Genomic DNA, 445,680 nt, shown 5'->3' on the forward strand with positions numbered 1-445,680 from the left:
GCCGTCAGGGCCAGGGCCTGAAGCGAGGTCGCAACACCAGCACGCGCAAGCGCCAGATCGCGGTTGCCGGACAGAAGTCCGGGCAAGAGATGGATTTTGAAAACCTGTGCGCTCATGCCGTCCACCGTCCTAGGCTGGTTTCGGCCCAGCGCAGATCGAACGTCATCCCGTCCCACAGTCCCAGCCCCCTGAACGGCCCGGTGCGCAGCAAGGGCCATGCGCTGGCCTCTTGTGCGGCTGCCAATGGAAGGGCCAGGTCTCCACCGCACAGATAGAGGCACTCACCAGCGCGGCGTACCTCGGCGCCTTCGAAAGCGAACGGGTATTCGGCTAGCCACGGCCGGATGGACAGGGCCGCCTCATAAGCAGCGTAGGCAGTTTCGAGATCGCCGTTTGCAAGGTCTATGATCCCGCCTGGTTGCGCGGGGCTTGTTTGGGTGACCACTAGGGCGCGCAACGGAACAGGTGACGGATAGAAGACAAGTTCGGCGTCAAAACCATCGCCGACCGTGTAACCACTAGCGGTGGCCCCGGTTGCAACCGGCACAAAGTCGATCAGCACAGCAAAGCGCCCACTGCCATAAAGCCAGGTTTCCAGCCGCCGCAACCGGTCCGGCTGGACCTCGGCACGTGTTGCCCAGACCTGCCAGCGGCCCGACAGGCGCTCCGCCGTTGGATCGGCCAGCAGGGATTCGCGCGTCACTGTCCAGCCGACGGCCTGACGTACATCGGCCTTCAATTCCGGCGATAAGAGACTCTGACGGCGATAGGCTTCGGCGATCAGGTGCAATTGTCCCAGTTCTTCAAGCGCTGTGTGTGGGCGGGCGGCATCGGAGCAGGCGAACAAACGTGCTGGCAACGCATCCAACCGGGCCGCCAGTCCGGAAGCCTTAGCATCCACCAGTCTTTGCGCGATCGTCCGGCAGGCGTTGACGGCATTGGCAGCAAAACCAGCCAGACCGGTATCGATTTGATCGCTTAGCCAGATGTCTAGCTCATCCAGGCCGCCGGCGATTGAGGCTTCGCGGTCCTGACGGTTTCGTTCGCGTGCCGCCGCCGCCCTGGCTTCGGCCTTCGGATCGGGCGCGTCTTCGACCTCTCTGGCCGCCGCGATTGACGCTTTAGTCTTTGTGGGCTTGGTAGGGTCGGCTGCGGAAGTATCCGACGGGCCGCGCCGGCGCGACAGCCAGTCCCTCACCCATTCCGGCGGCGCACCGGGACCGAATGTCGCCTTGCCGTCGGTGCGCAGCCACATAAGTGCGAGCGAATGCTTGCATGGGAATTTGCGGCTGGGGCAGGAGCATTTGTAGCCGGCATCGGCTTCGGTCACGCAAACACGGTATGGCGTAGCACCAGACCCTTGGCATTCGCCCCAGATCAGGCCGGACCCATCGGCGGCCAGGGTCGGCCACTGCGTAATTTTCAGAAGTTTGCGGGCAGCGTCGAGCGATCCCTGATCAGGTGCAAGCGTTTCAATCTTTTCGAAATTCAGACCCAAATTACCCCCCGTCTACTGCCATATATGCCGCAACGATTCATACGGTCAACAATAGAGAGCAAGCAACAGAGTCGATGTGGGATATGTGTATGCAATTTTCGCGTCACACCGAGATATTGGTAACCGTGATATCCTCGATTCTATTTCCGCTCTGGGCGTGTAAAGATGCCTAACCGTTCGGATAGATTGCCATGCCGACTCGCCGGGGATAAGCTTTTTCAATGCCGCGACCGCTATCTCAAGACCAGAAACTGATCCGACGAATTTTGCGGGTCAATCACGCAGGCGAACACGGCGCCGTTTCGATTTATTCTGCCCAGCTTAAGCGACTGCCCTCAGGCGCAAACGACTTGGAGGCCTGGCTGAAGGAAACACTGTCTCATGAGAATGAACATCGGCTGGCATTTCGGGAAGCCATGAGTTCCCGTTTTGCTAAACCCTGTCGCGCATTGTCAGTCTGGAGCGTTGGAGGCTGGTTTTTGGGCAGTATCACTTCCACGTGGGGCCGGACAGGGATTTTCGCATGTACTGCAGCGGTAGAACGAACTGTTCATGCGCACCTTGAGGAGCAAATTGCGTTTCTCCGACACCACGATACCGAACTTGCGGCTTTGGTCGAGCGCATTCAGATTGAGGAGATATCCCATCTTTCCTATGCAGAAGAGAGACTGGGGCCTAAGTCGGGGTTAGCTGCGTCGCTAAGAACAGTGATTTCATTTGCCACAGAAGTGCTCATCGCATTGTCTACGCGCGGAGACTCCATCAGACTGAGATATCGTTTGCAGGCGGCAATTGAGGGGTGAGCAATCTCTGCTCGCTGGCAAGCAGACTTTTTGGACTTTGCGTAGGCGTTTCGGGGCGAGATCATTCGGAATCCGACGAAGTTCCGAATTAGGCGCAAAGAGGACGAGAACAAGTCATTCTTTCCGGGATCGATCGCGACGCTTCTCCTGTTACGCAAGGGTTTGACGGCCAGGGGGCCGGCCGATTATTGATCGCCATTTGCGCGTACAGGTTGCTAAGCAACGCAGGGTCTTGAAAGGCCTCGCTACTGCGGTGCCGTTTCCAGCGCCGCAGTAGCGAAGGCCTTAGCAGGAGCTCTTTAGGCTAAAGAGTGGGCCGGTGTAGGTTCTCACAGACTTCCCTCGCTCTAGGTTCTGGTGAGCCGACCACTGCACCTGGCGGGCACTGTCACTGGCCTTTTGGCGTTGCTCATCCAACAAAACAGCCAGCTTTTGCCTGGCAAGTTTACGGTTTGCATGTTGAGACCGTTGTTCTTGGGCGGTCACAACGAGGCCCGTCGATCTGTGAGTGGCTCGAACAGCACTGTCGGTCTTGTTGACATGCTGCCCTCCGGGCCCGCTCGCTCTCATGGTCTGAAACACAATATCTTCATCCCTGAGATCGGGCATGGCGTCGGGAGATGGCGCGATATTTACACCAACAAACCAGTTCCGGCGTTTGTGACGGGGTCTGAATGGGCTATCGCCTATCCATTGAATAGTCCCCACCCGGGCGGAGACAAAGGCCTGAGCTTGATCGCCCGTCACGCTCATTAGAAGCGATGCGGGCAGTTCCTCTCCAGAGTTGATGACTTCGCATGCGACCCCGTCCTTCAGAGCCTCCCTGGTAAAGGCTCTGGAGAGTTGCGCGACCACCCAGCAGCATTCGTCCGGACCTTTGCCGGAGGTCAAATGGAGAATGATCTCAGTCATGGCGCCTCGTCTTATAGCTCAGGAGAGGCCGTAGCCGTGCGATAGCCCGTATCAGTCCTGCGGCCTCAAGGTCTGCGATAATGCCTGCGATATCTTTGTAAGCCTCCGGGGCCTCCTCGAATATCAAACGGCGGTCTTCGCAGATGACATGGCTTGCAAGTTTAGTACGTTGCAAGTCCGCCGCCTTGTATCGCCGTGAAAGACGCGCATGCGCGTCATTTCGGCTCCACTTTCGGCCCGCGCCATGCGCAAGAGACACGAGGGATTTGTGGGCAAAATCGGGTACGGGTTCGACCAGATAGCTGAAATCCCCTCGCGATCCTGGGATGACGACTAACCCACAGTCTGCGGGTGCGGCACCCTTACGGTGCAACCAACCACTGTCATAAGGGGTAACGCTATTATGGACGATATCCAGGATGCCAGATCCCGATACGCCGATGGCGTCCATAAACCGCTGCGCGATTATTCGCCGATTGAGGACGGCCCACGCAACAGCCTGATCGTGCTCCAAAAGGTATGCCTTCGCTTCGGGCTCAGACGCCATGAGTCCAGACTTACCAGTTCGCGCTAACTGTTCATTCAGAATAGCCTGACCCAGTCCACGCGACCCGCTATGGACCATCATCCAGACCCGGTCCGCCTTGACGTTAAGTGCCGCAAAGCGATCCGTATCCAGAACGTCTTCGATCCGTTGAAACTCGACGAAGTGATTGCCGCCACCGATGGTTCCAAGAGATGGGCTAGCCAGATTGGCGGGAAGGCCAGCGGCACTAAGGGCCGCCTCCATCGCACCTCCCCAGGGGTCATCGAGCCCCTGAAGACGACGATCCACTTGGCTCACACGGAATTTGCGAACGGGAAGGCTTGTTTCCCACAGCGCCATGCCACAACCAATGTCGCTTCCCACGAGGTGGGGCCAGATCCGGTCGGGTGACCAGAAGGCGGCCCCCACGGCAATACCGTTGCCAGCATGCAGATCAGGCAAGCCGACAACCTTACCCATGCCTTCCAGGCGTGCGGTGGCGTCCAATTGATCGATTGCCATCGGGTCAAACCGGCTGAGGTCGCGGCCAATGAGCGATGTTTCACAGCATTTATTCATGGCGTTCCGCCCCCGTGATACGGTTTGCAGCGGGCAGACATTCGGATAGGAACCGCTGTTCCTTCAGGACGCCATCTGTCGGGTCGACAAAGAATCGTCGCCGCCGATATCGGCGTTCATTCGAACCGAGGACTTCACCTTCGAACAGCCATTCGCCGTATCGACCAATAGAAATCCGCGCGAGTACGAAGTCCTCAATGTGCTGGCGCACATGCATTTTCATCGTGCTGCCGGTGTCGAGTTGCGCACAAATCTCACTGAAGACCTCGTCCCATTGTTGTCCGCATCGGCTTCTTAAGAAGCGGACGAGTGGGGCTAGATTCTCGTTTAAGACCTTGGTGTAACGCGTGCTCTCGATAGCGTGCCGTTTATGGCCGATGGCTTTTAGGGTGTAGTCTTTGGTCCTTTTAAGTTTGGGAGAGGCGGCATGACCGGCGCCCCATCGTGGTCTCTCGATAATCACTTTGAACATGTCAGTTCGCATTGCCGCCCCCATGTTTCTGGAAAGACGTCGAATGATGAATGTTAAAGCGGGAAGGGATGGCGGCGCACTTGGCGCGGCCATGAGGGATCAGGCGAGTGTATTCGCCCGATAGGAAATTGCCCATGCAATATGTTCCTGAGAATTTTGGATCGGGAAATCAGATTCGAGGTTTAGGAACATTGCTCGCATGATTTTCTCCTTTCCTTCTTCAGGGCATGCCGGGACTGGCTTTGCGGCAATTAGAGGTTAAACCGCTTTATAGCAACCATATTTGCGATAGTCGTCACGCGTGTAACGAAACCTGTAGCCCGTTTGCATCAGTGTGCGTCTGTCCAGAGGCCAACCTCTTCCGCCCGATGGTGATACAACATGGCGGATTTTGGCCACCACTAACAGAACCATTTGGCGCGAAGGTCTTCGCCTTGTTGACCAGAAAATTTTTGGTCTCGTCTGGGGCTTCGAGCGTCAACGGTTTAAGCTACTAGGCAAAACGCTGTTTCAACGTGCAGGTCATTTCACGTCCTCGACGGGCGTTCTGTGATGGTAGGTTTTGCCGGACGTGATGAATGTTTCAACGCGTTCCCACGCCCTTTTGTCAGATGACTTTGGCGCCTTGAAATCACGTCCCATGAAGTGAGCCACGCCGCCGCAGTGCGGACACTTGTGCCTGAATTCACTTTCAAATAGCCTCGCGGAACGTTCAAATTCTGTGCGGACTGACTTTCCGAGAGATCGTGGTTTTGCCAGGCTGACCAATGGCCGCTTGAACGATTTCCTGCATGTAAAGCAGGCATAGGAGAAAGCGTGCGTCCCGCATCCGTAATCAAGCGGGTTCTGCATTTTCGGCTCCAGTTCCTTTAAAGCAAAGCTAGGCCTTACGCTATGCGTTCCTGGCAGACGGTCTCTACCGTTTTTTGCAACAATCCGACCCGTTCACTGAGCCATGCCAACTCGTCCTCGCCGATACTGTAGCTCGCGGAGTAACGGGCCTCAACATAGGCCCTCCGCAGTCTATCAAACGCTTGGCGGTGCAGCTTAGTCTCTGCCGGCCATATGCCCTTTAGCCGATCATCCAGCGCCTCCGCCTGCGACCGCAGCATGGTGATGCGGTGGCTTTTGGGGCTGTAGAGCGTGAGCGTCAGCAGTAGACCGTGGTAGAGTCGCTCTACTGTCTGGTGAAGATCAAACGCCGCATCCTTAGAGAAGCCTCTGCGCAGAGCTTCCAGGGCGAGCTCATAACGGCTGTGTGCACTTGGTAACCACTGCTCATAATGCCCCCTGGCCTCGGCCAGCCGCTCTGCCTCGGTCAGCGGCTTAGGTGCCACGAGAGGATGCCCCGGGGCCTCGTACAACATGATCCCGTCGCGGGCGATATCGACGAAGAAGGGCCGGCCTCTGGCGAGGTTATCATTCACTTCATTGAGGCTGTGTACGATGAAGTTGACCGGGGTGCGGATGTGCTCAGTGACGGTGTATTCGCGGATCAGATGCTCGTCAGCCTTGGCCCAGTAGTCCTGTAAATCGGTAAAGGCCTGACCGTTGACGACAATGAGGAGATCATAGTCCGAGCGATAGCCGGATGAGCGGTCTTCAACCCAGTCACCACGGGCGTAGGAGCCGAAGAGGATGATCTTGAGTATGCGCCCGGCCTTGCGCTTATCGGAGAGCGCGGTCTTTGTCGCATCCTCGAACTCGTCAAACAGGATCTGCACGACGCGGGTCAGTTCGCGCCGTTTCACATCCGGTAGGTGTTCGAGCTTATCAGCCAGCATCAAAAAGGCCCCGCAGTTCGGGATCAGCATAGTACCGGAGCTGGGTTGCCACAATGGGGCGTTGACCATTGAGGAGCAGGAGTTGTGTATCCGGAGGTATGGCATTGCCACATGCACTGTAGCGCGTTGATGTGGTCTACGACCTGCGTCATCCGATGGGCAAAGCGACTAAGAAATCCGTCAATAGCCGCAAAATCCACTATAACGGGGATCGGAGACCGCTATTCACATATTGAGAATACGGTGATAGATATCCGCAAGTGGTGGCCGATTTTCGCAATTGGGTCTACGTCTGCGGGGAAGGCCTTTCTCCAGATGCTTGGCGTCTTCGCTGAGTTTGAAACCTCTATCCGTAAGGAACGCCAGTTAGAGGGCATCGCCACGGCGAAACAGGCGGGCGTCTACAAGGGCCGAAAGCCGTCTGTTCCTGTCGATGAAATCAAGCGCCTCGCCTCTGAGGGCATGGGCGCAACCGCTATTGCTAAGACGCTGCAAGTGGGCCGCGCGAGTGTCTACCGGACACTGTCTGTCATTGACGGTTCCTAGGTCAGATGTAGTTCTTATCGCGCAGCCATTTGATGATGTGCTCTGGCGCGGTCGTGCCGGGGCTGCGAGTGTCAAATGGCTTGTATAGACGTCCAATTATGTCTGTCGGTAAGGCTTTTAGCGTCTGATCTTTCAGGAGTAATACGTCTTTACCGAGGGCCATCATATACCCCACCTCTAAAGAGACGTTCGGATTGAACTCATCAGTTTCGATGCGATCCCATATCGCGACGGCGAAGTCACAAGAGTGCATGTAGGTCTTAATATTGAGGAACAGATCATCCATGTATTGTTTGTCGTCTGCTCGCATTGCCGCAATCCCATGGGCGCTGAGAACGTCTTTGACGACTTGGGCGCTTTCACTGTAGGCCTGTGGTGCGCCAAACTTCATTATGATGAACGCAGTCTTCTTCCCTTCGGGATAGTCCGTCCGAAATCTCTTAACTCCTTCCGCTATCTCTGGCAGGGATATGGATTCCACAGCAGGCTTGGAATGGGACTTAAGGTCTGACTTGACGCGTTCGATATACGACTTCGCGGCCTCTTTTGCGACCTTTGCGGCTTCAATGTCCGTAAGGCCCTTTTTGAATTCAAAGGCATATATAACGTCGCCAATATCTCTAGAGATATTCGTGATGGCCGAGCTTAGGGGCGTTATGCCGTACTTTTGAATGTCGGCGTATGTAAATGCCTCGTTTCCGTACCCTTCTGTAAAGGCGACTTTATAAGAGGCAAGGTCTACGGCTCCAACAAATTGATTGGCTTCTATCAAAGGGACTTGGGGTGATTTCAACCCCTCTGATTTGACCAACGCAAGAACTGTTTCGCAGAATACTTTGGAGACCCGGTCAACCACCTTTTGGTCTTCTGCATTCATGTCGCCTTTTATGTAGCGCATGGTTGGCTGTATCACGTTGCCTATAATGGACAAATCTACCTCCGAAGTCCCAGTTGTAATAAACGCTGACCGCGCCTTTGATTTTTTAGCGGGATTTCCACCGATGCTGTGTTGGCATGGTGTTGGCAGTCGTTTCTCTGGCAATCCCCCTAGATTGCTGACGCAGGCACAAGATACTGATTACTTGAAAGAAAAATGGTGCCGCTTAGGTGACTCGAACACCTGACCCCCTCATTACGAATGAGGTGCTCTACCGGCTGAGCTAAAGCGGCACGTAGATGCAAGCGCATAATCGCCTGCCCCGGTTAGGAGAGCGCTGTTTACAGGTTCCCATAGCGGTTTGGCAAGGCCCCAAAGGGCTCACATCGGCAATTATTTTGTGGGTTTTGTCTTGCGGGCGCGGGGTTTAGGGGCAGGAGGGGCGACTTCGGCCTCATCGAGGTCGTGTCCGGCAATGGCGGCGTCATATCCGTCCGGGCTGAGGGCCAGATTGTCGGGTAGGGGGGCGGGGCCTGACTTTTTCTGCGCCGCTTTAACGAAGGGCATAGACGGTACGTAGCGCGTCGGCATGTCGGGGACGTCTGGGAGGCCCTTTTCGGCGCGTTCATGGCGCGGGTGAGCCAAAGCCCCGGTTTCGGCATAGGTCAGGACCAGCGTTGTCCAGTCGGACGGTGTATAGGCAAAGGCCTTTCCTTCTGGGTCAAGGTCGGACCAGTCGGGCTCGGCCTTGGCAAGTGAGGCTTTGGCGACCCAGCCTCGCGCGCCATCTACGTCCTGCAAGGCCAGGGCCGCCTTGGCCATCAGGCCGCAAAGGCGGCGCGTCAGTCGCTCTTCCGTTAGTTCGTCCTCAAGCGCCGCGGTGGCGCGCTCAATATCGGCGCGCACACCACTTAAAACGGAGCGTTCGACCTCCAGCAGACGGCTTTCGCGGTGTTGTGGGTTGCGATCGATCAGCCCTTGCAGGCGGCGGGCGCGGTCCTTTGGCGTCTCATCATTCACCAGGTCGCGATAGGCGAGCCAGATGGCCGGGTGCGGCTGAGCGGCATAGGCGGCCTCCAGCACGTCTTCCGCGCGGCCCAGCTTGTTATGCGCGGCCAGCAGCCGCGCGGCGATGACGGCACCGGGGGCGAACATGGGTTGGAGCTTGGCGGCGCGCACGGCGTAATCGAGCGCCTGTTCGCGAATTTGTCCTTCGGCGGCGCCTTCCAGACGGGCGGCCGAAGCGGCCATCAGGGCGGCGCGCGCGCGTTCGGCAAACAGCGGCGAGACCAGCTTGCGGTTCAGCGCCCCTTCGACCAGATCGAGCGCTTCGGCCCATTCGCCGGCGGTCGAGCGGGCTTCGAACAGGGTCTTGAAGGCCCACATGGCGGGCTTGGGCTGGTTATAGCCTTCGGCGGCCAAACGGATGGCCTCGGTGCGGTCGCCTTCGGAAATCGCGAGGGCCATAAGGCCGCGCAGGCCCGCGAGTTTCAGTTCCGGCACGCTGAGCATGGCCGTCCAGGCGGCTCGTGTGGCAACCGGGTCATGGGCGGTCTCGGCGGCCAGCGCGTTGAGGATGCGCACCAGTGCCACATTGTCATGCAAGTCCACAGCCTTGATCGCCTGACGGCGCGCTTCGGCCCCATCGCCGGACACGACGGCGATAAATCCGCGCGTGAGGGTCTCTTCGCCCTGACGGCGGCGCGCGTTGGCCCGTTGGCGTTCGGCGCGCTGTGGCGCGCGCGACATCCACAATACGAGGTTCCAGAAGCACACGGCTGCAAAGGCCAGCAGGCCGATGACGATGACAGCAGCGGCGGCCGGGGTGTCGATCCGGTAGCCGAGCCAGATCAGGGTGGCCGTGCCGGGGTCGCCGGCGGCGGCAAAGGCCACGGCGATCAGGGTAATGATGCTGAGGAGAATCAGAAGCGTTCGGATCACAGGCCATTCTCCGGCTGAGGCGCCATACCGGCCCCAATGTCCGCCGTGGCGTCGGCGCCATTGGCCGTGCTGTAATTGGCCTGACTGAGGCGGCTCAAGGCCTCGACCGTGATCCGGCGTGTGGTGGTATCAACCAGCACGCGGTTGCGCGCATCGGTCATCCACGGCTTGAGGGCGGCTTGCGAGGCGGGGGGCAGGGTGGAGAGGACCGTCAGCGCCCCGTTGAGGTCGCCCTGATCCAGACGGCCCTGCGCCTGAAGCAGCAGGGCATCCGGGCCGCGCGCCGCGCCATCGATGCGGCGTATACTGATCAGGCCGCTGAGTGCATTTGTCAGGCGGGTCAGGAAGCTGTCGTCCGTCTTGGCGCTGGCGGCGGTGCGGGCTTTAGCGGCGTAAGCCGGGAAGCTGAGCGCCAACGCGATTTCGCTGGGCACGCCCTTTTGCGCCAGAGGCCGCAGCGGCGCGACCATCACCGTGTCGGTCAGGCTCTTCTCAACGTCGGCCAGTTCGGACAGAAAGGGCTGTGACCCCTTAGCCGCCTGTTGCAGGCCCGAGGCAGAGGTAGCCGCAGCGGCGGCCTGAATCAGCAGGCGCTGATTGGCCTCAAGGCGATCGAGGCGCTCGGACAGGCGGTTGAGGGCCGTCGGGTCGGCATAGGTGGGCGCTTGCGGGGCTTCGACGGAGGCCTGCGCCTGACGTACACGCAGGGCGTTTAGTTCGGCGGTCAGGCGGGCGATTTCGGAGTCTTTTTCGCTGTCCTTGGCCACCGCCGCCGCATCGAAATAGTCAGCCACGGTCTTTTGCGGGGCGCTCAGGTGCTCCTTATAAACCGCAAAGCCCAACACTCCCAGTGCCAGCAGCACAAAGACGATGGGAAAGGCGAAGGCAATGATCAGCGGGCCGCGCCCCCAACGGGTCTTTTCCGGCTCCGCCGCAGCGGGGATCGGGTTCGGGGCGAAGTCGTCGGTCATGGCGGTCCGTGGGGTTTTAGAGCCTGGCGAACAGGGCCTCTTCATCCGGAGAGGCCACTACCTCTATGTTTAGGCCCGCAGAGGGTAAATTTCCAGTGAAATTGAGGTGTTCGCGCAACCGTTGGGCGGTGGCCTCAGAGATGCAGAGGACGCGCGCTGACATACCCGCCAGATAGGGCGCGCAGGCCTGCGCGCCGCGCGGCGAATATAGCAGGATATGGGTAATAGCCGCCCTCTGCGCTCGGGCGTCGCGGGCGTCGCGCTCCACGGTGCGATAAAAGAGGACCGGATGCAGGTCGAAACCCGATAGTGCCATACTCAGGTCGCGCGCCGGGGTTTCGGGCTGCGGGTAGAGGAGTGGGCCTTGCGGGGCCTCGGACTTCAGCAGTCGGATCAGGTCTTCGACATCGCCACCGGCACTATGCACGGTGACGAACCCAGCCTCACGCGCTTCGCGGGCGGTGGCGTCGCCGACAGTCCACACCGTCTGATGCCGCGTTGCGTACTGGCGCGTAAAGGCTTTCAGGCCATTGATCGAGGTGGCGACGATATGGGGAAAACGCGCCACATCGATGTCAGGGCTGCAGTATTCCACTTCGAGTAGCGGGTCATTAACCACATCAAAGCCCCGCGCCCGCAGCGCCTGCGCCGTGACGCTGGCCTGCGGCTCCGTTCGGGTAATCCATATCAATTTGCTCACGGCTACCTCACTGCGTTCGGCCTCCACGGGGGCGGCGAAGGGGCGCCGGCGCCCGGTCGGGCGCTTTTTATGACCGTGCCTTTTTACTAACCGCGGAATGCTAAAAAATTAGCCTGTGTATTGGATCAAGCGGTCGCCAGCCTCATCACGGATGGATTGCCCCAGACCTAGGCCCAGGGCATGGGCCGTTTCCAATGTAGGGGCGATGATCGTTTCGCGCCTTTGCCAGCGCGTGCGGCCATCGGCGGTCAGGGCCTCAACAAACAGGGTGAGGGCGTCGCCTTCTATCTTCGCGTAGGCCCCAACGGCCGTGCGGCATGAGGCTTCGAGCGCCACCAGTGCGCCGCGTTCGGCCGAAATTTGCAGGTGGGTTTCGACATGGTGCAGCCGCTTGATCCACTCCTGATCGAGGTCGTTGGTGCGGCATTGAATGGCCAGCGCGCCCTGACCGGGGGCGCAGGGGAAGAGGTCGGGGTCGATATAGGACTTGATATGCGCCTCAAGCCCCATGCGTTTCAGGCCCGCCGCCGCCAGCAGCATGGCGTCGCAATGCCCGGCCTCCAGCTTCGACAGGCGCGTATCGACATTACCGCGCAGCATAACGACCTCAAGGTCCGGCCGCACAGCCAGGGCTTGCGCCTGACGCCGCAGCGAGGCGGTGCCGAGCTTAGCGCCTTGCGGCAGGTCTTCGAGGCTGCGGTATTTGAGGGAAACGAAGGCATCGCGCGGGTCTTCGCGGACCGGAAAAGCGCACAGGCTAAGGCCGGGAATATCTTCGGCGGGCATGTCCTTCAGCGAATGGACGGCGACATCGACCTCACCGCTCAGAAGCGCGTCCTCGATCTCCTTGGTGAACAACTGCTTGCCGCCGGCTTCGATCAGGCGGCGATCCTGAATGCGGTCGCCCTGCGTGGTGATGATGACTAGCGGCGCAACTTCGTGCGACAGGGCTGGGTCGTGACCGAGCGCGGTGACGATCTGACGCTGAACCCAGCCGCATTGTGTGGTGGCAAGCCGCGAACCGCGCGTACCGATTTTCAGAAGTGGGGTCATTATCTTTCCGAATATCCCATCTGCCTTGAGGGAGAGGGGGCTAAGACAGAGCGTAGTCTATGTTTGCTTCTTCCTAAAATTTCGCCCTGCGGCTTGCAAGCCCCTTGACCTGCGGCCATTTGGCCTTTTCAGGTAACGCCTCTCTCCGCAAGGCTGCGGGGGATAAGGATTGGTAATGTCTCTTTGCGTTCTGGGTGTCGAATCGAGCTGTGACGAAACCGCTGTCGCCGTGGTGCGACGCGGTGATGACGGCGCGATTGAAGTCCTGTCTTCGGTCATCCATTCTCAAGTGGTCAAGCACGCCGTCTATGGCGGGGTTGTGCCGGAAATCGCGGCGCGCAGCCACGTCGAAACCATCGACGATCTGGCGCGTCTGGCGCTTTCGCAGGCCGCCGAACAGGGCGTTGGGGTGGACGATATCGACGCGGTGGCCGCTACCGCTGGACCGGGCCTGATCGGCGGGGTGATGGTGGGCTTAAGCTTCGCCAAGGGCTTTGCCCTGTCGCGCGGTCTGCCGCTGATCGGGGTCAATCACCTCGAAGGTCACGCCCTGTCCGTGCGCCTGACGCACACTGTGCCGTTTCCCTTCCTCCTGCTGCTGGTCTCCGGTGGCCATTGTCAGTTGCTGCACGTGCGCGGTGTCGGTGATTATGAGCGTCTGGGCACCACGATTGACGATGCCGCGGGTGAGGCCTTCGACAAGATCGCCAAGACTTTGGGGCTGGGCTATCCCGGCGGCCCGGCGCTGGAGGCTGAGGCGGCGAAGGGCGATGCCACGCGCTTTACCCTGCCACGCGCGCTTTTGGGGCGTAAAGACTGCGATTTTTCCTATTCGGGCCTGAAAACCGCCGCCGCCAAGATCGCCATGGAGCAGGTGAAGACACCGCAAGACCGCGCGGATCTGTGTGCCTCGGTGCAGGCGGCGATTGCGCGGCAACTGGTCGAACGTTCGGCTCGCGCCATGCGCGCTTTCAAGGCTGAAAACGCTGCCAGAACGGAAGTAACCCGCCCGGCCTTTGTCGTGGCGGGTGGCGTGGCGGCCAATAAGACCGTGCGGGCTGAGTTGTCGGCATTGTCCGAAAAAGAGGGGTTTGACTTTGTCGCCCCGCCTCTGGCCTACTGTACCGACAATGCGGCCATGATTGCGCTGGCCGGGCTGGAACGCTTTGCGCTGATGCAGGCGGCGGCCGATTATGATGGGGACAAACAGGTGCAAGACGGACTGTCGGCGCTGGCGCGGCCACGCTGGCCCCTTGACGAGCGCCGTGCGCTCAGTGCACCCATACATAAATATTCGGGACGCAAGGGAGCTAAGGCTTGACCCAATTCGTGCACGCCAAAGCCTTTGACAAGGTCGGTATCATCGGGGCAGGGGCATGGGGTACGGCGCTGGCGCAGGTCGCCGCGCGGGCCGGGCGCGAGGTGTTGATCCAGTGCCGTGAGCCGGAAGTGGCCGATTCGATCAATGCTCAGCACCTCAATCACCTCTATCTGCCGGGCCGTGAGCTGCTGGCGCAGGTGAAGGCGACCGCCGATCTGGCCGATCTGGGGGACTGTGACCTTATTCTGGCCGTTCCGCCGGCGCAGCATATGCGCGCCTCACTGAAGGCCTTTGCGCCGCATGTGCGCGACGGCCTGCCCATCGTCCTTTGCGCCAAGGGGGTTGAACGCGGCACGGACTGCCTGATGAATGAGGTCCTCACCGAGACCCTTCCGCAGGCGCGCGCCGCGGTCCTGTCGGGCCCGTCCTTCGCCGCCGAGGTGGCGCGCGGTTTGCCCACCGCCGTGACGCTGGCGTGCAAGGACGCGGCGCTGGGAGCGCAGATTTCGACGACTTTGGCGACGCAGACCTTCCGCCCCTATCTGATCGACGACATGATCGGGGCTGAGGCGGGCGGGGCTCTGAAAAACGTGCTGGCCATTGCCTGTGGTATTTCCGAAGGCAAGGGGCTGGGGCGCTCGGCGCACGCCGCCCTGATCACGCGCGGTTTTGCAGAAATGACGCGTCTGGCCGTGGCGCTGGGCGCGAAGGCCGAGACGCTGAGTGGCCTGTGCGGTATGGGTGATCTGGTCCTGTCGTGCTCCTCGCCGCAATCGCGCAATATGAGCGTCGGCCTGGCGCTTGGGGGCGGACAAACGCTGGCTCAGGCGCTTGAAGGTAAGATTTCGGTCGCCGAAGGGGTCGAATCGGCCCCGGCCGTCAAGCATCTGGGCGAAAAACTGGGTGTCGATCTGCCGATTTGCAACATGGTGGCGACCATCCTGTCGGGTGAAGCCAGCGTAGATAAGGCCATCGGCGATCTGATGTCGCGCCCGCTGAAGACGGAACGGTGAGACCGCTTCCCGGCACCATCATCTGTACCTGGGCTGAGCTTCAGGTAACCGGCACCGTCCTCTATCGTCAGGACGGGTTTGAGGGGTTCGTGATCCTCGATGACTATGTGCCGCGCGGCTATGTCGATGCCTGTCCGCACAACGGGATGCCTCTGGGGGGCGATCAGGAGGAAAGCGATTATCAGACGCGCGAGCAGGATGTGATCCTCTGCCGCTGGCACGGCGCGTCGTTTTTAAAAGACAGCGGCCTGTGCATCGGCGGTCCTTGCGCCGGAGAGCATCTTGCGTCGTGGCCGGTCGAACGCCGGGGCGATGAGGTGGTGACGGTTTAAGGCCGTTCCTCAGCCTCGAATTTCGCAATATCTTTCAGAAGGGCCGGAACCGCCGCCTCCAGAATTTGCTGCCCCAGCGCTCGCGTGGCCAGTGATGAGTCTGCGCCAATGCGGCCGTCAGGGAAGCGCGCGCGGTAATCGAGCGCGTCGCGGATCGGGCCGGTGGGCGCAATCGGCGGGTCCATCGTCAGGTCGCGCACGGCATCCGGATAGGCGGCCCAGGTTAGGGCGATTTCCGACGGCGTGGCGTGGCTGCCGTGGCCCTTGGGGAAGAGGCGGGCGCACAAAGGCGAGATACCCGGCAAATCCCACCAGTTGGACAGTTTCAGTGCGAAGGGACAGCGCGTGCCTTTCCATGACCATTGGCTATAGATTTCCGAAAAGGCCGCTTCGATCGAGGCGACATTGCCGCCGTGGCCATTGAGGAAATAGATGCGCTCAAAGCCATGCCGCGCCAGCGACTTCACCCAGTCTTCGATCGCCGCCATAAAGGTCGAAGGGCGTAAGGAAATGGTTCCCGCAAAGCCTAGATGGTGCTGCGCCATGCCGATATTGAAGGTCGGCGCGACGAGAATATCGCCTTGCTTTTCTGCGGCATGGGCGATGATTTCCGGGCACAGCCAGTCGGTCCCTAAAAGCCCCATCGGGCCGTGCTGTTCATTGGAACCGATAGGAATGATCACCGTTTTTGAGGTCTTCAGACGGGCTTCGATTTCCGGCCACGTGGAAAAGGCGAGGTGCACAGCTAGTCCTTCAAAAATGGTCACAAAAATGCTCCACAGTGCATAACCAATATACGACCTATTGCCAAGTTTCCCCGCTGTGCAAATTGTGGTTGGCTAGCTCGACAGGGCCGTGGATCAGTCTTATTTCTACGGCAAGATAAGCAAGAATATGTGTGAGGACGCCATGACGGTTGATACGCTGAACAATCCGACTCTCTTTCCCGTGCCGGCGACCTATCCGCGCGCTCACAGCGTGACGGCGGCCGCGCTTCAGGCGCAGCGTGATCTGGTTAAGTCCGACCCGTGGGCCCACTGGCGTCAACTGGGCGAAGCGCTCGACTGGATCAAGCCCTTCACGCAGGTCAAGGATGTGTCCTTCAATCGCGAAGACTTCCGCATCCGCTGGTATCACGACGGTCAACTCAACGTCGCGGCCAACTGCATCGACCGCCACCTGCCGCACAAGGCCGATACGGTGGCCTTTATCTTCGAAGGCGATGAGCCGAACGATTCTTACACAGTCACCTATGGCCAACTGGCCGAAGCGGTGGGCAAGCGCGCGAACCTGCTTAAAAAGTATGGCGTCAAAAAAGGCGACCGCGTCACTATCTATATGCCCATGGTACCAGAAGCGGCCTATTTCATGCTGGCCTGCGCGCGTATCGGGGCGGTGCATTCGGTGGTGTTCGGAGGCTTCTCGCCCGACAGCCTGGCCGGGCGTATCAATGACTGTCAGTCGGAATACGTGGTCACGACCATCGAAGGCCGTCGCGGTGGTAAGTCGGTGCCGCTCAAAGCCAATACCGACCTCGCCCTGCTGCAATGCCCCGGTGTGAAGCGCGTCTTCGTCACCGGCAATGGCTGTTCGCTGAGCCATGACGGGCGCGATCTGTGCGTCGATCCGGAACTGGAAGGTTTAAGCGCCGACTGCCCGCCAGAGCCGATGAACGCCGAAGATCCTCTTTTCATCCTCTACACGTCCGGTTCCACGGGCAAGCCCAAGGGCGTGCTGCACACGACGGGCGGCTACCTCGCTTGGGCCGCCTATACGTTTAAAACCGTTTTCGACTGGCACGAAGGCGATGTCTATTGGTGCACCGCCGATGTGGGCTGGGTGACGGGCCATTCCTACGTAGTCTATGGTCCGTTGGCGAATGGGGCCACCTCGTTGATCTTTGAAGGCGTACCCAACTACCCCACCGTGTCGCGCTTCTGGGAGGTGATCGACAAGCATCAGGTGACGACCTTCTACACCGCGCCAACGGCCATCCGCGCGCTGATGCGCGAAGGCGACGCACCGGTGCTTAAGACCTCGCGCAAGTCGCTGCGCCTGCTGGGCTCTGTGGGTGAGCCGATCAATCCCGAAGCCTGGCTGTGGTATCACCGCGTGGTTGGCAACGAAAGCTGCCCCATTGTCGATACCTGGTGGCAGACTGAAACCGGCGGGCACCTGATTACCCCGGTGCCGGGCGCCACGGCGCTCAAGCCCGGTTCGGCCACCCACCCCCTGCCGGGGATTGAGGCTTGTCTGGTCGATAATGAGGGCAAGGAACTTAGCGGGGCGACCGAAGGCAATCTGTGTATCTGCGACTCTTGGCCGGGTCAGATGCGCTCGGTCTTTGGCGATCATCAGCGTTTTATCGAAACCTACTTCTCGACTTATCCTGGCAAGTACTTCACTGGCGATGGCGCGCGCCGCGATGAAGACGGCTATTACTGGATCACCGGCCGGGTTGATGACGTCCTGAACGTCTCCGGCCACCGTCTGGGAACGGCTGAGGTCGAAAGCGCGCTGGTGGCGCACCACAGCGTTGCCGAAGCCGCCGTGGTCGGCTTCCCCCACGACATCAAGGGGCAGGGCATCTATTGCTACGTCACCCTGACAAAGGGCGTCGAACCGACCGAAGCGCTGAAGACCGAACTGCGCAACTGGGTGCGTCGCGAAATCGGCCCCATCGCCTCACCGGACATCATTCAGTGGGCACCGGGCCTGCCTAAGACGCGCTCAGGCAAGATCATGCGCCGTATCCTGCGCAAGATCGCCGAACGCGACGTTTCAAACCTTGGTGATATTTCGACGTTGGCCGATCCATCGGTGGTGGCCGATCTGGTCAAGGGCGCTGGGCTTTAAGCCTTTCACAAATAAACCACCTCCTCTGATGTCAGAGGAGGTGGTTTTGTATGATGGAAAGTTGGACCTTTACGCTCCCGCCATCATCTCCTTTTTCAGCGCGCCCATCTCCTTTGCCAGCTTGCGGGCCTGATCGGCACTGAGATAGGTCTTGGCCTTTTCGAAGATTTCGCCCTCTTCCTCTTCGACGTGGTGCATGACGGCGTGTTTCAGTTCACCAAAATGCAGCAGCCACTGATCGCTGTCAGCCGACAGGCCGGACACCTTCTGAAGGAAGGCTTCGATCTCATCATGCTCCTCATTGGCATGTTCCATCTTGTGCTCGACGGCCTTTGAGCGCGTGGCGTCTAGTACGGCCTTATAGAAGGTCTCTTCCTCGCTCTTGGCGTGGATTGTCAGCTCGTTTTTGATCTCGTTGAATAGGCGCAGACGCGTCGCGCCATCTGCGGCGATGACCACCTGCTCCATCAGGTCCTCGACCTTGCGGTGGTCTTTTTTGATGTAATTATAGATATCCATTCCTCGGGCTCCAGTCTTATTTCAGGTTGAAGCCTGAGCATGCACCCGCCTTGCGTAAGAGCGATATGGCACACCTCTGACAGGGTGTAAGCCGGGGGTAAGTCTCGTCGCAGTTGGCGGTGTCATCGTGCCGACCAATTTGACATCAGACGGCCCGGCCTGTACCAAAAATAGCAATTGTTTAGGGGGGATACCATGACCATGTCTTCGAAAATTCTGCGCCCGCTTGTGCTGATTGTCGCGCCTCTGGCGGCGCTGATGGTCTATGGCTGCGGTGGAGGAGGAGGCGGCGGCGGTTCCTCCTCCGGCGGTGGTACGGGCGGGGGATCATCCTCGTCATCATCGGCGTCGCAAAGCAGCTATGTGGCTTCAAGCCCGCTAACCGTCAGCACACGCAGCGGGGTTTTCAGAACCGAAACGGCTGTGACGGGTCTTTCGGGTGGCGGTTATGCCGTAGCGTGGACCGAGCGCACTGTGGTCGCCGGAAGCCCGGACACGTCAGGCTCGGCTATCTTGTACCGCGTGATTTCGAACACGGGTGCCACGCTGACGACGGAACTCACAGCCAATTCTACGACGGCTGGCGATCAGGAGAAGCCCACACTTCTGGCCCTAAGCAGTGGCGGCTTTGTGGTCGCCTGGTCCGATCGTGGCGCAGCCGCACCGGTTGTCCGGGCTCAGATCTTCGATGCCACTGGCGCCAAGCAAGGCAGCGAATTGCGTGTGAACACCCGCGCGCTTTCTGCAGCGACGGTTGGAACGGATACACGGGTACAACTGGTGTCGGCCGGAACAGGTTTTATGGTGGCCTTCCGTGAGCGGGCCATCAGTAATACTCAAGTGACCACCGCAGATGAGGTCCGGGCGCAGATATTCACAGCGACCGGTGCCACCGTGGGCTCTGAACTGACGCTGAAGGGCTTTTCGACTGGATCCATTGGCGGCAATGTCCCCGCCTATACTCTTATCGGTCTGACGGATGGGACGTTTGCTTTGTCGTATGAGGAAGCCAATAGTGCGCAGGGTCTGATGCAGGGTAAAGTTCAGCTTTACACTGCCGCGGGTGCGGCATCGGGAAACCCAATTGTTTTGAACGGCGGTCTTGAAGCTATGCTTCCTGCGGTGGTCAGTCTGAACACCGGGCGGTTTGCGGCGATCTGGTCGCAGCGGACGACGGTTCAGAGCCTGCGCGCTCAGGCCTATAGTGGTGCGGGAACTGTCTACGGGACAGCGGCGACAATAAATGCCAATGCGGCGTTAAGCGCCAGCTATTACGGTGCGACCGGATTGAGCACTGGCGGCTATGCGGTGGTTTATGCCTATAACTCGGGTCTGACCGGTCAATTGGTGTCCGATGATGGGACTAAGCTTTTCACGGAGTTTGAGATCACCACCGCCGCGTCACCTGATGGCGTGACTCTGGGGTCTGGACCGAATGGCTTTGCCGTGGTGTGGACCGAACTCAATGCCCGTAATACGGATCAGCCGGTGATACTGCGCATTTATAATCGCCAGTAAGCCTACAGCGTTCGCCCAAGCTCTCCACGTTTGACCGCGCCGTACCAGCCCCACAGGGCGTGCGATACCACCGATCGGTGGGGTGCCCAGCAAAGAGCCCGCTCGCGACAATAGACTTCGTCCGGGCGGGCATCGAGGCCGTCGAGCCAGCCCAAGGCTTCGCGTAAAGCGATGTCGCCGGTCGGGAAGATGTCGAGGCGGCCCTCGCAGAACATCAGATAGACCTCGGCCGTCCAGCGTCCTATGCCTTTAAGCGCCGTCAGGTGCTCGATGGCGTCTTCGGCCTCAAGGCTGCGCACATGGGCAAAGTCGAGCGCGCGGGCATGGACGGCTTCAGCGAGGATGCGGGCATATCTAACTTTGGGCCGCGACAGGCCGTGGCCGCGCAGGGTCTCATCTGACAGGGTCAGCAGATGGGCCGGGCTCATCTCTGACAGCCCGCCGCGCAGCTTCTGCCAGATGGCGTCGGCGGCCCTGACCGACAATTGCTGCTCGACGATTAGGCGCAGCAGGCCTTCAAAGCCATCGGCCCGGTGGCGAAAGTTGAGGTCGCCCACAGCCGCAAACAGCGGGGCCAGCGCCGGGTCGGCTTCGGCCAGGGCGGTCATATGCGCGCGTTCGAGGGGGACAAGGTCACCGGGGATCATGCGCGTAGACTTACACGGATGCCCGCGCGCGTCACGTCCCGAATATTGCGGTCAAATCCTTAGCTTTGGATACAGCCGACCTGCGCCACGCGATACTCCCGGCGCAGGGTGTCGGAGACAACGCCGTAATTGCGGCGCGTCAGCAGGTCTTCATGCTCGAAATCATAGCTGCGAGACGGCGTGTTACCGATCTTGGCCAGCGTCGCCGGGGTCGAGGAGTAGAGACGCCCGCGGCGCGGCTTGGTCTTCAGCGTGATGCCGATCACCTGAGACTGGGCATCAAGGGTGGGTCCACCCAGCAGCTTGTTCAGGCTGCCCGTCAGGTTGGCCGTATGCCCGGCTTCGGCCCAGGCCAGCACCGTTTCAGGGGCCTCGAAGCGCTTGCCGGTCTTGAGCTTGGTTTCGCCGATCAGACGGCCGGTCGCTTCACCGGCCAGATCTTGCGGAAAGCCCGGCATGAAGCCGCGCATCCCTGGCTTGATGGTTTTGGGATCGACAAAGGGCAGGGGGCGCGCCCCGCTTTCGGTAACGGCCAGCACGTAGTTGTCGAGGCTGCGCTTATACTGCACGCGGATACGCACCCCCAGATTGCCACCCAGATTGAGGAAGGGGTAGCGGCAGTTTCGGATGCTTTCGCGGGCCAGCACCCACTCACCGGATTTTGATACGGAGAAAGCCGTGCCGCGATAATCAATATCGTTCATGATCGGCAGGCTGATGATCTCGTTGGTCGAAAAGGGGGAGTAGGTGGCAAACAAGGCCGCTTCACCGGGCGGCGGCGGCGGCGGCGCCGGCGGTGACAGGGATTTGTCGGCCCAGCGGCCGGGCACGATGACCATCAGCGCCACCGCCGAACCGTAGAGCAGCCAGTCGGGGATGAGGCCCATCTCAAAACCCCTTTCAGATTAACCAGCGACGGCCGCGGCGAGGATCAGGGCGACGGCAAGCTTGCCCGCCACCAGTAGCACGGCAGCCGACACTTCGCCCTCGTCGATGCGTTGCGGCAGACCGGCCAGCAGGAAGTCCACCAGACGGAAGACGAACAGTTGGAGGATAACGGTCGCCCCGCCCCATATGAGGATTTCGCGCACCGAGGTCGACGCCGACATCGAGGCGGCCAGCGGCACGGCCAGACCGATGATCACGCCGCCATAGGCCACCGCAGCGGCGGAGTTGCCATCGCGGATCTGCTGGATTTCCTTATAGGGCGTCAGGATCGAATAGACGAAGGCCCCGATGAACAGCATCAGAAGGGTCGCCCCAGCGTGTAGCAAGGTGACCGGAAAACCGGCGGCGAAGGCCTGAACCTCCGGACGCAGCACGTCCGGCACCAGAAAGTCGAGATTGAGGAAATCCGGTATCATGCCGATCAAAAGCCCCGATTACGCCCGCCGTCCCGTGCGGATGGCCAGTATTGTATCGGGGGTCTTGCAAGATCAAGGCCGAAAAATGTGACAGTTATTTATGGGGTCACCGGTCCCCGCTTACATGCCAGAGGCCAGATGGCCGTAAGGCAGTTCCGTTTCGATCCCGTCCGTCTCATTTTGAGGCGTTTCGCTTTCATCAGTGGCCAGCCCCTCAACCTGCGCCTTGCGCAGCGCGCTGGCGCGGACCTTCTCGCTCTCGGACTTCAACTGACCGCAGGCGGCCAGAATGTCGCGGCCGCGCGGCGTGCGGATGGGCGAGGCATAGCCGGCCTTGTTCAGGATGGCCGCAAAGGCTTCGATGGTGCGCCAGTCAGAGCACTGATAGTCGGTGCCCGGCCAGGGGTTGAACGGGATCAGGTTGATCTTGGCCGGGATGCCCTTGATCAGCTTGATCAGTTCGCGCGCTTCCGCCGGGGAGTCGTTGACGCCCTTCAACATGACATATTCAAAAGTGACGCGTCGCGCGTTCGACAGGTCCGGATAGGCGCGGATGGCCGCCATCAGATCCTTCAACGGGTACTTCTTGTTGATCGGCACCAGCACGTCGCGCAGCTCATCATTGGTGGCGTGCAGCGAAATAGCGAGCATCGCCGCCGTGCGTTTTCCCAACGCGTCCAACTCCGGCACCACACCGGAGGTCGAGACCGTGATGCGGCGGCGCGAAATGGCGATGCCTTCATTGTCCGAAATGATATCGATGGCGTCGGCGACATTGTCGAGATTGTAAAGCGGCTCGCCCATACCCATGAAGACGATATTGGACAGGCGGCGGTCTTCCTTGGGCGAAGGCCATTCTCCCAGATCATCGCGCGCCACCTGCACCTGTGCCACGATTTCGGCAGCGGTCAGGTTACGCACCAGTCGTTGCGTGCCCGTATGGCAGAATGAACAGTTGAGCGTGCAGCCGACCTGAGACGACACGCACAAGGCGCCTGAACGACCCACATCCGGGATATAGACCGTTTCGACCTCGATACCTGGCGCCATGCGGATCAGCCACTTGCGCGTGCCGTCTTTTGACACCTGACGCTCGACCACTTCGGGGCGGGCGAGGGTGAACTTTTCGGACAGCGGCCCGCGTTGATCCTTGCCGATATCGGTCATCTTGTCGAAATCGGTGAAGCCGTAATGGTGCACCCAGCGCCAAATCTGCTGGGCGCGCATCTTCGCCTTTCGCTCTTCGACCACGCCAGACTCTTTCAGCGCAGCGATCAGGCCATCGCGCGTCAGCCCGGTAATGTTTACCTTGGCACTTGTGGCGGGTTTAGCGGACAGGTCGAGCGTATAGGCCACGGGTGGACTCTCAGAAAAGGCACAGATGCGGGGAGCGAGTGCGGGCCTATACAGGAAAACGTGGGGAATGTCTAATTCCGCGCATCAAATCTACGGCCTCTTCAAATACGCAATAATCGCGGCGCGGTTTTCGGGTTTGGACACCGACTGCGGCATATAGGTGCCGGGATAGAGCTTTGACGGGTCACTCAGGAACTGGTCGAGATGCACCGCGTCCCAGCGCAGGCCCGTAGCCCCGGCGGACTTGAGGGCCTTGGAGTAGGCAAAGCCCGCCACGCTGGCCACCTTGCGACCGATCAGGCCTTTCAACGACGGCCCCTGACCGTTGGCCGCCGTCACTTCGTGACAACTGGCGCAATAGCGCTCAAACAGGTCTTCGCCGGATACGGTTTGCGCCTGTACGCCGGAGGCGGACAACAGACCCGTAAGGATCAGCGCAGCTTTCATAAAAACACCCCCTGCGCCACGCGTCCCATCAGGACGACCACGGCGATGAAGTTGATCAGGAAGACCAGCCCGCGCCATGGGACATTCATCGTCAGGGTTTGCACACCCGTATGGATGAGCCGCCCGATCAGGAACAGCCAGGCGGCGGCGATGTCGATCGCTTCAATGCGGCCCGACTGATAAATGATGGCGGCGGCAAACAGGGCGAAGACCGGAAGTTCGAACTGATTGGACAGGTTGCGCGCTACCCGCTTTGAGCGCTCCGGGTCGGCATTGGCGTTGACGAAAGCGGCAGGTTTGATCTCGCCCTTGCGCAGGGCCGTCTGGCGCTCCCAGGTCAGCCAGGTATAGAGCGCGGCCACAAGCGCAAAATGGCCTAGAAACGGCAGCAGAAACTGTTGGTCGGTAGTCAGTTCAAACACGGCCACCTCCACAGATTCGGCAATCCGGCTCCGACGGCAGGGCAATAACGCGCGAAGTCATCGACAGGCCGTCGAAAATCAGCAGTTTGCCGATCAACGGGTTGCCCGCGCCGGTGATCAGCTTGATCACTTCCAGCGCGCCCATCGAGCCGATAATCCCGGCCAGAGCGCCGACAATGCCGACGCGTTCACAGGTTTCTGCGTCCGGCGGAATCTCCGGCACAAGACATTGATAGCAGGGCGCCCCTTTGTACACCGCCACCTGACCGCTGAACCGCCCTAGCGCGCCGGAGACCAGCGTCTTGCCCTGGGCCATACAGGTGCGGTTGACCAGATGCCGCGTCTCGAAATTGTCGCAGCCATCCAGGACGATGTCGTAGCCGCGGATGATCTCCGCCGCCGTGTCGGGCGTCAAGCGCACCGGATGCAGGTTCAGCGTAGCGTGTGGGTTGAGCGCCGAAAGACGCGCCTGCGCCACGTCGGCTTTAAGCGCCCCGACATCGCCGGTACTGTAAAGAACCTGTCTTTGGAGGTTGGACAAACTGACCGAGTCGTTGTCGAGCAGGCCCAGCGTGCCGATGCCCGCTGCGGCCAGATAAAGAGCCGCTGGGGCCCCTATGCCTCCGAGGCCGATAATCAGCACTTTCGCGCCTTTCAGACGGCGTTGCCCCATACCGCCAACCTCTTTCAGCACGATGTGCCGGGCGTAGCGGTCAAGATCGTCGTCACTGAGTTCAGGGGGGAGATGGGGCAGGGACATGTCCGCAGATATAAAGGGCGTCGCGCGACCCCGCCAGCCCTCATCTGTTCGTTTACCGTTAACGGGCGGCGGCCTATAATTCCTCCCGTTTGAAAGGGCATTGGGCTCTGGTGACAATTCAAAATCTAACGCGGCTTCTCCCCCCACCTGTGGGGAGGAGGCAGCGAGCGGAGCGAAGGGAAGCTGACGGCGGGGTTTAACCCCCAGTAAATAACCCTGCCGCTTCGTAAACTCGGCGCCTCCTCAGAATATGGGGAGGAGGCAGGGCGCAAAAGTTAAACCGGTACCGCAGCCGAAGGCTTGTTTCGTTTGGGCGGTCTCAAAGCCACGCTGTAAATTTTTGGTTTAGGAAAACAGTCTTAATGCGGCGGACCCTCAGACAGATCAGCGGCAAACGGCGCTCAGAAATGGGTGATGCCCGGCTGGGGGTGACTCTGGCCTTTGTCGCCGGTGCGGTCAACGCCGGGGGCTTTCTGGCTGTCGGGGTCTATACCTCGCACATGTCGGGCATGGTGGCCTCGTTTGCTGACGATATGGTGCTGGGGAAATTGGGCCCGGCCGTTTTAGCGCTCACCTATGTGATGTTTTTCTTTTTGGGGGCGGTGACCTCAAGCTTGCTGGTCAACTGGGCACGGCTAAAGCGGTTGCATTCGGAATTTGCCCTGACGCTGGGGCTTGAGGCGGTGTTGCTGCTGCTGTTTGGTCTACTGGCTGCGGGTCTGGTCGGGGATATTGACCTCAGCCTGCCCCTGACCATCGGGCTTTTGTGCTACTTGATGGGCTTGCAGAACAGCCTGATGACCAAGCTGTCGCACGCGGAAATCCGCACTACCCACATGACGGGGATCATCACCGACCTCGGGATCGAAGCCGGTCGCTTCCTATTCGGCCGCGCCACCCACGCGGAGGCGCGATTTCATCCAAAGAAGGCGCGGTTACTTGTGTCTCTCCTGGGAGCCTTTGCGGCGGGCGGGCTTACCGGAGCGTTTGGCTTCAGCCATATGGGCTTTGTGACGGTGTTGCCCCTGTCGTTGGGGCTCGGTCTGATCGCCCTTGTGCCCATGCTGGATGACTTGTCCCGGCAAAAACGCCGACGGGGCTTGAAAGGCCCCACGGAAACCGCCAATTAGACGGTCATGACGGATAAAAACTTCCCCAACTGGCACGGGACGACCATCGTCGCCGTGCGCAAAAATGGCAAGACAGTCATTGCCGGTGACGGTCAGGTGTCGATGGGCCCCACCATCGTCAAAGGCGGCGCGAAGAAGGTCAGGACTTTGGCAGGTGGCAAGGTGATCGTAGGCTTTGCCGGCGCGACCGCCGATGCCTTTACCCTGCTGGAGCGGCTAGAGGCGAAGCTGGAACTTTATCCAGACCAGCTGGCCCGGGCGTGCGTCGATCTGGCCAAGGACTGGCGTACCGATCGCTATCTGCGCCGGCTCGAAGCCATGCTGTTGGTGGGCGACAAAAACCACATCCTGACGATTACCGGCGTCGGCGACGTTCTGGAACCCGAGGACGGGGTGGCGGCCATCGGATCGGGCGGCACCTATGCCCTTTCGGCGGCGCGCGCGCTTCTGGAGTACGAGCCTGACGCCGAAATCATCGCGCGCAAGGCCATGCAGATCGCCGGGGATATTTGCGTCTATACCAATCACAGCGTCACTCTGGAAAAGCTCGAAGCGTGATCGCCTTTCGTCCCCTGACTGATAACGATGCCGGGCTTCTGTTGTTGTGGATGTCCTCACCGCACGTGCGCCAGTGGTGGGTCAATGACGGCCAGACCGCTGAGGACGCTGTCGAAGACGCCTTGGCTTATATCGGCGCGGCCAATGCCACGGCGTGGATCTTTAGCTGGAACGGGCGGCCGGCGGGCTATAGCCAGTGCTTTGAGTGTCATCCCGATCACGAACTGGGCACGCCTTGCCATGCGGAGTCGATGAAGGGCACTTTTCTGATCGACCTGTTTATCGGCGATGCGGCCCTACTGGGGGAGGGTATCGGCTCGCAGGTTCTGACCCAACTCAGCAATGGCATGTTCAAGAAGGGCGCGCTGTGCGTGCGGGTTGCCCCCCAAACGACTAACGCCGCCGCCCGTCGCGCCAGCGAAAAGGCGGGCTTCGTCCCCGTTGGTCCGACGCCCTGCGGCCGCATGGTCCTGATGCAGCGCACGCCGGAACTGAACGCCTGATGTACGGGTTTCGCCGACTGACCGAGGCCGACATCGCTCTGGTCAATGACTGGATCGCCCGCCCGCATGTGGCGCAATGGTGGATTGACGGTACGGGGGGGCCATCGGAGCCTATCGACGCCGATATACTGCAAGAACCGGACTTCAATACGTGGATCGTAAGTCTGCATGACCGGCCTTTTGCCTATATGCAGGACTATAATCCGCATCTCTATCCCGACCATCACTTCTTCGACCGCCCCTTGGGGACGCGCGGCATCGACCAGATTATCGGCGAGGCGGACATGGTCGGTATCGGCCACGGCACCGCCTTCATCCGTCAGCGCGTCGTCCAACTGTTTGCCGAAGGGGCTAGCTGCATCGCTACCGATCCGCACCCGGACAATACCCGCGCCATCCGGGCTTACCAAAAGGCGGGTTTCGCCCCATATGGGGAAGTGATCAGCCCGGAATGGGGGCCCAGCCTGCTAATGGAATGCAAAGCCAAATGACCACCTTTTCACCGCGTGAAATCGTCTCCGAACTTGATCGTCATATCATCGGCCATGCCGATGCCAAGAAGGCCGTGGCTGTAGCGCTGCGCAACCGCTGGCGGCGCAAGCAGACCGATGCGGCGATCCGCGACGAGATCACGCCGAAGAACATCCTGATGATCGGGCCGACGGGCGTAGGTAAGACCGAGATCGCGCGTCGTCTGGCCAAGCTGGCTCAGGCCCCGTTTATCAAGGTTGAGGCGACCAAGTTCACCGAGGTCGGCTATGTCGGGCGCGACGTCGATCAGATCGTGCGTGATCTGGTCGAAGCGGCCATCCTGATGGTTAAGGACAAGAGCCGGCAGGGCGTGCGCGCCAAGGCCGAGGCGCAGGCCGAGGAGCGCCTGCTGGACGCGCTGGTCGGACCGGCGGCGCAGCCTGCCACGCGCGACAGCTTTCGCAAGCGCCTGCGTAATAACGAGCTGGATGACAAGGAGGTCGAAATTACCGTCGCCGATACGGGTGGCGCGATCGGAGCCTTTGAGATTCCGGGGCAGCCCGGTAATCAGATCAATCTGGGGGAGATGCTGCAAAAGGCCATGGGCGGGCGGCAAAAGACCGTGCGCTTGACGGTCGCGGCAGCTCAGCCGATCTTGCTGTCCGAAGAGTCGGACAAACTGCTCGATCAGGACGCCGTGTCGCGTGAGGCGCTTAGTCTCGCCGAACAGGAAGGCATCGTCTTCCTCGATGAGATCGACAAGGTGGCCTCGCGTCAGGAGCGCGGCGGGGCCGATGTGTCGCGCGAGGGCGTGCAGCGCGATCTGCTGCCGCTGATCGAAGGGACGACGGTTTCGACGAAGTATGGACCGGTGAAGACCGACCACATCCTATTTATCGCTTCAGGCGCCTTCCATGTGGCCAAGCCGTCGGACCTCTTGCCGGAGCTTCAGGGGCGTCTGCCTATCCGTGTCGAGCTCAAGGCCCTGACGCAGGACGATTTCCGCCGCATCCTGTCGGAACCCGAAGCCAATCTGATCAAACAAAATCAGGCGCTGATGGCCACCGAAGGGGTGACTTTGGCGTTTGAAGACGGGGCGATTGCCGAAATGGCCGCCGCCGCCGCACAGGTCAATGCCAAGGTCGAAAACATCGGCGCGCGCCGTCTGCACACCATTATCGAACGGGTGATGGAGGAGCTGAGCTTCACGGCCGCCGATCAGACGGGGCAGACCGTGACCATCACCGCCGACTATGTGCGCGAACGTCTGGGCGAGGTGGCAGGTGACGCCGACCTCAGCCGCTATATTCTGTAAACGAAAAGCCCCGGAGCGATCCGGGGCTTCTGTTATTTCAGATAGGTTTCGTAATTGTCGCCAAAGTCATCATAGTGGCTGAGCAGCAGTTCGCGGAACTGCGCGGTCAGTTGATCGACATTCAGTTTTCGTGCAGCGAGGAACTGCGTCTTGTCAGCACTCTGGGCGGCGCAGGAAAAGGCCGTATAGCGCGTGGCGGCCTGAAGCAGGGCCCCACCGGCTTCGCCGATCGAACTTTTGTGCGCGTGGCTGTTGGTCAGGTCGATATGGTCGGCCGCCATCTGACGGAAGACCTCGTTGGTGATGGTCGGCGTGGTCATCCCTTGTCCTTTTCGCCCGGCATTTTGGCCATATAGGTGTCGAAGTTTTTCGCATATTCAACGTAGTGGATATTGAGATACTCGCGGAAGCGGGCGCTGATCCTTGCGACCATCTCCTCTTTTTTGGCAAGCATGTCTGCACCGGTCGGTTCGTCTACAGCGGTTACGAAGGCGCTGTAACGGGCGGCGGCATGCAAAAAAGCGCCTTCGGAGATGGCGAAGGAATCCACAGCCTTTGCCTGTGCATTGGCGATGTGGATAAATTCCGCAGTAAGCGCGTTAAATGCCTCTGTACTCAGTTGTTTAGGCTGGGTCATTTGGGTATGCCCAGATTGGGGCGACCATATTCGGCAAAGTTTTGCGCGTACTCTTCGTAATGCCCCTCAAGATACTGGCGATATAGATTCACATAGTGGTCGATATGCGCGTCCTTGCTTTGCAACATGACGCGACCGCCGACAAATTGCGTGGACGACACGAAGGCATTGAAACGGGCCGCCGCGTGCATCAAGGCAGCTCCGGCCTGCCCAGCGTTGGCCTCCTTGAGGTGACCATTGGCGAGCTCAATATGTTCAATCATCAGTTCATTGAAGCGATGGTCTGTCAGTTCAGCCACAAGGTTACTCCTGTAAAACGAGCCGTCTATCTGGTGTTAACGTGAAGGCTTTGTCAACGTGCGCAGCAGCGCCGCTGAGGCCTCATCACACAGCCGATAGACGGCGTCGAAATCGCGCGTGTCGCCATAATAGGGGTCGGGCACATCCTTGATTAGCCCCAGCGCTTCCTCAAGATAAAGACCGATGGTCGCGGTCGTATCATCCGGAGCGATTTTACGGATATTGCGCACATTATCACGGTCGAGGCCAAGGATCAGATCAAAGCGGTAAAAGTCCTCGCGATGAAGCTGACGCGCGCACTGGCTGGAAATATCGACACCATAACGCGCCGCGACGGCGACGGATCGCCGGTCCGGCCCTTCGCCCGCGTGCCAGCCACCGGTCCCAGCAGAGTCGATAAGAAAGCGGCCGCTCAGGCCGGCTTGTTCGACATGGTGACGCAACAAGCCCTCGGCTAGCGGCGAACGGCAGATATTCCCCAGGCAGACAAACAGAACAGACGTCATAAGAAACGCTTAGCCCGTTCATCACTTCTCCCGCAAGGCGTGTCTTGCGGGGGCGCTGAAAACATTTCACAATACCGCTATGACCGCGCCCCTTCCAGAACTTGAGCCCTTTATCGACCGCCTTCAGGCCATTTCCGACCGCTATGAGCGGGTCTATGGCATCGACCGAGGCGGCGACTGGCACCTGTTGAAAATGCAGGAGGAGATGGGTGAACTCACTCAGGCCTATCTGGCAATGACCGGGCGTTCGCGGCGCGACGCCACCGCGGCAAAGCACGAGGTGGCGATGGAGATGGCCGACCTAATCTGCATGACGCTGCTGATGGCGCGTGCTGAAGGTATCGACCTCAATGCCGCCATCGCCGAAAAATGGCTCAAGTGGGAGGATGTGATGGCGGCGGAAGCAACACATGCGTAGTGCGGCCGCCGTCAAAAAGCTGTTCGAGCGCTTTGAAGCGGATAAGCCGGCCCCCAAGACCGAACTGAACTTCTCGAATCCGTTTACTCTGGTGGTGGCCGTCGCCTTGTCGGCCCAGACGACCGATGTGGCGGTCAACAAGGCAACCGGACCTTTGTTTGCCTTGGCCGATACGCCACAGGCCATGCTCGATCTGGGCGAAGAGACGCTAATGCAGATGATCTCCTCCATCGGACTTTATCGCAACAAGGCGAAGAATGTGATGGAGATGTGTCGTATCCTGATCAACCGTTTCGATGGTCAGGTGCCGCTCAATCGAACGGACCTGCTCAGCCTGCCGGGCGTAGGCAACAAGACAGCCTCAGTTGTGCTCAATGAGCTGGATATCGAGCCGGCCATTGCGGTCGATACACACGTCTATCGCGTTTCCCACCGGTTGGGGCTGGTCAATGACAGCGCCACCACACCGGACAAGGTCGAGGCGCAACTGATGGCCTCTATCCCGCGCAAATGGCTGACGCGGGCGCACCACTGGCTTATCCTGCACGGGCGCTATACCTGCACGGCCCGTAGCCCCAAATGCATGGCCTGTCTGGTCGAAGACCTATGCCCGAAGCGCGGGGTGGGTTAGTGCCGATGCCCGCACATCCCTAACGCATGTTCGACTGCGTGGCTGAGGCGCGCCGGGGCGGCCTCTTCGTATTTGAGATAGAGGTCAGGTTCGATCAGCTCCAGCTCCATGAGGCAGAAATCACCGGCGGCATTACGCACCATATCGACCCGCGCGTAGAGCAGGGTCTGGCCCACATATTCAAGTGCCTGATAGGCCAGTTCGACAGCGGTGACCGGTGGGGTCTGCGCCCGCAGGTGGGCGTCATAGTCGGGCTGTGAGCGGAAATCGCCTGGCTTGGGCGTTTTGAGCACGGCATGACTGAAATCGCCACCGAAGAAGATCAGCGACCATTCGCCTTCCGACTGGATAGCCGGCATAAAGGGCTGGATCATAGCATCCAATTCCGGCGCGCCGTCGGGCACGTCGGTCCCTTCCCAGACGAGAGTCTTCTTGGCGCCGGCGGAGATGCGCGGCTTGAGCACCAGCGCGTCTTGTCCGAAATCCGCACGGGCGCGGCTCAGGGTTTCGGGCGTCAGGGTATCGGCAAACAAGGTCGGCACGATGCGGATGCCGCCTTCGGCGAGATCACGCAGATAGGTCTTATCGACGTTCCAGCTTAAGATTTCGGCGGGGTTGAGCATCCGGTAGCCCTTGGCCTTGATGTGGGCCAAAGCGCGCCGAAACTCTTCGGGCGCGTTGTGATAGCCCCAGGCGACCAGCGGCAGCACCAGATCATAGGGCCGTGTCAGGGGCTCCGACCACGGCTGGGCCTCGATCTCAAACCCCGCAAAGGCGGCGCGATAGGCATCCAGCACGGCGGGCCAGCGGCCATGATGTGACGGGTGCGCCGGGTTCGGTGTCAGGATGAGAAGGGACTTTTTCATTTTCGCTTGCTCCGTGCGCGGTTTTTGCGCAAAGACACGCCCAATAGCAACCGGATAATCACGCATGTCTTCTGAGTACGACGTCACCGCCGTTGGTAATGCCATTGTGGACGTGCTGGCCCCGGCCAGCGAAGCATTTATCGTGGCGGAAGGCCTGCCAAAGGGGGGCATGACGCTGATTGATCAGCACCGCGCGCTGAATCTCTACGGCAAAATGGTGGCCCGCTCGGAAGCCAATGGCGACGACCTGACGCAGGAATCTGGCGGCTCGGCGGGCAATACCATCGCCGGTGTCGCCTCGTTTGGCGGCAAGGCGGCCTATATCGGCAAGGTGGCGCACGACGAACTGGGAGAGGTGTTCAGCCGCGACCTGAAAAAGAGCGGCGTGCATTTTGACGTGCCTTTCCTGCACGATGACCCGACCCACACCGGGCGTTGCCTGATCAATGTCACCGAAGACGGTCAGCGCACCATGGCGACCTTCCTGGGGGCTGCAGCTCTGGTACAGCCCGAAGACGTCGATCCGCAGCTGATCAAGGCGTCGCAGATTACCTATCTCGAAGGCTATCTTTTTGATACGCCGTCCGGTCGCGCCGCTTTTGCCAAGGCCTGCGAGATCGCCCGTTCGGCGGGCCGTAAGACGGCCATGACCCTCTCGGACAGCTTCGTGGTCGATCGCTGGCGCACCGACCTGCTGGCCTTCATCGAACAGCATATCGACCTCGTCTTCGCCAATGAATCCGAGCTTCTGTCGCTGTTCCAGACCGAGGATTTCGACAAGGCGGCGCGCTATCTGAAATCCAAGGCCGATCTGGCCTTTGTCACTCGTTCCGAGCGCGGCTCGGTGGCCCTGAAAGCTGATCTGTCGCACGACATCCCTGTCTATCCGGTGGCCGAGGTCGTCGATACGACCGGGGCCGGTGATCAGTACGCGGCGGGGGTGATGTATGGCCTCACCCAGGGCTTGCATCTGGAAACCTGCGGTCGTCTGGGGGCGCTGGCCGCCGCCGAGGTGATTAGCCACTACGGCCCGCGTCCGCAGGTCAGCTACGCCGAACTGGCGAAACAGAACGGCCTGATCTGATTGATCACTGAACCGGGATTTTCTGAACGCGCACACGCTATCGTGTGACAATTGTCATTTACAAAAACGTGAACTTGGATCAGTCTCTACCGTAGAGGGAAGGACTGGGTGCTACTCGCCTTCCCACACAAGACAGCGAGGCCTATCTTATGCGTGCAGTCACAATGGCATTAGCTTTGGCGGGCAGTTTTCTGCTTTATGGGACAGCATTGGCTCAGTTTTCCCAAGAGCCGAGCGGAAGACCTCTGATTTTAGAGGGGCCATATAACGCGAGCCATTATCGCCCAGAAGACCATCTAACCCGTCGCGCCTCTGCGGAAAAGCAGAGGACGCCTCCCGGCACCTTTGAACTTCAGTCGCGCACCCGCGAAACCTTCGTTCTGGCGCAGTCTCACAAAGAAAAAGGTGACATGGCGGCGGCTTGTCGCTCGATCCGAAAGGCTATTGCTCTGGATCGTCGCTATATAGCGCGTAAGCGCGCGATCGATCCGGATATACCCGTTACCGATGAGGACTTTTACAGCAGCTTGGAGGCTGAGTATTGCGTCTCAGCACGAGGTTAATCAATCAGGCGCACCATAACACACAGCGGGGAGAGACATGGGTTTCAGGCTATTCACCGGCGCGATCGTGATCGCTATGGGCACCATTATGACGGTGCCGACGCTGGCTCAAAATCTACAGGGACCGTCTCATAGGGGGCAAATACTCAGAGCCGATGACATGCGCAACGACAGAATTTCGCCTCCTCCCGTTGATACACAGACGGGAAGTCCAAATTATCAGCAGGCCATGGGGTTTGGTCAGAGAAGTGGAGGACATAATGGACGCAGCCTGTATTCGCACCTTGCTGATCTCCAAAGCTCTACCCGCGATACCTTTCTAAAAGCACAGGCTTACCGCGACAGGGGAGAAGACGAGGCGGCCTGTAAGACCTTGCGCAAGGCAATTGAAAAAGATCGCCGTTATATGGCGTCCAAGAAAAAGCTGTACCCGGAAACGGAGATGCCCGACGAGTCGTCCTATCAGGGTCTCGAAGCCGAATATTGTGGCTCGGAACGCAGTTAGCCCTGACGCCGTTTCAGCGCCACATAGAGCGCGCCGGAGCCGCCGTGGCGGGCGTGGGCCTGAGAGATCCCTGCCACTATATGCGCCAGCGCCGGATCGGACAGCCATTCCGGTGCGTTGCGCTTCAATATGCCGTTTTCGGCCATACCCTTGCCCGTAATGACCAGAACCGCGCGATAGTCATTGGCCCAGGCCTGCTGCACAAAGGCCTTAAGGCGCTGTTCGGCCTGAATCTGGTTCAGGCCGTGCAAGTCAAGGCGCGCTTCGATGGGGTCGCGTTCGCGGCTGATGCGGCGCTTGCGCTTGGGCTCGATGGGGTCAGGGGCGAAAGTGGTCGCCTCGCTAAGGCGGAAGCCACTCTGCGGGCGCACGGCCTCACCGATTTTGAACGGCACCAGTGGAAGGGGGCGCTCGATACGCGGCGCGGAAAGCGTGTTCTGACCTTCGGGCAGGCCCTTGATGGTGACGGTCTCGATCTCCGGCTGGGCGAAGGGCGGTTTGACCGGTGCGGGCTTCTTTTTCTTGAGCGCGTGCGGACGCACCGTGGCTGTCACCAGATGCCACAGTTTCAGATCTTCGTCCTTTAGGCCAAAGCGCTTCATAAGGCTTTAAATGGCATGGAGTGGGGCAGGGGGAAAGAGTGTTTCCAACGCACCCCCGTTCGTTTTCCTCGCGGTTCGCCCCCGCCAGCGGGGATATATAGAGGTGAGCATCAATCCCGGCGTTTAGCGCGCGGGTTCTGCTTCGGCAGGTGCTGAACCGGGCGAAGCTTGCTCTCGACATGGCGGATGATCAGGTCGGCCACGTCAACGCCGGAGGCCTTTTCGATCCCCTGAAGGCCGGGTGAGGAATTGACCTCCAGCACCTTGGGACCGGAATTCGAGCGGAGAATGTCAACGCCTGCCACCTGAAGGCCCAGAGCGCGCGCCGACTTTACCGCAATATCGGCCTCTTCCGGTGAGATTTCGACCGACAAAGCCTTGCCGCCCTGATGCAGGTTGGCGCGAAAATCGCCGATCTTGGCTTTGCGTTTCATGGCCGCCACGACCTTTGAACCGATGACGAGGCAGCGCAGGTCTTCGCCGTCGGCCTCGCGGATAAATTCCTGAGTCAGCAGTTCGGCATCCAGATCGCGAAAGGCGGAAATGACCGAGGCGGCGGCGAGATGCGTCTCGGCCAGCACGACGCCGCGCCCCTGCGCCCCCTTGGTCAGCTTGATGACCAGTGGCGCGCCGCCCACCAGTTGCACCACAAAGTCGGTGTCCTTGGGCGATTTGGCAAAGGCTGTCACTGGCATGGGGATGCCCTTGCGCGCCAGCACCTGCAGCGCGTGCAGCTTGTCGCGCGAAGCGGAGATGGCCGAAGATCGGTTGAGGCAATAGGCGCCGGTCGTTTCAAACTGCCGCACCACGGCCAGACCATAGCTAGTCATCGGCACGCCGATGCGCGGGATGATGGCGTCGAACTGCGGCAACGGCTTGCCGTCGTAATGCACTTCGGGGCGCGTCACATTGATATTCATATAGCAGCGTGAGGTTTCGATAGCCTCGATGACGTGATCGCGGTTTTGCGCCGCCTTGATCAGAGCTCGGATCGAATAGTTGCCCGCATCCTGTGTCAGTACGGCCAGACGTAAGGGACGCTTTACGGCCTTCGGTGCGTCGGCACGGCTGTAGACGTCGTAAGACAGGACCGGCAGGCGTTGGCCCGCCGTCGGATCGACTAACGCGCCAAGGCTTTCAAGCGCTTGACGCCCGATCAGCATGCGGTAGGCCATGTTGGCGCGGTTGGTTAGCGACACTTCGATCGGATGGTTGACACCTTTGATCGCAATGTGGGTTTCGATGATGTAGCGCCACTCCGTCTCGCCATTGGACGAAGTGATTTCGCGCTGATCCTTGAGGTCGGCGGAACAGGCGACTTCGATATCGTAACGGCCCGGCACCGGATTGACGACAAAGCGCACGCGCGGGCGTTCCGGTGTGCCAAACACCTCGATATCCACCGCGTGCAGGGCCGAGGTGCGCGCCCCGGTATCAACCTTGGCCCTGATGGCTGGCAGGGCCAGATCGGGCAGGCCGACCCATTCTTCCCAGCCAAAGGTAAGCGGCGCGCTGTCGGTCATAAACGATCCTGCGTAACGGTTGAGCCCCCCGCCCATAGGCCGTTTTTGCGACGGTTTTGTGTTATGCTTTTTCTTTGGCCTCGGTGGTAAAGGCCAGCAGTTGACGCGTCAGGCGCTCACCGCGCTTGCCGGCCGCCAGAGCGGCTTCGGACAGGCGGCGCAGGTCGGGACTGTCGGCCTGACGCCCGATCATGTCGAGCGCGGCGTTCATCACATTCAGCATCTGCGAGAAGTCGGCGGCCACATCACCGGCCAGACGCCCAACCGTCTCATAGCGTTGCGACAGGGCCAGAGCCGTATCCAGATGCTCGGCCTGACGCTCCAATTCCAGCTTGGCGAGTTGAAGCTGCGCGATCTCTAGTTCAAGCTGTCCGGTGCGCGCTTTCAACGTCAGGAATTCCAGCCGGTCCGGACCGGCTTCGACGACGGGCGGTAGTGGCGGCGGCAGGTGTGCCGACAGGTCAAACGCGACCCCCAAAAGCCCCTCGAACTGTCCGTCAGTCATCACCGGGCTCAGGCGCTCCAGCACTGGGGCAAAGCCGCTCGGCGTTTGGACGCGATAGGACAGCTCGCCCGCCGTCTTTTGCGCCAGATGCACGGCCAGTTCAGCGTGGATGCGGTCCTGATCGTCCGGATGTACGCTGTCGAGCCAGCCTTCGCCAAAGAATTCCGGCGCGCCACAGCCGGTTAGGGCCTGCCAGCCGTTCGAAAGCCGCATCAGGGTGCCATCGCTTTTCCACTGACGGTGTAGCGTGCTGAGGTCCCCGGCAATGTCTGTTAGTTGGCGCTCCGGTTTAGCTTCCGGCACGGGGGCGGCCTGAAGCGCGGCAAACTCGGCCTCCAGCTCTGCCTTTTCGTCCTTCAGCGCGCTGAGTTCGCTTTCCAGCGCCTTGAGACCCTGCAACTCGGCGATCTCGGCTTTCAGGGCCACAATGTCGGCGTCGCGGGTGTCGGGCTGCGCTTCGGCGGCGGTTTGCGCTAGGGTCGCATAGTCCTGCCGCAGGGTTTCCAGCTCGCTTTCCAGCGCTGTCAACTCAGCGGCGCGCGCCTTGAGCGTTTCGATTTCGGCCAGAGAGGCTTCGAGCGCCACGTTCAGCGGGCTCTCTTCCGAGGTCGATTTGGGTTCGGCTTTCAGTGCCTCCAGCTCGGCGCGCAGGGCGTCTAGCTCCGGATTTTCGCCGGATTCCGCGGTTTCAGACGTGGCCGCCGCGTCTTTGAGGGCTTCCAGTTCGGCACGCAGGGCGTCGCGTTCGGCTTCGGCCTCTGTGCGGGCCGTGTCGAGCGCCGCAAGATCGGCTTCCAGCGCCGCAATTTTTGCCGTGTCTTCGATGACCACAGGCTCAGGGATGGGCAGGGGAGCAGGGGGCACGGCGGCCGCGTTTGATTTGGCGCGCGTCACATCAATGGCTACGCCGAACAGTTCGCGGCGGCCCTCGACCATCTGCGCCTGTCCTTTGAGTGTGACGTGACGCAGCGTCCCATCGGCCTGCGGAATGGTTAGGTCGAGATCCAGCGTATCGCTTTGCCCCGACATCAGGTCGCCGAACACTTCATCGGCGCGCAACTGGTCTTCGGCGGTGATGCGCGTCGGGCCTCCGTCAAATTCGCGGCCGATCAGGCGGCGCATGCCTTCGTCTTCGACAATCGAGTCTGACACCGGGTCGTAGGACCACACGCCCACACCAAGAGCGGCACGCGCCAGTTCGGCCTTTTGCAAGTCTTCGAGCGCCTGCTGCGTCTCGTCGGACAGGGCGGGGGACAGGGGCGCGGGCAAAGCCGGGGTCTCGCTGACCGTCAGGGTTTGGGTGGTCGGGATGGCGGCGACCGTAATGCCCTGCGCCTCGCCGTCTTGCGTATGCACGATCCAGGCTGTGAGGATGACCGGATGCGCCTGGCCGCGCACGTCTTTCAGCGACAGGTTAATGGAGGCCGTACGCCCCGCCTGATCTTCGGGCGCCAGGTCCGCGAGGAAATCGACGGCCTTCTGGAAATCGGCGTCTGCGACAAACACCTTGGCCCAGTTGGCGTTCATCGCCTGATCGCGCGGCGTGTCGAGCAGGCTGCTGACGCGCGGATTGAGGTCGAGCACCGTTCCGTTCTGATCCAGTCCCCAGAATGGCACAGGTGCTGCGGTAAACCAGTGGCCGCGCCATACGCCAGAAATATCGCCCACGCCTTCGCCGGTTTGCGTTTCGATCTCGACGAGCGCCGTGGTTGAGCCGATTACCTCGCCATTGGTGTTTATGATTGGCATGGAGGTGACGGAGACCAGCACCTTGGTGCGGCTGCCGTGATTGACGATTAGGTGCTGAAAGCCCTTTACCGTCTGACCGCGCAGAGTGCGTGCAATCGGAAGCAGGTCGGGCGGAATGACACGTCCGTCAGGATAGGTGATGCCCCAGGTGGCGGAGTGAAACCGCAGCCCGATCAGCTCGTTATCCTTTCGGCCCAGAAGCTGATGCGCCGTCTTGTTGGCGAAGATGAATTTACCCGTGGCATCGGTTTCGACCAACGCTACCGGCACGGCGTTGAGCACATTGAACATGCGCCGCTCAAGCTGATCAATCTTGCGCTCGGCCTTAAACAGCAGGTCCTGAAACTGGCGCACCTGTGAGGTTTTGATGATGGCAATCAGGCCCGCGACGATGGCCGCACCCAGCAGCAACGCCGCCAGAACCCCCAGAACCACGATCAGATCGGCTTCGCTTTCCAGAAGCATCGCGCGCACAAACTCCCACCTGTCCCGTTTCGGCACACAATGCGCCCAAGACGGTCTTTACCGGACTTAGCGGCTGCAACAAACGTACCCGTTTTAAGGGATGGCGCAAGCGGACTTAAGTGGATTGGGCGGGGGACCTGGCAAAAAGTCCGGCAACTCCCAGCCACCAGCCGAGAACAAAGCCGAGGCCATATCCCGCCAGCGGCACGGGATAGGCTCCGTACAGCCACGCCACGGCGCTCAGGGCAAAATAGAGGCTCAGCGCGATGGCCTGCGGGCGGCGGCTTTCGTCAGGCCAAAGCCACAGAGGGCTTAGGGCCGTGAGGGCCAAAGCGCCACTCAAGGCGGCGGTGAGAAGTGGTGACTGTGCGGCGGCCATGTGTATGGCCCCTTCGACATGCGCCACGGGCATCAGAGGGTCGGGCCGCCATAGACACAGGGCTAGGGCCAGTGCCGCCACAGGCGTGGCCCACAGCAGCGCGCGCGCGCTATAAGTCTGCGCGATCAGGACCAGCGCGGCGACGCTAAAGGCCAGGAGTTGCGAACGGTCGGGCTGCCACGCCAGACACGCGGTGATCAGGCCCAGACCGATCAGCCACATCGACGACGGCCTCTCCGTTCGCGTGGCGGTGAGCACCAGAGGCAGGATCAGAGCGGCGGCATTGAGCTGAACAGGGCCTAGGGCCAGCCAGCGGTGAACGCCGTCTTGTCCGGGAAAGACAAAACAGAGGCCCAGAAGAATAAGGGCGGGCCAGACAAGCGCCACTGACGGACGTACAACGCGGCTCAGGCCCAGAAAGAGCCCCCCGCCAACAAGCCACGCCACCGGGTTACGCAGCCAAAGCCCTGCGCTAAGCCCCGCCTGTTGCAGGGTCAGTGCCCCCAGCGCTACAGTCAGAAATGACAAGATTGCAAACGCGATAGCGAACGGAAGCTGACGTGTCTTTGCCGATGTCATGAGAGGCCCCTAATACCTCACTAGTCTTCTTCGAATAACAGACACTGTCAATCCGACGGCTGAGGATAAGCGGTGAAGGGATGGGGGTAACAAAGCACAAAAGGCCGGATCAACGATCCGGCCTTTTGTGCTTTGTATACAGATTGGAGCGGGTGAAGAGGATCGAACTCTCGACATCCACCTTGGCAAGGTGGCGCTCTACCGCTGAGCTACACCCGCTCGTTTCTGTTATCCACCGGCGTGTCCGCCGAAGAGGTGCGCCTTATAGACAAAAGCCCGCGGCCTTTGCAAGGGGCATTTTTCGGAAACCTGTGAAAAACTTTTTTCGACGTATTTTCAGGGGCCTTGCCATTTCATACCCCTCAGCCCAGTCCTCTCCCCCCGCACGAGTAACTATAACATCGCCGGAATGACTCTGTCCGGCGGGCGGTGGCCGTCCTGAAGCGTCTTGATGTTGAGGATCACCCGGTCACCCATATCGGTGCGCGCTTCGATTGTCGAAGAGGCCATATGCGGTAGCAGTACCGCATTGGGCAGGCCAAACAGTTCTGGATTGATGCCGGGCAGGCGCTCATAGACGTCAAGGCCGACGCCGGCGATCTTGTTGCCGCGCAGCAGGTGCGCCAGTGCCTCTTCATCGACGATCTGCCCGCGCGCCGTGTTGACGAGGATGGCGTGCGGCTGGAGTTTGGCCAGCCGTTCGGCATCGAGCAGGTGAAAGGTGTTGGGGCCGCCAGGCGCATTAATCGACACCACGTCCATGCGCGATAGCATCTGGTCCAGATCGTCCCAGTAGGTGGCCTCAAGCTCATCCGAAATGCGCTGCGAAACCGGTTTGCGGTTATGATAGTGCACCTGCATCCCGAAGGCGCGCGCGCGACGCGCCAGCGCTTGACCAATACGGCCCATGCCGACAATCCCCAGCCGCTTGCCATAGATGCGGCGGCCCATCATGAAGGTCGGCGACCAGGCGGAAAATTCACCCCGCTGCACGGTTTCGGCGCCCTCGACGAAACGGCGCGCCACGGCAATGATCAGGCCCATGGTCATTTCGGCCGTGTCTTCGGTCAGCACGCCCGGCGTATTGGTGACGATAATGCCCTTTTCCACGGCTTTGGCGACGTCAATATGGTCATAGCCGACCCCGAAATTGGCGATCATCTTGAGCTGTTCGCCGCAGGCGTCGATAAAGTCCGCGTCGATTCGGTCATTGATCGAAGAAACGAGGACTTCGGCGGTCTGCGCCGCCTCGATCATCTTCTCGCGCGGCATCGGGTCCTTGGTGAGCCAGAGTGTGGTGTTGAACAGTTCGCGGAACCGCGTTTCCACCCCGTCGGGCAGCTTCACGGTCATAACGACTTTCAATTTCTTGTTCATGGTATGCGTTGACCCTTTGACGGCATTTTTGTTCAGGACTGTTTTTTAGGGTCTGGTTAACCAAATCTGAAGCATTGCAAGCCCAGTGTCGAAGACCTTTCCATGCCCCTTAACCGTCTGCTTTTGCCGATGCCGACCCAGTTCAGCCTGTTTTTTTCAGTGAAATCACCACACCATAGGCCGTGCCCCCGCGTCAAGTCGGGCTGGGCGAGGGCGGCTGTTTTGGCCCTGTCGCTGGGGATGGTTTGCAGTGGCGTTGCGCCCGCCGCGCAGGCCGGGTCTGCTGAGGAAGAGTCGTTTAACACGCCATCAAAACAGCCCGTGCCGCGCTGGGCTTCACTGCGCTCCAACGAGGTCTATGCCCGCTCCGGCCCGACCAAGGAAAACAAGGTCTTGTGGACCTATCGCCAGAAAAATCTGCCGGTGCAGATCATTTCCGAAACCCGCGAATGGCGCATGATCTGTGATCCGGACGGCGGCATCGCCTGGGTCAGCCGCTCGATGCTGAAATCGCAGCGTAGCGTTGTGTCGATGGGCACGCAGAAGATCGACCTTCTGAGCGCTGCCAAGCCCACGGCCAAGGTCAAGGCGCGCCTCAATCCCCGCTCTCTGGCGGCGCTCGATAAGTGCAGGAAGGGCTATTGCAAGGTCTCGGTCGGCAATGTCGATGGCTGGGCACCGCAGGACCGACTGTGGGGAGCGCAGGAAGGCGCGGCGTGTAAACGCCCGGACCCCTTTACGCGGCTGGGGACGCCTCAGGGCGTGCGTTAACGCCCCCTCGCGGGCCAAAATTTCACAACAAAAGCCATTGAGCCGCGGCCTCTATGCGTGTAACGCATCTTTACAGCCTGTTACGAACGCGCCATTAAGCGCCAACATAACCGCCCTATGTGTGTGAGATTCTATCCGGAGCCCCAATGAGCGACCGTCCTTCGTCTTTCGATTATGAAGCCCTTTTGGCCTGTTCGCGCGGGGAAATGTACGGCCCGGGCAATGCCCAGCTGCCGGCACCGCCAATGCTGATGATGGATCGTATTACCCAGATTACCCAAGACGGCGGGGCCTTCAACAAGGGCTATATCGAGGCCGAACTCGACATCAACCCTGACCTGTGGTTCTTCGCCTGCCACTTTATCGGTGACCCGGTCATGCCGGGTTGCCTGGGCCTTGACGCCATGTGGCAGCTGGTCGGCTTTTTCCTCGGCTGGTCGGGCAATCCGGGCCGCGGTCGCGCTTTGGGCGTCGGCGACGTCAAGTTTACCGGTCAGGTCACGCCGGCCGTCAAAAAGGTGACCTATAAGATAGATATGAAGCGGGTCATGACGGGCAAGCTGATCATGGGCATCGGCGAAGGCGTGGTGCTGGCCGATGACAAGCCGATCTATTCGGCGTCCGGCCTGCGCGTCGGCCTGTTCGACGCCAAGGATCTGGTCTGATCAAAAGCCCCCTTCGACTACAGGGAAGCGAACTATGCGTAGAGTTGTTATCACCGGTCTCGGTATCGTCTCATCCATCGGCACGGGCGCAGACGAGGTTGCGGCCTCGCTGCGTGACGCCAAATCGGGCATTGTCGCCGCGCCGGAATATGCGGAGCTGGGCTTCAAGTGCCAGGTGCACGCCAAACCGACCATCGGCGACTGGACGCCCCTGGTCGATCGCCGCGCGGCGCGCTTCCTGTCGGACGGTCTTGCCTATGGTCACGTCTCGCTAGAGCAAGCCATTAAGTCAGCGGGCTTGGAAGAGCACGACATTTCCAACGAACGCACGGGCATCATCTTCGGCGCGGGCGGCCCTTCGACCCGTACCATCGTCGAAGCCGCCGATACATCGCGCGAAAAGAAGTCGCCTAAGCGCATCGGGCCATTCGCGGTCCCTAAGGCCATGTCGTCGGGCCCGTCAGCGGTGCTGGCCACCTGGTTCAAGATTCGCGGCATCAACTATTCGATCTCTTCGGCCTGCGCTACTTCGGTGCACTGCATCGGTGCGGCCGCGGAACAGATCATGCTGGGCCGTCAGGACGTGATGTTCGCCGGCGGCACCGAAGAACTGGACTGGACCCTGTCCAATCTGTTCGATGCCATGGGCGCCATGTCGTCGAATTTTAACGACACGCCGTCGGTTGCCTCGCGCGCTTATGACAAGAACCGTGACGGCTTCGTCATTGCGGGGGGCGCGGGCGCCGTCGTGCTCGAAGACTATGAGCGGGCCAAGGCACGCGGGGCCAATATTCTGGCCGAAATCGTCGGTTACTGCGCCAATTCGGACGGTTACGACATGGTGGCTCCGTCGGGTGAGGGGGCGGAGCGCTGTATGCGTGAGGCCCTGCGTCAGGCCGGTGGCCGCAAGATCGACTATCTAAATCCACATGGCACCTCGACGCCGGTGGGTGATGAGCGCGAAATGGGCGCGGTGCGCAACGTCTTTGGCGAAGCGTCCCCGCTGATCTCCTCGACCAAGTCGCTGACCGGCCATTCGCTGGGCGCGGCCGGGGCACAGGAAGTGATCTACTGCCTGCTGATGATGCAGCACGGTTTTGCGGCCAAGAGCGCGCATATCGAGGAACTGGACCCGGCCTTTGACGGTATGCCGATCCTGAGGGAGCGCCGCGACGGCGCGCTGGAAACTGTGATGTCGAACTCGTTCGGCTTCGGTGGCACCAACGGTTCGATCATCCTGTCGCAGGCGGATTTGTAATTGACACCCCTCCCTGTGAAGCGGGGAGGGTGTATTTATAGGATTAAACATATGGCTGAAGATGGCTGGAAATTCCCCAAGGGCGAGCTGATGAAGGGCAAGAAGGGCCTGGTCATGGGCGTTGCCAATGACAAGTCCATCGCCTGGGGCATCGCCTCGCAATTGGCAGCGCAGGGCGCGGATATGGCCTTCTCCTATATGGGCGAAAGCCTGCTGCGCCGCGTCGGTCCGCTGGCTGAGTCTATTGGCGTTAAGCACCTGATCGAATGCGATGTCACCGATGACGCATCGATGGACGCGGCCTTTGCCAAGCTGAAAGAGATTTACGGTGAGATCGACTTTGTGATCCACTCGGTGGCCTTCGCCAACAAGAACGAGCTGCAAGGCTCTTTCGTTGAAAACACCACCCGCGAGGGCTTCCTGCTGGCCATGAATGTCTCAGCTTTCTCCTTCGTTGATGTGTCGCGTCGCGCGGCTGAGCTGATGCCGAACGGCGGGTCCCTGGTGACGCTGAGCTATCTGGGTTCTGAGCGCGTCATTCCGAACTACAACACCATGGGCGTGGCTAAGGCGGCGCTTGAGGCCTCGACGCGCTATATCGCCCGCGACCTCGGCCCAAAGAAGATCCGCGTTAACGCTATTTCTGCGGGCGCCATGCGTACCCTCAGCCTGGCCGGTATCTCCGGTGGCCGTTCGCTGCACGCCAAGTCGGGTCAGTTCTCGCTGCTGAAGGAAGAAACCTCGATGGAAGGCGTCGCCGGGGCGGCTTTGTGGCTGGCCTCCGACCTTGGTCTGTCTACCACCGGCGAAGTGGTGCACGTCGATGCGGGCTTCCATGTGGTCGGTCTGCCGGAAGACGTAGAGATTTAATCGCGGTCAAAAGCCGTTATCGCTGCGCCGTCGGGACGACTTGTCCCGGCGGCGTTTGCGTTTAAAGCTCTGTCTATGCCCAGATACCTGATCGTCGCCGGACCGAACGGTGCAGGGTAAACCACCTTTGCGTTGAGCAATCTGCGACGGCAGGGAGTCATGCCATTCCTTGATGCGGATATGATTGCGCAGGGACTGTCTCCTGTCGATCCCGAAAGTCAGGCATGAAAAGCTGGGCGTCTATTCCTGAATAAGGTTGAGGCGCAGATTGCATTGGGCGAAGATTTCGCCTTTGAAACCACTCTTTCAGGCAAGAGCCACCTCAAGCGGGGTTGATCGCTTGCGCCATGCGGAAGTGACGGATGACTCCCCTATCTGGCCCTGCCGTCTGTCGAGATGTCAAAGAGGCGCGCTGCTGAGCGAGTCGAACATGGCGGTCACAATATTCCTCAGTGAGATATTGAGCGGCGTGTTCCTCGCAGCTTACGTAATATTCTGGATCTTTAATTTTACCGGGTTAATCTGCGTTGCGGTTATCTCAACCTTAATGGCGGCCCGAAACTTGTGTTCACCCAACACGAGCAATGGTGTACAGTTATAGAGGCCGAACTGTTCGAGTTGTAGCATAGGGCGTCACAGTGTTGAAAAGGGTGATCAATCCGAACCCTGAGTCTGCTACGGCTGATTTACGGAAAGCCAATGAGACTCTGACGGTGCTCCATGAAGCTGGGTCCGAAGCCCTGGAGCGCAAGCGGCGGCTTGGGCAATACTGGGTTGTCCGGGACGGTGAAAAGCCAGTCGAGGTCTATCGTAAAAACGCTGTTGATCGCCCGGCCGCCGAATGAGCCAGACCGCCTTTGGACCCCCACCGTCGCTGGGCGACATCGAAACCGTGGCCAGAGACACGCTGAGCAAGCTGCCGGAGCCCTTTGCCGGTTACCTCCGCAACGTGGTACTGATCGTCGAGGACTTCCCCGCTGAAGACCTGCTGGCGGATCTGGGCATCGAAGACCCGTTTGAGCTAACCGGCCTCTATACGGGCCGCCCGGCGGAAACCGAGACATTCACTGGGGACCTGCCTCCGATGATCCACCTGTTCCGCCGTCCAATCCTCGATGAGTGGGCCGAAACCGGCGTGCCGCTGAGCGATCTGGTCGCGCATATCCTGATCCACGAAGCCGGGCATCATTTCGGCCTTAGTGATGACGATATGGAATGGCTGGAGGACGAACTGAAAAAGAGTTCTACCGCGTCCGTTCACTGACCCAATCGGTCACTATTTTCAGCGCAGAGGGCGCGAACGTTTCCTCTATATCGCCGTACTCGGACGGCGCACCGGTCCTTGCTGTCTGGAACAGATGATTCAGACCCGGCAGTTCGCGGACGGTGGCGTCGCGGTTGCCCGCCAGGGCGGCTTTCATGAGGGGTAGATTGTCACGGGCGACTACCTGAAGGTCCTTTTCGCCCGTAAGCGCCAGAACCGGTGGTTTTAGCTTTTTCAGTTCGGCCTGCGGGTCGTAACGAATGAACCAGGCCATCCACGGCGAGGTGACCGGCTTGACAATTCCGTCGATCACCGCCGGGTCGGCTGGCGTTGCGGCGGACCATTCAGCGGCGACTATGGCCCGTACCTTGGCTTCGGCGTGCTCAGGGTCGGCGATAATGGCGTCATATATTTTGCGGTTGGTGGCCTGCGCGTGGGCTAAAGCCGTTTCATCCATGCCATTGGCGCGGCCGATCAGAGCTTGCTGGCTGAGCAGCACACGATCGCCGCGCACGGCACTACCGGCCAGCAGCACGACAAACTGCACCTGCGGCGTCCTGTTGGCAACGAGAGGGGCAATGATCCCGCCTTCGGAATGACCGATCAGACCGACTGTCTTTACGTTTTTGCGTGCGCTCAGCCACTGGGCAGCTGCCCGAGCGTCATCGGCGAAGTCGGCAGTGGTCGCCTGCGCATAGGCACCGGTCGAGCCGCCAATGCCGCGCTTGTCGTAGCGCAGCACAGCGATACCCGCGCGGTTGAGGACGTCGGCCAGCACCAGAAAAATCTTGTGACCAGCGACTGTTTCATCGCGCGTATTCGGGCCCGAGCCGGCGATCAGCACCACGGCGGGGAAGGGGCCGCTCCCGTTTGGGGCGCTGTATGTGCCAGCCAAGGTGACGCCCGGCGTCGGCGTTGCGATTTGTACGCTTTCGACGTGATATTGCGTCAGCGCGGCCTCGGCGGCTTCCACCTGCGGACGGTGACTGACGGTCAGGTCGCTTTCGCGGATGCGGGTCAAGCTTAGCGGCAGGGACTGGCCCTGCGACCAGGTGCCGACCCATGCCTTTTGCGTTTCGTCCCAGTGGCCCTCATAGTGGCCATTGATACGCTTGAGGTCAAAACTCAGCGTGTCTGCGGTGGCGCTGACCGTATCGAGCGGCAGCAGCGCTTTGGACTGATCCGGGCTTTGCAACGTCCCTTTATAGGTATCGCCGTCCTTTTCGATACGTACTATGACGGTCAGTTGTCCCATCAGCTTGCCGCGCCAGACCCCCGCAGCCTCTTCGGCCTGGACTGTCGTGGTCAGCAGCAGCCCCGCTGCGCAAAGTGCCCTAAATCCTGTCATCGGACTGTCTCTTTATTTTGTTAATTAGCAAAATAACAAAATAAAAATGGCTGTCAATCCTTAGCCGAAAGGCTTGCTCAATCTCTCAACCTTTCCGCGCATTAATCGCACATTAAGAGAACAATATTATTCTGGCCTCGACGGTATTCTAATTAAGGCATGCCGTATGTATCGTTTAGTCAGGCGTCTTCAGTATGCGTACCCCCGACCCGTTTATCGCGCCTGCGTCGTCTTCTGACAGCCGCGTCCAGCCAGCGCCCATTGCGCGCGGAACCACTCCGTCCGAAATCTATACTCCACTCTATTTCTCAGGACTCCGCGGTTTTGCCCAAACCGTGATGCGCCTTATGCGTCGTTTTTGCTGCGGCGTGTAACGGCAGGTTTCCTGCCGCGGCGGGAGGTCCGGATAGCCTCCCGCCGAACTTATTTTAAACCGCGCGATAGTCGGCCTCAATGACGCCCGCCTCCGTCACCTCGGCCTCGTGCTCCGGTTCGCGCACCGTTTCGGCCAGTGCCGCCGCGTACCAGTCCTGCATGGCGGGCAGGGACAGCAGGCGCTCGATATAGGCCTGCGCGGGTGGGTTAAGCGTCAAGCTATAGGTCTGCACACGGAAGGCCACGGGGCAGTAGAAGGCATCCACTGCCGTGAAGGTATCCCCCGCCAGAAACGGCCCGCCAAAGCGGCTCAGGCCTTCGCTAAATAGCGCATCCAGACGGTCGATATTTCGCTGAAGCGCCGGGCTGATCGTGTGCAGTTTCACCCGCAAGCCGCAGGTCATGGTGCAGATGTTGCGCAAGACGGAAAAGCCGGAGTGCATCTCCGCCGCTGCCGAACGGGCAAAGGCGCGCGCCTCACGATTTGCGGGCCACACCCTCGGGTCCGCCTCATAAACATACTCCGCTATGGCCAGTGAGTCCCAGATAGTCAGGCCCTGATCATGCAGAGCGGGCACCAGCGATGACGGCGAAAAGGCTTTAAACTGCACATTCTCACCTATGGGGGTCGAGAAATAATGCAGGTGCTCGGTGAAGGGAATATTCAGCGTTTTCAACAATACCCACGGGCGCAACGACCACGAGGAATAGTTTTTGTTGGCGATATAAAGATCGTACATGCGACACCTCCTTTAATAGGGAGAGTATGGCCGTGCACGCCCAGACCTGGAAGTGGCAAAACTGACGCTGATCGTAAATATGCTGCCAAGCTCCGTCGGCCTTAGCCGAACTGAAAGCCGCTGACTGCGGTGTTTATAGGTTTCAGCGTCTCGTCATAGGTTCGCACGCACGGTGCGTCGCCGGCGGCCCCGGCGGCGACAAACAACGGCACCAGATGGTCTTCGTGCGGATGGGCAACACGCGCGCCGGCTCCCTTTGACCAGTCACGCAACAGGGCGTCGCGGGCCTCACCCGTGTGGGCCGTCAGCGTATCGTTCAGCCAGTCATTAAAATGATGGGAGCCATTGACCGGCTCATAGGCCAGGCTCATGCGGATCAGGGCCTTGAGGTCGTGGAAGCTCATGCCGGAGGCGACGATCAGCACGCCTTCGTCGCGCAGAGGGGCCAGCGCCTTGCCCAGTGCGATGTGCTCCTGCGGATCCCAGTTGCTTTTTATCGACAGTTGCACGACCGGGATGTCGGCATCGGGGTACATCAGTAGGAAGGGTACGAACACGCCGTGGTCATAGTCGCGCACGGCGTCGCGATCGATGGGGATACCTGCCTTTGCCGCCAGGGCAATCACCCGCTCGGCCAGGTCTGGCGATCCGGGGGCGGGGTAGTTCAGCCGGTAGGTATGGTCGGGAAAGCCGTAATAGTCGAACAGCATGCCCGGTTTCGCCTTGGTTTGCACCGTGAAGCGTTCGGTCATCCAGTGGGCGGAGATGACCAGTATGGCCTTCGGGCGTTGCCCCACCTGACGGGGGATGTCGCGCAGATAGTCGCCCATGGCGTCCCACAGGTGCGGCGGGTTCCACTCCATAAAGAAGCACGGGCCGCCGCCGTGCGGGATATAAAGGGTGGGCAGGGGATTTTGCGACGTCATGGGGCACCTGAATAAAATAAAGGGGCGCGGCCGTGACCGCACCCCCGAAAAACGAACCGAAAACCGGTCTTACTTTTTGTTGGCTTCGGCCGTGATGACGAGGTCGATTTCGTCGCTCACCGCCGGGACATAAGCACCCATGCCGAAGTCCGAACGCTTGATTTGGCCCGTGGCGCTGAAACCTGCGGTCTTTACGCCCTTCATGTTGGCACCGATCTTGTTTAACTTGACCGCCAGGGTGACCGGCTTGGTGACGCCGTGGATGGTCAGGTTGCCGGTGACATTGGCCGTGTCTTTACCGGTCACATCGACCTTGGTCGATTTGAAGGTCGCGGTCGGATAGGTGGCCGCGTCAAAAAAGTCTTTCGACTTCAGGTGACCGTCCAGCGCAGCAACGCCGGTGTTCAGACCGTCGATGGCGAAGGTAACTTCGACTGAAGAGGTGGCCGGGGCGGCTTCGTCCAGCACCAGCGTGCCGACGGCGTTCATGAACTTGGCGGTCGGCTTTGAGAAGCCAAAGTGCGTCCACGAGAAGACGACTTCGGTGTGGGTCGCTTCGAGGGCGTAGGTTTCCGGGGCGGCGAAGGCCGGGGTCAGCGAACCGGCGAACAGGGCGGCGGCGATAAAGGTCGATTTGAAGACGTGACGCATGGCGGGCTCCTTTAAGAGAATGATCTGCGATAAACGTAACTATAAGAGTTACGGTTTCGACTGGCAAGAGGGGGACGCGAAAAAATAACGAGACTATTTATTACGACTCGAGGGCGCACAGGTTCACAGTTTCGCCTGAAATTGTCGCTTTTACGTGACAAAGCGCAGCAATCTGCAAGATGTGGGCGTAATTGTGACGGCTGCAACCCTACTGTCATAAGCTTTGGTTAAGCGAAGGTTGTTTTCGTTCTATCGACCCCGCCAAAGGAAACCGTCCATGACCGCTTTGCGCCTTGCCTCCGTTTCTTTTGCCACCCTGATTCTGGCCGCACCGGCTCTGGCTCAAACCCAAACCCAAACCCAAACCGTAACGGGCTCAGGTGAGGCCAACGTGCCGGAAATCGTGGTGACGCTGCAAAAGCGCGAGCAGAAGCTGCTTAACGTGCCAGCAGCGGTGACGGGCCTTAGTGCGTCCTTCCTCACCGATGTTGGTGTCACCGACTTCGCTGAGATGTCTTTGTTCGTGCCGGGCTTTGAGGTCCAGGATCAGTCGCCGAACAACCCCGGTTTTGTGATGCGGGGCATCACCTCCGATTCGGGCGCGGCGACCGGCGAAGCACGCGTTTCGGTGTTTCAGGACGGTGTGTCAATCTCGCGCGCACGCGGGGCCTATGTCGAACTGTTCGACCTCGACCGCGTCGAAGTGGCCAAGGGTCCGCAATCAACCCTGTTCGGGCGCGGCGCTCTGATTGGGGCCGTCAATATCATCCAGGCCAAAGCGAAGCCCGTGCTGGATGGCAAGGCGGCCATCAGCGCGGGTGACTATAATTATCGTATGGCCGATGCAATGGTGAACGTGCCGCTCAGCGACACACTGGCCGTGCGCCTGTCGGGCCGTGCCAAGCACCGCGACGGCTATACCGAAAACCTACTGGGCGGTGAAGACTTCAATGGTCTAGGCAGCGATGCCTTGCGCTTTACCGTCGCCTGGCGTCCGACCGATACCCTGCGTTTCGACCTGATCACCAACTATCAGAAGGATTCGACGCCGGGCACGGGTTTCAAGTCCGGCACCTTTACCCCGACCGACCCGACGACAGGGGCCGTGATCGGCGACCTATCGCCGACCTCCGGCGCGGCTCTGGCCAACGGGGCTGGGTTCAAGAGCCGCGATCTGGGGCTTGAGCGCATTGTTGCCGGCACGACACTTCTGGGCGAATGGCGTCTTTCGGACGCCTATCGCCTGTCGTCGATCAGCGCCTATCGCCGCTTCTCAGCGTCGGAAGTGTTTGACGCCGACGGCATGTCGCTGCCACTGCTCGCCATTGCCGAAGACGCGAAGGGCAAACAGTGGTCTCAGGAACTGCGTCTCAACTACGATGCCGGCGGGGCGCTGTCATGGTTTGCAGGCCTGAGCTACTTCAAGGAAGAGGCCTCGACCGCTGTGCCGATGCAGATCAATGAGCGTCTGGCGGGTCTGTTCTTGGGAAATGCTCTGGCACGCCCGACGCCGCAATCGCCCGCAGTACTGGACGCGACGGCCAATACCGCTTTCGGCGTGTTGTCGCCCTACGTGCTGACCAACCACCGCGAGTCTTCGGTGAGTTTCGGTAAAATAGAGTCGGTTGACGCCTACGCGGATCTCACCTGGCGCGTCACGCCGAAACTCGAACTCAGTGCGGGCGTACGCTACACGCGAGACGACAAGGTGTCCGGCTATGCCGCCTCGGTGGAAACCCCTTCGGCTCTGGCGGCCACCTCTAGCCTGACGCCGGTGATCACCGCCAATGTGCAGGCGCAGGTGACGCAACTGGTGACGCAGTATGTTCAGGCCACCGGCTCCCCGCCATCGCAGGTTCAGATCAACACGTGGACGGCCCAGGTAACGCCGCTGGTCGTGCAGGCCGTCGTCGCCGGAATGCCGCCGGTCGGTATTTTCAAGCAGCCGACACCGGGCAATGGCAACCGCGTCGATCAAACCTTCTCGGACGACGGCGTCACCTATCGTCTGGTGGCGCGCTATGCCTTCAGCGATACGCTCAATGCCTACGTCTCGGCGGCGCGCGGGCGTCAGCCCAAGGTGGTCAGCGGCGATTCGGGCAGCACACCGCTGGCTGCGCCGAAGTTTACCTCTGCCGACGCCGAAATCGTCGATAGCCTCGAACTGGGCCTGAAGATGCGCCTGCTGGACGGTCGCCTGAGCTGGGATACGGCGGTCTATGGCTATAAATACAAAAACTTCCAGACGCAGGTCGCGACCTCGAGCGGCGGCCTTATCACGGTCAGCGCGGGTCAAGCCGACGCCTATGGCCTTGAAACCCAGGCCTACTTCCGCCTGACGCCGGGGGCCGACCTGTTTCTTACATACGCCTACAGCCACGCCCGCTTCGGCAACGGCCTTTATGAAGACAACCGCTTCCGCCTGAACCCGGACCACAGCCTGTCCTTTGGCGGCCGCTTCAAGTTCAGCACGCAAAACGCCCGCTTCTGGTTCACCCCGACCTACACCTGGCAATCGGAAGTCGTCTTTGACGACAATAACGACTTTCCGAAGTATCAGCCGGCGGTGCCGGGCCTGCGTCCGGTGGCTGATACCAAACAGGACGAAAAGCAGGACGCCTATGGCCTCCTAAACCTGCGTCTGGGCTATGCGCCGCTGAACGCCCCGTGGTCGGTCGAAGTCTACGCCGACAACGTCACCGACGAGGCCTATATCAAGGATGCGGGCAATACGGGTGACAATCTCGGTATTGCCACCTTTATCGCCGGCGAACCGCGCATGGTCGGCGTGACGCTGCGCATCAATTACTGAGCTCTCGGGCCTGTGGATAAGCCTGTGAATAAAACTGTCATGCAGGCGCAATAACCCTGTCACCGAAGCGGCTTATGGCCGGTCGTGAACTCATGGCAGGGGACGGCACAGATGAGCGCGACGTATAAGGTAAGCCGCCGCAAGGCACTGATGGCCTTCGGTCTGATGGGGGCGGCGCCGGCCGTCTCCGGGTCCGGTCAGGCGCCGATCAAGGGCGCGCACTTTGCGCACGGCGTGGCGGCGGGCGATCCGTTGAGCGACCGCCTGATCCTGTGGACGCGCGTGTCGGGCCTTGAGGTCGCTACCGAAGTCGTGTGGCAGATCGCCGAACACGCTGATTTCCGCAAGCTGACCGGCACCGGTCGTGTCATCACCGACGCCGGGTGCGACTACACGGTCAAGATCGATGCGCAGGGTCTTAAGGCGGGGCAGATCTACTATTACCGCTTCGTCTGTCAGGGCGTGATCTCACCCGTTGGGCAGGCCAAGACCTTGCCTGTTCAGACCGATCGCGTCGTGCTGGCCGTCGCCTCGTGCTCGCTGTTTTCCAACGGTTACTTCAATGCTTATCGCGCCATTGCCGATCTCAAAGAGGTCGATGCCGTCCTGCACCTGGGCGACTATATCTACGAATACGGCGCGGGACTGAACGACTACGGCATGGGCAATGGCCGCCTGCTGGGCCGCATCCCCGAGCCGCCGCACGAGATCGTCACTCTGGCCGACTACCGCACCCGTCACGCCCAGTACAAGGCCGATACCGACCTTCAGGCGGCGCACGCCCGCGCGGCTTGGATATGCGTCTTTGACGACCACGAAATGTGTAACGACCCGTGGATGCACGGCGCCGAAAACCACCAGCCGGCGACCGAAGGCGACTTCGATGTGCGTAAGGCCGCTGCGCTGAAGGCCTATCGCGAATGGATGCCCATTCGTGACCCGCAGCCGGGTATGCTGTCCGAAGCCATCTACCGCTCCTTCCGTTTCGGGCAACTGGCCGAGCTGTTCATGACAGAGACGCGCTTTTTGGGCCGTACCAAGCAGCTCGACTACCAGAGCGATCTCAAGCGCGATGCGGCAGGCAAGGCCGATTACGCCGCCTTTCGCGCCGAGCTGAACGCGCCCGAACGCGAACTGTTGGGGGCCACGCAGCGCCAGTGGCTTCAGGCTGGCCTGAAGGCCTCAGTGTCCGATGGCGTGCGCTGGCAGGTGTTCGGTAACCAGGTGGTTATGGCCAAGGTCAAGGGCCCGGACCTCAAGGCGCTTTATGGTGAAGAGCGCATCACTGGCATGCTGAAGATGTTACCGCCCAATGTGGCCGGCGTCATCGGGCCGATGATCGACCTGTTCAGCCAGAGCGAAGACCCGCTGCCGCTCAATCTCGATGCCTGGGATGGCTATCCGGCCGAGCGCGAACGCCTCTATGGCCTCATCCGCGAAGCCAAGGCGCGTGTCGTGGTGCTGTCGGGCGACAGCCATCAGGCCTGGGCCAACGAACTGCACGACGCCAAGGGCGAGCGTGTGGCGGTGGAGCTGGGCGTCACGGCAATTTCGAGCCCGACCGTGTGGTTCGACCACCTGCTGCCCAATTTCAGCCTTGCGAAGGTGCTCGCCGATCAGAACGATGAAGTGCTGGCCGCCTCGACCGACCGCAACGGCTTTGTGCGTTTGACCCTGACTCCAGAAACAGCGACAGGTGAGTGGGTGTCGGTTTCGACCATCACCACGCGCGATTATCTGGTCACGGTAGATGGCACCTTCGCCGCCGAGGCTGAGGTCGATGGCGTCGGGCCTTTGAAGGTGATTTCTATCGTCTGATATTAGCTTCGGGCTTGATTGTATTCTGTGCTTGCCCATCTGGGGTGGAGTGCCGCACCGGGCACCTATAAGAGACTGTCCATGACCCAGATACCGCCTGTTTCGATCTATTCGATGACCGTGCCCGTTCTCATCAACGCGATGAAGAACCTGACCCATATCCTCAGCAAGGCCGAGGCCTTCGCCGAAACCAAAAAGATCGACCCGTCAGTGGTCATCGAAGCGCGTCTTGCGCTCGATATGCACCCGCTGCGCCGTCAGATTCAGTCGGTGTCGGATACGGCCAAGGGGGCTGTGGCGCGCCTGACCGGCACGGAGATCCCGTCTATGGCCGACACAGAAACGAGCTTTGCCGAGCTGAAAGACCGTCTGGTCAAGACTATTGCCTATATCGAATCCGTCGATCCGGCCCTGTTTGACGGTGCCGAAAGCCGCGATGTGGTGCTGAAACTGCCGAACCGCGAAATTCCGTTTACGGGCTACAGCTATGTCGTCGGCTTCGTCATCCCCAACCTGTTCTTCCACGTGACGACCGCCTACGCCATCCTGCGCCATTATGGCGTCGAACTGGGCAAGACCGACTATCTGCGCGGCGGGTTGTAAGCACACTTGCCACCCTGCGGGGATGAGTTTAGCCTCCTGTTTTAACAACGGGGGGCTTTTTTCATGCTGTTTCGCAGCACACTCATCGCTTTATGCGCGGCGCTGGCTTTTTCCGGCAACGCGGTGGCGCAGGACGCAACCAACGACGCCGGAAAACCAGAGCTAGATGTGGTGGCTTGCCAGTCGGGGGACAAGGCTGCCGAGGCGAAGGCACAGGCTGTCGCGCAAGCCTTTTCGGCGGCCTTTCAGGCGGCTGACCGGGCTAAAGTTCTTGCGCTGGTGCCGGATATGGAGGCCGTCATGGCCACGGCCCCTGCGCCCTATTACCTCGAGCGCTGCGACGACCACATCAATGTCTACACCAGCAATATGACGGCGGCGCTGATGGTTGGCGTTATGGCCGCAGGTGGCGATAAAGACGGTAAGACCAAGCTCAATATCAATTTGTCGGGGCCGACGCCCTATGCGACCATCGCGCATGGATTGGGCTGGGTCTACGCGGATCGCAAGGACTTTGCGCGGTGCATCACGATACTTGAGGACGGGCTGAAGCGTGATCCGTTCGATGAGGCGATGATCGCCGAGCATCTGTTCTGTCTGGGGCAGGCGGGGCGCAGCGAGGAAACCATCGAAGCGGCCGACAAGCATCTGAACAACTTCATGTTGGGCCTGTCAGATATGGGTAAGGCCGCGATATTGCGTCGCAAGGGCTATGCCCTGATCGAACTCAACCGCTGGGACGAGGCCGAGGCGGCGTACAAGGCGTCGCTAAAACTCGACCCGAAAAATCAGATCGCTAGAAATGAGCTGATCTATATCCAGCAAGTGAAGAAGAAACTTAAGCCGTAACAATATCGAACGGTTCCAGCGCGGCCAGATAGTCGGCGAGGGTTATCTGGCCAAGGCTAGAGCGCGCGCCGGGGGCGGTGGTGCCCCCCTTAGCCAGACGTTCGGCCAACAGAATGGCCGGGACCGAAGGGATTTGCGGCCCGTCGCCATTGCGCGCAATGATGTGCCAGTCGAGGTGTAGCGGTTGTCCGTCCAGTCCCGTGCCCGACAGGACGATGAACATGCCGCCATCGTCGGAGCCCAGCGGATCGAACAGGTCAGCCGCCTTCAGCAGGGGCTTGGCCAGTCTTGCCAACGGAAAAGGAAGCAGCTTCCAGCGCACGCCCCACGACAGGGCCCACAGCCCCAGATGGATAAAACCCAACTCCAGCCCAGCCCCGAAACGGATCGACCGTAAGCCATAGGTGGCGGGCAGAAGGTCGAGATCGGGAATATCGCAATCGCCCATAAGGCGCGGCCCCAGATGGGGGAAGACGTGCCGCCGGAGGCCCTGCCAGCCATAGGCCGTTGGATGCCCGGCAAAGGGTTTAAGCGGTTTTCCCACATAGGACAGGATGGCCGCCGTGGTTGCCAGGCCGCGCTCGGCCCCTTGGCCGGGGCAGATGCCGAAATCGAGCGCCTCAAGTGTCGCAAAGCGGTCGCGGAAATGGTTCAGTACCGCCGAAGACAGGCACGGCACGGTCGAAGCGCCGCTGATGGCCACAATCCCCGCCGCCTTGGCTGCGGCGTCCAGCCGATCAAAGCCCACTACGAAACCTCGCGCATCGGACAGATCGACATAGTGTACCCTCGCCGCGATGCAGGCTTCGGCTACGCCATAGTCAGCGTTCTGATACGGCCCAGCGGTGTGCACCACGACGCTGGGTTTGAGCGTGCGCAGGGCTTCGGACAAACCGCTACTGAGGTCGAAGGCCGCCCATTGCGCCCCAATCGACCGGGCACAGGTTTTGGCCTTACTGGCGTCGCGACCGGCGATGATCACCGGCACGTCACGGCGGATCAGGCCCGCCGCGATGCGCTTGCCGAAATTGCCATAGCCGCCCAGGATCAGCACCTTACCCGTCAAGACGCATCTCCGTCACGCGAAAGGCCCCGCCATAGCTATAGAGTTTACCTAACCACGGGTGGCGCAGTTCCATATACATGCGGAAACAGTCGTCTCCTGTGGCCTCTTCCCACGCATCGCCGCGTCCGGCCAGACCACTTATCGGCAGAGGCATGTCGAGGCCGAACAGTCGCCATACATAGCCGGCGTGTTGCAATCGCACCCGGCCTTCGTGATAGTCGTAATGGGCCTGCCAGCCTATGCCGGTGGCCATATATTCCGTTACGTGGTGCGGGCGTTTCGACACCATGCGCGAGCGGAAGGTAACGGGGGCGCGCCCTGCAAAACGAAAGAGACGCTCAAACACAAAGGCATCGCTGTCGAGTTCGGAGCGGAAATGCACGGTCACCGGCACGGCCTTGCCCTCATAGGGCGTCAACATGCCCGTCGCCCTGATCAGCCATGACAAACGCCGCAGCAGCGGGTGCATCTCGACATCCAGAGTGCCTTCGACGATCACATGATCGCGCGTAAACGGACGGTTGGCATAGTGAGCTTTGAGCGCCGGGGGCAGGGCGTCCCATTGTTCGGCAAAGATGGTGGCGAAGGTGGTGTTCATATCTGCGTCTTTCCAGCCAGTCTGAGGCTGAGATTGCGCCCCGCCCGCAGCAACGCATAGAGCCAGCGCGTGCGGCGCGGCGAGCGGAATATCCAGGCATTGAAATGGTTGAGAAGATTGCTGGTCGACCCTAGAACCGCCAGCCGGTTCAGCGCCTCGGCCCCGTGGTGCCATTGATTGCCATAGACCACGACGATGCCCTGATTGAGGTCAAGCTGACGGGCGCGAATCTCTGTCAGAATGGGGTGATCGGGGTCACCACGCGCATCGAGCGTCTGCAGACGCCCCACGGCCCGATTGATGCGATAGCCCAGAGCGCCGGAGCGGCACAGCACGCAGTCACCATCATAGACAAGCCAGAGAGTATGAGCTTCCTCCCTGATCTCAGGGGAGGTGCGGGGTGTTTTCGCTGACTTGTCCATTCGATCCCCTGCCACTATGACAGGGAGTCTAGGCGCGAAGGGGAGGAGGATCAATGCTCTATCTGTGGGTGAAGTGGGTGCATGTGGTCTCATCGACCATTCTCTTCGGTACCGGCATAGGCACGGCCTTTTTCATGTTTATGGCTAATCGCCGCAAAGAGGTGGCGGGCATCGCCTTTGCTTCCCGCCATGTGGTCATAGCCGATTGGCTGTTCACCACGCCCGCCGTCATCGTGCAGCTTCTCAGCGGTCTGTGGCTGGTGCATTTGGGCGGGCTGGAGCTGTTTGGCGGCTGGGTTCTGGGGGGATTGCTGCTGTATCTCTTTGCCGGGGCCTGCTGGTTGCCGGTGGTGTGGATGCAGATAAGGATGCGCGATCTGGCAAAAGTCGCCTATGCATCGGGTGAGCCCCTGCCGCGGCTCTACTGGATCTATGAGCGGTGGTGGGTGATCCTTGGGGCGTTGGCCTTTCCGGCGATTGTGGTGGTTTTCTATCTGATGGTCGTAAAGCCCTAACCTTGATGTTTGCGCTTTCATGCCCATGTGTGCGTCACACTGGACCTATTGAGGGAAAAGACCATGATCGTTCTGCACACCTGGACCACGCCCAACGGCTTCAAGGCCTCCATCGCCCTCGAAGAAATGGGCCTGCCGTACAAGGTCAGGCCGGTCAATATCGGTGCCGATGAGCAATTCCATCCGGACTTTCTGAAGATCTCCCCCAACAACAAGATCCCGGCCATTGTCGATGAAGACGCGGGCGTCAGCGTCTTTGAAACCGGGGCGATCCTCGTCTATCTGGCCGAAAAAACCGGTAAATTTCTCCCCGCCTCGGGCGAAGCGCGTTACAAGGTGTTGGAATGGCTGAACTGGCAGATGGGCGGGCTGGGGCCGATGTTCGGTCAGTTGGGGCATTTTGCGGTTTTTGCCCCCGAACAGGTGCCCTATGCGCTGAACCGCTATACCAATGAAGCCAAACGCCTATTGGGTGTGCTGGAAACCCAGTTGTCGAAGCACGCCTATGTGGCAGGTGACGACTATACCATCGCCGATATGGCCATCTATCCGTGGATCAATACGCTGCGCACCTTTTATCAGCAGGAAGAACTGCTCGCCGACACGCCGCATATCAAGGCGTGGTTTGATAGGGTGAGCGCGCGCCCGGCGGTGCAAAAGGGTATGACGGTCGGCAAGACCGCCACGTGATTACTCCGCCATCACATCCACATATCCGGCATTGAGGAAATGGATGGCGGCGTCGGGTTCAATTGACAGCAGCAGGCCGCGCTGGCCGGCATTGATATAGATGCGCTCATAAAGCTGCGCCGTCTCGTCGACGGCGGTCGGATGGGTTTTGCGCTGACCGAAGGGGGAGATGCCTCCGACTTTGAAACCCGTGACCTTTTCGGCCTCGGGCACTTTCATCATCTGCGCCGACTTGCCCTTGAAGTGCGCCGCCAGCTTCTTCATCGACACCTCGCCGTCGGACGGTACGACGACGCAGACCCCCTTGCCATCGACCTCGGCCATCAGAGTCTTGAAAGTCTGGGAGGGATCGACACCCAGAGCTTCGGCGGCCTGTAGGCCGACGCGCGATGCGTCCGGGTCGTAGGCATAGGGATGAAGATCAAAGGCGATCCCGGCCTTTTGCAGGGCGGCGGTGGCAGCGGTGGTTTTAGACATGACTAGGTCTCAGCGGCTGAGGAGGTGCATCTTGCAATCCGTCAAAAACGCGGTGACTTCGTCTTCGGTCGTGGCGAAGCTGCACACCAGCCGATAGACGTGCTCCCCGGCCAGAGACCACGGATAGAAGCGGTGCCCGGCGGCCTGCAACGCCTCCGCCAGAGCCGGGGGCAGGGTGACAAAAAGGGCATTGGCGGCCTGAGGATAGACCAGCGCTACCCCCTCAAGCCCGCTCAGTCCTTCGGCCAGACGCTGCGCCAAGCCATTGGCGTGCCGCGCCAGTGTCAGCCATAGATCGTCTTCGATCAGAGCCAGCAGCTGCGCTGAAACAAAGCGCATCTTGGACGGCAACTGCCCCATTCGCTTGTGCCAGTATTCAAAATCGCGGATTAGGGCCGGATTTAAAATTACCACGGCTTCGGCCAGGGCCGCGCCGGCCTTGGTGCCGCCAAACGACAGAATATCCACCCCGGTCACGGCCTCGGCAGGCGATACACCTAAGGCCGCCACTCCGTTGGCCAGCCGCGCCCCGTCCATGTGAATGAGCAGGCCGTGCCGGTCGGCCACGGCCCGCAGCGCGCGCAACTCCTCGACACCATAGACCGTGCCGATCTCGGTTGATTGCGTCAGGCTGATCACCTTCGGGCGCGCAGCATGCGGGGCATGGTCTTGCGACAGGGCGACGATGGCCTCGATGCCTTCGGGCGTCAGCTTGCCCAGCACGTCCGGCGCAATCAGGATTTTGGCCCCGGTGAAGAATTCTGGCAGGCCGCACTCGTCGTTCTGGATATGGGCGTCGCGCGTGGCAATGGTCGCTTCGAACGGCCGCATTATCGAGGCCAGCGCCACGCCATTGGTAGCCGATCCGTTGAAGGTCGGGAAGGCCATCAGGTGCGGATTGCCAAACACTTCGCGCAGGCGGGCAGTGAGGCGCGCGGTGATTTCATCCGCGCCGTAGGAGGCCGCATGACCTTTATTGGCGGCGCTCAGCGCGGCCAGAACGGCGGGGTGCATGGGGGCGGTATTGTCGCTGGCGAACCAGACCATTCGTCACTCTGTCGCAAATTTTGTCCCTCTCTCAAACGCGAGGGAGGGGCTTCATTTCGGGGGCTTTTTCCTCACATACAGCGTCTTGTGCACGCGCGCCACCACTACGCCGGCGTCGTCCACCACATCAACCTCAAATTCCGGCTCCAGTTTGGGCTGGCCGTCGGCCTCTGCGCGGATGCGCGCGATCTCTTCCAGTGAAATGCGGAAAATGGCCGTGACCCGTCCGCGGCCGGGCTTGAGAAAGTCGATGCGCGCCGCCTTGTCCCAGACGATATAGCCGCGCCCCAGATGCGTCATCAGGATGGCCATAAAGAAAGGGTCGCACATCATATAAAGCGAACCGCCGAACTGCGTGCCGACCACATTGCGGTTCCACCAGCGCAGCCTCATCTGCACCTCGATCTCGGTGAAATCGGCGTTGGTGCGCACGACGCGGATGCCCGCCCCGATGAACGGCGGATAATAGTTGATCAGCTTGAAACGTTTGGCAAAGTCGGTCATCACACACCCCGTAGAAGAGGTTTACGTTATCGTCAAAGCGAACGACGCGATAGAATCACCTAGGGTAAGGAAACGGAATAAAATGGCGAATATAGTCATCATCGGGCCTGGCGCGGTCGGTCTGAGCGTCGGGGCTGCCTTGATCGACGCGGGTCATCAGGTGGTGTTTGCCGCCCGGCAGGCCTTCGCGCAGCTTAAGGTCGCCAATGCCGGTGAGATGGCACCGCGCCGTCGCGCGACGGTGGTGACCACACCACACGCGCTCGCGCCCGTCGATTGGGTGTTGTTGTGCGTCAAGGCGCATCAGGTCGAAGGGGCAACAGCGTGGCTCAACGCCACGGTCGGGCCGCAGACCCGTGTCGCCATCCTGCAAAACGGCGTCGAGCATCGTGAGCGGGTCACGCCAGTGGTTCCTGTGGGGACGGTGCTGGTGCCGGTGGTGGTCGATGTTCCGGCAGCACGTTCTGAACCGGGTGTCGCCGAATGGCGGGGACGGGCAGGCTTGCTGACCGCCGATACGCCAGAAGGTCAGGCCTTCTGCGCACTTTTTGCCGGCAGCTTTGTCACGGCGCGCCCGACGCCCGACTATGTGAGCGAAAACTGGAAAAAACTGTGCGTCAACGCGCCGGGCGGAGCCATACTGGCGCTCACGGGACAAACCATGCAGGTCTTCCATCAGCCAGGTATTGCCGAGATTGCGCGCGCCATCCTGAGCGAATGCGTCGCGGTGGGGCGAGCCGAAGGGGCGGAGCTTCCCGACGATCTCATTGAAGCCCAAATGGCGCGGTTTATGGCCGCCGCCCCCGACGATACAAATTCGATGTATGATGACCGCGCCGCCGGACGTGAAACCGAATGGGACGCGCGCAATGCCGTCATCGTGCGCAAAGGGCGTTTGCACGGCCTCCCGACACCCGTCAGCGACCTGATCGTGCCGCTTCTGGCAGCCCAAAAGGTGGGCGTCCCGGGTTGATTATCGGCCCAAAGACGCCGACAAGGAAAGCATGACCGATGCTCCTGCTTTCACGCTGCGTAACCTGATCAAAACCTTCGATCCGTACATCCTGGCCTTGCTGGGTATGGTGGTGCTGGCCTCAATCTTCCCGGTGCGGGGCGACAGCGCCGTGCTGGCTGGCTGGGTCAAGGACGCGGCTATCGTATTACTGTTCTTCCTGCATGGGGCCAAGCTCTCGCGTGAAGCGATCTTTGCAGGTCTGATGGCGTGGAAGGTGCATCTGGTGGTGTTCCTGACCACATTTGCCGTGTTTCCGCTGCTGGGCTTGGGCATACAGACGGCGCTGAAACCTGTAATGGACCCGATGATCCTGTCGGGCGTGCTCTTTCTGTGCCTGCTGCCTTCGACCGTGCAGTCGTCCATCGCCTTCACGGCTATAGCGGGCGGCAATGTGGCAGCCGCGGTGTGCAGCGCTTCTCTGTCCAATATTCTGGGGATTGTAATTACCCCGATACTGGTCGCGGTGTTGATGAAGACGACGGGTGGCGGCGTGTCGTTCGATTCGATCATTGAGATTGCCCTGCAACTGCTGCTGCCCTTCGTGGTCGGGCACCTGATGCGCCCGTGGCTGAAGGGCTATCTCGACAGACACAAAACGCTGGTCGGGCGAGTTGATCGCGGGTCGATCCTGCTGGTCGTCTACACGGCCTTTTCGGCCTCGGTGGTCGAAGGTCTGTGGTCGAAGGTGGGCTTAAGCGATCTGGGCCTGATCTTCGTTATTGGGGCCGGGCTGCTGGCGTTGGTCATGGGGGGCACCTGGTGGATTTCCGGGCGCTTGGGCCTTAGCCACGAAGACCGTGTGGTCGTGCTGTTCTGTGGATCCAAAAAGTCGCTGGCCTCGGGCGTGCCGATGGCGGGGACGCTGTTTCCGGCCGCCGTGCTGGGGCCGGTTCTGTTGCCGGTGATGCTGTTCCATCAGTTGCAACTGATCGTCTGCGCATTTCTCGCTCCGCGCCTAAAGATCAAAAACGCCTAAACGCGCCTTTTGTTCGAACCTTAGCTCAGCCTGTAGCGGCCACGGCGAGACCTTATGCTGTTGTGTCTACCATTGGCCTCCAACCGCAAAAGGAGAGGACCATGCTGATCAAGGACGTCATGAGCCGGGACATCAAGATTATCCGCCCGGATACCCCGTTAGCCGTTGCGGCGCGGCTGATGCGCGATTGTGACTGCGGCTATCTGCCCGTGGGCGAAGACGACCGGCTACAAGGGGCCGTCACTGACAGGGACATCGTGGTGCGCGGTCTGGCCGAGGGCTTAAGCCCGGACGCCCAGGTGTCCGAAGTGATGACCGATCGCATCGTCTGTTGTTTGGAGAGCGACCATGTCGACGTCGCGGCACGCCACATGAAGGCCGAGCAGATCCGCCGCCTCTGCGTACTCGATGTCAATCGTCGTATCGTCGGCGTCTTGTCTATCGGCGATATTGCGCGCGTCACCGAAGACCGGGACCTGACCGGCAGCATTGAAAACGCTGTGGCCGAAGATACGGTGGCCGCCTAATGCCCGTTCGTGATGATTTGATCCGCGATGACACCTCAACCGCCCCGATGCGCAACAATATTCTGGCCCTGCTCGATGACTTGATCGACACGGCGAACAACACCCTGCGCGTTGTCACCTATGAGCAGGTCAAACCGGCTTTGCTTGGGTATCTGGAGGCGCACCCGGCTGAAGGTGAGCGCAACATGCAGCACGCGGCCGACATCCGCCGTCTGATCGGCGAAATCGGCGACACCTCAATTCACTCCGAACGCTGGACGGCGCACGCTGGCGAATTGCGCTATGCGGTGAATGAATATCTGCGGGAAGAGGATCGCGCCTAGAGCGCAACCTGGCGTGTGGTGATTTAGCTAGAGACAACATTTTCCTTTAGCGCCTCCCTTGATTTCAGGGGAGGCGCTTGGATAATGATTCTGAGCAAAACCCTCTTTTTATCAACCGCAACCTAACCCCACAGCGCCGGTTCGGGTGGTTCTAACATCGAACCGGTTATCTTCAGCCCGTGCTCGCGGTCTTTGGCGAGCAGCAGTGGCCCGTCCAGATCGACGAAGTCTGCGCCCTGCGCCACAATCATGGCCGGAGCCATGCTGAGCGAGGTGGCAACCATACAGCCGACCATGATCCTCAGCCCCTTGCCCTGCGCCGCCTGTTTTAGCGCCAAAGCCTCGGTCAAGCCGCCGGTCTTGTCGAGCTTGATATTGACCGCATCATAGAGCCGGGCGCAGCGTTCCAGCTCAACGCGCGTATGCAGGCTTTCGTCGGCGCATAGCGGCACGGGGCATTTGTAGCCTTCCAGTGCATCGTCTTCACCGGCCTTCAACGGCTGTTCGATCAGCACGACGCCCAGGCGTTGCAGTTCGGGTGCCAGGGCCTTGAGGCTATCGAGTGTCAGGCCTTCGTTGGCATCGACGATAAGGCGCGTTCTAGGCGCATTGCGCCTCACGGCCTCCACGCGGGCCAAGTCATCAGGCCCGCCGATTTTCAGCTTGAGCAGCGGGCGTCGGGCATTTGCGGCGGCCTGCGCCCCCATGGCTTCCGGCGTATCGAGGCTCAGCGTATAGGCGGTCTTAAGCGGGCTGAAGGTGTGTAGGCCCGCCGTCTGCCACGCCGGAACACCCGACGCCTTGGCGCGCAAATCCCACAGGGCACAATCGAGCGCATTGGCGGCAGCCCCTGTGAGAGCGGGTATTTGCCCGGCTTCGATGGCGGGGCGTGCGGCGTCCAGCGCCGCCAGCGCACCCTCGACCGTTTCGCCATAACGCGCATAAGGAACGGCTTCGCCGCGGCCCGTGTGGAGGCCATCCGTTACCTCGATATAGAGGACGTGCGCTTCGGTCTTGGAGCCGCGGGCAATGGTGAAGCGCCCGGCAATGGGCCAGGCTTCGGAGCGACAGGTTAGGCGCATCAAATGAGGTCGCTGATGGCGGCGTCGAACAGCAGATAGGTGCGGCCCGTTGGGGTGGCCAGTATCTCCGTCAGGGCACCACGTGGATCACGGGTGAGCAGAGCGATATTGAGCTGCTGGTCGTAGAAGGTAACAAATTCCTGCGCCTGATCGCGCAGACTGGCGTCGGTAGTCAGGCGGCGGCTGAGGCGGCGAATGGCCGCCGGGGCAATGCGACGCAGGACCAGCCGTGCGCCTTCATTGTCTTCGGCGACGATGGCGGCGATGATCTCTTCGAGGCGCGAGCGATTGAGCAAAGCCTGCGCATCGACGCCCATTGAGGCGACTTCGGCAATCATCAGGTCATCGAGATTGTCTGCGCCGCCGGGCTCCATCGGGGCGGGGGCGGGTTCAGGACGGGCGGGCGTGGCACGCGGGCTGGTTTCGCGGCCATCCATTCCATTCAGCAGGTCGCGCCATGATAGGCCGCTGGGGGGGCGCGACGCCGACGGGGTGGCAGAGACCGGGCGGGGCGTATCGAGCGGTGCTTCCAGCGGGTCGAGTGCACGGCGCGGGCGTTCAGGGCGCGCAGGTGTTCGCGGTTCCGGCGTCGCGACGCGTGGGCTTGTGCTGTCGCGCGGACGCTCAAAGCGCTCCACATAGGGGTTGGGGGCAGGCGGTGCGGTCGGCAGGGGCTGGGAAGAAATGACCCCCATCAGTCGCACGGCCTCGGTCAGCATGTCGTAATTGCGCTTGACCCGCTCCTGGAACGCCTGGTCGACGCTTTCCGTTTCCAGCGCCGCCTTGCGCGCCGCTTCGGTCATGGCCAGAAGACCGTCTTCGACCGCGCGGCGGATTTCCTCCAGCCGCGACTTGGCCTGCAGCGGCAGTTCGTCGGCGCGCGCGTTGAGGTCGCTCAGCGCCGCCTCCACTTGCTTGATGCCATCACGTGCGTGGCCGAAGGCGTTGTCGAGACGATCCGCGGCGGTCAGGCCCGCCTCATCAATCAGGGCGGCGGAATCCTCGATCAGGCGACGCGCCGAACTGAAGCGTGCATCAAACGCCTCATCGGCTTTCTTGCCCGCTTCGAAGAGTGACTCGTTGAGGCGATCGACGCGTACCTGGGCCGTCTGAGCGGCATCAGCGGCAGCGCGGCGGGCGTCCTCTGCGGCGAGGTTAAGCTGCTCCAACGCGCGTCTCGTCTCGTTGATAAGTTCATCGCGTGCATCGGCGGCCATGACCGAGATGTTGGACAAGGTCGAATGAATGCGCGTTTCAAAGGCCGTACGCTCGTTCTCAGCGCCGTTGAGCACCTGACGGAACTGTTCCTGCGCGTGCAGCACCAAATCGCGCAGGGTATCGACGCCGCGCGACGAGCTTTCGCCGAGTTCGATCGTGGCGTTTCGCGTCACGCTGAGCGCTTCGGACAGTTGCGCGCGCTGGTTTTCCAGATGGACGGCGAAGTCTTCCTGATCGGCACGCAGCGACAGAGCGGCGGAGACCAGCCCGGCGCGCTGCTGCCCCAGGCCTTCCTCGACGCTGCGGATCTGATCGGCCACGCCGGCCCCGGCGGTTTCCAGACGCAAGGTTTGACGATCCAGGTCTTCGGCGACCGTGCGGGCCGTATTGTGAGTATCAGCGGCTACGGAGGCGAGGTCGGCAGCTCGCGCCGCCAGTGCGGCTTCGGCTTCGCGCAACTGTGTCTGAGCCAGATCGGAGGCATCGGCGACCATGCGCGCCTGACGGTCCACGGCCTCGATAACCCCGCGCGCCTGTTCATCGAGTTGCACGCCCATATCCATCGCCGCCTGCCGCTCAAGCGACAGGGCTCCGGTGATGGTCTGCGTTGATTGCCGCGCCTGCTCGGCGGCGGCCAGCATGGACTCGGTTTCAACCTTCATGCGTAGGCTGAGTTCGTTAAGGTCGTTGTGCGCCACGCGCACGGCACGCACCGCCTGTTCGACCTGCTGACGCAGCGATTCGACCAGAGCGGTCGTCTGGGTCGCGGCAATGGCGGCGGGGGCGACCATGGCGTCGGCCAGCGCCGCCGTGCGGCGGGCTTCGCGCGACAGGGCGGCAGCGTGGCGCAGCGCAAAGGCCGTGGCGACGATCAGTCCGATGGGGAACAGGGCCAGCGCCCCCAGAATCACCACGCGGAAGGGCTGGAGCGTAAAGGCGGAGATATGGGTTTCTGCCCCCAGAATAAATGCGGTCAGACACATAGCCCAACCCAAGCTAATAACCGTCACCCCGCCCCAGAAGGGGACGGGCGAGCCGCCTGACACCTTCATGATGCCGTCGGGCTTAACTTCGACGGGGCTGACCGGCGCGGTTGCGGGCTCGGCCTTGCGGTGCGAGGTAAGGGCGGACGGCGTCTCGCCGTGGGTCGGCGGCGGCAGGGGGGCGTGCAGCGGAGCCTCAATCGCCTCGACGGGTGGCGGGGCCGGTTGAGGCTCTAGGGCCGCATGGGATTCCAGTGGTTGGTCGAACAGGTCGTCCACGGGCGCGGGCTCAAGATCACGGGGCGCGGGCTCAACATCACGGGGCGCGGGCTCAACCTCACGCGCGGCCTCCGTCGTGTCGGGCAGCACGTCGTGCGTCGGTTCGCTGTCCGAGCGCGCATGGCTTAGGCGCGCGGTCGAAGGAATGTCGAGATCGTCCGTATCCGCGTCCGTGTTGGCAGTCTCGACGTTCACAGTCTCAGGTGCCGTATCTTCGGCTGGCGTATCGTCCTCAAACAGCGGGCGTAGTCTAGATTTGCGCCCCCGCGTCTCGGAAGACGAGAGGTTCAGAGGGGGACGAATGCGAGATTTCATAGAATACTGTCCTGCGCCAGGGTCTTTACCACCGGAAAGCCGGGTTCTCCCGTGAGGCGAACGCTAGCCGCAGATCATTGATAACGCAAATGGTTTAGCGCGGTAGAAGTGAGGATGTTTACCATAGGCTGCCACCCGTCCAGTCCGGCGGCGATGCATCTGTCGGCCTACTGGGCAACAATCGTGCGAATCTGACCCGTCGCGGGGACCCCATGCGAGTCCGGGCAGGGACCGCTTAGCGCGTCTTCCTGTGCCTGACGCGACGCTTTCGCGGCCTTTGCAGCCTTGATCACCCACTTGGCATCCTCGCCGTGTACGGCAATTTCAAGCGCGCCCGCCCGTTCGGCGGTCCGCAGGCTCTTTTCCACTTCACGGGCGATAGTGACCTCATCTTCCGCGCTCAGTTCTGCAACGTGCAGCCGGAAGACCGAAACCGCCGGCAACGGGGGGAGGGCCAGTGCGGGTGGCGTCGGAAGCGCGGGGGCCACAGTTGAGGGGAGCGCGGTTTGCGCTTCGGTGCGCACCGCCTGCACCCGCACGACCGGTACGTTAACCGCCGCCGCATCACGTTTGGGCTCAGATTTCACGGGTTCGCTTTTGGCGGCCACACCACGAGGGGCGCCCTCCTGCGTCGGTGCCGGTTGGCTGAGCGGGGTCGTTTCGGTGACGGGTGTGACCGCTGCGCTCGGCGTGGCCGCCGGCACAGCTTGTTTCTGGGTGACGGGCGCAGGTTTCGGCTGTTCCGGTGCCGCTGCGGCACCGAAATGCAAGAACGCCGCTGAAACGAGGGCCGCAACAAAGCCGATGATGATGTCAAACAGCGCCGACATGGTGAATGCGCGTCCAGAAAGTCCCCACCGGTCTGCCCCGGCCAGCCTTACGCCACTTTGAAATTGAGAGTTTGAGGTCGGCCAAAGCCTTTACCTCGTACCTTTAATCACCATAAATATGCCGCAAATTGTTGACGACTGCAACCAAAAGGTTCTGAGGTAAGGCTTACCACTAAACGCGCGGCTGACCCTCTTCGGTTCTGTCTGATTTGCTGGAAATTATGGCGATTGTTTGCCCTGTGGGTTATGGTAAAGATGCTGTCAGGGGCGTGCAGCGAAAATATCACAGATTGCAGAAATGGGGGCATGCATGCGCTTGCGCAAGCCAGGTTTGATCATGGCCGGGATGGCCCTTGGAGCCGTTGGGTGTCCTGCGGTGGCGCAGGCACAGATGACACCAACTCTGGTGGAGCCGGCGCGAATCGGCACGGTGCATGAGGTCTTGGGCGCGGCCCGCTATTTGGCGGCGCCTAAGGCCAACTGCCCCGAAGCCTCGCGGTCTTTCGAAAATGGCCCCTGTTTTGACGGCGTGGCGGCGACGCTTAAGGCCTCCGGACGGACTCAGGCACGGGTGCTGGGCGTGCGCAATGCGGCAGCCGCGGGGGAAGCCGTGCGCGGTGATTATGGCCGCGATTACAGCCTGTTCGACCTGACCCTGACGCCCGAAGGCCTTCGCTGGCACGAAGCCGACTTGCCGACCTCGGACGTTTTTGTGCCGCGCGACTGCTATGCCCTGCGTGGCGAAGGGGTGTTCTACACAATTGAAGCCCGTGGCGGGCAGACGGTGGCGCAGGAGCGCCAGACGGTGGTCTGCGGCGGCGGCCCGCGCCAGCCGAACGGCCCCTGGCGCGTCGATGGCCCATCGATCCCGGTGGACCCGCCCACGGCCGGTGCGCCAGTGCGCGCCAACCGTGAAGCCTGGCCCCGCACGGAAACCTTACGGGCCCAAGGTGACTGGCGCTATCTGGCACAGCCGGACCCGACCTGTGCCGAAAGCGATGTGGTGCGCAAAACCTACTGCGCGCAGACCGGTATCGCCTATCTGCGAGCCCATGCGGAGGAGAAGGAATTGGACCTGATCGCTTCGAAGTACGCGGTGCGCGCCGGCGATGTGCTGAAGGACGAGGCGGTTGAACAACTGGTGCTTAAGCGCGCTAGCAACGGGTTCAAGGCCGACAAGCGATGGTTCGAGCGCAGCAAGCTGACCATCCCGTCGGGGTGTTCGGCGACTGAGGCGGCCGTCTTCCGCGTTCACGACCGTGACGGCGCTCTTTTTGTTGCCGAAGAGGCCCTGAGCGACTGCGGTGCGCCGCTTGCCCCCAAGCCGCGCGACATTTTCGAAGCCTATGGCGAAGCCCGTCCGGTCGCCATAGCGCGCAGTTCTTGCCCGGACACGGCGCAGCTTCTGCCCGGCATCTGCTTCGAAGAGGTTATCGGCTATATGCGCGCCTTCGATCACAAGGCGCTCGACGTGGTGGTGCTGAAACGTCCGGTGCGCGACGGTGAGCGCGTCTGGCAGGATTACGACACGGCCAAGGTGCGCTTTGCCGACGGTAAATATTCCGCCGAGCGCAAGGGGCAGCAGGTGCTGGGCTACGTCAGTATGAGTCGCTGCGAAGACATGTCCGACCGCCCGGCCGAAGGGCGTGGCTACCGCATCGAATGGCGCGGTCGCTCGCTGATGGCCGTCCCCTATGAGTGGAAGGCCTGTCCCATCTATTAATCCCCGCCGCCGTCCCCGCCACCATCGCTGCTGCTCGACCAGTCGGAAGAGCCGCTGTCGCTACCCGAATCTTGTGCGCCCTTCCCCGAAGACGCAGCTGAGCTCGTGTCCGTCGCCGGGACAAAGCCGCCATCGGAGTCTGATCGCCGGGGCTTTGCCGGTGTCGCGGCGTATGCCGATGGCAACAGGGCCAGAGTGATCAACCCGCCAAACACCAGCCCGTTGGCCCCAATCAGGGCCAGGGTGCTGAGCTGGCTCGGTATGGGCAGAAGACCCGCGACCGCTGAGGCAAACAGGGCATAGACGGGCGTAACGACCAGCAGGGCCCGCCACAACCAGCCTTCGGGCTTACCAGCATCGCGCAAACGGGCGCGGGCGGCGAAGACCACCCCTGCCGCCATCAGCCCGGCCTGAACCCAGCCTAGCCACGGGGCGTCAATATCCATAAAACGGCGCGCGACATCCGGCGCGCTGACCAGAGCAACCAGAACAAACAAAAACAGGACAAAGGCAGGGCGACGCATGGGCAGGCTCTGAGCGGTGTTATCCCGCCTGTTCTAACACTGACTGTGGGCTTGTCGAATCCGAAAACGTGGAAGTGGCGTGGAACTCAGCCTTCAAGGACGTGCGGTTTCTGCGGTTGGAGGTAATAGTTCGGGCTCTTACCAAAACGGTTTTCACCCGTCTGACCGGGGGTAAACAGTATGATCAGACTGAAAATCACCCGGACGATGGTTATGATCGTCTGGATCAGGTCGGTATCGGTGTAGAGAGACAGGGGCTGACCCACGATTTCCATAGTCATCGTGATCAGCAACAGGGCAGTGTCAGCCCAGATGATCAGACCAATCCATGCTGTCAGGCCAATATCGTGCAGGCGTTTGGCTACAAGGCAAAACCAGACATAATTCAGGAAGATAACGAGGGCCACCCATATCATCTGCACCACGAGTGACACAGCGGTCTCAGCTTCTATCGCCCATGACATCAGGGCCATAAATACAAAGCTTATGGCAAATGAGATGATATTCACGGCTGCGGCGTTGGCAAAGTAAGGCAGGCGGTTCAGCCTCCCTTTGGGAGAGACGAAGTCCGAAAGACCTATCAATAGCCCGCTGCGTTTGGACATGTTTTATCCCCCCCTTGTTTAAAAGGGAGACAATCACAACCTGGGAGAGCTGTCAGACGCCTCTTACCGCCCTGCGTGACGCTCGCGCAGGATGTCCAGCACGGCCTCCAGCGTCGTGTCGCGCGCCATCAGCAGCACCGACAGGTGATAGAGCAGGTCGGCGGCTTCGTTGTGCAGTTCGTCGAGGTCGCCGCAACGCCCGGCCAGAGCGGTTTCAAGCCCTTCTTCGCCAACCTTCTGCGCGATCTTGGCGACGCCCTTCTGCATCAGGCGGGCGGTATAGCTGTCGGCCGGTGGGGCCTTGGCGCGGTCCTTCACTACGGCGGCCAGATGGCCCATAAAGCCGATGCCGGGAGCGGTGTCGTGCCCGAAGCACGAGGTGGTCTTGGTGTGACAGGTTGGACCCACGGGACGCGCCAGCACCAGCAGCGCGTCTTCGTCGCAATCGGTGGTGACGCTGACCAGATTGAGGAAGTCGCCCGAGGTTTCACCCTTGCGCCAGCGGCCGTTTTTGGAGCGCGAGAAGAAGGTCACCTGACGATCGGTCAGGGTCTCGGTCAGGGCGGCGCGGTCCATATAGCCCAGCATCAGCACCTGAAGCGTGTCAGCGTCCTGCACAATCGCGGGGATCAGGCCGTCGCCCTTGGTGAAATCGAGGGCGTCGATATCGGCCAGCGTCAGGGGGTTGGGCAGTGTGTGGGCTTCGGGCATTTAAATTTCCTCGTGAACAAAGTCTCTCGGCTATGCCTCGATGCTTTTTCACGTTTGATCAGATTGAGAACAAATCTCTTGGGGCGGCCCTGCGAGATTTTTTCGCTTAATTTCCGCCCAATCTGCAATTGGGGGGGCGCGAACTATAGTCTAACCGCGATTCCCGCCTTTTGCAGATCGCGCTTGAGCTCTGGGATATGGATGATCTTCTTGTGGAAGACGCTGGCCGCCAGAGCGCCCGACACGTCGGCCTGATCAAAGACCTCGGTAAAGTGTTCTGGTGCGCCGGCCCCGCCAGAGGCCACCAGCGGAATGTCGATCAGATCGCGCACCAGCTGCAACTGGCGAATGTCGTACCCCTTGCGCACGCCATCCTGATTCATGCAGTTGAGCACGATTTCGCCAGCCCCGCGCTCGGCCGCCTCGACCACCCAGTCGAGCGTGCGACGCCCGGCGGCGCGGATCTTGTCCGGATCGCCCGAATACTGATGGACGTAATAGTCGTTGTGCAAAGGGGGTTGCCCCTCTGTGTCCGAAAACCGGTTACCGCTTTTCGGGAGGGGCACTTCACGCGAATCCACCCCCACCACCACGCACTGCGACCCGGCCATTTCGGCTAGCTCATTGATCAGGTCCGGGCGCTCCAGTGCAGGCGAATTGATCGACACCTTATCGGCCCCGGAATTGAGGCACTTCACCGCCTGTTCGGCCGAACGGATGCCGCCCGCGACGCAGAAGGGGATGTCGAGCGCGCGGGCAATGTCGCGCACCCAGTTGTAATCGACCGTGCGCCCTTCGGCCGACGCAGTGATGTCGTACAGCACCAGCTCATCGGCGCCTTCGTCGCGGTAGCGCAACGCCATATCGACGGCGTCGCCCAGCACCTCGTGGCCAACAAACTGCACGCCCTTGACGACCTTGCCGTCCTTGACGTCGAGACAGGGGATAATACGTCTGGCTAACATGTGAGGGCTTTCCCAAAAGTGTGAAGCGGTTTTCGGCTAAAAAGCCCAACTAAAAAACTATCCCACGTTCAGCGCGGCTTTGAGATCAATCAGGCCCTCATAAATGGCCTTGCCCACAATGGCCCCGTGCACGCCCAGCGCCTTGAGATCATAAAGGTCTTCGACCGATCGCACGCCGCCCGACGCCTGAATGTCGAGGTCCGGGCGTTTTTGCCTCAGGGCGCGCATCAGGTCCATGTTCGGCCCCATCAGCATGCCGTCGCGTGACACGTCGGTAACGAGGATGCGCTGTGCCACGCCGACCGGATATTCGTCGAGCACCTTCCACAGCGAAATCCCCGACCCTTCTGTCCAGCCGTGCAGGGCGGCGTCAAAGTCACCGTCCTTGGTGGGTAAAACGTCCAGCGCCAGCGTGATACGCTCCTTGCCGAAGTCGCGCAGCCAGCCGCGCACCTCCTTGGGGTCTTTCACAGCGGCAGAGCCTACGACGACGGCGCAGACGCCCTGATCAAGCAGGGTTTGCACATGGGCGCGCGACCGCACACCGCCGCCAGTCTGGATTTTCGCGCGCGAGGCCTGCGCCAGCCGCCCGATCAGTTCGTGCTGCTGCGGCGAGCCGGCGCGCGCCCCGTCGAGATCGACAATATGAACCCATTCAGCAAGCTCTTCATTGAACAGGGTAAGGCGCTTGAACGGATCGGAGTCGTATCTGGTGACAGCATCAAACCGGCCCTGAGCGAGGCGGACACATTCACCGTTGATCAGGTCGATAGCGGGGTAGAGGATCATGCCGTAACTCCGGCGCAGCGTAAAAATGAAGAATTCCCACCACCGCATCTTAGGGCGGCGCCCTTCGTGCGGCGTTTTTTTCCTCGCCACCTTAGGGTGGCGAGGGGGACCATTTGCGCGGCAAATGGGGGTGGGGGCGGGGTGGATGTTGCAGTTGTCAAAGTGTCAGAAAGTTTTCGAGTATCTTCGCGCCGGCGGTCGAGGAGCGTTCGGGGTGGAACTGGCAGCCCCAGACATTGCCCTTGCGCACCATGGCCGCAAACGGCGCGCCATAGGTCGTTTGCGCCAGCGTATGGTCGGTGACCGGACAGACGAAGCTGTGCACGAAATAGGCGTAGTCGCCCGCGTTCAACCCTATCGTCAGCGGGTCCTCGCGCACGGCCTGCAGCTGGTTCCAGCCCATATGCGGCACGACCAAAGGTTTAGGCGCCTCCATTTTCGTCACGCGGCCGGGAATGAGGCCCAAACAGGTAACATCGCCCTCTTCGGAGCTGTCGAACAGCAGTTGCTGGCCGAGACAGACGCCCATTAGCGGCTGGGTCAGGCTGCGGATCGTGTCATAAAGCCCCAGTTCATGGATGCGGCCCATTACAAAGCCTGCCGCGCCCACACCCGGCAGCACCACGCGAGGGGCGGCCCTGATCTCCGACGCATCCGACGACAGCACGGCCTCAGCACCCAGACGCTCCAGCGCGAACAGCACCGAGGCGGTATTGGCGCAGCCCAGTTCAATAACGACTACCTGACTCATGCGAGCATTCCCTTGGTCGAGGGAAGGGCGTCGCCTTCGATGCGCGTGGCCATCCGCAGGGCACGCCCCAGCGCTTTGAAGCAGGCTTCGACCTTGTGGTGATCGTTTTCGCCTTCGACCTCGACATGGATCGACGCTCCCAGGGCTTCGGACAGTGAACGGAAGGCGTGACCAGTCATTTCGGTAGGATAGTCGCCGATGTGGCTGGCTTCGAACGCGCCATTGAACACGCAGAAAGCGCGGCCGGAAATGTCAATCGACACCTTCGCTTCGGTTTCATCCATCGGCAGGACAAAGCCGAAGCGCGCCATACCGACGCGGTCGCCCAACGCCTGTTTCAAAGCCTGCCCAAAGGCCAGCATACAGTCTTCGATTGTGTGATGGCCGTCGATTTCCAGATCGCCCTGACATGACAGTTGTAGCGAAAACCCACCGTGCGTCGCCACCTGATCCAGCATGTGATCGAAGAAGCCGATGCCGGTGTGAATCTTCACTGGCTTGGGCGTATCGAGATCGACAATGGCCGAAATCCGGGTTTCCTTGGTGTCGCGCAGCACTTCCCCGCGTCGCGCGGGGCGTCCGGCTTTGATGCTGACACCGAGCGCTGCCAGAATGCGGTCATTGTGCGCCTTGTCGCCCAGCGCCATGATCAGGCCCTCATAGGCGTTCTTGGCGGTGATGCCGAACTTTTTTAGTTGGGTCTGGCTGCGGATCAGGTCCTTTGGTTTGATAAACACGAAGGGGCCGTCATTGACGTGGAACTGCACCACGGCGGGCGCCTGCTCCAGTGCGTCGCGCAACCGCGCCTGTTCGCCGCGGATCAGGTCTATGCGCGCCTCGACGCTTAAGGCGCGCGACGGGGCCAGAGCGGCCTCGGCGGCGCGGATCGACGGCGTGGGCAGTGGGACCGGCTCGCAGAAGCGTGTCAGACCGTTCAGCGTCTTGGCCGAGGAGATCAGCGCTCCGACCCGCGCGCCCGAAAGTCCGTACAGGAAGGACAGGCTCTTGAGCACGACTACGTTTGATTCGGATTTGGTCAGTTCGATCAGGCTCTGGGCGTCGCAGACGTCGAAATAGCTCTCGTCAATCACCAGCAGGGCCGGAAAGATTTCAACGGCCAGCGTGCGCGCCGCGATCAGGTCCCAAGCCTTGCCGTCCGGCATGGCGGGGTTGTCGATGACGTACATGCCTGCGCCCTTAAGCGTCATCAGCGGCTTGGTCGCCTGTTTAAGGGTAAGGCCATAGGCGTCAGCGAGGCTTTGCAGATGGTACTGTCGCTCCGAATAGCAGGGCTCCGTGAAGACAGCCTCATATCCATTGACCTTCAGGCGGCGCATCAGGATTTCGGTAGCGTGCGATGCGCCACGCGTGACCATTAGCTGATAGGGTTCGATGCCATAGAGCTCAGCCATGCGCTCACGCAACGGCTCCAGCGAGGGCGGCGAGGCTTCGAGGCCAGAACCTTGGGCATTGAGGGCGGTGAAGGGCGATGCGAACATGAGTTAAACCTCCAGCCAGAAGTCAGCGGCCCTTCGCTCAATCAGCGAAGCTGTAGCGCATCTTGAAAAGCTGCCGGCGGTGCACGTCAGTATCATTTTAAACCTCTAACCGGAAATCTGCCGCCAGCGCGTGGGCCTCAAGGCCTTCCAGACGCGCCAGACGCGCCGCCGCGGGCGCAATATTCGCTGCGCCGTGTTTGGTGGCGCGTTGGACCACAAAGCTGGTCAGGAAGGAGCGTATGGTGATGCCGTCCCAGGCGCGTGCCGCGCCGTCGGTCGGCAGGACATGGCTGGGGCCGGCCGCATAGTCGCCGAAGGTCTCCGCGGCATAGGTCCCGGCGAATACCGTTCCGGCGGCGGTGAGTTGCGGGATCATGGCGTCTAGATCGGCCACCTGAAGCGCCAGGTGCTCGGGGCCGTAGTGGTTGGCAACCTCGGCTGCAGCCTCAAGGCTATCGACGACGAACAGGCGCGCCTGCTCCAGCGAGGCGCGGGCAATGGCGGCGCGAGGCAGGGTCGCCAGTTGCGTCTCAAGCTCAACACCAACGGCCGCGATTAGGGCGGCGTCCAGCGTCACCAGCACCACCTGCGCGTCGGCGTCGTGTTCGGCCTGCGACAGCAGGTCGGCAGCGATCAGCTTCGCGTTTGCCGAAGCGTCGGCAATAACCATCAGCTCCGACGGACCGGCGGGCATGTCAATCGCGATGCCGGAGACGCGCTCGGTGGCGTAGCGTTTGGCTTCAGCGACGTACTTGTTGCCCGGCCCAAACAGCTTGTCCGCCGCCGGGACGTCTGGCAACGCGCCCAGAGCCATAGCGGCGATGGCGTGTGCCCCGCCGACACGCCACACGGCCTCAAGACCGGCGGCGGCCCCGGCAGCGATCATCATGGGGTGCAGCGAGCCGTCTCTGGCCGGCGGTGTGACGCAAACACGGTTGGGCACGCCGGCGACCAGAGCGGGCACGGCGGTCATGATCAGGGTCGAAAACAGCGGCGCCGTGCCACCTGGGACATAGAGGCCGGCGGTCGAGATGGGGCGATAAAGGCGCTGAAGCGACAGACCTTGCGATGGTGCAATGATCGGTCCGGCGGACGGCAGCTCAGCCGTGTGGAAGGCGCGCACGTGTTCAACCGCCAGTTCCATGGCGTCGAGATCTTCGGCAGCCAGATTGGCGCGCGCCTCATCGACCAGAGCACGCGTCAGTTCGACGCGCACGGGAGCGTGACCGTCGAGGCGCGCCGCCCAGTCGCTGACGGCGGCAAAGCCTCGAGCTTCAACGTCGTCGAATATGGTTTTCACCGTTTCAAGCACGCGAGCGTCGCGCCGGTTTTCCGGACGCGAGAGGGCGGATTTACGTTCCGCCGCGCTGAGGTCTTTCCAGATAAAGGTCTTCATCGGGCCACTCGGTTGGAAAGATACCCCTCCGGCGCTGAACGCCACCTCCCCATTTCGCAGGCGTTGAGCGGTCGTTTCTCCTCCCTGCCGAAGGCGGGGAGGGACCATCAAGCGAAGCGCAGATGGGGGAGGGGTAACTTGACTTATTTCATCATCTTTTCGATAGGCAGAACGAGGATCGCCGAAGCGCCCGCCGCCTTGAGCTTGTCCAGCGTGTCCCAGAAGACATTTTCCTGACACACGGCGTGGACCGCCACCGTGTCTTCGCGCCCAGCCAGCGGCATAATGGTCGGGGCGTCGGCACCGGGGATAAGCTCAATAATCTCGTTCAGATGCTCACGCGGGGCATTGAGCATCACATATTTGGCCCCGTTTGACGCCGTGACGCCATCGAAACGCCGCAGCAGCATGTCATAAACGTGCGCCAGATCGGCGGGCGGCGCGTGCGGGGCCTTGATCAGCACGGCTTCGGAGGCCAACACCAGATCGACGGCTTTCATGCCATTGGCCTCTAGCGTGGCGCCGGTCGAGACGAGGTCGCAGATGGCGTGAGCGATCTTCATACGCGGGGCCACTTCGACCGCGCCGCGCATTTCGACGATGGTCGCGCTCACGCCTCGATCCTTCAGCCATTTGCCCAGAATATTCGGGTAGGAGGTGGCGATGCGCTTGCCTTCGAGGCTCAGCGGCCCCTCATAGCTGACGCTGTCCGGCACGGCGATCTTCAGCGTGCACTTGCCGAAGCCAAGGCGCATGACGATTCGCTCTTCGAGGTCATCTTCCGGGAAGTGCTCGGCCAGCACATTATATCCGACGATGCCGAGTTCCGCCACGCCGTCGGCGACAAAGGTCGGGATGTCGTCGTCGCGCACGCGCAGGAGGTCAATGGGCTGGTTTTCGATGCGATACAGCAGCTCATTGGCGCCCTTCATGACGCGCAGACCCGCGCCGGAAATCAGCTCCAGCGAACGGTCGGCCAGACGACCGGATTTCTGTACGGCGATACGCAGCCTGAGGGTTTCGGAAGGCATAGGACTTTAGTGACTTTCTTGTTTCAATCGGTCGATCACCAGCCGGTAACCCTTGTGCGGCATGTCGCGCAGGAAGCGCGCCACACGGGTGACGGTGGTGGTCGATGCCCCCGTCCGTTCCGAGATGTCCCGGTAGGAGAGGGCGTTTTCGTCCAGCAGACGCGCGACCTTGAAGCGTTCGGCAAAGGCCCGGATTTCCGACGGCGTACACAGGTCGTCGAGAAAGGCACGCACCTCTTCGGCTGTTTTGAGCGTCAGAAGGGCGCGGACCAGTTCGGCTTCGTCTGCGGCGAAGGATTGCGGGGTCTTGGCGGGCTTGTCAGTCATGTGTGTTACTGTGTTAGCGCGTTAATACAGAAGCCGGGGGATGATGGCAAGCCGGTCCTTGCGATTTTGTCGCATTATTTCGGGTAGTCCGGTCCTGCGTCTCTTGGCAATCAACTGGAACGGGATAAGCTGCGGTGTTCATATCCGAACGGGGGATCGAATGCACCGGATTCTTTTGCTGGCAGGATTTATCGCCGGGACCGCCTGTGCGGCACAGGCGCAGGACGCACCGCCTACAGAGCCTGTGGACTGGAAGGCGCGGCTGGAGGCCGATGTAACGGCCTTCCACGCCGCCATTATGGACAGCCACCCGGGGCCGGTCGATCCGCTCAACCCTGCCTTTCGCCCGCGTGCCGCGGCGGGGCTGAAACAGGCGCTGGAACGGGCGAAGACGGTGCATACGCCTGGCGGCTGGTGGTGGGCCCTGCGGGCCTATCAGGCTTCGTTCGATGACGGCCATGTGCAGCTTTATGGTATCGGCGATGGGGCCAAGCTCAACAGTACCTGGCCGGGATTTCTGACCGTATGGACCGGTGCAGATCAGGTCGTGACGGCGCGCCAAGAGGGCCGGACGGACACGCCACCTATGGGCGCGAAGCTGATTTCGTGCGACGGGACTAAGGCGGGCCTGCTGGCGGAACAGCGCGTCGGCGCGTTCCGCGGGCGCTGGTTTCTCGAATCGCAGCGCGTAACCTATGGCGATCTTCTGTTCGTCAATACCGACAACCCTTATCTGAAACCGCTCAAAACCTGCCGCTTTGCCACCGAAGCGGGCACGAAAACCTATCGGTTGACGTGGGCGCAGCTCAGTAATGAAGACCTTGGCAAATATCTTAAGTTGACCCGCCCGGCACGTGACTATCGTTTCGGTTTGCGCGAAACCGAGGGGACGTTGTGGCTGTCTACGCCCGGTTTTAATGGCAATACACAAAGCGACGATTACCGCGAACTGACCGCCCTGATCGTCGCGCTCAAGGCCGACCCGGCGCGGTTAAACAGGGTCGGTCGTGTTGTGCTGGACCTGCGCGGCAATGGCGGGGGCTCATCGCAATGGGGCTATGAGATTGCGCGTCAAATCTGGGGCGGCGAGTGGACGGCGGCCCATGAAGCCAGAGGCGCGGACGCCGTCGATTGGCGGCCATCCGAAGCCAATATAGCCACCATTGCCGCCTTCGTAGCCGATCAGAAGGCCAATAGCGGCAGCGTTGAGGCCATTCAGTGGGGCGAGCGCGCGCTGGCCGGGATGAAGGCGGCGCGCGATAAGGGCGAAGTTTACTGGCATGATGCGAATGAGGGCGAAGCGTCGCAAGGATCTGCCGGACCGCAAGCGCCCCTTTTCAAAGGTCGTGTCTTTGTCCTGACAGATACCTCTTGCGGGTCGGCTTGCCTCGATGCGGTGGATCTGTGGAAGGCGCTGGGCGCGGTGCAGGTCGGGCGCGAAACCTCTGCCGACACCCTCTATATGGAAGTCCGTGACCAGACCTTGCCCAGTGGGATGGCGGGCATTGGCGTGCCTATGAAGGTCTATCGTGGACGCCCGCGCGGCAATAATGAGCCGCAACGCCCTGCGCATGTCTTCGAGGGGGATATGAGCAACGACGCGGCCCTGCTCACATGGATCAAAGGGTTGTAAACGCTGCCCGCGCCGCCAGACCCAGACCTGACGCCACCGACGAGAAGCGGTCGCCGTAATTGATTCTGGCGGCGGGGAAGGCGGCCTGCATGGCGGCTTCAAAGCCCGGCATGGCGGTCGAGCCGCCGGTCATGAACAGGGTATGGATGGCGTCCGGCTTGAGGCCTGCCTTTTCCACACACAGCCCGGCGGTGGCCACCACCTTGGCCACTTCGCGCGCCGTCGCCGTGATCAGCGTCTCGCGCGTGACATCCGACACCCATCCGGCTTCGATATCGGCATAGTCGATGTGGGTGACCGCCTCAGAGGACAAAGCGATCTTGGCCGCTTCGATGCGGCTGGCGATGGCGTGACCCATGCGGTCGTCCAGCACCTTGATCAGGCGCTGCGTCAGGTCGCGGCGCTCGGCCAGATGGTGCAGTTCGCGCACGCTGTGCATGACCTTTTGCGTGTAGAGGAAGTTGATCAGGTGCCAGGTCGAAAGCTGATGATAGGTCAGGCCCGCCATGTCGAGCCCGCTTTTCAGTTTGGACTTCCAGCCCATATCGACCATGGCCGTGTCCATGCTGAGCAGGCGGTCGAAGTCGGTGCCGCCAATATGCACGCCGGTATTGGCCAGAATATCCGAGTGATCGGGTGATAGGCTAAGGACCGAAAAGTCCGACGTCCCGCCGCCGATATCAACCACCAGCACGGTTTCACGCGTGCTGAGGCGGCTGGCGTAATCGCGTGCGGCGGCCAGCGGTTCGTATTCGAAGCGGATGGTCTTAAAGCCCTGCGCCTCGGCAATGCCGCGCAGCTCGTTTTCGGCGCGCTGATCGGCCTCTGCATCGTCATCGACAAAGTGCACGGGACGGCCCAGTACCACGTCCTCAATGCGCTCGCCGGCGTGGCGTTCGGCGGCCTGTTTCACATGGGCGATGTAGAGGCCAATGATCTCACGGAAGTTTTTGCGCTTTGACCCGACCTGCGTGGTTTCCCCGATCAGATGGCTGCCCAGCACCGATTTCAGGGCACGCATGAGGCGGCCTTCATAGCCGTCGAGGTATTCGGCAATGGCCTTACGACCGAAGCTGACATGATCTTCCTCGGTATTGAAGAAGAGGGCCGAGGGCAGGGTGACGGAATTGCCTTCGACGGGCACCAGTTGCACCTGATCGCCGCGCCCGACGCTGACCGCCGAATTAGAGGTGCCGAAATCTATACCGCAATAGGGACGCAAGGACATGGGAGCTTCCACACACACAAATGGGCGGCGGTGTGTACACGGGATAAGTGGCGAAGGCCAGAGCGCAATCCGACAAAGCACCACGAAAGCGTTTTGGCGCTTTTCGAAAAAATTGCTCTACTGAACAAAAACTTAGAGCCATTCGGGACTTAGAGCCTCATGCCGAAAAGTGGACACCACTTTTCGGAAAAAGCATGAGGCTTTAGAAATATAACTAGAGCCATTCGGCGGCTCAACTTAGCCGACGAATGCGCGCGTTGCATACACCCTTGCGAAGTTATCTCGAGATCGGAGGTCAGATCGTCAGCCTCGCGGCCCCAAACGCCGCCGGGTCGGACAGCGACGGCTTGCCGTCTTCGACATGACCAGCGCAGCGGATCGTCACGCCGCCAAATTGCACGCTGATGTCGAACCAGCCATGCGTCTTTGTCGTGTCAATGCCGAAGGTGTGAGCGGCATTGATCGGGTCGCTGTGCAGATGCAGATCCTGTGCAACACCGCCATAGGCATTGTCTGTGAGGCGGTAATCGAAGGAGGCGCGTCCCGTCTCATCCAGACCGTAATAGGCTCCCTTCGGCAGAACCCCCAGACCAAAGACCGCTGGCAGGTCGGCAAACGCACCGGTCAGGCGCTGGTGAAATCCGTTGGGACCGAGGATAAACAGGTCAAAGGATTGACCGCCGGTTCCGGTAAGCGTGTACTCAGCCTTCCCTTCATTGTCTTTGACGGTGTAGCGATAGGGCGCCGCCTCTGGCTTCAAGCGGTCATAGACGTGAAAAACCGCAGCCTTCGCGTCCGGATCGACAAAGAAGATGACCTTAACGTGAATGGTGCTGACTTCCACCCCTGTCTCAAAGCGATAAGGCGTCGCGCGGCGGGGGCGCAGGCCCTGTTCCTGCACCGGAGCGGTGAGGGCGTCGGGCGTTTTGGGCGTCGTCTTGCCGCTTAAGCGTCGCGCCTGTTCGGCGCGGTCGGCGGTTTTGGGCAGGTGCGCAAAGAAGGGCTGATCGTTCGGTGTCTTGAAATCAAAGCACGAGGTCAGGTCGCCACACACGGCGCGCCGCCACGGTGAGATATTGGGCTCGTGCACGCCAAAGCGCGTTTCCAGAAAACGGATGACCGAGGTGTGGTCGAACACCTCAGAGGCCACATAGCCGCCCTTTGACCACGGCGAAATGACGTACATCGGCACGCGCGGGCCCAGGCCATAGGGGCGGTTTTTCAGCGCGTCGTCACCCTGATGATATTCGCGCTCCGCCCCTTCTGCATAGCCCAGCGGCTGTCCATTGGCGTCCAGCGACGGCGGGGCGGGCGGCGGCACATGGTCGAAATAGCCGTCATTCTCATCGAAATTGATCAAAAGGACGGTCTTGGCCCACACCTTCGGATTGGCGGTCAGGGCTTCGAGCACCTTAGCCGTATAGTCGGCCCCTTGCGCCGGCGAAGAGGTCGAGGGGTGTTCGGAGCCTTCGGCCGTACCGATGATCCACGACACCTGCGGCAGCTTGCCGGCCAGTACGTCTTCTTTCAGCTTATCGAGGTCGCGCGTGCGGATCGAGCGTTCGGCGAGGTCTGCGAGTTTGCCCGACGTGGCCTTATCGGCGGCGCGATAGGTCTTAAAGCCAACCAGCGGGTTGTCGGTGAAGTTGTCCTTCATGTTCTGATAGAGGCGCCAGTCGATGCCCGCCGCACTCAGACGCTCCGGATAGGTGGTCCAGTCATAGCCGCCGTGGCCCTTAGGATCGGCGTGCAGTTCGTCATAATCATTGGCGATGACCGGGCCATTGGGGCCGACATTGGTGCCCGTCCAGTGGACCACGCGGTTGGGATTGGTGCCCGAATGCATGGCGCAGAAATAGGCGTCGCACAGGGTGAAGGCTTCGGCGAGAGCGTACTGAAACGGTAGATCGGCGCGTTCAAAATGCGCCATGGCGTGATTGTGCTTAGATTTGGGCCACTGGCTCAGGCGCCCTTCGTCCCAGGCGGCCTGCGCGTCCTTGAAGCTGTGCGGCGTGCCTTCGAGGCGTATCAGGCGGAAATCCTGGGTGGTGTTGAGCGCAAATGGCGCGATCAGCCGGGTGGGGTCGTCCTCACGCTGCTGGGCAAAGACGGTTCGGTTTTGGTGGGCAGGCGTCGCCGGGGCCGGGATGACAAAGCGGTCGCCAAAGCCCTGCACGCCGTTCATCGTGCCGAAATAGTGGTCGAAACTGCGGTTTTCCTGCATCAGGATGACGACGTGTTCAACGTCTTTGATCGTGCCGGTACGAGTGTGGGCGGGGATGTCCAGGGCGCGCGCAATGGTCGGGGGCAGGCTGCCTAAAGACGCCGCCAGAGTGCTGCTGAGGGTGGCGCGAAGAAAGGTGCGGCGGCTGGTCATGGGGCGGCTCCGAAGGGTAAGCCTACCCCATAACGCGCGCGGGTGACAGTTTTGTATACCTCGTTTCTCCTCCGTGCGGCTTTGCCGCTACGAGGTAAGGCGTAAAAGCGAAAAGGGGACCATCGCCTTATCTGAGTGACGCTCTGAACGAAAAACATGACGCAATTGCGAACGTGATCACAGTTGCCGGTTGACAGAAATCCAATCCCGTATTCTGTTAACTTATCGTCACACTTGGAAGGGGCCAGAGGGACGGCGTCTTCCGTGAGGTTTGCACCACCACCGCCGTCACCCGCTGACGGGTTGAAACCTGAGGAGACCGGACATGACTTCATCGCGTACTCACGCCTCACGTCGTTCCTTACTGCAAGGTCTTGGGGCCGCAGCGGTGGGCATCAGTTTCGGCGGACTGTCGGCCTGTTCGCAGGGGGCCAGCCCCTCTGGCGGTGAAGGCAACAAGCTGAACTTCTACAACTGGGACACCTATATCGGCACCAACACGCTGGCCGATTTCAAAAAGGCCGCCGGTATCGACGTCAACATGTCGATCTTCGCCACCAATGACGAGCTGTTCGCCAAGATGAAGACCGGCAATTCCGGCTTTGACGTCATTGTGCCGTCGAATGACTTCGTTGAGCGCCTGTCGCAGGCCGACCTGCTTCTGCCGCTCGATCACGCCAAGCTGCCCAACCTCAAAAATATCGACCCGGCCTTTTTGGACGTGGCCTATGATCCGGGTCGCAAATGGTCGGCGCCTTATACCTGGCTGGTGCTGGGCATCGGCTATCGGAAGTCGAAAATGCCGGCGGGCTTCAAGCCGGATTCGTGGAAATACCTGTTCGATTCCGATCAGTTCAAGGGCAAGATCGCGGTCTTGTCCGAGGCCGGGGACATGATCCGTCTGGGAGCCAAATACCTCGGCCATTCCGTCAATGGCCTCGATCAGGCGACCATTGATAAGGTCACCGAAATGCTGATCAAGCAGAAGCCCAATATCAAGGCCTTCCACGAAGACAATGGGCAAGACATGCTGTTGTCGAAAGAGGTCGATCTGGTTCTTGAATATAATGGCGACATTGCGCAGGTGAAGACCGAGGACGACGATATCGACTTCATCATCCCCAAGGAAGGCTCTCAGCTCAATTCCGACAACTGGTGTATCCCCAAGGACTCCGCGCGCCCGGAAAACGCCCACCGCTTCATCAACTACATGATGGACGCGCAGGCCTCGAAACACATTTTTGAGACCATCCTCTACCCGACGACCAATGCCGCAGCCAAAGCGCTGATGCCGGATACCTACAAGAATAACCCCATCATCTTCCCCTCGACTGAAGAATTGGCGCGCTGCGAATACGCCGCCTTCGACGCCGCAAAGGCGCAGGTCTATGAAGACGCCATGACCAAGATCAAGGCCGCCTGAGACAACTAACCGCCGCAGGTGCCCGCATCTGCGGCGGTCCGGCTTTTGTGTGTGCAAAGGGGACTGCCTATGGAACAGAGCTGGCGTCAGGCCAAGGGACTTTTTGCCGCGTTGATGAGCGCGCCGTTTGTCTGGCTGGTCTTCTTTTTCTTCGTGCCGCTGGGCATTGTCTGGCTCTACAGCTTCGGTGAAAATCGTGGCCTGATCGACATTGCCTTCACAGGGACCTGGAGCAACTACGCCAAGGCGCTGGAGCCCCTCTATCTCGGCATTTTCGCCAAATCCCTGTGGGTAGCGGCCCTTACCACCTTCCTCTGCGTGGTGATCGGTTTTCCGGTGGCGCTGGCCATCACCTTTTCGCCGGACAAGTGGAAGCCGTGGCTTTTGCTGCTGGTCATGCTGCCCTTCTGGACCAATCTGCTGATCCGCACATACGCCCTGATCGCCGTTCTGCGCAGTGAGGGCTATGTCAATCAGACCTATCGCTTCCTGTGGGAACACGCGTCGGGCGTGATGACGCTGATCGGGCTTCAACCACTCGGCACGTTTCAGCCGCTGGAGTTGCTGTATAACAATTTTGCCGTGGTGCTGGGCCTCGTCTACGTGCATCTGCCGTTTATGATTCTGCCGCTGTATTCGACGCTCGACCGCCTAGACCGTTCGCTGCTTGAGGCCTCGCTTGATCTGGGCGCCGGGCATATCCGCACGATGTTCTCGATTGTAATACCTCTAGCCGGGGCGGGGATAGCTTCGGGCGTGCTGATCACCTTTATCCCGGCGCTGGGGGCCTATTTGACGCCGGACCTTTTGGGCGGCACGGACTCGCAGATGATTGCCAATGTGATCGAAAGCCAGTTCAAGCGCGCCAATAACTGGCCTTTTGGCGCGGCCCTGTGCTTCATTTTGGTCTATCTGACCTTTATCGGGATCGCCATTCAGGGCCTGCTCGACAGCACGGCGAAGAAGCGGGGGATGGCATGAGCGACGCAGCTACCGTGAAGGTCTCTCCGCCAAAGAAAGAACGTCCTGGCCCGCTGGACTATATGCGCCGCTGGCCCATTCAAGCGTGGCTGATCGCGGTGACGATCTTCCTCTACGCGCCGCTGATCTCGCTGATGGTCTTTTCCTTCAATGACTCAAAGCGCAACGTCGTGTGGCAGGGCTTTACGCTGAAATACTACGAAAAGGCCCTGACCAATGCTAGCCTGATTGAAGCCTTCAGCAACTCCCTCGTCATCGCCCTGTGTTCGACCATACTATCGGTGATCGTCGGGGCAATGGCTGCCATTGCCTTGTGGCGCTTCCGCTTTCCCGGCCGTACGGCTTTTGATGCGGGCATGGCTATTCCCATCGTGGTGCCGGAAATCTGCATGGGCGTAGGCATGCTGGTCTTCTTCGCCAAGATCTTCCCCTGGCCGCAGGGCCTGCCGTGGCCTCTCAATCTCGGGGCCATCATCATCGCCCACGTCTCGTTCAGCTTCCCCTTCGTGGCGGTGGTAGTGCGCGCACGTCTGGCCTCCTTCAACCGTGAGCTTGAGGAAGCTGCCAAGGATCTGGGGGCCAGCGAATGGCGCACTTTGCTGGACGTATTGGTGCCGCATATTCAACCGTCGCTGATCGCCGGGGCGCTTCTGGCCTTCACCCTGTCGCTCGATGATTTCGTGATTACGTTCTTCACCTCCGGACCCGACACCGTGACCTTCCCGGTGAAGATCTATTCGATGGTGCGTTTCTCGGTGACGCCTGAGGTCAATGCCGCCTCGACCATACTGATCGTAGTGACGGTCCTGCTCACCTTCCTCGCCTTGAAATTCCAGGGGACCAGCGCCCTGACCGCCGGCCACGGCACAGAAAAGAAGTGACGGAGACATACTGATGTCTGAAGACAAGACCATCATCAGCTTCGAGAACGTCTCCAAGCGCTTTGGCAAGAATACCGCCGTGGACAATGTGTCGCTCGACATCAAAGAGGGCGAATTCTTCTCCCTTCTGGGTCCTTCGGGCTGTGGCAAGACTACGCTTTTGCGCATGCTGGCCGGGTTTGAGATGCCGACTGAGGGCCGCATCCTGATCGACGGTAAAGACGTCTCCAACACCCCGCCGAACAAGCGACCGGTGAACATGGTCTTTCAGTCCTACGCCGTCTTCCCGCATATGAGCGTGCTCGATAATGTCGCCTACGGCCTGAAGATGGATGGCGTGCCGCAGGCTGAGCGCCGTCAGCGCGCCGAAGAAGCGCTGGAGCTGGTCAAGCTCGGCGGTTTCGGTGAGCGCAAGCCGGACCAGATGTCGGGCGGTCAGCGGCAGCGCGTGGCGCTGGCCCGTGCACTGGTCAAAAAGCCCCGCGTGCTGTTGCTCGATGAGCCGCTGTCGGCGCTCGATGCTAAGCTGCGCGACGCGATGCGAACCGAGCTGGCGCTCTTGCAAGAGAAGGTCGGTATTACCTTCATCATGGTCACCCATGATCAGGACGAGGCGCTGGCTATGGCGACGCGCTGCGCGGTGATGAACCGCGGACTGCTGCAGCAGGTGGCCACACCCTTCGATCTCTATGAGTTCCCCAATTCGCGTTTTGTCGCCGACTTCATCGGCAGCGTGAACCTGTTTGAAGGGACGCTCGACGTCGATGAGCCAGACCACGCCATAATCAATACGCGCGACATTGGGCCCATCTATCTCGACCATGGCGTGACCGGCGCGACAGGGGCGACCGTCTGGGCGGCGCTGCGACCGGAAAAGATCGAGATGGAGAAGTTCGACCACAAACCGACGAAGATGGAAGACGCCCCAGAAGGCTATAACATCGTCGCCGGGACCATCCGTTTGATGACCTATCTGGGGTCAGAAACGGTCTATGAGGTCGAGTTGCAAAGCGGCCGAATGGTCAAGGTGCTGCGCTCCAACCTCACGCGTTGGGATCAGGAAGACTTCACCTGGGATGAGAAGGTTTGGCTGTCCTTCAACGCCTGCGCGCCTGCGGCCTTGCTAAGCTAAGCGCATGTAACTGTCCCTAGTTTACTGGTGTGCATCGCAAGCGGGCCTATAGCTTTCGCGAGCGGTGGGACCGCACGAGCCGCAAGAAAGCAACCCAATTCTTCTTTTTGATTTGGCCGAGACCGCTGGCATCGTTATGCCGCTTCTGCGGTAGTCTCGCCATGAAGCCGCACCCCGACGAAATCAGCGCCTGCGTAGACGAGGGATGTCATGCTGTCCTCTTCCTAGTCGGGCCGACTAGCACACCTCTTAAACGCTTAAAACCCCACCGAGTATTAGGCAGTCACCATTGCCAACCAAAGCGCCAGCGCTTAACCCCCTGTAGAAAACGTCTGGCAGTTCATGCCCGAGAACGGGTTGTTTCACCGCAAGGTCACTTCCGATGACCATATCGTTGGCCGCTGCCGTGCAACGTGGACTCAAGCTCTAAGAGCACCCTAAGGGCACCATGTTTCTTGCGTTTCGGGAATAGACCCAGAAGTACCGATCAAAGCAGGTCGACATAGGGCGGCATTCGCGCTGCAAATTACTCTCGCTTCTCCTAAAACCCCTTGCCCTTTCGGGGCAAATGTTCCACTGAAAGCCGCAGATTTTCAGGAGGGGTGCATCCATGTTCGGCTGGTTGTTCGGCAACAAAAAATCGAAGGCCAAAGCGGCTAAGACGCAAGCGTCTCAGGCCCCGGTCGTGGATGCCCCGGCAGTAACGGAGACTCCCGTCATGACCAAAACTACCCGCACCGAAACCGATACCTTTGGCCCCATCGAGGTCGATAATTCGAAATACTGGGGCGCGCAGGCGCAGCGCAGCCTCGGCAATTTCAAGATCGGCTGGGAAAAGCAGCCCCTGCCGGTGGTGCGGGCGCTGGGGATCGTGAAGCGTGCGGCGGCGGAAACCAATCAGTCTTTGGGCAAGCTGGACGCCACCATCGCCAATGCCATCATTGCGGCGGCCAACGAAGTGATCGACGGCAAGCTCAATGACCACTTCCCGCTGGTGGTGTGGCAGACCGGTTCGGGCACACAGTCCAACATGAACGCCAACGAAGTCATCTCCAACCGCGCGATCGAAATTCTGGGCGGTGAGATGGGCTCGAAAAAGCCAGTGCACCCCAACGACCACGTGAATATGTCGCAGTCGTCGAACGACACCTATCCGACCGCCATGCACGTGGCCTGCGCTGAGCAGATCGTGCACGACCTGTTGCCGGCGCTGAAGCACCTGCATGCCGCGCTCGATGCCAAGGCGAAGGCCTGGGCCGAGATCATCAAGATCGGCCGCACCCATACGCAAGATGCCACGCCGCTGACACTGGGTCAGGAGTTTTCAGGCTATGCCAAGCAGGTTGAAAACGGAATTGCGCGTATTGAATCGACCCTGCCCGCGCTGATGCAACTGGCTCAGGGCGGCACGGCCGTCGGCACCGGGCTCAATGCGCCGATTGGCTTTGCTGAAGGAGTGGCCGAAGCCATTGCGCGCATCACGGGGCTGGGTTTCACCACGGCGCCGAACAAGTTTGAAGCGCTGGCGGCGCATGACGCCATGGTTTTCTCGCACGGTGCCATCAATACGGTGGCCGCTTCGCTCTTCAAGATCGCCAACGATATTCGCTTCCTCGGTTCGGGGCCGCGCGCAGGCTTGGGCGAACTGGCCCTGCCGGAAAACGAGCCCGGCTCGTCCATCATGCCGGGTAAGGTCAACCCGACGCAGTGCGAGGCGCTCACGCAGGTCTGCGTGCAGGTTTTCGGCAACCACGCCGCCCTGACCTTTGCCGGGTCGCAGGGGCATTTTGAGCTGAATGTCTTTAACCCGGTGATGGCCTATAACTTCCTGCAATCGGTGCGTCTGCTGGCCGACGCGGCGGTGAGCTTCACCGATAACTGTGTGGTGGGGATCGAGCCGCGCATCGACAATATTCGTAAGGGTGTCGAGAACTCGCTGATGCTGGTCACGGCGCTGAACGGGCGTCTGGGCTATGACGCCTGCGCCAAGATCGCCAAGACCGCGCACAAGAACGGCACGACGTTGCGTGAAGAGGCGGTCGGCGGCGGGTATCTGACAAATGAAGAGTTTGATCAGTATGTCCGCCCGGAAAACATGGTCAGCCCCGGTTAATTGGCGCTTTCCAAAACAAGAAGGCAACGGCGCGGGCGTAATCCCGCGCCGTTTGTGTTTGGGTCGTTCGTCCTGGTTGCCATCTTGTCATAATGGTTAATTTGTTCCATTTTGCCGCAGGGTCAGGGGGAATGAATGTGTTTAGCGAAGCCGAAAAGAAGCTGATCGAGGCCGTGCGCGAAGGGCGTGAAGCCCGATTTGAAGCGTCGGAAGTTATTGAATCGTCTCTGATCTGTAAGCTGATGCTGGGCCTGCCGCTCAGCCCGCTGATTGAGCCTGTGATGACGCCGGGGGGGGTGCGTATTTTCGGCGCCATTATCCGGGGACGCATTAATCTCGACAATGGGCGTGGCGTAGATGGCACCGTCATGCCAGGCCTTGTGTTGGATGACTGCCATATAGCGGATGGCATAGATATCTCTTACGCCCAATTGGGCAAGTTGTCGCTTGAACGCAGCGCCATCAGCGAGCTGAGAGGGGTTCGCGCTGTCATTCACGGTCAGCTGGTTGCCAATGACATTTATCCACCGAATGAAACGAGTTGCTGTTTTGTCAGCCTGCACTCTATCTGGGTCGAGGGAGATATTCAGTTTCGGCGCGCGCGTCTGCGCGAAACCCCCGAGCGTGACAAGAACGGCACGGAACAGTTTGCAGTTGATTTGCGGAACTCCGTGGTTTCCGGCACGGTCTATATGCGAGACATCGATTGTAGCGGAACTATTGCTTTGTCGCTGGCCCGGATTGAAGGCCATGTTACCTTTCGGAACGCCAAGATCGTGCCCCGGGATGAGCGTGAAATGGCCGTTATGGCCCGCGACTGTCGGATCGGCGGCACGCTCACCCTGCGAAGCTTCGACGGGCAGTTCATCAGTAAAGGCGAAGTCAGCTTGTCGAGGTCTGTTTTCGGTGCCGTGGTCCTGGATGGCGCGCACATCCTGCCTGACCGTCTGGACGGCGTGGCCCTTGATCTGCACGGCTGTAGAATAGGCGGACGACTGCATTTTAAAAATGGTTTTCGTAATCTGGGCTTTACCGATCTGGAAGGGGTCTCCGTCGGCGCAGATATCGAAGCGCGCGGTGCGGCGTTTATTCTAGGGCTCAGTGCGATCGGGCTGGTGGTGGCCGGCGAGTGCGACCTCTCAGAAGTCGTCACCAATGATGCTCAGATTGATTTGCAGGATGCGCGTATCGGACGGGCGCTAAAGATTGGCGGGCTTCATGCCAATGTCGACCTCAGGCGAGCGCAAACCCGCTCATTTGACGATCTGGGGGAGTGTGATCGTAACGAAAAAATCAAGTTGGACGGCTTCGTGTATGAACGGTTGGAACACCCTATCCGCTTTGGCAATATCAACAGGACCGACAAAGAGCGTTTGAAATGGCTGGCGCGTCAGGGGAGTGGGTATACCTACAGGCGCAGGCAGGTTTTGAGCCATATGATCTGGGGCTCGCCGCGCCTGACCGTCGTACAGGCAGAGTATAAGCCACAGCCCTTCGTGCAACTTGCCAATGTCCTGATGGCGCAAGGTCTGGAGGGCGAGTGCCGGCAGATATTAAAGGCTAAACAATGGGTGGAAACACGCCATTTACGCTCTCCCTTCCGATGGTTCATGAAGCTTTTTGGCCTTCTGTACGGATTCGGCTATTCCTCTGCGCGTGCCTCTGTAACCTTGATCGCTTATTTCTTTATGGGGTGGGTGTGCTTTCATGTCGCGATTCAAAACGGTTTTCTCGTTTATGACACCCAGCCGGTAGCGGCCTATGTCGGCGGTCAAACTTCTGTCCTCGACGGCACACCCGTAATGATCGAAGCACCTCCGGACGTCGTCAAAGCCACCTCCCTGTTTTGTCGCGAAGTCGATCCGGCCTATTATGCACTGGATCTGATGGTACCCCTTGTGGACTTGCACGTCGAAGACAAGTGCCAGATCAACGATGCACCGGGTGACCGCTTTCTTACCTTTCAGCGGCTCAGTCAGTTTATTAATCAGCAAAGCGAAGCCGCGAGTATACCGCTTCGGATTCCACAGCTTAACAACGCTCTGATTGAAGGCGATGTAATCAGTGCTTTCTGGAGATTTTTCCATAAGGCCTATGCCATGTCGGGCTGGCTGATTGTGTCTCTGTCTATACTGACCTTTTCGGGGCTTTTGAGGCACAGAGAAAAATAAGAAAACGGGCGGAAGATCAGACTTCCGCCCGTTTTTTTGGCCGTTTGTATTTATGTGGCTGTGCGGTGGGCATCAGCGCCTCCCTGTCGTTACGCGTCACTCATCTGTCAGCATCGCTCAAATAGCGAGCAGGGCGACGGTAGCGAGGGCGGCGAAAGACAGGAAGAACAGGCCGGTCAGAGCGTTGGTCATGGCAATGATCCTTAAGCAATGGTGAGGAGCGAGATCACGCAGAAGGCGGTGATCGACAGGAAGTAGAGCGGGGTGAGGTAGCGGGTCATGGTGTATTCCGTTCGTTTTGTATAAGTAATGGCTCAGATGCTGAGCAGGGCGATGGTCAGAAAGGCGGCAAAGCTGAGGAATGTAACGCCGGTGAGAGAGATTTGCATGATGATATCCTTTCGGTTAGGTAAGTATTCGGTTTTAGATTTGTTTGTATGGGGCGGCGTTTCGTCCGCCGGTGAGGTGGGTATGCCGCAGCCCAGTGATAGTTTCAAATTAAATGAACGTCATGAACGGGATTTAATCATTTGATTTATTTAATGAATTTTGCGTAATAACTTACGGGCCTGTAATGTGGCCAAAAGTTGAGCCCGATCAGGGCTTTATCCGGCGCGGCGCCTTTGCTATAGCAGATCTGTTCCCGACGAGACGCGCCGTACCGGGACCGGAGTGAGCGCATCCCCAAAAGTGCCCTGCGGTTATGGGCGTACGGATGCGCGGCAAAACTGCCGGACAGACAAGACGACGCTCCCTGACATGTTGTTATCAAAGGAGTGCGTTATGACGACGGTCTTATCGATGCCGTGGGTGTATCTGATTATTGCGGGGCTGCTCGAGGTGTGCTGGGCCATAGGGCTGAAATACAGCCACGGCTTTACGAAGGCAGTGCCGAGCCTGTTCACGCTTGTGACCCTGGCCGGAAGCATGTTGTTGCTGGCCAAGGCCGCGCAAAGCCTGCCTATCGGCACGGCCTATGGCGTGTGGGTGGGGATCGGGGCGCTGGGGGCGGCGATCCTCGGCATTGTGTTGTTCCACGAAGCGGTAACGCCGATGCGGCTCCTGTTTCTGGGGATGCTTCTGGTGGCGATTATCGGTCTGAAGGCGACGTCGGTTTGAGTCCCCCTAACTTCAGGCCATCGGCTTTAGGCGAGGAGGGCGAGATTTTTCTTACAGCGACCCAAAGTGTTGAAATTCGGAAAGGCGGCCACCAACGCACGAACCGATGTCGCTACGCGCATCAGTTTTGTGCGGTCCCCCTTCCCGACAAGTCGGGGAGAGACAAGGGAGCGTGCTTTCACGCCAGCCGCACAAAAAACAGCACCCACATCGTTAGCAGCACCGCCACCGACCCCGCAAAGGCCAGCAGCCGGAACAGGATGTGGTTGATCGTCACATGGATCAGGCTGTGCAGGATACGCAGGGCCACATACGCCCAGGCCAGTATCATTTGCACATCGCTGACCGTCTTCGTGACGAACAGCATCAGGCACAGAACGTAGAACAGCACCGGGAGCTCACACAGACTCGAATAATTCCGGCTGATTAGGCGGCTCTGTTTCGGCACTCGCTCGCTTTCGCCAAAAGCAAAGTCGCGCGGCGTCACCTTTCCGGCCTTCGCCGCCGCGATGCGGGTGATCAGGATGCCCGTCAGCATGACAAAGGTGAGGGCGGCCAGCGCCCCCATCGGCCACAGGATCAGAAGCGTGTTGGGCATAGGGCCTCCGGCTTTTTCTTTTTGAGCATGACACGATCCGCCGGTTTCGGCTACTGACGCCTCCTGACCGGCACGGCTGCCATGCGTGCGGGCCCCATCCGAGAGCTATACCATGCTGACCGCCCTGTTTCGCCGTTTTGAGCGCCTGATCGACCCGTTCCGGCCCTATCCGGAAGCGACCCCGCCGGCGGCTATTGTGCCCTATTTCCTGGTCTATCTGCGTCAGACCTGGCCCGTCTTTGCCGGTGTTCTGGCGGCGGGGCTTCTGGTCACCCTCACCGAAGTAATGATCTTCCGCTTTATCGCCGACATAGTGGATATGCTCAACACCACCCCGCCATCGCACCTGTGGGCGCAGCACGGCCGCTATTTTATCGCCATGCTTCTTCTGCTGGGCATAGGCTGGCCGCTGCTGGTGCTGATCCAGTCGCTGTTGCTGCAACAGGGAGTGACGACCAACTTTCCGGCCCTGATCCGCTGGCAGTCGCATCGCCACGTCGTGCGTCAGTCGATGAGCTTTTTCTCCAATGACTTCGCTGGTCGCGTGGCGTCCAAAGTCGTCGATAGCGCGTCGAGCGTGCGCAACACCCTGATAACCCTGTGCGACACCTTCCTTTACGTCCTGGTCTATTTCTCCAGTGCGCTTTACCTGTTCTTTCAGGCCGATATCCGCCTGATCGTGCCGCTGAGCCTGTGGCTGATCACCTATGCCCTGATCTGCTGGCGCTTTGTCCCCAAGCTGTCCAGCGCCTCCGAACGCGCCTCCGAAGCCCGTTCGGCGCTGGTCGGTCGCGTGGTCGATAGCTACACCAATATCCAGACGGTCAAGCTGTTCGCCGACCCGTCGCGCGAAGACGCCTATGTGCGTGAGGCGCTGGAGGACAACACCGCCAAATGGCAGCACCAGCAGCGCCTGATCACGCGGCTGGATATCCTTGTGGCCGCCCTCAATGCCGCCCTTCTGCTTTCTACCGGCATGCTGGCCGTCTGGCTGTGGGGGCAGGGGCTGATCACCGTAGGGGCCATCGCTCTGGTCGGGGCTTTGACGCAGCGCGTGCTCAACATGTCCGGCTGGGTGATGTTTCAGGTTACCAGCCTGTTTGAAAATATCGGCACGGTGCAGAACGGGATAGAGACCATCGCCAGGGCCCACAGCGTCAGCGACGCGCCTGACGCGCAACCGCTAAGCGTCACGGCGGGAGAGGTAAAATTTGAGCGGGTTCGTTTCAATTATGCCGAAGGCAAACCCGCTTTGAACGGCATCGACCTGACGATTGCGCCGGGCGAGAAGATCGGTCTGGTCGGTCCGTCCGGCGCGGGCAAATCGACCTTGGTCAATGTCTTTTTGCGCCTTTATGACCTCAGCGAAGGGCGCATTCGCATCGATGGCCAGGACATTGCGCAGGTCACACAGGACAGTCTTCGCACCCATATCGGCATGGTGACGCAGGATACGTCTTTGCTTCACCGCTCGATCCGCGCCAATATCGCCTATGGCCGGCCGGGGGCTTCGGATGAAGAGATCATCGAAGCCGCGCGCCGCGCCCACGCCTGGGACTTCATCCCCGACCTGCGCGACAATAAGGGTCGCTCCGGCCTTGACGCCCATGTGGGCGAGCGCGGCGTCAAGCTGTCCGGCGGTCAGAGGCAGCGCATCGCCATCGCCCGCGTCTTGCTAAAAAACGCGCCGATCCTGATCATGGACGAAGCCACCGCTGCGCTCGATTCCGAGGTCGAAGCCGCCATTCAGGACAGCCTGATCGAACTAATGCAGGACAAGACGGTCATCGCCATCGCGCACCGCCTGAGTACAATCGCGCGCATGGACCGGCTGGTCGTACTGGACGAAGGGCGGATCATCGAAACGGGCACCCACGCCGAGCTTCTGGCGACGCAGGGCCTTTATGCCCGCCTGTGGGCCCGCCAGACGGGCGGCTTTATCGCGGAATGATCTTACACCAGACCGTCCAGCGGCTTGACGCTGAGCGCGCCGGGGAACACGTCGGTCTGTAGCCGCCGCACATCAGCTCCCAGATGGTCGCGTGCCACGCCCATCACCACAGAGCGCAGGTCGGTGGTAGGCGTGAGGTCGCGGCCTTCATAGAGCTGCGTGGCTTTTAGCCCCGGCCAGTCGGCGATCACGCGCCCTCCCTTGACCGCGCCACCGGCGAGGAAGGCCGTCGTTGCCTGACCGTGGTCGGAGCCATGCGTGCCGTTAAAACGCGCCGTGCGGCCAAACTCGGTCGCCACGAGCACCACCGTGTCGGCCCATTTCGCCCCCAGACCCTGTTCAAAGGCGGCCAGAGACTGATCAAGCCCCCCCAGAAGTTGCGTCAAACGACGCTCTTCGGCGGTGTGCGTGTCCCAGCCGTCAAAGGCCATGGCGGCGATGCGTGGGCCGTCGTCTCGCCCCATCAGGGCTGCCGCCCCCTTAGACATATCGACCATGGCCCCGGCCGGGCCGCCGCCACCCATCATCGCGTTCATACCCGACGCGATCTTACCCGTGTCGATGCCCTCTTGCAGCACGGTCATCAGGGCCGGGTCGGTTTCACCGTAGAGTCGCAAAAGGCGTGGAGCGAGGTCGGGATCGGCGGCCTTCAACTGCTGCGGGGCCCAGCCGAGCAAGGGGGCTTCGCCGCGGATGACCAGCGGCGTCAGCGTGCCGACCGACAGCGATTTTTGCGCCGCGCCGATCTTTGCCCCTTGCCCCAGCGACAGGATCAGGCGGTTGAGCCAGCCCGTATCGGCGTGGCCGGGTACATCAAAGCCCGACTCCAGCACGTCCTGCCCGTCGAAATGCGACCGATTGCGATAGGGGGTGGCCGAAGCGTGGACAATCGCCGCCTGACCCGCCCCATAAAGGCGTTTCAGGTTGGGCATGGCCGGGTTCAGCGCAAAAAAGCCGTTGAGCGGCAGGGCCTCACCCTCCCATGCCGGGGGGCGCAAAGTGGAGAAATCGGGGTCGCCGACTGGCGGCACGGCGGCAAGCCCATCCAGCGCTCCTCGCAGGATGATGACGACGAAACGCGGATCGCGTCCGGCAGCAAAGGCGCTCTGCGGCAGGACAGCCGAGGCAAACAGGCCGGTGGAGGCGACGAGGAAGGAGCGGCGGTTCATATCAACGCCTCATAAATTCGGGGGAAAGGAGCACGAGGGCAAGGCCCTGCGGACGGGTTTCGGCCAAAGCGACCGAACGGCGGGTGGTCTCGGAGATCAGGCCTTTCAGCCGCTCTTCGGCAAAGAGGCGCGGGTCGGTCCGTTCGGCGAGGCGCTCCGAGAGCTGATAGGCGAGGTCGAGGCGGTTGTTCAGGCCTTCGGGGGTGGCCCAGACGCTGGCCAGATCGGAAAAGCCATTGGGGCCTGGCGGCTGCCACAGGGGCTGACCCAGCACGCGCAGGGTTTGCAGGAAACGCTGCGGCTGGATCGGCGTATCCAGCGCCCGTAGGCTGGCGATCACGTATTCCTGCGGCGGGCGCAGCTTGGCGCGCGGCGCGCTCCAGCTCTCTTCGGCCGTGATCAGGGCCGCATAGACGGCGTTGAGGTCGCCGTCGGTCTCAAGGAACCGCTGGCTCACCCGTTTGACCAGTGCGGGTGGCGGCTGATCGCTGACGAAGTGGCGCACAAGCTTGGTGGCGATGTGTTTGGCCGTTGCGGGGTGGCGGGTGAGGTCTTCGAGCACGCGCACGCCCTGCGCTTCGCCGTCATCGGCGTAGGTCTTGCCCATGATCGTTTGCGGGCCCGGCTCGTGGGCATTGGGGTTGAAGCGGAAGCCGTCGCCCTGTCCGCTGCGGTCGATCCCCCAGCCGGTTATCACCTTGGCAAAGCGCGTCACATCAGCCTGCGTGTAGCCGCCATTGACACCAAGCGTGTGCAGCTCCAGGATTTCACGCGCCAGATTTTCGTTCAGGCCGCGCCTGCCATTGCGGTTGGCGCGCGCGTTCGGCCCGATCGAGGCATCATTGTCCAGATAGACCTGCATGGCTGGATGACGCTCGGCGGCCAGCACCAGGTCGCGGAAGCGGCCGGTGATGTGCGGGCGGATGGCCTCGCGCTCATAGGCCCCGGCCAGTAGCCGCACGGGCAGGCCCTTATCGACCGACACGGCGAAATGATTGGCCCAGAACATCACCAGCCGCTCATGGAAACCGATGCGGGCGTCGCCCCACACCTTTAGCCGCGCGGCGACTTCGGCAAAGCTGACAGCTTGAGGCAGGCGCTGATCGTCCATTACGGGCGGCGCAGGCTTGCTGGCTACCTTTGGCATCCCATTTTCGGCCCTGTCGCCGGCCATATCAGACGTGGCTATAGGGTGGCTGACTTGAACAGTGCCCTGCGTTTGCGCCTTCAACTCGCGTCGCTCTTTACGGGCGCGGTTATAGGCGGCCAACTGCGTGAGCAGTTCCGGCGTCGGCGGCAAGGCCGTGGAAAAGCCCAGATCGCGCTGCACGTCGCTGAGGCTCATGCTGAGGGCCGGGGGCGATGTCAACTCCGCCAGCAACGCCGCGCGCGCATCGCCGGTGGCCGCGTTGAGGCCTCTTGGCGTGATGCCCAATCCGAAACGGCTGAACGCTATGGCGGCTCGTGTGTCCGGGCTCATGACGCCTCCTCTGTCTTTATGTCAGAGGTGATACGTAAGGAGCTGGCGCGACCCTTCGCTTACTTCTGCAACTGATACAGCGTAATCTTCACAGGGTCGCCGTTCGAGTAGTTGTAGCCCTCGATAGTCTTGACGGCCCGCGGCCTCAGACCGGCGGCGCTGACGGCCTTGCGGAACTCGGCGTCGTGGCGGCCTTCGACGCACACCGGACGGCCTTGCAGCAAGGCGGCGGCGGCCTGTTCCGGCGTGTCGGCCAGCTCGGTTTCCGTGCCCATGGCGAAGACAAACGACGGTTCGGCATAGCCCAAGGTTGCCACCGGGCCGGGTTGCAGGCCCTTGCGTGGATCAAGACCGGTTTCGACCAGCGCCGTTTCGAGATTGCGCGACATCCACAGAGGCTTAAGCTCCGACAGGGTGGCAACAAAACCGAGGTGCGCCACCACGCCCGCGCCAATCAGGCAGGCCAACGCCGTATTCATATGCTGACGCCACAGGAACAGCGCCGCCAGCCCACCGATCAGCAGCGCCGCCGCGGCCACGATGGTGACCAGTACCGCCACGCCGGCATGGCCGAACTCCGACAGGCCATAGGCCGCGATGGCTGTAATCAGGAAGCCGCCGAACAGTCCCAGCCCGGTGTTCATCACCTTAGCCCACGTCTTCAACGGGATCGACAGCCCCAGCACCGCCAGCAGCACCAGACCGCCATAGGTCGGCAGAGGATAGTGGACCAGCTTGGTGGGCGAGGCTTCAAAGATCAGGAAGCCCGGCACGAACCAGCAGATAGCAAAGCGCACGGCGGGCTCCGTATAGCGCGAAAGCGCGGTTTGCAACGCGCCGCCCAAAAGGAAACTTAAGGGGAAGAACAGCAGCGGCAAGGCTAGCGTGTGATAGCCGGGCCAGGCGAAATGCCCCTCTGACCCCGACACCAGCTTGGGCGCAAAGTCGTCGCCAATGGCCGTGCCCCAGAAGGCGCCGTCGGTCGCTATGGTGATCGCGATGGCCCACGGCCCGACGATCAGGGCCGTGATGAGCAGCCCCCACGTCCAGCCCAGTTGTTTTAGCCAGTCGGCGGCAGCGGGCACTCTGGCCTTCAAATCCCAGCCCAGCAGCGCCAGTGTCGTGGCGGCGAACATCATTGGCCCGATCGGGCCCTTGATCAGTACCGAGCCGCCGAAGGCCAGCCAGAAGATCAGCTTGTACTTCGTCAGCTTGGGCTTTTCGCTGGGGTCTGTGCGCTGACGATAAGTGACGTAAATGCGCGCCAGCGCCATCAAGAATAGGGTGGTCAGGCCGCACAATACGGCATCGGTCTTGGCAATAAAGGCTTCGCTGGACAGAAGGAAGGAAACGCCGAACAGCACCCCAGCGATCAGCCCCTGCCGTCGGTCAAACAGGAAGCCCGCGCCCCAGCTCATGGCAAAGGCCGCCAAAGCCGCGCCAAACAGCGACGGCCAGCGATAGGAGAGGATGTCACGGGCCGCCACGTCCGAGGTGAGGGCGGTCGAGGTCGCCTGAAGCCAGTGGATGCCGACCGGCTTTTTGTGCCGCGGGCGGTCCTGATAGCTGATATTGATGAAGTCCTTCGTTTCCAGCATCTGGCTGGAGGCCTGAGCGAAGCGCGATTCGTCGCGGTCCAGCGGCGGGATCAGCAGGGCGCAGGGCAGGCCGACCAGAAAGGCGACGATCGCCGCCAACAGCGGGCCGCGCAGATCAGGGCTCAGGGGAGAGAAGGTCTTGCTGGACATAGGCAAAGCTGGCTCACAGGGTCAAAGCGGGCTCTTAGGCGCGAAATCCGGGTTCGGCGGGGCACCGGACTCGTAAGGAGGGGGGTGTTCGGTTTACGCTTAACCGCAAACCTGATAAGACGCCAGACTCATATTACCGCTGGTCCTTTTGACCACGCCTCCCTCCCGCAAAGAGCCCGTGACCTAATGCCTGTATCCGTGTCCGTTGTCGTCGCCGTCCACAACGAAGAGGGGGCCACCCCGCAGGTGCTGCAGGAACTGAAAAGCGTGTTCGACGCCGGGTTGGGCGCGGGCAATTACGAGCTGATCTTTGTGGATGATAAATCGACAGACGCGACCCCGCAGGTGCTGAACAGCCTGAAAGCCTCAGTGCCGGAACTGCGCGTCATTCGCCACGAAAACAATGTAGGCAAGTCGGGCGGCGTGTTCACAGGCGTACTTTATGCGCGCGGTGACATTGTAGCCATGCTGGACGGCGACGGTCAGAATCCGGCCGCCGACGTGCTCAAGGTCGCGCAGATGCTGATGGCCGCCGATGCGACGGTGGGCATGGTCGCCGGTGAGCGCCGTCGTCGTCAGGACACAGCCTCAAAGAAATGGGCGTCGCGCTGGGCCAACGGCATTCGAAAGAGCCTTTTGAAGGACGGTTCGAACGACACGGGCTGTGGCATTAAGGCCATCCGCCGCGACCTGTTTCTGCGGCTGCCCTATTTCGACAATATGCACCGCTACATCCCGGCCTTGGTCAACCGCGAAGGCTATGTTACGCTTTTTGAACCGGTCGATGACCGGCTGCGCACGACGGGTAGCTCCAAGTATACCAATTGGGGCCGACTGAAGAACGCGCTGACCGACCTGCCGGGCGTCATGTGGCTGAACAGCCGCCGCCGCCTGCCGGGACGGACGACAGAGGTCTGAGCGCATTCCACAGAACGGGGTTAACGGGATGGCTAGTCAGGAACAGCGAAACGCGGTAGTAGGTACAGCAGTCATCTCGCAAACGGGGAAGCACATGGCGAATGCACCGGCCAAGAAGGACGAGGGGGGGCTTTTAACGGCCTTTCCGATGCTGGCCATTCCCGTTGCAGTGTATAATATCGTCGCCTTGTTCCATATGTTCGGCAGCGACGCAAATTCCGCATATAATGGCCTGAGCCACGTGTTGTTCAGCGTGCCCATGCCCTCGGCCGGGACGAAATGGCTGATCTCCACCGGGGATGTGGTGGTGTTCATTGGCCTTATCATGCTGTTTTTTGAGCTTCTGAAATCGACCCGTTCCGATAGCGTGGCCATCGTCAATCATTCGCTGTCGATGGTGCTGTTCATCATCTGTCTGGTCGAGTTTCTGCTGCTGCGCCCGTTCGGCACCTCAACCTTCTTCCTCCTCACCACTATGACGCTGCTCGATGTGTTGGCCGGCTTCATTGTGACCATTATCACCGCCCGCCGTGATCTGGAATTTGGCTAAGCCCTGAGGGCTTAGGTAAACAGCGTGAAGATGGTGGCGACCAGCAGTACGTCGAAGGTCTTGGTCAGGATCGGCATCAAGGTAGGCATGGGGCACTCCGCATCAGATGCGGGGCACGCTGCAAAAGCTGTGCCGCAGGCTTAACCGCTGTTAACCCTATATCTTCTCATGCTTGATGCGGCCCGGTGCTGGACGTCGGTCATTCGGGCCGGAGTATTCCGACGTTAAATAGGTCTTTTTTGCCCGCCCCAGCGTCTCCGGTCCGCCCCGCAGACCGCGCTTTTCTCCACCGCCCAACACCTGGGCTGCATAGTCCACATTCTCATAGGCCTTGTTCACCCGGCGCGCGGACGAGGGTTCGTGTTCCACAGCAGGACCGGCCGGCACAGGTAGGTTGGGCTTTTTCGTCATTCTGTCGGCAAAAGAAAAAGGGCGGAAACCAAAATTCCCGCCCACTCTACACCCATTGTCTTAAAACAGAGTCTATTTGCGCGTAGCCAGCTGGTCGATCTGCGCCTTCATGGCCTCGATCTGCTGACGCAGTTCATTGACCTGATCGCTGTCGGCGGGCGGCGCGGAGGTCGCAGCCGAAGCCGCCGGTTCGGCCGTGCCCGTTGTGGGGGCCGCACCGGGGGCCGCAAATGAGAAGGGCGAGAACATGCGCATGGCACGGTCGAACATGGCCAGGTTCTGCGCCACCTGCTCATCGAAATAGCCTAGCCCAGGCGCGCCGCCAAAGGCTTGAGAGAATTGCGAGCGGAAGCGTTCCTGCTGCTTGGCGAAGCCGTCGAGCGACATTTCCAGATAGGTCGGCAGAAGGTTCTGCATCGAGTCGCCGTAGAATGAGATGAGTTGACGCAGGAATTGGATCGGCAGCAGGTTCTGACCGCGACTCTCCTCTTCGAAGATGATCTGGGCCAGCACGCCGCGCGTGATGTCGTCGCCCGTCTTGGCGTCATAGACGATGAAGTCGATATTCTGACGCACCATGTCCGACAGGTTGTCCAGCGTCACGTAGGAGCTGGTGGCGGTGTTATACAGACGGCGGTTGGCGTATTTCTTGATGACCACGCGTTCCTGATCGCCGCGTTTGGTCTTCGTTTTGGTTTCAGTCATGCCTTGATCCTGACTCCCCCTGTACGGGTCCAGTGTGATGCCATCTTCGCGGTTCATATTGCGCAACATGATCCGTCGCGCAGATGCGAAAGGCGAAGAGGTTTTCCGCGGCTTTTTGTGCTTATGCGGAAAAACTGTGCCTACTAAATGGCTATTCCCTCAGTTGTTCAAGGGGTGTGCGGCGATAAAGCGCGTGTGCGTGTGCAAAATGCGGTAAATCCGACGTGATGGTTGTGCAGATGCGAAAATTTTGCGCTCAAAATCACGTGTTTGGAGACTTTTACACATATTTTGTGTCGTGACACCGTCACGCCTTTGGGGCAGGGTCCGAACCGTCAACTCGCCGGATACGCGCGCAAATGAGCGGTTGCAAGGGAAACGTCCGGTTATTTTCAAAAGGGAATTTTCATGTCGGTAAGCTCTGTGTCTGACGTGGTGATCGTGGCTGCGGCCCGTACACCGGTCGGTTCGTTTCTGGGTGGTTTGGCCTCTTTGTCGGGGGCGGATCTGGGCGCCCATGTAATCAAGGCCGTTCTGGAACGCTCCGGCCTCAAGGCAGACGAGATCGACGAAGTGATCCTGGGTCAGGTGCTGACCGCCGCGCAGGGCCAGGGACCGGCCCGTCAGGCAGCGATCAAGGGCGGCCTGCCCAACACCACCCCGGCCTGGGGCATCAACCAAATCTGCGGCTCAGGCCTGCGCGCGGTGGCGCTAGCTGCGCAGCAGATCGCGCTGGGAGATGCCAAGGTGGTCATCGCCGGCGGTCAGGAAAGCATGTCGCAGGCCAATCACGCAGCCTTCCTGCGCAATGGTCAGAAATTCGGGGACATTTCGTTTGCCGATACCATGATCAAGGACGGCCTGTGGGACGCCTTCAACAACTATCATATGGGGCAGACGGCCGAAAACATCGCGGCCAAGTGGGAGATCACCCGAGTAGCGCAGGACGAATTCGCCGTCGCCTCGCAAAATAAGGCCGAAGCCGCTCAGAAGGCTGGCAAGTTCGACGCGGAAATTGCCCCGGTGATCATTAAGGGGCGCAAGGGCGATACGGTCGTCGATAAGGACGAATTCATCCGCCATGGCGCAACGCTCGACAGTGTGGCAGGCCTCAAGCCCGCTTTTCTGAAGGACGGCACGGTAACGGCGGCGAATGCGTCGGGTCTCAATGATGGTGCGGCGGCGTTGATCCTGATGTCTGCCGACGAAGCAGCGGCGCGCGGCCTGAAGCCTCTGGCGCGCATCAAATCGTGGGCGACGGCGGGCGTCGATCCGGCCATCATGGGCACGGGGCCAATCCCGGCTTCGAAAAAGGCGCTGGAAAAGGCGGGTTGGAGCGTCGCCGATCTCGACCTCGTCGAATCGAACGAAGCTTTTGCCGCTCAGGCTCTGTGCGTGGTCAAGGAATTGGGGCTTGACACTTCGAAGGTCAATGTCAACGGCGGCGCCATCGCCATAGGCCATCCGATCGGGGCGTCGGGCGCGCGCATTCTGACCACCTTGATCTTCGAACTGAACCGCCGCGCCAGCGAAGCGGGCAAGCCCCTGAAGGGTCTGGCCACGCTTTGCATCGGTGGGGGGATGGGCGTCGCCCTGACTGTCGAGACCCTTGGGTAAACTCCCCTGACGAGCTGTCAATAATCACCTTCCTTCGAGCTGGCGCTCACGTACCTATCTACGCTGCGCGCCAGGACTCAGAAGCTATTCATTTTGGCCGCGTTATGGCGGCTTAAGCGCAAGCGGAACGACTAAAGGATTAAAAATGAGCAGAGTTGCATTGGTTACGGGCGGGACGCGCGGTATCGGCAAGGCGATTGCTAAGCGCCTCAAAGACGCAGGCTTCAAGGTGGCCGCGGGTTACGCCGGGAACGAAGAAAACGCCAAGCGCGTCGCCGAAGAACTGGGCGTCTTCGTCGTCAAAGGCTCGGTGGCTGATTTCGCGGACTGTCAGCGAGCTGTGGCCGAGGTCGAGGCCGCGCTGGGGCCGGTCGAGGTGCTGGTCAACAATGCCGGCATCACACGCGACGGCTTCTTCCATAAGATGAGCCAGCAGCAGTGGCAGGAAGTCATCCATACCAATCTCGATTCGATGTTCAACATGACCCGTCCGGTCATTGAAGGCATGCGTGAGCGCGGCTATGGCCGCATCATCAATATCTCGTCAATCAATGGTCAGAAGGGGCAGGCCGGGCAGGCCAACTATTCGACGGCAAAGGCGGGCGTGATTGGCTTTACCAAGGCGCTGGCGCTCGAATCGGCGTCCAAAGGGATCACGGTCAACTGTGTCGCCCCCGGCTACACCTCGACCGAAATGGTCTCGGCCATCGCTCCTGCAGTACTGGAAAAAATCGTCTCCGGCATCCCCGTTGGACGTCTGGGCACCCCCGAAGAAGTTGCCGAAATCGTCGCCTTCCTGGCATCGGACATGGGCAGCTTCATCACCGGCGCCACTATTGCTGTCAATGGCGGCCAGCATATGGCCAGCTAACCCTGTGTGATACTCACACGGGATTAGAGCCGACAAAACGTATCCCCGCAGTTCCGGCTGCGGGGATATTTTATACCCCGCACGGCGAGCCGCCACTTTGTAGCACACGTGTTTGAGAGCGGTTATCATTCGCTCCCATCTTTGTGACAAAAATGCCGCAATCGCTTGTGATTCAACGTTTAGCGCCCTCAAGACACCCCCGGCTTGTCCTAATTCCGCCTATTTCCACGCGCACTTTACGTCCCGATGACAAACCCTCAGTTCACATCGCGTCCCACCCGGTTTCAGACCCTTTGCCGGGCGCTCTGCCTTCTGATTATCGCCCTTTGCCTGCCGGTTGCCGGCGTGTCGCAGGCGCAGGCCGAACGCACCTTGCGCGACTCGCTGATTGGCCGGGTGACGCCAAATGACGGGCGCACCAATGCGCCGCCGACTGTGGCGCGCTTTACGACCGATCGCGGGGCCAGTTTCGTGTTGGACCGCAGCCGTCGGAACCCGCTGATCCAGTTCGATGGCGACAGCGAGGTTTGGGCCCTGACCCCGACGCCCGGTCCGATGGGTGATATCATCTTCAAGAACGATCTGGGCGAACCCGTGCTCAAGGCGACGCGCTGGGGCGGCATGATCCTGTTTTCCAAGGACCGCCCGACGGGGGATCCGGTGGCGGTGGCCGGCCGCGCTGAAGCGTTTGAGCCGGGTCATATGTCACCGTCGCAACTGTTTCAGCATCTGGTGCGTACCTCCAAAAAGGCTTCAGCGGCGCTCAGCCGTCTGGTGCGCTTCGAAGCCGATGTGCAGACGCCGGGCGCGGACTATCTGTTTGCCGATGCGGCGACCGTGACCGCCGATGCCATCGTCGAAATGTCAGCGACGACCAAGGGGCGCAAACTTCTGGCCCCCGTTCAGGAGGTCAAACTGATCGAGGGCCGCCCGCCAAGCGCTTGGGTCGAAGGCGATACGCTGATGCTCAAACTGGACCTCAGCAAGGGCTGGGGCGGCCGCCCGTCGTCAAAGCGCGTGATGAAGGTGCTGGCCAGCGGCGGCAACGCGCCTTAGTGTGCCAATCAAAACCGGTCCTTGGCCGCTCTGATTTCGCCAAACTTTGCGGCCTGAGCGGCAAAGCCGCTTTCTCTCAGTGGATAGACAACAAACGGATTGGTGGTCATCTCGTCAGCCAGTCGCATGGGCACAGTGGGCTCGCCGCGCGCCCGGCGGGCGCGAATGTCCGCCCCGCGCGCCTCCAATGCCGGGAATTGACCTAAGCTCTCAGCAAACATCAGGTTCGACATGGTGTATTCGTGCGCGCAATAGAGTGTTGTCTGCGGGTCGAGCGCCAGCAGCCCTTGCAGGCTGCCCCACATGTCTGAAGCGCTGCCCTCGAACAACCGCCCGCAACCCAGCGCAAACAGGGTGTCGCCGACGAAGGCCACGTTTTCCGACGGCGCGCAATAGCCGATATGACCCAGAGTATGTCCCGTGAGATCGAGTACGTCGAACACCGTCTGCCCCAGCGCGAACCTGTCACCTCCGCTCAAAACGTGATCAAGCGGCGCGGCTTTACGTACCTCTTCGGGGCCGTAGATGAGGCAGCCATAACGGTCTTTCAGCGCCGCATTGCCACCCGTATGATCCGGGTGCCAGTGGGTGTTTAAGATGTAGTCAAGCCCCCACCCCTGCGCCGTCAGGGCCGCCGTCACCCTTTCGGCATCGGGGGTGTCGATGCAGGCGACCTGCCCTGACGCCTGATCGCGGACCACGAACCCGTAATTGTCGTTTAGCGCCGGAAACTGATGAATTTGCAGGGCCGACATGGCAAAATCCTCCCTCAACCGCGCAAAGCATCCTATATAGAGGGTCTGATCCCCTGAGGACTCGCCTTGCGTCGTATCGTATCCGAACTGAGCCGTTTCTATGCCACGCCCGAAGGCGCGGTGACAAGGCGCATGGTTACACAGAAGCTGGCAGAAGCCTGGCCCGATGTGACGGGGTCGGACGTGCTGGGGCTTGGCTATACCACCCCCTATCTCGATGCGTTCAATGGCACGGCGCGGCGCGTGATTGCCGCCATGCCGTCGGCGCAGGGGGCGGAAATCTGGCCAGAGGGCCTGAAAAGCCGCTCAACGCTGGTCGATGAGCAGCATATGCCCTTTCCCTCGGCGCTGTTCGACCGGATTTTCCTCATGCACGCGCTGGAGGAAGCGCCCAACCCCGAAGCCCTGCTGGTCGAAGCGTCGCGTTGTCTAACCACTAACGGGCGGCTGATTTTGGCAGTGGTGGCGCGAGGTGGTCTGTGGACCCACGCCGAAAAGACGCCGTTCGGGCACGGCCAGCCCTTTTCGCGCACGCAGCTTGAGACGCTGCTGCGGGCGGCGGAGCTTGAGCCAATCGCCTGGTCCTATGCCCTCTATGTGCCGCCCCTGCGTTCGTTGCTGCGCTGGGCCCAGACCTTTGAGGAATGGGCCCCGCGGGTTTGGCCTTATCGTGGCGGGCTGATCCTGATGGAGGCGGGTAAGCGGGTGATCCGCGCGCCGGTGCGCGGCACGGCGGTGTCGGTCATTGACGACATCCGCGACAAGCTGGGCGTGTCGATGCCGCAGCCAACCCCGCAGGGGCATTGATTAAGTCCGCCTTTCTATTTCCTCTAGACAGGTCGGAGGGTGGGGGCAGACCTCCATCGTTACCGCTTCACAACACCGCGAATATGGCTTGAACCGGGACGGCTTTCGCGTCCATAAGCGGGCCTGAACAAGGAACACGACTCATGATGAAACACCTGATCGTCATGCGCCACGGGAAGGCCGAGAAGGACAGCGCCTCGGGCGAGGATTTCGAGCGCAACTTGATGCAGCGCGGCCTGCGCGAAGCTGCCGCCGTTGCCGAAGCGCTGAAGGCGCGCGGCCTAAAACCCGACTATGCGCTCGTCTCTGCCGCCCACCGCACGCACCAGACTTTTGACGCCGTCAAGGGCGTGCTGGGTGATATAGCGGGCGAGGTGCGCGATGATATGTTCAATATGGGAGCATCGGACCTGCGTCGTCTGGTCGAGGCGCACGAAGAGGCGGGGGATTGTCTGCTAATCATCGGGCACAATCCGGGCATTCAATACCTGGTGCTCGACTATATGACCGAAGGCGCGGCCTCTCAGGTCGATATAGACCGCGCGCGCGGCTCGTACCCCACGGCGGCCGCCACTGTGTTTACGATCGATCTGGCCGGTCGCCCGATCTTTGATGACCTGCTGAAGCCCAAAGACCTAATTGGGGGCGAGTGATGGATCTCTACCGGCTGGCGCTGAAACCGCTGCATCTTCTGGAGGCCGAAGACGCCCACTCGGCGACCATTTTGGCGCTGAAATCAGGGTTAGGGCCGCGTTCCAGCTACGATCCGCCAGAACTGCGCACGGAAATCGCCTTCACAGGCGGGGTATTGAGTGTACGCAATTGCGTCGGTCTGGCCGCCGGGTTTGACAAGAATGCCGATGTGCCGCTAGCCATGAGCCGTGCCGGCTTTGGCTTTGTGGAATGTGGTACGGTTACGCCCTTGCCGCAGGCCGGTAACCCGCGCCCGCGCCTGTTCCGTTTGAGCGAGGACGAGGCAGTGATCAATCGCATGGGCTTCAATAACAAGGGACTTGAGGTCTTCGCCAGCCACCTGGAGCGTCATCTGGGCCGCGCCTCGGCGCCGGTGTTAGGCGCCAATATCGGGGCCAATAAGGACGCCACGGATCGTATGGCCGATTACGTCACGGGCCTGAAACGCCTATGGGGTCTGTCGTCCTATTTTACCGCCAACATCTCCTCACCCAATACACCGGGTCTGCGCGCTTTACAGGGGCGGGCGCACCTCGATGAGCTTTTGGGGCAGATTGCGGCGACGCGCACCGATCTGGTGCGCGTGACGGGCAACAACTATCCGATTTTCCTCAAGATCGCGCCGGACCTCAGCGAGGAAGAAATCGCTGATGCTGTCGAAGCGACCATTGCGCACGGGCTCGATGCGCTGATCGTGTCTAACACCACGATCGAGCGGCCGGAGTCGCTGCGCTCAGATCTGGCGACGCAAACAGGCGGCCTGTCAGGCGCGCCGCTGTTTGGGCTTTCGACCTCGGCGCTGCGCAGTGCTTATAAGGTGGCCGCGGGGCGGCTAACCCTGATCGGGGCGGGTGGCATTGCTTCCGGGGCCGATGCCTATGCCAAGATCCGCGCTGGGGCATCGCTGGTGCAACTCTACTCGGCGCTGGTCTATAAGGGACCGGGGCTTATCGATGAGATTAAGCGTGATCTGGTGCAGCGCCTGCACGCCGATGGTTTGACGCATGTGTCACAAGCGGTGGGTTCGGGGGCTTAACAGACCTCTGCCGTCTTATGCCTATCCAACTTGTTGGGGAGGGGGGCCACACGCACCGCCAAAGGGGTGATATGTGGAGGAGGCTCTGTCTTAAACCGGCTCCATCCGGTTGGCGGTCAGCCGTGCCATGGCGCAAATAAACAGCACAAAGATCAAGTTGTTCTGCCCCAGAATGAAGCTTTCCGACAAGATGAGGAAGCTGAAAATACAGAGGGCCAGAACCGAAAAATAGCCGTCCCGCACGCGCGCAAAGCGAAATAGTGCGCAGAAGAAGGTGACCGCCAGACAGCTCCCGAACAGGATCACGCCCACCCAGCCCAGTTGCACCAGCAGGTCCAGCCAGCCATTGTGCGCCGACGGCACGTCCCAGTTGGTCTCCTTCTTGACGATCTGGTTGGGGATGGAATCCGGCCCCCAGAAGGCTTTGTAGCCATAGCCCAGCCACGGGCGCTGATCAGACAGCCTGAGTAGCGACTCCCATATCTGTGTGCGTCCGGTTAGGGTCGGATCCTTGCCCAGCGCCTTGAACACAGTTTCGGGTGTCAGGAAGAAGACGGCACCGCCGATCAGAGACGCCGTGGCGCCACCCCAGACAAACAGCACGCTTTTCGCGCCGCCGCTGCGCAGCGCCGACAAGACGGGCATGGCCCCCAGCGCGAGCAGGCAGGCGAGAAGCGAAGTCTTCGACCGCGACATGAGGATCAGGAAGAAGATCAGGGCCGCGGACCCGATCCACATGGCGCGCCGGGCGGGCAGCAGGAAGGCGCTGGCGCAACAGGCAACGAAACCAAACGTCATAAGAGACGCCATCTGATTCTTTTCATGCCACAGGCCACGCCAGGCCCCGGCATTGATGTCGTGATGCACGCCCATGGTGGGGTAGAGGAGGGCGGCCAGAATACTGCCGACCGCCATGACGGCGAAGGTGCCGCCAACGATCTGCGTCAGTTCGGAGCCTTTGAAACGGGCCCCCAGATAGAGACCAAACAGCAGGGTAAAGCCCAGCGCCAGAGAGCGGCGGTTGGTGACGGAGGGATCAATCGACCACCAGCTGGAGGCGTAGCACAGGGCCAGCAGGGCGCCAGCCATGACCAGCGCCGGCAAGACCCGCAGGAAACGATCGGCCCGCGCCACGCTGAGCAACAGGGTCAGGCCATAGACGGGCAGCCACAACAGGCGCATCCACGACACTTCCCCGCCATTTTCCTGATTGGGCGCAAACAACGGGGCCCATAGGGCTTCGGAAAACATGAAGAGACAGAAGGCCGCCAGCAGCGCCTCGATGCGAAACACCATCAGGGCCGGCCCGCTCAGAGGCGGCTCTACGGCGTCACGGCGGCCAGTCGAGCGGACCGTTCGCGGATAGTCGTCACGTTCGTAGGCGGGTGTCGCAGGCATAGGAGTCCGAGGGCGGGGACTCTAAACTTATCATCGAAATGTCAAGATGCGCTTAAATCTGTGCATCCCGGCGCACTCAGAACGGCGAGAACTTTTCCATCAGGTTTTGGCTGACCGGGGCGGCCTGCATCCGGCTGACGTCGCCGCGCCCGCCGTAAGAGATGCGCGCTTCGGCCAGTTGCGTATGCTTGATGATATTGGCAGACGAAATGTCCTGTGGATTAACAATGCCGGAGACGATCAGTTCGCGCACTTCGCGGTTAGTACGCACTTCCTGAGAGCCCTGGATGATCAGATTTCCATTTGGCAGGACACCGGTGACGATGGCGGCGACGGTGAGCGAAATCTTTTCCGAGCGGTTGACGCTGCCGCTGCCCGAAAATTCGGCGGCTGTGTTGTTCGACAGGCCGGCCGAGGGGTTGTACTCACTGGGCAAAATCTTCCCTAAAGACGATTCCAGCCCGAACACGCTGGGCACCGAGCCCGTGTAGCTGCCGTCGCGTTTGCGCGAGGTGGTGTTCTGTGTCTGCGCCTTGTCGTCGATGTCGATGGTGACAGTGAGGATGTCGCCGACATGGCGGGCGCGCTGGTCCTTGAAAAAGGCCTTGGCTCCCGTGCGCCACAGCGAATTGGCAGAAGCCGAAGTCGAGGCGGGCGGCGCATAGACTTGTTGCTGCGGCACCAGTTGTGCCGGATAGCCCATCGGTTGCAGGGACGGGCCGTTGACGGCTTCGTTGACGCTGGCGCAGCCCGACAGGGCGGCGGCGGTCAGGGCAGCAACGGTGGCAAGAACGGGGAAACGCATGGGTTTGCCTTAACGGGAGGAGTAGAGGGCGCGGTTGCGAAGGCTTTGGGCGGCTTCACCGACGGCGGCGCTGCCGGGGCCGGTGATAACGGCTTCAATCAGTTTTTTGGAAGCGGGGTTTTGCACCAGGATCAGGTCGCCGACCGCGCCGTCCTTTTGGGCCGGGCCGGTCATGGACAGGGTGACGCCGTTCATTTCAAAGGTCACCATGACCATTTCAGCGCGCCTGATGACCAGGGGCGCGGTCAGGTCGCCGGGGCGCACTACGCCGCCGTCGCGCACGGGCAAGCGCACCGTCTTGCCGATGGCGGCTTCGGGGTCGCTGACCAGGCTGCCGCCCGCCAGATGCGCCTGAACCGGTTGCCAGGCGATGTCCGCAGCGGCAATCACCTCACCGGCGCTCAGGCTACGGGTGAAGACCAGCACGTTCTTGGTGCGTCCGGCTTCGGCGCGGGCTTGCGTAGCCGAAATGCCATCTGCACCCGCGCTGACGATGATGCGGCGCAGGCCCTGCGGATTTGGCCACGACTGCCCGGCCTGACGCGCTTTGGCCTGAACTTGACCGGCATCGAGGACGGCGCTTTGGCCAACGCGCGTGCCGACCACCACATCCGAAGCAGCCCCCGCATTGTCGAACAGGTCGCCCAGCGTGATGCGCCCGTCGCCGTCGGTGACCTGCGCCTTCAGCACGAGCGCCGTCTGTGCCTGTACGGGGGCAGCCATCATCCCAAGCAGGCTGAGGGCCCCGGCTCCGGTCAGCATAAGCATATAGATCGAACGGTGCATCAGCCGTGTCCTTAGTTACGCAGGCTGCTCGTTACCGACAACATTTCGTCGGCGGTTTTGATGATCTTCGAATTCATCTCGTAGGCGCGCTGGGCGACGATCAGCGAGGTGATTTCTGACACGGCATCGACGTTCGAGGCTTCGGTATAGCCCTGCATCAGAGTGCCGTAGCCGACATCGCCCGGCGTGCCGATGTTGGGCGCACCCGAAGCTCCCGACTGCAGATACAGGTTATCGCCAATGGCTTCGAGACCGGCTTCGTTGAAGAAACTGGCGACCTGAAGCTGACCGATGACGGTGGGGGCGGTGACACCATCCTGCGTGACCGACACCTGGCCGGTCTTGGAGATGGTGACTTCCTTGGTGTCCTGCGGAAAGGTGATCTGCGGCTGCACCAGATAACCATCGTCGGTAACGAGTTGCCCCTGATCATTGACAGCAAAATTGCCAGCGCGCGTATAGGCGGTTTCTCCCGACGGCATCAGCACCTGAAAATAGCCGCGACCATCGACCATGATGTCGTAAGGATTGTCGGTGCGGGTGGCAGAGCCCTGGGTCAAGATGCGATAGACGCTGCCCGTCTTGACGCCGCCGCCGACCTGAATGCCGGTGGGGACGACCGTACCGGATTCGGAAGACTGCGCGCCCATGCGCTCGACATTCTGATACAGAAGGTCCTGAAACTCGGCGCGCTGCTTCTTGAAGCCGACCGTGTTCATGTTGGCGATGTTGTGCGAGATAGTATCGACATTGAGCTGCTGAGCTGACATGCCGGTGGTGGCGGTTCTCAAAGCACGCATGGGTTATACTCCTTAAGCCGCCTTACCCAAGCGCTCGACAGCGCTGCGGTTCAGTTCGGCCTGTTGTTCGATAATCTTTGTCACCGAGGCGTAGGCGCGGTTGATTTCGACCAGACGCGTCACCTCGCTCAGGGCGTTGACGTTCGAGGTTTCGATCATGCCCTGCCGCAGGCGCGCATCGGGGGCCGGGTCGGGGGCGACATTGGTAGTGGCGCGGAAGCGGTTATCGCCCTGCTTTTCAAGGTCCGACAGGCTGGCGAAGCGCACCACGCTGATGCGGCCAACGCGCACAATGCCGTCGGTGCTGCGTTGCGAGACTACGCCGTCAGCCGAGATCGACGGCGCGCCAAATTCCGGATTGAGGCGGATTTCGCCGCCATCGCCCTGAACCGGCAGGCCATCGCCCGTGACCAGCACGCCCTGCGGCGACACGGTAAAGGCACCATCGCGTGTATAGAGTGGGCCGTTGGCACCGTTGATGACGAAAAATGCGCCTTCACCTTCGATGCCGACGTCGTAATCGCCGCCCGTCGTTGTAAGGGCCCCTTGCGAAAAGTCGCGGCCTACGCCCTTGTCATAGGCAAAATTGGCCGGGGCGCGGATCGGAAGATTATAGGCGGGGCGGCCCTCTTCGGGTTCGACCAGCAACTGCTCAAACTTGTAGCCATTGGTATTCATATTGGCCAAATTGTTGGCCGTGACGTCCAGTTCGCGGCGCAAAACCAGCTGACGCGACAGGGCGACATAGCTCGCATTATCCATTGTCGGCCTCCTCCTGCGACGGCGCGTTAACCATGTTTCAGGAGAAGCAAGAGCCGTGCCAGTAGGGCGAAAGAGTCAATGCTCTGAATCTGTTGGGAAAAATCCAAAGGCGGACGAACGCGTAAGTCTAAGGCGGCAAAAACTGCCCTGATGTTCCCCGCAACGGCGGCGGGCGCCGCGCCCTTTTGCTTTCGTTACGCGGAATTAATTGGACGTCTGAGATGAAACTAACGATGTTAGGGTCAAGAGGGCGGGGCGCGTCCGACACGGGTGTCGGAAAGGGCGGTCGTTTCTCATCTGTTTTTAGGGGCGTCAGGGGCGGAAACCATTCGTTCGCCTTCGCGCAGCCTGGGGAACCTTTTTTATGTCTTTGGCTCTATCTACGCTTATCTATGAATGGCGGCGCTATATGGCCGCGGTCATAGCGCTGGCCGTGGCGGGTCTGCTGGTGTTGTCGCTGGTCGGCATGTTTATGGGGATCGGTAAGAACTTTACCGCTACCATCGACCGCTCTCCAGCTGACCTCATGGTGCTGCCGCCCGATTCGCAAGGCTTTGGCTCAAGCCAGCCGCGCCGCAATATCCCGACCCTCTATCAGCACCCCGAAGTGGTAGAGGTCATGCCCTATACCCAGCGCTGGGCCATGTGGGCGAACTTTCCGTCGCCAGGGCAATCGGCCAAGCGCGACGGCGTTCAGGTGATCATCGTCGATCCCATCGAAGGGGCGGTGACCCTGCCGACCGACTTTCCCGAAGACGTCATTTTGGCGCTTCAGGAGCCCTATTCGGTAGTGGTCGATGCCACCTCTCTCGCCAAGCTAGGCGTCAAGGTCGGCGACAAGGCGCAGATGAACGGCCGCACCGTCAATGTGCGCGCCACCATCTCCAACTATCCCAGCCTGTTCAACTCGATGGTGTTCATGTCGCGTCAGACGGCCAAGCTGTTGAGGCTATATGACGAAGGGCCGCGCGTCGGTTCTCTTCTGGTCAAGCTGCGTGATCCGTCGCGCGCCGCTATTGTCGCTCAGGACCTGAATAATATGAGCAACAAGCAGTTCCGCGCCTGGACCCGTGAGGACCTCGCCCGTGAAAATCAGGCGGAAATGTTCAAGGAATCCTTCATCGTCATCATGTTGGGCTTCATGCTGATTGTCGGTGTCTTCATTGGGGTGGTTATCACTTGGCAGACGCTTCAGGGGGCCATTCTGGCCAATATCAAGGAGTTCGCATCGCTGCGGGCGCTGGGCGTGTCGATGGGTAATCTCAACCTGATTATTATGGAGCTGAGCTTCTGGGTCGGTGTGGCCGGCCTGATGATGACGGGGATCTTGCTGGTGGGCGTCACCGCACTGGCCAATGCTGTGGGCCTGACCATGTTCTATCCCCTGTGGTCGATTATCACTATCGCCATCATGTTGCTGACGATCGCCGTCATTTCCGGCCTTCTGTCGCTTGGCGTGCTCAAAAAGAGCCAACCTGCGGATCTGCTGCGATGACCGGAAAACTTGCTATAGAAGCCCAGGGGCTGTCCAAGAGCTATAAGATCGGCAAGATCAAGCAGCCGGTACTCAAGGGCGTCAACTTCACCGCCTATCATGGTCAGGTGACCATGGTCATGGGGCCTTCGGGTTCAGGTAAATCGACACTGATCGCCGCTCTGTCCGGGCTGATGAAGCCCGATGAGGGCGAGGTGGTCGCTCTGGGGGAAAGTCTGTGGAAAAAGAAAAAGGCCAAGATCGACAAGTTCCGGCTCGACCATTGCGGCTTCATCTTTCAGGGCTTCAACCTCTTCCCGGCGCTCAATGCCACTCAGCAGGTCGAGCAGGTGCTCAAATACTGCAAGGTTAAGAAGTCCGAAGCGCGCAGCCGTGCGGTTCAGGCCCTGACCGAAGTGGGGCTAGACAAGCGCCTGAAGCAGACGCCGTCGGCCCTGTCAGGAGGGGAAAAGCAGCGCGTGGCCATCGCGCGGGCCCTGTCCAAGAACCCGCAGCTTCTGTTTGCCGACGAACCGACCTCGGCGCTGGACTCCGTGTCCGGGCAGGTGGTCATCAAGCTCCTCCACCGCGCGGCCAAGGAGCACGGAGCGGCGGTGATCGTTGTGACCCACGACCCGCGCCTCGAAGCCTATGCCGACCGCATCATCCATATGGAAGACGGCGAAATCCTCAGCGACACCTTCGTCAACAGGCCTGAAGACGTCCCGCCTACCGCCCCCCACGCCTGATCAGAGAACGACACACCATGCGCACCTCTTACACCCCTAACCCCGCCCGTAAACGCCCGTCAAAGGCGCTCCTCCTCCTGCTGGCCGCGCCGCTGGTCCTATGCCTGGGCGCCTGTAACCCGCCCGCGCCGGGTGGCAAGGACGCGAAGAAGGGCGAAGCCGCCGCGGCTAAGCCTATCGTTTCGCCCTATGCCGCCATCGCCAATGGCAAGGCCGATGTCGAAGGTGGTGTCATCGAAATAGCCGCCCGCCGCGCCGGGGTCGTACACGAAGTGCTGGTGCAGGAAGGCGACGACGTGAAGAAGGGCCAGGTGCTCGCCCGTCAGGAGGCCGACACGGCTCAACTGGCTGTGCAGCGCGCCCGAGCAAATGTGGTTGAGGCTCAGGCCTCCATGCGCCTGACAGAGGTCAATCTTGATACGGCCAAGCGCGAGTATGCCCGCTATCAGAAGTTGGCGGCGACCAATTTCGTCGCGGGTCAGAAGCTGGACGCGCAGGCGGACCTGATCCGTGAGGCTGAGGCGCGCCTGGCGGCGCAGCAGGCGTCGGTGCAGACGGCGCAGGCCGCGCTGGCGCAGGCTAATTTCGACTTGGAGCAGACGTATGTGCGCGCCCCGATGGATGGCCGTATCATCCGTCGCTTTGCCAATCCGGGTTCGGGCACCTCGACCCTGAACGTTTCGACCATGTTCCAGCTGGTCCCGGCGGCGGCAGAGCGTATTGTGCGCTCGGAAATTGTCGAAAGCTCTATCCCGGACGTCAAGCCGGGGCAGGAGGTCGAAATCATCCCAGAAACCGATCAGACTAAGGTCTATGTCGGCACGGTGAAGCGTATGGCCGCCACCTTTGGTTCGCGTAAGCTCCTGTCCGACAGCGGTAACGAAGCTTCCGATGAGCGCGTCGTCGAAGTGGTGGTCACTGCGGACAATGCGCCGCTGCTTATCGGTCAGCGCGTGCTGGTCAAGTTCATGAAGCCGGGCGAAAAGGCGGGCATCAAGCGCACGCCGCCCGCGCCAGCGGCGCCTGAAAAGAAGTAAGGCTGAAAGAAGCGCAAGGTTTTAAACATGAAGAAGACCACAACCCTGGCCCATACGTGCCGGGGTTGTGCTTTCTAACGGGTCTGAAATCAGCGCGCCTGCGCATTTGGCTAAGGCTGTCTTTACCCAATATGTTAACCTGCGTGCGTTATCTGGTGGGATAAAGAATGAGCCCGCCGGATGAGCGTAAGCGTTACCCCCCTTGCCCCCAAGCCCAGAGCCGGGGGCGCCAGTCTCGATGTTCTGCGCTTTCTGGCGGCGGGCTTTATACTGCTGTTCCATTTCAGTGAGTCGGCCCCGCGCCCGTTGAGTGATCTGATCCCCGTCCTGCGGCAGGGCTGGCTAGCCACCGATTTCTTCCTCATGCTCTCGGGTTTTATCCTGATGCGCGCCTACGGGCCGGCACTGGCGCAACAGCGCTTCAGCCCGGTGAGCTTCGTCATCCGCCGAGTCCTGCGCCTGTGGCCGTCGCACATTGTGGCGCTCCTGCTGATGTTGCTGGTCGTCGGGCTGGCGACCCTACAGGGTCATCCGCCCGGCCACCCCGAAAAGTACACAGTCTGGGCCTTCTGGGAGCAACTGATCCTCGTGCACGGCTGGGGCCTCAGCGATACACCGGGCTGGAACGTGCCGACTTGGACCCTGTCGGCGCTGGTCGTCTGCTATGCCGTCTTCAGTCTTTGCGCCGGTTTTGTGTTTCGCTGGCGGCGCAGTGCCCTAATCACAGCACTGGTCGTGGTGCTGGCTCTCGCGCTTGCGGTTGCAGCCATAATCGGCCATCCTTTTGTCGATCTGCCGTTCCGTTTTGGCTTGGTACGCGCCTTGCCGTTGTTTTTTATCGGCGCGCTGATGGAGCGCCTCACGACCGGGCTTGCCGTATCCGACCGCGTCTATGCGGTTGGCATGACCCTAAGCGGCCTTATCGTTGTGGGTCTGGCCAGCTTGCCGCGGCATACCCTGTCCGACCTCATTATTCTAGGGACGCTTGCGGCAGCTTTGGTCCTGTCGGCGGGCATAAGTCTTCCCGAAACCCTCTTGACCCGGAGACTGGGGCGCAGCGCCTACGCGCTGTTTCTTATCCATTCGGTCGTAGGGGGCATAGCCCTGGGGCTTGACGGGATGCTGGTGCACCGCTTTGCACTACCCGAGCCGCTGCACTGGCTGAGCTGGTGCATGTGTGTGGCGGCGGCGATCGCGTCGGCCTTCGTGTTCGAGGCGTGGGTCGATCGTCCGTTGAGCCGGTGGGTGACGGCGCGCCTGACCGGTGGCGTTAAGGCTGAAGCTTAAACCGCGTCCAGCCCGATATCAAACACCGGGGCGGAGTGGGTGAGGGCCCCGACGCTGATCACGTCCACGCCGGTTTCGGCAATGGCGCGCACCGTGTCGAGATTGACGCCTCCGGAGGCTTCGAGAAGGGTCGCACCCTTAACCAGCGCCACGGCCTCCCGCAGTTCCTCCAGATTGAAGTTATCAAGCATCACCACGTCTGGCCTGAATGGCAGGGCCTGTTTGAGCTGGGCCAGCGAATCGACCTCGACCTCAATCTTCATGGTGTGACCGGCCGAGGCCTTCGCCAATTCCAGCGCCTTTTCGACGCCGCCGCAGATGGCGATATGGTTGTCCTTGATCAGGATGGCGTCATCCAGGCCGTAGCGGTGGTTGTGGCCCCCGCCGCACTTGACGGCATGTTTTTGAAGGCCTCGCAGCAGAGGCAGGGTCTTGCGCGTGCAGGCGATGCGCGTCGGCAGGTCTTCGACCAGCCGCACATAGGTGTGCGTCAGCGTTGCCACGCCTGAAAGGTGCGACAACAGGTTTAGTGCCACGCGCTCGGCCGCCAGAATGGCGCGCGCATTGCCTTCGACGCGGGCGATCACGTCGCCGGCCACCACTTGGGCGGCGTCGGGCTTGACGACCTCAAATCGGATATGCGGGTCCATCAGGCTCATGGCCAGTCGTGCGCAGTCGATGCCGGAAAGGATACCCGCTTCGCGGGCCTTGAACTGCGCCTTGAAGCGGGCGCGCGGCAGGATGACGGCGTCGGCGGTGACGTCACCGGCCAGCCCCAGATCCTCGCGCAGGGCGTCGCGGACCACGGGCTCGATAAGCAGGTCAGGCAGTCCGGTGATATACATCTTAAGCCACTTCCTTTTGCGTTTGCCTTTGTGTTAGGCCACCCTCTGTCAAACGGACGAAGGTGCGTTGACCCTCAGTCGCCGTCTTGGGGTAGTCCTGACGATAATGAGAACCGCGACTCTCCCGCCTTTGCAAGGCGCATTGCGCGATCAGGCGCGCAGCGACCAGAGGTAACGCACCTTTGAACGCTGCCTCCAGCCCCGTGAGCGTTTCGAGCAGGGTTGTGAGGCCCGTTGCGTCGCGGATGACGCCAGCGTGCGCCTGCATGGCGGCGCGCAGGGTGTACAGTGCTTCAGGCGTCAGGCGAGGCGCGGGCAGTGGGCGAAGCGCTCCCTGTGTGTCCGGCGCAAACGCGCCGCGCGCCGCGACCTCGGCGGCCTTGCGACCGACGCGCTCCCCGAAGGCGGCGGCCTCCAGCAAGCTGTTGGACGCCAGACGGTTGGCCCCATGTACCCCGGTCGAGGCGCATTCACCGACGGCAAACAGGTTCGTCAGGCTGGTCTGGCCGTCTATATCAGTACGGATGCCGCCCATGTGATAGTGCGCCGCCGGGGCGACCGGGATGGACGCCGTGCGTGGGTCAATGCCCGCTGCTAGGCACGAAGCGAAAACGGTCGGAAATTCCTGCGGGAAGTGCTCGCCTAACGCTTCGCGGCAATCAAGGAAGGCCCCGCCCAGAGTCGTATTGGCGCGGTGCACGGCGCGGGCCACAATATCGCGCGGGGCCAGCTCGCCGTCCGGGTGATCGTCAAAGGCAAAGCGATAGCCGTCCGTCGTGATCAGGGTCGCGCCTTCTCCGCGAAGGGCTTCGGTGGCCAGAGGAGCGGGGTCGGCCCCGACATTGATGGCCGTGGGGTGAAACTGCACGAATTCCGGATCGGCGATTTCGGCTCCGGCAAGGGCGGCCATCGCCATGCCTTCGCCGCGCAGATTGGCCGGGTTGGTGGTCACGGCAAACAATCCGCCCGACCCGCCTGACGCCAGCACTACGACAGGGGCGAAGACCTCGCTCGTGCGACCGCCGCGTTCGACCACGGCACCAATCACTGTCTGAGCGTCGGATTTGATCAGGCCGGTGGCGACCGCGCCTTCCCAGATGTCGATATGCGGCGCGGCTTTGGCAGCGGCCACCACGGCCTCGAGAATCTTCTTGCCGGCCAGATCGCCGCCGACGCGCGCCACGCGGGCGAGGCCGTGCGCGGCTTCGCGGTTGAGCACGAACGAGCCGTCGGCGTGGTGATCGAAGGGCGCGCCGATGGCGTTCAGGCGGCGCACCACGTCCGGGCCCATACCGGTCAGGGCGTAGGTGGCGGCGGGGTCATTGATGCCCGCCCCGGCGATCAGCGTGTCGTGCGCGTGCGCTTCGGGGGAGTCCTGCGGGGACAAGGCCGCAGCGATACCACCTTGCGCCCAGGCCGAAGAACAGGCGGCGCCCAGCTCGACCGGGGCCAGCACCAGCGTCGGCTGCGGTGCGGCATTTAGCGCGACCGATAGCCCGGCCAGCCCTGCACCGATGATCAGCGGACCGTTATGGATATAAATGTCGTTGGCCATGCTGGCCTCCCGAATATGGTCATCCAAGATTTAGCTTTTGTAGGCGAGTGTCAGGTTTGTGTTCTTGCCGTTGCCGGCGCTAAGTACCTTATCGCCCGGTTTCATTTCCATTTTCATGGCTGTTCGACAGGCCGCAATGTGTGTGTAGGCGTGAGAATTTCCCAAAACACATGCATGGGTGCCTTCCGCACTGAGTTCAAAGGTCTCAACGTTTTGATCAGCCGCTTTAAGCCGAATGCGTTGAATATATTCACGGAACTGTTGAACCGTAGGCATAACGGTCTCCACTTACCCCTTCTGCCTTGACGGAGAGGGTTCTGGGCTATCCTAACTTATCAACTCGACATCAACATGGTGGCGGGCCTTGATCATGTCGTAGCGGGCCGGGGTGGCGGTGGGCGGCATGTCGATCATGCGCTGTACCGACAGGCGTGCCTTGTCGATAATGGCCGCGTCCACCGTTACTTCGTGCGTCATCGTCAGCAGCGAGGCATAGATGCCTTCCAGCGTGATGCGCTTCATGTGCGGACACAGATTGCACGGCCGCAGGAACTCAACGCCGTCGCCCGCATCGGCGGTGACATTATCGGCCATCGAACATTCGGTGATCAGTACAACCTGCTTCGGCTTGTTCTGCGTGACATAGTCGGCCATAGCCGTGGTCGAGCCGGTGAAATCACAGGCGGCGATGACGTCCGGCGGACATTCCGGGTGGCCCAGCACCACTGCGTTGGGGTGAGCGGCGCGCACATCGGCAATGTCCTGCGCATTGAAGCGTTCGTGAACTTCGCACGCGCCCCTGTAGGCGATGATGCCGATATGGGTTTGACGTGCCACATTGCGGGCCAGGAATTCATCGGGGACCAGAATGACGCGGTCCACGCCCCATTCCTTCGCTGCCCATTCGACCACCTGCACCGCATTGGCCGAGGTGCAGCAGATGTCGGTTTCCGCCTTCACATCGGCGGTGGTGTTGACATAGGAGACCACCGGCAGGCCGGGGTAGCGCTGCTTGATCAGGCGCAACTGTTCACCCGTCAGGCTGGAGGCCAGAGAACAGCCGGCGCGCAGGTCGGGGATCAGAACAGTCTTTTCCGGGGCAAGAATCTTCGAGGTTTCGGCCATGAAGTGCACGCCGCCCTGCACGATGATTTTCGCGTCGGACTTTGCAGCTTCGCGCGCGAGACCGAGCGAGTCGCCCACATAGTCGCCGACGCCGTGGAAGATGTCAGGTGTCATATAGTTGTGCGCCAGAACGACGGCGTTCTTCTCGCGCTTGAGACGGTTGATGGCCGCGATCAGCGGGGCCTGAATCTGCCATTCGATTGCCGACACCTTGCCCTTAAGCCGCGCATAAATTTCTGAGGTTTCCGCCTCGATGTCGGGCGTAAAGGCCAGGGCGCCAAGGGCTTCGTCCACGATCGGGTTTTTGCTATGCAGCATTTTATTCGTCTCCTCGCGCCGCCGGACCGCTCCGGTGACACTTATGCTCAATTTCAGCATAAGTGGCATTAAAATACGCCTTTGGCCGCTCATTGCAAGGCCACCACGTAAAAAAAGCATCACATATTGTATCTTCAAGCAAGGGGCGGAATGCTGCGAGAGGTCTTCCGCGTCATCACCGGGCCCTGAAATCACGGTGTCCCTGAGCGATGCGCTTTCACAAAATCCGTGAAAACTGGAATTGTCGGTTAAGGGTCATTGAAACTTTATAAGGCGGTGCGCATATCGCTTAGGACGTATTTTTAAAAGGGTAAGCATTATGCCGAAAGCCACTGAAACGCCTGACACCCCCGTCTGCCTCGAACTGTCGAAGGTGCTGGCCGACAGCTATAATCTCTATCTGAAGACGCACGGCTATCACTGGAATGTGCGTGGGCCCCAGTTCAACAGCCTGCACGCCATGTTCATGTCCCAGTACACCGAGATGTGGACGGCGCTGGATGAAATCGCCGAGCGCATCCGCGCCTTGGGCGAACTGGCCCCGATGTCGGGCGCGGCCTTTGGCAATCTTTCCTCGATCAAGGAGGGCGATGCCACCAAATCGGCCAATGAGATGCTGAGAGAACTGGCCGACGGGCACAAAACCCTGATCGCTACGCTGAAAAACGCGCTTAAGGTGGCCGAAGAGGCCAGCGATGACCCCACGGTGGACCTACTGACTGTGCGGCTCGGCAGCCACGAAAAGCACCTCTGGATGATTTCGGCGACGCTGGAGGACTAGCGGGGGAACGGTCCTTGCACCCGTAAATGGGCGCAGAAGGTTACGTTCGTGCGAAAGAAATATCCCGTGCGCTCGATTTGACAGGTTCAGATCGGGCGCATTTTTGTTATGGGGTGCTATGCTGTTTATTACGCCCAAAATCTCCGTCGATGAGGCCGAACTGAGCGAGAGCTTTGTGCGCTCGTCCGGTGCGGGCGGGCAAAATGTCAACAAGGTCTCGACCGCCGTTGAGCTTCGCTTTTCGATCTGGGAAAACCAGACAATTCCCTATGAGGTCAAGCAGCGTCTGATCGTGCTGGGCGGGCGACGCGTAACGCAGGACGGTGTACTGGTTCTGTTCGTCCAGACCCACCGCACGCAAGACATGAACCGCAAAGCGGCGCGCGAACGCTTTGTCGAACTCCTGCAACGCGCGGCTGCCCCGCCACCGCCGCCGCGCATCAAGACCAAGCCGACGCAGGGAGCGGTGCGCCGTCGTCTGGTGGCCAAATCCATCCGGTCAGGCATCAAGTCCGGCCGCCAGAAACCTTTAGGCGAAGATGAAGACTGAGATCCGACCGGCCACCGCCGCCGATGCCGACGCCATTCTGGCACTTTATCGTGACGTCGCACGCCTCAGTGGCGGGTTAGCGCGGACCGAAGCCGAGATCACTGCGGACTATATTACCGGCAACTTGACGGCGGCCCTCATGCGTGGGGTGTGTCTGATCGCCGAGAATGATGGACGCTGCGTTGGGGAAATCCACGCCTACGCGCCGATGCCGAAGCAGTTTGCCCACGTCCTCAGCGACCTGACGGTGGCCGTTACGCCCGCAGCGCAGGGGCAGGGGATCGGGCGTCGCCTGTTCGAGGCGTTGATTGCCCATAGCTGTCAGAAAACGCATATCCGTCGCATTGAGCTTCTGTGCCGCGAAGGTAATGAGCGCGGTATTGCCCTCTATGAAAGTCTGGGCTTTGTGCGGGAAGGGCGGCTTATAGGGCGTGTCCACTTACCTGATGGCACGCTCGAAGATGATCTGTTTTTCGGGCTTATTCTGTAAGTGCTTTGCGTATCCTGAACCAGCCGAAGCACAGGGCGGCGACCACAAGGCACAGGGCGGCAAAGCGGAGTTCAACGCCGGTGGCAATGCCGATCAGGCGGGCACCTGTGCCAATGGCGCAGGACAGGGCGCATAAGCCCCAGACCTTCAGCGCGAGACGCCCATGATCCGGGTCACGGTGGATAAGCCATTGCTGATAAAGGTGGTCCTTATGCGCTTCAAATAGGTTACGGTGACGCTGCGCGCGCCAGAGGAGGGTCAGCAGCACATCGACCAGCAGCGGGGTCAGCAGGAAGCCGCCCAGCCAGATCGAGGCGATCTCATGCCGGCTGAGGACGAGCGCTCCGCCGGTGACCAGCGCCCCGCCGAACAGCGACCCTGCGTCGCCCTGAAACACGCGGTTAAGCGGCAGGTTGAACGGCAAAAGGCCGGCAAAGGCCCCGCCGGTGGCTAAAAACACCAGCAGCACACCGCCCAGCATCGAGGCGGGCTGGGAGCCAAACGCCAGCACGAACCCGGCATAGATTAAAAGGCAAACAGACTGTGTCCCGATGGCCAGTCCGTTCGACCCGTCCATGAAATTGATGGCATTGAGCCCCAGCACCAGCCATGCGGTTGCGGCGAGAACGCCCAGCGGTAACGGGACGGCCAGTGTCAGGCCGGGAGCCAGAATAAGCTGGTGCACTGGATAGAGGCTAGAAAACCCCGCGCATAGGATGATCTGAAACAGCAGGCGCGCCTTAGCGGGCAGGTCCAGCACGTCGTCAATCGCTCCGGACAGCCCGGCCAGAGCCGCAAAGCCGAACAGCCATAGGCCGGTCTGCGGCACATGGACGGATAGCTGCAAAACTCCAAAAGCGATCGCCAGCCCGCTGGCGGCGATGACGGCGAGCCCGCCGCTGGTCGGTGTCGGTGCCTTGTGAGCGCCGCGTTCGCGCGGAATGTCGACGGGCCCGCCGCGGATGGCCAGTTGAGCCAACAGCGCCGCCAGCACGGCGGCGATGGCGACCACGGACAGACAGCTGAGAGGGGATAGAAGCCACATATTTAAGCCCCTCTCCCTTGTGGAAGAGGGTGGCCCGCGGCGACGGGTGAAGGGGGGAAGGCGGCCGTTTGGAACAAGTCTCTCGATTACCCCCTCACCCCAACCCTCTCCCTCGAGGGAGAGGGGGCTTGGGAGTGACCCCTTACTTCAGCGAAGCGCAAAAGCGCTGGATACGCTCGCAGGCCTCCGTCAGCACGGCTTCCGACGTCGCATAGGAAATACGGAAGAAAGGTGACAGGCCGAAGGCTGCACCGTGCACCACGGCCACGGTTTCCTGTTGCAGCAGTTCCGAAGCGAAATCCTCGTCGGTCTGAATGACCTTGCCCGACGGGGCGGTCTTGCCGATCAAACCTTCAATGGACGGATAGACGTAGAATGCGCCTTCCGGGGTCGGGCAGTGGATGCCTTCGCAAGCGTTGAGACCTGCGACGACCAGATCGCGGCGCTTCTGGAACACGGCGGCGCGCTCCGGGATGAAGTCCTGCGGCCCGTTGAGTGCTTCGACGGCGGCCCACTGCGCTATCGAGCAGGGGTTGGAGGTCGATTGCGAGATGATCTTCGACATGGCCTTGATCAGCGGCTCAGGCCCGGCCGCGTATCCGATGCGCCAGCCGGTCATTGAATAGGCCTTCGACACGCCGTTCATGGTCAAGGTGCGCTCATAAAGCTCCGGGCAGACCTGCGCGATGGTGGTGTATTTGAAGCCGTCGAAGGTCAGGTGCTCGTACATGTCGTCTGTCAGGATCCACACCTGCGGATGACGCTTCAGCACCTCGCCCAACGCCTTCAGCTCGGCTTCGGTATAGGCAGCACCCGACGGGTTGGACGGCGAGTTGAGGATCAGCCACTTGGTCTTGGGAGTAATGGCGGCTTCCAGCGTTTCGGGCTTCAGCTTGAAGCCAGTGGACATTTCACCGACGGCGAACACCGGCGTTCCGCCGGCCAGCAGCACCATGTCCGGATAGGACACCCAGTAGGGGGCCGGGATGATCACTTCATCACCGACATTTACCGATGCCATCAAGGCGTTATAGATGACCGGCTTGCCACCCGGCGACACCGACACCTGAGATGTCTTGTACTCCAGGCCGTTTTCGCGCTTGAACTTTTCGACGATGGCCGCTTTCAGCTCCGGGATACCATCGACGTCGGTATAGCGGGTTTCGCCGCGCTTGATCGCCTTGATGGCGGCGTCGCAGATATTTTCCGGCGTATCGAAGTCCGGTTCACCGGCACCCAGCGAGATGACTTTCTTGCCCTGACGGGCCAGTTCGCGCGCCTTGGCGGTCACGGCGAGGGTGGGGGAGGGCTTAACGCGCTTCAGCGTATCGGATTCGACGAAGGTCATGGATGTCGCCTCTTAAGTATCTGGCTTTATGGGCGGTGGAGGTTCGCCCCTCTTTTGCGCGAAGGGCGGCGTTTGTCCAGCACTGTTGCAGGATTGTGAGACATTTTCGCAAAGGCGTGGCGCAGAGGTCGAAAAGATGGTTTCGTGCGGAACGAATAGCGGCGCGGGATGAGGATGACAGGGGGGGATGAAGCGGGTAGGAAGAAGTCTGGTAGGGATGATGAACGCTTCATCACACATCGCAATGGGAGGATGATATGCGTTGCCAGGTTTTGGCCGTTTCCTTTATGCTGTGTGTCTCTCTGTCCGGTTGCGCCTCGGTGCCCGTGGCCAGTCATTCGGGCGGCATATCGATGCTGCGCGACGCTCTGAACATTCCCTTGGCTGAACTGGAGACCAAGGCTACCAGCGGCGACGCCCGCGCGCAGTTTTCCACCTCTCTGGTCTATCAGTTCGGGCTAAAGGGTACGCCCGCCGACCCTTTAAAGGCCACGACGTACCGTCGCCAGGCCCTGAGCGCCAAAGGCTATACGCCCATCACGCAATATATAGCCGGGCTCAATGGCAATCCGGGCCGCACAGCCATCATCAATGTGCCGCGCTATGAGGTAACCGCAGGCGAGGCCAGAGCCGCCTATGTCTGCGCCCAGGCGGTGGCGGGTCGCGTTGCACCGGTGGTTGGCGCGGCCGCCTGCGGGACAACGGAGGTTTATGCCGAGTTCGTGTCGGAGTGGTCTGGTGAGAAGAGCAGATGGCCCGTCGTCTAGAGTTGGGTCAGCCCGGTATATTTCTGCGCAATACGCGCTTTGTGGTCGGGCTGGGGCTGAGTGTGGGTCTCCTGATCGGTCTGATTTCGCTTTGGCCGCACTGGCCTGGTGATATGATCGTGCCCTTCCGGTTGCAGCTGGTGGCGCTTGCCGTCGCAGGATTGCTCATCAGCCTGTGTCTGGCGCGTCGGGCCTTGATTGGTTTTGCCGCTGTGGTGCTAATGCTCCACGCAACCCCTCTCGCCCTGCGGCTCATGCAGCGGCCGGTCCTGCCCGCGGCGAGTGATGCCGGACGGCCGCTCAGCCTTGTTTTCAGCAATGTACTGGCTGATAATCGCGACTATGGCCGAGTGATTGCGCTGGCCGAAGGTGAAGATGCCGATCTGTTTGCCGCCGCCGAAACCTCTCCGGCTTGGATCGAGCGGCTGAAGGCACTGAGCGCGACCTATCCCTATAGCTATGCCCCGGAGGCGGGGGTTTTCGGCGTGGCGCTATATGCCAGGCAACCCTTCACGCCGACGCTTTATCGCCTCGGCCGGTACAATATGTCGCTGCTGCGTGCCGATTTCGGTGACTATGTGGTTTATGTTGCCCACCCAATGCCGCCCGCCAATGCCCTTCTGAGCGAAGACAACCACCAGTATATTGCGCATCTGGCCCGCCGGGTTGCTGCAGAGACAAAACCGGTTATCGTCACGGGCGATCTCAATGCCACCCTGTGGTCCGGCAGCATGGAGCCGCTCATGCGTGCCAGAATGAGCTGGCCGGCAGGATCGGGTCTGCGCCACACATGGCCGACGGGCCGCGCGCTTCTGGGCATACAGATCGACCACGTGCTGACAAAGGGCTTGCCGGCCGGTCGGCTGACAGTTTTACGCCATGTCGGCTCTGATCATCTGCCGGTCAGGGCCGATCTGGTTTTGCCAGAGTGACAAAGTGGCATCTTCATAATTAGAGCGTATTTCGTTCAGATTGAGCGAAATACGCTCTAAACCCAGTTCACCCGTTCAGGCGACCGGTTGAAAAGCCTGTTGTGGCTTTGCAGGTGAAGCCAGCCGCTCGACTAGTGCCTCCAGACGCAGCGGGCGGGAGAAGAGGTAGCCCTGCATGGCGTGCACGCTGGCGGCCTTGAGGTGCTGATGCAGGGTCACGGTTTCGACCCGTTCGGCGACCGCCTGTATCCTGAAGACGGGGCTGATGCCTGGAAGAAGGTGGGCCGCACCACCAATGACATCGTGCGGCTCGATCTCGACATACCGCGTATGGATGGTTTTGAGCTTCTGGGCCTGATGCGCGCCGATGCGACACACCGCCACGTGCCGGCGGTGGTGGCCACCGGGCGCGAAGACATGCTAGCCCTGGGCAAGGCTTTTGCCAATGGTGCGACGTCGTTTGTCATCAAGCCGCTGAACTGGCGGCTGGTGTCGCATCAGCTGTCCTACGTGCTCAAGAGCGCGCACGAGGAGGCGGTGGCGCGTCAGACCCTTCGCACGCGTCAGGAGGACAATCGTCTCAGGGATGAGGCGGTGACGCTGGCGCTTTCAAAGCTGGAAAAGTCGAGCCGCGCCCTGAAGTTCATGCTGGCGCAGTCCGAAGGGGTCGAGCTGGCCGACGCGCAAACCACGGCTTAACCTATGATGCAACTGTGCGAAACCCTGACTCTGGCGGCCAGAGCCAGCTGACCCTGACCGCGGCTTCGCAGGGGTGAAGCCTCAAGGATTCACAAACTCTCCGGTCTTGCCACTTTTGGCGGCCTCTTCGGCTAGAACCACATCCTTGTGATCCACCACCCCGTCCTTGTTGCGATCGTGCAAATCGAACATGCGCAGACCCGAAGCGAGGTGTTCCGCCTGACTGATCGCGCCGTTTTTGTCGGCGTCAAGGACGCCGAAACGCACCTTGGCCTGACGCATCTGGCGTTGCTGTTCCTCCAGACGCTTTTCGGGGTCGCCGATGCGGCTCAGTCTGGCCATCAGGCGGCCTTCGTACTCGCCGATGTATTCGGCCTCGCTCAGGATGCCGTCTTCATTGAAGTCTGCCTTGCGAATTTCGATGGCGCGACCAGCCTTGAACTCTTCCTGCGACACCTTGCCGTCGCCATTGAGGTCCTGTTCCTCGACAAAGACTGAGGTGGAGTGTGAGGCGGCCAGTGCCGGGGCCGAGATAGCGACTAGGGCCGCTATGAAAAGGGAGGTTTTCATCTGGGTATCCTTATAGAACAGGTTATTGGGGGAGAACTTCGAGAGTGAGGGTGGCGGTGTGGCTGAGCCACAGGTTCGCCCGACCTTCGGCGGGGCGGCGCATGCGCACCTGAAGGAGGTAGAGGCCGGCGGTCTTCGGCGTGAAGGTGACTTCGCCCGCATCGTTGGTGCGTAGCGTCTTTTCGCCAACCCTAGGCATGGCGTAGGTCTGGCCGTCGGTGATGATGGTCACGTCTTGACCCGGCAGACCCTTGCCGTTTTCACGCACGCGCACGGTGAAGGGTTCGCCCGCATAGGCGTCATAAGGCGCAGTTACGGGGAAGAGTTCTACGCCGTCGCTGCGGAAATCCGGACGGCTAGGGCGGCCATGCGTCACATAGACATCGGCGCGGGTCAGGCTTTGCACGTCGATCACGGTTTCACCGGATCGGGCCGCATTAGGGCCTTCGAGAAAGTGCACCTCACCGTCGCGGATGACGCCCCTAGCTACGCGGCCTTTACGCACGCCGGACGAGATCAGATAGGTGCCTTCAGCCTTCAGCGGCGCTTCGAGGAATACCGCATCCTTCAGCGTCGCCGCCGCGGGCAGGGGGGTATCCGTTCCGTCCGGGGCGATGATGTGGAAGGCGTCCGACTTCATGGCGACGTCAGGACGCAGATCGCCGTCAGAGAAGGCGGCTTCGACCGTTATGTGGTCGCGCGTTGCCGGGACCGTAAAGGCCGCAGGCTTGAGATAGGGTGAATGCGCCAGTGCGGGAGCGGTCAATAAACCAAAGAAAAGCAACGGCGTAATGCCGATAAAGCGATAGGCGGTCATCTCGTATGATCCCATAAATGAGCCCTGTGGCTCGAAAGACATTAATCCAATAATGAGAATCATTATTATTTGCAAGTGGCTTGACCCGCACCAGTTCGGGGTGTAGTTGGCGGGTTAATGAGAATTATTCGCAATTGAGGCCGTGAGGTCCATGACGAATCTCAGCGGCTTTTTTTGAAAGGAAGTATGGGGATGTCACTCAAATCATACCGTTTGTCAGCCGTCAGCGCTCTGGCGCTAAACGCCCTGGTTCTGTCTGCCGCGCCTGTGCTGGCGCAGGCGGCGGACAAGACGGGCGATGCCACCACCCAGCTGTCGCTGGGGCGCATCGTTGTCTCGGCGGGAAAGGAAAAGATCGCCACCGATACGCCGCAATCGGTGACGGTCCTCGATCAGGAAGACCTTGAAAACGCGCAGGCCGGTACAGTGGGCGAACTGCTGGAAGGCGTGGCCGGGGTTGATGCGGCTGGGGGCGTCTCATCGCTGGGGCAGGGGTTGAACATCCGCGGCATGGGCACCGCCCTTTCGGAATCGGACAGCCGCGTCGTCTTCACGGTCGATGGCGTCACAAAGTTTTTTGAGGGCTATCGCATGGGCAGCCTGTTCACCGATACCGAGCTTTACAAGCGCGTTGAAGTACTGCGCGGGCCGTCGTCCTCGACTGTTTATGGCTCCGGCGCGTTGGCCGGAACGGTCAACTTCACCACCAAGGACGCCTCGGATTTTCTAACGGGTGATGATCGTTTTGCCGTGCGTCTGAAAGGTGGCTATGACAGCAACAGCGAGGGCACGCTGATTTCGGCGACTCTGGCGGCAAAGCCTGTGCAGAACCTCGACGTGCTGCTGGTCGCCAATAAGCGCGACTTCGGCAACTACACCGATGGCAATGGAAAGATAGTCAATCCGTCGCAGGCGGCGGGCGAATCGGTTCTGCTCAAGAGCCGGTACTATATCGGCGGCGACCGCCATCATAGCGTATGGGCCTCAGCCCAGAAGTGGAGCGACGATTCCTGGCAGATCTATGATCAGCAGGCGGCCTTTACGACCAGTCAGGTGCGCCGAAAGACCGACGACACCAACTATGTGATCGGTTACGCCAACGCCTTCGACGGCAATGACTGGCTTGACCTCAGGGCGCAGATCGCCTTCGATGAATCGAAGACCGATCAGAGCGACAACCAGTTTTCGCCCACCGCGCTCGGTTTTACGTCGCAGTACAGCTACAAGACCGTGCAGGCGAAGATGGAGAATATCTCGACCTTTACCACCGGTCCCGTCGAGCACTTTCTGACCGTCGGTGTGCAGACCTATCATCAGGAGCGCCGCAACCCGCGTTATAGTGCGACGGGCAGTCTGACCAACGGCGCGACCACCCACCCCGAAGGTGATATGAACCGCGTCAGCCTGTATATGCAGGACGAAATCCTGATCGGTGAGAAGCTGACCCTCATACCGGGGATCCGCTATGACAAGTCGAAGCTGAAGCCCGGTGCAGGTACTTATGTAGTGGGCACGACCGGCGTGCCGTCTTCGGTCGAATTGGACGCCACCTCGCCTAAACTGGCGGTGCTTTATGCTGTGACGAATGAGGTCAAACTGTTTGGTTCGCTGTCGCATACAGAGCGCCTGCCGGTGCTGGACGAAATCTATACGCGCGGTGCGGCCCAGACCATCAGCCTCAATCTCAAGCCGGAAGAGTCTGAAAACCGCGAAGTGGGGGCCAGCTATTCGAAACGCGGCCTTTTCTCTAAGGGAGACGGCCTGAACCTCAAGCTGACCGTGTTCCAGAACGACATCAAAAACCTGGTCACGCGCACCTCGACCACGGCTTCGGCCTACACCAATGTCGGCGAGGCACGCTATGAAGGGGCTGAGCTTGAAGCTGAATACGCCTCGCGGCGTGTCTTCGGGCGCGCGGCGTGGTCAACTGTCAATGGCTATAATAAGCTGACGCATATCGCATTTAACACGATCCCGTCGGAACAGTTGAACCTGACGGCGGGCTGGGTCTTTCCGGAACAGGGGGTCACGCTCGGCTGGAAAGGCGATATTGCCGACAAACAGTATAGCTACAACGCCACCACCGGCGTCGTGTCTGCCACCAGCAAATCCTATACGGTGCATAATCTGTTTGCCACCTATCGCCCAGTGTCCGGCCCGCTGGCCGGGATCGAGGCACGTCTGAACTGGGACAATATCTTCGACACCTATTATCAGCCGCAACTGAGTTATCTGCCCGCTGCGGGTCAGACCTTCCGCCTGAGCCTCGCCCGGACGTTCTGAGGCCATCGGTGACGAGCCATAGTCAAAAAAGTCTGGCTTTGGGAGCCTCCGTTCTGGTGAACGGGGGCTTCCTGCTGGCCGTGGCGGGGCTGACGCCTCAGCCGTCACCCCCTCCGGTCGAAATTCCGGCGTTTGAGGTGTCACTGGAGAGGCCAGTGCGCTCCTCGGTGGAAGCAGACCCGCCAACGGCGGTGGTACAGACATCCTCCTCTGCGGATGTCAAACCTTCTGAACAGCCTGTTTACAAAGCGGTTTCGACGCCGACGCCTTCGTCTTCGTCGGCACCCGTCGCAGCCATCCCCACAGCGCAGGTGGCTCCGGCCTCGGGCCGGTCAGAGCCCGCCGCAGTGACGCCGTCTGCGCGCGCACCTGCGACTGCGGCCCCTAGCGCCCCACCTCAAGCGGTGGGGGCGTCACGGCCGAGCGCGGTGCAAGGCCAGCCCACAGCGACCTACGCCGCCCGCCTGCGCCAGCATATCGAACAATTCAAAATCTACCCACCGCAGGCCAAACGCCGTCGCGTCGAAGGTGAGGTCGTCCTCAGCTTTCAGATGGATCGCCAGGGGCGCGTTCTGATGTCGCGGATCGAGCGCGGATCAGGTTCTGCCGACATTGATCGGGCGGCACTGACTATGCTGGCAGACGCCCAACCCCTGCCGCGCCCGCCGGATACCCTGACGGGAGAGGTCTTGTCCCTTAGCTTTGCCACGCGCTTCAGCTTAAGCGATTGAAACTGAAGTATCTACGACAGTCGAAGGTAAATCTGTTTGCAGCTTGGGTGATGGCGGAGAGGGTGGGATTCGAACCCACGGTAGGCTTGCACCTACGCCGCATTTCGAGTGCGGTACATTCGACCACTCTGCCACCTCTCCGTGTATCAAGGTGTAATGAGTTCGTCCGTGGACGTCGCCCAGTGGTCGCGGGCAGGGCCGTTCTCCTACTCACAAGAGTTTCGCAACGCAAGCCCCTTTCCACAGCTATTCACATTTAATTATTGAAAACTTACGGGCCGAAGACGAGGACATAGGGCAACTGCGTCCGAAAAAAGGCATTTCATCTTATAGTGTCTTTCGGGTGTCAGTCGTCGTTAAAGACGTATTAAAGGGCACATTTTCAACCAAAATGGCATTTTAGGTGCTAGGCAAGATATGTTCCCGCAGTTATGTAGGCGTTTGTAATTACGGTTAGTCCGTCGTGCGTAAATTCGGCGGCCTCATCGATGGCCAAGAGAGGGCATTACACATGAAACTCAACTTGCTGGCGGGCGCTGCGCTCGTCGCACTGGCGGTGGCGTCTGGCGCCGCCGCTCAGGAAGCCGAAGGCTGGTACGGCGCTGTCGACCTCGGCTACAACCAGAAATCCGAATATGGCGCGAAGTCGGCGAACAATATGCCGGACGGCTCGCCGTTCGTTTATGATGTGTCGACGGAAAATGACTGGGCAGGCTTTGCTCGCCTCGGATACCGCTACAACCCGAACTGGCGCGTCGAATTCGAAGGCGGCTATCGTCCGGGTGATGTGGATGCCGCCCGCGGCTTCGCTCGCGTCTATCCGTACGCTGGTGGTACCGCTCCGCGCGACACCGCGCTCTGCACGCCGGGCGTGACCCGCACGGCTTCGACCCCCTGCGGCAGCCCGGTCGGCTCGTTCGATCAGACGACCTTCATGGCGAACCTGATTTACGATTTCATTCCGGAATCCAAGTTCCACCCGTTTGTGGGTCTCGGCATTGGTTTGGACCGCGTGAAGGCTGACTTCACGGGTCAGTATTCGGTCAACCCGACCGGCGTTGGCCAAAACCTGACCATTTCCGGTGAAGACACCGTCGCCGCCTACCAGGCGCTGGCAGGTTTCGCCTGGGCTCTGTCGGATCGCTTGAATCTTGACCTGACCTATCGCTATCTGACCACGGAAGAAGTCAACCTGAATGCGACTTCGACCACGGCTCTCCTGAACCCGGGTTCGTTCTCGGGTAAGTTCGACGATCAGACCCTGACCGTCGGCCTGCGCTGGTCGTTTGGCGCGCCGCCGCCCCCGCCGCCGCCGCCTCCGCCTCCTCCGCCTCCTCCGCCTCCGCCGCCGCCGCCGCCCCCTCCGCCGCCTGCGCCGGTTGAAGAAGCGGTGAAGTACGAAGCTCGCGAGTTCATCGTGTACTTCGAATTCGATCAGTCCACCCTGACCGCCGACGCGCAAGCGATCGTCCAGCAGGCGGCTGATTACGCGAAGGCCGGTAACGCGACCCGCGTGGTTGTCGTTGGTCACGCCGATACTTCGGGTTCGGCTGCCTACAACATCCGCCTGTCGGAACGTCGCGCCAAGACTGTGGCTGACGCTCTCGCCGGTCTCGGCGTGTCGGGTTCGATCCTGGCCGTTGACTGGAAGGGTGAATCGGCTCCGGCAGTCGCCACCGGCGACGGCGTGAAGGAACCTCTGAACCGTCGTTCGACCATCGACATCGCGTTCTAATCGAACGCGGTCGGTATCGACAGACAACAAGAAACCCGGCCTGTTCGCAGGTCGGGTTTTTTGTGCTTGCTTGGAGCGTTGGGAGGCCTGAAGATCGTGGGCGCTTCGGCCTCACCCCGTTACATACCGCTGCCGGAGGGGGACGTTTGCGCACCGACTTTGGGGTGCAGGGACTTCAGGCCCTTGCGTCTCACGACTGTGTCTAAACCCCTCTATTGATCATCGTCAGGGGCGGCAAGCGGTGAGCCAAGCGGATGCCCCGACACCGGATCACGCGGGGCGCGTTGGAAGCCGTAACCCCGGAACAAGGTAAAGTCGCGCGTGCGCTTATGATCCAGCGTGATTTTGAGCGACTCGCCCGGGCCGGCAGTGGCAAAGTCTCGGCGAATATCCGGTATAAAGCCGTCGACATAGGAGACGATCAGAACATTCTGACCCGTTTCGGCAGTCAGTGGAGTTTCGGTCTCCGCTTGTGACTTGGGATGGGCCTCGCGCACCCAGGCCTTGAGCGGTACGTCGGGGTTGGCTGTGAACCAGTCACGGCCATAATAGGCCAAGGCATTGTAGACATTGCGGTTATCGACGGCGATTGCGGTGGGCCGGACGCCGCTTTGCGCCTTCGCGGTGACGGCGTGGGAAAGGGTGTCCCAACCGCGCGCGCGCTTCACCATATTCCCAAGTCCCAGCGCGCGGGTCAGGTCCTCAGAGACGGCCCCCAGCATAAAGACCCCCATAATGGCGACCTGAATGAACAGGCCGATCCCCAGCGCCGACCGCCACAATTTGTGTGACCGGATAGCCACACTGAAGCCCGTGACGACAAGGGCCGAGACGAGCAAGCTGGCTGGCACATAGGCCGAAGCAGCCCAGTTGGCATTAGCGCGCGACAAGAAAGCCTGGACGCTGACGAAGATCAGAGGGGGGAGGGTGAGGCAAGCCAGGCCGATCAGAGAGCTGCGCTTGGCCGGATCGATTTCGCTGTGCAGTATTTCCCCGCGTGGCCGCAAAAGTCCTGCTAAGCCGAGCAGCATCAAGACGGTCGGTACGGGACCAAAGACACCTAGTTGGTCGCGCCAGAAGCGCATCAGGGAGGTCGGGTTAAACAGTTTGCCCCAATGCCAGTTGGCATTGTCGGCGGTGTGCGACACGGTCTGAAAGCCGTGCGTGGCATTCCAGTATAGGTTCGGAGACATCAGCAGGGCAAAAGCCCCGGCGAACAGAGCCAGGCTGCGCAGGTTCCAGCTACGCCGCACCGAGGGCACGAGCACGGCATGTGCGGCCGCCCCGATCAGGAAGTACAGGCAGGCGTACTTGCTCAGGAAGGCGGCCCCGAACGCGACCCCCATCCCCAGAGCGGCCTTGAGGCGCAACCGTTCCGAGTTTTCGGTTATGAAAACACAGTAAAAATAGAGTGTTGCTGACAGGAAAAACATCAGCGGCGCATCGGTGGAAATTACAGCTGATGACAGCACAACCCCCGGCATCAGACTGTATATAATGGCAGCGCACAGACCGGTGGCCTCATTAAACAGCCGTTGACCGGCGCCCCACAGGCAAAGCGCGGCGCCCAGATGTAGAAAAGGCGCAAATAGCCGCACAAAGGGTTCGGCATCCGACCCCAGTGTGGATAGATGGATCAGCCATGCGATCATCGGCGGCTTCGAATAGTAGCCAAAGTCTAGTTGCCGCGACCACAGCCAGTACTGCGCTTCATCCGGATAGAGATTGGTGTAGGTACTAAACAGAAGCGCGACGCGCACCAAAAACAACAGCCCTAGCCCCCACAGAACATAACGTGCCGTGGCGGAAAGGGGGGCGGGTGAGGCAGGCTGAGGCATGGAGAAAAGTCGCTTGCGGAAGAGAATCTTGAGCGGTGCGCCATCGCATCACCGCTCAAAAGAGGAGGACTGAGGCGCGTTCCGCGTTGAATGACACGCCCGCGCCCGATGCGCAAACACGAATGGTTACGGACTGTGTCGTATAATTGCCTTTGGCTGACATAAACTGTGGCAATTTAAGCGCAGATCGTTCCGCCTGTCACAATTGTCATCAAACCTTCGCACTTTTGGCTCAAAAAGCGGCACAAAAGCGGCTAAAGGTGTCTACCGACCTAAACGTTTAAGTGATGGTGCTTGAAAACGGGCATGGGCGTGATCCGCGTCACAGCGCCGCTTTTCTATTTTGTGAACCTGGAGAGGGGATACTCCGATATGAAAATGAACAAGTGGATTCTGGCCGGTACGGCCCTGACGGGCGCTTTTACCGCCCATGGCGCTTTCGCTCAATCGACCGCTTCGCAAGAAGTTGATAAAGTCACAGAGGTTGTCGTCACTGGTCAGCGTAACGTGGGCTCTACGAAGCGCGAGCGAGGCACCAAGGCAAAGACGACTATTGGTCAGGATTACCTCTCTCAGTCATCATCGGGCCAAACCTTTGCTGACGCACTGAACCTTGTTCCGGGTTATAACTTCACCAACAACGATGCCTATGGCTCTTCGGGCGGTGAAATCATGATGCGCGGTCTTGACAGCGCCCGCATCTCGCTGGCCGTCGACGGCATCCAGCTTAATGACTCTGGTAACTATGCCATCTACACCAACCAAATGATCGAAAGCGAGCTGTTGTGTTCGGCTTCGGTTCAAACCGGCGCTACCGACGTTGACTCGATCTCCGCTTCGGCAACGGGCGGTACGGTAAACGTTTCGACCTGTAATCCGGAGACCGTCATGGGCGGTGTGGTGAAGGTCGCCGTCGGTCAGGAAAATCACAAGAGCGGTTTCCTGCGCTTTGATACCGGCAAGTTCGGTCCTTGGGGCACGACGGCTTACGTTGCTTACACCGGCGCGTACACCGATACTTGGACGGTTGAGACTCCTGATAATCTGCGTCTTCAAAAGAACCAGTACAACGCCATGATCCACCAAAATGTGGGTGATAACGGCTCGTTTATCAGCATGGCTCTGCACTGGAATGAAAACCGCAACCATTTCATCGGCACTCAAAGCAAGACGCAGATCGCAACCCGCGGGTATGGCGTCTCGACGAGCAATCTGGCATCGGTTAACCCGTCTGATACGGGCAACATCCGCATCAAGTCAAAGTGGGTCCTCAGCGATAAACTGACACTGACGGTTGACCCTTCATTTCAGTATGTTCTGGCTCTCGGTGGCTCTACGGGCAGTCTCTCTGAGAGCAGCCCACAGCTTATCGGTTCTCGCGTGGGTGACACTACGGTCCTGAAACTTAGCGGTACGACGCGGTATTTCGATACGAATGGCAACAATACGCTCGATACACTCAGCATTTATCGCCCGAACATCACCAATACGCATCGCTACGGTCTTCAGTCCGGTTTAATTTACCGTTTCACTGATACTCAACTGGTCCGCTTCAATGCGTCGTTTGATCGTGCCAATCACCGTCAGACGGGTGAGGCCACCTTGCTTGACGCAAATGGTGCTCCGATTGACCTGTTTGCTGGTAAGGAAAACACGTCGTTGCGCATTAAGACGGCCGATGGTTTCCACTTCCGCCGCCGTGACCGTTTCTCAAAAGCGAATGTCGACGTGTTCTCCATCGAATATTCGGGCAGATTCTTCGATGAGAAGCTGTTCGTGTCGCTGGGTCTACGCAATCAGAAGCTGGAGCGTGAGCTAAACCAGTTCTGCTACACGCAAGTGAATACCAACGGTTCGATCAACCCCTACTGCTCGACCCAGAACTGGACGTCTCAAAAGACGACGGCTGACGGGAAGTATAAGGTCGTGACCTTGCAACAACAAGGCACCCCGTCGACGATCCAATACATCGCGCCCTATTCGAACTCGATTTCGTTCGAAAAGACCATGCCGAACATTGGCTTGACGTGGAACTTTGAAAATGGCGGTCAGGTCTTTGCGACCTACGCAGAGTCTCTGTCATCGCCGCGCACCGACGCTCTTTATGACGTCGATTACGATGCCGCCAGCAACAGCGTGAAGATCCGTAATCCGAACCCGGAAACCTCCGAGACTGTTGAAGTTGGATATCGCTACACCACCGCAAACTTCAATGCGACGGCTACGGCCTTCTCTTCATTGGATAAAGACCGTCTGGTCGAAGCCTTTGTGCAGGACGATCCGAACGATGTCGGTTACTCGGCATTTACCAATATCGGCAAGGTGAAGCGTAACGGTTACGAACTGAGCAGCAACTATCGCCCGGTCCCGAACCTTATCTTGAACGCTGGCCTGACTTATACCGACACTGAACTGCAACAGGATATCCCTAACGGCTTCCGCAACGGCGTTCAGCGTCTTCTCCCGACCAAGGGCAAGGCTCTGACCGGTATGCCTAAGTGGATGTGGACGGCTGGTGTGGACTTCGATCCAACCGACAAGTTGAGCATCAATCTAAATGCCAAATATGTGGGTGACCGCTTCTACACCTACGTAAACGATGAAGTGGCTCCGCGTTATATCCTGTGGAATGCTTCGGCTCGTTACGATCTACCGTTCTTCAAAGACGGCACCTACGTTCAGTTGAACGTAGTGAACCTGTTCGATGAACAATACCTAGCCGGTACTGGGTATCAGAACACGGCGCGCGGCTTGACCGATAACGCCGGTGGTACGGTCAGTGCTTCGACCATCTTCTATCAGCAAGGTGCACCGCGTACGGTTAGCATCGCGCTGCGGACCAAGTTCTAAGACCGGACACGGTTTGGTGAACACAAGCGGCTCTCCGGATACGGAGGGCCGCTTTTTTTGTGTCGCATTCTGCGACCTGTCGTCACGGAAAGGCATGGCCAAAACGGTTGACGCTGTGTAAAAGGTCCGCAATTCACGTTTCGCTTTTTTCCGGGGTCCGGCATGAGCCAAAATCCGAACCTTTCCCGCATCGTTCCCGCTGAGTGGGAGCCGCACAAGGTCATGTGGGTTGGTTTTCCCAGCCACGAAAACCTGTGGCAGGAAGATCTGATTGAGGCTCAGGCCGAGGTGGCGTCGCTGGTGCGCGTACTGGCCGAAGCCGGCGATGAGCACGTCAAGCTGATGGTGATGGGCGAGGCGGCGCGTAAGGCGGCACAGTCGCTGTTATCCGACGTGAAAAAGGTCGAGATCATCGAGGGGCGTTTCGGAGACATCTGGTTCCGCGACACCGGCCCTATCTACGTCAATGTTGAAGACGCGCAGGATCGTCATGCGGCTCTGCCCGTGGCCTTCCTCAACAATGGCTGGGGCGGCAAGTATCACCTGAAGTACGACGATCAGGTCGCTGCTCAGGTGGCCGAACACGACGGCTACGTGTCGGAAACGCAAGAGTTTGTGCTCGAAGGCGGCTCGCTTGAGCACGACGGGTTCGGTACCGTCCTTACCACGCGCCAGTGTCTGCTCAACCCCAATCGCAACCCCGACTGGACGCAGTCGATGGCCGAACGGGCGCTTCAGGACGCGCTGGGGGCGCGCAAGATCATCTGGCTCGACGATGGGTTGCTCAACGACCATACGGATGGTCATATCGACAATCTGGCGCGTTTCGTGGCGCCGGGCGTGGTGGTTTGCCCCGTGGGCTATGGCGCCGATGACCCCAATGCCGACCTCTATAATGCGGTGGCGAAAACCCTCAGCCAGCAGACCGACGCGCGCGGCGTAAAGCTTCAGGTGGTGCGTATTCCCTCGCCGGGCCGCACGGTGGATGAAGACGGCGAAATCATCCCGGCCTCGCACATGAATTTCCTGATCGCCAATGATTGCGTCATCGTGCCGGTCTATAACGAAAGGCCGGGCGAAATGGCGGTTGAGGCGTTACAAACCTTATTTGCCGAACGTCAGGTGTTTGGCCTGCCGTCGAACGCCATCCTGACCGGAGGTGGCTCCTTCCATTGCATCAGTCAGCAAGTACCCTATATCAAGGGCTGACTTCCGTATCCAAAGGTAATGATATGACCCGGACCGTTTCCGTAGCGGCGCTGCAAACAGCCTATGGCGCCGATATGGCCGCGAACATCGCCAAAACCGAAGCGCTGGTTCGCGAGGCGGCGGCCAAAGGCGCGCAAATCATACTGCCGTCAGAGCTGTTTCAGGGTGAGTATTTCTGCGTTAGTCAGGAAGAACGCTGGTTTGCAACGGCCTTCGCGTGGCGCAGCCATCCGTGCGTCCTTGCCATGCAAAAGCTGGCGGCCGAGCTGAATGTCGTCATCCCCACCTCGATATACGAGAAAGAAGGTCCGCACTATTTCAACTCGATGGTGATGATCGACGCAGGCGGTGAACTCTTGGGCGTTTATCGCAAGAGCCATATCCCTGACGGCCCCGGCTATCAGGAAAAATACTATTTCCGTCCGGGAGATACGGGCTTCAAGGTGTGGGATACCCAGTTCGCCCGCGTTGGTGTCGGTATCTGCTGGGATCAGTGGTATCCTGAAGCGGCGCGCGCCATGGCGCTGCTGGGGGCGGAGATTTTGTTCTATCCGACCGCCATCGGTTCCGAACCGCACGATGCCGAACTGGATACGGCGGCCCCATGGCAGCGCGTCATGCAAGGTCACGCCGTCGCCAATGTCATCCCGGTCGTCGCCTCCAACCGCATCGGCACCGAAAGCCTGATTTCGCCGCAAAACGGCTGCGGTCAGACCTTCTATGGTCACAGCTTCATCGCCAACCACCGTGGCGATAAGGTGGCGGAGTACGGCAAGGGTGAGGAGGGCGTTCTGGTGGCTGACTTTGACCTCGACTACTTGAATACGCACCGCGCCGCCTGGGGCTTCTTCCGCGACCGCCGTACGGATCTTTACGGCGCACTGGCCGGCCCGCGTCCGGCGCTTTAACCGAACATACCGATCAGTAACTCGTAGGCATAGAGGCTGAACCCGGCCAGACCGACCACGGAGAGCACCAGTGCGCTCCATTCGGCAGCGTTGCGCGCCGTGCAGACGGGCTGACCCGGTGCGGTGCGGTCGCGGCTATACGGGGTATGAGAGGTATCGTCCATGACAATTCACCTTTTTGTCCGAGCTTGTGCGCTTCTGTATAAGGCCGAAACATGGGGGTGAACGGCCTTTGTAAGTGCGCAATAAGCCCTTACATTCCCCATCGCCTTGTGCCTATTCTACCCGGATAGCGTTAAGAGGCTGGATATGAAGATACGTAAGGCGGGCGTGGCGTGCGCGGTGATGATTCTGATGGCAGGAGCTGCGCAGGCAGCTACCGTGGCCGTGAAGGCCGACCGTCTAATTGAGGTCGAAACCGGGAGATTAATTGAGCAGCCGCTGGTAATTGTCACCGATGGCCGCATTACCGCTGTGGGCAGCGCCCTAACGATGAAGCCGCCAGCTGGGGCTGATTATATTGATCTGCCCGGCGTGACGTTGCTGCCCGGCCTGATTGATATGCACGTCCATCTCGACAACAGCCCGGAATATGGCGGCTACAGTGGCCTGTCGCACACGGATCGCTTCTGGGCCTTTGTCGCGGCGGCCAATGCCGAAAAGACGTTAAAGGCTGGGTTTACCACTGTGCGCAATGTCGGTGCCGGGGATTACAATGACATTGGCCTGCGCGAAGCGATTGATGAAGGCGTGCTGCCAGGGCCGCGCATCGTGGCGGCTGGCCTGAGCTTTGGCGCCACCGGCGGGCATTGCGATTCGACCTGGCTGCCGCCATCTTTTGACGCAAAGAATCCACTCAATGCCGACAGCCCGTGGGAAGCACGCAAATCGGTGCGCACTCTGAAAAAGTACGGAGCGGACGTGATCAAGATCTGCGCCACCTCCGGTGTTTTTTCTCGCGGAGCCAGTGTTGGTGCGCGTCAACTGACGCCCGAAGAAATGGCCGCGGTGGCTGACGAAGCGCACATGGCCGGCATGAAGGTGGCCGCCCACGCCCATGGTGCCGACGGTATCAAGGTGGCGCTGCGCGCAGGGGTCGACACCATCGAACACGCCAGTTTGGTGGATGACGAAGGGATAAGGCTTGCCAAGGAGACTGGGGCCTACTTCTCGATGGACATCTATAATACCGACTACACGCAGTCAGAAGGCCAGCGCAACGGCGTGGCCGAAGAGAGCCTGCGTAAGGATCGTGAAATCGCCGAGGTGCAACGTCAGAACTACGGAAAGGCGCTGAAGGCTGGGGTGAAAATGGTCTATGGCACCGACGCCGGCATCTATCCGCACGGCGACAATGCCCGGCAGTTCGCCGTGATGGTGCGCTATGGTGCGACACCGCTTCAGGCCATCCAGTCGGCGACGGTGATTGCAGCAGAGGCTTTGGGGCGGTCTGGGGATGTCGGCAGCCTCAAGCCCGGTCATTACGGCGACATGGTCGGGGTCGTCGGAAATCCACTAAAGGATGTAACCCTGCTGGAGCGGCCTGTCTTTGTAATGAAGAGTGGAGATGTGATCACGAAACCGTGACAATGTTATAATTGTCGTATATATCTGAAATATTTAGATATTATTTATTGTAACATAAAATGGAACAACGTTACATTAAATGAACGTTAAGGCTGTTCCGACAAATCTCAACAGGGGCTTTCGTGGCCCTTGGTATAGGGTGGAAGTCTGACAATGCAGCTACGTACAAAGTTTATCGGCCTGGGAACGGCGTGTGCACTTCTGGTGTTTGGCATGGTAGCCGCTAACAGTGTCGCCTCTCACTACGCGCAGTCGCACGCGCATCAGTCGTCGCTTATCAGTCAGATCACGCAGCGGCACATGGCCGCCGACATGATGCACGACGCCATGCGCGGCGACGTGCTTGAGGCCCTGCTGGCCCATCAGGTGGGTGATGCGGGCGCTGCCGAAGCTGTGGCCGGCAGCTTCAAGGAGCATGCCGACACATTTGAAACCAACCTCAAAGCTAATCAGGCCGAAGCCCTGCCCGACAATCTGAAAAAACGATTTGCCGAAACGCTCACGGCGCTTCAGGCCTACCGTGCTGCGGGTGACGCGGTGCTCACCGCCACGCCGGAAACCGAGCCTGCGCTGCGTGCCGACTTCGACGCCAAATTCAAGGCGATGGAAGACAGCAACGAGAGTTTATCCGGCGATCTCGAAGCTTGGATGAAGGGCGAGGTCGAGCGGGGCGCCAAGACCGATGCGCAGTTGAACATGCTGGTGCAGGTGTTATCGGCCTTCGCCATTCTGGGCGTGCTAGCCATGATTGGTCTGATGTGGCGCGACCTATTGAAGCCGCTTGGCACTTTGTCGCAGACGATTGGACGCATTGCCGAGGGCGACACGGATGTCGAGGTCGCCTTTATTAGTCGTAAGGATGAGATGGGCGTGCTGGCCCGCGCCACCCGGTCTCTGTGTGAAACGGCGCGCAAGGCGCTGATGGTGGACCGGATGGTTCAGGCCATGCCTACCCCGGTGATGGCGGTCGATGTGCACAATGATCTGCGCATCACCTATATCAATGCCGCGACCGAAAAGCTGATGGATCAGATCAAGGGGCATTTCCCCAACTATCCTGGCACGCTGATGGGGCAGTCCATCGACATCTTCCACAAACACCCTGAGCATCAGCGTCGTCTGCTGTCAGACCCGAAAAATCTGCCGCATCGCGCGCGCATCCGTGTGGGCGACGAAAGCATCGATCTCCAGATTTCGGCGGTGCGCGATCACCGCGATCAATATGCCGGGGCCATGCTTGTATGGGATCTCGTCACCGATCAGGCGCAGCTAAGCCGCGATTTCGAAGTGCGGGTGCAGGACGTGGTGAACGGGCTGGCAGCGTCGGCAGCAGAGCTGTCCCAAGTGGCCGAAACCGTGACGGGAGACCTGCATAATGGGGCCGGGTTGGCCGTATCGGCGGCCTCATCGGCGACCCAAACGACAGCCAGTGTACAGACCGTAGCCGCCGCGGCCGAAGAACTTGCGGCCTCGGTGCGCGAAATCTCAGATCAGGTACAGACAACCAACCGCCTTGTGGCCGACTCCTTCCATAAGGTGCAGGACGCCGATCTGGTGGCACAGAAACTGTCTTCGGCCTCGGATCGCGTCAGCGAAGTCACGACCGTCATCGCCAACATCTCCAGCCAGATCAATCTGCTGGCGCTCAACGCCACCATTGAATCGGCGCGCGCCGGTGAGGCGGGGCGCGGCTTTGCGGTGGTGGCGGGTGAAGTGAAAAACCTCGCCAATCAGACCAGTCGCTCCATCGGTGAGATCAACAGCGTCATCGACGAAATGCGTCAGGCCTCACGCGAAATCGTGGGCGTACTTAGTGATATTCGCGGCGCGGTGGACGCCATTACGCAGGCGACCACCTCCGTGGCGGCCGCAGTCGAGGAACAGTCGGCCACCACCGAAGACATCGCGCGTAACATGGCCTTTGCCGCCGAAGGGACGCGTGTCATCAGCGAAAATCTCGATCAGGTGTCGGGGATCACGACGCGAAGCGGCGAAGCCTCGGCACACCTCTTCGACTCGTCTCAGGTTCTGTCCGATCAGGCGGCGGCCCTTCGTGGCCGCGTGGCGGAGTTCCTCAGCCGCATCAATCGGGCATCGTAAGGGCGTCATATACGGGGTGCAGGCGACGTGTCCCTTGTGACTTTTTACGCTTTTAGGTCACAGGCTCGCAGGCTCTGGCTACGCAGCAGGGCCTGCTTTTCGCGGACCGAGCCGTGGCGATAAGCGGCGGTCTGCTTGACAGCAGCGATGGCTTCGGCTCGGCATGCGGCCGGGGCGGCGGTCGCCGGAACCGTGGCGAACAGGGGCAGAGACAAGGCCATCAGGCACAGAAGCGGTTTCATACTGGGACACCTTTCAACAGTGGGAAACCACAGAGCAATCGCGGGGCCGTTTCGGTCATATCCGGTTAACCCTGTCTGTAAACTATAACCCAACGGATTTGAAGTAACGTGGATATTGTCGGTTGATGTGCCCGATGTGTTTAAGGTTTATCCATGCGTCTGTCTGTTCTCGCTTGTGCCCTACTGTCTCTGGGTTGCGGCACGTCTCTGGCCGGTGTGGCTTCGGCGGGCGTCGAATACGATGCTGTCCTGACCGCTGACCTGTTGCGTAACCATTCCGGCGGGCTGCGCGAAGGTGACCGTGTCATCAGCAACCTCGACCTGTCGGCCGCCTGGCAAGGCGAAGGCGAGGCCTTTAAAAACTGGGACGGCTTCACCTATGTGCTGGCCGATGCCGGGGGCGGTTTTTCCGAGTTTTACTCTGGCGATGCGCAGGTCGTGTCCAATATCGATGCACCAAAGGGCGTGCGCCTGTTCGAGGCGTGGCTGCGCCGCACGAGTGACGATGAACGCTGGTCGGTGACCGGTGGCCTGATCAACCTTAATGGTATTTTCGACGTACAGGAGGCGGGGGCGCTGTTCCTGAACGCTTCGCACGGCATTGGTCCAGAATATTCGCAGAGCGGCCCGTCTATCTTTCCGTTTTCGACTCTGGGGCTGGTCGGTGAATGGCAAGCCAGCGAGACTTTACGCCTGCGTGCCGGGGTATTTGACGGTGTGACCGGTGACCCGGCGCATCAGCGCAGCTTTATCGGCGTCAAGCTGGGCGACGGCGACGGCGCGCATTGGGTGGCCGAAGCCCAGCAGGATTTTGTGCGCGGTTATGTCAAGCTGGGGGCGTGGACCTATACAGCGAAGGCTGAACACCTCGACGGCAAGGGCTTGTCCGATGGGAACAGCGGCTATTACGCGCAACTTCAATATGATTTGTACAAACCCGAAGCCGACAGCGACCGCGGCGTGTCGGGCTGGGTGCGGCTGGGCAAAGCCAATAAGGACCTTCAGGCCATTGAAACCTACGCGGGCGGCGGTCTGGTGTGGACCGGGCCGCTCACGGGACGTGAGTCGGACGCCATGGGTTTCGCCGTTGCTCACGCCGATTTCAGTCAGCCCTATGCCGAGGCCCTCGGTGTCAATCTGAAGCCCGAAACCATTTACGAGCTCAGCTACCGTTACGCCATCAAGGACGGTCTGAGCCTTCAGCCCGACGTGCAATACATCCGCCACCCGGCCGGTGATCCGCAAACGGACGATGCGCTGGTGCTGGGGCTGCGTCTGCGGGTGGGACTCGCTGCCTTTAAATAAGCGCTTGCAATCGCAATACGGAATCCGCATATAGCGGTCGAGATCGCGCGGGCGGAGGCCTCGCCAACCTGGTCAGGGCCGGAAGGCAGCAGCCACAACGAATTCACCTTCGGGTCGCGCGGTCTCACCTCTTCTCAATATTTCAAGCCGTCCACAAAGCGCTGCGTGACTGCGCGTTACCCACGTGCTTTCCGACTCGCAAACCCAGCGTTTGGCGCTATAAGTCGGGTATGTCCGACCATCCCGAATCTTCAGAGACCGGCGATCCCTTTGCCACCGAACGCGATGAGAACACCGAAGATATGTTCGGTGGTCCGTTGGTGCCTACGCCTGTGAAAAAGGACGCGGCTTATACGGTACTGGCGCGCAAATACCGCCCACGCACCTTTGAGGACCTGATCGGGCAAGAGGCGATGGTGCGCACCCTGTCCAACGCCTTCGCCACGGGGCGTATCGCCCATGCCTTCATGCTGACCGGCGTGCGAGGGGTGGGTAAGACAACGACGGCCCGCCTGCTGGCGCGCGCGCTCAATTACGAATCCGACACGATGAAGGGGCCCAGCGTCGATCTTTCGACCTTTGGCTACCACTGTCAGGCCATTATCGAAGGCCGGCATATTGACGTATTGGAGCTGGACGCTGCGTCGCGCACAGGTGTCGATTCGATGCGCGAACTGTTGGAAAGCGTGCGCTATGCGCCGGTCGAAGCGCGTTACAAGGTCTATGTGATCGACGAAGTGCACATGCTTTCGACCGGGGCCTTTAATGCGCTTTTGAAGACGCTGGAAGAACCGCCGCCCCATGCCAAGTTCATCTTCGCCACCACCGAAATCCGTAAGGTGCCGGTGACCATTCTTTCGCGCTGTCAGCGCTTTGACCTGCGCCGTGTTGAGCCGGAAACCCTGACGCCGCATCTTGAAAAAATCTGCCGCCTTGAAGGGGCGCAGATCGAGCCGGACGCTTTGGCCCTGATCGCCCGCGCCGCCGAAGGCTCGGTGCGTGACTCCTTGTCGCTGCTCGATCAGGCGCTGGTGCAGGCCGAAGAAGGGCAGAGCGTGTCCGCCGAGGTCGTGCGCGACATGCTGGGGCTGGCTGACCGGTCGGCCACGCTCAGCCTGTTTGAAAATATCATTTCCGGCCAGATGCCGGAGGCGCTGCTGGCCTTTCGCACCTTGTACGGCTTTGGGGCGGACCCGTCGCAGATAATGGGCGACCTACTCGAATACTGCCACGCGGCGTCTGTGGCCAAGGTGCTGGGGAGCGAGGCAACGCGCCTGCCCAAGGAACCGGCACAGCGGGTTGCGGCGCTGGGGGCACAATTATCAGCGGGCACCTTGTCGCGTCTGTGGACCCTGATGCTAAAGGCGTTTGAGGAAATCCGCCGCGCCCCCGATCCTGCGGCGGCGACCGAAATGGCGTTGGTACGCTTCTGCTATGCGTCGGACCTGCCGGGGCCGGAGACCTTGCTCAAGCGCCTGCAAAACGGCGAAAACCTGCTGGATGGTGGGCCATCTGGCGGAGGTATAGGCGGTGGTTCCGGCGGCGGCATCAGCGCGCAAGGCGCGGTTATGCGTCCGCAGGCCTACGCCAATGCTCAGCCCCAGATCCAGCTCAATACGTTTGACGACGTGCTGGCCTTGATCGCCGAAAAGCGCGATATCGGCCTGCGCGTCGATGTCGAGCGCTACGTCAAGCTGATCTCGTTCCGGCAAGGGGCTATCACGTTTGAACCCGCCCCGCACACGCCAATTGATCTGGTGCGCAAGCTGTCGGCGCGGCTGAAGGAATGGACGGGGCAGCGCTGGCTCATCGCGACCGAAGGCGGAGGCGGAGCCGAAACCTATCGTGAGCGCGAAATCCGCGAAAAAGCGGAAGCCTTGCAAAGGCTGCGCAATGACCCATTTATTTCCGGTCTGATGACGGCGTTTCCTGGCGTGGAAATCCTCAGCTTCCGACCCAAGCCGAAGCCGGTGGCCGCCACCACGCCCGACATGCCGATGACCGAGAACCGCGACGAATTCAGCGAGAAGGACGACGACTGATGGACTTGAACGCCCTGATGAAGCAGGCCCAGGCCGTGCAGCAAAAGTTCACCGAAGCGCAGGAAAAGATGAATCAGGTGGTTGTCACCGGTCAGGCCGGGGCCGGTCTGGTCTCCGTCGATCTGCGAGGGGTGGGCGTGCTGACGCGTCTCCACATCGACCCCAGCCTGATCAATCCGGACGAGGTTGAGGTACTGGCCGATCTGATCGTTGCCGCCCACGCCGATGCGCGCAAAAAGCTTGATGAAGAATCTGCGCGGCTGATGAAGGAAGCGGCGGGGCCATTCGGCAACATGCCGATGCCGAAGCTTTTCTAACAAACCACACTGAGGCTTTGGTATCAGTTCGCATTGTGAGGGGTAGGGTGTCTATGGCCTCTGGTGCCGGACCTGAAATTGAACGTCTGATGGCGCTGTTGTCCAAGCTCCCGGGTCTTGGGCCCCGCTCTGCGCGTCGGGCTGCGCTCGCTCTGCTCAAAAAGCGCGAGCAGTTGCTGATCCCGTTGACCGCGGCCATGCAGGATGCTGCTGAGCGCGTCACCTCGTGCCACATTTGTGGCGCGCTTTCGACCCGTGACCCGTGCGCTACCTGCGCCGACCCGACCCGCGACGCCGCCATGATCTGCGTGGTCGAAGAAGACTCCGCCCTGTGGGCTATGGAACGCGTCGGGGCCTTTTCCGGCCGTTATCACGTGCTGGGCGGCCTTCTGTCGGCACTGGACGGGGTGCGGCCCGAAGACCTGCGCCTGTCGGGCTTGATGCAACGCGTCAGTTCGGGCGGTGTCGAAGAACTGGTCATGGCCCTCCCGGCCACGGTCGAAGGCCAGACCACGGCGCACTATATCGCCGACCGGGTCAAGCCGTTGGCCCCAGAGGTGACCATCACCCATTTGGCGCGGGGCGTGCCGGTCGGCGGCGAACTCGACTGGCTCGATGACGGGACCATTGCCCACGCATTTAAGAGTAGACGGTAAACTTATTCGTGCTAAGTTGGCCTTGCTCATATGAGGGGAGGCTATAAATGATCAGAAGTTTCAGACACTTGATCGCTGTAGGGCTGGTGTCCGTGTCGCTGACGGCGTGCGCAGGGGCGCCACAGTCGCAGACTGTCGCCCTAGATGACCTTCCGATGTTTGGCGCCATGCCGAAAGACATTGATCAGCGGCTACAAAACGCCTCGGCTCACCCCTTGGGCCATAAAGAGAACCCGGTTCGGGTCTATATGCCCGAGGGTGAATACGCCTATCTTCAACGCCTGCGTTGCCAGAATGGAAACATGCCTGCTTTCGAGCGCATAGGTAACTTCGGGATCGGCCCTTTCGGCCACATCATCGACGGCTACGACGTCAAGTGTCCAGGGTCTGAACCGGCACAAAGTACGATCTTTATGGACATGTACTTTCCAGAGTACATTGAAACCAAAGCTCCCCCCGGATTTACTCTGGCCGCTGACTAGCGGCCTTCTCCCGGTGGCGCATGACCAGAAACACGGCAAACACCCCGGCAAGCTTGCTCAGCACCGAGGTCGCCACCGACCAGATGTTGAAAATCCCCGGAATGGTTGTCGAGGCGATAGCGTAAAACACCGCTGAGTCGATCGGCGCACTGACGGCGGTTGAAATCACCACCCGCTCGGACAGGGGGCGCTTGATAAAGGTGAATATGGCCCAGTCGATCAGTTCCGATACAGCGAAGGCCGCACTTGAAGCGATCACCACCGCCGGGTCAGAGGTGAGCAGCGACAGGCCCAGACCAATGATCAGGGTCAGCAATATCCAGTGACCGATCTCACGCTGGGCAAAGTCGCGCACCACCAGCACCAAGCCCGTCACCACCGACATCGGGGTCCACGAGCCATTGTCGGGTAGGGGGATTTGCGGCACGGCGGCAAAGCACCAGTTGATAAACGGGATTAGCGCCAGATAGAGATACGTCCACGGCGTGCGTCCCGTGACTGCCTTGCGTACAAATGCGCCGAATACCATCTGCCCCTCCCAAACGTGCTTGATACGTCCGCTTCCGCCCTGCGGATGACCGCGAGAAAGTGTTTGGCTCAGGCGGAATCGTGTCAGGAAAAAGCTTGTCAGCTTTTATTCCGTATGGCAAGAACATTTCATGAACTTTGAATCCGTCGCCCTTATTGCCTCTGTCTTCGCCTCTCTGGTTCTGGGGGGCGGCTATTATCTGGCTTTTCAGGAGACACGCCGCTTGCGCGAGCGGAACGAAAGCCTGAGCGATCAGTTGCGCGACGCCACGGCCGAGGTATCGCAACTGAAAGAACGCACGCGCAATCTCGAAGACGCGCGCTCCGCGATGAGCGAGCATTTCCGCGCTGCGTCTCAGCAGGCGCTGAGCCAATCGACCGAGGTGCTGCTGAAACGCGCCGAGGAGAATTTTGCGGCGCGTGAAAAGCTGGCGCTGGAACGCATGGGCCATACGTTGAAACCCGTCGCTGAGACGCTGGGCCGCTTTGAGGCGCAGGTGAAAGAGATGGAAGAATCGCGCGCCAAGGACACCGGGGGCCTCAAAGAGCAGATTACCCACCTGATGCAGGCGTCGGTGGCGACACGCGAGGTGACGCAGAAGCTGGCCAATGCCTTGCGCCGCGGTGCCGGGGTGCAGGGCCGCTGGGGCGAAGAGACGCTACGCAATGTGTTGGAAAGCGCCGGCCTGTCCAAACATTTCGATTTTGTCGAGCAGCAGAACCTCGACACCGATATGGGGCGTCGTCGCCCGGACGTGACAGTGAAGCTGCCCGGCGGGGTCTTCGTCATTGATGCCAAGGCCAATCTAACCGCTTATCTGGAAGCCATTGAGGCGACGGACGAGGCCATCCGCGAAGAGGCGCTTCAGCGTCATGCGCGCGCCTTGCAACAGCACGTGCGCGACCTGTCGGCTAAGGCCTACTGGGATCAGTTTCGTGAACAGTCGCCGGACTTTGTGGCCATGTTCGTGCCGGGCGACGGCATACTGTCGATGGCTCTGGAGCGAATGCCGCACCTGATGACCGAGGCGATGGACCGTAAGGTGATCATCGTCACTCCGACTACCCTGTTTGCACTGTGTAAGGCCGTGGCCTATGGCTGGCGCGCCGAGGAGCAGATCCACAATGCCCATGAGGTTGCGGCAGTCGGCCGTGAACTGTACAGCCGCCTATCTGTGATGGGTGGGCACGTGGCGGCGCTCGGCAAGAACCTCGGCAGCGCAGTTGATAAGTACAATGCGTTTGTCGGCTCGCTGGAATCGCAGGTGCTGACCCAGGCGCGCCGCTTTGAAGACCTCAAGGTCAATCACGAGGGCAAGGAGATCGTCGAGGCCGCGCCGCTGGATGTGCAGACGCGGCCCCTTAGCAAGTTGACCGTAGTGTCGGGCGATTAGAGCGCATTTCGTTCAGGTTGAATCAAAGTTACGCGCTAAATTTCTAGTTTAACGCGCTTTCTGAAAAGTGCGTCACGCTTTTCAGAAAGCGCTCTAAGCGAACGTTCCGTGGAAACCCAGCGGGGTCGCGTGCGCCGATCGCCATGAGCCCACTGGTCCTTCGCTCAGCTTTTTGGCATCGAACACGTGCAGTTCGGTGGCCTTGGCTTTCAGATTGAGCACCGTGCCGACCATCCAGCCGTCCATTTCCTGGCCTGTGCCGCCGTGGCTGACAGGGCGCGGGACGAACAGGGCCTCCTCGACAATGGCGTCCGGGCCGAAATTGTGTGTTTGCGCCTTGCCGGCCTTCCAGTCGAAGGCCGACAGAGCATGCGCCCCCAGACGGCCCTCAATGTATCCACCGACGTGCACGACGTGGTCGCGGCGCAGCCCCTGAAACCGGTGATCGGTCTGCGGAAACTCCGACGAGACGCCTGTCGCTTGCATTTCGGCGCGACCGTCCGGGCGCAACGTGATCAATGCCAGGTGCGCCTCCTCATCATCGCCCGCGTTATAAATCCCTTTCACCAGATCACGCGCCCCGCTCAGGCCGAATTTCGGCGAACTGGCCAGACAGACATCGAAGCGGATGGTGCCATCGGTGTCTTCCCAGGCGTCGCCCGTATGGAAGTAGGTGGCGGCGGGCAGCTCATACAGGCGCCGCTTCGACAGGTCGGCCTTTTCGATGACCAGAATGCGAATCGGCTGATCGGGATGCCACACCAGCGTATCGACGAAAGGCGGCGTGCGCCGTTCGGCGATCAGAGGCTGCATGGGCAGGATCAAATGGCGTTCGCTGACCACCCAGTCGTGGGCATAACCGGCGGCGGGAAGCTGGATCAGCTCGCCGCGTTCCATCTCGCCCGCTGGGCTAAGCTGCCAGATCCACGCCTTGTCGCCCATGAACCCCGCGCTCCAGATGCGGCCCGACGGTTCGACCTTGGGGTGGGCCAGAAAGGCCAGCCCTTTCAGGTCGTCGCGGAAGGTTTTCGGGCCTTTGGTCAGCAGGGTCTGGGCATCGAGGCGGTAGGGGGAGCCGCCTTCCCACAGGGCCCACAGTTCGTCGCCGACGCGCAGGACCGAGGTATTGGCGGCGTTGACATCGTCATTGCTGGTCACCGGGGCATCGGCGCGGCCCTTCGTGCCAAAACCCGGCATCACAATGGCCTGTTTTTGCTGTTCGACGCGGCGTTTGACCGTATCGACGAAGCGACCCGTGTGGCGCACGCCGTCGGAGCTGAGGTCGTATTTCTGGATCATGCCGTCGCCGTCAAACCAGTGGCCGGTGACGTCGTCGCCATAGCGGAACCACGCCGGACCGTTGCGATAGAGCGTGCCGCTCAGGCCGGCCGGCATCTTTCCGCTCAGGCGGGTGAGGGTGGAGGGAGCATAACCTTCGGCGGGGGCGTTGGCGACGGCCAGACGCCAGTCTTCCGAAAAATTGGCGCTGGCTGCCGCGGCGGCCCAGGAGGTTGGCGCGGCGGCCATCAGGCCTGCGCCGCCCAGCGCGGTCAGGAAGGAACGGCGGGACAGTTCGGTCATCGCAAACCCTCCTTAAAACGCGATGTCTTGCGTGGTGTCGCCTTTGACCTCAAAGACGGCGTCGGCCCACGTCGCCGGACCCATGCGGCCCTTGGCATTGTTGGAGAAGGCGAAGGGTTCGACCGGCATTCCGAAGGGGTTGGTATCCATCTTGCCATTGCCATTGACGTCGTGGAACATTTTCAGGCCGTACTGACCCGGTTCGACGTCAAAGGTGGCTGTGGCCGTGTCAGCGCTGACGGTGACCTGCTGAGCGGCGGCGGGCTTGCCGCCCTTATAGGCCTCTTCACCCTTATAGAGAGCCACCATCAGTGTACCCTTGGGCGTAAGTTTGGAAAAATGCACCGTCAGGGTTTCGGCGTTGACCGGCTGGGCGACAAGGCCCACCAGGGCGGCGATAAGAGCGGGTTTGAACATGGAAGCCTCCATTGGTTGCGTTGCGATGAACCCGGTGTAGGACGGCCCGGCCGTGGTGGGGCAAAAGATGCGCGAAAGGGCCCTCTGCCTACGTCAACGGACCGTCGGTCACTGGCGCTTCGTGAATGGCATTGGCCAAATGACTGAATTATAAGCAATCGTCAGCGGCGAAGCGCGAATGCCTTGACCCGCGCGGGGCGGGTACTTATTTTAGCGGCATGGCCATTAGAGACATCATTACCGTACCCCATCCGCTGCTCAAGCAGGTGTCCAAACCCGTTGAAGGGGGCGTGACCGACGAGTTGCGCGCTCTGATGGATGACATGCTGGAGACCATGTACGACGCGCCCGGCATCGGGCTGGCGGCAATCCAGATCGGTGAGCCGATACGCGTCATCGTTATGGATCTTCAGGAGCGCCCGGACGACCTGCCCGAAGACGCCCCGGCACCGAAGCAACCACGTTACTTCGTCAATCCGGAAATCATCTGGGCCTCGGAGGAGCTGTCCACCTATGACGAAGGTTGTCTGTCGGTGCCCGAAGTCTATGACGAGGTGAAGCGCCCGGCGCGCGTGCGCCTCAAATATCTGAACTATCAGGGTGAAGAGGTGATCGAAGAGTGCGACGGCCTCTACGCCACCTGCATCCAGCATGAGATGGACCACCTGAACGGCGTGCTGTTTATCGACCACCTGTCGAAGCTGAAACGCGACCGGGCGGTGACGAAGGTCAAGAAGCTCAAAAAAGTCGCCTGATAATCCGGGTTGCCGGCCTGCAAAACATCATCTATCTGCCAGACGCCGCTCACGTAATTAAGTTCGTGAACGGCGTTTCTCGACAGCTAATATTTTTCGGCTCAGCCCTCCGAATTATCACAATACGTCTCTGAGCCGGGCGGAGTCATCCCATGCGTTTGGCCTTTATGGGCACCCCCGATTTTGCCGTGAAGGCCCTTGCCGAACTGGTTGCCGCCGGTCATGAGGTCGTCTGCGTCTATTCGCAGCCGCCCGCGCCCAAGGGACGGGGGCAGGTGCTAACCCCGTCGCCGGTGCATGCCTTTGCCGACAGCCTCGGCCTGCTGGTCCGCACGCCGAAGTCAATGAAGTCGCCGGACGCCATTGCAGAGTTTCAGGCGCTCGACATCGACGCGGCCATCGTCGTCGCCTATGGCCAGATTTTGAAGCGCGAGGTGCTTGAGCACCCCCTGCTCGGTTGTTTCAACCTCCATGCGTCGCTACTGCCGCGCTGGCGCGGGGCGGCCCCTATCCAGCGGGCGATCATGGCCGGTGACACGCACACCGGCGTGCAGGTCATGCGCATGTCCGAAGGGCTGGACGAAGGCCCCGTCATCCTGTCCGGCCGCGTCGAAATCGGGGCGCAGGACACCGCCCAGACCCTGCACGACAAGCTGGCTGGGCTGGGCGCCTCGTTGCTACCCGTCGCGTTAGCCGCCATCGAGCGCAGCCAGCCGGAGGGCGAGCCGCAGGTCGGCGAAGTCACCTACGCCAAAAAGATCACCTCCGAAGAGGCGCGCATCGACTGGAGCCGTTCGGCGCGCGAACTGGACTGGCACATCCGCGGCCTGTCGCCGTTTCCGGGTGCGTGGACGACACTGACGACACCCAAGGGCGAGCAGCGGCTCAAGGTGCTGATGTCGCGCGTTGATGAGGCGGTGACTGACGCCGGGCCGGGCACGCTGATCGGGCCGGGCTTGCGCCTTGCCACCGGCGACGGTGTGATCGAATTGCTGCGTGTACAGCGCGAAGGTAAGGCGGCGCAGGAGGCCGCCGAATTCCTCAACGGCGTGGGCTTGAGCGTCGGGGATCGTCTGGGATGAGGCGCAACACCTACACGTTCCCGGTGTGCCGGGGAGGGGGGCCGCACGAAGTGCTCAGCGCGGGGTGCGCTGGTGGTGGCCTGCCGTATGCTCCCCACCGTCTCGATACCTGATGGTATCGATCCACCTCGCCCAGCAAGCTGGGGGAGTTTGAAAGGTTCCGATTTCTGATGCCCCGCTATTCCTGCCTCGTTGAGTATGATGGCCGCCCGTACAAGGGGTTTCAGGCTCAGGACAACCTGCCGACCGTGCAGGGGTCGCTGGAGCGCGCCATTCTGGGTTTTTCGGGCGAAACGCTGCGCATTACGGCGGCTGGGCGTACCGATACGGGCGTCCATGCGTCGGGGCAGGTGATCACCTTCGACCTGCCGAAGACCTACCGGCCCGATGTGGTGCGCGACGCCATGAACGCCTATCTGATCCCCGAACCGATTGCGGTGCGCGAAGCGGCCATCGTCGATGACGACTTTTCGGCGCGCTTTTCGGCGACGGGGCGCATGTATCTTTATCGCATCCTCAACCGCCGCGCCCCGCCGGCGCTTGAGCAGGGACGGGTGTGGCACGTTAAGAAACCGCTGGACGCCGAGGTGATGGCTGACGCCGCTCAGCACCTGATTGGCCGGCATGATTTCACCACATTCCGTGACACGGAATGTCAGGCGGCGTCACCGATCAAGACGCTTGATATTGCGAGAGTGAAGCGGGTGGGGGAGGAGATTCACCTCGTCTTTGCCTCACGCTCCTTCCTGCATCGCCAGGTGCGTTCGATGACTGGCACGCTCGTCGAGGCCGGGATCGGCCGCTGGACGGCGGCCGATGTTAAGGCGGCGCTTGAGGCGCGCGACCGCCGCGCCTGCGGGCAGGTGGCCCCGCCAGAGGGCCTGTGCCTGACACACGTCACCTTTGAGCCGGAACCGGACTTCGAAAGCCGCAGTTCGATATAACCCTCCTGCCTATGCGCAGCATGGGGAGATGCCGAGCAACCGAAGCGCTTCGAAGCGTGGGGGTTAAGCGAACACCTTGAAATATTTGCTGATCAGCGCCGTATAGGCTTCGGTCAGGGCATAGAGGTCCTGCACCGGGGTCGCTTCATTGACCTGGTGCATGGTCTGGCCCACCAGACCGAATTCCACCACCGGGCACAGGGCGCGGATAAAGCGCGCGTCCGACGTGCCGCCTGTGGTTGACGGATCGGCTTCGACCTTCAGCACGTCGAGGATGGCGTTCTGAATGACATCGACAAACGGCCCGGCCTCGGTGAGGAAGGCCTCGCCCGAAATGGCGGCCTTCACCTCGATCACCGCACCGCTACGTTCAGCATGTCGGGCGCAAACCTCTTCGATCCACGCCTGCAAGGACGCGCCCGAATGGGTCGGGTTAAAGCGGATATTGATGCGTCCGCTGGCCGTTTGCGGGATCAGGTTGGTGGTCTTGTTCGCCACATCAAAGGTGGTGATTTCGAGATTGGACGGCAGGAAGCGTTCATAGCCCTCATCCAGCACGCGCCCGTCCAGTTCAGCCATGACGGCCACCAGCACCGGGATCGGATTGAGCGCGCGCTGCGGGTAGGCGACGTGGCCCTGCTTGCCCGTCACCGTGATCGTGGCATTGATCGAGCCGCGGCGGCCGACCTTGATCATGTCCCCCAGCACCGCCGAAGAGGTGGGTTCGCCGACGATGCAATGGTCGATGACCTCGCCCGTTTGCCTCAGGTGTTCGACGACTTTTTTGGTGCCGTCCAGCGCTTCGCCTTCCTCGTCGCCGGTGATCAGGAAGGACAGCGACCCCGGCACGTTGTCAAAGCGCGACACGGCCGCAATCCACGCCGCAATGCCGCCCTTCATATCGACGGCTCCGCGCCCGGTCAGCACGCCGTTTTCGATCGTTGCCGCAAACGGGTCCGAGCGCCAGCCATCAAGCGCGCCTTCGGGCACCACGTCCGTATGACCGGCAAAGCACAGGTTGGGCGAGGCCGTCCCGCGCCTCGCATAGAGGTTTTCAATCTCGCGGAACTTCAGCCGTTCACAGGCAAAACCGAGCGATTCCAGCGTCTGCTGCACCCGGTCCATCGCTCCGGCGTCCACCGGAGTCACAGACGGATGGTTGATCAGGGCCTTGGTCAATTCGACCGGATCGAGCGTGTTTTCGGGTATATTCGTCATGCCGCGTGGTGTAAGACGACTTTGCCGCGAACGAAAGTGAAAAACGGTCGCGGGCATATTTACCGGATATTGCCGTGACCCCTCCCGTTTCGCCTGAAATCGTTTCCGAGCCGCCTTTGCCGCCGGAATCGCAAAACCCGTTCCGCATACCCGCATATCGCAACTTCTGGATTGCTCGCCTGTGTTCGGTGCTGGGCTTTTCGTCGCAAAGCGCGGTCATAGCTTGGCAGATCTATGAGACGGCGCGCAAGGATTCAGGGATAGGCGAAGCGGCGCTTTATATCGGTTTGATGGGTCTGACGCAGTTCATCGCCATGTTCGCCTTCACGCTACCGGCGGGCATCGTGGCCGACCGCTATGACCGCAAAAAGATCATGGGCTACACGATCGCGGCGCAGGCGGTGATTGCCCTGGGCTATATGGGGCTGTCGGCACTGGATCATCCGCCGATTGCTGGGCTGATTGCCTTATCCTTCTTTCTGGGGGCGTCGCGTGCCTTTATCGCACCGGCCTCATCGGCCATCGGCCCGATGCTGGTGCCCAAGGCAATTTTGCCGCGCGCCATCGCCTCCAACGCCCTTGCGTTTCAAATCGGCGGTATCTCCGGGGCCGCGGTCAGCGGCCTGCTGCTCAGCGTTTCGGCTATGTTCGCTTACGGCTTTTCGGCGGCGCTGTTTGTCATCGGGGGCGTGCTGATCGCCACGTTGAAGGCCGATACGCACCCCGTCAATGCGCCGACCGGCTCCAAGATGGAGATGGTGCGTGAAGGCCTCATCTACATCTGGACGAACAAGATCGTCTTTGGCGCCCTGTCGCTCGATTTGGCGGCGGTGCTGCTGGGTGGGGCGACGGCGCTGCTGCCTATCTTCGCGCGTGATATCTTACACGCAGGAGAGATCGGCTACGGCGCGCTCAGGGCCGCCCCAGCGGTCGGGGCCATGATGACGGCCCTGTGGCTGGCGCGACGACCATTGAAGTACAAGGCAGGTAAATGGATGTACGGCGGCGTGGCGGTGTTTGGCCTGATGACCATTATCTTTGGCCTTTCGACCAACATCTTCGTGTCGGTGGCAGCGCTGGCCGTACTGGGCGCGGCCGATATGGTCAGTGTCTTTGTTCGCGGCACGCTGGTGCAGATCGTCACGCCCGATCCGATGCGCGGGCGGGTGGCCTCGGTGTCTTACCTGTTTATCGGGGCGTCAAATGAGTTGGGTGAGTTTGAAAGCGGCGTGGCGACTCGGCTTCTGGGGCCCATTGGAGCGGCCCTGTTCGGTGGCATCGGTGCGATACTGGTGACCGGTGCATGGATCAAACTGTTTCCAAGTCTTTATCGCGTGGATAAGCTAGAGTAGCTAAAAGCCTTTAAACAGACAATCTGCAGTGACGGCTTGGCTTGGCAATATGCCCATATAGCCGACGCTCGGCTTCGGGCAACTCATCCCGTCTGAAGCTTTTTCGAAGCGGAAAAGGCTCGGCAGAGCCGAGCTTTTCTTATTTGCTACTGGCTGCCGCGGCTGGTGGACAGGGCCGGGCGCAGTGGGATGTTCTTGCGTTCCGTCTTTGCGACCAGCTTGTTGGCCGCGCCGGAGTCTTCGTACTTGTACGGCGTCGTCTTCATAGCCAGCGCCTGAGACGGCAAATTGTCCTGAGTGCGCTTGAGGTCGGCCATAGCGATCATGGTGTCCAGCTCGTGCTTACGCGCCTTGAAGGCCACGAGGTCCTGACCGGCGAGGATGGTGCCCTGCGGCACCTTGGCGTCCTTCGGATTGATCGGGCGGCTCTTGTACCACACTTCAAAGTGTAGGTGCGGACCGGTCGAATTGCCGGTCGACCCGACATAGCCGATCAGTTCGCCCTGCTTGACGCGCTGACCGGGGCGGACCTTGATCTGCGACATGTGGGCATAGCCGGTGGCCCAGTCATTATTGTGCGACACGCGCACCCAGCGGCCATAGCCGCCCCACCATTTGGCATCGGCCACGACGCCGTCACCAGCAGCATAGATAGGGGTGCCTGTGCCGGCGGCAAAGTCGATGCCGGTGTGCATCTTCATAAAGCCCTGGATCGGGTGGCGTCGCATACCGAAGCCGGACGAGGTGCGGGCCGCCGCGACCGGTGTCGCCAGCAGGAAGCCTTTGATATTCTTGCCTGTATCGTCAAAGAATTGCGATTCTTTATCGCCCTGACGTTTATAGGAATAGAAGCGCGTGATGTGGCCCTTCGCGCTGATTTCGGCATAGAGCAGATTGCCGGATTCAACCACGCGACCGCTTTCGGTGACCTTGCGATCGAACACCAACTTAAACGTATCACCCGGCTGGATGTCGCGTTCAAAGTCGATCTTGTGCGCGAACAGCTTGAGCACCTGACCGGTGACGTTCGGCGTGGCGCCCAGCGCGGTGGCCGAGGTGATCAGCGAGCCGTCGATGGTGCCAATGGCGACGCGGCGTTCATCGCGCACCGACTCTTCGAGCGCGCGCAGGCGCATCGAACCGTCGTGGCTTGTGGTCAGGGTCAGTTGCTTGGCCGGGCCGGTGCGCACGGTCAGACCCAGAAGTTGCGCCGGAGAACGACCGTTTTCGGGGCGCGCGATGGCGGCCTGAAGGCTTAAGCCCTTGCCTACGTTGACCACGTCAAAGGCTTGAGACAAAAGGGATACAGCGGCATTGGCCTCGGTCGAGGAGACGCCCGAACGGGTCAGAGCTTGTGTGAGGGTTTCGCCGGCGCGCACCATTATCTGCACGTTGACGGGCTGAGTGAAGCCTGGACGCGCTGCGGCTTCGGCCAGAGCGCGGGTTTCAAGCGCCAGGGTCGCACTGGGGTCAAGGGTCGGCAATTCGCTCGGCAGCGGCTGATAAACGCGCCAGACCAGAGTGGCCACCGTCAAGGCGGTCGCGGAGACCAGCACCATCGGGGTCAGGCGCACAGGTTGGCGGCGAGGGTCGAGTTGAGCCATTACGATCCAAAAACGGTATACGAGGTTTACACAACGCGGGCTCTACTCAAAACGGAACCGTCCTCTCCGCCGCCCAGTTAGCCTGTATCTCCCTGTTTCAGGGAATGTGCGACCCGACAATATGCCGTAGACGCGAATTTGAAAGTGTTAACGCCCCTGCATACGCCGAAATAGGGCAAAAATGAGGCGGTCGCCGCCTCGCATATCGCCGTTTTCCATACGAAGGGGCGCAAAAGGGTTTGTCCCAATTAGGAGACGAAGGTTAATATCCGGCTTAAACCGGCCCTTTCAGGGCGCATATATGGGTTTTTTACGACACGGGACGCCATGAGACGGAGTGAGGCCGCAAGTCCATCACTTTGCGTAACGCACAATCAAAAAAGCGCACCGGCCGGCCGATAAAGGGGGCGTAATGTTCCGGATACGGTAAGAAAAAGAATCGGTTATGCGCCGTTTTTTTAAGAGTTCCGTGCCATAATACTGCCCTGAACCTTTCGTCCAACCGTTGATCCCGTGAGAGCTTGATCTGTTGCGCACCCTTATTCTGACCGATGCGCCTGAGGATGGAGGTGAGCTGTTGTTTCCTGTGCGGCTGCCGCCCCAGTCGAGTTTTACCCGTGCGGTCAGTAACGGAGGCGACACCCCTGCGCCACGCCCGAAAGGCGGCGGTGGGGGCGGCCAAAGGGGCGGTGGCGCCTCTGGCGGGCCGGGTGGCTCAGGCAAGCGTAAGCGCTATCTGAAGGCGGGCGGCTGGCTGCTGCTGACCCTTTGGGGCGCGGCGGCGGCGGGCGTGATTGCCTACGCGGCGCGCAAGGACATTGCCCGCGAGGTGGCGCAGGGCTGGCTGCGTTCGAACGATATTCCCTCAGAACTGCGCATTGACACCCTGAGTTTCGATCATGTGTCTGGCCGCATCGTGCTAGGCGAGGCCGGGCGGCCCGACCTGAAGATCGAACGCTTCGACATTGATTATGAGCTGAACCTGTGGCAGCTGGGGCAGCCGCTGACGCGCCTCAAACGCATTCATCTGGTCAAGCCGGAGTTGAGCTTTTCCTACGATAAAAAAGGGCTGGGTTTCGGACGTCTGGACCGTTTGCTGAAAGGCGGCGGCGGGGGCGGTGGTCCCTTGCCGGAAGAAATTCTGGTCGAAGACGCGCGCATTCGTGTGCGGACCGACTATGGCACGGTGGCTGCGACCGGCGGGCTCAGCCTGAAAGACGGTCGCCTGCGGGCGCTGGACGCCACCCTGATCCCCGGCGCGCTCAACGGCTCCCAATTGCAGGGGCAGCTTTCCGACGGGCATATCCGCATTCAGGCCGAACCGGACGCCGATGCGGGTGAGGCCCTGCGCATCGACGCCAACCTGTCTGCGGCGGAGCTGTTGTTCCTGGCGGCGCGCGCCCCTGATGCCGAACTGGGTGATCCCCTACCGCGCCTGAGCAGAGTGCACGCTGACCTTAATCTGCGGCTGCCCTATCGCCGACTGTCGGAGGCCGCCTCACGCAAATCGCCTCTGTCGGCTTTTGACGGCGTGGTCAGCGGTATGTTGGCTGTGCGCGCAGAGGCCATCGAAGGCGCGTCGTCAGTTCAGGGGCTCGACAGCACCATCGGTCTCAATGGCCGGGTTGATTTTGAAAATACGCGCGTGGCCTATTCGGGTGTTTCGCAGGTGATGGCGACGCTGGATGGCTTTACGAGCGGCACGATGCAAGGCCGCGCCGTACGGGTGTCGGCTCAGGATATGAAGCTGCATAGTGACCTAGCGCTCGATGCGGCCTCGGCACTGACGCTCGATGGCCCCATAAGCGTGAAGGCCGGGGCTTTTACGCAGGACGTCCTTTCGCTGAATAAGGCGGCGCTCGACCTCTCCGGATTTTCGCTTGCGCACGGCTCCGAAGGCACCGACCTCAGCTTCGAAGGCCGCGCCGTGGCCGCCCGCGCTGTGCAGGGGGATCTGAGCCTTTCCGGAGTGACCGTGCGGCTGGATGGCACGGGCCGCCTGAACCCGGATGCTTACGAAATCGCCCTGACCACCGATGTAAACGGCCGTCAGGGCAGCTATCGCGGTATGGGCGCGCTGGCCGCAGACCGCGCCAAGGCTTTGGCGGATGAACGTGTGGCCTTTGACGCCGCCAATGCCCGCCTGCCGGATGGCATACCGCCGGTGCCAGCCCCGCCGCCGGGCCCGGACCTGATGGTGCCGCTGCTGCGCGCCGCTGACCGTTTCAGTCTATCGGCCGAGACTGTGCGTGTGTCGCTGAGCGGGCAGGGCAACCGCCATCGCTTCGCCGTGCGTCCTAGCAAGCCGGTGCTGATCCGCCCGTTGGATGGCGGTGAGATTCGCCTCACGACAGAAGGCCAATCTTCCCTGATCGCCAGTGATGCGCGCAGCGTCTTTACAGTAGCGACCAGCGGAGAGACCCTGCCCGTGCTCAAGGCGCGGGTGTCGGACCTGGGTTTCGGAGCGCAGGGCGCGCTGGAGGGTCGCCTGAGCCTTGAGGCCGGTTTCAACTTCGCGCCGGTCTATGGAGCGCAGGCCAGGGCCAATGGCCGCTTTGTCTATAGCGTCGCGGGTCTGTTGCAGGTGCGTCTTGATGATTGCGTGCCCTTTACCGCTGACCGCGCCGATATTGGCGGTCGCCTGACTGCGGTGACCACGCGCCTGTGCCCGACGACGGCACCGATCCTGACCCTGAGCAACGGGCAGTGGCGCAGCGAAGGCCGTTTCGACAGCCTGACCGCTGCCGCGCCCGACTATCAGGTGACGCTGGCGAGCGGTGAGGGGGCCTTTACGGCCAGCAGTTTTGCGGACGCCGAGGGGCTGGGCTTTACGGTGGCGCTGAAAACCCTGAAGGCCACCGATGCCATGGACGCGCCGCGCTTCCATCCGGTCCTGATCGCCGGCGATATGGCGCAGGGCCGCAAGACGCTGGACGGCAAGCTCACCGTGACCTCAGCCGATGCAGCCGTCCAGACGCGCGCTGGCGGATCGCTGGCCGAAATCAGCCTGACGTCCGATGTGGCCAGCGGCCGGGGCCGCGCCGATGTTATGGCGACGAACCTGACCTTTGCGCCACAAAAGCTGCAACCGCTCGACCTGACGCCCATGGTAGCGGGTGTCGTGCAGCGCGACACGACGGGGCGCGTCGATTTTAAAGGGTTTGTCGCCTGGTCACCGGACGGTTCGACCTCAGGCGGCGTGCTGGGGCTGAATGAGATGGGCTTTACCGGCCCGGCAGGTCTGGTCGAGGGGCTAAACGGACGGATTGAGTTTACCTCTCTGGCTCCGCTGCAATCGGCACCGGGTCAGACCCTGACGATCCGCACCGTGACCAGCGTCGTGCCGCTGAAAGATGTGCGGGCGGTGGTGCAGTTTGCCGGGGATTGCCTGAAGCTCGAAAGCGCGCGCGTTACCAGCGACGGCGGTGATTTTGCCCTGGCCCCGATGGACGTGCCGTTCGATACGACCAAACCGATCAAGGGTGAGTTGAGCTTTGACAAGGTCGATTTCGGCAAGGTGGTGGCCTCAAGTCCGTTCGCCAAGGACGCTGAATTTACCGGCTTCGTGTCGGGCAAACTGCCGTTTGAACTGAGCGGCGGCAAGCTTAGTGTGCGCAAGGGCTATCTGCTGGGCGAAGGGCCGGGCCGCGTCTCGATCCGCCGCAATGCGGTGACAGCCGTGGCGGCTGAGGGCGGGACGGTCAGCAATGCCGATAAGGCCGCTGTCGCGGTGGCACCAACTCCCGACCCTGCCCCCAACATCGTCGAAGGCCTTGCCTATCAGGCCATGGAGCATCTGGCCTATGAAGAATTGTCAGCAGCGGTAAATACCGATGACAAGGGGCAACTGAACTTCAACTTCCGCATCGTTGGGCGCTATGATCCGCCGCAGCGCCGGGAAGCCAAAATCGGCCTGATCGACTATCTGCGTGGCACCTGGACACAAAAGCCCATCGACCTGCCCTCCGACACCAAGGTCAATCTCAACCTCGATGTCAGCTCCAATCTCGATCAGTTCCTTAAAGACTATGTCGAGGTGCAAAAACGCGGTGGTTTCGACTGGTCGAAGATCAAATAGACATAGTTGCGCGCCATAGCGGGCCGAGAATGTCTCTGTCATTCAGGCCCGGTTCAGCTTATAGCTGATATCCAGAATTCATGATCTCTTGCTTTGGAGCCCTTCATGTTGAAATCCCCTGTCGCCCGCGCGGGCATAGCCGCACTGTGTCTGGCGGGCGTAGCGCTCACGGCGGCCTGCACGCCAACGGTTCGCCTTCAGGTCGATCCCATCACCATTTACGCCAAGCTCGACGCCAATGTGCGTATCTCGCTGGATGAAGATGTGAAGGCCCTCGTCAAACAAAATCCGGACCTGTTCTGAGGAATTTGGCTATGAAAAAGACCCTGTTTTCGATCCTCAGCGCCGTCGTCGTGTCGTCGGCCGTGCTGACCGCGGGTGCTGCCCTTAACGCCCCGGCCTATGCCCAGTCTGCCGCCAAGGCGACCGTCGATGCCGCTAAGGCCGCCGGTACGGTGGGTGAACAATCCGACGGCTATCTGGGCCTCGTTAAAGACTCAGCCGACGCCGCCACCAAGGCCGCTGTCGATGAGATTAATGCCGGCCGCGCCCGCGTCTATGCCGAAGCCGCTGCCAAAAACGGCGTCTCTCCGGCCGCCGCCGGGGCTTCGGCCTACACGAACGTGATCTTCCCGAAGGTCAAAGCTGGGGAATATTACAAGGACGATTCCGGCAACTGGAAGCGCAAGTAAGCCTTCTGATTTCACAGCTTCTTAAAGGCCTTGTGGCAATGTTTGCCGCAGGGCCTTCTTCGTGCGTGAGTGGCATATGACGTGCAGGGCTTCGTCAAAATTCGCCTGACTGGTTTATTTCAGGACGCCCCGCACAGGAACCTGCCCCATGACGACACCCATTCGCGCTGCCGTTTCCCAGGCCTCAGCCGATAACATCCAGCCTCTGACTTCGCTGCGTTTCTTTGCTGCGGTATGGGTGATCCTCTATAGCTACTGGTCGGCGCTCGAAGGGGCCATCCCCATCGGTATCATCGAAAAGGGCTATCTGGGGGTCGATCTGTTTTTCATCCTTTCGGGCTTCATTCTAAGCCATGTCTACATGACGTCGCTGGGGGAAGGGCGGTTCCGCTACGGGTCGTTCATCGTCAATCGGCTGGCGCGGGTTTATCCCCTACATCTGGCGACGCTGTGCTTTGCTATCCTGCTGTGGGGTGCCGCGACGCTGAAGGGCATAAGCGTGGACAAAAATCTGGTCAACTGGCCGTCCCTACCGGCGCATCTGTTCCTCGTTCAGGCCTGGGGTCTTGCACCCGAAGCGTCATTCAACCACCCTTCCTGGTCGATTTCGGCAGAATGGTTCGCCTATCTCCTGTTCCCAGTCTTTGGCACGGTGGCGTGGTCGATGCGCGCCCGTCCGTGGCTGGCCGTCGGCCTGTCGGTCACCTTCCTCGTCAGCCTGTACATGATTTTCGAGGCCTTTATGGGCTTTAAGCTGACCTCGGCCACCGTCTTCTGGGGGGCGCTGCGTATCGTGCCGACCTTCATGCTGGGGTGCGCGCTCTATTTGGTGTGGCGCTCGGGCAAGCTGGCGCCGCAGGTGGCACTGATGGGGGCGGCGGCCTCCAGCCTGATCGTCATTGCCGCAGCCTCATGGCTGAAGATCGACGCCCTGATCGTGCCGATGCTGGGCCTGATGCTGTTGTGCGTGTCGCGCTTTGGTAATGGCGGCGTGATGGGCAACCGAGTGCTGGTCTATCTCGGCGAAGTGTCGTTTGCCATGTACATGGTCTATGTGCCGTGGAAGTGGGTCTATCTGAATGTGATGGGGATAGTGCTGGGCACCGGGGATGCGCCCCTGCCGCTGCTGTGGTGGGTAGTGGGCCTGATCGCGATTGTTCCGGTGGCTATGCTTGGCCATCACATTGTTGAACTGCCGATGCGCAATGTCGTGCGCCATTTGGGTGACCGCCTGCGCTATCGACTCGCTTACCGTCTTGCGCGCTGATCCGTAAGCGGACGAAGGACTTAAAAACGAGCGTCTTTTCCCCCGTGCGGCGAAAAGACGCTCGTTTTTTTTCGCCCGCGCCCTGAATTTATAGTTAACTGATGTTTAACAACTTTTTTGCAACATCCTCAGGCGTCGCCTGTCGAGATGTGGGAAATTTACCACGAGCGGTAAAATAAAGGCTTTGTAAATGCCGCTGAGTTATGTATCAAACCTCTACAAGTAAATGTTGCGGGCGTTTTAGCTGATCTTTTTCACCCGCAGCCACCCCCTGTAAGACCCCTAAGAGGACAGCCGCGAAGGCCCCTCGATCAGGCCCCAAATGGAGTGCTCGTGTGCTGAAAAGACTAAGCGTATTGGCCCTGTCGGCGACTCTGGCGTTTGGCGCCGTGGGCGCGCAGGCTGCTGAGAAGAATTCCCCTTACTGGCAATGCGTCACCTTCGCCCGTTCGATCACGGGTATGAATATTTTCGGTGACGCCTGGACGTGGTGGGAAGGCGCTTCGGGCAAATACGATAAGGGTCAGGCACCGAAAGCGGGCGCGGTTCTGGTGTTTCGTCCGCAGGGGAAAATGCGACTGGGCCACGTGGCTGTCGTCTCTCAGGTCATTACCGATCGCGTCATTCAGATCACCCACGCCAACTGGTCGCCGATCGGTGGCCGTCGCGGTCAGGTCGAAAAAGACGTCACCGTCGTTGATGTCTCGGATAAGGGCGACTGGAGCAAGGTGAAGGTGTGGTACGGCCCGATCGCGGATGTGGGTACCACGGTTTACCCAACCTATGGGTTCATCTATCAGGCGGCCCAGAAGGGTCAGGAGATGGGGGAAAACCTCGTCACTCAGGTCCTCGACAAGCCTACCGTCAAGAAGCCTTCCGCGTTCGATAAGGTGGCGCAAAAGACCTCCTCGAAGACCAGCAATAAGACCCTCGTTAATGCCCTGACCTCCGATGTTGAAGCTCCGCGCAGTCAGGCGCTGGCCTCCGCAACGGCGGACGATGCGCTACCTCCCAAGCCCGCCGACGTGAAGGCGGACGCTAAGATCACGGACAAGGCGAAGGCGAGCAAGACAAAGGCTTCCACCGAAAAGGCCGTCGCTGATAAAGACGCCGACAAGGCCCCGGTAGCGAAATCAAAGGTCAAGACGGACAAGAGCGACAAGGCGACCAAGGTCGCCGACAACGCCAAGGGTGACAAGAGCGCCAAGGCAGCCCCTAAGTCCAGCAAGAAGGCCGTCGCCGATGCGGATGACAAGGCCGCAAAGACCGCCAAGACGGGCAAGGATGACAAATCGGGGACCCAGAAAGTCGCCGACGCCGACGCCAAAAAATCCGCTAAGAAGACCGAAAAGACTAAGGCCTGAGACGGGTTCTTTTATGTCTGATGCTTTCAACGCCGCTGGTCCCCGCCAGCGGCGTTTGACTTGTCAGGGACACACAAAGCGGCCTATGCAAGGTTGATCTTCGAGAGGTCTCATGCTGAACATCTATAGCCGTGACGCGGCCCCGGACGGGGCCTTTACCGTGGTGCCGCCCGAAGGGGCTGGGGACGAGGCCGGCTGGTGTGAGATTACGCCGGACGGGGTTTGGATCGACCTCTACAATCCCGACCGTGAGGAAGAACGCTATGTCGAAGGCGTGGTCGGTCTGAACCTACCGACTCGCGAAGACATGCAGGAGATCGAGTTTTCGTCTCGCCTCTATCTCGAAGACGGTGCGGCCTTCATGACGGCGCAGGTGGCCTTCTACGGCGGCTTCGACCACCTGCAATCGGGGCCGGTGACCTTCGTCCTGCACCGCCAGCACCTGATCACCATTCGCTATATCGACCCCAAATCCTTCAGCATCTTTGCCGAACGCCTGGTGCGTCATCCGGAAAACTGCCATCAGGCGCACGAAGCGCTGGCCAATTTGCTGGAGGTGCTAATCGACCGCACGGCCGACCTTCTGGAAAAGGCCTCCGCCACAGTGGATGAGATTTCCGGGCGTATCTTCGCGCCCAAGCGCGGACGGAATTTGGAGCGGGTTCTGCGCGAGCTGGGCCGCTGTCAGTCGGACACGGCGCGCATCCGCGACAGCCTCGTCTCCTTTGGCCGGCTGCTGCTGTTTGCGCGGGCGTTGGACCGCGAATTGGTCGGCGCGGAGGAGGCGGGCTTCAACGCCTTCCATGACAAGCTGCGCACGCTGGAAAAGGACGTAGCCTCTCTGAACGACCATTCCGCCTTTGTGTCGAGCAATATCGCCTATCTGCACGACGCGGCGCTGGGGGTGATCAATCTGGAGCAGAACACGACCATCAAGATCGTTTCGGTGGCCTCGGTGGCCTTTCTGCCGCCTACCCTGATCGCCTCGCTTTATGGGATGAACTTCGAATTCATGCCTGAACTGCACGTGCCGTGGGCGTACCCGCTCGTGGTGCTGGCCATGATCGCCTCAGCGGTCGGGCCACTGGTGTGGTTCCGTGTGAAAGGGTGGCTCTGAGAGCGGCCTATCTTTCCGCCAGCGTGTAGTTGCAGCCCTGATCGCGAACATGGGACATTTCGGCCTCCAGTAGCCGTGCCCGCGTCAGGTCGGTGTGGCGAAGGCTGGCGTGGGTCAGTATGGCGCGTGTCAGATCGGCACGCAGGGTGCGGTCACCCCCCAGCGACAGGGGCGAGAGATTGGCCCGGTCCAGCCGGGAGCGAGTGAGACGGGCCCCGATAAGGCGTGCTCCCCTGAGGTCCGCTCCGGACAGATCAGCCATGCGCAGGTCTGCGCCGGAGAGGTTGACCCCTTGTAGCTGCGCTCCCGACAGGTCCATGCCGTACAGGATGGCGCCGGCCATATTGGCCGCGGTCAGCTTGCGGCCGATCAGGGTGGTGGCGCTGCGAAAATCAAGCCCGCTGAAATCCTGCGTCGCCCCTTCCTGCCCCCCGCTACGGCACCAGGCCTCATAGGCGTCGAGTAGGTCATCGAGCGGTTCATCGTCAATGAAGACGCTAATCGGCTCGCCCAAAATATCCGACATGTCCGTGTCCTTGGTGGTCATGCCCTGAGTCTGGGTCCCGACCATCACCGCCCCTTTTAATGAGGCTCCGGACAGGTCGGCGGACGACAGGTCTGCCGCCGACAGGTTGGCCCCCTCCAGCGACGCATTGCGTAGCTTAGCATGGCTTAACACCGCGCCTTCGAGTTGGGCATCGCGGAAATCGGCGGACACGGCCCCGGCCCCGGTCAGCCGCGCTCCCGACAGGTCCGCCCCGGAGAGGATGGCGTAGTCCAGTTCGCCGGCGCGCTTTTCGTGCTTCATCAGGCGCAGGCCGTGTTTTTCGTCCTTGAACGCGATCTGGCCTTCGCGAAGGTCGCAGCGCGTCAGGCTGGCCCCTGTGAGATTGGCCCCGCGCAGACAGGCCCCGCGCATATCGGCGCGGTCGAGGACGGCGAAGCGCATATCGGCTTCGCGCAGATCACAGCCGTACAGATTGGCGCGACTGAGGTTCACATCACGTAGCGCCGCGCCGCGCAGACAGGCCCCGGTCAGGACGGCATCAGACAGGTCCATCCCTTCAAGATTAACCCCGCTCAGGTCGATATAGGCGAGATTAGCCAGCTGCCCACCCGGCTTCATCGTCTTGTATTTGTGGTGCAGCTCGATGATCGTGCGCAGGGAACGCGGATCAATAGGCTGTAAGGTGGCGGCTGACTGCGTAATAGGCAAGGGAGCGTCCGAACAGGGCGAGGAGAGGGAGCATGCGTATCCCTCTGACCCTGGGGCCAAATGGTGAAAACTTGCTCTACGTCGGGTCGATACGCAAAAAAAATCTACATTCGCTGTTTCGAATGAAAGTTAGCGGCAGGCCTTGCACAGACCGCGCGCTTCCAGCGTCACCCGGCGCGTTTCAAAGCCGCTGGCCGAGGCCTGCTGATCAATTTCGGGCAGGCTGACAGCCACCTCTTCGCTGCTCCCGCAGCAGTCGCAAAGCAGGAAGGCGGCGGCGTGCGGCTGCACGGCCTTGCCATCGGCGTGCCCCTGACAGGCGACAAAGGCATTCAGGCTTTCGATGCGGTGGATCAACCCCATCTGCTCCAGAAAGGCCAGAGCGCGATAGACGGTCGGCGGCTTGGCGGCCCCGTCGGGGTGGAAGCGATCGATGACATCATAGGCCTTCACCGGGGCATTTTCGCTAAGGATCAGCTCGAGCGTGCGCAGGCGCGGCGCGGTCATGCGCTCCCCTTGCGCTTCGCACAAGCGTCGAGCTTCGCTCAGTCGCGCGTCGATGCGACCGCTGTCTAGGGTGTGGACGTGGTCGTGATCGTGGCCGCAGGCGTGTGACATGCCTATAACTTAGGCAGACTCGCGGTATTTCGCAATGACGGCTTGACATGATTTATGTTATTACATAACAGATGGCGGTCCGGCGTGGCCTTTGTGTGTGGCCATCCGCTTTTTTCGGGAGCCTCCCCCATGCAAACCCGTATGGTTCTCACCCTGAGCGTGAGCCTTGCCGCTCTGCTCGCCGTCTCCCCCGTTCTCGCGCAGAGCGCGCCTCCGACGCCTCAGAAAGACGAGGACATAACTGAGATCGTCGTGACCGGTACGGCCTATGGCGTGTCGAAAGACGCCCTGATGAGCAATGTCGATGTACTGACCCGTAGCGCCATCGAACAGAAGCCGGCTGAGGGTCTTGGCGATATGCTAGCCAACCTGCCGGGCGTGCGCTCGTCTGCCTTCGCACCTGGTGCCAGCCGTCCAGTGATCCGCGGCCTTGACGGGTTTCGTGTTCTGCTGCTCAACAACGGCATGGGGGCCATCGATGCCTCAGCCGTGTCACCCGACCACGCTACGGCGACGGATCCTGTCGAGGCCCAGCGGATAGAGGTTCTGCGGGGCCCTTCGGCCCTGATTTATGGCGGCAACGCCATCGGAGGCATTGTCAACATCATCGATGACCGTATCGCGTCGGCCCCGGCCAAGGATGGTGTTGAGGGTCGCTTTACGACTCAGGCCTCTAGTGTCGATAACGGCAAGCAGCTTGGGCTTAATGTAAAGACAGGGCGGGGACCCTGGGTCTTCACCGCCGACGCCCTAAAGCGGAAGAGTGACGATTACAAAACGCCCGTAGGCCCGGAGTCCCGTCGGCTGACCAACGCCGAAGGGGAAGAGCCTGATACGCGCGATCGTCAGGAAAATTCGGCTGTCGATCTGAGCACCTATGGGTCTGGCTTGTCCTATGTGGGTGATTTTGGCTTTGCGGGCCTGAGTGTCAAGCATACCGATACCACCTACGGCGTGCCCGGCCACAGCCATGCTGAGGACCCGTCTGATCACGAAGAGGGGGACGACCACGCGCATGAGGATGAGGGCCCTGTGACTATCGGCCTGAAGCAGACGCGCTACGATTTCCGCTCATCGGTCAATATCGCCTTTGCGGGTTTCAACAAGCTGACGGCGGATGCGGGCTACACGGATTATAAACATACCGAGTTCGAAGGCGAGGAGGTCGGCACGCGCTTTCTCTCGGACGGTTATGAGGCGCGCGTGAACCTGATCCGTCAGAAGATGGGCGACGTCTCAGGCGCGGTAGGTTTCAACGTCCTTGAACGCCATTTTGAGGCTATCGGGGCCGAGGCTTTTGTGCCGTCCTCTACGACGCGAGAATTCGGTGCCTATGCGCAGTCACGTCTCGACAAGGGCACCTGGGGCATCGAAGGCGGCCTGCGGGGTGACCGCAAGGAGATCGCCTCGGCTGGTTTTTCAAATGAATTCGACAACCTTTCGGGTTCGCTGGGCGGGTTCTGGAAGCCTTCCGATCATGCTTTCTTTGGTCTGAGCGTGACGCGCTCCGAACGCGCCCCGTCTGATGTTGAGTTGCTGGCCGATGGCCCACATGCCGGTACTGGGGCTTATGAAATTGGCGATGCGGCCCTGAAATCCGAGACGGGCTACAGCGTGGAGGCCACCGGCCACTGGCAGATGGACAGCCATTCGGCTTTCAGCTTCGACGCTCACCTCTATTCCAGCCGTTTCGACAATTTCATCGACCTGCGCCCTACGGGTGACAACGAGGACGGCCTGCCGGTCTACCGCTACGTGCAGACGGATGCTGACTTCTGGGGCTTTGAACTAGAAGGTGGCGTGAACCTTTGGAACCGTGGCGCTCAGGCGGTGCGCCTTGATCTGGCCTATGACTATGTCCGCGGTAAGAGTGATCTGGGCGATATTGCCCGTATCGCTCCTTCGGCGCTGACGGCCACCTTGGGCTACGAAGGGGAACGCTGGAAAAGCCATGTTGAAGTCCGGCATGTGGCGGCGGCGGACACGCATCTGGCGGAGTTTGAAACCCCAACCGAAGCCTACACGGCAGTCAATGTCTTCGGGTCCTACTGGATAAATTCCAAGGTATCGGTCTTTGCCGAATTGCGTAACGCGACTGACGAGGAAATCCGCGAGCACACATCGGTGCAGAAGGACATACTTGTCGGTGCCGGTCGCAATCTGCGCGCTGGTCTGACCTATCGGTTCTAACGGATCGGTGCAGGATTATGGCATGGAACCCCGGAAGCCCGTGCTTCCGGGGTTTCTGCGGGTCGTGTCCCACCGGGTGGTGTAATTGGGTAAGAGCGAAGCGCTAGGCTCGCGGCCCCATTCAAGGGCCAGGCGAGCCTGAAGCGTCGCGGGTTGGTCATCAGTGATTTTCGGATATGGTTTGGGTTCCTACACTCATTCCAGAGACGAAAGAACCACCGATGACCAAAGAGATGATGGCCCTGAAAGGGCTTGTTGAAAAGACCTCCGACAGCGATTTGTTGCGTGAGATGATAGGTTTTGCCGCCGAGCGCCTGATGGCAATGGAGGTCGGCACTGTGACCGGCGCGGCTTACCACGAGAAGAGCGGCGAACGTATGGTCCAGCGCAACGGCTATCGCGATCGGGATTGGGAAACACGCGCCGGCACGGTCGAACTGCGTATTCCGAAACTTCGCAAAGGCAGTTATTTCCCGAGCTTTCTGGAGCCACGGCGCATGGCCGAGAAGGCACTGACTGCCGTTATCCAGGAAGCTTACGTTCAGGGCATCTCGACGCGGTCTATCGACGACCTGGTCAAGGCCATGGGCATGAGCGGCATCTCGAAAAGCCAGGTCAGCCGCCTTTGTGAGGAAATCGATGAGCGCGTGAAGGCGTTTCTCGATCGTCCGATCGAGGGGGAATGGCCTTATATCTGGATCGATGCCACCTACCTGAAAGTTCGCCGTGGGGCCCGGACTGTCTCCGTCGCCGTCATCATCGCTGTGGGCGTCAATACCGACGGCCGCCGGGAGGTTCTTGGCATGGAGGTCGGCACGTCAGAAGCTGAACCGATCTGGGCAGAGTTCTTACGCAACCTGACCCGTCGTGGTCTGCGCGGCGTCAAGCTGGTCGTCTCCGATGCACATATCGGGATCAAAGGCGCGGTATCGAAGGTTTTGAACGCCACCTGGCAGCGGTGCAGCGTACACTTCATGCGCAATGTCTGCGCCCATGCAGGCAAGAGTGGCCGCCGGGTCGTCTCGGCCTTCATCGGTACCGCCTTCGCTCAGGAAACGCCTGAAGCCGCCAGCGCACAATGGCGAAACGTCGCCGATCAGCTCAGGCCCAAAATGCCAAAGCTGGCAACGATCATGGACGAGGCTGAGCATGACGTCCTGGCCTACATGACCTTCCCAAAGGAGCACCGCATCAAGCTTCACAGCACAAACCCGATTGAGCGTCTCAATGGCGAAATCAAGCGCCGTTGCGATGTCGTGGGCATCTTCCCGAACGATGATGCCATTATACGCCTCGTTGGGGCTATCCTGCTGGAGCAGAACGACGAGTGGACGGTTCAACGCGGCCGCTACATCACCCTTGAAACCATCGCACAACTCAGCGATGATCCCGTTCTCAGCATGCCAGCCGTGGCAAGCTGACGAAAATCCGGACCCGTCCGGAAACCACTGATGCCTAGCGCTCAGTTACACCACGTCACGGGACACGATCTTTCTGCGGATTAAAATACCCGCAGAAGCCGGTTTTTGCGCGAATTGCGGCCTTTGCACTCGCCTGCCTGAACGTGCCGCTTGCGCTTTCCCGCAGGCATGGGCTAGAAGCGAAACTTCTTAGTTTTTACCACTACAAAGAGCGATCATGGAACAGGCTCAAGACCAACAAAGCGCGCTGACAGGGAACGTGCTGTTTTACAAGACTCCAGAACCCCTGAGCGTTGAAGCCCACGGCAATCTCGGCATCAGCGCCTCGGCTACGCCGCACGCCTTTGTCGCTGAAACCAATGTGGTCCCGCTGACCGTGGCGGAATTCCCGGCGGCTTCGCTGAGCTACCCCATCGTCTTCATCGGCGAAGCGCGCATGCCGGTTGCGGCCATGGGGCTGGCCGCTGGTCAGAACATGTTCGTGTCCCCCGAAGGCGTCTTCCGCCCGGATGCCTACCTGCCGGCGTTTGCCCGTCGTTATCCCTTCGTCTTCGCCAATGACGAGCAGGAACAACGCATGATCCTGTGCGTGGACACCTCCTCGCCGGTGGTGACCGCTAACAATCCGGACGTGCCTTTCTTCGAAGGTGGCAAGCCGTCGGCCTTCGTCGAAAACGCCATGCAGTTCTGCTCGGACTTCGAAAACGAGCGCCTGCGCACAGAATCCTTCGTCAACCTGCTGAAGGACCTCGATCTCTTGGCTCCGCGCGAAACCATCTATCGCCCGGCCAATCCGGACGGTTCGCAGGGTGAGCCGCAAAAGATTGCCGAATATTTCGCGGTCGATGAAGAAAAGCTGGCCAAGCTTCCGGGCGACAAGCTGGTTGAACTCCGCGACAACGGTGCCCTGATGCATATCTACGCGCACCTGATCTCGCTGCTGGCCTGGGACAAGCTGATCGCCCTGACCATCGAGCGCAATCAGTCAGCCCCGGCGGTCAACTAAGCCTTTGCTCCTTTTTGCTATGAAAACCCCCGGAGGCTTTGGCTTCCGGGGGTTTTTACTTCATCACAAAAGATACCGGAAATTAAGGCGCGAAGCGCCAAATCAGACAGCTCGCCGCAACACTGAAAAGGGTCATTCGGGCCGTGTCAGTTTAACCGGCATTTCATAGTTTTTGTGGCTAAAGCCTTACCCGGCAGGCGGCGGATTACGCTGAAACACCGATCGCGTTAGGCATGAAAAGACGAGACGCCCGGCTTCGTCTAGCAGGTCGTGCTGGGCGATGACGACGCCCTTCGTGTCTCCCACCGCGTCCTTGCCCATGATGGTCAGGCGCCCGCGTAGCAGTTCGCCGGGCGGCGGGTTTCGCGACCAGCGAAGCGCATCGACGGCCAGTCGTTTCGTCTGCGGCCAGCCCGCGGCCGCCTCCTGCTCCAGCTTTGACCACAACGCAAAGATCAGCGCATCGGGCAGGCCGTCCTGCGTGTTCCACGACGGCGCATAGGTGGCGCAAAACTGCTCCAGATCGCTCTGGGAGACGACGCCTGCGCCAATCGAGGCGACCTGACCAATCCACAAATCGTCAAAGGCGGCAGGCATGAGCGACTCCGTTCAAACAGGAAAGTCCTGTGTTCTAAGCTGTGTCGGGGCATTCGGCAACGCTTTTGCACAGGCGGTCACAATAGACAGAAAGCCTTGTTCCAAAAAGCCTTACGTATTGATTTGGGACGGGCGCTGTGGTTTGGTTTTTTCACGTTGGGGGGAACAGCGTGCAGGATTTGCCGAAGTCTGATGAGTGCACAGGACAATATCACGGTTCTTGAGGACGAGGCCTATACGGGCCTGTTTCTGACGGCTGAACGCGACGCGGCAGTGCGCGCGCAGGGTCAGGTGCTGGCCGGTGGGCGCGTGCAGGGTCAGGCGGAGGCGCTGGCCAGTGATCCGGAAACGCTCGGCAACATCTTGCGCAGCACACGCGAGGCTCAAGGCTTTTCGCTGGAATACATGGCCGATATCACCCGCGTGCGGCGTAGCTATCTGGAGGCGCTCGAAGAAGCCACCTATGATCGCCTGCCGTCGCGCGCTTTTTCCATCGGCTTCGTCAAGGCCTATGCCAAGGCGTTAGGGCTCGACGAAGAAAGCCTTGCCGATCTGTTCAAACGCTCTTTTGCCGACCCGGCGCAATCGGACAAGCTGCGGGCTCCGGTGGGGGCCGCCTTCGAAGACCTGCGCCCCAGCTATCGCCTCTATGGTGGGCTGGCGCTGGCGCTTGTACTGGCGGTGGTGACGTGGAACCTGTTTCAGCGCACGCCGGGCTGGGGCGGGCATCACGCGCCGTCGGCCGATACGACGCCACAGAAATGGTCACCGGGCGTGCCGCTGGTGCGCGACAAGCTGTTGCTGACGCAAGCCGCTCCGGCGCCCAAGGATCAGGACCTGCCCGTGCCCTATTACACGCCGGGGTTGGAGGAGGGCTTTGCCGCCATTGACGCCGAACGCGCCGAGCAGAACCCGTCGGCGACGCTGGGCGTCCCGCTTCAGATGCGCAAGGCCTTCAACCCGCGCGGGGCGGTGTTTGGCGCCACTCCGGTTGATTCCATGGTGACGATTCAGGCCCAGAGGAGCGTCAATCTGGTGCTCACGGGTACGGACAAGCGCGTTTATTTCGCGCGGCAACTGGGGCCAGGTGAGGCCTACCGCCTGCCACAGGTCAGCGCAGTCAACCTGCTGATCGAGGTGGGCGACCCGAAGGCATTCGAAATCTATTATAACGGCGAATTTGCCGGGGTGATGGAGGAGCGTGCGACCTCCGTCTCCAAACTCAATGCCCGTGCTGCGGCGCTTGCCAAGCTGATGGACGCCCAGATGGAGGCCATGCGCCCGGCCGGTCGTCCCACGGACACCGCCGAGCCGGCAGCCACCGCGAATGCGCCGGTTGCCCCGGCAGACGTCCCGGCTCGTGACGGCCCCATCCCTTATGTGCCGCAGACAAGCCCGGCCGCTACGCCTCAATTAGATCCCGCACCCGTAACCCAGCCCTGAATTCCGGCTGGTAAAGCGCCCATCGAAGGCTTACATAGGGCGCATTGATCCGTATCCTCAGAGTGCATGATGAGTGACCATACGCATGTCCGCCCCTGGCGCATGATCGAGCGCCGCAAAAGCCGCAAGATTAGAGTCGGCAAGGTCGAAGTCGGCGGCGACGCCCCGATCAGCGTGCAGTCCATGACCAATACGCGCACTCATGATGTCGATGCCACCGTGCGGCAGATTCACGCGCTTGAAGAGGCGGGGGCCGATATTGTGCGTGTCTCCTGTCCGGACGTGGAGTCGACGACGGCGTTGAAAGAGATCGTGCGCCAGGTCAGTGTGCCCATTGTTGCTGACATTCATTTCCACTACAAACGAGGCATCGAAGCCGCCATGGCCGGTGCGGCGTGCCTGCGCATTAATCCGGGCAATATCGGTTCACCAGAGCGCGTGCGTGAGGTGATACAGGCGGCCAAGGACTATGGCTGCTCGATGCGCATTGGTGTCAATGCCGGGTCGCTTGAGAAGGAACTATTGGAAAAGTATGGCGAGCCGTGCCCGGACGCCATGGTCGAAAGCGCCCTGTTCCACGCCAATATCCTGCGCGACAACGACTTCCACGAATTCAAGATTTCGGTTAAGGCGTCGGATGTCTTCCTGACCGTGGCTGCCTATCAGGCGCTCGCTGACGCCATCGACTGCCCACTGCACATCGGCGTGACCGAGGCCGGGCCGTTGCGCACCGGTACCATCAAGTCGGCCATCGGGCTTGGCAACCTGCTGTGGGCGGGGATCGGTGACACCATCCGTGTCTCGCTAGCCGCTGATCCGGTCGAAGAGGTCAAGGTCGGATTTGATATCCTCAAATCACTGGGCCTGCGCCACCGCGGCGTCAATATCATCGCCTGTCCGTCTTGCGCACGTCAGGGCTTCAACGTCATCGAGACGGTCGCAAAGCTGGAGGAGCGTCTGGCCCATATCGCAACGCCCATGTCGCTGTCGATCATCGGCTGCGTCGTCAACGGGCCCGGTGAGGCGCTCTATACTGATGTCGGCTTTACCGGCGGCGGCGCCGGGGCGGGGATGGTCTATATGGCGGGCAAGCCGGACCACAAGGTATCGAACGACGACATGATCGAGCACATTGTCGGTCTGGTCGAAGCCCATGCCGCTAAGCAGAGTGAGATCAATATGACACCAGAAGCGGTCTGAGACGGTTTTTCTCCACGGATGACCACAGAGTGGAGTGTCCGTGGTGATCAAGCAGATTTGGGTGTCCATTTGCGGTAATCCGGCAGGAGTGCGACAGCGAGGATGACAAGTCTTCGCATGACAGCAGTGATGTCGAGTTTTGCTGGTTTTCCTGCGGCTTTGAGTTGGTGGTATTTGGCCTCGAGATTTGGGTTGAAACGACAGGCGATGAGGGCAGGCATGTAGAGTGCTTGCCGGGCGAAGACCCTGCCGCCAGCTATGTTGAGTGGCACCGGCTGATGCGTGGGGGCTTATGGGTCAAGGGCGCGAAGCGCCAATCTGTGAAATCTGTGGGGTTTGAACCGCGCGACGAAGCAAAAAAGCCCCGTCAGGCGAACTGACGAGGCGTTTTTTATTTTAAGTGCTTAGCGCACACCAGCGATATAGCGGCCATTTGTGATGTGGGTCACCTGTGAGGTCGCCTGACCTTCCATCATGATGTCGATCTCGCTGCGATCCACCGGCTTGGAGAACAGATAGCCCTGAATGATGGCGCAACCGGCCTGGCGCAGAATGTGACTTTGGGCCTTCGTTTCCACGCCCTCGGCCAGAATGCTAAGGTGTAACGCTTTGGCCAGCTTGATGATGGCGCGGATCAGAGCCTCGGCGTCCGGATCGACCCCCAGATTGGAGACGAAGGAGCGGTCGATCTTGATCTTGTCCACCGGGTAGCGGCTAAGATAGCTGAGCGACGAATATCCGGTCCCGAAATCGTCGAGCGCAATGGAGAAGCCCATCTGACGCAGGGCGTTCAGTGTATTCTGCGTCGGCTGATCGTCGTTGAGCAGCATCCCTTCGGTGATCTCGATTTCGATGGAACGCGGCTCGACGCCGGTTTCGCGCAGCATATCCTTCAGCTCCGGCAGGAAGCGCGAGGACCGCAACTGCGTCGCCGACACATTGATCGCCACCTTCAGGCCCGGCCAGCGTTTGGAATCGATCAGGGCGCGACGCATGATAAGCGTGCCCAGATCCATCATCAGGCCGCACTCTTCGGCCAGAGGCACGAAATAGGCCGGGCTGATCGGTCCGCGCTGCGGATGACTCCAGCGGGCGAGTGCCTCGACGCCAACAATTCGACCATTGTGATCGACCTGCGGCTGATAGACGACCTCGATGGCTTCGACGTGTATGGCTTCACGCAGACCCGTCTCTAGCAGCTTACGCAGCTTGATTGTCGCGTCCATCTCGATTTCGAAGAAGGCGTATTGCGATCGACCCTGTTCCTTTGCGCGATACAGCGCGAGGTCGGCCTGGCGCAGCGCTTCGGCAGCTTCTATGTCCGATTCCTGTAACAGGGTGACGCCGATGGAGCAGGACGAATAGACCGGGCCGCTTTCCAGCGTGACCTGCCCCTTGAGACCTTCCAGCACGCGTTTGGCCAGGGCGGCCGCGGAATGGGCGTCCGTGTCGGTCTGGATGATCACGAAGACGTCTCCGCCCAGGCGCGCCAGCGTGTCGCCCGCCCGGATCATGCTGCCGATCTTTTGCGCCGAATGACGGATCAGTTCGTCACCAGCCGAGTGGCCCAGCGTATCATTGACGTCCTTGAAGCGGTCGAGGCCCACACACATAACAGCAACAGAACCGCCATGACGGCGCAGGCGCTCGGTGGCTTGGTTTAAGCGATCGGTGAACAGGGTGCGGTTGGGCAGGCCGGTCAGCCCGTCGTGCAGCGCCATATGCTTGGCGCGCGCTTCCGAAGCGATCAGGCTGCGTGCGGTCTTCTGACTGCGGTGCAGCAGCGCCAACGCCACGCCACCCAGACCGGCCGAAACCAGCAAAGAAGGGATTAGGGCGCGCATGAATAGGTCAAGCCCCGGTCTTGACGGTAGCCACGTCAACTCGGCCTTTTCCTGACCTGTCGAGTCGGTGAAAACGGCGCGCGCCGAACCAGGTTGAACGTTCTGCCCGCTGCGCAATTCGGTGATGGTGCTCAGCAGATGCCCCTGCGACAGGGCCGCCAGTTCGCCGTTGCTAAGCCGGTGCGCGCCTACCACCAGATAGGGGGTGTAGCGCGCCAGATCCTGCCGCGTGCTGTCTGGCAGGATCAGGCTGGCCCCCAGTAGATAAACGTGGCCGTCCAGCACGGTCAGTCGCGCAATGGCGTTGGTTTTGGACGTGAAGCCTATGCCTGAGGCGGTATAGAGATAGTGTCGTTCGCGCAGGTCCTTCGACAAGCGAGTGATCTCACCGCTTAGGCGGTTATAGGCTGCCAGAGAGGTTTCCTGCTTGCCTTCCCAAGCCAGCACCGGACGATTGAGACCGTCCAGAACGAAGGTCTGCTCGTAATTCAGATATTCCGAGAAATAGCTGCCGTAATTGTCGGCAACGAACTGATGGTCAAATTTGACGACGGTCCGATTGACGGCTTCGTTCCAGATGGTCATGGGGGCCATCAGGCGCGCCTGCGTCTCCGCCAGATGCATGAGCCCGCTGCGCACATAGTTTTCTTCGCGCTCGCGGCTCGACTTGTCGATTTCGGCGGCCCAGATCCACAAAGACCCGATCAACGCACACACGGCCCCGACCACAACAATGGTCATGGGGGCCAAAAGTCTTAATTCACTCCGGTCTCGTTTCACGAGGCGTACTCATTCTGAGGCGGTTACATGAAGTGCCACCGTACGGCAAAAGCCTTAAATTAAGGCAAATGGAAAACTCTTTTGTAATGAGGGGGTTGCGGGATTCTCTGCGGATGTGTGCAATGGTTTTTCCCTTGACCATCAACAGGTTGGGCCGCATGTATACAGGGCTGTAACGGAGGCTGTTATGCGGTTGTTCATCAATTCAGGTTCGCCTTTTGCGAGAAAATGCAGAATTCTGGTTCGGGAAATGGGGCTGGTTGACCGCGTGCAGGACGTGCCTACGGTAACTTTGGACAGCGTTCCGGAGCACATCGCCGTTAACCCTTTTGCGCAGGTACCGGCTTTGGTGACCGACCAAGGGTCGCTTGTGGATTCGACTCTGATCTGCGAATGGCTGGCGGCGCATTACGGGCCTTACCCGCTCTATCCCAAAGGCGAGGCGCAGTGGCTAGCGCGTCAGGCCGAGGCGCTGGCCGATGGGATTCTCGAAGCCGCAGTGAAGATGGTGATTGAGCACCGTCGTCCTGAACACGAACGCTCCGCCGTTTGGCTCAAGCGCTGGGAAGAGGGGCTACGGCGGGCCTTGAAGGCCGTGGATGGGCAGTGCGTGGTGTCGGACGCGCCGCCTGGGCTGGCCGAAATTACCTTAGCTTCGGCGGCGACCTATATTGATTTCCGCTTCCCCAAACTCGACTGGCACGCCGAGGCCCCGCGTCTTGTGGCCCTGCGCGATCAACTGGAAAAACGCCAATCCTTTATCGACACCTTTCCCGCTTAAAGGTAAGAAGCGCGTTTTCCGCCCTCCCGGCATTGCGGGGAGGGGCCACGAAGTCTTTTGAGGTCGTTCCTTTGATACGTCTGCCGCAGGCCAAGCTCGATCAGGTCGTCGATCGTTTCCGCATGATCGAGGCGCGCATGGAAAGCGCTACCGATGGCACAGAGATTGTGAAGCTGTCGAAGGAGCACGCCGAGCTGAAACCCGTGGTCGATGCGGTTACGGCGCTGCTCAAGGCGCGTGCGTCGGGGCCCGAGCTAGAGGAACTGATCGCACTCAATGATCCCGAACTGTCGCCGCTGGCGCAGGAGGAGTTTCAGGAGCTGAAAGAGCGTCTGCCGGAGCTGGAACGCGGGGTGGCGCTGCTGCTGGCCCCTAAGGATAAGGACGAGAACGCCTCGGCCATCCTCGAAGTGCGCGCCGGGACCGGTGGCGATGAGGCGGCGCTGTTCGCCGGTGACCTCTTCCGCATGTATTCGCGGTATGCGGCGTCGCAGGGCTGGCGCGTTGAGATTGACTCCATCAGTGAAGGCGATGCGGGCGGCTATAAGGAAATCATCGCCTCGGTGACGGGCGACGGCGTGTTCGGCAAGCTGAAGTTCGAGTCGGGCGTGCACCGCGTGCAGCGCGTCCCGGCCACGGAAGCGGGAGGCCGTATCCACACCTCGGCGGCCACCGTCGCCGTCCTGCCCGAAGCCGAAGACGTCGAAATCGACATTCAGGACAAAGATATCCGCATTGACACCTACCGCGCGTCGGGCTCCGGTGGTCAGCACGTCAACAAGACCGATTCGGCTGTGCGTATCACCCACCTGCCGACGGGGATCGTGGCGACTTCATCAGAAAAGTCGCAGCACATGAACCGCCAGATCGCCATGCGCAACCTAAAGGCGCGCCTTTACGACATCCAGCGTCAGGCGCTTGATGCTGCGCGCTCCGATGCCCGCAAATCGCAGGTCGGCTCCGGCGACCGCTCGGAACGCATCCGCACCTATAATTATCCTCAGGGCCGGGTGTCCGATCACCGCATCAACCTGACCCTCTATAACCTGTCGCAATTTATGGAAGGCGAGATGGATCAGATGATTAACGCCCTGATCGCCGACGATCAGGCCGCGCGTCTGGCCATGCTTGAAGAGGAACTGGGATAGGTGTAGGCTCTACTTCTGGCTGAAGAGTTCATCGGGGGCTTATGTATCTCAGGATATTCTTAACGCTTCTCTCACTTTTGGTGGTGATCTGGGCCGTTACGCATGGCGATGTGTATGTCCTTATCTGGCTTGCCGTGCCCATTGGGATATGGCTCGACCATTTCAGGGTCACGCCCGCTGTGTCGTACACAGGGCTGGCCTTTCTGTTCGTATCCATCGGTCTATTTGTATGGGTTTCGAGGGATTTGTACCTGCCAGGCCTTCGGCAATTTATGACCAAACAGTGGCTGACGACCATCGTCATACTATTCCTGCCGGTATTTTTCGGTCTATACGCCGCCTATGTCTGGTGGGAAAAGCGGCGATTGGCCCGAAAGTAAGACGCGCGTTTAATGGGCAACAGATAGGTATATTTTAGCCACGCGCTGCGATAAGAGCGGTTCATGCACCCGACCAATGGTAAAATCGACTCCTTGTGGCGGCATCCAGTTAAGGGCTTTACGCCGGAACCTGTGGCGGAGACCTCCCTGACAGTCGATGGCTTCTTCCCTTTCGATCGCCTGTTTGCGCTGGAGGTCGGGCCATCGGGTTATGACCGCGATGACCCAAAATTCCTCTCCAAGATGAAGTACGCCGTGCTGGCGCGTTTTCCCGCCGTGGTGCGGCTGCGCACCCGCTACGATGAGATCACCGAGCGCTTGTTCATCGATGATTGCCCGTTCGATATAGCGCAACCTGCCGGGCGTCACGCGCTCGAGCGGCATATCGAAACCATGCTCGCGGCGCATGAGGAGTACGACCCGGTGGCGCAGCCGCTGCGGTTTCTAGATATCCGCGAAAGCGCGGTCGATCATTATCGCTTCACCGACTCCTCGAAAGGCTTTGTTTCGATACTCAATCTGAACAGCGTGCGCGACTTGTCCGCGCGTATGGGAATCGACCTCGATCCGTTGCGGTTGCGCGCCAATATCTGGGTCGAAGGGTGGTCAGCGTTTGAAGACCATGCCTGGGTCGGCAAGAGGTTGCGCATCGGCGAAAAGGGGCCGCTTCTGGAGGTGCTGAAACCCATTCTGCGCTGCGTGGCGACGCACGTGAACCCACAGACGGCGCAGCGTGATGCCGAGATGGTGCAGGCGCTGTGGACCCACTATGGTCATCGCGACTGCGGCCTTTATTGCCGCGTCGTGTCGCCGGGGCTGATCCGTGCCGGTGATGCGGTTGACCCGCAGGTGACCTGATCCTATAGCAGGAACCGTCGTTTATTCTAAAGGTGTCCGGATGCCCAAACTCATTCTCCTCCGTCACGGCCAGAGCCAGTGGAACCTAGAAAACCGCTTTACCGGCTGGGTGGACGTCAATCTGACGGCCGAGGGCGAAGCGCAGGCGGTCAAGGGCGGTGAGCTGATCAAGGCGGAGGGGATTGAGATCGACCGCGCCTTCACCTCGGTGCTGACCCGCGCCATCCGTACCTGCAATCTGGCGCTGGACGCCGCCGGGCAATCCTACGTGCCGGTGATCAAGGACTGGCACCTCAATGAGCGTCATTATGGAGGGCTGACAGGGCTGGATAAGGCCGAAACCGCTGCCCTGCACGGCGATGAGCAGGTAAAGATCTGGCGCCGTTCCTACGACGTGCCGCCGCCCGAACTGTCAGCCGATAGCGCCTATGACTTCTCGAAGGATCGGCGCTACGCCGGTTCGGTCTTGCCGCTGACCGAGAGCCTGAAGACGACGCTGGATCGCGTGCTGCCCTTCTGGGACGGCTCAATCGTGCCGGCGCTGAAGTCCGGGGATACGGTGCTGGTGGCGGCGCACGGTAACTCGATCCGTGCCATTATCAAGCTCCTGTTCAACCTCGGTGAGGCCGAGATACTGGAGGTCGAAGTGCCGACCTCGAACCCGCTGGTCATCGACCTCGATGCGGCGCTGACGCCCGTTTCGGCCAGGTATCTCGATGCTGAGCGTGCCAACCCCGTGCCCGTTTTACAAGGGTAAAGGAAGGGCGGGGCGATGAGCGACTCCCGCCATATGGCGCGTGCCATCGCGATGGCGACTGCGCAACTGGGGCGCACCGTGCCCAATCCGCCGGTCGGCTGCGTCATCGTCAAGGACGGTGTTGTTATCGCCGAAGCCGCCACGGGTGACGGAGGGCGGCCGCACGCCGAAGAAGCCGCGCTGGCCCAGCTCGACCACCGCGCCGAAGGGGCGACGGCCTATGTGACGCTGGAGCCCTGTGGCGCGCGCTCTCACGGTGGCCTTTCCTGTTCGCAGCGACTGGTCGAAGCGGGGGTCAGCCGAGTCGTCTTCGCCTGTCACGACCCGTCGCCCTTTGCCTCGCACCTCGGCATTATTTGCATGAGCGAGGCCGGGCTTAAGGTCGAAACCGGGCTGATGGCCGATGAGGCCGCAGCCCTGATTGCCGATTTTGTGAATAATCTGCCGGTTAAGTCCTGATTTAGGCTTTTTCAGTAGGGTTAATTAAAACTCTCTCGAAAGGTCCGTTCCCGCGCATGAGCGCCACCACCGGACAGTCACGCTACACCCGTCTGACTCAGGCGCAGGTGGACGCGATCTGCCAAAAGCACGAGCGTCTCAAGGCCATGAAGCCCGGAGGTGCGCGGGCCGTTTTCGCGTGGATGGACGTGTCGGGGCTGGATTTCCGCGGGCGCGACCTGCGCGACGCCGATTTCACCGCCGCTATCGTGGTGGGCGCGGATTTGTCCGGAGCTCTGCTCGATCAGTCGAACCTCTATTGCGTCGATATGCAGATGGCCAATCTGACCCGCGCCTCCCTGCGCCGCACAGATTTGCGCGGGGCGTGTCTGCGCGGCGCGAATTTGGCCGACGTGGATCTATTTGAGGCCGATCTGCGCGAAGGAGCGCTGGCCCTGCCGGACAAGGCTGCGGGTCTCGCCTATGTCGAAGTCTCTACGCGTGTGTCGGACGCGGGGTTTACCAATCTGCGCGGGGCCAATCTGGAGCGCTCCAAGCTGTCGGGGATTCAGGCCATGAAGGCCGACTTTACCGACGCCATCCTTAAGTCTTGTAAGCTGGTCCGTGCCAACCTCAAGCAGGCGATCATGGACAATTGCGACCTGTCTGGGGCGGACATGTCGGGCTGCGACGTCAGCGGTGCATCGCTGAAAGATGCGGTAATGATCGGCACCAAGACCGAGAGCTGGAACGCCTCACAGACCAATCTGAGCGGCGTGCTGACCGAAAAGGCCGCAGGCACGGATATCAGCCGTCTGCCCTATGACGAGATGATCCGGGACCACGCCGAATGGGTCGATAGTGTCGGCAAGGCGGGCAAGCCGTCGGCCTTTGACAAGGCTGATCTGCGCGCACTCAAATCCATTAAGGGGCTAAATCTAGCAGCGCTGTCGGCCAAGGGGGCGGTGTTTTACGGTCTTGATATGCGCGGCATCCAGTTGCAAGGCGCGCACCTTGAAGGGGCGGACCTGCGCAATTGCGACCTGAGTGGTGCCGACTTGCGTGGCGCGCAGATGAAGGGCGTGCGGATGGACGGAGCCAATTTGGAGGGGGCCAATATTGGCCCGCTGAAGCTTGCCGGTGACCGCATCTTCCCGGCAGACCTTAGAGAGGCGCGCATTCGCGGGGCCAATCTGCAACGTGCTGATCTACGTCAGGCGCGCCTTGATGGCGCCGACCTGTCGCGCTCTGACCTCGATAAGGCGCAGATGACACTCGAAAGCCTCGTCAATGTCGTCTGCGTCGGCCTTAAAGGCAAGATCGCGGCATAGAGCGTGTTTTGTTCAGTTTGAATCGAAACGACGCTCTAAATTTTTGGTTCAACGCGTATTCATATCCGAAAAATGCCTCACACCTTTCGGAAAGCGCTCTAAAATGCCTCAGAGACAATATCGCCATTGTCGCTGAAATACGCGCGTTTCATGCCCGCTGAGCGAAAGGGCGCGTGGACCTCACCGGCGCGTGTGATGACGATCAGCCCGCCTTCGCCGCCCATCCTGACGATCTGCTCCAGCACCTGACCGGCGCTTTCGAACGCGCCCTGACCGGCCCCGATGCGGAAGGCCACCTGTGCAGCGGCTTGAACACGCAGGAAGTATTCGCCCTGACCAGTGCAGGAGATGGCGGCGTGGTCGTCGGCCCAGGTGCCCGCGCCGATGATCGGTGTGTCGCCGACGCGGCCCGGCAGCTTGCCGAACACGCCCGCCGTCGACGTCGCTGAGGCCAGATCGCCATAGGAATCGAGACACACGCAACCGACCGTCCCGTGCGCCAGCGTCCCGGGCGGATAGTTGGACTCAAAGGCCCCGGCGCGAGTGAAATAGTCGTCGCTCACCGTCTCAAAGCCCTGCGCCTCGGCAAATTGTCGTGCGCCATCGCCGGCCAGCAGGACATGCGGCGTTTTTTCCATCACGGCGCGGGCGATAACAACGGGGTTCTTGTACCCAGCCAGTGCGGCGACCGCTCCGGCGCGACGGTCCGCCCCGCTCATCAGGCTGGCGTCCAGTTCGAACACACCGGCAGCATTGGGTGATGCACCTTTGCCCGCCACATAGAGGCCGGAGTCTTCAAGCGAGCGCACGGTTTCGGTGACCACATCCAGCGCGCGGGCGCCGTTATGGAGGTTGTGCCGCGCGATCTTGGCGAGCCCCTTCATATGGGTGATTTCGCGGCCATAGTCGCGGCCGGCCTTGGCCCCGGCGCCGCCATGCAGGGCGAATGCGATCATCAGACGTATCCTTCGGGTCGTTTGGCCGGGTTTTAGGCGAAGCGACGGACGAAAGATACCCCCATACCTACCCGACGTGGCGGGAGATTTGGAAGGCAGCGTCAACGACGAGTTCCTGATTACACAGCCGCCGAGGGCCCGAACGATGGCTGACGAGGATCAGGCCCTGACCGTTGCGCTTAAGATGCGCCTCGACGGCCTCGGTAACGGCAGCTTCGGTAACGGCGTCCAGCCCCTCGGTCGGCTCATCCAGCACCAGCACCTCGGCTGGACGCAGCAGGGCACGGGCGAGGCAGAGGCGTTTGCGCTCCCCGCCCGACAGGGTCACGCCGCCGTCGCCGATCCATTGGTGCAGGCCCTTGGGCATGGCCGCCACGCGGGTTTTCAGTTTCGCGGCCTCCAACGCGGCCCACACCCGCGCCGTCAGGCTTTCCGGCGTTTCTGCCGCGATCTCCTGCGGCGATAGGGCCATCAGGAGATTATCGCCGATGGTGCCATTGAGCGTCGGCGCGTCCTGCGGCGACAGGCTGAACCGCAGGTCGGGCAGGGCGGTGAGCCCCGGCACCTCTTCCATCGGGCGCAGACCGATCAGGGCCTCGATCAGACGCGTCTTGCCCGATCCCGACGCGCCACGGATCAGCAGACGTGCTTGCGGACCGAGGTCGTAGTCCTGGCCGCCAAAGCGCAGAACTGACCCCGTGCGCGGGGCGGGTGGCACGGCCTCCACGTCGCCCAGTTCCGCCACCCGCGCCTCGGCCTCGGCGAACAGGCGTTTTTGCGCCATAGCTTTCAAGAGCGGGCCGGTCGCTTCAAAAGCCACCGTCGTCACCAGCAAGCCAAGCGCCAGCATCGGCATGGCGGCGTGCGCATGGGTGAGGACGATCAGGCTCAGCGTCGCGGCCAAGACTCCGAGGTTTAACCCCACAGGCAGGCTTTCTGTCCGCGCCTGGGCCTCGCGGGCCGCAAGCAGGGTGGCCTCCTGCTCCGTTAACCGCGCCATAACCCGCTCTGACAGCCGATAAGCGGCGATGTCGGGCAAGAAGGGCAGGGTTTCATGCATGCTGTTTTTCAACGCCCCCAGTTCGGGCAGGCCGGTGGTGGGCGTAGGCACGACGCGACGCGACAGGCCTATAAGCGTGCCGATGCCCGCCGCCGCAATGATGGAGGCCACCGGCGACAGGAGCGTGATCAGGAACAGGGCGGCAATCAGCCCCCCTAGCGCCGAGGCCCAGTGGCTTTGCGCCACTAATGCATTTTCCAGTTGCCCGACATCCTGCACCAGCCGCGCCGAGGCCTCGCCTTGGCTGACGCGTAGCGGGGTACGGCTAACCCTTTCATACAGCCACGGGCGCAGCTCTGCCAGAGCACGAAAGGCCGCCGTATGGCCGCTTAGGCGCTCGAAATAGCGCATGACGGTGCGTGCAATAGCCAGCCCGCGGATGGCCGCCGACGGCAGCAGATAGTTGAAGGCCATCATCACCGCGCCACCCGCGGCCCCGGCTATGGCCGCGCCGGCCAGAAACCAGCCCGACAGGCCAAGCAGGGTGGTTGCTGCGATCGACACCCCGGCGGCACAGACCGAAGCGACGATCAGGGACGAGCGCTGACGGCGCTTCAGATCCGCAAAATATGCTTTGAATGCGCTCACAGCCGCACCTCCTGCGTGGCGATGGCAGCCAATGCCTCGGAATGGGTGGCCAGGATCACTGTGCGGCCTATGGCGGCGCTGCGAATGGCGGTGACGAGAGCAGACTCAGCTTCCAGGTCGAGATCGGCGGTAGGCTCATCGAGCAAGAGAAGCGGCGCGGGCTTGAGCAGGGCGCGCGCAAGTCCGATACGCCGCCGCTCACCGCCCGACAGGCCGGAGCCGCGCTCATCCAACGCCGTCTCGAGCCCCCGGACCGCCACCAGCGCGTCCAGCCCGGTCAGGGCGATCACCCGTTGTACCTCGGCGTCGCTGGCCTGTGGGTGCGACAGGCGCAGATTGTCGGCCAGGGTGCCGGGCAGGATCGGTGTGTGCTGCGACATCCACGACAGGCCGGGCGACAGGTCGTGCGCGGGCGTTAGCGGCTGACCGTCAATCTCGATAAGACCGCGCGCCGCCACGTCGCCGCCGCGCCCCAGCAATAGGCGCAGCAGGGTGGACTTGCCAGACCCCGTTTCGCCGCGCAGCGCGATGATGGTCCCGCTGTTGGCGCTGAAACTCACCGGGGCGAAGACGGGGGTTGGATCATCGGCAAAGACGGCGCTGACCTGATCAAAGCGCAGGGCGGGGGCGGAAGTGAGCGTAAGCGGCACCGTGTCCGGTATTTCCAGCCGCGCCTCCAGCGCTATCAAGGCTTCGGCGGCGGCGCGCGCCTGCTGTTCTTCGTGATAGGCGGCGCTCAGGCGGCGAAGCGGGAAATAGACTTCGGGGGCCAGCGCCAGAGCGAAGAAGGCCGGGGCAAAGGCATCGCCACCGAACAAATTCTTATTGAAATCGAGAACAGCCGGCACGGGGAAGGGCAGCAAGCCCAGCAGGGCAAACCCGCAATAGACGGCGATCAGCGCCACCGACAGGGCGGCGAAAAATTCCAGTATGGCCGAGCCGGTAAAGGCCATGCGCAGGACCGAGAGGGTGCGCTCCGAGACATCGCGGGCAGCGCGGCGCACCTTTTCGACCTGTGTGGCTTCATTATCAAAAGCGCGGATCAGCGGCAGGTGGCGCAGACGGTCAGCGAACAGGCCCGACAGCCGCGTCAGGGCCTCAAGTTGGCGCCGCGATTCCGCAGCGGTGGCCATGCCGGACAGGGCCATCAGTGTGACAAAGGGACACAGGGTGAAGAGGATGATGCCTGCCGCCAGAGGCGAGGCCACCCCGATAGCCAGCGTCACCAGAAGCGGCGTCAGGGCTGTCGCCTGCCGTGCCGGAACGAAGCGCGCATAATAGCCTTCGAGCGCTTCAGTATGCTCAAACAGGGCCGTCATACGTTCCATCTGCGAGGCCTCGACGCCGCGCCCGGACAGGGCCTTGCGCATCAGCGACAGGCGCAGGCTCTCGATGATCAGGCGGGCTGATTTGAGGCTAAGGACCTGATTAGAGTAGGAAAGAGCACCCCTGAGGCACAGGCTGAGGAGCAATAAGACCAGGCCCGTCAAGGGAAACTGACCGGCGCGCACCGCCTGTAGGATGAGGGCCAGTCCGGCGGCAAAGCCCGTGGCGCATATAACCGACCCGATCTCAAGCTGTCGCACAAGTGTGACTTGTCTTTTCGCCGGATCGGCCCATAGTTTCAGCGTCTGACGCACAGCTTTGGCGCGACTCTTTAGGGCGTCGCGGGCAGCATCCTCAAGGGTCTCAGGGGTAAGGGGACGTGGGTGCGACATTTGGTGCGATAGGGCGTTTCAGGGGCGGGGCATATACTGAGGCCCAGCTTAGCTGTTCATACGTTTAAGCCGGGATGGGTTTTCTCCTAGCCCATTTTGGACATTAAGGGGCAAATTTCCACTCCGCTGCTGCACCTTGCCGCAGGAGAGTGTGATCTAAAAACCCCAATAACCCGAGGGATATCTCAATGGATATGATGACGGTCGATCTATCAAGGCTACAGTTTGCCTTGACAGCGCTGTATCACTTTCTGTTCGTCCCGCTGACGCTTGGCCTTTCCTTCATGCTGGTCATCATGGAAAGCGTCTATGTGCTGACGCGGCGCGAAATCTGGCGCACCATTACCCGTTTCTGGGGCACACTTTTCGGCATCAACTTCGTGCTGGGCGTGGCCACGGGTCTGACCATGGAATTCCAGTTCGGAACCAACTGGTCCTACTATTCACACTTTGTCGGCGACATCTTCGGCGCGCCTCTGGCGATTGAGGGTCTGATGGCCTTCTTCCTCGAAGCGACCTTTGTCGGCCTGATGTTCTTTGGCTGGGAACGCCTGTCGCGCGTCGGACACCTGATCGTGACGCTCCTTGTGGCTCTGGGCACCAACTTGTCAGCCCTGTGGATTCTGATCGCCAATGGCTGGATGCAGAACCCGGTCGGTGCGGACTTCAACCCGGCCACCATGCGCATGGAAGTCTCGGACTTCATGGCAGTGCTGTTCAATCCGGTGGCGCAGGCTAAGTTCGTGCACACCGTGTCGGCGGGCTATGTGATCGCGGCGGTCTTCGTCCTTGGCGTATCGGCTATCTATCTGCTTAAGGGTAAGTGGGTGTCGGTCGCGAAGCGTTCGATGGCGGTAGCGGCGGCCTTTGGTCTGGCCTCCTCGCTGTCGGTCGTCGTTCTGGGCGACGAGTCAGGCTATGCCCTGACCGATAACCAGAAGATGAAGCTGGCGGCGCTTGAAGCCATGTGGCACACCGAGCCGGCCCCGGCGGGTCTGACTCTGTTTGGCATCCCCAACCTGACGACCCAGCACACCGATATGGAAGTCAAGGTGCCTTATGTTCTGGGCCTGATCTCCACGCGCTCGCTCGACCGTCCGGTCATCGGCATCCTTGACCTCGTTGAAACGGCGGAACACCGCATCCAGTCGGGTGTGGCTGCCTATGACGCCGTGGAAAAGCTGAAGGTGAACCCCGAAGACCTCGCCGCCCGCGCGCAGTTTGAAGCGCACAAACGCGACATCGGTTACGGCTATCTCTTGAAAAAGTACGTCGCCGATCCGCGTACCGCGGACGCCGCCCTCATCCAGAAAGCCGCCCTCGACACCATCCCCAATGTGCCGGTGATGTTCTGGACCTTCCGTCTAATGGCCGCGATCGGCTTTGCGATGATCGCCCTGTTCGCGGTGGCCTTCGTACTAGTCTCCCTACGCAAGGCCGAGCATACCCGCTGGTTCCTTCGGCTGTGCGTGCTGGCCATCCCGCTTCCCTGGCTGGCGGCGGAAGCCGGGTGGGTGTTGGCTGAGCTGGGACGTCAGCCCTGGGCCGTCGAAGGCGTCCTGCCCACCTTTATGGGTGCGTCCAGCCTCACCGTCGGGCAAATCTGGGTGACCATAGTGGGCTTCACCCTGCTGTACGGCACGCTGGCCGTCATCGAGGTCGGCCTGCTGGTCAAGACGATCAAGACCGGTCCCTATGCGTCGAAATTCGGTCGTATGCACGATGCCGAAGAGACCAGCCCGCTGCAAAGTGGTGGCCTCGCCGGCCCGGCAGAATAACGCGCAGACAAAGGAGTAACCCTTATGGAACTACCTATCGACTACATGACCTTGCGGGTCATCTGGTGGCTGCTCATGGGCGTGCTGCTGATCGGCTTCGCCATTATGGACGGCTATGCGCTGGGCACGCTGGCGACCCTGCCGTTCGTCGCCAAAACCGACGAAGAACGCCGGGCGGTGATCAACACCGTCTCGGCCACCTGGGAAGGCAATCAGGTGTGGCTCATTTTGGGGGGCGGTGCCATCTTTGCCGCCTGGCCCTTCGTCTATGCAGTGAGCTTCTCCGGCTTTTATCTCGCCATGTTCCTTGTGCTGTCAGCGCTGATCCTGCGTCCGGTCGGCTTCAAGTACCGCTCTAAGCGGCCTGGCAAGGCGTGGCGCAACAACTGGGACTGGGCGCTGTTCATCGGCGGCTTTGTCCCGGCTCTGGTCTTCGGCGTGGCCGTCGGCAATGTGCTTCAGGGCGCACCGTTTAGCCTCGATAGTGACCTGCGCATCACCTATCACGATCAGTTTCTGGGCGGCCTGCTCGGCCTATTCAGCCCCTTCACCGTCCTGTGCGGGCTGACCTCTGTGGCCATGCTGCTGCTCCAAGGGGCGACCTGGGTGTCGCTGAAAATCGAAAAGGGTGCCCTGCGTGATCGCGCCATCACCTACGGCGTCTATGCGGCTCTTGGGGTGATCGTCCTCTATGCGTTGGGGGGCGTCTATCTCGCCTATGGCGGTCTGGGCTTCAAGGTCGTGGGCGACGTCGCCGTCAATGGCCCGTCCAATCCGCGCAATGCCGAGGTCGTCAAGGAGGCCGGCGCGTGGCTCCTCAACTACGGCACCTATCCGTGGATGATCGCCGCCCCGGTGCTGGGCTTTGTGGGCACACTGCTAGCGCTTCTGGGCCTGAAGACCAAGGCCGATCCGTGGGCCTTTATCGGGTCTTCTATCGGCGTGTTGGGCATAATTGGCAGTGTAGGTGTTTCGATGTTCCCCATTATCCTGCCCTCCACCGTCGATGCCCGCTCCAGCCTGCTGGTGTGGACGGCTTCAAGCTCGCACACCACGCTGTTCATCATGCTGGGTGTGACGCTGGTCTTCCTGCCTATCGTCCTACTCTACACGGCCTGGGTCTATAAGGTGCTGTTCGGCCGCATTGAGGTGAAGGCGTTGAAGACGAATCCGGACCTTTATTGAAAGCCTGGGGAAACATTGTTTCCCCATGTGCTCCCTTTTAAACATCGTGAGGCATTTTCTCGGGGCCGCCCGCAGAAAATGCACCACTTTCCAAAGTCAGGCTTTGCCTCCGGCAAAGCCGAAAGGAGTCGCAAAATGTGGTATTTTACCTGGGTGCTAGGCCTCGGTCTGGCCGTGACCTTCGGAATTTTGAACGGGATCTGGTTCGAATTTCTCACGACCGATGATCCCGATGCCGAAGACCCGCATAGGGACTGAGATGCAAAAAACCCCGCCGATGACGGCGGGGTTTGGTTAGACTTCTTCGGTGTGCGGTGTCGGCGGAGCCGGGGAGTAGTCGCGCAGGGTTTTGACAAAGCGGAAGACCTGCGCCTTGACGATTTCGTCCTCACCGCGTTCTGCCAGCGTGAACAGATCGCTCATCAGGTTGGGCGACAGGTGCAGGTCCATCGCCTGATTAACCACCTTGAAAATGCCCGGTCGGAGGGGCTCGCGGATTTCGTTGTCGTCCAGCAGCGCCTCGGTGATCTTTTCACCGTCGCGCAGGCCGGTCAGGACGATCTTGATGTCCCTTTCGACCTTGAGGCCGTACATGTCGATCATGCGCTTCGCCAGATCGTATATACGGATCGGCTCGCCCATTTCGAGGATATACAGGCTCGATTTTTCCGACAGGTTCGTCGCGTTGTGCATGGCCGCCGTCATGACCAGTTGCACCGCTTCGAAAATGGTCATGAAGAAGCGTTCGACCTTGGGGTCGGTCAGCGTAATCGGCCCACCGCGTTCGATCTGCGCGCGGAACAGCGGCACAACAGACCCCGTCGAGCCCAGTACATTGCCAAAGCGCACGACGCAGGCCTGATTGAGGTGGCCCATTTGCGACGAAATCAGGTGTTCGGCCAGACGCTTGGTCGCCCCCATCATCGAGGCCGGGGCCACGGCCTTATCCGATGAGATAAGCACCAGTTGCTTCACATTGGCTGCCTGCGCCGCGTCGATGACGTACTGCGTGCCCATGACATTGGTGAGCACGCCTTCCGACGGATTGATCTCGACCATCGGCACGTGTTTAAGCGCTGCCGCGTGGAAGATGACATCGGGCTTCTGCGCTACGAAGATGGCTTCAAGGCGCGCTTTGCGCCGGATGGAGCACAGAATCAGGCTGACCGGCGGCTTGCCAAATTCTAGGTTCAGCGACTGCTCGACATCGTATAGCGCCAGTTCGCTGTGGTCGATCAGGGTGACGTGTGCCGCCCCCAGTCGCAAGGCCTGACGTGCGATCTCAGAGCCGATGGAACCGCCGCCGCCCGTAATCAGGATGCGCTTGCCGGCATAGAAGGCGTTCAGCGCCGCGTGGTCCAGATGCACCTGCGGGCGTTGCAGAAGCGACTTGTACGAAATCTGATCATTGGGATCTGCCAGCGTCAACCTAACGTTGCGCCGCCCCATCAAGCCCGACTTGGCCAGAAACCGCAAAATACGATAGTTAAATATGGCCATACGAACCTAATACCGGCCCCGGAAAAGAATAAAGCCTACAGGCATTGACACCCCCCGCGTCGTGCGTGCATGGCGATGAAAAAGCGTTCGCCAGCGTGCAACTTACAGCTTTTCGTGAAAAAAGAATAAGGTAATTTTGTGGGCAACCGATTTTCCCCAACAGTTTTCCACCGGTAGCTTTATGAAGGTCACAGTTCTCTTTTTTGGCAAGGTGGCCGACGTGATGGGCGAGCGGCAGCGCTTGTTTGACATTACTGATACGCCGGCGCGGCTGTTTGACCTGCGTCAGAGCGTTCTGGAATCAGCTTTTGCCTCCGGCGCGCTTGAGGCTCAACGGGTGTTGATGAGTGTCAACCAGACCCTGACCCCCGACGACCGCCCGTTGCACGACGGTGATGAGGTGGCCTTTTTTCCCGTCTTTTCGGGGGGCTAAGGGCATGGCGTCTGTCGAAACCCTGTTGCTGCCGCAGGCGCTGGACGGGCAGGCCCTTTATGGCCGCTTTGTCGCGGCCAACCGCGGGGCCGGGGCCATTGTCACCTTTTCCGGCCGCGTGCGCGGTGAGACGACAGAAGGCGCGGTGTCGCATCTGTGGCTCGACTGGTATCCCGGAATGAGCGAGCAGAGCCTCAAGGCCATTGCTGAAGCCGCCGCTGAGCGTTTTGACGTGCAGGCCCTTCTGGTGGCGCATCGCTGCGGCGCGGTGAAGGCCGAAGACGAGATTGTGTTTGTGGTAGCGGCTTCGGCCCATCGGCGGGCGGCCTTTGAGGCGGCGGACTATTTGATGGATCGTCTTAAGTCCGAGGCAGCCCTGTGGAAGCGCGAGGTTGGTCCGGGCTTTGCGCGCTGGGTTGAGCCGACGGCCACAGACGCCGTCGATCTGAAACGGTGGAAATTATGAGCGAAAACAGCTTGTCACACGTAGGCAAGGATGGCCGCGCCCACATGGTCGATGTCGGCGCGAAGGCCTTTACGGCGCGCAAAGCCCGCGCTGAGGGGCGGCTGTTCTGCGCCGGTGAGACTCTGGCCATTGTGCGCGACGGCAGGGCCCCTAAGGGCGCGGTGATCTCCACGGCTGAGATCGCGGGCATCATGGCGGCCAAGAAGACCGCGGACCTGATCCCCATGTGCCACCCTTTGAGCCTCTCCAAGGTGGGGCTCGAGATAGTGATGGATGAGACACTGCCGGGCTTTCGCCTCAGCGCGGAGGTCAGGACATCGGGGCAGACGGGCGTCGAGATGGAGGCCCTGACGGCCGTGTCGGTTGCGGCGCTGACCCTCTATGACATGCTGAAAGCCGTCGATAAGACCATGCGTATCGACGGCATAGAGGTGGTGGCCAAGGCCGGTGGCAAGGCCGATTACGGGTATTAACTACTGCTAACTACCGCGCTGCATCACAAGCGTGCACCAAGCGTCGCGGTGGATGCGGCGCACCACGCGGAAACCCTTGGACAGGTAGGCGGCCTTGACGAACCGCTCCTGCGTTCGCAATAGGCCCGACAGGATGACCGTACCGCCCGGCTTGAGCGCCGTCTTTATCGACTGCGACAGACCGACCAGTGGGCGCGCCAAGATATTGGCGAAGACGAGATCGTAGGGGGCGTCCTTGCGCACGTCCTTGTGGTTCAGGCCGTTGGCCCACACAAAGCGCGCGGCGGCCGCGTTAAGCTTTGCGTTTTCGTTGGAAATACGCACGCTTATAGCGTCGATATCGGTGCCGACGGCATATTTGGTGCCGGTCTTTGCGGCGGCAATGGCCAGAACGCCGGTGCCTGCACCGACATCCAGCACGCGCTCATAACGGTGCTTTTTCAGCAGGTCGTTATAGGCCCACAGGCAACCGACTGTTGTGCCGTGATGGCCCGTTCCGAAGGCCGCCCCGGCTTCGATACGCAGATTAACCGCGTTGAGCGGCTTTTTGCCGCGATCGTGAATACCGTACACGAAGAATCGACCGGCGCGTACGGGCGGCAGACCCGACAGGGCCATGGCCAACCAGTCTGCATCGGCCAGCTGATCCGCCGTGACGACCAGTTCCGGATATTCCGCCAGAAGTTCTTGTAAACGCTCGTCTTCCTCCTCTGTGGTGGGGAAGGCGTCGATGCGCCAAATATTGCGGTCCTCATCCTCTTCGAGGATCGAGTAGGTCGCGCCTTCGAGCCAGGCATCGTTATCGATGGCCTCGGCAGCTGTTTCTGCCACCAGACGGGGGCCTTTTGCGATGATTTGTTGTGGATTATAAGTCATTGTAGGCTTTGCAGATCGTCCGATTCGATGTGACGGAAGCGTTTCAACGGTCTTTTATGCGTAAGGGAGCCCTTACGCCAATGGGAAAGTAGGCAATGGCGACGGAAAAAAAGACGAAGACGGTAAAGGCGACGGAGATTCCGGCGGATGCCGGGGTGAAAAAGACCATCGCCCGTAAGGCACCCGCACCTAAGCCTGCGCCGGAAGCCGCAGTGAAGGCGGCGACCGAAAAGACCGTCAAGGCTGCCGACGCTACGGCCCGGAAGGCGGCCAAGACCGCCGCGGCTGTGACCAAAAAGGCCGAAACGGCCACAAAGGCGGCCACCGCGAAGATCGAAAGGGCCGCCAAGACCGCCAAAGCTAAGGTGGAGAAGGCCGAGAAGGTCGTCGAAGCCGAGGTGAAGAAGGCTGCCCGCTCCACGACCCGCGCCGCCAAGTCCGTTGCTGCAATTGAGCCCAAGGTGACAAAGGCCCGCACCCGAGCCTCCAAGGCTGTGGAAGCGGCTCAGGGCGAGATCGACAAGGCCGTAAAGCGTGCCAAGCCGGCGCTCGACAAGGCCGCAAAAACGGCCAGCGCCGCTGCCGCCGTCGCCAAGGACAAGCTGGAAGACGCCGCCGAAGCCGCCAAGCCCGTCGTCGAACAGGCCAAAGCCAAGCTTGAGGACGTCGTCGAGGCCGCCAAGCCGAAGATCGAGGAGGCAGTGCACAAGGCCGAAGAGGTTGCCGCCGCCGCTAAAGAAAAGCTGGATGAGGCCGTCGAAAAGGCCAAGCCGGTACTGAACGAGGCCAAGGAGGCGGTTGAAGAGGCCGTGGCTAAGGCCCAGACCGAAGCTCACAAGGTGCAGGAAGAGGTCAAGAAGGCTCAGGCGCAGGTTAAGAAGCGCGGATTCTTTGACTGGCTGTTCGGCCGCAAATAGGCGAAGGGGCAAGCGGCGGATGAATGAAGTCCTGCCGGTCATCGGCATCACTTGCTGCCATCGGGACTTCGGTGTCGAGAAGGCGCAGGCGGTTATGGACCGTTATGTTCGCGCGGCCACGACCTACGCCGAATGCTCTGCCGTGCTCATCCCGGCCAATACCGGCTTTTTTGACGCCCGTTCCGTCGCTAAGCGACTGGACGGGCTTTTGCTGACCGGGTCGCCCTCCAATATCGAAGCGCACCGCTATGGTCAGGCCGAAGGGGAGGGGCCGTTCGACGCCGAACGCGATGCGGTCTCGTTTGCGCTCATCGAATGCCTGACCCTGATGGGTAGGCCGGTCTTCGGGATTTGCCGAGGCTTTCAGGAGATCAATGTGGCGCTGGGCGGGACTCTGCGTCGGGATCTGGGGACGGCGCCCGTGGGCTCCGAGCGGCTTGACCATCACGCCCCAGCGCAGACCCGTTTTGCCGACATGTTTGACCACGCGCATCCAGTGGCCCTGACCCCAGACGGTGTACTTGCGCGAGCCGTCGGACGTGAGGCGCTGAGGGTCAATTCGGTCCATTTTCAGGGGGTTGACCGGCTGGCTGAGGGGCTAAGCGTCGAGGCCGTAGCCCCCGATGGCGTGGTCGAAGCCTTCAGCGCCAATATCGGCGGTGCGCAGGTGTTGGGGGTGCAGTGGCACCCGGAATGGCAGCCAGAGCTTTATCCCGACCGCCAGGCGTTCTTCCGCCTTCTCGGCGCAGCCGTTCGCGGAAACGCGATTTAACTTTGGCCTCGTCTGATAAGGTTTGCCACCTTCCGTTTGGCGGCGGTGTCAGTAGGGTTGGAACCACAGATTACCGAGATGTGCGCTGCGCGGGGATGCGAGGGCCTCGGGCCACCTATCTATCTGTGAAGTCTGCGCAATCTGTGGTTTTCATCGTTTTCAAGCTCTGACCGGATATACGTGCGCTTGGTCAACGGGGACGGGGTTTCTCAATGGATGCGCACAGATGCCGGGCGTTGCCCGCCGGTACGGATATACGTGCTGACGAATGAAGTTCATCATCCGTGTCTATCCATGGCAAAGAAGGAGTCGCAGCCTCGCAAAGGGCAATCTGGGGCGATGCCCCGCAAGTCGTTGGTCACGAAAAACACGAAGGGTTGGAAAAGGCTGTGGGTTTGTAGTGAGGTTTTACTGTTTGCGATCATTTTCCTCCTCATATCATAGGGATGTGCTGAGTTTACGTTGCGGAGGGGTATCTTATGGACGGTTATGCCCCTGCGTCAGCGTCACTTCGCTCGGTGCGACCTCTCCACTTCGTAGGAGGAGAAAATAGCCGCGTAAACTCTTAAACGGTCACCGCGGCCGAATGTTTTTTGCTGCGCTCATCTTCGCCTCGTGCCTTTCCGCGACTAAAATATTTTCGTAAATTGTGATCACAATTATGCGCTGCCCTTGATTTGGCCATTCCGCTTTTGCCGGGGTGGGGCTATAGTCCCTTAAAACCTATGCTTTCACGGAGCGCCCGTCATGAATCTTCCGCTCAAAAACAACGATTCCGCCGAACTGAAGGCGCTCGATCTGGCGCACCACTTGCCGGCGCAGGCCGACTATGCGCTGCTTGAGCAACTGGGTGGCAGTCGCATTATCACCCATGCCGAAGGCTGTGTGATCACGGATATTGATGGCAAATCGCTGCTTGACGGCATGGCCGGGCTGTGGTGCGTGAATGTCGGTTACGGGCGCAGCGAGCTGGCCGAAGCGGCCTATAAGCAGATGCTGGAACTGCCCTATTACAACACCTTCTTTAAGACGGCGACGGCCCCCGCCGTGCGGCTGGCGGCCAAGATCGCCGAGAAGATGGTCCTGAGCAATCCAGACCTCAAACACGTCTTTTTCAACTCGTCGGGGTCCGAGGCCAATGACACGGTCTTCCGTCTGGTGCGTCACTACTGGACGCTGAAAGGCGAACCGGACCGCCAGGTCTTTATCTCGCGCCGCAATGCTTATCACGGTTCGACCGTCGCTGGCGCGTCGCTGGGCGGCATGACCTTTATGCACGCGCAGGGCGGCCTACCCATTCCCGGTATCGAGCACGTGCGTCAGCCCTATCTGTTCGGCGAAGGCTTTGGTCAGGACCCGGACGCCTTCGCCGATGCCTGCGTTCAGGATATCGAAGACCGCATCCTTAGCGTCGGGCCGGACAAGGTCGCGGCCTTCATCGGTGAGCCGGTCCAGGGCGCCGGCGGCGTAGTCATCCCGCCGCAAAGCTACTGGCCCAAGGTCGAGGCCCTTTGCCGCAAGTACGGTATCCTGCTGATCTGCGACGAAGTGATTTGCGGCTTCGGGCGTCTGGGTCAGTGGTTCGGCCATCAGCATTATGGTGTAAAGCCCGACATCATCGCCATGGCCAAGGGCCTGTCGTCGGGCTATCTGCCCATTTCGGCGGTCGGTGTGTCGTCACACATCGTCGAGGTGCTGAAGACCGGCGGCGACTTTGTGCACGGCTATACCTATTCGGGCCACCCGGCGGCCTGTGCCGTGGCACTGGCCAATATAGGCATTATCGAGCGCGAGGGCCTGATCGAGCGCACGCGCGAGGTGACCGGTCCTTATCTAGCAACGGCCCTGACTCGTCTCGACGGCCACCCCCTGGTCGGCGAAGCCCGTTCCATCGGGCTTTTGGGTGCGGTGGAAATCGTCTCCGAAAAGGGGACCAACCTGCGCTTCAAGGGCGCCGAAGGCCATGCCGGACCGGTGGTGCGCGACATCTGTATTAAGAATGGCCTGATGGTGCGCGGCATCCGCGACACCATCGTCATGTGCCCGCCGCTGATCATCACCGAGGCCGAAATCGACCGCATTGTTGATATTCTGGAGGCTTCGCTGAATGAGGCTGAGCCGGTATTGCGCGCGCTCTGATCGCTTTCTTACGAAGCGATAACCGTTCGCCTCGCGCCTTTTAATGCCCGGGCACGTATGGTGCTTTGGCATGAGACGAGCAAACCTATCCTGCGACGCTAATCTGACAGCGCGCATAAAACAAGCGGCCCGATCTGAGTTTCCCCCCGGCTCAGAGCGGGCCGTTTTGTTTATAGCGAAACGCCGGCTCAGGTGAGCCGCTGTTTCGCTATAAATTTTCTAGCTTGTCGCGCAAACTTTCCGAAAAGTGGTGCCAACTTTATCGGATGGCGCTTTCGGCTCGTATCCCAGGAGACACCTATGACTGCCCCGCATAAGAGCGACGATCCACAAAAGGCTGAAACCGCCGATGTCCGCGAGCATTTTTCGCGCGACAAACCCGCAAACGGCGGCCCCGGCGAGTCCTATGGTGATGAAAAAGACAGCAAGGATGAGCGGTTGCAGCCCAAAACGCCGAACGGCAAGGGGCTGGCCAACGAGCACTATGTCAAAAGTGATTCCGATCAGCCGCACGTCGCGGAGGAACCGGGCTCCTTAAGCGGTCGCAGCTAACCCCGCATACGTATTCATCTGCCGTATGTCTGTTCGAAAATGAGCGCCTGTGTTTTCCTGCGTCAAAAGACAGGGAGACAAATCATGGCTGTTAAACCGCTGGCGAGCGTAGCTTTGGCGTGCGCGCTGATGGCCACGGGCGCGCAGGCGCAAAACGCTAAAATCGACATATCGAAGGTCGCCGCGCAGCCGCGCGACAATGGCCTGCCCGCTCACTGGAATCGCAACGCCACATTTATGGAGATCTTCGTCCGCTCCTATCAGGACTCTGACGGCGATGGCATCGGCGATTTCAACGGCCTGACCTCGCGGCTCGACTATCTACAAAGTCTTGGCGTGACCGGCATTTGGCTAATGCCCATTCACCCGTCTGCGGACAAGGACCACGGCTATGCCGTCAGCGACTATCGCGCCGTCAATCCGGCCTTTGGGACCATGGCCGATTTCGAGCGCTTTGTGGCCGAGGCGCACAAGCGCGGTATCGGCGTCATTATCGACTATGTGATGAACCATTCGGCCAATGACAACCCGATCTTTCTCAGCGCCGCGAAGGGGAAAACCTCGCCCTATCGTGATTGGTACCTCTTCGCCGATAAGGACCCGAAGTGGGCGGGTTTTTCGTGGGGCCCGTGGCGGCAAAACAAAGCCGGCAGAGGCTATTTCTATGGTCTGTTCGATGATCAGATGCCGGACTTCAATCTTAAAAATCAGCGGGTGATCGACTATCACGCCGATAATTTCCGCTTCTGGCTAAACAAGGGCGTAGACGGCTTCCGCATCGACGCCGTGACCATGTTGGTCGAAAACGGCCCCACCGCCTATATGGATCAACCGGAAAACATCGAAGTGCTGAAGCAGGTCAACGCGGTGGTGAAAGCCTATCCCAACCGCTATCTAATCTGCGAAGCCTCCGAACAGCCCGCCCTCTATGCCGGTGAGGCCTGCACCCACTCCTTTGCCTTCGGCACGCAAAAGGAAATCAAGTCCAGCGCTCGCGACGGCAAGCTGTCGGCAAAGCTGGCGACGCAACTGGCCTCGGATAAGCGGTCGCTAATGCCGCTGGTCCTGCAAAGCCACGATTCCTATGTTGGCGACCGTCTGATCAACGATCTCAACCCCGGCAGCTATCGCGTGGCGGCGGCCGTCTCGGTGCTGGCCTCAGACACGCCGTTCTCCTATTACGGCGAAGAGATCGGGCTCGCCAATAATGGCAAGTATGACGATCCCGGCCTGCGCGCCCCGATGAGCTGGGACGGCTCGGCCGGGCACGGCTTTACCACGGCGGCCAAACCCTATCGCGCCTATGCCACGAATGCACGCACTCATAATGTGAAGGCCCAAACCGGCGAAGGCGGGAGTCTGCTGGAGTATTACCGCGCCCTCTACTTGGCGCGGCAGACGCATCCGGTACTGGCCGACGGGACGTTTACGCTTCTGTCAAAAGCCGGGGAGGAGACGCTTGTGTTCGCTCGTCAGAAAGACGGGCAAAACGCGCTCGTGTTCATCAACCTATCTAATGCGCCTCAGACCTTTGAAACGAAGGGCGAGGGGGTGTGGGCTTCGGCCCTAGACCTCGGCGCGCCTGCGCAACTGACGGCGCGGGGCGGTCAGTTGCGTCTCATCCTGCCGCCCAAGGGCGTGGCGGCCTATGTGGCGCGAGGACAAGATTAACTGGGCGGGCTGCGGTTGATTGTCCCAGTTATCACCCCTTGAGGTTTCATTAACCGCTTTGCGTGCACCTTATGGTAGCGGCCGCCGTGCATAATGCGAGTCGCGCGTAGGGAGTGGCGTCATGACCGACCTTCAGGCTGAACTGCATCAGCGTATTGAATTTGCCCAGATCACCCCGGCAGACCGCGCTGCCCTACGGACTTTGTGGCCGTCGATCGCGCCGCAACTGCCGGACATACTGAGCCGCTTCTACGCCCACCTGTTCCGCTATCCACACCTGAAGGCCATGGCCGGGGATCGTCAGGTGGCGCTGGAAGGTGCGCAGTTCCGCCACTGGGAACGCATCTTCTCCGGAGCTTTTGATGAAGACTACTTGCATGAAACGCAGAAGATCGGACGCGCCCATGAGCGCATCGGACTTGAGCCGCGCTGGTATATCGGGGCCTATCGCTTCGTGCTCAACGAACTGACTGGAATCATTCTGGCGCGCAGTCGTTTTGCGCCGAAAAAGGCTCAGGCGCAGATCGAGGCGGTCAACAAGGCCATATTGCTTGATCTCGACCTGGCCATCTCCACCTATCAGACAGTCTTGCTGGAGGAGCGTCGCCGTCAGGCCGAACAGACTGAAACCGCCATTGGCACTTTTCAATCAGCGGCCTTCGGTATTCTCGACAAGTTGCACCAATCCGGTACCGGTCTTAGTGATGCTGCTGAAGACATGGCGTCAGTCGTCTCTGGCGCCTCGGATGACGCCAAAGGCATTGCCAACGCCTCGCGCGACACTGCTGACAGCGTGTCCTCGGTGGCCGCGGCGACCGAAGAACTGTCGAAATCCATCAACGAAGTCTCCTCGCAGATCGCCAGTGCGGCCGGGTCCATTTCGGATACGGTCCGCCTGATGGATGCCTCACGCACGGACATCAACAATCTTCTCGAGTCGGCGCGGCAGGTCGGTGAGGTGGTCAATCTGATCCAGAATATCGCCTCGCAGACCAACCTGCTGGCCCTCAATGCCACGATTGAGGCGGCGCGGGCAGGGGAGGCGGGACGCGGCTTCGCCGTTGTCGCCACCGAGGTCAAGCAACTGGCCACCCAGACCTCGCGCGCCACCGATGACATCACACGTCAGATTAATGAGATACAGAACGCGACGCGCAACGCCGTGTCTGCCATTGAACGCATCTCCAGCTCGATGAGCGAGGTGGAGCAGATCGCCACCGCCATTGCCGCGACGGCCGAAGAGCAGGGGGCCGCGACGCAGGAAATCGCCCGCAGCGTCATGCGGACCTCCAGCGGGGCGCAGGCCCTGTCGGAAAACATAGCGCGCGTCACCGAAGCCATCGACCATACGGCGGGTACGTCTAGCGTGGTCGGAGGGGCCGCAGCCTCGCTCAACAGCGACGCAGCGCAACTCAGCCAGCAGGTGCAGACCTTCTTTGACACCTTGCGTCAGCACGCGGTGGTCACGCGAAAGAGCGCCTGAGCGAATCCCGCTTGACCCGTCAGGGGGGCTCCTGTATAGCCCCCCAATCTTTTTTGAGGCGGGACCTGCAAAGGTCCGTTTTCAGAGCGATTGAGACAAGGGCCTGCGTGCCCGCCGTAACCCCCAAAGCGCGGGTTGCGGCTTTTGTGTTTGTCGTTTCCGATGCTTCTGAAGGCTACATCCCAACCGAGGTCGCCCGGCCAAACGGCACAGGCCTCCCCATCTAAGGCAAGAGATTAAATGCCCACGATTAACCAGCTTATCCGCAAGCCGCGCAAGCCGAACCCAAAGCGCAACAAGGTGCCGGCCCTGAAGGGCTCGCCCCAGCGTCGCGGCGTGTGTACGCGCGTTTACACCACGACCCCGAAGAAGCCGAACTCGGCTCTGCGTAAGGTCGCCAAGGTCCGTCTGACCTCCGGCATCGAATCGGTGTGCTACATCCCCGGCGTCGGCCACAACCTTCAGGAACACTCCGTGGTTCTGATCCGCGGCGGCCGCGTGAAGGACCTTCCGGGTGTCCGTTACCACATTCTGCGCGGCGTGCTCGACACGCAAGGCGTCAAGAACCGTAAGCAGCGCCGTTCGCACTACGGTGCGAAGCGTCCGAAGTAAGGATAGAGACCTATGTCACGTCGTCACCGCGCAGAGAAGCGTGAAGTTCTGCCCGATCCCAAGTTCGGGGATCTGGTTGTCACCAAGTTCATGAACTACGTCATGTACGAAGGTAAGAAGGCCGTCGCCGAAAACATCGTTTACGGCGCTTTCGATATCCTCGAAGCCAAGAAGAAGGACGCGACTGCGGTTGAGACCTTCCATGCGGCTCTCGACAACGTCGCCCCGTCGATCGAAGTGCGTTCGCGCCGCGTCGGCGGTGCCACCTATCAGGTGCCCGTCGAAGTCCGTCCGGACCGTCGCCGCGCTCTCGCCATCCGCTGGCTGGTCAACGCTGCGCGCAAGCGTGGTGAAAACACCATGACCGAAAAGCTGGCCGGTGAGCTGCTTGACGCCTCCAACAACCGGGGCACCGCAGTCAAGAAGCGCGAAGACACGCACAAGATGGCCGAAGCCAACCGCGCGTTCGCGCACTACCGCTGGTAATTCCTTGCGGGACAGGGCTGTCACGGTCCTGTCAAAAAAGGTCTATAAGGCGCGGGCGACTTTGTTCATTAAGTCTCCCGCGCTTACGCATAGTGCCTACACACTTTTTTTGAATCCCCTTTTTGTCTGAGGCCCGTACAATGCCCCGCAGTCACAAAATCGAGGACTACCGTAACTTTGGTATCATGGCGCACATCGACGCCGGCAAGACCACGACTACGGAACGTATCCTCTACTATACCGGCAAGAGCCACAAGATCGGCGAAGTCCACGATGGCGCTGCCACCATGGACTGGATGGAGCAGGAGCAGGAGCGCGGCATCACCATCACGTCCGCCGCGACGACCGCCTTCTGGCAAGGCAAGCGCCTGAACATCATCGACACGCCGGGCCACGTGGACTTCACCATCGAAGTCGAGCGTTCGCTCCGCGTCCTCGACGGCGCGGTGGCCGTGCTCGACGGTAACGCCGGTGTTGAGCCGCAAACTGAAACCGTCTGGCGTCAGGCCGACAAGTACAACGTGCCGCGTATCGTCTTCGTCAACAAGATGGACAAGATCGGCGCCGACTTCGACAAGTCGGTCGAGTCGATCCGCGACCGTCTGGGCGCCAAGGCTGTGCCGATCCAGTTCCCGATTGGTTCCGAATCCTCACTGAAGGGCCTTGTGGACGTTGTCCGCATGAAGGCCGTGGTGTGGGACAATGATGGCCTGGGCGCGTCGTACCACGACGAAGAAATCCCGGCTGATCTGGTCGAAAAGGCCAACGAAGCCCGTCAGTACCTCATCGACAACGCCGTCGAACTCGACGACGAGGCGATGGAAGCCTATCTCGAAGGCAATGAGCCCTCGGAAGAAACCCTGAAGAAGTGCATCCGTAAGGCGGTTCTGACTTCGGCCTTCTTCCCGATCCTCTGCGGTTCGGCGTTCAAGAACAAGGGCGTTCAGACGCTGCTCGACGCCGTTGTGGACTATCTGCCGTCGCCGGTCGATATCCCCGCGACCAAAGGCATCGACTACAAGACCGAAGAAGAAGTCACCCGTAAGGCCTCGGACGATGAACCCCTCTCGGTTCTGGCGTTCAAGATTATGGACGACCCCTTCGTTGGTTCGCTGACCTTCTGCCGCATCTATTCGGGCAAGCTGGAAACCGGCATGGGCCTGCTCAACTCGACGCGCGACAAGCGTGAGCGTGTTGGCCGTATGCTGCTCATGCACTCCAACAACCGCGAAGACATCAAGGAAGCCTATGCCGGCGACATCGTCGCTCTGGCAGGCCTCAAGGACACCCGCACGGGCGACACGCTCTGCGATCCGCTGAAGTCGCCGGTCATCCTAGAGCGCATGGAATTCCCGGCCCCGGTTATCGAGATTGCCGTCGAACCTAAGTCGAAGGCCGACCAGGAAAAGCTGGGCGTCGCCCTGTCGAAGCTGGCCGCCGAAGACCCCTCCTTCACCGTTTCGACCGACCACGAGTCGGGCCAGACGATCCTGAAGGGCATGGGCGAACTGCACCTCGACATCAAGATCGACATCCTGAAGCGCACCTATAAGGTCGAAGCCAACATCGGCGCGCCGCAGGTGGCCTATCGCGAATCGATCACCCGCAAGGCGGAAATCGACTACACGCACAAGAAGCAAACCGGTGGTACGGGTCAGTTCGCCCGCATCAAGCTGGTGTTCGAACCGGGCGAACCGGGTACGGGCTTCGTGTTCGAGTCGGCCATCGTCGGCGGCGCGGTGCCGAAGGAATATATTCCGGGCGTCACCAAGGGCCTCGAATCGGCCAAGGAAAACGGTCTCCTGGCCGGCTTCCCGCTGATCGACTTCAAGGCGACCCTCATTGACGGCGCCTACCACGACGTTGACTCGTCGGTCCTGGCCTTCGAAATCGCCTCTCGCGCCGCCTTCAAGGAACTGCGCGAAAAGGGCGGCCCGAAGCTGCTTGAGCCGATCATGAAGGTCGAAGTCGTGACTCCGGAAGAGTATCTGGGTTCGGTCATCGGCGACCTCAACGGTCGTCGCGGCATGATCCAGGGTCAGGACATGCGCGGTAACGCCATCGTCGTTGACGCCTTCGTTCCGCTGGCGAACATGTTCGGTTACGTGAATACCCTGCGTGGTATGTCGCAAGGCCGTGCGCAGTTCACCATGGTGTACGACCACTACGAGCCCGTGCCGCAGCACGTCGCCGACGAAGTGATCAAGAAGTACGCCTAAAAACCATTTGGCCCGTAGCAAAGACTATGCTACGGGCCTTCCCCACTGCGCCCCGAACCGGAAATCCGCAAGGATGACGACACGGATTTCCGGGGCGGAGTGCTCCCAAGTTTCCAACCCCTAACCGAGTGAAGGCCCGCATATTTGCGGGGATTTGAAATGGCCAAGGAAAAATTTAACCGCACGAAGCCGCACTGCAACATCGGCACCATTGGTCACGTTGACCACGGCAAGACCACCCTGACCGCCGCGATCACGATGACGCTGGCTAAGTCGGGCGGCGCTACCGCCAAGAAGTACGAAGACATCGACGCCGCTCCGGAAGAAAAGGCCCGCGGCATCACGATCAACACGGCCCACGTTGAGTATGAGACGGAAAACCGTCACTACGCTCACGTTGACTGCCCTGGTCACGCCGACTACGTGAAGAACATGATCACCGGTGCCGCTCAGATGGACGGCGCTATCCTGGTTGTGTCGGCCGCTGACGGCCCGATGCCGCAAACCCGTGAACACATCCTGCTCGCCCGTCAGGTTGGCGTGCCGGCTCTGGTCGTGTTCATGAACAAGGTTGACCTGGTTGACGACGAAGAGCTGCTTGAGCTCGTCGAAATGGAAGTTCGTGAACTTCTGTCGTCCTATCAGTTCCCCGGCGACGATATCCCCATCACCAAGGGTTCGGCCAAGGCCGCGACCGATGGCGTGAACCCGGAAATCGGCGAAACCCAGATCCTCGCTCTGATGAAGACCGTGGACGAGTACATTCCGCAGCCGGCCCGCCCGGTTGACCAGCCCTTCCTGATGCCGGTCGAAGACGTGTTCTCGATCTCTGGCCGTGGTACGGTTGTGACCGGCCGCGTCGAGCGCGGTATCGTGAAGGTCGGTGAAGAAGTCGAAATCGTCGGCATCCGTCCGGTTCAGAAGACGACCTGCACGGGCGTCGAAATGTTCCGCAAGCTGCTCGATCAGGGTGAAGCCGGTGACAACGTCGGCGTTCTGCTGCGCGGCACGAAGCGTGAAGACGTTGAGCGTGGTCAAGTTCTCTGCAAGCCGGGCTCGATCACGCCGCACACCAAGTTCGTTGCCGAAGCCTACATCCTGACGAAGGAAGAAGGCGGCCGTCACACGCCGTTCTTCACCAACTATCGTCCGCAGTTCTACTTCCGCACGACCGACGTGACCGGCATCGTGACGCTGAAGGAAGGCGTTGAGATGATCATGCCGGGCGACAATGCCGAGCTGAACGTCGAACTGATCACCCCGATCGCCATGGAAGAGAAGCTCCGCTTCGCTATCCGTGAAGGTGGCCGCACCGTCGGCGCCGGCGTTGTGGCGAAGATCCTTGCTTAATTGCAAAGGTCTCGGACCCTGTTCTTGAACGAGCAGGCCACACCGATCAGACTACAGAAACCCCTTGAGGCAACTCAGGGGGTTTTTCTATGTGTCGCGGCAAGCGGCCATCTTCGCAAGATCGGGAACGACGCCCGACGCAGAGCGTGGCACAGTAGGGCCTCATCCTTTCAAGGGAACCTGCCATGACCGATCAATCTCGGATGCCCCCCTCTCTGGATTATGTCGCCCGCATCGAACGGGTGCTAAAGCACCTCGAAGCCACTGACCTAACCGAGGCCCCGGACCTCGATAAAATGGCCGGTATTGCGGCCCTGTCGCCCTTTCATTTTCACCGCGTCTACCGACTCATGACGGGTGAGACGCCGGCAGAAACAATCCGGCGTATCCGGCTGGCGCGGGCGGTTCCGGCGCTCAAGCAGTCCGTCGAACTCGCTACAGAAGCGTCAGGCTACGCCACCTCACAAGCCTTTGCCCGTGCGCTGAAAGCCGAAACGGGTCACACCGCCAGCGAGATACGCCGCTCCGTCCCCCTGCGCGAGAGCCTGGAACATCGGCTGCGGCACCCGGCGACTGCCGAAACGCCCCTTGGTATTGAGATTGTTGCGGCCGACCCCCTGACGCTCACCGCTCTGCGCAACACCGGGGCCTATCCGGAACTGAACGCCGTCTATCAGCGTTTGTTCGATCTAGTGTTCTCGCAATTGTCTATGGAACACCTTGCCGGCCTTTACGGCTATCAGCACGATGACCCGCGGCACACGGCCCCCGAAGCGTGTCGCGCCGAAGTCGCCGTCGATGTCGGGGGCAAGGCAGAACTGACTGAAGACCTTTATCACATCGTCGTGCCCAGTGGCCTCTATGCCCGTCTGCGTCACCTGGGCGATTATGATGCGATCCAGCCGGCGATGGATACGCTCTACCTCGCCGTTATAGATGCCGGTTACGCACTTGCCGATCAGCCGTTGCACCTGCATTTCCTCGATGACCCGGAAGAGGTCGCGACGGCGGATTTACGCTGCGATCTGTTCCTGCCACTCTCTATTAACCCTTTGGCTTAGGCCAATTTCAACCTTATAACTGTACACCCGGTTGTATGCACGCAACTGGGGAGCCGTATGGCCAGACTGACACGCGTCGAAAGCGTAGCGCCCGAAGCGCTAACGCCCGAAGATATCGTAGCCTGGGAAGGGTTTACCTCGCGGCGGTCTGATCTGATCGGACCTTATTTTGACGTGCGCTACGTCATGGCCATCGGTCAGAGCGTCCCGGATGCTCACATTGCGCGTCTTTATGATGAGCAGGGGCAGATTGCCGGCTATCTGCCTTATCAGGTGCGAGGTCGCACGCTTCAGCCGCTGGGCGCGCCCCTGACCGACTATTATGGTGTCATTGCCGATACCGGCTTTGTCATGGACTACCCTCTGCTGCTGCGCAGTCTTAAGGCGCACCGCCTTGAATTCATGGGCTGGGTAGGGGAGATGACGGCGGACAATGTCCATGCCCGCACCATTCAGGCGATCACGCAGATTGCCGACCTGAGCGAGGGCTATGACGCCTATCTGGCACGCCAGAAAGCGCAGCATCACAAGTTTTATAAAAATGTCGGCCGTTGTCAGCGCAATGTTGAAAAGGACTTCGGCGGCTTCGCCTTCAGCTTTGAACGCGTCACGCCCGATTTGCTGCAATGGGTCATCGACCAGAAGCGCCAGCAGTACAGCCGTTCTGGCATGCACGATGTTTTCGGCTGCGGCTGGACGCTCAATCTCCTGGGCCAGCTCGCCAAACGTCAGGACGAGGGTTTCGGGCTGAGGGTAGGAGTGTTCCGTGATGTCAGAGGCCCCGAACCGGTGCTCGTGGCGGCGGAGATATGCCTGATGCGCGACACCTGTCTGCACTTCTGGTTCCCGGCCTATGCCGAAAGCTATTGTCGCTACAGTCCCGGCATCCTCCTGTCGTTGCGCATTATGCGGCACGTGGCGGAGATGGGCGTGACCCAGATTGATTTCGGCGCGGGTGGCGAATGCTACAAACACACCCTGACCTCTCCGGCGCGGGTGTGTCTGGAAGGGACCATCGAGTCTCGCACCAGCCTGATGACTGTATTGGTTGACGCCTTGGTCGCGTTGTCGCCCGCCGCCCGTGAAAAGCTGGGGAGGCTGCGTCTCAGCCTGCAACGTCGCCTGCGCACCATTCGCGCCTGTGAAACCGAACCGAAGGGCAAGCGTGACGCTTTTCAGGCTCTGTTTCGTCGCGGTATAAGCCGCTTACGCACCCCGACACCCGCCGCCAACGATATAGCGGCTTAAACTCTCAAAGAATTATAGTTGCAGGGGTTGACGCGGGGCGACTCCTTCGGCATATACGCGACCTCTGTTGGATCGGCCGTGAGGTTCACGCTTCATACGCGGTCCGCATATTACGAAATTAAGTCGGCGGCCTGATCTTTACATATAAGGTGACGCTTCCAGACTTTCCGAATGGCCACGCAGCTTACGCTGCGCGGCTTTGTTTTTGCGGATAACGCGTCGGTCTCTGTTTGAGGATCGAAGCTGGTCTTTGAAATGGTTCAACGGACGCGGGATACGCAACCCCTTAACTTGGAATAAGAGCGATATGGATCGTCAGAATATCCGCATCAGGCTCAAGGCCTTCGATCACCGCGTGCTGGACCATTCCACACGTGAAATCGTGAACACGGCCAAGCGCACCGGTGCTACCGTCCGGGGGCCGATCCCCCTGCCGACGCTGATTGAGCGCTTCACCGTGAACCGTTCGCCGCACGTCGATAAGAAGTCCCGTGAACAGTTCGAAATCCGCACGCACAAGCGCGTGCTGGACATCGTCGATCCCACCCCGCAGACCGTTGACGCGCTGATGAAGCTCGACCTGTCCGCCGGTGTGGACGTCGAGATCAAGATTTAAGGGGCCCGGTTATGAGAACAGGTCTCCTCGCTAAAAAGCTCGGCATGACGCGTTATTTCGACGCGCAAGGCCAGCACGTCCCCGTTACCGTTCTTTCGCTCGAAGGCTGCCAGGTTGTGGCCCAGCGCACGAAGGACAAGGACGGCTACACCGCCCTGCAACTGGGTGCCGGCACTCGCAAGGCCAAGAACGTTTCCAAACCTGAGCGTGAGCGCTTCGCCAAGGCTCAGGTTGAGCCCAAGGCCATCCTGTCTGAGTTCCGCGTCTCCGAAGACGCCCTTGTCGAAGTCGGCGCTGAATTCTCGGCCGATCACTTCGTCGAAGGTCAGCGCGTTGACATTCAGGGCACGACGATCGGTAAGGGTTTTGCCGGTGCCATGAAGCGCTGGAACTTCGGCGGTATGCGCGCCACCCACGGTGTGTCGGTCTCGCACCGCGCCCACGGTTCGACGGGTAACCGTCAGGACCCAGGCCGCACCTTCCCCGGCAAGAAGATGGCCGGTCACTATGGTGTGGAAACTGTCACGACGCTCAACCTCGAAGTCGTTCGCATCGACGCCGAGCGCGGTCTGATCTTCATCCGTGGCGCTGTGCCCGGTGCGGAAGGCTCGTTCGTCAAGATCCGCGACGCCGTGAAGAAGTCGGCCCCGCAGGCTCTGCCGTTCCCGGCCGGCCTCAAGAAGGCCGCTGCCGCTCCGGCTCAAGCTGAGGAAGCGCCCGCTCAAGAAGAGGGTGCTGAATAATCATGAAACTCGACGTTATCACTCTCGACAACGGCACGGCCGGTTCGGTTGACGTCTCTGACGCCGTCTTTGGCCTCGAAGAGATCCGCAACGACATCCTGGCCCGCGTCGTCAACTGGCAACTGGCCAAGCGCCGCGCCGGTACGCACAAGGTTCAGACCCGTAACGAGAATTCTCGCACGGGTAAGAAGATGTACAAGCAGAAGGGCTCCGGCGGCGCTCGTCACGGTTCTCGCCGTGCGCCGCAATTCGTCGGCGGCTCTCGCGCTTTCGGTCCGGTCGTTCGTTCGCACGCCTTCGACCTGCAAAAGAAGGTCCGCGCTCTGGGTCTGCGTCATGCCCTGTCGTCAAAGGCGAAGGCCGGCGCGCTGATCGTCCTTGATCAGGCCACGCTCGACTCGGCCAAGACCGCCGCGCTTCGTGCCAAGTTCGAAACGCTGGGCCTGAAGAACGCTCTCATCATCGCGGGCCCGGAAGTTGACACCAACTTCGCGCTTGCTTCGCGCAACATCCCGAACATCGACGTCCTGCCGTCGGCTGGTCTGAACGTTTATGACGTTCTGCGCCGCCACACGCTGGTTCTGACGAAGTCGGCGGTGGAAGCGATCGAAGCCCGCTTCAAAGTGGAGGCCTAAGTTATGGCTGCTACTATCCGCAATTACGACGTCATCCTGGCGCCGCACATCACCGAAAAGTCCACGCTGCTTTCCGAGCAGAACAAGGTGGTCTTCAAGGTGTCGCTCGACTCCTCGAAGGATGAAATCGCCTCAGCCATCGAAGCCATCTATGGCAAGAAGGTTCTCAAGGTGAACACGGTTGTCACGAAGGGCAAGACCAAGCGCTTCAAGGGCATCATGGGCCGTCGCAACGATGTCAAGAAGGCAATTGTGACCCTCGAAGAGGGCCAATCCATCGACATCACGACCGGTCTGTAAGGAGAGGATTGAACAATGGCTTTGAAGCAATTCAACCCCACCTCGCCCGGTCGTCGCGAACTGGTTCTCGTAGATCGTTCCGAGCTGCACAAGGGCCGTCCTGAGAAGGCTCTGGTCGAAGGTCTCACTAAGTCCGGCGGCCGTGGTGCCGGCGGTCGCGTGGCCGTCCGTTTCCGTGGCGGCGGCGCCAAGAAGCTCTATCGCATCATCGACTTCAAGCGTCGCAAGTTCGACGTGGCCGGTACTGTGGAGCGTCTGGAGTATGACCCGAACCGCACCGCCTTCATCGCGCTGATCAACTATGCAGACGGCGAAAAGGCCTACATCTTGGCCCCGCAACGGCTCAAGGCCGGTGACACCATCATCGCCTCGGAAAAGGTGGACGTGAAGCCGGGTAACGCCGCGCCGCTGCGTTCGCTGCCGGTCGGTACGATCATCCACAATGTCGAGCTGAAGCCCATGAAGGGTGGTCAGCTAGCCCGTTCGGCTGGTGCCTATGCTCAGCTCGTTGGCCGCGACGCCGGTTATGCTCAGATCCGTCTGGGTTCGGGTGAACTGCGCATGGTGCTCGACACCTGTATGGCCACCGTCGGTGCCGTGTCCAACCCGGACCACATGAACGAAAGCCTGGGTAAGGCTGGTCGCGCCCGTCACAAGGGCTGGCGTCCGCACGTTCGCGGTGTGGCCATGAACCCGATCGACCACCCGCACGGTGGTGGTGAAGGCCGCACTTCGGGCGGTCGTAACCCGGTCACCCCGTGGGGCAAGCCCACCAAGGGCCGCAAGACCCGTACCAACAAAGCGACGGATAAGTTCATCATCCGCTCGCGTCACCTCAAGAAGGCTCGCTAATCCATGGCTCGCTCCGTATGGAAAGGTCCCTTTGTCGATGGCCACCTTCTTAAGAAGGCGGAAGCGGCTCAGGCCGGCGGTCGCAAGGACGTCATCAAGACGTGGTCGCGCCGCTCTGTCATCATGCCCCAGTTTGTGGGGCTCACCTTTGGTGTTTATAACGGTCAGAAGCACGTGCCGGTGCTCGTGTCGGAAGACATGGTCGGCATGAAGCTCGGTGAATTTTCGCCTACGCGGAACTTCCCCGGTCACGCCGCTGACAAGAAGGCGAAGAGGAAGTAAGCCATGTCGCAAACGTCCAATCCTCGCCGCGTAAAGCCGACCGAAGCCCGCGCCAAGCTGGTCTCCATCCGCATCAGCCCTTACAAGCTGAATCTGGTGGCCCAGTCGATCCGCGGCCTGAAGGTCCAGCGCGCGCTCAACGAGCTTGAGTTCTCGCACAAGCGCATCGCCGGCGACGTTCGCAAGGCCCTGTATTCGGCGATCTCCAACGCCGAAAACAACCACAACCTCGACATCGACAACCTGTTTGTCGCCGAGGCCTATGTGGGCAAGAACATCGTCATGAAGCGCTTTGCGTCCCGCGCTCGCGGTCGCTCGTCGCGTATCCTGAAGCCCTTCTCGGAACTGACCATCGTCGTCCGTGAACTTGGTCAAGAGGCTGCCTAATGGGTCAGAAAGTCAATCCGATCGGTCTGCGCCTTGGCGTCAACCGTACCTGGGACTCGCGCTGGTTCGCCGCCCGTCAGGAATATGCGAAGCTGCTGCACCAGGACCTGAAGATCCGTAAGGAACTGAAGGAAAAGCTGAACGCCGCCGGCGTATCGCGCATCATCATCGAGCGTCCGCACAAGAAGTGCCGCATCACCATCTATGCCGCCCGTCCGGGCGTGGTGATCGGCAAGAAGGGTGCTGACATCGACAAGCTGCGTAAAGACATCTCGGCCCTCACCGAAGGCGAAGTGTTCCTGAACCTGGTCGAAGTCCGCAAGCCGGAAGTCGATTCGCAACTGGTTGCCGAATCCATCGCTCAGCAGCTGGAGCGCCGCGTGGCCTTCCGCCGCGCCATGAAGCGTTCGATCCAGTCGGCCATGCGTCTGGGCGCCAAGGGCATCCGTATGAACCTGTCGGGTCGTCTCGGCGGTGCGGAAATCGCCCGTATGGAATGGTACCGTGAAGGTCGCGTGCCGCTGCACACCCTGCGTGCAGACATCGACTTCGGCTTTGCCGAAGCCCTGACCACCTACGGCATCATCGGCGTCAAGGTGTGGATCTTCAAGGGCGAAGTCCTTGAGCACGATCCGATGGCCCAGGACAAGCGCTGGTCGCAGGAAGCTTCGGGCCCGTCGTCGAACGAGCGTCCGGAGCGCGGCGAGCGTAATAACCGTGGCCCGCGCCGCGATCGCAACAATAAGGAGGCCTGATCGCTATGCTGCTTCCTAAGCGCACAAAATACCGTAAGGCCTTCAAGGGCCGCATCCACGGTAATGCCAAGGGCGGCTACACGCTGAACTTTGGTTCCTATGGTCTGAAGACGGTTGAGCCTGAGCGCCTGACCGCCCGTCAGATTGAAGCCGCCCGTCGGGCCATCACGCGTCAAATGAAGCGTCAGGGCCGCGTCTGGATCCGTATCTTCCCGGACCTGCCTGTAACGGGCAAGCCCGCCGAAGTCCGGATGGGTTCCGGTAAGGGTTCCGTGGATTACTGGGCGGCCCGCGTGGCCCCCGGCCGTATCCTGTTTGAAATCGACGGCGTCGCGGACGACATCGCCCGTGAAGCTTTGCGCCTCGGCGCGGCCAAGCTGCCGGTTCGTACCCGCGTCGTGACCCGTCTCGACGCCGGCATTGCGGCGGAGTAAGGACCATGACCAAGATTGCCGACCTGCGGGGCAAGACCCCCGATCAGCTTCAGGAAGAACTGCTGAACCTCAAGAAGGAACAGTTCAACCTTCGTTTCCAGAAGGCCACCGGCCAACTGGAGAAGACCCACCGTGTGAACGAAGTCCGCAAGGACATCGCGCGCATCAAGTCGCTTCTGACCACTCAGAAGTCTGCCTAAAGGAATAGACCATGCCCAAGCGCATTCTTGAAGGTCTGGTTGTTTCTGACAAGGGCAACAAGACCATCGTCGTGAAGGTCGAGCGTACCGTTCTGCACCCGGTTCTGAAGAAGCCGGTTCGCGTTTCGAAGCGCTACCACGCTCACGATGAGAACAACACCTACAAGGCTGGCGAAGTCGCTCGTATCATCGAGTGCGCGCCGAAGTCCAAGCTGAAGACCTGGGAAGTGCTTCCCAAGGACGCAGCCTAAGACATTCAGAGACCCGGATGGCTACTTAAAGCTGTCCGGGTTTCGGTCTTTTGACATTTGCGATCCGGTTCCGCCTGCCTTCGGGATTTCGCGGAATACCCTTCGCAGACGTTGAACCGGAAACGTGCTCACGGGACCTCCACCTCAAAAGGGGCGGAACGGCTCCGTTGAGCATTTTTCTGTTTGCTTATTCGGAGGAAATAGGGTTTAAGGCCCGCTTCCTCGGAATCCTCAGTCGTCTTCGCGGAAGTCTGCACCCGAAAGGGTGGGGGCCTTTTGCGAGATTTTGGAAAGTTTGAATTATGATTCAGATGCAAACTAATCTGGACGTTGCCGATAATTCGGGCGCGCGCCGGGTCATGTGCATCAAGGTGTTGGGCGGCTCCAAGCGCCGTTACGCCTCGGTGGGTGACCTGATCGTCGTCTCGGTTAAGGAAGCGATCCCCCGTGGCCGCGTGAAGAAGGGTGACGTTCTGCGCGCCATCGTCGTGCGCACCTCGAAAGACATCCAGCGCAAGGACGGTTCGGTTATCCGTTTCGACACCAACGCCGCTGTGATCGTGAACAAGTCGGGCGAGCCCATCGGCACCCGTATCTTCGGCCCGGTTCCGCGCGAGCTGCGCGCCAAGAACCACATGAAGATCATCTCGCTGGCGCCGGAGGTCCTCTAATGGCTGCGAAGGTTAAGAAGGGCGACAAGGTCGTCGTCCTGACAGGCAAGGACAAGGGCCGTACCGGCACCGTCCTGAAGGTTCTCCCGACGGAGAACCGCGTCGTCGTTCAGGGTATCAACGTTGTTCAGCGCCATACGCGCGCTTCGCAAACGAACCCGCAAGGCGGCATCATCAACAAGGAAGCCTCGCTTCACCTTTCGAACGTCGCCGTGGCTGATGCCAATGGCAAGCCGACCCGCGTCGGTTTCCGCGTCGAAGGCGACAAGAAGGTGCGCTTCGCCAAGAGCACCGGTGAGGTCATCAATGGCTGATCAAGCTTATACCCCGCGCCTCAAGGCCGTCTATCAGGACAAGATCCGCGCGGCGCTGAAGGAAGAGTTCGGCTACACCAACGAAATGCAGGTCCCCAAGCTCGACAAGATCGTCGTGAACATGGGTATCGGCGAAGCCGTTGCCGACTCCAAGAAGGTCAAGGCCGCGATTGCGGACCTGGCCGCTATCACCGGTCAGAAGCCGGCTGAAACCAAGGCCCGTAAGTCTATCGCCGGCTTCAAGCTTCGCGAAGGCATGGTGATCGGCGCCAAGGTGACGCTGCGCAAGCACCGTATGTATGAATTCCTTGACCGCCTGATCACGATCGCGCTGCCGCGCGTGAAGGATTTCCGCGGCCTGAACGGTAACTCCTTCGACGGTCGTGGCAACTACGCCATGGGCCTGAAGGAACACATCGTGTTCCCGGAAATCAACTACGATCAGATCGACCAGATGTGGGGCATGGACATTGTTGTCTGCACCACGGCGAAGAGCGACAAGGAAGCCAAGGCTCTCCTGAAGCACTTCCAGTTCCCGTTCGTTTCGTAAGGGGAAAGGTACAGAACAATGGCTAAGAAATCGGCTGTAAACCGTAACGAGATGGTCAAGAAGCTCGTTGACAAATACGCTGCCAAGCGCGCTGCGCTCAAGGCGGCGGCTGTTGACGAATCTCTTCCGCTGGAAGAGCGCTTCGAAGCTCGCCTCGCCCTCGCCAAGCTGCCCCGCAACTCGGCGCCCACCCGCATCCGCAACCGCTGCGAAGTCACCGGACGTCCGCGCGCCTTCTATCGCAAGCTCAAGATGAGCCGCGTCAGCCTGCGCAAGCTGGCCAATGAAGGCCAGATCCCCGGCATGACCAAGGCCAGCTGGTAAGGGAAGATCACACAACATGTTCATCTCTGATCCCCTGAGCGATATGATCGCCCGCATCAAGAACGCCGCCCAGCGCAGCCGTTCCAAGGTGCTCACCCCCGCGTCCAAGCTGCGCGCCCGCGTGCTCGACGTCCTCAAGGACGAAGGCTATATCCGCGGTTACGAGCTGCTCGAAGTGCCGGGTGAATTCCCGCAGTTTGAAATCGAACTGAAGTACTTCGATGGTCAGCCGGTCATCGCGGAAATCGCCCGCGTGTCCAAGCCCGGCCGTCGCGTCTATTCGTCGATCAAAGATCTGAAGCCGATCAAAAACGGCCTTGGCATCGCGATCCTGTCCACGCCCAAGGGCGTCCTGTCTGACACCGCTGCCCGCGAACTGAACGTCGGTGGCGAAGTCCTCTGCCGCGTCTACTAAGACCGGCGGGACTTACTTAAGACCATAGGAACACATAATGTCTCGTATTGGGAAAAAGGCCATTGCTGTACCGAAGGGCGTGACCATCACGCTCGACGGTCAGGCCATCACGGTTAAGGGGCCCAAGGGCCAGCTCAACTGGACCGTGGTTGAAGAAATCGAAGTCACGCACGAAGCCGACAATCTGTCGGTCGCGCCGCGTGGCGAAACCGCTCGCCACCGTGCGATGTGGGGTCTGTCGCGCACGCTCATCGCCAACATGGTGAAGGGCGTGACCGAGGGCTTCGAGTCGAACCTCGAACTGGTCGGCGTTGGTTACCGCGCTGCCATGAAGGGCAACAACCTCGAACTGTCGCTCGGTTTCTCGCACCCGGTCGAAGTGGCTCCGCCTGCCGGCGTCACCTTCGTCGTGCCGAAGCAGACTGAAATCAAGATCCAGGGCATCGACAAGCAGGTCGTCGGCGAACTCGCAGCCAAGATCCGCAAGATTCGTCCGCCTGAGCCTTACAAGGCCAAGGGTGTCCGTTACGCCGGCGAGAAGGTTCGCCGCAAGGAAGGGAAGAAGAAGTAAGCCATGGCTCTCTCTCCTCGTGAACAAATGGCTCGTCGGGCGCAACGTAACCGCACCCGGCTCAAGAGCCTCTCCAACGGCCGCCCGCGTCTGTCGGTCTTCCGTTCGGACAAGAACATCTACGCTCAGGTCATCGACGATTCGAAGGGCGTTACCGTTGCTGCGGCTTCGTCGCTCGAAACGGCCGCCAAGCGTGGGTCGAACGCCGCCTCCGCCACCGAAGTGGGTAAGCTGGTCGCCCAGCGCGCCATCGAGGCCGGTATCAAGGACGTTGTCTTTGACCGTGGCGGTTACATCTATCACGGCCGGGTGAAGGCGTTGGCAGATGCCGCGCGCGAAGCCGGTCTCAACTTCTAAGGGGTACGTTCAATGGCTCGTCCCAGCGAAAACCGCAACGATCGTCGCGAACGCACCGAAGAACCTTCGGAGTTTGTCGAAAAGCTCGTTCACATCAACCGCGTCGCCGCCACCGTGAAGGGTGGCCGTCGCTTCAGCTTCGCTGCTCTGATGGTCGTTGGTGACCAGAAGGGCCGTGTAGGCTTCGGTCATGGCAAGGCGCGCGAAGTGCCGGAAGCCATCCGCAAGGCGACCGAAGAAGCCAAGAAGTCGATGGTTCGCATCCCGCTTCGCGAATCCCGCACCCTGCACCACGACGGTTACGGCCGTTGGGGCGCCGGTAAGATCCAGCTCCGCGCGGCCCCTCCGGGCACCGGCGTGATCGCGGGGGGTCCGATGCGTGCCGTGCTCGAAACCCTGGGCGTCTCTGACGTCGTGGGCAAGTCGCTCGGTTCGTCGAACCCCTACAACATGGTGCGCGCCACCTTTGAAGCTCTGAAGGTGCAGTCTTCGCCCCGTCAGATCGCCGCCAAGCGCGGTAAGAAGGTTGGCGACATCCTGACGCGTCGCAACGATGGCGCTTCGTCGCCTGAATCGATCGAGGGCTAATCATCATGGCTCAAGTCACTGTCAAGCAAACCGGCAGCCCCATCCGCCGCACCAAGGACCAGCGCGCCACGCTCGCCGGTCTCGGTCTCAACAAGATGGGCCGTGTCTCGACTCTGGAGGATACTCCTTCGGTGCGCGGTATGATCGCCAAGGTCGCTCACCTCATCGAGATCGTTGAGTAAGCGGCTCTGCCGAGATTGAAACAAAGACGCCCCGGCATTCGTGTCGGGGCGTTTTGCTATTTATGAGAGCCGTATTTCTTAACGGTTTCCGCTTTTCCAGCCGAGTTGGCGTTAACGCCAGCGCATCTTTTCAAGAAAGGCATCCCAGATGACCAAGCTGAATGAAATCCGTGACAATGAAGGCGCCACCAAGGGGCGTATGCGCGTTGGCCGTGGCCCCGGTTCGGGCAAGGGCAAGACGTCCGGCCGCGGTGTAAAGGGTCAGAAGTCGCGTACCGGCGTGTCGCTGCTAGGCTTCGAAGGCGGTCAGATGCCGCTTTACATGCGTATGCCGAAGCGTGGCTTCAATAAGCGCAACCGTGCCGAATACGCCGAAGTCAACCTGTGGCGTCTGCAACAGGCCGTTGACGCGGGCAAGCTCGACGCTTCCGCGACCATCGACGCCGCCGCCCTGAAGGCCGCCGGTGTCATCCGTCGTGAACTCGACGGCGTGCGCCTGCTGGGCGAGGGCGAACTGACGGCGAAGCTGAGCCTGTCGGTCTTTTCGGCCACCGCTTCGGCGGTCAAGGCGGTCGAAGCCGCGGGCGGATCAGTCGCTCAGGCGCGTCCGGCCAAGACCGAAGCCTAAGTCAAAAATGTCACGCACCCTGATCTTTCGGGATCAGGGTGCGGCATTTTCGGTTTCGCTTCCCCATATGCGACCAAAGCCGGAGGTCACTCGCTTTGACAACGGCTTGCGGGGCCCGTAAGGGTGGTACAGACAGGACGGAATCATGCATTTCGTCCGTGACTTGAGGTTTTCATGGCATCTGCGGCTGAACAATTAGCGGCCAATCTGAACTTCAGCGCCTTTGCCAAGGCGACTGAGCTTCATAAGCGTCTTCTTTTCACTCTGGGCGCGCTGATCGTCTATCGTCTGGGGACCTATATCCCCATTCCAGGTATCGATCTTGCGGCGTTTGAGCGGGCCTTTTCGGGCCAGTCCCAGGGCATTCTAGGCATGTTCAACATGTTCTCCGGCGGTGCCGTTGAGCGCATGGCGATTTTCGCCCTGAACATCATGCCGTATATTTCGGCGTCGATCATTGTTCAGCTGATGGGTTCGGTCTATGCACCGTGGGAAAAGTTGCGCAAGGAAGGCGGCGAAGCCGGCCGCAAGCAGCTCAATCAGTATACTCGCTATCTGACCCTCATCCTGGCGCTGGTTCAGTCCTTCTCCATCTCTGCCGGGATGCAAGCGTCTGGTCTGGCGCTGGACCCGGGCCCGATGTTCATTATCTCGTCGGTCGTCACCCTGACGGGCGGTACTCTTTTCCTGATGTGGCTAGGTGAGCAGATCACGGCGCGCGGCGTTGGTAACGGTACCTCGCTGATCATCTTTGCCGGTATCGTTGCGGTCCTGCCGCGCACCATCGGTAACCTGCTGGCGCTGGCCAAGGAAGGCCAGATCAATGCCGGCGTCCTGCTGCTTATCGTGCTGGTTCTGATTGCCGCTATCGTCTTTATCGTCTTCATGGAGCGATCGCAGCGTCGTCTTCTGGTTCAGTATCCGAAGCGTCAGGTTGGCAACCGCGTAATGGGCGGCGAATCGTCCTTCATGCCGCTGAAGGTCAACACCGCGGGCGTTATTCCGCCGATCTTTGCCTCGTCGCTGCTATTGATGCCGACTACGGCCGCCGCGTTCCTCGCCCGTGACCCTTCCAAGGTGCCGGAATGGCTGTCGTGGCTTCCGGGCGTAACAGCGCAACTGACGCATGGTCAGCCGGTGTTTATGGCGCTCTATGCCGCCATGATTATTTTCTTCTGCTTCCTTTACACCTCGCTGGTCTTCAATCCGGACGAAACGGCGGAAAACCTGCGAAAGTATGGCGGCTTCTTGCCGGGCATCCGTCCGGGCAAGCGCACGGCCGAATATCTCGACTTCGTGCTGACCCGCATTACGGTCATCGGCGCGGCCTATATCACCATCGTCTGTCTGCTGCCAGAATTCCTGATCTCAAACCTGGGCAACAGCTTCTATTTCGGAGGCACGTCGATCCTGATCGTCGTGACCGTGACCATGGACACGGTGGCTCAGATTCAATCGCATCTGCTGGCACACCAGTATGATGGCCTGATCAAGAAATCAAAAATGCGGGGAGCGCGCGGCAGATGAACCTGATTCTTTTCGGACCTCCGGCAGCAGGCAAGGGCACGCAGGCCAAGCGTCTGGTCGTGGCGCACAATATGGTGCAGCTTTCGACCGGTGATATGCTGCGTGCCGCCATCGCGTCGGGTTCCGAGCTGGGCCAGAAGGTCAAGTCGATCATCGACACGGGCGGGCTGGTGTCGGACGACATCGTGATCGACCTGATCAAGACCAATCTACCAGCGGCCGAAGCGGCAGGCGGAGCCATTTTCGATGGCTTCCCGCGCACCGTGGCTCAGGCCGAAGCGCTGGACGCCATGTTGGCCGAACGCGATTCCACCATCGACATCGTCGTCCGTCTCAAGGTCGATGACAATGCGCTGGTCGAACGTATCGAAAAGCGCTTTGCCGAACAGGGGCGTTCGGACGACAATCCTGAAAGCTACAAGGTGCGTCTGGCAGCCTATAACGCGCAGACGGCGCCCCTGTTGCCCTACTATGCGACACAGGGCAAGTTGGTCGAGGTCGATGGCATGGGTTCGGTCGAAGAGGTTTCGGCCCGTATCGAAGCCGCGCTGTCCGAGCACGTCAGCTAATCACAGATTCGGAAATTTCGGTTTCCAATGCCTTCACCCCAAGACAGGGGCGGGGGCACCCCTCCAGCTTCGGCTGGAACCCAACCCTACCGTCTTTTTGGGGCTTGCAACGGCTTTCACCTCCCGTTAACGGCTTCGGACAACGGAACTCACCGGGACATTGTCAGATTCAGTTTGAATCTTGACAATATCTCAATCCTACCCATTGACGGGAGCCAAACCCTCTGTATAAGGGGCAGCTTCCGCGAAAGGCGCTTGTGCCCGCTCACCCGCCATCCCTGAGGGATGGGGTAGCAGGCGCGTCCCTTTCGCCTTTTAACGTGTCAACGCACGTTCAGGAGATTCAGACGTGGCCCGTATCGCAGGCGTCAATATACCGACCAATAAGCGCGTTGTGATCGCGCTCCAGTATATCCACGGCATTGGTCAACAAAAGGCCAAGGAAATCGTGGAAAAGGTGGGCATCGAAGACGCCCGCCGTGTAAACTCGCTCTCGGATGCCGAAGTGTTGCAGATCCGCGAAACCATCGACCGTGACTATCTGGTTGAAGGCGATCTGCGTCGCGAAACGTCCATGAACATCAAGCGCTTGATGGACCTGGCCTGCTACCGTGGCCTGCGTCACCGTAAGGGCCTGCCGGTCCGCGGTCAGCGCACCCACACCAACGCCCGCACCCGCAAGGGTCCGGCGAAGCCCATCGCCGGCAAGAAGAAGTAATCGGGATCTGATTTATGGCCAAAGAACCTTCACGCGTTAAAAAGCGCGAGCGTAAAAACATCACTTCGGGCGTGGCGCACGTCAATGCCTCGTTCAACAACACCATGATCACCATCACGGACGCGCAAGGTAATGCGATTTCGTGGTCTTCGGCTGGTCACATGGGCTTCAAGGGTTCGCGTAAATCGACCCCTTACGCTGCTCAGGTAGCCGCTGAAGACGCCGGCAAGAAGGCGATCGAGCATGGTGTGAAGACGCTTGAAGTCAGCGTCGCCGGTCCGGGTTCGGGCCGTGAATCGGCTCTGCGCGCGCTGCAAGCCGTCGGCTTCACGATCACGACCATCCGTGACGTGACCCCGATCCCGCACAACGGCTGCCGTCCGCCGAAGCGTCGTCGCGTTTAATACCGATTTCTACCCCTTTTCCGTTGCCCTCGGCCTGAAGCTGAGGGCAACCTTTCTCGTCTGAGGGACGCAATGATCGAAAGAAACTGGCAGCAGCTTATTCGTCCCGAGAAGCCCCAAATCGAGTCCGGTCAGGATTCCCAGCGCAAGATGCGTCTTGTTGCGGAACCCCTGGAACGCGGCTTTGGCGTGACGCTCGGTAATGCTCTGCGCCGCGTGCTCCTGTCCTCCCTGCAAGGGGCGGCGGTGACAGCGGTACAAATCGACGGCGTTGTTCACGAATTTTCCTCAATTGAGGGTGTTCGTGAGGACGTGGTCGATATCATCCTCAATATCAAACAACTGGCGCTGCGTATGCACGCCGAAGGCCCCAAGCGCATGGTTCTGCGTGCGTCGTCGGCTGGCCCGGTGACCGCTGGCATGATCGACGTCCCGTCGGACATCGAAGTGCTGAACCCCGACCACGTCATTTGTACGCTGGACGAAGGTGCTTCGGTGCGTATGGAGTTCACGGTTCAGACCGGTAAGGGCTATGTCCCCGCCGACCGTCTGCGCCCGGAAGATGCGCCGATCGGCCTGATTGCCGTTGACGCTCTCTACTCGCCGGTCAAGAAGGTGGCTTATCGGGTCGAGCCGACCCGTCAGGGTCAGTCGCTCGATTACGACAAGCTGGTTCTCGACGTTGAAACCAATGCGGCGGTGACGCCGGTGGACGCGGTGGCTTATGCCGCGCGCATCCTTCAGGATCAACTTCAGATCTTCATCACTTTTGAAGAGCCGAAGCCGGCCATCGTCGAAGAAGGCAAGCCTGAGCTACCGTTCAACCCGGCCCTCCTCAAGAAAGTCGATGAACTGGAGCTCAGCGTCCGTTCGGCGAACTGCCTGAAGAACGACAACATTGTCTATATCGGCGACCTGATCCAGAAGACGGAATCGGAAATGCTCCGTACTCCCAACTTCGGCCGCAAGTCACTAAACGAAATCAAGGAAGTCCTGCAATCGATGGGGCTGTCGCTCGGCATGGATGTGCCGAACTGGCCGCCTGAGAATGTCGAGGACCTCGCCAAGAAGTTCGAAGACCAGATCTAAGACTTCTGAGATCGTAAGTGGGAGGTCCGATCCGCAAGGGTCGGGCCTCTTGCCTTTTTATGAGAGGGCAATTCTGTGAATTGCCGGATCACTTATCGGGAAAGACCAAAACCTTGTCCCGGTAATTTCCAAAGGACATGTCGTCCGGCGGACGTTCGGAGCGGGCAGGGGTCATGCAGACCCTCTGGCCTTGAGCTTCGGGCCTGTTTTTGGGGTCACGCGCAGCCAGAGTGCGGCGTGGTCTTATGGAGAATTATCATGCGTCACGGCTCCGGTTACCGTAAACTCGGTCGTACCACCTCGCACCGCATCGCCATGTTTGCCAACATGTCGGCCTCGCTGATCAAGCACGAGCAGATCGTCACCACCCTGCCGAAGGCGAAGGAACTGCGTCCGTTCGTCGAAAAGCTGGTTACGCTGGCCAAGTCGGGCACCTTGCACGACCGTCGTATCGCCATCTCGCGCGTCCGTGATGTGACCCAGGTCGGCAAGCTGTTCGACGTGCTTGCTAAGCGCTATGCCGACCGTAACGGCGGCTATATCCGCATCATGAAGGCCGGTTTCCGTCACGGCGATAACGCTGCGATGGCTGTCATCGAATTTGTGGATCGTGACGAGTCGGCCAAGGGGCAGGATTCGGGCCCGGTCTTCACCGCCGACGACGCTGGCGAAGAATAAATCAAGGGTACAGCCCTTTGAGAAGAGGCCTCCGGAGTGATCCGGAGGCCTTTTTTGTGCTTTATAAACCTCTGTTAACGCGCCTGTGAACGATCGGGGCGTAACTGTGACTGTCTTAGCGGGGCTTCATTCCCTATCGTTCAGGTGCGGATTTCGTCTGAGCCTGGCTCGGAAACGGAATTGGCAGTTTTTCCCATAGCCCAACAGGAGGTTTACGTGCTGAGTGATACCCGGACTACTGATGTCAGCGGCGTGCTCGCCCTGTCCGAAGCGATGACGGAATATGCTTACCCCGATCAGACCGAACCGTCCCATGCGCCGGAAGTCTTCGATCAGCCTGTGCTGGATGCCCGGCGCGCCTGCGATTAACGCCTCCGCCTTTCTGAACACAGGCCTCCGGTTTTGCCGGGGGCCTTTTTTGGTGCCCATATGTCTCTTGTCATCGACCCGTCATGCCCGTTAGTTACCTATGAAAGCGGATGTGTGAAAGGCGTTGACGATGCGAACTCTGTGGCGATTTTGGTTTTGCGGTTTGACCGCGTTTATCCTATCGGCCTGCGCCAGCCTGTCACCGGAGACATCGGCCCCGCGTAATACCCTGATCCTGATTTCGATTGATGGCTGGCGCGCCGACTATCACACGCGCGGCCTGACACCCAATCTGAGCTACCTAGCCGACAACGGGGCCACTGGCCAGATGCGCCCCAGCTTTCCGTCCCTGACCTTCCCCAATCATTATACGCTGGTTACCGGCAAACGTCCGGATCACCATGGAATTGTCGGTAACACCATGCGCGATCCGCAGCGGCCCGGGGTGACCTTCAAGTTATCGGACCGCGAGCAGGTGACCGATGGCTTTTGGTGGAAGGATGCCGAGCCCTTCTGGGTGACCGCGAACCGTCAGGGCGTGAAGGTGGCGACCATGTTCTGGCCTGGTTCAGAGGCCGAAATCCACGGCGCGCGGCCTTACAAATTCGCAACTTTCGAGGACCATCTACCGCCCACCACGGTGGTGGATCGCGGTTTGGCCTGGTTCGATGCGCCTGAGGCCGAGCGTCCGCAGGCTCTGACCCTTTATTTCAGCGACGTTGATCATGCCGGTCACGACTTTGGCCCCGACAGCTCGGAGGTGGGCGTTTCGCTGAAAGCCGTGGACGAGGGGATTGGCCACCTGATGGCCGGTCTCAAGGCGCGCGGCCTGTGGGGCAAGGTCAATATCGTCATTGTCGGCGACCATGGTATGACCAAGCACAGGCCCGACACCTTCATCAAGGTGGCTGAGCTTCTGCCGCCCAACAGCGCGACGGTCTATGGCGGTCAGGCTGCGGGCTTTATCCCTAATCCAGGCAAGGAATCCATGGTCCAAGCTGCGCTTTTGAAACCGCACGACCATATGCAATGCTGGCGCAAGCGGGACATTCCCGCGCGCTTCCACTACGGCATGCATCGTCGCGTGCCGCCCATCGTCTGCCTCGCCAATCCGGGTAGCTACATCGTTGCCCCCTCGCGCGATGGCTGGATGCCAAAGCCCCAAGGTGGCAGCCACGGCTATGATCCCTATAGTCCGGAGATGTTTACGCGCCTGATCGTCTTCGGGCCGGATATCCGGCCGGGTGTCACGTTGAAGACCTTTGACAATGTCGATGTCTATCCGCTGATCATGCGCCTGATGCAACTGAAGCCACAGCCATCGGACGGGCATTTGCGCGATTTAGCCCCCGCCCTCAGATAGGATACAGTGGGCGCGCAATGGATTTCACAGAATAAACGTAAAAAAAACAGCTTGTTGGCCAAGTGAATTGACGCATTCAAATCGCAGGCTGTACTAGCCAAGCGTTCCGAATTGACCTATGTAGGTCCGCTGTTTAATTCGTCTGCAAGGCTGGAACGTGAGCGGAATCCCCGAGCTGTCGCGCCCTCATAAGGCGGCGGTCCCGTTTATCTTTGTCACCATCTGCCTCGATATTGTGGCGCTGGGGCTGATTATTCCCGTGACACCCGCCCTGATCGCGGATTTTGTCGGTGATGTCTCGGCCGCCGGTTACTGGGTGGGGCTGTTCGGCTCGCTGTGGGGCGTGATGCAGTTCATCTCCTCTCCGATCGTGGGCGCGCTGTCCGACCGGTTCGGGCGTCGGCCCATTGTGCTTTTGTCGAACTTCGGTCTGGGCTTTGACTACCTACTGATGGCTATGGCGCCCGGACTGGGCTGGCTTCTTTTGGGGCGTCTGATCAACGGCATCACCTCGGCCAGCATCTCTACCGCGTATGCCTATATTTCCGATGTGACCCAGCCGGAAAACCGCGCCAAGTATTTTGGCATGATGGGGGCAGCCTTTGGGCTTGGCTTCGTTCTGGGGCCGCTGCTGGGCGGCGTGCTGGGCGATGTCGATCCGCGCCTGCCGTTTTATGTGGCGGCGGGCTTAAGCCTGCTGAATTTCTGCTATGGCCTGTTTGTCCTGCCCGAATCGCTGCCACCGGAAAATCGTAAGCGCTTTTCCTTCCGTTCGGCCAACCCCTTGGGAGCGCTGGCCTTCCTCAGCCGAAATGGCGACCTGCTGCGCCTGTCTTTGGTCAATCTAACGGTCAATTTCGCGCATCAGGTTCTGCCGACAACCTTCGTCCTCTATGCCGCCCTGCGCTTCGGCTGGGGCCCCAAGGAGGTGGGCTGGACGCTGGCGGCGGTAGGCGTGTGCAGCGCCATCGTGCAGGCCGGTCTGACCGGGCGCGTCGTAAAGGCCATCGGCGAAAAGAAGGCCATGATGGTGGGCCTGAGCTTCGGTGTCATCGGCTTTCTCGGTTACGGCCTCGCTCCCACCTGGCAGGCCTATGTAGTTTTCATCCCCCTGATGAGCCTGTGGGGCCTAACGGGCCCGGCGGCACAGGCCCTGATGACCTCAAAAGTCGCCCCGCAGGAGCAGGGGACCTTGCAAGGGGCCAATATGAGCCTGATGTCGGCGGCGGGCATCTTCGCCCCCCTGACGTTTGGCGCGGTGTTTGCCGTGGCTTCAACCCACGGGCCGGTGACAGCCGGTGCGCCCTTTGTGCTGGCCGCCGCCATTCTGGGCATCGCCCTGCTGATCGCGGCCGGCGTCAAGGCCGCCATCCGCCACAGTGGCAGCGGCGCGGCGCCGTCTGGCCCCGCACACTGACCGAGGCGACATGGGGGGCGTGAAAGCACATCTCAAACCGGGGGTGATGTTCATCTTTATCACCGTCTGTCTCGACATGATGGCGCTGGGGCTGGCCATTCCGGTCCTGCCGCGCCTGATTGAAACCTTTGTCGGCTCGGTGACAGCCGCGAGCTGGTGGAGTGGCGTGTTTAACTCGTTGTGGGGGTTCACGCAGTTCATCTGCTCACCCATTCTGGGGTCGCTGTCCGACCGCTTTGGGCGCCGCCCCATCATCCTGATGTCCAATCTGGGGCTGGCGCTAGACTATCTAATAATGGCGCTGAGCGGCAATCTGATGTGGCTACTTATCGGGCGGCTTCTTAATGGCGTCACCTCGTCCTCGATCACCACGGCCTATGCCTATATCAGCGACATTTCCGAGCCGGACGAACGCGCACAGATGTACGGTTATATCGGCGCGGCCTTTGGCGTCGGTTTCGTCATGGGGCCGGCGCTGGGCGGTATGCTGGGCCATATCGACTTGAGACTGCCTTTCTGGGTGGCGGGGGGCCTCAGCCTGCTTAATGCTCTATATGGCGCGCTTGTCCTGCCGGAATCACTGGATAAAGACCACCGCAAGCCGTTCAGCCTGAGAGACGCCAATCCGATTGGCTCGATCCTCTTCCTGTGGCAGGCCAAAAGCGTCATGCGCCTTGCCCTAATCAGCATGGTGTCGAACTTTGCCCACCACGTCATCCCGGCGACCTTCGTGCTGTACGCCAGCTACCGACTGGGCTGGAGCGGGCGCGAGGTCGGGCTGGCCATGGCCTATTACGCGGTTTGGGCTGTGATCGTGCAGGGCGGGCTGACCGGCTTGGTCGTCAAACGCATTGGCGAAAAGGCGACGCTGGTCATTGGTCTTTTGTGCGGCGTCGTGGGCTTTATAAGCTATGGCTACCACACCGACTGGCGCGTCTTTTTGATTACCATTCCGATCATGAGCTGCTGGGGGATGACCAATGCGGCCCTGCAATCGCTGATGACCACGCGTGTAGGTACGAGCGATCAGGGCCTGCTGCAAGGCGCGGTCAATAGCCTGATGTCCCTGTCGGGGATCATTGCGCCGTTTGTCTTTGGCTATATCCTGTCGGTAATGACCCGACCCGGCGTGGATAAGGTGTGGTCGGGCGCGGCCTTCTTCTCGGCGGCGGCGGTGCTTCTTGTGGCTTTTCTGATGGCGTTGGGCGTGCGTGATCGCTCAAAGGACGCACCGGTGCCGAAGGTGCCCAAGCCGGTACACCACGACCACGAGCCTCTGTTTTGAAGCGATATTTTGCTTTTAACTCGAAATCATATGGCTCTTGGTCACCATGTTTTACGATGGAAACATAATGACCCATATTTTTCCCCTTCTGCATGACATAGGGCTCTACTGATACCAATGAGCAGGCTGACGGCACCCGATTGAAGAGGACTCGCGAATGTCTCATAGGTGTTAACGACAGCAGACATCCGCGAAAGGCATACCAAGAATCTTTTTCAATCACCCTTGGTGTCAGACAAATATGCCTTGTAGCCTCAGGATGAATTTAAACAGTGTGGCGTTGCCTATCTGTAACCACGCACCGCCTTTATAACCTTTTTGACGACGCAAATGTCGTAGGGCCAGTTTGGTTTCGCCAGCATAAGTTAAGGCGATGATCATCCAGCTATCAGCCAGTTTCTGTTCAGCGGGATCAACGTCATGGGCGTTAAGTATGATCTGGGACGCGGTTCTAAGTTCATCGAGGACAGCCCCTTGGTAATACTGCTTAGCCAACTGAGCGGCTTCGGGCGACTCATCAAACATGCTGTAGAAAAGTTCACGCTCAACGTGTGCATAAGCAATTAATGCGTTTTGTAAGGGCTGGTCTTTTCCGAGGCGTGAACGCGCTATCCGAAACATGTCTTCATGTGATCCGCCCCATTTTTCCAGATTGGCTTTCAGAAGATTCATATAACCGGCAAGCGGTACGTTCCGTGCGTCAAGAAGCCGGGCTTCAGCGATCTCTTTTTGGCCATCTTCGACCGGGTCTGTGCTGATCAGCATATAGACAGCGGCAGCAAGCCCATTGTGACGATCGAGGTTCAGGGCCTGTTCAAGCGCATTTTTGGCTTGCACCAGATATGAATAGTATCGCTCGAATTGGGTCTCAGACGTTTCATCCGCCGACCTTGATCCACGATACCTGTGTCCTACGCTTCGCAGTAAGGCGCCTGCAATCGTCAGTCCCAGAACATCGTCGGCGCTCTCTACACATCCGTCGAAAGACAGTGTGAGCGGGCACCCTGCGCCTATCATTTCGAGCCATTCGTACGCTCCCTGGGGCGTCGATTCGTGTAAAGCGGCTTTGAGTGTTTGCCATTGGCCACTTTGCGCCCAGCTTACTCCGTTTGTTGCATGCATCTTGTCCACCTCGAGTCGGCCTTGAAGTCGCCATTTTGGTTTTTACATTAGTCCCCATGACGATAAGAGCCAAAGAGATCACCATGACCCTGAAATCCGCCCTGCTGGTTTCCGTTTGTGCCGTTCTGGCCGCCTGTTCACCGGGGGAGGGCAAGTCGCAGGATTATCAGGGCTTCAATCAGGCCCCGGCCCCCGCCACGCGTAAGGTGCCCGGCGATGCCGGTGCCATGAAGTCGTCCTTCTCGCCCGTGGTCAAGCAGACGGCTCCCGCCGTGGTCAATGTCTATGCGCGGCGCGTGACGCGTCAGCAGGTAGATCCCTTCTGGCAGTTGTTCGGCGGCGGCGTGCCGCAGGCCCGTGTCGAGCAGTCTCTGGGTTCAGGCGTTATCGTCCGCGCCGACGGCATTGTGGTGACCAACAACCACGTGGTGCAGGGCGGTCAGGAATTCATGGTCGTGCTCAATGACCGTCGCGAATTCCCGGCAAAGGTTCTGCTGGCCGATGAGCGCAGCGATCTGGCCATCCTGAAACTTGACACCACAGGGCAGAAGTTCCCGACCATCAGCCTTCAGGAAGGCCATGACCTTGAGGTCGGCGATCTCGTGCTGGCCATCGGCAACCCGTTCGGCGTGGGGCAGACGGTCACCAATGGCATTATCTCGGCGCTCGACCGCACCGATGTGGGGCAGGGCGAAGGGGCCTTTATCCAGACTGACGCCGCCATCAACCCCGGTAATTCCGGCGGCGCGCTGGTCGATATGGATGGCCGCCTGATCGGTATTAATTCCTTCATCCTGTCGCGCTCCGGCTCGTCAGCGGGCGTCGGTTTCGCCATTCCGGCGGCGATGGTGCGACGGGCGGTCGATACGGCGCTTGGTGGCAAGTCTACGCTGGTGCGGCCATGGCTAGGGGCCAAGGGCGACGGCATGACCACCGAAATCGCCCGCTCTTTGGGCTTGTCGCGCCCGGATGGTATACTCGTTTCCGACGTCTATCCCGGCGGACCGGCGGACAAGGCGGGCCTGAAGACCGGCGACGTCATCCTCGGCATCAATGGCGAGGCGGTCAATGACCCCAAGGCGCTCAACTATCGCGTCGGCCTGCTCAATCCCAATGACACGGCGGCGCTGAAGGTGTTACGCGCGGGCAAGGAACTGAGCCTGACGGCCCGCGTCACCCCGCCCAGCGGCGCACCCAAGGATCAGCGCGCCCTCAGCGGCAACTTCCCCCTGAATGGAGCGACCGTCGTCAATCTGTCGCCGGCTGTGGCCGATGAGATTGGGCTTGATCCGTTTGCGGCCTCAAAGGGCGTGATGATCTATGCTTTGTCCGGGCGTTCGTATGCTGCGGCAGCGGGCTTCCGTCCGGGCGATATCGTTAAGGATGTCAATGGACAGGCCATCACCTCGACGGCGCAACTGGAGTCGGTGATGAAAGCGGGGCGCCGCTTCACTATCACCATCAGCCGCGGCGGCCAGAACATCACGGCGCAGTTTTGATGAGCCGCCTCCCTTGCGCTAGCGAGGGCGGCGATCAGTCCCGTTTCGCCAGTTCGGCCCTGAGGTCGCGGTTGTCCTCGATCAAGGCTTCGACCAGCCCGATCAGCCGCGCCACGTCCTGTTCGCGCAAAAGGTCCATCTTTTCATGCAGACCGCAGATGTCTTCTTCGGCCTTGATATTGACGTGGTAGTCGGCGTCAGCCTTCTGACGGTCCACCTCGGCCTGGCGGTTTTGCGACATCATGATGATGGGCGCGGTGAAGGCCGCCTGAAACGACAGAACCAGATTGAGCAGGATAAACGGATACGGGTCCCAACCACGGATCCACGCCATACTGTTGACTGCGATCCAGCCGAACAGCAGTACTGACTGAATGATGATAAAGCGCCACGATCCGACAATTGCGGCGATGCCGTCGGCTGCCCTGGCCCCCAGATTGCGCAGGTCTTCGGCGCGGTGTGGCGGCAGCGGGACGGGACTCATATCTTTTCGCTGATCCGGATGGCCAGCTTGCAGCCGCCCTTGATTACCGCCGACAGCAAGGGATAGAGGGGCGCTTCATGTGCCCCTTCTTCGATAGCATGGTCGTGGTGGCGCAACTCATCATCGCGGAATTGCGTCAGTTCGGCTGCCAGTTCGGGATCGCGCTCCTGAGTTTCCGCGATCTGGCCATTATAGTGTTCGGAGATGACGCTTTCGACGGCTTCGGTACAGGCGTGAGCGGCCTTTTCACCTAAAAGCGCTGTCGCGGCCCCCAGCCCCAGCGCCGCCACGCGCCACACCGGCGTCATCACGGTCGGGCGCACCTGATGACCGCGCATCAGGGTTTCAAAGCGGTCGAGGTGCACCTGCTCCTCGCCCTCCATGCGTTTCAGATCGTCGCTGAGTGCCGCGTGCGGCGTGGCGGCGAACACCGCGGCCTGCGCGCGATAGATATGCACGGCCGCCAACTCGCCGGCGTGATCGACACGCAAAATCTCGTGCAGGCGGCGCTGGCGCTCGCCGGCGCCGGGCTTGGGAGGGGTGTGGCGGAGCGCGGCTTCGGTCATGTTCGGGCCTCTCAGGCTTCACTCGCCTGCCGCTGGGACAGGCGGTAATAGAGTTTAAGGCGCAGGGACGCAATCAAGCTAAGGATCGCCAGCACGCCGGAAATGATAGCGTTCCACCCTGCCATACTTAAGCCCAGAAAGCGCCACGCCACGATGTCGCACTGCGGGGCCTTGAACTTGCCGCCGGACAGTATGGCGGCGATGGAATCAATCGACACCTCGTCCGACACGCCGGTGCAGGTTGCCGGTAGCGCCCACCACTTTTCTTCGCCGCCCATGTGGAAGATGGCGATGGCGCAGCCCGTGGCGAAGATGGCGAACAACACAAAGGAAAAGACGCGCGGCGGGCCCTTGGCTCCCGTAAACACCGCCCAGACCGTGGCCGCCAGCGACACGCCAACGGCAATCCAGTAGATGTCGCGCTGCTTTAGGCAAAGATGGCAGGGATTGAGATTGCCAAAGGTCTGAAAGGCGTGCGCAGCGCCCAGCAGACACAGGGCGCTGATCAGGGCGATGACCGACCACCAGCGGCTAAAAAACAGCACAGCTTTCATCACAATCGGTCACCTCTAGTTACGCAAAGCTATCGCACCTTAAATGCTTCGCACGACCGGGGCAATCGCTTCGGTGGCCGGTTCTTCGCACTTTTCGGAAAGCGCTTCAGTGCATGAATTTGACGGCGACGATCCCGAGTACAATCACCGCCACGCCGGCGATCGCCACAAGATTGATGCGCTTTTCGATCAGTTCGCGCGCCTGCGGACCAAAACGTTTGAGCAGGAAGGCGGTAAGGAAAAAGCGCGCTCCGCGGGTGATCACGCAGCAGATGAAGAAAATTGCCAGATTGAGCTGACCCATGCCTGACGCAATGGTCACCAGCTTGAACGGAATAGGTGTCAGGCCCTTGATCAGGATCGCCCAGGCCCCCCATTCCTGAATAATGGTATGGAAGCTGTCGAGATTGCCCGAATATCCGAACAACCCGAGGATTTTGAGACCTATGTCGGCCAGATAATAGCCGATGGCATAGCCGAACAATCCGCCCAGAACTGACGCCATTGTACAGATAAACGCCAGACGATAGGCTTTTTCTGGCTTGGCCAGCGCCATTGGGGCCAGCATCACATCGGGCGGAATGGGGAAGAAAGAGCTTTCCGCAAACGAGATCGCGGCCAGAACTTTTTCAGCATTGGGACGGGCCGCCTGTTTCAGGGTCCAGTCGTAAAGTGGGCGAAGCAAGTGAGAAATCCGTATTTAGAAGATAGTTCAGCCGGCATAACAGCTTGCAAGTGGCTTGTCGCCTCACACCCTGTTGCGACGCGAAATAAATAAAGAGCGTGCTCACTGCGCCGCTACCGTGTCGAAAACAAGGCGGTCGCGCATTAGTCCGGGTTTATGACGAATTAAAAAAATCTCATTTGTATTTATGATATTAAAACGGCAATAGCAGGGTTACCTTTTGAGAGGATGTCCGATGCCCTATAGCAAGCTGTCGCTCGACAATTACCTGCCTTATCGCCTGTCTGTGGCCTCCAACGCGGTATCGGGGCTCATATCCACGGCTTATGACAGCCTCTATGGCCTGAAGATTCCCGAATGGCGGTTGATCTGGGTACTGAACGAAGACGGTCCCTCGACGCAGCAGGCGCTTGTCAAGCGCACTGGTATGGACAAGGTGACCATTTCGCGCGCCGCTCAGGCCCTGGCCAAGCGCCGCCTGATCACCCGTGCCCCGCATGAACATGATGGCCGTTCGCACCACCTCATCCTGACGCCGGAAGGTCAGCGTCTGTTCAATGATGTCGCGCCGTCGGCGGTGGAGTTTGAAAAGGAAGTGCTCGCCAATCTCAGTGTCGAAGAGATTGAGCTGATGAAGGACCTGCTGCGCCGCATCGAAGACGCGGCCACGAAGTCTCAGGGCCGCAGCGCACGCTAACCGCCAGTTTTGAGTGGAATCAGGGGCTCATCTGTAAGGGTGAGCCCTTTTTGCAGCGACATCGTGAATTCGATCTACCCCGCTGGTGCAAAACGTGGCAATCTGTTAACCCTTTGGCACATTAACCACTTTGGGGGAGGTTTTCAGGGGTCATGCGCTATACCGGGGACGACTACGCCACGCCGCCGGACGGCTTTTACGACCCCAGCCTGTGGGAAACGCTGGTGCGCCTTTGGTACAGCGGCGGATTGTTGTGGATGATTGGCATTGGCTTCTGCGTGCTGATGCTCATTGCGGGCCTAATCGTCGGGGCGCGCCGCCGGACGGGGCTGCCGCAGGCGCTCAATCGCAACGTCGATGCGCTGGGGGCAGTGATCGGTGACGCGGTGCGCGGTTCGGCGGCCGATGTGCGCGACAAATCTCACGCCGCTCTCGACGCCAATCAAGAAATTTTCGGCAGTACGGCTGAGTTGATGAACCTGATCGGCAAGCACCATGCGGCGCTGAACAAGGCTAACAGCGCTGTGAAAGAAGTCGAGCCGGACAAGAAACCGGAGGCGGCCAAGGGCGGCTTCAGCGGCATGTCCGGTGGCACGGTCATCAATATCGCTGTCAATAATGGTCAGCCGGGTGCGGCTGAGGCTGGGGCGACACCGGGCGCGGTGGCTGCGGTCGGCGGTGAGGGCGTGGGCCCGACCAAGGCCGAAGAGAAAAAGACCGCCAAGCCGGGCTTTGATACCACTACAAAGGTGTGGCTGGCCCTGCAAAAACTGGCGGCGCCGTGGCGAGACCTCGGCCTGATGCGTGAGCACTATGCGGCGGTGTTCCGGCAACTGACGACGGCGGAATGGCGCGACCCGCGCACCCTTTATGGAGCAGGTGAGCCTGGTGCCGAAGGGGCCCGACCGAGGTGGCAGAGATGAGATATTCGGACGCGCCTGAAGATTTTGGCGATCCCTTCGGGGAGGGGCCGCGCGCGGTGGCGACCATCGTGCTCGATGGTCATACGCTGATGCTTTTGCTGGGCTTTCTGATTGCTGGTGTGGTGCTGTTTGCCCTGACCGTGTGGTTGTCGGGGCAGTTATCCAAGGCCGGGCAACAGGCGCGTTATCGCGCCTCGGCCAGGGCGATCTACGACAGTGTGCGCTATAGCCTGCATCTGGCGGTCAGCGCGTCGGGTGCCTTGCAGCTTGAGCGGGCGCGCGAACTGTCGGCGGTGATCGAGGCGAAGCTGGGGACGCTTCTGGCGCTGAAAGACAAGACGGGCAAGCCGTTCGACGACCTCAAGAAAGCTCTGTCCGAGCCGGAGCCCGATCCGGAACACCCGAAGAAAGACGCGGCGGCCAAGGTCAAAGTCGATATGACCACAGATGAACACCGTGTGGCCGTGTGGTGCGCCTTGCAGGACTTTCATGAGGCGTGGAAGGATGAGGCGCATATCCTAAACCTGCTAGAAGGGGCGCAGGCAGAGTTGGGGCGCAATAGCGTGACCTCGGCCTTCTTCCATAGCCGTGGCCTGATCGATCCGCGCCATCCGTGGGGTGGTGCGCCGGCGCCGAGGACGCCCAGACCGGAAAAGAAAAAGGCGAAAACGCGCGAGCTGAATGATCCGGTCGTGGTCACCGTTACGGAGACGATGCCGCTCGGTCCGGATGATCTGCCGCCGCCCGCGCCGCGGCCCACCAAGGGCAAGCTGGCCAAACACAAGCGCAACATGCTGGCTTAGGGGCAGCATGGTAGAAACCGTCTTGAAAGGTTGAGTTTTCGTCGTTGCAGCGGTCTCGGTAGTTATACTTGCTGAATGTTCAGGGTTATCGTAACCGGACTGCGCCCCCTTATCTTCTGAGCGGTTATCCTATATTTATCATAGGCGCGCTGGCTCTGCTGAGTGGCATCCATGGTTGAGGCATCGACGGGCTAAAGTCTAGCCGACTGATAAGACGCCCGTTTCTCGTACGCCTTTATCTCATAAGCTCGGACGCGTAACGGATTGGGGAGATTGCGACGAACGGGCGGAAGGCTGCGGCCTCTACAGACTGGCTTTTAAAGGACGGATCATCGCTGGCGGCTTCTTGGCGACGGTATTTCCCGGTCTCGCTAAGTCGTCTCTATGGCTTTTTATCAGATTTGGCCTGCTAGCCATCGATAAAGTCTATTAGCTGTTTCAGACGCCCACGCTGCCCAGCCGCACCAAAGGAATTTTGCGGTTAGCTATCGCCGGGCGTCTTCTTGTTGCGGCTTATGTGATTTATGGCTTCGACCAGTTCCGCTTTGCGATTGAACATGATCCCGCCGACCTGATGGCCGCCGCACCGATTGCAGCTCTTGCTCTTATATTGAGTACGCTGGTTCCAAATCAAAAAAACAAAACCGCCGGAGTTTGACACTCCGGCGGTTTGTTCTGCTCCAACAATCGGATGCAGGGGCTTTTTTGTGCGCTACCGTTTCGCCGCTTGAGCGCGGCCCCTGCATTCATTGCGGCCCTACCGGGCGAACTTCTGGAACTTGATGCGCTTGGGGATCAGGCTGTCGGTGCCCAGGCGGCGCTTCTTGTCCTCTTCGTACATTTCGAAGTTGCCTTCGAACCACTCCACGTGGCTGTCGCCTTCGAAGGCAAGGATGTGGGTGGCCAGACGGTCGAGGAACCAGCGGTCGTGGCTGATGACCACGGCGCAGCCCGCGAAATCTTCCAGTGCCTCCTCGAGGGCCTGAAGCGTTTCGATATCGAGGTCGTTGGTCGGTTCATCGAGCAGGATGACGTTACCGCCGGACGCCAGCGTCTTGGCGAGGTGGACGCGGTTGCGCTCACCGCCGGACAGCAAGCCGACCTTCTTTTGCTGATCGCCGCCCTTGAAGTTGAAGCCGCCGACATAGGCGCGGGAATTGATTTCGCGCTTGCCGACGATCATCACGTCTGTGCCGCCGGAAATGGCCTGCCAGACATTGTGATCGGGGTTGAGGTCGTCGCGCGACTGATCGACATAGGCGAGCTTAACGGTTTCACCCAGCTTGATCGTGCCGGCGTCGGGCTTTTCCTGACCGGTGATCAGCTTGAACAGGGTCGATTTACCGGCACCGTTCGGGCCGATGACGCCGACAATGCCGTTGGGCGGCAGTTTGAAGCTCAGGTCTTTGAACAGCACCTTGTCGCCAAATTCCTTTTCGAGGCCATTGACCTCGATGACCACGTTACCGAGGCGCGGGCCGGGCGGGATCTGGATCGTGGCGTAGGTCTGGGCCTTGGTCGAATGCTCCTGTTCCTCGACCATACGCTCATAGGCGGCGAGACGGGCCTTCGACTTCGCCTGACGGGCCTTGGCGCCGGAACGCACCCAGTCCAATTCGCGGGTAAGCGCGCGCTGACGGGCTTCGGATTCGGACTGCTCCTGGACGACGCGCTTTTGCTTCTGCTCCAGCCAGCCGGAGTAGTTGCCTTCATAGGGCACGCCCTTGCCGCGGTCGAGTTCCAGCGTCCACTTGGTCACCTGATCGAGGAAGTAACGGTCGTGGGTGACGAGGATGACGCAGCCGGGGAAGTTTTCGAGGTGGTGCTGAAGCCAGGCGACCGATTCCGCATCGAGGTGGTTGGTCGGTTCGTCAAGCAGCAGCATGTCGGGCTTCGAGAGCAGCAGGCGGGCCAGCGCTACGCGACGCTTCTCACCACCCGACAGTTTGGTCACGCCGGAATCGTTTGGCGGGCAGCGCAGAGCGTCCATGGCCATTTCGATGCGGCTGTCTATGTCCCACAGGTCCCCGGCGTCGATCTTTTCCTGGAGGGCGTTCATCTCCTCCATCAGTTCGTCGCTATATTCCTCACCCATCAATGCAGCGACTTCGTTGAAACGGTCGACGATCTTCTTTTCTTCGCACCAGTCGATGACGTTTTCCCAGACCGTCTTGGTGTCGTCCAGCTTGGGCTCCTGCTCTAGATAGCCCATCTTCGTGCCTTCGGCGGCGCGCGCTTCACCCGAAAATTCCTTGTCGATGCCGGCCATGATTTTCAGCAGGGTGGACTTACCCGAACCGTTGACCCCGACGACGCCGATCTTGGCGTCCGAGTAGAAGCTGAGCCAGATGTTCTCAAAGACCTTCTTACCGCCGGGATAATGCTTGGTCAGGCCCTGCATCTGGAAAATATATTGTTGCGCCATGCGAGGAGGCACCCTTTGTTTCACATGTGTGGAATGGTGCGGCGGGTTTAGCCGAGGGGGGGCAAAATCACAACCTGAAAATAGGGTTCAGGGCCGCAGGTGTGGGTTTAGGATTAAACCCCAAATACTGCCTGCAGCAGGTCTTCAAGCGCCACGCGGTCGGTGTCGTCAAACGCGCCGTAGCTTTCCGAATCCACGTCGAACACCGCGATCAGCTCGCCGGTGGCGTCGAACACCGGCACGACGATCTCGGAGTTGGAGCGGGAGTCACAGGCAATGTGCCCTGGAAAGGCGTGCACGTCCGCAACGACCTGCGTGGTCCGTTCGCGCGCCGCCGCGCCACACACGCCGCGACTGAAATCAATGCGCAGACAGCCGAGCGTGCCCTGATAGGGGCCGACCACCAGCTCATCTATGCCTTGCGCCTTTTTGGTTTCATCAACGACATAGAAGCCGGTCCAGAACCAGGTCTCAAAGGCCTGAGCGCCAAGGCAGGCCACGGTCGCCATGCGCGCCACCTGATTGGGCTCAGAATCGAGCACCGACAGAATCTCTTTTTTAAGCGACTGATAGATTTCTTGTTTCTGCGACGCGGTAATCATGGCGGGCCTGTGCGGGGTGAATTTCGCCTTTTGGGCGAAATCATAAGGGGCGGATGTGAATTTGTCTCCGAGGCAGGGAAAAGTGTCTCGGAATGGGCGGCTCTTAACACTTTTCTCTGGCCAAGGCGCGTAAATTAACGCTATCATGATGGCGTTATACGGGGGTTGACGTACCGCTCAGGGGCTGGGTTTTTCCATCTGAGTTTTCGTCAGAGTCCGCGACAATCCGGCAACGCTTTGCCGGTATCGCAAATGGACTGGATGGGGGCGCTTGACAGGTCGCACGATCCCTAACACAAGATTTGTTAACCATAATTTTGCCGGCATTCATGTCGGGGCGATGCGTGATGTCAATTAGCGAAGACATGAGGTGCAACGGCGCCGGTGATAAGACCGCCCGTCGTACCGGCCGGAAGCTGATGAGCCGCGTGCCGTTCCGCGCCGCGGCGGCGGTTATGCTGACGGCGGCGCTCAGCTTGCCTTTGACCGCCTGCGATGTATCGGTAGACTGGCTGGGCGGTGGCGGCGACGGCCCGCGCGGTGTCAGCGGTTGTCCACGTCCGCCTATGGCCGATAATAGCGGGGCCGGCTTCAATGAGCAGGAGCGGGCAGTTCGCTATTTCCGCAAGCACGCCTTTGCCAACGACTTTTTCTCGCAGCTTGAACTGTCCAGTCGCTATATGGCGGAACGCGCCACGGACAAGAACCTTGAAGACCCGACCGAGGCGTCGGTGTGGCTGGTCATGGCACTGACCAATCCCGAAGGCTTCGCGCCGATTAACCGGACGCTCAAAAACGGTCAGATGGCCTCGCGCTTTGACAAGTGCCGCGCGGTGGAACGCTCCGTCGCCTACCGCAAGCTGGAGACCCTTCTGGCGCGCATGGACAATTCCGAGCGCGATAAGGTGCGTGACCGCGTCATTTATATTCAGGCGCAGCTGGGGGCCGACGGCTTCCGCACGCTCGGCCGCCTTTATGACGATCAGTACGGCCCGATGGGTGAACCCGTTGATAACCGCGAAGCCGTGCGCGCCATGATGCGCAACCCCGTGGACGGCCGCCCCAACGTCATCAGCCTGTTCCCTCGCAATGATGTCGATGCCTATCTTTATAATTACAAAGCGGCGGAAACGGGTGATGTCGGGGCCTATGTGATGCTGAAGGACTTTGAAAAGTCCGCTCCCGAACGCAGCCGTTATGGGGCCTTTGTCGAGGCAAAGGCCAAACGCTGGGTATCGCCGTTTGAATTCTATCCGCCAGACGCGCCCGCCGGTGGTGTGCCGCATTCGGACGAGAGCCGCCCGCGCACCGATGCCTACGAATACGCGCTGTCTCGTATGGATGAGCTGCCCTTTATCCACGTGTGGCGTGCGCTGGTCTATCTGGATTTGGCGCAGGGATCGGCGCCGGTTCACCGCGTCAGCGGCGGGCTGGACAGTGACGGCAATCCTGGGCAAGAACGCTACCCCGTCGGGCCCAACGATGCCGACATCGCCCAGACGTCGGGCGGTTCGGCCCCGACCGAGGCCGTCTATTCGGCGGGTCGTGTGCCGCCACAGACCTTGTCGGCCCTTCGTGCCATACTTGGCCGCCCGGACGGATCGCGCATGACCAATCTGGACAAGGTGCGCGCCGTGCAGCTGGCTGCGACCAATGGTTCGTCGCAGGCACAGCTGGTGTTAGCTGTTATGTATTCCGAAGGGGTGGGCGTGCCTACCGACTATGCCCGAGCCTACTACTGGTATCAACAGGCTGAAAAGCAGGGTTCAGCAGAAGCGCGCTTTGCCATGTCCACCTATTTTGCCCTGGGACTGAGCGGCGTCGCCGATCAGGATAAGGCGCAGGCCGTTGTGTTGCGTCTAGACTCGGCGCTGGCCGGGTTCCGTCCGTCGGCTTCGCGTCTGCAGGCCGTGCTCAACCAGATTTCGACCAATCCGGGGCGGTGAGGGAAATGACCATGCGCTCAGCTGTTACCTTTGCCGCTCACCTTGCCTTTGTTTTGGCCGCCTTGTTTGGCGGGGCGTCTGCCGCTTCGGCCCAGACAGAAACCCGCTATGGCGGCAGCTATAGCAATGGCTATAACGCCGCACGCACCGAGGCCCTGACTCGGCCGTGCTTCGGCGTCCTGCTGGATGCGCAGCTCAAGACCTGCCACGGGAAATACTACAAGCCCTATAACCGCTATGGCTATTACGGCTCGAAGTGGAGCGCGACCATTAATTGCGACACGGCGCGTCAGGCCTATGTCGAAGACGTGGTGCGCCGGATGCGCCCCGGTGGTGTGCTGAAACTGATCGCGCGCAACCGCTCGTGTGTCGCCAGCCTGATGATCAATCAATCCTTGACGATTGTCGGCGAAAGCGGCGATTCGCGCCTTCCGGTGCTGGTGGCCCCTGATGGCGAATCCTGCCTGCGCATCAATCCTCAGGCCAGCAAGGTGATACTGAAGAATATGCTGATCGCCTCGCGTCGCGGGGGGCAATCGGCCTGTATCTACAGCTCCGGTTCGGAAGTGACGCTGCAAAACTCGACCGTGCGTTATGAGGGTGACTCTGCCGCGGTGCACGTGTCCGGCGGGCGTCTCAACCTGTTGTCGTCCTTTGTGGTGGCCAAGACCCGCACGGTAGCCATCGCCGTCAATTCGGCGCAGCTTTACGCCGAGCAGGCGGGCGTAACTTCCACAGCGGGCGGCGTATATGCGGTGCTCAGCGGTGATTCACAGATGAGCGGCGTGACGGTGCAGCAACTGGCAGACTGGCGCGGGTTTGAACGCGGCGCTGGGGCGGTGGGCATGGAAGTCAAGCTCGATTCCGGCGACTCCATCCTGTCGATGGACGATATGCGCATCGAGTTTTTTGCTTCGGCTTTGAGCCTGTCCGGCGGCGGCGAGGCCTTGCTGTCGCGCTCGCTGATCGATTTTTCGGAACATGGGGTGACCTCAAGCCTCAACCGTCTGCGCGTCGTCGACAACAAGATCTTGTCGAACGAAATCGCCATCAATATTGAAGACGGCACGGGCTTCATCGGCGGCAATCAGATCGCCCGTATTCGGACGGCTGGCATACTGGCTTCCTCGCGCGGCGAAATCCGAGCCGTGGACAATCTAATCGACCCGTCCAACGAGCCGTGCCCGAAGCTACAATGGGGCAATCTTGACCCTGCCCAACGCACCTGCACGCCGTGGTACAAGGGCTCGGAGTTTGACATCCCGGCCGACGCCACGCGCCAGTACATGTTCGCGGATTATTGGCCGCGTCTGCTGGTCGCCTCGAAATAGGCTTGACCGGATTATTACCAAATTTTTAACCTGGACTCCGGCGGGCGGACTCGACAGGCTAACGAAAGCGCGATCTAACAGCGGTTCCTTTCTGTTGTAACCAACGGGTTTCCGATGAAGTCTCGTCTTCTTGCCTCAGCCGGCTTGGCCGCCGCGCTTCTATTCCCCGCCGTTTCCGTTCAGGCGCAGGACAAGCAACCTTTCACCTATGAAGACCTCGTGTCGATGGAGCGCCTGTCGGGCCTAACGGTGAATAAGGCTGAAACCCACGCCGCTTTTCAGGTGCGCACGCTGAACGCCGAAAAGACCCAGGGCGTTAATGCCCTGTGGCTGACCGATCTCAAGACTGGCGCTTCAAAGCCGCTCAGCACGGCCTCGAAAGGCGGGGCTTTGTCGCCGCAGTGGGGGAGCGATGGGGCGCTCTACTTCCTATCGGCGCGTTCAGGCTCAATGCAGGTGTGGAAGACCGATCTCAACGATGCCGAAGCGGTGCAGGTCACCAAGCTGCCGCTGGATGTCGGGTCGTACAAGCTGTCGCCGGACGGTAAGGGACTGGTCCTGTCGCTGGCGATCGAGGAGTCGTGTCAGACCGAAGAGATCGAGTGTACGCTGAAGGTGCAGGCCGAAAAGAAGGACGAGAAGTCCACCGGCGTCATCTACGACCGCCTGTTCGTGCGCCACTGGGACACCTGGGCCGACGGGACGCGCAATCACCTGTTCTACGTGCCGCTGAGCGGCGGCGCAGCCGTGTCGCTGACCGCCGGGGTCGATGGCGACGTGCCGTCTAAGCCGTTCGGCGACGAGGCGGAATACAGCTTCTCGCCCGATGGCAAGACTGTCTATTACTCGGTGCGCATCGCCGGCAAGGACGAGCCGCGTTCTACCAATTTCGACATCTATAAGGTCGATATCGCCAACCCCTCCACGCATACCAATCTGACTGAGGCCAACAAGGCTTGGGATACCGGGGCCGAAGTGTCGCCGGACGGCAAGTGGTTGGCCTATCGCGCCATGAAGCGTCCGGGCTTTGAAGCCGATCAGTTTGAAATTTTCCTGCGCAATCTGGCCACCGGTGAAACGAAGCAGATCGCTGCCGACTGGGACCGCTCGGCCGACAGCCTGAAATGGGCTGCCGATGGCAAGAGCCTCTACGTCGTCGCTGGCGACGTGGGTAAGACGCCCCTGTTCAGCGTCGAAATCGCCTCAGGCAAGGTGACGCCGCTTTCGAAGGGCGGCCATATGGACGCTTTCGTGCCGTTGAAAGATCGCTTTGTCTTTGCCAAGAGCGGGCTCGACTATCCGTCGCAACTGTTTGTGTCCAAACCGAAGGCGAAACTGATTGATGATGGGGCCACTCCGCTGACCACCATCAATCAGCCGGTGCTGCAAAACCGCGCCTTTGGGGCGTTTGAGCAGTTTGCCTTCAAGGGCTGGAACGACGAAACCGTGCATGGGTACATTGTGAAGCCCGCCAACTATGTCGAAGGCAAAAAGTACCCTGTGGCCTTTTTGATCCACGGCGGGCCGCAGGGCTCGTTCGGTGAAAGCTGGTCCTATCGCTGGAACCCGCAGGCCTATGCCGGGGCGGGCTATGCGGTCATCATGATCGATTTCCACGGTTCGACCGGTTACGGGCAGGCTTTTACCGATGCCATCAGCCAGCACTGGGGCGACCGCCCGCTGGAAGACCTGCAAAAGGGCTATGCCTACGCCCTGTCGAAATACAGATTCCTCGACAAGGACAATGCCTGTGCGTTAGGGGCCTCCTATGGCGGCTTCATGATCAACTGGATCGCCTCGCAATGGAAGGCCCCGTGGAAGTGTCTGGTCAATCACGACGGTCTGTTTGACAACCGCTCAATGGGCTATGCCACCGAAGAACTTTGGTTCTCGGAGTGGGAAAACGGCGGCAGCGTCTATGACAAGCCGGAGAACTACGACAAATTCAATCCGGCTTTGCACGCCAAGGACTGGTCGGTGCCAATGCTGGTCATCCACTCCGATCAGGACTTCCGCGTCATTCCAGAACAGGGGATCGGCACTTTTACGGCGCTCCAGATGAATGGCGTGAAGTCAAAGTTCCTGCGCTTCCCGGATGAAAACCACTGGGTGCTGAAACCGCAGAACTCCCTGAAGTGGCATAAGACGGTGTTTGACTGGCTGGATGAACATACGAAGGCGAAATGATGCTGACGCGGCGGGGTGTTCTGATGGGTGGGGCCGGTCTATGCCTCGCCGGCTGTTCTGAAAAGGTTAATCAGGCCATCGGTCTGGGCCAGCGCCTGATGGAGATTCAGAAACGTCACGGTGGTCGGGTGGGCGTCAGCGTCCGCACCGGCACCGCCGTCATTCAGGGGGACACCGCCGCAGATGGCAGCCTGAATATCAATTCCAGCGAGCGCTTTGCCCTCTGTTCGACCTTCAAATGGGTGCTGGCGACGGCCGTCCTTAAGGCGGTGGATGACGGTAAACTCTCTGTCACGCAGGAAATCCGCTACAGCAAGGCCGACCTGCTCGACCATTCGCCGGTGACAGAAAAACATGTCCCCAAGGGCCGCCTGACCGTTGGCGACTTGTGTTCCGCGGCGGTGGCTGTCTCCGACAATGCGGCGGCCAACCTCTTGCTGCCGTTGATCGGCGGCCCGGCCGGGCTGACAGCCTTTGTGCGCGGACTGGGCGACATGGTGACCCGCCTTGACCGCAACGAGCCCGAACTGAACAGCAATATCGAGGGCGATGAACGCGACACCACGACACCGGACGCCATGAGCAGTCTGCTGCGCAACGTGTTTACCGGCGCGGTACTGCAACCCAAAAGCCTGTCTCTGCTGCGTGACTGGATGGTGGCCACGGTGACGGGCCCCGACATGAGTCCCGCCGGTGTACCGAAAGGGTGGACGGTCGGGCACAAGACCGGACGCGGGGCCAATGGGGCGGTCAATGACGTGGCGGTGATCTGGCCGTCAGGCGAAAAGTTGCCGATCTTCCTGTCGATTTATACCACTGGCGGTACTTTGGATGACAAGGCGCGCAACGCTGTCGTGGCCGACATCACGCGGCTGGTCATCGATACGCTGGCCTTTGCCGAAAGCCTCGACAGCGACAGCGCTTCATCCTAAACCCTTCCCCGTCATCGGGAAGAGGGGGTATAGAGGCGCCATGAAACACGAACTGTCCCTGCCCGAAGTCCTGTCGCAGATCGAAAAGACGGTGAGGCCGCAATTCGGCAAGGGCCGGGTGGCCGACTATATCCCGGAACTGGCAACCGTCGATCCGAAGAAGTTCGGCATGGCGGTACGCACAGTCTCGGGACAGGAGTACGTCATCGGTGATGGCGACGAACCCTTTTCGGCGCAGTCGGTCACCAAGCTGTTTGCGCTGGGGATCGCGCTCAACCGCATTGGCGATGAGGTGTGGACGCGGGTGGGTAAGGAGCCGTCGGGCACGCCCTTCAACTACCTGTCGCAGCTTGAGCATGAGGCCGGGTTTCCGCGTAATCCGTTTATCAACGCCGGGGCGCTGGCGGTGGTCGATATGCTGCTCAAAGGCACGCGGCGGCCGGACCTGACGGTGCGCGACTATATGGGGTTCCTCTGTCAGAACGCCCTGACCATAGATGAGGCCGTGGCGCGTTCGGAAATTGAAACGGCCCATAAGAACCGCGCCATTGCCAACCTGATGAAGGGGGCCGGCACACTGCATCATGAGGTAGAAACCGTCATCGCGGCCTATTGCCGCCAATGCGCCATTACCCTGTCGTGTCGGGATCTGGCGCGCGCCGCCCTGCCACTGGCGGCCGGTGGGTATTCGCCCGTAATCGAAGAGACGGTGTTCCCCGCGCGGCAGGCGCGGCGGCTCAATGCCCTGCTGCTGACCTGCGGCGTGTACGATTCGGTGGGGTCGTTTGCCTATCGCGTCGGCCTGCCGGCCAAAAGCGGCGTCGGCGGCGGCATCGTCGCCATTGTGCCGGGACAGGCCGCTATTGCCGTGTGGTCACCGGAACTGGATCGCCACGGGACGTCTGTGGTGGGTTTTGCGGCGCTGGAGGCCTTCAGCCAGATCACCAACTGTTCGGTCCTGTGAGTGGTCGTATAAATGGCTACTCATTCGTACCAGGGGTGACTTATGGCAGATGACATGCCACGCGTGGAAAGGTCAGTATTGCCCTGACGGTCGATTTGGCGGCCATGGTGCGCGACGCCGTGGACAGCGGCGAATACGCCTCGGCCAGCGAAGTGGTGCGCAAAGCCCTGCGCGACTGGAAGTATAAGCAGCAGGCCCGCGAACGCCAGATTGCAGAGTTGAAGGCGATGATCGACCAGGGCGAGCGCAGTGGCTATGTTGAATGGGAAGAACAGAGGCCTCACTGACCAAGGCGCGCCAGCGTGCCGGAAAACAACGGGATAATCTTCCGCCTTGAGCGCACAGGTCGTTTTGAAGACGATCTTCTCGTTTTATCGGGTTATGTAGCGGCTGACAGCCAGCGGGCCGCCGACCAGTTGATCCGCGATATCGCTTGCCCGTTTTGAGCTTTTGGCGACGTGTCCCAGATCTAGTCGCCCCGTGCCGGACAGCTCGGGGGAACATTACCTGCTGTCTCATGCAGCTATCTGATCATCTATCGCGTGGATGAGGCTGCCGGGCTGCCGGGCGCGTTATCTTGCTGCGTGTGGTTCACGGGGCGCGGGACTGGTTAGCCTTGTTCGGATAAACCCAATCCCTCGCGATAACGCTCGATCTCCGCCAGCTTTTCATAAAATAGCGACCAGTCGTCATTTTTCGCTATGGGTGTCCACAGGGCTTCGATCTCATCGTAAAGCAGGGTCGCCGGGGTGGCTTGCGCAAACAACGGTTGCGACAACTTTGCCGCATCGGCGGCTGCGTAACCAATGATCAACCGACGAAAATCGACAGCATCCGGCTGTGTGTAGACTTCGCCGCGCGGGCCGTTGAGGGCGCGGGCTTCGCTGAGCGAGCCGCCGAACCAGTCGAAGAAAAACCCTTCAAAACTGCCCGGCGTCTTTGCGCCGCTCAACATGCGAAAGGCCGCCTGCATCAGGGGCGTCTCTACCTCCATGCCTAGTGCGACGATGTTCAGACGGCGGCAGAACTGTGCGGCCATGGCCGTTTGATAGCGCTCGGAAAAGGCGTTGAGGCTGTCGATCAGCGGCTGGCTGTCGCCGATCAGGCTGAGGCAGCGCGCCAGTTGCGTCAGGTTCCAGAACACCGCATCGGGCTGCCGCGCATAGGCATAGAGCCCGCCTTCATCGAAATAGGCGGCCACCAGCCCCGGCTCATAGTGCGGCAGGAAGCGATAGGGGCCGTAGTCAAAACTTTCGGCTGTAATGTTCATATTATCAGTATTCAGCACCCCGTGCACAAAGCCGGCGCACATCCACTGGGTCGTCAGGTGCGCGGTCTTTGTCACCACCGCGTCAAAAAGGGCATGCGCCAGGTCCGGCCCCTGATGCGCGCTTAAGTCGGGGTAATAGGTGTCGGCGACATAGCGCACCAGCGCAGTCATAGCCTCGGTTTCGTTGAGATAGGCAAGCCGCTCGAATGTGCCGAAGCGAATATGCGAATGCGACAGGCGCACCAGCACCGCCGCCCGCGTCGGCGACGGCTCGTCGTAGCGACGCAGGGACTCGCCGGTTTCAATCAGCGAAAAACTCTTCGACGTGTTGACGCCTAGCGCCTCGAGAAGCGCCGTCGCCAGCACCTCACGCACCCCGCCTTTGAGCGTCAGGCGGCCGTCGCCGCCGCGAGACCACGGCGTCGTACCGGAGCCCTTGGTGCCGAGATCGAGCAGGCGGTCGCGCGCATCGCGCATCTGGGCAAACAGGAAGCCACGCCCGTCGCCGAGGTCGGGGTTGTAGTGACGGAACTGATGCCCGTGATAGCGCAGGGCCAGCGGTTCGGTCTGATTGTCGGGCAGGGGGGTAAAGCGGCCGAAATGCGCGATCCATTCGGCATCGCTCAAACTCTTAAGGCCCACCAAGGCCGCCGCGTGGTCATTGCGGTATCTTAAAACCGTCTGCGGAAAGTCGGCGGCGCGCACCGCATCGACCAACGGCAGGCCAGAGCCCGCGAGGCGCGGATCAGGACGGTATCGGGCGGAAATCGGCATGAGACAGACCGGTTTTGCTTGGGACGGGGCGTCCGGTTTGCTACGGTTCTCCGCAATAGTCGATACCAAACATCACTATTTTTCAGCGGAAGGACACCCTTCCGCTCAAGCCGCCATTGAGGCGGCGGCCAAGGTGGCGGAGCCACCGTTCGGCGAGGGACGCTAATGAAATCCCTATCCGGACTTAACCCTCGCAGGATCGTTGATCGTGCCCGCGGAAAAGGAGACCGCCGATGAAGTTCACTCTCGAATTTCTCAAAACCGAAGCCGGGGCTGGCTTCATTCTGGGCCTGTCGGCCCTGATCGCAGTGCTGTGGGCCAATTCGCCGTGGGCAGCGGTCTATTTCGACTTCATCAACGCCCATATTCCGGTGCAGATCGGCGCCTTTGTCGAAGACAAGTCGGTGCTCAAATGGACCAAGGAAGGCCTGATGGCTATCTTTTTCTTCGTGGTCGGGCTGGAGATCAAGTACGAGATTTTCCGTGGTGAACTGTCGAACCCTAAGAAGCTGGCATTGCCGGTGCTGGGGGCAATCGGCGGTATGGCGGCCCCGGCTCTGGTCTATGTAGCGCTTAATGCGGGGCTGCCCGGCGGCGATCTTCGCGGCTGGTCGGTACCGATGGCGACCGATATTGCCTTTGCTCTGGCCGTATTCGCGGTGGTCGGCCGGGGCTTGCCGGACAGCCTGCGCGTTTTCCTCCTGACGCTGGCCATTGTCGATGATCTGGGTGCGGTGCTGGTCATTGGACTCTTCTACTCGTCGGGCATCGACCTGACGCTGTGCCTGTGGATCGCCGGTCTGCTGGTGGTGATGGGGCTGGCCAAAAACGCCCTGAGGGATCATGCGCGCGGTCTGAAAGCGGTCTATCTGATGCTGTTTATCGCCACATGGGCGCTCAGCCTGAAGGCGGGTTTGGCGACCTCTTTGACGGCGGTGGCGGCAGCCTTCATGGTGACACTGGACGCCCCGGCGCGCGGCGAGGAAAGCCTCTTGAAGACCATCATGCACGACCTGCACATGCCGGTTTCCTACGGCATCGTGCCGTTCTTTGCCTTCGTGGCGTCGGGCTTTTCGTTCACCGGTATGAGCTTCGCCTCGCTGGCCGATCCCCGCATGTTGGGCGTGGCGCTGGGCCTGTTTGTTGGCAAACAGATTGGCGTTTTTGGTCTCGCCTGGCTTGCCATCCGCTTGAAAATTGCCCGTGCCCCCGAAAACAGCGGCTGGGCAGCCCTCTATGGCGTGAGCCTTTTGTGCGGAATCGGCTTTACCATGAGCCTGTTTCTGGGGGCTCTGGCCTTTGCTGACCATACGGAAAGTGCCCAAAATGCCATAAAGCTTGGTGTAATTACGGGATCGTTACTTTCGGCCTGTGCAGGCGCAATAGTTCTGTCGCGTCGCCGCATCACAAGTTGACGTTTGCGTAACCGTCAATATTTACAGGCCTTTTTGACCGCTGTGGTGCTACTGCTAACGCCGCGTAAGCCTTGTATGGCAAGGCTTACGCGGTTTTTTCATGTGCGCGTGCGAGATGAATTTGAAATTGTCTTTGTGCCCACTTGTGTCATATCATGTCACGTAGCAGGCCCTTCCAAGTAAACCTTTGGGCGAGTCTGCATAAAACAACGTCAAAGACAAAACCGGCAAATACAGGGACCGCCGTTTACACTGTAAAATCTTCCCTAACGGAAGAGGTGGCCTGCTTGACCTAGGGGAAACACATGCGCGTAAAGGCACAAACTCACAATCGCTTCTCCCTCAACCGCACACTGATGGTAACCTGTTCCGGTATGGTTATGGCGCTCAGTGCGGCGTCTGCCATGGCCCAGACCGCTCAGCCTGAGGAAGAGGTTCAGGTCATCACCGTCACCGCCCAGAAGCGCGAACAGTCGCTCCAGGACGTGCCGATCGTGGTCACCACCCTGTCGGCCAAGCTGCTGCAGGACGCCGGCGTGAAGGACATTAAAGACATGCAGGTCCTGACGCCTGGCCTGACCGTCACCTCGACGCAGAACGAAACCCTGACCACTGCCCGTATCCGGGGTGTCGGTACGGTCGGCGACAACCCTGGAATGGAATCTTCGGTCGGCGTGGTCATCGACGGCGTTTATCGCCCGCGCAATGGCGTTGGTTTCGGCGATCTGGGCGAAATCGGCCGTATTGAAGTGCTGAAGGGGCCGCAGGGCACCCTATTCGGCAAGAACACCTCGGCCGGCGTCATCAACATCATTACCAAGGAGCCGTCTTTCACCTTCGGCGTCGATGGCGAAGCCACGGTGTCCAACTACGACGGCAAGGGCGTGTCGGCCTCGATCACCGGGCCGCTGTCCGAAGACCTGGTCGCCGGTCGCCTGTTTGTAGCCAAGCGCGAGCGGGGCGGCTTCTATGACGTCAATACCGGCATTGGCCCGCGCGCCCTCAAGGAAGACGCCGATCAGAACTTCTACACGGTGCGCGGTCAGTTGCTGTTCACGCCGGGCGCACACAAGATCCGCGTGATCGCCGACTACTCGAAGCGTGACGAAAACTGCTGCGCCGTGGTGCAGACCCGTACCGGTCCGACCGGCGCGGCGCTCAATACGCTGACAGGCGGTAACGGCGTGGCGGCGACCGCCAATCCGGAAGCGCGTCTCGCCTATTCCAACCGCCCAACCACGCAGCAGATCATCGATGGCGGCGTCTCGGTCGAAGCCAATATCAAGCTGGACTGGCTCGACTCGACCCTGACTTCTGTAACCGGCGTGCGCAAGTGGAAGAACACCAATGGTCAGGACATCGACTACTCGGGCGCCGACATCCTCTATCGCCGCGACAACGGGGATTTTAAGGCGGACTTTGACACCTTCTCGCAGGAACTGCGCCTGGCTGGTGGCGGCGAAAAGCTCAACTGGCTGGTCGGCGCCTTCTATGCCGACGAAGACCTGAAGCGCACCGACTCCTACGTCTATGGCTCGCAGTACGAAACCTATCTGTCTATCCTGCTAGCGCAGGCCTTGGGTCTTCCGACCACGACGCCGACGGTTTCGGTCCTGACCGGCCGGGCGCCAGGCACTTCCTACACGGCGGGTCAGGGTGCGCTCGACTACTATACACAGGAGTCGAAGTCGCTGGCCTTGTTCACGAACAATGGCTACAAGTTCACAGACAAGTTCGAGGTCACTATGGGCCTGCGCTATACGCAGGAAACCAAGAAAATGACCGCCATCTACACCAACTCTGACGGAGGGGTGGGCTGCGCCTCGGCCATTGCACGTTCGGGCCTGATGGGTAATGCCCCGGTCGGCACCTGGGCGGCTATCCCGGCGGCCTCGCGTCCAACCGTGGTCGGCAATATGTGTACCTTCTGGGGTAATGCGGCCTTCAATAACCGCCGCATCGCCAACGAAGTGACCGAGAAAGAATGGTCGGGCACGCTGAAAGGCGCCTACCGCTTCAACGATAACATTATGGCCTATGTCTCTTACGCACGCGGCTATAAGGGTGGCGGCTATAACCTCGACCGCGCCCAAACGGGCATCACGCCAGACGCCTCGCTCTACTTTAAGCCGGAAACTGTGGACTCCTACGAAATCGGTCTGAAGACTTCGATGCTGAACAACAAGCTGCTGTTCAACATTACGGCCTTCGATCAGACCTTCCAGGACTTCCAGCTCAACACGTTCCTCGGCACAGCCTTCGTGGTCGAGTCGATCCCGGAGCTGAAGTCGAAGGGCTTTGACGCCGATGTCTACTGGTCCACGCCGATCCGCGGTTTGTCGGTGCAGGGCGGTGTCGCCTATGCCGACACCAAGTACGGCAGCTTCAAGGCCTCTGACCTGTCGAACCCGGCACGCTTCCCGCAACTGTCGCTCCTTCCGGGGGCGCGGATGTCCTTCGCCCCGGAGTGGACGGGCTCTCTGGCCGTCACCTGGTCGGGCAATATCGCCGAAAACCTGCGCGCAACGGGCAATATCGCTGCCAAGTATTCTTCGGAATACAACACCGGCTCCGACCTGATCCCGTTCAAGATGCAGGACGGCTATACGCTGCTTAATGCCCGCCTCGGCATCGGTGCGCCTGATCAGGCCTGGACGCTGGAATTCTGGGCGCAGAACCTGACCGACGAAACCTATAAGCAGGTCGTTATCAACGCTCCGCTGCAAGGCAATGGCTTCCAGTCCACGGTTCAGCCAAACGGCACCTATTACAATCAGGCGCTCGACTCCAACACCTACGACGCTTTTATGGGCCAGCCGCGCACCTATGGCGTTACTCTTCGCGTAAAATACTGATCTTCATTTACAGATCAGAAGAGACAAAGGCCCCGGTTTCCACCGGGGCCTTATTTTTTGGCGACCTGGTTGCCGTATTTTCACCCTCTTGTGGGATGCAATATTCCGACAGAACGCCTATATCTGTGTAACAGCCAAAGGAGACCGCTCATGGCCGACAAAGCCCCTGCCGAAGCTATTGCCGAAAAGACCACGCGCTCAATCACCGACGCGCTGGAGTACCTCGAAGACAAGCTTAAGGTGTCGCAGGACACCCGTGACAAGATCAATGGCAGTATTGACCGCCTTCAGGTCATTCTCGAAGAAGCCCGCGATGAGGCCGAAGACAAGACCAAGGTCGTGCGCCGTCAGATCCGCCGTCACCCCGGCACCTCGGTAGCCATCGCAGCCGCCGCCGGTGTGGTCATCGGCCTCCTGTTGTCGCGCCGCGACTAAGAGGTACTCAAAACGAAATGCCGTGCCGTTTCAGGCGAAGCGGCGCGGTTTTGTTTGGGAGGGGCCATGATCCATTGGGTTGTGATATGCGTGGCCACACCGGGCCTATGCTATTGCGCTTTCCAGCTCTATCGGGGTCTGCGCGACGGTGAGATGAACGGTCTGGGCTTTGTGCCGATCTTCAATCAGGAACCGCCGCTGGATCGCAAGGCGGACTTCCGTGACGTCTGGATCACGGCCGCGCCGCGCGCCGCGACCCTCCTGGTCGGCATTCCTTTGCTTCTCAAGATGCTCAGCATCGCTCTAGTGACGTTGTGACTACATGCGGTACTGGCCGCTCTCGATCAGGCTCAGGCATTCCGCCGTCAGAGGCTTATAGCCACTGTCGTCCATCTTCATCACGTAGAGCGGATCGCTGACCCTGGCCGGATCAAAGCCAGCCAGGACAAGGTCCATCTTCTTGTACTTGAACGTGCCTGTCGTTTCGGCATTTTGCAGCAGGCGCACAAAACGCGGCCGCGCATAAACGGGCAGGTGGTTGTTCACATGCTGCGCAAAGGCCTCAATCGAGAAGCCTTCGCCGGTAATCAGCGACACCATCCCCGCCTTGCCGTCATAGTGCGGGACGGGCACACCATAGACGATGGCCTCATCGACGCCTTCGGCTCGGGCGCAGCATTCGCCCACCTCTGAGGTCGAGACGTTCTCACCCTTGAAACGGAAGGTGTCGCCGATACGATCCACGAAGTAGATATAGCCGTCCTTATCCATCTTCATCAGGTCGCCGGAACGGAACCAGGCGTCGCCCTTTTTGAAGACGTCGCGCATCACCTTCTTCTCTGAGGCGGCCTTGTCGGCATAGCCGGTGTAGAAGTGGCGAGCGTCCGTGCCGATGGCGCCAATGGCTTCGCCGACCTCGCCGGGCTTGCACTCGATGCACAGGCCGTTCGGTCCGCGCACCGGGGTTTCGCTTTCGACGTCGAACTGCACAAGTCGGATATTGAAGGCGTTGCGCAAATAAGCCGGCGCACGGCCAATGGCTCCGGCCTGACCGTCAAAATTGAACAACGACACATTGCCTTCGGTCGAACCGTAAAATTCGATGATCACCGGCACCTTGAAGCGCGACTTGAATTCGCTCCAAACTTCCGGCCGCATACCGTTGCCGAAGGCAACCTTAAGCCGGTGTTTCGTCTCATCATCCGGATTTGCCGCTACCGGCGCGTTGACGAGATAGCGGCACAGTTCCCCGATATAAACGATGTGGGTGCAGTTGAGGCTGCGTACATCGGGCCAGAAGGCGGAAGCCGAGAAGCGCCGCTTGATGACCATGGAGCCACCATTGAGCAGCGCTGCCCCCACCCCGCAAAGGCCGCCGGTCGAATGGTAAAGCGGCAAGGCGTTATACAGGCGGTCTTCCTCGCTCATATGCGACACGCCGCGGAAGGCCTTCATGTAGAGCTGGGCGCGGGCATGGGTGATCTTGGCCGCCTTGGGCAGGCCGGTGGTGCCGGAGGTATAGATATAAAGTGCCGGGTCACGCGCCACCATGCCCTGCCGGATCTTGCGGTCCGGGCGCACCGTGCTGACCCCTTTCAGCGCCTGGGTCAGCGAATGGTGATGCGAGGTTTCATCGCCCTGCGCCAGATCGAGCACAAACACCTCCTGATGGCGGCTCAGGGTGGCTTCGATCTCGCTAAAGGCGGGCAGGGTCGCGGGATCAACAATGGTCAGGCTGGCCGTGGAGATGTTGATGCAGTGGGCCAGACCCTGACCGGTCAGGGCATTGTTAATCAGGGCGCAGATTACACCGATCTTGCTCAGCCCGTACCATATGGGGATGTATTCTAGCCGGTTGGGCAGAAAGACCGCCACCGTATCGCCGGGTTTCAGGCCGCGCGACAAACCCCAGTTGGCCACGCGGTTGGCCAGCACGTCCATCTCTGAATAGGTGAGGCTCTTGTCTTCAAACAGCAGGGCGATGCGCGCAGAATGGCGATCCACCGAAGCTTCGACATCGTCACACACCAGCACGGGCGAGTTTGAGTCTACTTCTCGGATATGGCGCAGCAGCCGCAGCAACCGCTTGATGAAAATGAATTCGCGCCTGGCCCTGTCGATCAGGTTCATGGAACGTCTCCGGATACCCTGTGCCTCGTGACGTCTATGGTGACGTCTTATGTTTCAGCATATCCCGGAATATGCGTTTCACCAGCATAAAATTGACGTGAACGGAAAGTATTTTCCCTTACCGCAAGGGAAGGCGTTGTTATGTCAATTCAGGTTTTAAACGCGTCAATACGTTGATAGGTCGAGATTTTGACCACTTATAAACCTAAATGTCGAAGGCCTTGCCGTCAGCGCTTCAGGACCATGACGGTCACATCGGCGGTCTTGTTGTCGATCAACCGCACCTCGTAGGTGCCCGGTTGCAGGTCGAAATCGACGATCTTACGGATGCCGGAACAGTCCGGCCCATGGCCGTGCTTGCTTGATTTCAGCGCTTCGCCTGCCTTCACCACGTCGATCCAAAGGCTCGCCCCGGCGGCAATGCCATAGGTGCCGGCCTCAGTTACAGTGAAGCTGAGCGTGCCACTAAAGGTCGGGGTGGTCGGTGGTGTGGCGCGCGTGCGCTTATAGGTGACGCGGGTCGCCTCAAGCAGTGCCACCTTGACCGGCTTACCCACGCTTAGGGCCGGAGCGCCGCTAACATCAGTGGAGGCCTTGACCGAGGTGGCGTGCAGCCAATGGGTGAATGGCCCGGTCAGGACCGGCTCTGGGGGGCAGGCCGGTTTGGCCTCTTCGGCCCATACCAGTGCAGGGGTTAGCAACATAGCAGCGGAAAGAAGCAGGGCGCGCATGGGTTACCCTTTGCAAAGCCATTTTTGCGGCTGAGTTTAATCCCGGAATTGCGGCGCAGGGAAGACGGGCCGGGCTGATTATCGGCAAGGTAGGGACTCCGGGGTCAGTTGACCCCGGACCCCGGATATGGGTGCGCGTGTCGGGCAGGCTGTCCGCGTGGAGGACCTACCCTCCGCAGCCCGGATCAGGCCGCAATCGTGTTGCGTTAACGGAGCGCTTGGTGACCGTGTCAGGTGTTTCAGGCGCATCCATCTCGCTAAGGGTCCGCAGCATCCGGTACGCACAGGCGCGCAAATGTTCGCGCCGCTGTTCGGGGGTCAGGGGGCCAGCCATGTCCGTCGTCTCGGTTATGCCCAAAAGGGTAACCCCGCTTTTACGACGGGGATAGATTTCGCGCTCGTAACCGGGTGCAGGGGCTGTGCCCCCTGCGCGCTGAAGGCCTTGGTGGTTGGCGTCGCCTTGGGAAAACCTTATTTGCGACTAGGGTTGGAGTTGGAATTGTAGGGGGCAAAAGTGCGTGTTTGGGTTTTGGCTGTGGGGCTCCTATGGGCAGGGACAGCGAACGCGGCGGCTGTCATGCACGGGGTAGGTCCGTGGTCCGGCGGGGCTGTGCCCTATCATTTTGAACCAGCGTTGCTGCAAGAGGCGGGGGCCAAAGGGACCGATTGCCGCAACTGGAGCCAATGGCGCGCCGGGTCGGCAAAGCAGGCCTGTCAGGCCATGGACGAATGGACGCGCGTCAGCGGCGTACGCTTTGTGCCTGACGCCAAACGCCTTGACTCCGTAAGCATTGTCAGGGGGGGCGCTACGACCGGCACGATGGGCCGCTTGCCTGCGGGTAATCGGGTAACCATTGAGCCGGGCGTCACCTATGGCAGCGTTTTGCACGAGTTCGGCCATGTCCTGGGGCTGATGCACGAGCACCAGCGCCCCGACCGTGACGACTATTTGCGTCTTGAACCGTTTCTGACCGGGCTTTTGCAGCGTTGTACCTTCCTGACCGAGGTGTGTCGGGATGTGCGGCTTTCCTTTCCAAAGGTTGGGGTGAGGGCAAAGACCGCCTATGATCCGTGTTCCTTGATGCACTATCTGGCCAACCAGGCACCGCGCCATCCGCAGGACAAGCGCTGGGCGCATATCTTTACCCTGACGAACAAAGGGCAGGGCAGACTCAAGACCTGTCAGGGGCAGTTTGCGGCCCTGCCGGCGCGCTGCCGTAAGGTGGGGCAGAAATGCGCGGTGTCGAAGTCGGATGCCGAACTTGTCCGGCGCTTTAACGGGGTGGTGGGTTAGCGTCCTGTCGGACTTTTGATAAGCCGGGTGGCAGGGCACCGCGAAACCTTAGACAGAGCTTCGTATCTTCTCGACTTCACTGAAAGGAGATACGACATGAACCGCAATCGCATCGAAGGCAGCTGGGAGCAGCTCAAGGGTCACGTTCAGAAGGCCTGGGGCAAGCTGACGAATGACGATCTCAATGAGATCGAAGGCGACCGAAAGCTGCTGGCCGGTAAGATTCAGGAACGCTACGGCGTCGCTCAGGACGAGGCGGAGCTTCAGATCCGCCGCTGGAACGACGACGACGACACGGTGGATTCCGTCATCGCCGATCGCCGTTAAACTTGTGCAAAAAGCCCTCCGAAGTCACTTCGGAGGGCTTTTTTCAGGCCACGCGGGCAAAGGTCAGGCAGGTTTTCAGGCCACGCTCGCTGGTGAAGGCCACATCGCCTTTCAGCGTGCGGGCAAAGCTGTGCAAAATGCGCATCCCCAGACTTTTGGAGGCCGCGAGATCAAACCCGCCGGGCAGGCCGGGGCCATCGTCGCGGATCGACAGTACAAACACGTCGGGCTTCGTGTCATCAAGGCGAATGGTCACCGCGCCCTGTCCGGCGCTGAAGGCGTGTTTCAGCGAATTGGTCAACACTTCCACGACAAACAGCGACAGGGTCATCACCTGTTCGGCGGGAAGTGTGATGTCGGGCACCTCGACCTCCAGCTGGATGCGTCCGTCGCGGGTATGCAGCACATCTTCGGCGATGTCGCGCAAAAGGGTGCGCAAGGGCACATTGACATTGTCCGGGTCGTACAGCTTGCGATGGATGCGCGATAGGGTTTCCAGACGCCGGCGGGCGTCGGTCAGGGCATCGGTCGCCTCGCGATTGCCTTGCAGCTTTTTCGATTGCAGTGTGAGCATACTGGCCACGAAGGCCAGATTGTTGGCGATGCGGTGTTGAAGCTCGGCATAAAGCGTCTTTTGATGCACCACCAGGGCGGCATTGGTGTTACGTTCGGCTGACAATTTTTCCTGGGCTAGTCGCATGCCGTGGATGACTGCGATATCAACAGCCGAGACCAGCAGGAAAAAACCCAGCGCCACCAGCACCGGCGGGCTAACGTCGAAGCTGAAGGCCGGCGGGATGAAAAAGAACCATGCAGCCAGCGCGCTGAGCCCCGCACAGACAATGCCCGGCCAGAGGCCTACCAGCCATGCCGTCAGCATAACGGCGGGAAAGAAGGTCAGGAAGGGAAAACCGGGCGGTAAAGCCTTGTCGCTGACGAAGCGAACCCCCAGCGCCACCCCGAAGAAGGCCACAGCCACGCCATAACGAAACGCCGTCTGATCCTCGCGTTTGCGAAACCAGCGCGTTATCTCCCGGAAAAAACCCTCGACCCTGTGCATGGGACCGTTATTCCGGGGGTTTCGGCGGGCGTCAAGCCACTAGTGCACGGTAGAGGCAAGCCCTCATACGTTATTTATTATCGCGTCTGGCAGTGATTTCGGCTGCGATCATCAGGCCCAGCGCTGCCAATGAACCGATCCCCACGGTGGGCCCCAGCGCCGCCCAACCCCACTGTCCGGCAATGGCCGCTAGCAGCGGTGGGCCGATCAGCGAGCCGCCCGCGCCAAACTGCGTGAGCACGCCATTAGCGGCGGCGACGTTGAGGCTGGGGCTCATATGCGGCAAGCGGGCGAAGACAAGGCTTGAGCTTATGCCGGATATGGCGTTGAGCGCGATAATCAGCCCGGCTAGCCAAAGTGGATGACCGCCGATAAAGATCAGGCCGGCCAGAGCGGCGGGCACTAGCAGACCGGCGAACAAAGCGACCCAGCGCGCCCGCTCACCCCGGTGCAGGGCCTGTGCAGCGGCCCACGCCCCGCCTAAGGTCGCGGCGGAAGCGAGGCCCGTTACGGTGGCGGCGACAGACGGCGACTGCCCCTGTTCGGTGAGGAACAGCGGGAACATCGCAATCAGGCCGACGAACAGGGTGGTGTAGAAGCCAAACCCCGCGCACATAAGCCAAACGGGCAGGGGCGGCCATACGAGCCGGCTTTCGCTTTTCGTCTCGACCACCGGGGTGCGGACGGCGGCGAACAGGGCAGCCCCAGCCAACAGCGCCCATACAACCAGCACGGTACGCCAGCCGGTAACGAGCAGCAACACGCCGCTCAGCCCCATGCCGAGGGCAAAACCCGACGGAACAAACGTGCTCCACACAGTGAGCGCCGCGCCCTGATCCTGCGGCCTCGCGACGGTGGCGATCAAGGACGGCGCCGCAATGACCACCATTAGATAGCCGGCACTTTCGATCAGGCGGGCGGCAAACAGCGTCCACAGTCCAGGCACCAGCGCGCCGATCAGACCGCCGGCGGTCAGTAACCCCATGCCGTACAGCAGTGCCTTGCGGCTGCCCAGTCGGGCGATGAGGAGGCCGGCAACGATGCCGAGGCTGGCCCCGCCGGTTTCGATGAGTGACACCAGCCAGCCGGCTTCGACGCGCGACAGCTTAAGGTCGGCGGAGATAACCGGGCTTAAGGAGGCAAACTTGCCCAACGCGGCTGCGGCTAGCACGCCGGTAAACCACAGGAGCAGGATGGGACGCCAATGCGGGTCGATGCGGATCATGCCTTCGTCGATACGGGCGTGAGCGCGAACGATCAACGCATAAAATATGCGGTCACACCGTCGTCACAAGGCGGGCGGCGCGTCCGTCCGACAGCAAAAGCCGCTCCCAGATCAGGCGGCTTTGGACGATGGGGATGATGGGGTGGTAATTGGGGCCGGTAGCAACCTCCATGCGGCTGAGGCGGCCGTCGTGCCAGCCCAAACCCTCCAGCGAGGCTTCGGCGGCCAGGATGTCTTCAGAGGCATAGCGGATGAGTGACTTGCCCAGAAATGCCCCCGGCTCGGCCCGCCACAGACCTTCGCGCGACGGCGAAACCGCCAGCAGATCGTGCGTCCGGTCTTCTATCAGGTGCACGCTGAGCTGCGAGGTTTCCACCAGCCGCTTGAGGATGGTGTCCTGCGCCGAGTCGGCCAGAAGCCGATGCGCCCGTTGCCACTGATCATCCGGCAGGGCCAAAGCCCCGCTTTCCCACCGCGACACCGTCGTCTGCGTCACGCCCATCAGCTCGGCCAGATGGCTTTGCTTGAGGCCCTTCAATAGCCGCAATCGGCGAAGCGGGGAATGGTGGCGGGACATAGTCCGACTGTGGCAGGGGCGCGGATGAAGATCAATACCCTCCGATAACCGGCAGGACTTCACCCGTAATGTAGCTGGAGCACTGGTTCGACGCCAGAAACACGTAGGCGGGGGCCAGTTCTTCTGGCTGGGCCGGGCGCTTCATAGGGGTTTGTGATCCGAACTGTTCGACCTCGTTCGATGGCTTTTCCGCCGGGTTGAGCGGCGTCCAGACGGGGCCGGGGGCAACGGCGTTGACGCGGATGCTTTTGGTGATCAACTGCCCCGACAGGGCGCGCGTAAAGGCGTGGATGCCGCCCTTAGTCATCGAATAATCGACGATGGACTTCGAACCCTCTATACCGGTGATCGAGCCGGAATTGACGATGGCTGCCCCGGCCCGCATGTGGCGCAGCGCCGCCTGGGTCATAAAGACATAGCCGTAGAGATTGGTCTTCAGCGTCGTGTCAAGGTGCTCGGGGCTGAGCTTTTCAAACTGCAACTCGTGCATCTGAAACGCCGCATTATTGACCAGCAGGTCGAGCTTGCCGAACGCTTCGACGGTCGCGTCCACCGCCGCTAAGCAGAAGTCGCGGTTGGTGACATCACCAGAAAACAGCAAGGCCTTGCGTCCTTCGGCCTTGATCAGCGCCGCGGTCTTTTGCGCATCCTCATGCTCGTTAAGATAGACGATAGCGACGTCCGCCCCTTCGCGGGCAAACAGCACGGCGACGGCGCGCCCGATGCCGGAATCGCCGCCGGTGATGATCGCCACCTTGTCGTTCAACTTGCCAGAGCCCTTATAATAGGGGGCGTCATACATCGGTTGCAGCTCAAGATCGGATTCCCGACCCGGTTTGTCGAGCGTCTGACTCGGAAGGGGTGGCACGGGATAGGGCCGCGCTCCGGTTTGCGGTACGGCGTCTTCGCCCGGCGCGGTCTGTTCCTGGCCTACGGCTTGCTGAAGGGCGCGGTGACGTTCGGCGGTCTGTTCGGCTTCGGCAGCGAAGTGCGCAAAGCGGTCATCGGGGGTCATGCAGTGCTCTCTCTTAAAAGGCTGACCCCGCCCGTCCTTCGTATGCCCCGTCAGGCCGTCAAAAAGCAATTGCGCTTACATCTCCCCAGAGTTCAAAGCTGTAAAGCCCGTCCACAAAGCCATGGTGACCATCATCATATTCTCAGTCAGTGAGACAAAGCCCAGTGGCACATGATTGTTGCTGCCGACGCAGGCGCATTTCAGTTCGCGTCGGTCGAGATAAACAGCCTTGAAAACCGACACGGCCCCGATGCTGCCGATCAGCAGCGCCACCGGTACAGACAGCCAGCTCAGCGCCTCTGCAGCCATCAAAAGGCCTGCACCGCCTTCTGCAAAGGGATAGATATAGCCATAGGGCACCCAGCGTTTGGCCAGCAGGTCGTAGTTCAGGAACATGGTCGAGAAGGATTCAACATTCTGGAGCTTCAGCATCGAAAGAGCCACCATGCTGAAGGCGATAAACCATTTTGCCGCCTGGCCGGTAAAGGGGGTGCCGAATACTGCATATGAGACGCTCAGCGCCAGCAGTGCCATCAGGGCAAAAACGGCGATCACCGGAGTATAGGTGGGTGTTTTGGGGTCCGGTATTCGCTGCCCGAAATAGCGTCTCAGATCGTCATAACCCCCGACCCGTTCATCGCCGATAAAGGTTTGCGGTGTGGTTTTGACACCATACTGGGCTTTGAAGGCTTCGGTCTCTTCGCGCGTTTTCAGCCAATGATCTTCAACAGTAAAACCGTTTGATTTAAGCAGGTGCAGCGCCTTCAAGCCGTAGGGGCAGGTGTGCGTCGCCATGACCATGCGATAGAGTGTGGCGACTTTGGATTGATCTGCCATCGTGCCCTCCTTCTTGATAGCCTCTGCGCGAGCCTTATACCCTTAGACCGCGAAAGCTATGCGAATAGGTACGTAGTCTGGCAAGAGATGTGAAAGGGCAAGGCACCCACTTGCGATCGGCTCTGGCTCAGATGTCATCTGTCCAAGGCCTCACCCCTGTAACTGGGGATTTAGAATCCGGGCAAGACTGCAATATTCCGCCTCCCCCGGCGTGCCGGGGGAGGAAACGTCTGAGCATGGATGATGGTGGCGGAGCGGGGCTCGAGCCGCAAAAGAAAAGGGCGCAGATGATGTCACCTGCGCCCAGTTATGGGGTTTAGTCTAGCGTGCCGTTCACTCTGCCGGTTCGGCTGGGATATAGACCTCTGAGCCCATATCTTTGAACTTCTGAGACATTTCCGCCATGCCCGTCGCGGCTTCGAGGTCCGCCTTTTCATTGTCGGTCATGTTGGCGGCGTAGTCGCGGACCTCCTGCGTGATCTTCATCGAGCAGAATTTCGGGCCGCACATCGAACAGAAGTGCGCCGTCTTGTGCGCCTCTTTCGGCAGGGTCTCATCGTGGAAGGCGCGCGCCGTATCCGGATCGAGGCCCAGATTGAACTGATCCTCCCAGCGGAAGTCGAAACGCGCGCGGCTGAGCGCATCGTCCCAGGCGCGGGCGGCAGGGTGCCCCTTGGCGAGGTCGGCGGCATGGGCGGCGATCTTATAGGTGATCACGCCAGTCTTCACGTCGTTGCGGTCGGGCAGGCCCAGATGCTCCTTCGGCGTGACGTAGCACAGCATGGCTGTGCCGAACCAGCCGATCATGGCCGCGCCGATACCGGAGGTGATGTGGTCGTAACCCGGCGCGATGTCGGTGGTTAGTGGCCCAAGCGTATAGAAGGGCGCTTCACCGCAGGTCGCCAGTTGCTTGTCCATATTGGCCTTGATCTTGTGCATCGGCACGTGGCCGGGGCCTTCGATCATCACCTGACAGCCCTTGGCCCACGCCACCTTGGTCAGTTCGCCCAGCGTCTCCAGTTCAGCGAACTGCGCGCGGTCATTGGCGTCGGCGATCGAGCCGGGACGCAGGCCGTCGCCCAGTGAGAAGGTGACATCGTACTCACGCATGATGTCGCAGATTTCCTCGAAATGCGTGTAGAGGAAGTTTTCCTTGTGGTGGGCCAGACACCACTTGGCCATGATCGAGCCGCCGCGTGACACGATGCCGGTGACGCGATTGGCGGTTAGGTGCACATAGGCGAGGCGCACGCCCGCATGGATGGTGAAATAGTCCACGCCCTGCTGTGCTTGTTCGATCAGAGTGTCGCGATAGACTTCCCACGTCAGGTCTTCGGCGACGCCATTGACCTTTTCCAGCGCCTGATAGATGGGCACGGTGCCGATAGGGTTGGGCGAATTGCGCAGAATCCATTCGCGAATATTGTGGATGTTGCGGCCGGTCGAAAGGTCCATGACGTTATCGGCGCCCCAGCGGATCGCCCACACCATCTTATCGACCTCTTCCTCCATCGATGAGGTGACGGCGGAATTGCCGATATTGGCGTTGATCTTCACCAGGAAGTTGCGGCCAATGATCATCGGCTCGACTTCGGCGTGATTGATATTGGCCGGGATGACGGCGCGACCGCGGGCCACTTCGTCACGGACAAATTCCGGCGTGATGAAGTCGGGAATGGAGGCTCCGAAGTCTTCGCCATCACGGATGACTTCGGCTTCCTGCTTACGGCGGATGTTTTCGCGGATAGCGATATATTCCATCTCGGCGGTAATGATACCGGCGCGCGCATATTCGAGCTGCGTCACCTTATGCCCGGGCTTGCCGCGCATCACTTTCGGCAGGTTGGGGAATTCGGGGGCCAGACGTTCGGCCGAAACATTGCCATTGTCTTCCGGCTTGACCTTGCGGCCTTCGATAAATTCGACATCGCCGCGATCAAGTACGAACTGTTCGCGCACGCGCGGCAGGCCCTTGTCGATCTGAGGCACAAAGCCTTCTTCGGTGTAGGGACCGGTGGAGTCGTACAGGCTGACTGGCGGCTCATTGGCCTCTTTTTGCAGGGCGACTTCGCGGAACGGGACGCGCAGGTCAGGGAAGAGGACGCCGGGTTCATAGACCTTTTTTGAGCCGGGGAAGGGCGAGGCTTCGACCCGGATTGGCTTTAAGTCCTTGATGGGCTTGTTCATTGAATAATCCCTTTCTGAGCCTGTGGTGTGCAGGCGTGTCAATAAAGGGATCATGCGCGTCAGGTGTCTGGCCAAATGGCGAGTTGTCAGCGAAACGCGGACGCCAGAGGCTTACTCACTCCCTTCGCCGGCATGACCCGGATCAGGTTCGGCGGGTTTACGGACGCTGGTCCGATTCTCAGCCCGCTTGCGCGCGGACACCCCGGTGAACGATGCGCGGAATTTAGAGGAACGACGGCAGGGGGGCAAGGGGGAATGTGGCATTGCTGCGGGCCTCTACTCTCTTTACCTATTGGTAAACTTCCGGGCGCAAACTTATCCACAGGGGCTGCTTAACGCCCGGAGGAAATGACGATGCCCGCAGGTGAACCTCTGCGTACTGTATCGGAGCAGGAACTGCATATGAAGGTCGGCGCCTACGACGAATTGCGCCACCCCCACGGCTATGTCTATGCCAAGGAACACCATCACTGGTACTGGTTTGCAGGCATAGGCGTGTCACTAGCGCTGGTCGGCGCCGTCTTCTGGGGCTATGCGCTGTATGAAAACGGAGCCGCTCCGGTGTGCACGTCGAGCTTTGTTGATCGTTCGACATCTCCCAGCGGGGGGCGCATAGCCGAGGTGCGGCAGGTGTCCTGTCTGGGCGGTGCGCCGGATTTGCGCCTTATCGTGCATAATGCCGGAGCCACAGCCGAAGCGCCCGCCGTTTCGGCGTTTGAGGCTGGGACTGAGGTGCAGTTACGCTGGGTGTCCGACGGTGAACTGGCCGTCGCCAAGCAGGGCGGTCGGGTGTGGTTCTTCAAGACCCACTGGAAGGATGTGCGGGTGCATCTGGCCCAATAGCTGTGGAATCGGTTGCGTTGCGGATGAGCCGTCACCTGTCCGATTTTTAACGAAAAGAGCCCTTCCTTTTGGCCGCAGAGCTTCTACATCTTCTGCGTCATCCAGAGGAGGTTTCTTATGTTCGGCAATGTGTCCGTTCCCACCACCCATCATCGTCAGGCCGGTGTGGCCGACGACATCGACTTTGAGATCAAGGGCGAAGAGCTGCAATTCGTTGAGATCGAACTCGATCCGGGCGAAAGCGCCATCGCCGAAGCCGGCGGCATGGTGTGGAAGGATTCCAGCGTCGGCATGACCACGGTGTTCGGCGACGGATCGGGTCAGCAAAAGGGCTTTATGGGCGCGCTTCTGGGCGCGGGCAAGCGTCTGATTTCCGGTGAAAGCCTGTTCACCACCGTGTTCACCCACAATGGTCAGGGCAAGGCGAGGGTCGCCTTTTCGGCTCCGGTGCCGGGCTCAATCATCCCGCTCAAGCTGTCGGACGTCGGCGGTCGCCTGATCTGTCAGAAGGATTCGTTCCTTGCGGCGGCCAAGGGTGTGTCGCTGGGCATCGCCTTCCAGCGCAAGGTGATGACCGGCCTGTTCGGTGGCGAAGGCTTCATCATGCAGAAGTTGGAAGGCGACGGCTGGGTCTTCGTACAGTTCGGCGGCGCGGTTATTGAGCGCACGCTGGCCCCTGGTGAGCAGCTTCACATCGACACGGGCTGCGTGGCGGCCTTTACCGATACGGTCGATTTCGACCTGGTGCAGGCGGGCGGCGTCAAATCGATGCTGTTCGGCGGCGAAGGCGTGTTCTTCGCGCAACTGACCGGGCCGGGTAAGGTGTGGATACAGTCGTTGCCTTTCTCGCGTCTGGCCGGTCGCGTGCTGGCGGCCGCGAGCGGGGCGGGCCCGAACAGGGGTGAAGGCTCAGTCCTAGGCGGCCTTGGCGACCTGATCGGGGGCAATAACTAGTCGGGAAACGATTTAAGATATAACCCCGCGTCTCCTCCCTAGGCTTGCGTGGGGAGGTGGCCGCGAGCGAAGCGAGGCTGACGGAGGGGTATAACCGTCCGCACGATACCCCCTCCGCCTCGTAAACTCGGCGCCTCTCCAGGATATGGGGAGGAGGAAGATCGCGAAGAGCCTATCGTCCCAAAGCCTAATCCTGTTGAGCCTCCGGTGCGTTGCCGGGGGCTTTTTCAGGCGCCTTTTGTGGGCGGGTTGCCGGAACATAGAGGCCCGTCACGCGGTCGATGATAAAACCCGTTTCGTTGATCCGCCCACCATAGGCCGCGCAAGGGTCGGTCGCCGATGTATAGCTGCGGCTGGGCGGCAGGGGCTCCGGCGACATTACGCGCGCCGCATCGTCACCGAACGGCTCGGCAAATTGCAGTGCGTCTCCCAGTCGCGACAGGGACGGGGAGTCGGTGCCCAAGGCCTGCGCCTGACGCGCCCAGACGATGGCGGCGACCTGACGCTCATTGACCTTCATTTCGGCCTCGGCCCCCAGACCGCCCAACGACCCCGGCAAGCGGATGCCCAATGGCCCCGGAATGAAGAAGTTGGCAACGGCCGCAGCACCTGAGCCGACGGTTCCGGTTGGTTCAAACCACGTGACCGCTGAATGCACCTCGGCATCGGACTGCGTGCGGTCGCTGACCATCTCATAGCGTTCGGCCAGTTCAAAACAAAGCTGCGCTTCGACCTCGGTCAGGACCAGCGCCTTTTCGTTGTCCTTCAGCACGTAGCGCGTGGTCTCACCGGTCGCAAGCTTAGTTGGGTGCAGATAGACGCGCTTTACCTGATTGAGCGCCGCCGTATCGCGGTATTCCCGCGTCGTGGTGCGCCCGGACTTGCCCGGTGTCAGTTGTTCGGTCGAAGACAGGCTGGAGTCGTGGCCATCCGGGGCACTGGCGCAGGCGGTCAGACCGATGGCGAGGGCCGTGAAGGTGAGAGCAAGCCGCATGTCTTTTCCCTGTGTTCAATTGAATGGCATACGCGCACGGATCGCACTCGGATTGCAAGGCTTAATACGGGCGATTGCGCGGCAGGGGGGCTTCTGCCATTAGGGTGATATGAAAACAGAGACCCGCCCGGCGACGCCGCTAAATTTTATCGTCCTGCTGGTCCTGTTCGGGGCGTCGGGGCTTGTACTGTGGATGCGCCCGGAGGTATCTGGGGTGGCCACCTTTGGCTTTGTCGTGCTGGGCTGGGTCATCGGCCTGTGTCTGCATGAGTTCGGCCATGCGGCCTCGGCGGCGGCCTTTGGCGACTATTCGGTCAAGGCGCGCGGTTACCTGACGCTCGATCCGGTCGTCTATATCAACGGCCCGAACAGCATCGTTTTACCCGTGCTGATTCTGGTGCTGGGGGGCATCGCCCTGCCAGGAGCGGCGGTGCTGATCCGGCCCGACCTGATCCGCCATCGCTGGCAGTCGTCGTTGATCGCGCTGGCCGGGCCGGTGATGAGCCTAATCTTCGCCCTGATCAGCTATGGCGCGGCACAGGTGGCGTTCGCGCAGGCGGCACCTGACGTGTTTTGGCAGGCACTGATCCTGCTCAGCTTTTTTAACCTGATGGCCTTTGTGCTCAACCTGCTGCCTATTCCGGGCTTCGACGGGTTTGGCGTGATCACGCCGCTGCTGCCGCAGCCCCTGCGCGGCATGGCTGAGCGTCTGGAGCGCCGGCCGTGGATCAGCCTGCTGGCATTGGTGCTGATCTTCCTCTTCGGCTTTCCGTTGATCTATGCGCTACTGGGTCTGGTGGCCGGCACGCTGGGGCTTGATCTGGACGGAATGCGTCCGGCGTTCGATCGGTTTACCTTCTGGAACTGAGAGGAATTAATCCTCATGAAATCGGTCCACTCAAGCCGCCGTTGAGGCGGCAGCCCGGGTGGCGGAGCCACCGTCCGGCGAGGGGCTAAACAACGGTCAGCCTTCCTGAACGATCACCCCGTACCAGCCCAGCCCGGCATAGGTCTCGTAGCCGGGTGTGCGGTGAAAAGCCACCAGCCGCTCGTGGCGGTCCACGTAGTGACCTGAGGCGCGGCCCTGCGTATCGAGCGGGATGCGCTCAGTAAGGCTTCCGCGACCATCGGATGTAGCGATGACCAGCCCCTGTGCGTCAGTCAGCAGGACGCGCGTGCGGCGCTTTTCGGCCTCGCTCAGGCGCACCCCGTTGACGATGGTCTCCGCCTGCGGCTGCCAGTCGAAATGCACACCCAATATGCCGATCAGCTCGCCATCGGCCTGACCGCCGACGCGCACGCCGGTGGCGTAAGAGGCGACCTGCGTCCCTTTGAGCAGCGGTTCGGCGGTGATGTCGGCGACGGCGAAATCATTGCCGCTGCTAAGGCCGAGCGCCTTCTGAAACCAGTCGCGCGAGGCGACGTTCTGACCCGCCGCATGAAAGCGATCGGGGCGGCCATTGGCCAGAATGTGGCCATTTAGATCGCACAGCCAAAGGTCGATATAGACCGTATAGGCATCGAGAATGACCCCCAGACGCGAAGTGGCGTAGCGGCAATTGTCTTTCGTCGGATGCGATGCAGCCTCCCATACGGCGGAATCGGTGGCCCACCAGCGCACATCACAGGTACGCTCATAAAGGTTGCGGTCGATCAGCTCGATGGCATTGAGCGCCAGATCGGTCATGCGCGCGCCTTGCGCCTGCCGCGCCATATCGCGCGTCAGCTTTTCCAGCGCCTCGATCTCGCCTCCCAGCTCGGAAGCCAGGGACGAAGACAGGCCTTCGACCTGGGTAGAGATGTTGCGCACCTCATCGGCGACGACGCCGAAACCAGCCCCCAGCTCACCCGCGCGGCGCGCTTCGATCAGGGCATTGAGCGCCAGAATACGCAGGGTATTGGTCACCTGACGGATGTCGCGGACCTTATGTTGGGTGAGGTCGCGCGCCCGAGCGGTACGAGCGATAATGTCGTTGACCGAAACCGCTTCGTCGGAACCGGCGGTCTGTGTCCCGGATGCGCTGATCGTCGAAAGTGCGTCCACGAATCACCCCTTGTTGTCTCTGCGGACGAGAGACAACAAGGGTTTGGGAATGGTTTCAAGTCCAACCATCGTCCAAGAAATACAATTTATATGTATACGAAGTAAGGCGAGCCTTGAGGGACTTATTGGGGTTGTACAATAACCCCATACCACCCCAATCCCTGGTAGGTTTCGTAGCCCGGCGTGCGGTGGAAGGCGACTAGCGCCCCCGTGTGCGGATCGCTGTAATGACCCATGACGCGCCCTTCGGTCAGCAGGCGCACCCGCTCACTCAGTAGGCCCTGACCGTCGGAGGCGGCGATTACCAGTCCCTGCGCGTCGGTCATCAGGACGCGCGTGCGGCCTCGTTCCTCTTCCGACAGGCGCGCACCCTGCGTGATGGTCAGGGCCTGCGGCTGCCAGTCAAACTGGATACCTAGCACGCCTAGAAGCGCGCCATGGGGGTCGCCGTCTTGACGCACACCCGTCGCATAGGTGGCGACCTGAGCGTTACCCAAAAGTGGCTCGGTCGTAATGTCTGCGACAGCAAATTCCTGACCGTTACGCAAGCTGAGCGCACGGCTGAACCAGGTGCGGTCGCGCACATTCTGCCCCTGCACGTGGTGGCGCTCTGGCCGGCCGTTGGAGAGAATATTTCCATCGAGATCGCACAGCCACAGATCGATATAGACGGTGTAGGAGTCGAGTATAACCCCCAGTCGTCGAGAGGCATAGGCGGTGTGCGCCGGGGTCGGATTGGCGGCCGCCTGCCACAGTGCCGAGTCGGTGGCCCACCAGCGCACATCACAGGTGCGCTCATACAAATTCCGGTCGATCAGCTCGATGGCATTGAGCGCCATGTCGGTCAGCCGCGCCCCCTGACTGGCTATAGCCATGTCCTGAGTGAGGCTGTCGAGATTGATGATCTCGTTGCCCAGATCGCGCGCCAGCCCCTCGACCTCCGTCGAGATGGCGCGCACTTCATCGGCAACGACCGAAAAACCGGCACCTTTATCGCCCGCGTGTTTGGCCTCGATCAGGGCGTTGAGCGCCAGTATACGCAGCTTGGCCGTCACGGCGCGGATGTCCTGAACCTTGGTGTGGGTGATAGTCTTGGCACGGCGGGTTTGCGAGAGGATGTCCGACAGGGTGATGGCGGAGGACATGAAGCGGCTTCCTTCGTTGCAAGCGTATCATGTGCAGTGGCCCGATCATCATCGGGTACGCGGCAGGCGATAGGCAAAAAGTTAGAGTCACAAGTGGGGAATACCCACGTTATGCGAATAGCGCAGGGCACAACCTATGCGGTTCGCAGGTGCCGCATCGCAAGGGCAAGCAAGGATTTTTGAGACGATTTGAGCCAGTCTGTCGGCGAATGTTTCCCCAAAGACACGCTATGGTTTCGTGCGCAACTTTTCCGGGTGCGGATGAAACAATCTCAACCGCAGATTTGAATACGTTATAATCTATCCCTAAGGGCGTACCAGCTCAGGCCGGCGATCATGGCAGGGATGCGCAGCCATTTTCCGCCGGGAAAGGGCGGTGTGCGCAACTGCATCAGCAGTTCGGCGTCGCGGCGGTCGCCCGTCACGGCACGCGCCAATAGCGTTCCGAAGTAGGGGGCCAGAACCACCCCCTGACCGCTATAGCCTGCGCTGACCCAGACGTGGGGCGACAACTGACGCACATAGGGCGAGCGGCTCAGGGTGATGGCCAGAGTGCCACCCCATCCGTGGGTGATCTCGATGTCGGCCAGTTGCGGGTAGACCTTCAGCATGTTGCGGCGGACAAAGGCGCGGATGTCATTGGGGAACCACGGCGTATAGTTTTCGCCGCCACCAAACAGTAGGCGGTTGTCCCGTGTCTTGCGCCAGTAATTGACCACGAAGCGCGAATCCGCTGCCGCGACATCGTTGGGCAGGATCGCGGCATCGGGCAGGGGGGCGGTAGTCAGGATGAAGTTGTTGATCGGCAGCACATGCGTGTCGATGTCGCCATCCAGCCCCGACATATAGCCATTGCCGCAGATCAGCAGATGGCGTGCCCTTAACCATCCGTTTTTAAGAAAGAGCGTCACGCCCTGCTTTGTGGTCTCATAGCGCTCAACACGGCTGTGTTCATAAAGACTGGCCCCCGCAGCTGTTGCAGCCTTGGCCAGTCCCTGCGCCAGTTTCAGCGGATGCAGATGCCCGCCGCCGGCGTCAAACGTGCCGCCGTGATAGATGTCGGTGCCCAACTCGGCGGCAACCTCCGCCTTATCCATAAACCGCACCTGATCATAGCCGTAGCGGCGCGACACAAAGTCGGCATAGGCGCGGTCGTCTTCGGCAAAACGCGGGCGGTGCCAGGCGTGGATTAGGCCGGGCCGCAGGTCGCAGTCGATAGCGTGCGTAGCAATCAGCTCTTTCAGATGCGCCTTGGCGGTTTCGGCCATCTCCCACAGCTCTCGCGCCGCATCGGCCCCCAGTTGACTTTCAAGCGTCTGCGGATCGACACGCTGACCGGTGTGGACTTGCCCGCCATTGCGCCCGGACGCCCCCGAGCCGATCTCCGCCCCTTCGAGCAGGGTAACGCAGACGCCTTTGCGGGCAAGTTCCAGAGCCGCGCCGAGGCCCGTATAACCCCCGCCGATAATCGCCACATCGGTATCGGCCTCACCGGCAAAGGCAGGCCGGTTTAGCCGGCCCGACGTATCGGCGTACCAGCAGCCTTCGGGATGGCCGGTGTTTCGGGCGGTCGCCATCACACATTTAGCAGTAGGAACTCGCGCTCCCACGGGCTGATCGTACGCATGAAGGTCTCGTATTCGTGGTGCTTGACCCGGGCATAGGCGGTCACAAAGGCCGGCCCAAGGATCGTGTTCAGCGCCTCTGAGCGTTCCAGCTTGATCACGGACTGGATCAGAGAATAGGGCAGTTCCGCCGACGGGTCGTTCGAGACGTCCGTATCGACCGGGGCGGAGGGTTTCAGCCCTTCGACCATGCCCAGATAGCCGCAGGCCAGCACCGCCGCTATGGCCAGATAGGGGTTGGCATCGGACGAAGGCAGGCGGTTTTCCAGGCGACGGTTGTCAGCATCCGAAGGCGGCACGCGCAGGCCGGCCGTGCGGTTATCGAAGCCCCAGTGCGTATTGACCGGGGCGCCCGACCCCTTGGACAGGCGGCGGTAAGAATTGACATAGGGCGCCAGAAGAGACACGGCGGCGGGCATATAGGTTTGCTGACCGGCGATGAAGCTGAAGAAAAGGTCGGTCGGCTCACCGGTCTTGGGATCGGAAAACAGGTTGCGCCCGCTGCTGTCTACGATCGACTGGTGGATGTGCATGGCCGAGCCCGGCTCCATCGCCATCGGCTTGGCCATGAACGTGGCGTAGATGTCGTGCTCCAGCGCCGTTTCCTTGATAGTGCGCTTGAACATAAAAACCTGATCGGCCAGTTCCAGCGGATCGCCGTGGCGCAGGTTGATCTCCATTTGCGCCACTCCCGATTCGTGGATCAGGGTGTCAATCTCCAGCCCTTGCGCCTCCGAATATTCGTACATGTCTTCGAACAGACCGTCGAATTCATTGACGGCGGAGATGGAATAGCCTTGACGCCCGGTTTCTGGGCGGCCTGAGCGGCCCACCGGCGGTTTAAGCGCATAGTCAGGGTCAATATTCTTTTCGACGAGGTAGAATTCCAGTTCCGGTGCGATGACCGGCTTCCAGCCCTTTTCGTGATAGAGGCTGATGACGCGTCGCAGCACCTGACGCGGGCTTTCCTCGACCGGGCGGCCATCGGGATGGAAGGCGTCGTGGATGATCTGCGCCGTTGGATCTGTCGCCCACGGTACAGCAGCCAGCGTGCGGAAATCCGGGCGTAGGAAGATGTCGGTATCGGACTGCACCGTGCCGACAATGCCCTCAAGATCAGGGAAGTCGCCGGTAATGGTCTGATAGAAGATCGACAGCGGCAGGTTCATCGCCGCCGTGGTCAGGAATTTGCGCACCGGCATGATTTTGCCGCGCGCCACCCCGGCCAGGTCTGGCACCATGCACTCGATCTCTTCGATATTCTGCTCAGCCAACCAGCCGGCGGCTTCGGAGACGTCGGCAGCCCCGCGCTTTGAAAAGCCGGATTGCGGACGTTTGGACTTCGATTTCATGGGTCACCTGTGGAATGAGGCCCTGTCGGCAGAGACTGACGCATGGATTTTTGATCCGGGCCCCGGTTGGGTGCGATCATGATGGCGCGGGTCGCGCGGTTTTGGCAACCCTCCATCCGGTCGTGTCGAAATTGTGATCACAATTTCGGGCATTTGTCGAGCCTCGGAGGATGACCGCATGCGCTTTGATATCCGGGACGTGTTCACCGGCCTGCCCGTATGGGTGGGGGTGGTCAGCGTGGCCGTCATGACCTTTATCGCGGCCCTGGCCATCGCCTTCGTGATCATGGGGGTGGCGCGCTGGCGGGCCAAACAGCACCTGACGGCACTCTATCGCTTTGACGTCAACCGGCTGAAAAAGCCACTCTACACGGTGTGGCCTCTGCTGGCGGCGGCGATTGCTGTGCGTGTGGTCTGGCCCGACGCCGTGCACGTCGACGCCTTTATGACCCTGACCAAGTTTCTGACCATCCTGCTCATCTACTGGCTGGCCCTGTGCGGCATCGACATCGTGACGGCCAGCGTGTCGCGGCGCTACGACATCACGGTCAAGGATAATCTCAAGGCGCGGCGCGTCCTGACGCAAATCACTTTGGTGCGACGGCTGGCGACCTTTCTGCTGGTCCTGCTCACTCTGGCGGCCGTCTTCCTACTGTTCGATGAATTGCGCGGCCTAGGCGTCAGCCTTCTGGCCTCGGCCGGGGTGGCGGGCATCGTCATCGGCTTTGCGGCTCAGAAGACATTGGGAAATCTGCTGGCCGGTATCCAGATCGCCCTGACCCAGCCCATCCGGCTGGAAGACGCCGTGGTGGTCGAAGGCGAGTGGGGCTGGATCGAGGAAATCACGTTGACCTATGTGGTGGTGCGTCTGTGGGACCTGCGTCGGCTGGTCCTGCCCATCAGCTACTTCATCGAAAAGCCGTTCCAGAACTGGACGCGCACCTCGGCCAGCCTGATCGGCACGGTGGAGCTTTATACCGACTACAGCGTGCCGGTGGAGGCCTTGCGCGCGCACCTTGCGGACCTGCTCGCACGTACTGACCTGTGGGACGGTCAGGTGCAGGTGGTGCAACTGACCGAGGCCCATGCGCAGGTGGTGAAGATCCGCATTCTCGTCAGCGCCGCCGACTCACCCACCGCCTTCGACCTGCGCTGCTACGTGCGCGAAAACATGATCGCATTCCTAAGCACCCACTACCCCGAAGCCTTACCCAAAACGCGGGCGCGGATCGAAGAGGGTGGCGCGATGCCGGATAAGGCCGTAAAGCCCGATATCCGCCATCCCGCCGACTCCGCCGCGCCTGTGACCCATGCTTTTTGAGATTTCCGACCCCGACGACCCCCGCCTTGTGCTATATCGTGATGTGAAAGACCGTGATCTTACAGGCCGGCAGGGGCTGTTCATGGCCGAGGGCAAGGTGGTGCTGGAGCGCCTGTTTACTTCGCCGGTGGCCGAGACGGTGAGCGTGCTTACGACGCCGGAGCGTCTGGGTGGACTGGTGTCCTTACCCGACGCGCCGGTCTACGTGGTGCCGCAAGGCGTGATGAATCAGGTGGCGGGCTTTCCCATCCATCGCGGTTATCTGGCACTGGGGCGCTATGCGCCAAAACAGGCGTTGTCTGAACGGGTGAGTGGCACCACGGCGCGCGTTTTGGCCCTGTACGGCATCGCCAATACCGACAATATGGGCGGGCTGATGCGCAATGCGGCGGCCTTTGGTGCCGATGCGGTGCTGCTCGATACGACCTGCTGCGATCCCCTGTACCGCAAGGCCATCCGCGTCAGCGTCGGTGGCGCGCTGGAAGTGCCGCACTATCGCACGGACGACATGGTGGGTACGCTGAGGGGGCTGGGTCTGACGCCCTATGGCTTGAGCCCGTCCGGGGCTGTGACTCTGGAAGAGGTTATGCCGGACCCACGTTCCGCCGTCCTGTTTGGGGCCGAAGGACCGGGTCTGCCGGCGGAGCTTATGGCGGCGTGCCGGACCGTGCGTATCGACATGCACGGGGGCTTCGACAGCCTCAATGTGGCGACCACCAGTGGCATTGTTCTGTATCGCTTTCGGGCCTAATGTGGTATTGTCACACAAAAGAGCTTGATTAAATAAAATTGATATATTTAATGGGCGAAAACAATGAGGGAGCTGAAAATGAAAACGACCGCCTGGTTGCTGGCCGCTGGCCTGAGTGTGAGTCTGTGTCTGGGGGGCGGTGTCGTTAGCGCACAGGCGCACGAGACTCTGAAGCTGGAGGCGCCGAAGCCCAACCTGTTGCCGGCCCCGCCGATGGGGTGGAATTCGTGGAACAAATACGCCTGCAATATCACTGAGGACATCGTGCGCAAGCAGGCCGATGCCATGGCGGCGTCAGGCCTCAAGGAGGCGGGCTATCAGTATATCGTCATCGACGACTGCTGGCAGAAAAGCCGCGATGCCGACGGGAATATTCAGGTCGATCTGGAACGCTTTCCGTCCGGCATGAAGGCCCTGATCGACTATGTGCATAGTAAGGGGCTGAAGTTCGGCCTCTATTCCGACGCCGGTTCGCTGACCTGCGGCGGCCGTCCGGGCAGTGCCGGTCATGAGTTTCAGGACGCCCGCCAATACGCGCGATGGGGCGTCGATTACCTGAAATACGACTGGTGCTACACCGGCACGCGCGATGCAGAAGCGGCCTATACGATTATGGCCAAGGCGCTGCGCTCGTCCGGGCGCGATATCGTCCTGTCGATCTGTGAGTGGGGCGACAACTATCCGCAGCGCTGGGCCGCGCCCATCGGTCACCTGTGGCGCACCACCGGCGACATCTATGACGCCTGGGAGGGCAAAAAGGGCTATTCGATCGGCATGGTCAACATTCTCGACAAGCAGGTGGACCTGTGGCGCTATTCCGGCCCGAACCGCTGGAACGATCCCGACATGCTCGAAGTCGGCAATGGCGGCATGACGACGACCGAATACGAGTCGCATTTCTCGCTGTGGGCTATGCTGGCCGCGCCGCTGATCGCCGGGAACGACCTGTCCAATATGGACGCCGATACGCTGCGCATCCTAACCAACACCGACGTTATCGCCGTCGATCAGGACCCGCTGGGGCAGCAGGCCAAACGCATCTGGAAAGAGGGCGATCTCGAAGTCTGGGCGCGTCCGCTGAAAGGCGGCGATCAAGCGGTGGTGCTGTTTAACCGCAGTGCCGCCCCGGCGGAGATGAGCGTCACATGGGAACAGCTCAACCTGCCGGCCGGACTGAAGGTTCAGGTCAAAGACCTGTGGTCCAAAAAGGTGACGAAAAACGTCAAGGCGCGCTTTGGTGGCACCGTGGCTTCGCACGGCGTGATCATGGCCCGCTTGACTCCAACTATTTGATCACGCGTTTGTGAACGCGCAGATCAAGCGGTTTCGCTGTCGGTTTCATCGGACATACTGCCAAAACCTGTCACCATGTTGCGGTTGGACTGTTCCGGCATCATCACCTCGCCCTCGTGCAGCGTGTCGCGCCACGCCTTAAGCAGCGCGGCGCGGCGGCGCGGGAAGGGGATGTCGAGAGGCTTCCAGCTCAGTATGCGTTCGGTGCGGAAGTGCCGAAAGGCCTGTTTCAGTTCGCACCACACCACCAGTATGCGCAGGTGGTCGAAAAAACCGAGCGCAATGGGCCAGACGGTGCGTTCACTGACTGTGCCCTTGAGGTCGATATAGCTCATATAGACGCAGCGTTCCGAACGGATGGCCGATCGGATTAGGGCCGGGTCGATATGGGCTTGGGGCACGGCCAGACCGCGCCCGACCAGCAGGCCGCGCTGCGTAAGGTCTTCACGGATGGCGGCGGGCAGATGCGGGCTTAGCGCCTGAATCAGGCTTTGCGCCGCTTCGCCCAGACGCGGTTCAGCGCGATCGGCAACCCACAAAGCCCCGGTGATCAGGGCTTCGATCTCTTCCGGGGACAGCATCAGCGGCGGCAGGCGGTACGCCGGTCTCAGCACATAGCCGATGCCCGGCGCGCCTTCGATAGGGGCCCCTTGTGCCTGCAAGGCGGCAATGTCGCGGTAGAGGGTGCGCAGGGACGTGCCCAGCCGGGCGGAAAGGGCGCGTCCGCTGATGGGGGCGCTGTGTTCACGCAAGACTTCGAGGAGGGCGGCGTGGCGGTCGGCGGTCTTCATCGCCTGAATGTAACATGCTGCCAAAAAATTGCAGCATGTATTGGCGGAGGCGCGTTTTTTCGGTCCCGAAAACGTGTCCGCGCCTGCATTGACTCCCGCTGCGGCAAGGGTCTACGCCTTGTTGCATCGGCAACCGACGCAGAAGCGGTTGCGAGGTTAAAGGGAGGGTAACCCATGCACGCAGCGGCCATCGTAGGCTGGGGTCATACGCCGTTCGGAAGGCTGGACCTGTCGCTCGAAGCGCTGATCCAGACGGCGGCGCGTGAGGCGCTCGGCGACGCCGGGATCAGCGGGGCCGACGTCGATGCGGTTTTTCTGGGGCTTTACAATGCCGGACTGACGCCCGATGGTTTTTGCGCCTCCATGGTCTTGGGGGCCGATGAGGGCTTGCGCTACATACCCGCTACGCGGCTGGAAAACGCCTGTGCCTCTGGATCGGCGGCGCTCTATGCGGCGATGGACGCCATTGCGTCCGGGCGCATTAACACCGCACTGGTCGTCGGGGCCGAAAAAATGACGGCGCTCGACGGGGCGGGCGTGACGCGCGCTTTGGGGGCCGCCAGTTATCAGGCCGAAGAGGCTGGCCTGTCCTTCCCCGACATCTTCGCCCGCTTTGCCAGCGCCTATGGTGAGCGCTACGGCGATCCGACCCTGGCCATGGCGCATATCGCCGCCAAGAACCACGCCGCCGCGATGAATAATCCACTAGCGCAGCTCAAAAAGCCGCTGTCGGTCGAGTTCTGCGCCACCGTGTCCGAGAAGAACCCCCTGATCTCTGACCCGTTGAAAATGACCGACTGTTCACTGGTGTCGGACGGGGCTGCCGCCATCGTTTTGACCCGCGCAGACCGGGCCCAAGACTTCCGGCGCGCCGTTGGCTTCCGCGCGTCGGTTCAGGTCAATGACCTGCTGCCCCTGTCGGCAAAGGACATGACCGACTTCACCGCCCCGCGTCTGGCCTTTGAACGCGCCTATGCGTGGGCGGGTGTGTCAGTGTCTGACATCAGCTTTGCCGAGGTCCACGACTGCTTCACCATTGCCGAACTTTTGGTCGCCGAAGCCATGGGACTGGCCCCCAAAGGGCGGGGGGCAGAGTTCATCATCGCCGGAGGCACCGGTCGTCAGGGCCTATGCCCCACCAATATGTCCGGCGGTCTGAAGGCCAAGGGCCATCCGGTCGGGGCGACGGGCGTCTCCATGCACGTCCTCGCCGCGCGGCAACTGTGTGCGGAGGCGGGCGAGATGCAACTGCCAGATCCGAAGCTCGGACTGGCCTTCAACATGGGCGGCGGTGCGGTCGCCAACTATGTGAGTATTCTGGAGAGACTGTCATGACCTCACCCGGTGCCCGATTTCGTGCGGCGCTCAAGGCCGAAACCCCGTTACAGGTCATCGGCGCGATCAATGCCAACCACGCGCTTTTGGCCAAGCGCGCCGGTTACCGCGCTATCTACCTCAGCGGCGGTGGTGTGGCTGCAGGGTCGCTGGGGATGCCCGACCTGGGCATCAGCAGCCTTGAGGACGTGCTGATCGACGTTCGCCGCATCACTGATGTGTGCGACTTGCCGCTAATGGTCGATATTGACACGGGCTTTGGCCCCTCCGCCTTCAATATTGAGCGCACGATCAAGACGCTGATCAAGGCTGGGGCCGCCGCCTGCCATATCGAGGATCAGGTGGGGGCCAAACGCTGCGGCCACCGGCCGGGCAAGGAGATCGTGTCGATCGCGGAAATGGTCGATCGCGTTAAGGCCGCCGCCAATGCCAAAACCGACCCGGACTTCTTTCTGATCGCCCGCACCGATGCTATTGCCGTGGATGGCGTCGATGCGGCGATTGAGCGGGCGCTGGCTTGCGTCGACGCCGGGGCGGACGGGATCTTTGCCGAAGCGGCCTATGACCTCGACACCTATCGCCGCTTTACCGCCGCCGTAAAGGTGCCGGTGCTGGCCAACATCACCGAGTTCGGCAAGACGCCGCTGTTTACGCGTGAAGAACTGGCCTCCGCCGGGGTTGCCATTCAGCTTTATCCGTTGTCGGCCTTCCGCGCCATGAACCGCGCCGCTGAGGTCGTCTATGAGGCCATCCGCCGCGACGGCCATCAGAAGAATGTGGTCGACCTGATGCAGACGCGCGACGAGCTGTATCAGCGCATCGACTACTATGACTATGAACAGCGCCTCGATGCGATGTTCAATAAAAACAAATAATAAGCGGAGGGAATGGCCATGAGTGCCGTCAGTGAACTGCCCAAAGGGGAGGCGACAACCGCCTTCAAGCCCAAGAAGTCGGTCGCCCTTTCTGGTATGGCGGCCGGCAATACGGCCCTGTGCACCGTGGGGCGCACGGGGAATGATCTGGCCTATCGCGGCTACGACATTCTCGACCTGGCCCAGACGTGCGACTTCGAGGAGGTGGCGTACCTCCTGGTCCACGGCAGCCTGCCGACCGTTTCGGAGCTGACGGCCTATAAGAGCAAGCTGCGTGCGTTGCGCGGCCTGCCAGTCAGTCTGAAGTCGGTGCTAGAGCAGATACCGCCTTCGGCGCACCCTATGGATGTGATGCGTACGGGTGTCTCCCTGCTGGGCTGTCTGGCGCCGGAAAAGGACGACCACAATGCCCCCTCGGCCCGTGACATTGCCGACAAGCTAATGGCGTCTCTGGGGTCGATGCTGCTCTACTGGTATCACTATAGCCACAATGGCAAGCGCATCGAGGTCGAGACGGACGACGACTCTATCGGCGGGCACTTCCTGCACCTGCTGCACGGCGAAAAGCCACGCGACAGCTGGGTGAAGGCGATGCACATTTCGCTGATCCTCTATGCCGAGCACGAATTCAACGCCTCGACCTTTGCCGGGCGCGTCATCGCCGGAACGGGCTCGGACATGTATTCGTGCATTGCCGGGGCTATTGGCGCGTTGCGCGGACCCAAGCACGGCGGGGCCAATGAGGTGGCCTTTGAGATCCAGAAGCGCTACGCCACCCCGGATGAGGCAGAGGCCGACATCCGCGCCCGCGTCGAACGCAAGGAGGTGGTGATCGGCTTTGGCCACCCGGTCTATACGGTCTCCGACCCGCGCAACGTGGTGATCAAACAGGTCGCCCACGACCTCAGCGTCGAGCAAAATTCGCTGAAAATGTACTCTATCGCGGAGCGCCTGGAGCGCGTGATGTGGGAGGTCAAAAAGATGTTCCCCAATCTCGACTGGTTCTCGGCCGTCTCCTACCACCGCATGGGGGTGCCTACGGCCATGTTCACGCCGTTGTTTGCCATAGCGCGCACTGCCGGCTGGTCGGCGCACGTGATTGAGCAGCGCATCGACGGCAAGATCATCCGCCCCAGCGCCAACTATACCGGCCCTGAAGACCGCGCCTTCGTCAGAATCGAAGACCGTCAATAAACATATCCCTCGCTGCGAAGCGGGGGGCTGCCCCCTCCGTTATGTTCGCCGTGCTCAGATGCCACCTCCCCAGCTGTGCAGGGGAGGACGTAGGAAACTTCCATGTCCACACATATCCCCAATATCCGACCGGAACCTGACAGCGTGTTTGTCGATATCGCCGACTACGTGCTGAACTATAAAATCCACTCCGACCTCGCCTATGAGACGGCGCGCAACTGCCTGCTCGACACGCTGGGCTGCGGGCTGGAGGCGCTCGACTATCCGGCCTGCACCAAGCTTTTGGGGCCTATCGTCCCAGGCACCACCGTCCCCAATGGTGCCAAAGTCCCCGGCACTCCGTTCCAGCTCGATCCCGTACAGGCGGCCTTCAATATCGGGGCGATGATCCGCTGGCTCGATTTCAACGATACCTGGCTGGCGGCGGAATGGGGGCACCCTTCGGATAATTTGGGCGGGATTTTGGCTGTTGCCGACTGGATATCTCGCAATCGCGTGGCTGCGGGCAAGGCACCGCTGACCATGCGCGACGTGCTGACCGCCATGATCAAGGCACATGAGATTCAGGGCGTGCTGGCGCTTGACAACAGCTTTAATCGCGTAGGCCTTGATCATGTGATCCTCGTCAAGGTCGCCTCCACGGCCGTGGTGGCCGGGATCCTGGGCCTCAGCCGCGATGAGATCATCGACGCCGTGTCGCTGGCCTTTGTTGATGGGCAGAGCTTGCGCACGTATCGCCATGCGCCCAATACGGGCTCGCGCAAGTCGTGGGCGGCGGGCGATGCCACCAGCCGCGCCGTGCGGCTGGCTCTGATGGTGCAGAAGGGCGAGATGGGCTACCCCTCGGCCCTGACCGCTCCGGTGTGGGGCTTCTATGACGTGTCCTTCAAGGGCAAGCCGTTCAGCTTTCAGCGCCCCTACGGCAGCTATGTGATGGAGCACGTGCTGTTCAAGATCAGCTATCCGGCGGAGTTCCATTCGCAAACCGCCGTCGAAGCGGCCATGCGCGTGCATCAGGAACTGAGGGCCAAGGGCGTGTCACCAGACGACATCGCGCGTATTGACGTGCGCACCCATGAGGCCTGTGTGCGCATCATCGACAAGAAGGGGCCGCTGCACAACCCGGCCGACCGCGACCACTGCATCCAGTACATGATGGCCGTGCCCATCCTATTCGGGCGTCTGACGGCGGCGGATTACGAGGACGAGGTGGCGCAGGACGCGCGTATCGACACCCTGCGCGACAAGATCATCTGTACCGAAGACCCGCAGTTTACTAAGGACTATCACAATCCGGATAAGCGCTCGATCGCCAATGCGGTGACCGTCACGCTCAATGACGGCACGGTGTGGGAAGAGATCGTGGTCGAATACCCCGTCGGCCACAAACGCCGCCGCAAGGAAGGTATCCCGCTGCTGGAGGCCAAGTTCCGCACCAATCTCAACCGCCGCTTCCCCAAAAAGCAGCAGCAGGCCATTTTCGACCTCAGCCTCGATCAGCAGGCGCTGGAGGCCACCGCCGTGCATGAATATGTCGATATGTATGTGATCTGATTGTATCTTTATGCCTCCCGGTGCAGCCTGTCCGCCTTTCAATGAGGTGGTAAGGCTATGTCACGAGACGCTGATAACGCCCATAAAAAGGGTTGGTTCGTGTGCTTTGCTCAAAACGCAGCGGTGGCAACGGGCAGCCCCTGGGCCTTCGGACTAGCGGTCGCGGTGGTGGTCCTGTGGATCGTCACCGGACCTTTGTTCAAATTCTCCGATACCTGGCAACTGGTCATCAATACGGGCACGACCATCGTCACCTTTCTGATGGTGTTTCTGATCCAGAACACGCAGAACCGTGACGCCAAGATCATGCAGCTCAAGCTGGACGAACTGATCCGCGCTGCGTCGAAGGCCAATACGGCCTATATCGACATGGAAAACATGAGTGAAAAGGAGCTGACCGCGCTTCAGACGCATTATGAAGCTCTGGCTAAAAAGGCCCGCGAACAGGGCGATCACAAGGCCGCCGAAGCCCACTCGGAAGCGAGTGCCAAGGCCGCGCAGGTGCTGGGGTGAGAGTGCCCGCCGTCCTGCTGGTCGTCGATGTGCAAAAAGGCTTCGTCACCCCTGCGTCGGCGCACGTCGTGGCGCCAATTGAGACCCTTCAGGTGCGGTTTGAACGGGTGGTTTTTACCGCATTTGAAAACGCCGATCCGTCGCCGTTTCGCGACATTTTGGCCTATGACAAGCTTTCGCCCAACGATCCGGACACCGAACTGGCATTACGGCCGCGCGACGATGCGTATATCCATAATCGCTGCGCTTATGGGGGCGGGCGCAGCCTGATCGACAGACTGCGCGGGATGGAGGCTGAGACGGTCTATCTGTGCGGCATCGCCACTGAGGCCTGCGTGCTGAAGACCGCGCTTGATCTGTTCGAAGCAGGGATAAGGCCTCTGTTGCTGGCGGACCTGTGTGCCTCGGACAAACATCGCCGCTATCACGATATGGCGCTGGAAATCCTGTCCAAGGCTATCGGCCCGCACAATCTGCGGCATTCGGGAAGTGTGTTGGCGGCATAAGCCACGAGAAAAACGCCGCCCTGACGGGCGGCGTTGGTCATTATCGGTGAACGTCCGATCAGTATTTTTCGTCGAGCTTTTCGATATCCGCCTTGTGCATCTTGAGCGTAGGCAGGGTCTTGGCTGCAAAATCCTTAACCGGACCAGCCTGACCGTCCTTGGCTTCCTTTTCGAACAAGTCGATCGTCTTGTCGTGCGCCTTTTGCTGAGCGTCGATGTATTTGGTGTCAAAATCCTCAGCGGAGGCGTTTTTCAGGTCGTTGAGCATGTCCTGATGCTCGGAATCGAGCCCTTCAGCCGGCGGCGTAAGGCCGGCGGCAGTAATGGCGGCTTTAAGTTCAGTGGCAGCCTTGGTGTGGTCGGTCACCATCTTCTGCGCAAAGGCCTTCAGATCAGCCGTTTTGGTGCGCTCGATCGCCAGCTTGCTGGACTCGATTTCAAACACACCAGCGACGGTGGCACGACCTGCAAAGTCGATATTTTCTGAGGCGCTGGAAGAGGCGCTTTCGAAGACGCTCGACGAGCTTTCAGACGCGCTCTCCGCGGCCTCCTCGGCGGCGTTTTCCTGCGGCGATCCGCAGGCGGCCAGTGGCAGGATGAGCACGCCAGCCAGCGTGGCGGCGGTAAAGGCTTTCTTAGAAAACATCAGTCTCTCCAATGTGATAACGGAACTGTGATGGCTCAGGACCGTATCAGCGCGGATGTAAGAAGGTTGCGCCGCTTTTGCTACAACACATGAAAAAGCCGTAAAGTGTCGCCCGCTCTAAGATCGTATTGTCCGGTTACAGACTTTAGGGTTAGCATCCGGCGATTAGCAGATTCCCGTACGGAAAGCGCTCCAATGGACACTGGCCGAACCACCTCCGAGCCTCGGTTTTGACGGGCGACACCCTCTCTGAGGCGCAGCACCATAGCGCCCTGCTGGCGGCGATTGTCGCCTCGTCGGACGATGCCATCGTTTCCAAGACGCTCGACGGCATCATCACCACGTGGAATGCCGGGGCCGAGCGTATTTTTGGCTATACGGCGGCCGAAGCGGTCGGACAGCACATCACCCTGATCATTCCGCTGGACATGCACGATGAGGAATACGTCATTATCGGCAAGGTGCGCAGCGGTCAGCGGGTCGAACACTTTGAAACCGTTCGCCGCACTAAGTCGGGGGCCCTGATCGACATTTCGCTGACCGTTTCGCCGGTCCGGGATGAGGCCGGGCGCATTATCGGTGCCTCCAAGATCGCCCGCGATATCACGCGCCAAAAGGGCATCGAGGCGCAACTGGCTGAAGCCAATCGCCGACGCGACGAATTCATGGCCAATATGAGCCACGAACTGCGCACGCCGATGAACGCGGTAATCGGACTTGCCCATATCCTTAGCCTGTCCCCGAACCTCTCCGAGCGCGAGCAGAGCTATGTCCGTGTGCTGAAACAGAGCGGCGAAAACCTCCTGCACCTGATCAACAACCTGCTGGACGTCTCCAAGATCGAGGCCGGGGCCATCGAACTGGAGACGCGCGAGTTCAACCTTCCCGAATTGATCGAACAGACGGTGTCCGCGCCGCGTGTCCGCGCTGCGGAAAAGGGCGTCGGCTTTGGCGTGACCTACGGCGCTCAAGTGCGCGAATTTTACCTTGGAGATCCGCTGCGGGTGCAGCAGATACTAATCAACCTGCTGGCCAATGCCGTCAAATTCACTGATACCGGTCGTATTGACCTGCGCCTGTCGGTGGTGCGAACCGAAGCTCACTGCGCGCGGGTGCGTTTTGAGGTGATGGATACCGGCGTCGGCATCCCCCTGGACAAGCTGGACACCATATTCGAAAAGTTCACGCAGGCCGATGCCTCGATGACGCGGCGTTATGGCGGCACGGGTCTGGGCCTGTCGATTGCACGCGCCTTGGCTGAACAGATGGGGGGCACGCTGAGCGCCTCCAGCACGCCGGGGCAGGGGGCGATCTTCACCGCCGAACTGCCTTTATCGCACGATCCTGCTCGCCCGCAGACGCTTGAGGCCGAAAAACCGCTCTCTAAGGGCCGGCGTCAGGTGCTGATCGTCGAAGATTATGAGCCGAACATCGTGGTGGTCTCTACTCTGCTCGATCAGATGGGGCTCAGTTACGACGTGGCGCGCACCGGCACTGAGGCCCTGCGCCGCGCCGAAATGCGCGCCTACGACCTGATCCTGATGGACGTGCAGATGCCTGGCATGGACGGCTTTGAAAGCACGCGCCGCATCCGCCAGATGGAAACACAGCGCGCCCTGCCGGCCACGCCGGTGGTGGCAATGACGGCGCACGTGCTTGATGCCGACCGCCGCCGCTGCTTCGAAGCAGGCATGACGGGCTTCATTCCCAAACCCTTCGAACCGCAGACCTTCATGCAGGTGGTGAGCGAAGCCATCGCTGCCGCCTGAGCGACGAGGTGAGGGGGCGGTTTGCGACCGTCCACAGGCTTTGTGCGAAAAAAACAAAATTAGCGCTTGCAAGGGCGAAAAAAATTCGTATGTTCCGCCCCTCACTGCCGGGGTCACCAACAGCCCCACCTTGAAAGCGGTGAAAAGTGGGTGTGTAGCTCAGTTGGTAGAGCAGCTGACTCTTAATCAGCGGGTCCACGGTTCGAGTCCGTGCTCACCCACCATTTTTTCATTTAAATTCAATATTTTACGCAGATGCGGACGCCGCGGGCTTCCCGCTGGGAATGTTATAATCTGTTATAAACTATTCTGGGTGTTGCGTTGCCGGGCTGAGCCGCCTCGAACGTAACGGGCGATGCTGACGGTCTGCGGTGCCGTGTTGGTAAGATCGCCTGAACGGATTTATGCTCTTCAGTTCACAAACTATGCGGACCAACGACGAAACCCATAACCAATTTATCCTTCATCGTTGAAGAAGTCTTCGTCGAGACGCTTAAACTCCTCGGTAGGTTCTTACCCAGACCCGATGTAAAAGTAGAGGAAGGTCTTGCGAATAAAAAAGAAGGGAACCAAGAACACGAAACTTGAGATCGGCGAAAACTCATTCCATCAGCGAAAGCGGAAAGTCGCACTAGTCGCATCCGGCTTTGGGACGGCTAGCTGGCGAAAGATAAATGACGACTTTTTGACCGCGAATGCGACAACACGGCGGTGGGCTCGATTTGGCCCTAGGGAGAATTCGCAACCGTTAAATCGAACGCAAAAAGCGGGCATGGGGGTTTTGCTGCAAAGCTGGCACGCTGGAGCTATCGGGAGAGCGTTTACGCCTTAACAGGTTTCGCGCCGGTCATGGCGAAGAAGACGCCCATTTCCGGATTGCTGATTAGCTTGAACTGGCCTTCAACCGACTTCGGCCTGTCATCCCACGGCACTGCCTTGAGGCTGCGGACCTCGATCACCTCATTGGGCTCGCCCGGCGGATGGAACAGGCAGACCGGGGTATTGATGCCGATCAGGAAATGCTTCGTCATATCCAGCCCATCAAGCGGGATGATGAAGCCCCTGACCTTCAAAGTCTGTCCTATCAGGGCTTTGACCTCGTCTGTCGGGGTCAGGCTGTAGAGGGCGGTTTTGGCGTTATAGCGCACCTTGCACTGTCGCAGCTTTACCCACAGAGGGTCAGATGAGCGCGGCAGGGTGCGCTGAAACGCGCGCTCGCCACTCAGTTCGCCATCGGTGGTCGAAGCCTTCTGTTCACGCCAGGCCCCAAGGCTCAGCGCAGCAGGCAGGAACAGCATCAGGTCGCGGCGTTTCATGCGCGAAATCCTTCATCATCACGGGTCATGGCGAGGCGTAAGGCGGGCACGAGCGCGCTGAGGCACGCGGTGAGCAGGGCCGCCCCATAGAGCAGGGGCCACTGATCGACGGGCAGGCCGGGCTGCGGGGAGAGGCCATAGGCGCTCAGGACGTGGGTGAGGGCCGTCTGCCCTAACAGGCTGAGGCAAATGCCTAGCAGCAGCGCGGCGTGTACCATCAGCAGGGCCTCCACTACGCAGATCAGGCTAAGGTCAAGTGAGGTAGCGCCCATGAAGCGCAGAAGGGCAAGATCGCGTGCACGCCGGTTCAGCGCCTGCACCAACGACAGGGTGAGAACCAGCGCACCGAAGACACCGATGGCGACGAACAGTCCTGTGGCGAAGTAGATGACCGGGCGCACGAGGCTGAGTAATCGCGCCAGTTCGAGTTGCGGGCTGGCGGCCGACAGGGTTTCGCTCTGATTGATCAGGGCGGGCGCGGAGGCGAGCGCCACAGGTGAAGTAAAGCTGACCAGCACCGCATTAACGTGGTGGCCGTCCGTGGCTTCGCCGTGGTCGTGTTCGTCCGGGTCGGGCCCATGCTGATGCACCCGCACGATGGAGCCCAGGTCGGACAGCAAAAGGTGGTCAATAACGCCGCCCGTCGGAGCCAGTATGCCGGTAACGGTATAGCGTGCGGCGTGCGCTTCGCCGTCGCCGGCCAGCCCATGACTGGAGCCCAGCGTCTGACCGAGGCGCAGGTTCAGGGCTCTGGCGGCCTGCGCGCCGGCGACTATCTGCATCGGTTGCTCCCACAGACGGCCCTGCGCCAGTTGTGCGTGATAGAAGCGGATTATGTCCGGACGGGTCCAGACGATGCGTATGCCTTCGACGCTGTCGCCCAAGGCGATGGGGACGCTGGCGCGGATATAGGGTTTGAGATCGGGCTCGGACAGGCGGGCTTCGACGCTGTTCAGAGAAATGAGGCCGGGGGCGGGCGTCTGATGCAGGGCGCAGCACAGGCTGAGGTCGAGACCGGAGGCCTTGGGCCCGACCACCATATCGGTTTCGGAGATACGCGCCTTGATGGCTTCAGGCAGGGCGGTCTGGGCCCACAGGATGAGGATAAGACCGGCCAGTCCGCAGGCCCCAATCAGCAGGGTCAGAGTGGCGGAGCCCCAGCGGCGGCCCAGACCCGCCAGTATGAAGCGGGCGAACATCATGCGCGCGCTCCCGTCACAACCTCGACCGCAGACCCCAGACGCGCCTTCACGCGCGCATCGTGGGTGGCGACGATCAGGGCCGTGCCTTCGTCCTGCACCAGATCAAGCATCAGGGACAGCAGCGCCTCGGCGTTGACTTCATCCAGAGCCGCCGATGGCTCGTCGGCCAGTATCAGGGCCGGGGCATTCATCACCGCGCGCGCCAGAGCCACGCGCTGGGCCTGACCCTGACTGAGGCGATCGGCGCGCCGATCTTTCAGGGCGGTGATGTCCAGCCGCTCAAGCAGGTGATGCGCGCGGGCGAAGTCCAGTGGCAGGTGGGCGCTGGCGCGCGCCATCTGAAGATTGTCCATCACGCTAAGAGAATCGATCAGCCTGTAGTCAGCAAAGACAAAGCCGATGCGCCGCCCGCGCAGACGCGCGCGGTCTATATCGTGACCGGGCCAGACATGCCTGTCTTCCAGCCGTACCGTGCCGTTGACGGGCGCGACCAGTCCCGCCAGGCAGAGCAGAAGCGAGGTCTTGCCCGCCCCGGACGGGCCGGTCAGGGCCAGAGTTTCGCCGGTGCCTAGGTGCAGGTCAGGCAGGCCGATCAGGGCCTCACCGCGCCGCACACAAATGTCTTCGGTGACCAGCAACATGTTAAGCCGGCTCGCTTTGACGTCCCCAGACGGGGAAGGGGTCGGGCAATTTCGCCCAGCTTTTGGGCCCGCGTTGTAACTCCGCCGGGGTCAGCAGCGCGGCATCCAGCATAGCCGTCAGGGCCGCCTGATCCATATCCTTGCCGATCAGGACGATCTCCTGTCGCCGGTCGCCATAGGGGGCGCGCCAGACGGCATCGAGAAAGACCTTCGACTCCGGGTCGTTCGGGCGGCGGTTCGGCGGAATGGCCGCCCACCAGTAGCCGCCCCACTCATTGGTGGCCGCAGCGCCAGCCTGCGACCACGACCCCACATAGTCCATGCGCGAAGCCAGCCAGAAAAAGCCCTTTGAGCGCCACACACCGGGCCATTCGCGGTCGAACACAGCCTTCAGGCGGGCCGGATGAAAGGGGCGGCGGGACCGGTAGACGAAGCTCGATATGCCGTATTCTTCGGTCTCGGGGACGTTGTTGAACTCCAGCGCCTGCCGCCAGCCGGCAGCCGACTGGGCGCGCTCCATATTGAACAGGCCCGTATTGAGTATCTCCTTCAGCGGCACCACGCCCTTTTCGGCATAGACGATGCGTGCCAGCGGATTGAACTGACGGCAGATGCCTTCGACATCGCGCCGCTGATCGTCGGTCACGAGGTCGAGCTTGTTCAGCACAATGACATCGGCGAACTCGATCTGTTCGACCAGCAGGTTGACGACGGTACGGGTGTCGTCTTCGCCAAGACTTTCGCCGCGATCGGCCAGAAAATCGGAGGAGCCGTAGTCGCGGTGAAAGTTAAAGGTATCGACGACCGTGACCATGGTATCGACGCGGGCCAGTTCGGCCAGAGAGACGCCGCTCTCTTCGACAAAATCGAAGGTCGCCGCCACGGGCATGGGTTCGGCTATGCCCGTGCCTTCGATCAGCAGATAATCGAAGCGCCCGGATTGCGCCAATACCCGCACCTCTTCCAGCAGATCTTCGCGCAGGGTGCAGCAGATGCAGCCATTGGACATCTCCACCAGCTTTTCCTGCGTGCGCGACAGGTTGGCGTCACCGCCCTTGACCAGAGCCGCGTCTATATTGACCTCACTCATATCATTGACGATCACCGCCACCCTCAGGCCTTCGCGATTGCGCAGGACGTGATTGAGCAGGGTGGTCTTACCGGCCCCCAGAAAACCAGACAGAACGGTCACGGGAAGTTTGGTCATGGAAGCCTCATGCGTGCTTGAATTTTGATATGTTATAATATAACGCACTCAGGCCGCAACTGAAAAGGAGGCCTCATGCCTGCCGTGCGTAAAGTTTCCAAAAGCCGCTCTCTGGATATGTTGGCCATGGGTTTGTCGGGCTTATGTGTGGCGCACTGCCTCCTGATGCCGCTGGTCTTCGCCGCCCTGCCATTTCTGGGGGTGTTCAATGAAAACCCGCTCGTCCATCAGGTGCTGGTGGGCGTGGCCGCCCCGGTGAGCCTGTTTGCCCTGATCCGCTCTGGCGGCTGGCGACGGGCAGGGCTAGCCGCAATGGCCCTTGCAGGATTGGGGATGCTCAGCGTGGCGGCCTTTTATGCGCCGGCCGAGGCTTGGGAAACACCCCTGAGTGTCACAGGGGCGTCACTTCTGGCCGCCATGCACCTTTTCAACGCCCGCTTGCCGCATCGACACTAAACGCTCTCCGTCCCGAGGTTCGCCACATGATGACCACCGATTTAACCCGCCGAAGCTTGATGGCGGCAGCGGCGAGCGCTGTTCTTGTGCCCCCGGCATGGTCGCAGGCCGCACCGCCCTTTACACTTGGGGTCGCGTCCGGTGATCCGTGGGACGATGGTTTTGTCATCTGGACGCGTCTGGCGCCTGATCCGCTGGCGGCCGATGGGTTGGGTGGATTGAGCGCGCCGGTGGCGGTGCGCTGGTTCGTCTATGAGGATGCGGCGGGCCGTCACGTCGTGCAACGGGGTGAGGTGATGACCCACCCGCGTTCGGCCCATACGGTGCACGTCACGTTGCGTGATCTGCAACCCGATCGGCCCTACTGGTATCGTTTTGAGGCGCTGGGGGCGCAAAGCCCGATGGGCCGGGGGCGCACCCTGCCGCAAGCCGCCGCGCAGGTGCGTGAACTCAGGCTCGCCATGGCCTCGTGTTCGCACTATGAAGTCGGCTATTTCAGCGCCTACCGCCATATGGCGGCGGAAAATCCGGACTATGTGCTGTTCCTTGGCGACTATATCTACGAGTTCAGTTTCAGCGATCCCAAACGCAAGGTGCGCCACCACGATCAGATGGCGGACGCCACCGATCTGGCCGGTTATCGAAACCGCTACGCGCTTTATCGAACGGATGCGGACCTTCAGACGCTGCACGCGACGATCTCCTGCCTGATGACGTGGGACGACCACGAGGTCGAAAACGACTATGGGGGTCTGCTGCCGCAGGACGTGGCCGAAGATCCCGGTTTCCTGAAGCGGCGGCTGGCGGCGTATCAGGCCTTTTATGAACACATGCCCTTGCGCCGCGAGTCCCGCCTGAAAGGGCAAAATCTGAGGTTATACAAAGGCTATCGCTTCGGGCGGCTGGCGGAAATCAATATGCTGGACGGCCGACAGTATCGTTCGGCCCCGGCCTGCCCGACCCCGACGAGCCGAAAGGGGCGGGTGGTCGGCGATGACTGCCCTCAGCGGCTCGACCCCAAACGCACCATGCTGGGCTTTGCGCAGGAGCGGTGGTTGTTTGACCGCTTCAAACAGTCAAAGGCGCGTTGGAATCTGATGGGGCAGGACCTTCTGGCGGCGTCACTGCGTCAGAAGGGTAAGGACTCTGAAGGGCGGGCGATTGTGGGGCACTGGACCGATGGCTGGGATGGCTATCCGGCGACGCGCGATCGTATGATTGCGGCCATGCAGGCGATGCGCCTGTCCAATCCGGTCTTACTGGGCGGAGATATTCACTCCTACTGGGCCACCGAACTGAAGGCCAATCCACTGGACCCGGCGTCACGATCAGTCGCTACGGAATTCGTCGGGACATCGATTACCTATGACGGGCCACCCTATGAGGTGTTTGCTGATATGCTGCCTGAAAATCCGCATGTGAAATATTTTGAAAGTCGCCGCCGGGGCTATGTCTCTCTGACCGTCCGCCCTGAGGCGCTGGAGGCGCGGTTTCAGGTGATTTCGGACCGCCGCGACCCCAACGCCACGCTTTCGACCCTGGCGAGTTTTGTCGTCGAACACGGAAAACCGGCCATTCAGCGCATATAGACGGCCCGGTCTGAGCAACCGGGCCGTCTTTTGCCTTACAGGCTGTAGCGCAGGCGAAGCGTAACCGAGCGCGGGGCACCGGGTGTCACCCACACAGCGTCGTAGCTGTTATCGACATAGGCCTTGTCGAACAGGTTGTCGCCCTCAAGGCGCAGTTCAACCCGATCATTGACCTGCCATCCGACACTGGCGCGCGCGGTCACGTAGGACGGCAGGCGGAAGCCGCTATTATTGGGATCACCGGCGCGTTCACCGACAAAGACCAGACCGCCGGACCAGCTTACAGACCCGGCCGCGTGCTGTTCGGGAGCGTAGCTGATGAACAGGGCGCCGCTGTGTTCGGGAATATTGCTCAGGGGCCCGCCCACCAGAGCGGCTATGGTGTCGCGCGTCACCTTGGCATCGACATAGGTATAGACGCCCGTTACATAGGTCGAACGGTTCAGCGCGTAGGTGGTTTCGAATTCCAGTCCCCTGGATTGCGCCGCGCCGAGCGCGACCTGATAGGCATTGTCTGTGGGATCAGTGCTGAGGATGTTTTCCTTGGTAATATCGAACAACGACACAGTCCCCATCAGTTTCTTTTCCAACAGGCTGAACTTGCTGCCGACCTCGTAAGCTTCGCCCTTTTCCGGGGCAAAGGGTTTATTGAGGCGGTCGGCCCCTTGGTTGTAGCGGAAGGAACGGCCGTAGCTCGCATAGACGGACAGATGGTCTGAGGCCTTAAAGGTCAGGGCGGCCCGCGGAGAGGTTTGCCCTACTGACTGGGATACTGCTGTGTTGTTCATGCGGTTGGTAACAGTCTGATCAATCTCATCGTGACGCAGGCCCAGAAGCAGGGTCCAGTGATCGCCGATACTGATCAGGTCCTGCACGAAAATCGCCCGACCGGTCAGGTCTTCGTGATTGTCAGTATTGAGCGGGGCCACCGGCTTGGTCTGACCGTAGACCGGATTATAGATGTTAATGCCATAGGGATTGGCGGCGGTCGGGTTGAAGCGCCAGAATTTGCGGTATTGGTTATAGGTAAATCCGTCGATCCCCGCCCGTATCTGATGCTCAGCTCCGAAGGCCGTTTTGAGCGCGCTGAGTTCCAGACGCCCGCTCAGATCGTCCCAGGTGTAATCGTGTATACGCAACTGCCGGCGCAGGAGGCCGTCGGCCTGCAATAGGCGATTGTGCGTCGATTGGCCGGTCATGGAGCCGTCACGATAGGCCAGCCCACCTTCCAGCGAAATGTCTTTCGACAGGTCATAGGTCGCCGTCAACTGATGTTGGGTACTGGTCTGATGGATATGGCCGTCATTTGGTTCGCCCAGAAAGCGCGTGACAGGCAGGGCCAGCGGGTCACCATTGACGGAGACCAGACCCCGGTCGTGGGTGAAGTTCACGCGGTTGAATTCGCCCTGATACAGAAAACGCAGATTGTCGCGCGGGGTGTAGGCGAGCGACGGGGCGATCAGCCAGCGGTCAGAAGAGGTGTAGTCCCGGAATCCGTCCGAGCGTTCGGCCACCGCTATCAGGCGCGTGGTCACCTGTGTCCCGATGGGGGTGCCGGTATCCACCGCCCCGCGATAGGTTTCGAAACTGCCGGCGGACAGATCGACTCCGAAGTGTTTTCGGTCCAGCGGGGCCTTGGTCACAATATTGATCGAGCCACCCGGTTCGCCCTTGCCGGACAGGGCAGAGGCGGGGCCTTTTAGCACCTCGAAACGTTCGATGGTGGCGACATCGCGGCGGGCATTGAAACCGCGATTGGCGCTGAAACGATTGATCAAAAGGTCCGGGCCCTGATTGATATCGCCGGAAAAGCCACGGATGGCATAGGCATCCCACGCGCCCCCAAAGCTGTTCTGCCGCGACATGCCGCCGGCCAGATCATAAAGTTCCCCCAGCTTGGTAAACCCGGCGTCTTCAATCAGATGTTCGTCGATCACCTTGACATTCTGCGGCAGTCGCAAGGGTTCAATATCGAGGCCCTTGATGCTGGCGGCGGCCTTGCGGGAACCGGCGACGACAACCGTTGTCGGCTCCTCGGCGGCGGCAGGCGCATCGGCGCGGGCCGAACTGGCTATCGCGACACTCAGCGTCAATGCCATCAGTGAAGCGGAGCCAGACAAGGAGAGGCGTTTTATGGAGGAGGTCATCATTTTTGCCCTTGAAGTGTTACGTAATAACATAATAAGAGCGTCGATACCGACATCAGGGGCCATTGGCAATGACCGAAATGCAACATCATGTTGAGAACGCCGTCCTACGCCTGAACGCCGTATCGGCGGGATATGGGTCGCGGATGATCCTTGAAGGCTTAAGTCTTGAGGTCAGCAGGGGCGAGATATTTGCGCTTCTGGGCGGCAATGGCGCGGGCAAGTCCACCACGCTCAGAGTGCTGCTGGGCTTTCTCAAGCCGTCTGGCGGCGAGGTCACCCTTGCCGGGCAGGATGTCGCTGCCGATCCCGCAGCCGCACGGGCGCATGTGGCGTATGTGGCTGAGAATGTCGCTCTCTATGAGCACTTGAGCGCGCGCGAAAACCTCGCCTATCTCCTGACGCTGGCGGGGGTCGCCGCCGAAGCGTCGCGCATTGAGGGGGCTCTGGACGCGGTAGGACTCGATGCGGCGGCGCGTGGGCGGCGGCTGTCGGGCTATTCCAAGGGGATGCGACAAAAGACGGCTATCGCGCTGGCGGTAGCGCGTCAGGTGCCGGTTCTGTTGCTGGATGAGCCGACGTCTGGCCTCGACCCCAGAGCGATCAGCGAATTCCATGATCTTCTGGATGTTTTGCGCGCCCGCGGTACGGCGATCCTTATGGTCACGCATGATTTGCTGGGGGCCACTCAGATCGCGGATCGTATCGGCTTTCTCAGTCAGGGACGCCTGACTCAGGTGGCGGACAAGGCCGACGGCAGTGCCTTTGATATCAACAGCCTGTATCAAGCCTATCAAACCGCCCAGCCGGGGCAGGCCGCATGAGCAAGGTTTTGACGATTGCCCTCAACGAAGGGCGGGCCCTGTTACGCAACCGCACGGCCGTGATTAGCGCCGCCCTGTTTTTGCTCCTCAGCCTGATGGCCATCCTCAATGCATGGGATCAGTTCCGCTATACGCAGGGATTGCGTCAGACCTATCAGTCCGAGGCCAATCACACCTTCGATGCGCAACCCGACCGGCATCCGCACCGAATGGTGCACTATGGGCACTTTGTCTTCCGGCCGCTCAATCCAATGGCGGCCTTTGATCCCGGCGTCGATGCCTTTACGGGCCAGATGCTCTATCTGGAGGGCCATCGCCAGAACAGCGCCAACTTTTCGGACACACGGCAAAACACCTCACTGGTGCGCTTCGGGCAGTTGACGCCCGCCTTCTGCCTTCAGGTGCTGGCTCCTTTGCTGCTGATTTTTCTGGGCTTTGGGGTCATTGCGCGCGAACGCGAAAACGGCACGCTGACGCTGTGCCTGACGCAAGGGGTCACCGGTCCGCAGCTTTTCTGGGGCAAGGTTCTGTGTCTGGCCCTTGTGTCGGCTGTGATCCTGCTGCCGGCGCTGGTTACCACAGGTTGGCTGGCCACGCAGGCGCATCTGGGCTGGGCGCTGACCCTCGCCATCATTGCCGGTTACGTCCTCTACCTGCTGATCTGGACGATGGGGATTGTCCTTATTTCGAGCGTTTCAAAGCGTGGCCGGGAGTCTCTTCTGGGCCTGATCGCCGTGTGGGCCTTTTTCTGTGTTTTCGTGCCGCGCATGGCGCCTGATCTCATTGCCCATGCGCGCCCGCTTTTGACGCAGATGGAGGCGGATATCCGCATTCACAAAGAACTGAAGGCCATGGGGGACAGCCACAATCCCGATGATCCCTACTTCAATGCCTTTCGCCAAAAGGTGCTGAAAAGCTACGGCGTTTCGCGCGTCGAAGACCTGCCGGTGAATTACAAAGGGCTGTTGGCGCTGGAAGGCGAGCGCATGACCAGCGCCTTGTTCAAGGCCTATGCGGACCGCAATTTTGGTCAGCAGCACGCCCAGACCCGGCTGATGGACGCTGTGGGCCTGCTGGCCCCGGTACTGGCCGTGCAGCGCGTCTCCATGTCGGGAGCGGGCACAGATCTCCCTGCTTATCAGGCCTTTCTGGAACAGGGCGAAGCCTACCGTTTCGGGCTGGTCCAGCACCTGAACCAGTTGCAGGCCACGGCCCTGACCTATGCCGACGATACCAATAAGGCGCGGGAAAACCGCATCTCGCACGACCACTGGGCCGACTATCCAGACTTCGTGTTTCGTCCGCCGGCGATGGCTGAGCGTCTGGAGCGCCTCAGTCCGGCTCTGGGTGTTCTGGCGCTGTGGTGCGGGGTTCTGCTGGGGCTCGGTCAGTGGTCGGCCCTGCGTCTGGAAAGGCTGATGAAATGACTATGCTCCGGTTTGAATGGCTGTTGCTGGTGCGCTCCCGCCTGACGCTGGCGGCGCTTATAATACTCAGTGTGCTGTCGATTTTTGCCGTGGCGCGGGGGCTGCACGAAGTCGCGCGTCAGAACGCCGTCATCGCGCATCTGGAAACCCTCCAGAAGAACGATATGGCCGATTTGGCCAAAGCCTATGGTCCGGATGGGGATGCGGGCTACGCCGCCTATTACAGCTTCCACCACACCTATGATCCGCCCTCGCGTCTGGCCTTTGCGGCCCTGGGCCAAAGAGATGTGCTGCCCTATAATCTGCGGGTACGCGCACTAGGTCTACAGGCCCAACTGTATGAGGGGGATATCTTCAATCCGGAGTTAGCTCTGCCCGGCCGCTTCGATCTGAGTTTCGTGCTGGTCTATCTGACGCCGCTGTTTCTGGTGGTGCTGCTACATGATCTGGTCTCTAGCGAGGCGGAAAGCGGCCGTCTCAACCTGCTGCGCGCGTCCCCAAAGGCTGGCATCGCTTTGTGGCCGAGACGGGCGGCCCTGCGCAGCGCTCTGGTCTTTGCAGCCGTGGCGGTGCCTTTTGTTGCCGGGGCGGTTATGGCTGAGGCGCCGGTGGCGGGGGTTATGGCCGGTGTCGTCCTGATCGCGCTTTACGTGATGTTCTGGACGGCGTTGTGTCTGCTGACCGCGGCCTTCGGCTTCGGCTCGCGCATCAACGCCCTCGTGCTGCTGAGCCAATGGGTCATTTTGGTATTGGTCGCGCCGACGGTTGCCCATATCGCCATCAGTCGCAGTGTGCCTGTGCCGCAGGGCGTCGATATCGTGCTCAAGCATCGCCAATTGGTACACGGGGCCTGGGAAGTGCCTAAAGATCTGACGATGCAGCGCTTCTTCCAGCATCATCCCGAATGGAAGGCCACGGCCCCTCTGGGTAAAACCTTTGAATGGAAATGGTATTTTGCTTTCCACCATGTGGGTGATGAAAGCGTGGCGGCGGACGTCGCCACCTATCGTACTCGTATCCTGCAGCGTCAGACGCTGGCCGAAGGCGTGGGCTACCTCTTCCCATCGGTCGGGGTTCAAGCGGCTATGGAGCGGCTAGGCGATACGGATATCCGCGGCTATCTCGGCTATCAGGACCAGATTAAGGTCTTCCATACGGCGCTGCGACGCTTCTACTATCCTTATATTTTCAACAAGACGCCTTTCCCGGAAGCGGTCTATGCCTTGGCTCCCCGCTTTGAGCCCCGACCCTATGGCGGCGGGATCAGGGGGATTTATCTCCTGACACTGGCCGCCCTGAGCGCTGGTCTTGTGTTGCTGAGTTTATGGCTGCTTTGCAAGCGCATGGGGTAAGGCCATAATCGGCCCATTTGAATGGGGTAAAGTCTGACCTCTCACTGTGGGGGAGCCACGCGTTGAGACAAGACCCTGTGTGTTGGGACATTTTGTCCAATCGATGTTGCGGTCCGGGACCGTTACCCGGCGCAGCATTGACACTGGATGCCCCTTATGAAACGCGTACTTTTAAAAACCGCCTGCCTTTTGCCCCTGATCGCGACATCGGCGCTCGCTCAGTCCGATGTGGAGACAACGTCACAAGATACACGCTTCAATGTAGGTCCGGGCGAAGAGGTGACAGTCGCAGCCCGACGCACCACTATCCGTTCGCGTCTTTATACCTCAGTGGATGTGTTGTCGGCCAAAGCGATTGAGGCAGAGACCGTTGAGAACAGCTGGGCGCTTTTTGGCAGGCTTCCGGGCGTTCTGCTGACGGATTTCGGGCAGGGCACCTCGTCGGGGCGGTTCTCGATCCGCGGTTTTAATGGTGAGGGCGAACTCAATGCGGTAAAGCTGCTGATCGATGGTGTGCCGTCGAACACCAATGATGGTGCCATCACCTTTATCGACACTGTCTTCCCTCTGGAGATCACAGCCGCAGAGCTGGTGCGCGGGACCGTCGATCCACGCTATGGACTGAATAATATTGCCGGCAACGCCAGTCTAACCACGCGCTCGGGCGGTGAGTATCGTCTGGCCCGGATGACACTGGGCAGCTTTTCTACCCAGGAGGTGCAGACGGCCTTAGGGGTGCAGTCCGGCGCTGTGACCCAGAACTACGCCCTGAACTGGCGACAATCCGACGGCTTTCGGGATCACGCCCATATGGAGCGCAAAGGCGCGTCAGCCAAACTCGGCTACACGACGCCTTCGGGGGCGAGCCACCTTTGGGTGTCCGGGCGTTACTATACTGTCAGGGCGGATGAACCGGGATATCTGGCGGCCGCAGATGCGCGGACCAGATCGCAACGCTCATACGACATTTCGCAAACCGACGGCGATGAGCGTACCCTGTCTCAGATGATTGTGGGCTATGACGGGGCCATTGGCGAGAACCTGACCACGGAGGTGCGGGCCTATCACAACCGGTTTGATGACACCCGCTACATCCGTTTCTCTGCTTCAGCCTCCCAACAGGAACGTATTGCGCGCGAAAAGCAGTCGGGCGTCACAGCGCGGGCGCAGTTGACAGTGCCGGTTCAGGGCTGGCAGGGCCTGTCTTTTGAGGCAGGGGCAGACCTTCAGACGCAGGATGTTGTCAGTCAGCGTTATCTGACCGTGCAGCGATCCAGAACTTCACAAACGCGCAATCAGGCCTATGGGCTGGATACTTATGGCGCCTATATTCAGGCAGTACTTGAACCAACATCTCGACTGCGTATTGTTCCGGCCATTCGTCTGGACCAGATCAAGGGTGGCTATTACGATTACCGCAGCGGCGTCGCGGCTCCGGTTAATGACTATGGTACGATCTCTCAGCCCAAGCTGAGCGTGAGTTATGCGATTTCACCGCAGGTTCTGGGCTATGCCAACTGGGGCCGAACGTTCCAGATCGGCGTTGGATCGGGCAGCTATCTCATTCCACCACGCACGGTTGATCTTGAGCCGTCCATCAATGAGGGTTGGGAAGCCGGGCTTAAGTTTAGCCACAAGGCTATCAGCGGTCGTGTCGCCGTGTGGCAGCAGGAGGCCACCGGCGAGGTCAAGCGTAAACTGAATGACCCTTTGGGTGATTCTGAAAATCTGGGCGCCACGCGACGCGAGGGCGTCGATATTCAGGTGTCCGCGAAGGTGACGCCCACCCTGAGCCTGTGGTGGGCTCTGGCGTGGCAGAAGGCCAAAATCATCACACCTGACCCGGCCGTGCCAACGTCGCTCGGCAAGACGATTGATCATGTGCCAGCTCATATATACACATTGGGGGTCGATTGGCAGGCCAGTTCACAGACGCTGATCTCTTTGACCGGTAACGCGCAGGACAGCTATTTTCTTGAGCAGACCAACGCAACGGGGCGCTTTGGCGCCTTCTCAAAGGTGAATGCCACCGTGGTTTACGCCCTTACGCATCAGATCGCGCTTCAGGCTGAGGTGAAAAACCTGACCGATGCCTATTCTGAATATGTATGGTGGGACGGAAGCCAGACCCTCCATTCGCCAGCCGATCCCCGTGCGGCCTATGTCTCGCTTCGACTGAACTATTGATGTCGATGAAGAACGGGCTGAGGCGTCTGCATCGATGGGTAGGCCTGACGGTGGGTGGGTTTCTCCTGCTGTTGGGACTGACGGGCATAGTGCTGAGTTTCTATGTCGAAATTGATGCTCTGTCTCATCCGTCGCTCAGGGCCGTGCCGGATCAGACCATCCCTGCCAGCTACGAAGCCGTTTATCAGACCCTGCGCCATGCCGAGCCGGATCGGACAGGTCGTTGGCGTATTGAAGTCCCTAAAACGGGCGGGGTCATCTCCGCCCGGTACTATAAACCCGTCGAAACTGAGGATCGGGCATTTGCGCCCCTCATTGTCTGGGTGGACCCGACACGCATGGAGGTTGTCCGCAGCGCTCTGTGGGGTCGTTTCTTTGTCACCTTTGTCTATGACCTGCATTATCACCTGCTCATTGATGGTCCGGGTAAGGTGGTTATTGCGTCTGTGGGGCTTATCGGTGTGGGCCTGATCCTCAGCGGTCTATGGCTGTGGTGGCCTCGTAAAGGACGGTTGAAGGCGAGCCTGAAGATCCACCAACCCTTTCATTGGACACGTACACCGTTCGAGTGGCACCGGCTTCTGGGAGTGGTGGGGGCCGCTTTCCTTTTGATCTTCTGCGTGACCGGTAGCCTGCTGGCCGCGCCGGAGTGGTTCCGTCCTGGCCTGAATGCGCTTGCGCCAACATTTAAAGCGCCGGACCTCACACCCTATGCGCAAGTGCCAATGCGAATAAGCGTCGATCAGGCCATGAAGGTCGCATCAGACGTGTTTCCGACGGCGCGCATACGCTGGATTGAGACGCCGGGTAAGGGGGCCGGAACCTACCGGATCATCATGGCACAGCGCTTTGAACCCTCCCAGCGCTTTCCGCGCACAACGGTCTGGCTCAGGGCAGACACAGGCGAAGTCATCGCCACACGGAATCCCGCCCATGACAGCGCCTCAGATATCATCCTGAACTGGCTGCATCCACTCCATACGGGTGAGGCCTTTGGAATCATCGGCCGCCTTGTGGTCATGTTCGCAGGCCTTTTCCCGATCTTCCTGTTTGCAACGGGCCTGACCCGCTACCTGATCTGGCGCAGGAACGCTTAGCCGCCCAATGGGTGCGTCTCTTTGGGTTAGATTAGACCGCCTATTCTTTGCGGCGAACATTTCTTCCTTACGAAATTCAAAGTGCAATGATAGGAATACTGTGTTTCGTAAGTCTATAATAACAATGAAAAAATCCGCCGATGTCTGCGGTCTCGCCGTGGTGGGTTCTGCGGCAATCCTGGCAAAACAAGGTGCCTGAGGCAGCCGTATTGACGGCAACGAACAGGCATTTTTTTCGCACACGTTTCAGTCTCACAGAGAGGTCATCATGAAGCCCGAAACCCTCGCTATTCACCATGGCTACAAGCCTGAGGCGCCGCAGCGTTCGGCGGCTGTGCCCATCTACCAGACGACATCTTACACGTTCGATGATACCCAGCACGGGGCCGACTTGTTTGATCTGAAGGTCGCGGGTAACATCTATACGCGGATCATGAATCCGACGACGGCCGTTCTGGAGCAGAGGGTGGCCGAACTTGAAGGCGGTGTAGCTGGGCTTTGCGTCAGTTCGGGCATGGCCGCGATTACCTATGCGATTGAGGCGATTACCGACGCCGGTGACAATATCGTCTCCGTCAGCCAGCTTTATGGCGGCACATACAACCTCTTTGTCCATACCTTCCCGCGTCAGGGGATCGAGGTGCGGTTATTTGATGCCGATGACTTCGAGGCTCTGGACCGACTGATCGATGCAAAGACGAAGGCGGTCTTTATTGAATCCATCGGTAATCCGGCGGGCAATATTGTTGATATTCGTCGCGTCAGTGAGATTGCCCATCGTCACGGTGTGCCGGTTATCGTCGATAACACCGTCGCAACCCCCTTCCTGTGCCGGCCGTTTGATTTTGGGGCCGACATAGTCGTGCACTCTCTCACCAAATATATCGGCGGCCACGGCAACGCGATCGGAGGCATCATCGTTGACTCAGGCCGGTTTGATTGGGTCAGGGAGAAGGCCCGCTTTGGGTGTCTGAATGAACCCGACCCGTCCTACCACGGTGTTGTCTATACCGAAGCGCTTGGGCCTGCGGCCTATATTGGTCGATGCCGTGTCGTGCCTCTGCGTAACAAGGGTGCGGCCCTGTCGCCCCATAATGCGTTCCTTATCCTCTCGGGACTTGAAACCCTTGGGCTTCGGATTGAACGGCACTGCGCCAATGCGCAGGCGGTCGCCGAATATCTCGCTAAGCATCCTGGCGTCGCATGGGTCAATTACGCGGGCCTGAAGGCAAACCGCTATAATGCTCTGGCTGAGGTTTATACCAAAGGGCAGGGGTCTGGCATCGTGTCCTTTGGTCTCAAAGGCGGGCGCGAAGCCGGGGCGCGCTTCATCGACGCTTTGCAGCTCATCTACCGACTGGTGAATATCGGGGATGCCAAGTCGCTGGCCTGCCATCCCGCTTCCACGACGCACCGTCAGTTGAACGCCGAGGAGCTGGCTAAGGCCGGGGTTTCAGAGGACCTCGTCCGCCTGTCGATTGGCATCGAGCATGTTGATGACATCATTGCTGACATTGATCAAGCCTTGGGTCGGGCAGCCGTGTAAAGGGCAGGTACAGCAAGGATGAAAGGACATTCCGTCCCATGGGGTGGAATGTCCAATGACACTTTGTCCAGTTCTCACAGACCTCCTGAGGAGGTACGCCGCCGTCTAAACTCACTGCGGGGCCTCCTGTTCATGACTTCAAGACCGACTTTTGCCGGACCTTCCGATCTTTGGCTTTGGTTCGCCTCACGCCCACATCGCGTGACCCTGATCAATGTTGCCCTGTTTACGCTCGTCGTCACCTTTTCAGGCAGCAAACCCTTCTCGCTGGCGGTCGCGGTGGCGGCTCTGGCCTTGTCAGCGGTCTATTGTTTCTGGCAGACGCTGAAGGGGACGTTTCACAATCTCTTTGAGCTGCATCCTTTTCAGTTGATGCTGATCTGGGTGCCCGGCGCTTTGGCGCTAACCCTGTCTTCTGGCGCGCTGTGGTTCGCCAGAGGTCACGAGCTCTTCTCGCTACCTTTTTCACTCCTGATGTTCTTTTACGGTCTGCAACTCGCCTGGCTCACCATCGTCGGCGTCGAGTTGAAAGCCGTGGAAGGACGCCTCACTGAATTCTTCGGAGGGAAGTAGAATGGAATTTCTGGGTTTTCATCCGAGCGTGGAGGTCACATGGGGGTATCGAAAAGTGACTTCTGCCCATAAGCTCTGAAGGGAAATGCCCGGCCGTTGTGGCCGGGCACACGCTTACATCTTTATCGCTTCGGCGTAGCGGTCGGACACGGCCTTCCAGTTGACGACTTGCCAGAAGGCGTCAAGGTAATCGGCGCGCTTGTTTTGATATTTCAGGTAATAGGCGTGCTCCCAGAGATCGTTACCGAGGATCGGCGTGCCCTTCACCTCGGCGACGTCCATCAGTGGATTGTCCTGATTGGGTGTCGAGGTGATGGCCAGTTTGCCGTCCTTGCCAACAATCAGCCAGGCCCATCCCGATCCAAAACGGCCGGTGCCCGCTTTCTTAAATTCGGCCTTGAAGGCGTCGAGTGAACCCCATTGATCCGCAATCGCTTTCGCCAGCGCCGCCGACGGCTTCCCGGACTGGGCCGGTGGGGTCAGGCTTTGCCAGAAGAAGCTGTGGTTCCAGTGTCCGCCGGCATTATTGCGCACCACCATGGGCAGGCTGCCCGCGCTGGCCAGAAGTTCCGCCAGCGATTTGCCCTTAAGCGCCGGGGTCTCATTTAGGGCTTTGTTGAGCGTATCGACATAGGCCTTGTGATGACGGTCGTGGTGGATCGTCATGGTCTCGGCATCAATGGCGGGTTCCAGCGCATTTGCCGCATAGGGCAGGGCGGGCAGGGTAAACGCCGCATCGGCGGAAGTCGCGACGCTGGATTGGGCGCAGACGATTGTCGGCAGGACTGGTGTGATCAGCAAGGCAAGAGCGGTGGCAGAGATAACGGACTTCATGAGTGATCCTTTCAAGAGCGGTGGCGGGCGACAACAGATGTCGGATCGGAGATATAAAATCGATAACGGTCAGGTCGTCGGCTGAACGAAATATCTACGCTCCCGAGCGCAAAACCGGGACTGGACACTTTGTCCATGGAGGTTTCGTGGCACACGTGGCAACAATCAATACTTGGCCCCCCGGTCCGTGTTTGGTCGCACTGGCATTCCAGGCTCAGGATGGGGCGTTTGCCTGCCCGTCATGCCCGTTGAATGAAGCGGGACAAAATGTCCAAGTTCTTCGGGAAGCGGCAACGGCTACGAGCGTGACAATATCTTTCGCTGATGCCGGAAAACGTGATGAAAACCTGCCTTCTGATGACCGCCGCCATGGCCGCCTTGCTGACCCCAGTAGTGTCCCAGGCGGCCGACGCGAGTGACGCAACGACCGAGGTGGTGGTCACGGGGCGCAAGCTGTTGCCTGCGAAGACGACCGAAGCAAACCGCACCGCGGTCCCGAACCTTTTGACGCCTCAGGCCATTCAGGTCGTCCCGGTTGAGGTCCTGCAGGACCAGCAGGTCTTCACCCTGTCTGATGCCACACGCAATGTGTCGGGCGTTACCACGGATTTTGGCTTCAATGGTCTGACGCAACCGCTCTTGGTTCTACGTGGCTTCCCCTCGACCTCGATGACGGCCTTTGGCTCAATGCTGGGCGCGTCCAACTATTATCTGGACGGTACGCGGGTCTCAGGCCTGCCGGTCAATGTGACCGATGTTCAGGCCGTAGAGGTGTTGAAGGGGCCGAACTCGGTCCTGTTTGGCCGCGGTGAGCCCGGTGGGGTTGTGAACGTGGTCACCAAATCCCTGAGAGCTAAGCCGGGTCTCGAAGTCGCTCAGACCCTTGGCGAGTACGGCCTCTCCTCGACCTCCCTGAATGGGGGTGGGGCCATCAATGACGATAAGACACTTTTGGTGGGTGGTTCAGCCAGTTACTATACGACGGACTCGGTGCGTGACTTCGTCGAAGAAAAGCTGGCCTCGGTTGGTTTGAAAGTTCAATGGCAGGCAACGCCCAACACGACGGTGTCCGCGTCAGCGGATTATCTCGATCACCGCTACCGCAATGACTACGGTATTCCGGCGATCGGCAATACAGTCGCCAACCTGCCTTTGCACACGCAGTTCAACAATGCGCCGGAACTGTCGCACATCGAAAGCCGCGTCCTGCGCCTTGAAGTCGCACACCGGCTCTCGGATAACTGGACCCTGAAGGCCAGGGCCATCAGCTTTGATGCCGACATGCGCGAGGTCGATATCACGCCCTATCGCATGGATATGGCCATGTCGGGCGCCTGCGATGGGGACGGGAACCCCCTATGCCGGTATTATTACTACGCGCGTCCTGATGGCTCAAATTCGATGGGCCAGTACGCTCTCGACCTGACCGGGAAGGTCACGGCGGGCAATGTCACCCATAATCTGCTGATCAGTGCCGACGCCTACCGCGCGAAAAAGAAAGGGATTACGCTCTTTTCCGCCATCGGTGGTGTGGATATCTATAACCCGGTGTTTTCCAACACGCCCAGGCTCGGTGACACGGTCGTCCTCGATGCGCTTGACTATGTGGATTATAACAACTGGCAAGGGCTCAGTGTTCAGGACCAGATCGACTTCGGCAACGGCCTGAATCTGGTTCTGGCCGTGCGCCACGATAAGGCCGAAGCGGGCTATATTCTTCCCGGTGTGACAACCAATACCGTTGAATACACCTCTCCCAGAGCCGGCCTTGTCTGGTCGCTCTCACCGAACCAGACGGTTTATGCACAGGCCCAATCGTCTCTGGCCGCCAATAACGGGCGGGATATGCTGGGCAAGGCTGTCGATCCCGAAACGGCGAAACAGACCGAAATGGGTTACAAGTATCAGGCTCCGGACGGGAAGCTGTCCGCGACGGTTGCCCTCTACGAACTCATCAAGAAAAACCGCGCTGACTTTACGCTCTACTATGTGACGGGCGAGATCCTGACGACCGGTGAGGCGCGCTCTCGCGGGTTGGAAATCGACGTCATTGGCGAGGCCACGCCGGCTTTGTCGCTGATCGCCTCTTATGCCTACACGGATACTGAGGTCACGCAGGATGCCAACTATCAGGGCAAGGCACTGGCCAATGTACCGGAGCACGCGGCCAGCCTCTGGGCGACCTACAGCGTTTCAGATCACTGGCGAGTGGGTGCGGGGCTCTTCTATCAGGGTGACCGCTATGGCGATATCGGTAACACCTTTGTCATGCCGGCCTATACGCGGGTCGATGCCATGGTATCGCGGGCCTTCGACGTCGGTGGCAAGGCCGCGCTCATCCAGCTCAACGTCAACAACCTGTTCGATGAGCGCTATTACACCGGATCGCATCAGTTTGTGCAGGACTGGGTACAGCCCGGCTTACCGCGAACGGCCTCTGTGACCTTGCGTCTGGCCTATTAAGGGGCGGTCATGTCAATCAATCGTCGAGATATGGAATCTAATTCATGAGACACATCAGCCGTTTGGCCATTTCTCTGAGCGTAGCGGCTCTTGGTGCGGCAACGCCCGTACTGGCTGCGCCTAAGCCTCAGCCGGTTGAAATCCGCTTTGCCGCCGCTGTGAACGGCGCGCCGCTGGCCTGTGGCCAGAGCTATGCCGGGATCGGGACAACCGGCGCTTCGCTTGAATTGCAGGATTTCCGGATTTACGTGTCCCATTTTCGTTTGATCACAAAAGATGGCAAGGAGGTGCCCGTCGCCCTGACCCCGGATGGCGTATGGCAGGACGATAAGGTCGCGTTGCTCGATTTCGAAAACGCTACAGGTAACTGCAACGGCAACGCGCCCCTGAATACGGTGATCAAAGGGACTGTGCCGAAGGGCGACTATGCGGGCGTGGTGTTTGAGATTGGTGTCCCGTTCGACATCAACCACCAGGATCCGACCCTCGCACCCGCTCCCCTGAACCTCTCGGCCACCGCCTGGCCGTGGCGGGTCGGCTATAAGTTCACCACCATTGACCTCGAAACCGCTCCGGCCGCAGGTAAAACAGCCTCAGCCACCGGCTTTTCCGTCCACCTCGGCAGCACCGCCTGTGGTGAAGGATCGTGGGTAGCGCCGCCAAAGGTCGCCTGCACCAACCCCAACCGCCCCGAATATCGCTTTGCCGCGTTCAATCCGAAGGCCAACACACTGGTCATGGATCTCGGCACTGTTTTGGCAACGACCGACATCACCACCAATGCGCCGCAAAGCCCGTCGGGTTGTATGTCGAGCGAAGAGGATGATGACTGTGTGGGCCTCTTTGACCGGCTGGGTCTGGCCTTCCGGGGCAAGTCCTCACAAGGTCAGGCCTTCATAACCGTAAAATGATCAGACGCGCTTTTGTCATAGGTTCGATCGTAGTCGCACTTGGCCTTGCGGGGTTACAGGCCAGCGGGGCTTCGCGCGTCGAGGCATTGGGCGACTGGGTGGAAAGCCGCTTTGATTTCAGGCTGCCGGCCTGGGCCCCCAAACCGCTGGAGCCTAAGGGCAACCCTACGACCGAGGCCAAGGTCGAACTGGGCCGTTATCTCTTTTACGACACGCGCCTGTCGCGTGACGGCTCGAGGTCGTGTGCCTCCTGTCACGAACAGGCGCGCGCCTTTACGGACGGGCGAACGACATCCCCCGGCGTGACGGGTGAGCGCACCAAGCGCAACTCCATGTCGTTGGTCAATTCCGCCTATTTTCCGGTGATGACCTGGTCGAACCCCTTGCTCCATTCTTTCGAGCAGCAGGCCCTTGTTCCGCTGACCGGGACGGAGCCGGTTGAACTCGGCCTATCCGGTCGGGAAGACGAGATGATTGCGCGGCTGAAGACCGAACCCATCTATCCCGCCCTGTTTCGCAAGGCTTTCCCACGCGAGAAGGGCGAGATATCGTTGGCGACCGTCACGCGGGCGCTGGCAGCGTTTCAGCGCTCGATCGTCTCGTTTCGCTCACCTTATGATCACTACAGATATGAAGGCGATGTCGATGCCGTCTCAGACTCGGTATTGCGCGGGGAGGCGCTGTTTTTCAGTGAGAAGCTCGAATGCCATCACTGCCACAACGGGCTGAACCTGTCGGATTCCGAGCGCCATGCGCGCAACAAGCTGGGGGCGTTTGCCTTCCACAATACCGGGCTTTACAATCTGGATGGAAAGGGCGCTTATCCGGCCGATAATCAGGGGATCAGGGAGATCACTGGTCGCGCAGAAGATATGGGCCGTTTTCGCACCCCCAGCCTGCGCAATGTGGCGGTGACCGGGCCCTATTTCCATGATGGCTCGGCGGCGACACTCGATGACGTCATTGACCACTACGCGGCGGGCGGACGGACCATTAAAGAGGGACCGAACAAAGGCGAGGGCCGTCTCAACCCACTGAAAAGTTCGTTTGTGCCGGGCTTTTCCCTGAGCGAAAAAGAGCGGGAAGACCTCAAGGCCTTCCTGCGGGCGCAAACGGACGAAGAGGTCCTCCGGGACCCTAGATTTTCCAATCCCTGGTCTAAGCCTTAAGGAGGCGATATGAAACTCAAGGTCCTGACGCTCATAGCCGCACTGATCAGCTTGCCTGTGGCAGGCAGTGCCCACACGCCCCTGATCGCCACCGTGCCACAAAGCGGCGAGGTTCTGACGGAATCTCCGCCTGAAATCGTTCTGACCTTTGCCGAGCCCGTGCGACTCACCTCTCTGGTCAGCAAACATGCAAACGGACAGAAGCGTCTGAAATTCTTGCCTACGGGCGAGTCGGACAGCTTTACCGCCGCGTCCCCGGACCTGCCGGCCGGGCGCAATGAGCTGAGATGGAAGGCCTTGTCGCCAGATGGCCACGTGGTCGAAGGCGTGATCATCGTCAATATCCGCAAAGCCCCCTGATGGACGGTGGATTGACCCTGGAACTGGTATTCAGCTCCCTTCTCAAAACCATGCTCTATGTGGGTGTGTTTGCGACCGCAGGGCTCATCTTTGCGGATGCCTCGCTGTACGGTTATCGCCGACGACTTGAGCTTAACAGTCTGGGACTGGCGGCCTTTACCGGACTGATTGCCGCAACGCAGTTCTGTTTCCTGTTTCTGCGTCTGGGGGGCGGATTTGATGCGCCGACCCTGTCGGCCCTGTTTGGATCGAGTGCGGGCCTGAGCCTTATCCTCCAGTTTGTCAGCGCGGTTGTTATCGGATTGGGAGGCACCCGCCCGCTCATTCGTTTGGCGGGGGCCGGCGGGCTGGTGGCGGGTCTGGCCTTTTCGGGGCACATGGCGGCGCGCGCCGGGGTCGGTGGGGCGATTTTCGTTGGCCTGCACATCGGTCTGGCGACCTGGTGGTTCGGTGGACTCTGGCGGCTTTTGTCGCTGGAAAGCCCGACTGAGTTTGGCGAGGTCGCGCGCAGATTCAGCCAGCAGGCCTTTGGTGCGGTACTGGCGCTTGTGATGGCGGGTCCGTTTATGGCCGTCATTCTCTTGGGGACAGAAATCGACCTCTCTCAGGCCTATGTCCGATGGCTGGCCCTCAAGGTCGCCATTGTTGCCGGCGTACTGGGCCTCGCCGCCTATAATCGCTGGCGTCTGGTCCCGCGCCTCGCTGACAGCGAAACAGCCAGCAACGCCCTGCGCCAAGTGGTCAAAATCGAGATGGGGTTATTTGCGGCTGTGATGGTCGTCACCGCTTGCCTGACAACGCTGAGTGCCCCTGTGCACCGTTTTGAAGCGCCGGTTCTAAACGTGGCCGCGCCGCCGGTTGTTGAGGCGGGCGCCTTGCGCATCAGCCAGTACGCCATGCGTGCCACGCGCGGCACGGTTCCGGTGAGTGCGGTCTATCTCACCGTGGAGAACACCGGAAAGACCCCGGATCGCCTCGTGAGCGCGCAATGCGTCTGTGCCGAGTCGGCCTCTTTGCACATCATGTCGATGAAGGACGGACTTATGGGCATGGCGCCGGCACCCGAGGGCTTCAACGTGCCGGCTCAGGCAGGGCTCGTACTGGCCCCAATGGGGGCGCACATCATGCTTACGGGTACAAACCGCCGTCTGGTTGAAGGCGAACGTCAACAGGTTGTTCTCACGTTCGAACGTGTCGGGAAGGTGGAACTGGAGGTCCCGGTGACCGGGCAGGTGAGCGCCCATTCCCATAGTCATTGATCTGTTGCGTGTGGGACAATCTGTCCAGTGGACAACTACCCCTCGCCAGATATCAGCAAGGTTTACCTCTTTCAGCCCGCGTCATGCCCCATCTCTCTCAAGACATTGAACAGGAAACGCTGCGTAAAAACCTGCTGCAGCTGATTCATCTGCGCGGGATGGCCTTCTATGGCCAGTTGGCAACGATCCTGACCGTTTATTACGGGTTCAACCTCGTCATTCGGATAGGTGAGATGCTCTGGGTGACGGCCGCACTCGTGGCTTTCAATCTCTGGGCCCTCTATCGTTACAAATCCAAAGCCCGGATCAGCGATTTTGAACTGTTTGCCGGGCTCATGGTCGATGTGGTGGCCTTCACCGCGCAGCTTTATCTCAGTGGCGGGACCTCCAACCCCTTTATTCTTCTCTACCTGCTCCCGGTCATTATCGGTGCCGTGCTGTTAAAACCGCTCTACGCCTGGAGTATCGCGGCCAGTACGTTCGTCTTTTACGCAGGGCTGAGCTTCTTCCGGCAATCCTATCCGGCGGGACATGAACATCACGGCGGCACCTCCGCCGGCTTTGACATGCACGTGCACGGGATGATGATCGCCTATGCCATGGCCGCCTGTCTGGTCGTGTTTTTTGTGTCGCGTATCACGGCCAATCTGCGCGCTCGCGATCAGGAACTGGCGCAGTTGCAGCAACAGTCAGCCGAAAACGCGCAAATCGTCCGCATGGGGCTGTTGAGTGCCGGCGCGGCGCACGAACTGGGCACACCGCTGACGACCCTGTCGGTGATCCTGAAGGACTGGCATGACTTGTCTGTACCGCGCAAACGCGCCGAGCAACTGGCGGACATCCAGACAATGCAGACCCAGCTTGAGCGCTGCAAATCCATTATTACGGGCATCTTGTCAGCGTCCGGCTCCGCCAGAGGGGAGGGCGCGGTGGCCACCTCGCTCCGGGCCTTCCTCGAACAGGCTCTCGACGGGTGGCAGGCGCAAAACCCGGACGTCACCCTGAACACCCGTCTTGAGGTCCCTGACGTCTCTGTCGCCGCCGACCGGGTCATGTCGCAGACCCTGACGCACCTTCTGGACAATGCGGTTGAGGCCGCTGGCCGGGACAAGACCGTAGCCTTCATGGCCAAAGTTGAGGCCGACACGCTGATCATGGCGGTCGAGGATGAAGGGCCGGGCTTCTCCGCCGACATCCTATCGCGTATCGGTGAACCCTATCTCTCTACCAAGGATCAGGCCGGACAGGGCGGTCGGGGGCTTGGACTGTTCCTTGGCCACAACACCCTTCGCTCTCTGGGCGGCCAACTCCTTGTTTCAAATCGCCAGAGCGCTGACGGGAAGGGGCAGGGTGCGCGTGTCGAGCTCCGTCTCCCTCTGGCCTCCATCCGGCTGCCCGATGAGGGGGCGCTGTGACCAATCTCATCACCTTGATTGTCGATGACGACAAGGATCTGGCCGCGTCTTTGGCCCGATCCTTGGCCAGACGCGGCTTTAAGACTCACGTCGCCCACACGGCGGAGGAAGGGGTGACGCTGGCTGAGAACCTGAAACCCGCCTTCGCGCTGGTTGATCTCAAAATGCCGGGGGCGTCCGGCCTGGAATGCGTCAAAGGCTTGCATGCGCTCGATCCGGAGATGCGTATTGTTGTCCTGACCGGCTATGCCAGCATCAATACCGCGGTACAGGCCATAAAGCTGGGAGCCACCCATTATCTGGCCAAACCCGCCAATGCCGATGAGATCATTGCGGCGTTCGAACACGATGAACCCAGTACGGACGTGGCGCTGACCCCACGCCCGACCTCAATCAAAAACCTCGAATGGGAACGCATCCACGAGATGCTGGTGGAAACGGATTACAACATCTCGGCAACCGCCCGTCGCCTTGGGATGCACAGGCGCACCCTGACGCGCAAACTGGCGAAACAGCCCATAAAGTAACCATAGGTGTAGGACATTTTGTCCAACTGTCTGGGGTCAGGAACTCCGTTAAACGCCCTCTCAACTGTGCGCGACGGCTGGTCGCGTCGAGATTGGGGACTATGGGCATGTTCATCACCAAAAGAAACGCACTTCTGGCCACGCTTCTGGCGGGCGCATCCGCGCTGCCCTTATGGGCCTACGCTGCCGAGACGGCCGAGGTGCCGGCTGAAGACAAGGTCGAGAACATCATTGTTGTGGGGCAAAAGAATACGCCCATTACCGTGAAACCCAGAGGCCTGTCTGTCTCTTTGGGGCGCGAAGAATTTGAAAAGGTCAACGCGCTCAACGTCGAAGACCTGATGAAGTACACGCCCAATTTCTTCGTTCGCAAGCGCTTTGCCGGTGACGACAATGCAGTGGTGGCGATGCGTGGCGCCAATACGGTGCAGAGCGCGCGCACCATTGTGCTGGTGGATGGTTTCCTCGTTTCCAACTTCCTCGGCAACCGGTTTGACTTCCCGCCGAAATGGAACGTGGTCGGGCCTTCGGAAATCCGTCAGTTCGATATCGTCTATGGGCCCTATTCGGCGCGCTATAATGGTAATTCGATGGGCGGCGTGGTCTCGATCACGACCGATGAGCCCAAGGCCAGTGGCGGTTACGCCACCGTCCAGAAGATGATCATGCCGTTCAAGGAGTACGGTTTTGATGAGACGTTTGAGGGGTATAGCTTCGAAGGCGGCCTGACCTGGAAGCCGGAAGGTAGCCGTCTGGGCCTTCGCGCCTCCTATCGTCACTTCGAGAATGTAGGTCAGTCGATGACCTATAACCTGCTCTCGCGCGTTGCCACGCAACCGACTTCGGCCTCGGTACAGGCGACCTATACCGATGTGACCGGGGCCTATGTCGATCCGCGCCTCGCCACGCCGGTGTTCGGGGCGCAATCTCCTGTTGATGTGGTGCAGGATCAGGCGCGTCTGCGGGCCAGCTATGATCTGGGGGCGGGCTGGAAGGCCGATGGTTTGCTCGTCTGGTGGAAGTCATCGCAGGACCTGACCGATGCCCGCACCTGGCTGACTGCGACGGCGACGGGCCTGCCTGTCTATCAGGGTCGTGTGAAGTTCAACGGGGTTTACTACAATGCCACTGGTATTACCCATTCGACGTCTGAGCGCACCGAATACCTTGCCGGGGGCCGTGTGAGCGGGCCCTGGGGTGGATGGGACGTGCGGGCCAACCTCTCGCGTTTCTGGATCGCCGAAAGCGATGGTCGGGCCTCGATTGATTTCCTGACCGGTTTGTCGTCGGGCGCAGGGCGTCAGACGCTTCAGGACACACCGGGCTGGTGGGCCTTTGACGCCTCCATGCGTCAGGCCTTTGGCGCCCACGACATCACCTTCGGCGTCAACCAGAACCTCTATAAGGCCGGACAAACCATCTATTCGGTCACAAACTGGCGCACAGCCGCCAATCCCACCTATAATTCCGGCACTTTCGGCAAGACCTCCGGGTTCGGTGTCTTCGTTGAAGACGAGATCAGCCTAAGCGACCGCACCGAACTGACGCTCGGCGTCAGAGCTGACCGCTGGCGCGCCTTCGATGGTGGTCTTGGCGGGCTCAACAGCGCCAACCAGAAGGTCGTCACCCGCTACGACACGCGCAGCCAGACCTCGGTAGATCCGAAGCTCTCATTACAAACCCGCGTCTCGGATACACTGAGCCTTCAATTGAGCCTTGGGACCGCTACGCGCTTTCCCACCGTGGGCGAGCTCTATCAGGGCACGTTCGATCCGGTGGCTCAGATCATCCTGCCCGACAGCTTCGACCCCAATCTCAAAGCCGAAAAATCGAAAGACATCAGCCTGATTGCGCGCCGTAAGTTTGCGCGCTCGAACCTGACCCTGTCGGCCTTCGGTCAGGACATTGATGATGCCATCTTCTCCTTCCAGGGCATCAATCAGTACGGAAACACCGTTTCGAACTACAAGAACATCGCGCGCATGAAGCAGTATGGTGTGGAAGCGATCTATGAAGCCAAAGACTTCCTGATTACCGGACTTGACCTGAATGGAAGTGTCTCATGGATGGACGCAAAAACCGTTGAAAACCCAGCCAACCGCGCGGCCGAAGGCGTGCAGTTCCCCCGCATCCCGCGCTGGCGCTCCAACGGCAGCCTGACCTATGCCTTTACGGAAAGGCTGAAAGGCACAATGGGCTGGCGCTATGCCTCACGACCGAACTCTGACCTGTTCGGGCTGTCGCGGGGCCGGGCCTTTGGCTTCCAGAGTGAATACAACACCTATGATCTGAAGGTGAACTATGCGGTGACACCCCGGACGCAGGTGAGTGTGGGCATTGACAATGTCGCCAACTATCAGGCCTACGTGTCTCACCCGCTGCCACAGCGCACCGTTCTCATCGAACTCAAGTATCGTCAGTAGAGGCTGTCCATGTCCGGGGCCGTTGATGAGTCTCTGAACCGCGCCAGACGCCGACAGGCCCTGGTGCGGGCCGTCTGGCGATGGCACTTTTACGCGGGCCTGTTCTGCATCCCGTTCATCATCATATTGTCGATCACTGGTTCTCTCTATCTGTTCAAACCCCAGATCGAAAGCGCCATAGACCGGCCATATGATGCTCTATCTTTTACCGGGCCGGTGAAATCCATCACCGAGCAGGTGTCGGCGGCCACGGCGGCCCATCCGGGGGCAAAACTGTCGGCGGTTGAGGTGCGACAAAACCCTCAGGACGCGACGCGGGTTGTGCTTACGGAGAACGGCGAAAAGCTGAGACTGTACGTTCACCCTCAGACCCTCGCCATCCTCAAGTCCGTTCCCGAAGAACAGCGCTTCATGGCGCAGGTGAAAAACATTCACGGGGAACTGCTGTCCGGAAAGGTCGGCGAGATTATCGTGGAACTGGCCGCCTGCTGGGCCATCGTCATGATCCTCACGGGGCTCTATCTGTGGTGGCCGCGTCAGGCCGCAGGCCTTGCGGGTGTCCTTTATCCGCGAACAAGTGGGAACAAGCGCTTGTTCTGGCGAGACCTTCACGCCATCACTGGGATCTATGTCTCATTCTTTGCCTTGTTTCTGTTGCTGTCAGGGCTTCCGTGGACCTCTGTTTGGGGCGACGCCTTCAAACAGGTGCGCGCCATCACCCATACGGCGGCGGTCAAACAGGACTGGAGTTCGGGGCGCGCCGCCGACCGCAGCACGGAGCGCGCGGAAACCGGCACTTCAGAGCACGCCGACCACGAGGCGGGCCAAGGCGAGCATGCTGGTCATAAAGCCCATGCGGTTGGTCCGGCCATGGTGTCACTTGATAGCATGTACGCCAGTGTAAGGGCGCTCGACCTCCCGGAACCCGTCACGATCAATGCGCCGTCGAAGAAGGTCAAAGACTGGACCGCGCAATCCAATACGCAGAATCGCCCGCTCAGGGTGACTCTGAAGCTTGACCCCCAGTCCGGACAGGTTTTAAGCCGCGAGACCTTTGCGCAAAAGCATCCTATTGATCAGGTCGTCGGATACATGATTGCGGCCCATGAAGGGCACCTGTTCGGCTGGCTAAATCAGGCTCTGGGTGTGTTTACGGCCCTGTCTCTGATCACCCTGTGCGTCAGTAGCGTAATCATGTGGCTGAAACGTCGTCCGGCGGGTAAGCTCGGTGCGCCTGAACCGGCCGCGAGTACGCCCGCGGGGATTGGCCTAGGTACTCTGATCATCGCCTTAGGAGTTTTCCTGCCGGTTCTGGGCATCAGTCTGCTTGTCGTGGGCGCGCTTGAATTCCTGCTCCTGAGGCATTTGCCTGGCGTCAGGACTTGGCTCGGGCTCCGAGCGGCTTAGGAACCGGGTAATTGACCGATGCTGAGAAATCGGCGCCCGCTCTAGGGGACAATTGTCACGACAACGCGTTTGTAGCGCGTAAGCGCCGGTGTTCCTTTATCCGTCACCTTGAGAATAAAGTGTGCTGTCTCCGGACTGTTCACAACAGGCGCGTTGATATTTACGCGGTAAAGGTTTTCGGCACTCCCGATCGGAATAGGGTGTTTAAGGGTGCCGGCTTCGGGATAGTTCATCCACAGGTAGCTGAGGCTGTCCCCGTCAGGGTCTGTGGTGCCCGCAGCGCTCAGCGAGAAGCCTGTTCCAGATTTGACGGTCAGCCTGTCGCTATGGCCGAGCGCGGGAACGGGTGGGTGGTTCGCCTCAGAATAGGATTTGGTTGTCCAGTCCATGCGGGCGGCGAAGTCAATTTGGAAGTCTTTGCGCCAACGCCAGATCGTCGTGCGAAAGCCTCTGGCCAGTTTTTCGGAGGCTTTGACGTTGCGACCATAATCATTGGCACTGTAGGGTGCGACGCTATCCGTTGCGTTTGTCCAGATGGGGCGTGGTTCGGTTTCAACGGGAACACCGCCGGTAAAACCTGTCGGATCAATCGCCGAAAACTCGGGGGTATAAAGGGTGTAGCGCCCGCCCCAGCCGCCCCAGTCCGGTCGTTCCGGTGCGTTCAGTCCGTTCGAAATTAGGGACAGGAACGTTGGGGTGTCACCCTCAACACCATAGCCGACATCCGGATAAGCGGCCCCCAGGGGGCCATGACCTTGCTGTATGTTCTCAGCGATCCACGCATTGCTGATCTCTGAATTGTCAAATCCGGGTTCAACAGTGTTGATCCCACCCCAGGTGGCATTACCGTACCCCCCCGGACTGACAATATAAAACAGGTCCGGAAAGGTCTTGCGTATCCATATACCGGTGTCGTCCTGATCGGAGATTGTGTAGACGCGCAACCTGCTTATCAGTCGCTTCACCTCTTCGGGCGTATGAGTAGCCTTAATCTTATAGAGGGCTTGCGCGAGCGTATTCGCACCGCCCCAGACGGCAACCCACAAAGGTCGTTTATCCTCTTTTTCAAGAGCCCGGATAATCCACTCAGAGCCCGCAGAGTCTTTTCCGCTTCCGACCCCGGTCATCCCATAGACTGGGAGGCCCTCGGATACGAGGGCGTGCAGGGCGGCCGCTTTAGGGAAACCGGGCTCATGCTTTAAAAGGTTCGGTTGAACCTTGCTGTAGGCGTTTAAAATGGCATGTATGGAAGCAGGCGAGACCAGCGCTTTCTGGTGGACAGAAGTGGTCGCCACCAACCCTTCGATATCTATCTGGTTGGCGTAAAGGAGAAGCCTTACAATCGATTGAGAGTCGTCAGGGTCAGCTTCAATATCAGTCAGAGGGTATAACGCCATCTGTATCGACGCGCGCAAGCTCCGCGCACTTACCAAAACCATGCCTATCAAGACTGACCGCAATGACGCGAAGGCTATAGCAAGCTGCATGCGTGTAGGCTGGTACTCGGTCGTTCACGTTAAGAGCGATGAAAGTCAGGAACTTCGTATGTTATTGGCCAACCGGCGGACGCTTCAGATTTAGCAGATCGATCTTGAGAACGAAATCCGCGGTACGCTCAAGGTCTTTGGCCTGAAGATCCTCGGTCGCGTCACGGCGGGGCCATTCGAAGGGAAGGTGCTCGATTTAGTCGAAGGCTTGCCGCGGATTGAAGCTATGGTACGTCCCATGCTGATCGCCCGAGCGGCTTTGCGCGACCAATGTGCAGTTCTCCAGAAGATGCTGCTGGAAATCGTCCGGCGCAATGAGGTTTGCAAGCGGCTTATGACCGTGCCGGGTGTCGGCGCTATTACCGCTATCACGTACTTCACGACCATAGATGATCCTGACCGCTTCAGTCGATCCCGTGATGTTGGGCCGCACCTGGGTCTTGTGCCGAAGAAGTATGCCTCTGGCGAAACGGACCGCAATAGTGGCATCTCCAAGAGCGGGGACGCAAACATGCGGACCGTTCTCTATCAGGCGGCGCTCGCGCTACTGACGCGTTCAATGAAGCATTCAGCGCTCCGAAGCTGGGGGCTGGCCGTGGCCAAGCGGCGCGGGCTGCGACGCGCAATCATCGCTGTCGCACGTAAACTCGCCATCGTCATGCACCGCATCTGGGCGGACGGGACTACTTTCCGCTTCTCGAAGGCAGATGACGTCGAGGTTACGGCCGCATGACGTAGGTTGATCGGCTGATCTGGATTTAAAGTTTCGCCTGCTGGCGAAAGGATGTCCGCAAGGACCAGGTTGAAGAGATTGCGTTGTAATCTGTGTGCACCGAGCACGCCGAATAGATGGCAACCTTCGACTGTCGGACCACCATCTGGAAGCAGCTTTGCGCTGACTTCGTAGACAAGAGCGAGCCTCGCGGGCTGAACCTTAACCGGCATGACAGCGGGTTGACATAATATCCATATATCATGTAAGCATGATGTATGGATAAGAAGCGAACCCTTGAAGCTCTGGCTGCCCTCAGCCAGGAGACTCGGCTGGACGCCTTCCGCCTGCTCATACAGGTGGGGGCCGAAGGCTTGCCTGCGGGGGAGATCGGTGACCGTTTAAGCGTCAAGCAGAACACGATGTCGGCCAACTTGTCGGTCCTTGCGCAAGCGGGGCTGATCCGCAGTGTACGGGAGGGGCGCAGCATCCGCTACTTCGCCGACTTCGACGGCATGCAAGGTTTGTTGAGCTATCTCCTGGAGAACTGCTGTGGGGGAGACCCCGAGCAATGCCAGCCGTTTATTGCCAAACTTGGCCGGTGCTGCTGATTATGGCCTCGCTGTCCCGAAACTTAGCGTCTGAAGCCTTGGGTACGGCGTTGCTACTGGCAATCGTCGTCGGGTCCGGCATCATGGGCGAGACATTGGCGGGCGGTAACGCCGCCATCGCCTTACTGGGCAATACACTGGCGACGGGGGCGGGCCTTGTCGTGCTGATTACGGTCTTCGGCCCTATATCGGGGGCGCACTTCAATCCCCTTGTCACACTGGCCTTCGCCGCTCGCCGTGAGATCGGCGCGGCGCAGGCGCTGGGCTACATTGTGGCACAGGTGTCCGGTGCTGTGGCGGGTGTTCTCAGCGCGCACGCCATGTTCGGACAGACGGTATGGCAGGTGTCGTATAAGCTTCGAGATGGCCCAGCACTGATCTTTGCGGAAGGTGTTGCCACGTTTGGGCTAATCGCAACGATCTTCGGTTGCCTACGCTTCCGGCCCGGCTTTATTCCGGTCGCCGTCGGTCTCTACATCACGTCAGCCTACTGGTTTACGGCATCGACCTCGTTTGCCAACCCGGCTGTCACACTGGCGCGCAGCCTGTCCGACTCCTTTGCGGGTATCGCGCCGCACTCCGTGCCGGGCTTCATCGTCGGTCAGTGCCTGGGTGCGCTGGCAGGCGTCGTTGTGTTCGGCTGGCTGCTGGATACCCCGCCGATCAACCCTCAATCCACCGAGGCCGAAACATGACCGTCACCATCTACCACAACCCTGACTGCGGTACGTCACGCAACGTTCTCGCTGTGATCGAGGCCGCCGGATATCAACCCGATGTCGTCGAGTATCTGCAAACAGGCTGGCATTCCGACCACCTGTCTAAACTGCTGGCCGATGCAGGCCTGTCGCCACGTCAGGCCCTGCGGGAGACTAAGTCGCCGGCCAGAGACCTTGGGCTATTGGAGCCCGGTGTTAGCGATGATGTGATCTTCGAGGCGATGCTGACGACACCAATCCTGGTCAATCGGCCGATCGTGGTTACGCCAAAGGGCACAAGGCTTTGCCGCCCCTCCGAGTTCGTTCTGGACCTGCTGGAAAACTGGCCGGCAGGACCGTTCCAAAAGGAAGACGGAGAACTGATGATCGATGCGGAGGGCCAGCGTGTCTGAGGACCTGCCCAACATCAGCCCGGCCTGCTTCCGGCCGACGGACCTGCAAGCGCTGGTGCCGGCGAGGCGTTCGGCGCATCCGCCGCGCATTCTACTGCTTTACGGCTCTGTACGTCAGCGGTCGTTCAGCCGTCTGGCGACGTTTGAAGCTGAACGCATACTCCAGGCGCTGGGATGCGAGACGCGAGTCTACAATCCTTCGGGCTTACCCTTACCCGATGACGCAGACCCGTCGCATCCTAAGGTGCAGGAACTTCGCGAGCTGGTGCAGTGGTCGGAAGGCATGGTTTGGTGCTCGCCCGAACGCCACGGCGCCATGACCGGCATCATGAAGTCCCAGATTGACTGGATTCCACTATCGCTGGGATCGGTGCGCCCGACCCAAGGCAAAACACTGGCAGTAATGCAAGTGTCTGGCGGGTCTCAGTCCTACAACGCCGTCAATCAGCTCCGCGTGCTTGGTCGCTGGATGCGACTGATTACCATCCCGAACCAGTCGTCTGTGGCCAAGGCGTATCAGGAGTTCGATGAGAGCGACCGCATGAAGCCGTCGGTCTATTACGACCGCATCGTCGATGTGATGGAAGAACTGGTGAAGTTCACCCTGCTGACGCGCGACGCGGCCGACTACCTTGTGGACCGATACTCAGAGCGCAAGGAAAGTGCGGAAGCCGCAAGCCAGCGCGTCAATCTGGCGTCTATCTGAAGTCAGAAAAGCTCCGCCTGCGGTGGCAGTGCTTCAGCGATCTGATCCTCGTTCACGTCATCCTTCTTCGGACCCGTCTTGACGACGGTCAGGCTCCCATCGGGCAGCGGACGTTGCAGATGCTGGGCCTCGGCCCATGGGGCATGCAACCAGATATCAAGTTCCTCGTCCGTGGTCAGGATGGCGGGCATGGCCTTGGGGTGCACGGCCTTGACCTCCGCATTGGCATCTGTGGTCAGGAAGGCAAAAAGATTGTTGGTGCTCTCGCCTTCCTTCACCTTCCGAACTGACGTCCACTGCGGCACCCAGACGCCGGCGAAGAAGGCTTGAGGTCGGGTGTCGTCGAAGGCGAACCAGGTGTTGACCTTGGAGCCATCTGCCTGGTTCGGTTCGCAAAAACTGGTGAAGGGGACGAGGCACCGATTGTCTGTGTCCAGCCAGCGGCGCCAATGGGGCGAAGCGGTGTTGCGGACGTTGGTGACGCCGCCGTCCGCGTTTTTACCTTGAAGCGCGAAGGCCGGCGAGGGCAGACCCCACCGTGCCATCACCAGCTCGCGGCCGCCGGTGCCATTGCGAACAACGGGAGCCATATAATCCGGGAAGATGCCTGGTAGGTAAGGCAGGTTGCCAGTCTTATCGATCATTGCCTTCGCTGCGGCTCGAATGCCTTCAGCTGCCTTGGTCTGGCTATATAAGTTGCACACGTGCGCCTCCCTATCGGGCGATCATCTCCGAAGATCAATGTGTGCGCAAGCCGAGCATTAATGCGTCGAAAACCGGTCGCTTGGGGGTGTGGAAAAGGGGCTTGTCGGTTGGATCGCAATCAGACAAGAGATTACACATCGGTCGTTATTCCTGTGGGCCGTTCAATGAAACCCGATATCGGCATCTTGCCAAGGGTTTTGCCGGCGTGGCACCTCACCGCTCTCACTATAAGATCGGAAGGATGATATGAGCCTCAACCCCGAAGGCTTGCACCTCTATCATGACTGTCTGGTCGCGATGATCAACACCTTGCGAGACCTGCCGCAACCACTCGTCAAAGGTCGCGCCTGTGCGCTCGGCACCCTGACCTCTATGCAGCGCCGCATCGAAAAGCTGATCAGAGACTGGGAGACGCGGGCCATGACCGAGGTCGATAGAAAGGACGTCTCGCGCGATGGCGCGATCCTGCACATGCTGCGCGATGACAAATGGGTCTATGGCGATTTTGACGGTATCGCGTTTAATCTGCCGCAGGCAGGCGACGGCCTGACCTTTGTTGAGGCTATGACGACGCTCGAAGCAGTCCAGTCATCCGCCGTTTCGAGTTAGCGAACCTGAAAATCGCTGGACGGTAATGAAACCCTGCCGATAAATGAGCAAATGCAAATGGAGCCCGTCATGACCCCGAGATCTACCCCTTGGCTGCTAAGCGGCCTGTTTAGCCTTGTCGTCGCGGGCGGCGCTGCCGCGCAGACGGCCGACCCGCGCCTGACCGTAATGACCTACAACGTCGAGAATTTCTTTGACGCCGAAGACGATCCCCGGATGCCTAATGGCTCGAGCAACGAGGTTGTAAATACGCCGGCATGGGTGTCGGCCAAGGCCACAAACGTCGCGCGCGTCATCGAGCGCTTTGACTTCGGGCGAGGCCCGGACGTGCTCGTTCTGACCGAGGTGGAAAGCCAGGCGAGCCTTGAGGCGATCAAAGGCGCACTGAATAACACCGGTGCCGCCTATGTGACGGCGGTGCTATTGGATGCTGATCCGAACCGTCCAGCCCCGAAGCCCGATCAGCGCGGGATCAAGGTTGCACTTCTGTCCAAACTGCCTCTGGCCAATGGCTTTACGCCTAAGTCCTTCCCGGTGGATCTGACCAGGACGTCGGACTGCAAAAGCCGCGATGGTTCAGCCGGTACGACCCGCGATCTTCTGCAGGTCGATCTTGCTCTGCCCGACGGCAAGACCCTGACGATCTTTGGCGGACATCTGCCGTCGGGCGGCAATCCACGCATTTGCCGTGAAATCGCGGCGCAGACGATAGCGACACTGGCCACTAAGCTTCCGCAGAGCCACGTTATCCTTGCGGCTGGTGACTTCAATTTTAACTGCGCGCCGGACGAACGCAAAGGGCTTGCGGCCGCCTTCACCGGCTGGGTGTTACCAGCTCAGCTTGATAATGCCTGCCGGGGGAACGGCAGCCAGTTCTATGGCCGCGAAAAGACCTGGTCCTATCTCGACGTCATCACCCAGAAAGCCAGCGGGGCGAGCCAGGCCTGGGCGATTGACCCGAAAAGCTTCCGCACGGTTCTGACCGACAATGAACAATTGCAGTGGGACGATCGCGATCAGGTCATGCGACCGAAGGCCTTCCGCTTCAATGCCGAGACCGGCAAAGGGTCTGGCACCTCTGACCATTGGCCGATTGCCATTGATCTTGTTCGGGGAGGGAAGTGATGACCGAAACCACACTGCTTGCGTTTCTGGCAGGGCTTATTGCGGGCGCGGTCCTGACCTACCTGATCGGCGTAAAGAGGCGCGACGCGCCTGCCGAGGCCCTGCGCAACCCCTCTAAGTATAAGCGCGCTGACCCGGAGGTTGCGCGTACGCTCGATGAGCATGATCGCGACCTGGCCGCAACGGATCCGCGTTGGGTCGAAGGCGAGGTGGGCGAGCTTGCCACCTTCACCTACGCCGATCGCGACGGGGTAGTCACCGAGCGTCGCGTGTCCAACTGGCGCAGCCTTGGTGCCTACATCGAAGGCGTCTGCGTTAATCGCCAGGAAGAACGTACGTTTCGCAAGGATCGCATCACCGGCTGGTCTGTGCAGCCCTAATCTGAGGTGCAGGGCGTAAGCGTGAGGCCGTTTTATCTTACAGTGGAATGGCAAAACCAAACCAGTCGGCATGCGCAAGCAGGTCATAGTGTTTGGCCCCTCTGCCGTGTGTATGATGACGATCATCAGGGATGATCGTCAGTCCGCAAAACACGTTCAGCGACAGATCGCGGGGCGGCGCCGGGCCTTGCGTTCGCTTCCAGCTGTGTCAGCACTGTCTTCAGCAGGGCGGGAAACGGGGGCGTGCGCAGCAAGGTCCGGCGACGGAGGCAAGGGCCTCACAAGATTTTCTGGCACGCTTCCATTCGTGGCGTTATCCGCAATCTATTCGTTTTGACCAAAGGGCCGTGCGAAGATAAACGCTGCCCCTGACCGGTCAATTGCATGAGGCACGAATCTCTGCTGTAAAGCAGGGGTTCGCAGTATTGTTTAGGGCGCGGTTTTTGCAGAGGGTGGTGGTGAAGACGGCAAAACCGACGATTGACGACGTAGCGGCCCTGTCTGGCGTCGCACGCACCACGGTTTCGCGGGTCCTCAATAACGGCCCCAATGTCCGCCCGGAGGTCCGGGCGCGTGTGCTGGAGGCGGTTGAAAAGCTTCAGTACAAAGTCAATGCTCAGGCGCGTTTTCTGGCGGGGGGGCGGTCGCAACTGCTGGCCCTCCTCCATGCGTCTGACCTCGATGCGGAGCCCAACTCCTACTATTATTCCGGTTTGGAACTTGGCGCGCTCAGAGCTTGTGCGCCAGCGGGTTTTCAACTTCTCATGCATGCGGTCAACCAGCACAGTCTTGATCGGACTCAAAAAATTTGCGCCTTTCTGGCCTCCCGCCGCTGTGACGGCGTTATCCTGACTCCCCCGTATTCTGATGATCCGGTTTTGCACGAAGCCCTTCTGCGTCTGAACATTGCGCACGTGGCCGTCTCACCCGGAGACAATCTGAGAACGCAAGTTGCAGGGGTAGGTATGGATGATGAGGTCGCCGGTTACGAAATCACCCGCTACCTGTTGGGGCTTGGCCATCGGCGCTTTGCCTTCCTTCAGGGATTGGAAAGTCACGCCTCTGCCGAAAGTCGTTTTGCCGGATACAGACGCGCCCTGATCGAAGCAGGGCTATCAGCTGAGGCTATGGCGACCGCACGGGGGAATTTCACTTTCCGCTCAGGTGCGGATCAGTCGATTGGGTTGCTTAAGGCCCCAGATCGCCCAACGGCGCTGATATGCGCCAATGACGATATGGCCACTGGAGCCCTGTTTGCGGCGCATCGCATGGGCCTGACCCTACCGGCCGACCTGTCTGTGGTGGGGTTTGATGATACGCCCGTTTCGGAAGTGGTCTGGCCGCCCCTGACGACTATCCATCAGCCGATCCGCCAAATCGGTGCACGTGCCGTCGAAAAGCTGATCGACGTATTGAACGGCACTGAAAGCAACGAATCCGGTTTTGAAGTGGTGCCGCATCGACTCATCGTGCGCGAGTCTGCAGCGCCGGTTTGAACCTTCGTCCGTTAAGAGGGGTAATGATTGATCGCGCTTTCATCCTCCGAGGTGACTTTCCTGCCGAAATCCAAGGCTAAAGTCAGGCGAGCAGCCAATTATTCGACTAAACGGCCTAACCGCGCACGGACTCGCACTGAGAGTAAATATAGTTTTTGGGGGAGCGCATGGGTGTGCGGGAGTTAGATTTCCTTTTAATCATTTAAATTCAAATACATGTATTCAATTTTCTCCACCGTGCTCCGCAAAATACGGCGTACGCCAGGGCCCCAAGCCGTGGTGTAGAAAACGTGCATGAGGAACGCGGAGCGATACTAGGGCGTTGTGCTCATTCCGCGGGAAAGGGTCCGGGAGGACAGCCATCAGCCTTACACGGCAGTGTGTCGTCCCACCAGATCAGACGCACTACCCAGTCGCCGGGTTCGATGCGAGGGTCGGTCGCTAAGGAGAGGACCTGTCCGGCATGGGGGGCGTTGATCGTTGTCACTACTTCCCCGAAAGGGTTATGGAGGGTGAATAGGGGCTGCCCGGCCGTGACCATGTCGCCCAGCTTGACCTTCAGGCGCGCCCAGCCGCCTTTGGGCGATTTCACATTACCAATCGCGTTGCCGACGAAGGGCTTGCCCGGTGCCTCGGCTTTGCCCACCAGCATGCCGCGCATAATCATCAAATTGCGCAGGCCCGACAGCGCGCGCGCGATCATCACTTCATCGAAGGTTTCGGGCGCGCCCAGTTCGTAGGTCACCGCAGGTACGCCAATGGCGTTAAGCATATTCTCAACAGCCCCGTCGACGCCTGGATCCATGTTGATGACATCGGGTTTCAGCGCGTCGGCGATCTTTCGTGCCTCGTGAGTTTGGGCGAAGATATATGCCGGATACGTGGTCCCCCGCGACTGGGTATGGAGGTCAACGGCGAAGTCGGCATTGCCGACAAACAGCTTGGTCCAGATTCGATGATCATAGCGCATTGCCGGACTGCCGTTCGCTTCATCGGGATGGGGCACATTGGGCATGAGGCGATTGAGATTGTCCCCGCCGGTGCCAATCACGTCTGACGTAAACCCGCGTGTGGAATGCTGGAGGCCGGGCGTATTCAACCCCGGAATGGCGACGATGGTGCCGCTGAGACTGTCCGGGCTCAGGGTTTCGGCGAGCGTATGGATTACCGCAATGCCGTTCAGTTCGTCGCCGTGGATGCCCGCCGTGATCAGCAGTTTCGGTCCTGGCTTCGCGCCTTTGATCACAACGATCGGAATGTACCAGCCCTGACCGATCGAGGTGTCGAGCACGCGAAACCACAACCGGGTTTTGCCAGCGGGTAGGTCCGCGACGTCGAGTCCGCCGACAACCTTGACGCCGTCAATCCGGTCGCCGGTATAGGTCGTGGCGGCCAAAAGCGGTGTGGCCAGCGTAAGTAGGGCGACGGTGGCGAGGCTAAAAAGACGTGTGCGCATGCGGGCAATCCAGACGGGTCCGGCGCCTACCTTAACCTTGCTCCTTTACGGTGTCCATTGGCCGCATATGGCATCAATGCACCTTAACCCCAACGCTAAATTCGCATGGTAGATATTTCAAACACGGTTGTGCAAGCCGTGTCCTTGCGTGATGGGCATATCATCTATGTCGGCAATGATGTGGGGGCCAAGGGGTAGCTCAATTTAGCCTCCGAACGCTTGAGCGGCCTTAGGTTCTAAGGTGATCCACTGCGATGACGAATGGTGAGGCGTCAGACCTTTGGCGCGGGCTTTGAAACGGGCGTTTTGGTACAAGCTTAGGCTTTTTGCGTTGCCAGAACCTGCGTGCCTGCAAGGATGATTCCCGGCAGGACCCCGATGACCGACAAAAAGACGGGCAGGCCCGGGAGGGTCAATACAGGCCACAGGAGCGGCGTCAGGAAAACGCTGCCGCCAAGTATAGCCATAGCGACTGTCAGATATAGAGCAACCTGTCGGCGAAAGCGGCGGTGCTCGACGGCTTCGAGAACGCGCAGTTCGAAGGCCAGATCGCGGGCGGGCACCTTCGTGGGAGTGAACAACAGACGCAAAGGATCGCTCATGGCTCTACTCCCAGAAGTTCACACAGTCGGGCGCGCCCGCGCTGACTATGCGATTTTATCGTGCCAAGGGGAAGCCCCAGAATCCGGGCGGCTTCGACGTGGCTATAGTCTTCGGCCACGCATAGCGAAATGACTGCTCGCATATCGAGTGGCAGGGATTGCATGGCCTTTTCGAGGCTGATGCGTGTTTCGTGCGTGGGCGTTTCCGCATCGCGACGCAGCGACAGCCACGCCCCGTCGCGGCTTTGGGCGCGCCGGACCCGGCGACGGTCATTCTGCGCCTTTTTCCACGCTATGCCGCATACAAAGGTGCGAAACGACACGCCGGGCTTCAGGCGGTCGATATGCTCCCAGGCGGTGACGAAGGCCTCCTGCGCCAGATCGTCGGCGTCAGCTGGATTGGCGGCCAGCCGCCGCAGAAACAGCCGCACCGCCTGCTGATGCTCTGACACCAGAACGGCGAAGGCTGCCTCTGATCCGTTGCGGGCCTGTGCGTGGCGGCGTTGCGTCACGCTTAGTTCTTCCGTATTGACTTGGCGATCAGGATGATGAGCGAAACGAGAGCAGCAGGGGCAAAGCCCAACCCCAGCGCGAAATAGACGTCGCTGCCCTGCTTCCAGCCCACATAACCAAAGGCCAGGGCGAAGGCGGAGAAGATGCAGACCATAGACACAAGACCACTGTTGGCCTTCTGGCCCGTCTTGTCCATGCCATCGTCACCGTTTAACCCGTCGAGCAGCGAGGCCGGTGGCTCCTTGCCTTGCTCAAGATACTGACGGATCAGCCCGATGCGATCCTGTCGGGCCTTGTGACCCATATACATACCAAAAATGCCCATTCCCATGCCAAAAATGGGGAAAAGCAGCCACCAGTATTGCGCAAAAAGGGTTTCCATTCGTTGTCTCCGGTTGCGTTGGTTCCCCTGACGCGAAGGCTGGCAGGGTAAAGCGGGGCAGAGTATGAATCTTGGTATCGACACCCCGTCTCGTCTCTTAATGTCCGCCGCGAGGGGGTATGGATGCAGGCTGGTCAAAATTTTCTCATAGAGTACGCCAAATACTCCCGCGTATCGAAAGTTTATGCGTGCATACCTATCCTGAGAGAGCCGCAAAAGGTCGTTGATCCAGATCCACCTGCAACGGTCACACTGCGGCCCGAAGGCCCTGGTCTCTCTACGGGGCCTTCGTGCTATTAAAGGCGTCTCCCTATCGCCCCTTTATACGCTTCAGTCTAACCTGGCTTTATCGCATCGGGCGGCAGGGCACAGCCTTTCTGGTCGTTGGGGTATAAAGGCTCCGGGGAGAGAGACCGGAGCCTTTTTTCTTGGCCTGTTTCTTGATTGATGCGCCCTCCTGACGGCTTGTCAGCCGCCCCAAAACGCCTCACTGTGCTGCGTATACCAGCAAGACGAGAGGATCTTATGGCGTTTCGTGACCTGTCCGGCGCGGTCGATTTCGCCCATCTTGAGGCTTACACACTAAACGATGCGACAGTTATCGAAGAGGTGCTGCATTTGTTTCAGCAGCAGGCCGAACTGTGGGCGCCGCTGCTCGATGTCGGCCATCCCGGCTGGCGCGACGCAGCCCATACACTGAAAGGTGCAGCCGCCGGGATTGGGGCGAATGCCCTGTCGGTGGCTGCCGAAACGGCAGAACGCGGTGATGAGGGCGGGGCGCAGAGCCGTCTGGAAAAGGTCCGCGATGCGCTTGATGCTGTCCTGATGGATGTGGCCGCCTATCTGCATGGACTGGAGCTAAACCGTCTCAAGAGCTGAAATCGCTTGTCGGGGCGGGTCCTGGCCGCTAAATGCGCCGCAAACCCCTGAAAAGGCCACAACGATGAGCGACGAACTCCATATCTTGTGCACGGACCGCGACGGCGTGCAGCACACCCTGCCGGCGATCGAGGGCTGGCGCATCATGGAGATCATCCGCGACAACGGTTTGCCCATCAAAGCCGAATGCGGCGGCGCGCTGGAGTGCGCTACCTGCCACGTCTATGTCGGCGCGGACTGGCTGCCCAAGCTGATCGGGAAGTCAGATGAGGAAGAGGAAAAGTTGGACGAAGCCTTTCTGGTGAAGCGCAATTCGCGTCTGTCGTGCCAGATCCTGATGCGCGACGATCTCAACGGCCTTGAGGTCACACTGGCGCCGGAGGGATAACGCTGGTCGGCTAAGCGCAACTGGCGTTGGCGGGGCAAATAGGCTATTCGAAAGGGTAAATGACCCGTTCTAAAAGGTTCGGCCCCATGTGTAAGACACTTCGTTCGCTGCTGATCACCGGTGTGGCCCTGCTATCGGCCGGTTCTGCCCTTGCCTGGGGCCCAACCGGCCACCGCATCGTCGGAGAAGAGGCCGCGCGCGCGCTTCCGGCCTATATGCCGGAGTTTCTGCGCAGCGCTCAGGGTGTGGGCGATATAGGCTTCTATTCCAACGAACCCGACGCCTGGAAGGGCGCAGGAAAAGTGCACGATTTCGAGCGTGATTCCGCGCACTTTATCGACCTCGACGACGACGGCAAGACTTTAGCCGGGGTGCGCCTACAGGAGGTGCCGCAGTCGCGTTCGGACTTCGACGCCCTGCTGCGCTCGAAGAACGTCATGCCGTGGAAGTCCGGCTATCTTAATTATGCGCTTATCGATGCCTGGCAACAGGTGGTGAAGGATTTCGCCTATTGGCGGGGCATGACCTATTTGGAGGCGCACGAAAGCGACCCCAAGCGCAAGGCGTGGCTGAAAGAGGCGATCCGCCGCCGCGAAGCGCTGACGCTGCGCGATATCGGTATCCTCTCGCACTATGTCGGCGACTCGTCCCAGCCCCTGCACCTATCGATCCATTATAACGGCTGGGGCAAGGAATACCCGAATCCGCAGACCTTTACCCTGGAGCCGATCCACGGCCCGCTGGAAAGCGCCTTCGTCAGCGCCAATATCAATAATGAAGACGTTCGCGCCGCCATGTTGGCCAGCGAGCCTTGCACACTTGCAGTCGAGCGCTGCTTCGATGCCAAGCTGGAGCGCAACTGGAAATACGTGACCCCGCTATATGAGCTTTATAAGGCCGGTGGGTTTAGTGAGGGCGATGCGCGCGGCAAGAGCTTTATGGTAGGACGTCTGGGGCAGGGGGCTTCGGACCTGCGCGATGTCCTTCTCGACGCGTGGCGCGAGTCCAAAACCATGGGCTTTGGCTACCCGGCAGTGACCTATGAAGACGTGGTGGCGGGTCGCGGCGATGCGTGGAAGGCTCTGCGCGGCGAAGACGACAACTGATGCCGCTGCCCGCGCTGAATGCCTACGGGACGAAGGTGGCGGGCCTGACCTATTTGGCTCGCAGCGCCGCCTATGCGCTGATCGTGCGTGACCAGCGTCTGGCCTTAATGCGACAGGGAGATAAGTTAGACCTGCCTGGCGGTGGCATTGAGGCGGGCGAAACACCGGAGGAGGCCGTTGTCCGCGAATGTCGAGAAGAGGCGGGCTTTGAGGTCACTGTCGGAGGTTTTGTGGGTGAGGTCTTGCAGTATTTTATCAATACGGATGGCAAGCCCTACGCCAATCATGCGCGCATCTATCTGGCCGACATCGTGGCGGAACGTCTCGACACCAAGATCGAGGCGGACCACGAAACCGAGTGGCTGACGCCCGTTGACGCTTTGCTGGCGCTGGAAAAGGATGGCTACGCCGCCGTCCTATTACAGGCGCTGCGCAACCACGTTATCGACGCAGGATGAACTCAAGGTCGGTGGTTCCGCCGACCTTGAAACCGTATTCGCCGACGCGAGTAAACCCGTAGCCTTCATAGAGTTTCTGGGCGCGATAATTCTCGCTCCATACACCGATCCATTGTGGCGCATCGCCATAGCGTGCCTTGAGAAAGGCGAGCCCCAGCTCCAGCAACTGCTTGCCGAGACCAGAGCCCTGCGCCTCCCGATGGACGTAGAGACGCTTGATCTCCCCCTGGGTTTGTGGGTCGGCTTCCGGGTGTGGCAGGCCGACGGGACCGGCCTGAATATAGGCGATAGCGCGGCCTCGGTTATCGCGCACCAGCCGCCAGAACTGATCCTTCCCTTGCGTCTCCTCGCCCAGTACCGGCGGCGCGTAGGCTTTGTCGAGATAGGCCGAGAGGTCTCCGGCGGGATAGAGGTGGCCGAAGGTATGGGTGAAGGTCTCGCGCCCCAGTCTGGACAGGTCGCTAAGGTCGGCGCTTTGAACGGGTTGAATCAGCATGGTGGCGATTATAGGCGGTGGAGGCGGCGGCGGCTACTCCGCCACCGTTGAGTCATTTCGCTTTCAGAAGTGCCGTCAGCACCTCACGCACCGTCTTCGGAGCCTGACCGGTCAGGGTTTGCAACGTATCCGTTACCCCGTCGAGCTGGCCGGCGCGGATGGCAGTTTCGGCCGAGGTCAGCATATCGGCCACGAAGTCAGGCAGGCCAGCCGCCTTCAGGCCGCCGCCGAATTGTTCATCGGTGAGCGGGATGAGGTTCACCGACTTGCCGGTGATGTCATTGGCGAGGGCCACAACGTCGCCATAGGTGAGAGCTTCGGGGCCGGTCACGGTGAAGGTACCGCCGGGGGCGTCACTGAGGGCCGCCGCCGCGGCACGGGCCGCGTCTTGGCGCGCCACATAGGCCACACGGCCTTCGGGCGCAGAGGTATAGAACTGCCCACTTTCCAGCGCGTGCGGCAGGCTCATCATCAGGTTTTCGATGTACCAGTTGTTGCGCAGGATCGTATGGGCGATGCCGGAGGCCTTGATCGCCTGTTCGGTGCCGTAATGGTCGGGGGCGAAGCTAATCTTGTTACCGGGTTCGGCATTGGGCAGCGAAGTATAGACAAGATGCTGCACGCCCACAATCTTGGCGGCTTCGATGGCGGCCGTGTGCTGTTTCAGACGCTGACCCGGCACGGCAAGGGCGTCAGTAGAGATGATCAGCACGCGGTCTACGCCTGCGAAGGTCTCAACGAGGGTGTCGGGCTGGTCAAAATCGGCTTTGCGGGTAGCAAAAGACGTGTTCAGCTTTGACGGCTCGCGCGAGGCTGCGATGACGGTGTGCGGGCTGTTCTCCAGCGCCTTCAGGACAAGTTGGCCCAGTTGGCCCGAAGCGCCCGTGACGAGGATGGTGGACATGGGGTGGTCCTTTCTCTATAAATCTCACATTAGTCTCAAAACGAGATCATGTGCAAAATAGGAAGTTTTGCGCCCCTGTAAAGACGGCACTATTTCGGGAGATAGGGATGAAAAGGGAACCATTGGCGCGCAGCCCAAAAAGTGAGAACCGGTTCTTGGAATCGGCTGCGCAACCCCTGAGAATCGTGAGCACGGAAGAACCGAATATTGCCGAGGTTGTGCTCAATGCCGGGTTCGACATTTCGACCTGTCCGGTACGCGATGTCATGGATCATATAGGCGGCAAGTGGTCGAGCCTGATGCTGCTGGTACTCTCAACAAAGCCGCACCGTTTTGGGGAGCTGAAGCGCGCGGTGCCGGATATTTCGCAAAGGATGCTGACCCAGACCCTACGTGACCTGCAACGCGATGGCTATATCAGCCGCCACGTCTTTGCCACCGTGCCGCCCAGCGTCGAATATCGCCTGACGCCGCTGGGCGAGTCGCTGATGCCTGCCCTCAAGTCACTGGTGTCATGGGCAGTGGACAACCACCCGCGTATAACCGAAGCGCGTCAGACGTTCGACGATGCATGAAAAACCCTTTCCTTTGAGAAGGAGAGGGTTGAAAGGGTTACGCCTTTAAGGCGTTCCAGGCGTCTACAAAGGCGGTGGCCTTGGCGTGGACGATTTCCGGCGTGTCGCCAGGCTTATAGACGCTGGAGCCGATGCCAAAGCCGGCGGCACCGGCGGCCACGAATTCCTTCATATTGCCGGGCTCAACACCACCGACTGGGAAAACGGGTAAGGTGCGCGGCAGGACGGCTTTGACGGCCTTAAGGCCCTTGGAGCCGGCCAGTTCAGCGGGAAACAGCTTGAGCGCGTCGGCCCCGGCGTCGATTGCTGCAAAGGCTTCGGTCGGGGTGAAGAAGGCCGGGAAGGAGATCAGGCCCAGCGCCTTGGCAAAGCGGATGACTTCCGGGTTGGTGTTCGGCGAAATGCAAATCTGCCCACCAACATCGTATAGCTTTTGCACATCGTCGAGCTTGAGCACCGTGCCCGCGCCGACGATGGCCTTTTCGCCCAGATGCGTTGCTAGCTTTTCAATGGAGACGAACGGCTGCGGCGAGTTGAGGGGCACCTCGACAACCTTGAAACCTGCGCTGATCAGGGCGTCGCCGACGTCCAGCGCTTCATCGGGGCCGAGGCCGCGGAGAATGGCGACAAGCGGCAGGGTTGCCAGCGTCTCCTGCCAGCGTTTGGTAAGGGTCATTTGGAACTCCGGAGCTTGTGAATTGCCCAAAGGCCTGATTCAGAGGCGGCATTACCGTCGAAGCGGGTCACATGGGTAAAGCCGGCGAAGGCCAGCGCTTTTTCATAAAGATCGACCAGCGCGCCGTCGCCGACCAGACGTACCGGGCTCTTGCCGTGGCGCTCCAGCTCCGCGACGATTTCCGCGCCGATCAGTATGCCCGAAAGATAGGTCGCCAGGTGCTCCGGCGCGATGTGGTTAAACAGAGCTTCGGTGCGCACAGAGAAGATGACCGACAAGAAGGCGCGGTTATACATGCCGCGCTCAACGCCTTTCAGGAACACCTCTTCATTGTCGGTGCTGTTTTCCATCAAAAGGCCAAGGATCGAATGGGCCTTAAGCACCTGGAACATTTCACCGGTCATGTGGGTCGAGAAGGACTCGACCTTGCCGCCGCGCACCAGCGCCCACTTGGAGTGGGTGCCGGGCAGGACGAAGAAGCCGTCAGACGGATCGGACTGAAGGATGCCAAAAATCTGGGTTTCTTCTCCCCGCATAACGTTCAGCAGGCCCGTGCCGGGGCTTTCGGCGAACAGGCCGGGGACGATGGCTACGTCCAGTTCTGACGGGGCCTTGACGAGGCCGTCGGCGAGGGTTTGCAGGCTAGCCGGGCAGGTGGCGTAGGGGGCTTCGACCCAGCCCTGACGTGAACCCACCATGCCGGACAGCAGGAAGGGTAAGTGCTCATGACCAGCAAAATCGCCTTTCAGCACGCTGAGGAGCGCCTGTTCAAAGCTTAGGACGCCAAGGTTTTTTAGCCCGATATTGGCGGCGTGGCGGGCAATGACCTGACCAGCCTCATCATAAAGGAACAGGCGGAAATTGGTGGTGCCCCAGTCGGCGGCGATCAGCGAAGGTGTGGTCATGGCTTTTCCTGAAATCTCCTCCCCGGCGTGGCAAGGGGAGGTAGCGGCTGGGTGTTCCTACCCCCTGAACTTTTGTGGTTCAAGGCCGGTATGCCCCCGCAACAGTTCACTTGGGATTTCAAACAAAGTCCCGGCTTCACGATCATCGGGCTGATCGATGGCAGCGGAGGTGACGAAGACGCGATCCAGCGCCGCACCTGCGAAGCAGACATTTGTGATCTGTTTGGCAGGCAGGGCGATGGAAAAATCAAGCGCGCCGTCTGGCGTGAAGCGGCTGACCTTGCTACCACCCCAGTGTGCGATCCAAATGCCGCCCTGTGCGTCGGTCGTCATGCCGTCGGGCGAGCCCCAGTCGTCAGGGAAGTGCACAAACAGGCGCTTGTTGACCGCTTCACCCTTAACAATGTCGAAGACGAAGACGTCGTTTTCGCCTGAGTCGGTGTGATAGATTTTGGCGTGATCGGGTGAGAAGGTCGGGCCATTGGCGACCTGATAAGGCCCATCGACCTCAATGTGGCTGAGGTCGGTATTGAGCCTGTAAAGTGCGCCGGATTTCTTGTTCTGCGGCTTATGCATCGACCCGGCCCAAATGCGGCCCTGATCGTCGGCCTTCGCGTCGTTCAGGCGATTGCCCGGCTCGTGCGGGAAGGGGTTGGCGATGTGCTTTAGGATAAAGGGCTCAAGGGATAACTCGTAGAAACCGCTCATTAGGCCGGCGATAAACCCGCCCTTTTCGCGCTCAATCACCCAGCCGATGTGATCCGGAAAGTACCAGGTCTTTTCCGACCCGTCGGCCAGATAGAAGGCGTGCAGGCGATTGCCCAGAATATCCACCCAATAGATGCACCCGTCACGCTGCGACCACAACAGGCCTTCGCCCAGAGCGGCCCCCGGCTTTGAGCGGCGGATAATTGTTTCGGTCATGGGCATCCTCCGGTTTTTATCAGGCCTTTCTTTTGTCGGACTATAGAAAGTTCCGCAAGGCGTCAAGTTTGTATGACAAATAAGCGCTCGGCGCCAAAGGGGCGCACAATTGGTCCGATTTGGAATAATACCGTTTCAAATCAGTGACCTGAGAAAAAGTGCCGCGAATGTTACCTTACGTCTATCTTGACGTTCGCGTAAAGCGGGCGCAATTAAGCACCAACCAATAATCTCAGGAGGATGGCAATGGCCAGCTTAATCCCAGGCGCCTATATCTACGATGCAGTGCGCACGCCGCGCGGCAAAGGCAAGAAGGACGGCAGCCTGCACGAAATCACGGCGCTGGACCTGTCGCGGCAGGTGCTGAAAGGTCTGAAGGACCGCAACGGCCTCGACACGGCGCTGGTGGATGATGTGGCCTTTGGCTGCGTCACCCCAGTGGGCGAGCAGGGCGGCGATATCGCCCGCGCGGCGGTGCTGGCGGCTGGCTATGCGGAAACGACCGGCGGCATTCAGGTCAACCGTTTCTGTGCGTCGGGCCTTGAGGCGATCAATATTGCGGCTGGTAAGGTCATTTCCGGCGAAGCCACCATGGCCATCGGCGGCGGGGTTGAAGCTATGAGCCGCGTGCCCATGGGCTCAGACGGCGGGGCGTGGGCCATCGACGTCAATGCGGCCTTCCCGACCTATTTTGTGCCGCAGGGTGTTTCCGCCGACATGATCGCCACCAAGTGGGGCTTTTCGCGCGCCGATGTCGATGCCTATGCGGTCGAATCGCATAAGCGTTCGGCGCAATCCTGGGCCGAAGGGCGCTTCAAAAAGTCGATCCTTCCGGTGAAGGATCAGATGGGCGTCACCCGTCTCGATTACGACGAGACCATCCGCCCCAATACGGACATGCAGACGCTGGGCGGCCTCAACCCGTCCTTCGCCATGATGGGCGAAATGGCCTTCGACGCGGTGATCAATCAGCGCTATCCCGAAATTGAGCGCGTCAACCACGTCCACACTCCGGGCAATTCGTCGGCAATTGTGGACGGCGCGGCCGCCGTGCTCATCGGTTCGGCCGAAGCGGCCGCCCTGTCAGGGCTCAAGCCGCGCGCCCGCATCAAGGGCATGGCCTCCATCGGCTCCGAGCCGTCCATCATGCTGACCGGGCCGTCCTTTGCCACGGAAAAGGTGCTGAAAAAGCTCGGCATGAGCGTGTCGGACATCGACCTTTACGAACTGAACGAAGCCTTCGCCTCGGTTGTGCTGCGCTACATGCAGGCGCTCGATATCCCGCATGACAAGATCAACGTCTGTGGCGGGGCTATCGCCATGGGCCACCCGCTGGGGGCCACGGGTGCCATGATCTTAGGCACCGTGCTTGATGAGCTAGAGCGCACCGGTAAGGGCACAGCACTTGTTACACTATGCGTCGGCGGTGGCATGGCCACTGCCACGGTGATCGAGCGGATTTAAGAACAGTCGAGGGAGAAAACACAATGGAATGCTTCAAAACCGAACTCGACGCCGATGGCATCCTGCTCTGCACCTTCGATGTGCCGGGCAAGACCATGAACACCTTTACCAAACAGGCCTTGGCCGACCTGCAGGCCATTGCCGAACGCGCCAAAACCGACGCTGAGGTCAAGGGCGTGGTGATCACGTCGGGCAAGACGACCGGCTTCTGCGCCGGGGCCGACCTTGAAGAAATGCTGGGCGGGGCGTGGGAAGCCAAGTCAGACCCGAACGATCCCGAGGGCGCGTTGAAGGCGGGTTTTGCCGCCGCCTTTGAGATGAACCGCGTCTATCGTCAACTGGAAACCTGCGGCAAGCCGGTGGCCGTAGCGCTCAACGGCCTGGCGCTGGGTGGCGGTCTGGAACTGGCGCTCGCCTGTCACTACCGCGTGCTGAACGACGGTCCAAAGACGCAAGTGGGCCTGCCGGAAATCAAGATCGGCCTCTTCCCCGGCGGTGGTGGTTCGCAACGACTGACGCGCCTGATCGGGGCGCAGGCCGCGCTTATGGCCATGTCAGAAGGCAAGAGCTTCAAGCCGAAGGACGCCCTGTCCGCCGGTATTGTGCATGAGGTGGTGCCGGTCGGTCAGGAGATCGAGGCGGCCAAGAACTGGATCAAGACCAAGGGAGACCCCGTCGCCCTGTGGGATAAGAAGGACTACAAGCTTCCCGGTGGCGGACCCTACCATCCGGCGGGCGCGCAAATCTTCATTATGGCAAATGCCCTGCTACGTAAGCAGTCCTATGGCAACTATCCCGCCGTGGTGAACCTGATGCGCGCCGTCTATGAAGGCCTGCAACTGCCTTTCGACAGCGCCATAAAGGTCGAAAGCCGCTACTTCGTCAACACCCTGCAAACCCCGCAGGCCAAGGCGATGATCCGCACCTTCTTCTTCTCCATGCAGCAACTGGGCAAGGGCTCCGGCCGTCCGGCAGGCGTGGAAAAGACCGACCCGAAGCAGGTGGCGGTTCTGGGCGCTGGCATGATGGGGGCGGGGATTGCCTATGTCTCGGCGCAGGCCGGTATCCGCGTCATCCTGATCGACCGCGATCAGGCCGCTGCCGACAAGGGCAAGGCGCACTGCGAAGGTCTGGTCAAAAAAGCCGTATCGCGCGGCAAGATGACCCAGGAAAGGGCGCAGGCCCTCCTCGACCTGATCGTGGCGACACCGGACTACACGCAGATTGCCGGTTCCGATCTGGTGGTCGAAGCGGTGTTCGAAAACACCGAACTGAAGGAAAAGGTCACCAAGGACGCCGAGGCCAAGCTCTATACGGGCGATAAGGCCGAGACGGCGATCTTTGGCACCAATACCTCGACCATCCCCATCTCGCTGCTTGCCAAGGCTTCGGTCGATGCCTCGAAATTCATCGGCATCCACTTCTTCTCGCCGGTGGACAAGATGATGCTGGTCGAAATCATCCGCGGCAAGGAGACGTCGGACGAGACTCTGGCTAAGGCTATCGACTACGTGCTCAAGATCCGTAAGACGCCGATCGTCGTCAATGATGCGCGCTTCTTCTACGCCAACCGCTGCTTCATCCCGTTCACCGCCGAAGGCCTGCACCTGTGGGCCGAAGGCTATGCCCCGGCGCTCATCGACAATGTCGGTCGGGCCACGGGTATGCCACGCGGGCCGCTGGAGATGATGGACGATGTGGCGCTCGACCTTTTGGTCAAGATCACCTCTGAAACCGCCAAGGCGATGGGCGACGCCTATGTGCCCATCCCCGGCGAAAAGGAGGTGGCGCAGATGGTCGCCGACGGGCGTCTGGGCCGCAAGAACGGCAAGGGCTTCTACGACTATCCGGAAGCGGGGGGTAATAAGAGCCTGTGGCCGGGTCTATCGGACAAGTTCACGCCCACCATCACCGATTCGACGCCGGAGCTGGCCGAAGATATCCGCAAGCGCCTGCTTTATATTCAGGCGGTGACGGCGGCGCGCTGCTTCGAGGAGGGTGTCATCAGCGACCCACGCGAAGCCGATGTCGGCTCGATCCTCGGCTGGGGCTTTGCGCCGTGGTCGGGCGGGATCGTCTCGCTGATCGACGCCATCGGTACGGCGAAGTTTGTCGAGGAACTGGACGAACTGACGGTCAAATACGGTGACCGCTTTAACCCGCCGCAATTGTTGCGTGATATGGCGGCGAAGGGCGAAACCTTCTACGGACGGTTCGGAAAGACCGATTCAGCCAAGGCAGCGTAACCCGTCTCAAAAGGGGCTGTTGAAAGAGGGAGCCAATTAGGCTCCCTCTTTTGTGTTGGGAGAGGTGCGTTGAAACATCTGGTAATCTTTTTGCACGGGGTGGGATCGTGCGGTGCGGACATGATCGGTCTGGGGCGGCACTGGGCCGAGGCCTTGCCGGACACGATATTTGCCGCGCCTGACGGACCCGATCCGTTTGATATCTATGCGCAAGCCAGTGGTCGGCAGTGGTTTTCGCTCAAGGGTGTGACGGCGGACAACAGAGCGCAACGGATTGTCGAGGCGCGTGAGGCCTTTGATAAGACCTTGCGCGCCGTCATGGCCGAACGCGGGATAGACGATCCAGCGCGGGTGGCGTTGGTTGGGTTTTCGCAAGGGTCGATCATGGCGCTCGACGCCGCGGTCAGTGGACGCTGGCCTATGGCGGCGGTGGTCGCCTTTTCCGGCCGCCTGTCTTCGCCGTTACCGTGGACGCTCGCGGCCACACCTATCCGGCTGGTGCACGGCGATCAGGACGAGGTGATCCCCTTTGCCGAAACCCTCGAGGCGGCAGAGCGTCTTCTCGCAGCGGGCTTCAGCGCCGACGCCCATATTCTCAAGGGGTTGGGCCACAGTATCAATGCCCCCGGCTCGCGTTTAGGGCGCGATTTTCTAGTGGGGGCTCTGAGTTAGGCCTCTTCCGGCGTCAGGGTCTGCATCGATAAGGCGTGGACCGGGCCGCTCAGTTCTTCACGCAGGGCCGCATTGACGGCGCGTTGACGGGCAACGCGCGTCTGACCGCGAAACGCCTCCGAGACAATCAAGACGGAAAAGTGACTTTCGCCCCCTTCACGCGCGCCCGAATGCCCTTTATGCTTGTCGCTATCGTCAGTGACTTCCAGACGAAGCGGGGCGAAGGCCGCCGTCAGTTTGGTCTCGATGTTCTCGCGTGTTTTACCCATAATTTAACCTCATAAGGGCTTTATAGAGGCCCGACTCCGACCTATATGGTCGGTTTGCGTAAAGTTCAAAGGGTCGCGTTCGAAATCATGAGCGAAGGGTACAAGTACAAGCCGAAGTTTGGTCTGGACATGCGTATTCGCCCGCCCAAGGAGGGCGAGGTGAATGGCAAGCGTCCCGAAGACGATGTGCTGTCGCTGAAGCCGGGTCAGGTGCGTTGCGAATGGCCGGAATGCCATCGCGCGGCCACGGCCAAGGCCCCGAAGTCGCGTGAAATGATGAACGAATACTATAACTTCTGTCAGGCGCACGCGGGCGAGTACAACAAGAACTGGAACTTCTTTGCCGGAATGTCCGAAGGCGAGGCCAAGGCGCACCGCGAAGCGACGATGACCGGTGGCCGCCCTACCTGGGCCTTCCGCGCCTCGGCCGCGTCGCGCGAAGCGGCGGCCTTTAGCGCCGGACGCACCAAGGGGGCGGGCATGTACGATCCGCACTCAGTGTTCGGGGCCGGAGCCGCGCCGCGCAAGCCGGGTGAAGACGCGCCGATCCAGCGTCAGTTCGGCAAGATCGAGCGCGGGGCGTATGCCGATCTTGATCTTGAGGTCGGGGCCGAGCCGGAAAAGGTGCGCGCCGCCTATACCGAACTGCTGAAGCGCTGCCACCCGGACAATAATGGCGGCGACCGTTCCGCGGAGGACAAGCTCCAACGCGTGATCAAGGCCTACAAAGTTCTCAAAAAAATGGGCCTTGCTTAAATGCCTTGAATTTGGCGATCTGGTACGTTGGCGTCACTTGGCCGTATTCATATTACGGGCTGCGTTAGCCTCCTGCCATCTCATCCAAATTGAAGGCTTTTGAGGCGAGCCAGGGTTAAAAACTTCGCACCTACGGCAAGAGGGTTAGGTAGGGGACTATGGCCGAGGTCAGAACCGGTGGATGTCAGTGCGGGGCTGTGCGCTTCCGTGTCGAGGGTGAACTGGGCCACGGCTCCATTTGCCATTGCCGCATGTGCCAAAAGGCCTATGGCAATGTCTTTGCTCCGCTGGTCAGCGTGCGTGAGGCGATGCTCCTCTGGACCAAGGCCGAACCCAAACGCTTCCAAAGCTCAAACCTCGTTCAGCGTGGTTTCTGCCCTGACTGCGGGACGCCCCTGACCTACGAAGCGCCGGACGGCGTGGCGCTGTCTATCGCTGCCTTTGATGATCCCACTGACATCGCTCCGGTCATCCAGTTCGGGACCGAAGGCCGCCTGCCGTGGGTCAATGGCCTGCACAACCTGCCGGAGCGCACTACCCTTGAAGACGTCGAGGCCGCGCCGTTTCTTGATAAGCTGATCAGCCATCAGCACCCGGACCATGACTGAACCGGCGTCAAAAAAATCCGTCTCCGGCGTGTTTTAGGGTTGAGTCTTGAGGACATAGGTCTTAGCTGAAAAACGCATCCGTTTGTCCGTCCGAAAGCGTATTTTGCCATGCCCGTCCTCACCTCCGATACCCTTACCGATCCGCTTCTGGGCCTTGTGCCGGACAAAAAGGTATCCCTGCGCGAGGTGTTCGGCGTCGATTCTGATATGCTGGTCCCGGCCTTTTCGACCCGCGATGAGCATGTGCCGGAAATCGACCCGTCCTACCGCTTTGATCCGCAGACGACCATCGCCATCTGCGCCGGCTTTGCCTATGACCGCCGCGTTATGGTGCAGGGTTTTCACGGCACGGGTAAGTCCACCCATATCGAGCAGATCGCCGCGCGGCTGAACTGGCCGCTGGTGCGCGTCAATCTCGACAGCCATGTGTCGCGTATAGACCTGATCGGCAAGGATGCCATCGTGCTCAAAGACGGTCAGCAGGTCACCGAGTTCAAGGAAGGCATCCTGCCGTGGTCGCTGCAACGGCCTGTGGCGCTGGTGTTCGACGAATACGATGCCGGGCGTCCGGACGTGATGTTCGTGATTCAGCGTGTGCTTGAGGCGCAGGGCCGCCTGACGCTGCTGGATCAGAACAAGGTTATCCGCCCCAACAGCTTCTTCCGTCTGTTTGCCACCACCAACACCATCGGTCTGGGCGACACCACCGGGCTTTATCACGGCACGCAGCAGATCAATCAGGGTCAGATGGACCGCTGGTCGATCGTTACCACGCTCAACTATCTCAGCCACGAGGCCGAGGTGGAGATCGTTCTGGCCAAGCTGCCGGAGTTCGACACGCCGGAGCGCAAGAGCCTGATCGACGCCATGGTGCGCGTCGCCGACCTGACGCGTTCGGCGTTTGCAAATGGCGATATTTCCACGGTGATGTCGCCGCGTACCGTCATCACCTGGGCGCAAAATACGCTGATCTTTGGCAATGACCCGGAGGTGGCCTTCCGCCTGACCTTCCTCAACAAGTGCGATGAGCTGGAGCGTCCGACTCTGGCGGAATTCTATCAGCGCAGCTTTGGCGCGGATGTGAAGGAAAGCGCCCTCAAGGTGAAGGTGATCTAGGTGCATCCCTTCCTGACTGCGGGGAGGGAGGTCCACGAAGTGGTGGGTGGGGCAAGCCACGCAAAGACTGCCCCCTCCGGCGAGACAAGCTCGCCACCTCCCCCGTTTCACAGGGGAGGATAAGAGGAAACCAATGGCCAAGCCCGTTACCGTTCTGTCCGATCCGTTTCGCAAGGCGCTGATCCATTCGACGCGCGCCCTGGCGGAAGACCCAGACCTCGAAGTCGTCTTCGGACCGGACGGACCGCGTCTGGATGGCCGCAAGCTGGTCCTGCCCAATCCGCCGCGCGACCTAAACGCCCGTCTTTCTGCCACCGTGCGCGGGCAGGCAGACCGGCTGGCGCTAAAGGTGGCGCATCACGACGCCGCCATCCACGTCCGTGCCCGGCCTGTCGATACGGCGGGCGCCGAAGCCTTTGACGTGCTGGAAGAAGCGCGGCTTGAGGCCATCGGGGCCAATGCCATGGGCGGGGTGCGCAAAAATCTGCGCGCGGCGCTTCAGTCTGATCTCGACCGAAGCGGTTTGGGGCGCAAGGAAGAAAAGTCCGAACTCAATCTGGCCGACATTCTGGGTCTGATTGCGCGTGAAATACTTACCGGTGATCCTGTGCCGAACGAGGCGCAGCGGGTAGTCAATCTTCTGCGCGACGAGATCGAGCACAAGACAGGGCAGGGTCTGAACGAACTGGCGGAGCTGATCGCTGATCAGAAGGCCTTTACGCAAAAGGCGCGCGAGGTGTTGCGGGCGCTGGACCTCACCGACGATTCGCAAGACGCCAAAGAAGAAGAAACGAACGACGAGGGCGAGGACGAGCCGTCCGAAGGCAATGACCCGTCGGCTGAGGCCGAAGAGGATGCTGAGGATCAGGACGATTCGCAGCCGCAACAGGAAGAAGAACCCACTGGTGGCGACGATCAGTCCCAGACCGGCGACGAGGACTTCACCCAGATGTCGGGCGATCCGCAGTCTCTGGCCGAAGGCTCCGCCGATGAGGTCGTCGATGGCGAGGCCGCCGAGGCCAGCCAGATGCAGACCCCCAATGCGGGCGGTGAGCGCAAGGACTATGACGTTTTCACCAAGGCCTATGATGAGGTCATCAACGCCGAAGACCTGTGCGATCCCGAAGAATTGGAGCGGCTTCGCGGCTTCCTCAATCAGCAACTGGCCAATCTGTCGAATGTCGTCGCCCGCCTAGCCAATCGGCTGCAACGCCGCCTGATGGCCCAGCAGAGCCGGTCCTGGAATTTCGACCTCGAAGAGGGCGTGCTGGATGCCTCGCGCCTGACGCGGGTGATCATCGACCCCAGTGCGCCCTTGTCGTTCAAGCAGGAAAAGGACACCGAGTTCCGCGACACAGTCGTCACGCTTCTGCTCGACAATTCAGGCTCGATGCGCGGGCGGCCGATCATGGTCGCGGCCATCTGCGCCGACGTGTTGGCGCGAACGCTGGAACGCTGTGGCGTGAAGGTCGAGATTCTAGGCTTTACCACTAAGGCGTGGAAAGGCGGGCAATCGCGCGAACAGTGGGTGCGCGAAGGTAAGCCGGCGGCGCCGGGACGCCTTAATGACCTCAGACACATCATCTATAAGGCCGCGGATAATCCGTGGCGTCGGGCCAACAAAAACCTCGGCCTGATGATGCGCGAAGGCCTGTTGAAAGAGAATATCGACGGCGAGGCCCTGCAATGGGCCTATACGCGCCTCTTGGGGCGGCCGGAGTCGCGCCGCATTCTGATGGTCATATCCGACGGCGCGCCGGTCGATGATTCGACCCTCAGCGTCAATTCGGGCCACTATCTCGAAAACCACCTGCGCAAGGTCATCACCGACATCGAAGGGGCCGGGCGCGTGGAACTGGCGGCCATAGGTATTGGCCACGACGTGACGCGCTATTACCGCCGGGCCATGACGCTGATTGATGTCGAGCAACTGGGCGGGGCGCTGATCGAGAAGCTGGCTGAACTGTTCGATGAAAAGGCCGCCGCACGGCGGCGATAAGACCACCGCTGCCTTATGGAGAGGGTGGCCAAACGGAGTTCTCATGCGATTGGTCTTGTTGTTCTCTGCCCTGCTGACCACCGCGGCTTTGGCCGGTCCCGTGCCTTATCAGGGCGGCACGCGGGTCAGCTTCACTCCCTTGCCGGCGGTCAGCGGTGCACCGGCGCAAAAGGCCCGCTATGTTGGCGGCTATGAGGTCAAAGGAGAGGGCACGTCCTGGCTGACCGGCCTGTCCGATTTGGTCGTCAAACCGGGTAAGGACGGGGTGATGATCGACGCCATCGGCGATTACGGCAGCCGTGCGCGCTTCACCCTGCCGGTACGCGGCACAGAAGGCCCGCTGAGCGTAGAGATGTTGCGCGCGGCCGACGGCAAGCCCTTTGGCAACAAGTCGCTGTCTGATGCCGAAGACATGTCCGTCGATCCGCGCGATGGCTCGGTCTATGTCTCGTTTGAAGGCGATGCGCGCGTAATGCGCTATGGCCCCGATCTGGGCGGGCCGGGTGAGCGCCTGCCGCTGACTGGCCTGCCCGCCCTTCCGTCGAATGAAGGGCTTGAGGCGCTTACGTTGCACCTTTCTACAAAGGGAGTGGCATCGCTGATTCTGGGGGCCGAGGTTGGCGGCTTCTGGAGGTGCGCACTCGATTCCTACAGATGCGAGACGCTCACCGGGCCGACCACGCCGGGGTTTACTTACAAGCTGGTGTCTTTGGCCCCGCTCGATCCCGCCAGACCCGATGAGATGCTAGCTCTCTACCGCTTCTATCTGCCCGTGGTAGGAGCGCGTAATGTCCTGCGTGTTTTGCGGCTTGAAGGAAATCGCCTTAAGGTGATCGATGAGATCCTGCGAATCGAGCCGCCCCTGCCTATCGACAATTATGAGGGCGTGTCGGCGGTCAAAACGCATGACGGTTATCGGCTCTATCTGATCAGTGATCCGATCGGGGACGATGACCCGACCCACCTGCTGATGTTCGATTACCGGCCCTGATGCTTACGCTGATCGCCCCGGCAACCGCCTCGGCACAGATTATGCTGGCTGTTCTGGTCTGGCGGCAATCCGCCGTGCCCGGACGCCGTGAGATGGCCGCCGCCCTGTGTCTGGGGGCGCTCTATTTCCTGCACGCTGCTTTTCCGGAAGTGCTCAAGCCCTTGGTGCCGATCATCGCCGCCGGACCGCTGGCGTTCAACCGTGCGCTCGGTCTGGGTCTGGGGCTCACGCCGCGCCCGCTGAAAGTCGATGCGGCGCTTCTGTTGTTGCTGGTGGGATTAGCTGGCCTCGGATTTATTGTCTCACCGGCGCAAATCCTCTGGGACGCGCTCAGTCTCTATCTCTTTTTTGAATTGCCTGTGCGCCTGTGGCGGCGCTTGCCTGGTGATCTGCTTAACGCGCGCCGCCGCGTCAGTTATGCCCTGCTGGCCGTCGGGGCTTTGCTGGGGGCTGGCGTTGCCATAGTCTCGGTTCTGGGCGGAGCCACTCCGGCGGCCACCGTCGGGGCCCTTCTGACGCTCCTGCTGTGTTTGTCTACGGTCGCTTTTGGCGGAGAGCTTAAGCGAACCTTGTCACCGGAGCCCAAAGGGCTGGATGCCGCCGAAACGCGTCTGCTGCAACGGGTGCGCGCTGAAATGGCCAACAGCTATGGCGACCCCAGGCTCAGCTTGTCGCGGCTGGCGCAGCGGCTCGGCGTCGCCGAACACCGTCTTCGCCGGGTTATTCACGCCGGCGAAGGGGAGGAGCACTTCAGCCGATACCTCAACCGCTGGCGCATCGAATCGTTCAAGGCGCGGGCCAAGGAGGAGGGTACGATTCTCGAACTGGCGCTGAGCGTGGGTTACAATTCGCTGTCGGCCTTCAATCGCGCGTTCAAGGCCGCGGAAGGGATAACACCCAGTGCCTTTCGTGCGGCTCTGAAAGCGAAGACCAGCGACGCCAGTCCGAAGACACCCGACACGATGAGCGGCCAGTAGGCATTGCCCAGCAGCGTCCCTGCTGCAACCGACAGCAGCGCACCGGTTAGCCCCGTCATTTTGAAAGCGTGCTCCGCGGGGTTTAGCCAACGACGCCAGTTCTGGGGCAGGAGGGTGCGTCCGACATCCCAACCGCCATAAAAGATCATGCCTCCCATCGCCCCGTTGACGAGGGCGGGGGACCATTGCACAGCCCCACCGTGACGAATGAACCACAACAGGCCAATACCTCCGCCTAGTAGGGAGAGCGCAGGAATCATGTCCGGCCATTTACGGCCCCTGTCCCGCAAGCGCAGGGCGCGTGGCCCGCTCCATAGCTGATAGGCGACCAGCACACTCACGCCCATCAGGTCCAGTTTGCCGCGAAACAGGAACGCCCCGATCAGGGCGGCGGCAACCGACAGGCCCGTCAGCCCCAGCATCAGGCGGCCGTTGAGTCGATGCAGGCGATTACCCTTGCGGCGGCCCAGAATGAATAGTCCGGTCAGCAGCGCGGCGCTGGCGCTCAGGACGTGGGTAAAGATGTTGAGACTGTGCAGATCAGGCATAAAGGGCTCCTTGTGTGAGGGCCTTTGTGCCGGGCATATGTCGCTTCGACTGCGCGATTTCAGAAATCAGTCATACCAAAGGTCATTGAAACGGCCGTTGGTATCCCTATGCGGCGTGATTTCGGGCAACAAAAAACCCCGATGCCGGAGCTTCGGGGTTTTTCGTGTGTTCGGTTGGAACCGAAAAGCTTAGGCAGCGGCCTTCTCAGCCAGCTTCGCCTTGATCTGCTTCTTCAGGCGACGAGCGCGCAGAGACAATTCGGTGTCGTCAGCCTTGACGAGGAAGGCGTCCAGACCGCCCTTGAAGTCCAGCGTGCGCAGAGCGGCGTTGGAGATCTTGAGACGGAAGGATTGACCCAGAGCTTCGGATTGAAGCGCGGTTTCACGAAGCGAGGGCAGGAAGCGACGCTTCGTCTTGATGTTTGAGTGGCTCACGGAGTGGCCGACCATCGGGCCGACACCGGTGAGTTCGCAACGACGCGACATGATATCCACCTTCGTTAGAAACAATAGACAGGGCGCGGCCTTTCAACGGCAGCGCAAGAGGCGCGTTCTATAGGCAAAGCCAGCCACAGCGTCAAGCGGAAAAACCCCGTGCCGGGAGGGTTTCCTGTGTGCTTGCGACGATCCGCAGTGACTCTTTATGGCATCAGGCCGAAATGTCCTCGTGGCGGCGGGTCATACCTATCACGAGGATAAAATGGACGACACCGCGAAGTTCGATACCATCGCCGGTCAGGGTGGCGAAACCCATCAGCATGTCCGTCATTCCGGTCCGCACACACCGGAAGGTCATCTGACGACCAATCAGGGGATTCGCGTCTCCGACAACCAGAACAGCCTTAAGTCCGGGGTGCGTGGCCCAACCCTGCTTGAGGACTTTGTTCTGCGCGAAAAAATCTTTCACTTCGACCATGAGCGCATTCCTGAGCGCATCGTCCATGCTCGCGGTTCGGCGGCGCATGGCTATTTCGAACTGACGCGGTCCCTGTCCGACATCACCACAGCCGATTTGTTCCAGCGGGTGGGCGAGCGTGTGCCGGTCTTTGTGCGCTTTTCGACCGTCGCCGGCGGTGCGGGCAGCGTCGATACGCCGCGCGATGTGCGCGGTTTTGCGGTGAAGTTCTACACGCAGGAAGGCAACTGGGACCTTGTGGGCAACAATATCCCGGTCTTCTTCATTCAGGACGCCATAAAGTTTCCTGACCTCGTGCACGCTGTGAAGATGGAGGCCGACCGGGGCTACCCGCAGGCAGCCTCGGCGCATGACACCTTCTGGGACTTCGTGTCGCTGATGCCGGAATCGACCCACATGCTGATGTGGGCCATGTCCGACCGCACCCTTCCGCGCGCCTTTCGCACCATGGAGGGGTTCGGCATCCACACCTTCCGCTTCGTCAACGCCGAGGGGAAGTCCACCTTTGTCAAGTTTCACTGGAAGCCGAAGTTAGGGCTGCAATCGCTAGTGTGGGACGAATCGCTCAAAATTCAGGCCGCCGATAACGACTTCCACCGCCGCGACGTGTTTGAGGCCATCGACCGCGGGGCCTTCCCCGAATGGGAACTGGGTGTGCAACTGTTCGATCAGGCGCTCGCCGACAGCCTGCCCTATGATGTGCTGGACGCCACCAAGATCATCCCAGAAGAGGTGGTGCCGGTGACCATTGTCGGGCGGATGGTGCTTGACCGCAACCCGGACAACTTCTTTGCCGAGGTGGAGCAGGTGGCCTATTGTCCAGCCAACATCATCCCCGGCATCGACTTCAGCAATGACCCGCTGTTGCAGGGGCGGCTATTTTCCTATCTCGACACGCAGCTCAAACGGCTAGGCAGCACGAACTTCCATCAGTTGCCGATCAACGCGCCGAAGTGTCCCTTCCAGAACTTCCAGCGCGATGGCCAAATGCAGATGCAGGTGCCCAGGGGGCGCGCCAACTATGAGCCCAACAGTCTGGGAGCGCATGGCGAAGACGGCGGGCCGCGCGAATGTCCGGTGACCGGGTTCACTACGGTTTCTGCTCGAGACGGTGCGGACGAGCAGGGCGGCAAGCTGCGCGTGCGGCCGGAGATGTTTGCCGATCACTATTCACAGGCGCGCTTATTCTGGAAATCGCAGACGGACTCCGAGCGCGCGCACATCGCCTCGGCCTTCGTGTTTGAACTGTCGAAGGTCACTCTGCAGGGAGTCGCGCCGCGCATGGTGGCCAATCTGCGCAATGTCGATGACGAACTGGCGACGCGCGTGGCGGATGGGCTGGGGATCGACCTGCCCGCCGCAAGTCAGGTGGCGCGCGAGCCCATCGACCTGGCCCCGTCCGATGCCCTGTCGATCCAGAAGAATCTGAAGCCGACCCTGCAAGGGCGCAAGATCGGTATCCTGATCTGCAAAGATAGCGACGCAACGGTCTTTAGCCAGCTTAAGGCTGATATCACGGCGGCGGGTGCTACGCCCTTCGTGGTTGGCGGCCAAATCCATGGCATACCGCTATCGGATGGCAGTCTGGCCGATGCCGACGCGCAATTGCTTGGCGCGCCGTCGCAACTATTCGATGCGGTGTTTGTCCTGCTGTCGGAGGCGGGGACGGGGCGACACCTCAAAGAAGCGGCCTCCATCGAATGGGTTATGAATGCCTTTGGTCACCTGAAGGCCATCGGCCACATGCCGGAAGCTCAGCCCCTGCTCGACAAGGCGGGCGTGGTGCGGGATGCGGGCGTAGTGGGGGTCGACGGCTTTATCGCCGCGGCGGCTCAGCGCTTTTTCGACCGCGAGCCGAGTCTGCGGACTCTGGCTTAAACGAAAGAAAACCCCGGAGATCGTTCTCCGGGGGTTTCATTGGGTTATCTGCCAAAAATCAGGCTGCCTTGATTAACGACTTGTTGAGCAGGGCCACGGCAGCATCGCGGTCGATCTTTTCGATCGCGGCGACTTCGCGGGCCATGCGGTCGAGAGCCGATTCGTAAAGCTGACGCTCGGAATAGGACTGCTCCGGTTGATTTTCGGCGCGGTGCAGGTCGCGGACCACTTCGGCGATTGAGACGAGGTCGCCTGAATTGATCTTGGCTTCGTACTCCTGCGCGCGACGCGACCACATGGTGCGCTTCACGCGGGCACGGCCTTTCAGAGTCACCAGCGCTTGCGACATGACAGCGGCCGGGGCGAGGTGGCGCAGGCCGGCCGTCTTGGCCTTCTTGGTCGGGACGCGCAGGGTCATCTTCTCGTGGTCGAAGGTGACGACATAGACTTCGAGCTGATAGCCGGCCACTTCCTGGCTCTCAACGGCGGCCACGGTGCCGACGCCATGCGCCGGATACACAACTTTGTCGCCCGTCTTGAATTCGAGTTCTGCTGCAACAGTCGTCATTGCGGTCCTCTTTCTGTTTGAATGAGGTCGAGGGGCAGGCGCTGATATAATCCGCTCACACGACGCATACGACTGACCGGCGATCAGGGAGGAGGCCGGAAGACGCAGACGCAAAAAAACAACGACGTCCCTTGATTGGCTTAAGGGCATCGCTGCTATGTATGAATGGACTAAGACAAGCCTGTCATCCGACCTTTGTCGAAGATGCCGGATGTGCGGGAGAGCGCAGGCGGCATTTTAGGTGAATATAGGGAGATGCCGGTGGAACGCGACGCGCGCCTCTGCATCAATGCAACCATCTCTATCATAAAATTACATAAAAATAAAGTCCGGCTGCCAGGAAAGCGTCGTAGTGATGGGTGGCGCGGAGTTGAGGTCATAGACACAAGTGTGTATGCATTTTTCAAAGTAAATAGTAAAGTAAATTCGAATGTAATGTGCACGTACATTTCTTTAGAAGGCGAATTTGCGCATCATTTTCAATCAAAACGGTTCGGGGTTTCATTTTAAATGACGAGGTTTCCTGGTTCGTCAGGATTTTAGACATGGCAGATTTCCGCGCGGGGAGCGGGCGCACTCAAAAAGCTTGTGGATGAAAGTATAGGGGCGGGGTCGATAAGGCTGAGGTTACTCTTCGCGGGGGCAACAATTATGAGGATTTGTTACGGTTGTCGTGATCGCGTGGGCCGAAGGCGGGCAGGCTCAGCGACCAGTGGATCGCCGCCCCGCGCAGCGCTAGGGCAGCGACGAATCCGCTGAGGCCTGCCGGCCAAAACGACAAGCCAAACAGGGTCAGGGTGACAAACACCGACGCCCCCAAGAGTGCAGCGGTGATATAGATTTCCCGGCGCAACAACAGGTTGGGCTCTCCGGCCAGCACATCGCGGATAATCCCGCCAAAGGTTGCGGTTAGCACGCCCATAACCCCGGCGGACACAGGCGCAACGCCGAGGTTCAGTGCTTTGGCTGCCCCCACCACCGCATAGGCCGACAGCCCAATGGCGTCCAGCCACAGCATGGCCAGCATCCGCTTTCCAGGCTTGCCATCCGGGCGCGGTGAGGCATTGCGCGGAGCCAGTATCCACACGGCCAACCCGGCGAGCGCGCAAATTAGGATGTAGTCGGGTCTCTGTACCCAAAACACTGGTGCTCCGATCAGAAGGTCACGCAGCGTCCCCCCACCAACGCCGGTAATGGCGGCGAAAAAGGTGAAGGTGATGATGTCCTGCCGCCCGCGCGCCGCGGCTATGGCGCCAGAGGCCCCAAACAGGGCCACGGCGGCGTAGTCCAGCCAGAAGAGGGCGGTGTTGAGGGCGCTAACGGCAGGGTCGGGGACGGTCATGAGCCTTGCTTACTTTATTTTGCCCGACGATGCGATGGACGCGTTGTTGATCCTTTTTGCCGTATCGAAGCGATCAGTCATCGGATCGTTGAACGGCGAGAGTGCTTTCAGGACGTCCCGCGCGGTGTCAGGGGGAGGCGTCCGCCGAAACCATGACACAGAAACGTTGGTGACCCCTGCAGGACTCGAACCTGCGACCTCTGCTTTAGGAAAGCCTTGCTCTATCCGGCTGAGCTAAGGGGCCACTCGCGTCGGGTTTAGCACGCAGCTCGCGCGTTTGAGAAGCCGTTTCAAACCCAGCCCAGCCTAAAAATCTGTGTGAGAACGTAACCCACTCGACTCAAGGTGCGACTCAGCGCAAATGATAAATTGATTATGGTTAATACGCTAGTGGGCTACCAGATCTAGTATAGAACAAATCAAGCATCGTGTGATGTCACTGATTCGGTCATGATTCGTTTTCATGACGTTCACTGCCTTTGACTGAAGCTGTTAACTTCTGAATTCGCGCTCTTTTGACACCGTCTTATGCCTTCCCAAGGCCGCTTTAAGTGTTTAAAACGAGTGCGTGCCCGATCGTTCTCCCCCCATTGACACATTCGCTGGCCCCAACGCGGACTCGCGGCTGGTGGCTGTTTTAGGGCCGACCAATACTGGCAAGACCCATTATGCGCTGGAGCGGATGATGGCGCATGCAACCGGCATGATCGGCCTGCCGCTGCGGCTTCTGGCGCGTGAAGTCTATGACCGCGTGGTTAAAGAAAAGGGCGTCAATGCCGTCGCTCTGATAACCGGCGAAGAGAAGATCATACCGCGCCTGCCCTCCTATTTCATCTGCACGGTTGAGGCCATGCCGCTGGAGCGACGCGTGGATTTCCTGGCCGTCGATGAAATCCAGCTGTGTGCCGATATCGAGCGCGGCCACGTCTTCACAGACCGGCTTTTGCGCGCGCGGGGGCGGTACGAGACGCTGTTCATGGGGGCGGCGACCTTTGCGCCCCTGTTCCGGTCACTGTTTCCCCATGCCGAGGTGCAGTTCCGAGAGCGTCTATCGCAACTGAGCTATTCAGGGTCGAAGAAGCTGACCCGCCTGCCGAAACGCACCGCCATAGTGGCCTTTTCCACCGAGCAGGTCTATGCCATCGCCGAACTGATCAGGCGTCAGCGCGGCGGGGCGGCTGTGGTGATGGGCTCACTCAGCCCCAAGACGCGCAATGCCCAAGTCGATCTCTTCCAGCGGGGTGAGGTCGATTTTTTGGTGGCCACCGATGCCATCGGCATGGGGCTCAACATGGATATCGATCATGTGGCCTTTGCGAGCCTTTCGAAGTTCGATGGCCGGCGCACGCGAGCCCTTACGGCACAGGAGGCCGCACAAATCGCCGGGCGCGCTGGGCGCAACCGCAGGGAAGGGACATTTGGTGTCACGGGGGATGCCGATGAGATGGACGATGACCTGATAGCGTCCATTGAGAACCACCGCTTCCTCAGCCTGACGGCGGCGCAATGGCGTAATCACGAGCTGGATTTTTCCTCGCTCGACAATCTGCTGCGCAGTCTGACGCGGCCTTCGACCGCCCCGGCATTACAACTGGCTCGTGAAGCGCTGGATGAGAAGGTGCTGCGCCATCTGAGCGCCGAAGAGGACATCGCGTTGAAGGTGCGTAATCCGATCAGCCTGCGCATCCTTTGGGAGGTGTGCCAGCTTCCGGATTTTCGCAAGGTGTCGCTGGACGAACACCTCAAGACGGTCGGTTTCCTCTTCTGGTCGCGCCACCGCCCGGACGGGTTTGTGCCGCACGACTGGTTTGATGAGCAACTGACCCTCCTCGACCGCATGGACGGCGATATCGACACCCTGTCGGGACGGTTATCGGGGGTGCGGACCCTGTCCTACATCTCCAATCGCACCGGCTGGCTGAAGGCGGCAGAGCACTGGCGCGATGCGACGCACGATTTAGAGGCACGCCTATCTGACCGCCTGCATGAAGCCCTGATGCAGCGCTTTGTCGATCAGCGCACCAGCGCGCTGTTGAAGGCGCTCAATGCCTTTGAGACACCTAAGCCGGAGATTATGGGCAACGGCGACGTCTTCCTCGAAGGCCAGCGTGTGGGGCAGCTTAGAGGGCTAAACTTCGTGCAAGCTGCCGGTGAAAGCTTGATCGAGGACAAGACCATCCGACAGGCGGCGCACCGCGCTGTGACGCCCCTGATCCGCGAGCGGCTGCAAGCGCTGGCACAGGCTCCATCCAAAACCCTTCGCCTGAAAGGCAAGCAGGTCCTATGGCAGGGCGAAACAGTCGGCCACATTGCGCCCTCGGATTACTTCAATCCGGTCATCCGTCTGGAGTGTCAATCCGATCAGGCGGCGCTTGTAGACCGGGCCCGCAAACGGCTAACCGACTTCGTGCGGCAGCAGGCCCTACACCACCTGAAACCCCTACACCGGGTCTATGAGGCCGCCCACGATGAGTCGACCCCCGCCGCGGTGCGCGCCGTGGCATGGCAGATATATGAAAACGGCGGCGTAACTTTGCGTGGCCAGGACAAACTAACTGCAGATGAGCGCAAATTGCTGAAAGGTCTGGGTATTCACGGCAATCGCTTCGTCTGGCGTTTGCCGAAGCTGTCTCCATCGTTGATGCAGGCCTTTGGCGGGGGGAAGGACCATCCTCAGCGTGTCCTCAGCCTCAAGGGTCTGGTCGCCATCAACGGGCACAAACCTGTCCGGCTGAGGACTCTGGATGCCTTGGATAAGGCCCTGAACGAAGGCGTATGGCACAAGGGGGTGATTTATCTCAAACCCGCCGCCATTGATGGGCTCGATGATAAACTAATGGCCGCGCTGGGCTTTGCCAAGGCATGGACGCATCGTTTCGGCGAAGGAGACGCTGCCGCCGACTATCAAGGTTGGCGCAGCAAATCCGGTACCCCAAAAAGAGCCAAAGAACAGGCTCCCTTCGTCAATCCGTATTCGCCTTTTGCGGTACTGCGTGGTGGTTGATCACAGCCCCAGGAACGACAGCATGATAAAGGCGCAGAACAGCACAAAGTGCGTGGTGCCCTCGATGGCGTTGGTCTGACCGTCATTAAGATTGATCGCGGCAACCAATAGCGTCAGAGCCGTCATGATGCTTTGGGTCGGAGTGAGGGCCATGTGGATCTTCTGATCGTTGAATAACGAGATCAACTCGATCACGGGCACGGTTAGGACGACAGTCGACAGCGAGGCCCCCAGCGCGATATTGATCACGGGCTGCATGCGGTTTGCCAGTGCGGCGCGCAGGGCTGTCATGATTTCAGGACTGGCCGAAATGGCCGCCACCACCAACGCCGGAAAGACCGGCGGAATGCCTGTGCCCTCAAGGCCGATGCCTAGCGTCTTCGACATGACCTCGGCCAGCACGCCAATTAACACCAGGCCAGCGACTAGGATGGCCGCCGAGTACGGCGTCTTGCCACCGTGCATGTAATGTTCATCGCCTGTCCCGGCATAGGTATAGCTGAAGAAATAGCTGTGCTTTGTGGTCTGAAGGCGGAGGAACATGGCGTATAGGAAAATCATGATGCCGATGGAAAACACCGAATAGGCCTTCCAGTGCGCCACCGGGATAAATTCTGGCACCAGCATGGAGACACCCATACCTGTCATGATCATGACTATATATGTCTTGCCTGACGCATCATTATAGGGCTGCTCACCGTGTTTCAGGCCGCCCAGAATGGCTGCCACGCCGATAATGCCGTTGATGTCGAGCATCACTGCCGAATAGATGGTGTCGCGCGCTAGAGTCGGATTGTGCGAATGGCCCAGCATGATGGCGAGGATGACCACCTCAACCAGGACGGCCGACAGGGTAAGGATCATGGTGCCATAGGGTTCGCCGACCTTTTCGGCCAGCACCTCGGCGTGGTGCGCCACGCGCAGCGAAACCAGAATGATCACCCCGATTAGGGCGACAGACGCGATCAGGGCCACGCTCTGACCGGAGCCGACAAGGCTGTGTTCTAGAGGAATGGCAAACGCCGCTACGATCAGCGCGATCAGCAGATTACCTTCTGACTTGAACAGGCCTGCCAAAACGAATCCCCTAGTGTCGAGCGTAAAACAATCGATTGCTGAACTGCGGCATCGGCGCAAAATATGCAATGTTTTTTGCAATCTCAGGGTTAGAGTGCGACATGGAATCCGCTTCTGAAACCTGCCGCATTGATGTCTGGCTGTGGCGCGCCCGCTTTTTCAAGACGCGCGCACTTTCGGCAAAGTTCGCCGAAAGCGGCCTTTTGCGGCAGGTACGTTTTGGTCAGACCACACGCATCCAGAAGGCCGGCCACGCCGTGCGAATCGGCGACCGGCTGACGTTCGCCATCGGGACGCGGCTGATTGATGTGCGAGTGCTCAGCATAGGTGACCGTCGAGGCCCTGCCAGCGAGGCGCAGGGCCTCTATACTGTCTGCGAATAGGTTTCACTCTCAGGTTAATGGCTTAGGCTTAAGCCAAAGCCCTTGGGCGGTTTAGTAAAAATCGCGGTTAGGGTGCGGCTAAAGCCTTGACAGTGCGCGTCGCAAAAGTCATGACCCCCAAACACTTTAACAGACCCTGTTTTGTGGCACCTGTCCCCACCAAAGGCACCTGAGTTCCATGACCTATATCGTCACCGATCCCTGCGTTAAGTGCAAGTTTATGGACTGCGTTGAAGTCTGTCCGGTGGACTGCTTCTATGAGGGTGAAAATTTCCTGGTTATCAATCCGGACGAGTGCATCGACTGTGGCGTCTGTGAACCGGAATGCCCCGTGGACGCCATCAAGCCGGATACCGAGGATGAGCCGGACGGCAAGTGGCTGGAGGTCAACTCCAAGTACGCCCGCGTCTGGCCGAACATCTCGGTTAAGGGCACGCCGCCTGCTGACCGCGAGGATTTCGAGCGAGAGACCGGCAAATTTGAGAAATACTTCTCCGAAAAGCCTGGCGACGGTAAATAAAGCTAGAGAGCGCCGCATCGGCGCTCTTTTTTGTATCCGATCCAGTAACGCCGTCTACCCCGACTGCGCGACTGTTCTGCCCTTCTCCTCCCCGAAGCAGTAGCCACCTTCGGGCTGATCAGGACCATTCTCGGCTGCTTCCGCTTCAGACCTGACTTCACCCCCGCAACCATGGCCTTTACATCACCTCAGCCTACCGCTTCAAACGCTCAACCGCAATTGCCGACCCCGCCGTGACTTTGGTGCGCAGGCTGACCGATAGCTTCGCGGGCCTTGCACTCGCCTCCGTGCCCGGTTTTCTCGCCGCTCAAACCGCAGGTGCAGCCATGGTCTTTGTCGTTTTTAGATGGTTGCTAAAGTCGTCCTCACCTCAGATCTTCCCAGATAGCAAAACCACCCCGGAGAGGATGGCGTTATGACCGTTACCATATATCACAATCCCGACTGCGGCACGTCGCGCAACGTCCTCGCCGTCATCGAAGCTGCGGGATACTCGCCGCAAATCGTCTCCTATCTCAGTGTGGGCTGGAAGCGTGAACAGTTGCTGACCCTGTTTGCTGAGGCCGGTCTGACGCCGCGTCAAGCCCTGCGCGAAAGTAAGTCGCCGGCCACCGAACTGGGCCTGCTGGACCCCGGGGTCAGCGATGAAGCCCTCATCGAGGCCATGCTGACCCATCCCATACTGGTTAACCGCCCCTTCGTCGTTACGCCCAAGGGTACGCGGCTTTGCCGCCCCTCGGAGGTCGTGCTCGATCTGCTGGAACATCGACCAGCCGGTCCTTTTTTCAAAGAAGATGGCGCGCTGGTGATCGACGCCAATGGGCATCGCATGGCGTAGAGTACACGCGCTTGACGAAGCGCGTGTTTCTGCTGTCAAGAGCTACGAGGAAGGCATAACGCAATCCCGCAGTAGGGGGGGTGTCGACCCGGAATGTGGCAATGCGGACACAATTGTATCCTCTCTAATCGGTATCGAACATATTTGCGCCTTTCTGCTTTATTTTTGCCCGAATGCGGTTAGTTGTAGTGCATCAGCCGTGCGGCTTCGGGCTCATATGACACCGGTGTCAAAAGGCACGGCAAAAATAAGGTCACCGAGTTGACCACGAAAAGCAGGGATTCAAAATATGACACATCAGACACCCAAGGGGCGCATTGCATCTTCGACCATTCGCATGACCGCCTCTGTTTCGGCTTTGGCCACAGCGCTGCTGCTGAGCGCGGGGGCTCAGGCGCAGGAGGCTAACCCAGCCGCCGAGGAGCCGACCACGGTCATCGTCACGGGGTATCGCGCCAGCCTGCAAAGCGCGCTGACGACCAAGCGCAAGGCCGACGTGATGATGGATGCCATCAATGCCGAGGACATTGCCGACTTCCCCGATGCCAACTTGGCGGAGTCTCTGCAACGCATCCCCGGAATTTCGATTGACCGGGACAATGGCGAAGGCCGCACGATCACGGTGCGCGGTCTGGGGGCCGACTTCACGCGCGTGCGTATCAATGGCCTCGAAGCGCTATCTACGGCCGGGGCCAATGACGCCGGTTCCAACCCCAACCGCTCGCGGGCGTTTGACTTTAACACCTTTGCCTCTGAACTGTTCAACAGCCTGCGTGTGCGTAAAAGTTCTTCGGCGGAAACCGATGAAGGTTCGCTGGGTGCGACGGTTGATTTGATCACAGGCCGTCCGTTCGATTACAAGAAGGATCAGTTCGCCTTTTCAATTCAGGACGCCTACTACGACAATGGCGGCTTCCACAACCCACGCGTCACGGGGCTGATCTCGAAGCGCTGGGCCGATGGGAAGCTGGGCTTCCTGGCCTCGGTGGCCTATTCCGAGCGTGATTCCGAGAACGATCAGTACCGCCGCGGTATCGGTCAGTCGGAATATCTGTATCGAAACGCCACATGGGCCACTTTGGAAAACCCCCGTCGCGCGGGTTTCTCGGCTCCTGCAGGGACGACCTTCACCAACAGCATTTCCAACCCGACGGCTACGAACACGACCGGTACGGTGAGCTCGACGCCGGCCATCACCAACACCAACTATATCAATGCGGTGACCGGTTCGGATCCGGCAGCTTATGCGTTGCTTCATAATCCGCTGAATTCGTCTCTGGTTCGTATTCCTGCCTTGGGTTCAATCGAGCAGCAGGATCTACATCAGGAGCGCCTAGGCATCACTGCCTCGTTCCAGATGCAGCCGAACCCCAATACACGCGTCTCAATCGACGGGCTTTACTCTAAGTTCCGCAATGAGAGCACCATCTATCAGGTGTCGTCGGTGGGGCTGAATCGTGACAATACCAATGCGGGTTATGCCACTTCGGCTAATACGGTCACGACCGATACGGCTACAGCGCGCACGACTCGCCGCAACCTTTATCCCGGCACCTGTACAGCACGTGACGCGACGGATTTGCTTGCGGCTATCGACTGTGGTCAAGCACAGAATGGTAATACTCTGGTCCCAGGTACTTTTTTCTCGTTCAATCCGAACAACCTCGATCCTTACGATTACTATAATTCACCGACGGTCAATGGTGCGGCCAATCCCGGCTACGTTGCCTCTACCGATCTTCTGGGCTTCCGCGACCGGCTGATTGGGCGTCAGTCCACGGACGTTCTGGCCGCCAACGTGTCGAATGGCGTCGCCGACTATCTGGTGCTGCGCAACGTCGATTGGCGCTCAGCGGCCGACCGAAATTTCTACACCACGGAGTTCAAGCAGCTCTCGTTCAACCTGAATCAGAGGTTCACCGATCGCCTGACGGGGGATTTTACTTTTGGGGCGTCGGAGTCTTATAACGAAAATCAGGGTCTGCTGGTTGAATTCAACCGCATGGATGCGCCGGAAAGTTTCGTGTTTGACGAACGCGGCGGCGGGGAGATGCCGGTATTCAACCTCGGTTTCAACGCGGCTGATCCCACCAATTGGGGCATGGTCAAGGGCTTTTCGGGTATCCGTCATTTCCAGCGTTTTGTGACCAATAAATACGCTGGAGCCAAGGCGGATTTCGGCTATGAGCTGAACGAAAATCTGTCGCTCAAGTTCGGCGTCACCTCACGCAAGTACGACTTCCAGACCAATCTGCTGGAGCGTGAAAATGACCTGCTCAACCCCACTGAAAAGGAAGCGAAGGTTTCCGTGGCCTCCCTTGGGAAGGTCATCCAGTTTGGGGAGGGGCTGGAAGTGCCGGGCGGTACGACGACTTCATTCTTCGCCCCATCCATCGAAGGCTTCAATTCGCTGTTCGACTTCACCTGCAATTGCATCAACAAGTGGGGTGATTGGCGCATCCACGGCAAGCGCAATGGCGGCCGCGAAAACTTCAAGGTGCAAGAGCGCAGCGAAGGCGGCTATCTGCAACTCAACTTCGACTACGATGTGCTGGGCGGCAACGTCTTCGGTAATATCGGCGTGCGTCAGGTCAAGACGGACCTGACCTCTTATGGTACTACATCAGCGGGCCGACCAATCACTGGGCGCAACGAATACACGGACACCCTGCCATCGTTTAACGTGGCCTGGCAGGTTATCCCCAACGTCTATCTACGCGCCGCTGCGGCCAAGGTGATGGCGCGCCCACTTCTGGGCAACCTGTCGCCGTCCATTACCGCCATCAGTATTCCCAATACTGGCGGTGCGACGGGCGCAACCCTGACCATCGGAAACCCGAAGCTGCAACCCTTCCGCGGCAAGACCTACGACCTGTCGGCGGAATGGTACTTCGCCAAGGGTGGTCTTCTTTCAATGGCGGTGTTCAAGAAGGACATCGCCTCCTATCCGCAGACAGTTCTGTTCTCCGCCCCCCTGTCGACCTTCCTGTCGACGGAAGATTTGGCCTCGCTGCGCGCACAGTTCACCAATGTTAACCAACTGGCCTATATCGACGGCAATGGCGAAGCGACGGCGCGGCAGTTCCGCGATGCACCCGGCGGCACGCTGGAAGGCTGGGAATTCAGCTATCAGCAGGACTTCACCTTCTTGCCGTGGATTCTCAAAAACACTGGTGTGCAGTTCAATATGACGCACATCGATTCCAAGCTCACCTATATCCTGGATCCTGGCACCTCGACGGTGGCTCCGACCTTTGGCAACGGGCCGTGGCTGGGGGCGTCTCCCGACGCCATCAACCTGACGCTCTACTATGAAACGGATATGTTCAGTGCGCGCGTTTCGATGGCCAAGCGCGAAGGCTATTACACGACCTATCCGCTGGCCTCCGGGTCATGTTCGCCGGGTCTGAACAGCGATGGTACGGCCTGTAATTCGCCGCTGATCAACGATTTCGCGGGCTCTCTGCCGACTCAAAACGTTGACTTCTCGATGAGCTACAAGCCGACCAAGCGCCTAACCGTCACGCTTGAAGGTCTGAACATGACCAATGAAACGACCAACCGTTTCGGCTATGGCGCCACCAGCCAGACTGTGGTCAGCCAGTACGGCTCGACCGGCCGTCAATTGACGCTGGGCGTGCGGTACAAGTACTAAAGCGCTTGCGGAAAAGTGTGATGCCTTCTTCGAATAAAAAAATTCTATCGAACAAGGAATTTAGAAGCATGAGACGGCTAAACTGAGCCGTCGGATGCTCTCGACTCGGGCGTTTTGGAGCATAAACGAGGGCAGGCGAAGCCATGAGATGGTCGTCTGCCCTTCTGTTTTGGCAATAAGCCTGATCATGGAAACCTTACCTCGCGAGTCACACCCATGACGATCCATCGACGCAATACCCTCAAATGTCTCGGTCTTGGAGCATTTCTGTTTGGAGCCCCCGCCGGGGCCGTTGCGGCTCCTAAGGCCAGGCGTACGACATGGCCCAAGGGAATAGAGGGGCAGCGTCAGCCGGATTTGGGTGATGGCACCTTCCTCAATCCCATCATGGCCGGGGACCACCCCGATCCGTCCATCCTGAAGGACGGCGACGACTATTACATGACGTTTTCGACCTTCGATGCCTATCCGGGGCTGGTGATCTGGCATTCGAGGGATATGGTCAACTGGCGGCCCATCGGCCCGGCTCTGACCCAGAATGTCGGCTCGGTCTGGGCCCCGGAGTTGTGTAAGCACAACGGCCGCTACTATCTTTATATCCCGACCAAAAAGACCTCGGCACCGGGCTCAAAGACCACCTCGTGGGTGATCTGGGCCGACTATATCGAGGGCCCGTGGTCTGAGCCCATCGACCTGGACCTGCCCAACCATATCGACCCCGGCCATGCAGTGGGCGAAGACGGGTCGCGCTGGCTATTCCTGTCTGGCGGTGATCGCGTGCGCTTGGCAGACGATGGTCTGTCGAAGGCGGGTGAGGTCGAGCACGTCTATGAGCCGTGGCGCTATCCGTCCGACTGGGTGGTCGAAGGGTTTTCGCCCGAAGGCCCGAAGATCACGCGGCATGGCCAGTATTACTACATGATCCTCGCTGTCGGGGGTACGGCGGGCCCGCCGACCGGGCATATGGTCATTGCGGCGCGCTCGAAGTCGATCAACGGTCCGTGGGAGCATCACCCGCGCAATCCGTTGGTGCGCACGACCTCGGTCGAGGAAAGGTGGTGGTCGCGCGGCCATGCCACGCTTGTGGAGGGGCCTGCCGGTGACTGGTGGGGCGTCTATCACGGCTATGAAAACGGCTTTTGGACGCTGGGGCGGCAGACGCTTCTGGCCCCGGTGGCGTGGTCAAAGGATGGCTGGTTTGATTTTGGCGGTGGTGATCTGTCGCAGCCTATAAAGAAGCCCAAGGGTGGCAAGCCGCATGGTTTTCAGCCGCCGCACGGATTTGCCCTGTCGGACGACTTTACAACCGACAAGTACGGCATCCAGTGGAACTTTTTTAACCCGTCGCCGGACGAGAAAGCCCGCATCCGCCGCGAAAACGGTGTGCTGCATCTTACGGCCACAGGTCAGGCCCCCAGTTCAAGCTCGCCCCTGATCACTATTGTCGGTGATCCGGCCTATGAGATTGAGATGGAGATCGAAATCGACGAAGGCGTGCGCGCTGGCCTGCTGCTGTTCTACGACACCAAACTCTATTGTGGTCTGGGCTTTGACGGCAAAAACTTCGTTACGCATCAGTACGGTATCGAGCGCGGGCGTCCGGTCAATCCCCATGGTCGCCGGATGTTCATGCGTCTGTGCAACGACCGGCATATTGTGACCTTTGACACCTCATCGGATGGCCAGACCTGGCGACGCTTTGATCGTGGCATGGAGGTGTCGGGCTATCATCACAATGTGCGTGGTGGTTTCCTGATGCTCAAGCCCGGCTTCTATGCCGCCGGGCAGGGCGAGGCACGCTTCCGCAACTTCCGGTACCGGGCGCTGTGAAAGCTTTTGAGTCTGCATGCTAGGTCATTGGATGTTTTGCGGGGCGAGCGGATCGAGATTGCGTTGGGCGTCTACCGAGAGAAACTCAGCCTGTCGAAGTTGGGCGTGCATCTGGTGGGGGTAGGCAAAAAGCCGGAGAACGTGGTCATTGTATAGGGTGATAGCGTGAAAATGGCCGGTGGCACGGGCAAGTCGGCGTCGCTTACTGTCAGCGGCGATGGCTTTCGCGCCAGCGGCCTGGCGATACAGGACGATTACCACCTCACTCAGCCCGAAAACCCTCCAGTCGTGGCCTTATCGGTGAGGGCGGATTGGGCGGTGCTAACCAAGGTCCGGCTACTGGGGCGCAGGCCCGCCTCTATGTAGGATCCAAGAAACCGGCAATACCGAGCGGCCCGTCCTATAACTATCGCCATATCGAAGCATATATCGATTTCATTTTCGGTAATGCGCTGGCCTTCTTTGATCGCTCCCATTTCCATATCATTGAATGGAGCGGTGTCTTTATCACGGCTCATAGCCGGACAGTCGACAGAGAAACGACAGCCTATGGGTTCGATCATTGCCGCATGCCCACAGCAGGCAAGGGGAGGTACTATTTTGGGCGGGCGTGAATGGACGCGGGATTAGACCGAGACTTACGCCACGGCGCACTTTGCCGGCTACCATTCCAGTGGACCGGGCGCAGCTGTCAGTCAGCGGGTCTTCTGAGCCGAGCGACTTACTGCTGATCAGGTGGCAAAATGGCGACTGAACGCTGTGTTTCTGGAGCGTCGCTGGATTAGGTAACGCTGTGGTCTAATTTTCTCTTTCTCTCGATATCATGTTCAAATACCGCTCACACGTCTCAACATATCGCTTTAGCGCTCCGGACGCGTAAGTATCCAGGTGAGCGCTTCTATCTGTTCCTTCAGGGCGGCGACCTCCGTCGTTAGCTCACCAATGGCTTTGGCCTCCGTGGGAGGGGGCGACGGCGAGCATTTTTCCGCCTGAACTCGTTGCATGGCCTCCAGCATCACGCCGATAAACAGGTTCAACACGGTAAAGGTCGCCACCAGAATGAAGACGATTATGAAGGGAATGGCGGCGGCGTGGGTCGCTGCCAGACTGCGCGCGATGTCGGCCCAGCCTTCGAGCGTCATGATCTGGAACAGGCTGAACAGCGAGGCATCCAGCGTGCCGAACCATTGCGGGTGCGTGGCCCCGAACAGCTGGCTGGCCATCACCGCCGAGACGTAATAGATGATCACCAGTATCGCCCCGATGGACCCTATTCCGGGCAGGGCCGCCACTATGCCGCCGATGACACGTCGCAGGCTGGGGAAAACAGAAATCAATCGCAACACCCGCAGCACCCTGAGGGCGCGCAGGACGCTGAAGGCGCCTGCGGCGGGCACAAGAGACACGATGATGATGCTCGCATCAAATAGGTTCCACGGGTCGCGAAAGAACCGCCAGCCCTGCGCAAACAGACGCATACACAATTCAACCACAAACACAGACAACAGGATCTGATCGATGTAAGACAGAAATGCACCGGTCGAGGCCACGATGGCGGGATAGGTCTCTAGCCCAAGAACTATCGCGTTGAGAATAACCAACGTGACGACCGTGGCGGTAAAGGCGGGGTGTTCGATGATCGTCAAAACCTGACGCCGTGTGTATTTGAGCGTCATGACCTGTGGCCTCGCGATTTGCGGGTCATTATGAGGGAAATAAGCACACCGGCGGCAATCAGGCCCAGAGTCACCCCGAGCGAAATATTGGAGGGAAACTTCTCCAGACCCATCGCATCGGCGATGAAGGTCTTCGAGCCAATGAAGATCAACACGATGGCCAGCGCAGGCTTCAGATAGCGGAAGCGATGGATGATCGCCGCCAGCGCAAAGTACAAGGCGCGCAGACCCAGAATGGCGAAAATATTGCTGGTGAAGACGATGAATGGGTCCAGCGTGATGGTGAAGATGGCCGGCACGCTATCGACGGCAAAGATCAGATCAACAAATTCTATCAGGGCCAGCGCGACGAGAAGCGGCGTAGCATAGGTGCGCCATTTGCCCGTTTTCGGATCGGGCTGACGGGTCAGGAACTTCTGCCCGTCAAGGCCGGCGCTGATTGGAAAGATCCGCCGCATCAGCTTCAGCAGCGGATTGTTGCCAATGTCGGGGTGCTTGTCGCCGACAAACAGCATCTTGATGCCGGTGAAAATCAAGAAGACGGCGAAAACGTAAAGCACCCAGCTGTATTGGGATACCAGCGTGGCCCCCAGCGCGATCATTATACCGCGCAGGACGATAACGCCTAGTATCCCCCAAAACAGCACGCGGTGCTGATAGAGTGGCGGGATGGCAAAGTAGGTGAATATCAGCGAGATAACGAAGACATTATCAAGCGCCAGAGTCTTTTCGACGATAAAGCCCGTCAGATATTCTTTACCGGCTTGATCGCCCAGCGACCACCACACCCACCCGCCAAAGGCCAGCGCGATGGCGATATAGAAGGCCGACATCCACAGGCTTTCGCGGATGCTGACCTCATGCGTCTTGCGATGCAGAATACCAAGATCAAAGGCCAAAAGCGCAACGACGATGCCGACGAAACTGGCCCACATCCACAAGGGCTTGTCCATGACCGGCGTGACAAGAAACTCCATCATACGGATCGATCCTGTTCGTCAGAAAAAGGAAGGTTGTGCGGACGCGCAGGACGCTGACGGGCATAGAGGGGCATAAGTCCATCGAGGTTGAGCGCGACGATCTGGTTCATTTCGCCCTTATCGAGCCAGACGCCGCGACATTGCGGGCATTTGTCGATCCGAACGGGTCCGTGAGTCTTTTCCTTGAGCGGTATCTGGCAATCGGGACAGCAGCGCAGGGGCATGGGTCGCCTGTTTGAAATGAATGTTAACCTGCCCGTTCTAGCGCGACCCCCTGCTGCGTTTCCGTTGGGAAGTCGGGCGGATGGCGCTGTTTTTCCGTCGCGTCATTTTTACAGCGCGTTTACGGCCCGGCGGCGCGAAAACAGCGATCTCGGGCACCGTTCGATACAGCGCTTTGGCGCATCCGCACGCTAGGGTTAAGGGGCTCGAAACGAGAGCGAACCCCTCAAAGGAGATGACAATGCAACCCCGCGGCCACTCCCGCGACCTGTTCAATGGCAGCGGAGGTACCACCAGAACCCTAGCCCTAGACGCCGATCTGCGCCGCTACATGATGGGTATATATAACCGTATGGGTCTGGCCTTGCTAATCTCAGGCGGTGTCGCCTTTCTGGCGGCGCAGTCCCCCGGCTTCATTAGTGCGGTTTACGTCATGTCAGGCGACCGCATTAGCGGTCTGACGGGCCTCGGATGGGGTCTGGCCTTTGCACCTCTGGCGATGGCCATGGTGTTAGGCTTCGGGGTGATGCGCATGAGCCTCGCCACGGCGCAATTCAGCTTCTGGATCTTCGCTGCCATTATGGGCCTGTCGCTGACTTCAATCGTGCTGGCCTACACCGGTGCTTCTATTGCGCAGGCCTTTCTGATCACAGCGATCACCTTCGGCCTGACCAGTTTTTGGGGCTACACAACCAAGCAGGACCTAACGCGTTTCGGCGGGTTTCTCATGATGGCCGTCATCGGCCTTATCGTTGCCAGTCTGGTCAACCTCTTGCTCCAGAGTTCGTGGCTGCAACTGGCCTTGTCGGCTCTCGGAGTGCTGATCTTCACCGCGCTGACAGCTTTCGACACGCAACGCCTGAAGGGTCTTTACTATGACTTGTCCGATCAGGGGGAGACCCGCGGCAAGATCATGATCCTGGGGGCCCTGTCGCTTTACATCAACGTCATCAACATCTTCACCAGCCTGCTGCACCTATCCGGTGAGCGGCGATAACCGGGAGAGACGACCATGGACTACGATGATTTTTACTTCGACGAAACTGGCAATCCTTACCGCGAGCGCCGCTCCCGCCGGGCCGCCGAACGCGAAGAAGACATCCTGATCGACACTCTGAGTTTCCGCTCCTCTCGCCGCGAGGCCCGCAAGCGCACCGAGCGCATGAACAACAGATTGTTGCGTTAAAGGGATCGGTTCCCGCGCCATCGCCCCCCCCAGCGCAGGGAACCGTTTTCGCCCGGACCGGCTGAATGAAGTCGGATCACGGGCCGTCCAGCGGTAGGAGAGACCGCTGCGGGAAGCCGCCGGGCTGGTGCACCGGCGGCTTCCATTTTTTGATGAAGCGCCTCTCACGGTTTCGACCGACAGTTCCGCTGTCCTTTCGCCCCAAACGGATTTAGGCTCGGCCTCATGCGACTGCCTCCCTTTCTGGATCATCCTCCCTTGCCGGTGCCGCGCGGCCAGCGTGCACTGTGGCAAGAAGCAGTGCTGAGCCTTGTCATGGTGTTTGCGGCCGCCTGCGTCAGTTATGTTCTGATGCAGTCCGGCTTTCCCTCGCCCGAAGCCTTGAGCATCCTATTTGTCCTGCCTGTTTTGGCGGCGGCGATCTTTCTTGATCTGCGGCTGGCGCTGGTGACCGTGGCCTTGAGCGTAATCACCTACAATCTGGTCCTGTTGCCGCCCTTTTGGACCTTCGACCTGACCAACCCTCAGGCGTTAGCTAAGATTGTCGTGCTGCTCATCGTCACCCTGGTGGTCAGCGCCCTAACGACGCGCCTGCGCCGGATCACGGGCGAAAGTCAGGCGCGTGAAAACGTCTTGAGGGGGCTTTATCAACTTAATCAGGATCTTGTCGGTAAAACTACAGTGGCACAGGTGCAGGCGGCTAGCGAAGCCTGTCTGAGCGCACTGACGACGGTGCCCTGTCAGATTTGGTATAAGGATGTGCCCGTCGATGATCCTTTATTGTCCGAAGCGGCGCAGGAAGGCGCGTCAGCCGGGGCCGGTCAGGAGCTGGCGCCGCACGATCCGCGCCTGATCCTGCCCCTGATCGACGGAGAAAAGACGCTGGGGGTGCTAGTCTTTACGCCGCAAGACCGCGTGCCGTTTCCGGTTGAACTCTACCCCCCCAGCCTGTTGCCGACCCTGGCCGCGCAGGTCGCCAATGCCCTCAGCCGCGCCGCTTTGGCCGAAGCGCACGAACAGCAGGCGCGTCAGGCTGATCGCGAGCGCTTCATGAGCGCCATGCTGTCGTCGCTGTCGCATGACTTCAAGACGCCGCTGGTCGGCATAGTTGGCGCATTGGAAGCGCTTGAAGGCCGCGTTGATAGCGAGGCGAGGGACATCGTCGCGGATGGTTTGGCCGAAGCCTTGAGGCTGAACCGTTATGTGGTGAATCTGGTCGAGATCAGTCGGCTTGAGGCAGGTGTGCGACCACGCAGCGAGCCCTTGCATATCCGCGACGCCATCTCAGGGGTTTTACGTACCCTGCGCCCCCTGATCGGCCGCCAGAAGTTCCGCATTACGGTTGAAGCGGGGTTTCCGCTTCTCAACCTCAATGCCTCGTTGTTTGACCTTGTTTTGCTGAACCTGATTGAAAACGCGCTCAAATACGGTCCGGCCGAAGGCGAGATCACCATTGATGCCCGCGTCACTTCGGACAGTGTTGAAATTGATGTCGATGATGAGGGAGCGGGCATTCCGCCGCCTCTGCGCGAGCCGGTTTTCACCAAGTTTTACCGGGCGGTCGAAGGCGATCGCAAGATAGCCGGCACGGGGCTGGGGCTTTACATCTGCCGCGAGATCGTGGCCTCCTATGGCGGGCGTATCGAGGCCATAGACCCACCCGATGGCACAGGGGCCTGTATGCGCGTCTGGCTGCCGGAAGCGGCAACGCTGCGTCTGGCGACCTTTGAGGAGGAGACGGAATGAGCGGTTTGCAGCCCAAGGTGCTGGTCATCGAAGACGACCCTCAGATCCGCAAATTTTTGACCATCACCCTGACCTCTCACGACTATACGGTCATTCCGGCCGAGACAGGACGCGAAGGCATTCGTTTGGCGACCTCGGTCAAGCCAGACGCGGTGCTGTTGGACCTTGGTTTGCCCGATATCGATGGCACGGAGGTGATCGGCTCCATCCGCAGCTGGTCCAAAATGCCGATTCTGGTCGTGTCGGTGCGCGATCAGGAAGAGGAAAAGGTGAAGGCGTTTGATCTGGGGGCGAATGACTTCGTCACCAAGCCCTTTGGCACGGCGGAGCTGATGGCGCGCCTGCGGGCCTCCTTACGCGACTCCATCGTTGCTTCCGTCGAAGATACGCGGGTCGAGGTCGGCGATCTCTGTATCGATTTGGCGGCGCATAAGGTGTCCGTCCGCGACACCCCCATCAAGCTGTCGCCCAAGGAGTTCGCCCTTCTGAAGGTTCTGGCCACACACGCCGGAAAACTGCTCACTCACAAATACCTGATGCAGAAAGTATGGGGCGAGGCTCAGGCCGACGACAACCAGTATCTGCGCATCTATATCGCCCAGCTCCGCCAGAAGCTTGAAATCGACCCGGCGCGCGATCATTTTATCGTCAATGAGCCTGGCATTGGCTACCGGCTGGAAACGCCTGCCAGATCGCACTGAACCTTTAAGCGGGCCCAGGTCTCGTGGCGCCAGCACAGGCAGCGGTGGTGTCAACAGGCTGGGGGCCGTATCCAAACGGTCACGTGCCCTATAAATTTACGAGTTGTCTGGTAATTCCGTTTAATTTTTTAAGGCTTGCCCTGTAAGCCGAGGAGATCAACCTGACCCAATAGCCATGATTACCACTGTATCTTCACCTTTTCATCATGAGCTGCCTTATCTGACGGTGTGTGGTGCAGCAGTGATCGTCTTCGCTCTGGGGACCGTTGAGAAGGTGATGCGCCTACGCAAGGCGACGAGGGGTACGGACGACTTTTTCGCCCGCTATGAGCGTCTGGGACTGGGCATGGCCTTTCTGACCGAAGGTTTGGCCGTGGCGGCTATCATCACGGGCTGGGCCCTGTTGCCGGCGGTCGTGGGGCTGGTCGGTTATATTGTGGTCGTGGCGGCCTGTAGTCTGAACGATGAGAGTGAGGACCGCGTTTCGCTGTTTTCGGTGGAGACGCTGCGGACGGATCTGGCGCTGGTCGGGTTGCTGGTCGTTCTGCTGACCATCGCCTATTCGCTGCGACTGGCACACGGAAGCGCATGAATCTTCGGCAATCTCAGTCTGTGATCCTCCTGCACCGGCTTCGGCTGCGCGCGCGCCGCTTGCGGGACGTCAATCAAAAGGCCGGAAATGCGTCAGTTGCGCAGATCTACGCCCGCATTGATCGCTGGCTGGAAGGGCAGATGGTCCACGCGATGGCGGCGAAGCGATAAGCGATATGCAGCCGTGTGGGTCACTATGCACGCTTTTTTTCAAAATCCGGGGATAATGCGTATTTGCCGCTTCACAAAGCCGCCAAGGCTTGCTAAGTGGCGCCCCTCCTGATGTGTGCGGTCGTGGCGGAATTGGTAGACGCGCAGCGTTGAGGTCGCTGTGCCGCAAGGCGTGGAAGTTCGAGTCTTCTCGACCGCACCATCCGGATCAAAAAAGGTTTTGAGGCACCACCTCAAGACCTTTTTTTGTGTCTGTTTGCGGGCGAAACCGGTTGCAATCCCTAGGGATTCGGCTCAGTCTCTGCCTCCGTAAAAAGGTGTATGTCCAAGGGGATATCGCGATGAACAGGGAGGGGGAGAGTTGTCACAAAAGCCCGAACCTGAACTTGATACCCTGGCGACGCCGCCCGATGAGTTGCGCGGGTCACTGAAGGCGCTGGCTGACGCCGTGGCGCGCGAATCTGCGGAGGCGGATGAACGTCTCGAACTGATCACTCCGGAACAGATCGAAGATTTCGCACTTCAGGACGATTATGCCCTTAATCCTGAATATATTCAGCTCGTTATCGACGCTGCCGATCGTAATGATGGCTTACGTCTGCGTGATCTTCTAGACGCTCTGCGCCCGGCTGATGTTGCCGATCTGTTGGGCTTCCTGTCTGAAGATTATCGTGAGCAGGTCATTCCGTGGATTCCGGCTGACGCCCTGCCGGACGTGCTGCCGGAACTGGATGATGGTATCCGTGAGGAGATCGTCGAGAACCTGCGCCCAGTCGATCTGGCCGAAGTACTTCAAGAACTCGATTCCGACGATGCTGCGGCTGTGTTCGAGGACATGGAGGCCGAGCAGCAGCAGGCGGTTCTGGCGGCCATGGACCCCGAGGACCGTGAGGCCATGGTCACCTCTCTGGCTTTCGAGGAAGAGACCGCCGGCCGCCTGATGCAGCGCGAGGTGGTGGCTGCGCCCGACTTCTGGAATGTCGGCGATGCCATTGATCATATGCGGGCGCACGGCGCCGACCTGCCGGAACTCTTCTTCGACGTTTACGTGATTTCACCCACGCATAAGCCGATCGGCGCGCTGCCCGTGTCGCTGCTGATGCGGACACCACGCGAAGTCCGCCTATCGGCCATTATGGAACCGATCACCGAGATCGAGGTCCATTTGGATCAGGAGGAAGTGGCATATATCTTTGAAAAATATCATCTGATTTCGGCCCCGGTCGTTGATCAGGGTGGGCGGCTGGTCGGTCAGATCACCGTCGATGACATCGTGAACATCATTCAGGAAGAAAACCGCGAAGACATTTTGGCCTTGGCTGGTGTGTCGGATGAGGAGGGGCGTGACTCCACGGTGTTCGAAGTCGTGCGCTCGCGCCTGCCTTGGTTGTGCGTCAACCTTTTGACCGCCTTTGTCGCCTCGTCTTTGATCGGCATGTTTCAGAGCGAAATCGAAAAGCTGGTGGCGCTGGCCGTTCTGATGCCCATGGTGGCCTCGATCGGCGGCAATTCCGGCACGCAGGCCTTAACGGTCTCCGTGCGTGCACTGTCGGCGCGCGAGCTGACTACGGCCAATGCCTTGCGCACCGTCTGGCGTGAGGTGCGGGTGGGCTGGTTCAATGGCGCGGTCATCGCTGGCATCCTGGGCTGTGTCGCGGGAACCGTGTGGCAGAACCCCATGTTGGGGGTAACCATCGCTCTGGCGGTGCTAATCAACCTTACCGCAGCGGCGCTGGCCGGGACGCTGGTGCCGCTCACCTTGTCGAGGCTGGACCGTGATCCGGCGGTGGCGTCGCCCATTTTTGTGACCATGGTCACCGACTGCATAGGATTTTTTAGTTTCCTAGGGCTGGCGGCGATAATTCTGTTGTAAAAACGTAAGAGCCTATGGATAGCTAATCAGGCGGAATTAACCTTTTTTCTTAATCCTATCGGGGGCTCAAGCGTCCGAATGAGTTGAAAAAATGGTTCGGGGGGTGTCCGCAGCGGCGCGATGCTTGCTGGGCCCTTTACCAACCTGCGTAAGTGTACCGTTTTGGTTCAGGAAAAGTGATGAGAGCGCGCCATAAAATCTCCCGCGCCGGAGTCGAGCTGATCAAGAGTTTCGAAGGTCTGCGCCAGCAGGCTTCGCAGTTGCCCGACGGGCGCTGGATGATCGGCTATGGCCATACCTTTTCTGCTCGCGAAGGCGCGCGGGTTACGGCTGAAGACGCAGATGCCTTGCTGCGTTTTGACCTTTTGCCAATCGTTGAGGCGGTCAATAACCTCGTCCACACGCCGCTAACGCAGAATCAGTTCGACGCGCTGGTATCGTTCTGCTTCAACATTGGTATCGAGGCGTTTGGTCAATCGGATGTGCTGCGACGCGTCAATGAAGGCCGCGTAACCGAAGCCGCCCAGGCTATGGACAACTGGACGAGCGCCGAGTTCAACGGCCAAACCTATGTGCTTGCCCCTCTGATCCGCCGCCGCGCCTCTGAAAAGAGCCTTTTCCTGACACCCGATATGGAGGGGATGGAGCTCGATCCGCAATTGATGACGCCCGGCATGGTCATCCGCCCGGCCGGAGCGCCGGCGGCACCGCAACCTGCGCCCGCCGCCCCGGCCCCAAAGCCCGTCATCACACGCGTCGCTGATATCGCTGAGACGCCGGCTACTCCAACCCCGACTTCGCCATCTATGGACGTTCAAGCCGCATTGCTCAAGGCCGAGCAGGAGGCAAGGATTCAGGCCGAATTCCGCCGTCTTGAGCAGGTACGCTTGGAGGAGACGCAGCGCCGTGAGGCTGAGCGGGCTGCGGCCGAGGAGGCTCGTCAGCGCGAGGCCGAACGTGCCGAAGCGGCTCGTCAGGCCGAGGCTCGCCGTTTGGCCGATGAAGCGCGTTCCCGCGAAGACGAACGCCTGCGCGAAGAAGCACGCCGTCTGGAGGCCATTCGTCTAGCCGAAGAAAACCGCGTCCGTGAGGAAGCGCGCTTGCGCGAAGAGGCGCGGCTGCGGGAAGAAGCTCGTCTGCGTGAAGAATTGCGTCAGCGAGAAGAAGCGCGACTTCGCGAAGAGGCCAAGCTGCGCGAGGAAATCCGCCTACGTGAAGAGGCGCGTTTCCGCGAAGACACCTTGCGTCAGGAAGCCATGCGTCAGGCTCAGGCTCTGGCGGCGGCCCGAGTCGCCGAAGAGACGCGTCTAAGCGAGCTGCGCCGTTTGGAGGACGCACGTCTTGAGCAGCAACGTCTGGAACGCCAGCGGCTTGAAGAAGAGGCGCGCCTGCGAGAGGAGGCGGCGCGTCTGGAGCGCGAGCGTCTGGAACAGTTGCGTCTCGAACAGGCCAGGCTTGACCAGGCCCGTCTGGAACAAGAACGTCTAGAGCGCGAACGTCTAGAGCGCGAACGTCTGGAGCGTGAACGCGCCGAGCGTGAAGCGCAAGCCAAACTTGAACAAGAACGCCTGGATCGAGAACGCCTTGAGCGCGAGCAGGCGGAGGCGGCTGCCCGCGCCGAACGTGAGCGTGCGGCTGAGGCGCAGAAAAACGCGGATCAAACTCCCAAGCCTGCCGTCGATCCCGATGCCGAGGCCGTGCGCAAGGCCGAAGCTGCGGCAGCCCTGATGCGCCTCTATTCGCCCTATGCGACCATGGCCGGACCTCTGGCCAAGCCAAAAGCGACACCTGCGACACCCGCTCCGGCACCGGTTCAGGCCCCACCGCAAAATCCGCCGCCTGCGGTTGCCGCACCGGCGTCTGCCCCAGCCCCGTTTGATATATCGTCGCGGCGCGACCCGGAGCCCGTCCCTGTTACGGGTCAGGAAGCGGACGACGAGGTAGAGGATGCGCCGCTGGTCATGCGGCTCCACAGTAAGATCGAACCGGGGGTGCGTCCCAATCCTTCGCTGATCGCGCCGCCCACGGTTGTGGCGTCTCCGGTCAGTGTGCAAACCGATGCTGCCGCCGCCTCTGCTTCGGTTCCGGGCTCGGCGTCGCTAGCCCCGCAGCCTCAGCTTGTGCCTGAGCCGGCCAGAGAGACCCCAAAAGAAACTCCCAAAGAAACGCCGCTGCATTGGCGCGAGCAGTTGCAGCACCCGGCATCGGGTGTGGCCACGGCTGCGGCGGCCGTGCAAAGCGACGCTTTGAGCTTCAATAGCCACGCGACCCCGCAGACCTATGTTCATGCGGAAGAGGTGGTGGAAGACGACGAATGGCTGGCTGAAGATGGCCGCATCGCCGTTTCGACCGAAGAGGCCGAGGCCAATGAGCGCAGCCTGTGGCAGATGATCGCCTCGACCCTGCAATGGATCTTTATCTCGGTGATCGGTTTGGCAGCGCTGGGCGGCGCGGCTGGCGCCTATCAGAAGGCCATCAATCTCGAAATGACCGAACCTGGCAATGCGGATGTGTTTACCACCATGTCGATTACACTGGCGGTTGTGGGTATCGTGTGCGTCTGCGTCTCGGTCTGGCTCATCTTTCGCCGCCTAGGTGGTTTGAAGGACTGACGTTTTAACCACGAATAGAGACGGACGTGGCTGACGGTCGTCACACCGACAGACGCAAAGGCTCAAATATGTGTGCATCCGTCGCGAGATGAAAAAGAGAAGGCCCTGCCGAAACCGGCAGGACCTCTGGATTTGCGCGATAACGGTGTCTTACGACAGGCGCGTCGCCACCTGTGTGATGGCCTGATCGATCAACGGATCGCTCTTCAGGCCGTCAACACGGCTGATGAGGATGTTTTCCGCGATCTGTGTCGCCAGATCGGCTGCCGCGGCCTTGACCTCAGACGCGGCCTTAGCTTCGGCCTGAGCAATCTTGGCTTCAGCCTGGGCCTGACGGCGCTTGATAGACTCATCAAGCTTCGTCCTAGCCTCGGCGGTGAGGCGCTGGGCCTCTTCCTCGGCAAAGGCGATCAGTTCCTTGGCCTTTTGCTCGGCCTCAAGACGCTCAGCCTTGATCTGGTTGAGCAGGGCCTGCGCTTCCTGACGGATACGCACGGCCTCATCCAGTTCGGCGCGCACGGCATTGCCGGTGTCGGCCAGAGAGGCCCACAGCTTTTGCGGCACCTTCATCACGATCAGCAGCAGGAAGAAGCAACCCAGACCTATACGGACCCAGGTCTCCGGATTGGCCCAGAAGGACGGTTCAGCGTGTTCCATCGGGTGCTCCTCAGCTCTTCTTCAGGGCGGCGGTCAGGGCCGTCTTGGTCGGGGCCTTGCCCGTCAGCTTTTCGACCAGCGCTGACGCGGTGTCCGTGGCGATCTCGGTGACGTGGGCCAGAGCTCCGTCGCGCTTGGCGCGGATCGAGGCTTCGGCTTCGGCCAGAATGCCGTTCAGACGAGCGTCTTCCTTGGCCTGAGCGGCCGCCATTTCGGCCGTCGCCTTTGACTTGGCATCAGCGGCCAGCTTGCGCGCTGCGGCATGGGCCGCTGCGGTCTCGGCCGCCGCGTCCTTGGCCTGAGCCTCGGCTTCGTCGCGGATGGCGCGGGCATTGGCCAGATCTTCGGCGATCGTCGCGCCGCGCGAGTCGATGACATTGCGCAGGCGAGGGGCGAACACCTTGGCGATCAGGATGAACAGGACGGTGAAGATAACGACCAGCCACACCATCTGACCCGCCCAGTGTTCCGTCTGGAACTGCGGCAGGCCGCCGGAAGCGTGGTCTTCGCCGTGGCCGGTAGAGGTGGTGTGGGCGTCGCCGTGAGCCGCTTCGGCAGAAGCGGTGGCCTCGGCGATGGGCTCAAGCGTGGCCACCGTGGTCACGGGTGCCTCGGCACTCGTCTCGCTGGCCGCGGGGCTTGCGGTTACGCTCATGATTTGATCCTTTTGATCCGGGCCGTAGGCACGGACTATGGGTCTGTTTTGACGGGCGCGCAGCGTTTGCCGATGCGCGTAAAGACGAACGGATCAGACTGTGACGCCAGCCTGATCCGTCGAAAGTCCGGTCTTCGTCGGGCGAACGCCTGCGGCGATCCGGCCCGCGAAAGCAGGATTAGCCGTTCAGGATCATGATGGCGATAACGAACGCCAGAATGCCGAGGGCTTCGGTCAGGGCCATACCGATGAAGAGGTTGGTCTGTTGCGACTTGGCCGCCGACGGGTTGCGCAGCGCGCCCTGGAAGAAGTTGCCGAACAGCAGGCCAAGACCGATACCGGCACCGATCATACCCAGCATGGCCAGACCCGCGCCGAGGAACTTGTAAGCAGAAGCGTCCATAGACTTTAACTCCGTAGGAAGAAGAGGAAAACGTAAGGTAAGGTGATGACTTAGTGGTGATGCAGGTTCACCACGTCATTGAGGTACACGCAGGCCAGCACCGCGAAGACGAAGGCTTGCAGATAGGCCACCAGGAATTCCAGCGCCGTCAGGGCCACGACCGCCGTCAGCGACACGAAGCCGCCGAGATAGCCGAGCGCACCCGCCGAGGCCAGAGCCACGATGAAGCCCGCGAACACCTTCATCACGATGTGACCGCCGACCATGTTGCCGAACAGACGCAGCGTCAGGGTGATGGGGCGCATCAGGAAGGAGATGATTTCGATAGGGATAAGGATCGGCAGGATCAGCAGCGGTACGCCCGAAGGCATGAAGAGCTTGAAGAAACCGAAACCGTTCTTGATGAAACCGACGACGATGACCGTACCGATGGTCAGGATGGCCAGCATGGCGGTGACCGCCAGCTGCGACGTCGCGGTGAAATAGGTGGTCATCCCCACAAGGTTACAGCTCAGGATAAACAGAAAGAGCGTGAACACGAACGGGAAGAAGGCGCGGCCTTCGTGGCCGATGATGGATTCCGACAGGTCGTCGATCAGGCCAAACAGGCCCTCAGCCATCACCTGAAAACGGCCCGGAATGATCGAGGCGCGCGCCGTGGTCAGAGCGAAGAACAGCACCACGCAGCCCACGCCGATCAGCATGGCCAGAACGGAATTGGTGATCGACAGGTCAACGGGGACACCAGCGACGTCGATGGTCGGCAGTTCGACGACCTTCTGGATCTGAAACTGGTGCAACGGATCGGCCATAAGCCCTACCTCATCAATTCAAATAGCGATGGACCAAAGGGCCCTGAAAATCTCAACGGCGTCCGCTGCGGGCGACGGCATAGACCCCGGCAACCAGACCGACAATCGCGCCGACAATAATGCCGAAAGGGCGCGTATGCAGGTATTCGTCACTCAGCCAGCCAGCCCCCAGTCCGATGAAAATGCCACCGAGAAGTTCGCCCAGAGCCTGATAGCCCTTTCCGGCGCCCGCTTCGCTTTCAGCGTGGTCGGTCTCTTTACGGCGGTTCTTCTGCTCAATGGCATTAAGCCGCCGTTCGAGGTCGTCCAGCTTCGACGAAGTCTCATGATCGGGGTCATTATTCATATTCGGACCTTTCGGAAGGACATTCGCACACAGACAAATATCCCCCTTCGGACGGCGCGGAACCTAATCGGACAGACCGCAAAGGTCAAGCAAGCCGATGACATAAAGTTGATCTAATTGCCCCGTGCAAACGCCACAGGGCATCACTATTTGCGAAAATTCGTTTCCTGTGCGGGGCCTTATCGCTGCAAACCCTTGTAACAATGGTTTGCAGCCCGCGTTTCTGTGGCGCTTAGGACTATGGTCGGTTTGCTCAGGCGACCAGCGCTTCGGCGGCCTTCAAATCAACGCTGACCAACTGCGATACGCCGCGTTCGGCCATGGTCACGCCAAACAGGCGGTCCATGCGCGCCATAGTCACCGGATTGTGGGTGATGGCGATGAAGCGCGTTTGGGTGCGGGTGCGCATTTCATCGAGCAGTCGGCAATAGCGATCGACATTGGCGTCATCGAGCGGCGCATCGACTTCGTCCAGCACGCAGACCGGGGCTGGATTGGCCAGAAACACGCCAAAAATCAACGCCGTTGCGGTCAGGGCCTGTTCACCGCCTGACATCAGGCTCATGGTCGAAAGGCGTTTGCCCGGCGGGCAGGCATAGATTTCCAGCCCGGCCTCAAGCGGATCATCCGATTCGACCAGCCGCAACTCCGCCGAACCGCCCCCAAAAAGGGCGACAAACAGCGTCTTGAAGTGTTCATTGATCACGTCAAACGCCGCTAGCAGGCGTTCGCGGCCTTCGGCGTTCAGTTCGTCGATCCCGTCACGCAGCTTGCCAATGGCCGTGGTCAGGTCGAGCCGTTCGCGGCTGATGCCTTCCAGCCGCTCCTGATACTCTGTCGCCTCTTCTTCGGCGCGCAAATTGACCGCGCCCAGAAGATCGCGCTCCTTCTCCAGGCCTGAGAGTAGGGCTTCGGCCCCGGCCGCGTCCGCTGGCGTAGCGATAGCCTCTTCTTTGAGGCGCTGGCCCAGGGCATCTGGTGTGTCCTGTGTCTGATCGAAAATATGCGCCTCGATCTCGACCTTGCGTGCGGTCGCAGCCTCCAGTCGGGCAAGGGCCCCGGCACGGCGTTCGCGCGCGTGCGCCGCCGCCTGTTCGCGTGCCTTTTCCTCGGCATCGGCCTCGCGTTTGGCGGTTTCGGCCAAGGCGAGCGCATCGCGCGCCTCGGACAGGCGCTTTTCGGCGGCTTTTAGCGAATCAAGCAGACTCAAGCGGCGGGTTTCAAACGTCGCAGGTGCGGCCTCGGCGGTGGCCAGCGCCGCCAGAGTTGTCTCCTGCTCGCGCGTCAGCTTTTCTACGCGGCCGCCTGATTCGCTGTGGCGACGTGTCCAGTCGGTGAGGTCGCGGCTCAGATTGCGTTCGCGCGATTCGCGTTGCTGCCGGTTGCGAGCGTCTTCGTCCAGCGCCGAACGCGCAGCCAGAACGGCCTGACGCCGGCTATTGGCGAGGTTGCGGGCTTCGACCAGCGCGTCGTTCAGGGCGTCCAGCGTTTCCGGCGTCGATTGCGCATCGGCCAGCGCCTCATAGGTGGTCTTGGCCTCACCCAGATCGCCGCGCAGACGTTTGATGCTGCCGTCCAGCGCCTCCATGCGCGTTTCGTACTGAGTCTGGCTACGGCTCAGTTCATCGGCCTGCGCTGTTTTGTAACGCAGATCGCGTTCCAGTTCCGGCAAACGGGCGCGCGCCTGACGCAGTCGGTCTTCGAAGCGGCTTTGCGCGTCGGTGGCGGTTTTCAGTGCCGCCTGTGCGGCCTCGAGCTCCGGCTTGAGCACGTCGATTTCGGTCTCAAGCTCATCGAAGCGGGTGCGTTGGGCCAAACGCACGGCGGCGGGCTTGGGGGCTTTGGCGCGCACAATCAGCCCGTCCCAACGCCACAGATCACCTTCTTTGGACACCAGCCGCGCCCCGACGGGCAGTTGTGTTTGACGCAGGTCGCCCTCTGCCTGATCGACCACGCCGATGGTCGCAAGGCGCAAAGACAGGGCAGATGGGGCACTGACATATTGAGTCAGCGGCGTTACTCCTAGGGAGGTCAGTTCGCTCAGCACGGCCTGCGAGTCAAAATCCTCAGCCCAGAAGGCTAGGGCATCGAGCGCCCCGCGCTTTGACAAGCTGAGATTGAGATCATCGCCCAGGGCCGCCGCCAGCGCGAGTTCATAGCCTTTTTCAGCGCGCACGGCGTCAAGAACCGGGCTTTTGCCCTTGGCGCTATTGGCGTTCAGGATTTGCGCCAGACCGCGCGATTCTGCAGTCAGTCGCCCCAGTCGGTCTTCGAGGTCGCGGGCAGTCTTGCGCGCCTGCGCCTCATTATTGATGATGGCTATCCGCTCGCCTTCCTGCGCTTCGACTTCGGCACGCGCCGCATCCAGCGCCTGTTGCGCGGTATCGGCGGCCTGTCGGGCGATATCAAGCGCCGGCTGATCAAACACGCCTAAAGCCTGTTTTTCGCGCTCGGCCTGATTGGTCTGGGCCAGCAGGCGTTCAAAACGAATCTGCGCCTCCTTCAAGCGCGTTGCCTCCAGCCGTTGCCGTTCGGTGAGGGCAGCCAGTTCGGCGGCCAGTTCCTCGATGCGCTGATCGGCTTCGACGCGCTCGCCCTCGGCCATCAGCACCGCGGCCTTCAGTTCGGGTTCGCGCGACGGGGCCTCTTTGATCTCTTCACGCACGCGCGCCAGCATATCGGTCAGGCGTTCAATCTGGCCCTGACCGTCGCGCGCCAGTTCCAGTTCGCGTGCATGGTCGGCCTGCTGACGACGCAGATCACCTCTCAACCGCTCGATTTCGGCCTGTGCCTGCTGTGCTTCGAGGTCGAGGCGTTCTTTCTCAATGCTCAGGCGGTGATTGACGGTCGCTGCAATGGCCTCTTCTTCGCGCAGCGGCGGTATGGACTCGGCGGCCTTTAAGGCCTGAACCTGAGCGGCGGTCGCCTCACGCGTCGTCTCTTCGACCGCCTGCGACAGCGTCTGCATTTCGCCCGTCGTGGACTGAAACACAACCAGCGCCTCCTGCCATCTGGCATGCAGGATAGCCTTTTGCAGGGCGCGAATTTCAGCGGAAATCTTCTTGTACTTGTCGGCCTGACGCGCCTCGCGTTTCAGACGTGACAGGGCGCTATCCAGTTCGCGCGAAATATCGTCCAGCCGCGCCAGATTGGCCTCGGCGGCGCGCAGCCGCAGCTCGGCCTCGTGACGGCGGGTGTGCAGGCCCGAGACGCCGCCGGCTTCTTCGAGGACGCGGCGACGGTTTTGTGGTTTGGCGGCGATCAACTCGGAAATCTGCCCCTGACGCACAAGTGCGGGAGAGTTGGCCCCGGTCGAGGCATCGGCAAACAGAAGCTGCACATCGCGCGCGCGCACCTCCTTGCCATTGACCTTGTAGGTCGAACCCTGACCGCGATCAATGCGCCGGGCGATATCGAGCACGGGGTGATCAGTGAAGGGCTGAGGGGCAAGGCGGGCTGAATTGTCAATGGTGAGGGTGACTTCGGCCCAGTTGCGCGCCGGGCGTTTGTCTGAACCGGCAAAGATCACATCTTCCATGCCGGCACCGCGCATGGCCTTGGCCGAGGTCGCACCCATCACCCAGCGCAGGGCCTCGAGCAGGTTCGACTTACCGCAGCCATTAGGGCCGACAATACCCGTCAGTCCGGGTTCGATGCGAAATTCAGACGCATCGACGAAAGACTTGAAGCCGGAAAGTTTCAGCCGTTGAAATTGCAAGCTGGGCCCAAAGGAAAGAGCGAATCAGATGAGACGAAAAGGTTAGCGAGCTTTAACGCTTTTGCCTAAAGGCTTCTATTTAAAGCGAGGGCTTCATGTCCCGCAAGGGTGCGATCCCTCTCTGCCTTGCCCTTTTTTCGCCGTCGCGCCAACCTACCACCAGTGGACATGTGGGATCGGGAGGATGATGAAGAACAAAACCCTTTTGATGCTGGCTTTTGTGGCCCTGGCTCCGATCACAGCGTGGGCACAGGTCGACACTAACTGGAGCACGACCGACGTTACGGTGGTTAAACGGTTGCCCGGACCCGCCTTGTGGAAGGTGGTGCGTGACGACAAGGTGGTGTGGATCATTGGCTCTGCACAGATTGAGAGCAAGGCGGGCTGGGATAGCACACGTATCGAGAACATCCTGACCGGGGCCGAAACCCTTTACACGCCGCCGATGGCGAGTGGAGGCGTGTCGCTCATTTTTCGTCTGATGAAGGATAAGGATTTGCCGGGCCGCACGACGCTGAAAGACGTTCTGCCCGAAGGTGAATATGCACGGTTTCAGACGACGGCCCGGCGCTATGGCATCAAAACGAACGATATCGAGAAGGACAAGCCGTTGTGGGCGGGGATGCGTCTATCCATGAAGATCAACCAGAAATACGGCTATTCGTCTTCGGCGGTAGTGGATCGTTTGAGTAAAGCCGCCAAAAAGAAGAAGGTGAAGGTGCGCGCGGTGGCCAGCTATGAAGCCAAGCCATTGCTGAACCAGATTGCGGCCGTTGATGCCGATGAAAGCCGTCGCTGTCTTACCATGAGGCTCGATTCCCTCGATTACGACATCCCCAATATATCCATTGTCACTAGGGCGTGGGCCAATGGCGATGTAGCGCGGCTCAAGCCCATCTTGCGCAACGGTACAAAAGGCGACTGTCTTAAGGGGCTGGGCGCCGACCTGTCGGCACGGGTCAGTGGCGATACGATCGCGGTGATCGAAAAGGCGATGAGTGGTTCGAAGCGTAGCGTGCTGATCCTGCCTATGGGCATGTTAATCAATGACGACCGGCTAGTGAGTGGCTTACGAGCCCGCGGCTATAATGTGCGCGAACCGCTCTGAGTGCGATTATTTTACAGCCTTGATGGCGGCTTCGATGGCGCCGTAGTCGCTTTCGACGCGCTTGCCATTGACGAAGAAGGTCGGGGTGCCTTCGACGCCGTCTCTGTTCATATTGGCTTCCATACGGGCGGATATGGCCTTGAACAGGTCTTCGTTTTTCAGGCAGTTGTCGGCCTCGCTCTGGTTCAGGCCCGCCTTAGCTGCCAAAGAGCGGAAGACCGGTTCGGCTTCGCCCGTCTCATAGATTTTCGACTGAGCGGCGAAGAAGCCGTCGATGACAGTGAAATAGGCCTTAGTGCCGCCCTTCTGTCCCAGCCAGTTGGATTTACCCGCCGCACAATGGCCCAGCATGTAGACCCCAAAGGCCATTTGGGCCGGGTTGGTGGCGACTTCACGATAGACGTATTTCACCTTGCCCGTCTTGATGTAGTCGCGCTCAAATTTCGGCCAGTTGGTCGTGTACCAGTGGGCGCAGTGCGTGCAGGTGACCGAACCGTATTCGACCACGGTCACACGGGCATTGGTTGCGCCCTTGGTCATCTCTTTCAGAGGGGCGACCTTGGCTTTGCCCGCGCTCTGCGCATCGGCAGCGACGCTGAACAGGGCCGTGGCCAATACGGCCAGCAGGAAAACCGCCACAGCCTGCTGCCAGAAGGGCGCGCGGCGGGCACGATCATAAAGGCGACGAACGGTGGCGGTCATGGTGGCTATTCTCTGAAAATTACTTCTTGGCGGCTGGGGCTTTGTCGAGCGCGGCCGTGAAGGCTTCGACGCTGGTATAATCACCTTCGAACTTCTGACCATTGATGATCAGGGTCGGCGTGCCCGTGATATTGTCGGCCTTGGCATATTTTTCCATATTGGTCTGGATGCGTTCCAGACCCTTCGGGTCGTTGACGCACTTGGCGAAGGCTTCATCGGACAGGCCGGCCGAATTGGCCACACGCTTGAGGATGCCCTTGGCGTCGCCCGTGGTGAACAGTTCCTTTTGTGAACGCATGATGGCGTCGATCACTTCGAAATACTTGTCCTTGCCGGCGCAGCGCGCCACCAAGACGCCCGCCGCGGAGACGTCCGCCGGGGGGGTGAGGAATTCGCGGTAGATGTACTTCACCTTGCCGGTGTCGATATATTTGGCCTTCACGGTCGGGAAGACCTTTTCATTGAAGGCGGCGCAGTGGGTGCAGGTCACCGAGGCGTATTCGACAAGGGTGATTGGGGCGTCGGCCTTGCCCAGAACCATGTCGTCGGCCCCGGCATCCGTTTTGCTGCCACCACAGGCGGCGAGGGCGAGTGTACCGAAGGCAGCGGCAGCCATAAGCGCGCCGCGGACGAGGGTGTGACGGGTCAGGTGCATGGATCGGGCCCTTGTATGAGAATCTGGGTCAGGCGTCTTTATGCCTTATCCCGACTTCCTACGGCGAGAGCGTGGCCTTTGGCAAGTTACTTCCTTTGAGCACGGTCCTTGAGCAGCACCGAACGGCCCAGCCGCAGCAGTTCGCGCCTCAGCTTTTCGTCGGCTACGGCCTTCACGCTCTCCTGCAAGGCCAGTTCCTCGGCGGCGCTCAGGGGTTTGGGTGCGGGCGGCGGCACGGGACGCGCGATCTTCTGCACCGGCCCCTGAATGAGGCGAAGACGCTCGACCGTACCGGCGCCGAGGAACAGATTGACGCGATCGAGAATGACGCGGCTCTGATGCTGGATGACCGAGGCAAACGACCCTTCTACGCGCAGATCAAGCGTGCCTCCGGCCCTGGCGCCGGGCCGGGCGCGTATGACCTTCACGGGTTCTGTAATGCGCGCCACCGTATCGCCGACAATCTCCGGCCAGCGGCTTTTGAGTTGGCCCGCCCCGGTGTCATAGGCTTCAAATCGTTCATTGAGTGCCTTCATCATCGGCGCTATCTGTCGATTGACGGGCGGCGTTGGCTTCGGCGCGCGGCGCGTCCGCGTGGTCCGCAGGATACGCACGGCTTCTTCATAGGACGGCAGGTCACGTTTCATGGTAGTGAGTATAGAGCGTACAGATGAAAATGTCTCGTCTGCCCGTCAGAGATTGCTGGGCTGGTACGACCGCAATGCGCGCGTTTTGCCCTGGCGCGAAGGGCCGGGGGCCGCGCTTAAGGCCGATCCCTACCGCGTGTGGATGTCGGAGGTGATGCTGCAGCAGACCACCGTGCCGCACGCCACGCCCTATTTTGAAAAATTCACTGCCCTGTGGCCAAGCGTGGCCGATCTGGCCGCCGCGCCCGATGAGCGGGTGATGGCTGAATGGGCGGGGCTGGGCTATTATTCGCGGGCGCGTAACCTACTCAAATGCGCGCGAGCGGTGGTCAACGAACATGGCGGCGTCTTTCCGGCGGATGAGGCGGCCTTGCTGAAACTGCCGGGGTTCGGCCCCTACACAGCAGCGGCGGTAATGGCCTTTGCGTTCGGAAAAGCCGCCAATGTGGTCGATGGCAATATCGAGCGGGTGATGAGTCGCCTCTATGCCGTCAAAACACCTGTGCCGCAGGCCCGACCTCTGTTGCGCGAACTGGCGGCCCGCTGGGTACGCGAAGACCGCGCGCGGGACTGGCCGCAGGCGCTGATGGACCTGTCGGCCAGTGTCTGTCGCCCTAAATCGGCATCCTGCCTGATCTGTCCGTTGCGTGAGGATTGCGCCGCCTTTGCCGAAGGGCAGCCGGAGGCCTATCCGCGGAAAGCGGCCAAGGCCCCGAAACCGGCACGGCACGGCGTGGCGTTTCTGATCACGTCAGAAGACGGGTTTGTGGTCGAACGTCGCCCAGACAAGGGCTTGCTTGGCGGGATGCTTGGCCTGCCGCATCTGGAATGGCGCGCTGAGGTTTGGGGGGAGGCGGAAATCGTCTTTCCATCAATCCGGCATTGCCGTGACGCGTGGGAAAATCTCGGCACCTACGCGCACGTTTTTACGCACTTCGCGTTGAACCAACAGGTCTGGCGGATCGAGTTGAGTGCAGACGAAATGACAGCGTTCCTGCGTGAGCACAATGCTTACCAGGGTTTGAGTTGGGCGGATGTCAAAACCTTACCAACCGTGTTCGCTAAGGCTTTAAAACTTTAGGCAGGGGAAATGAAAACCGGCGCCTTGCTAGTGGCAATAGTAGTTTACACGGCTGCTGGTGAGCCTGGTTTTGTTCGGGCAGAAAATTTGGTTCTTTTAGACAGGCCTTCGATACCCGATTTGTTCAAAGAGCAGCAAATGCACAGTGATATTGAGGCGACGGGTAAATCATTCGAAGTCGTGTGTGTTATTGGCTCGTCCGGTTATCTGCAAAACTGCATCGCTTTTGACGAGGGGTATCCGGACAAGGCTTATGTGAGAAACGTGCGCGAATATATGCAGACTTGGCGTTATGGTACCCGATCCAAAACCGGTGAAAGCGTTGTGGGTAAAAAAGCCCGATTCCGCTGGCAGTATACGCTGCAATAAAAAATGCCCCGCCTGTGAGGGCGGGGCGAGGGGAGGGTTCACGAGGTACGCTTACTGAAACCGGAGCGGTTATCCCGCGGTATTGCTGCCATTGCCGGGGAGCGTGCACTTTTCAGGCACGCCGGGGTTGGTGGCGGCGATATGGCAGGGCACGGCAGGATTGAGGGCCGTGCGGGCCTTGTTGAGCACCGCAATATAGCCGCGTTTGTTGGTGCAGGCGATTTCCAGCACCACCTGCCCATTGTTTTCAAAGGCGTAGCGGGCGTCGCTGATCACACAGTCGGCCTTGATCGATTTGTGATTGAGGCTCAGGGTTTGCAGGTGCGCTTTGAGCTGATCACGGCTCATATAGGCGCAGTCGGTCTTTTGCACAGCGGCACCGAAGCAGTCGAAGGTTTCGAGTTTGCCCTCCTTGCCCGCATCGGGGATCAGGGCGATCAGGCCGGTTTTCGCTTCCATGCATTTGAATTCAGCCAGGTCGCGATTGGTGACGGTGTCACGGCCGATGCGGCGGAAGTCTTCGATTGTGCATGCAATGCCGGCTGCGCTCAGGGCCTGCGCATAGGCATCCTTAAATTTGGCCTTGGCCTCGTCTTGTTTGGCCTGACCCGCGGCGGCCAGAGCGGCGGCGTCGGTGAACTTGCAGCCGCCGATACTGGCCGCCTTGTCGCAGCCGACCTTGCCCTTGAACTGGGTGTCAAGGTCGGTGACCAGCACAAATCCCGGCTTGCCTTCGCAGCCGACTTCGTAATATTCGGCGTCCTTGGTTGCGCCGACAAAGCGGGCATTGTTAAGCGCGCAGTCTGGCGCATTCTTGCGGACCAGCGCCCCAACGGTTTGCGGCAACAGCTCTGACGTGGTCAGCTCGCACTTCAGCGTGGTGTCAGCGGTTTTCAGACAGTTGAGAAAGCCCACGGACTGATCTGTCGCCTTCCAGGTCGGCACTGTAAAGATGCCGCCAGCGGTGTTTTTACAGCCAATTTCATAGGTTTCGGTATTGGCCTTGGGGTCGGCGCGGATAAAGCGCGCACCCGCAATCTGACAGGTCGGAATCTTCGACTTGGCTGTATCGGTCAGCCAGTAGTGGGTCGCACGATTGCCCCGCAGCCTGCACACCGGACTGCCGGGTGAGGCCTTGGCGATGGCGGCGGCTTCAAGGCAGCCCATTGGATCGCCAAACGGCGCGTTTTTGGCCATGTAGAGGAGGTAGCCGCGTTGGTCCTTGCATGCCACTTCGAAACTATCGATAGCGACCTTTTTACCATCGACGGTCGCTTCTGCGGCGACTGGCACTGAGGCCTCGGTTAAGTCGCACGGCATGCCGAAGGTCTTCACCAGCTTGCTAACCGTTTTGACGTTTTCGGCAGCGGCTTCGGCCGCCAGCATCTCCTTGCGGCTTTGCTGCGCATTGGCAGATGAGGCGATCAGCCCCAAGCCAGCACAGACAGCTAAGGCCACCGCCCAGCGGCGAAGGGTGTGCGTAATCATCCTGACGTTCCCGTGGTTACGGCTTTGTGCCGTTTATTTGTCAGATGATTAAACGCGCGGATAGGCTCAAAATCAAGCAAAAATGATCAATAGTGCAAATTTGATCATCAAAGCAAAAACCCGGCCTTTCGACCGGGTTTTCCTGTGATTGAAAATGGACGATCCCACCTTACGCGGTACGGTCCGGGTGAAGGATCAATGACCCTGCTGACGGATGCGGGCGCGCAGATCGTCGATAGGCTTGAACCCGGCATCGGTCTTGAAGCGCCAGAAGGTCCAGCCATTGCAGGAGGGGGCCTGTTCCAGCATGGCACCGACCTTGTGGATCGAGCCGGTCAGTTCGCCGTGCACCAGCGAGCCGTCGGCGCGGACGCGGGCGGTGCGCTGACCCTTTGGGCAATAAAGGGTGTCGCCGGGTTGCAACAGACCGGCCTCGACCAGCGCGCCGAAGGGAACGCGCGGTTCGGCTTTTTTGGAGCCCATGGTGGCCAGATCGGACTCATTGGCGCGTTGCACGCGGGCAATGCGCTCACGGGCGTGCTTGGCATAGGTTTCATCGCGCTCGATGCCGATGAAGTGTCGGCCCAGACGCTTGGCGGCCGCACCGGTAGTGCCGGTGCCGAAGAAGGGATCAAGCACCACGTGGCCGGGTTTTGAGCAGGCCAGAAGGACGCGATAAAGCAAGCTTTCGGGCTTCTGAGTCGGGTGAACCTTGTTGCCGTCTTCGTCTTTCAGGCGTTCTTCACCCGTGCACAGCGGAATGGCCCAGTCCGAGCGCATCTGCGTGTCTTCGTTAAAGGCCTTGAGGGCGTCGTAGTTGAATGTGTAGCGCTTTTGACCCTTCGCCTTTGTGGCCCAGATCAGGGTTTCGTGAGCATTGGTGAAGCGTGTGCCCTTAAAATTGGGCATGGGGTTGGCCTTACGCCAGATGACGTCGTTCATCACCCAAAAACCCAGGTCCTGAAGCGCGACGCCCAGCCGGAAGACGTTGTGATAGGAGCCGATGACCCAGATGGCGCCGTCGTCCTTAAGCACGCGCTGACATTCGCGCATCCATTCGCGGGTGAAGCGGTCATAGGCTTCGAAGCTGGCGAACTGATCCCATTCGTCGTCCACCGCATCGACCTTGGAATTGTCCGGGCGGTGCAGGTCCCCCCCCAGTTGCAGGTTATAGGGAGGGTCAGCGAAGACCAGATCGACCGATTTATCCGGCAGGGATTTCAGTATGTCCACGCACTCACCGACATGGATGGTGTCCAGCTCCAGCGCGGTGCGCTGCACGATGGCTTTTTGCGGCATGTGGCGTGTCATGGCTTAACCCCGGATCATGGCGGCCCGCTTCTGTGGACCGGTAAGAAGAGACAGGTTAGAATCCGGTGGGGTTAATAAAAAGTTACAACTTGACTCACGGCGAATCGGACGAGTCCAATTTGATTCAATTTTCTGGGGGTGAGTCTTTTGGGGCTCAGTTTTGGATTCGTTTTGTTCCCTTAGGCGTCTACAGCGGCCGTTTCAGCGACAGGGGACAGGACCGAGCGAACCGTGGCCCAACTCATCCGATGGATAGGGGAGGGGCCGTGCAGGCGTATCGCGGCGATGTGGGCTTCGGCCTGATAGCCCTTGTGCGATTTGAAGCCATAGATGGGATAGAGGGCGTCCATCTCGATCATGATGCGGTCGCGCGCCGTCTTGGCGAGGATAGAAGCGGCCGCGATGGACAGAGATTTGTCGTCGCCCTTGACCACCGCTGTGGCGGGTATGGCTAGCGGCGGGCAGCGATTGCCGTCGATCAGCGCGTGGATAGGTTGGGGGCTGAGGGCTTCGACGGCGTGGGTCATACCCATCATTGTCGCCCTAAGGATATTGTGGCAGTCGATATCGGCAGCGGAAATCTCGATCACCGACCAAGCCAAAGCCGCGGCCTTAATGTCAGGCTCCAGCGCAAATCGTTGCTTTTCGCTGAGCTTTTTGGAGTCGGCTATGCCGGGCGGAATGCGCGCCGGATCAAGGATGACGGCGGCCACGCACAAGGGCCCGGCGCAGGGGCCGCGTCCGGCCTCATCGACCCCACAGACCAGACCGTCAAACTGAGACTCAAAGGTAAAATCGGGCATGGATGGCTCAATACCCGATTCCGCTATCTGTGACGAGAGTCGCTGAGAACCGCTCAGGCGAAGGTCTGGGCCACATCGGCCGTAACGCCGCGCCCCTTGGGATCAGGGCCGAAGCGATTGGCACCGGGCGTGCCGTCAAGGACGTTAAAGACGAACAACACAACGGAACCAACGAAGGTTGGCAGCCATACCATAAGAAAGCCGCTGCCTATCAAGCTGAAAACCGCCTGCGGATTGTTCTCGTACTTGTCGGTAAACAGGCTGGCGAGGTGTCCGCCTTGGGTTACCAGAAACAGAACGAGCCCGACCACAAAGGCTGCGATGGGCAGGATCAACCACCATCCCGTGCGGTTGGTATCATGCAGACGGCGCACACCGACGGCCAGATTGGGCACAAGCAGGGCGAGGGAGATTACATTGCCGACTTGCCCTAGCACCATGAAAGTGGGGTTGAACATGAAATTCGACGGATCGGTCTGCGCGCTGATGGTGCTGAAGGACTGAAACATCAGCGCCATGACGATACTGTTGAGCACCGAAAAGAAAAGGAATTGCACAAGCCAGAATAACCAGAACTCCTGACGTCGCGCGCGCCCATTAAAATCGGCATACTTGGTGAGCGGTCGAAATGCTATTGGTACAGCCATGGATTTTTCCCCCGTGCGTGTGACTTAGAAGGTTGACGCAACACTTTCGGTAACCCCCCGCCCCTTGGGGTCCGGGCCAAAGCGGTTGGCGTTGGGCGTACCATCCTGCACATGGAACCACAGCGTCACCAGGCTGGCCAGCCAGGTGGGTAGAAGCACATAAAGCGCGATGGGCGCCATGGAGCTGTAAACCGCCATACTGGCCTGCGCATCGCCCGATTCTAGGCTCGAAGGATCAAGGTTCTGGAAGTTCTGCCCCATCTGGGCCACGGCCTCACTGGCGAACACAAGGGTGAGGATCAGCGACACGATCATGACCGCCGGATAGAACAGAATCCACAGGCCTGTGCGGTTGGTATCATGGAATCGACGCACACCCACGGCTATAGATGGGATGAGCACGCCGAGCCCAAAAATCAGGGCCAGACCCGCTGCAAGGCCTGCGACCAACCCGCCCGTCATCTGTACGATGTTCAAGAAGAGGCTGACCACCACCTGAAACAGGTAAAACAGCCAGTATTCCGAGCGACGAGCGCGGCCCTGAAAGTCGAAATAGCGCTTCAGCGGTTGAAACATCAGATCGAAACTGAACATGGGTGTCCCTTTGGCCGTGAGTGATACCTGACGATAACCGCAGCCGGACGGACTGGCAAATGAAACCCGTGTCAGGTTTCAGCCGATTTGAGGTGCGGGGCCAGCCAGTCGGGGACGGCGAGGGTGACCGCGTCACCTGCACATGTCAGATCACCGTCCAACCGGTCCAGCCGCATCAGGGCTAGCGACTTGCCGTTAGCTGAGGCCAAAATCTCCCCGGCGCGACGCTCGCCCAACAGGACTTCGCTGCCGAAGGCAAAGGTACCGTTATGGCTCAAGGGGATAAGGCGGTTCTTGATGGTGCCGCGCCGCTTCATACGTGACGTAGTTTCCTGACCCACAAAGCAGCCTTTCTTAAAGTCTATGGCCGCTATCAGGTCCATATTGATGTCGATCGGGTAGAGATAGTCTTTGGGGAAGTCGAGCCCCGGTTCGGCCACTCCCTGCGTCAGACGAAACTCTGTGTAGGTCGTGAAGCCTCCCATTGCTTCAAACGTCCCGTAGGCGCGATAAAGCCCCGGTGCGCGGGGGTCGGGCAATCCCTCAGAGAAAGAGGCATAGACCTTCGCCTCGGGTTTTGACAGGGTGACCTTTGCCCGCAACTTGAACATATTCAGCCGGGTGAACAGTTCGTCGCGTACCCCGGCATCGACATCTATCCAGACAGTATCCGAATCCCGTGGACAGATGAACACATCGGCGCTCAGCTTACCTTGTGGGGTCAGGAACGCGCCATAATATAAGTGCCTGTTCTCTCCGGCAGCGACGGCGTCGAAGATGTTTTCCAGGTCAATAGACGTCTGGCCATTGAGGAACTTTCCCCAGTCGGGACCACTCAGGGCGATCAGGGCACGGTGCGGCAGGGCAATAAGGTTGGTCATGTTTGCTGTGAGCTATAGATTCGGGATAGGGTATGTAGCATGAGCCGTTCGTTTCCGATCCTGATCGTCGCGCTTGAGGAACCGAAAAGGGCCCTGGCTCTAGGTGGGGTTCTGGCGCGCCTGCTGCAAGAAGTACCGAACGCTGCCGTGACTCTGATCACGCGCAGCGACAGCGCCGCCCTATTTGCCGATTTCAGCCATATCGAGGTGATTATTCCTTTTGACGGGGAGGTTGTCTCAATGGCGGGGCTGAAGCTTTGGTGGCAGCTGCGGCAGCGTGAATGGGGCCTGTTGCTGGATACGAGACCGACTCTTTGGTCGCGGTTTCTCACGGCTAAGACCCGTGCCGTAGCGCAGGATCACCACCCAGAGGTACACCCGGTGATTAAAGTGTCGCGTCTGCTGAAGCTCGAAAAGCCCGAACTGCCGTGGCTGCACGTGGCCGAAGCGCGGGCTGTGGGGGCAGAGTTCTTTCTCGATGACACACCCGGTGAGGAGGGGCCTTTGCTGGCTATCGCTCCCGGCGCGCGCTGGCAGGGCGCGCAATGGCCGGCGGAGCGCTTTTCGGTGTTGGCGACGCGCCTGATGAACGAAGATGGCCCGCTGAGAGGCGCGCGTTTGTTGATACTGGGGCACGAGAGCGACCGCGAAGCCGCAACAGCGTTGCGCATGGCCGCGCCCAAAGCCCGCGTGATTGAACTAACGGGTAAGCTCGATCCGCTGACCGCCTATGCCTGCCTGCGTCAGGCCGATGTGTTTATCGGAAATGATGATATCTGGCTGCATCTGGCGGCGGCCGCCAATGTTCTGAGTTTCGGGCTCTATGGACCCTCAGATGATCGGGTTGAGGCCCCGCTGGGCAATAATGTGCATATTCTGCGCACGCCGCGGCATTTCGAAGAAATTCGAGCTCAGGACCCGAATCTCGATCAGGCACTGTGTCATATGCTCGACCTCAGCGTAAACCGGGTGTATGAGGCCGTTCAGACCACATTGACGGCGTCTCGCTAGGCTCCCCGTCTCCACTGAGGGAGAGGGCTGGGGTAAGGTGGAGCCGTTGTTTCCCCCTCATCCGGCCTTTCAGGCCACCTTCGCCCGCAAGGGAGAAGAGAAACGGAGACGCCCCATGCCGACCTATGATCTTATCATCCGCAACGCTGACATCATCAACCACGCCGGGCGCGGTCAGGGCGATATCGGCATCACCGCCGGCAAGTTTGTGGCCTTTGGCAATCTCTCGCAGGCCTCGGCAGGCGAAGTGTTCGACGCGACAGGGCTTCTGGCCATGCCGGGTGTCATCGACACGCAGGTGCACTTCCGCGAGCCGGGGCTGGAGTGGAAGGAGGACCTAGAAACCGGTTCGCAGGCCGCGGTCATGGGTGGGGTCGTAGCCGTGTTTGAAATGCCGAACACCAATCCCAACACCACCGATCCGGTGACCTTTGAGGACAAGCTGAAGCGCGCGCATCACCGTATGCACTGCGACCACGCTTTTTATGTCGGTGGCACGCACGAAAACGCCGCCTATTTGGGCGAGCTTGAGCGTATGAAGGGCTGCTGCGGCGTTAAGGTGTTCATGGGAGCTTCGACCGGCAGCCTGCTGATCGCCGATGACGAGGGGGTGGCGAAGGTGCTGGCCAGCGTCAACCGGCGCGCCACCTTCCATTCCGAGGATGAATACCGTCTGGCCGAGCGCCGCGCTCTGGCGCGCGAAGGCGACTGGACCAGCCATGACTTCGTGCGCGACGCCCAGTCGGCCATTCAGTCCACCCATCGTCTTGTGCGTCTGGCGCGCGAGGCGGGCAAGCGTATTCACGTCCTGCACGTCACCACCGCCGAAGAGATTGAATTCCTGTCGCACAATAAGGACATAGCCACGGTCGAGATCACGCCGCAGCACCTGACCCTGGTGGGACCCGAAGCCTATCAGCGCTTGAAGGGCTATGCCCAGATGAACCCGCCGATCCGCGACCAGTATCACGTCGATGGCCTGTGGCGCGGCATCAGCGACGGCGTCGCTGATGTATTGGGCTCTGACCACGCGCCGCACACGGTCGAAGAGAAGCAAAAGCCTTATCCGGCCTCGCCGTCGGGAATGCCCGGCGTGCAGACCCTGCTGCCCGTCATGTTGACCCACGTTGCAAATGGCAAGCTGTCGCTGGAGCGCCTGGTGGACCTGACCTCGGCCGGGGCGCAGCGCGTCTTTGGCGTGGCAGGCAAGGGGCGGATGGCCGAAGGTTATGATGCCGACGTGACGCTGGTCGATCTGAACCAAAAGCGGATCATCACCCACGATCAGATGCGATCGCGCTGCGGCTGGACGCCGTTTGACGGCTTCGAAGCCCATGGCTGGCCCAAGGCTACCATTATCCGCGGCAAGGTGGTCATGCGCGATGACGAGATCGTCCTACCCTCGCAAGGCGAGGCCTGCCGTTTCATGGAGATACTGTAAATCGCCATCCTTGGCCGACGAATACACAGTCTGCCCTCGTAGGTGCGTTTGCACCTTAGGCGTTAACCGGCGATTATTCGGCGAGAGGCTGACAATTTTTCGCATGGACGTCCACAAGATGCAAAAAAGCCCCGCCGAGTAATCGGCGGGGCTTTTCGTTAGGCGGTATACCAAAATCAGTCGTTGGAACCACCCGCCGGAGGCACGTAGGTGCCGTTGCCGGGGATTTCACACTGGATCGGGTATTTGCGGCTCTTTGCGATGTTACACGAGACGACTTCATCAAACCCGGTACGGGCCTTCACAACAACGCCCACATAGCCGCGCTTGTTGGTGCAGGCGATTTCGACCAGAGCGGCGTCATCGTCGCCACGGCCTAGATAGGTAACCTGCTGAACATCGCAATCCTTCTTGGCCGCCTTGATCAGGACGTCCAGATGCTGGTCCAGCGTCGCGCGCGGCACGAAACCACATTCCTTGCGGCGCGAGATCATGGTGAAGCAGTCCATGGCCTCGAACTTGGCCGTCGAGCCGGTGTTCGGGATAAAGGCAGCCAGGCCGAACTTCTGCTCTGGGCATTTGAACTCGATCAGATCGCGCTTGGTGGCGGTTTCCGTGCCGACCAGGTTGTATTCGGCGACGGTGCAGGTGATACCTGCCGCCTTCAGCTTTTCACCATAGGCGGTGCGCGCCTCGGCGGTCAGACTGGCGGCGTCAGTGTACTGGCAGGGGCCAAGCGTACCGGCGCGGTCACAGCCGACACTGGCAATGTATGTCATCGTCGTCGTCGTCTGCAGAACGAAGCCGGGCTTGCCGGCGCAGCCGATTTCATAGAAGTCCTGACCTTCGCTGGTGACGCGACCGATCCAGCGGGCTTTTTCCACGGTGCACGACGGTTGCGCTTGTTTGACGGGCGCTTGAAGGGACTGAATGGCCTGCGCCTCAGTGGTGTACTGACAAGCCGAGTTGCCCTTTGTCATAAGGCAGTTCGAAAAGCTCAGCTTGGCGCTTTCGGCCGTGAAAGGCACGTCCATCACAAAGCCGGCACGGCCGTCACAGGCCACTTCATACCGGTCAAACCCATGATCCGTGACAGCCCCCATCCAGCGGGCATTGCTGACGACACAGGCCTGATCATATTGCTGGGCGAGCGGCGTCATCCACGTGTAGTGCTTTTCATTGCCCGGCAACACGCACTTGGCCTGCTTGTTGTTCGCAGCGTTTTGCGAAAAGGCTTGGGTACAGTTGAACTTATCGACTTTGTTCGTCGTTGTATCCTTGGTGAGCAGGTAGCCTCCTCCGGCCTTACAGGAAACTTCAGTGACCTGAAGTTTGACCGTCTTGCCATCGGCGCCCTTGCTGCTGGACTCGCCGACAGCGTAGGCATCGGCCGGTTCACAGGGCACCCCCGCCGCTTGTATTAGGGCCGGGGCGTCCGCCACGCCTTTGGCGCGTTGCTTATCGTTGAGCTTGACCGCTTCGGCAGCCGAGGCCGCGCTGCACCCCAGTGCAAGGGCGGCTACGGCCATAGCCGCGCTTCTGAGGAAGGTGGAAAGAGACATCGGTTGCGTTTTCCTTGAATGCGAACCTGTGAATGAGACGACGGCCGGATTTTAGCGGCTCTTTATTGCAGGATTGTCTCTACAGGATGTGGCGGCTTGAAGGCAATGCCGGGAACGCTTGACATACGGCCCCCGCATAAAAAAACGCTTCGATTTTGAGGCTTGCCTGACCCAGCGTCAGACGTGCCATATAGCGGCTTGATCGTTACAGAGTAAGGGAACGAAACGGCATGTCGGTAAAGGTGACAGACGCGGCGGGGATAAGGCGCATCAGGCTCGATAGGGCCGCCAAGAAAAACGCCCTCGATCATGCGATGTACACCACGCTTTCTGAAGCGATTGAGGCGGCGCCAGGCGTTATACTTCTCGAAGCCGAAGGTGGTGATTTCTGCGCTGGCAATGACATTGTCGATTTCATTTCACTGGCGTCGCACGAAGGCTCAGTCGACGCCCTACCGGTCTTTCGTTTCTTGAAAGCCCTGACTTTTGCGCGGATGCCGATTGTGGCGGCGGTGCAGGGGCAGGCTGTCGGAGTGGGGACGACTATGCTTCTGCATTGTGATCAGGTGTTGCTGTCTGAAGACGCGCGCCTCAGCCTGCCGTTCCTTAGGTTGGGCCTGACGCCCGAAGGCGGTTCCAGCCTGCTGTTGACTGAGCGAATCGGTCACGCGCGGGCCTTCGAATGGCTTAGTTCCGGGCGACCCATCCCGGCGACCGAAGCGCTTAACACCGGTGTCGCCAATCGCGTGGTGGCCCGTGAGGCTCTGGAAACGGAGTCTCTGAGCGTAGCTGAAAAACTGGCGGCGCTGCCGCTGGCGGCTCTCATTCAGGCTAAGTCCCTGATGCGGCAGCCTGATATGATCTGGGACCAGATCGTGCGCGAGGGTGAAACTTTTCTGGCGCGCCTGAGAAGTCCAGAAGCGGCTGCGGCCTTTGCGGCGTTTCTCAAAAAAGGCTGAGTTGTAACAAACACCTAACCTTGTTTATTTGACGGGACGAGGCTTTGGGACTAAAGGGTGCGACCGTTTTTGCCGCTTTGTGGCATAGGTTGCATGTAAGTCAGGTCTGGCCGTGGATAGCTATGCCTTTGATCGTCTGATTACCGTGGAGGCGCAGGCTGAGCGTGAGGCCGCTGATGCGCTGGTCAACCGCGTCTTCGGACCCGGCCGCTACGCGAAGACGGCGGAACGCCTGCGCGAAGGCAATCAGCCGTTTCCCAGTCTGTCGTTCGTTATGCATCGTATCGAACAGGGCGGGCACAACGAAACCGCCATTATTGGTTCGGTGCGGCTGTGGCCGGTCAAGGTGCGCGATGCCGATCAGGCGCTCAAAGGCGAAATGGCCTTTCTAGGGCCGATCGCCGTTGACGAAGATCACCAAAGCTTGGGGATCGGACGCGCTTTGATCCGTACCGCTATTAAGGCGGCTTTTGACGCGGGCGTAACCGCCATACTGCTGGTTGGCACGCCGTCCTATTTTCAGAACTTTGGCTTTGCGAAGGCGGAGGGGCTGAGCCTGCCGGGACCCGTCGATTCGCGTCGCCTGATGGTCCTTTATAACCCCGCCTATAAGGGCGAACCTCTGACGGGTGCGGTGGACAAATGAACGGCTGGCTAACTGAGGCCGCGTGTTTTCCTGATAAAGACTATCCCGTTGAGTCATGGCAGCCGTCCTTATGCGGCGCCATTGATATCTTAATCCGCCGAGATGGCGTCTGGCTGCACGAAGGCCGGCCCATCGCCCGCCCGGCGCTCGTGCGCCTGTTTTCAAGGTTGCTGCGCCGTGACGCAGAAGGCTATGTGCTGGTCACCCCAGTTGAGAAGCTGAGCATCCAGGTTGAGGATTTGCCGTTTCGCATTATCGATTTCGAGGGCAGGGTTTTCCGCAGCGATCAGGGCGTCTCACTTCCGTTGTCAGACACGCATCCGCTGGTCATTGATGTAAAGGGTGAAGAGTGGCGGCCGCGGATGCGGGTGCGTGGCGATCTGTGGGGGCGCCTAACACGAGCCTGCGCGGCCCGTCTGTTCGAGACGGCGGAACTGGACGGCGAAATCGTGCGTCTGAAACTGGATGGGCAGGGGTTTGAAATCCCGGTGGTTTCAGCATAGGCTGCGACTTCAAGAAACCTAAGGCGGCTTTTTGTGCATATCGCGCTTCCTCCGGAAATGACCGCCCCTGCGGTTCAGCGGGTCTTTGCGGCGCTTGAAGCGGCGGGAGGTGCGGGCTGCGTGCGTTTTGTCGGCGGCTGCGTGCGCGACGTGGTCATGGGCCGCACGCCGGGCGATCTGGACCTTTCGACGCAACTGACGCCCGACGCTACCGAGGCGGCATTGTCGGCGGCGAGTATCCGCCACGTCCCGACCGGCAAGGCCTTTGGCACCATTACGGCGGTGATTGACGGGCAGCCTTTCGAGATCACCTCCCTGCGCGAAGACGTCGAAACCGATGGCCGACGCGCCGTGGTCAGCTATACCACCGATTGGAGCCGCGACGCACAGCGCCGCGACCTTTACCTCAACGCCCTCTATGCCGATATTCGCGGCGAGGTGTTCGATCCGACGGGGCAGGGATTTGACGACGCGCGGGCCGCTCGGGTGCGTTTGATCGGAGACGCCGAGACAAGAATTCGCGAAGACTATCTGAGAATATTGCGTTTTTTCCGTTTTAGTGCCAGCCATGGTACAGGCCTCGACGCAGCGTCCCTAAGCGCGTGCGTGGCCTTGCGCGCGGGCATAGACAGCCTGTCGGGTGAGCGTATCCAGCAGGAACTGTTCAAATTGCTCGGCATTGCCGACCCGGTAAACGTCGTGCGGCGGATGACCGAAACCGGCGTCATGGCGCACGTGGTGCCGGGCGCATCGGTGAATGCCGAACGCGTTGAAGCGGGTTTCCCCCTGACGTCGGATCCAATTCAACGATTGATTATTTTGGTCGGCGGTCAGGGATGGGGTGAGACACTAACCGCCTTAATTCTACGTCTGCGTCTGTCCAGTCGCATGGCCGACCGTCTGAGCGCGGCCGCCGTCGCCTGTGCCGAAGTGGACATCACAGCGTCACTGGCCGCCCTGCGACGTGGCCTTTATCGCTATGGGCGGCATGCGATCAGCGATGGGCTTGTGCTGCGCGGGGCCGAAGCGGGGCTAAGTCCAGAAGCGTGGAAAGCGCTCGATCAAAACCTGAAGAAGATCGAGGTGCCCGTTTTTCCGTTAAAGTCGGCGCGGCTGATCTCGATTGGCCTCGCGCCCGGCCCCGAACTGGGCCAGACCCTGCGCCGTATCGAGGCGGAATGGATTGCACACGATTTCTCACCAATCGTGATTGAAGACGCCATTGACGCCATAACCAAACAGACAAACATAAGGGGCCAGTAAAAACCCGTTGCTGTTTGCCCTATGTCCTACATTGCCATTCTCGAAACTGGCGTGCCGCCGGAGAATCTGAGTGAAACCTACGGCACCTATGCCGACATGTTTCGCACGCATCTGGCAGCGCCAGAGCGTCAGTTTTGCGTATTTCGCACTATGGAAGGTGAATTGCCGGGACCAGATGACGAACTCACCGGCGTTGTGATCACTGGCTCACCCGCTGGGGTTTATGAGGATCATGCGTGGATTTCGAACCTCATCGACTGGCTAAGAGGGCTGGATGCTCAGGTGCCGGTGGTCGGCATCTGTTTCGGTCATCAGGTGATGGCGCAGGCCTGGGGCGGTCACGTGGAAAAATCAGACAAGGGCTGGGGCGTCGGCCTGCACGAATATACCATTCATGACAATGCCTTATGGCGCGAACTGGCTACGACGGACCTGTCGTCGATCCGCATTGCGGTCAGTCATCAGGATCAGGTGGTTAGAAAGCCGGATACGGCGGTGGTGCTGGCCGGTTCAGACTTTACGCCCTATGGCGCACTGGCCTACACCGACCGCAAGGCGATTTCGTTCCAGTGCCATCCGGAATTCTGTGAAAACTTTGCCGGTGATCTGTGGATGAGCCGCCGCGGCTGGCGCATTTCCGAGCATCTGGTCGATCAGGCAATGGACAGCCTCAAGGCCGGCACGACGCGCGACCATGTGCTCGCAGCGATTTCAAGGTTCCTGGCTGCGTAGAAGAAAAGCTACGGCCACTTCACTGCCGGTGGCATGGACGACAGGATCGATTCCACATTGCCACCGGTTTTCAGGCCAAACAGCGTCCCGCGATCATAGAGCAGGTTGAATTCGACGTAGCGCCCGCGTTGTATCAACTGTTGATCGCGCTCCCCTTCGGTCCACGTCACCTCAGAGCGTTCGCTCACAAGCCGCGGATAAATATCGAGAAACGTCTCGCCCACCGCACGGGTGAAAGCAAAATCCGCCTCATGATCGCCGGTGTTGAGGTGGTCATAGAAGATGCCGCCAATGCCGCGCGGTTCGTTGCGGTGAGGCAGGAAGAAGTATTCATCACACCACCTTTTGAAACGCGCATAATAGTCCGGCGCGAAGTGATCGCAGGTCGCTTCGAATGCCGCGTGAAAGGCCTTGGCTTGTGGGGCGTCTTCACGGCGATCGGCGGCCAGAAGCGGCGTTAGGTCCGCCCCGCCGCCGAACCAGCTCTGAGTGGTGTTTATAAAGCGCGTATTCATGTGCACTGCCGGGACGTGCGGGTTCCACATATGCGCAATCAGGCTGATACCGGTGGCGAAAAAGCGCGGGTCTTCGGCCGCCCCCGGTATGGATTTGGCGAAGTCCGGGCTGAAGGTGCCGTGCACGGTCGAGATGTGCACACCGACCTTTTCGAACAGCCGTCCGTGCATCATCGACATTTCGCCGCCACCGCCGTCGCCGTGCTCAGCGTCAGAGCGTGTCCAGGGCTTACGTGTAAAGCGGCCGGGCGTTGGTCCGTACAAGGTCTCAGGGGCCGCGTCCTCCAGCGCTTCAAACGCGGCGCAGATGCGGTCACGCAAGGAACGGAACCAGACGGCCGCGGCCTGCTGGCGCGTGGTCAGGGTATCGGCAGAAAGCGGGGCGGAGAGGGGGGCGGGGGCGGTCATAGTGTTCTTTTTAGGCTATTGGCGTGGTTGGGGCAAACCCTTGCGTCTGGCGAAGCGCCTCGCCTAACGCCATGGCGGCGGCATTGATGACATTGATCGAGCGCATACCCGGTCGCATAGGGATCAGCAGACGTGCCTCGGCGGCGTTGTGAACGTCGTCGGGGACACCCGCGCTTTCGCGGCCCATTAGCAGGATGTCATGCGGCCCGAACTGAAAGTTTTGATAGGGCTCGGCTCCCTTGGTGGTAAAGAGGACAATACGGGTGTCCTGCGGCCAATCGTCGCGCCTGTTCAGAAATGCCGCCCACGAATCATGCCGCGTGACATCGGCCTGACCGCCATAGTCCATCGCCGCGCGTCGGATGGCACGGTCGCTGAGGGGAAAGCCGCAGGGTTCGATGACGTCCAGTGCGACATCAAGGCACGCGCATAAACGTAGCGCACTGCCTAGATTCTGTGGAATATCCGGTTGAAAAAGGGCCAGACGCATTTTATGCCATATTTTGGACAGAGGATTTTTTCGGCGCGCAAATGCCGCTATAGACGGAAAGACCTCTGACAGGTAAGAGGAGCTATCTGTGTCTTGTCGGGGAAAACCACCGGCGGGGTCGCAGGTCAATAAGAATTATGGCCGCCCTGTGGCGGCGAGCATTGAGGTAAGCGTCCCGCCCGTTTCGGTCGGGTCGGCGCATTGAGCGCAAGACGAAGAGGTGTCAAGGTGAGCGAACCTGCTACGGATCATGGCGGTCATGGGGACCCGAACCGCCGCGATTTCATTTATATAGCCGCGGGTGCGGCCGCCGTAGGCGCAGTGGCGATGGTTATTCCGCCGCTGGTCGATCAGATGAACCCCGCGGCTGACACCCTGGCTCTGGCTTCGACGGAATTCGACCTGTCGAAGGTACAAGAAGGTATGCAGGTGGTGATCAAGTGGCGCGGTAAGCCCTTGTTCGTTCGCTATCGCACGCCCAAGGAAATCAAAGAAGCGCAGGACGCCAAGCTGTCGGATCTCAAGGATCCGCAGACGGATGCCGACCGCGTGAAAAAAGGGAAGGAACAGTATCTGATCCTCGTGGGTTCGTGCACGCACTTAGGATGCGTGCCGACGTTCGGGGCTGGCGATTACGGCGGGTGGTTCTGCCCCTGCCACGGTTCGCACTATGATACTTCGGGTCGCATCCGTAAGGGGCCGGCACCGAAGAATCTGGCCGTGCCGGACTTCCAGTTCCTGTCCGACACCAAAGTGAAGATCGGTTAAGAGGGGCATCATGAGCGACCATCCGTCAACCTATGAGCCGAAGACCGGCGTCGAGAAGTGGCTCGACCAGCGACTGCCGATCGTTCGACTCGCCTACGATTCGTTTGTCGACTATCCGACGCCGCGCAATTTGAATTATTGGTGGACATTCGGCGGCATCTTGTCCGTCTGTCTGATGATCCAGATCGTGACTGGCATCATTTTGGCCATGCACTATACGGCGCATATCGATCTGGCCTTTAATTCCGTCGAGCGCATCATGCGCGACGTGAATTACGGGTGGCTGATCCGCTACGTGCACGCCAACGGCGCATCGATGTTCTTTTTTGCCGTGTTTGTTCACATGTTCCGCGGACTTTATTACGGGTCATACAAGGCCCCGCGCGAAGTCCTGTGGATTTTGGGCTGCCTGATCTTCTTCCTGATGATCGCGACGGCCTTTATGGGTTACGTCCTTCCCTGGGGGCAGATGTCCTTCCACGGTGCCGTGGTTATCACCAACTTGATCGGTTCGATCCCCGTCATCGGCGGTCCGATCCTGACCTGGTTGCAAGGCGGCTTCGCGGTGGATCAGGCGACGCTCAACCGCTTCTTCTCGCTGCACTATCTGCTGCCCTTCGTGATCGCTGGTGTGGTTATCCTCCACATATGGGCGCTGCACGTTGTGGGGCAGAACAACCCGGCGGGCGTCGATATCAAGTCGAAGGAAGACACTGTGCCGTTCACACCGTATGCGACGGTGAAGGACGGTCTGGGGATCATCTTCTTCTTGATCCTCTTCTCGATCTTCGTCTTCTTCATGCCGAACGCACTGGGCCACGCCGATAACTACATCCCGGCCAACCCGCTGGTGACCCCGGCGCATATCGTGCCCGAATGGTATCTGCTGCCCTTCTACGCCATCCTGCGCGCCATCCCCGACAAGTTCGGGGGCGTGATTGCGATGTTCGGTGCCATTGCCGTGCTGTTCGTTCTGCCCTGGCTTGACACGTCGAAGGTGCGCTCCATGCGTTACCGCCCGGTGATGCGCTGGTTCTTCGTGATCTTCGTCGTGGTCTGCCTTGGTCTCGGCTGGTGCGGGGCGCAGCTTCCGGACGCCCCCGTGGTGCCGGGTCTGCCCAGCTTCACCCTGCTGGATGGTGAGTTTAACTCTTACCTGTGGCTGACGCGCGCGCTGACACTCTACTACTTCGCCTTCTTCCTCCTCATCATGCCGTGGGTCGGCCTGAAGGAAGATCCGCTGCCGGTTCCGGCATCCATCAGCGAGGCCATCCTTGCCGAACACGCGAAGAAGAAGGGGGCTTAAGTCACATGTCCGCTATCATGACAAAAGGTCTCAAGGCTCTGGGACTGGCCGCCATCGCCGCCACTCTCGCCCTGTCGGCACCGGCCTTTGCGGCCGGTGGGGCCAAGCATCCGCACGCGCCCAAGGAAGGCTTCAGCTTCGAGGGGCCGTTCGGCACCTTCGATCAGGGCCAGCTCCAGCGCGGCTATAAGGTGTTCCGCGAAGTCTGTTCCAACTGCCACTCGGCAACCCTGATGTCGTTCCGTAACCTCGGTCAGAAGGGCGGCCCCTTCTACGACGAGAAGTACAAGAACCCAAATGACAATCCGGTCGTCAAGCAGATCGCGTCGGAGTTCGAAGTGCCGGACGTTGACACGGACACGGGGGACGCCATCACCCGTCCGGCGACACCGTCCGATCACTTTCCGGCTAAGTTCGCCAACACCTACGCTGCGGCCGCGTCCAATGGTGGAGCGATTCCGCCAGACCTGTCGGTGATCACCAAAGCGCGTCACGGCGGTGCCCGCTATGTCTATTCGTTGCTGACGGGATATGTGGGGACTCCGAAGGGGCTGACCGTAAATGAGGGGCAGCACTACAACCCCTACATGGCGGGTGATCTGCACAGCGCCTGGAAGGGCGATCCCAAGCACGTACCTCCCGGTGGTGTGCTGGCTATGGCTCCGCCGCTGAAAGATGATCTGGTCACATATGACGACGGCACCAAGGCTACCACGCACCAGATGGCTGCCGACGTCGCCGCCTTCCTGGAATGGGCTGGTGATCCGCACGCCACGCTTCGTAAGAAGACCGGTGTGGGCGTTTTGATCTATCTCCTGCTGTTCGCCGGTGTAACGTATGCGGCGTATCGCAAGCTCTGGCACGGAAAACACTGACGCGCCACCCTGACGCTCTGCAAACGGCCGTCTTCCTGCGATTCGATCCTCACGTACTGAGGTACGCTCCGCTTCGGTTCTCGGAAGCCAGTCATTTTCGACACGTCATGACGACGCTTGACAACAAAGCCCTCGGTTCGCCGGGGGCTTTTCTGTTGGTGGCTTCAAAAAAGTGATCGCTTGACGGGTGTAAAAGGGCACATCGGTTCGTGATCACGTGCTACAGATCAGCCTGAGGCAGGGGACAGTATCGAGTCGTCCATGGATTGTCAGACCCAACCCGTTTCCAAAGGCGCCAGCCGGTTTCCTGATGCTCAGGCCCTGCAGAGGATGATGGCCTCGCGTCTGGCTGCGTCCTTTGCGCCGCATGAGGCTCTTGCCGAAGCGCTACTGCCGCATGTGCTGGGCAATAGCGACGACGGTTCGCACGACGTCTCGCACCTTCAGCGCGTTTTCAAGGTCGCCATGACCCTCTGCGCCGCCGAAAGCGGTGATGCCGAAATCGTCGCGGCAGCGGTCCTGCTGCACGATTGCGTTCAGGTCGAGAAAAACTCTCCGCTACGTGCCGAAGCCTCGCGCCTGTCTGCGGAAAAGGCGAGCGACATACTGGCGGCACTGGGTTGGGACTCCGCGGGCAGAGAGGCCGCCGCTCATGCCATCCTGAGCCATTCGTTCAGTGCCAACGTTGCGCCGGAAACGCTGGAAGCCAAGATCGTGCAGGACGCCGACCGCCTCGACGCCATCGGCTTTGTCGGCATCGCACGCTGCTTCTACACGGCCGGACGCATGAACAGCGCCCTCTACGATCCATTCGACCCCAAGGCCGAGGAGCGCGAACTGGATGATCTCAGCTTTGCGCTGGATCATTTTGAAACCAAGCTGTTCAAGCTGAAATCCGGTTTTCAGACGGCCTCCGGTCGCGATATGGCCGATCTGCGCCACGCCCGCATGAAGGCGTTTATTGAATATCTTCACGAAGAAATCTGATTACACGCGGGCCTGAGCCACAAATGTGTGCAGGTATGCGGCGAATGCCTCAGCAGGGCGGTCACGCTGGGCCCATGTGAGCAGGAACTCGCCCCCATATTTCCGGCGTGTGTAGATCAACTTTTTAGCCAGTGCGCGATGTCCGGCAGATAGATTGTCTGGAAAGGGCGGCGCATTTGAGATGTGACCACCCGCAACTATGGTGTTATCCAAGCTGTTGATAATTCTGCCGATTTTCGCGCAGCGTTGGGCTTCGGCTTCGCTAAATCTGGCCAAATAGGCCTCATTGTTGTGTAAAGCGATGACGATGAAGGTCTGTCCCGACATTTTATATAGGGAAATTTCTTCCACATCAGACCAAGGGACGATTTTTAAATTGCCAGGTTTGCCAATGGCAAACCCGGCTGCGCCAACATGCAGTGCGTGTTGCGCTAGTTGCGCGTAGATCAGTGCCACAAAACAAATGCCGAAGAAGAGAGCACAAAACCCTCCCATAAGACGCTGAAACGAAGAGGCATCGGCTTCGGTCATCATCAGTATGCCCATGGCGGTGAATGCCAGAGCCCCCAAGCCTGCCAAAGCCAGACGCCACTTGCTCGCGCCGATAGGCTTCAATTCTGTAATGCCCCTAGGTACCTTAGACATTAAAGCGGAAGTTCATCACATCGCCGTCCTTGACGATGTATTCCTTGCCTTCCTGACGGAACTTGCCGTTTTCCTTGGCGCCCGCTTCGCCGTTGAACTTCACGAAGTCTTCATAGGCGATGGTTTCGGCGCGGATGAAGCCCTTTTCAAAGTCCGTATGAATGACACCGGCGGCCTGCGGCGCGGTATCGCCGACATGGATGGTCCAGGCGCGCGCTTCCTTGGGGCCTACAGTGAAGTAGGATTGCAGACCCAGCAGCGCATAGGCTTCGCGGATCAGACGGTTGAGGCCCGGTTCTTCGAGGCCAAGGGTTTCTAGAAACTCCTGACGCTCATCGGCATCGAGCAGCGCGATTTCCGACTCGATCTGCGCTGAAATGACCACCGACTTGGCGTGATCGGCGGCGGCGCGTTTGGAGACGATCTCCGACAAGTCGTTGCCCGTCGAAGCCGAGGCCTCATCGACGTTACAGACGTACAGGGCGGGCTTGGAGGTCAGCAGTTGCAGCATCTCCCACGCCTTAGTGTCTTCCTTGCTGATCTTGCCTTTCTCATAGGCGACGCGGGCCGGGCGGCCGTCGCGCAGTTCGGCCAAGGCCGCGTTGATCAGCGACACGGTGAGGGCCGCGTCCTTGTCGCCACCCGACTTGGCGCGCTTTTCGAGTTGGGGCAGGCGCTTTTCCAGCGATTCCAGATCGGCGATCATCAACTCGGTTTCGATGATTTCCAGATCAGCCAGCGGGTCAATGCGGCCTTCGACGTGGGTGATGTCCGTATCGACGAAGCAGCGCGCCACAAAGGCAATGGCGTCGCAGTCGCGGATATTGGCAAGGAACTGATTGCCGAGGCCTTCGCCCTTCGACGCGCCGCGCACCAGACCGGCAATATCGACGAAGTTGATGCGGGCCGGGATGATTTCTTTTGAACCTACGATCTTGGCCAGCACCTCAAGGCGCGGCTCTGGCACGGCCACTTCGCCGGTGTTCGGCTCGATGGTGCAGAAGGGGTAGTTGGCAGCCTGGGCCGAAGCGGTCTGGGTCAGGGCGTTGAACAGGGTGGACTTGCCGACATTGGGCAGACCGACGATTGCGACTTTCAGGGCCATGGGATTCCAAGCGGAGAAGAGAGAAATTGGCCCGCTGCCTAACGCATTTTCCCCGGCAAGGCCAGTGTTTTAGACACGGATACGCTTGCGCAATCAAAAGCCGGCGCGATAGGGTAAGGTGTCTATTGCAAGGATATGACCATGCTGCGCACCGACCGTCGTTCGTTCCTCACCCTTAGCGCGGGCCTTGCGGCGGCGACGGCCCTGCCTGCCTTTGCGCAGACCTCCGACACGGTGCAGATCGACGCCATCGTCGAAGCCTTCATGGCGAAGTTTGCCCTGCCGGGCGTGGCCGTCGCCGTCATCCGGCCGGGTCAGCCTGACTACGTAAAGGGCTATGGCGTCCGCACGCTGGGCAAGACGGACAAGGTCGATGTGCATACCCAGTTCGGCGTCGCCTCCAATACCAAGGCCTTTACGGCGGCCGCTCTGGCCCTTCTGGTCGAAGAGAAAAAGGTCGAATGGGACGCGCCGGTCGTGCGCTATATCCCCGAATTTAAAATGTACGACGCGGCCTTGACACCGCTTGTGACGGTGCGGGACCTGCTGTTGCACCGGGCGGGTCTGGGCCTGGGGCAGGGCGATCTGATGCTGTTCCCGGAATCGGACCATACACGTGAAGATCAGCTCAAGGGCGTACAATATCTAAAGCCGCAATACCCGTTCCGGTCAGGCTATGCCTATAACAATGTCATGTTTACAATCGCCGGTCTGGTGATCGAGCGAGTGTCGGGTCAGACCTATGAGCGCTTTGTGACCGACCGTGTGCTGACGCCCTTGGGCATGGCCGATACGGTGCTGGGCTGGCCGAATGTGACCGGGAACAATGTGGCCGGGCGTCACGCGCGTCTGACCGGCCCGCTGCGCGGCATGGGTGATTATAAGGTGGTGCTGCCGGAAGAGACGCTGTCCTTTTCGCCGGCGGCGGGGCTGGTCACCAGCGTGACGGGCATATTACCGTGGTTGCATACCCAACTGGAAAAGGGCGTGATGCCCAATGGGCAAAGGCTGTTTTCCGAGGCCTCGTCGCGCGAAATGTGGAAGCCCAACACGGTGGTCGGCGCCGGGATGGGGCCGACGCCGGAAATGCCGACGGCAGCGCTTTTCCGTACCTATGGACTGGGCTGGTTCATACAGGATTATCGCGGCCTGCGGCTAGTGTCGCACTCCGGCGGGCTGGTCGGCCAGGTGACGCAGCAGGCCCTCTTGCCGGAAAAGGGCATAGGGGTTGCCGTCTATACCAATGTCGAGGATGGGGCGAGCGGGCAGATTCGCAACGCCATTCTGGACCTGCTCATTGGTGCGCCAACCTTTGACTGGCTCAAGGCGGCGGCCGAAGGCACGGCAAAGGCGGCCGATAAGGCGCTGGCCGATGCGCCCAAGGCGCAGCCGGGCGGCCCGTCCCTGCCACTAACGGCCTATGCCGGCACCTATCGTGATCCTTGGTATGGCGATGTGACGGTGGCGGTGAGCGGTAAGGGCAAGACGGCGCGCCTGACGCTGGATTTCACCCGCACGCCGCGGCTTAAAGGTCCGCTGGAGGTGTTTGGACCGGACGTCTTCCGCACGCGCTTCCCGGTTGGCTGGGGTGAGGACGCCGTGGTGACGTTCGAAGTTAAGGACGGCAAGGTCGCCGGTATGAAGCTGGTGGCCTACTCGCCGCTGGCCGATTTCAGCTTCGACTATCAGGATCTTGATCTGCGAAAAATATAGGCGAGTAACGGGGTGAAGGGGGCCGCGGCCCCTTCGTCTTAAACCGTCACCGGCAGGCTTTGCATCAGGCGTTCGGCGGCGCGTTCGGCTCCGTCTTCCTGCGCAACGACAGCGGAAGCGGCTTCGGCCTTATGGGCAAAGGCAGGGTCAGACAGCAGACGATCCAGCAGACGAATGGCCGAATGTTTGTGCCAGCGGTCGAAGGTGATCGACAAGCCGGTCCCCAGACGCTCGATGCGGCGGCCGTTGTCAAACTGATCGCCAAAGACCGGGGTAACCAGTTGCGGTCGCCCGGCGCGCAAAGCCTGAGCCGTAGAACCGATGCCACCGTGGTGAATATTGACGCGGGCACGCGGCATCAGCAGCGAGTGCGGCGCGTAGGGGACGCAGAGAATATCCGACCCAAAGTCGTCATTGAGCAGCGGGCTTTCACCTCCCACCAGTAGCACGGCGCGCTGACGAAGTGCCTTCGCCGCCTTGACCGCTGTGCGGTAGAAGTCTTCACCGTCATAGACGGCTGTAGAGCCCAGACTGAACACTAATGGCGCCTGACCGGCGGACAGGAAGGCCTCAAGCTGCGGAGGCAGTTCACTGCGGCGGCCATCTTCGGAATCGAAGAAGGGGAAGCCGACGATCTCGGTATGAGGCGGAAAATCCGGGGCCACATCGCCGATCAAAGGGGAATAGAGGCCCAGCGTCATCCGATCCGACTGCACGCCGCCCAAGCTGATTTCCATGTTGATGCCGTACTTGGCATAGATGGCGCGGATGGGGGCAAGGCAGCCCGACAGCTTCTTTTCACCGATCCAGAAGATAGCGCGGTTATATTGCCGGCCCAGCTCGGTGCGTGGCGACAGCACCAGAGGCGCGTCCTTTAGCTTGGGCGGATCATAGGCGGACAGCATGACAGCCGGTTGCAGGGCGACGGTGGAGAAGGGCCGGCCTTCGAGGCGCGCCGCCAGATGCGCCGTGTAGGCATAGGAGGAGGAAACGACCAGATCGGCCTGCCGCACAATGGGGCGAAGCTCGGACAGTCCTTGTTCGATATAAGGGGCCACGAGGTGCTTCAGCATGAAGCCGTGGTCCTGCGAAAAATGGCGAATGATCTGCGCGGCGTCGATGCCCAGATTCTGGCGATAAGTCTCCATGCTTGGGCCGCAGGCGAGGAATTTCAGCCCGGCGGCCTCGACCTTACCCTCATAGTCGGGGTGCGAGGCCAGCACGACGCTGACCCCACGGCGTTTCAGCGCAAGGCCCAACGCCATGAAGGGATGCAAATCCCCAAGCGAACCAAAGGTCGTCAGAACGATTTGAGGCGCGGTCGGCATCGTCTAACCTTCTAAGTCCTACTGAACGACTTTTTTAGGATCGAATTTCGGAGCCGGGCTCAAACGCATCACTTCGGTCATGTATTTTTCACTTTCCCCCAAAAGCGCCAGAGGTAGCGCCTTGACGCAGGCGTCACACAAACGCTCAACCCAGTCCTCGGCCTTATAGAAGTCCGACAAGACCCAGCTATGTACCAGTTCCTTTTGTCCCGGGTGCCCGATCCCCATGCGCCCACGCACAAAGTTCGGCCCGAGATGTCCCATAATGGAGCGTAAACCATTATGGCCCGCATGGCCACCGCCCATTTTCAGCCGGAAGCGCCCCGGAGCCAGATCCAGTTCATCATGAAATACAAGGATATGGTCTGGCTTGATCTTATAAAAGGTCGCCGCTTCCAGAACGGCATTGCCCGACAGGTTCATGAAGGTTTGCGGCTTCATGGCAAGTATTTTCGCAGGGCCCGTGGGCGTATCGACCGTACCTTCGGCGACTTCGGACTGAAATTTTTTGCGCACGGGGCCGAAGTTAGCACTATCGATCAGGCGATCGATAAACATGAAACCGATATTGTGCCGGTTCTTCGCATATTGCGTACCTGGATTGCCAAGACCAACGACAAGAAACAAGGCGGGCTCCGATCAGCTCAAATCGATTCCGTACTCAATGAACGGTGATCTAATCAAAAAAATGGCAGAGCGAACATGCCGAATTGCACAGACCCGAAGCGAATTCGTCGGGTTTCACACAGAAATAAACCCTGTCCTTAGGGTAAGGACAGGGCTTTATCCTATTCCGTGCAAAACCCTTAACAGGCTTAGGCGGAAGCTTCTTCGCTCTTTTCAGCGGCCGAGGCGGTGATCGACGCGATCACGACGTCCTTGCCGGGAACGGCGGTAACGTCCGACGGCAGGCTCAGGTCGCCAACGTGGACAGACGCGCCGATGTCAAGACCCGACAGGTCAACCACGACGTCTTCCGGGATGTGACCGGCGGGAACCTGTATTTCCAGCTCGTGGAAGGCCACGGTCAGCGCACCACCCTTTTTGATGCCAGGCGAGGCTTCGTGGTTCTTGAAGTGAACGGGTACGTTGATCTTGATGGTCTGGGTTTCATCGACGCGATACAGGTCGAAGTGAACCGGCACATCGGTGACCGGGTGGAAGTCGATCGCCTTGGCGATGACTTTTTGGGTTTCTTCGCCGTACTTCAGCGTGACGAGGTGACCAGCCAGCTTGCCCGTATAGAGCGCCTTGCGGAATTCGTTGAGCTTAACGGCGATAGCCACAGGAGCCTTATCACCACCGTACAGAATGCCCGGAACCTTGCCTTCATTGCGGGTGGCGCGGGCGCCGCCGGTGCCGGTGCGCTCACGGATTTCAACGTCTAGTACGATATCGGCCATTAGCCTGTTCCTCAAACAAAATGCGCCGCGTCAGTTTCAATGCCCGCCCTCTGAAACCTCCGTAAGGGAGGCGCGGGCAACACAATGGACACGGCGTGGGGAAACCCCGAAAATCTCAAGAGGGCGCGTAGATACACGCTAACGTCCCGAGACGCAACTGGTCAGAAAGCGGAAAAATCGGCTTTTTCCCGCTCAAGGGTGGGTTTTTCAGACAGCTACGCATATAAAAGCAAAAATCCCCCTCAGGCGTCATGTGCCGACCTTGGGGGATTTTCAGGATAACAACCGAAACCACTGGGGAAAACCAGGTTCCCCCCGATCGGTCAGGAGGACTTCTTCTTGGCCGGCGAGGCGGTCTTTTTGCTCGAAGTCTTCTTGGCGGACGTTTTCTTGACGGGTTCCGGTTTAATGTAGGGCTTGGCGTTGGCATACCTCAACTCTTCGGTGCCATCGGCCCGCAACTTGACCTCGCGGTCCGGCGACAGGTTGAGCGCGTTCGAAGACAGTTCGCCGATGCAGTTCCCCGTATCCATCATGATGTGCTGCCCAACGCAGAACACATCGTCGAAGTGGAAGCGCGAGGCGGCCAGACACTGGTTGAGGTTTAGCTTTGATTCGCCAAGGCAGCGCGGCGACTGCTGCTCATTCAGCAGGGCCACGACCGCGGCTTCGTTGGGGCCGGTCCCTTCGCCCAGAATGGAGATGGCAGCGATCGCCAGCGCCCGGTTCACGCCATAGGTATAGGGCGTGTTGAACAGGGTTTCCTGATCGAAAGACACCGGCGCCGTTCCGGTCGTGCTGAGCGGCTGAGCCGGGGTGCTGGTCGCTGCGGTCGCGTTGTAGGCGGCGGCTTCGGCCGTAGCCGTGCCCGTGCTGGCGTGCGTGGTCAGGCCATTGCCAGTCAGGGCGGCGGTCAACAGTCGGGCGCTTTCGTCAGTGGCCACGCCGCGACCTGTCGAAGACGACAGCTTTGTGGCAGCCAGACGGCCCGCTGGATCGCTGAGGACGCCCTTGGACCACGCCTGCTTCTGGATCGAATAGGCGGCTTGCTTCATCGCCGTACCCTTGGCGTAGAGCATTTCACCGTCTGAAGACAGGGCCAAAATTACGCGACGGGCGGCAATATTGGCACCCGGGATTCCCGCAGCATAGGCCGGGTTGCTGAAAAGCTTGTTTACCAGTTCGTGACGCGCGGCGTCGTCGGAGGCATAGGCGCGCAGTTGAGAGCGGAAGGCCGGTTCTTGCATAGCGACGATTGCTGCATAAGCAATAGCCCCACGCGCCAGTTGCTTCGGCTCATAAGAGGCGCCTTGGCTCAACTTTGCCTGCACCATAGACGCGTCGTTGAAATCCGCGCTCATCCCCCGTGCCTGTTCGACATAGGTGACATAGACCGAGGCGGCATCCGAGATAGCGGGGGCCAGCGACACCGGCGGGCCAGCTGGCGCGGGCGGCGGCGGGGGAGGTGCGGGCGGTGGCGCGTCGGTCTGACAGGCGGCCAGGCTGAGGGCCACAATCGACGCGGTGACGGCCAAGAAGAGCGGCCTGCGGCCGGTTCCGGTCGTGAATTTCATACTAAACTCCCCAATACGGATGCCCGGAAGGGCGGGCAATATACGAGACGTCGGTTGATCGAGCGCAAACCCCAAGGCGCAGACAAACAGTAGGTCGTGCGGCAAAGCTTCCGCATCTGTTTACTATGTCAGGCACTCTAAGCGGGCGGCATTTCCCACCCGACGGCGAGGGCATGATACCGGCAAAACGGCCGACCACAAGGCTGTCAGGAATAATTCAACTGTCAGCAGAAGTCCTCATAAAAGCGCCAAAAATATGGCTTTTTTGGTCGCCGCCGCCTCTGAGTCGCGTCAAAACGAAAATAACATTTCCGTGAGAGGGGCGCCCCCTCCTTACGGTTAACATTGGCCTAATGAGAAATAAAAAAGGCATCCGGAAGGATGCCTTTCGGTCGGGAGCTTAGTCGAAGAGTTTGGAAACCGACTCTTCGTTGGCGATGCGGCGGATCGCTTCGCCGATCAGCGGAGCGACACCGACGATACGCACCTTGGGATGATTGCGGACGTGCTCTGGCGCTTCGATCGAGTCGGTAATGACCAATTCCTTGAGCACCGAATTTTCAACGCGCTCCATCGCCTTGCCCGACAGGACGCCGTGGCTGATATAGGCCGAAACTGAGGTCGCCCCGCGGTCGATCAGCGCCTTGGCGGCGTTGACCAGCGTGCCGCCGGAATCGACGATATCGTCGAACAGAATACAATTGCGGCCGGTTACGTCCCCGATGATGTTCATCACTTCGGATTCGCCGGCGCGCGGACGGCGCTTGTCCACGATGGCCAGATCACCGCCCAGACGATCCGCTAACGCGCGGGCGCGCACCACGCCGCCCACGTCCGGCGACACCACCATGATTTCATGGGCGTTCGTGTAGTTGGCCTTGATGTCCTTGGCCATAAAGGGGATGGCCACCAGATTATCAGTCGGGATGTCGAAAAAGCCCTGAATCTGACCGGCGTGCAGGTCCATGGTCAGGACGCGGTGCGCCCCGGCGCGCACGATCAGGTTGGCCACCAGCTTGGCCGAAATGGGGGTACGACCGCCAGTCTTGCGGTCCTGACGGGCGTAGCCGAAATAGGGGATGACGGCGGTGATGCGTTTGGCCGAAGCCCGCGTCAGGGCGTCGATGCAGATCAGCAGCTCCATCAGATTGTCATTGGCCGGATAGCTGGTGGACTGGATGACAAATACATCCTCACCGCGCACGTTTTCGTCGATGGTGACGAAGATTTCCTTGTCGGCGAAGCGTTCGATGCGCGCCTTGGTCAGGGGCATGTCGAGATAGTCGCCGATGGCCTGAGCCAGCAGTCGGTTGGAATTGGCCGATAGCAATTTCATGGGGAACCTGTGGGGCGGCAGGGTGGGAAACACGAGCGTGTTTTACATGCGGCGGCTTTTAACAGGTGAGACCTGTTGGGCAAGCCCGATTCGTCGCAAATCCTTAAAATTATCGCTGGATTTATGGCTCTCTTGGCGTGCCCGTGATGAACCATGCGCGCTTAATCGTTTCACCTTCAATTTCATAGATGCCGACCACATCAACAAGCCGCACACCTTCCGGGAAATTGCGGGTGACGGACTCGGTGTCGATAACAGTTGAACCCATCACACTGCGGCTGATCAGACGGGCGTAAAGGTCTGGTTCCTGAAAGCGGATCAGATGGCGCTCACCGATAGCCCTATGTCCCTTGGCCAGAAGAGTCTGCGGATGGGCGTAGATTTCAGCATCCTCGGCCCAGAAGGACAGAAACCCGTCCACATCCCTGGCATTATAGGCGTCAAGTTGCCCTTTCACGACGTCTTCTGCTGATCGTTTCATGGACGCAGCATGATGGCGCTGATCAGACGGCCATAATCCGGGTCCTGCCGCAGGAAGCTCCGGCGGTTAGAATGAAACAGTGCTTCTTCGGCGCAGGTGTCGTGGCCTGTGGTCGCAACCTGTGTCACGCCCAGCCGCTTCAGCCTCATCAAGCAGAAGCCCGGCAGGTCGAAATAGCGTTTGCCGGCGGTCTTGCCTGGAACAAAGAAGGCGGTGCTGTCAGCATCCTGGGCACGAAAAGTTTCTTCGTAGTCAGCCGACACCTCATAGGAGGCCTGCGCGATGCACGGGCCGATTACGGCGCGCAGGTGCCGCGCTTCGGCCCCCTTGGCCAGAAGCGCCGTGTATTCGGCTTCGATCATGCCGCCCAGTGCGCCCTTCCAGCCCGCGTGGCAGGCGCCGACGACGCCATTGACAGGATCGGCCCACAGGATCGGGGCGCAATCGGCTGACAAAGCCCCTAAAATCAACCCGGCGGTGGTGGTGACCAGACCATCGGCCTCCGGGCGGTCTTCGCTGGGCCACGGGTCATCGACCATCACGGCGATTTTGGAGTGTACCTGATAACAGTTGAGCAGGCGCTCTTCGGGCTGCCCAAAACTGGCGGCGACGCGGCGGCGGTTTTCAAGAATATTCTCGGGCGTGTCTTTGGAGCCCTGACCGACATTGAGCGACTCGTAAGGAAAGAGCGAGACGCCGCCGAGCCGCGTGAAAAAGCCGTGCTGGATGTTCGGCAAGTCGAGGAGCGGGTGCTGGATACGGGGCAGGGTCATTGTAGCGCCTGTGAAATTAAGAGCCCCCACCACCGCATGTCAGCTTCGCGTCGTGCGGTCCTCCTCCCCAGTAAACTGGGAAGGTATGAAGGCTAAGCTCTACTAGGCCCCGATCTCGATCGGCGCAAGGCCCGCGAGCGGCAGGTCACGGGGGTAACTGAGGGCCAGCACCTTGAACAGTTCGCCCATCTCCTCGCCCGCGATCAGGCGATGGACCTGCCGCGCCAGCCGGTCGGTTTCCTCTGGGTTTTCCGCGCGCAGTTCGTCGAAGCGCTCAATAATCCCCAGACGTTGCAGGAAAACACCCTGCGGTGTGATCTGGCTGACCCCCAGCCCCATGTTCAGTGCCGTAATCGCCAGCGACGGAAAATCCGCCCACTGGGTCAGGTCGTGCGCGCCGGGTTCGGCCAGAGGGTCTGTCTTTTCGTGGCGATACAGCGCCTGTAGCGTATCGCCAGGCTCGGGGCGGTCGCGGCCATAGTCGATAAACAGCGCCGCACCTGTTGCCTCATGGATCAGCGCGCCGACGGCCTCGATCAGGCGGTTTTGCGCCAGAGAGACTTCGCAAACCTGACCGGTTTCGGCGGCAAAGGGAGCTTTGAAATCCTGTGGTGCGGGGACAAGACCTATGACGAGTTCGCCCTCATGCATGCCGACACAGCGCTCAAACCAGCCGTCGGGCGTCAGTTGAAACTGCCGGGCAGGCAGGCAATCGAGCACTTCATTGGCGATGATGAGCAAAGGCGCATCGGTCGGTACGTGGTCGAGGCTATCGTAATGGAGCACCTCACCCAGCCTGTCCGTCTGTAAGGCGCGCAGGGGCTGTGAAGGTTCGATCAGACCAATCTCCGCGGCCTTTACAAAGGCCGGCAGGGCGCGAAAAGTGCGCAGAAGATCGCCCATCAACGTGCCGTCGCCGGGGCCGATTTCAAGGACACGAATCTTCGCGGGCGCACCCATATCCTGCCACGCCTGCATGGCCCACAGGGCGAGGCGTTCGCCGAACATCTGCGTCACCAGCGGGGCCGTAATAAAGTCGCCCGCTTCGCCCAGAGCCGGGCGTGTGGCATAATAGCCTTCCTGCGGGTCGAACAGGCAGGCCCACATATAATCAGCAATGGTCAGCGGGCCTTCAAGCTTTATTTGCTCGATCAGACGGGTTTTAAGCGAGGCCATCAGGCGCTTTCGTTTCATTCGTCGTTGTAAACCCGGCGGGCAGGGTCTTGCCACGTAGGGCCAGCCAGATGGCTATGGCGCCGCCCATTATCATCAGTAGCGACAGGGTCTGCCCCATGGTGATCACGTGCTTGAAGAAGGGCAGCATCTGAGCGTCGGGCTCGCGCACAAATTCGACCAGCACGCGGGCAAGTCCGTATCCCGCAATGAAAACGCCCATAATCAGGCCGGGCTGACGCAGTTTACGCCATACGTGGACGAGTAGGTAGCCGACGACAAACAGCACAATGCCTTCCAGCACCGCCTCGTATAACTGGCTGGGGTGGCGCGGTAGATAGCCTGCAACGCAATGGCCATATACATCGACGGGCGTATAGCGGTTACAGAAGACCATTCCCCATGGCGCATCAGTGGTGCGGCCCCACAGTTCGCCATTGATAAAATTGGCAATGCGGCCAAAGAACAGCCCTATCGGCGCGGCGCAGGCCAGAAGATCACCCAGTGTCCACGGATTGATACTGTGACGCCGGCTATAAAGCACGCCCGCGATACAGACGCCGATAAATCCGCCATGGAAGGACATGCCGCCTTCCCACACCTTAAAGAATTGCAGAGGATTTTTCAGAATGGGTGCCAGATCGTAGAATAGGACGTAACCGACGCGTCCGCCCAGAATGATGCCAAGCGCCATCCAGATAATCAGGTCTTCGAGGTTTTCGCGCGAAAGGGGGGCAGGATAGGGTGCCCACAAAGACTCCTTGTGGATCACGCGCGTCAGATACCACCAACCCAATGCGATACCGGCGACATAGGCCAGCGCGTACCAGCGCAGGGCGAGAGGGCCTATGTGTAAAAGGACGGGATCAATGTCGGGCAGGGTCATGCTCAGAAACCTGTGAACTGTATTCAATGACCTAAAGGAATCATCGAAGGGGGGCAAGAATCGTGAAAAACTTTCTTTCAGTCGCCATTCGCACTATATGCGCACAGTGTGACAACTCATTTGAGGCTCTTTCCGGGCCTTTATCCGCAAGGATTTTCCCATGCAGTCGAAAAACCCCTTCCTCGACGAATTCGCCAAGCTCTCCACCAGCGCCATGTCTTTGGCTCAGGCCGCCGGTGACGAGGCCAAGGCCGCCTTCCGTGCCCAGGGCGACCGCTTCGTCGCCGATATGGACCTCATCCGCCGTGATGAATTTGAGGCGATGAAGGAGGTCATGCTGGCCGAAATCGCCGCACTGAAGCTGGAAATCCAGAGCCTCAAATCCAAGGCTGAGTAATCCCGCCTTCTGGACCTCTCTCAGGACACCTGTATCTATCATGGATCTGCCTCAGGCTGACTATACCGACACGACTTCTGATCCGCTCGAACTGGTCGAAGCGATCCTCACCGACGAAGGCCTGACCTTTGAGCGGACGCCTGATGGCGAGGTGCTGTTCTCACTGGCTGGGTTATGGAAGTCGCACGACATGTGGTTCTCTTGCCGTCCGGAAGGGGAGTGCCTGCAACTGTGTTCGTCGCTCGATCTGCGCTTCGATCCTGCGAAGGTTCCGTCCATCCATCCGTTGCTGTCACTGGTCAATCAGCGCGTCTGGTTCGGCCACTTCGAAATCTATGAAGACGAAGAGGCAATGCGCGAAGCGGGGCGTCTGCCCGCCGATATCGTGTTCCGCCACACCCTGTTGTCAAGCCCGATGGAGCGCCCCGGTCAGGTGCAGACTGCACACATGATCAATGTCGCCGCCGAAGCCGTGGACCGCTTCTATCCGGCCTTTGACTTCCTCTTCAAGGGCGCGAACACAGCCGAAGCGGCGCTGGAAGCCTGCCTGTTCGAAACGATCGGAGAGGCATAAACACTTAGACAAAAGGTGCCCTTCAGGTACATTTTTGTGGTCTGTACGGTGAAAAATGCCTCGGGGCGGCCTGTCGGCGTTTTACGCATTTTTCAAGATTTATTGAGGTTCATCAATGCTGGCGAAACCCATACTTCTAATCGGGGCCGGGGCGCTGGGGTCGGCCATGCTCAAGGGGATGCGTGCTGCAGGCCATGTCGCGCCGTCCGACCTGATAATTCTTGACCTCAGCCCCGGCGAAGAGGCGCAAGCCTATGCCGGATTGGGGGCGCGGCTCAACCCGGCCCCTGAAGTGTGGCGCGACGCCTTCACGGTCATCATCGCCGTCAAGCCGCAGAGCTGGCGCGGGGCGGCGCAGATTCTTGATGGCAATCTCAATCCGGAGGCGACGCTGATTTCGGTGATGGCCGGAGTACGGACTGAAGACCTCAGCAGCGTGTTTGCTCCTCTGAGAGTCGCGCGCGTCATGCCGACCACGGGTGTCGCGACTGGGAAGGGCGTGGCCAGCCTCTATGCGCTCGAGGGCATAGCCTTACAGGCGGCGTCCGACCTCTTCTCGCCGATGGCGGCGACGGTGGTGCTGGGTAACGAAGACCTGATCGACGCCGCAACGGCTGTGTCGGGGTCGGGGCCGGCCTATGTCTACGCCTTTGTGGCGGCGCTGGAGCAGGCGGCCCTGGAAACTGGCCTGACCGCCGCTGATGCAAAAACGCTGGCCCGCGCCACCCTGATTTCGGCGGCCAATCTGCTCGATCAGACGGGCGAAGCCCCCGAAGACCTTATTCGTAAGGTCGCCTCGCCCGGCGGCACCACCGAAGCGGCGCTGAAGGTGCTGCGTCAGGAGAAGCAGGGGCTCACGGAGCTCGTCACGGCAGCGGTACTGGCCGCGCAGAAACGCTCCAAGGAACTCGGATAAGCAAAGCCCCGCCGGGTTTGAACTGATCCCCAAAAGCTGGTGTCCAACTTTTGGGGGTCAACTCAGTTGGCGGGGCTTTGTCTTTCTTATTTGAGGCTGAGTTTCGCTTCGATCTCTTTCCAGTCCACGATCTTGAAATTTTGCCGGGCACGGGTGGTCGAAAGCGCTTCGCCTTCGGTGTCCATGTCGTCCTGCATGACCACGATACCCTTGGTGTAGGGGCCGACCTGCCCGCCCAGGGCCGCGACCCCATCCGTCCCCGTCACGGCGTCGATGCCACTACCGGGGAAGACCGAGAAGCGGCCCTGATAGACGGGTGAACCTTCCACGCGCCAGACGGCAAAGGCCGAGTCGCCTTGTGACGAGGCGATCAGATAGGTTTTTTGGCCATCACGCAGCAGGGTCAGGCCTTCGACATCGGCTTTGAGCACGTCCGACGGCAAGCTGGCCAGCGCCTTGCGCTGCGGCCCCGTTGCAGGATCAAGGCTGTACATCCAGATGCCGGCGTTTTCTTCGGCGATATAAAGCGTCTGGTTGACGTCATCCACCACGCAGCCTTCGGACTGCGTGCCGACATTGAAGCGGCGCGTTTCGCTCAGGACCGGCTTGCCCGCAGCAACGCTGACCGTGGCTTGAGCCACATCGCCGTTCTTGCCCACCATAATGGCGACCAGATCCCCCGCCGTCGTTTTACCGAGGCAGAAACCATAGGCCTCAGAGGTGGCCAGTGACGCAAAGCCCCAATCCGTTGTTTTCAACGTCGCCGGATCGAGCTTGAAGAAACGTACGCCATTGCCGATGCGGTCAGAGGCGGCGACCACCACCGGCAGGCCCAGTGCGTCGTTGCGCAGATCCACATTGTTCATCGGACCGACGGTGAGGAAGTCGATCACCTTTCCATTCAGGTCGTAGCTGTAAAGCCCCGCCTTTTTGTCGGTGCCATAGATCACCACGCGGTTGGAATCCGACGGATCGACCCAGATTTCAGGATCGTCCGCCGAGTCCAGATTGACGGTGCCGACCGCCGTAGTTTCCGTCACCGCCAGTACCGGCGTGCCCGTGCCCTGCGTCATCTTGGCAGAGTCGGAGATCAGTTCTGGGTGCACACAGGCGGACAAAGGCACTGAAGCGACACATAAAAGAGTTGTTGTCATAAAAAGTTTAAACGTCTGTCTGGAAAGCATTTGCGTACACCTCTATGTGCTCATTTTCGCGCTCTTAGCACGGAGAATAAAAAAGCACACCCCATTTAAGTAATGCGTGTTGTCGTTCATGCGATATGCTGAACTGTGCATCTAATGTCACAGTGTATCCCCTTTGCGATGCCGTCACAAAAGCTTCACAAAACTGTATTCGAACCGTCGCCCAGCCTGAATAGACGGACCACAGGGGCTTTGAAGCAAAGATTTTTTGCCAGGCCAAATCACTGGGGATTTGAGATGAAAACCGTGAAGTTTCTTGCGATGACGGCGGCGATCGCGCCGCTCGCCGCTGTTGCTGTTCCGGCCGTGGTTCAGGCCGCTGACGCCGAAGAGGTCACCGAAGTTGTTGTGACAGCGCGCCGTCCGCTGGCCGAATCTGATGCGGCCGCGCTGAAGGCTCAGCGTCAGTCGGATTCGCTGGTCAGCGTTCTATCGGCCGATGATGCCGGTAACCTGCCGGATCAGAACATTGCCTTCGCCATAGGCCGTCTGCCGGGCGTCGGTCTGGAGCGCGATCAGGGTCAGGCCCGCTACGTCAACCTGCGCGGTATGCCGCGCAAGTGGGCGACCATCTCGTTCGACGGCCTGTCGGTCGTTTCGGCCGAAGGTCGTGACTCGCGTTTCGATAACATCCCGTCGGCCATTGCCTCGCAGATTATGGTTCAGAAGGCTATTGTACCTTCTATGCCGGGCGATACGGTCGCCGGCAATATCGACATCCGCACGCGCCGTGCTTTCGACTATAAAGGTCAGAAGATTACGGGCAAGCTGGGTCTCGGCCACGTCACCCTGGGTGGTGGCGAAGAGGTCGATGCCAACCTCGTCTATTCCAACATCTTCATGGACGGCAAACTGGGCATCGTCGCTCAGGCCTCCTATTATCGCCGCAACATGGCGACGGAAAACTGGGAAACCGATCCGTACCTGGTTCAGCGCGCTGCCGCTCCGGGCAAGACTTTCGCCCGTGAGTTTGAATACAAGAACTACCGCCTGACGCGTTACAACTCTTCGGCCTCGCTGCGTGCCGATTACAGGATCGACGACAACAATACCCTTTTCGCCTCGTCGATCTGGACGATTTTCAAAGACGACGAACTGCGAGACAACTGGATCGTGCGTCTTGATCAGGGCACCAATGCCGCCGGTGTTGCCTATAATTCGGATGCCAATTTCACCGCCGCCGACCCCAAGTTCGGTACGGTTTATGGCGCGCGGCTGAACGGTCGTATCGACTACCGCGACTCAGAAGAAATCCTTGCGACCAACACTCTGGGCGGTGAGCACCGCAACTGGTACGGCTACGACGTGTCGTGGCGGCTGAACTATACGTTGGGTCTGAATGGCGGAGATACGCCGGTTACCGCCGCCTTCCAGAGCCCGTCGTCTTTTCTGGATCGTCCGACCGCCATTTATGATTTCCGCAATGGCGATCAGAACATCGTGCGTCTGTTCCGTACCGGTGGCACGACCTCGGCGCGTACCCAGGGCGACCGCGTCTTCTCGGCCGAAGAATTCAATGTTCCGCTGACCTCGATCGGTCGCGTCGCCGGTGGTGAAACCACGCAGGCGTACACCGCGAAGATCGACTTTGTCCGTCAAACCGAGCTGTTCGGCCTGCCGACTAAGGTGGAGTTCGGTGCCCTCTACACGGCGCGTAACAAGAAGAACGAAAACGAGACCTACACGGCCACCCCGGCGAGCCTGACCGCCAAGGGCTTCTCGGTGCCGAGCTGGGGTACGCTGGCCATTGACGATCCGTACAAGGGCAAGCAGGCGCTGGGTTACACCTTCCGTTACACCAATCAGGCCCTGACGAACGATCTTGTCGATCAGTATATCAATGCCGGTGCCGCCGTGCGCGACATGTCAGCCACGACGTCGAACTACTGGAAGATCAACGAAAAGCAGGCGGCTGCCTACCTGATGGCCACCACCACCTTTGACTGGGGTAATATCGTTTACGGTACGCGCATCGAAAACATCAAAAACGACGGCCGTGCCTATTCGACGGCTCTAGCGAAGTATCTTGAGACTTCCAGCGATGAAACCCTGTTCTACCCCAGCGTTCACCTGAATTGGAACGTGACGGATAAGCTGAAGGCGCGCTTCTCGCTGAACCGCACGGCGTCGCGTCCTGATTATGACGATCTGCGTCCGAACTTCACCTATTCAGACTCGAACCAAACGGTTTCGGGCGGTAACCCCGACGCCAAGCCCGAAAAGCAGACCGGTTTTGACGCCTATCTGGAATACTATGGCGACTCCGCTTTCGTATCGGCGGGCTTCTTCTACAAGGACATTCAGGACGTTCTGTTCAACCAGTCAGCCACGTTCGGCTCTGACATCCTGAATTCAGGCACCACCAACCGTTCGGACTATATCTTAACTACGCTGCGTAACGGCGGTGATGGCAAGTTGTCGGGTGTGGAACTGTTTACCTCCTACAGTGCGGAAAAGCTGGTTGAAGACCTCGGTTGGTCGGACTGGCTGGGCGGTTTCGGCGTGAAGGCTTCGGCCACGCTCGCGGACTCGGAAGTCACCATTCCCGCTTACAATGTCGGCACCAAGGCGGCTCCGAACATCGTGCCGGCGCGCAAGGCTGAATTGCCGGGCACGTCGGAAGGTGTCTATAACCTCCAGATGATCTATGAAAAGTACGGCCTTACCGTGCGTCTCGCCTATCAGTACCGCACGGCCTGGATACAGGACATCGGTGGCTACACCATGGTTGGCGGCGTCGCCGTGCCCTCCGATAACGGCGACATCTATTGGGACGACGATGAAGAAGTCGATCTGTCGGTGCGCTACCAGATCAACAAGAATCTGGAATGGTACTTCGATGGCTCGAACCTGCGCAATCAGGGCGCGCGCCGTTACGGCACGGTTTCGACCAATCCGATCGAGTTCGAACGTTTTGGCCCGCGCTACGTCGCCGGTGTGCGTTTCAACTTCTAGAGCGCAATCTGATAAACTGGACTCCACTTTTCAGAAAAATTGCGCGACCGAACAAAAACTTAGAGCCATTTGGCGGCGGCGCAAATGAGCCGACGAATGCTCTAAAATCCTTTGAGCGGGGGGAGGCCGCAATGCCTCGATCCCGGAAAGGAAGCACCGTATCGAATTCGATGCGGTGCTTTTTTCTTTGCTCAGGTTAGGTGTTGCCGTTCCGAGTAGGTTTTGTCGTCTTGCGCGGGTGACGGGCCCACCAGACGACCGGCGCGGCGATCAGGCCTAAAGGCAGGAGGTAGCCCGCCACGGCGACCATAACGGTCAGCACCGAGATCATGTTCGGGCCGACATCCGACAACGCGGATTTCAGAGGCGCCCAGGTGCCATCTACGGCAACCGCCGAGGCCGGACGATAGGTCAAGGTCAGCTTTGACATGGCGACGCGCTTTTTCATCGTGGCGACGGCTGTTTGTGCGCTGTCGATATCGGATTGGATTGTGGCCAGTTGTTGCTTTAACTCGATGACTTCATTCATCTTTCCTTTATGACTGCGTAGCGTTGCCTGCAGATTATCGCGTAAGGCCGTCTGGTTCTTGATGTGCGCCTCAGTGTCAATGAGGCTCAGGCTGAGGTCTTCGGTGGCAATGCTCTGGCTTTCGATGGCCGCGCCGGTGGCCTTGAGTTCGTTATTGAGATTTTTGCGGAAGAGGCCAATCCATTGCGGCGTGGCGCGCAGAGTCAGGGTGTGGAACTGGCCGTCTTTCCCAGTATTCTGACTGCTCAGGGACAGAACCTGACAGATGGTAAGGCCGGCCACGGTGCAGGCCTCGCGATGGCCCTCCATCATGCCGCTGACCGTTTTATCGGGCGCGCTGAGATCAAAACGATAATCATAGGTCAGTTGGGGAACCGAGGCCGGATCGACGCGTTGTGAAGGCGTCGTGTCAGGTTCGGCAGCGGTGGGGGCTGCGTCCTCGGTCGTGGTCATTTCTTCGGCGGGTTTGGAACAGGCCGACACGGTGAGCAAGGACGCGGACAGCAGAACGACGGCCAGACGGCCGGACAAACGAGGCGACATTAGGGGCTCCCCAAAACGAAGGTTGATGCCGCAGTCGAGAGCGGCGGCCTTCATCTCGCGCTGGAATCACGTCATTTTCACGACATTATCACGTTTACGTGATAATGTCGTGATTTGGTTGTGATGGCATTGATCTGTTTTGGTTTTATCGAAAAGCAGCGCTGAGCCCCGGGTCGCATTGTGTCGCCAATGCGGCAAAATCTCAGTCAGGCGGCACGCAGGGTGTGGCCCAAGGCCTTGACCTGATCACGCAGCGCGATCAAGTGAGGCAGGTCTATATTGCCCATGGCGCAGAGCATGGCCTGCGGGATGGATTGTCCCTGTGCCGCTAGAGCCTTGCCCTTTTCCGTCAGCGTGATGCGGGTGACGCGCTCGTCCTTGGGGTCGCGGGTGCGGTCGATCAGGCCCTGCGTCTGAAGACGTTTGAGCAGCGGCGTCAGCGTGCCGGAATCGAGAAACAGCGGCGTGCCCAGTTCGCTCACCGAACGATCATCTTTCTCCCACAGCAATAGCATGACCAGATACTGCGGATAGGTAAGGCCCATGGGTTCCAGCAGAGGTTTATAGGCCTGCGCAAAGGCGTGCGCCGCGCTATGGACCGCAAAGCAGATCTGGTTTTCAAGCCGCATTTCCGCGGGGATGAGGGGCGAGGGCATGATTTTCTCCTGACTTGGCAAAGGGATATCACAAATATCGCTTAAAATCAATTAAATTGCGCGCAATGCAATTGACAAAAGATTGTGCACAATCTATCTAGATTTCAGACACGCCGCTGGCGGTTCTTCACTTACCCTAATTGCAAAGGAAACCTGACCATGACCACCTCGATCACCGCGCTTTATACCGCTCACGCTACGGCTACCGGTGGCCGCGAAGGCACCGCTTCCACCCCTGATGGCCGCCTGTCGGTCAAGCTCTCGACGCCGAATGAACTGGGCGGCGGTGGCGGGGAGGGCACTAACCCGGAGCAACTGTTCGCCTCGGGCTATGCGGCTTGCTTTATCGGCGCACTGAAATTTGTGGGCGGTCAGAAGAAGGTCGCCGTTCCCGCTGACGCCTCCATCGACGCCGCGGTCGGTATCGGCCAGATTCCCAACGGTTTCGGCCTCGAAGTCACGCTCACGGTCAACCTGCCCGGCGTGCCCGACGAAGCAGCCCGCGACCTTATCGAAGCCGCACACGTGGTCTGCCCCTATTCGAACGCCACGCGCGGCAATATCAACGTCACCCTAATCCACAAGGCGGCGTCAGGCGAGGTGATCGTCGCGCAGTAGGCTTTGCGCAGTAGGCTTTGCGCATAACCCTTCAAAAATAAGAGCGCCGGAGCGACCTCCGGCGCTTTTTTTCAGGCTTTGAAGTGCGGGTTGTCGATCAGGTCCTGACCGGTGGATTTCGGCGGTGCGGTGAAAATGCCGGGCAGGGCCTCGCGGGTTAACTGGTCCAGTTGTGTCAGTTCGTTATCATCAAAGGCGAGATTGTCCAGCGCGCTGAGGCTGTCGGTCAATTGCTCAACCGTGCGCGCTCCGATCAGGGTTGAGGTGACGCGCGCGTCCTTCAATGTCCAGGCCAGAGCCATGCGCGCCAGAGTTTGTCCACGCGCCTTTGCCAGTTCATTGAGCTTATGGATCAGAGCCAGCTTGGCGTCGGTCAGACCGGCGCGCACCCAGTCGAGGCGGGCGGCGCGTGAGTCTTCGGGCAGACCGCTTAGATACTTGTCGCTCAAAAAGCCCTGAGCCAGAGGTGAAAAGACAATAGTGCCGACGCCGTTGCGCGCATTCGTTTCCAGCAGCGCCGGCTCAATCCAGCGATCCAGCAGGCTATAGTTCGGCTGGCTGATCAGCAGCGGTACACCCAGAGATTTGAGAATATCGGCCGCCTTCTGCGTCAGTTCCGGTCCATAGTTGGAAATGCCGACATAGAGTGCCTTGCCCTGCTGAACCAGTGTCGCCAGCGCGCCCATGGTTTCTTCCACCGGGGTGTGGGGGTCGGGGCGGTGCGAATAGAAGATATCGACATAGTCGAGTCTCATGCGTTTCAGGCTCTGGTCGCATGAGGCGATAAGGTGCTTGCGCGTGCCGGTCATCGAGCCGTAGGGACCGTCCCACATCTGCCAGCCGGCCTTGGTCGATATGATCAGCTCATCCCGATGAGGCTTGAAATCTTCGGCAAAAATGCGCCCGAAGTTCACCTCAGCAGACCCCGCTGGCGGGCCGTAATTATTGGCCAGATCGAAGTGGGTGACGCCCCGGTCAAAGGCCGCGCGCAGTAGAGCGCGCTGTGTATCAAGGCGGTCAATATCGCCGAAATTATGCCAAAGCCCCAGCGAAATGGCGGGTAGTTTCAGGCCCGAAGCGCCACAGCGGCGGTAGGGCATGATGTCATAGCGCGTGGTGGCTGCAGAATAGGTCATGAACGGCTCCCGGTTTTCGTTGCTGCTAGGGTTATGATGGTTTAGGGCGATTGGGAAGTAGGGATGAGCCATGAGTCTTGAAAACTGGACGCCGCGTCCGCGACCGGCGGCGAAGACCTTTGCGGGCCGTTATGGCCGTCTGGAACCGCTCGACTGGGCGCGTCATCGGGCGGGGCTTTATGCCGTCGCCGGAGGTGAGGCCAATGGCGCTCTGTGGCGCTACATGCCGCTCGGTCCGTTTATTGGCGAAGCGGCCTTTGAGCGCGATTTCGAAGCCAAACGCGCACAGGAAGGCTGGGAAACACAAGTCATCATCGATCCGCACGGCACGATCATGGGCATGGCTTCTTTCATGCGTATCCGCGAGGCGCAGGGCAGCGCTGAAATTGGGGCGGTGCTGTTTGGGCGCGCTTTGCAACGCACGGCGCTGGCCACCGAAGCCGTGTTTCTTATGGCGCGCTATGTGTTCGACGAGTTGGGCTATCGGCGTTTTGAATGGAAGTGCAATGCCGCCAACCAGGCGTCTAGGCGCGCGGCAGAACGGTTCGGCTTTACCTACGAAGGCACCTTCCGCAATGACATGGTGACGAAGGGCGAAAACCGCGATACCGCTTGGTTTTCAATCATTGACTCGGAATGGCCGCGCATCCGTTCGGCCTACGAGGCCTGGCTCGACCCGGCCAATTTCGATGGCACGGGCCGCCAGATTTTCCGCCTCAAAACCAAACAGGCTTAGGCCAACCGCAAGGCCCGGTCGAGTGCGGCAATGAGATCTGTCGGGTCTTCGAGGCCAATCGACAGGCGCAGCAGGCCCTCAGTAATCCCCGCCATGGCTTGCGCTTCCGGCGACATGGCCGCGTGGGTCATCGATCCCGGATGCACGATCAGGCTTTCGACGCCGCCCAGACTTTCGGCCAGACTGAACAGTTCGATCACGTCAAACACGCGCTTGACGGCCTCAAGCCCGCCGGCCAGTTCAAAACTCATCATGGCGCCGAAGCCCTTTTGCTGACGCATAGCCAGGGCGTGCTGTGGGTGTGAGGGCAGGCCGGGATAGAAGACGCGCGACACGGCGGGGTGGGCATCAAGGAATTCGGCTATAGCCTGCGCCGACTCCTGCTGCTGCTTGACGCGCACGAAAAGCGTGCGCACGCCGCGCAGGGTCATGTAGGAGTCAAACGCGCCTGGCGTCGAACCGAGGCAGTTGGCCCACCAGCGACAGGTGGTGACGTCTTCTGCCGTCGTGCAGACCAGTGCGCCGCCAATGACGTCTGAATGGCCGTTGATGTATTTGGTTGTCGAATGGATGACGAAGTCGGCCCCGAAGGCGATGGGGTTTTGCAGAGCCGGGGACAGGAAGGTGTTGTCTACGGCGACCTTGGCCCCGGCGGCGTGGCCCAGCGCGATCAGCTTTTCGAGGTCGATAAGGCGCATCAGCGGGTTGGATGGTGTTTCCAGCAGCAGCATACCCGCCGGCTGAGACAGGGCGGACTCCACAGCCGCATCATCGCCCTGATTGACATAGACGACTTCGATCAACCCTTGACGATGGCGGGCATTGAGCAGGCGCTGCGTCCCGCCATAGCAATCGTGCGGCACGATCACGCGTTTGTTGGGCAGGTCCTGCCACAGAAGGTCCAGCGCCGCGAGCCCGGACGCTGTCATCACCGCACCCGCACCGCCTTCCAGTTCGGCAATCACGTCGGCGATGATGTCGCGCGTCGGATTGCCTGAGCGGGCATAGTCATAGCCCCGTTTTTGTCCGAAACCGGCGAAGGAATAGTTGGATGACAGGTAGATCGGCGGCATGACCGCGCCATGCGCACGGTCACTGTCGATGCCGATATTGATGACCTTGGTGCCGAGTTTGGCGTCTTTGAGATAATCTTTTGACATTTTCGTTCCTGCCAGCGTTCCTCTTGGGGAAGCCGACTAATCCTTAAGTGATTTGCGAACTATATCAGACACCAAACTGATTTCTTTCAGGAAAGCGTCGTGTCCATAAAGCGAGGGGAATTCGATAAAGACGCTGTCTGTCAGCGTCTCGTTCAGGGTCTGCATATCGGAATAGGGGACCAGTCGGTCGGTCGGCACGGCGGCCAGAAACACCTTGGCTTTGATCTTGGCCGGATCGATGCGATGACGATCAAGCGAATCTGACATTGAAATCCAGCGATTCGCGTTCGACACATAGGCATCGCCGCGCGCCCGCAGATAGCCGCAAACCGTGTAATTTTCACCCGCCCAGTCCGGGGGGGGGCCGTCAAAGCGTTCGGAAAACTCGGCTTCGGAACGGTAGGTAGTCATGGCCAGTTGCCGCGCCAGTGATATGCCTTCCTGCTCACGGCCCGTGTCGAGCCCGAACTTGAGTAGACGGCGTTGTAGGCCGCGCATGGCTGTAGCCATAGGGTGAGCCCGATGCGCGGCCGAGATGCAGCAGACGCGGTCGATATAGTCTGGATAAAGCTCGGCAAAAGCCAGGCCGATCATCGCCCCGTACGACGCCCCTATGAAGGCAAAAACATGAGCGACGGCCAGGTGATCGAGGATCAGCTTCACCAGCCGCGCCTGATCGTGTGTGGTGATAGTGTAAACCTGAGAGGCAGGCAGACGCGGCGCAAATTCGATTGAGAGCACGCGGAAGGTGTTGAGGTCCAGCGCCTCACCCGGACCTGCAACCCCTTCCCACCAACCGGGGGCAGCTTCGGTCGAATCTTCCTTCGCGAACAGTATGCGTCCGGCAGAAATACCACCGGCGGCCACCACCACGCGGCCATCGGCGGGGCCGTAGAGGCGCGCCACGACGTCGGTCTGTTCGAGTTTTTGTCCGCTTTGCAGCCGGAAATCGTCCGGAATATCGACGCGAATGTCTGTCCCGCTCAGATCGGGTGTGGCGTGAGGTTTGATAAAGCTCATCTGGGTAAAAGCTCGGTGGTCCGGTGCAAAACAGGGACTCAACAGACCAGTCGGGAGAAGACACGGCCACACCACCGCTGTCGCTTCTCTCATCTGTCGGAAGCGCACTTCCGCAGGAGTTGGCACCATTCCGAAGTTTCGGTGGTTGCCCCAGCGTCGTCGGGCCTGTCCCTCGGCTGGTCTCGATGAGTTGTGTCAGCTTATGCGCCGAACCCGGCTTTGTCGTCAAGAGGGGATGGAGATGACGTGTCTCCGCACAAGAAGCGCTTAAACCGGTCATCCGGTTTCGGTCGTCGTGCGTAGTGACTTCATGACCCAAGTTAAACGTCGTACGTTTTTGGCAACTCTTGGCGCCTTGCCGCTTTCAATGACCGCTTTTGCTGTGCGTGCAGAGGTCCCAGCGGGCGTGCCCGATGGCAAGCTAGTCGGCAGGGGCCGCTACAGCGTGCTGGGCCTGTCGATATTTGATGCCAGCCTCTATGCCCCCAATGGCCGTTATGATCCGCAAAAGCCATTTGCCTTGCGACTGGATTACCTCAAAAGTTTCAATGCCAGATACATTGTCGATCATTCGATCGCCGAAATCCGCAAGCAGGGCTTTTCGGACAAGGTCAAGCTGGAAGAGTGGCGACAGCAGATGAGCGCTATTTTTCCGGATATTCGTTCGGGCGCCTACATTGCGGGCGTGCGTAACGCGGACGGGTACGCTCAGTTTATCCATAATGGCCGCGCCATCGGTGCCATCCGCGACACGCAATTCACACGGCTGTTCTTCGACATCTGGCTGGGCAGCCGGACCTCATCGAAAGCGCTGCGCGCCAAACTTCTGGGGGACGCATGAGCCAGCAAAAAAAATTCAAACGCACGTGGATAATCGGGGCCTCCAGCGGCATAGGCGAAGCGCTGGCCGAACGGCTGGCTGCGCGCGGTGAGGAGATCATCCTGTCGGCGCGCAATGCCGAGGCGCTAGAGACGATCTGCAAGCGCCTGAAGGGCCGGGGGCATCGTGTCCTGCCGCTAGATGTATCGGACGGCCCGGCGGTGGCCCGATCGGCCATTTGGCTGAAGGACACGGTAGGGCCGCTTGACCGGGTGCTGTTTTTTGCCGGGGCCTACACGCCGATGAAGCTGGGGCAGATCGACCTTGGTGATATGGGGCGTATCGTCGATACCAACCTGAAAGGGGCCTTCTACGTTGTGGAGGCCACCTTGCCGGTCATGGCCGAAAAGGGTCAGATCGCTTTGTGTGCGTCGGTTGCCGGCTATCGTGGCCTGCCCAATGGTCAGCCCTATGCGGCGACCAAGGCGGGGGTAATATCGCTGGCCACCTCACTGCGCGCCGAACACGGCGACCGCCTAGATATCAAGGTCATCAATCCAGGCTTTGTCAAAACGCGGCTCACGGATAAGAACGGCTTTGAGATGCCGATGATGATTACGCCGGAAAAGGCCGCCCGCGCCATTGCCCGCGAACTGGACAGTAAACGCTTCGAAATCCACTTCCCCAAGGGCTTCACGCGGATGGTCAAGCTACTCGCCCTGCTGCCCGACGGGCTTTATTTCAATGCTGTCAAGGGGATGCGTTAGGTGGGTTGTGCGGCTTTCGGGCGGCCCGATTCGGCCAGTACGATACCCGCAATGACCAGAGCCAGTGCCCAAAGGTGAAACCCGTGCAGCGGCTCGCGCAAGATCAGTACTGACAAGATCACACCGAACAGCGGAATGGTGTTGATGAACAGCCCGGCCCGGTTGGCCCCGATCAGTTCGACACCCCACACATAGCAGACCTGCGCCACCAGTGATGGCAACAGTCCGGTATAGAGCACGATCAGCCAGCCCGTGGTGTCGGGCCAGACAATGCCGGTGTCGCGTGACATCCACAGCAGATAGGGAATGGCGGCCCCTAAAGCGCCAAGGGTCGGAATGGCCATAAGGCTTTGCCAGTGGATCGCCGGTTTATAGCGCAGCGCGACCGTATAGGCCCCGTAATTGACAACCGCCAGTAGCATAAGAGCATCGCCGAGATTTAGATCCAGCCTTACGATATTACGCAGATCGCCATGCGTGGCCGTCAACATGACGCCAATGGCGGTGACACCAAAGCCCGCCACCTGCGCCCAAGACGCTTTGATGCGATAGAGCGCGTAGTTCAGCCCCATAATAACCAGAGGAATACCGGCGTCTTCGATCACAACATTGATGGCGCTGGTGTGTTCCAGCGCCGTGTAGAGAAGGATATTGAACGACGCGAAACCGAAGAAGCCATAAGCCAGAAGCAGTGGCAGGTGCTGACGGATGACCGGCCAGTCGCGGCGGAGCGGTTTCACTGAGACGGCAAATATCACCAGAGCCGCCAGTATCCAGCGCGAGGCCGACAGCAAGGCCGGGCTGATGTGCCCCACGGCTAGCTTGCCCGACACCATATTGCCCGCCCACAGGATCGAGGCAATCAGCAGGCACGCATAGGCCTTCAGACTCACAGATGATTTTAGATACTGTTGCAACGACTTCTCTCCGCCGTCGCGCGCTTAACACGAAAAACGGGGCGTGCCTTATCTTTTTTCTTTGAATTCGTTGAAAAGACTTATAACGCCATGCTCACCCGCCTGCCGTAAGGGCGATAGGAATAAGGATCTGAAAACATGTCTACCCTTGTCGTAAAATTCGGTGGTTCGGTTCTGACCTCCGAAGCGGCCCTGCACCGCGCCGTGTCCGAGGTCTATCGTTATGTGCGCGACGCGCACAAGGTGATTGCCGTTATTTCGGCCTTCAAGGGTGAGACAGATCAGCTGATGCGCCTGGCCGTTGGCTATACGCAGGCCTCAGCCTCATCGGCCACGCCGCACCTGCTGGCGACGGGGGAAATGAAGGCCGCGACCTTGTTCGCCATGGCCTGCGAGCGGTCTGGGATCGTGACGCGCTTTCGTTCGGTGGCCGAAATCGGCCTGACCGCCGAAGGCGACCATTTCAATGCTCAGCCGGTTACCCTGAAAGCCGACGTGCTGGTCAACGACCTGAAAGCCTGCGACCTGGTGGTGGTGCCAGGCTATGTGGCGGAAAATGCCGCCGGTGAGCCCGTGCTTCTGGGCCGGGGCGGCTCCGATCTGACCGCCGTTTTTATCGCCAAATCCCTGCGCGACGCCGGGGTCGAGGCGCGCGTGCGGCTCAATAAGGACGTCGATGCCGTCTATGACATCGATCCCAATACCTATCCGGATACGGCCAAGCCCTATGCTGCCCTGTCATGGGATGAGGCCGAAAAGATTGCGTTCCCCGTTGTGCAAGCCAAGGCCATGAAATACGCGCACGAACATGGGCTTGAGGTCGAAGTCGCGGGCATGGCCCGCGGCTATGAAACCGTGCTGGGAGCCAAAACGGCGGAGCGCAAGACGCCGGGGTTTGCGCGCAAAATCCGCGTGGCGGTGATGGGGGCGGGGGGCGTCGGGTCGATGTTCCTGCAGCGCTGCCTCGAATGGTCGGACCTGATCGAGGTTGATCGCGTGCTGGTGCGTGATCCATCGAAGCGCCGCGATCACCCGCTGGCCGGTAAGTTTACCTCGGACGCGCGCAGTTTCGCCCGCGCCGATGTCGATGTGTTTGTCGATATTGGCACTGGCGTTTCGCCGTCGGCGGAATTACTGGAGCAGTTTCTGAAACTGGGCGTCGGCGTGACGTCTGCCAACAAGCAAGCGGTGGCCGCCGTACATGGCAAGCTGAAAGACGCGGCGAAAGCGTCGGGCGCGGCGCTCACCTTTTCGGCTTCGGTCGGCGGCGGGGCACCGGTAATCGAAGCCCTGCTGCGTGCCGTCAAGTCGCATAAGGTCAAGAGCATTGCCGGGGTGGTCAACGGCACCTCCAACTTCGTGATAGATCAGGTGGAAGCGGGTAAGACCTTCGATGCGGCCATGGATGAGGCGCGCCGCCTGGGCTTTGCCGAACCGGATTCAACGGCCGATCTCGATGGCACGGATGTTGGCGCTAAGCTGCGCCTGTTGCGCGAAATCGCCTTCCCCGGCGTGACGCCCGTGCACGTTGAGGTGGGGGCCATCACGGCGGAGTCGCTGGTTATTCCTAAGGGCAAAGGCTTGCGTTACGTGGCACGTGCGATCATGACCTCAAAGGGTCTTGAGGTGTCGATGAAGCTAGAGGAACTTCCGGCCGATCACTATTTGGTGGGCGCCAAGGGCGAGCAAAACCGTGCTATTATCGAGCTGGAAAACGGGGAGTTCTGGTACGTGACGGGTAAGGGGGCTGGTGCCTGGCCGACCTCGGAATCGCTGCTGGCCGACACCCTGGACATCGCCCGCGGTTTAAAGGGGTAAGATCGCGACCTCCGTAAAAAGACAGGAAAGCCGAATTTCACGGCTTTTCCTCCTGCGAAAACATGTTCTATACATGTTCCATGTCTTCTGTGCCCCATGACCTGTTTCAGGCGGCTGGCCTGACGCCGTCCGCTCCGACCCTGACCGCTGCTCCCGAAGGGTTCAAGCCGCTGGCTGAGCGCCTGAGGCCGCAGACCTTGTCCGAGATCGTCGGTCAGGACCACCTGCTGGGCGAAGGCGGGGCCATCGCGCGCGCCATCGATCGCGGGTTTTTGCCGTCGCTGATCCTGTGGGGGCCGCCGGGCGTCGGCAAGACGACCATTGCGCGGTTGCTGGCCGCCAGCGTCGGTTATGAGTTTCAACAGATTTCGGCGGTTTTTTCCGGCGTCGCCGATCTGAAAAAGGCCTTTGAGTACGCGCAGGCCCGTCGCACTCAGGGTGTGCGCAGCGTCCTGTTTGTCGATGAAATTCATCGCTTTAACCGCGCTCAGCAGGACAGCTTCCTGCCCTATGTCGAAGCCGGTGTGGTCACCCTGATCGGGGCAACGACGGAAAACCCGTCGTTTGAGCTGAACGGCGCGCTTTTGTCGCGCTGTCAGGTCTTTGTGCTGAAACGCCTCGATGACGAGGCGATGGATAGGCTCATTGCCCGCGCCGAAACGCATCTGGGGCACGCCCTGCCGCTGATGGACGAGGCGAAGGAGACGCTGAAAGGCTTGGCCGACGGTGACGGGCGCTATCTGCTGACCCTGATCGAGTCTTTGGCCTCGATGGGGTTTGAGGCGCCGCTGAACAGCGACGCTCTGCTGCAAAACCTGCAAAAGCGCCGCCCCAATTACGATAAGGACCGCGAAGGCCACTACAACCTGATCTCGGCCCTGCATAAGTCCGTGCGCGGTTCCGACCCTGATGCGGCGCTTTACTGGTTTGCGCGGATGCTTCAGGGGGGCGAAGACCCGCTGTATATCGTGCGGCGGATGCAGCGCATGGCCTCTGAAGACATCGGCAATGCCGATCCCATGTCGCTGATCATGACCAATGCGGCGCGTGAAACCTATGAGGTTCTGGGCTCTCCGGAAGGCGAGCTGGCCATTGCTCAGGCCCTGGTCCATATGGCTTCGGCCCCCAAATCGAACGCCGTCTACACGGCCTTTAAGGCAGCCATGAAGGCGGCGAAGGAAACCGCGACGCTGGACCCGCCCGAAGTTATACGCAACGCACCGACCAAGCTGATGAAGCAACTGGGCTATGGCGAAGGCTATATCTACGACCCCGATGACCCCGATGGGTTTTCGGGGCAGAACTATTTCCCGGACGGCATGGCACGACCGCGCTTCTATGACCCGAAAGGCGAGGGGCACGAGGGCAAGACCCGGCAAAGGCTTGACGAATGGGCGCGGCTCAGGGCACAAAAGCAGGGTCGAAGGGGCGAGTAGAGTAAAAGGGGGACTGATGGGTAGCCTGTCTATATGGCATTGGGTAATTTTGGGTCTGCTGGCTTTGCCGGCCTTTCTGCCGCTCATTATTACACGTCCATCTCTACCCAATCGATACGCGAAGTATAAACCTGCACCGAAAGGTTTTTTTGAAGCGGTTGCGGTGTGTTTTAAAAAATATGCTGACTTCAACGGGCGTGCTAGCCGATCCGAATATTGGTGGTACACCCTTTTCGTGTTTCTCATCTCGGTTGCCCTCGGTTTTTTCGAGACGGCGTCAAACATCCAGATTCCGACGGCTTTCAATCTGATCTGGGGTATTCCACATCTAGCTGTGGCCTCCCGTCGACTGCATGACATAAACCGGTCCGGTTGGTGGCAGCTCATAGGTTACAGCCTTGGTATTGTTCCCTTGATCTATATGCTTTGTCAGCCCTCGGTCGGCGAAGACAGGAATGTAGCCGAGGTCTTTGATTAAGAGCAGAGGTCACATTCCCCTCTCAGCTCTGTGATAATCGCTCCCCATTTCCGGCCCATTTGCCCTCCAGACTGAGCTTCAAGCTTATGAAGGAGACGTGTTATGTCACCGGAAACCCTGCAACAACTGGCCGTTCTGCTGCTATGGATCGCACCGGTCTTTTTGCCGTTTGTCATTCATCCCTCAGGACCGAACCGCTTTGGCGCGCCGCACCGCACGGAAGGCTTTGAGGCTGCGGTACGCAACGGATTTGCCCGCGCTTTTGACTTCAAAGGCCGGGCGTCACGCGGCGAATATGGTGCCTTTTTGCTGCTCTTTGTCGGCGTCTATTGTGCCGCCGCCCTTGTGGACGGGGCCTTTGGGCTGAGCTGGCTGTATGTCGCGCCGATAGTCCTGCTGGTCCCCTATATATCGCTTACCACGCGCCGTCTGCACGACCTTAACCGGTCTGGCTGGTGGCAGTTTCTGGTCCTAGGAGCCGGCGTTTTCGTGCTGTTTTACCTGCTGGCGCAGCCTTCAGTGCAGCCTCTGCGGCAATCCCTGCGCCGTCCGGTAGGACCTGTGCGTATGGCTGGTCATCGCTAGAGAGAGGCTATAGGCTCGTTTCTCCAAAGTGAGGTAACAGATGAGCCAGATCGTGCGGGTTTTGAAGATTGGGGCGTGGATCATCGCCGTGGCCTTCGCGGGGGTGGTGCTGTTGGCGCTTTATGCGCCCTATGAGGCTGGTCAGATGTTGCGCGCCTTGGGTATTGGCATCAGCGGGCAATGGCTGGCCGTCTGGGCCGCCTTTGCGCTGGGGGCGCTGATCGTTCTAGTCGCCCTGTTCGGCGCGCTGAGCGGCTCCGGTTTTCGGGGCCGTCGCGCTGCGGGCAAACGACGCGAAGACTGAAAGGCCTATGGGCAATCGCACACGCCTATAGTATGAGCCGCGCATGACCCCGAAAAAGCAGGACAAGCTGAACCGTAAAAAGGCCTCGCGTCAGTCGCCGCAGCACAAGGCAGCCATTGCCGAGCGCGAATCCAAAGGTTGGGCCCGCCCAGTTCAGACGCCCAGAAATCAGAAGGCCATCGACCGTCCGCTGAAACTGTCCGACGAAGAGGTCGTGTGGGTGAAGTCTATGTTGATCCACGAAGACGGGGTGATTATGGGCTTTAATAAACCGTCAAACCTGTCTTCACAGGGTGGGCGTGGGAACTTCCATAATCTCGATGATATGCTGTGGGCCTTTGCGCGCTCGAATGGCAACAAGCCGCGCCTGCTTCACCGGCTGGATCGCGACACATCGGGTATTATCCTGGCAGCCAAAACGCGTACCTCAGCGGCCTTTGTCGGCAATGCCATAGCCGCGCGAGATGTGCACAAGGCTTACGTCTGCATCGTGGCCAATCCGCATAATCTTAAAGACGAGGGCGTCATCGACGCTCCGCTGCGCCGCGAAGAGATCGGGAGGGAGGCCTATAGCCGCATCTGTGATCCCCATCATCCCGACGCGTTGACCGCCCGCACCATCTATCGCGTGGTCAGCCGCACCGATACCTCCGCGCTGGTGCAATGTGAGCCGTTTACGGGCCGGATGCATCAGATCCGCGTGCACATGGCGCATTTGGGCTGCCCGATTGCCGGCGATGTGCGCTACGGTGGGGCGCTCAGTCTTGACGGCCTGCGTGTACCGCGCCTGATGCTTCATGCCCGTGCCATAGATTTTCCCCATCCCGATGGCGGACGTCGCCGCTGGGAGGCGCCGCCGAGCCCGGATATTCAGGCGTTATGCAAAGGTCTTGGGCTGGGCTGAACGAAAGCCGGTAACCCTTTCAATTGTTTGCCTACTCCCGTTTTTTGCTTAATGCGTCATTAGCCAGATTTCTTACGCTGCCCTTAAGGCTTTGTCGCGATCTTTGTCCAGGTTTGTGTATCCTTTGGGGCAGAAGTGACATGTTTGGGCAATCCGGCGGCCGTGCGCGTCAGGTCTGGCTTAACCCGCTGAAGACGGGTTTCTGGCGTGACGTCAGTGGCAACACCATGATTGCTTTTGGCCTGATTGCAGCGACGTTGGTCGCTGCTGCAGGCGCCGGCGTTGAGTTCAGCCAGGCTCAGGAACAGACCAACCGCCTGCAGGACGCGGCCGATGCGGCGGCGCTGCGAGGGGCGCTCATGGCCAAGGACGAGACCGCGGCAAAGGCCGCCGCTGATACCGTGTTCACCCTCAATCTGACAGACAGCGGCATTGCGCCTACCTCCAAAGGGTTGAAGTTTGAAATCAGCGGTTCGCACAAGACCGCCGTTTATACCGCTACAGCCCAGATTAAGACTACCTTTCTGAAGCTGGCCGGCATTGAGACGCTGACGGTTGGAGCGACCTCAACCGCGGAAGCGGAGATGCGCAAATCCGAGATCGCGCTGGTGCTGGACTCAACTGGGTCCATGTCGCGGGATTCGCGCATGACCAATCTCAAGGCGGCCGTGGACAGCGTTCTGGCCTCGCTGCTGGTCAGTGGCGAGAATGTTTGGGATGCCCGGGTTGGAATCGTACCGTTCGATACGCAGGTCAGTATTCGAGGGGTTCCGGCCGCCGGCATCGCCGGAGAGTTTGGCGAGACGCCCTATACCTATAGCTGTACGGGCAGCAGCATGACGTCGGATCGCTGTACCTCCTTGGGGACGACGCGCGATCTGATGTGCAGCGGTGCGGCGGATGTCGCCGCCTGTAGAGCCAATGCCCGCATCTATGCCTATACGACCAGCGGTGGCACCTATCGGGTATTTGTCACGTCCAACTATGTGCAGAATAACGGTTATTGCTGGCCGAACTATTACACCTATACCTACTGCGGCTATACGGTCGTC

441 protein-coding genes, 6 tRNA genes, 1 other RNA gene and 2 riboswitches (2 of these 450 only partly in view) are annotated in these 445,680 nt (G+C 60.2%); of the genes, 267 read left to right on the top strand and 181 right to left on the bottom strand.

Annotation, left to right across the window (positions count from 1 at the left end; all coding sequences use genetic code 11):
• Window positions 1–116 carry the 5' end (the start) of a DUF5691 domain-containing protein gene (locus ASTEX_RS19190; protein ID WP_013478250.1) on the bottom strand. The gene continues 1,297 nt to the left of window position 1, outside the view, so 116 of the gene's 1,413 nt are visible here — the first part of the coding sequence; its start codon is at window positions 114–116; its stop codon lies beyond the left edge, outside the window.
• Entirely contained in the window at window positions 113–1,498 is a 1,386-nt protein-coding gene (locus ASTEX_RS03625; protein ID WP_013478251.1) for an SWIM zinc finger family protein, read from the bottom strand. Before ASTEX_RS03625 ends, ASTEX_RS19190 begins: the two co-directional genes overlap by 4 nt.
• Before the next feature lie 221 nt (window positions 1,499–1,719).
• On the opposite strand from ASTEX_RS03625, the gene ASTEX_RS21045 reads away from it, so the two are divergent.
• Window positions 1,720–2,301: a demethoxyubiquinone hydroxylase family protein gene (locus ASTEX_RS21045; RefSeq protein ID WP_013478252.1), complete on the top strand. Its 582-nt coding sequence runs from the start codon at window positions 1,720–1,722 to the stop codon at window positions 2,299–2,301.
• 285 nt (window positions 2,302–2,586) lie between these two features.
• Here the strand turns inward: ASTEX_RS21045 and prfH are convergent, their stop codons facing one another.
• From prfH to ASTEX_RS03645, 4 genes are all read right to left on the bottom strand, one after another.
• Window positions 2,587–3,213: a peptide chain release factor H gene (gene prfH, locus ASTEX_RS03630; protein WP_013478253.1), complete on the bottom strand. Its 627-nt coding sequence runs from the start codon at window positions 3,211–3,213 to the stop codon at window positions 2,587–2,589.
• Complete coding sequence (locus ASTEX_RS03635; RefSeq protein WP_013478254.1) at window positions 3,206–4,318, bottom strand: RNA ligase RtcB family protein; 1,113 nt, start codon at window positions 4,316–4,318, stop codon at window positions 3,206–3,208. The genes prfH and ASTEX_RS03635 overlap by 8 nt, the downstream gene beginning before the upstream one ends.
• Entirely contained in the window at window positions 4,311–4,790 is a 480-nt protein-coding gene (locus ASTEX_RS03640; protein ID WP_144004599.1) for a hypothetical protein, read from the bottom strand. The genes ASTEX_RS03635 and ASTEX_RS03640 overlap by 8 nt, the downstream gene beginning before the upstream one ends.
• An 887-nt stretch (window positions 4,791–5,677) precedes the next feature.
• Complete coding sequence (locus ASTEX_RS03645) at window positions 5,678–6,574, bottom strand: HEPN domain-containing protein (RefSeq protein ID WP_041658847.1); 897 nt, start codon at window positions 6,572–6,574, stop codon at window positions 5,678–5,680.
• Between the two features lie 129 nt (window positions 6,575–6,703).
• On the opposite strand from ASTEX_RS03645, the gene ASTEX_RS20950 reads away from it, so the two are divergent.
• Window positions 6,704–7,120 (top strand): helix-turn-helix domain-containing protein, encoded by a 417-nt coding sequence (locus tag ASTEX_RS20950; protein WP_280959867.1) that lies wholly within the window; start codon window positions 6,704–6,706, stop codon window positions 7,118–7,120.
• Window position 7,121: 1 nt separating this feature from the next.
• Here ASTEX_RS20950 and ASTEX_RS03655 read toward each other — a convergent pair whose 3' ends face one another.
• The 6 genes from ASTEX_RS03655 to hemC form a co-directional block, all read right to left on the bottom strand.
• A complete protein-coding gene (locus ASTEX_RS03655; RefSeq protein WP_041658849.1) occupies window positions 7,122–8,018 on the bottom strand; it encodes a hypothetical protein in 897 nt (298 codons plus the stop codon).
• A gap of 196 nt (window positions 8,019–8,214) precedes the next feature.
• Window positions 8,215–8,290 (bottom strand) — tRNA-Thr (locus ASTEX_RS03660).
• A 100-nt stretch (window positions 8,291–8,390) separates the two neighbouring features.
• Window positions 8,391–9,938, bottom strand: coding sequence for a heme biosynthesis protein HemY (locus ASTEX_RS03665; protein WP_013478261.1), 1,548 nt, complete (start codon window positions 9,936–9,938; stop codon window positions 8,391–8,393).
• Window positions 9,935–10,909, bottom strand: coding sequence for a COG4223 family protein (locus ASTEX_RS19195; RefSeq protein ID WP_013478262.1), 975 nt, complete (start codon window positions 10,907–10,909; stop codon window positions 9,935–9,937). Before ASTEX_RS19195 ends, ASTEX_RS03665 begins: the two co-directional genes overlap by 4 nt.
• 16 nt (window positions 10,910–10,925) lie before the next feature.
• Window positions 10,926–11,609: a uroporphyrinogen-III synthase gene (locus tag ASTEX_RS03675; protein ID WP_013478263.1), complete on the bottom strand. Its 684-nt coding sequence runs from the start codon at window positions 11,607–11,609 to the stop codon at window positions 10,926–10,928.
• Between the two features lie 108 nt (window positions 11,610–11,717).
• Entirely contained in the window at window positions 11,718–12,662 is a 945-nt protein-coding gene (gene hemC, locus ASTEX_RS03680) for a hydroxymethylbilane synthase (RefSeq protein WP_013478264.1), read from the bottom strand.
• A 175-nt stretch (window positions 12,663–12,837) separates the two neighbouring features.
• Here hemC and tsaD point away from each other — a divergent pair, with 175 nt between their 5' ends.
• From tsaD to ASTEX_RS03695, 3 genes are read left to right on the top strand one after another with little or no spacing between them, the layout of a single operon-like run.
• Window positions 12,838–13,983 carry a tRNA (adenosine(37)-N6)-threonylcarbamoyltransferase complex transferase subunit TsaD gene (gene tsaD / locus ASTEX_RS03685; protein ID WP_013478265.1) on the top strand — a complete coding sequence of 382 codons (1,146 nt, stop codon included), beginning with the start codon at window positions 12,838–12,840 and terminating at the stop codon, window positions 13,981–13,983.
• On the top strand, window positions 13,980–14,996 hold the full coding sequence (locus ASTEX_RS03690) for an NAD(P)H-dependent glycerol-3-phosphate dehydrogenase (RefSeq protein WP_013478266.1): 1,017 nt from the start codon (window positions 13,980–13,982) through the stop codon (window positions 14,994–14,996). Before tsaD ends, ASTEX_RS03690 begins: the two co-directional genes overlap by 4 nt.
• On the top strand, window positions 14,993–15,328 hold the full coding sequence (locus ASTEX_RS03695; RefSeq protein ID WP_013478267.1) for a Rieske (2Fe-2S) protein: 336 nt from the start codon (window positions 14,993–14,995) through the stop codon (window positions 15,326–15,328). Before ASTEX_RS03690 ends, ASTEX_RS03695 begins: the two co-directional genes overlap by 4 nt.
• Here the strand turns inward: ASTEX_RS03695 and ASTEX_RS03700 are convergent.
• Window positions 15,325–16,071 carry a creatininase family protein gene (locus ASTEX_RS03700; RefSeq protein ID WP_041658502.1) on the bottom strand — a complete coding sequence of 249 codons (747 nt, stop codon included), beginning with the start codon at window positions 16,069–16,071 and terminating at the stop codon, window positions 15,325–15,327. The two genes, ASTEX_RS03695 and ASTEX_RS03700, sit on opposite strands and share 4 nt — an antisense overlap.
• Before the next feature lie 166 nt (window positions 16,072–16,237).
• Here ASTEX_RS03700 and acs point away from each other — a divergent pair, with 166 nt between their 5' ends.
• Window positions 16,238–18,184, top strand: coding sequence for an acetate--CoA ligase (gene acs, locus ASTEX_RS03705; RefSeq protein ID WP_013478269.1), 1,947 nt, complete (start codon window positions 16,238–16,240; stop codon window positions 18,182–18,184).
• A gap of 69 nt (window positions 18,185–18,253) precedes the next feature.
• Here acs and ASTEX_RS03710 read toward each other — a convergent pair whose 3' ends face one another.
• Window positions 18,254–18,703 carry a hemerythrin domain-containing protein gene (locus ASTEX_RS03710; protein ID WP_013478270.1) on the bottom strand — a complete coding sequence of 150 codons (450 nt, stop codon included), beginning with the start codon at window positions 18,701–18,703 and terminating at the stop codon, window positions 18,254–18,256.
• A 195-nt stretch (window positions 18,704–18,898) separates the two neighbouring features.
• On the opposite strand from ASTEX_RS03710, the gene ASTEX_RS03715 reads away from it, so the two are divergent.
• Entirely contained in the window at window positions 18,899–20,221 is a 1,323-nt protein-coding gene (locus tag ASTEX_RS03715) for a hypothetical protein (RefSeq protein WP_013478271.1), read from the top strand.
• Between the two features lie 2 nt (window positions 20,222–20,223).
• Here ASTEX_RS03715 and ASTEX_RS03720 read toward each other — a convergent pair whose 3' ends face one another.
• From ASTEX_RS03720 to ASTEX_RS03750, 7 genes are all read right to left on the bottom strand, one after another.
• The gene (locus ASTEX_RS03720) at window positions 20,224–20,868 is read right to left on the bottom strand and encodes a DNA-3-methyladenine glycosylase family protein (RefSeq protein ID WP_013478272.1); all 645 of its coding nucleotides are present in this window, start codon (window positions 20,866–20,868) and stop codon (window positions 20,224–20,226) included.
• Window positions 20,869–20,927: 59 nt separating this feature from the next.
• Window positions 20,928–21,755, bottom strand: a complete 828-nt coding sequence (locus ASTEX_RS03725) for a hypothetical protein (protein ID WP_013478273.1) — start codon at window positions 21,753–21,755, stop codon at window positions 20,928–20,930.
• Between the two features lie 18 nt (window positions 21,756–21,773).
• Window positions 21,774–22,232, bottom strand: coding sequence for a DUF350 domain-containing protein (locus ASTEX_RS03730; RefSeq protein WP_013478274.1), 459 nt, complete (start codon window positions 22,230–22,232; stop codon window positions 21,774–21,776).
• Window positions 22,233–22,352: 120 nt separating this feature from the next.
• A complete protein-coding gene (rlmN, locus tag ASTEX_RS03735) occupies window positions 22,353–23,588 on the bottom strand; it encodes a dual-specificity RNA methyltransferase RlmN (RefSeq protein ID WP_013478275.1) in 1,236 nt (411 codons plus the stop codon).
• 90 nt (window positions 23,589–23,678) lie between these two features.
• On the bottom strand, window positions 23,679–24,035 hold the full coding sequence (locus ASTEX_RS03740; protein ID WP_013478276.1) for a c-type cytochrome: 357 nt from the start codon (window positions 24,033–24,035) through the stop codon (window positions 23,679–23,681).
• Window positions 24,032–24,457 (bottom strand): MAPEG family protein, encoded by a 426-nt coding sequence (locus ASTEX_RS03745; RefSeq protein ID WP_013478277.1) that lies wholly within the window; start codon window positions 24,455–24,457, stop codon window positions 24,032–24,034. The genes ASTEX_RS03740 and ASTEX_RS03745 overlap by 4 nt, the downstream gene beginning before the upstream one ends.
• The gene (locus ASTEX_RS03750; RefSeq protein WP_013478278.1) at window positions 24,450–25,217 is read right to left on the bottom strand and encodes a HesA/MoeB/ThiF family protein; all 768 of its coding nucleotides are present in this window, start codon (window positions 25,215–25,217) and stop codon (window positions 24,450–24,452) included. Before ASTEX_RS03750 ends, ASTEX_RS03745 begins: the two co-directional genes overlap by 8 nt.
• A gap of 407 nt (window positions 25,218–25,624) precedes the next feature.
• On the opposite strand from ASTEX_RS03750, the gene ASTEX_RS03755 reads away from it, so the two are divergent.
• From ASTEX_RS03755 to hslU, 5 genes are read left to right on the top strand one after another with little or no spacing between them, the layout of a single operon-like run.
• Window positions 25,625–26,347 (top strand): YoaK family protein, encoded by a 723-nt coding sequence (locus tag ASTEX_RS03755; protein ID WP_245532527.1) that lies wholly within the window; start codon window positions 25,625–25,627, stop codon window positions 26,345–26,347.
• 6 nt (window positions 26,348–26,353) lie between these two features.
• Window positions 26,354–26,905: an ATP-dependent protease subunit HslV gene (gene hslV / locus ASTEX_RS03760; protein ID WP_013478280.1), complete on the top strand. Its 552-nt coding sequence runs from the start codon at window positions 26,354–26,356 to the stop codon at window positions 26,903–26,905.
• Complete coding sequence (locus ASTEX_RS03765; protein WP_013478281.1) at window positions 26,902–27,408, top strand: GNAT family N-acetyltransferase; 507 nt, start codon at window positions 26,902–26,904, stop codon at window positions 27,406–27,408. The genes hslV and ASTEX_RS03765 overlap by 4 nt, the downstream gene beginning before the upstream one ends.
• Window positions 27,408–27,899 carry a GNAT family N-acetyltransferase gene (locus ASTEX_RS03770; protein WP_013478282.1) on the top strand — a complete coding sequence of 164 codons (492 nt, stop codon included), beginning with the start codon at window positions 27,408–27,410 and terminating at the stop codon, window positions 27,897–27,899. The genes ASTEX_RS03765 and ASTEX_RS03770 overlap by 1 nt, the downstream gene beginning before the upstream one ends.
• Entirely contained in the window at window positions 27,896–29,194 is a 1,299-nt protein-coding gene (hslU, locus tag ASTEX_RS03775; RefSeq protein WP_013478283.1) for an ATP-dependent protease ATPase subunit HslU, read from the top strand. Before ASTEX_RS03770 ends, hslU begins: the two co-directional genes overlap by 4 nt.
• Window positions 29,195–29,226: 32 nt before the next feature.
• Here the strand turns inward: hslU and ASTEX_RS03780 are convergent, their stop codons facing one another.
• Genes ASTEX_RS03780 through ASTEX_RS03795 form a run of 4 tightly spaced genes read right to left on the bottom strand, consistent with a single transcriptional unit; the run spans window position 29,227 to window position 30,637 of the window.
• Window positions 29,227–29,514 carry a DUF3144 domain-containing protein gene (locus ASTEX_RS03780; RefSeq protein ID WP_013478284.1) on the bottom strand — a complete coding sequence of 96 codons (288 nt, stop codon included), beginning with the start codon at window positions 29,512–29,514 and terminating at the stop codon, window positions 29,227–29,229.
• Window positions 29,511–29,831 (bottom strand): DUF3144 domain-containing protein, encoded by a 321-nt coding sequence (locus ASTEX_RS03785; protein ID WP_013478285.1) that lies wholly within the window; start codon window positions 29,829–29,831, stop codon window positions 29,511–29,513. The genes ASTEX_RS03780 and ASTEX_RS03785 overlap by 4 nt, the downstream gene beginning before the upstream one ends.
• Window positions 29,828–30,130, bottom strand: coding sequence for a DUF3144 domain-containing protein (locus ASTEX_RS03790; protein WP_013478286.1), 303 nt, complete (start codon window positions 30,128–30,130; stop codon window positions 29,828–29,830). Before ASTEX_RS03790 ends, ASTEX_RS03785 begins: the two co-directional genes overlap by 4 nt.
• Window positions 30,131–30,166: 36 nt before the next feature.
• Entirely contained in the window at window positions 30,167–30,637 is a 471-nt protein-coding gene (locus tag ASTEX_RS03795) for a low molecular weight protein-tyrosine-phosphatase (protein ID WP_013478287.1), read from the bottom strand.
• A 79-nt stretch (window positions 30,638–30,716) separates the two neighbouring features.
• Here ASTEX_RS03795 and ASTEX_RS03800 point away from each other — a divergent pair, with 79 nt between their 5' ends.
• Both ASTEX_RS03800 and nth read left to right on the top strand, forming a co-directional pair.
• Window positions 30,717–31,055, top strand: a complete 339-nt coding sequence (locus tag ASTEX_RS03800; protein WP_013478288.1) for a pyrophosphohydrolase domain-containing protein — start codon at window positions 30,717–30,719, stop codon at window positions 31,053–31,055.
• Window positions 31,048–31,686 carry an endonuclease III gene (nth, locus tag ASTEX_RS03805; protein WP_013478289.1) on the top strand — a complete coding sequence of 213 codons (639 nt, stop codon included), beginning with the start codon at window positions 31,048–31,050 and terminating at the stop codon, window positions 31,684–31,686. The genes ASTEX_RS03800 and nth overlap by 8 nt, the downstream gene beginning before the upstream one ends.
• On the opposite strand, the gene ASTEX_RS03810 is transcribed toward nth, so the two are convergent.
• A complete protein-coding gene (locus ASTEX_RS03810; protein ID WP_013478290.1) occupies window positions 31,683–32,552 on the bottom strand; it encodes an ATP-grasp domain-containing protein in 870 nt (289 codons plus the stop codon). The genes nth and ASTEX_RS03810 overlap by 4 nt on opposite strands.
• A 64-nt stretch (window positions 32,553–32,616) precedes the next feature.
• On the opposite strand from ASTEX_RS03810, the gene ASTEX_RS03815 reads away from it, so the two are divergent.
• From ASTEX_RS03815 to ASTEX_RS03825, 3 genes are all read left to right on the top strand, one after another.
• Window positions 32,617–33,636: an adenosine kinase gene (locus ASTEX_RS03815; protein ID WP_013478291.1), complete on the top strand. Its 1,020-nt coding sequence runs from the start codon at window positions 32,617–32,619 to the stop codon at window positions 33,634–33,636.
• A gap of 149 nt (window positions 33,637–33,785) precedes the next feature.
• Window positions 33,786–34,199, top strand: coding sequence for a hypothetical protein (locus ASTEX_RS03820; RefSeq protein WP_013478292.1), 414 nt, complete (start codon window positions 33,786–33,788; stop codon window positions 34,197–34,199).
• A gap of 37 nt (window positions 34,200–34,236) precedes the next feature.
• Window positions 34,237–34,704: a hypothetical protein gene (locus ASTEX_RS03825; protein ID WP_013478293.1), complete on the top strand. Its 468-nt coding sequence runs from the start codon at window positions 34,237–34,239 to the stop codon at window positions 34,702–34,704.
• On the opposite strand, the gene ASTEX_RS03830 is transcribed toward ASTEX_RS03825, so the two are convergent.
• From ASTEX_RS03830 to ASTEX_RS03855, 6 genes are all read right to left on the bottom strand, one after another.
• On the bottom strand, window positions 34,701–35,306 hold the full coding sequence (locus ASTEX_RS03830; RefSeq protein ID WP_013478294.1) for a Smr/MutS family protein: 606 nt from the start codon (window positions 35,304–35,306) through the stop codon (window positions 34,701–34,703). The two genes, ASTEX_RS03825 and ASTEX_RS03830, sit on opposite strands and share 4 nt — an antisense overlap.
• 110 nt (window positions 35,307–35,416) lie before the next feature.
• Window positions 35,417–36,829: a 30S ribosomal protein S6--L-glutamate ligase gene (rimK, locus tag ASTEX_RS03835; RefSeq protein WP_013478295.1), complete on the bottom strand. Its 1,413-nt coding sequence runs from the start codon at window positions 36,827–36,829 to the stop codon at window positions 35,417–35,419.
• 61 nt (window positions 36,830–36,890) lie between these two features.
• Entirely contained in the window at window positions 36,891–39,548 is a 2,658-nt protein-coding gene (locus ASTEX_RS03840) for a PAS domain-containing protein (RefSeq protein WP_013478296.1), read from the bottom strand.
• Window positions 39,549–39,663: 115 nt separating this feature from the next.
• On the bottom strand, window positions 39,664–40,506 hold the full coding sequence (locus ASTEX_RS03845; protein ID WP_013478297.1) for a hypothetical protein: 843 nt from the start codon (window positions 40,504–40,506) through the stop codon (window positions 39,664–39,666).
• A gap of 144 nt (window positions 40,507–40,650) precedes the next feature.
• Window positions 40,651–40,725: transfer RNA gene (locus tag ASTEX_RS03850), tRNA-Gly, on the bottom strand.
• 174 nt (window positions 40,726–40,899) lie between these two features.
• Window positions 40,900–41,883 carry a 2-hydroxyacid dehydrogenase gene (locus ASTEX_RS03855; RefSeq protein ID WP_013478298.1) on the bottom strand — a complete coding sequence of 328 codons (984 nt, stop codon included), beginning with the start codon at window positions 41,881–41,883 and terminating at the stop codon, window positions 40,900–40,902.
• Between the two features lie 102 nt (window positions 41,884–41,985).
• Here ASTEX_RS03855 and ASTEX_RS03860 point away from each other — a divergent pair, with 102 nt between their 5' ends.
• The 6 genes from ASTEX_RS03860 (at window position 41,986) to ASTEX_RS03880 (ending at window position 46,711) form a co-directional block, all read left to right on the top strand.
• Window positions 41,986–42,654: an SH3 domain-containing protein gene (locus tag ASTEX_RS03860; protein WP_013478299.1), complete on the top strand. Its 669-nt coding sequence runs from the start codon at window positions 41,986–41,988 to the stop codon at window positions 42,652–42,654.
• 146 nt (window positions 42,655–42,800) lie between these two features.
• On the top strand, window positions 42,801–43,319 hold the full coding sequence (gene fabA, locus ASTEX_RS03865; RefSeq protein ID WP_013478300.1) for a 3-hydroxyacyl-[acyl-carrier-protein] dehydratase FabA: 519 nt from the start codon (window positions 42,801–42,803) through the stop codon (window positions 43,317–43,319).
• Window positions 43,320–43,353: 34 nt separating this feature from the next.
• The gene (gene fabB, locus ASTEX_RS03870) at window positions 43,354–44,577 is read left to right on the top strand and encodes a beta-ketoacyl-ACP synthase I (RefSeq protein ID WP_013478301.1); all 1,224 of its coding nucleotides are present in this window, start codon (window positions 43,354–43,356) and stop codon (window positions 44,575–44,577) included.
• Between the two features lie 51 nt (window positions 44,578–44,628).
• A complete protein-coding gene (locus ASTEX_RS03875; protein WP_013478302.1) occupies window positions 44,629–45,447 on the top strand; it encodes an enoyl-ACP reductase FabI in 819 nt (272 codons plus the stop codon).
• A 638-nt stretch (window positions 45,448–46,085) separates the two neighbouring features.
• Entirely contained in the window at window positions 46,086–46,292 is a 207-nt protein-coding gene (locus ASTEX_RS19785; protein WP_144004601.1) for a hypothetical protein, read from the top strand.
• The gene (locus ASTEX_RS03880; protein ID WP_013478303.1) at window positions 46,289–46,711 is read left to right on the top strand and encodes a metallopeptidase family protein; all 423 of its coding nucleotides are present in this window, start codon (window positions 46,289–46,291) and stop codon (window positions 46,709–46,711) included. The genes ASTEX_RS19785 and ASTEX_RS03880 overlap by 4 nt, the downstream gene beginning before the upstream one ends.
• Here ASTEX_RS03880 and ASTEX_RS03885 read toward each other — a convergent pair.
• The 4 genes from ASTEX_RS03885 to ASTEX_RS03900 all read right to left on the bottom strand — a co-directional run bounded on the left by ASTEX_RS03885 (window position 46,692) and on the right by ASTEX_RS03900 (window position 50,751).
• Window positions 46,692–48,059: an alpha/beta hydrolase family protein gene (locus ASTEX_RS03885; RefSeq protein ID WP_013478304.1), complete on the bottom strand. Its 1,368-nt coding sequence runs from the start codon at window positions 48,057–48,059 to the stop codon at window positions 46,692–46,694. The genes ASTEX_RS03880 and ASTEX_RS03885 overlap by 20 nt on opposite strands.
• A gap of 428 nt (window positions 48,060–48,487) precedes the next feature.
• Complete coding sequence (locus tag ASTEX_RS03890; protein ID WP_013478305.1) at window positions 48,488–49,174, bottom strand: glutathione S-transferase family protein; 687 nt, start codon at window positions 49,172–49,174, stop codon at window positions 48,488–48,490.
• A 101-nt stretch (window positions 49,175–49,275) separates the two neighbouring features.
• The gene (locus ASTEX_RS03895; protein ID WP_013478306.1) at window positions 49,276–50,100 is read right to left on the bottom strand and encodes a DODA-type extradiol aromatic ring-opening family dioxygenase; all 825 of its coding nucleotides are present in this window, start codon (window positions 50,098–50,100) and stop codon (window positions 49,276–49,278) included.
• 69 nt (window positions 50,101–50,169) lie between these two features.
• The gene (locus ASTEX_RS03900; RefSeq protein WP_013478307.1) at window positions 50,170–50,751 is read right to left on the bottom strand and encodes a YceI family protein; all 582 of its coding nucleotides are present in this window, start codon (window positions 50,749–50,751) and stop codon (window positions 50,170–50,172) included.
• A 277-nt stretch (window positions 50,752–51,028) separates the two neighbouring features.
• On the opposite strand from ASTEX_RS03900, the gene ASTEX_RS03905 reads away from it, so the two are divergent.
• From ASTEX_RS03905 to ASTEX_RS03920, 4 genes are all read left to right on the top strand, one after another.
• Entirely contained in the window at window positions 51,029–53,563 is a 2,535-nt protein-coding gene (locus tag ASTEX_RS03905; protein ID WP_013478308.1) for a TonB-dependent receptor, read from the top strand.
• Window positions 53,564–53,674: 111 nt separating this feature from the next.
• Window positions 53,675–55,381, top strand: coding sequence for an alkaline phosphatase D family protein (locus ASTEX_RS03910; protein ID WP_013478309.1), 1,707 nt, complete (start codon window positions 53,675–53,677; stop codon window positions 55,379–55,381).
• A gap of 81 nt (window positions 55,382–55,462) precedes the next feature.
• Complete coding sequence (locus ASTEX_RS03915; RefSeq protein ID WP_013478310.1) at window positions 55,463–55,984, top strand: DUF1993 domain-containing protein; 522 nt, start codon at window positions 55,463–55,465, stop codon at window positions 55,982–55,984.
• A 63-nt stretch (window positions 55,985–56,047) separates the two neighbouring features.
• Window positions 56,048–56,833 carry a tetratricopeptide repeat protein gene (locus tag ASTEX_RS03920; RefSeq protein WP_013478311.1) on the top strand — a complete coding sequence of 262 codons (786 nt, stop codon included), beginning with the start codon at window positions 56,048–56,050 and terminating at the stop codon, window positions 56,831–56,833.
• Here ASTEX_RS03920 and ASTEX_RS03925 read toward each other — a convergent pair.
• From ASTEX_RS03925 to ASTEX_RS03935, 3 genes are read right to left on the bottom strand one after another with little or no spacing between them, the layout of a single operon-like run.
• On the bottom strand, window positions 56,823–57,899 hold the full coding sequence (locus ASTEX_RS03925) for a saccharopine dehydrogenase family protein (protein WP_013478312.1): 1,077 nt from the start codon (window positions 57,897–57,899) through the stop codon (window positions 56,823–56,825). The genes ASTEX_RS03920 and ASTEX_RS03925 overlap by 11 nt on opposite strands.
• On the bottom strand, window positions 57,889–58,497 hold the full coding sequence (locus ASTEX_RS03930) for a DUF4166 domain-containing protein (protein WP_013478313.1): 609 nt from the start codon (window positions 58,495–58,497) through the stop codon (window positions 57,889–57,891). Before ASTEX_RS03930 ends, ASTEX_RS03925 begins: the two co-directional genes overlap by 11 nt.
• Complete coding sequence (locus ASTEX_RS03935) at window positions 58,494–58,919, bottom strand: DCC1-like thiol-disulfide oxidoreductase family protein (protein WP_013478314.1); 426 nt, start codon at window positions 58,917–58,919, stop codon at window positions 58,494–58,496. The genes ASTEX_RS03930 and ASTEX_RS03935 overlap by 4 nt, the downstream gene beginning before the upstream one ends.
• A 53-nt stretch (window positions 58,920–58,972) precedes the next feature.
• Here ASTEX_RS03935 and ASTEX_RS03940 point away from each other — a divergent pair, with 53 nt between their 5' ends.
• A complete protein-coding gene (locus tag ASTEX_RS03940) occupies window positions 58,973–59,434 on the top strand; it encodes a DUF2269 family protein (RefSeq protein ID WP_013478315.1) in 462 nt (153 codons plus the stop codon).
• Window positions 59,435–59,497: 63 nt separating this feature from the next.
• The gene (locus ASTEX_RS03945) at window positions 59,498–60,124 is read left to right on the top strand and encodes a glutathione S-transferase family protein (protein ID WP_013478316.1); all 627 of its coding nucleotides are present in this window, start codon (window positions 59,498–59,500) and stop codon (window positions 60,122–60,124) included.
• Here the strand turns inward: ASTEX_RS03945 and ybaK are convergent, their stop codons facing one another.
• Genes ybaK through ASTEX_RS03960 form a run of 3 tightly spaced genes read right to left on the bottom strand, consistent with a single transcriptional unit; the run spans window position 60,125 to window position 62,152 of the window.
• Complete coding sequence (gene ybaK, locus ASTEX_RS03950) at window positions 60,125–60,601, bottom strand: Cys-tRNA(Pro) deacylase (protein ID WP_013478317.1); 477 nt, start codon at window positions 60,599–60,601, stop codon at window positions 60,125–60,127. It lies immediately after the preceding gene.
• A 9-nt stretch (window positions 60,602–60,610) separates the two neighbouring features.
• Entirely contained in the window at window positions 60,611–61,648 is a 1,038-nt protein-coding gene (locus ASTEX_RS03955) for a threonine aldolase family protein (protein WP_013478318.1), read from the bottom strand.
• A gap of 51 nt (window positions 61,649–61,699) precedes the next feature.
• The gene (locus ASTEX_RS03960; protein ID WP_013478319.1) at window positions 61,700–62,152 is read right to left on the bottom strand and encodes a DUF4442 domain-containing protein; all 453 of its coding nucleotides are present in this window, start codon (window positions 62,150–62,152) and stop codon (window positions 61,700–61,702) included.
• Between the two features lie 82 nt (window positions 62,153–62,234).
• On the opposite strand from ASTEX_RS03960, the gene ASTEX_RS03965 reads away from it, so the two are divergent.
• The 4 genes from ASTEX_RS03965 (at window position 62,235) to ASTEX_RS03980 (ending at window position 64,993) form a co-directional block, all read left to right on the top strand.
• A complete protein-coding gene (locus ASTEX_RS03965; protein ID WP_013478320.1) occupies window positions 62,235–63,125 on the top strand; it encodes a 2-dehydropantoate 2-reductase in 891 nt (296 codons plus the stop codon).
• Between the two features lie 31 nt (window positions 63,126–63,156).
• Window positions 63,157–64,143 carry a bile acid:sodium symporter family protein gene (locus tag ASTEX_RS03970; protein WP_013478321.1) on the top strand — a complete coding sequence of 329 codons (987 nt, stop codon included), beginning with the start codon at window positions 63,157–63,159 and terminating at the stop codon, window positions 64,141–64,143.
• Window positions 64,144–64,244: 101 nt separating this feature from the next.
• Window positions 64,245–64,670 carry a CBS domain-containing protein gene (locus ASTEX_RS03975; protein WP_013478322.1) on the top strand — a complete coding sequence of 142 codons (426 nt, stop codon included), beginning with the start codon at window positions 64,245–64,247 and terminating at the stop codon, window positions 64,668–64,670.
• Window positions 64,670–64,993, top strand: a complete 324-nt coding sequence (locus tag ASTEX_RS03980) for a hypothetical protein (RefSeq protein WP_013478323.1) — start codon at window positions 64,670–64,672, stop codon at window positions 64,991–64,993. The genes ASTEX_RS03975 and ASTEX_RS03980 overlap by 1 nt, the downstream gene beginning before the upstream one ends.
• A gap of 122 nt (window positions 64,994–65,115) precedes the next feature.
• Here the strand turns inward: ASTEX_RS03980 and dgcA are convergent, their stop codons facing one another.
• The 3 genes from dgcA to ASTEX_RS03995 form a co-directional block, all read right to left on the bottom strand.
• On the bottom strand, window positions 65,116–66,075 hold the full coding sequence (gene dgcA / locus ASTEX_RS03985; RefSeq protein WP_013478324.1) for an N-acetyl-D-Glu racemase DgcA: 960 nt from the start codon (window positions 66,073–66,075) through the stop codon (window positions 65,116–65,118).
• Entirely contained in the window at window positions 66,075–68,870 is a 2,796-nt protein-coding gene (locus ASTEX_RS03990) for a hypothetical protein (protein WP_013478325.1), read from the bottom strand. Before ASTEX_RS03990 ends, dgcA begins: the two co-directional genes overlap by 1 nt.
• A 167-nt stretch (window positions 68,871–69,037) precedes the next feature.
• Entirely contained in the window at window positions 69,038–69,700 is a 663-nt protein-coding gene (locus ASTEX_RS03995) for a hypothetical protein (RefSeq protein WP_013478326.1), read from the bottom strand.
• A 310-nt stretch (window positions 69,701–70,010) separates the two neighbouring features.
• Between ASTEX_RS03995 and ASTEX_RS04000 the strand changes: the two genes are divergently transcribed.
• Window positions 70,011–71,423 (top strand): hypothetical protein, encoded by a 1,413-nt coding sequence (locus ASTEX_RS04000; RefSeq protein WP_049781596.1) that lies wholly within the window; start codon window positions 70,011–70,013, stop codon window positions 71,421–71,423.
• Here the strand turns inward: ASTEX_RS04000 and ASTEX_RS04005 are convergent.
• The 10 genes from ASTEX_RS04005 to ASTEX_RS04050 form a co-directional block, all read right to left on the bottom strand.
• Window positions 71,420–71,947 carry a hypothetical protein gene (locus ASTEX_RS04005; RefSeq protein WP_013478328.1) on the bottom strand — a complete coding sequence of 176 codons (528 nt, stop codon included), beginning with the start codon at window positions 71,945–71,947 and terminating at the stop codon, window positions 71,420–71,422. The two genes, ASTEX_RS04000 and ASTEX_RS04005, sit on opposite strands and share 4 nt — an antisense overlap.
• Window positions 71,948–72,033: 86 nt before the next feature.
• Window positions 72,034–72,552 (bottom strand): DUF805 domain-containing protein, encoded by a 519-nt coding sequence (locus tag ASTEX_RS04010; RefSeq protein ID WP_013478329.1) that lies wholly within the window; start codon window positions 72,550–72,552, stop codon window positions 72,034–72,036.
• 63 nt (window positions 72,553–72,615) lie between these two features.
• Window positions 72,616–73,263, bottom strand: a complete 648-nt coding sequence (gene hisIE / locus ASTEX_RS04015) for a bifunctional phosphoribosyl-AMP cyclohydrolase/phosphoribosyl-ATP diphosphatase HisIE (RefSeq protein ID WP_013478330.1) — start codon at window positions 73,261–73,263, stop codon at window positions 72,616–72,618.
• A gap of 143 nt (window positions 73,264–73,406) precedes the next feature.
• Window positions 73,407–74,228, bottom strand: coding sequence for an imidazole glycerol phosphate synthase subunit HisF (gene hisF / locus ASTEX_RS04020; RefSeq protein ID WP_013478331.1), 822 nt, complete (start codon window positions 74,226–74,228; stop codon window positions 73,407–73,409).
• A gap of 57 nt (window positions 74,229–74,285) precedes the next feature.
• Entirely contained in the window at window positions 74,286–75,017 is a 732-nt protein-coding gene (gene hisA / locus ASTEX_RS04025) for a 1-(5-phosphoribosyl)-5-[(5-phosphoribosylamino)methylideneamino]imidazole-4-carboxamide isomerase (RefSeq protein WP_013478332.1), read from the bottom strand.
• Window positions 75,018–75,174: 157 nt separating this feature from the next.
• Window positions 75,175–75,768 (bottom strand): imidazole glycerol phosphate synthase subunit HisH, encoded by a 594-nt coding sequence (gene hisH / locus ASTEX_RS04030; RefSeq protein ID WP_013478333.1) that lies wholly within the window; start codon window positions 75,766–75,768, stop codon window positions 75,175–75,177.
• Window positions 75,765–77,267, bottom strand: coding sequence for an imidazoleglycerol-phosphate dehydratase HisB (hisB, locus tag ASTEX_RS04035; protein WP_013478334.1), 1,503 nt, complete (start codon window positions 77,265–77,267; stop codon window positions 75,765–75,767). The genes hisH and hisB overlap by 4 nt, the downstream gene beginning before the upstream one ends.
• A 97-nt stretch (window positions 77,268–77,364) precedes the next feature.
• Window positions 77,365–78,663: a histidinol dehydrogenase gene (gene hisD / locus ASTEX_RS04040; RefSeq protein WP_013478335.1), complete on the bottom strand. Its 1,299-nt coding sequence runs from the start codon at window positions 78,661–78,663 to the stop codon at window positions 77,365–77,367.
• A 143-nt stretch (window positions 78,664–78,806) separates the two neighbouring features.
• A complete protein-coding gene (gene hisG, locus ASTEX_RS04045) occupies window positions 78,807–79,694 on the bottom strand; it encodes an ATP phosphoribosyltransferase (protein WP_013478336.1) in 888 nt (295 codons plus the stop codon).
• 6 nt (window positions 79,695–79,700) lie between these two features.
• Window positions 79,701–80,021 (bottom strand): YerC/YecD family TrpR-related protein, encoded by a 321-nt coding sequence (locus ASTEX_RS04050; RefSeq protein WP_013478337.1) that lies wholly within the window; start codon window positions 80,019–80,021, stop codon window positions 79,701–79,703.
• Between the two features lie 160 nt (window positions 80,022–80,181).
• Between ASTEX_RS04050 and ASTEX_RS04055 the strand changes: the two genes are divergently transcribed.
• The gene (locus ASTEX_RS04055) at window positions 80,182–81,654 is read left to right on the top strand and encodes a S41 family peptidase (protein ID WP_013478338.1); all 1,473 of its coding nucleotides are present in this window, start codon (window positions 80,182–80,184) and stop codon (window positions 81,652–81,654) included.
• On the opposite strand, the gene ASTEX_RS04060 is transcribed toward ASTEX_RS04055, so the two are convergent.
• Complete coding sequence (locus ASTEX_RS04060; RefSeq protein WP_013478339.1) at window positions 81,641–82,882, bottom strand: Hsp70 family protein; 1,242 nt, start codon at window positions 82,880–82,882, stop codon at window positions 81,641–81,643. The genes ASTEX_RS04055 and ASTEX_RS04060 overlap by 14 nt on opposite strands.
• Window positions 82,883–83,177: 295 nt before the next feature.
• Window positions 83,178–85,259 (bottom strand): phosphocholine-specific phospholipase C, encoded by a 2,082-nt coding sequence (locus ASTEX_RS04065; RefSeq protein WP_013478340.1) that lies wholly within the window; start codon window positions 85,257–85,259, stop codon window positions 83,178–83,180.
• 325 nt (window positions 85,260–85,584) lie between these two features.
• Between ASTEX_RS04065 and ASTEX_RS04070 the strand changes: the two genes are divergently transcribed.
• The 7 genes from ASTEX_RS04070 (at window position 85,585) to sugE (ending at window position 95,079) form a co-directional block, all read left to right on the top strand.
• On the top strand, window positions 85,585–86,682 hold the full coding sequence (locus tag ASTEX_RS04070; protein WP_013478341.1) for an ABC transporter substrate-binding protein: 1,098 nt from the start codon (window positions 85,585–85,587) through the stop codon (window positions 86,680–86,682).
• A 69-nt stretch (window positions 86,683–86,751) separates the two neighbouring features.
• Window positions 86,752–87,663, top strand: coding sequence for an ABC transporter permease (locus tag ASTEX_RS04075; RefSeq protein WP_013478342.1), 912 nt, complete (start codon window positions 86,752–86,754; stop codon window positions 87,661–87,663).
• Window positions 87,660–88,544 carry an ABC transporter permease gene (locus ASTEX_RS04080; RefSeq protein WP_013478343.1) on the top strand — a complete coding sequence of 295 codons (885 nt, stop codon included), beginning with the start codon at window positions 87,660–87,662 and terminating at the stop codon, window positions 88,542–88,544. Before ASTEX_RS04075 ends, ASTEX_RS04080 begins: the two co-directional genes overlap by 4 nt.
• Before the next feature lie 13 nt (window positions 88,545–88,557).
• Window positions 88,558–89,676 carry an ABC transporter ATP-binding protein gene (locus tag ASTEX_RS04085; protein WP_013478344.1) on the top strand — a complete coding sequence of 373 codons (1,119 nt, stop codon included), beginning with the start codon at window positions 88,558–88,560 and terminating at the stop codon, window positions 89,674–89,676.
• 718 nt (window positions 89,677–90,394) lie between these two features.
• Window positions 90,395–91,789 carry a class II fumarate hydratase gene (gene fumC / locus ASTEX_RS04090; protein WP_041658872.1) on the top strand — a complete coding sequence of 465 codons (1,395 nt, stop codon included), beginning with the start codon at window positions 90,395–90,397 and terminating at the stop codon, window positions 91,787–91,789.
• A gap of 137 nt (window positions 91,790–91,926) precedes the next feature.
• Window positions 91,927–93,960 carry a hypothetical protein gene (locus ASTEX_RS04095; RefSeq protein WP_144004603.1) on the top strand — a complete coding sequence of 678 codons (2,034 nt, stop codon included), beginning with the start codon at window positions 91,927–91,929 and terminating at the stop codon, window positions 93,958–93,960.
• A 783-nt stretch (window positions 93,961–94,743) separates the two neighbouring features.
• A complete protein-coding gene (gene sugE, locus ASTEX_RS04105) occupies window positions 94,744–95,079 on the top strand; it encodes a quaternary ammonium compound efflux SMR transporter SugE (protein WP_013478348.1) in 336 nt (111 codons plus the stop codon).
• Between the two features lie 178 nt (window positions 95,080–95,257).
• Here sugE and ASTEX_RS04110 read toward each other — a convergent pair whose 3' ends face one another.
• On the bottom strand, window positions 95,258–95,677 hold the full coding sequence (locus ASTEX_RS04110; protein ID WP_013478349.1) for an MAPEG family protein: 420 nt from the start codon (window positions 95,675–95,677) through the stop codon (window positions 95,258–95,260).
• A 112-nt stretch (window positions 95,678–95,789) separates the two neighbouring features.
• Between ASTEX_RS04110 and ASTEX_RS04115 the strand changes: the two genes are divergently transcribed.
• A complete protein-coding gene (locus tag ASTEX_RS04115; protein ID WP_013478350.1) occupies window positions 95,790–97,628 on the top strand; it encodes an ABC transporter ATP-binding protein in 1,839 nt (612 codons plus the stop codon).
• A 2-nt stretch (window positions 97,629–97,630) separates the two neighbouring features.
• On the opposite strand, the gene ASTEX_RS04120 is transcribed toward ASTEX_RS04115, so the two are convergent.
• The 3 genes from ASTEX_RS04120 to ASTEX_RS04130 are packed head-to-tail and all read right to left on the bottom strand — an operon-like array spanning window position 97,631 to window position 102,025.
• Window positions 97,631–98,797: a DUF1501 domain-containing protein gene (locus ASTEX_RS04120; RefSeq protein ID WP_013478351.1), complete on the bottom strand. Its 1,167-nt coding sequence runs from the start codon at window positions 98,795–98,797 to the stop codon at window positions 97,631–97,633.
• Between the two features lies 1 nt (window position 98,798).
• A complete protein-coding gene (locus tag ASTEX_RS04125) occupies window positions 98,799–100,277 on the bottom strand; it encodes a DUF1800 domain-containing protein (RefSeq protein WP_013478352.1) in 1,479 nt (492 codons plus the stop codon).
• A gap of 59 nt (window positions 100,278–100,336) precedes the next feature.
• Window positions 100,337–102,025, bottom strand: a complete 1,689-nt coding sequence (locus ASTEX_RS04130; protein WP_013478353.1) for an ArnT family glycosyltransferase — start codon at window positions 102,023–102,025, stop codon at window positions 100,337–100,339.
• Window positions 102,026–102,211: 186 nt separating this feature from the next.
• Between ASTEX_RS04130 and ASTEX_RS04135 the strand changes: the two genes are divergently transcribed.
• A complete protein-coding gene (locus ASTEX_RS04135; RefSeq protein ID WP_013478354.1) occupies window positions 102,212–102,943 on the top strand; it encodes a glycosyltransferase family 2 protein in 732 nt (243 codons plus the stop codon).
• A 94-nt stretch (window positions 102,944–103,037) separates the two neighbouring features.
• A complete protein-coding gene (locus tag ASTEX_RS04140; RefSeq protein ID WP_013478355.1) occupies window positions 103,038–103,493 on the top strand; it encodes a hypothetical protein in 456 nt (151 codons plus the stop codon).
• A gap of 483 nt (window positions 103,494–103,976) precedes the next feature.
• Here ASTEX_RS04140 and phaR read toward each other — a convergent pair whose 3' ends face one another.
• Window positions 103,977–104,609: a polyhydroxyalkanoate synthesis repressor PhaR gene (phaR, locus tag ASTEX_RS04150; protein ID WP_041658510.1), complete on the bottom strand. Its 633-nt coding sequence runs from the start codon at window positions 104,607–104,609 to the stop codon at window positions 103,977–103,979.
• Window positions 104,610–105,032: 423 nt separating this feature from the next.
• On the opposite strand from phaR, the gene ASTEX_RS04155 reads away from it, so the two are divergent.
• The 3 genes from ASTEX_RS04155 to ASTEX_RS04165 all read left to right on the top strand — a co-directional run bounded on the left by ASTEX_RS04155 (window position 105,033) and on the right by ASTEX_RS04165 (window position 108,153).
• Window positions 105,033–106,226, top strand: a complete 1,194-nt coding sequence (locus ASTEX_RS04155; protein ID WP_041658877.1) for an acetyl-CoA C-acetyltransferase — start codon at window positions 105,033–105,035, stop codon at window positions 106,224–106,226.
• A gap of 145 nt (window positions 106,227–106,371) precedes the next feature.
• Window positions 106,372–107,097, top strand: a complete 726-nt coding sequence (gene phbB / locus ASTEX_RS04160; protein ID WP_013478359.1) for an acetoacetyl-CoA reductase — start codon at window positions 106,372–106,374, stop codon at window positions 107,095–107,097.
• 246 nt (window positions 107,098–107,343) lie between these two features.
• On the top strand, window positions 107,344–108,153 hold the full coding sequence (locus ASTEX_RS04165; protein ID WP_013478360.1) for a DUF4908 domain-containing protein: 810 nt from the start codon (window positions 107,344–107,346) through the stop codon (window positions 108,151–108,153).
• 8 nt (window positions 108,154–108,161) lie between these two features.
• Here ASTEX_RS04165 and gloB read toward each other — a convergent pair whose 3' ends face one another.
• Complete coding sequence (gloB, locus tag ASTEX_RS04170; RefSeq protein WP_013478361.1) at window positions 108,162–108,908, bottom strand: hydroxyacylglutathione hydrolase; 747 nt, start codon at window positions 108,906–108,908, stop codon at window positions 108,162–108,164.
• A gap of 66 nt (window positions 108,909–108,974) precedes the next feature.
• Here gloB and ASTEX_RS04175 point away from each other — a divergent pair, with 66 nt between their 5' ends.
• The 3 genes from ASTEX_RS04175 to ASTEX_RS04185 all read left to right on the top strand — a co-directional run bounded on the left by ASTEX_RS04175 (window position 108,975) and on the right by ASTEX_RS04185 (window position 111,444).
• Window positions 108,975–109,715 (top strand): class I SAM-dependent methyltransferase, encoded by a 741-nt coding sequence (locus tag ASTEX_RS04175; RefSeq protein ID WP_013478362.1) that lies wholly within the window; start codon window positions 108,975–108,977, stop codon window positions 109,713–109,715.
• A gap of 143 nt (window positions 109,716–109,858) precedes the next feature.
• Window positions 109,859–110,368 (top strand): SixA phosphatase family protein, encoded by a 510-nt coding sequence (locus ASTEX_RS04180; protein ID WP_013478363.1) that lies wholly within the window; start codon window positions 109,859–109,861, stop codon window positions 110,366–110,368.
• Window positions 110,368–111,444 (top strand): quinone-dependent dihydroorotate dehydrogenase, encoded by a 1,077-nt coding sequence (locus tag ASTEX_RS04185; RefSeq protein ID WP_013478364.1) that lies wholly within the window; start codon window positions 110,368–110,370, stop codon window positions 111,442–111,444. The genes ASTEX_RS04180 and ASTEX_RS04185 overlap by 1 nt, the downstream gene beginning before the upstream one ends.
• Before the next feature lie 90 nt (window positions 111,445–111,534).
• Here the strand turns inward: ASTEX_RS04185 and ASTEX_RS04190 are convergent, their stop codons facing one another.
• From ASTEX_RS04190 to flgF, 5 genes are all read right to left on the bottom strand, one after another.
• The gene (locus ASTEX_RS04190) at window positions 111,535–112,842 is read right to left on the bottom strand and encodes an O-antigen ligase family protein (RefSeq protein ID WP_013478365.1); all 1,308 of its coding nucleotides are present in this window, start codon (window positions 112,840–112,842) and stop codon (window positions 111,535–111,537) included.
• Between the two features lie 76 nt (window positions 112,843–112,918).
• Entirely contained in the window at window positions 112,919–113,647 is a 729-nt protein-coding gene (gene flgH / locus ASTEX_RS04195; protein ID WP_013478366.1) for a flagellar basal body L-ring protein FlgH, read from the bottom strand.
• Window positions 113,648–113,656: 9 nt separating this feature from the next.
• Entirely contained in the window at window positions 113,657–114,433 is a 777-nt protein-coding gene (gene flgA, locus ASTEX_RS04200) for a flagellar basal body P-ring formation chaperone FlgA (protein ID WP_013478367.1), read from the bottom strand.
• Between the two features lie 11 nt (window positions 114,434–114,444).
• Window positions 114,445–115,233: a flagellar basal-body rod protein FlgG gene (flgG, locus tag ASTEX_RS04205; RefSeq protein WP_013478368.1), complete on the bottom strand. Its 789-nt coding sequence runs from the start codon at window positions 115,231–115,233 to the stop codon at window positions 114,445–114,447.
• A gap of 12 nt (window positions 115,234–115,245) precedes the next feature.
• Window positions 115,246–115,995 (bottom strand): flagellar basal-body rod protein FlgF, encoded by a 750-nt coding sequence (flgF, locus tag ASTEX_RS04210; RefSeq protein ID WP_013478369.1) that lies wholly within the window; start codon window positions 115,993–115,995, stop codon window positions 115,246–115,248.
• Window positions 115,996–116,359: 364 nt separating this feature from the next.
• Between flgF and ASTEX_RS04215 the strand changes: the two genes are divergently transcribed.
• The 4 genes from ASTEX_RS04215 (at window position 116,360) to ASTEX_RS04230 (ending at window position 120,542) form a co-directional block, all read left to right on the top strand.
• Window positions 116,360–117,490, top strand: a complete 1,131-nt coding sequence (locus ASTEX_RS04215; protein WP_013478370.1) for an ABC transporter permease — start codon at window positions 116,360–116,362, stop codon at window positions 117,488–117,490.
• Window positions 117,487–118,218: an ABC transporter ATP-binding protein gene (locus tag ASTEX_RS04220; RefSeq protein ID WP_013478371.1), complete on the top strand. Its 732-nt coding sequence runs from the start codon at window positions 117,487–117,489 to the stop codon at window positions 118,216–118,218. Before ASTEX_RS04215 ends, ASTEX_RS04220 begins: the two co-directional genes overlap by 4 nt.
• 17 nt (window positions 118,219–118,235) lie before the next feature.
• Window positions 118,236–119,255 (top strand): efflux RND transporter periplasmic adaptor subunit, encoded by a 1,020-nt coding sequence (locus ASTEX_RS04225; RefSeq protein ID WP_013478372.1) that lies wholly within the window; start codon window positions 118,236–118,238, stop codon window positions 119,253–119,255.
• 180 nt (window positions 119,256–119,435) lie between these two features.
• Window positions 119,436–120,542 (top strand): acyltransferase family protein, encoded by a 1,107-nt coding sequence (locus ASTEX_RS04230; RefSeq protein ID WP_013478373.1) that lies wholly within the window; start codon window positions 119,436–119,438, stop codon window positions 120,540–120,542.
• Here the strand turns inward: ASTEX_RS04230 and nadC are convergent.
• From nadC to nadA, 4 genes are read right to left on the bottom strand one after another with little or no spacing between them, the layout of a single operon-like run.
• Window positions 120,539–121,387, bottom strand: a complete 849-nt coding sequence (gene nadC / locus ASTEX_RS04235) for a carboxylating nicotinate-nucleotide diphosphorylase (protein ID WP_013478374.1) — start codon at window positions 121,385–121,387, stop codon at window positions 120,539–120,541. The genes ASTEX_RS04230 and nadC overlap by 4 nt on opposite strands.
• A gap of 1 nt (window position 121,388) precedes the next feature.
• Window positions 121,389–122,942 (bottom strand): L-aspartate oxidase, encoded by a 1,554-nt coding sequence (locus ASTEX_RS04240; RefSeq protein ID WP_013478375.1) that lies wholly within the window; start codon window positions 122,940–122,942, stop codon window positions 121,389–121,391.
• Window positions 122,943–122,972: 30 nt separating this feature from the next.
• Complete coding sequence (locus ASTEX_RS04245) at window positions 122,973–123,218, bottom strand: hypothetical protein (protein WP_041658513.1); 246 nt, start codon at window positions 123,216–123,218, stop codon at window positions 122,973–122,975.
• 51 nt (window positions 123,219–123,269) lie between these two features.
• Window positions 123,270–124,385, bottom strand: a complete 1,116-nt coding sequence (nadA, locus tag ASTEX_RS04250) for a quinolinate synthase NadA (RefSeq protein ID WP_013478376.1) — start codon at window positions 124,383–124,385, stop codon at window positions 123,270–123,272.
• A 319-nt stretch (window positions 124,386–124,704) separates the two neighbouring features.
• Here nadA and ASTEX_RS04255 point away from each other — a divergent pair, with 319 nt between their 5' ends.
• The 3 genes from ASTEX_RS04255 (at window position 124,705) to ASTEX_RS04265 (ending at window position 126,206) form a co-directional block, all read left to right on the top strand.
• A complete protein-coding gene (locus ASTEX_RS04255) occupies window positions 124,705–125,166 on the top strand; it encodes a Dps family protein (RefSeq protein WP_013478377.1) in 462 nt (153 codons plus the stop codon).
• Between the two features lie 118 nt (window positions 125,167–125,284).
• Complete coding sequence (gene arfB / locus ASTEX_RS04260; RefSeq protein WP_013478378.1) at window positions 125,285–125,716, top strand: alternative ribosome rescue aminoacyl-tRNA hydrolase ArfB; 432 nt, start codon at window positions 125,285–125,287, stop codon at window positions 125,714–125,716.
• A complete protein-coding gene (locus ASTEX_RS04265) occupies window positions 125,706–126,206 on the top strand; it encodes a GNAT family N-acetyltransferase (RefSeq protein WP_013478379.1) in 501 nt (166 codons plus the stop codon). Before arfB ends, ASTEX_RS04265 begins: the two co-directional genes overlap by 11 nt.
• Here the strand turns inward: ASTEX_RS04265 and ASTEX_RS04270 are convergent.
• On the bottom strand, window positions 126,196–127,251 hold the full coding sequence (locus tag ASTEX_RS04270; RefSeq protein ID WP_013478380.1) for a glycosyltransferase family 4 protein: 1,056 nt from the start codon (window positions 127,249–127,251) through the stop codon (window positions 126,196–126,198). The genes ASTEX_RS04265 and ASTEX_RS04270 overlap by 11 nt on opposite strands.
• A 142-nt stretch (window positions 127,252–127,393) precedes the next feature.
• Complete coding sequence (locus ASTEX_RS04275) at window positions 127,394–128,599, bottom strand: pyridoxal phosphate-dependent aminotransferase (protein WP_013478381.1); 1,206 nt, start codon at window positions 128,597–128,599, stop codon at window positions 127,394–127,396.
• 257 nt (window positions 128,600–128,856) lie between these two features.
• Here ASTEX_RS04275 and ASTEX_RS04280 point away from each other — a divergent pair, with 257 nt between their 5' ends.
• Both ASTEX_RS04280 and ASTEX_RS04285 read left to right on the top strand, forming a co-directional pair.
• Entirely contained in the window at window positions 128,857–129,366 is a 510-nt protein-coding gene (locus ASTEX_RS04280) for a hypothetical protein (RefSeq protein ID WP_013478382.1), read from the top strand.
• Window positions 129,351–130,298, top strand: a complete 948-nt coding sequence (locus tag ASTEX_RS04285) for an endonuclease/exonuclease/phosphatase family protein (protein WP_013478383.1) — start codon at window positions 129,351–129,353, stop codon at window positions 130,296–130,298. Before ASTEX_RS04280 ends, ASTEX_RS04285 begins: the two co-directional genes overlap by 16 nt.
• Before the next feature lie 75 nt (window positions 130,299–130,373).
• On the opposite strand, the gene ASTEX_RS20460 is transcribed toward ASTEX_RS04285, so the two are convergent.
• A complete protein-coding gene (locus ASTEX_RS20460; protein WP_168148059.1) occupies window positions 130,374–130,517 on the bottom strand; it encodes a hypothetical protein in 144 nt (47 codons plus the stop codon).
• Here ASTEX_RS20460 and ASTEX_RS19200 point away from each other — a divergent pair.
• Window positions 130,506–130,997 carry a response regulator gene (locus ASTEX_RS19200; RefSeq protein ID WP_013478384.1) on the top strand — a complete coding sequence of 164 codons (492 nt, stop codon included), beginning with the start codon at window positions 130,506–130,508 and terminating at the stop codon, window positions 130,995–130,997. The two genes, ASTEX_RS20460 and ASTEX_RS19200, sit on opposite strands and share 12 nt — an antisense overlap.
• An 81-nt stretch (window positions 130,998–131,078) precedes the next feature.
• Here the strand turns inward: ASTEX_RS19200 and ASTEX_RS04295 are convergent, their stop codons facing one another.
• Window positions 131,079–131,567 (bottom strand): EF-hand domain-containing protein, encoded by a 489-nt coding sequence (locus tag ASTEX_RS04295; RefSeq protein ID WP_013478385.1) that lies wholly within the window; start codon window positions 131,565–131,567, stop codon window positions 131,079–131,081.
• A 22-nt stretch (window positions 131,568–131,589) separates the two neighbouring features.
• A complete protein-coding gene (locus tag ASTEX_RS04300; protein WP_144004605.1) occupies window positions 131,590–132,384 on the bottom strand; it encodes a DUF4198 domain-containing protein in 795 nt (264 codons plus the stop codon).
• Between the two features lie 192 nt (window positions 132,385–132,576).
• Here ASTEX_RS04300 and ASTEX_RS04305 point away from each other — a divergent pair, with 192 nt between their 5' ends.
• Entirely contained in the window at window positions 132,577–134,667 is a 2,091-nt protein-coding gene (locus ASTEX_RS04305) for a TonB-dependent receptor domain-containing protein (protein ID WP_013478387.1), read from the top strand.
• Between the two features lie 38 nt (window positions 134,668–134,705).
• Window positions 134,706–135,398, top strand: coding sequence for an energy transducer TonB (locus ASTEX_RS19790; RefSeq protein ID WP_168148061.1), 693 nt, complete (start codon window positions 134,706–134,708; stop codon window positions 135,396–135,398).
• 51 nt (window positions 135,399–135,449) lie between these two features.
• Here the strand turns inward: ASTEX_RS19790 and ASTEX_RS04315 are convergent.
• A tRNA-Ser gene (locus tag ASTEX_RS04315) sits at window positions 135,450–135,539 on the bottom strand.
• Window positions 135,540–135,909: 370 nt separating this feature from the next.
• Between ASTEX_RS04315 and ASTEX_RS04320 the strand changes: the two genes are divergently transcribed.
• Window positions 135,910–137,133, top strand: a complete 1,224-nt coding sequence (locus tag ASTEX_RS04320) for an OmpA family protein (protein WP_013478389.1) — start codon at window positions 135,910–135,912, stop codon at window positions 137,131–137,133.
• A gap of 212 nt (window positions 137,134–137,345) precedes the next feature.
• Here ASTEX_RS04320 and ASTEX_RS04325 read toward each other — a convergent pair whose 3' ends face one another.
• The gene (locus ASTEX_RS04325; RefSeq protein WP_013478390.1) at window positions 137,346–138,971 is read right to left on the bottom strand and encodes an ArnT family glycosyltransferase; all 1,626 of its coding nucleotides are present in this window, start codon (window positions 138,969–138,971) and stop codon (window positions 137,346–137,348) included.
• Between the two features lie 372 nt (window positions 138,972–139,343).
• Between ASTEX_RS04325 and ASTEX_RS04330 the strand changes: the two genes are divergently transcribed.
• From ASTEX_RS04330 to aguB, 3 genes are all read left to right on the top strand, one after another.
• Window positions 139,344–141,821, top strand: coding sequence for a TonB-dependent receptor (locus tag ASTEX_RS04330; RefSeq protein ID WP_168148063.1), 2,478 nt, complete (start codon window positions 139,344–139,346; stop codon window positions 141,819–141,821).
• 162 nt (window positions 141,822–141,983) lie between these two features.
• On the top strand, window positions 141,984–143,030 hold the full coding sequence (locus ASTEX_RS04335) for an agmatine deiminase family protein (RefSeq protein WP_013478392.1): 1,047 nt from the start codon (window positions 141,984–141,986) through the stop codon (window positions 143,028–143,030).
• A 23-nt stretch (window positions 143,031–143,053) separates the two neighbouring features.
• A complete protein-coding gene (gene aguB, locus ASTEX_RS04340) occupies window positions 143,054–143,938 on the top strand; it encodes an N-carbamoylputrescine amidase (protein ID WP_013478393.1) in 885 nt (294 codons plus the stop codon).
• Here aguB and ASTEX_RS20465 read toward each other — a convergent pair.
• A complete protein-coding gene (locus tag ASTEX_RS20465; RefSeq protein WP_013478394.1) occupies window positions 143,935–144,102 on the bottom strand; it encodes a hypothetical protein in 168 nt (55 codons plus the stop codon). The two genes, aguB and ASTEX_RS20465, sit on opposite strands and share 4 nt — an antisense overlap.
• Window positions 144,103–144,247: 145 nt before the next feature.
• Between ASTEX_RS20465 and ASTEX_RS04345 the strand changes: the two genes are divergently transcribed.
• Together ASTEX_RS04345 and ASTEX_RS04350 are read left to right on the top strand one after the other, a co-directional pair.
• Window positions 144,248–145,525 carry a Xaa-Pro dipeptidase gene (locus tag ASTEX_RS04345; RefSeq protein ID WP_013478395.1) on the top strand — a complete coding sequence of 426 codons (1,278 nt, stop codon included), beginning with the start codon at window positions 144,248–144,250 and terminating at the stop codon, window positions 145,523–145,525.
• A gap of 153 nt (window positions 145,526–145,678) precedes the next feature.
• Window positions 145,679–147,625, top strand: coding sequence for a methyl-accepting chemotaxis protein (locus ASTEX_RS04350; RefSeq protein WP_013478396.1), 1,947 nt, complete (start codon window positions 145,679–145,681; stop codon window positions 147,623–147,625).
• Between the two features lie 44 nt (window positions 147,626–147,669).
• Here ASTEX_RS04350 and ASTEX_RS04355 read toward each other — a convergent pair whose 3' ends face one another.
• Entirely contained in the window at window positions 147,670–147,867 is a 198-nt protein-coding gene (locus ASTEX_RS04355; RefSeq protein WP_013478397.1) for a hypothetical protein, read from the bottom strand.
• Window positions 147,868–148,020: 153 nt separating this feature from the next.
• Between ASTEX_RS04355 and ASTEX_RS04360 the strand changes: the two genes are divergently transcribed.
• The 6 genes from ASTEX_RS04360 (at window position 148,021) to ASTEX_RS19205 (ending at window position 152,669) form a co-directional block, all read left to right on the top strand.
• On the top strand, window positions 148,021–149,172 hold the full coding sequence (locus tag ASTEX_RS04360) for a carbohydrate porin (protein WP_013478398.1): 1,152 nt from the start codon (window positions 148,021–148,023) through the stop codon (window positions 149,170–149,172).
• Window positions 149,173–149,208: 36 nt separating this feature from the next.
• Window positions 149,209–149,304, top strand: an RNA gene (ffs, locus tag ASTEX_RS19115) — signal recognition particle sRNA small type.
• 98 nt (window positions 149,305–149,402) lie between these two features.
• Entirely contained in the window at window positions 149,403–151,214 is a 1,812-nt protein-coding gene (locus ASTEX_RS04365) for a DNA polymerase III subunit gamma/tau (protein ID WP_013478399.1), read from the top strand.
• Window positions 151,211–151,531 carry a YbaB/EbfC family nucleoid-associated protein gene (locus tag ASTEX_RS04370; protein WP_041658516.1) on the top strand — a complete coding sequence of 107 codons (321 nt, stop codon included), beginning with the start codon at window positions 151,211–151,213 and terminating at the stop codon, window positions 151,529–151,531. Before ASTEX_RS04365 ends, ASTEX_RS04370 begins: the two co-directional genes overlap by 4 nt.
• 53 nt (window positions 151,532–151,584) lie before the next feature.
• Entirely contained in the window at window positions 151,585–152,187 is a 603-nt protein-coding gene (recR, locus tag ASTEX_RS04375; RefSeq protein WP_013478401.1) for a recombination mediator RecR, read from the top strand.
• 47 nt (window positions 152,188–152,234) lie between these two features.
• Window positions 152,235–152,669: a hypothetical protein gene (locus ASTEX_RS19205; protein WP_013478402.1), complete on the top strand. Its 435-nt coding sequence runs from the start codon at window positions 152,235–152,237 to the stop codon at window positions 152,667–152,669.
• Here ASTEX_RS19205 and ASTEX_RS04385 read toward each other — a convergent pair.
• Window positions 152,650–153,198, bottom strand: coding sequence for a VUT family protein (locus ASTEX_RS04385; protein WP_013478403.1), 549 nt, complete (start codon window positions 153,196–153,198; stop codon window positions 152,650–152,652). The two genes, ASTEX_RS19205 and ASTEX_RS04385, sit on opposite strands and share 20 nt — an antisense overlap.
• Window positions 153,199–153,328: 130 nt before the next feature.
• Between ASTEX_RS04385 and ASTEX_RS04390 the strand changes: the two genes are divergently transcribed.
• Entirely contained in the window at window positions 153,329–154,591 is a 1,263-nt protein-coding gene (locus ASTEX_RS04390) for a DNA recombination protein RmuC (RefSeq protein WP_013478404.1), read from the top strand.
• Between the two features lie 93 nt (window positions 154,592–154,684).
• On the opposite strand, the gene ASTEX_RS04395 is transcribed toward ASTEX_RS04390, so the two are convergent.
• Together ASTEX_RS04395 and ASTEX_RS04400 are read right to left on the bottom strand one after the other, a co-directional pair.
• The gene (locus ASTEX_RS04395) at window positions 154,685–156,172 is read right to left on the bottom strand and encodes a carotenoid oxygenase family protein (RefSeq protein WP_013478405.1); all 1,488 of its coding nucleotides are present in this window, start codon (window positions 156,170–156,172) and stop codon (window positions 154,685–154,687) included.
• 12 nt (window positions 156,173–156,184) lie between these two features.
• Window positions 156,185–156,589, bottom strand: coding sequence for a DUF2141 domain-containing protein (locus tag ASTEX_RS04400; protein WP_013478406.1), 405 nt, complete (start codon window positions 156,587–156,589; stop codon window positions 156,185–156,187).
• 218 nt (window positions 156,590–156,807) lie between these two features.
• On the opposite strand from ASTEX_RS04400, the gene def reads away from it, so the two are divergent.
• From def to truA, 3 genes are all read left to right on the top strand, one after another.
• Window positions 156,808–157,344: a peptide deformylase gene (def, locus tag ASTEX_RS04405; protein WP_013478407.1), complete on the top strand. Its 537-nt coding sequence runs from the start codon at window positions 156,808–156,810 to the stop codon at window positions 157,342–157,344.
• 152 nt (window positions 157,345–157,496) lie between these two features.
• Window positions 157,497–158,426, top strand: coding sequence for a methionyl-tRNA formyltransferase (fmt, locus tag ASTEX_RS04410; RefSeq protein ID WP_013478408.1), 930 nt, complete (start codon window positions 157,497–157,499; stop codon window positions 158,424–158,426).
• 170 nt (window positions 158,427–158,596) lie between these two features.
• Window positions 158,597–159,370 carry a tRNA pseudouridine(38-40) synthase TruA gene (gene truA / locus ASTEX_RS04415; RefSeq protein WP_013478409.1) on the top strand — a complete coding sequence of 258 codons (774 nt, stop codon included), beginning with the start codon at window positions 158,597–158,599 and terminating at the stop codon, window positions 159,368–159,370.
• Between the two features lie 63 nt (window positions 159,371–159,433).
• Here the strand turns inward: truA and dapE are convergent, their stop codons facing one another.
• The gene (dapE, locus tag ASTEX_RS04420) at window positions 159,434–160,588 is read right to left on the bottom strand and encodes a succinyl-diaminopimelate desuccinylase (RefSeq protein WP_013478410.1); all 1,155 of its coding nucleotides are present in this window, start codon (window positions 160,586–160,588) and stop codon (window positions 159,434–159,436) included.
• A 74-nt stretch (window positions 160,589–160,662) separates the two neighbouring features.
• Between dapE and ASTEX_RS04425 the strand changes: the two genes are divergently transcribed.
• On the top strand, window positions 160,663–161,940 hold the full coding sequence (locus tag ASTEX_RS04425) for an MFS transporter (protein ID WP_013478411.1): 1,278 nt from the start codon (window positions 160,663–160,665) through the stop codon (window positions 161,938–161,940).
• A gap of 146 nt (window positions 161,941–162,086) precedes the next feature.
• Here the strand turns inward: ASTEX_RS04425 and ASTEX_RS04430 are convergent, their stop codons facing one another.
• Window positions 162,087–163,544, bottom strand: a complete 1,458-nt coding sequence (locus ASTEX_RS04430) for a M23 family metallopeptidase (protein WP_013478412.1) — start codon at window positions 163,542–163,544, stop codon at window positions 162,087–162,089.
• 529 nt (window positions 163,545–164,073) lie between these two features.
• Here ASTEX_RS04430 and ASTEX_RS04435 point away from each other — a divergent pair.
• The 6 genes from ASTEX_RS04435 to ASTEX_RS04460 all read left to right on the top strand — a co-directional run bounded on the left by ASTEX_RS04435 (window position 164,074) and on the right by ASTEX_RS04460 (window position 172,062).
• Window positions 164,074–167,622, top strand: coding sequence for an intermembrane phospholipid transport protein YdbH family protein (locus ASTEX_RS04435; protein ID WP_013478413.1), 3,549 nt, complete (start codon window positions 164,074–164,076; stop codon window positions 167,620–167,622).
• Between the two features lie 105 nt (window positions 167,623–167,727).
• The gene (locus ASTEX_RS04440) at window positions 167,728–167,925 is read left to right on the top strand and encodes a YnbE family lipoprotein (protein ID WP_013478414.1); all 198 of its coding nucleotides are present in this window, start codon (window positions 167,728–167,730) and stop codon (window positions 167,923–167,925) included.
• A gap of 11 nt (window positions 167,926–167,936) precedes the next feature.
• On the top strand, window positions 167,937–168,314 hold the full coding sequence (locus tag ASTEX_RS04445) for a YdbL family probable chaperone protein (RefSeq protein ID WP_013478415.1): 378 nt from the start codon (window positions 167,937–167,939) through the stop codon (window positions 168,312–168,314).
• 148 nt (window positions 168,315–168,462) lie between these two features.
• Window positions 168,463–169,581, top strand: a complete 1,119-nt coding sequence (locus ASTEX_RS04450) for an acyltransferase family protein (protein ID WP_013478416.1) — start codon at window positions 168,463–168,465, stop codon at window positions 169,579–169,581.
• A 335-nt stretch (window positions 169,582–169,916) separates the two neighbouring features.
• Window positions 169,917–170,945 (top strand): CHAP domain-containing protein, encoded by a 1,029-nt coding sequence (locus ASTEX_RS20985; RefSeq protein WP_013478417.1) that lies wholly within the window; start codon window positions 169,917–169,919, stop codon window positions 170,943–170,945.
• Between the two features lie 112 nt (window positions 170,946–171,057).
• Entirely contained in the window at window positions 171,058–172,062 is a 1,005-nt protein-coding gene (locus tag ASTEX_RS04460) for a magnesium transporter CorA family protein (protein WP_013478418.1), read from the top strand.
• 7 nt (window positions 172,063–172,069) lie between these two features.
• Here the strand turns inward: ASTEX_RS04460 and ASTEX_RS04465 are convergent, their stop codons facing one another.
• Both ASTEX_RS04465 and ASTEX_RS04470 read right to left on the bottom strand, forming a co-directional pair.
• Window positions 172,070–173,278 (bottom strand): pentapeptide repeat-containing protein, encoded by a 1,209-nt coding sequence (locus tag ASTEX_RS04465; RefSeq protein ID WP_013478419.1) that lies wholly within the window; start codon window positions 173,276–173,278, stop codon window positions 172,070–172,072.
• 129 nt (window positions 173,279–173,407) lie between these two features.
• Window positions 173,408–173,896: a transcriptional repressor gene (locus ASTEX_RS04470; protein ID WP_013478420.1), complete on the bottom strand. Its 489-nt coding sequence runs from the start codon at window positions 173,894–173,896 to the stop codon at window positions 173,408–173,410.
• Between the two features lie 129 nt (window positions 173,897–174,025).
• Between ASTEX_RS04470 and ASTEX_RS04475 the strand changes: the two genes are divergently transcribed.
• From ASTEX_RS04475 to ASTEX_RS04485, 3 genes are all read left to right on the top strand, one after another.
• Window positions 174,026–176,086, top strand: coding sequence for a TonB-dependent receptor (locus ASTEX_RS04475; protein ID WP_013478421.1), 2,061 nt, complete (start codon window positions 174,026–174,028; stop codon window positions 176,084–176,086).
• Between the two features lie 221 nt (window positions 176,087–176,307).
• Complete coding sequence (locus ASTEX_RS04480) at window positions 176,308–177,507, top strand: IS256 family transposase (RefSeq protein ID WP_013478067.1); 1,200 nt, start codon at window positions 176,308–176,310, stop codon at window positions 177,505–177,507.
• Window positions 177,508–177,724: 217 nt separating this feature from the next.
• Complete coding sequence (locus ASTEX_RS04485; protein ID WP_013478422.1) at window positions 177,725–178,513, top strand: SapC family protein; 789 nt, start codon at window positions 177,725–177,727, stop codon at window positions 178,511–178,513.
• A 186-nt stretch (window positions 178,514–178,699) separates the two neighbouring features.
• On the opposite strand, the gene ASTEX_RS04490 is transcribed toward ASTEX_RS04485, so the two are convergent.
• Window positions 178,700–179,110, bottom strand: coding sequence for an acyl dehydratase (locus ASTEX_RS04490; RefSeq protein ID WP_013478423.1), 411 nt, complete (start codon window positions 179,108–179,110; stop codon window positions 178,700–178,702).
• A gap of 192 nt (window positions 179,111–179,302) precedes the next feature.
• Here ASTEX_RS04490 and ASTEX_RS04495 point away from each other — a divergent pair, with 192 nt between their 5' ends.
• Both ASTEX_RS04495 and ispG read left to right on the top strand, forming a co-directional pair.
• Complete coding sequence (locus ASTEX_RS04495) at window positions 179,303–180,553, top strand: helix-turn-helix domain-containing protein (protein ID WP_013478424.1); 1,251 nt, start codon at window positions 179,303–179,305, stop codon at window positions 180,551–180,553.
• A 66-nt stretch (window positions 180,554–180,619) separates the two neighbouring features.
• Entirely contained in the window at window positions 180,620–181,753 is a 1,134-nt protein-coding gene (gene ispG, locus ASTEX_RS04500; RefSeq protein WP_041658519.1) for a flavodoxin-dependent (E)-4-hydroxy-3-methylbut-2-enyl-diphosphate synthase, read from the top strand.
• A 47-nt stretch (window positions 181,754–181,800) separates the two neighbouring features.
• Here the strand turns inward: ispG and ASTEX_RS20155 are convergent, their stop codons facing one another.
• Entirely contained in the window at window positions 181,801–181,974 is a 174-nt protein-coding gene (locus ASTEX_RS20155; RefSeq protein ID WP_174266569.1) for a hypothetical protein, read from the bottom strand.
• Window positions 181,975–182,157: 183 nt separating this feature from the next.
• Window positions 182,158–184,338, bottom strand: a complete 2,181-nt coding sequence (locus tag ASTEX_RS04505; RefSeq protein ID WP_144004607.1) for a putative bifunctional diguanylate cyclase/phosphodiesterase — start codon at window positions 184,336–184,338, stop codon at window positions 182,158–182,160.
• A gap of 226 nt (window positions 184,339–184,564) precedes the next feature.
• On the opposite strand from ASTEX_RS04505, the gene ASTEX_RS04510 reads away from it, so the two are divergent.
• The 6 genes from ASTEX_RS04510 (at window position 184,565) to ASTEX_RS04540 (ending at window position 190,070) form a co-directional block, all read left to right on the top strand.
• Window positions 184,565–185,158 carry a glutathione S-transferase family protein gene (locus tag ASTEX_RS04510; protein WP_013478427.1) on the top strand — a complete coding sequence of 198 codons (594 nt, stop codon included), beginning with the start codon at window positions 184,565–184,567 and terminating at the stop codon, window positions 185,156–185,158.
• Window positions 185,159–185,232: 74 nt separating this feature from the next.
• Window positions 185,233–186,306: a peptide chain release factor 1 gene (gene prfA, locus ASTEX_RS04515; RefSeq protein ID WP_041658908.1), complete on the top strand. Its 1,074-nt coding sequence runs from the start codon at window positions 185,233–185,235 to the stop codon at window positions 186,304–186,306.
• Window positions 186,307–186,749: 443 nt separating this feature from the next.
• Entirely contained in the window at window positions 186,750–187,544 is a 795-nt protein-coding gene (locus ASTEX_RS04525) for an MOSC domain-containing protein (protein WP_013478430.1), read from the top strand.
• A 40-nt stretch (window positions 187,545–187,584) separates the two neighbouring features.
• On the top strand, window positions 187,585–188,301 hold the full coding sequence (gene gpmA / locus ASTEX_RS04530) for a 2,3-diphosphoglycerate-dependent phosphoglycerate mutase (protein WP_013478431.1): 717 nt from the start codon (window positions 187,585–187,587) through the stop codon (window positions 188,299–188,301).
• Between the two features lie 15 nt (window positions 188,302–188,316).
• Entirely contained in the window at window positions 188,317–188,760 is a 444-nt protein-coding gene (locus ASTEX_RS04535) for a bifunctional diaminohydroxyphosphoribosylaminopyrimidine deaminase/5-amino-6-(5-phosphoribosylamino)uracil reductase RibD (RefSeq protein WP_013478432.1), read from the top strand.
• Between the two features lie 56 nt (window positions 188,761–188,816).
• Window positions 188,817–190,070 (top strand): pentapeptide repeat-containing protein, encoded by a 1,254-nt coding sequence (locus tag ASTEX_RS04540; RefSeq protein WP_013478433.1) that lies wholly within the window; start codon window positions 188,817–188,819, stop codon window positions 190,068–190,070.
• Between the two features lie 98 nt (window positions 190,071–190,168).
• Here the strand turns inward: ASTEX_RS04540 and ASTEX_RS04545 are convergent, their stop codons facing one another.
• From ASTEX_RS04545 to ASTEX_RS04555, 3 genes are all read right to left on the bottom strand, one after another.
• Window positions 190,169–191,026, bottom strand: coding sequence for an isoaspartyl peptidase/L-asparaginase family protein (locus tag ASTEX_RS04545; RefSeq protein WP_013478434.1), 858 nt, complete (start codon window positions 191,024–191,026; stop codon window positions 190,169–190,171).
• A 67-nt stretch (window positions 191,027–191,093) separates the two neighbouring features.
• Window positions 191,094–192,674: an amino acid ABC transporter ATP-binding/permease protein gene (locus ASTEX_RS04550; protein WP_013478435.1), complete on the bottom strand. Its 1,581-nt coding sequence runs from the start codon at window positions 192,672–192,674 to the stop codon at window positions 191,094–191,096.
• Window positions 192,671–194,392 carry an ABC transporter ATP-binding protein/permease gene (locus tag ASTEX_RS04555; protein WP_013478436.1) on the bottom strand — a complete coding sequence of 574 codons (1,722 nt, stop codon included), beginning with the start codon at window positions 194,390–194,392 and terminating at the stop codon, window positions 192,671–192,673. The genes ASTEX_RS04550 and ASTEX_RS04555 overlap by 4 nt, the downstream gene beginning before the upstream one ends.
• A 188-nt stretch (window positions 194,393–194,580) precedes the next feature.
• Between ASTEX_RS04555 and ASTEX_RS04560 the strand changes: the two genes are divergently transcribed.
• The 3 genes from ASTEX_RS04560 to cydX all read left to right on the top strand — a co-directional run bounded on the left by ASTEX_RS04560 (window position 194,581) and on the right by cydX (window position 197,613).
• The gene (locus tag ASTEX_RS04560) at window positions 194,581–196,170 is read left to right on the top strand and encodes a cytochrome ubiquinol oxidase subunit I (RefSeq protein WP_013478437.1); all 1,590 of its coding nucleotides are present in this window, start codon (window positions 194,581–194,583) and stop codon (window positions 196,168–196,170) included.
• Window positions 196,171–196,194: 24 nt separating this feature from the next.
• On the top strand, window positions 196,195–197,355 hold the full coding sequence (gene cydB, locus ASTEX_RS04565; protein WP_013478438.1) for a cytochrome d ubiquinol oxidase subunit II: 1,161 nt from the start codon (window positions 196,195–196,197) through the stop codon (window positions 197,353–197,355).
• 135 nt (window positions 197,356–197,490) lie between these two features.
• On the top strand, window positions 197,491–197,613 hold the full coding sequence (gene cydX / locus ASTEX_RS04570) for a cytochrome bd-I oxidase subunit CydX (RefSeq protein WP_013478439.1): 123 nt from the start codon (window positions 197,491–197,493) through the stop codon (window positions 197,611–197,613).
• Between the two features lie 36 nt (window positions 197,614–197,649).
• Here the strand turns inward: cydX and ASTEX_RS04575 are convergent, their stop codons facing one another.
• Complete coding sequence (locus ASTEX_RS04575) at window positions 197,650–198,855, bottom strand: polysaccharide biosynthesis protein (protein ID WP_013478440.1); 1,206 nt, start codon at window positions 198,853–198,855, stop codon at window positions 197,650–197,652.
• Window positions 198,856–199,036: 181 nt separating this feature from the next.
• On the opposite strand from ASTEX_RS04575, the gene ASTEX_RS04580 reads away from it, so the two are divergent.
• The 3 genes from ASTEX_RS04580 to moaC are packed head-to-tail and all read left to right on the top strand — an operon-like array spanning window position 199,037 to window position 200,227.
• Window positions 199,037–199,288, top strand: coding sequence for a MoaD/ThiS family protein (locus ASTEX_RS04580; protein ID WP_013478441.1), 252 nt, complete (start codon window positions 199,037–199,039; stop codon window positions 199,286–199,288).
• Window positions 199,289–199,292: 4 nt separating this feature from the next.
• Window positions 199,293–199,754, top strand: coding sequence for a molybdenum cofactor biosynthesis protein MoaE (locus tag ASTEX_RS04585; protein WP_013478442.1), 462 nt, complete (start codon window positions 199,293–199,295; stop codon window positions 199,752–199,754).
• Complete coding sequence (gene moaC, locus ASTEX_RS04590) at window positions 199,751–200,227, top strand: cyclic pyranopterin monophosphate synthase MoaC (protein ID WP_013478443.1); 477 nt, start codon at window positions 199,751–199,753, stop codon at window positions 200,225–200,227. The genes ASTEX_RS04585 and moaC overlap by 4 nt, the downstream gene beginning before the upstream one ends.
• 6 nt (window positions 200,228–200,233) lie before the next feature.
• Here moaC and ASTEX_RS04595 read toward each other — a convergent pair whose 3' ends face one another.
• Window positions 200,234–201,103 carry a 50S ribosomal protein L11 methyltransferase gene (locus tag ASTEX_RS04595; protein ID WP_013478444.1) on the bottom strand — a complete coding sequence of 290 codons (870 nt, stop codon included), beginning with the start codon at window positions 201,101–201,103 and terminating at the stop codon, window positions 200,234–200,236.
• A gap of 95 nt (window positions 201,104–201,198) precedes the next feature.
• Between ASTEX_RS04595 and ASTEX_RS04600 the strand changes: the two genes are divergently transcribed.
• The 43 genes from ASTEX_RS04600 (at window position 201,199) to ASTEX_RS04810 (ending at window position 235,087) form a co-directional block, all read left to right on the top strand.
• Complete coding sequence (locus tag ASTEX_RS04600; RefSeq protein ID WP_013478445.1) at window positions 201,199–202,020, top strand: hypothetical protein; 822 nt, start codon at window positions 201,199–201,201, stop codon at window positions 202,018–202,020.
• A 19-nt stretch (window positions 202,021–202,039) separates the two neighbouring features.
• The gene (locus tag ASTEX_RS04605) at window positions 202,040–202,792 is read left to right on the top strand and encodes a gamma-glutamyl-gamma-aminobutyrate hydrolase family protein (protein ID WP_013478446.1); all 753 of its coding nucleotides are present in this window, start codon (window positions 202,040–202,042) and stop codon (window positions 202,790–202,792) included.
• 747 nt (window positions 202,793–203,539) lie between these two features.
• Complete coding sequence (locus ASTEX_RS04610) at window positions 203,540–204,931, top strand: aspartate aminotransferase family protein (protein ID WP_013478448.1); 1,392 nt, start codon at window positions 203,540–203,542, stop codon at window positions 204,929–204,931.
• A gap of 300 nt (window positions 204,932–205,231) precedes the next feature.
• On the top strand, window positions 205,232–205,483 hold the full coding sequence (locus tag ASTEX_RS04615; RefSeq protein WP_013478449.1) for a hypothetical protein: 252 nt from the start codon (window positions 205,232–205,234) through the stop codon (window positions 205,481–205,483).
• A gap of 84 nt (window positions 205,484–205,567) precedes the next feature.
• Window positions 205,568–207,154: an alpha-amylase family glycosyl hydrolase gene (locus tag ASTEX_RS04620; protein ID WP_013478450.1), complete on the top strand. Its 1,587-nt coding sequence runs from the start codon at window positions 205,568–205,570 to the stop codon at window positions 207,152–207,154.
• Window positions 207,155–207,275: 121 nt separating this feature from the next.
• Entirely contained in the window at window positions 207,276–208,637 is a 1,362-nt protein-coding gene (locus ASTEX_RS04625) for a globin-coupled sensor protein (protein WP_013478451.1), read from the top strand.
• A gap of 240 nt (window positions 208,638–208,877) precedes the next feature.
• Entirely contained in the window at window positions 208,878–209,249 is a 372-nt protein-coding gene (rpsL, locus tag ASTEX_RS04630; RefSeq protein WP_013478452.1) for a 30S ribosomal protein S12, read from the top strand.
• A 12-nt stretch (window positions 209,250–209,261) separates the two neighbouring features.
• On the top strand, window positions 209,262–209,735 hold the full coding sequence (gene rpsG / locus ASTEX_RS04635; protein ID WP_013478453.1) for a 30S ribosomal protein S7: 474 nt from the start codon (window positions 209,262–209,264) through the stop codon (window positions 209,733–209,735).
• Between the two features lie 140 nt (window positions 209,736–209,875).
• On the top strand, window positions 209,876–211,954 hold the full coding sequence (fusA, locus tag ASTEX_RS04640; protein WP_013478454.1) for an elongation factor G: 2,079 nt from the start codon (window positions 209,876–209,878) through the stop codon (window positions 211,952–211,954).
• A 159-nt stretch (window positions 211,955–212,113) separates the two neighbouring features.
• The gene (tuf, locus tag ASTEX_RS04645) at window positions 212,114–213,304 is read left to right on the top strand and encodes an elongation factor Tu (RefSeq protein WP_013478455.1); all 1,191 of its coding nucleotides are present in this window, start codon (window positions 212,114–212,116) and stop codon (window positions 213,302–213,304) included.
• 185 nt (window positions 213,305–213,489) lie between these two features.
• The gene (locus ASTEX_RS04650) at window positions 213,490–214,365 is read left to right on the top strand and encodes an AraC family transcriptional regulator (protein ID WP_013478456.1); all 876 of its coding nucleotides are present in this window, start codon (window positions 213,490–213,492) and stop codon (window positions 214,363–214,365) included.
• Between the two features lie 57 nt (window positions 214,366–214,422).
• A complete protein-coding gene (locus tag ASTEX_RS04655) occupies window positions 214,423–215,613 on the top strand; it encodes a GNAT family N-acetyltransferase (RefSeq protein WP_013478457.1) in 1,191 nt (396 codons plus the stop codon).
• A 307-nt stretch (window positions 215,614–215,920) separates the two neighbouring features.
• A complete protein-coding gene (rpsJ, locus tag ASTEX_RS04660) occupies window positions 215,921–216,229 on the top strand; it encodes a 30S ribosomal protein S10 (protein WP_006273890.1) in 309 nt (102 codons plus the stop codon).
• 11 nt (window positions 216,230–216,240) lie between these two features.
• Complete coding sequence (rplC, locus tag ASTEX_RS04665) at window positions 216,241–216,972, top strand: 50S ribosomal protein L3 (RefSeq protein ID WP_013478458.1); 732 nt, start codon at window positions 216,241–216,243, stop codon at window positions 216,970–216,972.
• A gap of 2 nt (window positions 216,973–216,974) precedes the next feature.
• Window positions 216,975–217,607, top strand: coding sequence for a 50S ribosomal protein L4 (gene rplD, locus ASTEX_RS04670; RefSeq protein WP_013478459.1), 633 nt, complete (start codon window positions 216,975–216,977; stop codon window positions 217,605–217,607).
• Between the two features lie 3 nt (window positions 217,608–217,610).
• Complete coding sequence (locus tag ASTEX_RS04675) at window positions 217,611–217,907, top strand: 50S ribosomal protein L23 (RefSeq protein WP_013478460.1); 297 nt, start codon at window positions 217,611–217,613, stop codon at window positions 217,905–217,907.
• A 15-nt stretch (window positions 217,908–217,922) separates the two neighbouring features.
• Entirely contained in the window at window positions 217,923–218,759 is an 837-nt protein-coding gene (rplB, locus tag ASTEX_RS04680) for a 50S ribosomal protein L2 (protein WP_013478461.1), read from the top strand.
• Window positions 218,760–218,762: 3 nt separating this feature from the next.
• The gene (gene rpsS, locus ASTEX_RS04685; RefSeq protein WP_013478462.1) at window positions 218,763–219,041 is read left to right on the top strand and encodes a 30S ribosomal protein S19; all 279 of its coding nucleotides are present in this window, start codon (window positions 218,763–218,765) and stop codon (window positions 219,039–219,041) included.
• A 3-nt stretch (window positions 219,042–219,044) separates the two neighbouring features.
• A complete protein-coding gene (gene rplV / locus ASTEX_RS04690) occupies window positions 219,045–219,428 on the top strand; it encodes a 50S ribosomal protein L22 (RefSeq protein ID WP_013478463.1) in 384 nt (127 codons plus the stop codon).
• Window positions 219,428–220,183, top strand: coding sequence for a 30S ribosomal protein S3 (rpsC, locus tag ASTEX_RS04695; RefSeq protein ID WP_013478464.1), 756 nt, complete (start codon window positions 219,428–219,430; stop codon window positions 220,181–220,183). Before rplV ends, rpsC begins: the two co-directional genes overlap by 1 nt.
• Before the next feature lie 5 nt (window positions 220,184–220,188).
• The gene (rplP, locus tag ASTEX_RS04700; RefSeq protein ID WP_013478465.1) at window positions 220,189–220,617 is read left to right on the top strand and encodes a 50S ribosomal protein L16; all 429 of its coding nucleotides are present in this window, start codon (window positions 220,189–220,191) and stop codon (window positions 220,615–220,617) included.
• Between the two features lie 5 nt (window positions 220,618–220,622).
• The gene (gene rpmC / locus ASTEX_RS04705; RefSeq protein WP_013478466.1) at window positions 220,623–220,817 is read left to right on the top strand and encodes a 50S ribosomal protein L29; all 195 of its coding nucleotides are present in this window, start codon (window positions 220,623–220,625) and stop codon (window positions 220,815–220,817) included.
• An 11-nt stretch (window positions 220,818–220,828) separates the two neighbouring features.
• Complete coding sequence (rpsQ, locus tag ASTEX_RS04710) at window positions 220,829–221,068, top strand: 30S ribosomal protein S17 (protein ID WP_013478467.1); 240 nt, start codon at window positions 220,829–220,831, stop codon at window positions 221,066–221,068.
• Window positions 221,069–221,370: 302 nt separating this feature from the next.
• Window positions 221,371–221,739 carry a 50S ribosomal protein L14 gene (gene rplN / locus ASTEX_RS04715; protein ID WP_013478468.1) on the top strand — a complete coding sequence of 123 codons (369 nt, stop codon included), beginning with the start codon at window positions 221,371–221,373 and terminating at the stop codon, window positions 221,737–221,739.
• Window positions 221,739–222,053 carry a 50S ribosomal protein L24 gene (gene rplX, locus ASTEX_RS04720; protein WP_013478469.1) on the top strand — a complete coding sequence of 105 codons (315 nt, stop codon included), beginning with the start codon at window positions 221,739–221,741 and terminating at the stop codon, window positions 222,051–222,053. The genes rplN and rplX overlap by 1 nt, the downstream gene beginning before the upstream one ends.
• A complete protein-coding gene (rplE, locus tag ASTEX_RS04725; protein ID WP_013478470.1) occupies window positions 222,046–222,603 on the top strand; it encodes a 50S ribosomal protein L5 in 558 nt (185 codons plus the stop codon). Before rplX ends, rplE begins: the two co-directional genes overlap by 8 nt.
• A gap of 18 nt (window positions 222,604–222,621) precedes the next feature.
• A complete protein-coding gene (gene rpsN / locus ASTEX_RS04730) occupies window positions 222,622–222,927 on the top strand; it encodes a 30S ribosomal protein S14 (protein ID WP_013478471.1) in 306 nt (101 codons plus the stop codon).
• A gap of 16 nt (window positions 222,928–222,943) precedes the next feature.
• Complete coding sequence (rpsH, locus tag ASTEX_RS04735; protein ID WP_013478472.1) at window positions 222,944–223,342, top strand: 30S ribosomal protein S8; 399 nt, start codon at window positions 222,944–222,946, stop codon at window positions 223,340–223,342.
• Between the two features lie 37 nt (window positions 223,343–223,379).
• Entirely contained in the window at window positions 223,380–223,913 is a 534-nt protein-coding gene (gene rplF, locus ASTEX_RS04740; RefSeq protein ID WP_013478473.1) for a 50S ribosomal protein L6, read from the top strand.
• Between the two features lie 3 nt (window positions 223,914–223,916).
• Window positions 223,917–224,270, top strand: a complete 354-nt coding sequence (gene rplR, locus ASTEX_RS04745) for a 50S ribosomal protein L18 (protein WP_013478474.1) — start codon at window positions 223,917–223,919, stop codon at window positions 224,268–224,270.
• 12 nt (window positions 224,271–224,282) lie between these two features.
• On the top strand, window positions 224,283–224,858 hold the full coding sequence (gene rpsE, locus ASTEX_RS04750; protein WP_013478475.1) for a 30S ribosomal protein S5: 576 nt from the start codon (window positions 224,283–224,285) through the stop codon (window positions 224,856–224,858).
• Window positions 224,859–224,863: 5 nt separating this feature from the next.
• Complete coding sequence (gene rpmD, locus ASTEX_RS04755; RefSeq protein ID WP_013478476.1) at window positions 224,864–225,040, top strand: 50S ribosomal protein L30; 177 nt, start codon at window positions 224,864–224,866, stop codon at window positions 225,038–225,040.
• A 148-nt stretch (window positions 225,041–225,188) separates the two neighbouring features.
• Window positions 225,189–225,668: a 50S ribosomal protein L15 gene (gene rplO, locus ASTEX_RS04760; RefSeq protein ID WP_013478477.1), complete on the top strand. Its 480-nt coding sequence runs from the start codon at window positions 225,189–225,191 to the stop codon at window positions 225,666–225,668.
• A 174-nt stretch (window positions 225,669–225,842) separates the two neighbouring features.
• Entirely contained in the window at window positions 225,843–227,195 is a 1,353-nt protein-coding gene (secY, locus tag ASTEX_RS04765) for a preprotein translocase subunit SecY (RefSeq protein WP_013478478.1), read from the top strand.
• Window positions 227,192–227,764 carry an adenylate kinase gene (locus tag ASTEX_RS04770; protein WP_013478479.1) on the top strand — a complete coding sequence of 191 codons (573 nt, stop codon included), beginning with the start codon at window positions 227,192–227,194 and terminating at the stop codon, window positions 227,762–227,764. The genes secY and ASTEX_RS04770 overlap by 4 nt, the downstream gene beginning before the upstream one ends.
• A gap of 349 nt (window positions 227,765–228,113) precedes the next feature.
• Window positions 228,114–228,482, top strand: a complete 369-nt coding sequence (rpsM, locus tag ASTEX_RS04775; RefSeq protein ID WP_013478480.1) for a 30S ribosomal protein S13 — start codon at window positions 228,114–228,116, stop codon at window positions 228,480–228,482.
• 14 nt (window positions 228,483–228,496) lie between these two features.
• Window positions 228,497–228,886 carry a 30S ribosomal protein S11 gene (gene rpsK, locus ASTEX_RS04780; protein ID WP_013478481.1) on the top strand — a complete coding sequence of 130 codons (390 nt, stop codon included), beginning with the start codon at window positions 228,497–228,499 and terminating at the stop codon, window positions 228,884–228,886.
• Between the two features lie 72 nt (window positions 228,887–228,958).
• A complete protein-coding gene (locus ASTEX_RS04785) occupies window positions 228,959–229,975 on the top strand; it encodes a DNA-directed RNA polymerase subunit alpha (RefSeq protein ID WP_013478482.1) in 1,017 nt (338 codons plus the stop codon).
• 258 nt (window positions 229,976–230,233) lie between these two features.
• Entirely contained in the window at window positions 230,234–230,653 is a 420-nt protein-coding gene (rplQ, locus tag ASTEX_RS04790) for a 50S ribosomal protein L17 (RefSeq protein ID WP_013478483.1), read from the top strand.
• Window positions 230,654–230,869: 216 nt separating this feature from the next.
• Window positions 230,870–231,022, top strand: a complete 153-nt coding sequence (locus tag ASTEX_RS20470) for a hypothetical protein (RefSeq protein ID WP_013478484.1) — start codon at window positions 230,870–230,872, stop codon at window positions 231,020–231,022.
• Between the two features lie 163 nt (window positions 231,023–231,185).
• The gene (locus ASTEX_RS04800) at window positions 231,186–232,385 is read left to right on the top strand and encodes an alkaline phosphatase family protein (protein ID WP_245532528.1); all 1,200 of its coding nucleotides are present in this window, start codon (window positions 231,186–231,188) and stop codon (window positions 232,383–232,385) included.
• A 157-nt stretch (window positions 232,386–232,542) separates the two neighbouring features.
• On the top strand, window positions 232,543–233,802 hold the full coding sequence (locus ASTEX_RS04805) for a TCR/Tet family MFS transporter (RefSeq protein ID WP_013478486.1): 1,260 nt from the start codon (window positions 232,543–232,545) through the stop codon (window positions 233,800–233,802).
• A gap of 10 nt (window positions 233,803–233,812) precedes the next feature.
• The gene (locus ASTEX_RS04810) at window positions 233,813–235,087 is read left to right on the top strand and encodes a TCR/Tet family MFS transporter (protein ID WP_013478487.1); all 1,275 of its coding nucleotides are present in this window, start codon (window positions 233,813–233,815) and stop codon (window positions 235,085–235,087) included.
• A gap of 231 nt (window positions 235,088–235,318) precedes the next feature.
• Here ASTEX_RS04810 and ASTEX_RS04815 read toward each other — a convergent pair whose 3' ends face one another.
• A complete protein-coding gene (locus ASTEX_RS04815) occupies window positions 235,319–236,218 on the bottom strand; it encodes a hypothetical protein (RefSeq protein ID WP_144004608.1) in 900 nt (299 codons plus the stop codon).
• A gap of 74 nt (window positions 236,219–236,292) precedes the next feature.
• Here ASTEX_RS04815 and ASTEX_RS04820 point away from each other — a divergent pair, with 74 nt between their 5' ends.
• Window positions 236,293–237,708 (top strand): Do family serine endopeptidase, encoded by a 1,416-nt coding sequence (locus tag ASTEX_RS04820; RefSeq protein ID WP_013478489.1) that lies wholly within the window; start codon window positions 236,293–236,295, stop codon window positions 237,706–237,708.
• 34 nt (window positions 237,709–237,742) lie between these two features.
• On the opposite strand, the gene ASTEX_RS04825 is transcribed toward ASTEX_RS04820, so the two are convergent.
• From ASTEX_RS04825 to ASTEX_RS04840, 4 genes are all read right to left on the bottom strand, one after another.
• Window positions 237,743–238,192: a DUF1003 domain-containing protein gene (locus ASTEX_RS04825; RefSeq protein WP_013478490.1), complete on the bottom strand. Its 450-nt coding sequence runs from the start codon at window positions 238,190–238,192 to the stop codon at window positions 237,743–237,745.
• Complete coding sequence (locus ASTEX_RS04830; protein ID WP_013478491.1) at window positions 238,189–238,758, bottom strand: demethoxyubiquinone hydroxylase family protein; 570 nt, start codon at window positions 238,756–238,758, stop codon at window positions 238,189–238,191. The genes ASTEX_RS04825 and ASTEX_RS04830 overlap by 4 nt, the downstream gene beginning before the upstream one ends.
• Window positions 238,759–238,769: 11 nt before the next feature.
• Entirely contained in the window at window positions 238,770–239,312 is a 543-nt protein-coding gene (locus ASTEX_RS04835; protein WP_013478492.1) for a disulfide bond formation protein B, read from the bottom strand.
• 106 nt (window positions 239,313–239,418) lie between these two features.
• Entirely contained in the window at window positions 239,419–239,997 is a 579-nt protein-coding gene (locus tag ASTEX_RS04840) for a YqaA family protein (RefSeq protein ID WP_013478493.1), read from the bottom strand.
• Window positions 239,998–240,232: 235 nt separating this feature from the next.
• On the opposite strand from ASTEX_RS04840, the gene ASTEX_RS04845 reads away from it, so the two are divergent.
• From ASTEX_RS04845 to ASTEX_RS20245, 4 genes are all read left to right on the top strand, one after another.
• Window positions 240,233–240,694, top strand: coding sequence for a MarR family winged helix-turn-helix transcriptional regulator (locus tag ASTEX_RS04845; protein ID WP_013478494.1), 462 nt, complete (start codon window positions 240,233–240,235; stop codon window positions 240,692–240,694).
• Window positions 240,695–240,846: 152 nt separating this feature from the next.
• The gene (locus tag ASTEX_RS04850) at window positions 240,847–241,617 is read left to right on the top strand and encodes a hypothetical protein (protein ID WP_013478495.1); all 771 of its coding nucleotides are present in this window, start codon (window positions 240,847–240,849) and stop codon (window positions 241,615–241,617) included.
• Entirely contained in the window at window positions 241,614–242,420 is an 807-nt protein-coding gene (locus ASTEX_RS04855) for a hypothetical protein (protein WP_013478496.1), read from the top strand. Before ASTEX_RS04850 ends, ASTEX_RS04855 begins: the two co-directional genes overlap by 4 nt.
• A 475-nt stretch (window positions 242,421–242,895) precedes the next feature.
• On the top strand, window positions 242,896–243,078 hold the full coding sequence (locus tag ASTEX_RS20245) for a hypothetical protein (RefSeq protein ID WP_144004609.1): 183 nt from the start codon (window positions 242,896–242,898) through the stop codon (window positions 243,076–243,078).
• Between the two features lie 99 nt (window positions 243,079–243,177).
• Here ASTEX_RS20245 and ettA read toward each other — a convergent pair whose 3' ends face one another.
• Together ettA and ASTEX_RS04870 are read right to left on the bottom strand one after the other, a co-directional pair.
• The gene (gene ettA, locus ASTEX_RS04865) at window positions 243,178–244,845 is read right to left on the bottom strand and encodes an energy-dependent translational throttle protein EttA (protein WP_013478497.1); all 1,668 of its coding nucleotides are present in this window, start codon (window positions 244,843–244,845) and stop codon (window positions 243,178–243,180) included.
• Window positions 244,846–244,958: 113 nt separating this feature from the next.
• Window positions 244,959–245,447: a GAF domain-containing protein gene (locus ASTEX_RS04870; RefSeq protein WP_013478498.1), complete on the bottom strand. Its 489-nt coding sequence runs from the start codon at window positions 245,445–245,447 to the stop codon at window positions 244,959–244,961.
• Window positions 245,448–245,794: 347 nt separating this feature from the next.
• Between ASTEX_RS04870 and ASTEX_RS20815 the strand changes: the two genes are divergently transcribed.
• The 6 genes from ASTEX_RS20815 to ASTEX_RS04900 all read left to right on the top strand — a co-directional run bounded on the left by ASTEX_RS20815 (window position 245,795) and on the right by ASTEX_RS04900 (window position 253,094).
• Complete coding sequence (locus ASTEX_RS20815) at window positions 245,795–247,393, top strand: tetratricopeptide repeat protein (RefSeq protein WP_041658920.1); 1,599 nt, start codon at window positions 245,795–245,797, stop codon at window positions 247,391–247,393.
• Between the two features lie 11 nt (window positions 247,394–247,404).
• Window positions 247,405–248,724, top strand: coding sequence for a hypothetical protein (locus tag ASTEX_RS04880; protein ID WP_013478500.1), 1,320 nt, complete (start codon window positions 247,405–247,407; stop codon window positions 248,722–248,724).
• 114 nt (window positions 248,725–248,838) lie between these two features.
• The gene (locus ASTEX_RS04885; protein ID WP_013478501.1) at window positions 248,839–250,911 is read left to right on the top strand and encodes a S9 family peptidase; all 2,073 of its coding nucleotides are present in this window, start codon (window positions 248,839–248,841) and stop codon (window positions 250,909–250,911) included.
• Window positions 250,908–251,843 (top strand): class A beta-lactamase, encoded by a 936-nt coding sequence (gene bla / locus ASTEX_RS04890; protein ID WP_245532530.1) that lies wholly within the window; start codon window positions 250,908–250,910, stop codon window positions 251,841–251,843. The genes ASTEX_RS04885 and bla overlap by 4 nt, the downstream gene beginning before the upstream one ends.
• A gap of 40 nt (window positions 251,844–251,883) precedes the next feature.
• Window positions 251,884–252,807: a glutaminase gene (locus ASTEX_RS04895; protein ID WP_013478503.1), complete on the top strand. Its 924-nt coding sequence runs from the start codon at window positions 251,884–251,886 to the stop codon at window positions 252,805–252,807.
• Window positions 252,808–252,890: 83 nt separating this feature from the next.
• Window positions 252,891–253,094 (top strand): type II toxin-antitoxin system ParD family antitoxin, encoded by a 204-nt coding sequence (locus ASTEX_RS04900; protein WP_280959868.1) that lies wholly within the window; start codon window positions 252,891–252,893, stop codon window positions 253,092–253,094.
• Between the two features lie 323 nt (window positions 253,095–253,417).
• Here the strand turns inward: ASTEX_RS04900 and ASTEX_RS04905 are convergent, their stop codons facing one another.
• On the bottom strand, window positions 253,418–254,851 hold the full coding sequence (locus tag ASTEX_RS04905) for a protein adenylyltransferase SelO family protein (RefSeq protein ID WP_013478505.1): 1,434 nt from the start codon (window positions 254,849–254,851) through the stop codon (window positions 253,418–253,420).
• On the opposite strand from ASTEX_RS04905, the gene ASTEX_RS20475 reads away from it, so the two are divergent.
• From ASTEX_RS20475 to ASTEX_RS04925, 5 genes are all read left to right on the top strand, one after another.
• Window positions 254,850–255,017, top strand: coding sequence for a hypothetical protein (locus tag ASTEX_RS20475; protein WP_168148066.1), 168 nt, complete (start codon window positions 254,850–254,852; stop codon window positions 255,015–255,017). The genes ASTEX_RS04905 and ASTEX_RS20475 overlap by 2 nt on opposite strands.
• A 67-nt stretch (window positions 255,018–255,084) precedes the next feature.
• A complete protein-coding gene (gene nhaA / locus ASTEX_RS04910) occupies window positions 255,085–256,266 on the top strand; it encodes a Na+/H+ antiporter NhaA (RefSeq protein WP_013478506.1) in 1,182 nt (393 codons plus the stop codon).
• A gap of 305 nt (window positions 256,267–256,571) precedes the next feature.
• Complete coding sequence (locus ASTEX_RS04915) at window positions 256,572–259,121, top strand: TonB-dependent receptor (RefSeq protein WP_013478507.1); 2,550 nt, start codon at window positions 256,572–256,574, stop codon at window positions 259,119–259,121.
• 150 nt (window positions 259,122–259,271) lie between these two features.
• Entirely contained in the window at window positions 259,272–259,556 is a 285-nt protein-coding gene (locus ASTEX_RS04920) for a glycine zipper domain-containing protein (RefSeq protein WP_013478508.1), read from the top strand.
• A gap of 66 nt (window positions 259,557–259,622) precedes the next feature.
• Window positions 259,623–259,874 carry a hypothetical protein gene (locus tag ASTEX_RS04925; protein WP_013478509.1) on the top strand — a complete coding sequence of 84 codons (252 nt, stop codon included), beginning with the start codon at window positions 259,623–259,625 and terminating at the stop codon, window positions 259,872–259,874.
• Here ASTEX_RS04925 and ASTEX_RS04930 read toward each other — a convergent pair whose 3' ends face one another.
• Window positions 259,875–261,686 (bottom strand): long-chain-acyl-CoA synthetase, encoded by a 1,812-nt coding sequence (locus ASTEX_RS04930; protein ID WP_013478510.1) that lies wholly within the window; start codon window positions 261,684–261,686, stop codon window positions 259,875–259,877.
• A gap of 227 nt (window positions 261,687–261,913) precedes the next feature.
• Entirely contained in the window at window positions 261,914–262,417 is a 504-nt protein-coding gene (locus ASTEX_RS04935; RefSeq protein ID WP_013478511.1) for a hypothetical protein, read from the bottom strand.
• A gap of 514 nt (window positions 262,418–262,931) precedes the next feature.
• Between ASTEX_RS04935 and ASTEX_RS04945 the strand changes: the two genes are divergently transcribed.
• Entirely contained in the window at window positions 262,932–263,711 is a 780-nt protein-coding gene (locus tag ASTEX_RS04945) for a M12 family metallopeptidase (protein ID WP_041658530.1), read from the top strand.
• Window positions 263,712–263,807: 96 nt separating this feature from the next.
• Window positions 263,808–264,038, top strand: a complete 231-nt coding sequence (locus ASTEX_RS04950; RefSeq protein ID WP_013478514.1) for a CsbD family protein — start codon at window positions 263,808–263,810, stop codon at window positions 264,036–264,038.
• A gap of 43 nt (window positions 264,039–264,081) precedes the next feature.
• Here the strand turns inward: ASTEX_RS04950 and ASTEX_RS04955 are convergent, their stop codons facing one another.
• The 6 genes from ASTEX_RS04955 to thiC form a co-directional block, all read right to left on the bottom strand.
• On the bottom strand, window positions 264,082–265,098 hold the full coding sequence (locus tag ASTEX_RS04955) for a sensor histidine kinase (RefSeq protein ID WP_013478515.1): 1,017 nt from the start codon (window positions 265,096–265,098) through the stop codon (window positions 264,082–264,084).
• A gap of 70 nt (window positions 265,099–265,168) precedes the next feature.
• On the bottom strand, window positions 265,169–266,359 hold the full coding sequence (locus tag ASTEX_RS04960) for an MFS transporter (RefSeq protein WP_041658532.1): 1,191 nt from the start codon (window positions 266,357–266,359) through the stop codon (window positions 265,169–265,171).
• Window positions 266,360–266,375: 16 nt separating this feature from the next.
• On the bottom strand, window positions 266,376–266,900 hold the full coding sequence (locus ASTEX_RS04965; protein WP_013478517.1) for a helix-turn-helix domain-containing protein: 525 nt from the start codon (window positions 266,898–266,900) through the stop codon (window positions 266,376–266,378).
• A 31-nt stretch (window positions 266,901–266,931) separates the two neighbouring features.
• Window positions 266,932–267,915 carry an SDR family oxidoreductase gene (locus tag ASTEX_RS04970; protein WP_013478518.1) on the bottom strand — a complete coding sequence of 328 codons (984 nt, stop codon included), beginning with the start codon at window positions 267,913–267,915 and terminating at the stop codon, window positions 266,932–266,934.
• A gap of 75 nt (window positions 267,916–267,990) precedes the next feature.
• The gene (locus ASTEX_RS04975; protein ID WP_013478519.1) at window positions 267,991–268,752 is read right to left on the bottom strand and encodes a glutaredoxin family protein; all 762 of its coding nucleotides are present in this window, start codon (window positions 268,750–268,752) and stop codon (window positions 267,991–267,993) included.
• Between the two features lie 333 nt (window positions 268,753–269,085).
• Complete coding sequence (gene thiC / locus ASTEX_RS04980) at window positions 269,086–270,939, bottom strand: phosphomethylpyrimidine synthase ThiC (RefSeq protein ID WP_013478520.1); 1,854 nt, start codon at window positions 270,937–270,939, stop codon at window positions 269,086–269,088.
• Between the two features lie 102 nt (window positions 270,940–271,041).
• Window positions 271,042–271,154, bottom strand: a riboswitch (TPP riboswitch).
• A gap of 133 nt (window positions 271,155–271,287) precedes the next feature.
• Here thiC and ASTEX_RS04985 point away from each other — a divergent pair.
• A complete protein-coding gene (locus tag ASTEX_RS04985; protein WP_144004610.1) occupies window positions 271,288–271,782 on the top strand; it encodes a hypothetical protein in 495 nt (164 codons plus the stop codon).
• A gap of 117 nt (window positions 271,783–271,899) precedes the next feature.
• Window positions 271,900–272,736 carry a TIGR00266 family protein gene (locus tag ASTEX_RS04990; RefSeq protein WP_013478522.1) on the top strand — a complete coding sequence of 279 codons (837 nt, stop codon included), beginning with the start codon at window positions 271,900–271,902 and terminating at the stop codon, window positions 272,734–272,736.
• A 187-nt stretch (window positions 272,737–272,923) separates the two neighbouring features.
• Here ASTEX_RS04990 and ASTEX_RS04995 read toward each other — a convergent pair whose 3' ends face one another.
• The gene (locus tag ASTEX_RS04995) at window positions 272,924–273,730 is read right to left on the bottom strand and encodes a DUF3313 family protein (RefSeq protein ID WP_013478523.1); all 807 of its coding nucleotides are present in this window, start codon (window positions 273,728–273,730) and stop codon (window positions 272,924–272,926) included.
• A 109-nt stretch (window positions 273,731–273,839) separates the two neighbouring features.
• On the opposite strand from ASTEX_RS04995, the gene ASTEX_RS05000 reads away from it, so the two are divergent.
• Complete coding sequence (locus ASTEX_RS05000) at window positions 273,840–274,598, top strand: site-2 protease family protein (protein ID WP_013478524.1); 759 nt, start codon at window positions 273,840–273,842, stop codon at window positions 274,596–274,598.
• A gap of 96 nt (window positions 274,599–274,694) precedes the next feature.
• On the opposite strand, the gene ASTEX_RS05005 is transcribed toward ASTEX_RS05000, so the two are convergent.
• From ASTEX_RS05005 to ASTEX_RS05020, 4 genes are all read right to left on the bottom strand, one after another.
• Window positions 274,695–275,774 (bottom strand): methyl-accepting chemotaxis protein, encoded by a 1,080-nt coding sequence (locus ASTEX_RS05005; protein ID WP_013478525.1) that lies wholly within the window; start codon window positions 275,772–275,774, stop codon window positions 274,695–274,697.
• A gap of 122 nt (window positions 275,775–275,896) precedes the next feature.
• Window positions 275,897–276,919, bottom strand: a complete 1,023-nt coding sequence (locus tag ASTEX_RS05010) for a methyl-accepting chemotaxis protein (protein ID WP_013478526.1) — start codon at window positions 276,917–276,919, stop codon at window positions 275,897–275,899.
• Window positions 276,920–277,212: 293 nt separating this feature from the next.
• Window positions 277,213–278,496: an NAD(P)/FAD-dependent oxidoreductase gene (locus ASTEX_RS05015; protein WP_013478527.1), complete on the bottom strand. Its 1,284-nt coding sequence runs from the start codon at window positions 278,494–278,496 to the stop codon at window positions 277,213–277,215.
• Window positions 278,496–279,896 (bottom strand): glutamine synthetase family protein, encoded by a 1,401-nt coding sequence (locus ASTEX_RS05020; RefSeq protein WP_013478528.1) that lies wholly within the window; start codon window positions 279,894–279,896, stop codon window positions 278,496–278,498. Before ASTEX_RS05020 ends, ASTEX_RS05015 begins: the two co-directional genes overlap by 1 nt.
• Before the next feature lie 178 nt (window positions 279,897–280,074).
• On the opposite strand from ASTEX_RS05020, the gene ASTEX_RS05025 reads away from it, so the two are divergent.
• From ASTEX_RS05025 to ASTEX_RS05035, 3 genes are all read left to right on the top strand, one after another.
• Window positions 280,075–281,217, top strand: coding sequence for a mechanosensitive ion channel family protein (locus ASTEX_RS05025; RefSeq protein ID WP_013478529.1), 1,143 nt, complete (start codon window positions 280,075–280,077; stop codon window positions 281,215–281,217).
• Window positions 281,207–281,968, top strand: a complete 762-nt coding sequence (locus ASTEX_RS05030) for a TrmH family RNA methyltransferase (RefSeq protein WP_013478530.1) — start codon at window positions 281,207–281,209, stop codon at window positions 281,966–281,968. The genes ASTEX_RS05025 and ASTEX_RS05030 overlap by 11 nt, the downstream gene beginning before the upstream one ends.
• 78 nt (window positions 281,969–282,046) lie before the next feature.
• Window positions 282,047–283,261, top strand: coding sequence for a glycoside hydrolase family 27 protein (locus ASTEX_RS05035; RefSeq protein WP_013478531.1), 1,215 nt, complete (start codon window positions 282,047–282,049; stop codon window positions 283,259–283,261).
• A gap of 23 nt (window positions 283,262–283,284) precedes the next feature.
• Here the strand turns inward: ASTEX_RS05035 and ASTEX_RS05040 are convergent, their stop codons facing one another.
• Window positions 283,285–284,052, bottom strand: a complete 768-nt coding sequence (locus ASTEX_RS05040; RefSeq protein ID WP_013478532.1) for a helix-turn-helix transcriptional regulator — start codon at window positions 284,050–284,052, stop codon at window positions 283,285–283,287.
• Between the two features lie 174 nt (window positions 284,053–284,226).
• Between ASTEX_RS05040 and ASTEX_RS05045 the strand changes: the two genes are divergently transcribed.
• From ASTEX_RS05045 to ASTEX_RS19210, 6 genes are all read left to right on the top strand, one after another.
• On the top strand, window positions 284,227–285,387 hold the full coding sequence (locus ASTEX_RS05045; RefSeq protein ID WP_013478533.1) for a thiolase domain-containing protein: 1,161 nt from the start codon (window positions 284,227–284,229) through the stop codon (window positions 285,385–285,387).
• Entirely contained in the window at window positions 285,384–286,262 is an 879-nt protein-coding gene (prpB, locus tag ASTEX_RS05050; protein ID WP_013478534.1) for a methylisocitrate lyase, read from the top strand. The genes ASTEX_RS05045 and prpB overlap by 4 nt, the downstream gene beginning before the upstream one ends.
• Window positions 286,263–286,280: 18 nt before the next feature.
• Window positions 286,281–287,456 (top strand): bifunctional 2-methylcitrate synthase/citrate synthase, encoded by a 1,176-nt coding sequence (prpC, locus tag ASTEX_RS05055; RefSeq protein WP_013478535.1) that lies wholly within the window; start codon window positions 286,281–286,283, stop codon window positions 287,454–287,456.
• 102 nt (window positions 287,457–287,558) lie between these two features.
• Window positions 287,559–289,010: a bifunctional 2-methylcitrate dehydratase/aconitate hydratase gene (locus ASTEX_RS05060; protein ID WP_013478536.1), complete on the top strand. Its 1,452-nt coding sequence runs from the start codon at window positions 287,559–287,561 to the stop codon at window positions 289,008–289,010.
• 99 nt (window positions 289,011–289,109) lie between these two features.
• Window positions 289,110–289,523, top strand: coding sequence for a low affinity iron permease family protein (locus tag ASTEX_RS05065; protein ID WP_245532532.1), 414 nt, complete (start codon window positions 289,110–289,112; stop codon window positions 289,521–289,523).
• A 2-nt stretch (window positions 289,524–289,525) separates the two neighbouring features.
• On the top strand, window positions 289,526–290,029 hold the full coding sequence (locus tag ASTEX_RS19210) for a cysteine hydrolase family protein (protein ID WP_049781605.1): 504 nt from the start codon (window positions 289,526–289,528) through the stop codon (window positions 290,027–290,029).
• Between the two features lie 58 nt (window positions 290,030–290,087).
• Here ASTEX_RS19210 and ASTEX_RS05075 read toward each other — a convergent pair whose 3' ends face one another.
• Window positions 290,088–290,675, bottom strand: a complete 588-nt coding sequence (locus tag ASTEX_RS05075) for a DUF4142 domain-containing protein (RefSeq protein ID WP_013478539.1) — start codon at window positions 290,673–290,675, stop codon at window positions 290,088–290,090.
• A gap of 230 nt (window positions 290,676–290,905) precedes the next feature.
• Here ASTEX_RS05075 and ASTEX_RS05080 point away from each other — a divergent pair, with 230 nt between their 5' ends.
• Both ASTEX_RS05080 and ASTEX_RS05085 read left to right on the top strand, forming a co-directional pair.
• The gene (locus ASTEX_RS05080) at window positions 290,906–292,444 is read left to right on the top strand and encodes a PAS domain-containing hybrid sensor histidine kinase/response regulator (RefSeq protein ID WP_013478540.1); all 1,539 of its coding nucleotides are present in this window, start codon (window positions 290,906–290,908) and stop codon (window positions 292,442–292,444) included.
• A gap of 148 nt (window positions 292,445–292,592) precedes the next feature.
• Window positions 292,593–292,668, top strand: a tRNA-Lys gene (locus tag ASTEX_RS05085).
• A gap of 597 nt (window positions 292,669–293,265) precedes the next feature.
• Here the strand turns inward: ASTEX_RS05085 and ASTEX_RS05090 are convergent.
• The 4 genes from ASTEX_RS05090 to zigA are packed head-to-tail and all read right to left on the bottom strand — an operon-like array spanning window position 293,266 to window position 296,810.
• The gene (locus tag ASTEX_RS05090) at window positions 293,266–293,760 is read right to left on the bottom strand and encodes a DUF3299 domain-containing protein (RefSeq protein ID WP_013478541.1); all 495 of its coding nucleotides are present in this window, start codon (window positions 293,758–293,760) and stop codon (window positions 293,266–293,268) included.
• Window positions 293,757–294,962 (bottom strand): ABC transporter permease, encoded by a 1,206-nt coding sequence (locus ASTEX_RS05095; protein ID WP_013478542.1) that lies wholly within the window; start codon window positions 294,960–294,962, stop codon window positions 293,757–293,759. Before ASTEX_RS05095 ends, ASTEX_RS05090 begins: the two co-directional genes overlap by 4 nt.
• Entirely contained in the window at window positions 294,959–295,603 is a 645-nt protein-coding gene (locus tag ASTEX_RS05100) for an ABC transporter ATP-binding protein (RefSeq protein WP_013478543.1), read from the bottom strand. The genes ASTEX_RS05095 and ASTEX_RS05100 overlap by 4 nt, the downstream gene beginning before the upstream one ends.
• A gap of 1 nt (window position 295,604) precedes the next feature.
• Window positions 295,605–296,810, bottom strand: a complete 1,206-nt coding sequence (gene zigA, locus ASTEX_RS05105; RefSeq protein WP_013478544.1) for a zinc metallochaperone GTPase ZigA — start codon at window positions 296,808–296,810, stop codon at window positions 295,605–295,607.
• Window positions 296,811–296,885: 75 nt separating this feature from the next.
• Here zigA and ASTEX_RS05110 point away from each other — a divergent pair, with 75 nt between their 5' ends.
• Together ASTEX_RS05110 and ASTEX_RS05115 are read left to right on the top strand one after the other, a co-directional pair.
• Entirely contained in the window at window positions 296,886–297,266 is a 381-nt protein-coding gene (locus ASTEX_RS05110) for a MerC domain-containing protein (RefSeq protein WP_013478545.1), read from the top strand.
• Window positions 297,267–297,292: 26 nt separating this feature from the next.
• Window positions 297,293–298,855: an alkaline phosphatase D family protein gene (locus tag ASTEX_RS05115; protein ID WP_013478546.1), complete on the top strand. Its 1,563-nt coding sequence runs from the start codon at window positions 297,293–297,295 to the stop codon at window positions 298,853–298,855.
• A 35-nt stretch (window positions 298,856–298,890) separates the two neighbouring features.
• On the opposite strand, the gene ASTEX_RS05120 is transcribed toward ASTEX_RS05115, so the two are convergent.
• A complete protein-coding gene (locus tag ASTEX_RS05120) occupies window positions 298,891–301,005 on the bottom strand; it encodes a TonB-dependent siderophore receptor (protein ID WP_013478547.1) in 2,115 nt (704 codons plus the stop codon).
• A 68-nt stretch (window positions 301,006–301,073) separates the two neighbouring features.
• Here ASTEX_RS05120 and ASTEX_RS05125 point away from each other — a divergent pair, with 68 nt between their 5' ends.
• The 7 genes from ASTEX_RS05125 to ASTEX_RS05155 all read left to right on the top strand — a co-directional run bounded on the left by ASTEX_RS05125 (window position 301,074) and on the right by ASTEX_RS05155 (window position 310,008).
• Complete coding sequence (locus ASTEX_RS05125; protein WP_013478548.1) at window positions 301,074–301,826, top strand: ABC transporter ATP-binding protein; 753 nt, start codon at window positions 301,074–301,076, stop codon at window positions 301,824–301,826.
• Entirely contained in the window at window positions 301,823–303,253 is a 1,431-nt protein-coding gene (locus ASTEX_RS05130) for an ABC transporter permease (RefSeq protein ID WP_013478549.1), read from the top strand. The genes ASTEX_RS05125 and ASTEX_RS05130 overlap by 4 nt, the downstream gene beginning before the upstream one ends.
• Entirely contained in the window at window positions 303,250–304,605 is a 1,356-nt protein-coding gene (locus ASTEX_RS05135; protein WP_013478550.1) for a DUF3526 domain-containing protein, read from the top strand. Before ASTEX_RS05130 ends, ASTEX_RS05135 begins: the two co-directional genes overlap by 4 nt.
• A 156-nt stretch (window positions 304,606–304,761) precedes the next feature.
• Window positions 304,762–306,792 carry a TonB-dependent receptor gene (locus ASTEX_RS05140; RefSeq protein WP_013478551.1) on the top strand — a complete coding sequence of 677 codons (2,031 nt, stop codon included), beginning with the start codon at window positions 304,762–304,764 and terminating at the stop codon, window positions 306,790–306,792.
• On the top strand, window positions 306,792–307,889 hold the full coding sequence (locus tag ASTEX_RS05145) for a PepSY-associated TM helix domain-containing protein (protein WP_013478552.1): 1,098 nt from the start codon (window positions 306,792–306,794) through the stop codon (window positions 307,887–307,889). The genes ASTEX_RS05140 and ASTEX_RS05145 overlap by 1 nt, the downstream gene beginning before the upstream one ends.
• 268 nt (window positions 307,890–308,157) lie before the next feature.
• Window positions 308,158–309,435 (top strand): O-acetylhomoserine aminocarboxypropyltransferase/cysteine synthase family protein, encoded by a 1,278-nt coding sequence (locus ASTEX_RS05150; RefSeq protein ID WP_013478553.1) that lies wholly within the window; start codon window positions 308,158–308,160, stop codon window positions 309,433–309,435.
• A gap of 132 nt (window positions 309,436–309,567) precedes the next feature.
• Window positions 309,568–310,008 (top strand): hypothetical protein, encoded by a 441-nt coding sequence (locus ASTEX_RS05155; protein WP_144004613.1) that lies wholly within the window; start codon window positions 309,568–309,570, stop codon window positions 310,006–310,008.
• Between the two features lie 114 nt (window positions 310,009–310,122).
• Here ASTEX_RS05155 and ASTEX_RS05160 read toward each other — a convergent pair whose 3' ends face one another.
• Window positions 310,123–310,842 (bottom strand): superoxide dismutase, encoded by a 720-nt coding sequence (locus tag ASTEX_RS05160; RefSeq protein ID WP_013478555.1) that lies wholly within the window; start codon window positions 310,840–310,842, stop codon window positions 310,123–310,125.
• A 339-nt stretch (window positions 310,843–311,181) separates the two neighbouring features.
• On the opposite strand from ASTEX_RS05160, the gene ASTEX_RS05165 reads away from it, so the two are divergent.
• The 9 genes from ASTEX_RS05165 (at window position 311,182) to ASTEX_RS05210 (ending at window position 322,776) form a co-directional block, all read left to right on the top strand.
• Window positions 311,182–313,305, top strand: coding sequence for a TonB-dependent siderophore receptor (locus ASTEX_RS05165; RefSeq protein WP_013478556.1), 2,124 nt, complete (start codon window positions 311,182–311,184; stop codon window positions 313,303–313,305).
• Between the two features lie 44 nt (window positions 313,306–313,349).
• On the top strand, window positions 313,350–314,216 hold the full coding sequence (locus ASTEX_RS05170) for an MbnP family copper-binding protein (RefSeq protein ID WP_013478557.1): 867 nt from the start codon (window positions 313,350–313,352) through the stop codon (window positions 314,214–314,216).
• A complete protein-coding gene (locus tag ASTEX_RS05175) occupies window positions 314,213–315,385 on the top strand; it encodes a methanobactin export MATE transporter MbnM (RefSeq protein WP_013478558.1) in 1,173 nt (390 codons plus the stop codon). Before ASTEX_RS05170 ends, ASTEX_RS05175 begins: the two co-directional genes overlap by 4 nt.
• A gap of 9 nt (window positions 315,386–315,394) precedes the next feature.
• On the top strand, window positions 315,395–315,745 hold the full coding sequence (locus ASTEX_RS05180) for a copper resistance CopC family protein (RefSeq protein WP_013478559.1): 351 nt from the start codon (window positions 315,395–315,397) through the stop codon (window positions 315,743–315,745).
• Window positions 315,746–315,756: 11 nt separating this feature from the next.
• Entirely contained in the window at window positions 315,757–317,004 is a 1,248-nt protein-coding gene (locus tag ASTEX_RS19215) for a copper chaperone PCu(A)C domain-containing protein (protein WP_168148068.1), read from the top strand.
• Window positions 317,005–317,087: 83 nt separating this feature from the next.
• Window positions 317,088–318,419: an ATP-binding protein gene (locus tag ASTEX_RS05195; protein WP_013478561.1), complete on the top strand. Its 1,332-nt coding sequence runs from the start codon at window positions 317,088–317,090 to the stop codon at window positions 318,417–318,419.
• Window positions 318,416–318,946: a response regulator transcription factor gene (locus tag ASTEX_RS05200; RefSeq protein ID WP_013478562.1), complete on the top strand. Its 531-nt coding sequence runs from the start codon at window positions 318,416–318,418 to the stop codon at window positions 318,944–318,946. The genes ASTEX_RS05195 and ASTEX_RS05200 overlap by 4 nt, the downstream gene beginning before the upstream one ends.
• Before the next feature lie 107 nt (window positions 318,947–319,053).
• Window positions 319,054–321,369, top strand: a complete 2,316-nt coding sequence (locus ASTEX_RS05205; RefSeq protein ID WP_144004614.1) for a TonB-dependent receptor — start codon at window positions 319,054–319,056, stop codon at window positions 321,367–321,369.
• Window positions 321,370–321,378: 9 nt separating this feature from the next.
• Window positions 321,379–322,776, top strand: coding sequence for a PepSY-associated TM helix domain-containing protein (locus ASTEX_RS05210; RefSeq protein ID WP_013478564.1), 1,398 nt, complete (start codon window positions 321,379–321,381; stop codon window positions 322,774–322,776).
• 41 nt (window positions 322,777–322,817) lie between these two features.
• Here the strand turns inward: ASTEX_RS05210 and ASTEX_RS05215 are convergent, their stop codons facing one another.
• Window positions 322,818–324,191 carry a DUF1593 domain-containing protein gene (locus ASTEX_RS05215; protein WP_342626493.1) on the bottom strand — a complete coding sequence of 458 codons (1,374 nt, stop codon included), beginning with the start codon at window positions 324,189–324,191 and terminating at the stop codon, window positions 322,818–322,820.
• Window positions 324,192–324,213: 22 nt separating this feature from the next.
• Between ASTEX_RS05215 and ASTEX_RS21050 the strand changes: the two genes are divergently transcribed.
• The 6 genes from ASTEX_RS21050 to arsH all read left to right on the top strand — a co-directional run bounded on the left by ASTEX_RS21050 (window position 324,214) and on the right by arsH (window position 327,403).
• Window positions 324,214–324,357, top strand: a complete 144-nt coding sequence (locus ASTEX_RS21050) for an IS110 family transposase (protein ID WP_083805548.1) — start codon at window positions 324,214–324,216, stop codon at window positions 324,355–324,357.
• A 21-nt stretch (window positions 324,358–324,378) separates the two neighbouring features.
• A complete protein-coding gene (locus tag ASTEX_RS19220) occupies window positions 324,379–324,996 on the top strand; it encodes a transposase (RefSeq protein WP_280959869.1) in 618 nt (205 codons plus the stop codon).
• A gap of 257 nt (window positions 324,997–325,253) precedes the next feature.
• On the top strand, window positions 325,254–325,586 hold the full coding sequence (locus ASTEX_RS05225) for an ArsR/SmtB family transcription factor (RefSeq protein WP_013478565.1): 333 nt from the start codon (window positions 325,254–325,256) through the stop codon (window positions 325,584–325,586).
• Window positions 325,587–325,588: 2 nt separating this feature from the next.
• Window positions 325,589–326,281 (top strand): MIP/aquaporin family protein, encoded by a 693-nt coding sequence (locus ASTEX_RS05230; protein WP_041658959.1) that lies wholly within the window; start codon window positions 325,589–325,591, stop codon window positions 326,279–326,281.
• On the top strand, window positions 326,278–326,697 hold the full coding sequence (gene arsC / locus ASTEX_RS05235) for an arsenate reductase (glutaredoxin) (RefSeq protein ID WP_013478567.1): 420 nt from the start codon (window positions 326,278–326,280) through the stop codon (window positions 326,695–326,697). The genes ASTEX_RS05230 and arsC (ASTEX_RS05235) overlap by 4 nt, the downstream gene beginning before the upstream one ends.
• Window positions 326,675–327,403: an arsenical resistance protein ArsH gene (gene arsH, locus ASTEX_RS05240; RefSeq protein ID WP_013478568.1), complete on the top strand. Its 729-nt coding sequence runs from the start codon at window positions 326,675–326,677 to the stop codon at window positions 327,401–327,403. The genes arsC (ASTEX_RS05235) and arsH overlap by 23 nt, the downstream gene beginning before the upstream one ends.
• 2 nt (window positions 327,404–327,405) lie before the next feature.
• Here the strand turns inward: arsH and ASTEX_RS05245 are convergent, their stop codons facing one another.
• On the bottom strand, window positions 327,406–328,107 hold the full coding sequence (locus ASTEX_RS05245) for an SOS response-associated peptidase (RefSeq protein ID WP_013478569.1): 702 nt from the start codon (window positions 328,105–328,107) through the stop codon (window positions 327,406–327,408).
• A gap of 247 nt (window positions 328,108–328,354) precedes the next feature.
• On the opposite strand from ASTEX_RS05245, the gene ASTEX_RS05250 reads away from it, so the two are divergent.
• The 4 genes from ASTEX_RS05250 (at window position 328,355) to ASTEX_RS05265 (ending at window position 331,718) form a co-directional block, all read left to right on the top strand.
• Window positions 328,355–328,717: a hypothetical protein gene (locus ASTEX_RS05250; protein WP_013478570.1), complete on the top strand. Its 363-nt coding sequence runs from the start codon at window positions 328,355–328,357 to the stop codon at window positions 328,715–328,717.
• A gap of 69 nt (window positions 328,718–328,786) precedes the next feature.
• On the top strand, window positions 328,787–329,842 hold the full coding sequence (locus ASTEX_RS05255) for an endonuclease/exonuclease/phosphatase family protein (protein ID WP_013478571.1): 1,056 nt from the start codon (window positions 328,787–328,789) through the stop codon (window positions 329,840–329,842).
• Window positions 329,842–330,222, top strand: a complete 381-nt coding sequence (locus ASTEX_RS05260) for a hypothetical protein (protein WP_013478572.1) — start codon at window positions 329,842–329,844, stop codon at window positions 330,220–330,222. The genes ASTEX_RS05255 and ASTEX_RS05260 overlap by 1 nt, the downstream gene beginning before the upstream one ends.
• 458 nt (window positions 330,223–330,680) lie before the next feature.
• Window positions 330,681–331,718 (top strand): LacI family DNA-binding transcriptional regulator, encoded by a 1,038-nt coding sequence (locus tag ASTEX_RS05265; protein ID WP_013478573.1) that lies wholly within the window; start codon window positions 330,681–330,683, stop codon window positions 331,716–331,718.
• A gap of 328 nt (window positions 331,719–332,046) precedes the next feature.
• On the opposite strand, the gene ASTEX_RS05270 is transcribed toward ASTEX_RS05265, so the two are convergent.
• The 4 genes from ASTEX_RS05270 to ASTEX_RS05285 all read right to left on the bottom strand — a co-directional run bounded on the left by ASTEX_RS05270 (window position 332,047) and on the right by ASTEX_RS05285 (window position 334,671).
• The gene (locus ASTEX_RS05270) at window positions 332,047–333,174 is read right to left on the bottom strand and encodes a succinylglutamate desuccinylase/aspartoacylase family protein (protein WP_013478574.1); all 1,128 of its coding nucleotides are present in this window, start codon (window positions 333,172–333,174) and stop codon (window positions 332,047–332,049) included.
• A gap of 317 nt (window positions 333,175–333,491) precedes the next feature.
• A complete protein-coding gene (locus tag ASTEX_RS05275; protein WP_013478575.1) occupies window positions 333,492–333,776 on the bottom strand; it encodes a hypothetical protein in 285 nt (94 codons plus the stop codon).
• A complete protein-coding gene (locus tag ASTEX_RS05280) occupies window positions 333,773–334,288 on the bottom strand; it encodes an RNA polymerase sigma factor (protein WP_013478576.1) in 516 nt (171 codons plus the stop codon). The genes ASTEX_RS05275 and ASTEX_RS05280 overlap by 4 nt, the downstream gene beginning before the upstream one ends.
• Window positions 334,289–334,290: 2 nt before the next feature.
• Complete coding sequence (locus ASTEX_RS05285) at window positions 334,291–334,671, bottom strand: hypothetical protein (RefSeq protein WP_013478577.1); 381 nt, start codon at window positions 334,669–334,671, stop codon at window positions 334,291–334,293.
• A 525-nt stretch (window positions 334,672–335,196) separates the two neighbouring features.
• Between ASTEX_RS05285 and ASTEX_RS05290 the strand changes: the two genes are divergently transcribed.
• The 4 genes from ASTEX_RS05290 to ASTEX_RS05305 all read left to right on the top strand — a co-directional run bounded on the left by ASTEX_RS05290 (window position 335,197) and on the right by ASTEX_RS05305 (window position 337,502).
• On the top strand, window positions 335,197–335,550 hold the full coding sequence (locus ASTEX_RS05290; RefSeq protein WP_013478578.1) for an Hpt domain-containing protein: 354 nt from the start codon (window positions 335,197–335,199) through the stop codon (window positions 335,548–335,550).
• A gap of 64 nt (window positions 335,551–335,614) precedes the next feature.
• A complete protein-coding gene (locus tag ASTEX_RS05295; protein WP_013478579.1) occupies window positions 335,615–335,938 on the top strand; it encodes a 2Fe-2S iron-sulfur cluster-binding protein in 324 nt (107 codons plus the stop codon).
• A gap of 86 nt (window positions 335,939–336,024) precedes the next feature.
• The gene (locus ASTEX_RS05300; RefSeq protein WP_013478580.1) at window positions 336,025–337,044 is read left to right on the top strand and encodes a hypothetical protein; all 1,020 of its coding nucleotides are present in this window, start codon (window positions 336,025–336,027) and stop codon (window positions 337,042–337,044) included.
• The gene (locus tag ASTEX_RS05305) at window positions 337,044–337,502 is read left to right on the top strand and encodes an NUDIX domain-containing protein (RefSeq protein ID WP_013478581.1); all 459 of its coding nucleotides are present in this window, start codon (window positions 337,044–337,046) and stop codon (window positions 337,500–337,502) included. The genes ASTEX_RS05300 and ASTEX_RS05305 overlap by 1 nt, the downstream gene beginning before the upstream one ends.
• On the opposite strand, the gene ASTEX_RS05310 is transcribed toward ASTEX_RS05305, so the two are convergent.
• On the bottom strand, window positions 337,486–337,998 hold the full coding sequence (locus ASTEX_RS05310) for a GNAT family N-acetyltransferase (protein WP_013478582.1): 513 nt from the start codon (window positions 337,996–337,998) through the stop codon (window positions 337,486–337,488). The two genes, ASTEX_RS05305 and ASTEX_RS05310, sit on opposite strands and share 17 nt — an antisense overlap.
• A 52-nt stretch (window positions 337,999–338,050) precedes the next feature.
• Window positions 338,051–338,902, bottom strand: coding sequence for an SDR family oxidoreductase (locus ASTEX_RS05315; RefSeq protein ID WP_013478583.1), 852 nt, complete (start codon window positions 338,900–338,902; stop codon window positions 338,051–338,053).
• A gap of 185 nt (window positions 338,903–339,087) precedes the next feature.
• Between ASTEX_RS05315 and ASTEX_RS05320 the strand changes: the two genes are divergently transcribed.
• The gene (locus ASTEX_RS05320; protein ID WP_245532535.1) at window positions 339,088–339,477 is read left to right on the top strand and encodes a winged helix-turn-helix transcriptional regulator; all 390 of its coding nucleotides are present in this window, start codon (window positions 339,088–339,090) and stop codon (window positions 339,475–339,477) included.
• A 37-nt stretch (window positions 339,478–339,514) separates the two neighbouring features.
• Here ASTEX_RS05320 and ASTEX_RS05325 read toward each other — a convergent pair whose 3' ends face one another.
• Genes ASTEX_RS05325 through ASTEX_RS05335 form a run of 3 tightly spaced genes read right to left on the bottom strand, consistent with a single transcriptional unit; the run spans window position 339,515 to window position 341,982 of the window.
• Window positions 339,515–340,153 (bottom strand): 2-dehydro-3-deoxy-6-phosphogalactonate aldolase, encoded by a 639-nt coding sequence (locus ASTEX_RS05325; protein WP_013478585.1) that lies wholly within the window; start codon window positions 340,151–340,153, stop codon window positions 339,515–339,517.
• Complete coding sequence (locus ASTEX_RS05330) at window positions 340,150–341,058, bottom strand: 2-dehydro-3-deoxygalactonokinase (protein WP_013478586.1); 909 nt, start codon at window positions 341,056–341,058, stop codon at window positions 340,150–340,152. Before ASTEX_RS05330 ends, ASTEX_RS05325 begins: the two co-directional genes overlap by 4 nt.
• A 57-nt stretch (window positions 341,059–341,115) precedes the next feature.
• Window positions 341,116–341,982 carry an SMP-30/gluconolactonase/LRE family protein gene (locus ASTEX_RS05335; RefSeq protein WP_013478587.1) on the bottom strand — a complete coding sequence of 289 codons (867 nt, stop codon included), beginning with the start codon at window positions 341,980–341,982 and terminating at the stop codon, window positions 341,116–341,118.
• Between the two features lie 258 nt (window positions 341,983–342,240).
• Here ASTEX_RS05335 and ASTEX_RS05340 point away from each other — a divergent pair, with 258 nt between their 5' ends.
• The 3 genes from ASTEX_RS05340 to ASTEX_RS05350 all read left to right on the top strand — a co-directional run bounded on the left by ASTEX_RS05340 (window position 342,241) and on the right by ASTEX_RS05350 (window position 346,364).
• On the top strand, window positions 342,241–343,446 hold the full coding sequence (locus tag ASTEX_RS05340; protein WP_085930462.1) for an acetyl-CoA C-acetyltransferase: 1,206 nt from the start codon (window positions 342,241–342,243) through the stop codon (window positions 343,444–343,446).
• A gap of 23 nt (window positions 343,447–343,469) precedes the next feature.
• Window positions 343,470–345,692, top strand: a complete 2,223-nt coding sequence (locus ASTEX_RS05345) for a 3-hydroxyacyl-CoA dehydrogenase NAD-binding domain-containing protein (protein WP_013478589.1) — start codon at window positions 343,470–343,472, stop codon at window positions 345,690–345,692.
• A gap of 69 nt (window positions 345,693–345,761) precedes the next feature.
• Entirely contained in the window at window positions 345,762–346,364 is a 603-nt protein-coding gene (locus ASTEX_RS05350) for an alpha/beta hydrolase (protein ID WP_013478590.1), read from the top strand.
• On the opposite strand, the gene ASTEX_RS05355 is transcribed toward ASTEX_RS05350, so the two are convergent.
• Window positions 346,361–346,633, bottom strand: a complete 273-nt coding sequence (locus ASTEX_RS05355) for a BolA family protein (protein ID WP_013478591.1) — start codon at window positions 346,631–346,633, stop codon at window positions 346,361–346,363. The two genes, ASTEX_RS05350 and ASTEX_RS05355, sit on opposite strands and share 4 nt — an antisense overlap.
• Before the next feature lie 87 nt (window positions 346,634–346,720).
• Between ASTEX_RS05355 and ASTEX_RS05360 the strand changes: the two genes are divergently transcribed.
• The 6 genes from ASTEX_RS05360 (at window position 346,721) to ASTEX_RS05385 (ending at window position 353,080) form a co-directional block, all read left to right on the top strand.
• On the top strand, window positions 346,721–347,389 hold the full coding sequence (locus ASTEX_RS05360) for a J domain-containing protein (RefSeq protein WP_013478592.1): 669 nt from the start codon (window positions 346,721–346,723) through the stop codon (window positions 347,387–347,389).
• Between the two features lie 158 nt (window positions 347,390–347,547).
• Complete coding sequence (locus ASTEX_RS05365) at window positions 347,548–347,997, top strand: GFA family protein (protein ID WP_013478593.1); 450 nt, start codon at window positions 347,548–347,550, stop codon at window positions 347,995–347,997.
• 108 nt (window positions 347,998–348,105) lie between these two features.
• The gene (cobS, locus tag ASTEX_RS05370; protein WP_013478594.1) at window positions 348,106–349,113 is read left to right on the top strand and encodes a cobaltochelatase subunit CobS; all 1,008 of its coding nucleotides are present in this window, start codon (window positions 348,106–348,108) and stop codon (window positions 349,111–349,113) included.
• A gap of 133 nt (window positions 349,114–349,246) precedes the next feature.
• Window positions 349,247–351,112, top strand: coding sequence for a cobaltochelatase subunit CobT (gene cobT / locus ASTEX_RS05375; protein WP_013478595.1), 1,866 nt, complete (start codon window positions 349,247–349,249; stop codon window positions 351,110–351,112).
• 43 nt (window positions 351,113–351,155) lie between these two features.
• Window positions 351,156–352,103, top strand: a complete 948-nt coding sequence (locus tag ASTEX_RS05380; protein WP_013478596.1) for an esterase-like activity of phytase family protein — start codon at window positions 351,156–351,158, stop codon at window positions 352,101–352,103.
• A complete protein-coding gene (locus ASTEX_RS05385; protein ID WP_013478597.1) occupies window positions 352,103–353,080 on the top strand; it encodes a helix-turn-helix transcriptional regulator in 978 nt (325 codons plus the stop codon). The genes ASTEX_RS05380 and ASTEX_RS05385 overlap by 1 nt, the downstream gene beginning before the upstream one ends.
• A 737-nt stretch (window positions 353,081–353,817) precedes the next feature.
• On the opposite strand, the gene rpmB is transcribed toward ASTEX_RS05385, so the two are convergent.
• The gene (gene rpmB / locus ASTEX_RS05390; protein ID WP_013478599.1) at window positions 353,818–354,114 is read right to left on the bottom strand and encodes a 50S ribosomal protein L28; all 297 of its coding nucleotides are present in this window, start codon (window positions 354,112–354,114) and stop codon (window positions 353,818–353,820) included.
• A 214-nt stretch (window positions 354,115–354,328) separates the two neighbouring features.
• Here rpmB and ASTEX_RS05395 point away from each other — a divergent pair, with 214 nt between their 5' ends.
• On the top strand, window positions 354,329–356,422 hold the full coding sequence (locus ASTEX_RS05395) for a catalase (RefSeq protein ID WP_013478600.1): 2,094 nt from the start codon (window positions 354,329–354,331) through the stop codon (window positions 356,420–356,422).
• Window positions 356,423–356,480: 58 nt separating this feature from the next.
• Here the strand turns inward: ASTEX_RS05395 and ASTEX_RS05400 are convergent, their stop codons facing one another.
• The 3 genes from ASTEX_RS05400 to ASTEX_RS05410 all read right to left on the bottom strand — a co-directional run bounded on the left by ASTEX_RS05400 (window position 356,481) and on the right by ASTEX_RS05410 (window position 358,576).
• Window positions 356,481–356,990, bottom strand: a complete 510-nt coding sequence (locus ASTEX_RS05400) for a CarD family transcriptional regulator (RefSeq protein WP_013478601.1) — start codon at window positions 356,988–356,990, stop codon at window positions 356,481–356,483.
• A 649-nt stretch (window positions 356,991–357,639) separates the two neighbouring features.
• A complete protein-coding gene (locus ASTEX_RS05405; protein ID WP_013478602.1) occupies window positions 357,640–358,332 on the bottom strand; it encodes a trimeric intracellular cation channel family protein in 693 nt (230 codons plus the stop codon).
• 167 nt (window positions 358,333–358,499) lie between these two features.
• Window positions 358,500–358,576 (bottom strand) — tRNA-Arg (locus ASTEX_RS05410).
• A gap of 324 nt (window positions 358,577–358,900) precedes the next feature.
• Here ASTEX_RS05410 and ASTEX_RS05415 point away from each other — a divergent pair.
• Window positions 358,901–361,336, top strand: coding sequence for a helicase-related protein (locus ASTEX_RS05415; protein ID WP_013478603.1), 2,436 nt, complete (start codon window positions 358,901–358,903; stop codon window positions 361,334–361,336).
• Here ASTEX_RS05415 and ASTEX_RS05420 read toward each other — a convergent pair whose 3' ends face one another.
• A complete protein-coding gene (locus ASTEX_RS05420) occupies window positions 361,337–362,413 on the bottom strand; it encodes a calcium:cation antiporter (protein ID WP_013478604.1) in 1,077 nt (358 codons plus the stop codon).
• Between the two features lie 101 nt (window positions 362,414–362,514).
• Here ASTEX_RS05420 and ASTEX_RS05425 point away from each other — a divergent pair, with 101 nt between their 5' ends.
• The 6 genes from ASTEX_RS05425 to ASTEX_RS20640 all read left to right on the top strand — a co-directional run bounded on the left by ASTEX_RS05425 (window position 362,515) and on the right by ASTEX_RS20640 (window position 370,005).
• Complete coding sequence (locus ASTEX_RS05425; RefSeq protein ID WP_013478605.1) at window positions 362,515–362,796, top strand: RNA-binding S4 domain-containing protein; 282 nt, start codon at window positions 362,515–362,517, stop codon at window positions 362,794–362,796.
• A 178-nt stretch (window positions 362,797–362,974) separates the two neighbouring features.
• Window positions 362,975–363,316, top strand: coding sequence for a ferredoxin FdxA (gene fdxA, locus ASTEX_RS05430; RefSeq protein ID WP_013478606.1), 342 nt, complete (start codon window positions 362,975–362,977; stop codon window positions 363,314–363,316).
• Between the two features lie 415 nt (window positions 363,317–363,731).
• Window positions 363,732–364,154, top strand: coding sequence for an arsenate reductase (glutaredoxin) (gene arsC, locus ASTEX_RS05435; protein WP_013478607.1), 423 nt, complete (start codon window positions 363,732–363,734; stop codon window positions 364,152–364,154).
• A gap of 289 nt (window positions 364,155–364,443) precedes the next feature.
• Window positions 364,444–367,809, top strand: a complete 3,366-nt coding sequence (locus ASTEX_RS05440; protein WP_013478608.1) for a TonB-dependent receptor domain-containing protein — start codon at window positions 364,444–364,446, stop codon at window positions 367,807–367,809.
• Window positions 367,810–368,025: 216 nt separating this feature from the next.
• Window positions 368,026–369,639, top strand: coding sequence for a family 43 glycosylhydrolase (locus tag ASTEX_RS05445; RefSeq protein WP_013478609.1), 1,614 nt, complete (start codon window positions 368,026–368,028; stop codon window positions 369,637–369,639).
• A 165-nt stretch (window positions 369,640–369,804) separates the two neighbouring features.
• Window positions 369,805–370,005 (top strand): hypothetical protein, encoded by a 201-nt coding sequence (locus ASTEX_RS20640; protein ID WP_174266570.1) that lies wholly within the window; start codon window positions 369,805–369,807, stop codon window positions 370,003–370,005.
• A 494-nt stretch (window positions 370,006–370,499) separates the two neighbouring features.
• On the opposite strand, the gene ASTEX_RS05460 is transcribed toward ASTEX_RS20640, so the two are convergent.
• Genes ASTEX_RS05460 through ASTEX_RS19810 form a run of 3 tightly spaced genes read right to left on the bottom strand, consistent with a single transcriptional unit; the run spans window position 370,500 to window position 372,519 of the window.
• The gene (locus tag ASTEX_RS05460) at window positions 370,500–371,315 is read right to left on the bottom strand and encodes an ion transporter (RefSeq protein ID WP_013478610.1); all 816 of its coding nucleotides are present in this window, start codon (window positions 371,313–371,315) and stop codon (window positions 370,500–370,502) included.
• Window positions 371,312–372,292: a TerC family protein gene (locus tag ASTEX_RS05465; RefSeq protein WP_041658965.1), complete on the bottom strand. Its 981-nt coding sequence runs from the start codon at window positions 372,290–372,292 to the stop codon at window positions 371,312–371,314. Before ASTEX_RS05465 ends, ASTEX_RS05460 begins: the two co-directional genes overlap by 4 nt.
• Entirely contained in the window at window positions 372,292–372,519 is a 228-nt protein-coding gene (locus ASTEX_RS19810) for a TFIIB-type zinc ribbon-containing protein (protein WP_013478612.1), read from the bottom strand. The genes ASTEX_RS05465 and ASTEX_RS19810 overlap by 1 nt, the downstream gene beginning before the upstream one ends.
• A 239-nt stretch (window positions 372,520–372,758) precedes the next feature.
• Between ASTEX_RS19810 and ASTEX_RS05475 the strand changes: the two genes are divergently transcribed.
• From ASTEX_RS05475 to ASTEX_RS20685, 9 genes are all read left to right on the top strand, one after another.
• Window positions 372,759–373,514 carry a Bax inhibitor-1/YccA family protein gene (locus ASTEX_RS05475; RefSeq protein WP_013478613.1) on the top strand — a complete coding sequence of 252 codons (756 nt, stop codon included), beginning with the start codon at window positions 372,759–372,761 and terminating at the stop codon, window positions 373,512–373,514.
• A gap of 15 nt (window positions 373,515–373,529) precedes the next feature.
• Window positions 373,530–373,703: a hypothetical protein gene (locus ASTEX_RS20480; protein ID WP_013478614.1), complete on the top strand. Its 174-nt coding sequence runs from the start codon at window positions 373,530–373,532 to the stop codon at window positions 373,701–373,703.
• Window positions 373,704–373,928: 225 nt separating this feature from the next.
• Entirely contained in the window at window positions 373,929–375,449 is a 1,521-nt protein-coding gene (locus ASTEX_RS05480; protein WP_013478615.1) for a sensor histidine kinase, read from the top strand.
• Window positions 375,446–376,150 carry a response regulator gene (locus ASTEX_RS05485; protein ID WP_013478616.1) on the top strand — a complete coding sequence of 235 codons (705 nt, stop codon included), beginning with the start codon at window positions 375,446–375,448 and terminating at the stop codon, window positions 376,148–376,150. The genes ASTEX_RS05480 and ASTEX_RS05485 overlap by 4 nt, the downstream gene beginning before the upstream one ends.
• Window positions 376,151–376,325: 175 nt before the next feature.
• Window positions 376,326–376,742: a hypothetical protein gene (locus tag ASTEX_RS05490; RefSeq protein ID WP_013478617.1), complete on the top strand. Its 417-nt coding sequence runs from the start codon at window positions 376,326–376,328 to the stop codon at window positions 376,740–376,742.
• On the top strand, window positions 376,739–376,912 hold the full coding sequence (locus tag ASTEX_RS20485; RefSeq protein WP_013478618.1) for a hypothetical protein: 174 nt from the start codon (window positions 376,739–376,741) through the stop codon (window positions 376,910–376,912). The genes ASTEX_RS05490 and ASTEX_RS20485 overlap by 4 nt, the downstream gene beginning before the upstream one ends.
• 117 nt (window positions 376,913–377,029) lie before the next feature.
• Window positions 377,030–377,114, top strand: a tRNA-Leu gene (locus tag ASTEX_RS05495).
• A 159-nt stretch (window positions 377,115–377,273) separates the two neighbouring features.
• A complete protein-coding gene (gene mgtE / locus ASTEX_RS05500; protein WP_013478619.1) occupies window positions 377,274–378,785 on the top strand; it encodes a magnesium transporter in 1,512 nt (503 codons plus the stop codon).
• A gap of 179 nt (window positions 378,786–378,964) precedes the next feature.
• Complete coding sequence (locus ASTEX_RS20685) at window positions 378,965–381,397, top strand: lysozyme (RefSeq protein WP_013478620.1); 2,433 nt, start codon at window positions 378,965–378,967, stop codon at window positions 381,395–381,397.
• Window positions 381,398–381,547: 150 nt separating this feature from the next.
• On the opposite strand, the gene ASTEX_RS05515 is transcribed toward ASTEX_RS20685, so the two are convergent.
• The 6 genes from ASTEX_RS05515 to smc all read right to left on the bottom strand — a co-directional run bounded on the left by ASTEX_RS05515 (window position 381,548) and on the right by smc (window position 387,988).
• Window positions 381,548–382,054, bottom strand: a complete 507-nt coding sequence (locus ASTEX_RS05515; RefSeq protein WP_013478621.1) for a F0F1 ATP synthase subunit B family protein — start codon at window positions 382,052–382,054, stop codon at window positions 381,548–381,550.
• A 10-nt stretch (window positions 382,055–382,064) separates the two neighbouring features.
• Window positions 382,065–382,709 (bottom strand): F0F1 ATP synthase subunit B family protein, encoded by a 645-nt coding sequence (locus ASTEX_RS05520; protein WP_013478622.1) that lies wholly within the window; start codon window positions 382,707–382,709, stop codon window positions 382,065–382,067.
• A 178-nt stretch (window positions 382,710–382,887) separates the two neighbouring features.
• Window positions 382,888–383,112 (bottom strand): F0F1 ATP synthase subunit C, encoded by a 225-nt coding sequence (locus ASTEX_RS05525; protein WP_013478623.1) that lies wholly within the window; start codon window positions 383,110–383,112, stop codon window positions 382,888–382,890.
• Window positions 383,113–383,162: 50 nt separating this feature from the next.
• Window positions 383,163–383,924: a F0F1 ATP synthase subunit A gene (locus tag ASTEX_RS05530; protein ID WP_013478624.1), complete on the bottom strand. Its 762-nt coding sequence runs from the start codon at window positions 383,922–383,924 to the stop codon at window positions 383,163–383,165.
• 52 nt (window positions 383,925–383,976) lie between these two features.
• Complete coding sequence (locus ASTEX_RS05535) at window positions 383,977–384,270, bottom strand: AtpZ/AtpI family protein (protein ID WP_013478625.1); 294 nt, start codon at window positions 384,268–384,270, stop codon at window positions 383,977–383,979.
• A gap of 253 nt (window positions 384,271–384,523) precedes the next feature.
• Window positions 384,524–387,988, bottom strand: coding sequence for a chromosome segregation protein SMC (smc, locus tag ASTEX_RS05540; RefSeq protein WP_013478626.1), 3,465 nt, complete (start codon window positions 387,986–387,988; stop codon window positions 384,524–384,526).
• Window positions 387,989–388,172: 184 nt separating this feature from the next.
• Here smc and ASTEX_RS05545 point away from each other — a divergent pair, with 184 nt between their 5' ends.
• Window positions 388,173–389,096: a TraB/GumN family protein gene (locus tag ASTEX_RS05545; protein WP_013478627.1), complete on the top strand. Its 924-nt coding sequence runs from the start codon at window positions 388,173–388,175 to the stop codon at window positions 389,094–389,096.
• 6 nt (window positions 389,097–389,102) lie between these two features.
• Here the strand turns inward: ASTEX_RS05545 and ASTEX_RS05550 are convergent, their stop codons facing one another.
• The 3 genes from ASTEX_RS05550 to ASTEX_RS05560 all read right to left on the bottom strand — a co-directional run bounded on the left by ASTEX_RS05550 (window position 389,103) and on the right by ASTEX_RS05560 (window position 391,100).
• Complete coding sequence (locus ASTEX_RS05550) at window positions 389,103–389,798, bottom strand: thioredoxin domain-containing protein (protein ID WP_013478628.1); 696 nt, start codon at window positions 389,796–389,798, stop codon at window positions 389,103–389,105.
• Window positions 389,799–389,817: 19 nt separating this feature from the next.
• A complete protein-coding gene (locus ASTEX_RS05555; protein ID WP_013478629.1) occupies window positions 389,818–390,453 on the bottom strand; it encodes a DsbA family protein in 636 nt (211 codons plus the stop codon).
• Window positions 390,454–390,539: 86 nt separating this feature from the next.
• Complete coding sequence (locus ASTEX_RS05560; RefSeq protein ID WP_041658546.1) at window positions 390,540–391,100, bottom strand: DUF721 domain-containing protein; 561 nt, start codon at window positions 391,098–391,100, stop codon at window positions 390,540–390,542.
• Here ASTEX_RS05560 and mutY point away from each other — a divergent pair.
• Both mutY and ASTEX_RS20260 read left to right on the top strand, forming a co-directional pair.
• A complete protein-coding gene (mutY, locus tag ASTEX_RS05565; protein ID WP_013478631.1) occupies window positions 391,099–392,181 on the top strand; it encodes an A/G-specific adenine glycosylase in 1,083 nt (360 codons plus the stop codon). The genes ASTEX_RS05560 and mutY overlap by 2 nt on opposite strands.
• A 9-nt stretch (window positions 392,182–392,190) precedes the next feature.
• The gene (locus ASTEX_RS20260) at window positions 392,191–392,550 is read left to right on the top strand and encodes a hypothetical protein (protein WP_013478632.1); all 360 of its coding nucleotides are present in this window, start codon (window positions 392,191–392,193) and stop codon (window positions 392,548–392,550) included.
• 69 nt (window positions 392,551–392,619) lie between these two features.
• Here ASTEX_RS20260 and ASTEX_RS05575 read toward each other — a convergent pair whose 3' ends face one another.
• The 6 genes from ASTEX_RS05575 to ygfZ form a co-directional block, all read right to left on the bottom strand.
• Entirely contained in the window at window positions 392,620–394,038 is a 1,419-nt protein-coding gene (locus ASTEX_RS05575; protein ID WP_013478633.1) for a hypothetical protein, read from the bottom strand.
• Window positions 394,039–394,233: 195 nt separating this feature from the next.
• Window positions 394,234–395,349: a site-specific DNA-methyltransferase gene (locus tag ASTEX_RS05580; RefSeq protein ID WP_013478634.1), complete on the bottom strand. Its 1,116-nt coding sequence runs from the start codon at window positions 395,347–395,349 to the stop codon at window positions 394,234–394,236.
• 179 nt (window positions 395,350–395,528) lie between these two features.
• Window positions 395,529–396,152 carry a ribonuclease HII gene (locus tag ASTEX_RS05585; RefSeq protein WP_013478635.1) on the bottom strand — a complete coding sequence of 208 codons (624 nt, stop codon included), beginning with the start codon at window positions 396,150–396,152 and terminating at the stop codon, window positions 395,529–395,531.
• 53 nt (window positions 396,153–396,205) lie between these two features.
• Complete coding sequence (locus ASTEX_RS19230; protein WP_013478636.1) at window positions 396,206–396,799, bottom strand: DUF805 domain-containing protein; 594 nt, start codon at window positions 396,797–396,799, stop codon at window positions 396,206–396,208.
• A gap of 24 nt (window positions 396,800–396,823) precedes the next feature.
• Window positions 396,824–397,393 carry a DUF805 domain-containing protein gene (locus ASTEX_RS19235; RefSeq protein WP_013478637.1) on the bottom strand — a complete coding sequence of 190 codons (570 nt, stop codon included), beginning with the start codon at window positions 397,391–397,393 and terminating at the stop codon, window positions 396,824–396,826.
• A 71-nt stretch (window positions 397,394–397,464) separates the two neighbouring features.
• A complete protein-coding gene (gene ygfZ, locus ASTEX_RS05600) occupies window positions 397,465–398,274 on the bottom strand; it encodes a CAF17-like 4Fe-4S cluster assembly/insertion protein YgfZ (RefSeq protein ID WP_013478638.1) in 810 nt (269 codons plus the stop codon).
• Window positions 398,275–398,313: 39 nt separating this feature from the next.
• On the opposite strand from ygfZ, the gene ASTEX_RS05605 reads away from it, so the two are divergent.
• Window positions 398,314–399,285, top strand: coding sequence for a glycosyltransferase family 9 protein (locus tag ASTEX_RS05605; protein ID WP_013478639.1), 972 nt, complete (start codon window positions 398,314–398,316; stop codon window positions 399,283–399,285).
• Window positions 399,286–399,400: 115 nt separating this feature from the next.
• Window positions 399,401–400,726, top strand: a complete 1,326-nt coding sequence (locus ASTEX_RS05610) for a dihydroorotase (RefSeq protein WP_013478640.1) — start codon at window positions 399,401–399,403, stop codon at window positions 400,724–400,726.
• Between the two features lie 176 nt (window positions 400,727–400,902).
• Here ASTEX_RS05610 and ASTEX_RS05615 read toward each other — a convergent pair whose 3' ends face one another.
• Window positions 400,903–402,288 (bottom strand): hypothetical protein, encoded by a 1,386-nt coding sequence (locus ASTEX_RS05615; protein ID WP_013478641.1) that lies wholly within the window; start codon window positions 402,286–402,288, stop codon window positions 400,903–400,905.
• 230 nt (window positions 402,289–402,518) lie between these two features.
• On the opposite strand from ASTEX_RS05615, the gene ASTEX_RS05620 reads away from it, so the two are divergent.
• The 5 genes from ASTEX_RS05620 (at window position 402,519) to ASTEX_RS05640 (ending at window position 406,391) form a co-directional block, all read left to right on the top strand.
• Window positions 402,519–403,247 carry an enoyl-CoA hydratase-related protein gene (locus ASTEX_RS05620; RefSeq protein ID WP_013478642.1) on the top strand — a complete coding sequence of 243 codons (729 nt, stop codon included), beginning with the start codon at window positions 402,519–402,521 and terminating at the stop codon, window positions 403,245–403,247.
• A 112-nt stretch (window positions 403,248–403,359) separates the two neighbouring features.
• On the top strand, window positions 403,360–403,893 hold the full coding sequence (locus tag ASTEX_RS05625) for a GNAT family N-acetyltransferase (protein ID WP_013478643.1): 534 nt from the start codon (window positions 403,360–403,362) through the stop codon (window positions 403,891–403,893).
• Window positions 403,890–404,396, top strand: a complete 507-nt coding sequence (locus tag ASTEX_RS05630) for a DUF1285 domain-containing protein (RefSeq protein WP_013478644.1) — start codon at window positions 403,890–403,892, stop codon at window positions 404,394–404,396. Before ASTEX_RS05625 ends, ASTEX_RS05630 begins: the two co-directional genes overlap by 4 nt.
• Window positions 404,397–404,429: 33 nt before the next feature.
• The gene (locus ASTEX_RS05635; RefSeq protein ID WP_013478645.1) at window positions 404,430–405,659 is read left to right on the top strand and encodes a CCA tRNA nucleotidyltransferase; all 1,230 of its coding nucleotides are present in this window, start codon (window positions 404,430–404,432) and stop codon (window positions 405,657–405,659) included.
• A 21-nt stretch (window positions 405,660–405,680) separates the two neighbouring features.
• Window positions 405,681–406,391 (top strand): type 1 glutamine amidotransferase, encoded by a 711-nt coding sequence (locus ASTEX_RS05640; protein ID WP_013478646.1) that lies wholly within the window; start codon window positions 405,681–405,683, stop codon window positions 406,389–406,391.
• Window positions 406,392–406,399: 8 nt separating this feature from the next.
• Here ASTEX_RS05640 and hemF read toward each other — a convergent pair whose 3' ends face one another.
• Together hemF and ASTEX_RS05650 are read right to left on the bottom strand one after the other, a co-directional pair.
• On the bottom strand, window positions 406,400–407,314 hold the full coding sequence (gene hemF, locus ASTEX_RS05645; RefSeq protein WP_013478647.1) for an oxygen-dependent coproporphyrinogen oxidase: 915 nt from the start codon (window positions 407,312–407,314) through the stop codon (window positions 406,400–406,402).
• 10 nt (window positions 407,315–407,324) lie between these two features.
• Window positions 407,325–407,804, bottom strand: coding sequence for a tRNA (cytidine(34)-2'-O)-methyltransferase (locus tag ASTEX_RS05650; protein ID WP_013478648.1), 480 nt, complete (start codon window positions 407,802–407,804; stop codon window positions 407,325–407,327).
• A gap of 228 nt (window positions 407,805–408,032) precedes the next feature.
• On the opposite strand from ASTEX_RS05650, the gene petA reads away from it, so the two are divergent.
• From petA to ASTEX_RS05670, 4 genes are all read left to right on the top strand, one after another.
• The gene (gene petA / locus ASTEX_RS05655; RefSeq protein ID WP_013478649.1) at window positions 408,033–408,572 is read left to right on the top strand and encodes a ubiquinol-cytochrome c reductase iron-sulfur subunit; all 540 of its coding nucleotides are present in this window, start codon (window positions 408,033–408,035) and stop codon (window positions 408,570–408,572) included.
• A 10-nt stretch (window positions 408,573–408,582) separates the two neighbouring features.
• On the top strand, window positions 408,583–409,878 hold the full coding sequence (locus ASTEX_RS05660) for a cytochrome b (protein WP_013478650.1): 1,296 nt from the start codon (window positions 408,583–408,585) through the stop codon (window positions 409,876–409,878).
• Window positions 409,879–409,883: 5 nt separating this feature from the next.
• Entirely contained in the window at window positions 409,884–410,753 is an 870-nt protein-coding gene (locus tag ASTEX_RS05665; RefSeq protein WP_013478651.1) for a cytochrome c1, read from the top strand.
• Between the two features lie 261 nt (window positions 410,754–411,014).
• Window positions 411,015–411,740 (top strand): HD domain-containing protein, encoded by a 726-nt coding sequence (locus ASTEX_RS05670; protein ID WP_013478652.1) that lies wholly within the window; start codon window positions 411,015–411,017, stop codon window positions 411,738–411,740.
• Here the strand turns inward: ASTEX_RS05670 and ASTEX_RS19240 are convergent, their stop codons facing one another.
• On the bottom strand, window positions 411,741–412,385 hold the full coding sequence (locus tag ASTEX_RS19240; RefSeq protein ID WP_013478653.1) for an STM3941 family protein: 645 nt from the start codon (window positions 412,383–412,385) through the stop codon (window positions 411,741–411,743).
• Entirely contained in the window at window positions 412,378–413,490 is a 1,113-nt protein-coding gene (gene ychF / locus ASTEX_RS05680) for a redox-regulated ATPase YchF (protein ID WP_013478654.1), read from the bottom strand. Before ychF ends, ASTEX_RS19240 begins: the two co-directional genes overlap by 8 nt.
• A gap of 141 nt (window positions 413,491–413,631) precedes the next feature.
• Between ychF and ASTEX_RS05685 the strand changes: the two genes are divergently transcribed.
• Window positions 413,632–415,203 (top strand): serine hydrolase, encoded by a 1,572-nt coding sequence (locus ASTEX_RS05685; protein WP_013478655.1) that lies wholly within the window; start codon window positions 413,632–413,634, stop codon window positions 415,201–415,203.
• Window positions 415,204–415,241: 38 nt separating this feature from the next.
• Here ASTEX_RS05685 and ASTEX_RS05690 read toward each other — a convergent pair whose 3' ends face one another.
• From ASTEX_RS05690 to lgt, 9 genes are all read right to left on the bottom strand, one after another.
• Complete coding sequence (locus tag ASTEX_RS05690) at window positions 415,242–416,531, bottom strand: glycosyltransferase (protein WP_013478656.1); 1,290 nt, start codon at window positions 416,529–416,531, stop codon at window positions 415,242–415,244.
• 18 nt (window positions 416,532–416,549) lie between these two features.
• The gene (gene pth / locus ASTEX_RS05695; RefSeq protein WP_013478657.1) at window positions 416,550–417,158 is read right to left on the bottom strand and encodes an aminoacyl-tRNA hydrolase; all 609 of its coding nucleotides are present in this window, start codon (window positions 417,156–417,158) and stop codon (window positions 416,550–416,552) included.
• A gap of 188 nt (window positions 417,159–417,346) precedes the next feature.
• Window positions 417,347–417,934: a 50S ribosomal protein L25/general stress protein Ctc gene (locus ASTEX_RS05700; RefSeq protein WP_013478658.1), complete on the bottom strand. Its 588-nt coding sequence runs from the start codon at window positions 417,932–417,934 to the stop codon at window positions 417,347–417,349.
• A 323-nt stretch (window positions 417,935–418,257) separates the two neighbouring features.
• Window positions 418,258–419,508: a hypothetical protein gene (locus tag ASTEX_RS05705; protein ID WP_013478659.1), complete on the bottom strand. Its 1,251-nt coding sequence runs from the start codon at window positions 419,506–419,508 to the stop codon at window positions 418,258–418,260.
• Between the two features lie 400 nt (window positions 419,509–419,908).
• Window positions 419,909–420,844 (bottom strand): ribose-phosphate pyrophosphokinase, encoded by a 936-nt coding sequence (locus ASTEX_RS05710; protein WP_013478660.1) that lies wholly within the window; start codon window positions 420,842–420,844, stop codon window positions 419,909–419,911.
• A gap of 121 nt (window positions 420,845–420,965) precedes the next feature.
• Entirely contained in the window at window positions 420,966–421,325 is a 360-nt protein-coding gene (locus ASTEX_RS05715) for a nuclear transport factor 2 family protein (RefSeq protein ID WP_013478661.1), read from the bottom strand.
• Window positions 421,322–422,098, bottom strand: coding sequence for a peptidoglycan editing factor PgeF (pgeF, locus tag ASTEX_RS05720; protein ID WP_013478662.1), 777 nt, complete (start codon window positions 422,096–422,098; stop codon window positions 421,322–421,324). The genes ASTEX_RS05715 and pgeF overlap by 4 nt, the downstream gene beginning before the upstream one ends.
• A gap of 102 nt (window positions 422,099–422,200) precedes the next feature.
• Window positions 422,201–423,274, bottom strand: coding sequence for a class I SAM-dependent methyltransferase (locus ASTEX_RS05725; RefSeq protein WP_013478663.1), 1,074 nt, complete (start codon window positions 423,272–423,274; stop codon window positions 422,201–422,203).
• Window positions 423,261–424,157: a prolipoprotein diacylglyceryl transferase gene (lgt, locus tag ASTEX_RS05730; RefSeq protein ID WP_013478664.1), complete on the bottom strand. Its 897-nt coding sequence runs from the start codon at window positions 424,155–424,157 to the stop codon at window positions 423,261–423,263. Before lgt ends, ASTEX_RS05725 begins: the two co-directional genes overlap by 14 nt.
• A gap of 160 nt (window positions 424,158–424,317) precedes the next feature.
• On the opposite strand from lgt, the gene ASTEX_RS05735 reads away from it, so the two are divergent.
• The 3 genes from ASTEX_RS05735 to proC all read left to right on the top strand — a co-directional run bounded on the left by ASTEX_RS05735 (window position 424,318) and on the right by proC (window position 426,044).
• On the top strand, window positions 424,318–424,554 hold the full coding sequence (locus ASTEX_RS05735; protein ID WP_013478665.1) for an accessory factor UbiK family protein: 237 nt from the start codon (window positions 424,318–424,320) through the stop codon (window positions 424,552–424,554).
• A gap of 40 nt (window positions 424,555–424,594) precedes the next feature.
• Window positions 424,595–425,128, top strand: coding sequence for a type III secretion system chaperone family protein (locus ASTEX_RS05740; protein WP_013478666.1), 534 nt, complete (start codon window positions 424,595–424,597; stop codon window positions 425,126–425,128).
• Window positions 425,129–425,243: 115 nt separating this feature from the next.
• Window positions 425,244–426,044: a pyrroline-5-carboxylate reductase gene (gene proC, locus ASTEX_RS05745; protein ID WP_013478667.1), complete on the top strand. Its 801-nt coding sequence runs from the start codon at window positions 425,244–425,246 to the stop codon at window positions 426,042–426,044.
• 86 nt (window positions 426,045–426,130) lie between these two features.
• Here proC and ASTEX_RS05750 read toward each other — a convergent pair whose 3' ends face one another.
• Window positions 426,131–427,168: a phytase gene (locus ASTEX_RS05750; protein WP_245532536.1), complete on the bottom strand. Its 1,038-nt coding sequence runs from the start codon at window positions 427,166–427,168 to the stop codon at window positions 426,131–426,133.
• Window positions 427,169–427,483: 315 nt separating this feature from the next.
• Between ASTEX_RS05750 and ASTEX_RS05755 the strand changes: the two genes are divergently transcribed.
• The gene (locus ASTEX_RS05755) at window positions 427,484–430,201 is read left to right on the top strand and encodes a TonB-dependent receptor (protein WP_013478669.1); all 2,718 of its coding nucleotides are present in this window, start codon (window positions 427,484–427,486) and stop codon (window positions 430,199–430,201) included.
• A gap of 196 nt (window positions 430,202–430,397) precedes the next feature.
• On the opposite strand, the gene ASTEX_RS05760 is transcribed toward ASTEX_RS05755, so the two are convergent.
• Complete coding sequence (locus tag ASTEX_RS05760) at window positions 430,398–431,273, bottom strand: DUF4349 domain-containing protein (RefSeq protein ID WP_013478670.1); 876 nt, start codon at window positions 431,271–431,273, stop codon at window positions 430,398–430,400.
• A 206-nt stretch (window positions 431,274–431,479) separates the two neighbouring features.
• Complete coding sequence (locus ASTEX_RS05765) at window positions 431,480–431,929, bottom strand: MarR family winged helix-turn-helix transcriptional regulator (protein WP_013478671.1); 450 nt, start codon at window positions 431,927–431,929, stop codon at window positions 431,480–431,482.
• Between the two features lie 159 nt (window positions 431,930–432,088).
• Here ASTEX_RS05765 and ASTEX_RS05770 point away from each other — a divergent pair, with 159 nt between their 5' ends.
• The gene (locus ASTEX_RS05770; protein WP_013478672.1) at window positions 432,089–432,547 is read left to right on the top strand and encodes an organic hydroperoxide resistance protein; all 459 of its coding nucleotides are present in this window, start codon (window positions 432,089–432,091) and stop codon (window positions 432,545–432,547) included.
• Between the two features lie 71 nt (window positions 432,548–432,618).
• Here ASTEX_RS05770 and mgrA read toward each other — a convergent pair whose 3' ends face one another.
• On the bottom strand, window positions 432,619–433,683 hold the full coding sequence (gene mgrA, locus ASTEX_RS05775) for an L-glyceraldehyde 3-phosphate reductase (RefSeq protein ID WP_013478673.1): 1,065 nt from the start codon (window positions 433,681–433,683) through the stop codon (window positions 432,619–432,621).
• 70 nt (window positions 433,684–433,753) lie between these two features.
• Between mgrA and ASTEX_RS05780 the strand changes: the two genes are divergently transcribed.
• A complete protein-coding gene (locus ASTEX_RS05780; RefSeq protein ID WP_013478674.1) occupies window positions 433,754–434,419 on the top strand; it encodes a GNAT family N-acetyltransferase in 666 nt (221 codons plus the stop codon).
• On the opposite strand, the gene metB is transcribed toward ASTEX_RS05780, so the two are convergent.
• Together metB and metX are read right to left on the bottom strand one after the other, a co-directional pair.
• Entirely contained in the window at window positions 434,416–435,579 is a 1,164-nt protein-coding gene (gene metB / locus ASTEX_RS05785) for a cystathionine gamma-synthase (protein WP_013478675.1), read from the bottom strand. The genes ASTEX_RS05780 and metB overlap by 4 nt on opposite strands.
• A gap of 36 nt (window positions 435,580–435,615) precedes the next feature.
• Complete coding sequence (metX, locus tag ASTEX_RS05790) at window positions 435,616–436,599, bottom strand: homoserine O-succinyltransferase MetX (protein ID WP_013478676.1); 984 nt, start codon at window positions 436,597–436,599, stop codon at window positions 435,616–435,618.
• 86 nt (window positions 436,600–436,685) lie between these two features.
• A riboswitch (SAM riboswitch) is annotated at window positions 436,686–436,791 on the bottom strand.
• A gap of 175 nt (window positions 436,792–436,966) precedes the next feature.
• On the opposite strand from metX, the gene ASTEX_RS05795 reads away from it, so the two are divergent.
• Both ASTEX_RS05795 and ASTEX_RS05800 read left to right on the top strand, forming a co-directional pair.
• On the top strand, window positions 436,967–437,440 hold the full coding sequence (locus ASTEX_RS05795) for a chalcone isomerase family protein (protein ID WP_013478677.1): 474 nt from the start codon (window positions 436,967–436,969) through the stop codon (window positions 437,438–437,440).
• A complete protein-coding gene (locus tag ASTEX_RS05800; protein ID WP_013478678.1) occupies window positions 437,437–438,186 on the top strand; it encodes an SDR family NAD(P)-dependent oxidoreductase in 750 nt (249 codons plus the stop codon). The genes ASTEX_RS05795 and ASTEX_RS05800 overlap by 4 nt, the downstream gene beginning before the upstream one ends.
• On the opposite strand, the gene ASTEX_RS05805 is transcribed toward ASTEX_RS05800, so the two are convergent.
• On the bottom strand, window positions 438,183–439,079 hold the full coding sequence (locus tag ASTEX_RS05805; protein WP_041658553.1) for a DMT family transporter: 897 nt from the start codon (window positions 439,077–439,079) through the stop codon (window positions 438,183–438,185). The two genes, ASTEX_RS05800 and ASTEX_RS05805, sit on opposite strands and share 4 nt — an antisense overlap.
• A 162-nt stretch (window positions 439,080–439,241) precedes the next feature.
• Here ASTEX_RS05805 and ASTEX_RS05810 point away from each other — a divergent pair, with 162 nt between their 5' ends.
• The 7 genes from ASTEX_RS05810 to ASTEX_RS05840 all read left to right on the top strand — a co-directional run.
• Window positions 439,242–440,921: an amino acid kinase family protein gene (locus ASTEX_RS05810; protein ID WP_013478680.1), complete on the top strand. Its 1,680-nt coding sequence runs from the start codon at window positions 439,242–439,244 to the stop codon at window positions 440,919–440,921.
• Between the two features lie 80 nt (window positions 440,922–441,001).
• Window positions 441,002–442,357 (top strand): replication-associated recombination protein A, encoded by a 1,356-nt coding sequence (locus ASTEX_RS05815; RefSeq protein WP_013478681.1) that lies wholly within the window; start codon window positions 441,002–441,004, stop codon window positions 442,355–442,357.
• Between the two features lie 16 nt (window positions 442,358–442,373).
• Window positions 442,374–442,835 (top strand): DUF805 domain-containing protein, encoded by a 462-nt coding sequence (locus ASTEX_RS05820; RefSeq protein WP_013478682.1) that lies wholly within the window; start codon window positions 442,374–442,376, stop codon window positions 442,833–442,835.
• A gap of 102 nt (window positions 442,836–442,937) precedes the next feature.
• A complete protein-coding gene (locus tag ASTEX_RS05825) occupies window positions 442,938–443,420 on the top strand; it encodes a DUF805 domain-containing protein (RefSeq protein WP_013478683.1) in 483 nt (160 codons plus the stop codon).
• 40 nt (window positions 443,421–443,460) lie between these two features.
• Window positions 443,461–443,724, top strand: coding sequence for a hypothetical protein (locus tag ASTEX_RS05830; protein ID WP_013478684.1), 264 nt, complete (start codon window positions 443,461–443,463; stop codon window positions 443,722–443,724).
• Window positions 443,725–443,767: 43 nt separating this feature from the next.
• Window positions 443,768–444,628, top strand: coding sequence for an RluA family pseudouridine synthase (locus tag ASTEX_RS05835; RefSeq protein WP_013478685.1), 861 nt, complete (start codon window positions 443,768–443,770; stop codon window positions 444,626–444,628).
• Between the two features lie 140 nt (window positions 444,629–444,768).
• Window positions 444,769–445,680 carry the 5' portion of a pilus assembly protein TadG-related protein gene (locus ASTEX_RS05840; RefSeq protein WP_013478686.1) on the top strand. Its footprint extends 801 nt past the window's final position, so only the first 912 of its 1,713 coding nucleotides appear in the window; it begins with the start codon at window positions 444,769–444,771; the stop codon falls past the right edge of the window.

It is taken from the genome of Asticcacaulis excentricus CB 48 (assembly GCF_000175215.2).
GTDB lineage: Bacteria > Pseudomonadota > Alphaproteobacteria > Caulobacterales > Caulobacteraceae > Asticcacaulis > Asticcacaulis excentricus.

What these genes read in the sequence shown, in the direction of transcription:
- ASTEX_RS21045 (WP_013478252.1), top strand. Translation starts at nt 1,720, where the DNA reads ATGCCGCGACCGCTATCTCAAGACCAGAAACTGATCCGACGAATTTTG.
- prfH (WP_013478253.1), bottom strand. Translation starts at nt 3,213, where the DNA reads ATGACTGAGATCATTCTCCATTTGACCTCCGGCAAAGGTCCGGACGAA.
- ASTEX_RS03635 (WP_013478254.1), bottom strand. Translation starts at nt 4,318, where the DNA reads ATGAATAAATGCTGTGAAACATCGCTCATTGGCCGCGACCTCAGCCGG.
- ASTEX_RS03640 (WP_144004599.1), bottom strand. Translation starts at nt 4,790, where the DNA reads ATGTTCAAAGTGATTATCGAGAGACCACGATGGGGCGCCGGTCATGCC.
- ASTEX_RS03645 (WP_041658847.1), bottom strand. Translation starts at nt 6,574, where the DNA reads ATGCTGGCTGATAAGCTCGAACACCTACCGGATGTGAAACGGCGCGAA.
- ASTEX_RS20950 (WP_280959867.1), top strand. Translation starts at nt 6,704, where the DNA reads ATGTGGTCTACGACCTGCGTCATCCGATGGGCAAAGCGACTAAGAAAT.
- ASTEX_RS03655 (WP_041658849.1), bottom strand. Translation starts at nt 8,018, where the DNA reads ATGCGCTACATAAAAGGCGACATGAATGCAGAAGACCAAAAGGTGGTT.
- ASTEX_RS19195 (WP_013478262.1), bottom strand. Translation starts at nt 10,909, where the DNA reads ATGACCGACGACTTCGCCCCGAACCCGATCCCCGCTGCGGCGGAGCCG.
- hemC (WP_013478264.1), bottom strand. Translation starts at nt 12,662, where the DNA reads ATGACCCCACTTCTGAAAATCGGTACGCGCGGTTCGCGGCTTGCCACC.
- tsaD (WP_013478265.1), top strand. Translation starts at nt 12,838, where the DNA reads ATGTCTCTTTGCGTTCTGGGTGTCGAATCGAGCTGTGACGAAACCGCT.
- acs (WP_013478269.1), top strand. Translation starts at nt 16,238, where the DNA reads ATGACGGTTGATACGCTGAACAATCCGACTCTCTTTCCCGTGCCGGCG.
- ASTEX_RS03710 (WP_013478270.1), bottom strand. Translation starts at nt 18,703, where the DNA reads ATGGATATCTATAATTACATCAAAAAAGACCACCGCAAGGTCGAGGAC.
- ASTEX_RS03715 (WP_013478271.1), top strand. Translation starts at nt 18,899, where the DNA reads ATGACCATGTCTTCGAAAATTCTGCGCCCGCTTGTGCTGATTGTCGCG.
- ASTEX_RS03720 (WP_013478272.1), bottom strand. Translation starts at nt 20,868, where the DNA reads ATGATCCCCGGTGACCTTGTCCCCCTCGAACGCGCGCATATGACCGCC.
- ASTEX_RS03725 (WP_013478273.1), bottom strand. Translation starts at nt 21,755, where the DNA reads ATGGGCCTCATCCCCGACTGGCTGCTCTACGGTTCGGCGGTGGCGCTG.
- ASTEX_RS03730 (WP_013478274.1), bottom strand. Translation starts at nt 22,232, where the DNA reads ATGATACCGGATTTCCTCAATCTCGACTTTCTGGTGCCGGACGTGCTG.
- ASTEX_RS03740 (WP_013478276.1), bottom strand. Translation starts at nt 24,035, where the DNA reads ATGAAAGCTGCGCTGATCCTTACGGGTCTGTTGTCCGCCTCCGGCGTA.
- ASTEX_RS03750 (WP_013478278.1), bottom strand. Translation starts at nt 25,217, where the DNA reads ATGTCCCTGCCCCATCTCCCCCCTGAACTCAGTGACGACGATCTTGAC.
- ASTEX_RS03755 (WP_245532527.1), top strand. Translation starts at nt 25,625, where the DNA reads ATGGGTGATGCCCGGCTGGGGGTGACTCTGGCCTTTGTCGCCGGTGCG.
- hslV (WP_013478280.1), top strand. Translation starts at nt 26,354, where the DNA reads ATGACGGATAAAAACTTCCCCAACTGGCACGGGACGACCATCGTCGCC.
- ASTEX_RS03770 (WP_013478282.1), top strand. Translation starts at nt 27,408, where the DNA reads ATGTACGGGTTTCGCCGACTGACCGAGGCCGACATCGCTCTGGTCAAT.
- hslU (WP_013478283.1), top strand. Translation starts at nt 27,896, where the DNA reads ATGACCACCTTTTCACCGCGTGAAATCGTCTCCGAACTTGATCGTCAT.
- ASTEX_RS03780 (WP_013478284.1), bottom strand. Translation starts at nt 29,514, where the DNA reads ATGACCACGCCGACCATCACCAACGAGGTCTTCCGTCAGATGGCGGCC.
- ASTEX_RS03785 (WP_013478285.1), bottom strand. Translation starts at nt 29,831, where the DNA reads ATGACCCAGCCTAAACAACTGAGTACAGAGGCATTTAACGCGCTTACT.
- ASTEX_RS03795 (WP_013478287.1), bottom strand. Translation starts at nt 30,637, where the DNA reads ATGACGTCTGTTCTGTTTGTCTGCCTGGGGAATATCTGCCGTTCGCCG.
- ASTEX_RS03800 (WP_013478288.1), top strand. Translation starts at nt 30,717, where the DNA reads ATGACCGCGCCCCTTCCAGAACTTGAGCCCTTTATCGACCGCCTTCAG.
- nth (WP_013478289.1), top strand. Translation starts at nt 31,048, where the DNA reads ATGCGTAGTGCGGCCGCCGTCAAAAAGCTGTTCGAGCGCTTTGAAGCG.
- ASTEX_RS03810 (WP_013478290.1), bottom strand. Translation starts at nt 32,552, where the DNA reads ATGAAAAAGTCCCTTCTCATCCTGACACCGAACCCGGCGCACCCGTCA.
- ASTEX_RS03815 (WP_013478291.1), top strand. Translation starts at nt 32,617, where the DNA reads ATGTCTTCTGAGTACGACGTCACCGCCGTTGGTAATGCCATTGTGGAC.
- ASTEX_RS03820 (WP_013478292.1), top strand. Translation starts at nt 33,786, where the DNA reads ATGCGTGCAGTCACAATGGCATTAGCTTTGGCGGGCAGTTTTCTGCTT.
- ASTEX_RS03825 (WP_013478293.1), top strand. Translation starts at nt 34,237, where the DNA reads ATGGGTTTCAGGCTATTCACCGGCGCGATCGTGATCGCTATGGGCACC.
- ASTEX_RS03830 (WP_013478294.1), bottom strand. Translation starts at nt 35,306, where the DNA reads ATGAAGCGCTTTGGCCTAAAGGACGAAGATCTGAAACTGTGGCATCTG.
- rimK (WP_013478295.1), bottom strand. Translation starts at nt 36,829, where the DNA reads ATGACCGACAGCGCGCCGCTTACCTTTGGCTGGGAAGAATGGGTCGGC.
- ASTEX_RS03840 (WP_013478296.1), bottom strand. Translation starts at nt 39,548, where the DNA reads ATGCTTCTGGAAAGCGAAGCCGATCTGATCGTGGTTCTGGGGGTTCTG.
- ASTEX_RS03845 (WP_013478297.1), bottom strand. Translation starts at nt 40,506, where the DNA reads ATGACATCGGCAAAGACACGTCAGCTTCCGTTCGCTATCGCGTTTGCA.
- ASTEX_RS03855 (WP_013478298.1), bottom strand. Translation starts at nt 41,883, where the DNA reads ATGAACAAGAAATTGAAAGTCGTTATGACCGTGAAGCTGCCCGACGGG.
- ASTEX_RS03860 (WP_013478299.1), top strand. Translation starts at nt 41,986, where the DNA reads ATGCCCCTTAACCGTCTGCTTTTGCCGATGCCGACCCAGTTCAGCCTG.
- fabA (WP_013478300.1), top strand. Translation starts at nt 42,801, where the DNA reads ATGAGCGACCGTCCTTCGTCTTTCGATTATGAAGCCCTTTTGGCCTGT.
- fabB (WP_013478301.1), top strand. Translation starts at nt 43,354, where the DNA reads ATGCGTAGAGTTGTTATCACCGGTCTCGGTATCGTCTCATCCATCGGC.
- ASTEX_RS03875 (WP_013478302.1), top strand. Translation starts at nt 44,629, where the DNA reads ATGGCTGAAGATGGCTGGAAATTCCCCAAGGGCGAGCTGATGAAGGGC.
- ASTEX_RS03880 (WP_013478303.1), top strand. Translation starts at nt 46,289, where the DNA reads ATGAGCCAGACCGCCTTTGGACCCCCACCGTCGCTGGGCGACATCGAA.
- ASTEX_RS03885 (WP_013478304.1), bottom strand. Translation starts at nt 48,059, where the DNA reads ATGACAGGATTTAGGGCACTTTGCGCAGCGGGGCTGCTGCTGACCACG.
- ASTEX_RS03890 (WP_013478305.1), bottom strand. Translation starts at nt 49,174, where the DNA reads ATGTACGATCTTTATATCGCCAACAAAAACTATTCCTCGTGGTCGTTG.
- ASTEX_RS03895 (WP_013478306.1), bottom strand. Translation starts at nt 50,100, where the DNA reads ATGACGTCGCAAAATCCCCTGCCCACCCTTTATATCCCGCACGGCGGC.
- ASTEX_RS03900 (WP_013478307.1), bottom strand. Translation starts at nt 50,751, where the DNA reads ATGCGTCACGTCTTCAAATCGACCTTTATCGCCGCCGCCCTGTTCGCC.
- ASTEX_RS03905 (WP_013478308.1), top strand. Translation starts at nt 51,029, where the DNA reads ATGACCGCTTTGCGCCTTGCCTCCGTTTCTTTTGCCACCCTGATTCTG.
- ASTEX_RS03910 (WP_013478309.1), top strand. Translation starts at nt 53,675, where the DNA reads ATGAGCGCGACGTATAAGGTAAGCCGCCGCAAGGCACTGATGGCCTTC.
- ASTEX_RS03915 (WP_013478310.1), top strand. Translation starts at nt 55,463, where the DNA reads ATGACCCAGATACCGCCTGTTTCGATCTATTCGATGACCGTGCCCGTT.
- ASTEX_RS03920 (WP_013478311.1), top strand. Translation starts at nt 56,048, where the DNA reads ATGCTGTTTCGCAGCACACTCATCGCTTTATGCGCGGCGCTGGCTTTT.
- ASTEX_RS03930 (WP_013478313.1), bottom strand. Translation starts at nt 58,497, where the DNA reads ATGAACACCACCTTCGCCACCATCTTTGCCGAACAATGGGACGCCCTG.
- ASTEX_RS03935 (WP_013478314.1), bottom strand. Translation starts at nt 58,919, where the DNA reads ATGGACAAGTCAGCGAAAACACCCCGCACCTCCCCTGAGATCAGGGAG.
- ASTEX_RS03940 (WP_013478315.1), top strand. Translation starts at nt 58,973, where the DNA reads ATGCTCTATCTGTGGGTGAAGTGGGTGCATGTGGTCTCATCGACCATT.
- ASTEX_RS03945 (WP_013478316.1), top strand. Translation starts at nt 59,498, where the DNA reads ATGATCGTTCTGCACACCTGGACCACGCCCAACGGCTTCAAGGCCTCC.
- ybaK (WP_013478317.1), bottom strand. Translation starts at nt 60,601, where the DNA reads ATGTCTAAAACCACCGCTGCCACCGCCGCCCTGCAAAAGGCCGGGATC.
- ASTEX_RS03955 (WP_013478318.1), bottom strand. Translation starts at nt 61,648, where the DNA reads ATGGTCTGGTTCGCCAGCGACAATACCGCCCCCATGCACCCCGCCGTT.
- ASTEX_RS03960 (WP_013478319.1), bottom strand. Translation starts at nt 62,152, where the DNA reads ATGACCGACTTTGCCAAACGTTTCAAGCTGATCAACTATTATCCGCCG.
- ASTEX_RS03965 (WP_013478320.1), top strand. Translation starts at nt 62,235, where the DNA reads ATGGCGAATATAGTCATCATCGGGCCTGGCGCGGTCGGTCTGAGCGTC.
- ASTEX_RS03970 (WP_013478321.1), top strand. Translation starts at nt 63,157, where the DNA reads ATGACCGATGCTCCTGCTTTCACGCTGCGTAACCTGATCAAAACCTTC.
- ASTEX_RS03975 (WP_013478322.1), top strand. Translation starts at nt 64,245, where the DNA reads ATGCTGATCAAGGACGTCATGAGCCGGGACATCAAGATTATCCGCCCG.
- ASTEX_RS03980 (WP_013478323.1), top strand. Translation starts at nt 64,670, where the DNA reads ATGCCCGTTCGTGATGATTTGATCCGCGATGACACCTCAACCGCCCCG.
- dgcA (WP_013478324.1), bottom strand. Translation starts at nt 66,075, where the DNA reads ATGCGCCTAACCTGTCGCTCCGAAGCCTGGCCCATTGCCGGGCGCTTC.
- ASTEX_RS03990 (WP_013478325.1), bottom strand. Translation starts at nt 68,870, where the DNA reads ATGAAATCTCGCATTCGTCCCCCTCTGAACCTCTCGTCTTCCGAGACG.
- ASTEX_RS03995 (WP_013478326.1), bottom strand. Translation starts at nt 69,700, where the DNA reads ATGTCGGCGCTGTTTGACATCATCATCGGCTTTGTTGCGGCCCTCGTT.
- ASTEX_RS04000 (WP_049781596.1), top strand. Translation starts at nt 70,011, where the DNA reads ATGCGCTTGCGCAAGCCAGGTTTGATCATGGCCGGGATGGCCCTTGGA.
- ASTEX_RS04005 (WP_013478328.1), bottom strand. Translation starts at nt 71,947, where the DNA reads ATGCGTCGCCCTGCCTTTGTCCTGTTTTTGTTTGTTCTGGTTGCTCTG.
- ASTEX_RS04010 (WP_013478329.1), bottom strand. Translation starts at nt 72,552, where the DNA reads ATGTCCAAACGCAGCGGGCTATTGATAGGTCTTTCGGACTTCGTCTCT.
- hisIE (WP_013478330.1), bottom strand. Translation starts at nt 73,263, where the DNA reads ATGCCCGAAGCCCACACACTGCCCAACCCCCTGACGCTGGCCGATATC.
- hisF (WP_013478331.1), bottom strand. Translation starts at nt 74,228, where the DNA reads ATGTTAGCCAGACGTATTATCCCCTGTCTCGACGTCAAGGACGGCAAG.
- hisA (WP_013478332.1), bottom strand. Translation starts at nt 75,017, where the DNA reads ATGATCCTCTACCCCGCTATCGACCTGATCAACGGTGAATGTGTCCGC.
- hisH (WP_013478333.1), bottom strand. Translation starts at nt 75,768, where the DNA reads ATGAGTCAGGTAGTCGTTATTGAACTGGGCTGCGCCAATACCGCCTCG.
- hisB (WP_013478334.1), bottom strand. Translation starts at nt 77,267, where the DNA reads ATGTTCGCATCGCCCTTCACCGCCCTCAATGCCCAAGGTTCTGGCCTC.
- hisD (WP_013478335.1), bottom strand. Translation starts at nt 78,663, where the DNA reads ATGAAGACCTTTATCTGGAAAGACCTCAGCGCGGCGGAACGTAAATCC.
- hisG (WP_013478336.1), bottom strand. Translation starts at nt 79,694, where the DNA reads ATGCCTTCCGAAACCCTCAGGCTGCGTATCGCCGTACAGAAATCCGGT.
- ASTEX_RS04050 (WP_013478337.1), bottom strand. Translation starts at nt 80,021, where the DNA reads ATGACTGACAAGCCCGCCAAGACCCCGCAATCCTTCGCCGCAGACGAA.
- ASTEX_RS04055 (WP_013478338.1), top strand. Translation starts at nt 80,182, where the DNA reads ATGCACCGGATTCTTTTGCTGGCAGGATTTATCGCCGGGACCGCCTGT.
- ASTEX_RS04060 (WP_013478339.1), bottom strand. Translation starts at nt 82,882, where the DNA reads ATGTCCTTGCGTCCCTATTGCGGTATAGATTTCGGCACCTCTAATTCG.
- ASTEX_RS04065 (WP_013478340.1), bottom strand. Translation starts at nt 85,259, where the DNA reads ATGACCAGCCGCCGCACCTTTCTTCGCGCCACCCTCAGCAGCACTCTG.
- ASTEX_RS04070 (WP_013478341.1), top strand. Translation starts at nt 85,585, where the DNA reads ATGACTTCATCGCGTACTCACGCCTCACGTCGTTCCTTACTGCAAGGT.
- ASTEX_RS04075 (WP_013478342.1), top strand. Translation starts at nt 86,752, where the DNA reads ATGGAACAGAGCTGGCGTCAGGCCAAGGGACTTTTTGCCGCGTTGATG.
- ASTEX_RS04080 (WP_013478343.1), top strand. Translation starts at nt 87,660, where the DNA reads ATGAGCGACGCAGCTACCGTGAAGGTCTCTCCGCCAAAGAAAGAACGT.
- ASTEX_RS04085 (WP_013478344.1), top strand. Translation starts at nt 88,558, where the DNA reads ATGTCTGAAGACAAGACCATCATCAGCTTCGAGAACGTCTCCAAGCGC.
- fumC (WP_041658872.1), top strand. Translation starts at nt 90,395, where the DNA reads ATGACCAAAACTACCCGCACCGAAACCGATACCTTTGGCCCCATCGAG.
- sugE (WP_013478348.1), top strand. Translation starts at nt 94,744, where the DNA reads ATGACGACGGTCTTATCGATGCCGTGGGTGTATCTGATTATTGCGGGG.
- ASTEX_RS04110 (WP_013478349.1), bottom strand. Translation starts at nt 95,677, where the DNA reads ATGCCCAACACGCTTCTGATCCTGTGGCCGATGGGGGCGCTGGCCGCC.
- ASTEX_RS04115 (WP_013478350.1), top strand. Translation starts at nt 95,790, where the DNA reads ATGCTGACCGCCCTGTTTCGCCGTTTTGAGCGCCTGATCGACCCGTTC.
- ASTEX_RS04120 (WP_013478351.1), bottom strand. Translation starts at nt 98,797, where the DNA reads ATGAACCGCCGCTCCTTCCTCGTCGCCTCCACCGGCCTGTTTGCCTCG.
- ASTEX_RS04125 (WP_013478352.1), bottom strand. Translation starts at nt 100,277, where the DNA reads ATGAGCCCGGACACACGAGCCGCCATAGCGTTCAGCCGTTTCGGATTG.
- ASTEX_RS04130 (WP_013478353.1), bottom strand. Translation starts at nt 102,025, where the DNA reads ATGTCCAGCAAGACCTTCTCTCCCCTGAGCCCTGATCTGCGCGGCCCG.
- ASTEX_RS04135 (WP_013478354.1), top strand. Translation starts at nt 102,212, where the DNA reads ATGCCTGTATCCGTGTCCGTTGTCGTCGCCGTCCACAACGAAGAGGGG.
- ASTEX_RS04140 (WP_013478355.1), top strand. Translation starts at nt 103,038, where the DNA reads ATGGCGAATGCACCGGCCAAGAAGGACGAGGGGGGGCTTTTAACGGCC.
- phaR (WP_041658510.1), bottom strand. Translation starts at nt 104,609, where the DNA reads ATGACTGAAACCAAAACGAAGACCAAACGCGGCGATCAGGAACGCGTG.
- phbB (WP_013478359.1), top strand. Translation starts at nt 106,372, where the DNA reads ATGAGCAGAGTTGCATTGGTTACGGGCGGGACGCGCGGTATCGGCAAG.
- ASTEX_RS04165 (WP_013478360.1), top strand. Translation starts at nt 107,344, where the DNA reads ATGACAAACCCTCAGTTCACATCGCGTCCCACCCGGTTTCAGACCCTT.
- gloB (WP_013478361.1), bottom strand. Translation starts at nt 108,908, where the DNA reads ATGTCGGCCCTGCAAATTCATCAGTTTCCGGCGCTAAACGACAATTAC.
- ASTEX_RS04180 (WP_013478363.1), top strand. Translation starts at nt 109,859, where the DNA reads ATGATGAAACACCTGATCGTCATGCGCCACGGGAAGGCCGAGAAGGAC.
- ASTEX_RS04185 (WP_013478364.1), top strand. Translation starts at nt 110,368, where the DNA reads ATGGATCTCTACCGGCTGGCGCTGAAACCGCTGCATCTTCTGGAGGCC.
- ASTEX_RS04190 (WP_013478365.1), bottom strand. Translation starts at nt 112,842, where the DNA reads ATGCCTGCGACACCCGCCTACGAACGTGACGACTATCCGCGAACGGTC.
- flgH (WP_013478366.1), bottom strand. Translation starts at nt 113,647, where the DNA reads ATGCGTTTCCCCGTTCTTGCCACCGTTGCTGCCCTGACCGCCGCCGCC.
- flgA (WP_013478367.1), bottom strand. Translation starts at nt 114,433, where the DNA reads ATGCACCGTTCGATCTATATGCTTATGCTGACCGGAGCCGGGGCCCTC.
- flgG (WP_013478368.1), bottom strand. Translation starts at nt 115,233, where the DNA reads ATGCGTGCTTTGAGAACCGCCACCACCGGCATGTCAGCTCAGCAGCTC.
- flgF (WP_013478369.1), bottom strand. Translation starts at nt 115,995, where the DNA reads ATGGATAATGCGAGCTATGTCGCCCTGTCGCGTCAGCTGGTTTTGCGC.
- ASTEX_RS04215 (WP_013478370.1), top strand. Translation starts at nt 116,360, where the DNA reads ATGTCTTTGGCTCTATCTACGCTTATCTATGAATGGCGGCGCTATATG.
- ASTEX_RS04220 (WP_013478371.1), top strand. Translation starts at nt 117,487, where the DNA reads ATGACCGGAAAACTTGCTATAGAAGCCCAGGGGCTGTCCAAGAGCTAT.
- ASTEX_RS04225 (WP_013478372.1), top strand. Translation starts at nt 118,236, where the DNA reads ATGCGCACCTCTTACACCCCTAACCCCGCCCGTAAACGCCCGTCAAAG.
- ASTEX_RS04230 (WP_013478373.1), top strand. Translation starts at nt 119,436, where the DNA reads ATGAGCGTAAGCGTTACCCCCCTTGCCCCCAAGCCCAGAGCCGGGGGC.
- nadC (WP_013478374.1), bottom strand. Translation starts at nt 121,387, where the DNA reads ATGTATATCACCGGACTGCCTGACCTGCTTATCGAGCCCGTGGTCCGC.
- ASTEX_RS04240 (WP_013478375.1), bottom strand. Translation starts at nt 122,942, where the DNA reads ATGGCCAACGACATTTATATCCATAACGGTCCGCTGATCATCGGTGCA.
- ASTEX_RS04245 (WP_041658513.1), bottom strand. Translation starts at nt 123,218, where the DNA reads ATGCCTACGGTTCAACAGTTCCGTGAATATATTCAACGCATTCGGCTT.
- nadA (WP_013478376.1), bottom strand. Translation starts at nt 124,385, where the DNA reads ATGCTGCATAGCAAAAACCCGATCGTGGACGAAGCCCTTGGCGCCCTG.
- ASTEX_RS04255 (WP_013478377.1), top strand. Translation starts at nt 124,705, where the DNA reads ATGCCGAAAGCCACTGAAACGCCTGACACCCCCGTCTGCCTCGAACTG.
- arfB (WP_013478378.1), top strand. Translation starts at nt 125,285, where the DNA reads ATGCTGTTTATTACGCCCAAAATCTCCGTCGATGAGGCCGAACTGAGC.
- ASTEX_RS04265 (WP_013478379.1), top strand. Translation starts at nt 125,706, where the DNA reads ATGAAGACTGAGATCCGACCGGCCACCGCCGCCGATGCCGACGCCATT.
- ASTEX_RS04270 (WP_013478380.1), bottom strand. Translation starts at nt 127,251, where the DNA reads ATGTGGCTTCTATCCCCTCTCAGCTGTCTGTCCGTGGTCGCCATCGCC.
- ASTEX_RS04275 (WP_013478381.1), bottom strand. Translation starts at nt 128,599, where the DNA reads ATGACCTTCGTCGAATCCGATACGCTGAAGCGCGTTAAGCCCTCCCCC.
- ASTEX_RS04280 (WP_013478382.1), top strand. Translation starts at nt 128,857, where the DNA reads ATGCGTTGCCAGGTTTTGGCCGTTTCCTTTATGCTGTGTGTCTCTCTG.
- ASTEX_RS04285 (WP_013478383.1), top strand. Translation starts at nt 129,351, where the DNA reads ATGGCCCGTCGTCTAGAGTTGGGTCAGCCCGGTATATTTCTGCGCAAT.
- ASTEX_RS19200 (WP_013478384.1), top strand. Translation starts at nt 130,506, where the DNA reads ATGCAGGGTCACGGTTTCGACCCGTTCGGCGACCGCCTGTATCCTGAA.
- ASTEX_RS04295 (WP_013478385.1), bottom strand. Translation starts at nt 131,567, where the DNA reads ATGAAAACCTCCCTTTTCATAGCGGCCCTAGTCGCTATCTCGGCCCCG.
- ASTEX_RS04300 (WP_144004605.1), bottom strand. Translation starts at nt 132,384, where the DNA reads ATGACCGCCTATCGCTTTATCGGCATTACGCCGTTGCTTTTCTTTGGT.
- ASTEX_RS04305 (WP_013478387.1), top strand. Translation starts at nt 132,577, where the DNA reads ATGTCACTCAAATCATACCGTTTGTCAGCCGTCAGCGCTCTGGCGCTA.
- ASTEX_RS04320 (WP_013478389.1), top strand. Translation starts at nt 135,910, where the DNA reads ATGAAACTCAACTTGCTGGCGGGCGCTGCGCTCGTCGCACTGGCGGTG.
- ASTEX_RS04325 (WP_013478390.1), bottom strand. Translation starts at nt 138,971, where the DNA reads ATGCCTCAGCCTGCCTCACCCGCCCCCCTTTCCGCCACGGCACGTTAT.
- ASTEX_RS04330 (WP_168148063.1), top strand. Translation starts at nt 139,344, where the DNA reads ATGAAAATGAACAAGTGGATTCTGGCCGGTACGGCCCTGACGGGCGCT.
- ASTEX_RS04335 (WP_013478392.1), top strand. Translation starts at nt 141,984, where the DNA reads ATGAGCCAAAATCCGAACCTTTCCCGCATCGTTCCCGCTGAGTGGGAG.
- aguB (WP_013478393.1), top strand. Translation starts at nt 143,054, where the DNA reads ATGACCCGGACCGTTTCCGTAGCGGCGCTGCAAACAGCCTATGGCGCC.
- ASTEX_RS20465 (WP_013478394.1), bottom strand. Translation starts at nt 144,102, where the DNA reads ATGGACGATACCTCTCATACCCCGTATAGCCGCGACCGCACCGCACCG.
- ASTEX_RS04345 (WP_013478395.1), top strand. Translation starts at nt 144,248, where the DNA reads ATGAAGATACGTAAGGCGGGCGTGGCGTGCGCGGTGATGATTCTGATG.
- ASTEX_RS04350 (WP_013478396.1), top strand. Translation starts at nt 145,679, where the DNA reads ATGCAGCTACGTACAAAGTTTATCGGCCTGGGAACGGCGTGTGCACTT.
- ASTEX_RS04355 (WP_013478397.1), bottom strand. Translation starts at nt 147,867, where the DNA reads ATGAAACCGCTTCTGTGCCTGATGGCCTTGTCTCTGCCCCTGTTCGCC.
- ASTEX_RS04360 (WP_013478398.1), top strand. Translation starts at nt 148,021, where the DNA reads ATGCGTCTGTCTGTTCTCGCTTGTGCCCTACTGTCTCTGGGTTGCGGC.
- ASTEX_RS04365 (WP_013478399.1), top strand. Translation starts at nt 149,403, where the DNA reads ATGTCCGACCATCCCGAATCTTCAGAGACCGGCGATCCCTTTGCCACC.
- recR (WP_013478401.1), top strand. Translation starts at nt 151,585, where the DNA reads ATGGCCTCTGGTGCCGGACCTGAAATTGAACGTCTGATGGCGCTGTTG.
- ASTEX_RS19205 (WP_013478402.1), top strand. Translation starts at nt 152,235, where the DNA reads ATGATCAGAAGTTTCAGACACTTGATCGCTGTAGGGCTGGTGTCCGTG.
- ASTEX_RS04385 (WP_013478403.1), bottom strand. Translation starts at nt 153,198, where the DNA reads ATGGTATTCGGCGCATTTGTACGCAAGGCAGTCACGGGACGCACGCCG.
- ASTEX_RS04390 (WP_013478404.1), top strand. Translation starts at nt 153,329, where the DNA reads ATGAACTTTGAATCCGTCGCCCTTATTGCCTCTGTCTTCGCCTCTCTG.
- ASTEX_RS04395 (WP_013478405.1), bottom strand. Translation starts at nt 156,172, where the DNA reads ATGACCGAACTGTCCCGCCGTTCCTTCCTGACCGCGCTGGGCGGCGCA.
- ASTEX_RS04400 (WP_013478406.1), bottom strand. Translation starts at nt 156,589, where the DNA reads ATGTTCAAACCCGCTCTTATCGCCGCCCTGGTGGGCCTTGTCGCCCAG.
- def (WP_013478407.1), top strand. Translation starts at nt 156,808, where the DNA reads ATGGCCATTAGAGACATCATTACCGTACCCCATCCGCTGCTCAAGCAG.
- fmt (WP_013478408.1), top strand. Translation starts at nt 157,497, where the DNA reads ATGCGTTTGGCCTTTATGGGCACCCCCGATTTTGCCGTGAAGGCCCTT.
- truA (WP_013478409.1), top strand. Translation starts at nt 158,597, where the DNA reads ATGCCCCGCTATTCCTGCCTCGTTGAGTATGATGGCCGCCCGTACAAG.
- dapE (WP_013478410.1), bottom strand. Translation starts at nt 160,588, where the DNA reads ATGACGAATATACCCGAAAACACGCTCGATCCGGTCGAATTGACCAAG.
- ASTEX_RS04430 (WP_013478412.1), bottom strand. Translation starts at nt 163,544, where the DNA reads ATGGCTCAACTCGACCCTCGCCGCCAACCTGTGCGCCTGACCCCGATG.
- ASTEX_RS04440 (WP_013478414.1), top strand. Translation starts at nt 167,728, where the DNA reads ATGTTGAAATCCCCTGTCGCCCGCGCGGGCATAGCCGCACTGTGTCTG.
- ASTEX_RS04445 (WP_013478415.1), top strand. Translation starts at nt 167,937, where the DNA reads ATGAAAAAGACCCTGTTTTCGATCCTCAGCGCCGTCGTCGTGTCGTCG.
- ASTEX_RS04450 (WP_013478416.1), top strand. Translation starts at nt 168,463, where the DNA reads ATGACGACACCCATTCGCGCTGCCGTTTCCCAGGCCTCAGCCGATAAC.
- ASTEX_RS04460 (WP_013478418.1), top strand. Translation starts at nt 171,058, where the DNA reads ATGCTGAACATCTATAGCCGTGACGCGGCCCCGGACGGGGCCTTTACC.
- ASTEX_RS04470 (WP_013478420.1), bottom strand. Translation starts at nt 173,896, where the DNA reads ATGTCACACGCCTGCGGCCACGATCACGACCACGTCCACACCCTAGAC.
- ASTEX_RS04475 (WP_013478421.1), top strand. Translation starts at nt 174,026, where the DNA reads ATGCAAACCCGTATGGTTCTCACCCTGAGCGTGAGCCTTGCCGCTCTG.
- ASTEX_RS04480 (WP_013478067.1), top strand. Translation starts at nt 176,308, where the DNA reads ATGACCAAAGAGATGATGGCCCTGAAAGGGCTTGTTGAAAAGACCTCC.
- ASTEX_RS04485 (WP_013478422.1), top strand. Translation starts at nt 177,725, where the DNA reads ATGGAACAGGCTCAAGACCAACAAAGCGCGCTGACAGGGAACGTGCTG.
- ASTEX_RS04490 (WP_013478423.1), bottom strand. Translation starts at nt 179,110, where the DNA reads ATGCCTGCCGCCTTTGACGATTTGTGGATTGGTCAGGTCGCCTCGATT.
- ASTEX_RS04495 (WP_013478424.1), top strand. Translation starts at nt 179,303, where the DNA reads ATGAGTGCACAGGACAATATCACGGTTCTTGAGGACGAGGCCTATACG.
- ispG (WP_041658519.1), top strand. Translation starts at nt 180,620, where the DNA reads ATGATGAGTGACCATACGCATGTCCGCCCCTGGCGCATGATCGAGCGC.
- ASTEX_RS20155 (WP_174266569.1), bottom strand. Translation starts at nt 181,974, where the DNA reads ATGCCTGCCCTCATCGCCTGTCGTTTCAACCCAAATCTCGAGGCCAAA.
- ASTEX_RS04505 (WP_144004607.1), bottom strand. Translation starts at nt 184,338, where the DNA reads ATGACCATTGTTGTGGTCGGGGCCGTGTGTGCGTTGATCGGGTCTTTG.
- ASTEX_RS04510 (WP_013478427.1), top strand. Translation starts at nt 184,565, where the DNA reads ATGCGGTTGTTCATCAATTCAGGTTCGCCTTTTGCGAGAAAATGCAGA.
- ASTEX_RS04525 (WP_013478430.1), top strand. Translation starts at nt 186,750, where the DNA reads ATGCACCCGACCAATGGTAAAATCGACTCCTTGTGGCGGCATCCAGTT.
- gpmA (WP_013478431.1), top strand. Translation starts at nt 187,585, where the DNA reads ATGCCCAAACTCATTCTCCTCCGTCACGGCCAGAGCCAGTGGAACCTA.
- ASTEX_RS04535 (WP_013478432.1), top strand. Translation starts at nt 188,317, where the DNA reads ATGAGCGACTCCCGCCATATGGCGCGTGCCATCGCGATGGCGACTGCG.
- ASTEX_RS04540 (WP_013478433.1), top strand. Translation starts at nt 188,817, where the DNA reads ATGAGCGCCACCACCGGACAGTCACGCTACACCCGTCTGACTCAGGCG.
- ASTEX_RS04545 (WP_013478434.1), bottom strand. Translation starts at nt 191,026, where the DNA reads ATGATCGCATTCGCCCTGCATGGCGGCGCCGGGGCCAAGGCCGGCCGC.
- ASTEX_RS04555 (WP_013478436.1), bottom strand. Translation starts at nt 194,392, where the DNA reads ATGTCGCACCCACGTCCCCTTACCCCTGAGACCCTTGAGGATGCTGCC.
- ASTEX_RS04560 (WP_013478437.1), top strand. Translation starts at nt 194,581, where the DNA reads ATGGATATGATGACGGTCGATCTATCAAGGCTACAGTTTGCCTTGACA.
- cydB (WP_013478438.1), top strand. Translation starts at nt 196,195, where the DNA reads ATGGAACTACCTATCGACTACATGACCTTGCGGGTCATCTGGTGGCTG.
- cydX (WP_013478439.1), top strand. Translation starts at nt 197,491, where the DNA reads ATGTGGTATTTTACCTGGGTGCTAGGCCTCGGTCTGGCCGTGACCTTC.
- ASTEX_RS04575 (WP_013478440.1), bottom strand. Translation starts at nt 198,855, where the DNA reads ATGGCCATATTTAACTATCGTATTTTGCGGTTTCTGGCCAAGTCGGGC.
- ASTEX_RS04580 (WP_013478441.1), top strand. Translation starts at nt 199,037, where the DNA reads ATGAAGGTCACAGTTCTCTTTTTTGGCAAGGTGGCCGACGTGATGGGC.
- ASTEX_RS04585 (WP_013478442.1), top strand. Translation starts at nt 199,293, where the DNA reads ATGGCGTCTGTCGAAACCCTGTTGCTGCCGCAGGCGCTGGACGGGCAG.
- moaC (WP_013478443.1), top strand. Translation starts at nt 199,751, where the DNA reads ATGAGCGAAAACAGCTTGTCACACGTAGGCAAGGATGGCCGCGCCCAC.
- ASTEX_RS04595 (WP_013478444.1), bottom strand. Translation starts at nt 201,103, where the DNA reads ATGACTTATAATCCACAACAAATCATCGCAAAAGGCCCCCGTCTGGTG.
- ASTEX_RS04600 (WP_013478445.1), top strand. Translation starts at nt 201,199, where the DNA reads ATGGCGACGGAAAAAAAGACGAAGACGGTAAAGGCGACGGAGATTCCG.
- ASTEX_RS04605 (WP_013478446.1), top strand. Translation starts at nt 202,040, where the DNA reads ATGAATGAAGTCCTGCCGGTCATCGGCATCACTTGCTGCCATCGGGAC.
- ASTEX_RS04610 (WP_013478448.1), top strand. Translation starts at nt 203,540, where the DNA reads ATGAATCTTCCGCTCAAAAACAACGATTCCGCCGAACTGAAGGCGCTC.
- ASTEX_RS04615 (WP_013478449.1), top strand. Translation starts at nt 205,232, where the DNA reads ATGACTGCCCCGCATAAGAGCGACGATCCACAAAAGGCTGAAACCGCC.
- ASTEX_RS04620 (WP_013478450.1), top strand. Translation starts at nt 205,568, where the DNA reads ATGGCTGTTAAACCGCTGGCGAGCGTAGCTTTGGCGTGCGCGCTGATG.
- ASTEX_RS04625 (WP_013478451.1), top strand. Translation starts at nt 207,276, where the DNA reads ATGACCGACCTTCAGGCTGAACTGCATCAGCGTATTGAATTTGCCCAG.
- rpsL (WP_013478452.1), top strand. Translation starts at nt 208,878, where the DNA reads ATGCCCACGATTAACCAGCTTATCCGCAAGCCGCGCAAGCCGAACCCA.
- rpsG (WP_013478453.1), top strand. Translation starts at nt 209,262, where the DNA reads ATGTCACGTCGTCACCGCGCAGAGAAGCGTGAAGTTCTGCCCGATCCC.
- fusA (WP_013478454.1), top strand. Translation starts at nt 209,876, where the DNA reads ATGCCCCGCAGTCACAAAATCGAGGACTACCGTAACTTTGGTATCATG.
- tuf (WP_013478455.1), top strand. Translation starts at nt 212,114, where the DNA reads ATGGCCAAGGAAAAATTTAACCGCACGAAGCCGCACTGCAACATCGGC.
- ASTEX_RS04650 (WP_013478456.1), top strand. Translation starts at nt 213,490, where the DNA reads ATGACCGATCAATCTCGGATGCCCCCCTCTCTGGATTATGTCGCCCGC.
- ASTEX_RS04655 (WP_013478457.1), top strand. Translation starts at nt 214,423, where the DNA reads ATGGCCAGACTGACACGCGTCGAAAGCGTAGCGCCCGAAGCGCTAACG.
- rpsJ (WP_006273890.1), top strand. Translation starts at nt 215,921, where the DNA reads ATGGATCGTCAGAATATCCGCATCAGGCTCAAGGCCTTCGATCACCGC.
- rplC (WP_013478458.1), top strand. Translation starts at nt 216,241, where the DNA reads ATGAGAACAGGTCTCCTCGCTAAAAAGCTCGGCATGACGCGTTATTTC.
- rplD (WP_013478459.1), top strand. Translation starts at nt 216,975, where the DNA reads ATGAAACTCGACGTTATCACTCTCGACAACGGCACGGCCGGTTCGGTT.
- ASTEX_RS04675 (WP_013478460.1), top strand. Translation starts at nt 217,611, where the DNA reads ATGGCTGCTACTATCCGCAATTACGACGTCATCCTGGCGCCGCACATC.
- rplB (WP_013478461.1), top strand. Translation starts at nt 217,923, where the DNA reads ATGGCTTTGAAGCAATTCAACCCCACCTCGCCCGGTCGTCGCGAACTG.
- rpsS (WP_013478462.1), top strand. Translation starts at nt 218,763, where the DNA reads ATGGCTCGCTCCGTATGGAAAGGTCCCTTTGTCGATGGCCACCTTCTT.
- rplV (WP_013478463.1), top strand. Translation starts at nt 219,045, where the DNA reads ATGTCGCAAACGTCCAATCCTCGCCGCGTAAAGCCGACCGAAGCCCGC.
- rpsC (WP_013478464.1), top strand. Translation starts at nt 219,428, where the DNA reads ATGGGTCAGAAAGTCAATCCGATCGGTCTGCGCCTTGGCGTCAACCGT.
- rplP (WP_013478465.1), top strand. Translation starts at nt 220,189, where the DNA reads ATGCTGCTTCCTAAGCGCACAAAATACCGTAAGGCCTTCAAGGGCCGC.
- rpmC (WP_013478466.1), top strand. Translation starts at nt 220,623, where the DNA reads ATGACCAAGATTGCCGACCTGCGGGGCAAGACCCCCGATCAGCTTCAG.
- rpsQ (WP_013478467.1), top strand. Translation starts at nt 220,829, where the DNA reads ATGCCCAAGCGCATTCTTGAAGGTCTGGTTGTTTCTGACAAGGGCAAC.
- rplN (WP_013478468.1), top strand. Translation starts at nt 221,371, where the DNA reads ATGATTCAGATGCAAACTAATCTGGACGTTGCCGATAATTCGGGCGCG.
- rplX (WP_013478469.1), top strand. Translation starts at nt 221,739, where the DNA reads ATGGCTGCGAAGGTTAAGAAGGGCGACAAGGTCGTCGTCCTGACAGGC.
- rplE (WP_013478470.1), top strand. Translation starts at nt 222,046, where the DNA reads ATGGCTGATCAAGCTTATACCCCGCGCCTCAAGGCCGTCTATCAGGAC.
- rpsN (WP_013478471.1), top strand. Translation starts at nt 222,622, where the DNA reads ATGGCTAAGAAATCGGCTGTAAACCGTAACGAGATGGTCAAGAAGCTC.
- rpsH (WP_013478472.1), top strand. Translation starts at nt 222,944, where the DNA reads ATGTTCATCTCTGATCCCCTGAGCGATATGATCGCCCGCATCAAGAAC.
- rplF (WP_013478473.1), top strand. Translation starts at nt 223,380, where the DNA reads ATGTCTCGTATTGGGAAAAAGGCCATTGCTGTACCGAAGGGCGTGACC.
- rplR (WP_013478474.1), top strand. Translation starts at nt 223,917, where the DNA reads ATGGCTCTCTCTCCTCGTGAACAAATGGCTCGTCGGGCGCAACGTAAC.
- rpsE (WP_013478475.1), top strand. Translation starts at nt 224,283, where the DNA reads ATGGCTCGTCCCAGCGAAAACCGCAACGATCGTCGCGAACGCACCGAA.
- rpmD (WP_013478476.1), top strand. Translation starts at nt 224,864, where the DNA reads ATGGCTCAAGTCACTGTCAAGCAAACCGGCAGCCCCATCCGCCGCACC.
- rplO (WP_013478477.1), top strand. Translation starts at nt 225,189, where the DNA reads ATGACCAAGCTGAATGAAATCCGTGACAATGAAGGCGCCACCAAGGGG.
- secY (WP_013478478.1), top strand. Translation starts at nt 225,843, where the DNA reads ATGGCATCTGCGGCTGAACAATTAGCGGCCAATCTGAACTTCAGCGCC.
- ASTEX_RS04770 (WP_013478479.1), top strand. Translation starts at nt 227,192, where the DNA reads ATGAACCTGATTCTTTTCGGACCTCCGGCAGCAGGCAAGGGCACGCAG.
- rpsK (WP_013478481.1), top strand. Translation starts at nt 228,497, where the DNA reads ATGGCCAAAGAACCTTCACGCGTTAAAAAGCGCGAGCGTAAAAACATC.
- ASTEX_RS04785 (WP_013478482.1), top strand. Translation starts at nt 228,959, where the DNA reads ATGATCGAAAGAAACTGGCAGCAGCTTATTCGTCCCGAGAAGCCCCAA.
- rplQ (WP_013478483.1), top strand. Translation starts at nt 230,234, where the DNA reads ATGCGTCACGGCTCCGGTTACCGTAAACTCGGTCGTACCACCTCGCAC.
- ASTEX_RS04810 (WP_013478487.1), top strand. Translation starts at nt 233,813, where the DNA reads ATGGGGGGCGTGAAAGCACATCTCAAACCGGGGGTGATGTTCATCTTT.
- ASTEX_RS04820 (WP_013478489.1), top strand. Translation starts at nt 236,293, where the DNA reads ATGACCCTGAAATCCGCCCTGCTGGTTTCCGTTTGTGCCGTTCTGGCC.
- ASTEX_RS04825 (WP_013478490.1), bottom strand. Translation starts at nt 238,192, where the DNA reads ATGAGTCCCGTCCCGCTGCCGCCACACCGCGCCGAAGACCTGCGCAAT.
- ASTEX_RS04830 (WP_013478491.1), bottom strand. Translation starts at nt 238,758, where the DNA reads ATGACCGAAGCCGCGCTCCGCCACACCCCTCCCAAGCCCGGCGCCGGC.
- ASTEX_RS04835 (WP_013478492.1), bottom strand. Translation starts at nt 239,312, where the DNA reads ATGAAAGCTGTGCTGTTTTTTAGCCGCTGGTGGTCGGTCATCGCCCTG.
- ASTEX_RS04845 (WP_013478494.1), top strand. Translation starts at nt 240,233, where the DNA reads ATGCCCTATAGCAAGCTGTCGCTCGACAATTACCTGCCTTATCGCCTG.
- ASTEX_RS04850 (WP_013478495.1), top strand. Translation starts at nt 240,847, where the DNA reads ATGCGCTATACCGGGGACGACTACGCCACGCCGCCGGACGGCTTTTAC.
- ASTEX_RS04855 (WP_013478496.1), top strand. Translation starts at nt 241,614, where the DNA reads ATGAGATATTCGGACGCGCCTGAAGATTTTGGCGATCCCTTCGGGGAG.
- ettA (WP_013478497.1), bottom strand. Translation starts at nt 244,845, where the DNA reads ATGGCGCAACAATATATTTTCCAGATGCAGGGCCTGACCAAGCATTAT.
- ASTEX_RS04870 (WP_013478498.1), bottom strand. Translation starts at nt 245,447, where the DNA reads ATGATTACCGCGTCGCAGAAACAAGAAATCTATCAGTCGCTTAAAAAA.
- ASTEX_RS20815 (WP_041658920.1), top strand. Translation starts at nt 245,795, where the DNA reads ATGTCAATTAGCGAAGACATGAGGTGCAACGGCGCCGGTGATAAGACC.
- ASTEX_RS04880 (WP_013478500.1), top strand. Translation starts at nt 247,405, where the DNA reads ATGCGCTCAGCTGTTACCTTTGCCGCTCACCTTGCCTTTGTTTTGGCC.
- ASTEX_RS04885 (WP_013478501.1), top strand. Translation starts at nt 248,839, where the DNA reads ATGAAGTCTCGTCTTCTTGCCTCAGCCGGCTTGGCCGCCGCGCTTCTA.
- bla (WP_245532530.1), top strand. Translation starts at nt 250,908, where the DNA reads ATGATGCTGACGCGGCGGGGTGTTCTGATGGGTGGGGCCGGTCTATGC.
- ASTEX_RS04895 (WP_013478503.1), top strand. Translation starts at nt 251,884, where the DNA reads ATGAAACACGAACTGTCCCTGCCCGAAGTCCTGTCGCAGATCGAAAAG.
- ASTEX_RS20475 (WP_168148066.1), top strand. Translation starts at nt 254,850, where the DNA reads ATGAGACAGACCGGTTTTGCTTGGGACGGGGCGTCCGGTTTGCTACGG.
- ASTEX_RS04905 (WP_013478505.1), bottom strand. Translation starts at nt 254,851, where the DNA reads ATGCCGATTTCCGCCCGATACCGTCCTGATCCGCGCCTCGCGGGCTCT.
- nhaA (WP_013478506.1), top strand. Translation starts at nt 255,085, where the DNA reads ATGAAGTTCACTCTCGAATTTCTCAAAACCGAAGCCGGGGCTGGCTTC.
- ASTEX_RS04915 (WP_013478507.1), top strand. Translation starts at nt 256,572, where the DNA reads ATGCGCGTAAAGGCACAAACTCACAATCGCTTCTCCCTCAACCGCACA.
- ASTEX_RS04920 (WP_013478508.1), top strand. Translation starts at nt 259,272, where the DNA reads ATGGCCGACAAAGCCCCTGCCGAAGCTATTGCCGAAAAGACCACGCGC.
- ASTEX_RS04925 (WP_013478509.1), top strand. Translation starts at nt 259,623, where the DNA reads ATGATCCATTGGGTTGTGATATGCGTGGCCACACCGGGCCTATGCTAT.
- ASTEX_RS04930 (WP_013478510.1), bottom strand. Translation starts at nt 261,686, where the DNA reads ATGAACCTGATCGACAGGGCCAGGCGCGAATTCATTTTCATCAAGCGG.
- ASTEX_RS04935 (WP_013478511.1), bottom strand. Translation starts at nt 262,417, where the DNA reads ATGCGCGCCCTGCTTCTTTCCGCTGCTATGTTGCTAACCCCTGCACTG.
- ASTEX_RS04950 (WP_013478514.1), top strand. Translation starts at nt 263,808, where the DNA reads ATGAACCGCAATCGCATCGAAGGCAGCTGGGAGCAGCTCAAGGGTCAC.
- ASTEX_RS04955 (WP_013478515.1), bottom strand. Translation starts at nt 265,098, where the DNA reads ATGCACAGGGTCGAGGGTTTTTTCCGGGAGATAACGCGCTGGTTTCGC.
- ASTEX_RS04965 (WP_013478517.1), bottom strand. Translation starts at nt 266,900, where the DNA reads ATGTCCCGCCACCATTCCCCGCTTCGCCGATTGCGGCTATTGAAGGGC.
- ASTEX_RS04970 (WP_013478518.1), bottom strand. Translation starts at nt 267,915, where the DNA reads ATGACCCCCGATGACCGCTTTGCGCACTTCGCTGCCGAAGCCGAACAG.
- ASTEX_RS04975 (WP_013478519.1), bottom strand. Translation starts at nt 268,752, where the DNA reads ATGGCAGATCAATCCAAAGTCGCCACACTCTATCGCATGGTCATGGCG.
- thiC (WP_013478520.1), bottom strand. Translation starts at nt 270,939, where the DNA reads ATGAACAAGCCCATCAAGGACTTAAAGCCAATCCGGGTCGAAGCCTCG.
- ASTEX_RS04985 (WP_144004610.1), top strand. Translation starts at nt 271,288, where the DNA reads ATGACGATGCCCGCAGGTGAACCTCTGCGTACTGTATCGGAGCAGGAA.
- ASTEX_RS04990 (WP_013478522.1), top strand. Translation starts at nt 271,900, where the DNA reads ATGTTCGGCAATGTGTCCGTTCCCACCACCCATCATCGTCAGGCCGGT.
- ASTEX_RS04995 (WP_013478523.1), bottom strand. Translation starts at nt 273,730, where the DNA reads ATGCGGCTTGCTCTCACCTTCACGGCCCTCGCCATCGGTCTGACCGCC.
- ASTEX_RS05000 (WP_013478524.1), top strand. Translation starts at nt 273,840, where the DNA reads ATGAAAACAGAGACCCGCCCGGCGACGCCGCTAAATTTTATCGTCCTG.
- ASTEX_RS05010 (WP_013478526.1), bottom strand. Translation starts at nt 276,919, where the DNA reads ATGTCCTCCGCCATCACCCTGTCGGACATCCTCTCGCAAACCCGCCGT.
- ASTEX_RS05015 (WP_013478527.1), bottom strand. Translation starts at nt 278,496, where the DNA reads ATGGCGACCGCCCGAAACACCGGCCATCCCGAAGGCTGCTGGTACGCC.
- ASTEX_RS05020 (WP_013478528.1), bottom strand. Translation starts at nt 279,896, where the DNA reads ATGAAATCGAAGTCCAAACGTCCGCAATCCGGCTTTTCAAAGCGCGGG.
- ASTEX_RS05025 (WP_013478529.1), top strand. Translation starts at nt 280,075, where the DNA reads ATGCGCTTTGATATCCGGGACGTGTTCACCGGCCTGCCCGTATGGGTG.
- ASTEX_RS05030 (WP_013478530.1), top strand. Translation starts at nt 281,207, where the DNA reads ATGCTTTTTGAGATTTCCGACCCCGACGACCCCCGCCTTGTGCTATAT.
- ASTEX_RS05035 (WP_013478531.1), top strand. Translation starts at nt 282,047, where the DNA reads ATGAAAACGACCGCCTGGTTGCTGGCCGCTGGCCTGAGTGTGAGTCTG.
- ASTEX_RS05040 (WP_013478532.1), bottom strand. Translation starts at nt 284,052, where the DNA reads ATGAAGACCGCCGACCGCCACGCCGCCCTCCTCGAAGTCTTGCGTGAA.
- ASTEX_RS05045 (WP_013478533.1), top strand. Translation starts at nt 284,227, where the DNA reads ATGCACGCAGCGGCCATCGTAGGCTGGGGTCATACGCCGTTCGGAAGG.
- prpB (WP_013478534.1), top strand. Translation starts at nt 285,384, where the DNA reads ATGACCTCACCCGGTGCCCGATTTCGTGCGGCGCTCAAGGCCGAAACC.
- prpC (WP_013478535.1), top strand. Translation starts at nt 286,281, where the DNA reads ATGAGTGCCGTCAGTGAACTGCCCAAAGGGGAGGCGACAACCGCCTTC.
- ASTEX_RS05060 (WP_013478536.1), top strand. Translation starts at nt 287,559, where the DNA reads ATGTCCACACATATCCCCAATATCCGACCGGAACCTGACAGCGTGTTT.
- ASTEX_RS05075 (WP_013478539.1), bottom strand. Translation starts at nt 290,675, where the DNA reads ATGTTTTCTAAGAAAGCCTTTACCGCCGCCACGCTGGCTGGCGTGCTC.
- ASTEX_RS05090 (WP_013478541.1), bottom strand. Translation starts at nt 293,760, where the DNA reads ATGAAACGCCGCGACCTGATGCTGTTCCTGCCTGCTGCGCTGAGCCTT.
- ASTEX_RS05095 (WP_013478542.1), bottom strand. Translation starts at nt 294,962, where the DNA reads ATGATGTTCGCCCGCTTCATACTGGCGGGTCTGGGCCGCCGCTGGGGC.
- ASTEX_RS05100 (WP_013478543.1), bottom strand. Translation starts at nt 295,603, where the DNA reads ATGTTGCTGGTCACCGAAGACATTTGTGTGCGGCGCGGTGAGGCCCTG.
- zigA (WP_013478544.1), bottom strand. Translation starts at nt 296,810, where the DNA reads ATGACCAAACTTCCCGTGACCGTTCTGTCTGGTTTTCTGGGGGCCGGT.
- ASTEX_RS05110 (WP_013478545.1), top strand. Translation starts at nt 296,886, where the DNA reads ATGCCTGCCGTGCGTAAAGTTTCCAAAAGCCGCTCTCTGGATATGTTG.
- ASTEX_RS05115 (WP_013478546.1), top strand. Translation starts at nt 297,293, where the DNA reads ATGATGACCACCGATTTAACCCGCCGAAGCTTGATGGCGGCAGCGGCG.
- ASTEX_RS05120 (WP_013478547.1), bottom strand. Translation starts at nt 301,005, where the DNA reads ATGATGACCTCCTCCATAAAACGCCTCTCCTTGTCTGGCTCCGCTTCA.
- ASTEX_RS05125 (WP_013478548.1), top strand. Translation starts at nt 301,074, where the DNA reads ATGACCGAAATGCAACATCATGTTGAGAACGCCGTCCTACGCCTGAAC.
- ASTEX_RS05130 (WP_013478549.1), top strand. Translation starts at nt 301,823, where the DNA reads ATGAGCAAGGTTTTGACGATTGCCCTCAACGAAGGGCGGGCCCTGTTA.
- ASTEX_RS05135 (WP_013478550.1), top strand. Translation starts at nt 303,250, where the DNA reads ATGACTATGCTCCGGTTTGAATGGCTGTTGCTGGTGCGCTCCCGCCTG.
- ASTEX_RS05140 (WP_013478551.1), top strand. Translation starts at nt 304,762, where the DNA reads ATGAAACGCGTACTTTTAAAAACCGCCTGCCTTTTGCCCCTGATCGCG.
- ASTEX_RS05145 (WP_013478552.1), top strand. Translation starts at nt 306,792, where the DNA reads ATGTCGATGAAGAACGGGCTGAGGCGTCTGCATCGATGGGTAGGCCTG.
- ASTEX_RS05150 (WP_013478553.1), top strand. Translation starts at nt 308,158, where the DNA reads ATGAAGCCCGAAACCCTCGCTATTCACCATGGCTACAAGCCTGAGGCG.
- ASTEX_RS05155 (WP_144004613.1), top strand. Translation starts at nt 309,568, where the DNA reads ATGACTTCAAGACCGACTTTTGCCGGACCTTCCGATCTTTGGCTTTGG.
- ASTEX_RS05160 (WP_013478555.1), bottom strand. Translation starts at nt 310,842, where the DNA reads ATGAAGTCCGTTATCTCTGCCACCGCTCTTGCCTTGCTGATCACACCA.
- ASTEX_RS05165 (WP_013478556.1), top strand. Translation starts at nt 311,182, where the DNA reads ATGAAAACCTGCCTTCTGATGACCGCCGCCATGGCCGCCTTGCTGACC.
- ASTEX_RS05170 (WP_013478557.1), top strand. Translation starts at nt 313,350, where the DNA reads ATGAGACACATCAGCCGTTTGGCCATTTCTCTGAGCGTAGCGGCTCTT.
- ASTEX_RS05175 (WP_013478558.1), top strand. Translation starts at nt 314,213, where the DNA reads ATGATCAGACGCGCTTTTGTCATAGGTTCGATCGTAGTCGCACTTGGC.
- ASTEX_RS05180 (WP_013478559.1), top strand. Translation starts at nt 315,395, where the DNA reads ATGAAACTCAAGGTCCTGACGCTCATAGCCGCACTGATCAGCTTGCCT.
- ASTEX_RS05195 (WP_013478561.1), top strand. Translation starts at nt 317,088, where the DNA reads ATGCCCCATCTCTCTCAAGACATTGAACAGGAAACGCTGCGTAAAAAC.
- ASTEX_RS05205 (WP_144004614.1), top strand. Translation starts at nt 319,054, where the DNA reads ATGTTCATCACCAAAAGAAACGCACTTCTGGCCACGCTTCTGGCGGGC.
- ASTEX_RS05210 (WP_013478564.1), top strand. Translation starts at nt 321,379, where the DNA reads ATGTCCGGGGCCGTTGATGAGTCTCTGAACCGCGCCAGACGCCGACAG.
- ASTEX_RS21050 (WP_083805548.1), top strand. Translation starts at nt 324,214, where the DNA reads ATGCCTATCAAGACTGACCGCAATGACGCGAAGGCTATAGCAAGCTGC.
- ASTEX_RS05225 (WP_013478565.1), top strand. Translation starts at nt 325,254, where the DNA reads ATGGATAAGAAGCGAACCCTTGAAGCTCTGGCTGCCCTCAGCCAGGAG.
- ASTEX_RS05230 (WP_041658959.1), top strand. Translation starts at nt 325,589, where the DNA reads ATGGCCTCGCTGTCCCGAAACTTAGCGTCTGAAGCCTTGGGTACGGCG.
- arsC (WP_013478567.1), top strand. Translation starts at nt 326,278, where the DNA reads ATGACCGTCACCATCTACCACAACCCTGACTGCGGTACGTCACGCAAC.
- arsH (WP_013478568.1), top strand. Translation starts at nt 326,675, where the DNA reads ATGCGGAGGGCCAGCGTGTCTGAGGACCTGCCCAACATCAGCCCGGCC.
- ASTEX_RS05250 (WP_013478570.1), top strand. Translation starts at nt 328,355, where the DNA reads ATGAGCCTCAACCCCGAAGGCTTGCACCTCTATCATGACTGTCTGGTC.
- ASTEX_RS05255 (WP_013478571.1), top strand. Translation starts at nt 328,787, where the DNA reads ATGACCCCGAGATCTACCCCTTGGCTGCTAAGCGGCCTGTTTAGCCTT.
- ASTEX_RS05260 (WP_013478572.1), top strand. Translation starts at nt 329,842, where the DNA reads ATGACCGAAACCACACTGCTTGCGTTTCTGGCAGGGCTTATTGCGGGC.
- ASTEX_RS05270 (WP_013478574.1), bottom strand. Translation starts at nt 333,174, where the DNA reads ATGCGCACACGTCTTTTTAGCCTCGCCACCGTCGCCCTACTTACGCTG.
- ASTEX_RS05275 (WP_013478575.1), bottom strand. Translation starts at nt 333,776, where the DNA reads ATGAGCGATCCTTTGCGTCTGTTGTTCACTCCCACGAAGGTGCCCGCC.
- ASTEX_RS05285 (WP_013478577.1), bottom strand. Translation starts at nt 334,671, where the DNA reads ATGGAAACCCTTTTTGCGCAATACTGGTGGCTGCTTTTCCCCATTTTT.
- ASTEX_RS05290 (WP_013478578.1), top strand. Translation starts at nt 335,197, where the DNA reads ATGGCGTTTCGTGACCTGTCCGGCGCGGTCGATTTCGCCCATCTTGAG.
- ASTEX_RS05295 (WP_013478579.1), top strand. Translation starts at nt 335,615, where the DNA reads ATGAGCGACGAACTCCATATCTTGTGCACGGACCGCGACGGCGTGCAG.
- ASTEX_RS05300 (WP_013478580.1), top strand. Translation starts at nt 336,025, where the DNA reads ATGTGTAAGACACTTCGTTCGCTGCTGATCACCGGTGTGGCCCTGCTA.
- ASTEX_RS05305 (WP_013478581.1), top strand. Translation starts at nt 337,044, where the DNA reads ATGCCGCTGCCCGCGCTGAATGCCTACGGGACGAAGGTGGCGGGCCTG.
- ASTEX_RS05310 (WP_013478582.1), bottom strand. Translation starts at nt 337,998, where the DNA reads ATGCTGATTCAACCCGTTCAAAGCGCCGACCTTAGCGACCTGTCCAGA.
- ASTEX_RS05315 (WP_013478583.1), bottom strand. Translation starts at nt 338,902, where the DNA reads ATGTCCACCATCCTCGTCACGGGCGCTTCGGGCCAACTGGGCCAACTT.
- ASTEX_RS05325 (WP_013478585.1), bottom strand. Translation starts at nt 340,153, where the DNA reads ATGACCCTTACCAAACGCTGGCAGGAGACGCTGGCAACCCTGCCGCTT.
- ASTEX_RS05330 (WP_013478586.1), bottom strand. Translation starts at nt 341,058, where the DNA reads ATGACCACACCTTCGCTGATCGCCGCCGACTGGGGCACCACCAATTTC.
- ASTEX_RS05335 (WP_013478587.1), bottom strand. Translation starts at nt 341,982, where the DNA reads ATGACCGAAACAATTATCCGCCGCTCAAAGCCGGGGGCCGCTCTGGGC.
- ASTEX_RS05345 (WP_013478589.1), top strand. Translation starts at nt 343,470, where the DNA reads ATGGAATGCTTCAAAACCGAACTCGACGCCGATGGCATCCTGCTCTGC.
- ASTEX_RS05355 (WP_013478591.1), bottom strand. Translation starts at nt 346,633, where the DNA reads ATGGGTAAAACACGCGAGAACATCGAGACCAAACTGACGGCGGCCTTC.
- ASTEX_RS05360 (WP_013478592.1), top strand. Translation starts at nt 346,721, where the DNA reads ATGAGCGAAGGGTACAAGTACAAGCCGAAGTTTGGTCTGGACATGCGT.
- ASTEX_RS05365 (WP_013478593.1), top strand. Translation starts at nt 347,548, where the DNA reads ATGGCCGAGGTCAGAACCGGTGGATGTCAGTGCGGGGCTGTGCGCTTC.
- cobS (WP_013478594.1), top strand. Translation starts at nt 348,106, where the DNA reads ATGCCCGTCCTCACCTCCGATACCCTTACCGATCCGCTTCTGGGCCTT.
- cobT (WP_013478595.1), top strand. Translation starts at nt 349,247, where the DNA reads ATGGCCAAGCCCGTTACCGTTCTGTCCGATCCGTTTCGCAAGGCGCTG.
- ASTEX_RS05380 (WP_013478596.1), top strand. Translation starts at nt 351,156, where the DNA reads ATGCGATTGGTCTTGTTGTTCTCTGCCCTGCTGACCACCGCGGCTTTG.
- ASTEX_RS05385 (WP_013478597.1), top strand. Translation starts at nt 352,103, where the DNA reads ATGCTTACGCTGATCGCCCCGGCAACCGCCTCGGCACAGATTATGCTG.
- rpmB (WP_013478599.1), bottom strand. Translation starts at nt 354,114, where the DNA reads ATGTCGCGTCGTTGCGAACTCACCGGTGTCGGCCCGATGGTCGGCCAC.
- ASTEX_RS05395 (WP_013478600.1), top strand. Translation starts at nt 354,329, where the DNA reads ATGGACGACACCGCGAAGTTCGATACCATCGCCGGTCAGGGTGGCGAA.
- ASTEX_RS05400 (WP_013478601.1), bottom strand. Translation starts at nt 356,990, where the DNA reads ATGACGACTGTTGCAGCAGAACTCGAATTCAAGACGGGCGACAAAGTT.
- ASTEX_RS05405 (WP_013478602.1), bottom strand. Translation starts at nt 358,332, where the DNA reads ATGACCGTCCCCGACCCTGCCGTTAGCGCCCTCAACACCGCCCTCTTC.
- ASTEX_RS05425 (WP_013478605.1), top strand. Translation starts at nt 362,515, where the DNA reads ATGGAATCCGCTTCTGAAACCTGCCGCATTGATGTCTGGCTGTGGCGC.
- fdxA (WP_013478606.1), top strand. Translation starts at nt 362,975, where the DNA reads ATGACCTATATCGTCACCGATCCCTGCGTTAAGTGCAAGTTTATGGAC.
- arsC (WP_013478607.1), top strand. Translation starts at nt 363,732, where the DNA reads ATGACCGTTACCATATATCACAATCCCGACTGCGGCACGTCGCGCAAC.
- ASTEX_RS05440 (WP_013478608.1), top strand. Translation starts at nt 364,444, where the DNA reads ATGACACATCAGACACCCAAGGGGCGCATTGCATCTTCGACCATTCGC.
- ASTEX_RS05445 (WP_013478609.1), top strand. Translation starts at nt 368,026, where the DNA reads ATGACGATCCATCGACGCAATACCCTCAAATGTCTCGGTCTTGGAGCA.
- ASTEX_RS05460 (WP_013478610.1), bottom strand. Translation starts at nt 371,315, where the DNA reads ATGACGCTCAAATACACACGGCGTCAGGTTTTGACGATCATCGAACAC.
- ASTEX_RS05465 (WP_041658965.1), bottom strand. Translation starts at nt 372,292, where the DNA reads ATGGAGTTTCTTGTCACGCCGGTCATGGACAAGCCCTTGTGGATGTGG.
- ASTEX_RS19810 (WP_013478612.1), bottom strand. Translation starts at nt 372,519, where the DNA reads ATGCCCCTGCGCTGCTGTCCCGATTGCCAGATACCGCTCAAGGAAAAG.
- ASTEX_RS05475 (WP_013478613.1), top strand. Translation starts at nt 372,759, where the DNA reads ATGCAACCCCGCGGCCACTCCCGCGACCTGTTCAATGGCAGCGGAGGT.
- ASTEX_RS20480 (WP_013478614.1), top strand. Translation starts at nt 373,530, where the DNA reads ATGGACTACGATGATTTTTACTTCGACGAAACTGGCAATCCTTACCGC.
- ASTEX_RS05480 (WP_013478615.1), top strand. Translation starts at nt 373,929, where the DNA reads ATGCGACTGCCTCCCTTTCTGGATCATCCTCCCTTGCCGGTGCCGCGC.
- ASTEX_RS05485 (WP_013478616.1), top strand. Translation starts at nt 375,446, where the DNA reads ATGAGCGGTTTGCAGCCCAAGGTGCTGGTCATCGAAGACGACCCTCAG.
- ASTEX_RS05490 (WP_013478617.1), top strand. Translation starts at nt 376,326, where the DNA reads ATGATTACCACTGTATCTTCACCTTTTCATCATGAGCTGCCTTATCTG.
- ASTEX_RS20485 (WP_013478618.1), top strand. Translation starts at nt 376,739, where the DNA reads ATGAATCTTCGGCAATCTCAGTCTGTGATCCTCCTGCACCGGCTTCGG.
- ASTEX_RS20685 (WP_013478620.1), top strand. Translation starts at nt 378,965, where the DNA reads ATGAGAGCGCGCCATAAAATCTCCCGCGCCGGAGTCGAGCTGATCAAG.
- ASTEX_RS05515 (WP_013478621.1), bottom strand. Translation starts at nt 382,054, where the DNA reads ATGGAACACGCTGAACCGTCCTTCTGGGCCAATCCGGAGACCTGGGTC.
- ASTEX_RS05520 (WP_013478622.1), bottom strand. Translation starts at nt 382,709, where the DNA reads ATGAGCGTAACCGCAAGCCCCGCGGCCAGCGAGACGAGTGCCGAGGCA.
- ASTEX_RS05525 (WP_013478623.1), bottom strand. Translation starts at nt 383,112, where the DNA reads ATGGACGCTTCTGCTTACAAGTTCCTCGGCGCGGGTCTGGCCATGCTG.
- ASTEX_RS05530 (WP_013478624.1), bottom strand. Translation starts at nt 383,924, where the DNA reads ATGGCCGATCCGTTGCACCAGTTTCAGATCCAGAAGGTCGTCGAACTG.
- ASTEX_RS05535 (WP_013478625.1), bottom strand. Translation starts at nt 384,270, where the DNA reads ATGAATAATGACCCCGATCATGAGACTTCGTCGAAGCTGGACGACCTC.
- ASTEX_RS05545 (WP_013478627.1), top strand. Translation starts at nt 388,173, where the DNA reads ATGATGAAGAACAAAACCCTTTTGATGCTGGCTTTTGTGGCCCTGGCT.
- ASTEX_RS05550 (WP_013478628.1), bottom strand. Translation starts at nt 389,798, where the DNA reads ATGACCGCCACCGTTCGTCGCCTTTATGATCGTGCCCGCCGCGCGCCC.
- ASTEX_RS05555 (WP_013478629.1), bottom strand. Translation starts at nt 390,453, where the DNA reads ATGCACCTGACCCGTCACACCCTCGTCCGCGGCGCGCTTATGGCTGCC.
- mutY (WP_013478631.1), top strand. Translation starts at nt 391,099, where the DNA reads ATGGTAGTGAGTATAGAGCGTACAGATGAAAATGTCTCGTCTGCCCGT.
- ASTEX_RS05560 (WP_041658546.1), bottom strand. Translation starts at nt 391,100, where the DNA reads ATGAAACGTGACCTGCCGTCCTATGAAGAAGCCGTGCGTATCCTGCGG.
- ASTEX_RS20260 (WP_013478632.1), top strand. Translation starts at nt 392,191, where the DNA reads ATGAAAACCGGCGCCTTGCTAGTGGCAATAGTAGTTTACACGGCTGCT.
- ASTEX_RS05575 (WP_013478633.1), bottom strand. Translation starts at nt 394,038, where the DNA reads ATGATTACGCACACCCTTCGCCGCTGGGCGGTGGCCTTAGCTGTCTGT.
- ASTEX_RS05580 (WP_013478634.1), bottom strand. Translation starts at nt 395,349, where the DNA reads ATGACACGCCACATGCCGCAAAAAGCCATCGTGCAGCGCACCGCGCTG.
- ASTEX_RS05585 (WP_013478635.1), bottom strand. Translation starts at nt 396,152, where the DNA reads ATGCCCGATTTTACCTTTGAGTCTCAGTTTGACGGTCTGGTCTGTGGG.
- ASTEX_RS19230 (WP_013478636.1), bottom strand. Translation starts at nt 396,799, where the DNA reads ATGGCTGTACCAATAGCATTTCGACCGCTCACCAAGTATGCCGATTTT.
- ASTEX_RS19235 (WP_013478637.1), bottom strand. Translation starts at nt 397,393, where the DNA reads ATGTTCAGTTTCGATCTGATGTTTCAACCGCTGAAGCGCTATTTCGAC.
- ygfZ (WP_013478638.1), bottom strand. Translation starts at nt 398,274, where the DNA reads ATGACCAACCTTATTGCCCTGCCGCACCGTGCCCTGATCGCCCTGAGT.
- ASTEX_RS05605 (WP_013478639.1), top strand. Translation starts at nt 398,314, where the DNA reads ATGAGCCGTTCGTTTCCGATCCTGATCGTCGCGCTTGAGGAACCGAAA.
- ASTEX_RS05610 (WP_013478640.1), top strand. Translation starts at nt 399,401, where the DNA reads ATGCCGACCTATGATCTTATCATCCGCAACGCTGACATCATCAACCAC.
- ASTEX_RS05615 (WP_013478641.1), bottom strand. Translation starts at nt 402,288, where the DNA reads ATGTCTCTTTCCACCTTCCTCAGAAGCGCGGCTATGGCCGTAGCCGCC.
- ASTEX_RS05620 (WP_013478642.1), top strand. Translation starts at nt 402,519, where the DNA reads ATGTCGGTAAAGGTGACAGACGCGGCGGGGATAAGGCGCATCAGGCTC.
- ASTEX_RS05630 (WP_013478644.1), top strand. Translation starts at nt 403,890, where the DNA reads ATGAACGGCTGGCTAACTGAGGCCGCGTGTTTTCCTGATAAAGACTAT.
- ASTEX_RS05640 (WP_013478646.1), top strand. Translation starts at nt 405,681, where the DNA reads ATGTCCTACATTGCCATTCTCGAAACTGGCGTGCCGCCGGAGAATCTG.
- hemF (WP_013478647.1), bottom strand. Translation starts at nt 407,314, where the DNA reads ATGACCGCCCCCGCCCCCCTCTCCGCCCCGCTTTCTGCCGATACCCTG.
- ASTEX_RS05650 (WP_013478648.1), bottom strand. Translation starts at nt 407,804, where the DNA reads ATGCGTCTGGCCCTTTTTCAACCGGATATTCCACAGAATCTAGGCAGT.
- ASTEX_RS05660 (WP_013478650.1), top strand. Translation starts at nt 408,583, where the DNA reads ATGAGCGACCATCCGTCAACCTATGAGCCGAAGACCGGCGTCGAGAAG.
- ASTEX_RS05665 (WP_013478651.1), top strand. Translation starts at nt 409,884, where the DNA reads ATGTCCGCTATCATGACAAAAGGTCTCAAGGCTCTGGGACTGGCCGCC.
- ASTEX_RS05670 (WP_013478652.1), top strand. Translation starts at nt 411,015, where the DNA reads ATGGATTGTCAGACCCAACCCGTTTCCAAAGGCGCCAGCCGGTTTCCT.
- ASTEX_RS19240 (WP_013478653.1), bottom strand. Translation starts at nt 412,385, where the DNA reads ATGTCTAAGGTACCTAGGGGCATTACAGAATTGAAGCCTATCGGCGCG.
- ychF (WP_013478654.1), bottom strand. Translation starts at nt 413,490, where the DNA reads ATGGCCCTGAAAGTCGCAATCGTCGGTCTGCCCAATGTCGGCAAGTCC.
- ASTEX_RS05685 (WP_013478655.1), top strand. Translation starts at nt 413,632, where the DNA reads ATGCTGCGCACCGACCGTCGTTCGTTCCTCACCCTTAGCGCGGGCCTT.
- ASTEX_RS05690 (WP_013478656.1), bottom strand. Translation starts at nt 416,531, where the DNA reads ATGCCGACCGCGCCTCAAATCGTTCTGACGACCTTTGGTTCGCTTGGG.
- ASTEX_RS05700 (WP_013478658.1), bottom strand. Translation starts at nt 417,934, where the DNA reads ATGGCCGATATCGTACTAGACGTTGAAATCCGTGAGCGCACCGGCACC.
- ASTEX_RS05705 (WP_013478659.1), bottom strand. Translation starts at nt 419,508, where the DNA reads ATGAAATTCACGACCGGAACCGGCCGCAGGCCGCTCTTCTTGGCCGTC.
- ASTEX_RS05710 (WP_013478660.1), bottom strand. Translation starts at nt 420,844, where the DNA reads ATGAAATTGCTATCGGCCAATTCCAACCGACTGCTGGCTCAGGCCATC.
- ASTEX_RS05715 (WP_013478661.1), bottom strand. Translation starts at nt 421,325, where the DNA reads ATGAAACGATCAGCAGAAGACGTCGTGAAAGGGCAACTTGACGCCTAT.
- pgeF (WP_013478662.1), bottom strand. Translation starts at nt 422,098, where the DNA reads ATGACCCTGCCCCGTATCCAGCACCCGCTCCTCGACTTGCCGAACATC.
- ASTEX_RS05725 (WP_013478663.1), bottom strand. Translation starts at nt 423,274, where the DNA reads ATGGCCTCGCTTAAAACCCGTCTGATCGAGCAAATAAAGCTTGAAGGC.
- lgt (WP_013478664.1), bottom strand. Translation starts at nt 424,157, where the DNA reads ATGACCCTGCCCGACATTGATCCCGTCCTTTTACACATAGGCCCTCTC.
- ASTEX_RS05735 (WP_013478665.1), top strand. Translation starts at nt 424,318, where the DNA reads ATGCAGTCGAAAAACCCCTTCCTCGACGAATTCGCCAAGCTCTCCACC.
- ASTEX_RS05740 (WP_013478666.1), top strand. Translation starts at nt 424,595, where the DNA reads ATGGATCTGCCTCAGGCTGACTATACCGACACGACTTCTGATCCGCTC.
- proC (WP_013478667.1), top strand. Translation starts at nt 425,244, where the DNA reads ATGCTGGCGAAACCCATACTTCTAATCGGGGCCGGGGCGCTGGGGTCG.
- ASTEX_RS05755 (WP_013478669.1), top strand. Translation starts at nt 427,484, where the DNA reads ATGAAAACCGTGAAGTTTCTTGCGATGACGGCGGCGATCGCGCCGCTC.
- ASTEX_RS05760 (WP_013478670.1), bottom strand. Translation starts at nt 431,273, where the DNA reads ATGTCGCCTCGTTTGTCCGGCCGTCTGGCCGTCGTTCTGCTGTCCGCG.
- ASTEX_RS05765 (WP_013478671.1), bottom strand. Translation starts at nt 431,929, where the DNA reads ATGCCCTCGCCCCTCATCCCCGCGGAAATGCGGCTTGAAAACCAGATC.
- ASTEX_RS05770 (WP_013478672.1), top strand. Translation starts at nt 432,089, where the DNA reads ATGACCACCTCGATCACCGCGCTTTATACCGCTCACGCTACGGCTACC.
- mgrA (WP_013478673.1), bottom strand. Translation starts at nt 433,683, where the DNA reads ATGACCTATTCTGCAGCCACCACGCGCTATGACATCATGCCCTACCGC.
- ASTEX_RS05780 (WP_013478674.1), top strand. Translation starts at nt 433,754, where the DNA reads ATGAGTCTTGAAAACTGGACGCCGCGTCCGCGACCGGCGGCGAAGACC.
- metB (WP_013478675.1), bottom strand. Translation starts at nt 435,579, where the DNA reads ATGTCAAAAGATTATCTCAAAGACGCCAAACTCGGCACCAAGGTCATC.
- metX (WP_013478676.1), bottom strand. Translation starts at nt 436,599, where the DNA reads ATGAGCTTTATCAAACCTCACGCCACACCCGATCTGAGCGGGACAGAC.
- ASTEX_RS05795 (WP_013478677.1), top strand. Translation starts at nt 436,967, where the DNA reads ATGACCGCTTTTGCTGTGCGTGCAGAGGTCCCAGCGGGCGTGCCCGAT.
- ASTEX_RS05800 (WP_013478678.1), top strand. Translation starts at nt 437,437, where the DNA reads ATGAGCCAGCAAAAAAAATTCAAACGCACGTGGATAATCGGGGCCTCC.
- ASTEX_RS05810 (WP_013478680.1), top strand. Translation starts at nt 439,242, where the DNA reads ATGTCTACCCTTGTCGTAAAATTCGGTGGTTCGGTTCTGACCTCCGAA.
- ASTEX_RS05815 (WP_013478681.1), top strand. Translation starts at nt 441,002, where the DNA reads ATGTCTTCTGTGCCCCATGACCTGTTTCAGGCGGCTGGCCTGACGCCG.
- ASTEX_RS05820 (WP_013478682.1), top strand. Translation starts at nt 442,374, where the DNA reads ATGGGTAGCCTGTCTATATGGCATTGGGTAATTTTGGGTCTGCTGGCT.
- ASTEX_RS05825 (WP_013478683.1), top strand. Translation starts at nt 442,938, where the DNA reads ATGTCACCGGAAACCCTGCAACAACTGGCCGTTCTGCTGCTATGGATC.
- ASTEX_RS05830 (WP_013478684.1), top strand. Translation starts at nt 443,461, where the DNA reads ATGAGCCAGATCGTGCGGGTTTTGAAGATTGGGGCGTGGATCATCGCC.
- ASTEX_RS05835 (WP_013478685.1), top strand. Translation starts at nt 443,768, where the DNA reads ATGACCCCGAAAAAGCAGGACAAGCTGAACCGTAAAAAGGCCTCGCGT.